The 461,373-nt window shown below is 38.9% G+C and carries 423 protein-coding genes, 5 tRNA genes and 1 pseudogene (2 of these 429 running past the window's edge); 275 read left to right on the top strand and 154 right to left on the bottom strand.

Going from position 1 to position 461,373, the window contains the following annotated elements; all coding sequences use genetic code 11:
• Positions 1 to 1,866: the 5' portion of a prolyl oligopeptidase family serine peptidase gene (locus G3I01_RS04205; protein ID WP_219551359.1), read on the bottom strand. The gene continues 501 nt to the left of window position 1, outside the view; only the first 1,866 of its 2,367 coding nucleotides appear in the window; its start codon is at positions 1,864 to 1,866; its stop codon lies beyond the left edge, outside the window.
• A 151-nt stretch (positions 1,867 to 2,017) separates the two neighbouring features.
• On the opposite strand from G3I01_RS04205, the gene G3I01_RS04200 reads away from it, so the two are divergent.
• Positions 2,018 to 3,574 carry a M20/M25/M40 family metallo-hydrolase gene (locus G3I01_RS04200; RefSeq protein ID WP_219551357.1) on the top strand — a complete coding sequence of 519 codons (1,557 nt, stop codon included), beginning with the start codon at positions 2,018 to 2,020 and terminating at the stop codon, positions 3,572 to 3,574.
• A 15-nt stretch (positions 3,575 to 3,589) separates the two neighbouring features.
• On the opposite strand, the gene G3I01_RS04195 is transcribed toward G3I01_RS04200, so the two are convergent.
• The 4 genes from G3I01_RS04195 to G3I01_RS04180 form a co-directional block, all read right to left on the bottom strand.
• Positions 3,590 to 4,744, bottom strand: a complete 1,155-nt coding sequence (locus tag G3I01_RS04195) for a DUF3095 family protein (RefSeq protein ID WP_219551355.1) — start codon at positions 4,742 to 4,744, stop codon at positions 3,590 to 3,592.
• 65 nt (positions 4,745 to 4,809) lie between these two features.
• A complete protein-coding gene (locus tag G3I01_RS04190) occupies positions 4,810 to 5,172 on the bottom strand; it encodes a hypothetical protein (RefSeq protein ID WP_219551352.1) in 363 nt (120 codons plus the stop codon).
• A 33-nt stretch (positions 5,173 to 5,205) separates the two neighbouring features.
• Positions 5,206 to 6,189, bottom strand: a complete 984-nt coding sequence (locus G3I01_RS04185) for a DUF1028 domain-containing protein (RefSeq protein ID WP_219551350.1) — start codon at positions 6,187 to 6,189, stop codon at positions 5,206 to 5,208.
• A gap of 54 nt (positions 6,190 to 6,243) precedes the next feature.
• A complete protein-coding gene (locus G3I01_RS04180; RefSeq protein WP_219551348.1) occupies positions 6,244 to 6,543 on the bottom strand; it encodes a hypothetical protein in 300 nt (99 codons plus the stop codon).
• 115 nt (positions 6,544 to 6,658) lie between these two features.
• On the opposite strand from G3I01_RS04180, the gene G3I01_RS04175 reads away from it, so the two are divergent.
• Positions 6,659 to 6,730 (top strand) — tRNA-Arg (locus G3I01_RS04175).
• Positions 6,731 to 6,780: 50 nt separating this feature from the next.
• Here the strand turns inward: G3I01_RS04175 and G3I01_RS04170 are convergent.
• Together G3I01_RS04170 and G3I01_RS04165 are read right to left on the bottom strand one after the other, a co-directional pair.
• Positions 6,781 to 7,509, bottom strand: coding sequence for a phosphatase PAP2 family protein (locus tag G3I01_RS04170; protein WP_219551346.1), 729 nt, complete (start codon positions 7,507 to 7,509; stop codon positions 6,781 to 6,783).
• 3 nt (positions 7,510 to 7,512) lie between these two features.
• Positions 7,513 to 8,106 carry a phosphatase PAP2 family protein gene (locus G3I01_RS04165; protein WP_219551344.1) on the bottom strand — a complete coding sequence of 198 codons (594 nt, stop codon included), beginning with the start codon at positions 8,104 to 8,106 and terminating at the stop codon, positions 7,513 to 7,515.
• A 303-nt stretch (positions 8,107 to 8,409) separates the two neighbouring features.
• Here G3I01_RS04165 and ppdK point away from each other — a divergent pair, with 303 nt between their 5' ends.
• Both ppdK and G3I01_RS04155 read left to right on the top strand, forming a co-directional pair.
• Positions 8,410 to 11,136, top strand: a complete 2,727-nt coding sequence (ppdK, locus tag G3I01_RS04160; RefSeq protein WP_219551342.1) for a pyruvate, phosphate dikinase — start codon at positions 8,410 to 8,412, stop codon at positions 11,134 to 11,136.
• Positions 11,137 to 11,410: 274 nt separating this feature from the next.
• Positions 11,411 to 11,620 (top strand): hypothetical protein, encoded by a 210-nt coding sequence (locus G3I01_RS04155; protein WP_219551340.1) that lies wholly within the window; start codon positions 11,411 to 11,413, stop codon positions 11,618 to 11,620.
• 80 nt (positions 11,621 to 11,700) lie between these two features.
• Here the strand turns inward: G3I01_RS04155 and G3I01_RS04150 are convergent, their stop codons facing one another.
• Positions 11,701 to 12,597 (bottom strand): serine hydrolase, encoded by an 897-nt coding sequence (locus G3I01_RS04150; RefSeq protein ID WP_219551338.1) that lies wholly within the window; start codon positions 12,595 to 12,597, stop codon positions 11,701 to 11,703.
• Between the two features lie 19 nt (positions 12,598 to 12,616).
• Entirely contained in the window at positions 12,617 to 13,723 is a 1,107-nt protein-coding gene (locus G3I01_RS04145; protein ID WP_219551336.1) for a formylglycine-generating enzyme family protein, read from the bottom strand.
• Between the two features lie 336 nt (positions 13,724 to 14,059).
• Between G3I01_RS04145 and G3I01_RS04140 the strand changes: the two genes are divergently transcribed.
• The 7 genes from G3I01_RS04140 to G3I01_RS04110 all read left to right on the top strand — a co-directional run bounded on the left by G3I01_RS04140 (position 14,060) and on the right by G3I01_RS04110 (position 23,110).
• Positions 14,060 to 14,794 carry a hypothetical protein gene (locus G3I01_RS04140; RefSeq protein WP_219551334.1) on the top strand — a complete coding sequence of 245 codons (735 nt, stop codon included), beginning with the start codon at positions 14,060 to 14,062 and terminating at the stop codon, positions 14,792 to 14,794.
• Positions 14,795 to 17,548: a TonB-dependent receptor gene (locus G3I01_RS04135; RefSeq protein WP_219551332.1), complete on the top strand. Its 2,754-nt coding sequence runs from the start codon at positions 14,795 to 14,797 to the stop codon at positions 17,546 to 17,548.
• A gap of 6 nt (positions 17,549 to 17,554) precedes the next feature.
• The gene (locus tag G3I01_RS04130; RefSeq protein WP_219551330.1) at positions 17,555 to 18,730 is read left to right on the top strand and encodes a DUF4249 domain-containing protein; all 1,176 of its coding nucleotides are present in this window, start codon (positions 17,555 to 17,557) and stop codon (positions 18,728 to 18,730) included.
• A gap of 55 nt (positions 18,731 to 18,785) precedes the next feature.
• Complete coding sequence (locus G3I01_RS04125) at positions 18,786 to 19,949, top strand: DUF4249 domain-containing protein (RefSeq protein WP_219551328.1); 1,164 nt, start codon at positions 18,786 to 18,788, stop codon at positions 19,947 to 19,949.
• A gap of 1 nt (position 19,950) precedes the next feature.
• Positions 19,951 to 21,663 (top strand): hypothetical protein, encoded by a 1,713-nt coding sequence (locus G3I01_RS04120; RefSeq protein ID WP_219551326.1) that lies wholly within the window; start codon positions 19,951 to 19,953, stop codon positions 21,661 to 21,663.
• Between the two features lie 151 nt (positions 21,664 to 21,814).
• Positions 21,815 to 22,384, top strand: a complete 570-nt coding sequence (locus G3I01_RS04115; RefSeq protein WP_219551324.1) for a hypothetical protein — start codon at positions 21,815 to 21,817, stop codon at positions 22,382 to 22,384.
• A 51-nt stretch (positions 22,385 to 22,435) separates the two neighbouring features.
• Positions 22,436 to 23,110 (top strand): haloacid dehalogenase type II, encoded by a 675-nt coding sequence (locus tag G3I01_RS04110; protein WP_257710739.1) that lies wholly within the window; start codon positions 22,436 to 22,438, stop codon positions 23,108 to 23,110.
• Between the two features lie 73 nt (positions 23,111 to 23,183).
• On the opposite strand, the gene G3I01_RS04105 is transcribed toward G3I01_RS04110, so the two are convergent.
• Positions 23,184 to 26,801 (bottom strand): outer membrane protein assembly factor, encoded by a 3,618-nt coding sequence (locus G3I01_RS04105; RefSeq protein ID WP_219551322.1) that lies wholly within the window; start codon positions 26,799 to 26,801, stop codon positions 23,184 to 23,186.
• Positions 26,802 to 27,017: 216 nt separating this feature from the next.
• On the opposite strand from G3I01_RS04105, the gene G3I01_RS04100 reads away from it, so the two are divergent.
• The 9 genes from G3I01_RS04100 (at position 27,018) to G3I01_RS04060 (ending at position 43,345) form a co-directional block, all read left to right on the top strand.
• The gene (locus G3I01_RS04100) at positions 27,018 to 29,804 is read left to right on the top strand and encodes a triple tyrosine motif-containing protein (RefSeq protein WP_219551320.1); all 2,787 of its coding nucleotides are present in this window, start codon (positions 27,018 to 27,020) and stop codon (positions 29,802 to 29,804) included.
• A gap of 239 nt (positions 29,805 to 30,043) precedes the next feature.
• Positions 30,044 to 33,073 (top strand): TonB-dependent receptor, encoded by a 3,030-nt coding sequence (locus tag G3I01_RS04095; protein WP_219551318.1) that lies wholly within the window; start codon positions 30,044 to 30,046, stop codon positions 33,071 to 33,073.
• Positions 33,074 to 33,126: 53 nt separating this feature from the next.
• Positions 33,127 to 34,566, top strand: coding sequence for a RagB/SusD family nutrient uptake outer membrane protein (locus G3I01_RS04090; RefSeq protein ID WP_257710850.1), 1,440 nt, complete (start codon positions 33,127 to 33,129; stop codon positions 34,564 to 34,566).
• 11 nt (positions 34,567 to 34,577) lie between these two features.
• Positions 34,578 to 36,626 carry a hypothetical protein gene (locus tag G3I01_RS04085; RefSeq protein WP_219551314.1) on the top strand — a complete coding sequence of 683 codons (2,049 nt, stop codon included), beginning with the start codon at positions 34,578 to 34,580 and terminating at the stop codon, positions 36,624 to 36,626.
• A gap of 20 nt (positions 36,627 to 36,646) precedes the next feature.
• A complete protein-coding gene (locus G3I01_RS04080; protein ID WP_219551312.1) occupies positions 36,647 to 38,263 on the top strand; it encodes a family 16 glycosylhydrolase in 1,617 nt (538 codons plus the stop codon).
• 143 nt (positions 38,264 to 38,406) lie between these two features.
• Positions 38,407 to 39,273, top strand: coding sequence for a glycoside hydrolase family 16 protein (locus G3I01_RS04075; protein WP_219551310.1), 867 nt, complete (start codon positions 38,407 to 38,409; stop codon positions 39,271 to 39,273).
• A gap of 148 nt (positions 39,274 to 39,421) precedes the next feature.
• Positions 39,422 to 41,698 carry a beta-glucosidase BglX gene (gene bglX / locus G3I01_RS04070; protein WP_219551308.1) on the top strand — a complete coding sequence of 759 codons (2,277 nt, stop codon included), beginning with the start codon at positions 39,422 to 39,424 and terminating at the stop codon, positions 41,696 to 41,698.
• A complete protein-coding gene (locus G3I01_RS04065) occupies positions 41,698 to 42,483 on the top strand; it encodes a glycoside hydrolase family 16 protein (RefSeq protein ID WP_219551306.1) in 786 nt (261 codons plus the stop codon). The genes bglX and G3I01_RS04065 overlap by 1 nt, the downstream gene beginning before the upstream one ends.
• A gap of 172 nt (positions 42,484 to 42,655) precedes the next feature.
• Positions 42,656 to 43,345, top strand: a complete 690-nt coding sequence (locus tag G3I01_RS04060; protein ID WP_219551304.1) for a hypothetical protein — start codon at positions 42,656 to 42,658, stop codon at positions 43,343 to 43,345.
• Between the two features lie 15 nt (positions 43,346 to 43,360).
• On the opposite strand, the gene G3I01_RS04055 is transcribed toward G3I01_RS04060, so the two are convergent.
• Complete coding sequence (locus G3I01_RS04055; protein ID WP_219551302.1) at positions 43,361 to 43,810, bottom strand: nucleoside deaminase; 450 nt, start codon at positions 43,808 to 43,810, stop codon at positions 43,361 to 43,363.
• A 91-nt stretch (positions 43,811 to 43,901) separates the two neighbouring features.
• Between G3I01_RS04055 and G3I01_RS04050 the strand changes: the two genes are divergently transcribed.
• The gene (locus G3I01_RS04050; protein WP_219551300.1) at positions 43,902 to 45,671 is read left to right on the top strand and encodes a 1-deoxy-D-xylulose-5-phosphate synthase; all 1,770 of its coding nucleotides are present in this window, start codon (positions 43,902 to 43,904) and stop codon (positions 45,669 to 45,671) included.
• 40 nt (positions 45,672 to 45,711) lie between these two features.
• Positions 45,712 to 46,719 (top strand): DUF3078 domain-containing protein, encoded by a 1,008-nt coding sequence (locus G3I01_RS04045; RefSeq protein ID WP_219551298.1) that lies wholly within the window; start codon positions 45,712 to 45,714, stop codon positions 46,717 to 46,719.
• Positions 46,720 to 46,721: 2 nt separating this feature from the next.
• On the opposite strand, the gene dgt is transcribed toward G3I01_RS04045, so the two are convergent.
• The 4 genes from dgt to G3I01_RS04025 form a co-directional block, all read right to left on the bottom strand.
• Positions 46,722 to 48,068 (bottom strand): dGTP triphosphohydrolase, encoded by a 1,347-nt coding sequence (gene dgt / locus G3I01_RS04040; RefSeq protein ID WP_219551296.1) that lies wholly within the window; start codon positions 48,066 to 48,068, stop codon positions 46,722 to 46,724.
• A 145-nt stretch (positions 48,069 to 48,213) separates the two neighbouring features.
• Positions 48,214 to 50,673: a ribonucleoside-diphosphate reductase subunit alpha gene (locus G3I01_RS04035; protein ID WP_219551294.1), complete on the bottom strand. Its 2,460-nt coding sequence runs from the start codon at positions 50,671 to 50,673 to the stop codon at positions 48,214 to 48,216.
• 157 nt (positions 50,674 to 50,830) lie between these two features.
• Positions 50,831 to 51,808: a ribonucleotide-diphosphate reductase subunit beta gene (locus G3I01_RS04030; RefSeq protein ID WP_219551292.1), complete on the bottom strand. Its 978-nt coding sequence runs from the start codon at positions 51,806 to 51,808 to the stop codon at positions 50,831 to 50,833.
• A 556-nt stretch (positions 51,809 to 52,364) separates the two neighbouring features.
• On the bottom strand, positions 52,365 to 52,943 hold the full coding sequence (locus G3I01_RS04025; protein ID WP_219551290.1) for a DUF3109 family protein: 579 nt from the start codon (positions 52,941 to 52,943) through the stop codon (positions 52,365 to 52,367).
• Between the two features lie 134 nt (positions 52,944 to 53,077).
• Between G3I01_RS04025 and G3I01_RS04020 the strand changes: the two genes are divergently transcribed.
• The 3 genes from G3I01_RS04020 to G3I01_RS04010 are packed head-to-tail and all read left to right on the top strand — an operon-like array spanning position 53,078 to position 54,464.
• Positions 53,078 to 53,659: a MarC family protein gene (locus G3I01_RS04020; RefSeq protein WP_219551288.1), complete on the top strand. Its 582-nt coding sequence runs from the start codon at positions 53,078 to 53,080 to the stop codon at positions 53,657 to 53,659.
• Positions 53,656 to 53,850 (top strand): hypothetical protein, encoded by a 195-nt coding sequence (locus tag G3I01_RS04015; protein ID WP_219551286.1) that lies wholly within the window; start codon positions 53,656 to 53,658, stop codon positions 53,848 to 53,850. The genes G3I01_RS04020 and G3I01_RS04015 overlap by 4 nt, the downstream gene beginning before the upstream one ends.
• 5 nt (positions 53,851 to 53,855) lie before the next feature.
• Positions 53,856 to 54,464 (top strand): FAD-dependent oxidoreductase, encoded by a 609-nt coding sequence (locus G3I01_RS04010; RefSeq protein WP_219551284.1) that lies wholly within the window; start codon positions 53,856 to 53,858, stop codon positions 54,462 to 54,464.
• Here the strand turns inward: G3I01_RS04010 and G3I01_RS04005 are convergent.
• The 4 genes from G3I01_RS04005 to G3I01_RS03990 form a co-directional block, all read right to left on the bottom strand.
• Positions 54,459 to 54,758, bottom strand: a complete 300-nt coding sequence (locus tag G3I01_RS04005) for a hypothetical protein (protein ID WP_219551282.1) — start codon at positions 54,756 to 54,758, stop codon at positions 54,459 to 54,461. The genes G3I01_RS04010 and G3I01_RS04005 overlap by 6 nt on opposite strands.
• Positions 54,759 to 54,773: 15 nt before the next feature.
• Entirely contained in the window at positions 54,774 to 56,366 is a 1,593-nt protein-coding gene (locus G3I01_RS04000) for a S41 family peptidase (protein ID WP_219551280.1), read from the bottom strand.
• Positions 56,363 to 56,794 carry a dCMP deaminase family protein gene (locus G3I01_RS03995; RefSeq protein ID WP_219551278.1) on the bottom strand — a complete coding sequence of 144 codons (432 nt, stop codon included), beginning with the start codon at positions 56,792 to 56,794 and terminating at the stop codon, positions 56,363 to 56,365. Before G3I01_RS03995 ends, G3I01_RS04000 begins: the two co-directional genes overlap by 4 nt.
• A 91-nt stretch (positions 56,795 to 56,885) precedes the next feature.
• Positions 56,886 to 57,473: a HupE/UreJ family protein gene (locus G3I01_RS03990; RefSeq protein WP_219551277.1), complete on the bottom strand. Its 588-nt coding sequence runs from the start codon at positions 57,471 to 57,473 to the stop codon at positions 56,886 to 56,888.
• A 159-nt stretch (positions 57,474 to 57,632) separates the two neighbouring features.
• On the opposite strand from G3I01_RS03990, the gene G3I01_RS03985 reads away from it, so the two are divergent.
• The 4 genes from G3I01_RS03985 (at position 57,633) to G3I01_RS03970 (ending at position 60,128) form a co-directional block, all read left to right on the top strand.
• Positions 57,633 to 57,815, top strand: a complete 183-nt coding sequence (locus G3I01_RS03985; protein WP_219551275.1) for a hypothetical protein — start codon at positions 57,633 to 57,635, stop codon at positions 57,813 to 57,815.
• Between the two features lie 174 nt (positions 57,816 to 57,989).
• Positions 57,990 to 58,964 (top strand): NAD(P)-dependent alcohol dehydrogenase, encoded by a 975-nt coding sequence (locus G3I01_RS03980; protein ID WP_219551273.1) that lies wholly within the window; start codon positions 57,990 to 57,992, stop codon positions 58,962 to 58,964.
• Between the two features lie 10 nt (positions 58,965 to 58,974).
• Entirely contained in the window at positions 58,975 to 59,751 is a 777-nt protein-coding gene (locus tag G3I01_RS03975; protein ID WP_257710735.1) for a DUF6090 family protein, read from the top strand.
• Positions 59,752 to 59,789: 38 nt separating this feature from the next.
• Positions 59,790 to 60,128, top strand: coding sequence for a DUF3291 domain-containing protein (locus G3I01_RS03970; protein WP_219551269.1), 339 nt, complete (start codon positions 59,790 to 59,792; stop codon positions 60,126 to 60,128).
• 6 nt (positions 60,129 to 60,134) lie between these two features.
• On the opposite strand, the gene G3I01_RS03965 is transcribed toward G3I01_RS03970, so the two are convergent.
• On the bottom strand, positions 60,135 to 61,826 hold the full coding sequence (locus G3I01_RS03965) for a hypothetical protein (RefSeq protein WP_219551267.1): 1,692 nt from the start codon (positions 61,824 to 61,826) through the stop codon (positions 60,135 to 60,137).
• Positions 61,827 to 61,988: 162 nt separating this feature from the next.
• Between G3I01_RS03965 and G3I01_RS03960 the strand changes: the two genes are divergently transcribed.
• Positions 61,989 to 62,070, top strand: a tRNA-Leu gene (locus G3I01_RS03960).
• 274 nt (positions 62,071 to 62,344) lie between these two features.
• On the opposite strand, the gene G3I01_RS03955 is transcribed toward G3I01_RS03960, so the two are convergent.
• The 4 genes from G3I01_RS03955 to G3I01_RS03940 all read right to left on the bottom strand — a co-directional run bounded on the left by G3I01_RS03955 (position 62,345) and on the right by G3I01_RS03940 (position 63,973).
• Positions 62,345 to 62,596 carry a hypothetical protein gene (locus G3I01_RS03955; protein ID WP_219551265.1) on the bottom strand — a complete coding sequence of 84 codons (252 nt, stop codon included), beginning with the start codon at positions 62,594 to 62,596 and terminating at the stop codon, positions 62,345 to 62,347.
• 75 nt (positions 62,597 to 62,671) lie between these two features.
• Positions 62,672 to 63,187, bottom strand: coding sequence for a hypothetical protein (locus tag G3I01_RS03950; RefSeq protein ID WP_219551263.1), 516 nt, complete (start codon positions 63,185 to 63,187; stop codon positions 62,672 to 62,674).
• A 7-nt stretch (positions 63,188 to 63,194) separates the two neighbouring features.
• A complete protein-coding gene (locus G3I01_RS03945; RefSeq protein ID WP_219551261.1) occupies positions 63,195 to 63,575 on the bottom strand; it encodes a hypothetical protein in 381 nt (126 codons plus the stop codon).
• A complete protein-coding gene (locus G3I01_RS03940; protein ID WP_219551259.1) occupies positions 63,572 to 63,973 on the bottom strand; it encodes a hypothetical protein in 402 nt (133 codons plus the stop codon). Before G3I01_RS03940 ends, G3I01_RS03945 begins: the two co-directional genes overlap by 4 nt.
• 462 nt (positions 63,974 to 64,435) lie before the next feature.
• Between G3I01_RS03940 and G3I01_RS03935 the strand changes: the two genes are divergently transcribed.
• Positions 64,436 to 65,455, top strand: coding sequence for a LacI family DNA-binding transcriptional regulator (locus tag G3I01_RS03935; RefSeq protein ID WP_219551257.1), 1,020 nt, complete (start codon positions 64,436 to 64,438; stop codon positions 65,453 to 65,455).
• 100 nt (positions 65,456 to 65,555) lie between these two features.
• On the opposite strand, the gene G3I01_RS03930 is transcribed toward G3I01_RS03935, so the two are convergent.
• Positions 65,556 to 69,509, bottom strand: a complete 3,954-nt coding sequence (locus G3I01_RS03930) for a hybrid sensor histidine kinase/response regulator transcription factor (protein ID WP_219551255.1) — start codon at positions 69,507 to 69,509, stop codon at positions 65,556 to 65,558.
• 356 nt (positions 69,510 to 69,865) lie between these two features.
• On the opposite strand from G3I01_RS03930, the gene G3I01_RS03925 reads away from it, so the two are divergent.
• From G3I01_RS03925 to G3I01_RS03865, 13 genes are all read left to right on the top strand, one after another.
• The gene (locus G3I01_RS03925; protein ID WP_219551253.1) at positions 69,866 to 72,889 is read left to right on the top strand and encodes a TonB-dependent receptor; all 3,024 of its coding nucleotides are present in this window, start codon (positions 69,866 to 69,868) and stop codon (positions 72,887 to 72,889) included.
• A gap of 13 nt (positions 72,890 to 72,902) precedes the next feature.
• Positions 72,903 to 74,435: a RagB/SusD family nutrient uptake outer membrane protein gene (locus G3I01_RS03920; RefSeq protein WP_257710734.1), complete on the top strand. Its 1,533-nt coding sequence runs from the start codon at positions 72,903 to 72,905 to the stop codon at positions 74,433 to 74,435.
• Positions 74,436 to 74,492: 57 nt separating this feature from the next.
• Positions 74,493 to 75,680: a cellulase family glycosylhydrolase gene (locus G3I01_RS03915; protein ID WP_219551251.1), complete on the top strand. Its 1,188-nt coding sequence runs from the start codon at positions 74,493 to 74,495 to the stop codon at positions 75,678 to 75,680.
• Positions 75,681 to 75,682: 2 nt separating this feature from the next.
• Positions 75,683 to 76,660 (top strand): right-handed parallel beta-helix repeat-containing protein, encoded by a 978-nt coding sequence (locus tag G3I01_RS03910; protein ID WP_219551249.1) that lies wholly within the window; start codon positions 75,683 to 75,685, stop codon positions 76,658 to 76,660.
• A 6-nt stretch (positions 76,661 to 76,666) separates the two neighbouring features.
• Positions 76,667 to 77,701, top strand: coding sequence for a glycoside hydrolase family 43 protein (locus G3I01_RS03905; protein WP_219551247.1), 1,035 nt, complete (start codon positions 76,667 to 76,669; stop codon positions 77,699 to 77,701).
• A gap of 2 nt (positions 77,702 to 77,703) precedes the next feature.
• Complete coding sequence (locus G3I01_RS03900; RefSeq protein WP_219551245.1) at positions 77,704 to 78,705, top strand: glycoside hydrolase family 43 protein; 1,002 nt, start codon at positions 77,704 to 77,706, stop codon at positions 78,703 to 78,705.
• 32 nt (positions 78,706 to 78,737) lie between these two features.
• Positions 78,738 to 79,775 carry a glycoside hydrolase family 43 protein gene (locus G3I01_RS03895; protein WP_257710731.1) on the top strand — a complete coding sequence of 346 codons (1,038 nt, stop codon included), beginning with the start codon at positions 78,738 to 78,740 and terminating at the stop codon, positions 79,773 to 79,775.
• A 7-nt stretch (positions 79,776 to 79,782) separates the two neighbouring features.
• Entirely contained in the window at positions 79,783 to 80,838 is a 1,056-nt protein-coding gene (locus tag G3I01_RS03890) for a cellulase family glycosylhydrolase (protein WP_219551243.1), read from the top strand.
• Positions 80,839 to 80,842: 4 nt separating this feature from the next.
• Positions 80,843 to 82,036 carry an aldose epimerase family protein gene (locus G3I01_RS03885; protein WP_257710729.1) on the top strand — a complete coding sequence of 398 codons (1,194 nt, stop codon included), beginning with the start codon at positions 80,843 to 80,845 and terminating at the stop codon, positions 82,034 to 82,036.
• A gap of 12 nt (positions 82,037 to 82,048) precedes the next feature.
• Positions 82,049 to 82,996 carry a glycoside hydrolase family 43 protein gene (locus G3I01_RS03880; RefSeq protein WP_219551241.1) on the top strand — a complete coding sequence of 316 codons (948 nt, stop codon included), beginning with the start codon at positions 82,049 to 82,051 and terminating at the stop codon, positions 82,994 to 82,996.
• A gap of 314 nt (positions 82,997 to 83,310) precedes the next feature.
• Positions 83,311 to 85,917, top strand: coding sequence for a PAS domain-containing sensor histidine kinase (locus G3I01_RS03875; protein WP_219551239.1), 2,607 nt, complete (start codon positions 83,311 to 83,313; stop codon positions 85,915 to 85,917).
• A gap of 64 nt (positions 85,918 to 85,981) precedes the next feature.
• Complete coding sequence (locus G3I01_RS03870) at positions 85,982 to 86,995, top strand: LLM class flavin-dependent oxidoreductase (RefSeq protein ID WP_219551237.1); 1,014 nt, start codon at positions 85,982 to 85,984, stop codon at positions 86,993 to 86,995.
• A 122-nt stretch (positions 86,996 to 87,117) separates the two neighbouring features.
• A complete protein-coding gene (locus G3I01_RS03865) occupies positions 87,118 to 87,786 on the top strand; it encodes an FAD-binding oxidoreductase (RefSeq protein WP_219551235.1) in 669 nt (222 codons plus the stop codon).
• A 3-nt stretch (positions 87,787 to 87,789) separates the two neighbouring features.
• Here the strand turns inward: G3I01_RS03865 and G3I01_RS03860 are convergent, their stop codons facing one another.
• The 6 genes from G3I01_RS03860 to G3I01_RS03835 all read right to left on the bottom strand — a co-directional run bounded on the left by G3I01_RS03860 (position 87,790) and on the right by G3I01_RS03835 (position 92,362).
• A complete protein-coding gene (locus G3I01_RS03860; protein WP_219551233.1) occupies positions 87,790 to 88,218 on the bottom strand; it encodes a hypothetical protein in 429 nt (142 codons plus the stop codon).
• A 63-nt stretch (positions 88,219 to 88,281) separates the two neighbouring features.
• On the bottom strand, positions 88,282 to 88,782 hold the full coding sequence (locus tag G3I01_RS03855) for a cupin domain-containing protein (RefSeq protein WP_219551231.1): 501 nt from the start codon (positions 88,780 to 88,782) through the stop codon (positions 88,282 to 88,284).
• A gap of 179 nt (positions 88,783 to 88,961) precedes the next feature.
• Positions 88,962 to 89,735 (bottom strand): type 1 glutamine amidotransferase domain-containing protein, encoded by a 774-nt coding sequence (locus G3I01_RS03850; RefSeq protein WP_219551229.1) that lies wholly within the window; start codon positions 89,733 to 89,735, stop codon positions 88,962 to 88,964.
• Positions 89,736 to 89,786: 51 nt separating this feature from the next.
• Complete coding sequence (locus G3I01_RS03845; RefSeq protein ID WP_219551227.1) at positions 89,787 to 90,788, bottom strand: NADP-dependent oxidoreductase; 1,002 nt, start codon at positions 90,786 to 90,788, stop codon at positions 89,787 to 89,789.
• An 11-nt stretch (positions 90,789 to 90,799) separates the two neighbouring features.
• Entirely contained in the window at positions 90,800 to 91,378 is a 579-nt protein-coding gene (locus G3I01_RS03840) for a TetR/AcrR family transcriptional regulator (protein ID WP_219551225.1), read from the bottom strand.
• A 216-nt stretch (positions 91,379 to 91,594) separates the two neighbouring features.
• Positions 91,595 to 92,362, bottom strand: coding sequence for a transglutaminase domain-containing protein (locus tag G3I01_RS03835; protein WP_219551223.1), 768 nt, complete (start codon positions 92,360 to 92,362; stop codon positions 91,595 to 91,597).
• A gap of 574 nt (positions 92,363 to 92,936) precedes the next feature.
• Here G3I01_RS03835 and katG point away from each other — a divergent pair.
• A complete protein-coding gene (gene katG / locus G3I01_RS03830; RefSeq protein WP_219551221.1) occupies positions 92,937 to 95,192 on the top strand; it encodes a catalase/peroxidase HPI in 2,256 nt (751 codons plus the stop codon).
• Positions 95,193 to 95,268: 76 nt separating this feature from the next.
• On the opposite strand, the gene G3I01_RS03825 is transcribed toward katG, so the two are convergent.
• The 8 genes from G3I01_RS03825 to G3I01_RS03790 all read right to left on the bottom strand — a co-directional run bounded on the left by G3I01_RS03825 (position 95,269) and on the right by G3I01_RS03790 (position 103,062).
• Positions 95,269 to 97,146, bottom strand: a complete 1,878-nt coding sequence (locus tag G3I01_RS03825) for a prolipoprotein diacylglyceryl transferase family protein (protein WP_219551219.1) — start codon at positions 97,144 to 97,146, stop codon at positions 95,269 to 95,271.
• Positions 97,143 to 97,904, bottom strand: a complete 762-nt coding sequence (locus G3I01_RS03820) for a hypothetical protein (RefSeq protein WP_219551217.1) — start codon at positions 97,902 to 97,904, stop codon at positions 97,143 to 97,145. Before G3I01_RS03820 ends, G3I01_RS03825 begins: the two co-directional genes overlap by 4 nt.
• Positions 97,901 to 98,500 carry an ABC transporter ATP-binding protein gene (locus tag G3I01_RS03815; protein ID WP_219551215.1) on the bottom strand — a complete coding sequence of 200 codons (600 nt, stop codon included), beginning with the start codon at positions 98,498 to 98,500 and terminating at the stop codon, positions 97,901 to 97,903. The genes G3I01_RS03820 and G3I01_RS03815 overlap by 4 nt, the downstream gene beginning before the upstream one ends.
• Complete coding sequence (locus G3I01_RS03810; protein ID WP_219551213.1) at positions 98,497 to 99,312, bottom strand: hypothetical protein; 816 nt, start codon at positions 99,310 to 99,312, stop codon at positions 98,497 to 98,499. Before G3I01_RS03810 ends, G3I01_RS03815 begins: the two co-directional genes overlap by 4 nt.
• Positions 99,284 to 100,177 carry a class 1 isoprenoid biosynthesis enzyme gene (locus G3I01_RS03805; RefSeq protein ID WP_219551211.1) on the bottom strand — a complete coding sequence of 298 codons (894 nt, stop codon included), beginning with the start codon at positions 100,175 to 100,177 and terminating at the stop codon, positions 99,284 to 99,286. Before G3I01_RS03805 ends, G3I01_RS03810 begins: the two co-directional genes overlap by 29 nt.
• Positions 100,178 to 100,503: 326 nt before the next feature.
• Positions 100,504 to 100,722, bottom strand: a complete 219-nt coding sequence (locus G3I01_RS03800) for a DUF2892 domain-containing protein (protein ID WP_219551209.1) — start codon at positions 100,720 to 100,722, stop codon at positions 100,504 to 100,506.
• Between the two features lie 119 nt (positions 100,723 to 100,841).
• Positions 100,842 to 101,759: a proline iminopeptidase-family hydrolase gene (locus G3I01_RS03795; protein WP_257710725.1), complete on the bottom strand. Its 918-nt coding sequence runs from the start codon at positions 101,757 to 101,759 to the stop codon at positions 100,842 to 100,844.
• 73 nt (positions 101,760 to 101,832) lie between these two features.
• A complete protein-coding gene (locus G3I01_RS03790; RefSeq protein WP_219551205.1) occupies positions 101,833 to 103,062 on the bottom strand; it encodes an MFS transporter in 1,230 nt (409 codons plus the stop codon).
• Between the two features lie 246 nt (positions 103,063 to 103,308).
• Here G3I01_RS03790 and G3I01_RS03785 point away from each other — a divergent pair, with 246 nt between their 5' ends.
• Complete coding sequence (locus G3I01_RS03785) at positions 103,309 to 103,689, top strand: hypothetical protein (protein ID WP_219551203.1); 381 nt, start codon at positions 103,309 to 103,311, stop codon at positions 103,687 to 103,689.
• An 87-nt stretch (positions 103,690 to 103,776) separates the two neighbouring features.
• Here G3I01_RS03785 and G3I01_RS03780 read toward each other — a convergent pair whose 3' ends face one another.
• From G3I01_RS03780 to G3I01_RS03770, 3 genes are all read right to left on the bottom strand, one after another.
• Entirely contained in the window at positions 103,777 to 104,688 is a 912-nt protein-coding gene (locus G3I01_RS03780; RefSeq protein WP_219551201.1) for a hypothetical protein, read from the bottom strand.
• A 179-nt stretch (positions 104,689 to 104,867) separates the two neighbouring features.
• A complete protein-coding gene (locus tag G3I01_RS03775) occupies positions 104,868 to 105,068 on the bottom strand; it encodes a DUF4177 domain-containing protein (RefSeq protein ID WP_219551199.1) in 201 nt (66 codons plus the stop codon).
• 126 nt (positions 105,069 to 105,194) lie between these two features.
• Entirely contained in the window at positions 105,195 to 106,304 is a 1,110-nt protein-coding gene (locus tag G3I01_RS03770) for an AbiH family protein (protein WP_219551197.1), read from the bottom strand.
• A gap of 411 nt (positions 106,305 to 106,715) precedes the next feature.
• Here G3I01_RS03770 and G3I01_RS03765 point away from each other — a divergent pair, with 411 nt between their 5' ends.
• On the top strand, positions 106,716 to 107,651 hold the full coding sequence (locus G3I01_RS03765) for a ribose-phosphate pyrophosphokinase (protein ID WP_219551195.1): 936 nt from the start codon (positions 106,716 to 106,718) through the stop codon (positions 107,649 to 107,651).
• 36 nt (positions 107,652 to 107,687) lie between these two features.
• Here the strand turns inward: G3I01_RS03765 and G3I01_RS03760 are convergent, their stop codons facing one another.
• Positions 107,688 to 109,310 (bottom strand): Ppx/GppA phosphatase family protein, encoded by a 1,623-nt coding sequence (locus G3I01_RS03760; RefSeq protein ID WP_219551193.1) that lies wholly within the window; start codon positions 109,308 to 109,310, stop codon positions 107,688 to 107,690.
• 272 nt (positions 109,311 to 109,582) lie between these two features.
• On the opposite strand from G3I01_RS03760, the gene G3I01_RS17090 reads away from it, so the two are divergent.
• The 13 genes from G3I01_RS17090 (at position 109,583) to G3I01_RS03700 (ending at position 122,369) form a co-directional block, all read left to right on the top strand.
• Entirely contained in the window at positions 109,583 to 109,711 is a 129-nt protein-coding gene (locus G3I01_RS17090) for a hypothetical protein (protein ID WP_257710721.1), read from the top strand.
• A gap of 425 nt (positions 109,712 to 110,136) precedes the next feature.
• Positions 110,137 to 110,793 carry a 50S ribosomal protein L25/general stress protein Ctc gene (locus tag G3I01_RS03755; RefSeq protein ID WP_108170711.1) on the top strand — a complete coding sequence of 219 codons (657 nt, stop codon included), beginning with the start codon at positions 110,137 to 110,139 and terminating at the stop codon, positions 110,791 to 110,793.
• A 135-nt stretch (positions 110,794 to 110,928) separates the two neighbouring features.
• Complete coding sequence (gene pth / locus G3I01_RS03750; protein WP_219551191.1) at positions 110,929 to 111,555, top strand: aminoacyl-tRNA hydrolase; 627 nt, start codon at positions 110,929 to 110,931, stop codon at positions 111,553 to 111,555.
• A 6-nt stretch (positions 111,556 to 111,561) separates the two neighbouring features.
• Positions 111,562 to 112,497 (top strand): bifunctional riboflavin kinase/FAD synthetase, encoded by a 936-nt coding sequence (locus G3I01_RS03745; RefSeq protein WP_219551189.1) that lies wholly within the window; start codon positions 111,562 to 111,564, stop codon positions 112,495 to 112,497.
• Positions 112,490 to 113,809: an HTTM domain-containing protein gene (locus G3I01_RS03740; RefSeq protein ID WP_219551187.1), complete on the top strand. Its 1,320-nt coding sequence runs from the start codon at positions 112,490 to 112,492 to the stop codon at positions 113,807 to 113,809. The genes G3I01_RS03745 and G3I01_RS03740 overlap by 8 nt, the downstream gene beginning before the upstream one ends.
• A 56-nt stretch (positions 113,810 to 113,865) precedes the next feature.
• A complete protein-coding gene (locus G3I01_RS03735; RefSeq protein ID WP_257710719.1) occupies positions 113,866 to 115,092 on the top strand; it encodes an alpha/beta hydrolase-fold protein in 1,227 nt (408 codons plus the stop codon).
• A gap of 87 nt (positions 115,093 to 115,179) precedes the next feature.
• Positions 115,180 to 116,451 (top strand): serine--tRNA ligase, encoded by a 1,272-nt coding sequence (serS, locus tag G3I01_RS03730; RefSeq protein ID WP_219551185.1) that lies wholly within the window; start codon positions 115,180 to 115,182, stop codon positions 116,449 to 116,451.
• Between the two features lie 45 nt (positions 116,452 to 116,496).
• On the top strand, positions 116,497 to 118,281 hold the full coding sequence (locus tag G3I01_RS03725; RefSeq protein WP_219551183.1) for a tetratricopeptide repeat protein: 1,785 nt from the start codon (positions 116,497 to 116,499) through the stop codon (positions 118,279 to 118,281).
• A gap of 22 nt (positions 118,282 to 118,303) precedes the next feature.
• Positions 118,304 to 118,612, top strand: a complete 309-nt coding sequence (locus G3I01_RS03720; protein WP_219551181.1) for a DUF4286 family protein — start codon at positions 118,304 to 118,306, stop codon at positions 118,610 to 118,612.
• 88 nt (positions 118,613 to 118,700) lie between these two features.
• Positions 118,701 to 119,534, top strand: a complete 834-nt coding sequence (gene rsmA / locus G3I01_RS03715; protein WP_219551179.1) for a 16S rRNA (adenine(1518)-N(6)/adenine(1519)-N(6))-dimethyltransferase RsmA — start codon at positions 118,701 to 118,703, stop codon at positions 119,532 to 119,534.
• Positions 119,515 to 120,864, top strand: a complete 1,350-nt coding sequence (gene mgtE / locus G3I01_RS03710; protein WP_219551177.1) for a magnesium transporter — start codon at positions 119,515 to 119,517, stop codon at positions 120,862 to 120,864. Before rsmA ends, mgtE begins: the two co-directional genes overlap by 20 nt.
• A 122-nt stretch (positions 120,865 to 120,986) precedes the next feature.
• Positions 120,987 to 121,970 carry a 2-hydroxyacid dehydrogenase gene (locus tag G3I01_RS03705; protein WP_219551175.1) on the top strand — a complete coding sequence of 328 codons (984 nt, stop codon included), beginning with the start codon at positions 120,987 to 120,989 and terminating at the stop codon, positions 121,968 to 121,970.
• Positions 121,971 to 121,976: 6 nt separating this feature from the next.
• Positions 121,977 to 122,369, top strand: a complete 393-nt coding sequence (locus tag G3I01_RS03700; RefSeq protein ID WP_219551173.1) for a VOC family protein — start codon at positions 121,977 to 121,979, stop codon at positions 122,367 to 122,369.
• Between the two features lie 117 nt (positions 122,370 to 122,486).
• Here the strand turns inward: G3I01_RS03700 and G3I01_RS03695 are convergent, their stop codons facing one another.
• The 5 genes from G3I01_RS03695 to G3I01_RS03675 form a co-directional block, all read right to left on the bottom strand.
• Positions 122,487 to 123,140 (bottom strand): SDR family oxidoreductase, encoded by a 654-nt coding sequence (locus tag G3I01_RS03695; protein ID WP_219551171.1) that lies wholly within the window; start codon positions 123,138 to 123,140, stop codon positions 122,487 to 122,489.
• A 146-nt stretch (positions 123,141 to 123,286) separates the two neighbouring features.
• Positions 123,287 to 125,089 (bottom strand): lysophospholipid acyltransferase family protein, encoded by a 1,803-nt coding sequence (locus G3I01_RS03690; protein ID WP_219551169.1) that lies wholly within the window; start codon positions 125,087 to 125,089, stop codon positions 123,287 to 123,289.
• A 213-nt stretch (positions 125,090 to 125,302) separates the two neighbouring features.
• Positions 125,303 to 126,553 carry an aspartate kinase gene (locus G3I01_RS03685; protein WP_219552763.1) on the bottom strand — a complete coding sequence of 417 codons (1,251 nt, stop codon included), beginning with the start codon at positions 126,551 to 126,553 and terminating at the stop codon, positions 125,303 to 125,305.
• The gene (locus tag G3I01_RS03680; RefSeq protein WP_219551167.1) at positions 126,553 to 127,029 is read right to left on the bottom strand and encodes a GNAT family N-acetyltransferase; all 477 of its coding nucleotides are present in this window, start codon (positions 127,027 to 127,029) and stop codon (positions 126,553 to 126,555) included. Before G3I01_RS03680 ends, G3I01_RS03685 begins: the two co-directional genes overlap by 1 nt.
• 145 nt (positions 127,030 to 127,174) lie before the next feature.
• A complete protein-coding gene (locus G3I01_RS03675) occupies positions 127,175 to 127,663 on the bottom strand; it encodes a GNAT family N-acetyltransferase (RefSeq protein WP_219551165.1) in 489 nt (162 codons plus the stop codon).
• A 100-nt stretch (positions 127,664 to 127,763) separates the two neighbouring features.
• Here G3I01_RS03675 and fbp point away from each other — a divergent pair, with 100 nt between their 5' ends.
• The gene (fbp, locus tag G3I01_RS03670) at positions 127,764 to 128,810 is read left to right on the top strand and encodes a class 1 fructose-bisphosphatase (RefSeq protein WP_219551163.1); all 1,047 of its coding nucleotides are present in this window, start codon (positions 127,764 to 127,766) and stop codon (positions 128,808 to 128,810) included.
• Here fbp and G3I01_RS03665 read toward each other — a convergent pair.
• Positions 128,783 to 129,214 (bottom strand): TerB family tellurite resistance protein, encoded by a 432-nt coding sequence (locus tag G3I01_RS03665; protein ID WP_219551161.1) that lies wholly within the window; start codon positions 129,212 to 129,214, stop codon positions 128,783 to 128,785. The two genes, fbp and G3I01_RS03665, sit on opposite strands and share 28 nt — an antisense overlap.
• 153 nt (positions 129,215 to 129,367) lie before the next feature.
• On the opposite strand from G3I01_RS03665, the gene G3I01_RS03660 reads away from it, so the two are divergent.
• The gene (locus tag G3I01_RS03660; RefSeq protein ID WP_219551160.1) at positions 129,368 to 130,390 is read left to right on the top strand and encodes a ligase-associated DNA damage response exonuclease; all 1,023 of its coding nucleotides are present in this window, start codon (positions 129,368 to 129,370) and stop codon (positions 130,388 to 130,390) included.
• Entirely contained in the window at positions 130,387 to 131,979 is a 1,593-nt protein-coding gene (locus G3I01_RS03655; protein WP_219551158.1) for an ATP-dependent DNA ligase, read from the top strand. Before G3I01_RS03660 ends, G3I01_RS03655 begins: the two co-directional genes overlap by 4 nt.
• A 7-nt stretch (positions 131,980 to 131,986) precedes the next feature.
• Here G3I01_RS03655 and G3I01_RS03650 read toward each other — a convergent pair whose 3' ends face one another.
• Complete coding sequence (locus G3I01_RS03650; RefSeq protein ID WP_257710716.1) at positions 131,987 to 133,039, bottom strand: hypothetical protein; 1,053 nt, start codon at positions 133,037 to 133,039, stop codon at positions 131,987 to 131,989.
• Between the two features lie 125 nt (positions 133,040 to 133,164).
• Here G3I01_RS03650 and G3I01_RS03645 point away from each other — a divergent pair, with 125 nt between their 5' ends.
• Positions 133,165 to 133,824 (top strand): bestrophin family ion channel, encoded by a 660-nt coding sequence (locus G3I01_RS03645; protein WP_257710715.1) that lies wholly within the window; start codon positions 133,165 to 133,167, stop codon positions 133,822 to 133,824.
• 58 nt (positions 133,825 to 133,882) lie between these two features.
• A complete protein-coding gene (locus tag G3I01_RS03640; RefSeq protein WP_219551156.1) occupies positions 133,883 to 136,351 on the top strand; it encodes a ligase-associated DNA damage response DEXH box helicase in 2,469 nt (822 codons plus the stop codon).
• Here the strand turns inward: G3I01_RS03640 and G3I01_RS03635 are convergent, their stop codons facing one another.
• The gene (locus G3I01_RS03635; protein ID WP_108170692.1) at positions 136,352 to 136,855 is read right to left on the bottom strand and encodes a DUF1440 domain-containing protein; all 504 of its coding nucleotides are present in this window, start codon (positions 136,853 to 136,855) and stop codon (positions 136,352 to 136,354) included.
• Between the two features lie 104 nt (positions 136,856 to 136,959).
• On the opposite strand from G3I01_RS03635, the gene G3I01_RS03630 reads away from it, so the two are divergent.
• Complete coding sequence (locus G3I01_RS03630; protein ID WP_219551154.1) at positions 136,960 to 137,742, top strand: amidohydrolase; 783 nt, start codon at positions 136,960 to 136,962, stop codon at positions 137,740 to 137,742.
• On the opposite strand, the gene G3I01_RS03625 is transcribed toward G3I01_RS03630, so the two are convergent.
• Together G3I01_RS03625 and G3I01_RS03620 are read right to left on the bottom strand one after the other, a co-directional pair.
• A complete protein-coding gene (locus G3I01_RS03625; RefSeq protein WP_219551152.1) occupies positions 137,726 to 139,330 on the bottom strand; it encodes an Ig-like domain-containing protein in 1,605 nt (534 codons plus the stop codon). The two genes, G3I01_RS03630 and G3I01_RS03625, sit on opposite strands and share 17 nt — an antisense overlap.
• Before the next feature lie 58 nt (positions 139,331 to 139,388).
• Entirely contained in the window at positions 139,389 to 140,069 is a 681-nt protein-coding gene (locus G3I01_RS03620) for a ComF family protein (RefSeq protein ID WP_219551149.1), read from the bottom strand.
• Positions 140,070 to 140,129: 60 nt separating this feature from the next.
• Here G3I01_RS03620 and G3I01_RS03615 point away from each other — a divergent pair, with 60 nt between their 5' ends.
• The 5 genes from G3I01_RS03615 to G3I01_RS03595 all read left to right on the top strand — a co-directional run bounded on the left by G3I01_RS03615 (position 140,130) and on the right by G3I01_RS03595 (position 147,530).
• Positions 140,130 to 141,014, top strand: a complete 885-nt coding sequence (locus tag G3I01_RS03615; RefSeq protein ID WP_219551147.1) for a hypothetical protein — start codon at positions 140,130 to 140,132, stop codon at positions 141,012 to 141,014.
• A gap of 64 nt (positions 141,015 to 141,078) precedes the next feature.
• On the top strand, positions 141,079 to 142,626 hold the full coding sequence (locus G3I01_RS03610; protein WP_219551145.1) for a glycine--tRNA ligase: 1,548 nt from the start codon (positions 141,079 to 141,081) through the stop codon (positions 142,624 to 142,626).
• A 114-nt stretch (positions 142,627 to 142,740) separates the two neighbouring features.
• Positions 142,741 to 145,722, top strand: coding sequence for a T9SS type A sorting domain-containing protein (locus G3I01_RS03605; protein WP_219551143.1), 2,982 nt, complete (start codon positions 142,741 to 142,743; stop codon positions 145,720 to 145,722).
• Between the two features lie 74 nt (positions 145,723 to 145,796).
• Positions 145,797 to 146,558: an exodeoxyribonuclease III gene (locus tag G3I01_RS03600; protein ID WP_219551141.1), complete on the top strand. Its 762-nt coding sequence runs from the start codon at positions 145,797 to 145,799 to the stop codon at positions 146,556 to 146,558.
• Between the two features lie 9 nt (positions 146,559 to 146,567).
• Positions 146,568 to 147,530, top strand: coding sequence for an OmpA family protein (locus G3I01_RS03595; RefSeq protein WP_219551139.1), 963 nt, complete (start codon positions 146,568 to 146,570; stop codon positions 147,528 to 147,530).
• 1 nt (position 147,531) lies between these two features.
• On the opposite strand, the gene G3I01_RS03590 is transcribed toward G3I01_RS03595, so the two are convergent.
• On the bottom strand, positions 147,532 to 148,509 hold the full coding sequence (locus G3I01_RS03590; RefSeq protein ID WP_219551137.1) for a carbohydrate kinase family protein: 978 nt from the start codon (positions 148,507 to 148,509) through the stop codon (positions 147,532 to 147,534).
• A gap of 189 nt (positions 148,510 to 148,698) precedes the next feature.
• Between G3I01_RS03590 and G3I01_RS03585 the strand changes: the two genes are divergently transcribed.
• Positions 148,699 to 149,736, top strand: coding sequence for an NADP(H)-dependent aldo-keto reductase (locus tag G3I01_RS03585; protein WP_219551135.1), 1,038 nt, complete (start codon positions 148,699 to 148,701; stop codon positions 149,734 to 149,736).
• On the opposite strand, the gene G3I01_RS03580 is transcribed toward G3I01_RS03585, so the two are convergent.
• The 6 genes from G3I01_RS03580 to panC are packed head-to-tail and all read right to left on the bottom strand — an operon-like array spanning position 149,733 to position 155,664.
• Positions 149,733 to 150,869: a M23 family metallopeptidase gene (locus G3I01_RS03580; RefSeq protein WP_219551133.1), complete on the bottom strand. Its 1,137-nt coding sequence runs from the start codon at positions 150,867 to 150,869 to the stop codon at positions 149,733 to 149,735. The two genes, G3I01_RS03585 and G3I01_RS03580, sit on opposite strands and share 4 nt — an antisense overlap.
• A 43-nt stretch (positions 150,870 to 150,912) precedes the next feature.
• Positions 150,913 to 152,277, bottom strand: coding sequence for a DNA repair protein RadA (gene radA / locus G3I01_RS03575; protein WP_219551131.1), 1,365 nt, complete (start codon positions 152,275 to 152,277; stop codon positions 150,913 to 150,915).
• A gap of 19 nt (positions 152,278 to 152,296) precedes the next feature.
• A complete protein-coding gene (locus G3I01_RS03570; RefSeq protein ID WP_219551129.1) occupies positions 152,297 to 153,445 on the bottom strand; it encodes an alpha/beta hydrolase-fold protein in 1,149 nt (382 codons plus the stop codon).
• Between the two features lie 36 nt (positions 153,446 to 153,481).
• Positions 153,482 to 154,447, bottom strand: coding sequence for a lysylphosphatidylglycerol synthase transmembrane domain-containing protein (locus tag G3I01_RS03565; protein ID WP_219551127.1), 966 nt, complete (start codon positions 154,445 to 154,447; stop codon positions 153,482 to 153,484).
• A gap of 7 nt (positions 154,448 to 154,454) precedes the next feature.
• Positions 154,455 to 154,805 carry an aspartate 1-decarboxylase gene (gene panD / locus G3I01_RS03560; protein WP_108170678.1) on the bottom strand — a complete coding sequence of 117 codons (351 nt, stop codon included), beginning with the start codon at positions 154,803 to 154,805 and terminating at the stop codon, positions 154,455 to 154,457.
• A gap of 7 nt (positions 154,806 to 154,812) precedes the next feature.
• Positions 154,813 to 155,664: a pantoate--beta-alanine ligase gene (gene panC, locus G3I01_RS03555; RefSeq protein WP_219551125.1), complete on the bottom strand. Its 852-nt coding sequence runs from the start codon at positions 155,662 to 155,664 to the stop codon at positions 154,813 to 154,815.
• Between the two features lie 110 nt (positions 155,665 to 155,774).
• On the opposite strand from panC, the gene G3I01_RS03550 reads away from it, so the two are divergent.
• The 5 genes from G3I01_RS03550 (at position 155,775) to G3I01_RS03530 (ending at position 162,186) form a co-directional block, all read left to right on the top strand.
• Positions 155,775 to 156,587 (top strand): glycogen/starch synthase, encoded by an 813-nt coding sequence (locus G3I01_RS03550; protein ID WP_219551123.1) that lies wholly within the window; start codon positions 155,775 to 155,777, stop codon positions 156,585 to 156,587.
• Positions 156,588 to 156,603: 16 nt separating this feature from the next.
• On the top strand, positions 156,604 to 158,193 hold the full coding sequence (locus tag G3I01_RS03545; RefSeq protein WP_219551121.1) for a DUF4270 domain-containing protein: 1,590 nt from the start codon (positions 156,604 to 156,606) through the stop codon (positions 158,191 to 158,193).
• Between the two features lie 5 nt (positions 158,194 to 158,198).
• On the top strand, positions 158,199 to 160,046 hold the full coding sequence (gene glmS, locus G3I01_RS03540; protein ID WP_219551119.1) for a glutamine--fructose-6-phosphate transaminase (isomerizing): 1,848 nt from the start codon (positions 158,199 to 158,201) through the stop codon (positions 160,044 to 160,046).
• Between the two features lie 252 nt (positions 160,047 to 160,298).
• Positions 160,299 to 161,810: a F0F1 ATP synthase subunit beta gene (gene atpD, locus G3I01_RS03535; protein WP_219551117.1), complete on the top strand. Its 1,512-nt coding sequence runs from the start codon at positions 160,299 to 160,301 to the stop codon at positions 161,808 to 161,810.
• Positions 161,811 to 161,889: 79 nt separating this feature from the next.
• Complete coding sequence (locus tag G3I01_RS03530) at positions 161,890 to 162,186, top strand: F0F1 ATP synthase subunit epsilon (protein WP_219551115.1); 297 nt, start codon at positions 161,890 to 161,892, stop codon at positions 162,184 to 162,186.
• A gap of 59 nt (positions 162,187 to 162,245) precedes the next feature.
• Here the strand turns inward: G3I01_RS03530 and G3I01_RS03525 are convergent, their stop codons facing one another.
• Positions 162,246 to 164,018 carry a PDZ domain-containing protein gene (locus G3I01_RS03525; protein WP_219551113.1) on the bottom strand — a complete coding sequence of 591 codons (1,773 nt, stop codon included), beginning with the start codon at positions 164,016 to 164,018 and terminating at the stop codon, positions 162,246 to 162,248.
• 62 nt (positions 164,019 to 164,080) lie between these two features.
• On the bottom strand, positions 164,081 to 164,284 hold the full coding sequence (locus G3I01_RS03520; protein ID WP_219551111.1) for a helix-turn-helix transcriptional regulator: 204 nt from the start codon (positions 164,282 to 164,284) through the stop codon (positions 164,081 to 164,083).
• A gap of 871 nt (positions 164,285 to 165,155) precedes the next feature.
• On the opposite strand from G3I01_RS03520, the gene G3I01_RS03510 reads away from it, so the two are divergent.
• Genes G3I01_RS03510 through mnhG form a run of 7 tightly spaced genes read left to right on the top strand, consistent with a single transcriptional unit; the run spans position 165,156 to position 170,949 of the window.
• A complete protein-coding gene (locus G3I01_RS03510; RefSeq protein WP_219551107.1) occupies positions 165,156 to 167,510 on the top strand; it encodes a putative monovalent cation/H+ antiporter subunit A in 2,355 nt (784 codons plus the stop codon).
• Between the two features lie 3 nt (positions 167,511 to 167,513).
• Positions 167,514 to 167,930 (top strand): Na+/H+ antiporter subunit B, encoded by a 417-nt coding sequence (locus tag G3I01_RS03505; RefSeq protein WP_219551105.1) that lies wholly within the window; start codon positions 167,514 to 167,516, stop codon positions 167,928 to 167,930.
• A gap of 1 nt (position 167,931) precedes the next feature.
• Entirely contained in the window at positions 167,932 to 168,285 is a 354-nt protein-coding gene (locus G3I01_RS03500; RefSeq protein ID WP_219551103.1) for a Na+/H+ antiporter subunit C, read from the top strand.
• Positions 168,282 to 169,796 (top strand): proton-conducting transporter membrane subunit, encoded by a 1,515-nt coding sequence (locus tag G3I01_RS03495; RefSeq protein WP_219551101.1) that lies wholly within the window; start codon positions 168,282 to 168,284, stop codon positions 169,794 to 169,796. The genes G3I01_RS03500 and G3I01_RS03495 overlap by 4 nt, the downstream gene beginning before the upstream one ends.
• Positions 169,797 to 169,802: 6 nt before the next feature.
• Positions 169,803 to 170,279 (top strand): Na+/H+ antiporter subunit E, encoded by a 477-nt coding sequence (locus G3I01_RS03490; RefSeq protein ID WP_219551099.1) that lies wholly within the window; start codon positions 169,803 to 169,805, stop codon positions 170,277 to 170,279.
• On the top strand, positions 170,276 to 170,548 hold the full coding sequence (locus tag G3I01_RS03485) for a cation:proton antiporter (RefSeq protein WP_219551097.1): 273 nt from the start codon (positions 170,276 to 170,278) through the stop codon (positions 170,546 to 170,548). The genes G3I01_RS03490 and G3I01_RS03485 overlap by 4 nt, the downstream gene beginning before the upstream one ends.
• The gene (gene mnhG, locus G3I01_RS03480; protein WP_219551095.1) at positions 170,545 to 170,949 is read left to right on the top strand and encodes a monovalent cation/H(+) antiporter subunit G; all 405 of its coding nucleotides are present in this window, start codon (positions 170,545 to 170,547) and stop codon (positions 170,947 to 170,949) included. The genes G3I01_RS03485 and mnhG overlap by 4 nt, the downstream gene beginning before the upstream one ends.
• Before the next feature lie 2 nt (positions 170,950 to 170,951).
• On the opposite strand, the gene G3I01_RS03475 is transcribed toward mnhG, so the two are convergent.
• Positions 170,952 to 171,416 carry an MgtC/SapB family protein gene (locus G3I01_RS03475; RefSeq protein ID WP_219551093.1) on the bottom strand — a complete coding sequence of 155 codons (465 nt, stop codon included), beginning with the start codon at positions 171,414 to 171,416 and terminating at the stop codon, positions 170,952 to 170,954.
• 32 nt (positions 171,417 to 171,448) lie between these two features.
• On the opposite strand from G3I01_RS03475, the gene G3I01_RS03470 reads away from it, so the two are divergent.
• From G3I01_RS03470 to G3I01_RS03435, 8 genes are all read left to right on the top strand, one after another.
• The gene (locus tag G3I01_RS03470) at positions 171,449 to 172,606 is read left to right on the top strand and encodes a pyridoxal phosphate-dependent aminotransferase family protein (RefSeq protein WP_219551091.1); all 1,158 of its coding nucleotides are present in this window, start codon (positions 171,449 to 171,451) and stop codon (positions 172,604 to 172,606) included.
• On the top strand, positions 172,606 to 173,229 hold the full coding sequence (gene bioD, locus G3I01_RS03465; RefSeq protein WP_219551089.1) for a dethiobiotin synthase: 624 nt from the start codon (positions 172,606 to 172,608) through the stop codon (positions 173,227 to 173,229). The genes G3I01_RS03470 and bioD overlap by 1 nt, the downstream gene beginning before the upstream one ends.
• On the top strand, positions 173,217 to 174,506 hold the full coding sequence (gene bioA, locus G3I01_RS03460; RefSeq protein WP_219551087.1) for an adenosylmethionine--8-amino-7-oxononanoate transaminase: 1,290 nt from the start codon (positions 173,217 to 173,219) through the stop codon (positions 174,504 to 174,506). The genes bioD and bioA overlap by 13 nt, the downstream gene beginning before the upstream one ends.
• A gap of 76 nt (positions 174,507 to 174,582) precedes the next feature.
• A complete protein-coding gene (locus tag G3I01_RS03455) occupies positions 174,583 to 175,182 on the top strand; it encodes an SET domain-containing protein (RefSeq protein ID WP_219551085.1) in 600 nt (199 codons plus the stop codon).
• 57 nt (positions 175,183 to 175,239) lie between these two features.
• Positions 175,240 to 176,388, top strand: coding sequence for a beta-ketoacyl synthase N-terminal-like domain-containing protein (locus G3I01_RS03450; RefSeq protein ID WP_219551083.1), 1,149 nt, complete (start codon positions 175,240 to 175,242; stop codon positions 176,386 to 176,388).
• Between the two features lie 89 nt (positions 176,389 to 176,477).
• Positions 176,478 to 177,569: a biotin synthase BioB gene (gene bioB / locus G3I01_RS03445; RefSeq protein WP_219551081.1), complete on the top strand. Its 1,092-nt coding sequence runs from the start codon at positions 176,478 to 176,480 to the stop codon at positions 177,567 to 177,569.
• Between the two features lie 19 nt (positions 177,570 to 177,588).
• Positions 177,589 to 178,458, top strand: coding sequence for a cupin-like domain-containing protein (locus G3I01_RS03440; protein ID WP_219551079.1), 870 nt, complete (start codon positions 177,589 to 177,591; stop codon positions 178,456 to 178,458).
• A 14-nt stretch (positions 178,459 to 178,472) separates the two neighbouring features.
• Positions 178,473 to 179,339: a cupin-like domain-containing protein gene (locus G3I01_RS03435; RefSeq protein ID WP_219551077.1), complete on the top strand. Its 867-nt coding sequence runs from the start codon at positions 178,473 to 178,475 to the stop codon at positions 179,337 to 179,339.
• Here G3I01_RS03435 and G3I01_RS03430 read toward each other — a convergent pair.
• From G3I01_RS03430 to G3I01_RS17085, 5 genes are all read right to left on the bottom strand, one after another.
• Complete coding sequence (locus G3I01_RS03430; protein ID WP_257710712.1) at positions 179,329 to 179,805, bottom strand: regulatory protein RecX; 477 nt, start codon at positions 179,803 to 179,805, stop codon at positions 179,329 to 179,331. The two genes, G3I01_RS03435 and G3I01_RS03430, sit on opposite strands and share 11 nt — an antisense overlap.
• Complete coding sequence (locus tag G3I01_RS03425; protein ID WP_219551075.1) at positions 179,795 to 179,995, bottom strand: hypothetical protein; 201 nt, start codon at positions 179,993 to 179,995, stop codon at positions 179,795 to 179,797. Before G3I01_RS03425 ends, G3I01_RS03430 begins: the two co-directional genes overlap by 11 nt.
• A gap of 115 nt (positions 179,996 to 180,110) precedes the next feature.
• Complete coding sequence (locus G3I01_RS03420; protein ID WP_219551073.1) at positions 180,111 to 180,596, bottom strand: ferritin-like domain-containing protein; 486 nt, start codon at positions 180,594 to 180,596, stop codon at positions 180,111 to 180,113.
• 214 nt (positions 180,597 to 180,810) lie between these two features.
• The gene (locus tag G3I01_RS03415) at positions 180,811 to 182,349 is read right to left on the bottom strand and encodes an Rne/Rng family ribonuclease (protein WP_219552759.1); all 1,539 of its coding nucleotides are present in this window, start codon (positions 182,347 to 182,349) and stop codon (positions 180,811 to 180,813) included.
• 315 nt (positions 182,350 to 182,664) lie between these two features.
• The gene (locus G3I01_RS17085; protein WP_257710711.1) at positions 182,665 to 183,135 is read right to left on the bottom strand and encodes an HU family DNA-binding protein; all 471 of its coding nucleotides are present in this window, start codon (positions 183,133 to 183,135) and stop codon (positions 182,665 to 182,667) included.
• Between G3I01_RS17085 and mutY the strand changes: the two genes are divergently transcribed.
• The 7 genes from mutY (at position 183,097) to G3I01_RS03375 (ending at position 192,052) form a co-directional block, all read left to right on the top strand.
• On the top strand, positions 183,097 to 184,149 hold the full coding sequence (gene mutY / locus G3I01_RS03405) for an A/G-specific adenine glycosylase (RefSeq protein WP_219551071.1): 1,053 nt from the start codon (positions 183,097 to 183,099) through the stop codon (positions 184,147 to 184,149). The genes G3I01_RS17085 and mutY overlap by 39 nt on opposite strands.
• A 109-nt stretch (positions 184,150 to 184,258) precedes the next feature.
• Positions 184,259 to 184,732, top strand: coding sequence for a single-stranded DNA-binding protein (ssb, locus tag G3I01_RS03400; RefSeq protein ID WP_219551069.1), 474 nt, complete (start codon positions 184,259 to 184,261; stop codon positions 184,730 to 184,732).
• 21 nt (positions 184,733 to 184,753) lie between these two features.
• Positions 184,754 to 186,076, top strand: a complete 1,323-nt coding sequence (locus tag G3I01_RS03395) for a gliding motility-associated protein GldE (RefSeq protein ID WP_219551067.1) — start codon at positions 184,754 to 184,756, stop codon at positions 186,074 to 186,076.
• Complete coding sequence (gene gldD, locus G3I01_RS03390; protein ID WP_219551065.1) at positions 186,073 to 186,636, top strand: gliding motility lipoprotein GldD; 564 nt, start codon at positions 186,073 to 186,075, stop codon at positions 186,634 to 186,636. Before G3I01_RS03395 ends, gldD begins: the two co-directional genes overlap by 4 nt.
• Before the next feature lie 89 nt (positions 186,637 to 186,725).
• Positions 186,726 to 189,704: a SusC/RagA family TonB-linked outer membrane protein gene (locus G3I01_RS03385; RefSeq protein WP_219551062.1), complete on the top strand. Its 2,979-nt coding sequence runs from the start codon at positions 186,726 to 186,728 to the stop codon at positions 189,702 to 189,704.
• A 7-nt stretch (positions 189,705 to 189,711) separates the two neighbouring features.
• Positions 189,712 to 191,037 carry a RagB/SusD family nutrient uptake outer membrane protein gene (locus G3I01_RS03380; RefSeq protein ID WP_257710709.1) on the top strand — a complete coding sequence of 442 codons (1,326 nt, stop codon included), beginning with the start codon at positions 189,712 to 189,714 and terminating at the stop codon, positions 191,035 to 191,037.
• Between the two features lie 109 nt (positions 191,038 to 191,146).
• A complete protein-coding gene (locus G3I01_RS03375) occupies positions 191,147 to 192,052 on the top strand; it encodes a DMT family transporter (RefSeq protein ID WP_219552757.1) in 906 nt (301 codons plus the stop codon).
• Positions 192,053 to 192,100: 48 nt separating this feature from the next.
• On the opposite strand, the gene G3I01_RS03370 is transcribed toward G3I01_RS03375, so the two are convergent.
• Entirely contained in the window at positions 192,101 to 194,164 is a 2,064-nt protein-coding gene (locus G3I01_RS03370; protein ID WP_219551060.1) for a pitrilysin family protein, read from the bottom strand.
• Between the two features lie 17 nt (positions 194,165 to 194,181).
• The gene (locus G3I01_RS03365) at positions 194,182 to 195,507 is read right to left on the bottom strand and encodes a pitrilysin family protein (protein ID WP_219551058.1); all 1,326 of its coding nucleotides are present in this window, start codon (positions 195,505 to 195,507) and stop codon (positions 194,182 to 194,184) included.
• Positions 195,508 to 195,674: 167 nt separating this feature from the next.
• Here G3I01_RS03365 and G3I01_RS03360 point away from each other — a divergent pair, with 167 nt between their 5' ends.
• From G3I01_RS03360 to G3I01_RS03345, 4 genes are all read left to right on the top strand, one after another.
• Entirely contained in the window at positions 195,675 to 196,139 is a 465-nt protein-coding gene (locus G3I01_RS03360; protein WP_219551056.1) for a DUF4199 domain-containing protein, read from the top strand.
• A gap of 114 nt (positions 196,140 to 196,253) precedes the next feature.
• On the top strand, positions 196,254 to 196,760 hold the full coding sequence (rplU, locus tag G3I01_RS03355; protein WP_219551054.1) for a 50S ribosomal protein L21: 507 nt from the start codon (positions 196,254 to 196,256) through the stop codon (positions 196,758 to 196,760).
• A gap of 26 nt (positions 196,761 to 196,786) precedes the next feature.
• Positions 196,787 to 197,047, top strand: coding sequence for a 50S ribosomal protein L27 (gene rpmA / locus G3I01_RS03350; RefSeq protein WP_108170641.1), 261 nt, complete (start codon positions 196,787 to 196,789; stop codon positions 197,045 to 197,047).
• 99 nt (positions 197,048 to 197,146) lie between these two features.
• Positions 197,147 to 197,443 (top strand): TIGR03643 family protein, encoded by a 297-nt coding sequence (locus G3I01_RS03345; protein ID WP_108170640.1) that lies wholly within the window; start codon positions 197,147 to 197,149, stop codon positions 197,441 to 197,443.
• Between the two features lie 57 nt (positions 197,444 to 197,500).
• On the opposite strand, the gene G3I01_RS03340 is transcribed toward G3I01_RS03345, so the two are convergent.
• The gene (locus G3I01_RS03340) at positions 197,501 to 198,733 is read right to left on the bottom strand and encodes a hypothetical protein (RefSeq protein WP_219551052.1); all 1,233 of its coding nucleotides are present in this window, start codon (positions 198,731 to 198,733) and stop codon (positions 197,501 to 197,503) included.
• A gap of 144 nt (positions 198,734 to 198,877) precedes the next feature.
• Here G3I01_RS03340 and miaB point away from each other — a divergent pair, with 144 nt between their 5' ends.
• The 7 genes from miaB (at position 198,878) to groL (ending at position 205,593) form a co-directional block, all read left to right on the top strand.
• Positions 198,878 to 200,323: a tRNA (N6-isopentenyl adenosine(37)-C2)-methylthiotransferase MiaB gene (miaB, locus tag G3I01_RS03335; protein ID WP_219551050.1), complete on the top strand. Its 1,446-nt coding sequence runs from the start codon at positions 198,878 to 198,880 to the stop codon at positions 200,321 to 200,323.
• 33 nt (positions 200,324 to 200,356) lie between these two features.
• Positions 200,357 to 201,622, top strand: a complete 1,266-nt coding sequence (locus G3I01_RS03330; protein ID WP_219551048.1) for a sigma-54 dependent transcriptional regulator — start codon at positions 200,357 to 200,359, stop codon at positions 201,620 to 201,622.
• Between the two features lie 64 nt (positions 201,623 to 201,686).
• Positions 201,687 to 202,190, top strand: coding sequence for an LptE family protein (locus G3I01_RS03325; RefSeq protein WP_219551046.1), 504 nt, complete (start codon positions 201,687 to 201,689; stop codon positions 202,188 to 202,190).
• Positions 202,190 to 203,071 (top strand): hypothetical protein, encoded by an 882-nt coding sequence (locus G3I01_RS03320; protein WP_219551044.1) that lies wholly within the window; start codon positions 202,190 to 202,192, stop codon positions 203,069 to 203,071. The genes G3I01_RS03325 and G3I01_RS03320 overlap by 1 nt, the downstream gene beginning before the upstream one ends.
• A gap of 2 nt (positions 203,072 to 203,073) precedes the next feature.
• Positions 203,074 to 203,418, top strand: coding sequence for a preprotein translocase subunit SecG (secG, locus tag G3I01_RS03315; protein WP_219551042.1), 345 nt, complete (start codon positions 203,074 to 203,076; stop codon positions 203,416 to 203,418).
• Positions 203,419 to 203,570: 152 nt separating this feature from the next.
• Positions 203,571 to 203,846, top strand: a complete 276-nt coding sequence (locus G3I01_RS03310) for a co-chaperone GroES (RefSeq protein WP_108170633.1) — start codon at positions 203,571 to 203,573, stop codon at positions 203,844 to 203,846.
• Positions 203,847 to 203,955: 109 nt separating this feature from the next.
• Positions 203,956 to 205,593 (top strand): chaperonin GroEL, encoded by a 1,638-nt coding sequence (gene groL, locus G3I01_RS03305; RefSeq protein ID WP_219551040.1) that lies wholly within the window; start codon positions 203,956 to 203,958, stop codon positions 205,591 to 205,593.
• A 49-nt stretch (positions 205,594 to 205,642) separates the two neighbouring features.
• Here the strand turns inward: groL and G3I01_RS03300 are convergent, their stop codons facing one another.
• The 4 genes from G3I01_RS03300 to G3I01_RS03285 all read right to left on the bottom strand — a co-directional run bounded on the left by G3I01_RS03300 (position 205,643) and on the right by G3I01_RS03285 (position 209,981).
• Complete coding sequence (locus tag G3I01_RS03300) at positions 205,643 to 207,805, bottom strand: molybdopterin cofactor-binding domain-containing protein (RefSeq protein ID WP_219551038.1); 2,163 nt, start codon at positions 207,803 to 207,805, stop codon at positions 205,643 to 205,645.
• Between the two features lie 3 nt (positions 207,806 to 207,808).
• The gene (locus G3I01_RS03295) at positions 207,809 to 208,270 is read right to left on the bottom strand and encodes a (2Fe-2S)-binding protein (protein ID WP_219551036.1); all 462 of its coding nucleotides are present in this window, start codon (positions 208,268 to 208,270) and stop codon (positions 207,809 to 207,811) included.
• 123 nt (positions 208,271 to 208,393) lie between these two features.
• Complete coding sequence (locus tag G3I01_RS03290) at positions 208,394 to 208,849, bottom strand: SRPBCC domain-containing protein (RefSeq protein WP_219551034.1); 456 nt, start codon at positions 208,847 to 208,849, stop codon at positions 208,394 to 208,396.
• Positions 208,850 to 208,934: 85 nt separating this feature from the next.
• On the bottom strand, positions 208,935 to 209,981 hold the full coding sequence (locus tag G3I01_RS03285) for an AraC family transcriptional regulator (protein ID WP_219551032.1): 1,047 nt from the start codon (positions 209,979 to 209,981) through the stop codon (positions 208,935 to 208,937).
• A gap of 275 nt (positions 209,982 to 210,256) precedes the next feature.
• Here G3I01_RS03285 and G3I01_RS03280 point away from each other — a divergent pair, with 275 nt between their 5' ends.
• From G3I01_RS03280 to G3I01_RS03240, 9 genes are read left to right on the top strand one after another with little or no spacing between them, the layout of a single operon-like run.
• Entirely contained in the window at positions 210,257 to 210,439 is a 183-nt protein-coding gene (locus tag G3I01_RS03280; RefSeq protein WP_219551030.1) for a hypothetical protein, read from the top strand.
• Positions 210,440 to 210,499: 60 nt separating this feature from the next.
• Positions 210,500 to 210,835 (top strand): arsenosugar biosynthesis-associated peroxidase-like protein, encoded by a 336-nt coding sequence (locus G3I01_RS03275; RefSeq protein ID WP_072554126.1) that lies wholly within the window; start codon positions 210,500 to 210,502, stop codon positions 210,833 to 210,835.
• 48 nt (positions 210,836 to 210,883) lie between these two features.
• Positions 210,884 to 211,939 carry an arsenosugar biosynthesis radical SAM (seleno)protein ArsS gene (gene arsS, locus G3I01_RS03270; protein ID WP_219551028.1) on the top strand — a complete coding sequence of 352 codons (1,056 nt, stop codon included), beginning with the start codon at positions 210,884 to 210,886 and terminating at the stop codon, positions 211,937 to 211,939.
• A 10-nt stretch (positions 211,940 to 211,949) separates the two neighbouring features.
• Positions 211,950 to 212,444: a rhodanese-like domain-containing protein gene (locus G3I01_RS03265; protein ID WP_219551026.1), complete on the top strand. Its 495-nt coding sequence runs from the start codon at positions 211,950 to 211,952 to the stop codon at positions 212,442 to 212,444.
• Complete coding sequence (locus G3I01_RS03260) at positions 212,445 to 213,065, top strand: TIGR04282 family arsenosugar biosynthesis glycosyltransferase (protein ID WP_219551024.1); 621 nt, start codon at positions 212,445 to 212,447, stop codon at positions 213,063 to 213,065.
• Positions 213,049 to 213,861, top strand: a complete 813-nt coding sequence (locus G3I01_RS03255; protein WP_219551022.1) for a purine-nucleoside phosphorylase — start codon at positions 213,049 to 213,051, stop codon at positions 213,859 to 213,861. Before G3I01_RS03260 ends, G3I01_RS03255 begins: the two co-directional genes overlap by 17 nt.
• Complete coding sequence (gene arsM / locus G3I01_RS03250) at positions 213,861 to 214,829, top strand: arsenosugar biosynthesis arsenite methyltransferase ArsM (RefSeq protein ID WP_219551020.1); 969 nt, start codon at positions 213,861 to 213,863, stop codon at positions 214,827 to 214,829. The genes G3I01_RS03255 and arsM overlap by 1 nt, the downstream gene beginning before the upstream one ends.
• 11 nt (positions 214,830 to 214,840) lie before the next feature.
• Complete coding sequence (locus G3I01_RS03245) at positions 214,841 to 215,632, top strand: DUF547 domain-containing protein (protein WP_219551018.1); 792 nt, start codon at positions 214,841 to 214,843, stop codon at positions 215,630 to 215,632.
• 8 nt (positions 215,633 to 215,640) lie between these two features.
• The gene (locus tag G3I01_RS03240) at positions 215,641 to 216,327 is read left to right on the top strand and encodes a TIGR04283 family arsenosugar biosynthesis glycosyltransferase (RefSeq protein WP_219551016.1); all 687 of its coding nucleotides are present in this window, start codon (positions 215,641 to 215,643) and stop codon (positions 216,325 to 216,327) included.
• Here the strand turns inward: G3I01_RS03240 and G3I01_RS03235 are convergent.
• Positions 216,317 to 217,435 (bottom strand): glycoside hydrolase, encoded by a 1,119-nt coding sequence (locus G3I01_RS03235; protein ID WP_257710704.1) that lies wholly within the window; start codon positions 217,433 to 217,435, stop codon positions 216,317 to 216,319. The genes G3I01_RS03240 and G3I01_RS03235 overlap by 11 nt on opposite strands.
• 14 nt (positions 217,436 to 217,449) lie before the next feature.
• Between G3I01_RS03235 and G3I01_RS03230 the strand changes: the two genes are divergently transcribed.
• Genes G3I01_RS03230 through G3I01_RS03210 form a run of 5 tightly spaced genes read left to right on the top strand, consistent with a single transcriptional unit; the run spans position 217,450 to position 223,933 of the window.
• Positions 217,450 to 218,739, top strand: coding sequence for an FAD-dependent oxidoreductase (locus tag G3I01_RS03230; RefSeq protein ID WP_219551014.1), 1,290 nt, complete (start codon positions 217,450 to 217,452; stop codon positions 218,737 to 218,739).
• On the top strand, positions 218,739 to 220,334 hold the full coding sequence (locus G3I01_RS03225; RefSeq protein ID WP_219551012.1) for a 4Fe-4S dicluster domain-containing protein: 1,596 nt from the start codon (positions 218,739 to 218,741) through the stop codon (positions 220,332 to 220,334). Before G3I01_RS03230 ends, G3I01_RS03225 begins: the two co-directional genes overlap by 1 nt.
• Before the next feature lie 60 nt (positions 220,335 to 220,394).
• Complete coding sequence (locus tag G3I01_RS03220; protein WP_219552755.1) at positions 220,395 to 221,087, top strand: glycosyltransferase family 2 protein; 693 nt, start codon at positions 220,395 to 220,397, stop codon at positions 221,085 to 221,087.
• Positions 221,084 to 222,550: a cellulose synthase family protein gene (locus G3I01_RS03215; RefSeq protein ID WP_219551010.1), complete on the top strand. Its 1,467-nt coding sequence runs from the start codon at positions 221,084 to 221,086 to the stop codon at positions 222,548 to 222,550. Before G3I01_RS03220 ends, G3I01_RS03215 begins: the two co-directional genes overlap by 4 nt.
• 36 nt (positions 222,551 to 222,586) lie before the next feature.
• Positions 222,587 to 223,933: a glycosyltransferase 87 family protein gene (locus tag G3I01_RS03210; protein WP_219551008.1), complete on the top strand. Its 1,347-nt coding sequence runs from the start codon at positions 222,587 to 222,589 to the stop codon at positions 223,931 to 223,933.
• 47 nt (positions 223,934 to 223,980) lie between these two features.
• Here G3I01_RS03210 and G3I01_RS03205 read toward each other — a convergent pair whose 3' ends face one another.
• From G3I01_RS03205 to G3I01_RS03170, 8 genes are all read right to left on the bottom strand, one after another.
• Entirely contained in the window at positions 223,981 to 224,628 is a 648-nt protein-coding gene (locus G3I01_RS03205) for a lipid-A-disaccharide synthase N-terminal domain-containing protein (protein WP_219551006.1), read from the bottom strand.
• 82 nt (positions 224,629 to 224,710) lie between these two features.
• Positions 224,711 to 225,682, bottom strand: coding sequence for a deoxyhypusine synthase family protein (locus tag G3I01_RS03200; protein WP_219551004.1), 972 nt, complete (start codon positions 225,680 to 225,682; stop codon positions 224,711 to 224,713).
• Positions 225,675 to 226,550 carry an agmatinase gene (gene speB, locus G3I01_RS03195; protein ID WP_219551002.1) on the bottom strand — a complete coding sequence of 292 codons (876 nt, stop codon included), beginning with the start codon at positions 226,548 to 226,550 and terminating at the stop codon, positions 225,675 to 225,677. Before speB ends, G3I01_RS03200 begins: the two co-directional genes overlap by 8 nt.
• 46 nt (positions 226,551 to 226,596) lie before the next feature.
• Positions 226,597 to 228,000, bottom strand: coding sequence for an arginine decarboxylase (locus tag G3I01_RS03190; protein ID WP_219551000.1), 1,404 nt, complete (start codon positions 227,998 to 228,000; stop codon positions 226,597 to 226,599).
• A 272-nt stretch (positions 228,001 to 228,272) separates the two neighbouring features.
• Entirely contained in the window at positions 228,273 to 229,157 is an 885-nt protein-coding gene (locus tag G3I01_RS03185; protein ID WP_108170612.1) for a pseudouridine synthase, read from the bottom strand.
• A gap of 80 nt (positions 229,158 to 229,237) precedes the next feature.
• Positions 229,238 to 230,143 (bottom strand): geranylgeranylglycerol-phosphate geranylgeranyltransferase, encoded by a 906-nt coding sequence (locus tag G3I01_RS03180; protein WP_219550998.1) that lies wholly within the window; start codon positions 230,141 to 230,143, stop codon positions 229,238 to 229,240.
• A 9-nt stretch (positions 230,144 to 230,152) separates the two neighbouring features.
• The gene (locus G3I01_RS03175; RefSeq protein ID WP_219550996.1) at positions 230,153 to 231,091 is read right to left on the bottom strand and encodes a mevalonate kinase; all 939 of its coding nucleotides are present in this window, start codon (positions 231,089 to 231,091) and stop codon (positions 230,153 to 230,155) included.
• Positions 231,092 to 231,135: 44 nt separating this feature from the next.
• Positions 231,136 to 232,230 (bottom strand): diphosphomevalonate decarboxylase, encoded by a 1,095-nt coding sequence (locus G3I01_RS03170; protein ID WP_219550994.1) that lies wholly within the window; start codon positions 232,228 to 232,230, stop codon positions 231,136 to 231,138.
• A gap of 97 nt (positions 232,231 to 232,327) precedes the next feature.
• Here G3I01_RS03170 and G3I01_RS03165 point away from each other — a divergent pair, with 97 nt between their 5' ends.
• Positions 232,328 to 232,807 carry a TspO/MBR family protein gene (locus G3I01_RS03165; RefSeq protein ID WP_219550992.1) on the top strand — a complete coding sequence of 160 codons (480 nt, stop codon included), beginning with the start codon at positions 232,328 to 232,330 and terminating at the stop codon, positions 232,805 to 232,807.
• Here G3I01_RS03165 and G3I01_RS03160 read toward each other — a convergent pair.
• Together G3I01_RS03160 and G3I01_RS03155 are read right to left on the bottom strand one after the other, a co-directional pair.
• On the bottom strand, positions 232,797 to 234,005 hold the full coding sequence (locus G3I01_RS03160; protein WP_219550991.1) for an NAD(P)/FAD-dependent oxidoreductase: 1,209 nt from the start codon (positions 234,003 to 234,005) through the stop codon (positions 232,797 to 232,799). The two genes, G3I01_RS03165 and G3I01_RS03160, sit on opposite strands and share 11 nt — an antisense overlap.
• 59 nt (positions 234,006 to 234,064) lie before the next feature.
• Complete coding sequence (locus G3I01_RS03155; RefSeq protein ID WP_219550989.1) at positions 234,065 to 234,778, bottom strand: glycerophosphodiester phosphodiesterase family protein; 714 nt, start codon at positions 234,776 to 234,778, stop codon at positions 234,065 to 234,067.
• Between the two features lie 144 nt (positions 234,779 to 234,922).
• Between G3I01_RS03155 and G3I01_RS03150 the strand changes: the two genes are divergently transcribed.
• The 5 genes from G3I01_RS03150 (at position 234,923) to G3I01_RS03130 (ending at position 239,122) form a co-directional block, all read left to right on the top strand.
• Positions 234,923 to 235,771, top strand: a complete 849-nt coding sequence (locus tag G3I01_RS03150; RefSeq protein ID WP_219550987.1) for an SDR family oxidoreductase — start codon at positions 234,923 to 234,925, stop codon at positions 235,769 to 235,771.
• A gap of 54 nt (positions 235,772 to 235,825) precedes the next feature.
• Positions 235,826 to 236,437 (top strand): DNA polymerase ligase N-terminal domain-containing protein, encoded by a 612-nt coding sequence (locus G3I01_RS03145; protein ID WP_219550984.1) that lies wholly within the window; start codon positions 235,826 to 235,828, stop codon positions 236,435 to 236,437.
• On the top strand, positions 236,430 to 237,431 hold the full coding sequence (ligD, locus tag G3I01_RS03140; protein WP_219550982.1) for a non-homologous end-joining DNA ligase: 1,002 nt from the start codon (positions 236,430 to 236,432) through the stop codon (positions 237,429 to 237,431). Before G3I01_RS03145 ends, ligD (G3I01_RS03140) begins: the two co-directional genes overlap by 8 nt.
• 1 nt (position 237,432) lies before the next feature.
• Positions 237,433 to 238,359 carry a non-homologous end-joining DNA ligase gene (gene ligD, locus G3I01_RS03135; RefSeq protein WP_219550980.1) on the top strand — a complete coding sequence of 309 codons (927 nt, stop codon included), beginning with the start codon at positions 237,433 to 237,435 and terminating at the stop codon, positions 238,357 to 238,359.
• A 241-nt stretch (positions 238,360 to 238,600) separates the two neighbouring features.
• Positions 238,601 to 239,122 carry a YetF domain-containing protein gene (locus G3I01_RS03130; RefSeq protein ID WP_219550978.1) on the top strand — a complete coding sequence of 174 codons (522 nt, stop codon included), beginning with the start codon at positions 238,601 to 238,603 and terminating at the stop codon, positions 239,120 to 239,122.
• Positions 239,123 to 239,130: 8 nt separating this feature from the next.
• Here the strand turns inward: G3I01_RS03130 and G3I01_RS03125 are convergent, their stop codons facing one another.
• Complete coding sequence (locus tag G3I01_RS03125; RefSeq protein ID WP_219550977.1) at positions 239,131 to 239,562, bottom strand: DUF6789 family protein; 432 nt, start codon at positions 239,560 to 239,562, stop codon at positions 239,131 to 239,133.
• A 59-nt stretch (positions 239,563 to 239,621) separates the two neighbouring features.
• On the opposite strand from G3I01_RS03125, the gene gntA reads away from it, so the two are divergent.
• The 3 genes from gntA to G3I01_RS03110 are packed head-to-tail and all read left to right on the top strand — an operon-like array spanning position 239,622 to position 241,534.
• Positions 239,622 to 240,317, top strand: a complete 696-nt coding sequence (gene gntA, locus G3I01_RS03120) for a guanitoxin biosynthesis heme-dependent pre-guanitoxin N-hydroxylase GntA (protein WP_219550975.1) — start codon at positions 239,622 to 239,624, stop codon at positions 240,315 to 240,317.
• A 5-nt stretch (positions 240,318 to 240,322) separates the two neighbouring features.
• Positions 240,323 to 240,940: an FMN-binding negative transcriptional regulator gene (locus G3I01_RS03115; RefSeq protein WP_219550973.1), complete on the top strand. Its 618-nt coding sequence runs from the start codon at positions 240,323 to 240,325 to the stop codon at positions 240,938 to 240,940.
• Between the two features lie 15 nt (positions 240,941 to 240,955).
• Positions 240,956 to 241,534: an urea carboxylase-associated family protein gene (locus G3I01_RS03110; protein ID WP_219550971.1), complete on the top strand. Its 579-nt coding sequence runs from the start codon at positions 240,956 to 240,958 to the stop codon at positions 241,532 to 241,534.
• A gap of 11 nt (positions 241,535 to 241,545) precedes the next feature.
• Here the strand turns inward: G3I01_RS03110 and G3I01_RS03105 are convergent, their stop codons facing one another.
• On the bottom strand, positions 241,546 to 242,262 hold the full coding sequence (locus tag G3I01_RS03105; protein WP_219550969.1) for a TerC family protein: 717 nt from the start codon (positions 242,260 to 242,262) through the stop codon (positions 241,546 to 241,548).
• 95 nt (positions 242,263 to 242,357) lie between these two features.
• Positions 242,358 to 242,843 carry a hypothetical protein gene (locus tag G3I01_RS03100; protein ID WP_219550967.1) on the bottom strand — a complete coding sequence of 162 codons (486 nt, stop codon included), beginning with the start codon at positions 242,841 to 242,843 and terminating at the stop codon, positions 242,358 to 242,360.
• 310 nt (positions 242,844 to 243,153) lie between these two features.
• Here G3I01_RS03100 and G3I01_RS03095 point away from each other — a divergent pair, with 310 nt between their 5' ends.
• The 11 genes from G3I01_RS03095 to G3I01_RS03045 all read left to right on the top strand — a co-directional run bounded on the left by G3I01_RS03095 (position 243,154) and on the right by G3I01_RS03045 (position 255,268).
• Positions 243,154 to 245,076 (top strand): transglutaminase-like domain-containing protein, encoded by a 1,923-nt coding sequence (locus G3I01_RS03095; RefSeq protein ID WP_219550965.1) that lies wholly within the window; start codon positions 243,154 to 243,156, stop codon positions 245,074 to 245,076.
• A gap of 5 nt (positions 245,077 to 245,081) precedes the next feature.
• Positions 245,082 to 247,253: a DUF3857 domain-containing protein gene (locus G3I01_RS03090; protein WP_219550963.1), complete on the top strand. Its 2,172-nt coding sequence runs from the start codon at positions 245,082 to 245,084 to the stop codon at positions 247,251 to 247,253.
• A 178-nt stretch (positions 247,254 to 247,431) separates the two neighbouring features.
• Positions 247,432 to 248,751: a sugar porter family MFS transporter gene (locus tag G3I01_RS03085; protein WP_219550961.1), complete on the top strand. Its 1,320-nt coding sequence runs from the start codon at positions 247,432 to 247,434 to the stop codon at positions 248,749 to 248,751.
• A 7-nt stretch (positions 248,752 to 248,758) separates the two neighbouring features.
• Positions 248,759 to 250,405 carry a glycoside hydrolase family 32 protein gene (locus tag G3I01_RS03080; protein ID WP_219550959.1) on the top strand — a complete coding sequence of 549 codons (1,647 nt, stop codon included), beginning with the start codon at positions 248,759 to 248,761 and terminating at the stop codon, positions 250,403 to 250,405.
• A 116-nt stretch (positions 250,406 to 250,521) separates the two neighbouring features.
• The gene (locus G3I01_RS03075; RefSeq protein ID WP_219550957.1) at positions 250,522 to 250,932 is read left to right on the top strand and encodes a GNAT family N-acetyltransferase; all 411 of its coding nucleotides are present in this window, start codon (positions 250,522 to 250,524) and stop codon (positions 250,930 to 250,932) included.
• A gap of 67 nt (positions 250,933 to 250,999) precedes the next feature.
• Positions 251,000 to 251,893: a carbohydrate kinase gene (locus tag G3I01_RS03070; protein WP_219550955.1), complete on the top strand. Its 894-nt coding sequence runs from the start codon at positions 251,000 to 251,002 to the stop codon at positions 251,891 to 251,893.
• 133 nt (positions 251,894 to 252,026) lie between these two features.
• Positions 252,027 to 252,470 (top strand): 2-dehydro-3-deoxyphosphooctonate aldolase, encoded by a 444-nt coding sequence (locus tag G3I01_RS03065; protein WP_219550953.1) that lies wholly within the window; start codon positions 252,027 to 252,029, stop codon positions 252,468 to 252,470.
• A gap of 201 nt (positions 252,471 to 252,671) precedes the next feature.
• Entirely contained in the window at positions 252,672 to 253,427 is a 756-nt protein-coding gene (locus tag G3I01_RS03060; RefSeq protein WP_219550951.1) for a hypothetical protein, read from the top strand.
• A gap of 2 nt (positions 253,428 to 253,429) precedes the next feature.
• Positions 253,430 to 253,717, top strand: a complete 288-nt coding sequence (locus G3I01_RS03055) for a hypothetical protein (RefSeq protein WP_219550949.1) — start codon at positions 253,430 to 253,432, stop codon at positions 253,715 to 253,717.
• A 509-nt stretch (positions 253,718 to 254,226) separates the two neighbouring features.
• The gene (locus G3I01_RS17080; RefSeq protein WP_257710698.1) at positions 254,227 to 254,562 is read left to right on the top strand and encodes a hypothetical protein; all 336 of its coding nucleotides are present in this window, start codon (positions 254,227 to 254,229) and stop codon (positions 254,560 to 254,562) included.
• 142 nt (positions 254,563 to 254,704) lie between these two features.
• A complete protein-coding gene (locus tag G3I01_RS03045) occupies positions 254,705 to 255,268 on the top strand; it encodes a hypothetical protein (protein WP_219550947.1) in 564 nt (187 codons plus the stop codon).
• 85 nt (positions 255,269 to 255,353) lie between these two features.
• Here the strand turns inward: G3I01_RS03045 and G3I01_RS03040 are convergent, their stop codons facing one another.
• Positions 255,354 to 256,031, bottom strand: coding sequence for a class I SAM-dependent methyltransferase (locus tag G3I01_RS03040; RefSeq protein ID WP_219550945.1), 678 nt, complete (start codon positions 256,029 to 256,031; stop codon positions 255,354 to 255,356).
• A 279-nt stretch (positions 256,032 to 256,310) separates the two neighbouring features.
• Here G3I01_RS03040 and G3I01_RS03035 point away from each other — a divergent pair, with 279 nt between their 5' ends.
• From G3I01_RS03035 to G3I01_RS02990, 10 genes are all read left to right on the top strand, one after another.
• A complete protein-coding gene (locus G3I01_RS03035) occupies positions 256,311 to 257,243 on the top strand; it encodes a M64 family metallopeptidase (protein ID WP_219550943.1) in 933 nt (310 codons plus the stop codon).
• Positions 257,244 to 257,489: 246 nt separating this feature from the next.
• Positions 257,490 to 257,999 (top strand): hypothetical protein, encoded by a 510-nt coding sequence (locus G3I01_RS03030; RefSeq protein ID WP_219550941.1) that lies wholly within the window; start codon positions 257,490 to 257,492, stop codon positions 257,997 to 257,999.
• 38 nt (positions 258,000 to 258,037) lie between these two features.
• Positions 258,038 to 258,571 carry a hypothetical protein gene (locus tag G3I01_RS03025; protein WP_219550939.1) on the top strand — a complete coding sequence of 178 codons (534 nt, stop codon included), beginning with the start codon at positions 258,038 to 258,040 and terminating at the stop codon, positions 258,569 to 258,571.
• A 134-nt stretch (positions 258,572 to 258,705) separates the two neighbouring features.
• Positions 258,706 to 259,986, top strand: coding sequence for a DUF2157 domain-containing protein (locus G3I01_RS03020; RefSeq protein ID WP_219550937.1), 1,281 nt, complete (start codon positions 258,706 to 258,708; stop codon positions 259,984 to 259,986).
• Positions 259,979 to 260,578 (top strand): GDYXXLXY domain-containing protein, encoded by a 600-nt coding sequence (locus G3I01_RS03015; RefSeq protein WP_219550935.1) that lies wholly within the window; start codon positions 259,979 to 259,981, stop codon positions 260,576 to 260,578. The genes G3I01_RS03020 and G3I01_RS03015 overlap by 8 nt, the downstream gene beginning before the upstream one ends.
• Positions 260,579 to 260,602: 24 nt before the next feature.
• A complete protein-coding gene (locus G3I01_RS03010) occupies positions 260,603 to 260,992 on the top strand; it encodes a hypothetical protein (protein WP_219550933.1) in 390 nt (129 codons plus the stop codon).
• 250 nt (positions 260,993 to 261,242) lie between these two features.
• On the top strand, positions 261,243 to 261,791 hold the full coding sequence (locus tag G3I01_RS03005) for a hypothetical protein (protein ID WP_219550931.1): 549 nt from the start codon (positions 261,243 to 261,245) through the stop codon (positions 261,789 to 261,791).
• A 26-nt stretch (positions 261,792 to 261,817) separates the two neighbouring features.
• Positions 261,818 to 262,405 carry a hypothetical protein gene (locus G3I01_RS03000; protein ID WP_219550929.1) on the top strand — a complete coding sequence of 196 codons (588 nt, stop codon included), beginning with the start codon at positions 261,818 to 261,820 and terminating at the stop codon, positions 262,403 to 262,405.
• A 313-nt stretch (positions 262,406 to 262,718) separates the two neighbouring features.
• On the top strand, positions 262,719 to 263,387 hold the full coding sequence (locus G3I01_RS02995) for a hypothetical protein (protein ID WP_219550927.1): 669 nt from the start codon (positions 262,719 to 262,721) through the stop codon (positions 263,385 to 263,387).
• Between the two features lie 13 nt (positions 263,388 to 263,400).
• Positions 263,401 to 264,096 (top strand): DUF2490 domain-containing protein, encoded by a 696-nt coding sequence (locus G3I01_RS02990; RefSeq protein WP_219550925.1) that lies wholly within the window; start codon positions 263,401 to 263,403, stop codon positions 264,094 to 264,096.
• Here G3I01_RS02990 and G3I01_RS02985 read toward each other — a convergent pair.
• On the bottom strand, positions 264,093 to 265,370 hold the full coding sequence (locus G3I01_RS02985; protein ID WP_219550923.1) for an FAD-dependent oxidoreductase: 1,278 nt from the start codon (positions 265,368 to 265,370) through the stop codon (positions 264,093 to 264,095). The two genes, G3I01_RS02990 and G3I01_RS02985, sit on opposite strands and share 4 nt — an antisense overlap.
• Positions 265,371 to 265,605: 235 nt before the next feature.
• On the opposite strand from G3I01_RS02985, the gene G3I01_RS02980 reads away from it, so the two are divergent.
• Positions 265,606 to 266,289, top strand: coding sequence for a class I SAM-dependent methyltransferase (locus G3I01_RS02980; RefSeq protein WP_219550921.1), 684 nt, complete (start codon positions 265,606 to 265,608; stop codon positions 266,287 to 266,289).
• A gap of 32 nt (positions 266,290 to 266,321) precedes the next feature.
• Positions 266,322 to 267,305, top strand: a complete 984-nt coding sequence (locus G3I01_RS02975; protein ID WP_219550919.1) for a M20/M25/M40 family metallo-hydrolase — start codon at positions 266,322 to 266,324, stop codon at positions 267,303 to 267,305.
• A 127-nt stretch (positions 267,306 to 267,432) separates the two neighbouring features.
• On the opposite strand, the gene G3I01_RS02970 is transcribed toward G3I01_RS02975, so the two are convergent.
• Positions 267,433 to 268,542: a ScyD/ScyE family protein gene (locus G3I01_RS02970; protein ID WP_219550917.1), complete on the bottom strand. Its 1,110-nt coding sequence runs from the start codon at positions 268,540 to 268,542 to the stop codon at positions 267,433 to 267,435.
• A 294-nt stretch (positions 268,543 to 268,836) separates the two neighbouring features.
• Between G3I01_RS02970 and G3I01_RS02965 the strand changes: the two genes are divergently transcribed.
• The 3 genes from G3I01_RS02965 to G3I01_RS02955 all read left to right on the top strand — a co-directional run bounded on the left by G3I01_RS02965 (position 268,837) and on the right by G3I01_RS02955 (position 270,793).
• Positions 268,837 to 269,772 carry an alpha/beta hydrolase gene (locus G3I01_RS02965; protein ID WP_219550915.1) on the top strand — a complete coding sequence of 312 codons (936 nt, stop codon included), beginning with the start codon at positions 268,837 to 268,839 and terminating at the stop codon, positions 269,770 to 269,772.
• A 123-nt stretch (positions 269,773 to 269,895) separates the two neighbouring features.
• Positions 269,896 to 270,219, top strand: coding sequence for an EthD family reductase (locus G3I01_RS02960; protein ID WP_257710695.1), 324 nt, complete (start codon positions 269,896 to 269,898; stop codon positions 270,217 to 270,219).
• 43 nt (positions 270,220 to 270,262) lie between these two features.
• Complete coding sequence (locus G3I01_RS02955) at positions 270,263 to 270,793, top strand: CIA30 family protein (RefSeq protein WP_257710693.1); 531 nt, start codon at positions 270,263 to 270,265, stop codon at positions 270,791 to 270,793.
• A 65-nt stretch (positions 270,794 to 270,858) separates the two neighbouring features.
• Here G3I01_RS02955 and G3I01_RS02950 read toward each other — a convergent pair whose 3' ends face one another.
• Positions 270,859 to 272,268 (bottom strand): glycosyltransferase family 2 protein, encoded by a 1,410-nt coding sequence (locus G3I01_RS02950; RefSeq protein WP_219550913.1) that lies wholly within the window; start codon positions 272,266 to 272,268, stop codon positions 270,859 to 270,861.
• A 200-nt stretch (positions 272,269 to 272,468) separates the two neighbouring features.
• Positions 272,469 to 272,987, bottom strand: a complete 519-nt coding sequence (locus G3I01_RS02945) for a DUF4494 domain-containing protein (protein ID WP_219550911.1) — start codon at positions 272,985 to 272,987, stop codon at positions 272,469 to 272,471.
• 413 nt (positions 272,988 to 273,400) lie between these two features.
• Here G3I01_RS02945 and G3I01_RS02940 point away from each other — a divergent pair, with 413 nt between their 5' ends.
• On the top strand, positions 273,401 to 274,267 hold the full coding sequence (locus G3I01_RS02940) for an SDR family oxidoreductase (RefSeq protein ID WP_219550909.1): 867 nt from the start codon (positions 273,401 to 273,403) through the stop codon (positions 274,265 to 274,267).
• A 28-nt stretch (positions 274,268 to 274,295) separates the two neighbouring features.
• Here the strand turns inward: G3I01_RS02940 and G3I01_RS02935 are convergent, their stop codons facing one another.
• Positions 274,296 to 275,768 (bottom strand): aminopeptidase P N-terminal domain-containing protein, encoded by a 1,473-nt coding sequence (locus G3I01_RS02935; protein ID WP_219550907.1) that lies wholly within the window; start codon positions 275,766 to 275,768, stop codon positions 274,296 to 274,298.
• A 231-nt stretch (positions 275,769 to 275,999) separates the two neighbouring features.
• On the opposite strand from G3I01_RS02935, the gene G3I01_RS02930 reads away from it, so the two are divergent.
• The 9 genes and pseudogenes from G3I01_RS02930 to G3I01_RS02885 all read left to right on the top strand — a co-directional run bounded on the left by G3I01_RS02930 (position 276,000) and on the right by G3I01_RS02885 (position 283,066).
• Positions 276,000 to 276,887, top strand: coding sequence for a hypothetical protein (locus G3I01_RS02930; protein ID WP_219550905.1), 888 nt, complete (start codon positions 276,000 to 276,002; stop codon positions 276,885 to 276,887).
• 122 nt (positions 276,888 to 277,009) lie between these two features.
• Positions 277,010 to 277,636 (top strand): chloramphenicol acetyltransferase, encoded by a 627-nt coding sequence (locus G3I01_RS02925; protein WP_219550903.1) that lies wholly within the window; start codon positions 277,010 to 277,012, stop codon positions 277,634 to 277,636.
• 156 nt (positions 277,637 to 277,792) lie between these two features.
• Positions 277,793 to 278,680: pseudogene (locus G3I01_RS17205) on the top strand (haloalkane dehalogenase).
• A gap of 68 nt (positions 278,681 to 278,748) precedes the next feature.
• Positions 278,749 to 279,771 (top strand): hypothetical protein, encoded by a 1,023-nt coding sequence (locus tag G3I01_RS02910; RefSeq protein WP_219550897.1) that lies wholly within the window; start codon positions 278,749 to 278,751, stop codon positions 279,769 to 279,771.
• 187 nt (positions 279,772 to 279,958) lie between these two features.
• Positions 279,959 to 281,209 (top strand): M20/M25/M40 family metallo-hydrolase, encoded by a 1,251-nt coding sequence (locus G3I01_RS02905; protein WP_257710690.1) that lies wholly within the window; start codon positions 279,959 to 279,961, stop codon positions 281,207 to 281,209.
• Positions 281,210 to 281,230: 21 nt separating this feature from the next.
• On the top strand, positions 281,231 to 281,659 hold the full coding sequence (locus G3I01_RS02900) for an SRPBCC family protein (protein ID WP_219550893.1): 429 nt from the start codon (positions 281,231 to 281,233) through the stop codon (positions 281,657 to 281,659).
• Positions 281,660 to 281,684: 25 nt separating this feature from the next.
• A complete protein-coding gene (locus G3I01_RS02895) occupies positions 281,685 to 282,158 on the top strand; it encodes a GNAT family N-acetyltransferase (RefSeq protein WP_219550891.1) in 474 nt (157 codons plus the stop codon).
• A gap of 34 nt (positions 282,159 to 282,192) precedes the next feature.
• Positions 282,193 to 282,636, top strand: a complete 444-nt coding sequence (locus G3I01_RS02890) for a nuclear transport factor 2 family protein (RefSeq protein WP_219550889.1) — start codon at positions 282,193 to 282,195, stop codon at positions 282,634 to 282,636.
• 244 nt (positions 282,637 to 282,880) lie between these two features.
• Complete coding sequence (locus G3I01_RS02885) at positions 282,881 to 283,066, top strand: hypothetical protein (RefSeq protein WP_219550887.1); 186 nt, start codon at positions 282,881 to 282,883, stop codon at positions 283,064 to 283,066.
• Positions 283,067 to 283,123: 57 nt separating this feature from the next.
• On the opposite strand, the gene G3I01_RS02880 is transcribed toward G3I01_RS02885, so the two are convergent.
• Positions 283,124 to 284,905 carry an adenylate/guanylate cyclase domain-containing protein gene (locus tag G3I01_RS02880; protein ID WP_257710688.1) on the bottom strand — a complete coding sequence of 594 codons (1,782 nt, stop codon included), beginning with the start codon at positions 284,903 to 284,905 and terminating at the stop codon, positions 283,124 to 283,126.
• A 77-nt stretch (positions 284,906 to 284,982) separates the two neighbouring features.
• A complete protein-coding gene (locus G3I01_RS02875) occupies positions 284,983 to 285,456 on the bottom strand; it encodes a hypothetical protein (protein ID WP_219550883.1) in 474 nt (157 codons plus the stop codon).
• A 221-nt stretch (positions 285,457 to 285,677) separates the two neighbouring features.
• On the opposite strand from G3I01_RS02875, the gene G3I01_RS02870 reads away from it, so the two are divergent.
• The 3 genes from G3I01_RS02870 to G3I01_RS02860 all read left to right on the top strand — a co-directional run bounded on the left by G3I01_RS02870 (position 285,678) and on the right by G3I01_RS02860 (position 288,043).
• Positions 285,678 to 286,313 (top strand): class I SAM-dependent methyltransferase, encoded by a 636-nt coding sequence (locus tag G3I01_RS02870; protein WP_219550881.1) that lies wholly within the window; start codon positions 285,678 to 285,680, stop codon positions 286,311 to 286,313.
• 11 nt (positions 286,314 to 286,324) lie between these two features.
• Complete coding sequence (locus tag G3I01_RS02865; protein ID WP_257710687.1) at positions 286,325 to 286,726, top strand: hypothetical protein; 402 nt, start codon at positions 286,325 to 286,327, stop codon at positions 286,724 to 286,726.
• A 111-nt stretch (positions 286,727 to 286,837) separates the two neighbouring features.
• Positions 286,838 to 288,043 carry an MFS transporter gene (locus tag G3I01_RS02860; protein ID WP_219550879.1) on the top strand — a complete coding sequence of 402 codons (1,206 nt, stop codon included), beginning with the start codon at positions 286,838 to 286,840 and terminating at the stop codon, positions 288,041 to 288,043.
• Between the two features lies 1 nt (position 288,044).
• On the opposite strand, the gene G3I01_RS02855 is transcribed toward G3I01_RS02860, so the two are convergent.
• Both G3I01_RS02855 and G3I01_RS02850 read right to left on the bottom strand, forming a co-directional pair.
• Positions 288,045 to 289,658 carry a hypothetical protein gene (locus G3I01_RS02855; protein WP_219550877.1) on the bottom strand — a complete coding sequence of 538 codons (1,614 nt, stop codon included), beginning with the start codon at positions 289,656 to 289,658 and terminating at the stop codon, positions 288,045 to 288,047.
• Positions 289,659 to 289,848: 190 nt separating this feature from the next.
• Positions 289,849 to 289,933: transfer RNA gene (locus G3I01_RS02850), tRNA-Leu, on the bottom strand.
• A 303-nt stretch (positions 289,934 to 290,236) separates the two neighbouring features.
• On the opposite strand from G3I01_RS02850, the gene G3I01_RS02845 reads away from it, so the two are divergent.
• Together G3I01_RS02845 and G3I01_RS02840 are read left to right on the top strand one after the other, a co-directional pair.
• On the top strand, positions 290,237 to 291,628 hold the full coding sequence (locus G3I01_RS02845; protein WP_219550875.1) for a dipeptidase: 1,392 nt from the start codon (positions 290,237 to 290,239) through the stop codon (positions 291,626 to 291,628).
• 137 nt (positions 291,629 to 291,765) lie between these two features.
• A complete protein-coding gene (locus G3I01_RS02840; RefSeq protein WP_219550872.1) occupies positions 291,766 to 293,844 on the top strand; it encodes a dipeptidyl peptidase 3 in 2,079 nt (692 codons plus the stop codon).
• A gap of 87 nt (positions 293,845 to 293,931) precedes the next feature.
• Here the strand turns inward: G3I01_RS02840 and G3I01_RS02835 are convergent, their stop codons facing one another.
• The 12 genes from G3I01_RS02835 to ruvC form a co-directional block, all read right to left on the bottom strand.
• The gene (locus tag G3I01_RS02835) at positions 293,932 to 294,168 is read right to left on the bottom strand and encodes a VF530 family protein (protein WP_219550870.1); all 237 of its coding nucleotides are present in this window, start codon (positions 294,166 to 294,168) and stop codon (positions 293,932 to 293,934) included.
• 29 nt (positions 294,169 to 294,197) lie between these two features.
• Positions 294,198 to 294,776 carry an alkylphosphonate utilization protein gene (locus G3I01_RS02830; protein WP_219550868.1) on the bottom strand — a complete coding sequence of 193 codons (579 nt, stop codon included), beginning with the start codon at positions 294,774 to 294,776 and terminating at the stop codon, positions 294,198 to 294,200.
• 58 nt (positions 294,777 to 294,834) lie between these two features.
• Complete coding sequence (locus tag G3I01_RS02825; RefSeq protein ID WP_219550866.1) at positions 294,835 to 296,544, bottom strand: DUF885 domain-containing protein; 1,710 nt, start codon at positions 296,542 to 296,544, stop codon at positions 294,835 to 294,837.
• Between the two features lie 24 nt (positions 296,545 to 296,568).
• Entirely contained in the window at positions 296,569 to 297,573 is a 1,005-nt protein-coding gene (locus G3I01_RS02820; RefSeq protein ID WP_219550864.1) for a metal-dependent hydrolase, read from the bottom strand.
• Entirely contained in the window at positions 297,574 to 299,352 is a 1,779-nt protein-coding gene (locus G3I01_RS02815) for a DNA mismatch repair protein MutS (protein ID WP_219550862.1), read from the bottom strand. It abuts the gene before it with no gap.
• Complete coding sequence (locus G3I01_RS02810; RefSeq protein WP_219550860.1) at positions 299,352 to 299,711, bottom strand: MmcQ/YjbR family DNA-binding protein; 360 nt, start codon at positions 299,709 to 299,711, stop codon at positions 299,352 to 299,354. Before G3I01_RS02810 ends, G3I01_RS02815 begins: the two co-directional genes overlap by 1 nt.
• A 36-nt stretch (positions 299,712 to 299,747) precedes the next feature.
• The gene (locus G3I01_RS02805) at positions 299,748 to 300,362 is read right to left on the bottom strand and encodes a DUF4230 domain-containing protein (protein ID WP_219550858.1); all 615 of its coding nucleotides are present in this window, start codon (positions 300,360 to 300,362) and stop codon (positions 299,748 to 299,750) included.
• A gap of 1 nt (position 300,363) precedes the next feature.
• Complete coding sequence (locus tag G3I01_RS02800; RefSeq protein WP_219550856.1) at positions 300,364 to 300,714, bottom strand: DUF4260 domain-containing protein; 351 nt, start codon at positions 300,712 to 300,714, stop codon at positions 300,364 to 300,366.
• Positions 300,714 to 301,463: a cyclase family protein gene (locus tag G3I01_RS02795; RefSeq protein WP_219550854.1), complete on the bottom strand. Its 750-nt coding sequence runs from the start codon at positions 301,461 to 301,463 to the stop codon at positions 300,714 to 300,716. Before G3I01_RS02795 ends, G3I01_RS02800 begins: the two co-directional genes overlap by 1 nt.
• 194 nt (positions 301,464 to 301,657) lie before the next feature.
• On the bottom strand, positions 301,658 to 302,782 hold the full coding sequence (hemW, locus tag G3I01_RS02790) for a radical SAM family heme chaperone HemW (RefSeq protein ID WP_219550852.1): 1,125 nt from the start codon (positions 302,780 to 302,782) through the stop codon (positions 301,658 to 301,660).
• 29 nt (positions 302,783 to 302,811) lie between these two features.
• A complete protein-coding gene (locus tag G3I01_RS02785; protein WP_219550850.1) occupies positions 302,812 to 303,186 on the bottom strand; it encodes a four helix bundle protein in 375 nt (124 codons plus the stop codon).
• 37 nt (positions 303,187 to 303,223) lie between these two features.
• A complete protein-coding gene (ruvC, locus tag G3I01_RS02780) occupies positions 303,224 to 303,775 on the bottom strand; it encodes a crossover junction endodeoxyribonuclease RuvC (protein WP_219552750.1) in 552 nt (183 codons plus the stop codon).
• A 97-nt stretch (positions 303,776 to 303,872) separates the two neighbouring features.
• Between ruvC and G3I01_RS02775 the strand changes: the two genes are divergently transcribed.
• Both G3I01_RS02775 and G3I01_RS02770 read left to right on the top strand, forming a co-directional pair.
• On the top strand, positions 303,873 to 305,015 hold the full coding sequence (locus tag G3I01_RS02775; RefSeq protein WP_219550848.1) for a glycosyltransferase: 1,143 nt from the start codon (positions 303,873 to 303,875) through the stop codon (positions 305,013 to 305,015).
• A 130-nt stretch (positions 305,016 to 305,145) separates the two neighbouring features.
• Complete coding sequence (locus G3I01_RS02770; protein ID WP_219550846.1) at positions 305,146 to 305,436, top strand: YciI-like protein; 291 nt, start codon at positions 305,146 to 305,148, stop codon at positions 305,434 to 305,436.
• 10 nt (positions 305,437 to 305,446) lie between these two features.
• Here G3I01_RS02770 and G3I01_RS02765 read toward each other — a convergent pair whose 3' ends face one another.
• The 6 genes from G3I01_RS02765 to G3I01_RS02740 all read right to left on the bottom strand — a co-directional run bounded on the left by G3I01_RS02765 (position 305,447) and on the right by G3I01_RS02740 (position 309,945).
• Entirely contained in the window at positions 305,447 to 305,920 is a 474-nt protein-coding gene (locus G3I01_RS02765; RefSeq protein ID WP_219550844.1) for a hypothetical protein, read from the bottom strand.
• A gap of 77 nt (positions 305,921 to 305,997) precedes the next feature.
• Positions 305,998 to 306,240, bottom strand: a complete 243-nt coding sequence (locus G3I01_RS02760) for a hypothetical protein (protein WP_219550842.1) — start codon at positions 306,238 to 306,240, stop codon at positions 305,998 to 306,000.
• Positions 306,241 to 306,407: 167 nt separating this feature from the next.
• The gene (locus tag G3I01_RS02755; protein ID WP_219550840.1) at positions 306,408 to 307,550 is read right to left on the bottom strand and encodes a tetratricopeptide repeat protein; all 1,143 of its coding nucleotides are present in this window, start codon (positions 307,548 to 307,550) and stop codon (positions 306,408 to 306,410) included.
• 93 nt (positions 307,551 to 307,643) lie between these two features.
• Complete coding sequence (locus G3I01_RS02750; RefSeq protein WP_219550838.1) at positions 307,644 to 308,135, bottom strand: energy transducer TonB; 492 nt, start codon at positions 308,133 to 308,135, stop codon at positions 307,644 to 307,646.
• 11 nt (positions 308,136 to 308,146) lie between these two features.
• Positions 308,147 to 309,580 (bottom strand): M56 family metallopeptidase, encoded by a 1,434-nt coding sequence (locus G3I01_RS02745; protein WP_219550836.1) that lies wholly within the window; start codon positions 309,578 to 309,580, stop codon positions 308,147 to 308,149.
• Positions 309,580 to 309,945: a BlaI/MecI/CopY family transcriptional regulator gene (locus G3I01_RS02740; protein ID WP_219550834.1), complete on the bottom strand. Its 366-nt coding sequence runs from the start codon at positions 309,943 to 309,945 to the stop codon at positions 309,580 to 309,582. Before G3I01_RS02740 ends, G3I01_RS02745 begins: the two co-directional genes overlap by 1 nt.
• Before the next feature lie 108 nt (positions 309,946 to 310,053).
• Here G3I01_RS02740 and G3I01_RS02735 point away from each other — a divergent pair, with 108 nt between their 5' ends.
• The 14 genes from G3I01_RS02735 (at position 310,054) to G3I01_RS02670 (ending at position 320,185) form a co-directional block, all read left to right on the top strand.
• Positions 310,054 to 310,551, top strand: a complete 498-nt coding sequence (locus tag G3I01_RS02735; protein ID WP_219550832.1) for a DUF456 domain-containing protein — start codon at positions 310,054 to 310,056, stop codon at positions 310,549 to 310,551.
• 59 nt (positions 310,552 to 310,610) lie between these two features.
• Complete coding sequence (locus G3I01_RS02730) at positions 310,611 to 311,657, top strand: NAD(P)/FAD-dependent oxidoreductase (RefSeq protein WP_219550830.1); 1,047 nt, start codon at positions 310,611 to 310,613, stop codon at positions 311,655 to 311,657.
• Positions 311,658 to 311,759: 102 nt separating this feature from the next.
• Complete coding sequence (locus G3I01_RS02725; protein ID WP_219550828.1) at positions 311,760 to 312,317, top strand: YceI family protein; 558 nt, start codon at positions 311,760 to 311,762, stop codon at positions 312,315 to 312,317.
• Positions 312,314 to 313,222, top strand: coding sequence for a DUF5777 family beta-barrel protein (locus tag G3I01_RS02720; protein WP_219550826.1), 909 nt, complete (start codon positions 312,314 to 312,316; stop codon positions 313,220 to 313,222). The genes G3I01_RS02725 and G3I01_RS02720 overlap by 4 nt, the downstream gene beginning before the upstream one ends.
• A gap of 25 nt (positions 313,223 to 313,247) precedes the next feature.
• Complete coding sequence (locus tag G3I01_RS02715; RefSeq protein ID WP_219550824.1) at positions 313,248 to 313,697, top strand: Rieske (2Fe-2S) protein; 450 nt, start codon at positions 313,248 to 313,250, stop codon at positions 313,695 to 313,697.
• Between the two features lie 111 nt (positions 313,698 to 313,808).
• The gene (locus tag G3I01_RS02710; protein ID WP_219550822.1) at positions 313,809 to 314,576 is read left to right on the top strand and encodes a TatD family hydrolase; all 768 of its coding nucleotides are present in this window, start codon (positions 313,809 to 313,811) and stop codon (positions 314,574 to 314,576) included.
• Positions 314,577 to 314,625: 49 nt separating this feature from the next.
• A complete protein-coding gene (locus G3I01_RS02705; protein ID WP_219550820.1) occupies positions 314,626 to 315,762 on the top strand; it encodes a 1-acyl-sn-glycerol-3-phosphate acyltransferase in 1,137 nt (378 codons plus the stop codon).
• Positions 315,752 to 316,780, top strand: coding sequence for an asparaginase (locus G3I01_RS02700; protein ID WP_219550818.1), 1,029 nt, complete (start codon positions 315,752 to 315,754; stop codon positions 316,778 to 316,780). Before G3I01_RS02705 ends, G3I01_RS02700 begins: the two co-directional genes overlap by 11 nt.
• A gap of 65 nt (positions 316,781 to 316,845) precedes the next feature.
• Positions 316,846 to 316,933, top strand: a tRNA-Ser gene (locus G3I01_RS02695).
• Between the two features lie 67 nt (positions 316,934 to 317,000).
• Positions 317,001 to 317,804, top strand: a complete 804-nt coding sequence (locus tag G3I01_RS02690) for a MotA/TolQ/ExbB proton channel family protein (protein ID WP_219550816.1) — start codon at positions 317,001 to 317,003, stop codon at positions 317,802 to 317,804.
• Positions 317,805 to 317,817: 13 nt separating this feature from the next.
• On the top strand, positions 317,818 to 318,255 hold the full coding sequence (locus G3I01_RS02685; RefSeq protein ID WP_219550813.1) for a hypothetical protein: 438 nt from the start codon (positions 317,818 to 317,820) through the stop codon (positions 318,253 to 318,255).
• 1 nt (position 318,256) lies between these two features.
• Positions 318,257 to 318,865 carry a biopolymer transporter ExbD gene (locus G3I01_RS02680; protein WP_219550811.1) on the top strand — a complete coding sequence of 203 codons (609 nt, stop codon included), beginning with the start codon at positions 318,257 to 318,259 and terminating at the stop codon, positions 318,863 to 318,865.
• A gap of 30 nt (positions 318,866 to 318,895) precedes the next feature.
• Positions 318,896 to 319,378 carry a biopolymer transporter ExbD gene (locus G3I01_RS02675; RefSeq protein WP_156275284.1) on the top strand — a complete coding sequence of 161 codons (483 nt, stop codon included), beginning with the start codon at positions 318,896 to 318,898 and terminating at the stop codon, positions 319,376 to 319,378.
• Between the two features lie 87 nt (positions 319,379 to 319,465).
• Complete coding sequence (locus tag G3I01_RS02670) at positions 319,466 to 320,185, top strand: porin family protein (protein ID WP_219550809.1); 720 nt, start codon at positions 319,466 to 319,468, stop codon at positions 320,183 to 320,185.
• Here the strand turns inward: G3I01_RS02670 and G3I01_RS02665 are convergent.
• The 8 genes from G3I01_RS02665 to pyrH all read right to left on the bottom strand — a co-directional run bounded on the left by G3I01_RS02665 (position 320,148) and on the right by pyrH (position 331,052).
• Positions 320,148 to 320,786 carry a hypothetical protein gene (locus G3I01_RS02665; RefSeq protein WP_219550807.1) on the bottom strand — a complete coding sequence of 213 codons (639 nt, stop codon included), beginning with the start codon at positions 320,784 to 320,786 and terminating at the stop codon, positions 320,148 to 320,150. The genes G3I01_RS02670 and G3I01_RS02665 overlap by 38 nt on opposite strands.
• Positions 320,786 to 322,246 carry an RNA polymerase factor sigma-54 gene (gene rpoN, locus G3I01_RS02660; protein WP_219550805.1) on the bottom strand — a complete coding sequence of 487 codons (1,461 nt, stop codon included), beginning with the start codon at positions 322,244 to 322,246 and terminating at the stop codon, positions 320,786 to 320,788. Before rpoN ends, G3I01_RS02665 begins: the two co-directional genes overlap by 1 nt.
• A gap of 81 nt (positions 322,247 to 322,327) precedes the next feature.
• On the bottom strand, positions 322,328 to 323,197 hold the full coding sequence (locus tag G3I01_RS02655; RefSeq protein ID WP_219550803.1) for an RluA family pseudouridine synthase: 870 nt from the start codon (positions 323,195 to 323,197) through the stop codon (positions 322,328 to 322,330).
• Positions 323,198 to 323,201: 4 nt separating this feature from the next.
• The gene (gene asnS / locus G3I01_RS02650; RefSeq protein ID WP_219550801.1) at positions 323,202 to 324,644 is read right to left on the bottom strand and encodes an asparagine--tRNA ligase; all 1,443 of its coding nucleotides are present in this window, start codon (positions 324,642 to 324,644) and stop codon (positions 323,202 to 323,204) included.
• Positions 324,645 to 324,719: 75 nt separating this feature from the next.
• Positions 324,720 to 327,134 carry an efflux RND transporter permease subunit gene (locus tag G3I01_RS02645; RefSeq protein ID WP_219550799.1) on the bottom strand — a complete coding sequence of 805 codons (2,415 nt, stop codon included), beginning with the start codon at positions 327,132 to 327,134 and terminating at the stop codon, positions 324,720 to 324,722.
• A 76-nt stretch (positions 327,135 to 327,210) separates the two neighbouring features.
• Positions 327,211 to 329,667, bottom strand: a complete 2,457-nt coding sequence (locus tag G3I01_RS02640; protein ID WP_219550798.1) for a DUF5686 family protein — start codon at positions 329,665 to 329,667, stop codon at positions 327,211 to 327,213.
• A gap of 101 nt (positions 329,668 to 329,768) precedes the next feature.
• Positions 329,769 to 330,323: a ribosome recycling factor gene (frr, locus tag G3I01_RS02635; RefSeq protein WP_219552749.1), complete on the bottom strand. Its 555-nt coding sequence runs from the start codon at positions 330,321 to 330,323 to the stop codon at positions 329,769 to 329,771.
• Between the two features lie 21 nt (positions 330,324 to 330,344).
• Positions 330,345 to 331,052 carry a UMP kinase gene (gene pyrH, locus G3I01_RS02630; protein WP_219550796.1) on the bottom strand — a complete coding sequence of 236 codons (708 nt, stop codon included), beginning with the start codon at positions 331,050 to 331,052 and terminating at the stop codon, positions 330,345 to 330,347.
• Between the two features lie 197 nt (positions 331,053 to 331,249).
• On the opposite strand from pyrH, the gene G3I01_RS02625 reads away from it, so the two are divergent.
• Positions 331,250 to 331,942 carry a zinc metallopeptidase gene (locus tag G3I01_RS02625; RefSeq protein ID WP_219550794.1) on the top strand — a complete coding sequence of 231 codons (693 nt, stop codon included), beginning with the start codon at positions 331,250 to 331,252 and terminating at the stop codon, positions 331,940 to 331,942.
• Positions 331,943 to 331,995: 53 nt separating this feature from the next.
• Here the strand turns inward: G3I01_RS02625 and G3I01_RS02620 are convergent, their stop codons facing one another.
• Together G3I01_RS02620 and G3I01_RS02615 are read right to left on the bottom strand one after the other, a co-directional pair.
• The gene (locus G3I01_RS02620; RefSeq protein ID WP_108170509.1) at positions 331,996 to 332,466 is read right to left on the bottom strand and encodes an Lrp/AsnC ligand binding domain-containing protein; all 471 of its coding nucleotides are present in this window, start codon (positions 332,464 to 332,466) and stop codon (positions 331,996 to 331,998) included.
• Between the two features lie 50 nt (positions 332,467 to 332,516).
• Positions 332,517 to 333,890, bottom strand: coding sequence for a saccharopine dehydrogenase family protein (locus G3I01_RS02615; protein WP_219550792.1), 1,374 nt, complete (start codon positions 333,888 to 333,890; stop codon positions 332,517 to 332,519).
• A gap of 68 nt (positions 333,891 to 333,958) precedes the next feature.
• Here G3I01_RS02615 and G3I01_RS02610 point away from each other — a divergent pair, with 68 nt between their 5' ends.
• Entirely contained in the window at positions 333,959 to 334,348 is a 390-nt protein-coding gene (locus G3I01_RS02610) for a DUF423 domain-containing protein (protein ID WP_219550790.1), read from the top strand.
• A 78-nt stretch (positions 334,349 to 334,426) separates the two neighbouring features.
• Positions 334,427 to 336,025 carry a phosphoenolpyruvate carboxykinase (ATP) gene (gene pckA / locus G3I01_RS02605; RefSeq protein ID WP_219550788.1) on the top strand — a complete coding sequence of 533 codons (1,599 nt, stop codon included), beginning with the start codon at positions 334,427 to 334,429 and terminating at the stop codon, positions 336,023 to 336,025.
• A gap of 74 nt (positions 336,026 to 336,099) precedes the next feature.
• Here the strand turns inward: pckA and G3I01_RS02600 are convergent, their stop codons facing one another.
• Positions 336,100 to 336,846: a uroporphyrinogen-III synthase gene (locus tag G3I01_RS02600; protein WP_219550786.1), complete on the bottom strand. Its 747-nt coding sequence runs from the start codon at positions 336,844 to 336,846 to the stop codon at positions 336,100 to 336,102.
• 24 nt (positions 336,847 to 336,870) lie between these two features.
• Complete coding sequence (locus G3I01_RS02595) at positions 336,871 to 337,524, bottom strand: DUF4271 domain-containing protein (protein WP_219550784.1); 654 nt, start codon at positions 337,522 to 337,524, stop codon at positions 336,871 to 336,873.
• Positions 337,525 to 337,626: 102 nt separating this feature from the next.
• On the opposite strand from G3I01_RS02595, the gene G3I01_RS02590 reads away from it, so the two are divergent.
• From G3I01_RS02590 to G3I01_RS02580, 3 genes are read left to right on the top strand one after another with little or no spacing between them, the layout of a single operon-like run.
• On the top strand, positions 337,627 to 338,358 hold the full coding sequence (locus G3I01_RS02590; protein WP_219550782.1) for a polyprenol monophosphomannose synthase: 732 nt from the start codon (positions 337,627 to 337,629) through the stop codon (positions 338,356 to 338,358).
• On the top strand, positions 338,358 to 339,701 hold the full coding sequence (locus G3I01_RS02585) for a dihydroorotase (RefSeq protein ID WP_219550780.1): 1,344 nt from the start codon (positions 338,358 to 338,360) through the stop codon (positions 339,699 to 339,701). The genes G3I01_RS02590 and G3I01_RS02585 overlap by 1 nt, the downstream gene beginning before the upstream one ends.
• The gene (locus G3I01_RS02580) at positions 339,691 to 340,242 is read left to right on the top strand and encodes a DUF4296 domain-containing protein (protein WP_219550778.1); all 552 of its coding nucleotides are present in this window, start codon (positions 339,691 to 339,693) and stop codon (positions 340,240 to 340,242) included. The genes G3I01_RS02585 and G3I01_RS02580 overlap by 11 nt, the downstream gene beginning before the upstream one ends.
• Here the strand turns inward: G3I01_RS02580 and G3I01_RS02575 are convergent.
• Positions 340,239 to 341,249: an NAD-dependent epimerase/dehydratase family protein gene (locus G3I01_RS02575; protein ID WP_219550776.1), complete on the bottom strand. Its 1,011-nt coding sequence runs from the start codon at positions 341,247 to 341,249 to the stop codon at positions 340,239 to 340,241. The genes G3I01_RS02580 and G3I01_RS02575 overlap by 4 nt on opposite strands.
• 82 nt (positions 341,250 to 341,331) lie before the next feature.
• On the opposite strand from G3I01_RS02575, the gene tyrS reads away from it, so the two are divergent.
• A complete protein-coding gene (tyrS, locus tag G3I01_RS02570; protein WP_219550774.1) occupies positions 341,332 to 342,627 on the top strand; it encodes a tyrosine--tRNA ligase in 1,296 nt (431 codons plus the stop codon).
• A gap of 350 nt (positions 342,628 to 342,977) precedes the next feature.
• On the opposite strand, the gene G3I01_RS02565 is transcribed toward tyrS, so the two are convergent.
• From G3I01_RS02565 to G3I01_RS02550, 4 genes are all read right to left on the bottom strand, one after another.
• Complete coding sequence (locus G3I01_RS02565) at positions 342,978 to 343,952, bottom strand: acyl transferase (protein ID WP_219550772.1); 975 nt, start codon at positions 343,950 to 343,952, stop codon at positions 342,978 to 342,980.
• An 85-nt stretch (positions 343,953 to 344,037) separates the two neighbouring features.
• On the bottom strand, positions 344,038 to 344,376 hold the full coding sequence (locus tag G3I01_RS02560; RefSeq protein WP_219550770.1) for a T9SS type A sorting domain-containing protein: 339 nt from the start codon (positions 344,374 to 344,376) through the stop codon (positions 344,038 to 344,040).
• A 165-nt stretch (positions 344,377 to 344,541) separates the two neighbouring features.
• A complete protein-coding gene (locus G3I01_RS02555; RefSeq protein WP_219550768.1) occupies positions 344,542 to 346,524 on the bottom strand; it encodes a hypothetical protein in 1,983 nt (660 codons plus the stop codon).
• 54 nt (positions 346,525 to 346,578) lie between these two features.
• Positions 346,579 to 349,380 carry a TonB-dependent receptor gene (locus G3I01_RS02550; protein WP_219550766.1) on the bottom strand — a complete coding sequence of 934 codons (2,802 nt, stop codon included), beginning with the start codon at positions 349,378 to 349,380 and terminating at the stop codon, positions 346,579 to 346,581.
• A gap of 176 nt (positions 349,381 to 349,556) precedes the next feature.
• On the opposite strand from G3I01_RS02550, the gene G3I01_RS02545 reads away from it, so the two are divergent.
• Positions 349,557 to 350,240, top strand: coding sequence for a response regulator transcription factor (locus G3I01_RS02545; RefSeq protein WP_219550764.1), 684 nt, complete (start codon positions 349,557 to 349,559; stop codon positions 350,238 to 350,240).
• Complete coding sequence (locus G3I01_RS02540) at positions 350,240 to 351,319, top strand: ATP-binding protein (RefSeq protein ID WP_219550762.1); 1,080 nt, start codon at positions 350,240 to 350,242, stop codon at positions 351,317 to 351,319. The genes G3I01_RS02545 and G3I01_RS02540 overlap by 1 nt, the downstream gene beginning before the upstream one ends.
• Here G3I01_RS02540 and G3I01_RS02535 read toward each other — a convergent pair.
• On the bottom strand, positions 351,257 to 352,318 hold the full coding sequence (locus tag G3I01_RS02535) for a glycosyltransferase (RefSeq protein ID WP_219550760.1): 1,062 nt from the start codon (positions 352,316 to 352,318) through the stop codon (positions 351,257 to 351,259). The two genes, G3I01_RS02540 and G3I01_RS02535, sit on opposite strands and share 63 nt — an antisense overlap.
• A 66-nt stretch (positions 352,319 to 352,384) precedes the next feature.
• On the opposite strand from G3I01_RS02535, the gene trmB reads away from it, so the two are divergent.
• From trmB to G3I01_RS02500, 7 genes are all read left to right on the top strand, one after another.
• Positions 352,385 to 353,059 carry a tRNA (guanosine(46)-N7)-methyltransferase TrmB gene (trmB, locus tag G3I01_RS02530; RefSeq protein WP_219550758.1) on the top strand — a complete coding sequence of 225 codons (675 nt, stop codon included), beginning with the start codon at positions 352,385 to 352,387 and terminating at the stop codon, positions 353,057 to 353,059.
• A 6-nt stretch (positions 353,060 to 353,065) separates the two neighbouring features.
• Entirely contained in the window at positions 353,066 to 353,689 is a 624-nt protein-coding gene (locus G3I01_RS02525; protein WP_219550756.1) for a LysE family transporter, read from the top strand.
• Positions 353,690 to 353,691: 2 nt separating this feature from the next.
• Positions 353,692 to 354,024 (top strand): MGMT family protein, encoded by a 333-nt coding sequence (locus G3I01_RS02520; RefSeq protein ID WP_219550754.1) that lies wholly within the window; start codon positions 353,692 to 353,694, stop codon positions 354,022 to 354,024.
• A 144-nt stretch (positions 354,025 to 354,168) separates the two neighbouring features.
• Positions 354,169 to 355,305 (top strand): Mrp/NBP35 family ATP-binding protein, encoded by a 1,137-nt coding sequence (locus G3I01_RS02515; protein WP_219550752.1) that lies wholly within the window; start codon positions 354,169 to 354,171, stop codon positions 355,303 to 355,305.
• Positions 355,306 to 355,548 (top strand): NifU family protein, encoded by a 243-nt coding sequence (locus tag G3I01_RS02510; protein ID WP_026933379.1) that lies wholly within the window; start codon positions 355,306 to 355,308, stop codon positions 355,546 to 355,548. It abuts the gene before it with no gap.
• A 28-nt stretch (positions 355,549 to 355,576) separates the two neighbouring features.
• A complete protein-coding gene (locus G3I01_RS02505; RefSeq protein ID WP_219550750.1) occupies positions 355,577 to 356,638 on the top strand; it encodes an NAD(P)/FAD-dependent oxidoreductase in 1,062 nt (353 codons plus the stop codon).
• A 62-nt stretch (positions 356,639 to 356,700) separates the two neighbouring features.
• Positions 356,701 to 357,036 carry a 2Fe-2S iron-sulfur cluster-binding protein gene (locus G3I01_RS02500; RefSeq protein ID WP_219550748.1) on the top strand — a complete coding sequence of 112 codons (336 nt, stop codon included), beginning with the start codon at positions 356,701 to 356,703 and terminating at the stop codon, positions 357,034 to 357,036.
• 89 nt (positions 357,037 to 357,125) lie between these two features.
• Here the strand turns inward: G3I01_RS02500 and G3I01_RS02495 are convergent, their stop codons facing one another.
• Complete coding sequence (locus tag G3I01_RS02495; RefSeq protein ID WP_219550746.1) at positions 357,126 to 357,911, bottom strand: DUF3050 domain-containing protein; 786 nt, start codon at positions 357,909 to 357,911, stop codon at positions 357,126 to 357,128.
• Positions 357,912 to 358,025: 114 nt separating this feature from the next.
• Here G3I01_RS02495 and G3I01_RS02490 point away from each other — a divergent pair, with 114 nt between their 5' ends.
• A complete protein-coding gene (locus G3I01_RS02490; protein ID WP_219550744.1) occupies positions 358,026 to 358,205 on the top strand; it encodes a hypothetical protein in 180 nt (59 codons plus the stop codon).
• On the opposite strand, the gene G3I01_RS02485 is transcribed toward G3I01_RS02490, so the two are convergent.
• The 7 genes from G3I01_RS02485 to rplM form a co-directional block, all read right to left on the bottom strand.
• On the bottom strand, positions 358,202 to 358,645 hold the full coding sequence (locus G3I01_RS02485; RefSeq protein ID WP_219550742.1) for an SRPBCC domain-containing protein: 444 nt from the start codon (positions 358,643 to 358,645) through the stop codon (positions 358,202 to 358,204). The genes G3I01_RS02490 and G3I01_RS02485 overlap by 4 nt on opposite strands.
• Positions 358,646 to 358,650: 5 nt before the next feature.
• Positions 358,651 to 359,826 (bottom strand): acyl-CoA dehydrogenase family protein, encoded by a 1,176-nt coding sequence (locus tag G3I01_RS02480; RefSeq protein ID WP_219550740.1) that lies wholly within the window; start codon positions 359,824 to 359,826, stop codon positions 358,651 to 358,653.
• 316 nt (positions 359,827 to 360,142) lie between these two features.
• Positions 360,143 to 360,865, bottom strand: coding sequence for a methyltransferase (locus G3I01_RS02475; protein WP_219550738.1), 723 nt, complete (start codon positions 360,863 to 360,865; stop codon positions 360,143 to 360,145).
• Positions 360,866 to 361,006: 141 nt separating this feature from the next.
• The gene (gene tsf, locus G3I01_RS02470) at positions 361,007 to 361,831 is read right to left on the bottom strand and encodes a translation elongation factor Ts (protein WP_219550737.1); all 825 of its coding nucleotides are present in this window, start codon (positions 361,829 to 361,831) and stop codon (positions 361,007 to 361,009) included.
• A gap of 88 nt (positions 361,832 to 361,919) precedes the next feature.
• Positions 361,920 to 362,816 carry a 30S ribosomal protein S2 gene (gene rpsB / locus G3I01_RS02465; protein ID WP_108170480.1) on the bottom strand — a complete coding sequence of 299 codons (897 nt, stop codon included), beginning with the start codon at positions 362,814 to 362,816 and terminating at the stop codon, positions 361,920 to 361,922.
• A 166-nt stretch (positions 362,817 to 362,982) separates the two neighbouring features.
• Positions 362,983 to 363,369 (bottom strand): 30S ribosomal protein S9, encoded by a 387-nt coding sequence (gene rpsI, locus G3I01_RS02460; RefSeq protein ID WP_026933388.1) that lies wholly within the window; start codon positions 363,367 to 363,369, stop codon positions 362,983 to 362,985.
• The gene (gene rplM / locus G3I01_RS02455) at positions 363,369 to 363,824 is read right to left on the bottom strand and encodes a 50S ribosomal protein L13 (RefSeq protein WP_219550735.1); all 456 of its coding nucleotides are present in this window, start codon (positions 363,822 to 363,824) and stop codon (positions 363,369 to 363,371) included. Before rplM ends, rpsI begins: the two co-directional genes overlap by 1 nt.
• 367 nt (positions 363,825 to 364,191) lie before the next feature.
• Between rplM and G3I01_RS02450 the strand changes: the two genes are divergently transcribed.
• Positions 364,192 to 364,749 carry a DUF5004 domain-containing protein gene (locus tag G3I01_RS02450; protein WP_219550733.1) on the top strand — a complete coding sequence of 186 codons (558 nt, stop codon included), beginning with the start codon at positions 364,192 to 364,194 and terminating at the stop codon, positions 364,747 to 364,749.
• A 240-nt stretch (positions 364,750 to 364,989) separates the two neighbouring features.
• Entirely contained in the window at positions 364,990 to 365,541 is a 552-nt protein-coding gene (locus tag G3I01_RS02445; protein WP_219550731.1) for a lipocalin family protein, read from the top strand.
• 48 nt (positions 365,542 to 365,589) lie between these two features.
• Here the strand turns inward: G3I01_RS02445 and G3I01_RS02440 are convergent, their stop codons facing one another.
• From G3I01_RS02440 to G3I01_RS02430, 3 genes are all read right to left on the bottom strand, one after another.
• Complete coding sequence (locus tag G3I01_RS02440) at positions 365,590 to 366,099, bottom strand: DUF3124 domain-containing protein (RefSeq protein WP_219550729.1); 510 nt, start codon at positions 366,097 to 366,099, stop codon at positions 365,590 to 365,592.
• A gap of 9 nt (positions 366,100 to 366,108) precedes the next feature.
• Positions 366,109 to 368,937: a DNA polymerase I gene (gene polA / locus G3I01_RS02435; RefSeq protein WP_219550727.1), complete on the bottom strand. Its 2,829-nt coding sequence runs from the start codon at positions 368,935 to 368,937 to the stop codon at positions 366,109 to 366,111.
• Positions 368,938 to 369,056: 119 nt separating this feature from the next.
• Positions 369,057 to 370,034, bottom strand: coding sequence for a N(4)-(beta-N-acetylglucosaminyl)-L-asparaginase (locus tag G3I01_RS02430; protein WP_219550726.1), 978 nt, complete (start codon positions 370,032 to 370,034; stop codon positions 369,057 to 369,059).
• A 66-nt stretch (positions 370,035 to 370,100) separates the two neighbouring features.
• Between G3I01_RS02430 and G3I01_RS02425 the strand changes: the two genes are divergently transcribed.
• From G3I01_RS02425 to G3I01_RS02380, 10 genes are all read left to right on the top strand, one after another.
• Positions 370,101 to 370,823 carry a copper homeostasis protein CutC gene (locus G3I01_RS02425; protein ID WP_219550725.1) on the top strand — a complete coding sequence of 241 codons (723 nt, stop codon included), beginning with the start codon at positions 370,101 to 370,103 and terminating at the stop codon, positions 370,821 to 370,823.
• Between the two features lie 287 nt (positions 370,824 to 371,110).
• Entirely contained in the window at positions 371,111 to 372,592 is a 1,482-nt protein-coding gene (locus G3I01_RS02420) for a sodium:solute symporter (RefSeq protein WP_219550724.1), read from the top strand.
• Positions 372,589 to 374,106 (top strand): class I adenylate-forming enzyme family protein, encoded by a 1,518-nt coding sequence (locus G3I01_RS02415; RefSeq protein WP_219550722.1) that lies wholly within the window; start codon positions 372,589 to 372,591, stop codon positions 374,104 to 374,106. The genes G3I01_RS02420 and G3I01_RS02415 overlap by 4 nt, the downstream gene beginning before the upstream one ends.
• Complete coding sequence (locus tag G3I01_RS02410) at positions 374,084 to 375,010, top strand: alpha/beta hydrolase (RefSeq protein ID WP_219550721.1); 927 nt, start codon at positions 374,084 to 374,086, stop codon at positions 375,008 to 375,010. Before G3I01_RS02415 ends, G3I01_RS02410 begins: the two co-directional genes overlap by 23 nt.
• Positions 375,010 to 376,449 carry a hypothetical protein gene (locus G3I01_RS02405; RefSeq protein ID WP_219550720.1) on the top strand — a complete coding sequence of 480 codons (1,440 nt, stop codon included), beginning with the start codon at positions 375,010 to 375,012 and terminating at the stop codon, positions 376,447 to 376,449. The genes G3I01_RS02410 and G3I01_RS02405 overlap by 1 nt, the downstream gene beginning before the upstream one ends.
• 129 nt (positions 376,450 to 376,578) lie before the next feature.
• Entirely contained in the window at positions 376,579 to 379,053 is a 2,475-nt protein-coding gene (locus tag G3I01_RS02400; RefSeq protein WP_219550719.1) for a TonB-dependent receptor, read from the top strand.
• Positions 379,054 to 379,074: 21 nt separating this feature from the next.
• On the top strand, positions 379,075 to 379,866 hold the full coding sequence (locus G3I01_RS02395; protein ID WP_219550718.1) for an alpha/beta hydrolase: 792 nt from the start codon (positions 379,075 to 379,077) through the stop codon (positions 379,864 to 379,866).
• Positions 379,863 to 380,633 (top strand): 3-hydroxybutyrate dehydrogenase, encoded by a 771-nt coding sequence (locus G3I01_RS02390; protein ID WP_219550716.1) that lies wholly within the window; start codon positions 379,863 to 379,865, stop codon positions 380,631 to 380,633. Before G3I01_RS02395 ends, G3I01_RS02390 begins: the two co-directional genes overlap by 4 nt.
• Before the next feature lie 129 nt (positions 380,634 to 380,762).
• The gene (locus tag G3I01_RS02385; protein ID WP_219550715.1) at positions 380,763 to 381,989 is read left to right on the top strand and encodes a metallophosphoesterase; all 1,227 of its coding nucleotides are present in this window, start codon (positions 380,763 to 380,765) and stop codon (positions 381,987 to 381,989) included.
• Between the two features lie 75 nt (positions 381,990 to 382,064).
• A complete protein-coding gene (locus tag G3I01_RS02380) occupies positions 382,065 to 382,361 on the top strand; it encodes a thioredoxin family protein (protein ID WP_108170465.1) in 297 nt (98 codons plus the stop codon).
• Here G3I01_RS02380 and G3I01_RS02375 read toward each other — a convergent pair.
• Together G3I01_RS02375 and G3I01_RS02370 are read right to left on the bottom strand one after the other, a co-directional pair.
• Positions 382,345 to 383,022: a polysaccharide deacetylase family protein gene (locus G3I01_RS02375; protein ID WP_219550714.1), complete on the bottom strand. Its 678-nt coding sequence runs from the start codon at positions 383,020 to 383,022 to the stop codon at positions 382,345 to 382,347. The two genes, G3I01_RS02380 and G3I01_RS02375, sit on opposite strands and share 17 nt — an antisense overlap.
• Positions 383,023 to 383,170: 148 nt before the next feature.
• Positions 383,171 to 386,476: a DUF2723 domain-containing protein gene (locus tag G3I01_RS02370; protein ID WP_219550713.1), complete on the bottom strand. Its 3,306-nt coding sequence runs from the start codon at positions 386,474 to 386,476 to the stop codon at positions 383,171 to 383,173.
• 212 nt (positions 386,477 to 386,688) lie between these two features.
• Between G3I01_RS02370 and G3I01_RS02365 the strand changes: the two genes are divergently transcribed.
• From G3I01_RS02365 to G3I01_RS02285, 16 genes are all read left to right on the top strand, one after another.
• A tRNA-Gln gene (locus G3I01_RS02365) sits at positions 386,689 to 386,761 on the top strand.
• A gap of 380 nt (positions 386,762 to 387,141) precedes the next feature.
• Complete coding sequence (locus G3I01_RS02360; protein ID WP_219550712.1) at positions 387,142 to 387,615, top strand: UpxY family transcription antiterminator; 474 nt, start codon at positions 387,142 to 387,144, stop codon at positions 387,613 to 387,615.
• A gap of 87 nt (positions 387,616 to 387,702) precedes the next feature.
• Positions 387,703 to 388,377, top strand: coding sequence for an outer membrane beta-barrel protein (locus tag G3I01_RS02355; RefSeq protein ID WP_219550710.1), 675 nt, complete (start codon positions 387,703 to 387,705; stop codon positions 388,375 to 388,377).
• A 532-nt stretch (positions 388,378 to 388,909) separates the two neighbouring features.
• A complete protein-coding gene (locus tag G3I01_RS02345; RefSeq protein ID WP_219550709.1) occupies positions 388,910 to 390,238 on the top strand; it encodes a flippase in 1,329 nt (442 codons plus the stop codon).
• 4 nt (positions 390,239 to 390,242) lie between these two features.
• Positions 390,243 to 391,217: a nitroreductase family protein gene (locus tag G3I01_RS02340; protein WP_219550708.1), complete on the top strand. Its 975-nt coding sequence runs from the start codon at positions 390,243 to 390,245 to the stop codon at positions 391,215 to 391,217.
• On the top strand, positions 391,183 to 392,325 hold the full coding sequence (locus G3I01_RS02335) for a polysaccharide pyruvyl transferase family protein (protein WP_219550707.1): 1,143 nt from the start codon (positions 391,183 to 391,185) through the stop codon (positions 392,323 to 392,325). The genes G3I01_RS02340 and G3I01_RS02335 overlap by 35 nt, the downstream gene beginning before the upstream one ends.
• Position 392,326: 1 nt before the next feature.
• A complete protein-coding gene (locus tag G3I01_RS02330; RefSeq protein WP_219550706.1) occupies positions 392,327 to 393,541 on the top strand; it encodes a hypothetical protein in 1,215 nt (404 codons plus the stop codon).
• Positions 393,525 to 394,688 carry a glycosyltransferase gene (locus tag G3I01_RS02325; RefSeq protein WP_219550704.1) on the top strand — a complete coding sequence of 388 codons (1,164 nt, stop codon included), beginning with the start codon at positions 393,525 to 393,527 and terminating at the stop codon, positions 394,686 to 394,688. Before G3I01_RS02330 ends, G3I01_RS02325 begins: the two co-directional genes overlap by 17 nt.
• A 4-nt stretch (positions 394,689 to 394,692) precedes the next feature.
• Positions 394,693 to 395,709, top strand: coding sequence for a polysaccharide biosynthesis protein (locus G3I01_RS02320; RefSeq protein WP_219550703.1), 1,017 nt, complete (start codon positions 394,693 to 394,695; stop codon positions 395,707 to 395,709).
• A complete protein-coding gene (gene wecB, locus G3I01_RS02315; protein WP_219550702.1) occupies positions 395,706 to 396,830 on the top strand; it encodes a UDP-N-acetylglucosamine 2-epimerase (non-hydrolyzing) in 1,125 nt (374 codons plus the stop codon). The genes G3I01_RS02320 and wecB overlap by 4 nt, the downstream gene beginning before the upstream one ends.
• A 4-nt stretch (positions 396,831 to 396,834) precedes the next feature.
• Positions 396,835 to 397,704, top strand: coding sequence for an SDR family oxidoreductase (locus G3I01_RS02310; protein ID WP_219550701.1), 870 nt, complete (start codon positions 396,835 to 396,837; stop codon positions 397,702 to 397,704).
• Complete coding sequence (locus G3I01_RS02305; protein ID WP_219550699.1) at positions 397,701 to 398,888, top strand: glycosyltransferase family 4 protein; 1,188 nt, start codon at positions 397,701 to 397,703, stop codon at positions 398,886 to 398,888. Before G3I01_RS02310 ends, G3I01_RS02305 begins: the two co-directional genes overlap by 4 nt.
• A 136-nt stretch (positions 398,889 to 399,024) precedes the next feature.
• Positions 399,025 to 400,149: an MraY family glycosyltransferase gene (locus tag G3I01_RS02300; RefSeq protein ID WP_219550698.1), complete on the top strand. Its 1,125-nt coding sequence runs from the start codon at positions 399,025 to 399,027 to the stop codon at positions 400,147 to 400,149.
• A 60-nt stretch (positions 400,150 to 400,209) separates the two neighbouring features.
• A complete protein-coding gene (locus G3I01_RS02295; RefSeq protein WP_219550697.1) occupies positions 400,210 to 401,010 on the top strand; it encodes a polysaccharide biosynthesis/export family protein in 801 nt (266 codons plus the stop codon).
• Positions 401,011 to 401,012: 2 nt separating this feature from the next.
• Positions 401,013 to 403,418, top strand: a complete 2,406-nt coding sequence (locus tag G3I01_RS02290) for a tyrosine-protein kinase family protein (RefSeq protein WP_219550695.1) — start codon at positions 401,013 to 401,015, stop codon at positions 403,416 to 403,418.
• 59 nt (positions 403,419 to 403,477) lie between these two features.
• On the top strand, positions 403,478 to 404,830 hold the full coding sequence (locus G3I01_RS02285) for a capsule assembly Wzi family protein (protein WP_219550694.1): 1,353 nt from the start codon (positions 403,478 to 403,480) through the stop codon (positions 404,828 to 404,830).
• 210 nt (positions 404,831 to 405,040) lie between these two features.
• Here the strand turns inward: G3I01_RS02285 and G3I01_RS02280 are convergent, their stop codons facing one another.
• From G3I01_RS02280 to G3I01_RS02270, 3 genes are all read right to left on the bottom strand, one after another.
• On the bottom strand, positions 405,041 to 405,370 hold the full coding sequence (locus G3I01_RS02280) for a hypothetical protein (RefSeq protein ID WP_219550693.1): 330 nt from the start codon (positions 405,368 to 405,370) through the stop codon (positions 405,041 to 405,043).
• A gap of 134 nt (positions 405,371 to 405,504) precedes the next feature.
• A complete protein-coding gene (locus tag G3I01_RS02275) occupies positions 405,505 to 406,122 on the bottom strand; it encodes a metallophosphatase domain-containing protein (RefSeq protein WP_219550692.1) in 618 nt (205 codons plus the stop codon).
• Between the two features lie 82 nt (positions 406,123 to 406,204).
• Positions 406,205 to 406,420, bottom strand: a complete 216-nt coding sequence (locus G3I01_RS02270) for a hypothetical protein (protein WP_219550690.1) — start codon at positions 406,418 to 406,420, stop codon at positions 406,205 to 406,207.
• A gap of 186 nt (positions 406,421 to 406,606) precedes the next feature.
• On the opposite strand from G3I01_RS02270, the gene G3I01_RS02265 reads away from it, so the two are divergent.
• Entirely contained in the window at positions 406,607 to 408,136 is a 1,530-nt protein-coding gene (locus G3I01_RS02265) for a hypothetical protein (protein ID WP_219550689.1), read from the top strand.
• On the opposite strand, the gene G3I01_RS02260 is transcribed toward G3I01_RS02265, so the two are convergent.
• Positions 408,133 to 408,960, bottom strand: coding sequence for a universal stress protein (locus G3I01_RS02260; RefSeq protein ID WP_219550688.1), 828 nt, complete (start codon positions 408,958 to 408,960; stop codon positions 408,133 to 408,135). The two genes, G3I01_RS02265 and G3I01_RS02260, sit on opposite strands and share 4 nt — an antisense overlap.
• 251 nt (positions 408,961 to 409,211) lie before the next feature.
• On the opposite strand from G3I01_RS02260, the gene rimP reads away from it, so the two are divergent.
• Genes rimP through infB form a run of 3 tightly spaced genes read left to right on the top strand, consistent with a single transcriptional unit; the run spans position 409,212 to position 413,749 of the window.
• Positions 409,212 to 409,673 carry a ribosome assembly cofactor RimP gene (rimP, locus tag G3I01_RS02255; protein WP_219550687.1) on the top strand — a complete coding sequence of 154 codons (462 nt, stop codon included), beginning with the start codon at positions 409,212 to 409,214 and terminating at the stop codon, positions 409,671 to 409,673.
• 12 nt (positions 409,674 to 409,685) lie between these two features.
• Complete coding sequence (gene nusA, locus G3I01_RS02250) at positions 409,686 to 410,918, top strand: transcription termination factor NusA (RefSeq protein ID WP_108170420.1); 1,233 nt, start codon at positions 409,686 to 409,688, stop codon at positions 410,916 to 410,918.
• A gap of 53 nt (positions 410,919 to 410,971) precedes the next feature.
• Entirely contained in the window at positions 410,972 to 413,749 is a 2,778-nt protein-coding gene (infB, locus tag G3I01_RS02245; protein WP_219550685.1) for a translation initiation factor IF-2, read from the top strand.
• A gap of 71 nt (positions 413,750 to 413,820) precedes the next feature.
• Here the strand turns inward: infB and G3I01_RS02240 are convergent, their stop codons facing one another.
• Positions 413,821 to 414,210: an SPOR domain-containing protein gene (locus G3I01_RS02240; RefSeq protein ID WP_219550684.1), complete on the bottom strand. Its 390-nt coding sequence runs from the start codon at positions 414,208 to 414,210 to the stop codon at positions 413,821 to 413,823.
• Positions 414,211 to 414,435: 225 nt separating this feature from the next.
• Here G3I01_RS02240 and G3I01_RS02235 point away from each other — a divergent pair, with 225 nt between their 5' ends.
• The 13 genes from G3I01_RS02235 to queG all read left to right on the top strand — a co-directional run bounded on the left by G3I01_RS02235 (position 414,436) and on the right by queG (position 432,786).
• Positions 414,436 to 415,794 carry a c-type cytochrome gene (locus G3I01_RS02235; RefSeq protein WP_219550683.1) on the top strand — a complete coding sequence of 453 codons (1,359 nt, stop codon included), beginning with the start codon at positions 414,436 to 414,438 and terminating at the stop codon, positions 415,792 to 415,794.
• Positions 415,795 to 415,842: 48 nt separating this feature from the next.
• Complete coding sequence (locus tag G3I01_RS02230; RefSeq protein ID WP_219550682.1) at positions 415,843 to 418,905, top strand: TAT-variant-translocated molybdopterin oxidoreductase; 3,063 nt, start codon at positions 415,843 to 415,845, stop codon at positions 418,903 to 418,905.
• Between the two features lie 35 nt (positions 418,906 to 418,940).
• Positions 418,941 to 420,755, top strand: a complete 1,815-nt coding sequence (nrfD, locus tag G3I01_RS02225) for an NrfD/PsrC family molybdoenzyme membrane anchor subunit (RefSeq protein ID WP_219550681.1) — start codon at positions 418,941 to 418,943, stop codon at positions 420,753 to 420,755.
• Positions 420,756 to 420,760: 5 nt separating this feature from the next.
• On the top strand, positions 420,761 to 421,282 hold the full coding sequence (locus G3I01_RS02220; RefSeq protein ID WP_219550680.1) for a DUF3341 domain-containing protein: 522 nt from the start codon (positions 420,761 to 420,763) through the stop codon (positions 421,280 to 421,282).
• A 12-nt stretch (positions 421,283 to 421,294) separates the two neighbouring features.
• Positions 421,295 to 421,996, top strand: coding sequence for a cytochrome c (locus G3I01_RS02215; protein WP_219550678.1), 702 nt, complete (start codon positions 421,295 to 421,297; stop codon positions 421,994 to 421,996).
• An 18-nt stretch (positions 421,997 to 422,014) separates the two neighbouring features.
• Positions 422,015 to 423,418, top strand: a complete 1,404-nt coding sequence (locus G3I01_RS02210; protein WP_219550674.1) for a quinol:cytochrome C oxidoreductase — start codon at positions 422,015 to 422,017, stop codon at positions 423,416 to 423,418.
• A gap of 33 nt (positions 423,419 to 423,451) precedes the next feature.
• Positions 423,452 to 424,633 (top strand): cytochrome c oxidase subunit II, encoded by a 1,182-nt coding sequence (locus tag G3I01_RS02205; protein ID WP_219550672.1) that lies wholly within the window; start codon positions 423,452 to 423,454, stop codon positions 424,631 to 424,633.
• Between the two features lie 24 nt (positions 424,634 to 424,657).
• On the top strand, positions 424,658 to 426,481 hold the full coding sequence (locus tag G3I01_RS02200) for a cbb3-type cytochrome c oxidase subunit I (protein ID WP_219550664.1): 1,824 nt from the start codon (positions 424,658 to 424,660) through the stop codon (positions 426,479 to 426,481).
• A 136-nt stretch (positions 426,482 to 426,617) separates the two neighbouring features.
• The gene (ruvB, locus tag G3I01_RS02195) at positions 426,618 to 427,640 is read left to right on the top strand and encodes a Holliday junction branch migration DNA helicase RuvB (protein ID WP_219552748.1); all 1,023 of its coding nucleotides are present in this window, start codon (positions 426,618 to 426,620) and stop codon (positions 427,638 to 427,640) included.
• A gap of 147 nt (positions 427,641 to 427,787) precedes the next feature.
• Entirely contained in the window at positions 427,788 to 429,131 is a 1,344-nt protein-coding gene (locus G3I01_RS02190) for a cytochrome P450 (protein ID WP_219550662.1), read from the top strand.
• Between the two features lie 117 nt (positions 429,132 to 429,248).
• On the top strand, positions 429,249 to 430,352 hold the full coding sequence (locus G3I01_RS02185; protein ID WP_219550660.1) for a nickel-binding protein: 1,104 nt from the start codon (positions 429,249 to 429,251) through the stop codon (positions 430,350 to 430,352).
• Positions 430,353 to 430,638: 286 nt separating this feature from the next.
• Positions 430,639 to 431,727, top strand: a complete 1,089-nt coding sequence (locus G3I01_RS02180; protein ID WP_219550658.1) for a ScyD/ScyE family protein — start codon at positions 430,639 to 430,641, stop codon at positions 431,725 to 431,727.
• 132 nt (positions 431,728 to 431,859) lie between these two features.
• The gene (gene queG, locus G3I01_RS02175) at positions 431,860 to 432,786 is read left to right on the top strand and encodes a tRNA epoxyqueuosine(34) reductase QueG (protein ID WP_219550656.1); all 927 of its coding nucleotides are present in this window, start codon (positions 431,860 to 431,862) and stop codon (positions 432,784 to 432,786) included.
• Here the strand turns inward: queG and G3I01_RS02170 are convergent.
• Positions 432,783 to 433,556, bottom strand: coding sequence for an energy transducer TonB (locus G3I01_RS02170; protein ID WP_219550654.1), 774 nt, complete (start codon positions 433,554 to 433,556; stop codon positions 432,783 to 432,785). The two genes, queG and G3I01_RS02170, sit on opposite strands and share 4 nt — an antisense overlap.
• A gap of 135 nt (positions 433,557 to 433,691) precedes the next feature.
• Here G3I01_RS02170 and G3I01_RS02165 point away from each other — a divergent pair, with 135 nt between their 5' ends.
• From G3I01_RS02165 to tsaB, 23 genes are all read left to right on the top strand, one after another.
• Positions 433,692 to 435,980, top strand: a complete 2,289-nt coding sequence (locus G3I01_RS02165) for an NADP-dependent malic enzyme (protein ID WP_219550652.1) — start codon at positions 433,692 to 433,694, stop codon at positions 435,978 to 435,980.
• 90 nt (positions 435,981 to 436,070) lie between these two features.
• Entirely contained in the window at positions 436,071 to 436,652 is a 582-nt protein-coding gene (gene ruvA, locus G3I01_RS02160; protein WP_219550650.1) for a Holliday junction branch migration protein RuvA, read from the top strand.
• A 56-nt stretch (positions 436,653 to 436,708) separates the two neighbouring features.
• The gene (gene sprA / locus G3I01_RS02155) at positions 436,709 to 443,812 is read left to right on the top strand and encodes a cell surface protein SprA (RefSeq protein WP_219552747.1); all 7,104 of its coding nucleotides are present in this window, start codon (positions 436,709 to 436,711) and stop codon (positions 443,810 to 443,812) included.
• Positions 443,813 to 443,874: 62 nt separating this feature from the next.
• The gene (gcvH, locus tag G3I01_RS02150; RefSeq protein ID WP_219550648.1) at positions 443,875 to 444,255 is read left to right on the top strand and encodes a glycine cleavage system protein GcvH; all 381 of its coding nucleotides are present in this window, start codon (positions 443,875 to 443,877) and stop codon (positions 444,253 to 444,255) included.
• Positions 444,245 to 444,643, top strand: coding sequence for a VanZ family protein (locus G3I01_RS02145; RefSeq protein ID WP_257710680.1), 399 nt, complete (start codon positions 444,245 to 444,247; stop codon positions 444,641 to 444,643). The genes gcvH and G3I01_RS02145 overlap by 11 nt, the downstream gene beginning before the upstream one ends.
• 31 nt (positions 444,644 to 444,674) lie before the next feature.
• A complete protein-coding gene (locus G3I01_RS02140) occupies positions 444,675 to 445,394 on the top strand; it encodes an energy transducer TonB (protein WP_219550646.1) in 720 nt (239 codons plus the stop codon).
• A 110-nt stretch (positions 445,395 to 445,504) separates the two neighbouring features.
• The gene (locus G3I01_RS02135) at positions 445,505 to 446,227 is read left to right on the top strand and encodes an energy transducer TonB (RefSeq protein ID WP_219550644.1); all 723 of its coding nucleotides are present in this window, start codon (positions 445,505 to 445,507) and stop codon (positions 446,225 to 446,227) included.
• Positions 446,228 to 446,345: 118 nt separating this feature from the next.
• On the top strand, positions 446,346 to 448,463 hold the full coding sequence (locus G3I01_RS02130) for a gliding motility protein RemB (protein WP_219550642.1): 2,118 nt from the start codon (positions 446,346 to 446,348) through the stop codon (positions 448,461 to 448,463).
• Between the two features lie 89 nt (positions 448,464 to 448,552).
• A complete protein-coding gene (gene cyoE, locus G3I01_RS02125; RefSeq protein WP_219550640.1) occupies positions 448,553 to 449,455 on the top strand; it encodes a heme o synthase in 903 nt (300 codons plus the stop codon).
• Positions 449,446 to 450,027: a cytochrome c oxidase subunit 3 gene (locus G3I01_RS02120; protein ID WP_219550638.1), complete on the top strand. Its 582-nt coding sequence runs from the start codon at positions 449,446 to 449,448 to the stop codon at positions 450,025 to 450,027. The genes cyoE and G3I01_RS02120 overlap by 10 nt, the downstream gene beginning before the upstream one ends.
• A gap of 45 nt (positions 450,028 to 450,072) precedes the next feature.
• Positions 450,073 to 451,053, top strand: coding sequence for a cytochrome c oxidase subunit 3 (locus tag G3I01_RS02115; protein WP_219550636.1), 981 nt, complete (start codon positions 450,073 to 450,075; stop codon positions 451,051 to 451,053).
• A gap of 17 nt (positions 451,054 to 451,070) precedes the next feature.
• Positions 451,071 to 451,433: a cytochrome C oxidase subunit IV family protein gene (locus G3I01_RS02110; protein WP_219550634.1), complete on the top strand. Its 363-nt coding sequence runs from the start codon at positions 451,071 to 451,073 to the stop codon at positions 451,431 to 451,433.
• Positions 451,434 to 451,518: 85 nt separating this feature from the next.
• On the top strand, positions 451,519 to 452,163 hold the full coding sequence (locus tag G3I01_RS02105; RefSeq protein ID WP_219550633.1) for a hypothetical protein: 645 nt from the start codon (positions 451,519 to 451,521) through the stop codon (positions 452,161 to 452,163).
• A gap of 5 nt (positions 452,164 to 452,168) precedes the next feature.
• Complete coding sequence (locus G3I01_RS02100) at positions 452,169 to 452,903, top strand: SCO family protein (RefSeq protein WP_219550632.1); 735 nt, start codon at positions 452,169 to 452,171, stop codon at positions 452,901 to 452,903.
• Positions 452,900 to 453,439 carry a DUF420 domain-containing protein gene (locus tag G3I01_RS02095; protein ID WP_219550631.1) on the top strand — a complete coding sequence of 180 codons (540 nt, stop codon included), beginning with the start codon at positions 452,900 to 452,902 and terminating at the stop codon, positions 453,437 to 453,439. Before G3I01_RS02100 ends, G3I01_RS02095 begins: the two co-directional genes overlap by 4 nt.
• A gap of 46 nt (positions 453,440 to 453,485) precedes the next feature.
• Positions 453,486 to 453,725, top strand: a complete 240-nt coding sequence (locus G3I01_RS02090; RefSeq protein WP_219550630.1) for a hypothetical protein — start codon at positions 453,486 to 453,488, stop codon at positions 453,723 to 453,725.
• Positions 453,726 to 453,850: 125 nt separating this feature from the next.
• Positions 453,851 to 454,552: an ABC transporter ATP-binding protein gene (locus tag G3I01_RS02085; protein WP_219550628.1), complete on the top strand. Its 702-nt coding sequence runs from the start codon at positions 453,851 to 453,853 to the stop codon at positions 454,550 to 454,552.
• The gene (locus G3I01_RS02080; RefSeq protein ID WP_219550627.1) at positions 454,545 to 455,789 is read left to right on the top strand and encodes an ABC transporter permease; all 1,245 of its coding nucleotides are present in this window, start codon (positions 454,545 to 454,547) and stop codon (positions 455,787 to 455,789) included. Before G3I01_RS02085 ends, G3I01_RS02080 begins: the two co-directional genes overlap by 8 nt.
• 1 nt (position 455,790) lies before the next feature.
• Positions 455,791 to 457,053 carry an ABC transporter permease gene (locus tag G3I01_RS02075; RefSeq protein WP_219550626.1) on the top strand — a complete coding sequence of 421 codons (1,263 nt, stop codon included), beginning with the start codon at positions 455,791 to 455,793 and terminating at the stop codon, positions 457,051 to 457,053.
• Positions 457,054 to 457,078: 25 nt separating this feature from the next.
• Positions 457,079 to 458,197, top strand: coding sequence for an efflux RND transporter periplasmic adaptor subunit (locus G3I01_RS02070; protein ID WP_219550625.1), 1,119 nt, complete (start codon positions 457,079 to 457,081; stop codon positions 458,195 to 458,197).
• Between the two features lie 61 nt (positions 458,198 to 458,258).
• On the top strand, positions 458,259 to 459,695 hold the full coding sequence (locus tag G3I01_RS02065) for a TolC family protein (protein WP_219550624.1): 1,437 nt from the start codon (positions 458,259 to 458,261) through the stop codon (positions 459,693 to 459,695).
• A gap of 4 nt (positions 459,696 to 459,699) precedes the next feature.
• Positions 459,700 to 460,983 (top strand): efflux RND transporter periplasmic adaptor subunit, encoded by a 1,284-nt coding sequence (locus G3I01_RS02060; RefSeq protein WP_219550622.1) that lies wholly within the window; start codon positions 459,700 to 459,702, stop codon positions 460,981 to 460,983.
• A gap of 11 nt (positions 460,984 to 460,994) precedes the next feature.
• Positions 460,995 to 461,373, top strand: partial view of a tRNA (adenosine(37)-N6)-threonylcarbamoyltransferase complex dimerization subunit type 1 TsaB gene (tsaB, locus tag G3I01_RS02055; RefSeq protein ID WP_219550621.1) — the 5' portion only. It continues 281 nt past the right edge of the window; 379 of the gene's 660 nt are visible here — the first part of the coding sequence; its start codon is at positions 460,995 to 460,997; its stop codon lies beyond the right edge, outside the window.

Below are 461,373 nucleotides of genomic sequence, written 5' to 3'. Positions count from 1 at the left end.
CATATGACGATAGATACCGGTTCTCCAGTCTCTTCCGTAACCTGCGCTTCCGCGATAATCTATATCGATCACCGTATACCCAAGGTCGGTAAGCAAGTTGTGGAACATGTATTCTCTAAAGTAACTGGACCACCATTTATGAGCGTTTTGTAAATATCCGGCTCCATGAACAAATACAACCGCTGCATCGTTCTTTACGTTTTCGTCAGGAACATATAATCTAGCCGGCACCATCGCCCCGTCCCGGGCTTCAAATCGTATAAGTTCTGGTTCGCGCCAGTCATAGGCTGAAAATACCTCAGATTGACCGTTGGTTAATTGCTGAGGTTTAGCTCCAACCTTTGTCTTTTTCAGGTATAGCTCTTCAGGTTTATTCATATAAGAATAGGTGATGGCCATATATTTTTCATCTGGAGAAAGACTAACCTCATTCTTACCGGTCATGCTGGTCAGCTTTTCAGTCTTACCCCCCATTAGCGGCATCCGGTAGAAATGCCTTTCTCCCGGGTGAACTTCAGAAGAGGTGAAAAACCAGTGTTTATTGTCGTTTGAGATAATAGGATCAAAAACCTCAAAATCTCCAGGAGTAAGATCTTTCTTTTCGCCGGTTTCAACATTCAGAACATACAGATGAGAGTATCCCGTTTCCTCACTTTGAAAATAGATGTGATTATTATCTGGCAACCAGCCCATGGTTGCATTTCCATAATAGGTGTATCCTATGCCGGGGCCAGCCAGCCAGGCCTCATCCCTTTGTCTTTCGATAGATCTTATTTCTCCTTTTTGAAGGTCTATTGCCGCGATCCAGCGGTCCTTATTGTCTGTTGACCTTAAGTTAACCACTGCTTTCTCACCGTTATCTGAGAAGTATATTTTTGATGGAATAATTTCCCTTTCCTCTTTTTCCCATTCGTTATCCGGGTAGTCGGTTGTGTAGTCTGGCAGGTCCTTAATTCCAGGAAGTCCTGAAAAGTCGATCATGTAAACCGTATCCTTTTTTAGATCATATAGCGCCAGCTCTGCCGTATACTCCATATCACCTACCTTACTTCTGGCTGGAAGATCTACAGTATAACCGCTTTCATCTACATAATTCGGAACCACGGTTTCCTTTCCGCTTTTTCTTTCTATCAGGCTGAAACCGGCAAAATTACCATTTGGTGAAACTTCAAGATTCCTTAGCTCTTTTCCCTGCAGATAGAATACAAAATCTTCTTCCTTCGTAGATTTGAGATAGGCATCAGAACTTTCTTTTTCTTCTTTGCGTTGGTTCACTACTTCCAGTAGATTCAGGTTTTCGCTTTCCAGCCACTCTTCCTTATCTGAACTTTCCTGGTCGTTTTTCTTTTTTTCAGATCCCTTTTTAAAATGAGTGATCTGCTTTATACTTCCATTTTCTAGGTCGTAGATAAACGCATTTCTTTGGGCCTGGAAAGAGATTCTTTTATCATCTGCCATAAACTTAGGATCCTGGATAGAAATAGACAGGTCGAGTAACTCCCTTTTTTCCTTAGCCTTAAGATCATAAATAAAAAGATCACCATTTTCGGTAAATATCGTTTTAGAACGTGATCTATTGAAATCCCCAGTAGTAGGGATAATTTCACTTTTTTCAGCTGCCGAAACGCTCAGGATCTTCCCCGGGTTTTTTATGTTTATGCGATAGAGGGAATCAGAAGGATTCTTACCGGGATTATAATCAAAATAAATGTTTTCGCTGTGAATTCCCCATTTAACTGAACTGGGAAAGGTTCCCATCCAGTCTGTATCCTGCATTATTTTTTCTACACTAAGATCTGAGGTCTGACCAGATGTAATCGCAGTAGAGATTAGCAAGAATATTAGGGCATTTAGAAATCTGGGCATGATCTATTTAAAATTTTCGATTTAAGGATTGCCAAGATAATTAATTTTAGCTCGTATTTTAAACTATATCGGCTAGTTGCGGTCTTATTTTATGTATTACCAAAATTGCACGATATTGTAACCTTTTTTAGATCACCAAAAACTTATACTTATGGCAAATAGAATACTTTCAGTTTTCATACTTTTCTTTTTATCTACAGCGGTAATTTCTGCTCAATCCAAACAGGAAATGATCGATAAGATCGTGAAAGAAGCAGAAGATAATTCACAATTAGAGCACCTCGCTCATGAACTGCTGGATGTTGTTGGCCCTCGCCTGGTTGGGACTCCGCAGATGAAGAATGCTCATGACTGGGCTGTAAAGAAGTATGACAGCTGGGATATACCAGCCAGAAATGAAGAATGGGGAAAATGGAAAGGCTGGGAAAGAGGTATTACCCATATAGATATGGTTTCGCCACGAATTCAGAGTCTGGCGGGAAGACAACTTGCCTGGAGCCCGTCTACCGGGAAAAAAGGGGTGACCGCTGAGGTTATTATTCTTCCTGAGGCTAAAGATTCGCTGGATTTTGCTGAAAAACTGAAATCGGTAAAAGGGAAATTTGTTATGATCTCTATGCCACAACCTACTGGAAGACCAGACGATAACTGGGAGGAGTGGGCTACAGAAGAGTCTTTCGAGAAGATGAAAACCGAACGTGATTCTCTTGAAAAATTGTGGAAGGAAAGGTTGAGAAAAACCGGACTTTCCCGAAGAGAACTGCCAAAAGCACTGGAAGATGCAGGTGCTGAAGGGATTTTAAGTTCTTACTGGTCGAAAGGCTTTGGGGTTAATAAGGTGTTTTCAGCTTATACAGAAGATGTTCCTACTATAGATGTTTCTCTTGAAGATTATGGAATGCTATACAGGATGGCAAAATATGGAGATAAACCGGAAATCAAAGTGGTAGCAGAATCGTCTGAGCTGGGAGAAGTTCCAACCTTTAATACTATCGCTGAGATCAAAGGAGCTGAAAAGCCAGAGGAGTATGTGATCCTTTCAGCACATTTTGACAGCTGGGATGGCGCGACAGGAGCCACAGATAATGGAACGGGTACTTTGGTAATGATGGAGACCATGCGAATCCTGAAAAAATTATATCCTAATCCTAAAAGGACTATTCTTGTTGGGCATTGGGGTAGCGAAGAACAGGGATTAAATGGGTCCAGAGCTTTTGTAAAGGACAATCCTGAAATTGTGAATAATGTGCAGGCGGTATTCAACCAGGATAATGGAACAGGTAGAGTTGTAAAAATCTCCGGAAATGGATTTTTGAACTCCTACGATTATCTAGGAAGCTGGTTATACGAGGTGCCAGAGAATGTTAGTGAACATATTGAAACTGAGTTTCCGGGGACACCGGGAAGGGGAGGATCAGACTATGCTTCTTTTGTTGCAGCTGGTGCGCCTGCTTTTAACCTGAGTTCTCTAAGCTGGGATTACTGGAATTATACCTGGCATACCAACCGGGATACTTATGATAAGATCGTTTTTGATGATGTTAAAAATAATGTCATTCTAACGGCTGTTCTTACATATATGGCCAGTGAAGACGAAAACACTACTTCCAGGGATAAGATCGTTCTACCGGTGAGTAAAAGAACTGGTGAGCAAATGACCTGGCCAGAGCCAAGGGATGCAGAGAGGGCAGGAATGCTGGAAGATTAAAAAACCAAAAAGCGGTTAATCCTGAAATTTTAATTTTAACTGATTGGCCGCTTTGGTATATCCGCCATTACCACCATCAATAAAATGAATATGCTGGTCTGTGCTCATATCTTTGACGTAGCAGGACATAATGCTTTCTTCGCTTACATGAACTCCATATTTAATGAATTTCAGTTTTTCCAACTTGTCAAGATAAGCGATCAGTTTTTTGCGCTGGGAACGATTCCCGGTAATGACCGTATTAATGCGCCCGTCCAGGGTTAGATTATCTGAAAGTTCAACTAATTTTTGAAGATAGCTTATACCGGCATCGGTATTCCGAAGGTATAACTCACCAAAATTCGCGATCATAAAACTTTTCAGAAAAGCAGGCAGGCTCCATCTACCCAGTTTTGTTATCATTTCATCTTTGATACGTTGAAGTCCGGCCTTTATTTTCAGTCTTTTTACTGAAATCGGTTTTCTGCGACCCACAGAGCCGTAAATTTCATCAATCTTAGCCATGATCTTGGAGTAGATCCTAGAAAAATCTGATTCTTCACAACCTGAAATGATCAAACTAACCACCTCCTGATCTTCATTTGGTGGTTTTATCTTATCCCATTTGCATTCCATCCCGGTAAGGTTTAACGGGGCATCTTCTGTATATGTTTCTAATGGGTATTGTGAATTTTTGATCCTGTCTTCAGCATATTGCAGTCCGTTTCCCAGCACCACTGGGATGTTCAGCACTTCATTGGCCTTAACCCGGGCTATCCTAAGATCGATGTGCTCCCTGTAGATCTCGGCAACGCTAAAACTGCCTACAGCCAGGCTGAACCCAAAATTATTTTTAGTGTTGTTATTATGTTTTTCAAGCACCGAGAGCGCTTTCTCCCTGATCTCGTTCGGGATCAGGAAAGTGGCCCCATCACCTCCAAAAAAGAAGGGGACGGCAATTTTATGGGCCTCGGCCAGGTTTAAAACAGCAATTACACAACCGGTCGCGACCAGGTTCACTTGATTATGATTTCCATTATTTACCGCCTGCGTAGAATTACGAATATCGGCGACCAGCACATGCCAGTCATTTGGGACTTTTGCAAAATGCGCTTTATTTCCAATTAGAGAACTAATGGAAAGATCATGTACAATAAGATCTGAATAGAAATTAGTATTGGTGGCTTTCATACATTTTAGGTCGCAACAAAAGCAAAATAATTTCTATTTGATTTCGATGTAGAAATTAAGATAGTTTAGTTAAGTTCTGCTCCCACAGCTACGCTGCAATCATGCCCAGGCTCTCCATGAGGCGGATTGATCTTTGGGGTGGCGCTTTGCAGTCTAACCGGCGAAGTGTTCAGTTGCGGGGTAGCTGCGGCATTTGCCTTTTCCAGAGGCGCTCCAACCGGTAGGTCACAACGATGCCCTTCCTCTCCATGTGCGGGATTATATTTTAATTCTGCAGTTTTGGTCATTTTTTCCTTCATCTCTTCAGCAGAAGAGGTTTCGGTTACTGCTTCTTCTTTTTCGGTAGTTTTTTCCTCGTCTTTACAGGAGAAAATCAGAACTGAAAGAAGGCAAGTGAATATAAGTGGAAGTCTGTGTATGTTTTTCATAACTAATTTTTTAGATGTATAAATATATTTAATTTATTCTATAATTTCTTTAAGTTCTTCCTCGGAGATCGTGAGAATTCCTGAAGGCGGTAACCTGGTTATCATTTCTTTCCAGTTCTTATCTTCTTCAAAAATGCTTTTGAAAATAGGCTTAGCTTCCTCAATGCTTCCGGAATTGGCGAGGGCCACTGCTTTCCAGAATTTCATTTCGAGATTTTCAGGGAACATCTTTTCAGCAGCTCCATATTCTTTTAGTGCCTTTTCCATATTTCCTGCCTCTACAGCAAGATCTCCCTGGTTCATATGTTCATATGCGCGATGAACTTTTAAAAGACGCTCTAATTCCTTAATAGGTGTTTTATGATCGTCTACTCGCAGATCTATCTTCTTATCTTCCCAGCTATTATCAGTTCTTTCCGGTCCTACTACCACCAGTGCGGCAGATTGTTTCCCACGGATATCCCCACCTGCTTCCTGGGCCGCCTTTAAGGCTTCCACAACCCTCTCTGCCAGGGGATAATCAGAATATCTTACGAAAGCCTCAGCCATGGCGGGCACCACTTTATCGTTCAGCATCATATTCGCCTGAACTGAAAAATTCTTTCCCTGCAGGTCTTCAGCAGCTTCCACACATTTTTCTCCGGTGTATCCCGAAACATTACCGTTGGCGTCTAAGAATGCGACCTGGCGAAAAGCTCGGCCTTCATCTTTTTCCACCAGTTGGGTGAGGGCTCTTTCTGCAGAAACTCCGTTAGCCATCAATTCCAGTCCTTCTGGTCCGTAAGCAGGGTTTACAAAAGACTGCGTAGCAACCACTCCAACACCTGCCTTCCCCCACGAAACTATAGAGCCAACCGAAAACCAGTGACTTTGTACGCCTACAGCCATCTCACCGGTAATGGTGTCTCTCGCTACTATAGAATAGGTATGTGCAAAAGCATCTTCTTCAACACCAATATTCTGTGCTTGTAGGTTGGTAAGGTTAAGAATAAATACTAGAAGTAATAGTCTGTTCATAATTTCAGGCTTAATTTAAAGCCTAAAGATATGCATTATGCAGAACATCCCCGCTCATTCATTGATCTTAGTAACGTTGAGGTAAACAGGACCGCCGTCTACCGGATAGCCTTCAACCTTTTCAGCCTGGAGGCTTACTTTTTCACCTTCATAATCTCCTAATTCTATATTATCACTTTTAAGTGCGTAGAAGGTATTTTCGGCTTTTAAAATATGGGTTCCATATTGATAACTAGTGATACCGGCAGGTTGGATAGTTCCAGAGTAAGAATTATCCTCATCAGATCTGGATGTTCCACAGGCGGTAGAAATTAATAGTAAAAAGCTGATTATGATCGCTGAAGAATATTTCATAAAAGATATATTTATACTGGTTTCAAGTTAAGTTTTGTATTTGAAAAGTAAAAATTGAACTTTCCTAACAGGGTTTTTAATATCTGGCAGAAACCGCTTATTTTTGTTCGCAGTTGGCCTCATAGTTCAATGGATAGAATAGAAGTTTCCTAAACTTTAGATCCAGGTTCGATTCCTGGTGAGGCTACTTTTAAACCTGTAAGTCGTTAGATTTACGGGTTTTTTATTATGCTGATTTTAAGTTTTGGGATCTCTCCGGAATATTTCTATCAGGTTGAAAATTAGAATACAAAAGACAATCCATATTAAACCGGCAATATAGCCGCCTGCAATATCTGATGGGTAATGTACTCCTAAATAGATCCTGCTTGTCCCTATGCTCAGGATAATAAAAACAAGCAGCGTAATAAGACCTGCTTTCAGATATTTATTGATCTTGAACCTGCTACATAAATAGATCAGGAAGCCGTAAAATGCCATGGCACTCATGGCATGACCACTGGGGTAGCTTAAAGTTTCAACCGAAACCATGTGTTCTATACCTGGTCTGGCCCGGTTAATAAAACGTTTCAACATCATATTCGAGACAGAAGCAAGGATCAAAACCAGAAAAGTTTGCAATACATATTTCCATCTTTTAAAGATCAATCTTGATATTAGAAAATAAAGAGTGAGTACAATGAGGTATCCATAAAGGTCTCCAACATCGGTCATAAAAATGAAAAATTCAGTTAGCGCCGGGGTGCGATATGAGATCACGTAATTTGTTACCTGATCATCCACATTAGCTAGCATGTCTGTATGTAACGTGTCTGTAAGTTCAATAAACAGGTTAATGCTGGCAACAACTATGATGAGTGCAATCACTACAAAAATTATGTAAGGCAGTTTTTCATCATAAGCCTTAAATTTTTCTATCAGGAAATTCCTGATACTTGATATGAAATCAATTAAGGTTTTTCTCATAGGTCAAAAATTATAGGTATAGCCCAGTAAATAGTTTCCATCACCACTGCTAAAGGTTATCTGCATATGCTCTTGCTGATATTCGGTAGTAAAAAGTAAGTTACTGCCTAAACCTATTGCTGCTCCGGCGAGGACATCAAGGATATCATGTTTTTTAGAGTCTATTCTACTTGCACCGGTAAATCCCGCAAGGGCGTAAGCCGGCAGGCTATATTTAAACCCATATCTTCTGTGAATAAAACCGGCACTATGAAAAACCGTTGAGGTATGCCCTGACGGAAACGCATTATCGTCGCTTTGGTCTGGCCTTTGTTTATTAATTCCAAATTTCAATCCATAGGTGACCGCTTCGGTAAGGATAAGCCCCTTGGTAAACTGCCAGGCGCCCTTTGGTTTACCCTTTTCAACTATAAAAGTAGAAGCCAGAGTTGCGGCAGGAAGGGCGAACAGGATGAAATCCCCTGCCTTTTGTGTTGTTCCAACTTCCGGAGGGGTTTCATTGGTGTCCTGGGCGAATATGAACTGACAGGAAATCAGCCAGAACCCTAGAATCGCAGCCCATCCAGGAGATTTAAAATTGAACTTGAGGTAAGTCATTTGGTACATTAGATTTGAATAAGGCAATTTATTCATTCGAATAATGGTCTTTCAAATGTAAAATTTTAATATTTCAAGCTTCCTAAAGAAAAACTAAAGAATAAACACCCTTTCTGAAAATCAAGATTATAGAGATCAGGTTGTTTGCCTTTTTCCATCATCTGGCCATTGAATTTATCAAAGCTACAGGTCCTTTAGACCATTGATAAATAATCTTTTAGATGATTTTTGTCATAATTATTAAAGCTATTCTTCCCTAATTTCAATCCAGCAATATCTCTTTTCATTCAAATAATTAGCATTATGGAAACAGCAATAAATACAAAGGCCAGGATATTCAGATTTGGGAATAAAACGGCCGACGGAACTAAGGAGATGAAGAATCTTTTAGGTGGGAAAGGAGCCAACCTTGCCGAAATGAGCAGAATTGGAATTCCTGTTCCTCCCGGTTTTACGATCACTACAGAAGTGTGCACGGAATATAATCAGAAAGGAAGGGACGAATTGATAGAAATCTTAAGACCTGAAGTTGAGGATGGAGTGCGCCATATCGAAAAGATCATGGGCACTTCTTATGGTGATAAGGAGAATCCTTTACTGCTTTCAGTACGTTCGGGTGCAAGAAAATCCATGCCTGGTATGATGGATACGGTCCTTAATCTCGGTCTAAATGATGAGACCGTTGAGGGTTTGATCAAAAAAACGGGAAACGAACGTTTCGTTTGGGATTCTTACCGAAGATTTATTCAAATGTATGGAAGTGTGGTTTTAGGAATGAAGCCGGAAAATAAAGAAGATAATGATGGTTTTGAGCAGATCATAGAGGAGTTAAAAGAGAAACGAAATATAGAACTGGATACTGAATTTATCGTAGAAGATCTTAAGGCACTGGTTCGTGATTTTAAGGTCCTCGTGAGAAAAAGTACAGGAGAAGATATCCCGGATGATCCATGGGAACAACTCTGGAATGCTACCATGGCGGTTTTCAACAGCTGGAATGGTAAAAGAGCCGTTTATTACAGAAATATGCATGGTTATCCTTCTAATTGGGGAACCGCGGTAAATGTGCAGGCGATGGTGTTTGGAAATATGGGAGAGAATTCTGCCACCGGGGTTTGTTTCACCAGGGATGCAGGTAGTGGAGAAAATGTATTTAACGGAGAATACCTTATGAATGCTCAGGGAGAGGACGTTGTGGCCGGTGTGAGAACACCTCAGCAAATAACCAAAATGGGGTCCCAGCGATGGGCTAAACTGGCCAGGGTGGATGAAAAGGAAAGATTTGAAAAATATCCTTCCTTAGAGGAACTTCTTCCATCACTGTATAAAGAACTGGATGAATATCAGCAAAAAATAGAAGATCATTACCGGGACATGCAGGATATGGAATTTACCATACAGGAGGGAAGGTTATGGATCCTCCAGACCAGGGATGGTAAACGTACCGGTACCGCTATGATCAAGATCGCGGTAGATCTTCTTAAAGAAGGGAAGATTTCTGAAAAAGAAGCAATATTGCGCATTGAGCCTATGAAACTAGACGAATTGCTGCATCCTGTTTTCGATAAGGATGCTTTGGAAAAAGCTCACGTAATTGCCCAGGGTCTTCCTGCATCTCCGGGAGCGGCCACCGGCCAGATCGTATTCTTTGCAGATGAAGCCTATAAATTCAAGAATTCTATTCTGGTGCGTACCGAAACTTCTCCAGAAGATCTTGAAGGAATGAACATCGCTAAAGGAATCCTTACAGCTCGTGGTGGAATGACCTCGCATGCGGCCGTGGTAGCTCGTGGTATGGGAAAATGCTGTGTTTCTGGAGCAGGTTCGTTAAGCATAGATTACAAGAACCGGTCTATGAAGGCAGGTAAAAAGGAATACCACGAGGGAGACTGGATCTCCTTGAATGGCAGCACGGGAAATATCCTGGAAGGAAAAGTAGCAACGGTAGAACCTGAACTAAGTGAAGATCTGGCAGAATTGCTAGAAATTTCAGATCAGTTTGCCAGCATGAAAGTGAGAACAAATGCAGATACTCCCAAAGATGCTGTTACCGCCAGGAATTTTGGTGCATGTGGAATAGGATTAACCAGGACTGAACATATGTTCTTTGGGCATGAAAGAATAAAAGCTATGCGTGAAATGATCCTGGCTGAAACGACTAATGGTAGAAGAAGAGCCTTGAAGGAATTACTTCCAATGCAAAGGACAGATTTTGAAGGTATTTTTGAAGCCATGCAGGGACAGCCGGTTACCATTAGGTTGCTGGATCCGCCACTTCATGAATTTGTACCTCATGAGCTCTCACAACAAAAGGAACTGGCCCGGGAAATGCATATTTCGGTAAAACAGGTGAAGAACAAGGTAGATGAGCTTAAGGAATTCAATCCTATGCTTGGCCATCGTGGTTGCCGTTTAGGTAATACCTATCCGGAAATCACAGAAATGCAGGCCCGGGCAATTTTTGAAGCCGCTTTAAACCTGAAAGAAAAAGGTATCGAAGTGAAACCTGAAATTATGGTGCCCCTGGTGGGAACAGTGAAAGAGTTTATTCTTCAGGAACAAATAATTAGAGAAGTCGCAGAAACTGTTTTCACTGAAAGAGAAAGCAGAGTCGAATACCTGGTTGGAACTATGATCGAAATTCCCAGAGCGGCACTAACCGCTGATGAAATTGCGAAACATGCAGAGTTCTTTTCCTTTGGTACCAATGACCTTACCCAGATGGTATTTGGGTACTCCCGAGATGATGTTGGTAAATTCTTGCCGGTATATTACGAAAAAGGGCTACTTGCAGGAGATCCTTTCGAGGCCATAGACCAGGAGGGTGTAGGACAATTGATCAGGATAGGAATAGAGAAAGGAAGAAGCACCAAACCAGACCTTAAGATAGGTATCTGCGGGGAACATGGTGGGGAACCCTCCTCTATAGAATTCTGTTATAAAGCAGGTATGGACTATGTGAGTTGTTCGCCATTCCGGGTTCCGATTGCGCGTATTGCGTCGGCTCAGGCTGCACTTAAAAATAGTTGAGGAAATTTTCAATTTCTGAATTTGAATGATAAACCCCTGGGACCATTGTTCCAGGGGTTATCGTTTTCTAAACTTGTCGCAATTTGAAATAACAGTTCAAAATTGAATCATCATGATTATGTTAATTTGTTAATATCCTGGTTAAAAACTATTTAGACCTGCTCTTAATTTAAGCTGAAAGTCTCATTAAATTGCACATACCCAAAGCATACCCCTACTTATAATAGCTGGATTTAGAACCTACAGTAATCTGATTACTGATAAATCACACTATATGAGACTTTTTTTGCGCCAGATCAAATTGATTGACCAAACGGTTACTGATATTAACATTATTAGTCTCCTGTTTAAGTTCTTTCTAATTACAGCCATTGCATTACTGGTTTTTATCTTAACGGCCAGAACCTACACGCCTGGCCCTTTTAAGGATGGGAAAAAGACCGTGCCCGAAATGCTAACAGCTAATCCACCGGCTCCCTTTTAGCGGAGGAGTTGTGTAGAAAGAAACGTCCGGAAGTTCAAATTCAGAACTCCCGGACGTTTTGTGCCTTATAAATAGAGTTTTTATTCCGTTTTATTTTCCAGGTCCTTAATGACTTCTTCTGCATGAGTATTAGAAGGATCTATTTCTAAGGATCTTTTATAGTTCTTAAGGGCAAGCTCTGTTTTTCCATTTTCTAGATAGGCTTCACCAAGGCTATCGTAAACATTTCCTGATTCTGGAAAGGCCTTAACATTTAATTGGAATATTTCTATAGCCAATTCTATTTTGCCATTTCTTAAATAGTCATATCCCAGGGAATTCATCTGACCTTCGTTTAATTCATATTCTTCAGAATCCTTTATTTCAGCATATCTATCCATTGCGGCTTCTAATCCATTTTCAGAAATTTCAGAATCCAGTGCCATGGCGACAGATCTTTTTGGCATTTGATAATCCTGATCGTATAGAATTCTACCAATGGCTTCGGTTATACTATTAAGAGGTTTTCCGCCGGTATTATTCAGAAGGACGATCACAGCATCATCTTCCGGAATCCTGGTGATCAGGGAGCTGTAACCATTTATTCCACCACTATGCACAGTTGTAAATACTGAATCTGTCTCCTGGCCAAATTTCTGATGGCCTACGAACCAGCCATAACCTGCAGCCTGAGGTCCCATTTGTTTATGAGCTTTGAACATCAATTCTTTAGAAGCTTCAGAAATTAATTCATTATTCAGTAACGCCTTATGCCAGGTATACAGATCCTCGACCGTACTATAAATGGAGCCGGCCGCATATGGAATAGACATATCCAGGTAATTGGCACATGGCAGCATTCCATAATAGGTGCCGTTCCAGTCTAACGAGGTTTTTGAATTATCTCCCATAGAAGTTTCGATTGGATCGTTCAATTGCGATTTACAACTCAACAGCGTACAGATGCCTATTAGCAAAGCGATACTTAAATTTTTCATGGTATAAATTAAAGGTCCTTTACTTTTCAGCTTCGAGCATTTCAACTGTGGCTACTGTTCTAAATCCTAAATGATCTGAACCTGAATCCAGTGCCTGTGGCATTCGTGCAGTGATCCTGTAACTCGCGCAATAAGATTTATTGCAAAGAAAAGAACCCCCTTTAATGACTTTTTCTTTTTCGTAAGGGTTTACTGGATTATAAGGTTTTTCGGGTCCCTGGGGATTAACCGCCTTACCATTTTGGATAAGTTTCTCATAATATAACTCATCATACCAATCCTGCGTCCATTCCCAAACGTTCCCGGCCATATCATATAATCCAAGGCTGTTTGCAGGAAATGATTTTACAGGGGCGGCATATTTATACCCGTCTTCTGGTTCATTTTTTAGAGGAAACTCTCCCTGCCAGGTGTTGGCAAGATAGTTCAGTTCTTTCTCGTCATTACCCCAGGTATAAATTCCACCGGGTCTCTTTCCATGTGCGGCAGCTTCCCACTCGGCTTCGGTTGGCAAGCGTCTTCCTGCCCATTTGCAATAGGCCTGGGCATCTTCAAATGAAATATGCACTACAGGAAAATTGTCTTTACCTTTAATATCACTGCCAGGGCCTTCAGGATGTTTCCAATTCGCCCCGACCTTCCATTCCCACCATTGTGAATAGTTATATTCAGAAATAGCTTCAAGGTCTTTTTTAAAGACGAGAGAGCCGGGTCGCAATAAACTATCATGTGGTCTCGGAGTATTGGGTGGTACCTGTTTTTTTAGTTCATCCCAGTCTATAGGTCGTTCTGCAACAGTTATATATCCTGTTTCATCTACGAATTCCTTGAATTGTTCATTGGTTACCTCCGTAATGTCTATAAAGAAACCATCTACAGCCACCGGATGAGCGGGACGTTCCCTGGGTAGGGCCAGTTCATCTGAATTATCTGCACCCATGGTAAAGTTTACTCCGGAAACCCATCGCATACCCTCCGGTTCAATTACATCCTCGGGTTTTTCAATTAAAATTTTATTGATTTCTACTTTTTTCTCCTGGGTAGTGGATAAGTCTTTAATTTCTTTGTTCTTATCTGTTTTACAGCCAATGGCGATTATACAGAATATGAGAAGTAATTTTTTCATGGCAACCATTTTTCAGATTAAAAAAGTAGCTAATTAATTTTAAATCAGGAAGAAAGAGGTTCTAAATTTCTGCAATATAGAGCTCCTCTTAGGTAGGTGAACTTTTTGTTTCGAATTTACAGGATCCAAAATAGGTCTAAGAGGTAAATTTCTTCCTTTGTTAAATTTAGGTAATAATCTTGTTTATTTTATACCATATCTCATCATTAAGGAAAGGTCTTTAAAGTTTGATCTAAATTTTTTAAGAATTATTTATTTGCAGGTACTCAGGTAATTATTACATTCGAAACCTTGAAATCTAAATTCTGGCCGTCTTTCGGCTTGCAGTATACCTCTATGAAACAATTTTACCTTAGCCTGTGTTTTTTTCTTTTCCTGAGTGCATTATATTCCCAGTCTTCACCCGAAAACCGAGCATTCTTTGCAAAGCTGGATTCCATACAAGGTTATAAGAACCTTTCAATTCTAAACGGTATTGCCTACCGTGAGGATTTCAGGACCATAAATGAAAAACATCCTTATTTTAACGGGAGGGAATTCCAATCGGCTAGCCTGGTTTATGACCATGAGGAGTTTTATAATATTCTGCTTAGGTATGATATCTACCAGGATAAACTAATTGCCACCATAAAAAGGTCTGGTGATGAAGTATTTATTATTGAATTAATCTCAGAACTGGTAGACTCATTCAACATAGGAGAACATAAATTCGAAAAACTGGGATCTACTGAAAGTGGCAAAACTCCTGGATTCTATGAAGTCCTTTATGAATATGATTGCCTCAAGATCTACAAAAAAGATCGTACAAAACCACTTGATAAAAGAGATCGTAGCGTAGTTTATTATGAGTTTGAAAAATTATCTACAGAATATTTTCTTTCTACCTCGAAAGGTTTTTTTGAACCTAGCCTATCAAACCTCAAGGATCAATATCCTGGCTATAAAGATCAATTAAATGAATTTTTTAGGTCTAACCGGTCTCAAAGAAGATCCAATTATGAAATATTTCTTAGAGATCTTGGAAAACTAGTAGAGGAATTTGAATGCTCAACAACTAAGAATCTGAATTAAATGAAAAGAGTATTAATTTTAATCATCTGTTTTTTTTCATTCTTCTACTCATCTTCGCAGGAAACGGAGAGTATGGATCTGGAATTCGAAAACACCAGGCTTGATGAAATCTTTAGGCTTATTGAAGAAAATTCAGACTTTAAGTTCTTCTTTCTGAAGGACTGGATTCCTGATAAGAGAATTTCAAAAAAATTCCAGGATAGACCTTTGGAAGAAATATTGTCTGAGATTCTGGAGGAGACTGTACTTAATTATTATATCCTTGATGATCGCATCATTATTACTGAAAACAATATTGTTCATAAGGACTTTTCATTTCAGACAGAAGTAAGAGAGGCCCCTGAGGAGAGACCTGAAAATATCAATGAAGAGAATATTCCATTTTTCCTTGAAGAAAATGAGAACGCGAGAGAGATCACTACGCATAAGATAGGGAAGGAGTCAGATTCCCGAGGGAACGAATATTTTACCCTTAGCGGGAAAGTGTTGAATGAAAAAGACCAAAGTCCTTTACCTAGTGTGGCAATTCTTGTAGAAGGTGAGAACAAGGGAACCCAAACCGATGTAAATGGGAATTACAGCCTGCGTCTAAAGGCCGGGCCTCATATTTTGATCGCGAGGACGCTGGGGAACGATATTGTAAGAAAGCGTGCAGTGATTTATAACGATGGAACTCTGGATTTTACTCTTTCGGAAAGCCTAGAACAATTGAGTGAGGTGATTATCGATTCTAAGTCTGATAGGAATATAAAAGAAGCCTTTACAGGTGTTTCGGTTATTGATGTGCAGAGGATCAAAACCATGCCTTTAGTACTTGGAGAAAGAGATCTTTTGAAGGCGGCTACAACCCTCCCGGGAATTTCAAAAGCGGGAGAAGGTGCCCTGGGCTTTAATATTCGTGGAGGTAGGGAAGACCAGAATCTTATCTTGCTGGATGATGGAGTGATCTATAATCCTAACCACTTCTTTGGAGTTTTTTCTGCTATAAATCCTTTTACTACTGGAAGCGTAGAGATCTATAAAGGAAATATTCCTGCGAAATACGGTGGAAGACTATCCTCGGTTTTCGATATCAGGACCAAAAAGGGAAATACAAAGCAACTTGCCGGTGAAGGGTCTATTGGTCCGGTAACCGGTAACCTGGAACTTGAGGTACCCATCGTTAAGGATAAGTCTTCACTTATTCTTGGAGGTAGGGCTACCTATTCAGACTGGATCCTTAATACCCTGGATGAAGAATCCCTGAGTAATAGTGAAGCTTCGTTCTATGATTTTATTGCAAATTACAGCCATCAGGTGGATGCCAATAATGACTATAATATCACGGGATATTATAGCAGGGATAAGTTCAGTATTACTTCAGATTCTTTATATGCCTATAATAATATGATGTTCTCAGGCACATTTAATCATAGGTTCAATAGCGACCTGGAAGGTTCTATAAATATCTCAAATAGTGATTATGGATTCGATATTGAATATGACAGTGAGTTCGATAACAGCTTTGTGTCTAGTTTTGAGATCAACGAATCAAAATTAAGGCTGGATATGGATCACAAATTGGGAAGGGATCATGAATTAAATTATGGTTTGTCAACAAAATTGTACCAAATACAACCCGGAAGTGTGAGTCCACTAGGAGCCGAATCCATTATTGAAAACAATACTCTTAACCGGGAGAAAGGCCTGGAATCGGCTTTATTCATTTCAGATCAATTTGAAATCTCAGAAAAGTTCCTTTTAAATGCCGGATTGCGTTTTTCAACCTTTTCAGCTTTAGGTCCTTCAACGGTAAATTTCTATTCTGATGATGCACCTAAAAGTGAGAATAGTATAACCGGCACACAGGAATTCGGAAACAATGAAAATGTGAAAACCTATTCAGGACTTGAATACAGGTTTGGTGCGCGTTATTCCATATTTGATGATTTCTCTGTGAAAGGCGGATATAATTCCACTATGCAGTACATTCATACCTTATCTAATAATACCCTGGTATCTCCAACCGATATCTATAAACTTTCAGATACTCATATCAAGCCTCAGCGTGCGCAGCAGTTCTCACTTGGGTTTTTCAAGAATTTCAATGATAATATGTATGAGTTAAGTATAGAAGGTTATTATAAGCTTAGCGACGATATTATAGATTTTGAAACGGGCGCGGCCCTTTTTATGAACGAGAATATTGAAACAGAGATCATTCAGGGAGAGGGAAAGTCTTATGGTGCAGAATTTTTACTGCGTAAGAATTTCGGAGACCTTAATGGCTGGCTAAGCTATACCTATTCCAGGTCTTTTATTAAACTGGATAGTGAGTTTCCTACCCAAAGGGTGAATAACGGGGAGTTTTTTCCTTCCAATTTCGATAAGCCTCACGACCTGAGTGCGATTATGAACTATAAATTAACCGAGAGATTCAGCTTTTCAGCAAATTTCATTTACCAGACGGGAAGGCCTGTGACTTACCCAATTGGGAAATATGATTTTAATAATTCTCAGTTTGTTGCCTATAGTGATCGTAACCAATATCGTATTCCAGATTATTATCGTCTAGACCTTAGTTTTAATGCCGAGGGCAATCACAAGATCGAAAAATTGGCACATAGCTTCTGGAGTATATCTATTTATAACGTTTTGGGTAGAAATAACCCTTATTCGGTATTCTTTGTTACAGATAACGGGGAGGTGAAAGCATACCAGAGTTCCATCTTTGCCATGCCTATCCCTACGATAACTTATAACTTTAAATTTTAATATCCTTTGAAGGTTTTTAATAATATATCATTTAAACTAAGCTTTTTTACGGGGCTTTTATTAATACTGAATTCCTGTGTAGAGGAACTTGAACTCGATACAGAGAATTTTGAAAGTATTCTTATTGTGGAAGCGGTGATCACAGATGAATTAGCAACCCAGGAGATCAAAATTAACCGCAGTTACAGACTTGAAGAAAACCAATCTTCTGAAGTAAGCAATGCCGTGGTGATAGTAGAGTCTTCTAGTGGAAATGATATTCGCTTTTACGAGGCCTCCCCGGGTATATATCATTCTGAAGTGGAATTCAGGGCCGTTCCGGGTACGGAGTATAAACTTGAGGTAACCACAGGTAATTCCGTTTATCGGTCTGAAACAATTTCAGGACAGGAACCAACTGGTATCGATGAGGTAAGAACTACTAAAACTGAATTTAAGGGAAATACTGGGGTAGCTATTTTGGTTAGTTCTTCAGATGATAATGCAGGTAGTTTTTATAAATATGAATACGAAGAAACCTATAAGATTGTTTCTCCTTATGAAAAACTCTGGGACCTGATTATAAATGAAGATGGCAATCTGGAAAGGATAGATAAAACCAGGGAAGAATACATTTGTTATAATACTCTGCCTTCTCAAGAACTTATTATTTCAGGAACAAATGAACTTTCAGAGAATACCGTTGATGACTATCTGGTAAAGTTTATCGCCAGGGATAATTATAAATTGTCATACCGTTATAGTATGCTGGTAAAGCAAATGAAGATCTCGGCAGATGCCCACGCATTTTACTCTACTTTGAAGAAGTTATCTGAATCTGAGAATATTTTCTCCCAATACCAGCCAGGATTGATTAACGGGAATATTCAGGCCGTTGAAGGTAATGCTGAAAAGGTAATAGGTATCTTTAGTGCCGCTGCAACAGATGAAGCGCGTGTGTTTTTTAGTTATACAGATTATTTTGACCCATTAATAGATGTAAGAGCCTCTCACCTGAACGATTGTGAACCTTTTACAGATAGTTACGATGTAATTAAGGGTTTACTCAGCGAAAATGCGGTAAAATATTTTTTAGAAGAACCACAAGGTCTATTACCTCCAATTTATTATGTAATTCCTACTCCATGTGTAGATTGTAATTTTTTTGGAACCAACGTACAACCAGAGTTTTGGGTAGAATAGAATGAATAATCACCTAATGTTTAATTTTTATAAGCTAATTTAATCCTGATAATATTTGAAATCCTTAAGCCTCATATATATCAAAATATCAGTTTGCCTTGTTCTTCTTGGCTTACTGAGTTCCTGCGTAGATGAAATTGAGCTTGCTACAGAGAATTTTGAAAGTATTCTGGTTATTGAAGGAATTATTACCGATAAGGAAGAAATTCAGGAAATTAAAGTAAGCCGCAGTTATAGGCTTGAGGAAAATCAACCCTCTCCAGTAACTGATGCTAGCGTTTCGGTAACATCCTCTGCAGGAGAAACTTTCATTTTTGAAAGGGATACTGCCGGGGTTTACTTATCGCAGGTTCCTTTCAGTGCAAAAAAAGGAATAGAATACTCCCTTGAAGTTAGTACTGCAAATGGCAATTATCAATCTAATCCTGTCGTAGGCCAGGAGGAAACCTTAATTGATAATATCAGAAGCACCAGGGCCCAACTAAGAGAAGATACAGGAGTAGCTATAGTCGTAAGTTCTTCAGACGAGGATCCGGGTGCTTATTACAAATATGAATTCGAGGAAACCTTTAAGATCGTCTCAAGATACAGGATATTAAATGATCTTATCATCAACGAGGATGACGAATTCGAGGTGGTTCCCAAAGCAAACGAGGAATATATTTGCTATAACACACTGCCCTCCCAGGAGATAGTACTTTCGAATACTAACGAGCTTTCAGAAAATAACGTAAACGATTACCTGGTAAGGTTTATTTCCAAAGAAGATTCGAAAATCGCTTACAGGTATAGTATTCTTGTGAAACAATTGAAGATATCTGCTGATGCCCACGATTTTTATACAACCTTAAAGAACTTATCTGAATCCGAAAATATTTTCTCTCAATACCAGCCTGGCTTTCTTGAAGGTAACATTCAAGCTGTGACCAATTCTGCCGAGAGGGTGATAGGTTTTTTTACAACGGCCGCGGTAGATGAACAAAGACTGTTTTTTAATTATACAGATTATTTTGATGTGGAGGAGGACCCCAGGCCATACCATTATGGACCTTGTGAGTCTTACCTTCCAGAAAGGGACTTGCTAAGAGAGCTTATTGAAACAAATCAAGTAGAGTTATTTGGAGAGGATCCTCCCGGGGTTTATAGCGTAATTGCAGCCCGATGCGTCAACTGTAATTTTTTTGGAACTAATGTGCAACCAGAATTCTGGACCGAATAAGATGAACAAAATATTTAAATTTATAATAGTTGCCTGCCTATTGATTTCACAATTGATCCAGGCGCAAGAGAGATCGCCTCAACTGATAGACAAGCCTTTCGAAAAAGCTGAAAGGGTTTATATTCATTATAATTCTTCATTTTTCTTGCCTGGGGAGACCCTGAAGTATGCATTATACAATTTGAAAGAGAAGAACATGGAAACAAGCGAGATCAGTAAGATCGCGCATGTCATGCTCTTAGATTCAGAGGAAAAAATTGTCTTTAAACATAATTTAGACCTGGTGGCAGGTGCTGCCTATTCAGATTTTCTAATCCCGTCCTCCCTGGCAACCGGAAGTTATAAACTGGTTGGATACACTAACTGGATGAAAAATTACGAGGATCCCGGGGTTTTTATGGGAGATATCTATATCATAAATCCATACCTAAAACTTGAAAAGGATAAGGTTTTTGCTGAGGTTGGTATGAATAAGGCATCCTCACCTGTTTTAAAGCAAAAAGTTTCTGCTCCTTTTGATGTAAAACTTAATAGCGATTCTGTTGGAAAAAGGGAAAATATTAATTTGACTCTAGGTCTTTCAGAAGATGATATCAGTAAGTCCAGATTATCGATCTCCATAAGAAAAATTGGTTCTACGGTTATTGCCAGACCAGTGAGTACAGTTCAATTAACTAATAAGAATTCAGGAGATTTCCGCTTTAATAGTTTACCGGAATACCGAGGTGAGCATATTAGCGGTCAGATTTTGAACCTGAATGATAAGCCGGTAAATAAAAAGATGAATCTTACGTTTTCGGTTCCTAACAGGCCAGATAAATTCCGGATATACTCCACAGATGAAAACGGTAAATTTAACTTTCAAGTTTCAGACCTGGTAGATTTTTCTACGGCAAGCCTTAAAGTTGTTGCTATGGATAATCAAAACTACAAGGTAAGACGGGATTCTCTGAAAATGGATTTTGGCCAGATGTCCTTTTCAAAGATTCCCATCAATCAATTAAATGAAGAAAGGTTAAGTGAAAGGATAGTTCACCATCAGATCGAACAATATTATGCCTCTGTAAAAGCAGATTCGGTTCTGAATTATTCTTCTTCAAATATATTCTACGGAGATAAATCAACCAGATATGTTCTGGATGATTACACCAGGTTCAATACGATGAACGAGACCTTTGTTGAGGTCATAAATTTTGTGTCTTTTAAAAATGATGGCGATCAAAAGATAGTTAAGCTCTCAGATTTTCAAAATCCTAATGCTACCGGAGGAATTCCTCTTATCCTGGTTGATGGTATCGCTGTTACTGATCATATGGATGTGTATAATCTTAATCCTAATACTGTTGAATCCATTAGTGTCCTTGTAGACAAATATTATTATGGTCCGGCTTTCTACCAGGGAATACTTGATATCAGAACTAAAAATTCGTCTTATTCAGATACCGATAACAGTTTTGAATTGAAGCTACAACCTGTTGAAAGAAAAAAGCAATACTATTCTCCTGAATATATTACGGCGAAAACAGAGGAACTTTCCAGGGTACCCGATTACAGATATCAATTGCTTTGGATACCAAGAATAGAATCAAAAAACATAGATTTTTATACTTCAGACATAACCGGTGACTTTGAGATCAGGATTGAAGGTTTTCTTCAAGATGGCACGCCGGTTTCAATTAGTGAATATCTTCAGGTTGGTGAGGGACTGGAATAGATATACAGATTGAACTTCAGGTATTTTTCTTCCTCAAATGATAGAATCAAAAGCCCCCTAAATGTTAAATTGAGTCTTTATAACATCTGATTAACAGAAAGTTATGGAATACTTTGCTAACTTTTACGGTTCAATCTTAAACATTCTAATTATGAAAAATTTGAAAAACTATGGGCTTTTGATTATTATATTTTCGCTGGTATTTAACCTGAATACGAATGCTCAATCGAAAAAGAAGCAAAAGGATTTTATTAAGGATAAAGACAAGGAAACTCTAGTGATAGATGCCAAATATGCTATGGAAGAGCTGCGTGAAAATAATGCCGATGTAGCCAGGCTTGCAGATGATGCTTATGGTTACGTGGTCTTTCCAAATGTGGGTAAAGGAGCCTTTATCGCAGGGGGAGCAGCAGGAAATGGCGTGGTCTATCAAGGTGGTAAACAAATTGGCTGGGCTCAATTAAGACAAGTAGATGTTGGGCTGCAAATAGGAGGAGAAGCTTTTAGAGAGGCGATCTTTTTCCAGACCCAGCAGGATCTCGAAGAATTTAAATCTGGAGAATTGGAATTTACAGGCGGAGTTTCTGCAGTGGCAATTACTGCGGGAGAGTCTCGTAGCGTGAATTTTGAAGATGGAATGGCCGTAGTCACCATGCCTAAAGGTGGAGCCATGATAGAGGTGTCTGTTGGAGGCCAGAAATTCAAGTATAAGGATATGTAAAAAGTTAAATTTAATCTGAAAAGCCGGTGATCTAACCGGCTTTTTTATTTTATGAGAATGAAAGAAAATATTTCCACTTTAATATTTGATGTAAACGAGACGCTTCTGGATCTCCAACCGCTTAAGGATAGTATCAATAACTCATTACAAGATCTGAATGCAGCCAACGTCTGGTTCGCCCAGCTTCTTCATTATTCCCTGGTAGAATCCATAACCGGAACCTACCATGATTTTAGTGGGATCGCTGCCGCCGTTCTTAAAATGAATGCACAAAAACATAATTTGGATTTTTCGCAGGATGAAATTAAGAAGATACTAAGTCCCATACAGTCACTTCATCCTTACCCGGAAGTGAAAGAGGGGTTAAAACAATTGAAGGATTCCGGGTATGAAATGGTTGCTTTCAGCAATGGAAAACCAGAAGTTTTAAAGAATCAACTGGAATTTTCTAAACTAGACCACTACTTCGATCATATTTTGAGTGTGGAAGCAGTAAAAAAATATAAACCTCATCCAGATACTTATAGGTACGCAATAAAGCAGGCAGGAGGAGAAATTGAAACTTCTATGATGGTGGCAGCACATGGATGGGATATTGCCGGAGCAAACAGGGCAGGTTTGCAAACAGCCTTTATTCAGAGAGAAGGAAAATTTATTTTTCCTTTGGCGGCTGAACCTGATATTATTGCTGCGGATATAAAAATGCTAGCATCAGAATTATCCTAGAACCGATCCTTTAAAAAATAAAAAACCGCTTCGATAATTTTCAAAGCGGTTCTTTATGATTTTTATTTTCTGTTTAGAAGTCGAAGTTAAAGGTGAAGTTTACCCTTCCCCCTTCGTCACCAACATAATATCCAATATTTCCTGTAAATGCCTTGAAAGCATTGATAAAAATTGAACCACCATAATTGGTATGCCATTCATTACTATTATCATCGTCTACCCATACACGACCATAATCGAATCCAAGACTTGCGCCAATTCTAAATGGAACAAAGTTGGTTCTGAACTGAGTGATTCCGCTTCTTAAATCAAGGTTCTGATAGAAAGCATATTTACCATTAAAACGATCATTTCTGTAACCTCTCAGGCTGTTCATGTTTCCGCCACCCAGCGTTGCTCCATGGTAAAATTCATAATTATCTCCAATGATTGCTTCACCCCCAATTTTGGTGGCGATTACAGCAAAACCGCTTTCGTGTAAAGGATAGTCCATAGAAAGCATAGGCCTAACGTAGGCGAACTCATTATTATGTTCGTCAATATTCGTTTTGTACCCTGCAGTAACATCTAGTTCTACTCCTCTTGAAGGGAAAGCGGCACGATCCTTATTTTCATAATTGAAAATAACGTCTCCACCAGCATAAACCTGGCTGTTATATATGGTGTTTGCTCTAGTGAACCTGTTGGATACGAAAAGATCCTGATCAAAACCAACCTCGATAGATTCTATTAAAGGTTTGATGGTAAAAGTAGTCCCGGTTGTATTCCTGTAAATTAAAGATGGTGCAAATCTCCATTGCTGCATTTTTACCCTGTTGAAGCTATTAGCAACATCATCAGGATCATATTCGGTATCATTACCAATTCCGAAGAAGTTCATCGTGTAATTAGGACTGGAATAATAAGCATTAAGACCAAAATTCCAGTTGTAGAATATATGAGCAAATTCAGCGGTATAATCGGCTTCAAATCCCTTCGTTCTGAAAAAATAGTTTAAAAGCAGAGTTTGCCTCGTGGTAAACGGATTTCGAACTAACCCATAGGTCGTATAAACATTCTTTACACCAAATTTAAAACCAACATCTGAGTTGAAATCGGCGCTAGGGAATAGGTTAAATTGATCAATCTTCTTTTTCTTGGGATCATAATTGTTGATGTCATAAGAATCTACAAGCATTTTATTCGCACCAGGTGTTTTGATGGTGCTTTTCTTACTCTTAAAGTCGTAAAGCTTGGCATTTCTTGTATTTTGAAAGTCATAAATATCATTTTCCTCTCCACCAATTACCTTAACCGATAATGGTTTTGATCCGCTCCCAACGATCTTGAATTCATCATTTCCGTCTAATCCATAGATCCAAACCTCATTTGTCTCATGAGAATCATAGGTTTTTTCTGCTACTACCTTTCCATCTTCATTCATTAATTCCACTGTGGTAATTCCATCTGGTTTTCTGGTGATAAGAAACTTATCATCCTCTTCGGTCCCAGTGAACATATCGAATTTGGTGAGGTGTTTATAATAATCTCTGGCAATATCTTCCAGATTTCCTCGACGGGCCTTCATGATCTCTTTGATCTCATCTACATAAGGATCATTGGCAATACCTTCTGGCAAAACCCCAAAAGCTTCCTGTATCACTTCATCAGTAATATTATTCTGGATATAATCTACCTGCTGTTTCCAGTCTTCCCAATCGGCATTTCTAATAAAGGCCTTATCTAATGGATATCCTGCTATATTGAACCATTTTGGTCTTTTTACATCTTCACTATACTGTTCCATAGCTCTAAAGTCTGGAAAGCCTAATCTTAAAAGCGAAAGGATGAATCCATCGGTTTTAGAAAATACCTGGTCTCTATCCTTAGCGATAGGTAAATATCGTTTTTTATCACCTTCTTCCTCAAATTCTGCCCATTCATACTGGCCTTCGTGACGGTCCCAATCGCCCAAAAGCATATCCAGCAATCTGGCCCTAATGAACATATCTTCATCTACATATCCATCTTTGTCTTCTCTCATCTCCAGGTAAAGATCTGAAGTGTTCAAAATATCATCTGCATTATCAAAGATCTCCAGGTCTTTATTTTCTCCACCTATGTGAGCTTCGAACATATATAATTCGTCTCCATATTCTTGATTGTGGACTCCTAGAGCTTCTTGTTTCGGAACATAATAGAGGTCTGAATTAGGATGATAAATACCTAATTCATCCATAAATCTTCCTGCCGGAAACGTTCCATAAGGGAAGGCCGTAGTGTAAAAGTCCTGCACATATCTTTCGGCAACAGTATTTTCAAGATAATCTTCAACATAATGCGTGGTCACCACTGTGGTTTGTAAGAATTGAAGGGCGCTTTTCCTTAGGGCTCTCATTGTGTATTCATGACCATCATCATCTACAAAACCAAGGGATCTTGACTGGTGACCACCACCTGCACCAAGTACTTTTAAATTACCAGGGAGTGTGTCAAGGTAAAGTACCGGAAATTCGAATTTTCTGCTGTATAAAGGACGATAATGCTCTCCCCATAGAGCTTTATATAGTCCATCTTTATCCGTTTCTTCTTCGGTATACACTGAAGTGACTTTGGTCTTGCCTATTCTTTCTTCGGGCCAGTAAACTTCGTCAAGACTTGGTCGCTCGCGGGAAATTTGCCTGGTAAGGATCTGTTCTGAGCCTGAAGGATCAACTTCATAAAATTCTACCTTAGAGCTACCATTTTCATTGATATTCATTTTGGCATATCCCAGTTCATAAGCTGCAAAGTCACCATGATCCTCTTCAGGTTTTGCTTTTTTAGGTTTTTGGGTAACCCCGGTGATTACCTGTTCTATCCCATCATCCTGAACATACTGCAGATTCCTGTCTTTTCCCGAAAGGAAGATAACATCGTTATACTGGCTGGCAAGAGTTTCAAGAGTTCCCATCAATTCTTTAAGCTGAGGGTTCCTTCTGGTTTGTTCACCCAGGCCTATCATTTTCTCAAAAAAGGTAAGTCTGGTATTGGTCAACACAGGATGATATACTGCTACCAGAACCGTTTTTTTCTGGTAATCCTCAAGTTCATCGTTAAAAGCCTCACGGAACTGTGCACGGGTCTTGATCTCACATTTATTGTTGATATATGGGTGTTTATCCCAGTCTTCCAGATACCACTGCGAATCTATCATGATAAGCTGTACTTTGTCATTCAGGCTTTCGCTTTCTATAGGGCAACCGTCATTAGGCCAGAATTTTGCCCGGGAATTATCCTGTAAAAAAGATTCCAGGTCATCAATATTATCTGGAGCGTCTTTTTTCCATTCGTTCTTGCCGGGAGTAAAAATGATATTTCCCTTAAAGTCCTTGATATGATCTAAAAGATTTTCTGTTAAATACTTTTCTACGGCGTCACGGCCTTTGTCCTTATTGGGATAACCCTTTTTCGGGACTAAGTTCCCGATGATCACAAGACTAGAAGAATCTTCTTTTTTTGAAGCCTCAACGATAGTGGAAAGTAATTTCTTGTTAGCCTCGTCGCTTCTTATTCCGGTATTGGAAGTAATATAAACCGAATGAGTTACTTCTTTACTTTCCTCCTGATCATTCTGCCCAAATACGGCACAAACAGTTAACAGGAAGAAAAGACTGAAAAGACTTGTTTTTGAAGGCAATATAGATTTTTGTAGTAGGATACTATGGCTCATATAAGCTTAGGTTGTTTGATTGAATTTAGTAGCCAGTATCTTGCTGGATACTTAACTCCCAAAAAAATTCATAATTCTTAGGTTGTCATAAGTCTTTATAATACTTTAACATCCAAGCCTAAAAATTTTACTAATAAAGTTGCTATCTAATTTAGAGATAAATTTTCTTGTTAAGCCTGTGATAGTTAACTTTCGAAACATAATTACAATTTCCTCTTGAGTAAAAAACTCGTTTTAGTACTATTCGTTTTTACAGTGTATGGTGTCCTGGCCCAGGAATTACCACCTGTAGTCAATTATGGCCCTAGTCAGTATTCTGCGGGAAATCAGAACTGGATGATAGACCAGGCAGAAAATAAGAATCTATATTTCGCTAATAGTACTGGCTTGCTTGAATATAATGGAGAGAAATGGAATTTATATCCTGTTCCCAACAACACTATTGTTAGATCTTTAAAAGTAGTAGGTGATCGTATTTACACCGGGGCTTACATGGAAGCGGGATACTGGGAAAAGAATGAATTCGGATCCCTGGAATATACCAGCCTGGTGGGTAAATTCAATGGAGCAATAGGAGAAGGTGAACAATTCTGGGATATAGAATTTATCGATGAACTTGTTATTTTCAGAAGTTTTGGAGGAGTTTATTTCTATAATCCTCAACAGGATTCGATCACTAAAATGCCAAATCCCCTGGGAAAACCGGTATCTGGGATCTTTAAGGTTGAAAAAGAACTTTATTTCCAATTGGTTGGTGAGGGGCTTTATGTAATTAGGAATGGTAGCCCGGTAGAGGTTATACCATATGAAAAGCTTGGGGATACGGCTATTATGCATATTTATAATGAGGCTGGAGTTCTTTCATTCATATCTGGTAAAACCGAATTTTATAAATGGCAGGACCAGGACCTAAGGAAGGAGGTTAAACCGGTTAATACTCAAATAGGTTATCCTAATATCCTTGATGCTATAAATTTACCCTCTGGGGATATAGTTCTAGGTACGGTGGGTAATGGCGTCGTAAAAATAGATTCAAAAGGAAATATTGTAAATGCTTTCAACCAGCAGAACATTCTTCTGAATAATACCGTTCTGGATCTTTTTATGGATAAAGATCAAAATCTTTGGGCAGGTCTGGATTATGGAATAAGCAGTATAGACCTAAAATCTTCATTTAAATCATTTCAGGATAATCGTGGAGAAATAGGATCTGTGTATGCTTCATATGAGGAGGAAGGCACGCTTTACCTGGGGACAAACCAGGGTTTATATGTGCGAAATAAAGGCGGGAATAAATTCAATTTAATTGAAGGTACCAACGGGCAGGTGTGGTTCGTAGATAAGGTTGCCGGAGATATTTTATGTGGTCAGGATAGCGGTACTTTTTTGATTAACGGAGATAAGGCTACTAAAATCTGTGACAGGCTTGGAACCTGGACCGTGAAGGAGTTTAATGAAGATATATTGATACAGGGGCATTATAATGGTATAAGTTTTCTTCGGAAGAATGGAAATGAACTTGAACCGTTACCCATGTTGGAGGATTTTCCGCATTCATCAAAATTTATCGAAATAGATGGGGAACAGAACGTCTGGATTAGCAATGAGCATAAAGGAGTTTATAAAATGCTCCTTGAAGAGCCATTTCAAAAAGTAACTACTATCAAGAATTATAAATTCCCGGGAGAGTCGGGAATTACCTCGAGTTTATTTCAATTTAATGACAGTTTATATTATAGCTCGAAAGAAAAGATATATCAGTATAGCAGCACAGAAGATTCGTTTATTGAAGAAAATTCTCTTAATACCCTAATTTCAGACTTGAACCGGGTATCGGGAAAAATGATAAGTGAAGAGGATCAGAGCAAACTATGGGGTTTTGCGCAAGAAGGTATATTTTCTATTCAGAATTCAATTCTTAGCAAAGACTATTCTCTTGAATTTGTTTTTATAGATCAGGATTTCAGGAATATCGCGGTGGGCTATGAGAATATTTCAAACTTTGGGGATGAAGAATATTTATTGGGGATTGCCAATGGTTATTTAAAATTTAGCGATCCCGGGGAGATTGTTCTGCAGGCCTCTGTTAACCTTGATAAGATCGAAGTGAGCGCTCTTGATTCTCCCGCTAATAGCATACAACTTGATGAAGCCGGCAGCTTCGATTTCAAAAATAATAATATCTCCTTTAATTATTCGGCGCCGGTACATGATAAATACCTGGATGCCAAGTACAGTTATCGCCTTATAGGTTTAAGTCCAAACTGGAGTTCCTGGAGTGGTAGTCCAGAAGTCAATTTCAAGAATCTCGATTTCGGAAACTATACTTTTGAGGTCAAAGCAAAAGTAGGTGACACGGTAACCGAAAGCGTTAGCTATCAATTTAAAATTCAACGTCCTTATTACTTTAGTATCCCTGCTATAATAGGTTACTTCATTGTTTTTCTGCTAATATTATATCTTATTCACTTACTTAATAAGCGACATCATCGCAAGAACCTCGCAGAGAATGAGAGAGCCCTTAAAATGAGAAACCTTGAGGCAGAGCAGGAGATCATAAAATTAAGGAATGAAAAACTGGAGCAGGATATGGCCAACAAGAACAGGGAGCTGGCGGTGTCTACCATGAGCCTTATTAAAAAGAACGAGTTTTTAACCAGCATAAAAGATGAACTGAAAAAGTCTGAAAGTTCATCTAAGGTGAAATCGGTAATTAATACCATAGATAAAGATATTAGTGAAGAAGATAACTGGAAATTCTTCAAAAAAGCATTTAGTAACGCTGATAAAGACTTTTTCAAAAAGATAAAAGCCGTTCATCCTGAGCTTACTTCTAATGACCTTAAGTTGTGCGCTTATTTAAGGTTGAATCTCTCCTCAAAAGAAATAGCGCCGCTATTAAATATTTCTGTAAAAAGTGTAGAAATTAAACGATATCGTTTGCGTAAAAAGATGGATTTAGACCGTGAGACCAATCTTACCGAGTATATTCTGGATCTTTAAACTTTACAACTCCCTAAAATAACTCTACATTACCTCTACATTGTCCTATTATTCTGATATTCAATGAAAACGTTTGCGTATTAAAAATCCTTATAAAGCCGCATTAAGATTGCGGATTAAATAAAAACAGGTGAAAAAAATTGCGGATTTCTCAGTTGTAGATTTTTTGTAAAGGTTGTTAATCTATTTTCTTAATGTGATGTTAATATATTGAGGTATCAATTTTAATAAATAATCACATGAGGAAATTTACCTGTCTTTTGATTGTATTTCTAAGCGGGTTTTTTGGGGCTTATGCGCAATCCTTTTCGGTTAGCGGATTAGTATCTGATGAAAACAACATGCCTTTATTGGGAGTTAATGTAATAGTAAAAGGAGAATCGCGTGGAACTACCACAGATTTTGACGGAAACTATACGATAGAAAATGTCTCCCCTGGAGATATACTTCAATTTAGTTATGTTGGTTTCGAAGCCCAGGAAATCACTGTTAACGATCAACGAACCATTAATGTAGTATTGCAAACCGATTCTGAAGCCCTTGAAGAAGTGGTGGTAATTGGATATGGTACTCAGCAAAGGAAAGATGTTACCGGTGCAGTATCGGTAGTAGACAATCAAACTCTTGACGAACTTCAACCTATAAAGGTGGAGCAGGCACTTCAGGGAACTGCTGCCGGGGTTAATGTAACTCCACAATCTGGTGCTCCTGGGGCAGATATTAACATTAATATTCGTGGTATCGCTTCGAACAGCGTTAATGGCCCATTAGTATTGATAGATGGATATCAGGGCGATCTTAATACTTTGAACCCAAATGATATTCAATCTATTTCGATCCTTAAGGATGCCCAGGCTGCTATTTATGGTGTGGCTGGTGCGAACGGTGTAGTTTTGGTAACAACCAAAACAGGTAAAAAGAATACCGCTCCTAAAGTTACCTACCAGACATATTATGGTATACAGGAGGCTTCAAGAGAGATCCCTGTTCTAAATGCAACTGAATATGCATTGCTTTTAAATGAAAGTTATGCTAACGGTGGTCAGCAAATACCTTATCCAAATGTTAGCGGGCTAGGGGAAGGAACAGATTTCCAGAGTGCGGTTTTCAAACAGGCACCTATTTCAAACCATAATTTAAGTCTTACCGGTGGTGGCGAAAGAGTTACTTATTCTGTAGGAGGTTCTAACTTGGATCAGGAAGGGATCGTTGGTGGTGATAAATCCGGATTCAAACGTAATACGGCCAGAGTTAGTTTAGGTGTGGATATCAACGACTATTTTGATGTACAGTTGAATGCAACCTATACCAACATTGCCAGAAAATCTATTAATGAAAACGGTCTTGGTTCAGTATTATTTAATGCTTTGAACTTTGCTCCTACTTTTGGTGTAAATGACCAGGATCTTGCAGGTAGACTGGGGAATGAGATCATCAACCCACTTTCGCAAATAGAAAATACTTATAACGATTATAACCTTGACAAGCTAAACGGAAACTTTAGCCTTGATTTCACACCTATCGAGGAATTGGTGTTCACTTCAAGAATCGGTTATAACCTTTCAAAGAGTGACTCAAAAACCTTTAATCCTGAAATAGGAGCTGACGTTTATGGTCCAGGGAAGGTTTTCAACAACCCAAGAAGTACTGTAAATCAAAATAGAATTAACGATAATTCTTATACTTATGACCTTTTCGGTACTTATGAGGATAGATACAATGAAGATCATCACGTAACCTTTACCGGTGGTATGACTGTTATTAGACAGTGGGGTGATGGCTTGTATGCTACTGGGTATGATGTGCCAAATAATTCATATGAATTTGCAGATATCAGCCTTACTACAGGAACTAATGACGGGCTTAACAACAGCTCTTACGTATATGACATTAGAAAACTATCATTCTTTGGTAGACTTCAATATGACTTCAAAGGGAAGTACCTGGTATCGGGAATGCTAAGAAGGGATGCTTCTACAAGATTTAATCCAGATAACCGTGTAGGTTATTTCCCATCAGCTACTGCAGGTTGGATCATCTCTGAAGAGAACTGGTTCGATTCAGACACCTTCAACTTTCTGAAGTTAAGAGGTAGTTATGGTATTCTTGGTAACGATGAGGCAGGTGGTGCAGAGTTCTACCGTTCTGCACTTACGGGAGAGGCAACTTATGTTCTAAATGGCCAGTTGGTAAATGGAACTGCACCTGGTAGAATCGCTAATCCTGATTCTGGATGGGAAGAAGCAGAAAAGATCAACATTGGTCTTGACCTTAGGTTACTTCAGAACAAAATTGATATCACCGCAGATATATTCAGAGAAGAAAGAAAAGATCTTCTGGTTGCAGGAATCCCTGTTTCAGGAATTTTTGGTGGTGCAGCTCCGGGAGCTGGAGCTCCAACGATCAACGCTGGTACTACCAGAAACCAGGGTGCTGAATTTGCGATTAATTACAAAGAGAATTTCTCTGATGATGTTCGTCTGAATGTATCTTACAACTTTACTTATCTTGAAAATGAGGTGACTGAAGTTAACGGAACAGACTTTTTACCAGGAGGTGCTTTTGGAGTTGGACAGCCTCAACCTGCAAGAATGGAAGAAGGTTTCCCAATTGGTTACTTCTACGGATATAAAACAGATGGAATCTTCCAGAATCAGTCTGAAGTAGATGCACATCCTGCTCAAAACGCACTTGGTGCTCCAGCTCAGCCAGGAGATATCAGATACGTAGATATTAACGGTGATGGGGTGATCAATACAGATGACCGTACTAATATTGGAGATCCGATCCCTGATTTTACAATGGGATTAAATCTTAATTTTACAGTTAAGAACTTTGACTTCACTGCTTATACCTATGCATCTTTAGGTAACGAAATGGTTAGAAACTATGAAAGAAATCAGCCAAACGTTAACAGACACGCATATTACCTTGAGCGTTGGAGAGGAGAAGGAACAAGTAATGAGGTTCCAAGATTAACTACTGCAGCAACCTCAAACGGAGTATTTTCAGACTTCTACGTAGAAGACGCTTCTTACGTGCGTATTCAAAATGCTCAAATTGGGTATTCATTGCCAGCAGACTTCTTAGATAGAGTTGGTATTGATAAACTTAGAGTATATGTGGCAGGAAACAACTTATATACGTTTACAGACTATAAAGGATTTGACCCTTCAGCTTCTACAGGAGAAGCAATTGGTGGAGGAATAGATTACGGTTTCTACCCGGTTCCAAGAACTTATATGTTTGGTGTAAACCTTAACTTCTAAAATATTGTAATATGAATATAAAGAATTCAATATTAAAAAAGATATACTTCTTCATGGGGTTCGTTATGCTAGTAGGGTGTACCGAAGAGTTCCTAGATGAAACCGAAGAGTATGTTATAGATTCAGAAAATTATTTTAATTCTGAACAGGAATATTATAATGCCCTGATTGGAGCTTATGATATTTTGCAATCAACTTATGTGAATGTTATCCTTGGAGAAATTGCTTCAGATAACACTCTAAGTGGTGGTGAGAGTGCTACAGACGTAATTGGCTGGCAGCAGGTAGACGAAATGACCCATACCGAAGTTAACGATAATCTTGATGATGTTTGGGACTGGAATTTCGCTGGTGTTCAAAGAGCCAACTACATTCTTGAATTTAAGGATAAGACCGAATTTGAAGGTAAGGACAGGATAATTGCTGAAGCGAGATTCCTTAGAGCTTATTTCACTTTTGAACTGGTAAAATGGTTTGGTCCTATTCCGTTGAACGGAGACCAGCGTTTTCAGCTTGGTGATGAGCAAAGTATTCCTAGAGCTCCTGTGAGCGAGGTTTATGCCCAGATCGAATCAGATCTTCAGTTTGCCATAGACAACCTTGATTACACAGCTCCTCAAGTTGGTAGAGCTACCAAAGGTTCTGCACAGGCTTTATTAGGAAAAGCATACCTATATCAGGAAAAATTTCAGCAGGCGGCAGATGTGCTAACAAATCTTATCGACAGTGGTGAATATCACCTTTACGGAACTGTGGGAGATGAGGAGTATACTAACCTTTTCGAGCAGGTTGGAGAAAATAGTCCGGAATCTGTTTTCGAAGTTCAATATACTGGAGAAGAAGGAGCAGGATTTGATTGTCTTCAGTGTAGTGAAGGGAACGTTGCTGTAGGATTTCAGGGTATCAGAAACTATACCGGGCCTGTTTTTGAGTCAGGATTTAGTTTTAACGTACCTGTAGAGGAAGTTTATAACCTTTTTGATGAAAACGATATAAGAAGAGATTATTCTATTCTTGATATCGAAGCATGGGCTGAAGAGACCGGTGCCACTTATGTTGAAGGATACAAACACACGGGGTATTTCAACCGTAAATACCTTCCAAGACAAAATGATAACGTTGGAGATGCCAACTTAACTCAGCCAAATAATTACCGTGCAATTAGATATGCCGATGTATTGTTAATGGCTGCGGAAGCACTTAGTAGAGGAGGGATCAACGATCAGCTTGCACTGGAATATCTTAACGATGTTCGCAATCGTGCCGGATTAGACGATCTAAACGTAACTGGAGCAGCACTTACTGATGCGATCTTTGCTGAAAGAAGGCTGGAACTAGTTGGGGAAGGTCATAGATTCTTCGACCTGGTTAGAACCGGAAGAGCAGCAGCTGCGATAGACGGATTTACTCCTAATAAGAACGAACTTTTTCCAATACCACTTGAAGAGATTGAATTCTCTCAAGGAAACTGGGAACAAAATCCTGGATACTAAAAAAAAGAACTATGAAGAACTTATTTAAACATGTCTTTTTCATTGCCTTAAGCGTCCTGATTTTTGGATGTGAAAGCGATGATGACCAAATGGTAGACCTAAGTGACCTGGCGGCACCTTCTAATCTTGGTGCCAGCTTTAAGATCACTCAGGATAATAGCGGTTTGGTAACGGTTACCCCAAAGGGTGAAAGTGCCAATACATTTGCGGTAGATTTTGGGGATGGCTCAGAGCCGGCAACCGGAATCAAACCAGGTGAATCTGTAGATCATATCTTTGCTGAAGGTGATTACCAGGTTGGAGTTACCGGGACTAACCTTAACGGGGAAAGTGCTGAAGGAACTCAGGACCTAACGGTTTCTTTCAGAGAGCCTGAAGGACTTGAAGTAACCATTGCTAAAGCAGCAGATGATAATTATACCATTAATGTTTCGGCAGCTGCGCAGTACGCAGCCATGTTCGAAGTGTATTTTGGTGATGCGGAAGATGAAGAGCCTACCCCTTTAATGATTGGAGAAACGGTTTCTCATACTTACGAAAGTGTAGGAGATTACGATGTGAGAGTAGTTGCTTTAAGTGGAGGTGCAGCCTCTGCAGAACGAACTCAGACGGTAGAGATCAGAGATCCATTATTCCTGCCGATCGATTTTGAATCACCGACTAAGAATTATTCTTTCTATAATTTTGGTGGTGCAGATGGTGCAGTAGATCCTGTGATCGATAATCCAGATCCGTCAGGAATTAATACAAGTGATAAAGTTGCAGCTTATACTAAACCGGTAGGTTCAGAAGTTTGGGCAGGTACAACTATCAACCTTGATCAGAATATTGACTTTTCATCTCAGAGGTATATCAGTGTAGATGTATGGTCTCCACAAGCGGGAATTCCGGTGATTTTCAAGATAGAGAATGTAAACGATGCAAATATTTTTGTTGAGTCTACGGTTAATACTACGGTAAGTAACCAATGGGAAACTCTTACTTTCGATATGAGTGCCGCAGACCTTTCTTTAGACTATGCTAAGATTGTTCTGTTCTTTAATTTCGGAGCCCCTGGAAATGGAGAAACTTATTATTTCGATAATATCCAGCAAACTACTCTGGATCCAATAAAGCTACCTTTAACTTTCGAATCTGAGAACATTACCTATAACTGGGGTGGTTTCGGTGGAGCTTCAGGAGCGGTAATTGAGAATCCAGATATGTCTGGGATTAACACTAGCTCAAGAGTGACTTCTTTGAGTAAATCTAATGGATCTGAAGTTTGGGCAGGAATTTCCCTGAACCTTGAAGAGCCAGTTGAATACTCCAATGGAACCACTGTAAAAATGAAAGTTTGGTCTCCAAGAGCCGGAACTCCAATCCTTTTCAAAATGGAAAAGTCAGATTCTGAGCCCGATGCAAATGGAAACCCATCAGTTGTTGTGGAAGTTTCGCAAAATACGACTGTAGCAGGGGAATGGGAAGAATTAAGCTTTGATTTAACCAGTTTCGATGCTTTTGATACCTCCATAGACTACGATAGAGTAATTGTATTTTATGATTTTAATAATGCTGGTCAGGGAGAGGATTTCTATTTCGATGATATTAAAATTGGAGAAACTCAATATATCTCTCTTTTCAGTGAATTAGGAGAGGATGTGACTGTAGATACCTGGAGAACAGTCTGGTCTGCTTCAGATTATGAAGAAGTAGAATTCGACGGTAGACTAACCAAACATTATTTCAATCTTGATTTTGTAGGTATAGAAACTGTTGCAGAACAGGTAGATGCAAGTGAAATGACGCATTTCCATACTGATGTTTGGATTGAGAATGGTACTACTTTCAGAGTTAAGCTTGTAGATGTAGGAACAGATGGTAGCTTTGATGGAGGAGATACTACTGAAGATGAAGTGGTGTTCGAAAACCTTCCTCAGGGAGAATGGGTGAGTTTGGATATTCCTTTATCAGATTTCCCAAATCTTACTAACAGAACGAACATTGCACAATACATTTATTCTGGTTTACCAGCAGGGGAAGTGAATGTTTATCTGGACAATATTTATTTCCATAACTAGAAGAATTAAAAAGAAATAAAATGAAAAATATATTTTTAAAATTAACATTTGTAATGGCTCTTTGCGCAGGATTATTCTCCTGTGCAGAGGAGGATTACGATATTGGGGAAATCTCTTCTCCAACAAATCTTCAGGTAGATGCCGCTGTGGTTGGACAATCTGGAGAGATGCCTAATGGTGATGGTAGTGGGCAGGTTACCTTCAATGCTACTGCAGATGGAGCCATGACCTATAAATACGTTTTCGAGAACGGAAGTTCAGCTACTACATCTAGTGGGATTTATACACACCAGTTTTCTGAAACGGGTACTAAAACCTACACGGTGAACGTAATAGCTTATGGCCCGGGTGGTACGGCTACTTCGATGATCGTAGACGTGGAAGTTCTTGTAACCTATGAGCCACCTAAGGAGCTAATTGATAAATTAGTAGGTGATGGTTCTAAAGAATGGAGAATTAAGGCAGAAGTGCCTGGACACTTTGGTCTTGGACCGGTTGGAGGAGTTGTTCCAGTAGAATGGTACAGTGCCGGAGCGAATGAAAAAGCAAATGCCGGAATGTATGATGACAGGTATATCTTCAATGAAGATGGAACATTTACTCATATTACCAATGGAACTGTTTTTGGCCGAGCTGGTCTCATAGATCAATTAGGTGGAAGCGGCGGAACTGTTGAAGGTGCTGACGTTTTAAATCTGGAATTCGGAGATTATACTGAGAACTGGTCTATTTCTGCTCCAGGTGGAAATGAAACGATCAATCTTACCGGAATAGGTTTTATTGGATATTATATTGGTGGTGATCACCAGTATCAGATCTTTGACCGTTCTGGAACTAATGATATGATTCTGAAATCTACCGATGGTAACGGTGAATTCGACTGGTGGTTCATAATCACTTCTGCAGAAGAAGGTGCTGGTGGTGAAGAACCAGAAGAATTCCAAACCGAATTTGAAGATCTTCTATGGTCAGATGAATTTGATGGTGATGCTCTGGATACTGATAACTGGAACTACGAAATAGGAAATGGAACTAATGGTTGGGGAAATGGTGAAGTTCAGTACTATACTGAAGATAACGTAACCGTTCAGGATGGAAATCTTGTGATCACTGCTAAGCGTGAATCTGAAAGCGGATTTGAATTTACATCGGGTAGAATCACAACTCAGGATAAATTTGAATTTACTTACGGTCGAGTTGAAGCCAGGGCGAAAATGCCTGAAGGTGGAGGAACCTGGCCGGCGATCTGGATGCTCGGGGCTAACTTCGATGAAGTAGGATGGCCTGAGACCGGTGAGATTGACATTATGGAGTGGGTTGGAAACAATCCTGGAGAAACTTCTTCTGCATTGCATTTTCCTGGAAATTCCGGAGGTAATGCGGTGGTAGGAAGAACTCCTATTTCAAATGCTTCTACAGAGTTCCATACTTACACAGTAGAGTGGACTTCTGAAAATATCACACTGCTACTGGACGGTGAAGTATTTTTTACTTTCACCAACGAAGCTTCCCTGCCATTCGATAAGGATTTCTTCCTTATTATGAATGTAGCTATGGGTGGCGGTCTTGGAGGCGAAATCGATGCAAACTTCCAGGAATCTTCTATGGAAGTGGACTACGTAAGAGTTTACCAATAGATTGTTTGTTTAGGCTTTAAATTCCCGGAGTATCTTCTAGAGCTCCGGGATTTATTCTTATCATCATAAAATTTTCTGGTTTTTAAATGGCCCTTGGAGGCGCAGGTTTTTCATGATGATTATTCTTTTTTAAAATAATGTATATGAAGCACTTATTTTTAAAAACCTTCCTCGCGCTAGGTATTATTTTCAGCGGAAATCTATTTGCTCAGGACTCACCTGCAAAAACCGTAAGCGACACCCTTTTCTTTGATGACTTCTCCGGAAGTTCACTCGATAGGGAAAAGTGGAATGTTGTTGGAACAGACTTTTGGGTAAATAACGAGCAACAGGTTTATGTGGATTCCACTGCAACGATTTTCAATGTAAAAGGTGATAATGCTAAAGGAGCCGAAAATGCGCTGGTACTTAAGGCTCATTACAGCCCCAACTATATAAAATACCGCGGAAATGATTTCGATTTCATCTCGGGAAGGATAAATACCCGGGACAAGGTGATGTTCACCTACGGTACAGCTATGGCCAGGATGAAACTTCCTGAAGGTTCCGGCTTTTGGCCCGCATTCTGGGCACTTGGCGGAGGCGATTGGCCCGATACCGGAGAGATCGATATTATGGAATATGTGGGAGAGACAGACTGGATAGGAGTTGCCCTGCACGGCCCGGGATATTCCGGAGAGACTCCGCTGGTTAACAAATACTTCTATCCTGAAGGTGAAGATGTGACCGACTGGCATGTGTATTCTGTAGACTGGACACCGGAGGCACTTAATTTTAAGGTTGATGGCAGATTGATCTATCGGGTTACAAAACCTATGGTAGAGCATTACGGGGAATGGAAATTTGACAATCCAAAATACCTTATTCTCAATCTAGCTTTAGGGGGTGCATACCCTTATAAAACTAATGGAGTTGAAGAACCATATAACGGACTCCCAGCATCTACGGTAGAGCTTATAAAACAAGGAAAAGCAGAAGTTCTTATTGACTGGGTTTTAATAAAAAAGTAAAAGTAGAATTGAATAACCAGGTGTTTCCTAATAAGCCCATTTTTTAGAATTGCCGGTTATTACTAAGGATTCTAAGTTCGACTGGTAGAATTCCTATCTAAAATAACGATGGAGAAAACATTTTCCTCCATAATCTAATTTTAAGATCATGAAAAAATATTTCATAATTATCTCGTCCCTTTTTTTTGGGACCATAGGTGGATATTCCCAAAATTCAGGCATTAAAAGCTCTGTTCAGGATGTAGAGACCAAAGTTGATTCAGTTTTAAATCTAATGACCTTAGAGGAAAAAGTTGGTCAGATGATACAATATAACGGAAGTTGGGACCTTACAGGACCTGCTTCTGAAGTTGGAAATAAAGAAAAGGAAGATAGACTTAAGAAAGGCCTCGTAGGGTCCATGTTGAATGTACTTTCGGTTGAGGCGACTGAAAAGGCTCAGCGATTGAACATGGAAAACTCCAGGATCAAGATCCCTTTGATCTTTGGTTATGATGTGATCCATGGTTATAAAACTATTTTCCCGGTACCATTGGGTGAAACAGCCAGTTGGGATGTTGAGGCGGCAGAGGAATCTGCCAGGATCGCTGCTCTTGAATCTGTTGCTGAAGGAGTGAACTGGACATTTTCACCTATGATAGATATTTCCAGGGATGCACGCTGGGGTAGGATCATGGAAGGATCTGGTGAAGATCCATATTTAACCTCCAGGATCGCAGTTGCCAAGATAAATGGCTACCAGGGAGAAGATCTTGCCGATCCTAAAACTATTGCGGCTACTGCCAAGCATTTTGCGGGATATGGACTAGCCGAAGCCGGTAGGGATTATAATGCTGTTAATATAGGGAAAAATGAATTACATAATGTGGTGCTGCCTCCATTCAAAGCCGCTGCAGATGCCGGCGTAGCAACCTTTATGAACTCATTCAATACTATAGATGGTATTCCGGCAACCGGGAGTGAAAGATTACAGAGAGAGATCCTGAAAGGAGACTGGGACTGGCAGGGATTCGTTGTTTCAGACTGGGGTTCAATTACAGAAATGATTCCACATGGCTTTGCCCGGGATAAAGTTCATGCTGCCGAAATAGCTGTAACAGCTGGTAGTGATATGGACATGGAAGGAGGAGCTTATGAAGCTGGTCTCGAAAAACTTGTAGCAGAAGGTAAAATAGATGAGTCCCTTATAGACGAAGCGGTAAAAAGAATTCTTCACGTGAAGTTCAAGATGGGGCTTTTTGAAGATCCTTATAAATACATGGATGCAGGTCTTAAGGAAAATGTTCCTTACGAGGAGCATAGAAAAACTGCCCGTGATATTGCTAAAAAATCCATAGTTCTTCTAAAGAATGAGAATGATCTTTTACCTATAAGATCTTCTGTGAAAAAGATCGCTGTAATTGGTCCTTTAGCCGATGATAAAGATACACCTATAGGAAACTGGAGAGCTCAGGGAGAAACCAATTCTGCAGTTTCAGTATTGGAAGGATTAAAAAATACAGATCTTAAATCTGAAATTACTTATGCAAAAGGAGTGACCCTTGGTGAGGGCGAACGTAGTTTCCTGATGCCTTTGAAGATCAATAAAACAGACCGGTCTGGAATTCCAGATGCCGTGGCAAAGGCTAAAGATGCAGAACTTGTGGTAATGGTTCTTGGTGAAGACGCTTTTCAATCTGGCGAAGGACGCAGCCAGGCTAATATTGGCCTTGCGGGACTTCAGTTAGAGCTTTTGAAGGAAGTTCAAAAAGTTAATAAGAATATAGTTCTTGTTTTAATGAACGGCAGGCCAATTGAAATTACCTGGGCTTCAGAAAATATTCCAGCTATCGTTGAAGCATGGCAGTTGGGTACAGAGAGCGGTAACGCTATTGCCGATGTTCTTTTAGGAAAGTATAATCCATCCGGAAAATTGCCGGTATCTTTCCCTAGAGCAGTTGGGCAGGAACCTTTGTATTATAATAGAATGAACACGGGTAGACCATCAAACGATCAGCATGTCACCTATTCTCATTATACAGATATCACCAATGGCCCATTGTATCCTTTTGGATTTGGTCTTAGTTATACCACTTTTGAATATGGAGACCTGCAATTGTCTTCTTCAGAACTTGGTAAGGGCGGTTCTGTGACCTTAAGTGTTCCAGTAACTAATACAGGTGAGGTAAAAGGTAAGGAAGTGGTTCAGTTATATCTACATGACCTTGTTGCCAGTGTAGCCAGACCGGTTAAGGAACTTAAGGGTTTTGAGATGGTTGAACTGGCTCCGGGTGAGACAAAAACCATTGATTTTACCATTGATGAAGAAATGCTTAAATTTTATACCGCTTCAGAAGAGTGGAAAGCAGAAGAAGGGGAGTTTGAGTTGATGGTAGGAGGAAACTCTGAAGATCTGCAAAGCATTAAAATAAAGTATAATAATTAATGAAACGATATCAAGAATTATTAGTCACCGGTAGTTTTTTAATTGGCGCCTTGTTCACAGGTCAATCTCAGGAAAAGGTCATTTTTCATGAGGACTTTAATGGTGATAGTCTGGACATGAGTGTCTGGAATTATGAAGAAGGAGACGGTTGCCCTAACCTATGTGGTTGGGGTAACAATGAAGAGCAGATTTATAACAGGGAATATGTAGAAGTAAAGGATGGCAATCTTGTTATTACTGCCTTGAAAAAGGATGGTGAATATTATTCAGGAAAGATCAATTCAAAGGATAATGTAGAGTTCACTTATGGCGTCATTGAGGTTAGGGCGAAATTAGCCACCACCAAAGGGCTCTGGCCTGCGATCTGGATGTTAGGTTCAGACATTTCGGAAGTGGGTTGGCCAGCCAGCGGAGAGATCGATATCCTTGAATATATTGGTAGAGAACCGGGAAAGGTCTTTACTTCCCTACATACACCGGCGAGTCATGGAAATACCATTAATACCAAAAAAACAAAAATCGAGAATATAGAAGAAGGTTATCATACCTATAAGGCGATCTGGACAGAAGAATATATAGAGTTCTTTGTGGACGGGAATTCGCTTTATAAGTTCGTTCCAAAGAAGTATGATGAACAACACTATCCTTTTAAAAAGGACTTCTATTTTCTTATAAATGTTGCTGTAGGCGGCAATCTGGGAGGAGCCGAGATCAATGATGAAGCTCTGCCAGATAAGTTTTATATCGATTATATAAAAGTTACCGAATTGCCAGAAGGCATTTAAAATCTTTCATAAGCGGAACCTTTACATTTACTTTGTTAGCTAAATTATTGTGGATGATTAGCTAAGGTTTCGCTTTTTTCTTCAGTTTACGCGGTTTACTCACCAGAATTTCACTTTCTGAATTTACATAAAACATTGAAAATGTGTATATTACATATCTAAATCTAATGATATGAAGTTACACTACCTAAGATCAACCGTAGCCCTAATTTTTATTTTCATCTTCACATCCTGTGGTACAACTTATATTTATTATAAAAAGGATAGTAAGGTAAAATCTGCCTTTGCCAACAAGGGCAATCCGCCAGACCGTGTACAAACCACTAATGTAGATATTAGTATTGGTAACTGGCGCCTGGATGCCTTATCTGCATCTCCAGACGCAGCTTATCTCGCCCTGGGAATGGCAGATATCAATAATCCAACCAGCAACAGTAATGGAAAACTGGAGGTTTATAGTAGTTTTGGTAAAACTTTGAAATATACTTTCAATGATGCAGATCTTAAAAGTATGATCGAAGGCCAGTCTGATATCGATTACCCAAGTTCGGTCTATGCCTTTCACCCTTTTAACCTGGGCTATGAGAATGACACTATTCTCATTGCACATATTCAGCCCTGGAATAGTTCAGATCTTATTCCGCAAGATGTGGAACTTAAAATAGACCTTAATACAGGTGAAGCTATAGGAGTATCGTTCTTTCCAAGAACCAACAGGCCGGCAATGCCACAGCATCCTTCAAAAAACAGGTACAATTTTGAGGTAATTAATGGCGAAATGCATGTAAATGGTAATAAATTAAATGGAATGCCAACAGGTTTGGATCCTGATTTACATGATGAGGTTACCCTTAAAAATTAATTTTATTGGAAGTTTTCAATTCAAATTACGTCGCTCAATAAAGAACCTTTTTAACAAAGAAGAAGCTTCTTCCTGAAGGATTCCGGTTTTAACCTTTGTCTTTGGGTGCAGCTGTACTCCGAATTTTCGGTAGCCGCGTTGTGGATCCTCTGCAGCGAATACGATTTTAGAGATCTGGCTCCAGTATAGCGCTCCCGCACACATCTGGCAGGGCTCAAGGGTAATGTACATCGTGCAGTTCTGAAGATATTTCCCTCCAAGGAAATTGGCGGCGGCTGTGATCGCCTGCATTTCAGCGTGTGCGGTCACATCATTAAGGGTTTCAGTAAGATTGTGCCCGCGAGCAATGATCTTATCGTTGATCACCACGACCACTCCAACAGGGATTTCACCTTTTTCATAGGCACATTCGGCTTCTTCCAGAGCCTTTTTCATAAAATATTCATCGTTGAAAGGCGATAGCATATTCTTTTTTTTCCCGAAAGATAGAAATTTTGAACCTTCAATCTCGACCTTCTGTTCACAATTCAGTTTGCTTAATGTAACTTTGCGGCGTATGGCCGAAATCCTAAATAAGATAAACACACCTGAAGACCTCCGAAAACTTAAAGAAACTGAGTTGACTCAGCTTGCTCAGGAACTTCGCAGGTTCATTATAGATATTGTTGCGACCAAAGAAGGGCACCTTGGAGCCAGTCTTGGAGTGGTAGAACTTACTATTGCCCTGCATTATATTTTTCATACTCCTGAAGATCTCCTGGTTTGGGACGTTGGTCATCAGGCATACGGCCATAAGATACTTACCGGCAGACGCGAAATTTTTGATACTAACCGCCAACTGAATGGTTTAAGCGGATTTCCGAAAAGAGAGGAAAGCGAATATGATACTTTTGGAGTGGGTCATTCCTCCACCTCAATTTCAGCAGCACTGGGAATGGCTATAGCTTCCAATCTCAAAGGAGAAACCGAAAAACAGCATATAGCGGTCATAGGTGATGCGTCTATCGCAAGTGGGATGGCTTTTGAAGGTTTAAATCATGCGGGAGTCACCAAGGCGAATCTTTTGGTAATTCTAAATGACAATGCCATTGGGATAGATCCTAGCGTAGGTGCGTTGAAGGAATATCTAACCAAAGCACGCGTAGGTCATAAGCCGGCCAGTAGTAATATTATTGAAGCCCTTAATTTTAAATATTTTGGACCGGTAGACGGTCATGACCTGCCAGGCCTTTTAAAGGTGCTCAAAGAGATGAAGGCTATAAAAGGACCCAAGTTCCTGCATGTGATCACAAAGAAGGGGAAAGGGCTTAAAAAGGCCGAAGAGGACCAGGTGAAATACCATGCTCCTGGAAAGTTTGAACCTGATACCGGCGAATTGCTAAAATATGATACCGATGGGCTGCCCTTAAAATATCAGGATGTTTTTGGACTAAGCCTTGTGGAGCTTGCAGAGAAGAATGAAAAGATCATAGGGATCACCCCTGCGATGCCTACAGGAAGTTCCTTAAAATATATGATGGAAGTATTTCCTGAAAGAGCCTTTGATGTTGGCATCGCTGAACAACATGCCGTTACCTTATCCGCCGGAATGGCGACCCAGGGTTTCACGGTGTTTTGCGCGATCTATTCTACCTTTTTGCAGAGAGCTTATGATCAGCTTATTCACGATGTGGCCTTGCAGAATTTACCGGTAGTTTTTTGCCTGGACCGGGCCGGATTGGTTGGAGAAGATGGGGCTACTCATCATGGTGTCTTTGATATTGCCTATGCCCGGGCAATTCCGAATCTTATGATCGCTGCTCCGAGAAATGAAGTTGAACTTAGAAACTTACTTTATACTGCACAAATAGGCCTGGATTCTCCTTTGATCATTAGATATCCTAGGGGGCGTGGTGTTTTAAAAGAGTGGAAACTTCCTTTTGAAAGGGTTCAAATAGGAAAAGGAGAGTGTTTGAAGGAAGGTGATGAGATTGCTGTACTAAGTATAGGAAATATGGCAGCGAATGCAGAAGCTGCTATAGAGAAGATGGGTAATCCTGAAAATATCGCGCATTACGATATGAAATTTGTAAAACCCCTGGACGAGAAATTAATGCGATCGATCCTTAAAAATTACTCAAAAATTCTAACGGTAGAGGACGGAGTGAAAAAAGGAGGCTTCGGAAGTGAAATTTTAGAATTTGCCGCAAGTATAGATTTTAAAGGGCATATCGAGGTTTTAGGAGTGCCAGATGAATTTATTGAGCAAGGAAGTGTGTCTCAATTACAAGAAATTTCCGGAATTCACGTTGAAGGAATAAGGCAAAAGCTCAAATCTATGAGCTGATTTTTTTATTTTTGCAATTCCGAAATCTTGTGTTAGTTAAATGAAGTTCCAGACCCTACTTATCTTATTCTGCATTACATCGATAAAATCTTTTGCTTCTGATTTTAAACATCTTGCGGCAAGAGATACCACAGCAACCGATACTACTGCCACAACCGCTAAGGACACGACGAATACAGATTCCATGTTGATCTACTGGACAGAGAAGAACACCTTTGGGGTTAATCTTAGTGAGGTAGCTTTTGTGAATTGGAATTCGGGTGGTAATAATTCTGTATCGGCATTATTCTATGCGAATTTTCAGCGGAATTTCGAGAAGGATTATACTATGTGGAAGAATTCAGCTTCTCTTAGGTATGGAATTAACGCACAGGAAGGCCGTGAAATAAGAAAGACAGAAGACGAATTAAGGATAAATTCCTCCTTTGGCTTTAGACAGGACAGTACCTCAAATTGGTTCTATTCAGGTAAATTCAGTTTTAACTCACAGTTTTCAAACGGATATAAATATCCCGATACCGAAGTGGCGATCTCAAGATTCATGGCTCCAGGTTATACCTTTCTGGGAGGAGGAACAGAATATTCAGACCCGGTGCAGGATCTAACGGTATATCTATCACCGGTAACTTTCAAATCTACTTTTGTGCTGGATCAAAGACTGGCGAATGAGGGAATGTTCGGGGTAGAACCGGCAGTTACAGATGAGCTTGGCAACATTCTCCGGGAAGGGGAGAATGTAAGAACAGAATTCGGGTTCCTGGTTACCAGCGGCTATAGTAAAGAGGTCTGGGAAAATATAGATCTTAATAATCAACTAAGCCTGTATTCAGATTACCTTAATAAATTCGGAAACATCGATGTAGACTGGCAGTTGGCGGTCAACATGAAGGTGAACGAATTTGTGAAAGCCAATGTAGGAACACATATTGTCTATGATGATGATGTAAAGTTTAAGGAAGATACCAATGGTGATGGTAAACTTGAAACTTCAGGTCCGCGTGTTCAGCTAAAACAAATGCTAGGAGTAGGCGTTGTCTACGAGTTCTGAACTTATAAACTTTGTCCCTTATATTTCTTAAAAGAAGCAACGGTCATTCCATCGGTTAATGAAGCCGTATAGGAACAAATTCCTATCAGTTTTTCATAAACAGAATCGCTGTCCTGTAATGGGTTTAGCTCCGGTACCGATTTCAACACCAGTTTAGTGAAATTTGAATTTTCATCATCACCTTCAGGTAACAGCGCCCTGGTATAAATATCCAGTAGGTAGGAAAGCATCCTGTAACCCGCGATCTCCTTGCTTATCACTTCCTCGCTCTGATAGATCTTTTCAATACTTATCTTAATGATATCCTTGATTTGCGCCTCGTAGTGGCTCATATCGAATAAAGACTCATGGAATTCGCCATTAAGGATCGCCTCTTCATTTTTAATAAATATGTCTGCTGCTTCTACGATAAGCGTATTTATGGCCAGGGAGCGCAAATATGCTAACCTGTCTGCTGTGCTTTTTAGCTGGTTATATTTGGAAGTATTGATATTGTCCTTTACCAGTTTGATGAGGTATTCCAAAGCATAATCTTCATCGATTAGACCAAGGTTGATGCCGTCTTCAAAATCGATGATGGTATAACAAATATCATCTGCAGCTTCAACCAGAAATGCTAACGGGTGCCTGGAATAACCAATATCCTTTCCTTCGCGTGTCTTTTTCAGGCCAAGTTCTTCAGCTACTTCCTCGAAAATGGTTCTTTCACTTTGGAAAAACCCGAATTTCTTGTCTTCAATTTTTCTTGACGGTTTATGCGGAAGCGATTCTTTAGGATATTTGGTAAAGGCTCCAAGAGTTGAATAAGATAGCCTGAGACCACCGGTGATCCCCGGACGGTTCTGGGTAAGTATTTTAAAGCCGTTGGCGTTACCTTCGAACTTTACCAGGTCCTGGAATTCTTTATCTGAAAGTTGATCCTTAAATCGTTTTCCCTTTCCATGGCTGAAGTATTCGCCAATCGCCTTTTCTCCAGAATGCCCGAACGGTGGGTTCCCAATATCATGTGCCAGTGCCGCTGCGGCTACAATGGCGCCGAAATCGTTCATCTGGTAACCAAAAGTGTCTTTAAGATGCGGATGTTTTTCTATAAGTTTCTGTCCGGCCAGTCTACCTAGAGAACGCCCAACTACCGAAACTTCCAGGCTATGGGTAAGCCTGGTATGTACAAAATCTGTTTTTGAAAGTGGGATGACCTGGGTCTTGTCCTGTAAACTTCTGAATGCCGAAGAAAAAATGATCCTGTCATAATCTACTTCAAAACCAAGCCTTGTTTCGTTCTGTTCTTTTCTTAATCTTTTATGCGTGTCCCCAAAACGTTTGAGAGATAGAAGTTGTTCCCAGTTCATTGTAAATTTTTCAGTATAAGAATTGGCTGTTCAGGGCCCGAATTTAATAAAAAAGAAGTTCTAATTGGCTTTGCAGGACTTTCAAAAAAAGGGGAAGTAAAAACTACCTCCCCTTTTTCAATTCAAATTTGAATTAGCCAAAATTTTAAGATCCGCACATAAGGCAATCATCTCCTTCAGCCTCTTTCGATTGAGCAATGATCGCTCTTAATTCCTCCGGAGATAATGCTCCTTCTTCTTCAGATTGATGAGAAATTACCGGTTGAGGTTTCGCCTGAAGTTTTTCTGCTGCTTTTGCCGGTGCTTGAGACACGGCTGCAAGGGGTTCTTTTTTCTTTTCTTTCTCCAGGGTGAATTTAATAGCATCCACCGCAGATTTGGTTCGAAGATAATACATTCCAGTTTTTAGTCCGCTCTTCCAGGCGTAAAAATGCATCGAGGTCAGTTTGCTGTAATTCGCATTTTCCATGAACAGGTTAAGCGACTGCGACTGATCTATGAAATATCCTCTGTGTCTGGACATGTCTATGATATCTTTCATGCTCATTTCCCAAACTGTCTTATAAAGCTCTTTCAGGTCATCTGGGATCACGTCTATATCCTGCACAGAACCGTTGTTACGCATAATTGCGTTCTTAACATCTTCGGTCCATAGGTCTCTGGAAACAAGATCTTCCAGTAAATGCTTGTTCACCACGATGAATTCTCCTGAAAGTACTCTTCTGGTATAAATATTCGAAGTGTATGGTTCAAAAGCTTCGTTATTTCCAAGGATCTGGGATGTAGAAGCAGTTGGCATTGGCGCTAAAAGAAGGGAGTTCCTAACTCCATTTTTCATTACCTGCTTGCGCAATTTTGCCCAGTCCCATCTTCCGCTAAGCTCTTCATCTTTAATTCCCCAAAGGTTATACTGAAATTCTCCCTGGCTTATAGGCGAACCTTTAAAGGTTGAATAAGGACCTTCTTCTTTGGCCATTTCCATAGATGCTGAAACCGCGGCAAAATAAAGTGTTTCAAAGATCTCCTGGTTTAGCTTTTTCGCTTCATCTGAAGTAAATGGCATTCTAAGCTTGATAAAAGTATCTGCCAGTCCCTGAACTCCCAGTCCTACCGGGCGATGACGCATATTAGAATTCTCTGCTTCCTTAACCGGGTAGTAATTTCTGTCTATTACCTTGTTAAGGTTCCTGGTCACTCTTTTGGTGATCTTGAAAAGCTCCTTGTGGTCAAATTCATCTCCTTTTACGAACATAGGTAAAGCAATAGAAGCAAGATTACAAACCGCAACTTCATCTTCACTGGTATATTCCAGGATCTCTGTACATAGATTGGATGAGCGAATGGTTCCCAGGTTCTTTTGGTTGGATTTTCTATTCGCAGCATCTTTATAAAGCATATAAGGGGTTCCGGTCTCGATCTGAGATTCCATGATCTTTTCCCAAACCTCTCTTGCTTTTATTGTTCTCCGGCCTTTTCCTTCAGCCTCATATTTTTCATATAGTTTTTCAAATTCTTCTCCGTAAGTGTCAAAAAGGCCCGAGCATTCGTGCGGACACATTAACGTCCACTTACCATCTTCCTGGACTCTTTTCATGAAAAGATCTGGCATCCACATGGCGTAGAATAGGTCACGTGCACGCATCTCTTCTTTCCCGTGGTTCTTTTTAAGATCAAGAAAATCGAAAATATCTGCATGCCATGGTTCTACATACATTGCAAAAGAACCTTTCCTTTTTCCACCTCCCTGGTCAACATACCTGGCAGTATCATTAAAAACCCTTAGCATAGGAACTATCCCGTTTGAAGTTCCGTTAGTTCCAGAGATATAGGATCCCGTCGCTCTTACATTATGAATTGAAAGTCCTATCCCACCTGCAGATTGTGAGATCTTCGCAGTTTGTTTTAAAGTATCGTAAATGCCGTCTATACTATCGTCTTTCATGGTTAAAAGGAAGCATGAAGACATCTGTGGTTTAGGAGTTCCTGAATTAAAAAGAGTTGGTGTAGCGTGTGTAAAATACTTTTTAGACATCAGCTCATAGGTTTCTATGGCAGCGTCCAGATCATCAATGTGAATACCAATGGAAACCCTCATTAACATATGCTGAGGTCTTTCAGCTATTTCCCCATTCAATTTCAGCAGGTATGATCTTTCCAGGGTTTTAAATCCGAAATAATCATAACCGAAATCGCGGTTATAAATAATGGTGGAGTCCAGCTTTTCGCTGTTATCCATGATCACTTTATAAACTTCATCTGAAAGTAAAGGAGCTTTTTCTCCGGTACGTGGATTTACATATTCATATAAATCTGTCATTACCTCAGAAAAGGTCTTTTTCGTATTCTTATGCAGGTTAGAAACAGAGATCCTGGCAGCAAGTTTAGCATAATCTGGATGCGAGGTTGTCATGGTCGCCGCAATCTCGGCAGCGAGATTATCCAATTCACTGGTGGTTACGTTATCGTATAAACCTTCGATCACCCTCATGGCAACTTTTACCGGGTCTACAAGTTCATTAAGGCCATAACAGAGTTTTTTAACTCTCGCAGTGATTTTGTCGAACATAACGGGCTCCTTTCTCCCGTCTCTTTTTACTACATACATACGCTACAAAATTTAGTTAGTTGGGCTAAGATATCCCTGGGAAGTAGGTTTAGCATTCCCATGCAGGCTGGTTAGGCCTTGTTAATAATTTAGAAATTCCGGATGAAATATTAAAGGTCAACTTGCGCCGCGTTGGGGGACACAGCGCAGTTGCACTTTAGAAATCAGCATCAAAGCTGATCTCGTCTGATTCTTTGTCTTTGTTCATAACTCCTGCTTTCTGGTATTCGCTTACACGCTTTTCGAAGAAATTGGTTTTACCCTGCAGGTTGATCATATCCATAAAGTCGAATGGATTTGAAACATTGTATTCTTTTTCACATTCCAGTTCTACCAGAAGCCTGTCTGTAACAAACTCCAGGTACTGCGTCATTAATTTGGCGTTCATTCCAATTAAGCTTACCGGAAGTGACTCAGTAACGAATTCTCGTTCTATGTTTAGAGCATCAATAATGATCTCTCTTATTTTTTCTTTAGGTACTTTATTTACCAGGTGATGGTTATGCAGGTGAACTGCAAAATCACAATGCATCCCTTCATCTCTCGAGATAAGCTCATTAGAGAAGGTTAGGCCAGGCATTAAACCACGTTTCTTCAACCAGAAGATCGAACAAAAAGCTCCTGAAAAGAAGATTCCCTCAACCGCTGCAAAAGCGATAAGTCTTTCGGCAAAAGAATCAGATTCGATCCACTTTAGGGCCCAGTCTGCTTTTTTCTTAATAGCTGGGAAAACCTCTATAGCTCTGAATAACTGATCTTTTTCCTTGTCGTCTTTTACATAGGTGTCTATCAAAAGAGAATAGGTCTCAGAATGGATGTTTTCCATCATGATCTGGAAACCATAGAAGAACTTGGCTTCAGAATACTGAACTTCATTTACGAAGTTCTCGGCCAGGTTCTCATTAACAATTCCGTCTGAAGCGGCAAAGAATGCCAGAATATGCTTGATAAAATAACGCTCGTCTGAACTTAATTTGTTGCTCCAGTCGGTAAGGTCCTGGTGAAGATCGATCTCTTCTGCGGTCCAGAAACAAGCCTCCATTTTTTTATACCAATCCCAAATATCATGGTGCTTAATTGGGAAGATTACAAAGCGATCTTTGTTCTCCTGTAAAATGGGTTCGTTTTGGGCCATAATTGTTAAATTTTTAAGTCTTTGTGGTTCTGAGTGAAAAGTCTTTAACAAATATTTAAAAATGAGAGAGATAATGAAAGAAATAGGTGTAAACGTTTTCAACAAAGTTTTCAACAGGGCTCAACTCAGAGTTTATATGGGTAGATCTTAAAAAAACGATTTAAAAAATTGTAAATCAGACATTTATAACTTGTTAATAATTATATATCCAGAAAAAGTCAACTTTTTGTAAAGACTTGTTCACAGGTAGTAAAATACGGTCGAAAACGGGTGTAATTCAAAGTTCAGAAATGCGAAAACCGGTAAAAATTTACCGGTTTTCTAGAAAACAGAATTAATTTTTTGGTTGGTCCACCTATAAAAAATCTGTGGGATAGATGAAAAATTTAATTCCGTAAATATCATATAACCACAAAAGGAACATAAAAATGTCCTGATACTTAAAAAAAATTTAAGGGGGGAGAAATGAAAAGATTGAATTTTCTTTTCAAATTGACGAATAAATATAACTAAAATTTAATTCAATTAGTAATATAAGCTCCTGTAAATTAGGTTTTCATGATTTTTGTGGCTGAATTTCCTTTGCGATGACTTCCAGTTCATTGTACCAGTCCTCACCAAACTTTCTGATAAGAGCATCTTTTACAAATTTATATATAGGTACCTGTAATTCTGCTCCAAGACTACAGGCATCGTCACAGATCTCCCATCGGTGATAATTAACTGCTGAAAATGATGAATATTCCTGTATCCTCACCGGATAAAGATGGCAGGAAACCGGTTTTTTCCAGTCGATATCGCCCTGATTATAAGCCTCTTCAATTCCGCATAAAGCTGTGCCTCTTTCGTCGAAAGTAACATAGGCGCAATCTGCTTCGTTGATAAGTGGAGTTTCAATTTCACCATTTTCCCTGGTGATATATACTCCCTGTTTTTCTATTGCTTCAATACCTTCTTTTCTAAGATATGGCTTTACTTTAGGATAGATTTCTTCCATGATAGCCCTTTCTTCTGGCTCCACTGGTGCACCGGCTTCGCCATCTATGCAGCAGGCTCCCTTGCAGGCTGAAAGGTTGCACACAAAATCATTTTTAATGATCTCTTCTGATACTAAAGTCTTACCTAATTGAAACATGCGGCAAAGATAATTTTCTAAGTTTTAAGGCGAAGAATTATGCCAAGAAAATTTACATAAATTTAACCTGCCTACCCGATTGTCAATCAGATAAGTTGAAGTACTTTTGCCGCCAATTTTGAATACAGGTTGTTATGTTTAAAGTGTTAGATTTCAGGCAAATATTCACGGCGGGAATGGTGCTTTTTGCGGTAATTGATATTATTGGAAGTATCCCTATTATTATAGATCTTAGGAAAAAAGTAGGTCATATACAAAGCGAGAAAGCTTCGATAGTGGCAGGAATTATTATGGTGGTCTTTCTTTTTTTAGGAAAGGAGATCCTTAGCCTTATTGGTATCGATGTAAATTCTTTCGCTGTCGCTGGTTCTTTTATCCTTTTCTTCCTGGCTTTAGAAATGATCCTGGGCATTAGTCTTTATAAGGATGATGCTCCAGAAACGGCATCTGTGGTCCCTTTGGCTTTTCCTTTGGTAGCTGGAGCAGGAACCATGACTTCTCTTGTTTCGCTACAGGCTGAATATGAAACGGTAAATATCATTGTTGCTATTATTATCAATATTATATTTGTATACCTCGTTCTAAAATCTTCTGCGAAAATTGAGAAGATTCTTGGATCCCAGGGTATTAATGTAATTAGAAAGGTTTTTGGAGTGATATTACTTGCTATTGCGGTAAAACTTTTCGCAGCAAATATTCAGAATTTATTTACATGAAGTATTTTATTTATACCATCATATTTTTAGCAGTTGTTTTTATTGGAGTTAGTGCCAGTGCACTGGATTTTCAAGATCTTACCGGTGGTGATAGCGCTAACGCATTGATCGTAATGTTAGCCAGTCTTTGCGTAATCGTACTTATGGTTATATTGTTGATGTCCAGAACAATCTCTAAAAAACAGCAATAATTTCTATGGATTTTGATCTGCTTATAGTTGGTGGTGGTACCGCTGGGCTTTCCTGTGCTCTTGTGGTTGGTTCTGGTTTACAGAAGGATTTTGCTAAAAATAAGAAAGCAGGAATTATCCTGCATCAAAGATCTTCGCATTTACAGTCTGCTTTGCTGAATAATGTCTTTGGAATTGCCGCAGGGACCAAAGGTGCTGAATTGCTTAAAGAAGGAGTAGATCAGTTAACTGAATTATATCCTGAAATGCAGCAAATTTCAGGAGAAAAAGTAAAAGAGGTGGTGGAGATCGATGGAGGATACAGGATTGTAACTAATAAATCTGAATATAGCTCTAAAATGGTCGTAGTTGCTGTTGGTTATACCAGTCCTTTCAGAATAAAGGGATTGGAGCAATACCTTATTCCGCATAAAAAGGCAAAGACCTCAAAGAACCGTGTCCAATTGGATAATAATGATCACCTGGTGAAGCCAGGATTATATGTTGCGGGTACTCTCGCAGGTTGGAGGAGCCAGTATGCTATTGCCAGTGGTAGTGGAGCAGCGGTGGCTACAGATATTCTAACCGAATGGAATAATGGAGAGCACACCAAGGTGCATGATAAATTATTATAAGTAGAAAAAAGCTACGCAAACCGGAAGGCTGATAACTGCTGAAATCAAAAAAGTTTGCTGCAAATTCCTGAATAGTAATGCCCTTTTTAATTGTCTGCTGAAGTCGGGATCCTCAGCTGCTTTGATCTGGTCTTTTAATACACTTCTGGATACGTTAGAAGAGTTGATCAGGATTTCCTTTCTAAGGAATAGGTATGCGCTATTGTCCAACAGTCTGAAACAGACTGCTATGATGAAAAAAAATAGCGGTGTAAAAGGCCAGATTTCAGACAAATATTCTAATATTTTCTGCATTCATTGTCCAAAATATTATTTTTCATCGGACAACTGAATTACTTTTTCAATTAATCGGTCATCTTCATTTAAATACCGTTCAAATACATTATTTCCGAAAAGTTGCTGGGCAATTTCAGCTTTTAAATACTTCTTTAAAAGAGGTTTGTGTGAATCGCTGGTCGCTTTAAGACCAATATTTAACTGTCGTAAATATCTGTCAAAATCACTGATCATTTTGTCCGTAATTTCGATCTCATTTCTGAACTCTTCTTTAGTGATAGAATTGTAATATTCCCTGTTTTCTTCAAGAATGGAAAATACAAATCTGCTCATATAACCACTGCGTAGTAAAAAAGTGAGTTTTTCTTTTTCAGAATCTGTATCCTTGGGAACAAAAATGTCGGGAATTATTCCCCCTCCACCATAAACTACTTTTCCTCCTGGCGTAACATACCTTAGGGAATCGTTCACTTCAATACTATCCTCGCTATTCAGCTCGCCATTTTTATAGCGGCGCATGTAATCATTAAAGTAGGATTCGTTGCCATTATCATAAGGTTTTTGAATAGACCTTCCGGTTGGAGTGTAATACCTGGCGATAGTAAGTCGCACCGCGCTACCATCACCAAGTTCCATTTCGCGCTGTACAAGTCCTTTACCGTAAGAACGACGGCCAATGATAGTTCCTACGTCATTATCCTGTAGAGCTCCGGCCACCACCTCACTGGCAGAAGCAGAATTTTCATTGATAAGTACATAGACCTTTCCATCTTCAAAGCTGCCTTCTCTCTGGGCATAAGTTTCTTCGATGGCTCCGCTTTTATTCTTAGTGAAAAGAATAAGTTTATCATCCTTGATAAATTCGTCGGCAATATTGATGGCTTCAGACAAGTATCCTCCTGGATTATCCCTGAGGTCCAGAGCCAATTCCCTGGCGCCTTTAGCTTTTAGTTCGGTAATAGCTTCGCTGAATTCCTTATAAGTAGTTTCAGAAAAGCGATCTATTTTTATATATCCTAGTTTATCGGTCAGCATATAAGAAGCATCCACACTTTTCAATGGTACTTTGCCTCTTTTGATCTTAAAGGTAAGCAGGTCTTTGATACCCTTGCGAAGTACCTTGATCGTTACCCGTGTGTTTTCCTTGCCTTTTAACTGAGTGGTAATAGAATCTTCACTAATATCCAGATTGAAAAGTTTCTTTCCGTTAGCATATAAGATCCTGTCCCCGCCACGTATACCAATTTTTTCGCTGGGCCCACCTTCAAGGGCTTTTATAACTACAATGGTATCCTGGATATTATAGAAACTTACACCTATACCCACAAAATCGCCTTTCATGTTTTCGGTGACCCGGGCATATTCCTCTTTTGGGATGTATACTGAATGTGGATCAAGATTTTCCAGGATCTTATTTACCGTTACGTCGACGATGCTATCTGTATTCACATCATCTACATACTCATAGTCTATATAATCTATAAGCCGGTTTAATTTTTGTTTTTTAGGATTGGCTGTAAAAAGCTCGTCTGAAGGGTCAAAATTCAGTCGTGCACCAAGGATAAGGCCTATGGCGCAGGCAATGCTCAATAACAGCGGTGTATATATTTTATTTTTTCCTTTCAATCTTCGAGTTCACTTATTTGTTCCAGTTCTACTCCTGCTTTCCGTAAAAATTCCAGTCCGGAATTATCTTTATAATCAATATGGTAAACCAGCCTGCTTATACCAGATTGGTGTATCAATTTACTACATTCCTTACACGGAGACATGGTAATATACAAAGTAGCATCTTTACAGGATTGAGTAGAACCGGCGACTTTCAGGATCGCATTGGCCTCAGCGTGTAAAACAAACCACTTGGTATAACCTTCCTCATCTTCGCAAAAATTTTCAAATCCGGTAGGCGTACCATTATAACCATCAGAAATGATCATTCTATCCTTTACAATTAACGCGCCAACCTGTTTTCTATTACAATGAGATAATTTACTCCATTCTCGGGCAATTCTCAAATATGCTTTATCGAATTTGTGTTGTTTTTTCTTATTCATGGAAATAGGCAAAGACTAATAGGTCTAATAATAAATAATAGACTGCAAATTAAAGGATTATTGGTAAAAAATCTTTTGAAAAATATAATATCTAAAGTGCCAGGTAGCTATCGACCAAAATAGGAAGTATGATCCCGATAACGATAGACGCGGTAACAATTATCCAGTCTCTTTTGGATACATTAAGGACATTCTGTAATAAAAATCCAATAATCATTACCGCCAGAACTACAATTACCTGTGCGGCCTCGATCCCAAGAGCAAATTCTATAAGTGGTAAAAACTTGCTATCAGAGCCTGCGGCGATCATCTTGAAATAAGATGAAAAGCCAAGGCCGTGAATAAGGCCGAAGAATATAGTAGTAAAATATAAAACACTGTAATTGGTGTTTCTAACCTTTTTTCCTGCGGTGGCAATATCGAAAATAGCAGTTGCCAGGATGGTTACCGGAATGAGAAATTCTACATAGTTTGAATCGACTCTAACGATCTCATAGACCGATAAAAATAAAGCCAGGGTATGCCCCAGGGTAAACAAGGTTACTAGCCATAAAACACGTTTCCAGGTGCTAAAACCGTAGGAAGCTACCAGTACTATCAAAAACAGAACATGGTCGTAGGCCTGCCAGTCCAGAACATGATCCAGGCCAAGCTTGAAGTAGAGCCAAAATTGAGACATATAAAACTTTTAAAAAGGAAAGACCCGAAAGTACAACTTATTCATAGAAAAGCAAAGATGAGTATACATGATAAAGCTTTCAATAATCGGCAATGCGGCCTGAAAATACCTCTTTAGTGGTATTTTTTTTAAAATCTGTGGTTTCCATTATTAGTATGCATGGAGGGAAATGTTATTTCAATGTTGATATCTCCTTTGGGAAATTTGATACCCAAACCTGCGATGGGGGTAAAAAGGATCTTTCTGAACTTTATTCCGGGAGAAAAGCAGATTGTGGTTAGTTTATCTAAAGGCAAGAATGCTGAGAAGATCGCGAAAGATCTAAATCTCTCCAAGCCTTAACTAAAATCAGAATTAAACTGACATAAAAATGCGACTTATAACCTCCAGAGTGAAATTTTAAAGAGATATTGACGGCATGGCTGATTTCAAATAAAATATTTAAATTCACTCTACAAACGGTTCTATCTTTCTGAATTTGAGAGGTCTGTAATAAAAAACTCCGTTTTTATAGGTATGAAAGCAGTAACGCGTTCCCATTACGGGTCACCGGAGGTTTTAAGTATTAAGGAGATCGATAAACCTTCAGTAGGTGACGAAGAGATACTGGTCAAGGTACATTGCACCACAGTTAACCGGACAGATTGTTCTAATCTTACCGGTAAACCTTATGTTGTAAGACTTTTTACAGGAATTACCGGGCCTATGAAGACTGTTCCGGGAACCGACTTTGCCGGGGAAGTAGTTGCAGTGGGTAAAGAGGTGAACAATTTTAAACCCGGCGACCGGGTTTTTGGATTCGATGATAATGGTCTTTCTTCTATGGCTGAATTTATGAAAGTATCGGTTAAAAAGGCGGTTAGGCATATTCCTAACGACATTTCTTTTCAGGATGCAGTGGCTTCAGCTGAAGGTGCGCATTACGCGATCAATTTCATAAATAAGGTGAAAATACGGTCAGGCGAGAAAGCCATGGTCAATGGTGGTACAGGTGCAATTGGTTCGGCATTGATTCAATTACTTAAATATAATGGGTTGAAAGTAGTGGCTACGGGACCTGCAGATCACCTTGAAAAACTGAACGCACTGGGAGCAGAGCGGGTGATAGATTATAAAACTCAGGATTTTACCCAGGATGATGAAAAGTTCGATTATGTTTTTGATTCGGTTGGTAAAAGTACTTTCGGAAATTGTAAAAGATTGCTGGTAAATGATGGGATCTATATTTCTTCAGAATTAGGCCCCTATTCCCAGAATCCATTTTTAGCCATAAGCACCACTTTTTCAGAAGGTAAAAAAGTAAGATTTCCTCTTCCTCAGAATACCCCGGAAAGTTTAAGGATCATTTCTGAACTACTGGAGAGCAGGAATTATAGACCACTTATTGATCGCAATTATTCCATAGAACAGGTGAAAAATGCATTTAATTATGTTATGAGTGGAGAAAAGATCGGCAATATTATACTCAATATTATAAAGACTCCAGATTAATAGAGTGGGAATGATCAGTTTCTTTAGAAAGACCCGAAGGTGGTTACTACAACGCAACAAATTCAGTAAATATCTTCTTTACGCAGTTGGTGAGGTGATCCTGATCGTAATAGGGATCCTGATCGCTTTGGGGATTAATAACTGGAATCAGAGAAAGATTATTGAAGAAAGAGAGCAGTTCTATCTGGCAGGATTACAAGAGGAATTCCGGCAAAGCAGGATCAAGCTGGAAAATCTTATAGAAGTAAACCGGTTAAATTATGAAGGAGGAAAAAAGATCGTAGACTTTATTGATCATCCGGAAAAACTTTCAGATGAAAAATTACTTTCTGAGCTTCTTTTCAATTCCTTTTCTTATGAGATAGATTATAATCCTAATAACTCATTGCTCAATGAAATGATTAATTCGGGAAGCCTGAAGGATATTTCTAATACAGAACTTCGAAAAAAACTTACCTCCTGGGAATCTATCATTCAAAGTGTACACAGGCAGGAAGCTAATCTAAGAGAGCAGCGGGAGATCATGCTGGATATTTTCAGGAACGAAGAAAGGGATATTAGGACCATCCTGGACGATACCGGCATTGCTCAGGAATTCATGGGGCTGGGAAGCTCGACAGATTTAAAGAGTAATCTCGAAGTTTTGGAATCTCAAGAGTTCGAGAATAACCTGCTTATCTACATACTTACAGGAATTAGCACCGAAAAATCACATTATGAACCATTGCTGGAAGAAATAGACGATATGATGGAGCTCATTGAGAAGGAAATTGAAGAAAGTAACTAGAGAATTATTTAACTTTATTCAGCCTAAAATAGGGGAAGATGAAAGCAACGATCACCTCCATAGAATTAAAAGGGCCTTTTAAGTTCTTTCCACTTTCCATATATGCCTGGAAGGTAACAAAGCAACTTCAGAATTCTAATAATCTGGAATTTAAAAAAACGGGGTTCTGGATGAAACATTATACCATGACCTTGTGGCCCGGGGAAAAAGAACTTAATGATTTTGCGAGAAGCGGTGCGCACCTCGAAGCCATGAAAAGTAGCCGGAAAATCGCCCGGGAGATAAGGACCCTTACCTTTGAAACTAAGGAATTACCCGACTGGAGATCGGCAAAAAAAATGCTGGAAAAAGCAAAGGTTTTGACTTTCAGAGATTGATAATGCTCAATATCCACAATCGAGTGAAAAAGTAGTTCCTTCATCCTTTACCCAATTTAAATAAGAATTATTATTATTGATCCTATCTAAATGACCCTGGGTTACCTGAATACACTCCAGGTTTGGATTATCTGGAGCATAGAACCTATATAAATCGGGATTATTCGAAAGATCAAGGCTGTTAAGGTCATTTTGAGCAATCGTAAATTCCTTTAATTCAGGATTACCAGAAAGATCTATTTGCGTAAATAGATTCTTGCTAAGTTCCAATGATTCCAGAAATTTCGAAGAGGTGAGGTCAATTTCACCTAATTGATTATCTCCCAGCAACAGCTCTTTTAAATTTGGAAACAGGGAAGGGTCAAATTCTGAAATTTTCAGAAAACTTAGGTTTATATGCCAAAGTGATTCATTGGTACCCGTAGTTACACTAGTGAGATTGCCTCCTTCAACAGTAAGCATTTCCAGTTTTTTATTTACAGAAATATCTAATGAGGAAATGGTGGTACCATGAATTTCTATAAATTTTAAATTGGGATTCTTAGAAAAATCTATACTTTCTATCTGGCCAAATTCAAAATAAAAGCTTTCGAGATTGGTATTTTTGGATATATCCAGCTCGGTCATTTCTTGTGAACTCAAAAATAATCTTTCCAGATTTACATTTTTGGTAAGGTCTATTTCAAATAATTCTGCGGGTTGCACATAGAGATCTTTCAGAGCGATAAAATCCTGTATTCCAGTAAGATCCCTTATCTCCCAATTATAGAAAGCTACTCCTGTTATATCCAAAATGTTCTCGGTAAGAACATAATCGTCCATCACGTTATCAAGACCACTATCAATAAGTTTTTGTTCAAAAATATCATCAGGGATATAGGTTTTAGCCCCACATTCAGAATAAGAAAGGTAAGTATCCAGTTCAGCCTGGTCTGTCGGTTTATAGATCTCGATAGTGTCTTCAGAAGCTGTTTCTATCTTCAATTCGAGATAACCATTTGTATTGACCATAAAGTTATAGATCTCATTGCCAGTTTCAGTTTCACGTATATAGATGAGAGAGTTTCCACTATTTCGGGTCATGATAAGAGTAGCATCATCCAGCTGGTTGTTTTGTACTGTAAAACAATTTCTCCCATTTTCAATCCTGAACTTCCTCATCCAGGTTCCCTGGGAATAATTAAGAAATTTTAGAAAAATCATCTGGCCATTCTCTTCCATTTTCCAGACCTTCTCGTCATTACATTTTAGAAAAGAGAAACAATTCCCCGCGGAATTATAGGTTACCTTGTTACACTGAAATGACGTGCTGCAAATACCGTTAAGTTCTGCTGAAAAATAAATCGCATCGTCACTGAAGTTTATTTCGCTAATCTTGCCATTACTATTAAGGCTGATGCTTGTTTCATCTATAACATCATATTCACCTTCGAGGGTGCCGTAACGGTAATGGATAATAAAAGTTCCATCAGCATTAAAAATAAATGAGAAAATATAACAGGGTGTTCCTGCTTCCTGTTTAATATTCGCTTCTTGAGAATTGCTAGTTGTATTATCAACCTCCCAAACTCCGATGATCTTGGTGCTGAGCTGAAATTCCTTTGGTTTTTCAGATGGAGGTGTTGGGTCTGGGTCTTCTCCTGAGCAAGATAATAGGGAGGCAATAAGCGTGAAAGCTATAATTTTTAGAAATCGCATAATAACGGAATAAAAACAGTTGCGGTAAATTAGTAAAAAATTGAATATTAGTGAGTTATAAATAATAAAACCTTCAAATTAAATGTTCGGCACCGGTCTTTTCAGAAATTAAATAGATTTCATTTTTCTGAACCAAATTTTTTATATTTTTGCCGTCCACAAGCTCGAGTGGCGGAATTGGTAGACGCGCTGGATTCAAAATCCAGTTCTTTCGGGAGTGCGGGTTCGATTCCCGCCTCGAGTACAGAGTAAAATTGTAAAGCCTTGATTTTCAAGGCTTTACTTGTTTTTAAGCTGTTTTTTTGTCCGATATTTGGCCGATAAAATTCAATCTAAACGTTAAAATTTAATTTATATATATCTGAATATCAGTTATTTATGCTTTAATAATTAACATATGTATTGATTTCGAATAAAAAGCAACGATTTGATGAATACAATTTCATCTTAATTGATATGTATTCCTATATCGAATAAATTGTTCTGCTTTTCACTTCAAACCTAAAATTAAATATTGCTTATTTAGGTCCTTCCCAGCAATCTTCCGGATTATCATCTTCAGTAATTCCTACGTAATAATCATAAGTATATTTATCAACCTCTATGCTTTGTGTATTATTCTCATCAGGACCATAATCAATTATATATTTTCCTGAAGAAGAAGAAAAACTCATTCCCCAAATTTCAAGTTCACAGCTTTCATCAGTATCATCTGAAGAACAGGATAGACATGTTATTAAAACAAGCATTGAAATTGTAAATTTTTTCATTTAATGTTTATTGGTTATAAAGTTAATTGTTCAGTTTTTGACCTAAGAATAATATGTTTTCTTCTACCTTTTTATTTATCGGAAATTTTCAATTTGTAAATCCTGCTTCATTTCGGCAACAATTTCTTTTTCGATTTTATTAAACGGCTCATTAGTTCTAAGTTTATTTCCTGCCTCAAAAAACTCTTTTAAATTATCATTTGATTTTTTTGAGTTATTTGGTGCTGCAATCTCCAGGTAAAAAGAATCAAATATTTCTTGAAATGTTTCTCTGATTTCATTGAGGGCCACCAGCATTTTTTCAGATAGAAATGGTTGATTAATATTATAGAACATTATATAGTCATTAATTGACTCCATAATTGAAATACTTTCCTCTTTTGATCCGAGGTATTGAAAACGAGAAAGTGTTTTTTTAATAGCATATGTCCTTTCTAAAAGTTCTCTGTAAATGAGAATTTTCTCTTTAAAAATTCCGCTGTATGCTATTTTGTTCTTTTCAATTGATTTATCAATCCTTCCTTTAATCCAAAGGTAGAATATTAGATTGCCTGCTAAAGTGATAATAGCAGGTAGGATAATTTTTATCATGGTTGATTTATTCGAAAAATAATTTCTCTCTTTTAACGGTTTTGTCTAAAATGTTAACTTCTGTCAGTAAAATAAACTTTTTATTACTTTCAGGTTTATAAGTTATATCTAGTAAAACTGGCTCATTTTGGACAATACTTTCAAGGTTTGTAGATTTTCCTAAATATTTATTTTTTACTTCATAAGAGTCTCTTATAACCCCTTTCCTCACAGAGTGTCTTCTGCCATAACCTTCCGAAATAAAAATAGTATCCTTCTCAATGTTAACAGTCATATCAACTTTTGATATTTCCTTTGTTTCTAGATCACGGATTTTAGTGATTTGAAATGTTTGACTTTGAATGGAAAATGCAGTAAATAACAATAATAGGGTGAACGCTTTTTTCACGACTCTCCTTTTTTAATTTCTAATTTGTATTTAAGACCTCCAAGAAAAGTTTCAAATTTCTCAGGTTCTAGATAATTTTCTGGTGTGATTTCTAAATATCGTAATTTACTGTCAATAAAACCCTTGCTAACTTGAATTTTACTTAATAAATTCGAAAGTTGTTCTTTAATAGCATCTTTCCAACCGCTTTTATTGCCTGAATACTCACAAGTTCTTACAAACATATTATCTTTTGCATCGACCACAGATGTGATGACAAATAATTCTATCTCTCCGCTTTTACCTATTCTTTTTCCGGTAAACCGATAATCTAATTCAAAATCTTCCAATTCATTATTTAATTTATTTTTAGAGAAATAATCAGAATAGTTTCGAACTTTTAAAGGCGGGCCAGACATTTTTAAAGGCAAATTTTAATTAAAATAATCGATTTTTCGAGTACAAATTTGTCCGACATATGGCCGACAAAAATGAGTAGTAATTAGTACAATAGAAGGTTTAATATATCTTATTGAGTATAAAGTATAGAAATTCTATACCATTAGTATTAAAAATACACATTACTTTTTATACAACAAGATATATCTTCGTTCCGCCTCGAGTACAGAAACCCTTGTAATCTTTTACAAGGGTTTTTTTATTTGATGGATCTATTATATCCACTTTTCTTAAGTTTTTTTCAAATAAATTTCTTGTCCATTTATTTCAAAGAAATACCAATATTATATGATTTTTATAATAAGCGTAATCATTACGTTTATTATATTTAGCATTGGACGAAGAATGATAAATAACCTTTTTCATTATAATTTGTGAACTGGTGCTTCATTTTAATTTAGGTAGAACAATTTTTAATCATCATGGACAAGAGGATTACCTTAAAGGAATTAGCAAGATTGCTCAATGTTTCTATAAGCACTGTTTCCAAAGCTTTAAATGATAATCCTGAAATAAGTGCACAAACGGTGCAAAGAGTCAAGGAGCTTGCAAAGCTGAATCATTACGTTCCAAATGCTTCAGCAGTAAACCTTAAGACCCAAAGAACTCACACAATTGGGGTGATAGTTCCCGAAATTCTTTCCCACTTTTTTGCTGAAGCTTTACATGGAATTGAAACTAAGGCAAGTGAAATGGGATATCGTATTGTTATTTGCATTTCTAACGAATCTATGGATAAGGAGGCGGAAAGCATCAAAACTTTAGTGAAGGGTCAGGTTGATGGACTAATAATTTCTCTTTCCAAGGAAACCCAGGCGTCGATTAAAACGGACCATCTGGAAATCTTAAAAAATAATCATATTCCTCTTGTTCTTTTTGATAGAATTCTACCTCAGGTTAATTGTGACAAAATATTAATTAACGATTCCTTGCAGGCAAAAAAGGCAATTCTTGAACTTTATGCTACCGGTTGTAAAAAAATCGCATATTTTTCCGGGATTCAGGATACAAGCGTGGATAACGAACGAAAAAAGGGATATGCTGAAGCCATTAAATACCTTCACCTGGAAGAATTCATAGTATGTTTTAATAAAAATGAATTTCCAGATGAAAAATTACTTCATTTAATGCAGATAGAGCAAATAGATGCGGTGCTGGCATCTGATGAATTGGGAGCTATTTTGGTAATGAAAAGTGCTTTGAATGCAGGTTATAATATTCCCGAAGATTTAAGTGTGATCGGTTTTACCAATGGAATTATGAGTGAACATTTCAGGCCATCTCTTAGTACGGTAGATCAACATGCAGAAAAGCAGGGAAAACTTGCTCTGGATATTTTAATTAAAAGGATAGAAGGGAAATTATCAGAGCAGCCTAAAGAGCATAAAATCGAGACCTCTATTATACATAGAAATTCTACCCGAAAAAGAATTTTGAATTAATTAGATTTAACTGTTGGTTTCTGCTCTTAGTCTAGATTTCAAATTTATTCCGGACGAGAAAGAAACTCTTAAAACGAATTATCGCTCGTGAATTTTTTGATCACTGAACGCTTTCCATATTTTCATTCATGAATTCTGAAGGTGTCATATTATATTGTTTCTGGAAATTCCTGCCAAAACTTGTTTGCGATCTGTAACCTACTGTTTCTGAAACCTCATAAATTTTCATATTCGTTGATTTAAGCAAAAAGGCTGCCTTTTTTAACCGGCTGGTGTTGATCAGTTCATTTGGTGACATATCTGAAATCTCCTTTATTTTTCGATAAAGCGTAGACCTGCTCATGTTCATGTGGACTGATAATGATTCTACATTTAAATCTGGATCTTTTAAATTAGTATCCATGACCTGATCCAATTTAGAGAGGAAAGTTTTGTCGGCTTCTGAAAATGATATAGACTGAAGATGAGCCAGAGGAGAATTACTGTAGTGCCCTAAAATAGATCTTCGGTTCTCTAAAAGATTAGAAACCTGAACCTGTAAATGCTCCATGGAAAATGGTTTTGATATGTACGCATCAGCACCAGATTCCAATCCTTCAATTTTTGCGTTTAGCGAATCTTTCGCAGTAAGCAAAATCACAGGAATATGATTCGTTCTCATGTCATTCTTAATATGGCCGCACAATTCAATACCATTTTTGGCTGGCATCATCACATCACTTATAACTAATTGTACTTCAAACTGCTCAATACACTTAAGAGCTTCAAAACCGTTTCTGGCTTTTAAAACCTTGTAGAAAACCGACATTTCAGAAGCGATAAAATCTATCAATTCTTCATTGTCTTCAGCAATAAGGATGATAGGGGCATTTTTATCAAATCCCACTTTTTCAATACTATTAAATTCCCGCTTATTTACAGATTCAGCATTTATATTCTTAAACTCTTCCTGTTGATGGATTGGCATTTTTAATTTGAAGGTATTCATTCGATCATCATCAAAATCCAGAGACAATTTACCGTTATGTAATTCTGCTAAAGAGTAAGAAAGCGACAAGCCAATTCCGCTACCTACAGAGCTTTGGTTTTCATCCGGAATTCTATAGAATGGTTCGAAAATTCTGTTTTTTAAGTTTGGTGAGATGATTTTACCATCATTACTAATAATGATTTCAAATTCGTGTTCCTGCTCCAGTAGCCTTACTTCTACACGAGAATGTGAATATTTAATAGCATTGCTAAATAGGTTACTCAGGATTTTTTTGATCGCTTCTTCATCTACATACGCATAAACGTAATCTTCAATAACCTTAATATTAAATTCGAGATTTTTTTCCTGAATTAACTGGCTGAACCTAACATAGGTTTCTTGTAGTAATTCTGAAATATTCACCTTGAAGAAACTCAATTTAACGTTTTTCATTTCAGTTTTTCTGAAATCAAGCAATTCATTTACAAGGTTTAAAAGTCTTGTGGTATTCTTATCCATGATCCCCAGATTTTTAGGTATTTCCGGTGATTTATAGGTGTTCTTAAGGAGCTTTTCCAGCGGACTTTTGATCAGGGTTAAAGGCGTGCGAATTTCATGAGCGATGTTAGTAAAGAATTCAATCTTTGCCTGGTAGATTTCTTTCTCCTTATCGTTTTCCAACTGCCTTATTTTTCTGTTATGTTTATTTTTGTTGTAGTTGTGATAGTAGCGCATCAGGCCGTAAATCAAGATCAATAGCAGGAAAGCATAAATAAAGTAGGCGGTGGTGCTGGCCAGGAAAGGCGGTAAAATTTCAATTTTAAGCTCATCACTTTCGTTGCTCCAAACACCGTGATTGTTCAGCGCTTTTACTTTGAAAGTATATTCGCCGGCAGGTAATTCTGTAAAATTTACCTTATGATTTTTACCTATAGAAACCCAGTTGTCGCTAAGACCTTCTAATTTGTAAAAATATTCGGTCATTTCAGGCGCGGTGAAGGTAAGAGATGAAAATTCCAGGCTGAATGTGGACTGAGTATGATCCAGTGTTATCTGATTTTCGTAAGACAAGGATTGATTTAAAGGAGAGTCCTGTCCTTGAATTTTTACTTCCTTATTGTTGATCTGAATATCATTGATATATATTGGAGGGTGATAATTATTCTGAATAAATTCAGATGGATCAAAGCTTATCATACCATTTACGCTTCCAAAATACATTCTACCTGTTGCATCTCTGTATCCGGAACTATAATTGAATTGATCACTTAGTAATCCATTAGATTTGGTATAAACATTTATTTTATCTTTTTCGGGATTGTATTCTACCAGACCACTGGAGGTACTTACCCATAAATCTTTTTCTTTATCTTCCAGGATTGAATAAGTTACATTACTTGGGAAACCATCATCACGGGTAATCCTTGTGAAATTTTGCTTTTCAGCATTATAAAGATTCAAACCATTTTCGGTAGTGATCCAAAGCCGATTATGGGAATCCTGAAAAATTCCGTTTATAACGTTGGAACTTAAACTATTCGGGTCGTTACGATCATATTTAAAAAATCCTTTCTCCCCTGTTCTGGGGTTGAAATAGTATAAACCATCCCAATAAGTACCAGCCCAGAATGTTCCGTCTTTATCCTCATGAATATATGTGTAATGATAGGTCTCAGGAAATCCTTCTACTACTTCAAATGAGTCTGATGCAGGTAAATATTTATGGATTCCAGAAGATGTTAGAACATAAATTTCACCATTTTCAGCTTTATAGATGTACAGGATAAAATTGCTTCTAAGCCCCCCCTCATCCTCGTCTGTCCCATAATGTCTGATTTTCTGTTCTGTATTGATATCCATAATATCCAGGCCATGCTCAAATGTGCCAATCCATAACTCATTTTCATGGGCTAGAAGTCCGTGAATATTGTAATGTGCAATTGTTCCGTTATTTCCAACGGATGCAAAATTTTCGAAATTACCGGTTTCCAGATTTAGTTTGTTAAGTCCGGCATCCTCTGTTCCTATCCACAAATTGCCATTTTTATCCATTTCGATCTCTCTTACAGCGTTTCCGCTTATAGAGTTTTCACCCACCCTGGGAAAGTATCTTTGAAATGGGGTGAATTGTTTCTGAAAATAATTCACACCCCCAAAATAGGTTCCAATCCAGATACCTCCCTCCTTATCTTTTACCAGGGAATAGATCGCATTGTCTGAAAGAGAGTACGGGTTATTGTAGTTTTTCCTGAAATTCTGGTATTCCTGACTTTCAAAATTATAAGCGAATATCCCGGATTCACTTGCTATCCATATTTCTGAATCATTTTTTTTTAGAAAACTTCGAACGAATAATGGATTTTCCTGCTCGCTTAATAAAAGGGAAGCACGACTTTCTTTCAAGTCATAAATAAGGGCTCCATTATTTTTAGTTCCTATATAAAGAGTATCTGCAGATAGAGTTGCGTTTATTTCTGTAATTATTACGGGCTTATCATAATTCAAGCTTATATTCTGAAATGAATTATTGTCTTCAATAAACTTATATAGTTCCTCAGAGGAGGAAACAAAAATATCACCAGCCTCGCTTGCAGAAATAAAGGAAATATAATTTTGTTTATAGATCTCTTCAGAGGGATTTTTCTTATTCAAGGAGCGCTTATGAAGATTTCCAGCGGCGCTGAACCACAAATTTCCTTTCGCATCATTTGTGATATCCAGGATGGGTTGATCTTTTGTACTCTCTATTAAACTGAAGGATTCTGTTTTCTCATTATACTTAAACAACCCTGTGTCTGTTCCTACCCAGATAATATTATCATATTCATGTAGGCATCTAATAAAATTACTCCCAATACTATTTGTATCTCCAGGTTTATGCTGAAAGATTTTATAATTATAACCATCAAACCTATTGAGTCCATCTTTTGTCCCGAACCACATAAAACCCCTGTGATCCTGTAGCATGCTTATAACAGAATTATGAGATAATCCATCTTCCACCATATAATGTTTAAAGGGAAGGTCCTGGCCGTGAGCCAGGGGAATAATCATAAGGATCAAAATAAGTACAATTCTGTTCATAATACAAAACACGAAAATTCTTCACATCTCTTTAGAATCAAAGTGTGTCATCATTCAACAATTTGATTCAAAATGCATTTAAAATTAACTTTTTCTTAAAGTTGAACCAATTTGTTCAAATATTGAAACGGATTCTTTCCACTTTATAGAATTAAAATAATCTACTTTGATAAACGATGAGTTCATAATTATTTGCGATATAAATTTTCAATATCATAAAATATGAAACTTGAAATTACGAAATATATAATGATGTATGATTGTGGTAGCATTAAAATGAAATGGTTATCTATTCTTATTTCATCAATATGTTTCAATTGACTAACTAATAATTAAAATTTTCTAAATGGAATTCTATGAGAACTAAATTACGTTTTGAATTTAAGTTAAGTGTTTTCCTGATTTTCTTCACGCTGAGCCTGCAATCTATGCAAGCACAGAATTCTGAGATCACGGGAACAGTAACTACGACCGAAGGAGAACCAATTCCTTTTGTGAATGTTATTCTAAAAGGTACCTCAACAGGAACCTCGGCAGACATAAATGGTAATTACACAATTTCGGCGCCTGCCGATGGTACACTTGTATTTAGTTATATAGGTTATGCCACGAGAGAAATTGCTATTAATGGTCAGACGGAAATTAATGTTAATCTGGCGGAAGATCTAGCAGCTTTAGATGAGGTGGTAGTAGTTGGTTATGGTACCCAGCAAAAAAAGGATCTTACCAGTGCTGTTTCAGTAGTTGATTCTGAACAAATCTCAAAAAGGCAAACTACCACGGTAGCCGAAAGTTTACAAGGCCTCGCTTCCGGTGTTAATGTTCGAGGAGGAGGACAACCGGGTCAGGAAGCCAGAATTGAGATCCGAGGTTTGAAAAACCTGCAGGGTTCTAATCCATTATATGTCATAGATGGTTTGGTTACTACGGCTAACCGGGATTTTAACCCAAATGATATTGAATCTATTCAAATTTTGAAAGATGCTGCTGCTGCTGCTATATATGGATCTCGAGCAGCCAACGGGGTAATCATTATCACAACCAAAAAAGGTAAGCAAGGACCTCTAAAAGTTACAGTAAGCTCGAAGATGAGTGTTACAGAAATACCAAGATATGACCTTGCCAGCCAGGAGGAATTCGTTCGATTGAATAATATGGCTTATGACAATGGAGGAGTTCCCAGGCAGGAACTGGATTTAAGTGTGAATACAGACTGGCAGGAAGAAGTATTCAGGACGGGTTTGATACAGGATCAGAATGTGAGTTTCTCTGGAGGAGGTGAAAATTCTTCTTACTTTATCTCAGGGAACTATTTTGGAAATAAGGGAACTGTAATATCTACAGATTTTGACAGAATTTCTTTTAGAGTTAATTCCAGTGGAGAAAAAGGCATTTTTAGTATTGGAGAGAATCTGGCTTTATCTAACTCAAAAACAGATGAAATTGGTGGATCTGATGGTTTTAGAGGGAATCCATTTTTTGATGTAGTAAGATTGTTTCCAACAATTCCTGTTTACGACGAAGATAATCCAGGAGGATATGGTTACGGTAAATCTGGAGTAGCTAATGTTTTTGCCGCAAATCCAGTAGCGCTGGCAAATCTCATTGATCAGGAAACTGAAAATTTCAGAATAAGAGGTAATGTCTGGGCAGAAATAGATCCTTTTCCGTGGCTTAATTATCGTTTTAATTTTGGGTATGAGACAAGTTTCGACGAATACCTATACCTAAGAAGAGAAGGAAACTGGACACTTAATCAACCTTACGAACCTTCTTTTACAAATCAAAACAGGGCTCAATCTGAAACCATACTTTTTGAAAATACATTAACCTTTAAAAAGGAGTTTGGAAAACATAATCTATCACTTCTAGTAGGTACTACTTATCAAAAAGATAAGTATGAACAGATAAATGGTTTAAAAAGAAACCTTCTTATAAATCCTAATACGGGAGAATACTTTGATGTACTTGACCTTGGGGATCAGGCGCAGGTTGGAGGATTTAGAAATGAATCGCTTTTACTTTCATATTTAGGTAGATTGGAATATAATTTTGATGATAGATATCTCTTAAATGCCGTGCTTCGTAGAGATGGATCTTCTAGATTTAGTGATGCAAATAAATGGTCAAACTTTCCATCTGTATCCCTTGGATGGCGTTTGAGTAATGAAAGTTTTTTCAATTCTGAAACCATTAGTGATCTTAAACTAAGAGCCAGTTATGGTGAACTTGGTAGTGGTAATATTGGAAATTACGAGTATCAGGGCTTCATCAACACATTTGGAGCGATCGTACTTGGTGATGGTCAAACCCTTTACCCTTCTGCAACCCAGGTGAGACTTGCCAATTCAGAATTAAGATGGGAAACTCTGAAGCAGACCAATATCGGGTTTGATATGGGGCTTCTAGATAATAAACTGCAATTAACAGGAGATTATTTTATCGCCAAAACTGAAGATGTTCTTTTTGGATTTCCAATCCTGCTTTCAACCGGAAATGATGGCGGTAATCCTATTTCGAACGCAGCTACAGTTGAAAACAGAGGTTTTGAGTTAAGTGCCTCTTATCGTGAACAAGTTAATGACGACTTTAGTTATAATGCCACGGTTAACTTCACGAGATTAAGAAATGAACTTGTTTCACTAGGAAACGGGTTAAATGAAAGTATTCAGGGAAATACGATTACAAGATCAGGAGAACCTGTAGGTATGTGGTACGTTCTGCAGACTGATGGCTTGTTTCAGAGCCAGGAAGAAATAAACAATTATACTAATTCTGAAGGAGATGTTATTCAGCCAAATGCATTACCCGGAGATATCAGGTTTAAGGATGTAAATGATGACGGACAGATTACTAATGCAGATAAAACTGTAGTGAGCAGTCCGTGGCCAGACTTTGAGATGGGTTTTAATGCCAGTGCACAGTATAAAAATTTCGATTTTTCCATGAACTGGATTGGTTCTTTTGGAGCTGAAGTTTATAACGGTTTCAGAAGTGTTGTAGACAGATTTGATGATGATAGTAACTATCGCTCAGGAATTCAGCCATGGACTCCTGAAAACCCGAACACCGATTTTCCTAGGATTGTTAGAGGAACGACTCTTAATTCAAGAGGGGATTCAGACAGGTGGCTGGAAGATGGCAGTTTTGTACGATTAAAGTATGTGGGTATAGGATATAATATTCCAGAAACTGCATTAAAAAGAATTGGCTTTGATAAGGCAAGAATTAGTCTTTCAGCTCAAAATATTATTACGATCACAGATTACCAAGGGCTGGACCCGGAGTTTAGTAATCCTAATATTTTTCAGAGAGGTGTTGACTTTGGTTCCTATCCAAATGTTCAAAATTATTCTTTAGGAGTAGAAATTGGTTTCTAAATTAAACGTATTCATGATGAAAAAAATAGTATTAATAACAGCAATGATTGGTATCTTTCTAAGTTTCTCAAGTTGTAACGAGGAAGAACTCAATCTTGATAACCCAAATGCGCTTACCACAGATCAATTCTGGGTAACGCCGAATGATGCAGAACTTGGTGTGAACTCTATTTACGCAATGTTCTACAAGGATGGCTTATGGTCACGATGGCTTTATTTCCGTCTGGATCTAACTTCAGATGAAGGCTTTAGTCAGAGTCCGTGGGTAGAACTGGCCGACTGGACAAGATTTAATTATATCAATTATAATTTCTGGGAAGGAAATGCAGTAACCTGGAGAGATTCATACAAAGCAATTTTCAGAGCAAACCAGGTATTGGCGTATGTTCCAGACATTGAGTTTTCAGACAGCAATAGGAAACAGCAGATTTTAGCCGAAGCAAAATTTTTAAGAGCACTGCATTACTATTATGCCGGATTGTTATGGGAAAATATCCCGCTGGTTTTAGAACCATCAACACCATCAGATCTTCCACAGCAGGTATCTCAAGAAGAAGTGTTTGCACAGGTTGAACAGGATTTAAATGAAGCCTTCGCAGATCTCCCTATACAATGGGACGCACAAAATACTGGAAGACCCACCAAAGGAGCTGCAAAAGCCATGCTGGCTAAAGTTTATATGCAACAGCACAGATGGGAAGAAGCAAAAACTGCACTGGATTTTCTGGTTGTTGGTGAAGGAGCAAATTATAGCCTTGTAGGTAATTACAAAGATAATTTTACCGATCTCAATGAAAATAATGCGGAATCTGTTTTTGAGATCCAGTTCGGAGATCAGCGAAGAGGAGGTACAGATGAAGGGCCTAATGCGGCTGTTTCCAGCACTAGAGCACAATTTTTTGCTCCCCGAGGTATTGGATGGTCTGATGGGCAGGCCAGATTCTGGCTGGTAGATGCTTTTAAGCAAGAATCAACCGTAGATGGTGAGATTGATCCAAGATTACAACACTCATTATTTTACCCTAGTCTTTTCGAAGATTTCGGAGATAAGACCTATGGAAGAGATTGGGAATGGGGAGAAGATGAAGCCTGGTTCAGGAAAGGAGCAAGGGATTATAAAAGAGATAATGAAGATTACTATTCAGAAGTAAACTGGAGATTGATTCGTTATGCTGATATTTTATTACGCTATGCGGAAGTATTGAATGAGTTGGGAATGACGGCAGATGCATATCAATATGTAGATATGGTTAGAGCCCGAGCTAATATGGCTCCATTAGCTGAAGCTTACCCTGAAATTGGAAATAATGCAGATGCTTTTCTGGATCGCCTAAAAATTGAAAGAGTTCTTGAACTTTCAGGGGAAAGCGTTAGATGGGAAGATTTGAAAAGATGGGGAGATCTTGACTCTCAAGAAAGTGTTGATGAGATCGCACAAAGAGATCCCGATTTTAACAATTTCGAGGTAGGGAAAAATATAAGACTACCCATACCGCAGGTTGAAGTAGAGAACAATCCTAATCTTGAACAGAACCCTCAATATTAATAGAAATTCCCTGGAGTTTTGAATTAGCTACTCCAGGGAATATTTAAAAAACAGAAGATGAAAAAGATAAATTTCTTCTTATCCATTCTTATGCTTTGCGCATTATTTGCCTGTAAAGAATCAGGGAATAATGATGGAAAGGCGTTAAATAAAAATGAACCTGCTGAAACATCTAAAGTCCGTGAGATTTGGACAAAAGAAAAAGCCAATTCATGGTATGATGAACAACCCTGGCTGGTAGGTGCTAATTTCAATCCCAGTACCGCGATCAATCAGTTAGAAATGTGGCAGGCTGAAACTTTTGATCCTGAAACGATTGATAAGGAACTTGGGTGGGCAGAAGATATTGGGATGAATACCATGCGTGTCTATTTACACGATCTTCTTCATAAAAATGACGCTGAAGGTTTGTATAAAAGAATGGATAAATTCCTGGAAATCGCAGATAATCATAATATGAAAATTCTCTTTGTGCTATTTGATTCTTGCTGGGATCCGTTTCCAAAGGCAGGAGAGCAAAGAGATCCAAAACCTCATGTACATAATTCGGGATGGGTGCAAAGCCCGGGGCAGGAAGTTCTTCAGGACAGTTCACAATATGGTCGCCTCGAGAAATATGTGAAAGAAACCGTAGGCGAATTCAAAAATGACGATCGGGTACTTGGATGGGATATATGGAATGAGCCCGATAACATGACCGGCCCGTCGTACGAAGATGTTGAAATTCCTAATAAAGTAGATTTAGTAATGCCACTGTTGGAAAAGGCATTTTCCTGGGCAAGATCTGTAAATCCCAGCCAGCCTTTAACTTCAGGAGTTTGGATAGGAGACTGGAGCAATCCAGATAATATGGAACCCATACATAAGATGCAGTTGGAACAGTCTGATATTATAACCTTCCATAACTATAATAAGCCCGAAGATTTTGAAAAGAATATTAAGGAACTACAGCGCTATGGAAAACCAATTCTGTGTACAGAATATATGGCCAGACCAAACGGAAGTACGTTTGAAGGTTTCTTACCAATAGCAAAGGAATACAGAGTTGGTATGTATAACTGGGGATTCGTAGATGGTAAAACTCAAACGAAATATCCGTGGGATAGCTGGACAAAAACATATACCGCAGAACCTGATGTTTGGTTTCATGAAGTTTTTCACACAGATGGTAGACCGTACAAAGAATCTGAAGTAGAACTCATCAAAAAATTAACCGAAGAGGCTAATGCTGTAAATAGCAAATAAGAATGAAAATTATATTGTATAGAAACTTTCTATTTCTAATGCTTTTAACCTTGTCCTTTTCATGTAGTAAAGATTCTGATGAGGGTGGAGTGATAGGAGGAGAAGAGGTGAAGGAAGAGCAAATCGAATATACACGTAATCACTTTATTAATGCACCGAGTGATAATAGTATTCAGGCAGTTGTGGATCGTGCCAGAAAAGGAGATACGATTACTTTAAGCTCCGGTACCCATAGAGTTTCTACTACAGTTTTCTTTAATAAACCAATAATAATAATAGGGGAAGATGCTGAAAACACTGTTGTTGAAAAACACAACGGATATTCTGAGGATATTGTAGCCTTCTGGATTGATTCAGATAGCGTGGTAATGAAAAATTTTGAACTGGATGGCAGGGGCTTAGGAGGTCCTGGAATTATTATTAAAACCAATAACAATCTGTTCGAGAATATATACTTACATAACTGCGGCAACGATGATGTGAAATCGGGAGGTTTTATTTTTGATAATGCATTTCTCAATATTATTCGAAACTCCAGAGCAGACAATAACAGGATGGTTGGTTTTTCTCAAAATGATTCCGCAGACAATGAATTTCACGAGGTTAGTGCATCTGGCAATGGAGCAGAAGGATTAACTATAGATATTGGTAGTCACAATTGTATAGTTAAAGATTCAAGTTTTTCTGGAAACAATGCAAAAGCAGGAGGAGTTGGCGGTATTGGTATCGATGACTCCAACGGAGCTTTAATTGATAACTGCCTTATTGAAGGAACTTTGTTCGAAAAGTCTGGAATAACTTTTCAGAATAATGTAGGCCCTGACGATGGTTGCAGAATATGGAATTCCACTTTTCGGAATAACTCACTTCACGGAGTTTTTCTGCGAAATTGTAACTACCCTGTAACCAATTTGGGATTACAGGATAATGTTTTTGAAAATAACGGAGCTGAAGATGTTAAATGGCAATGCCAAACCTAAAATTTTATGATGACAAGATTTTTACTGATTTTAATATTGTTTCCGACTTTAATCTGGGGCCAGCAACCAAATCCTCCTGGTCAGATCAAGACCGGTGAAAAAGCTGAAAATGAAGCCTACCTATTTGCGCATATGACGCACGAAGATTACGGCCGACTTTATTATTCGGTGAGTAAGGATGGTTTGCACTGGCAAAAGCTGAATGAAGGGAAACGCGTTTTTGAATCCTATCAGGGACACCCTGATATTGTAAGAGGGCCTGATAACCGGTATTATATAGCAGGAAATACCAGTGATTCTTCACCAGATATCAATATCTGGGTTTCTGAAAATCTAATTGACTGGAAGAAACATGCTGTTTATACCCCAGATTTGAAAGCGACCCCAGGTTATTCTGAAGCTTTACAAAGAATTGGAGCACCCAAATTATTCTACGATGAGGCCTCTGCTAAATTCGTAATGACCTGGCATACTCCTCATAAAGAAGGCACCAAGGAAGATCCCGAAAGATATTGGGCGAGTCAGCGAACTTTATATGTATTATCTGATGACCTAAAAAATTTTGAAGGTCCTCCAAACCGACTCTTTGACTGGGATTTTGGTACTATAGATGTGATCATCAGGAAAGTTGAGGATACTTACTATGCCATTCTCAAAGATGAAACCTATCCAACTTTATACTGGCCAACTGGAAAAACGATTCGTATTGCCAGATCTGGTTCGTTGCTAGGGCCGTATTCTCTTCCGCAGGACCCAATAAGTCCCAATTTTAGAGAAGCGCCGTCGCTTATACCTTCTCCAGACGGTAATATCTGGTATATGTATTACGAGCAGTATCCCGGTGTTTCCTACGGTTTGTCTATTGCAGATAATTTAAACGGCCCATGGTTTCAGGCTTCAGGTTATACTTTTTTTAGTGACTGGGATAAATACAGTCTGCCAGCAGAGGTACGTCATGGTTGTATGATCACAATTTCAAAGGAAGAATACGATAATCTTGTAGCTGAATACGGGATTTCAAACCAGGAAAAGGAGAAATAGATATGAATTTTTCGGGAAAACTTTTTATTGTTTGCATTATAGGCTTTTTTATAGCCTGCTCTGGTGATGACAAAAGTCAACCTGATCCTGTAGACCCGATAGAACCTGTTTCTGAAAATATATATCTCGCAGATCCAACCATATATTTTGAGAATGGTACTTACTATTTGTACGGAACCTCGCAGGGAGATCTGGAGAACAGAGGTAATGGCTATCTGGTTTTCACATCAGATGATTTGACGAACTGGGAAGGCCCATCCGGAAATCTTTCCGGTTTTGCCTTACGAGATCAAAGCGCTTTTGGAAGTGAAGGATTCTGGGCACCGCAAATTCTGAAACAGGAAGAAAATTACCTCATAGCCTATACGGCAAATGAAAAAATCGGTATCGCTGAGAGTGAGAGTCCGCTTGGTCCTTTTACCAATTCTGGAAATTCTATAAATGGCGATTTAGATCAAATAGATCCGTTTATTTTTATAGATGACGATGGTAAAAAATACCTGTACCATGTGAGGCTCGATAATGGTAATCGAATTTATGTTGCTGAAATGGACGATGATTTAGGCGGTGTAAAATCCGAAACCTTAACAGAAGTAATTTCGGCTGAAGAAGATTGGGAAAATACCGAAAACGCTACCTGGCCGGTAGCAGAAGGTCCTACAGTTTTTAAAAATAATGATATTTATTATCTGATCTATTCTGCTAACGATTTCAGAAATCCAGACTATGCAGTAGGTTATGCCACTAGTGATAATCCTATGGGACCATGGACGAAATCTGAAAGCAACCCTATAATACATGGAGACGATATTGAGAAATCTGGTGCTGGTCATGGTGATCTTTTCTGGGATGAGAATAACAAAATGCAGTATGTGTTGCACACGCATTATTCTGAAAACTCTGTTCACCCAAGAATGACCGGAATAATCGAAATGAATCTTAAAGATGGAAATATTGTGGCAAAACCTGATAGTTTCCGGTTGTTGGAGAGAACGATAGAATAAAATTTATTAGATAAACTAAATCAAAACAAATAATGAAAGGAATATATACTTTCACAATGCTGGTTCTTCTGATATGTTCAGGAGCACTGGCTCAAACTAAAACATTTCAGAATCCGTTGCTGCCTTCGGGTGCAGATCCTTTCAGCACTTATCATGATGGATATTATTACTATACCAACACACTTCAGAATAAATTAGTGCTTTGGAAAACAAAAAACCTGGCAAATCTTGCTGATGCGGAAAGCAAAACGATCTGGACACCACCTGAAGGCACCATGTATTCAAAAGAAATATGGGCTCCGGAGTTTCATATCATTGATGGTAAATGGTACGTCTACTTCGCTGCAGATGATGGAGACAATAATAATCATCGGATGTATGTGCTGGAAAACAAATCTGAAGATCCATTCCAGGGAAATTGGGAGTTCAAAGGAAAAGTTGCGGCTAATCCAGATCGATGGGCAATTGATGGGAATGTTTTTAAATATGAAGGTGAATTATATATGATTTGGTCTGGCTGGGAAGGAGATACTAATGGCCAGCAGAATATTTATATCGCCAAAATGGAAAACCCGTGGACCATCAATACTAACCGGGTTTTAATTTCAGAGCCTACCTATGTCTGGGAAAAACAAGGAGACCTTGATGATGAAATTAATCCGCCTCATGTTAACGTAAATGAGGGACCACAATATCTAGAACACGATGGCGAAATCTTCATCGTTTATTCGGCCAATGGTTGCTGGACAGATTATTATTCTTTAGGACTTCTGGAGTTTACTGGAGATGATCTTCTGGATCCTTCAGCCTGGAAAAAACATGATGAACCAATATTCAAGAAATCTGAAGAAAATTCAGTGTATGCACCAGGCCATAATTCCTTTTTTAAATCACCAGATGGAACAGAAGACTGGATCCTTTATCACGCCAATTCGAATCCCGGAGATGGTTGTGGCGGAAAAAGATCTCCGCGTATGCAAAAAATTGAATGGAATGAAGACGGGACTCCCAATCTCGGGGTACCTGTTTCCAAAGAAACCGTATTAGAAATACCATCAGAAAATAAATAAAAACAATATGAAAAAGATATTCTTTACCGCGTTAATTCTTACGATTACCTTTAATTCTTTAGCCCAAGAGCGATGGAGCAGAGAAAAAGCACAAAATTGGTATGAGGAACATGATTGGTTAAGCGGTGCCAATTTCATCCCGAGTACAGCCATCAATCAGTTGGAAATGTGGCAGGAAGAAAGCTTTGATCCTGAAACTATTGACAGGGAACTTGGTTATGCTGAAAGCATCGGTTTCAATACCATGAGAGTTTATTTGCACAGTTTAGCATACAAAGCCGATAAAGAAGGTTTTAAAGAACGTATGGAAGAATATCTCAAAATCGCAGATTCTCACAATATTAAAACTATGTTCGTGTTTTTCGATGATGTTTGGGATGCTAACCCGGAAATAGGAAAGCAACGTGATCCTAAGCCCGGAACACACAATTCCGGTTGGGTGCAGGATCCAGGTTTTCCGGAATCTGTAGATATGGCCGATTCAAATGAACTGGAATCATACGTGAAAGATATTTTAAATACTTTCGGTGATGATGAGCGTATTTTGTTGTGGGATCTTTATAATGAGCCTGGAAACAATGATAAAGGAAATAAATCGATGGCTTTGTTGAAAAATGTATTCGAGTGGGCCAGAGAAGCCAATCCGACTCAACCGCTTTCAGCAGGACTATGGAGATGGAATTTAAAAGACCTGAACACTTTTCAAGCATTGAATTCAGATATCATAACCTATCATTGTTATGATGATCCTGAAGCACATTCAAGAATTATTGAATTATTGAAGACTCATGGCCGCCCAATGATCTGCACAGAATATATGGCGCGTACCCGAAATAATACATTTGCCAATACACTTCCTTTGCTTAAAGAAAATAATATTGGTGCAATCAACTGGGGACTGGTAAACGGAAAAACAAATACAATCTACGCCTGGAATACCCCAATAGAATCCGGAGAGGAACCGGTGCAATGGTTTCATGATGTTTTCAGAAAAGATGGGACTCCGTACAGACAGGATGAAGCAAATCTTATTAAAAAACTGAATGTTGAATCAGAGAAATAAGAAGATGAAAAAATCAAATTTTGATTTTTTAATGGTCCTGGGTTTTATCCTGTTTTTTGCTTCCTGCAAAGATGAATCTAATGATAGTATAGATGAAGAAACTAATAAAGCCAAAATTACTTTCAAAAAGGATTCTGTTTTAAAAAACCAGGATTTTGATACCATCATAGATAATAAGAAGGTGAGTCTATACTGGATAGAAAGTGATTCTATCAAGGTTGCATTTACCAACTACGGAGGTAGAATCGCAGGCCTCTGGGTTCCAGATAAGAATGGTGAAATGACTGATGTTGTGGTAGGTATGAGCAGTATTGATGGTTTTATTAATTCTACTGAACCTTACTTTGGTGCTACCATAGGCAGAGTGGGTAACAGAATAGCAAAGGGTAAATTCAGTATCGATGGAATCGAGTATTCCGCACCTCGTAACAATGGTGAGAATAGTCTGCATGGTGGGAAGAAGGGTTTTCAATATGTTGTTTGGGATGCTGAAAAGCCAGATAAGAAGACACTAGTTTTGAAATACATTTCAGAAGATATGGAAGAAGGTTTCCCGGGAAATCTTGAAGTAACGGTGACTTATTCTGTGGATAAAGATCAAAGTCTTAAAATGGAATACCGTGCAACTACAGATAAAAAAACTCCTGTTAACCTTACCAACCATGCATTTTTTAATCTTAATGGAGAAGGTAGTGGTTCAATTCTGAATCATCAGGTTAAATTTTTTGCCAAAAAATTCACGCCTGTAGACAAGGGATTAATACCTACCGGTGAATTGAGAAACGTGCAAGAAACACCTTTTGATTTTACTGAATTTCATAAGATAGGAGAACGTATTAATACTGAAAACACTCAACTGGAATATGGAAAAGGTTATGACCACAATTTTGTACTCGATGAAAACACTACCGATGATTTAATGCATGCGGCTGTTGTAATAGGTGATGAATCAGGTATAAAGATGGACTTATTCACCGAGGAGCCGGGAATTCAGTTTTATAGTGGAAATTTTATGGAAGGAAAAAATGAATTCAAATCGGGAGCTGCAGACGAATTCAGGACGGCATTCGCCATTGAAACACAGCATTTTCCAGATGCGCCGAATCAGGAAAATTTTCCTTCTATCATTTTGAACCCTGGAGATGAATACCATACTGTATCAAAATACAGATTCTCGATAGCAGAGCTAGAAAATTAAAACTTCTCGAAGATGAATCATTTTAAAATAAACCTGATTTTGTTCTTCTTTGGGCTAACAGTTTTTGGTCAGGAACTTGAAAAAGATCAGATCTACCTTGCAGATCCCACAATATTTGAAGAAAACGGAACCTATTATTTATACGGAACCAAGGGTGATCCACGCATTGACGGGGAAGGATTTTTGGTTTATACCTCCAAAGACCTGAAAAAATGGGAAGGACCATCGGGAGTTAATGACGGTTTTGCGTTAAAGAAGGGAGCTGCCTTTGGAACCAAAGGTTTCTGGGCGCCACAAATTTTTAAACACAAAAATAAATATTATATGGCCTATACGGCCAATGAAAATATCGCTATAGCGACTAGTGATAGTCCGTTAGGACCATTTACAAATGATGGAGAAGCATTAAAAGCACCGGTAAGACAAATTGATCCATTCATTTTTTTCGATAACGGGAAAGCTTATTTATATCATGTAAGGCTCCAGGATGGTAACCGCATTTTTGTGGCAGAAATGACCTCCGATTTAAAATCGATTAAACCGGAAACTTTAAAAGAATGTATTAATGCCGAAACTGGATGGGAAGATACTCAGAATGTAAAATGGCCCGTTGCTGAAGGTCCTACAGTTATTAAAAGAGATAATCTGTATTATCTGATCTATTCAGCCAATGATTTCAGAAATCCCGATTATGCAGTGGGATATGCTACAAGTACTAGTCCAATGGGTCCGTGGAAGAAAGCAGAGGCAAGTCCCATTATATCAAGAAAAACTACAAAGAAAAATGGAAGTGGACATGGAGATATATTTAAAGGAAAGAATGGGCAATTACTATACGTTTTTCATACTCATCTTACAAAGGATGAGGTACATCCACGTAAAACGGCATTCATTAAATTAAATTTTGATTCGGAAGAATTACAAACGGTAGAAGACAGTTTTCACTGGTTAAAATTATAGTTGAAAAAAATCAATGTTATATGAAGGCGCTTAATTTAGGCGCACTCCAAATCTGAAATTTTAGAAGCTTCAGTAGAACTGGCTTACTCGCAGATTTGAAACACTTCCGCCTCGAGTACTATAAAAACCTCGTAAATTTTTTACGGGGTTTTCTTTTTAAAAGAGTTCAGCGAGAGCATAGAGGGAGCCCATAATTAATATTACTAACTTCTTAGTATAAAAATTAATTGTCTAATTGCTTGGTATCTATCCAATAATAAAATAGATTACATTTAGCGAATAATTCATTCCTTTTACCTTGCAATTACGATAAGATGACACCTAATTCTGAAAGATCAGAAAATAAGAAAGACATAAGCGCCGATTTAAACAGTATTTCTGAAACATTAGTTGAAACCATTCGGGAACCAATTCTCATTCTCAATGAAGATTTTGAGTTGGTAAACGCAAATCACGGTTTTTACAAGGTTTTTGAAATCAAAGATTCGCATAGTCTGGAAGACAAATTAAATGGAGAGTCTTCCTTTAAAAAATTAAAATCCGCGATCTCTGCTGGTCTACAGGAAGCTGAAAGTGTAAAAGGATTGATATTTACTGCAAACCTTCCGGGTTCTCAACACAAAAAATTTTCAGTTAATGCAAGTTTCCTGAATTCTTCTGGCTTGATCCTTATTTCATTTCTGCAAGGGAAAGTGGAAAATTCTGATAAGCTGGAGAGTTTTAATGAAATTTTCTCCCAGGCACCAGCGATGATCTGTATACTTCGTGGGCCGGAGCACATTTTTGATCGTGCAAATGAAAACTATTTTAAGGTAGTAGGAGATAGGGATATCATTGGTAAATCTGTGCGAGAGGCACTTCCTGAACTTGAAGGTCAGGGATTTTATGAAATGCTTGATGGAGTCTATAATTCAGGAAAACCCTATATCGGAAGTGAGATCCCTGCCAAAATTGATGCAGGAGGGAATGAGTTCAAAAATTCCTACCTGGATTTTGTTTATCAGCCAATTCTGGATGCTGAAGGAGAAGTGAGTGGAATTTTTGTACACGCGATAGATGTTACAGAAAAGGTAACTGCAAAAAGAAAACTGGTAGAAAGTGAAAATGAACTCAGGTATTTAATAGACACCGTCCCGGCAATCATTTGGATCACTGGTACCGAAGGAAAAAATCAATATCTCAATAAAAACTGGTACGAGTTTACAGGCCAGACCGTAGATAATGCGAAGGACTTTGGATGGTTGGAAGCGGTTCATCCAGAGGATCGTAAACGGGTGGGAAAAAGTTTTCTAAAGGCGAATAATGCCAGGGAGGAGTTTCACGATAGTTTCAGGCTAAAGGATAAAAATGGTGAATACCGCTGGGTGCTGGATTCAGGAAGTCCCAGGTATAATGCCGATGGGGAATTTGAAGGAATGATCGGTACCGTTATAGATGTACACGAAGAGAAATTAAAAGAGCAATTAATTCGTGAGAAAGAACACAGGATAAGATCTATTATAGAAGAGGCCAATGTGGCTACAGCCTTATATACCGGAAAAGAAATGAGGATTGAAATGGCAAATGAAGCCATGATCGATCTTTGGGGCAAAGAAAAATCTGTTATTGGCACCACATTACATGAAGCATTGCCAGAACTGGAAGGCCAGCCGTTCCATGATCTGCTTCAGGAGGTTTTTACCACGGGAAAAACCTATTGGGGAAAAGAGGATCCTGTAGATCTGGTAATAGACAACCAGTTGCAGACCGGCTATTTCAATTTCACTTACAAGGCACTTAGAGATGAAAAAGGGGAAATATATGGAATTTTAAATATGGCCATAGATGTCTCTGAAATGGTTCATTCAAAGGAGTTATTGAAAGATAGCGAAGCGAGATATCGCCAAATGGCAGATCTGATGCCTGAAAAAGTTTTCAATATCAATGCAAATGGTAAAGTGATTTATTTCAACCAGGGCTGGCTTGAATATACCGGATTGGATAAAGCGGAATTTGAGAAAAAAGGTTTGGACAGTTTTATTCATCCATCAGAAAAGGAGGAATTCAACAGGAACTGGCAATATTCTTTACAAACCGGGAGTGATTTTGAAATGGAACTTCGCTATCTGAACAAGAAGGGAAAATATAAATGGCATTTGAACAGGGCTGAAGCGATCTTTGACGAAAACGGCAATATACAGGTATGGATCTGTACCGCGACTGAAATTCAAAAGATCAAAGCAGAGGAAAAACGAAAAGAAGATTTCCTTAAACTGGTAAGTCATGAATTGAAAACGCCGGTGACCTCCATAAAAGGTTATGTTCAATTATTACTTAGTATGCTGAAGAAAAAAGATGATATACCATTGTCTTCCATGCCATTTGAGACTTCCCTGAAACGAATAGATCAGCAAATTGTACGTTTAACCAGGCTTATTTCTGAAATGCTCGACTTATCCAGGATTGAGAAGAATAAGCTGGTTTTGCAAAAAGAAAGGTTCAGTATCAATGACCTTGTTTCAGATACCATTCAGGATATTAATTATACCAACACGAATTATAACATTATCCTCACCAATGAATTTGAGTGTGATATTTATGCCGATAAAGACAGGATAGGTCAGGTTTTGATAAACCTGGTAACCAATGCCGTCAAATATTCTCCCGTGAATCAGGATATTGAAGTTAAAATTCAGAAAAGCGCAAAGAATAAAGTAGCGGTAAGCGTAAAAGATTCAGGAATAGGAATAGATAAGGAAAACCTAAAAAAGATCTTTAAAAGATTTTATAGAATAGATTTCAAGAATGAGGATACTTATTCAGGTTTTGGAATAGGACTATACCTTGCCAATGAGATCATGAAAAGACATAATGGGAAGATCAGCGTAGAAAGCGAAAAAGGTAAAGGTTCCATTTTTACTTTTACTTTAGATATAGCGTAAGGTTTACCTGAAATATAGACCAATGGAAAGCCAGCAGGAATGCCGGCTTTTTAAATTTTATAATATGCCTAAAATCAAAAATATAGAATATTCAGTCCTCGAACTTGCTGTGGTAGGTCAGGATATTCCACATCATACAGTTTTTAAAAATAGCGTTGAACTTGCCCAAATGACAGAGTCGCTAGGATACAAAAGATTCTGGCTGGCAGAACATCATAATATGGTGAGTATTGCCAGTTCAGCCACTACCGTTCTTATGAGTCATATCGCTTCAAAGACCGATACTATCAGAATCGGTTCTGGAGGCATCATGTTGCCAAATCACTCTCCGCTTATCGTCGCAGAGCAATTCGGTACTTTAGGTTCTCTTTATCCAGGGAGGATAGATATGGGATTGGGGAGAGCGCCGGGAACAGACCAGGTTACCGCACATGCGATACGCAGTGACCGGATGAACTCTGTATTCAAATTTCCTCATGAAATTGATGATATTCAGCGATATTTTAAAAATGAGAATACCAGTACTAAGGTAAGAGCAACAGTGGCTGAAGGCGTAGAAGTACCAATGTATATACTTGGATCCAGCACAGATAGTGCGCATGTCGCTGCGGCAAAAGGATTGCCTTATGTTTTTGCCAGTCATTTTGCGCCTGCTCAGTTATTCCAGGCGATGGAGATCTATTATCGCGAATTTCAGCCTTCAGAATACCTGGATGAACCTTATACAATCGCTGGCATCAATGTTATTGCTGCAGATTTACAGGAAGAGGCAGATAAAATCTCTACCAGCTCCCTTAAAATGATGTTAGGGGTGATGACTGGAAATTTAGATTACCTGCAAAAGCCTGTAGATATGACTCCAGATCTTATCCAATTAAGAGACAATCCATCCTTGCAGCGAATGCTTCAGTATTCATTCGTTGGAGATAAGCAGCTGGTGAAGGAAAGAACTGAGGATTTTATAAAGAAAACCGGGGTGAACGAAGTTATTGTGGCTTCCCATATATACCATCAGGAGGACAGGTTAAAATCATTTAGAATATTTTCTGAGGTCATGAAAGAGATCAATGAAGCCTGAATCAAATATTAAACTTCCTTAAAATAGACTTTGATTCTGTTTAAATTAGGTTAAAAACCTGGTTATAAGAAGCTTTCATGCTGCTTTTTAGGTGGAAAAATTTTACCTTAAAAATAAAAATCATGGAAGAAAAAGTAAAGATCAAGTCAATAGGGCAGGTTACTCACGATGTGAAACAATTTGTAACTGAAAAACCTTCAGGATATAGTTATACTCCCGGGCATGCTACCGAGGTGTCTATTAATAAAGAAGACTGGAAGGATGAAAAAAGGCCTTTCACTTTTACAAGCCTGGCAGATGCAGATGAATTGGAGTTTACGATCAAGATCTATCCAGATCACGACGGGGTAACGGAACAGTTAGGGAAGTTAAAGTCTGGTGATGAATTGATCATAAGGGATACCTGGGGTGCAATAGAATATAAAGGTCCCGGATATATTATCGCGGGTGGCGCCGGGATTACTCCTTATATCGCAATTCTTCGGGAACTTAATAAGAAGAATAAGCTGGATGGCAATCACCTCATATTTTCCAATAAGACCGATAAGGATATTATTCTCAAAGATGAACTTGACAGGATGCTTGGTGACAATGCTACCTATGTGGTCACAGACCAGGAGGACACCAAGTATACCAAAGCCTATTTGGACGAGGATTTCTTAAAGAAAGAAATAAAGGATTTTGACAGCCAGTTTTATGTTTGCGGACCTCCAGAAATGACCGAAGCCATTAGTGATATTTTGAAAAAACTGGGCGCCAATCCAGACTCCGTGCAGTTGGATGACCAATAAAAATTAAGATAAATAGACCAAAGCAAGGAAAGCCGGCACACTAATACACATAGAAATTATTGCCGGTTTTATCCAGCTTTTCTTTTCATATTCAACATCTTTCCCCAAGTACCTGTTCCAGAAATATTCGTTAAGGATAATCGCTCCCAGGATATTCAAAGGAACCGACCAATTTGATGCACCCGGCATCGACTGTATTGTATAGATTATACCGACAACAAATATAAAAGTGAAGATCAGAACCTGGTATATTCCTTTTTTCTCTCCGGCTCTTTTCAGGTTGCTTAATAGCAGGACCGTGCCGAATAAAATGGAAAACAATCCTGAAAATACCAGGATCAATCTTTTAGAATAAAACTTGGGAAGCTCCTCAGCAGTTCTTTTTTCGGTTGAAGTTTCAGCCTGATTATTTTCTGTGATATTGTCGTTCATTTCTATTCTAATAATCTTTTTTGATCAATGCCTGTGATACTCATTGCAAGCATCTATAGAGGTTTATTTTGTGAATTTTGTGATCAGGGTTTTATGTTCAGGAAACTTTGCGATAAGTTCCTTCCTGGAAGGAAGCTCAAAATCTTCAAAACTGAATCCCGGTGACACGGTGCAACCCACAAGGGAAAAATCATTTTCATGCATCACTTCAGCCGCAAACCAGGCACCACCTTTTACTACCAGCTGCGGAACTTCTCCTTTAAAAATATCCCTTCCAATAACATATGAATTGTGCTCGCCATTTTCTGATATCGTATGAAGCCTGATTGGCGAACCATCGTAGAAATGCCAGATCTCATCCTGTTTGATCCTGTGAAAAGCAGAAAAACTATCAGAGGTCAATAAAAAATATATGCAGGTACTGTAGTTGCGGTTCGACTTGTAAGATGAATCCAGGCTATCAGAATTTACTTCCCCTTCACTTCTATAGGTTTCTTTAAAATAACCGCCCTCGGGATGAGGTTCAAGTTGCAGCCTGCCTATTATTTCCTGAAGTCTGTTCATCAATTTCAATAAGATTTCTGTTTGAAAAAAGCTTTTCAATTCAGATGCCGAAATTAATCATTTTCATGCGATTAAGAGACTTGTTTTGGACTCAATCATAATGAGAGATCTCGCAATGAGGGATCATAAAAAAAGCCTGCAGAATTTCTGCAGGCTTTATATTTTCAATTTTTAGAAGTCTATTTCAACTTGGCATATAATTTTTCAGCAACAAGTTCTGAAGAAGCCGGGTTTTGACCGGTAATAAGATTTCCATCTACAAGAACATATTCTGCCCAGTCGTCACCTTTTGAGTAAATTCCGCCGTTCTTCTTCAGCATATCCTCAACAAGGAAAGGCACAACATCTGTCAATTCCACAGCTTTTTCCTCGGTGTTGGTGAATCCGGTAACTTTTTTCCCTTTTACCAGTGGCTCACCGTCGGTTCCTTTTACCTCTTTCAAGGCAGCAGGTGCGTGGCAAACAAAAGCGATAGGCTTTTCCTGACGGTTAAATGTTTCTATCAGTTCGATAGAAGTTTTGTCATTAGCAAGGTCCCAAAGCGGTCCGTGTCCACCTGGATAGAAAACTGCATCGAAACCTTCGGCTTTCACTTCAGATAATTTCTTCGTGGTATTGATCACTTTTTGCGCGGCTTCATCTTTGTGAAAACGCTTTGTGGCTTCCGTTTGATTGTCTTCGGTATCACTGTTTGGATCTATTGGAGCTTTTCCACCTTTTGGTGTGGCCACGGTGATATCTGCACCTTTGTCCAGTAAAGTGTAATACGGGCTGGCAAATTCCTCTACCCAGAACCCGGTTTTTTCTCCTGTGTCGCCAAGTTCGTCATGCGATGTTAATACAAATAATACTTTCATAGTCTTTTCTGTTTTTAAGTTATTAGTTTCTTTCTCTTTCTGGCTGTTCGCGGTAATAGCGCTAAAACCCAAAGCCAGAATTAATAAATACTTCATTCTTAATTTTCAATACTTCATAAATTGAGAGCTTCAAATCGAAGAGCTCAATTATACTTTTACAACCATTTTACCTTTGTTCTTCCCTTCAAAAAGATCCAGAAATGCCTGCGGAATGTTGTCGAATCCTTCACGAACCGTCTCGGTATAAGTCAGTTTTCCTTCCTGCAGCCATGTGGCTAGTTGTTTTACTCCTTGGGGATGCTTATCTGCGAAATCTGAGATCACAAATCCCTGCATCAGAGAACTTTTCTTGATCAGGAATGGTTGTACACTGTTGCTCTGTGGAATGGATGTTTCGTTATATACTGATATTGCTCCGCAAACCACAGTTCTGGAAAATTTATTGATGTTGAAAAGGACTGCGTCTGAAATATCACCACCAACATTGTCGAAATAAACATCAACTCCATCCGGGCACGTTTTTTTGATCGCTTCCCTCATATTTTCGGTGGTGTTGTAGTTGATACCTTCATCAAAACCGAATTCATCTTTCAGCATATCTAATTTTTCATCGGTACCGGCAATACCAACCACTCTTAGTCCTAGTATTTTCCCTATCTGTCCTACAGTACTACCAACTGCACCGGCTGCGCCAGAAACCAGGAGAGTTTCACCTTCTTTAGGTTTACCTATTTCAGTAAGGCCGAGGTAAGCAGTAAGACCGGTCATTCCAAGGATTCCAAGGTATGCTGAAAGTGGAGCTTTTTCCTTGTCTACCTTCATCATTTCATCTCCTTTGGCTACCTGCACTTCTTTCCAGTCCAGCATTCCGGAAACGTGATCACCTTTTTTGAAATTATCATGCCTAGATTCCAGCACTTCCGCAACAACCAGTGATTTAATTGGTTTGTTCACTTCAAATGGCGGAATATATGAAGGAGCATCGCTCATACGTCCCCTTAAATATGGATCTACAGATACATAAACCGATTTTAGAAGTAATTCTCCTTCTTTAGGTTCAGGTATATTTTCAGTTTCAAATTTGAAATTCGAATTGTCCGGTTTCCCTTCCGGACGGCTGTTCAATAAGATCTTTTTTGTCTCTTTCATATTCAATATTTTTAATTTTTAATACTGTGCCATGCCATCTTATAAGCATCTTCTATATGTTCTGGTGTGAGTTGATAAACTCCACGCTGCTGCATGTTCATGAGAAAAGCAACCGGATAGATGCTAAAAGCATACAGGGAATAAGGAGAAACCTGTTTAATGATTCCCTGTTCCTGTCCTTTTTCCCAAAGATCCAGTAGTGGCTGCAAGTGTTTTAAACCTTCTTGCCTGCCCGGTTCATCAACTATGGGGGTGTTATCGCATTGCGAAAGAAAATAAGCCTCTTCAACTTCCTGTAATTTGAATTCTGCTATATTCTTCCAGATGATCTCAAATCCTTTTTCCACGCTCATACTTTCATCATAATTTCTGAACGCAAAACTTGTAAAGGCAGCTTTTACCTCCAGGTAAACCTGATTGACGAGATCCTGTTTATTCTCGAAATACAGGTATATGGTCCCTGCAGAAACTCCGGCTATTTTTGCGATCTTAGACATGGGGGTTGCATGGAAACCATGGTTATTCACCAGCTCAATAGTAGCAGCTATTAATGCCTTTCTTTTTATTTCAGATTTTGAGGAAATGTTCATAGCACTTTTAAATCTTCGACAAAGCTATAAAAATGAACGTTCATTCATTAATTTCAAACCGGGTTTGTGATACATTTAACCCTGGATATTTCAGGTATGCTTTAAACCCGCAGGATATCCAAAGAGAAAGTTAATAGACAAAAAGTAAAAGATGGAAAGGAAGGTCAGCGAAAGAATTAATTTCTCGAAAAACCAGGCAAAATTGAACCAGCCTCTTTAATTGTTCAATTGGGGATAAAAATCCGTGATGGAATGGGTTACCAAACTGATACGCATTTTCATCAAGTTCTTAAAATACCTGGGAGGATTTTCATTTATCGGGACCAGGATAAGTCGTTTTTTATTTCCAGAGATCCTGTCGCAAAGGCTAATTCTTCCGTTATTAAGACTAGTGGTGAAATAGAATAGATAAGGACCTATCCATTCGAGGTAATCTATGCTATCTATAAGATCTGAAGAGTTATCTATTTCTAATTCCTCTTCATTTAATAGAACCTGTTGAAATTCAACGGCATTAAGCGGCACTCCGTTTTTCTTGATGATAATGTCAAATTGGGGATCTATTAGAAACCATTTTTCCTGATCGCTTAAATAAATTTCAAAGAAAATGTGTTTTTCTCCCTTTTTAAGGTCTTTCCGGTCTTTAGATTCTAAAAATATGGTCCTGATAGTATATCCAAGTGAACGTAGACAGGCCTTTAATATGTAACTATATTCGATCCCTCTTGGATTATTGGTGCCAATCGCCTTTCTGAAAATTTTACTTGTTTTACCTCCCTTCTTAAGGATAGATGCATCATCCTCCCACCTGGAGGATACCCATGAAATTACCCTTAAAATATTCTGAAAATCTCCATTACCCTTTTCAATAAGGGTTTCCAGATCATTATATTCTTTAAGCTGCTTTAAAAAAGCATCGTTAGATTTATCGTCGTAAGCTATTTGCAGGTTTAATTGCCTTTCCTTTTTATAATTAATCTTCATGTAATCCTGGTTAAGATGATCATTACCATTAGGTATTCAAGATTTTCGAAATGAACATGCTGAGAAGAGAGTGACTCCCAGAAGAAAAATTTTGTAGGGTCGGGTAATTTTTCTATCCTGAAAATTTATCCTTGCTTAATGTAAAAATTTTAAATTATTTAGATAATTTAGAATAAACCCATTAGGTTTTCTCTTTTCTGATCTACTAGTTTGTGCAAGCATAAATAGAACTTTTGGATATATAAAACCTAGCGATTAACTATGGTTTTAGTTCGGTAAATGTATAAAAAAAGTGAGCTTATCGGTTTGGAATAAAATTCTCTTGAATTTTAATTCTGATTTTGACAGGAACCCTTGATTTTAGTGGAATAGGGTGTTCATTTACCGTGATTTTCAAGATCCTGCTAATGAGTATTTTGACTGAGCTCTTTTATTCAAGTTTTCAAATAACTTTTCCGTATAAGAGTACAATAAGTTTTGACTAAGCTCTATAGTTTTTAACTATGTGAAATTAAAAGTTATAAGAAAAAATTATTTTAAATTTATATCATTAACTAATAAAACTTACCGTACAATGTCAAGTAGCAATTCAAATAATCCAGATAACCACAAAGTCTGGCAGGTAAATGAATCAAGTAAATGCCCTTTTATGGGAGGAGCATTAAAGAATACTGCCGGCGCGGGAACTTCAAACCGCGATTGGTGGCCAAATCAGCTTAACCTTAGAATCCTTCGTCAACATTCTTCACTAAGTGATCCAATGGATCCGGATTTTAATTATGCTGAAGAGTTTAAAAAACTGGACCTAAAAGAAGTTAAACAGGATCTTTTTGACCTAATGAAAGATTCTCAGGATTGGTGGCCTGCAGATTATGGTCATTACGGACCATTCTTTATAAGAATGGCCTGGCACAGCGCAGGTACGTATAGAATAGGTGATGGCCGTGGAGGTGCTGGATCTGGAAGTCAGCGTTTCGCGCCGCTTAACAGTTGGCCAGATAACGCCAACCTGGATAAGGCACGTTTATTATTATGGCCAGTCAAAAAGAAATATGGCAAAAAGATCTCCTGGGCAGACCTTATGATCCTTGCCGGGAACTGCGCTCTGGAATCTATGGGGCTTGAAACCTTTGGTTTTGCAGGCGGCCGTGAAGATATCTGGGAGCCTGAAGAAGATATTTACTGGGGTTCCGAAGGTGAATGGTTAGGAAATAAAGAACGTTATTCCGGAGATCATGAACTGGAAAATCCGCTGGGTGCTACCCATATGGGATTGATCTATGTGAATCCGGAAGGACCAAATGGAAATCCAGATCCTGTAGCTGCAGCTCGTGATATTCGTGAAACATTCGGAAGAATGGCCATGAACGATTATGAGACCGTTGCATTAATTGCAGGTGGACATACTTTTGGAAAGACCCATGGAGCTGCCGATGCTGAAGAATATGTAGGTCATGAACCTGCCGGTTCAAGTATTGAAGAAATGGGACTTGGCTGGAAGAATAAATTCGAAAGCGGAATGGGTGAACATACCATTACCAGTGGTATTGAAGGTGCCTGGACCGATTCTCCAACACAATGGAGCAACAAATTTTTTGATAACCTGTTCAAATATGAATGGGAATGCATTAAAGGGCCAGGTGGTGCTTACCAATGGCAACCTAAAGATGGAGCCGGTGCCGGAACTGTACCTGATGCGCATAACCCTTCGAAAACGCATGCTCCGTTTATGCTAACCACAGATCTTTCTTTGAGAATGGATCCTGATTACGAAAAAATATCAAGACATTTTTATGAGAATCCAGATGAATTTGCAGATGCTTTTGCCCGTGCCTGGTATAAGCTTACGCACCGTGATATGGGGCCAATTTCAAGATATCTTGGACCAGAGGTTCCAGATGAAGAATTGATCTGGCAGGATCCAATCCCGGCGGTAGATCATGAATTGATCGAATCAAATGATATCTCTACCTTAAAAGGTAAGATCCTGGATTCCGGATTATCAATTTCAGAGCTCGTAACTACGGCCTGGGCTTCGGCTTCAACTTTCCGAGGTTCAGATAAAAGAGGAGGAGCCAATGGAGCAAGACTTCGTTTGGCGCCACAAAGAAACTGGGAAGTGAATAATCCTTCTCAATTGAAAAAGGTGATAGAGACCTACGAAAAGCTTCAGGATGATTTTAATAGTGCCCAGTCTGGAAACAAAAAAGTTTCCCTGGCAGATCTTATTGTACTGGGTGGTTGTGCCGGTATTGAAAGGGCCGCCAGGAAAGCCGGTCATGATATTACCGTGCCTTTCAAACCTGGTCGAGCAGATGCCACGCAGGAGCAAACAGATGTTGAAGCTTTTGAGCCTTTAGAGCCAAATGCAGATGGTTTCAGAAATTATTTCAGAAACCGTGATAATGTTTCGGCTTCTCCAGAGGAATTGTTGTTAGACCGTGCGCAACTGCTAACGCTAACTGCACCAGAGATGACCGTTCTTGTTGGAGGACTTCGTGTTCTGAATGCTAATTATGATGGTTCTAAGAAAGGTGTATTTACAGACCGCCCGGAAACTTTAACCAACGATTTCTTTGTGAATCTACTCGATATGATGACCACCTGGAAATCGACTTCAGAAGCTGAAACTGAATTTGAAGGAAGTGACCGAAGAACCGGAGATAATAAATGGACCGCAAGTCGTGTAGATCTAATCTTTGGATCGAACTCCGAATTAAGAGCTATATCTGAAGTTTATGGAACCAGCGATGCGCAGGAAAAATTGCTGAAAGATTTTGTAAAAGCCTGGGATAAGGTGATGAACCTGGACAGGTTTGACTTGAAATAAACTAAATTCTAATTTATAAATTGAAGAAGGTGGTCCTTATTGGACCACCTTTTTTAGTTTTATAAGGTTTAAGATCCTACACCAGTCTAGAAAATCGCGCATTGGAATTGGGAAAATCAACTCCCATGGCAAAAGTCGTGAACAGTCCGCCGCATACAGCCGATAAAACAGTTTCCCATCCAAAATTGGATGTTGTGATCACCGTATTTACAGGAATACAGGTCATCACAATTCCGATAGCAAATGATATTATAGCGGTCCATTGATATAACCGAAGACCTTTTATAATGGGCGTTTGAACTTCACCTCTATAAGCTTCCTCTACAAATCTGCCAATACTTGTGAGAATTAGATAAAGACCAAAAATAAAGGACATTGAGAAGCCATTATTCCAAAGGGATAGTAAAACTAATCCGACCAAAAACAGCCAAATCATCGAATAAAGCGGGGTGGGATGAAGAAGTTCACCTTTCATATGAGAGATACCACAAACTCTAGAGCGATTATGATAATATCTGATTCCAATGTCAGGATTATGAACCTGTTTTCCATGACAACAGCCGTTTACCAGGCAACGGAATCTGCCAATAGCCTGCACCCACGGCATAATCACAGAGATCACACCAATAAGCACCCAAACATTATATCCCATTAACCAGACTACCAGGCTGGCAAAAATAATTCCTACCAGTGCGCCATAATAGCCATAGGGCCTTTTAAGTTTTTCAGAACCTTCAATGACCTGTGCCCATAGTGCCGAAAAGATGATCACAACTACCGCGAAGATCAAGATTCCCCAGGCATAAAAATCTCCTACTAAAATTCCCGCGATCAGAATACCCAGGAAACTTCCGAAACCAACATAAAAACCGTGGTTTATGATCCTCACATTGCCAAATACCCATTCATTCCAGGAATTAGCTATTTCTTCAGCCATATTTTTTAATAAGACCCAGATCTCGAAATAATTATCGGCAAAAAGGAAAATGATCAAAGAGACGCTTAAGGTAAGCACCGCCGAAAACGTATAGCTTATTTGCAGAATGACCAGAATAAGAGCAATAAGGCCAAAGAGTATTCCTAAACCTTTTGATTGTTTGAAAATGGCTTTTAATGAAATTAGCAATAGGAAAACAGGCACCAGGTAAACAATAGAATTATAAGGAGCAACGTATACTGCTACTATTTCCGGATAGAGGAAAGCACCGAAAATATAAAAACTCAAACCTAGTAGTCCGGAAATTGTCCAATGCCGCAAAAGTCTTTTGGTTTTAAGAAGAAAAGGTGTGACCAGTAAAAAACCGATTCCTAAAAGAGGTAGATACTCATTTTGAGTAAAAGATGGCAATTTTAATTGCATTTCAAAGCTGGTAGGAATATCAAAATCAATGACCCTGGAAATTAAAAAATTACAAATAAGTAATGGGACTGTTACCAAAAACAGTGAGGCCAGGCGTTGCGTTATTCCTGGATTTTCTTTTGAGTTTTCCGGGAGTTCAAAAAATGTAGTGATAGTTTGATCTGGAAATCTTCTTTTAAGATCGATAGCTTCAAATCCCATTACAAGGGCTACCATACAAAGGATTGTGATTGGGGTTACCAGCCAGAGTCCGCTTGCTGAATTGGTTAAAATAAAGAACCCTGTCAATAGAATTCCAAAGCCCCAATAAATAGGATGGCGAAGAAACCGGTAAGCTTCTTTATTTACCAGTTTTTCGGGGGGATAGGCATTCATAGGGAGTCCTTTTCCGTAGACCTTGAGAGAGTACATTCCCCAGATCATGAGCAACCATCCACCAATAAAAAATGCCCACCCGGCATTTTCAGAACCAATGGCAGGAAAACTTATAAGCTCTTCAGTGTACTTTGCCCAAAGCCATAAAATAACGGGAATTATGACGAGAAAAGTAATGGCATACAGAAATTTACCTGTAAATGTTGTTAGTGTTTTCATTTTGTCCGCATTTTATAGAAGAAAACGAGCATGGAAATAATCAAAAAGATCACCCCATATAGGATCGCGTTCAGGCTTGCAGATACTGCAGAATAATTGGTAAACGCTTTAACAATTGATGCCTGGGAAGGAAAATATGCGGGAAGAAATTCAATGATTATCTGGTTTTGAGCACCAGCATAGAAAATAGGATTTTGCAACCAGCCTACATCGATGTTTACCAGCAATACTATCAAAAGAATAGCCTCAAGTTCGCCCTTTACCAGGCTTCCCACGGCGAGTCCGTAACTGCCATACACGAAGCCTATAAGTGCGAGGCTCAGGGTAAAACCAACCGGATGGTCAATATGGGTAAAAGCAATGGTTAATAGTCCGATATAAATTGATATAAGAAGGATTGTCAATAGAAGCACGAGTAAAATAGAGGTAAGTAATTCAAGAGGATGATAACCGCAAAGGACCAGTCTTTTGTTGGCATTGTGATTTTTCTGAATAAGATTAAGAGCCAGGAATGAGACCAGAAACCCGGCCGATGCCACCGAGAAGAAAATAAAAGAAATACTCTTCTCGGGCATATTTATGAATACCTGATCACCTACTGAGGCGAGCTGGAAATGAATGACTCTTTCAGCAGAAGTAAATTCTACGATAGACAGAAAAACCGTGGGAATAATCAGGATCAGGATGATAACGATCTTTCTCCGAAGAAGCATCTTCAAGATCATAGATAAACTGGTATGGATGCGGTTGATTTTCATCTCAGGATTCCATTTTCAAGTTTATATATCCGGTCAAATTTTTTCTTTTCACTTATTAGATGTGATACCACCAAAACGGCACATCCTTTCTCCTTAAGACTTTTGGTGTAATCCCAGAACTTAAGATAAGTATCCCAATCAAAGCCGTTATAAGGTTCATCCAGGATCAGGAGTTCTGGCTCATGGAGCAGGGCAATGGATAGATTGAGTTTTTGCCGGGTACCCCCGCTTAATTTGCTAATCCTTGTCTTGTAATACTTACGGTAGTTGAAATGTTCAAGAAGTACTTCCACTCTCTCATTTAAAACTTCCGGTTCAATATAATATGCTGCAGAGAAGTATCTGAAATGTTCCTGCACAGTGATTTCAGGAAAGAGTATAGGTTCCTGTGGGCAATAACCTGTTTTACCATTCTTCTGAACCTTTCCCCTGTTGCCACTAATATCTCCCGCGATAATTCGCATTAAGGTAGATTTGCCTGAACCGTTCTCACCTACAATTCCGGTTAGAGTTCCCTCTTCCAATTGAAAAGAAACATCCTTTAGCACTGGCTTTTTAGCATAGGATTTAGATATGTTCTCTAATTTCAGGATCATAGCGACTCAGGGTTAAAATTCACCCATTCATGAATGGCCATACCATTTTCGATCCCAGAACTGCCTTTCTGAAATTCTCCCTTGCTAAGCCATTTGTGATTGTCGGCCATTAGAAACTTTACTGGCATTATCTTATTAAAACCAGGTAGGAATTTCAGCAGTATTTGCACTACCTGATATATCTTTTTTTCAGATTCTAAAACTATTTTGCGATCCAGTATTAATTGAAAATTCTCTTCTCTTGATAAAATTCGGTCATTTTCTATGATCCCATCAGGGATACTTTCACCATTAAGCCATAACCACTGTTTTTTATCTTTCTCTTTTAACTCAATCCAAACCAGGGTGTTATTTGAAGAGTGGAATCTTCCCCAGCGCAAGTGGTTCATCGGGATATTCCAGGGAAGCGCGGTGAGAACAAGTTGCTCGGCATATCCGCTGCCTTCAAGCAAGCTGCCTTTTATTTTAAGTTTTACCCTTGAGGCAGGCTGATAGCACTTCCAATCCAGATATCCGTTTTCAGAATCATAAATTCTGTTTTCTATAGATTTGGCGGTAGCTTCCCAACTGCCTGAGACCTCCAGTTTATTATCCTTCCATGTGATGATGCCATCCTTTTTCAAAGGAAGTTGAGACTTCCGAAAATGTGTGCTCAGCTTTACATCTTCTCCGGGGACCTTATGAATTAAACTGGTGTAATTTGCCGTGAACCCATGCCATGTTAATTTTGCCGAATAGCCTATTAAAGCCTCTCCATTATCTCCTACAAAATCCAGATACCATTTATTCAGATGAATATTCGATTTTTTCATGATCTATGGATTCTAATTGAGTTTCTGAGATAAACTTCTGGAACACCTTTCTGGCCGGAAGTTCATAAACCAGTAGAAAAGTATATTTCTCGATAAGGGAGAAATTGCCTTCGGGTAATAATTCACGGTGTTTTTGAAGAAGTTTCATGCCTTCCCGGGCATGTTTATAGAGCCATTCCTGGATCTTTGGCGATGAAGCATCCCTAAGATCCGTCTTCTCAATACCCAGCTCTTCACAGTCCTCCTGTGGAATATTCACATAACCCGCAGCAAGATCGGCCTCGATATCTTCCATATCATATTGATATCTGCAGGCTGTACCTAAGGGTTCCAGCAGAAGATATTTATCAGGGTCATCATTGAAGACCTTTAAGGTAGCCCGTATGGTTCCCCTTATATCCAATACATGAAAGTGATGCTCTAATTCGCTTCTGGAAAAAACTGTCAATTTTCCTCTTCTCTTCGCGTCAAATAAAAGTGAATTAAGAATGTCTGCAGTTTCTTCCTGAAAATTTTCATTGAACCTCGCTGCGATCTCAAAACAATAAAGCAACATATGATCTGCCTCATCTTGCGGATTCACAGGGTTTAGGGAAAATTTTATTTTATCAGAAATGTAGGCACTCTCACTTTGGTAACCTTCAGGTAAGGAAATATCGCCATCTACGATATCATCAAGGTAGCGCATCAAAACATAATAGTACTCCAGGAAGCTGCCTCTTGTTGGGGCAAAAGCAGCATATTTAAAAAGACGAAGGTATCGTAAAAAACTACGGTATTTCCAGCCCCTTGTCTCCAGCATTTGCTGGAACACGCGCTTGCGCATTCGTCTTAGATCTTTCACATCCCTAACTTGTAATGCCATTTATTAAAGATTTAATTGGTAGATCAATATGAACAGATTCCTCCAAATTTTCTTCAGCCGCATGCACATAGCAATTTGCTCAAATAGGGATGCAAATTGTGTAGGTCTATTTCCTGTGAATCAATAGTTAAGTTAATTATTTTTTCTGAAATTTTCCGGCTTCAAATTTTCAAGTATTCTTTTGAAAACTTTCAGTGCCTTTACAGTAGAGATAATGGGGCGCTTGAAGAAAAAATTTGAATCTTTCCTCCCTGACTATATCATTTGTTCTCCCTGGAATTTTCGAATTTTCCGTAAAAGTTCTTTCCAGCGAGATAACTTATAGTTTATAATGCCGCCTTATCCTTGCCTTTATTGGTGTGGATATCGAAAGGGCTATATAGCGGACAAAAACTCATCATACTGGTTAGTACCAGGATGCCGGCCAGTACCAGAAATATAATCCCCAAGGTGCCTTCAACCATGCCATTGGCGTAAATGATAAGTAAGGCAACTGCAATTAATAACCTGATAATCTTATCGGTTTTTCCCATGTTCTTTTTCATGACCATAGATTTAAATTGAACTTAAGTTTAAATTTCAGGTTTTATGATGGAAAAAAACGTGATATATATCAGTAACAGAAGTAATAACCGATCATGCAGGATACGGCTATTTATCAGTTCTACTCCTGATCGGTATTCTCAAGGAATTCTTCTATTGCTTCAAGCGCTTCTTCCGGATTATCATTTAGGGTAGCATGGCCGGAATTGCTGATCTCCTTATAACCGGAATTTGGAACCAGACTTTGATAATATTTTACCGTTTCAGGTCTTGCTTCATCATATTCGCCGGTTATAAATAGCACGGGAACTTCAACTTCTTGAAGCTTATCGATCCTGTCATAATTCAAAAGCGTTCCGGTAGCAGTGAATTCGCTGGGTCCCCACATGTATTCATAGACATTGGTGCCAAAATAATTTGAAGCTGTATCGGCGACTTCCGGAGATCTTTCTTTCCTTCTTAAAAATTTACCGTAAAACAGGTCCACGGCATCTTTATATTCCTGGTTGCTGAAGGTCTTATTCTTTTCGTTGGTCCTAATAATTTTCTGAATAGAATCTGGCAGGGTCTTTACCAGTTCATTGGCATCCTTTATCCAGCGTTTGGTGCTGAAATACGGACTACTGAAAATGATGCCTTTTACATGTTCAGGATATTGTAAATAGTATTCCAGGCTTAAGGCCGTTCCCCAGGATTGTCCGTAAAGGTATAATTTCTCAAGGTCAAGGGCCTTTCTAACCTGCTCCACCTCTTCAATATATCTTTCCACGGTCATAAGAGTAGTATCGGTGATCCTGTCTGATCTTCCGCTGCCTAACTGATCATAAAAAATAACCGGCCTCTTACCGCTTATTTCCATTAAAGGTTCCTGGCCGTAACTCGAAGAACCGGGGCCACCATGAAGAATTAGGAGCGGGGTCTTATCTGAATCTCCATTAATGCGATACCACACCTTGCCGCCGTTTACCTCGATGAGACCTTCAGAAGGGATTTCTTCCTTTTCCTGGCAGGAGGAGAACGTCACTATGAGTATTAACATGCCTATGATGCTCGAAAAATTAATAAATACTGACCTCGTTTTCATGTTATTATCCTTCTTTAATATGACGAAATTAATTTAAAGATTGCTTTGTTCTTCTTAGTGATGGCATTCTGAACTGAATGACCATGGCAGATAGGATCGTTATGACCCCAATGGTGAGGACCGAATATTCGATACCGAAAATATCTGCGATAACTCCAGATAAGATCGCGCCAATGGCATAACCCAGATCACGCCATAATCTGAAAACCCCAATACTTTCAGCTCTTTGTCTCGGTGGGGTAGCATCGGCAATGGCCGATAAAAATGTTGGATATACCAGGGCGGTACCAAGGCCCAGAAAGGTTGAGATCGTAGCTAATTGATAGAATTCGGTAAAATAGGGAATGAGCAAAATGGCGATCCCCTGTAAGAGCATCCCAATGAACAACAGTGCTTTTTTAGAATAGATATCGGCCATTTTCCCGGTAAATAATTGACCAATTCCCCAAACCGCAGGATAGATCGCGGCAATGATGCCTATATTCTTTGCATCATAATTAAAAGACAGCAGGAGTATTGGCAACAGTCCCCAGATCATCCCGTCATTAAGGTTGTTAACCAGTCCTGCCTGGGTGATCGAGCTCAGGGTTTTATTCTTAAAGGTGGTTTCAGCAAAAACGTTTCCAAGTTCCACCGTTTTTACGTTATCCTGTTCCTTGTGTACAAAGATCCGGGTGTCCCTAACTAAAAATATAGATAACAAAAGACCAATGATAGAAATTGCGATCCCCAGGTAAAATGGATAGGGAGTAACGCCATAATTCTGAGCAATGAAACCGGTTAATAAAGCCACCATTCCCACGGCGAAATAACCGGCAAACTCATTGATGCCCATCGCCATTCCGCGGTCTTTTTCTCCAACCAGGTCTATCTTCATTACTACGGTACTGCTCCAGGTCAAACCCTGGTTGATTCCCAGTAGAATGTTCGCGAATACCACCCAGTTCCAGGAGGGAGCATATATGAGGATAAAAGGTATGGGCAAGGCAAAGATCCAACCCAGGACCAGCAGGTTCTTTCTGCCTAAATTATTTGCGAGTTTTCCGGTAAAGTAATTCGTAACCGCTTTGGTGATCCCAAAAGCGACTATAAAAGAAAGGATCGCGGTGGTGGAAGCGATGCCGAATTCAGATTCTGCGAATTTTGGAAAGATGGTTCTTTCCAGGCCAACCATACCTCCCACAAAGGCGTTTACAATTACAAGGATGGTGAACTGTTGCCAGTTCTCTTTAAGGCCAAGTTTTATATTGTCAGTCATTTCGCATTTTTTGCCGGGGTGGGGAAGTTAATTATTTTCAGCAAAAGAAAGCCGGAAACCTTCATGGCATCTTTGTTTTACTTAGTAATTATGGGGAGTATTTTAAAAGTGAATTTAATTGACTGGATATGATGATTTTGAGCTAATTTAGGTATGGTTTACCTAAAGAAAAGAGATACAAAACTTATTACAAGCATTGTCTGGAAATCTTAAGCTAAAATGACCTTCAATTTTAAATTCCTTATCATGAAAAAATTCACGTACCTGATCATTTTGTCCCTTGTTCTTATTTCTACTGCTTCCTGTAGCAGTGATGATGATTCCGGGAGCGATGTTAATGATCCCGCTTTACTTGGTTCCTGGGGTTTATCGGCATCTGAAGATGGTGCCACGCTGGAATTAACCGTAACCTTTAATGCCAATCAAACCGGTAGAAGTATTATCACCACTACTTTTGATGGCGAAACCGAAACGGAAACGGAAAATTTTAGCTGGAGCACGAACGGGAATAAGCTTATGATAGAAAGCAGTGGAGAAGAAACCGAGGAGTTGACCTATTCCATTTCAGGCAACCGTCTTACGATTACAGATTCAGATGGTTTTGCTACGGTGCTCACCAGGATTTAGTTGAGGTGAAGTTTCCATGGTTCTTATAAGTTATTTTATGTATAAAGATGCCGGCAATTGTTGATTATCGGTTTTTGAAAACTGTGCCTATTCCTCTAAAACCCATTCCAGTAGATCTTCTTTGTCTACAATAGACCAGCTGTGAGGATGGCGTACACCATTGGACCTGTAACCTTTATTTTCTGAGGTTAAATATTCAACGTCTTTATAATCCTGGTCTTGTAGAAAGTCAGTTAATCTCTCTATATGAAAAGCATTCATTTGCTCATATTCCACGCCCATGTTTTTCTTCCACCATTCTTTATCTGGTTCTGAATAAAACCGAAGTTTGGTGTTTTTAAGCCCTTCTATGTTTTGATAGTTTTTTGTTTCGTAGGTGAATACCGAATAATCTTCGTAAGGCTTTATTTCTTCATCGGGATTTCCAAGTTGAGATTTGAAGTAATTGTGGATGAAAGTATTTTCTCCAACAGAAGCTTCTGAAAAATCTCTTTTTATATTTTCTTCTGTAATTCTATATAAAGCAGCAAGATCGATGGGGGAATCCACAACAAAAACTCCCGTTGGTTCTAAATTTAAATTAGAATTCTCTGTAAGATAGTTTCCTATAAGTAGCGCTATACTTCCTCCGCTGGATAATCCTCCAATAACAACTTTCTCATTAGGAAGGTTATTTGTTTCAAACAATACTTTTAGATCGTTTGCCAGGTCAGCTTTCTGAGATTCTTCCAGCCAAAGTTTTCTGTTGAAATTCATGTACACAACCGCGACTTCTTCTTCTAAGGCCATATCTGTTATCGGAAATTCGGTTTCAATCATTTCTCCGTTTTCTGGAAAACCACCAAATAAAATTAGAACAGCTTCAGTTTTATCTGGTTTATATAGATTATAGCTTTCTGTTGAGATCGGAGTAATTTCAGTTGGAGTTACTTGAGCAATTCCTAGGTTAATAGATAATAATACTAAAGTTAAAATGGCGCTTTTTAGCAGGCTTTTCATATAAAGATTGTTTACTATGGTTCGGATATCACCGGTTGGCGGAGTAAGGGACGCGGTCCCGACACTTCGGGAGTCGGCTTAGTAATGTTTTGTTGGTCAGGTTAATTGTTTTATTTCTAACTGTACCGGCTATTGGCTAAGATACGGTCTTAGCTATTGTTTTTTTATTTCATACTTTTCTATAGGTCTTTCTCAAAGTATAAATAGATATAGACAGCTAATCCAAAATTTGTGGCATCTGTAGAAGCTAAACGGTATCCATTTTTTGAATACTCGTCTAATTTCTCCTGAATTTCTTTTTTAGAGCTTTTCGTGATATGCTTTGTGTCGGTAGTGATTTTGCTATAATAAATTAATGTTTCTACTTTATATTCTTTCATGGTAATTGTATTTAATTAGTAGTTGACGGTTTCGGTTATCGAAGTTGGCAGCTTAGGGAAGGTGGAAATGTTGGCTTAGTAATGGTTTATGGATCAAGTTAATTACTTTCTTACTAACTGTGCCGCTTATTGGCGATGAACCGTTGTTTTGCTTAGTACTTTTGGTTGGGGCATTTCCTGAGATAAATCACGTGGGATTAGTTTCTTTCTTAGCATTCCTTTATCCTTAAAATGTCTAGATATTTCATATGTTTTATCGGTAAAGTCATCAAAATCTTCATTTAACTTGTAATAAAAAATTTTAATTGACTTACAATTTTCATGTTCAAAAATTTGGTTCAGCATTGTTCTATCTGAAACTCCGCAAGAATGTCCGAAAATTTGTACTTGAAAATCATCCGCCTCAATAAACCTAGTTAATAAATAATAATTTTTGGTTCTCAGGTATTCAAATGATTTGATGTGTTTAAATAAGTCATTATTCTTTTCATCCTCAAACTCTAAATATTTCTTGTCGAACTCATCTCCAAAACCAAAGATTGGTTTTCCGTGGATTTCGGATAAACTGCCATGAATATAATTAAAAGAAGAAGGAATTTGTTTTTTAACAATTCTAAAATAATCTTCAAATGTATTGGTATAGTTAAAATTTAGAAAGTAAATATTTTCTGGTAAAATGTCCTCTTCTAAATTGGTTGTTACAATCTCATGTTTATAAATTTTATCTGTAAAACATTTTACTAATGGTTTTTTATCAAAATTATTTGAAAAAGAACTTTCTTGTAATTTCAAGTAATCTACTAGCTTTAATTTTAAGTACTCTAATTGACTATTTAGTTTTTGAATAGCTTCTTGAAGATTAGAATTTTTGTAGGCGTTTTTCGTCGCTATCAACAAGTTGAAAAATTCTACTTCTAGATCTACCCACTTAAGGATTGAAGTTTTATTAAATACATTTCTTAGTAAAGGTGATTTAAAATCAAAATTGAAATTTGGAGATTTTATAAGTTGATCTGCTTTCTCATAAACATCTAATTTGGATACTAATTTTGGGATTTTATCAAAATAGTAATGACTTCCTTTCCAACTTATTTCTAAGAGTTCATCTTCATATACATTATCATTATAAAACGTATTAATAGCATTACAGAAATAGTCCGAAATAAAATCGTTAAAGCTGGTTTTAAGCCCGTGGGCTAAATCGAATCCATTCCCAATTAATATAAGTCTATTCATTCTAAAGTATTAAGCACAACTCCCTATGGCCTCTCAACACTATTCACTTTCAGTAGTTGATCCGGGGTAAAAGTAGCTTTCCGGCTAATTTAAACCTTTAAGTTTCTTATCACGGTTAAGACTGTAAAATCTTATTAACAAGAAATGCAGTAAAACTGCCGGTTTTCAACAAAATATAGAAGTTTCTGTTTTCAAATATTCAGGTGTCGCAGGTGGTTCGGGAGATCTTCTATGGGCAGGAGGTGAGCAGTAGCTAAAGAATATTGTTAGTAAGCAGGTGTTTTCAAGTTCAGAATTGCTTCGGCCCAAAAAATTAATTGAAATAGACCTGAATCGAAAAGCTTTTTTCCACCATTTAATTTTTAAATTTGCACGCAACATTAACAAAACACACTACAAACAACACACAACATGCCTGCAACAGAAGCTAAGATCTTTAATTGTACACAAAGTCGGGAACTTGCCGAGAAGATCGCCGAACATTATGGTTCCAAACTCGGGAACGTGATCACCTCTACCTATAGCGATGGGGAATTTCAGCCATCATTTGAAGAATCGGTGCGTGGATCTCGCGTTTTTATCATTGGTTCCACTCATCCCGGGGCAGATCACCTTATGGAAATGCTTCTAATGCTGGATGCTGCAAAAAGAGCTTCGGCAAGACATATTACCGCGGTGATGCCTTATTTTGGCTGGGCAAGACAGGATCGCAAAGACAAACCTCGTGTGCCAATCGCTGCGAAAATGATCGCCAGTATCCTTGAAACTGCCGGCGCTACAAGAATTATCACGATGGACCTGCATGCAGACCAGATCCAGGGATTCTTTGAAAAACCAGTGGATCACCTGTATGCGAGTACGGTATTCCTGCCTTACCTGAGAAAACTTGGTCTTGATAACCTAACGATCGCTTCGCCAGATATGGGTGGTTCTAAAAGAGCTTACGCCTATTCCAAGGCTTTAGAGAGCGACGTGGTGATCTGTTATAAGCAAAGAGCAAAAGCCAATGTGATCTCTCATATGGAATTGATTGGTGACGTTACAGGGAAGAACGTGGTGCTGGTAGATGATATGGTAGATACGGCAGGCACACTTACCAAAGCGGCAGATGTGATGATGGAACGTGGTGCTTTGAGCGTACGTGCCATCTGTACTCACCCTGTACTTTCAGGTGAAGCTTATGAGCGCATCGAGAGATCTAAACTTCAGGAATTGATCGTTACAGATTCTATTCCGTTAAGACAGGAAAGCAGAAAAATAAAAGTGGTAAGCTGTGCTGAACTTTTTGCCGATGTGATGCGAAGTGTTCAGGATAACGAGTCTATCAGCTCGAAATTTATCATGTAATTTCTGAACTAATTGCAAGTGGAGAATTGATAATTGTCAATTGACCACTTTATTCTCATTGCCGGTAGGAGACTGGGTACGCTCAAGATCGCTCATGTTCACAGCGTATATCTCCAGTTTTTTACCGGTCACTTTTTTAAATAATTTAGATTTTCTTTCGGCACCCCATACTTCGAGTTCGGGATCTCCCATGGTAGTCAGGTAAAGGTTCACTTTATCCTCCAGGTTGTCTATTTCCAGTTTCTGAACATTCTGGTAATGACTTCGGTCCAGTCCATCTGCCAACCTTAATAGAGCTGAAAGCCGTTTTACTTTTTTCCGAAGTGGTTTTTCCATCTTTTTATAGAATCCATGTCGCTTCTTAGGTCTGGAGCGGCGATGATACCTGGCCACATTGGCCATGATATTTATCTCATCTTCATTAAAACCCCGCAGGTCTGAATGCCTGATGATGTAAAGCGCATGTTTGTGGTGCTTCCTGTAGGAAATGTAATAGCCAATATCATGCATCCAGGTAGCATATTCCAGTAACTCCCTGTCTGATTCTTCCAGTTTTAACTCATCCCTGAACTCATCGAACAGCTGCAGCGCCATCCCGGCCACATGAGTGGAATGGGCTTCCAGCCAGTTACATTTTCTAAGTAACTCGTAAATGCTCCTTTTACGCGGATCGGGAAAGTTCTCTACCAGATCAAGGTGCGGTCTTTCCTTATTCAGGAAATCAAGGATCATCCCGTCACGCAGGGCCGCTTCAGATATCTTGATATGCTCGATATTGAATTTCTTGATGAGGTATTTTACCAGCACCATTCCCGGATTGATGATATCGATCCGTTTTTCATCCAGTTGGCTGATCTTCTTGCGCTCTTTGCGGGTGAGTTTTATAAAATCCTTGTAGAGATCTTCAAAGTCTGAAGCTCGAAATACCAGCTCGTTCAGGGTCATGTCTGCCGTAAGGGAAGTTCTGTTGGCTACCATGGCTCCAATATTTTCCATGGTCCCCGAAGACCCTATCATGGTGGTCACTTCATGTTCCTTGATCACATCTGAAATCTCTTTGAGTGTTTCTTTGTAATGTTTTTCGAGTGTTTTGATCTCTTCTTTAGTGATAGGATCGTTCTTTACATATTTAGCCGACATCCTGGCAACTCCTAGTTTCAGGCTATTGTGATACAGGAACTCCTCATTATTTCCCACGATGAACTCCACGCTACCGCCTCCAATATCCACCATAAGTACCATTTCCTTGTCCAGCGCGATACTGTGACGAATGGCGTAACCTATCAGTTCGGCTTCCATTTTTCCAGGGATCGCCCGGGCTTTGATACCAACTTCATCTATCATTCGCTGGGTAAAATCCCCGCCGTTCTTGGCTTCCCGTATCGCTGAAGTGGCAAAAGCGATGATCTCTTCCACCTGCTGGGAATCACAAAGCACCTTAATGTGCTGTAATGCATTCAGGCCACGTTGCATGGCATCCTCGCTAAGGTAATTGTCCATTCCTTTTTCGGCCAGGATCACCATTTCCTTGAGTTTATCTATGGTTCTGAAACTTCCATCGGGATAAATATCCACCAGCACCGCGTGGAAAGAATTGGTGCCAAGGTCTATGGCGGCTATACGTTTGGTGGGGGTTTCGTTGTCTTTTGAGTTTTCCATTTCAGAATGCTTCAGGTTGGCTTGTTACTATCAAACCTTCAATTTACTGAAATTTGACATCAATGACTTATAAGGCTTTGTGAAAAAACCAGTTAGGATGGAATATGGAGAATTTATAGTTGAGATTTTAACCGGGTTGCTACACTGAGCTTTGCGAAGTGCGCTTGTGAAATCTTTTTTTTAGCGGAATGCCACACTGAGCTTGTCGAAGTGTGTTTTTTAATTGATGAGATTTCTCCCTACGATCGCAAAGACAAAAAGAAAGTTTTAAAATGTCCTCATTTTCGACTTCGGGACCCGTAGGTGAAAGAAGCGTTAAGAAAGAATTGCTGTTTGACCGCAGGGAGTTCAATTCTTTTAGCTTCCGAGCCGTAACGGGTGAACAAGAAAATGAAGACTAGATTTTTTGTTTCTTTTTCAGCAATGGAAAAAGAAAGGAGAAAGAATACTAATTGGCAAGGAAAATTTAATTCTGAACATGGGATTGCTTCACTGCGTCCGCAAAGACAAAAAAACAAGTAAGAACCATCCATCGACAGGCTCAGGATGACAATTTTCAAAGGACTTTTAAACGACTGTCGAAAGTATAGAGCAAAATTTAAAATGGCTTTTAAAATGATAAGAGTTTAATTTTCAAAAATCTAGGTCTGAATTTCATTATTCAAGCATCCAATGTCTAAATTCTAATCACTATCAGAACTTTTTCAACAACAGGGTTTTAAAGATTCAGAAAAAGGCTTACTTTTGCAGCCTAAAATTTTTAAACAAATGAAGGCGGTTCACGAAGAACTTGACAACATTTGTTCAATTAAATTAAGTAATTCAAATGAAATCAATTACGATCAACGGATCTAAAAGAGAAAGCGTAGGCAAGAAGGCAACGAAAGCACTACGTAATGCTGGACAGGTTCCTTGCGTATTGTACGGGGTAGAAGGTGATCCACTACACTTTGCAGCAGAGGAAATCGCATTTAAAGATTTAGTGTATACTCCAGATGTACACACAGTAAAAATCAAATTGAAAAGTGGTGAGTCTTACGACGCTATCCTACAGGACATTCAATTCCACCCTGTAAGTGACGCTATCCTACACATGGATTTCTACCAGATATTTGATGATAAGCCAATTACTATGGAAATCCCAATTCACACTGAAGGTGTGGCAAGAGGGGTTAAGAACGGTGGTGTATTAAGATACAACCTTCGTCGTCTTAAAGTAAGAGGTTTACCTGGAGATCTTCCAGATTATATCGTAGCTAACGTGACTAAACTTAAAATTGGTCAGAAGCTATATGTAACTGGTGTAGACAGTAAAGACTACGTGATCCAGCATCCAGATAACACAGTAATTTGCCAGGTTAGAACTTCTCGTAACATCGTTGCTCTTGATGATGATGAAGACGAAGATGAAGTTGCAGCAGATGAGGTACCAGCTACTGAAACTGATGACGTGGCAGCAGTAAAAGAGGGAGAAGATAACTAGTATCCTTTTTTGAATACCTAATAAAAAGCATTCCGTTTCGGGATGCTTTTTTGTTTAAATCAAATTTATATCCGCTTTTAGATTTTCTGATTTAAAAAGTATCTGATTAATTTTATCTTTACCAAAACTAATTGGATGCTTTCATTCTTCGGAAGGATTTTAGGAAAGACAAAAACCGGGGAGAAAATCGATCCCATGAAGAAATTTTTGATCGTTGGCCTTGGGAATATTGGCCCTAAATATGAAAATACCAGGCATAATATAGGATTCAAGATCCTTGATGAACTTGCCCGTGAAAAAGAGGTGGCTTTTGAAACCCAGAAACTGGGCGATGTGGCTACCTTTAAATATAAAGGCCGCACCTTCGTTCTGCTTAAGCCAAGTACTTATATGAACCTTAGCGGGAAAGCCGTTAATTACTGGATGCAGAAAGAAAAGATCTCTCTTGAAAATCTGCTTGTGGTTACAGATGATCTTAACCTTCCCTTCGGAACCTTAAGATTAAAGACCAAAGGCAGCGATGGCGGGCATAACGGACTCAAAGACATCCAGGCCCAGTTGAACACCACGAAATATAACCGGTTTAGATTTGGGATCAGCGATGAGTTCTCCAAAGGAAGCCAGGTAGATTATGTGCTGGGAGAATGGGATGAGCAGGAAGAGAAGAAATTACCCGAACGATTAAAGACTTCGGCAGAATTGATACAATCTTTTGGAACCGCCGGAGTTTCCAATACAATGAATACTTTTAACGGTAAATAGCAGAATTTGAAAGAATATAAAGGAGCAAACTCATTCCTAAGCGAACGGCAAACGGTGGTGACCATTGGTACTTTTGACGGGGTTCATGTGGGACATCGCAAGATCATAGAGCGATTGGTGAATTCTGCTCACGCGAATAATCTTGATTCTGTCGTGCTAACGTTTTTCCCACATCCGAGAATGGTGTTGCAGAAGGAAAGCGGCATTCAGCTTATTAATACCATCGAAGAGAGAAAGCGTTTACTGGAGGAGACCGGGATAGATCACCTGGTGGTGCATCCTTTTACCCAGCAATTTTCAAGGCTTACCGCGGTGGAATTCGTGCGCGATATCCTGGTGAATAAGCTAAAAGCTAAAAAGATCATTATTGGCTATGACCATAGATTTGGACGTAACCGTACTGCAGATATCAACGATCTGAGACAATTCGGGATAGAATTTGGTTTCGAGGTTGAAGAGATAACTCAGCAGGATGTGGAGCAGGTGGCGGTGAGTTCAACCAAGATAAGAAATGCACTTTTAGAAGGCCGTGTGGAACGTGCTAATTTATATTTACAACATCCTTTTACCCTTAACGGAACTATAGTGAAAGGCCGCGGAATAGGCAAAGACCTGGGATTTCCTACCGCTAACCTGGAAGTTGAAGAAGATTATAAGCTTATCCCGAAAAACGGGGTTTACGTGGTTAGTGCCAATATCGACGGAGACAGAGTTTTCGGGATGATGAATATAGGGACCAATCCTACCGTAGGAGGAAAAGAGAAGACCATCGAGGCTAATTTCTTTGAACTGGATAAAGATCTTTACGGAAAGGAATTAGAGATCGAAATGCTGGTGAGGATAAGGGATGAGAAGAAATTCGATTCTGTAGACGATCTTAAGATCGCTATGAAACAGGACCGGGCCTTTTCCAAACAATACATAAAAGATAACTATGCTTAACAGGTGGTTGTTCAAACAAGTTGATAATTCGGCACTTGTAGTATTTCGTGCGTTTTTTGGTTTGTTGATCGCCATCGAGGCCTTTGGAGCGATCTTTACCGGTTGGGTAAGGAGAACGCTAATGGAGCCTGAATTCACCTTTAATTTCATAGGTTTTGAATTCCTGCAGCCTTTACCTGGCAATGGGATGCTTTGGTATTATGGTATCATGGGCTTGTTCGGCATCTTCGTGATGGTTGGTTTCAAATACCGGATTTCCATTCTTGCCTATGCGATCATGTGGTCTGGGGTTTATCTTATGCAGAAATCATCGTATAACAACCATTATTACCTCTTAATGCTGTTATGTTTCGTGATGTGTTTTTTACCGGCCCACCGCTGGTTTTCCGTGGATGCAAAAATAAATCCCTCTATTAGCAGGATATCCATGCCCCGCTGGGTTTGGGTTTTTATAGTACTGCAGCTCTGGATCGTCTATACCTATGCCTCGGTCGCAAAATTATATCCGGATTGGCTGGATGGTAGTTTCCCGGCAATTTTAATGAAATCTAAACGGGATTACTGGCTGGTTGGTGAATTCCTGCAGCAGGGTTGGATACGTTATGCGATCGCTTATTTCGGATTGCTATTTGATCTTTTAATCATTCCATTGTTATTATGGAAACCTACTAGATTGCCTGTTTTCCTGGCAGCAATATTCTTCCATCTTTTCAATAGTTTTATCTTTCATATCGGCATCTTTCCTTACATGTCCCTTGCCTTCTGTATCTTCTTTTTCCCTACGGAAACCATCAACAGGATCTTCTTGCGGAATAAGAAAAAGCACTATGAGGGTGATGAGGTCATCGTGCCTCCTTATCGTAATTTCCTGATAGGAGCCATGTCTGTCTGGTTCGTCATCCAGGTAAGCCTGCCCTTAAGACACTGGTTTTTTAAGGATGATGTGCTCTGGACCGAAGAAGGACACAGGTTAAGCTGGCGTATGATGCTTCGCGGAAAGAGCGGCCGGGTAGCTTTTAAAGTGGTTGAAAAAGGAACCAGCGATACGATCTACGTGGACAAGAAAGATTATTTATCCCGGAAACAATTGCGGGCCATTACTTCCAAGCCAGACCTTATCTGGCAATTTGCGCAGCGCCTGGAGGAGGAATATGCAGAAAAAGGCAAAGAAGTTGAGGTGTATGTGGAAGGAAAAATAAGTGTAAATGGCAGACCTTATAAGCCATTAATAGATCCAAAAGTAGACCTCGCCGCAGAAAAATGGCAGCATTTTAAACATCACGAATGGATCATGCCTTCAGAAGAAAAATAGCATAATCTTATTTTTATAACTGTTGAATCTATAGATTAGATGAAATTCTAAATCTAATGATGAAATTCAACCTACTTTTCACCCTTATTTTATTATGTTTTTCAGGATATGGCCAGCAGGATATTGTTATAGGGCAATCTGTAAATATTCATTCAGAAATTCTGGATGAGAACAGGAAGCTGGATATCTACCTTCCTGAAGACTACGAAGAATCTGATAAGACCTATCCGGTTCTATATCTCCTCGATAGCGATTACAATTTTAAGCATGCGGTGGGAACTGCAGAATATCTTTATCGCAACAGGCGAATTCCCCAAATGATCATCGTTGGGATAAGGAATACCCACCGTAACCGGGACCTTAGCCCAGATTCTCCCGAACTTAGTCAGGAGGAGCGTGACCGAATGGGAGTAGCCGGGGCAGCGGATAATTTTATGACTTTTATAGATAAGGAATTAATTCCTCATATAATGGAGAATTATAAAGCAGCACCGTATGAAATAATTGTTGGACATTCTCGAGGCGGATTATTTAATACCTATACCTTCTTTAAGCAGCCCGGTCTCTTTGATGCTTATCTTACCATTAGCCCGAGTTTATGGTATCCCAATAAGGTGATTTCGAAGGAATTTGAGGAAGTATTTAAGCCATCAGATCTTAGCGCTACTTTTTATATGACACTTGCTGATGAAAAGAAGGGAACCATGAGGGGTGATGTCTTGAAGTTAAGCGGAAAATTCCATAACTATATCAATGCCCATCCAGAAGCTGATCTCAGGTTTAAATATGAACCTATGCCCGAGGAATCCCACGGATCTATAGGTCTGCCTTCTATTTACCATGGCCTGAAATATATTTTCGAACCTACCCAATATGAGGCACCTGAAACCAAAGAAAAGATCATAGCCCAGGGAGGTCCACAGGGAGCGCTTGATAAAGCTGTGGCTTACTTTGAACAATTATCTGAAAAATATGGGTTCGAAGTGACCAATGAATATGCTCTTATAGATCTGGGTTATAACTTTCTATCTGTCGATGAATTTAAAGAGGATTCCGTTAAGGCGTTTAAACTGAATGTCGAAGAACATCCAGATTCCTACGACGCCTATTCTACCCTGGGAATGGCATATGAAGAGCTTGGTGAATTTGAAAAGGCAAAACCCAATTATGAAAAAGCTTTAAGAATGGTGAAGGAAACCGGAAACTTTGAGTGGGAATTTTATCAGGCAGATCTGGAACGGGTGGAAGAGAAATTACAGAAAGAGACCATAGCAGCTGAATAGCCTTAATTTGGCAATGATTTTCTTACCTGCTTTTGTTACATTTGCAGCTCGTAAAAGTATAAACGGCAAATTAAATTAAACCGCCTCATGTTACAGGTTTCAAAGATTGCAGAGCATAAAGAAGAGTATATCAAAGCCCTTAAAAAAAGGAACTTTGATGCTTCAGATATTTTCGAACAGGTTTTAACCCTGGACGAGACCAGAAGGTCTACCCAGGCGAGCCTTGATGATATTCTTGCGAGCTCCAACAAAATGTCCAAAGAGATCGGGCTATTGTTCAAGAATGGAGAGCACGAAAAAGCAAATATCCTTAAGGAAAAGACAAGCCGTTTAAAGGAGGAATCCAAGGAGCTTTCAGAGAAACTAACGGCTACCATTGCCGACCTGCAAAACTTGCTTTATACCATCCCTAATATCCCTCACGAATCTGTTCCGGCAGGGATGAGCGAGGATGATAACGAAGAAATTTATAAAGAAGGTGATATTCCTGTGCTGGCAGAAGGTTCTATGCCTCACTGGGAACTTGCGAAGAAATACGATATTATAGATTTTGAACTTGGGAACAAGATCACCGGTGCAGGTTTTCCTGTTTACAAAGGAAAAGGAGCGAGGCTTCAGCGCGCGCTAATTACCTGGTTCCTTGATAAAGCCATTGAAGCCGGATATACCGAATATCAGTTGCCATTGATGGTGAACGAAGCTTCAGGTTTTGGAACAGGTCAGCTGCCAGATAAAGAAGGGCAGATGTACCACGTGACTGGAGATGACCTTTACCTTATCCCAACTGCTGAGGTTCCTGTGACCAATATGTTCCGTGATAATTTGATGAATGAAAAGGATTTTCCTGTGCTATGTACAGGCTATACTCCTTGTTTCCGTCGTGAAGCCGGTTCGTATGGTGCGCACGTTCGCGGACTTAACCGTTTGCATCAATTCGACAAAGTAGAGATCGTAAGACTGGAAACTCCTGAAAATTCATATGCGGCCCTGGATAAAATGGTGGAGCATATAAAGGGACTTTTAAAGGAATTGAAATTACCTTACAGGATCCTTCGTCTTTGCGGTGGAGATCTTGGTTTTACTTCAGCTTTGACCTTCGATTTCGAAGTTTTCTCAACTGCGCAGGATCGCTGGCTGGAAATAAGCTCTGTTTCTAACTTTGAGAATTTCCAGGCGAACAGGCTGAAATTGAGATTCAAGAATAAAGAGAATAAAAAGGAACTTGCGCACACCCTTAACGGTAGTGCACTTGCCCTGCCGAGAGTATTGGCCGGGATACTTGAAAATTATCAAACCGAAGCGGGTATTAAAGTCCCTGAAGTACTCGTACCTTACTGTGGTTTCGATATTATAGATTAATTTCTCTATCATATTATAAAACAGCGCAAATGTTTATATTTACATATGCGCTGTTTTTTGTTTATAGCTTTATGGTTTATAGCCGGTTGCGGAGTCTTTGCTCAAAGTGAACAACTGGCTAAGAATTTCTTTGACCAGGGCGAATATGAGAAAGCCCTGAAGATCTATGAAAGGCTTTATAAAGACAACCCCGCGAACCTTGTTTTCTTCAATGGCCTCGTTTCTTCCTATCAGCAAATGGAAGATTTTGATAAGGCTGAAAAGTTGCTCGTAGAAAGACTTAATAATTCTGCCAATAATCCTTCGATTCTTATAGAGTTAGGGCACAATTTCGAACTTCAGGATCAGAACGAAAGAGCTACCAATTTTTACGAGGAGGCTTTGCAGACCATAGAAGGAAGGCCTAATTATGCCTATGCCATCGCTCGCGGATTCGAACAATATAATTTACTGGATTATGCCGCCAGGGCCTATGAAAGGGCTATGGAAATTAATGCAGATCGTAATTTCAACCTGCAATTGGCGCGAATTTATGGGGAGCAGGGAAAGATCGAAGAAATGTTCAGCAATTACCTGGATCTCATAGAAGACGACATGAAATTCTATGGATTGGCGAATAGGGAGTTTAACCGTTATATCACTGAAGATGCCCAGGCCGAGCCGAATGTAATCCTTAGAAAATTACTGCTGAAAAAGCTTCAGGAAAATCCGGCTTTGCTTTATAATGAGATGCTAAGCTGGTTATTTGTTCAGCAAAAGGATTTTAGCAAAGCTTTCGCCCAGGAAAGGGCGATTTATAAAAGAGGAGAGAATAACCTTCAGGGCATCCTGAATCTGGCATTTATCGCTAAGGAAGCTGAAGATTATGAATCTGCTAAGGAGATCATTACTTACGCGATCGAGGAATCTCCCTCGCCCATTTTCAATCTCCAGGCTCGTCATTTTTTGATCAACCTTCAGTTGGAAACTGCCAATCCTGAAGAATATGCAGATATAGAAAAGGAATTTGAATCTTTATTAAGCGAATATCCTCAATCTGACGGGAGCCTGAATCTTCAGATCGACTATGCTAATTTTCTGGCTTTTCAGTTAGATAAAAAGGACCAGGCGGTAGAGATTTTAAGAAGTACGGCAGATGAGGTTAATTCAGATTTTGAAAAAGCCAGGGTGAAAATGGCCCTTGCCGATATACTGGTGGTTCAGGAAAAATTCAATGAAGCCCTGATCTATTATTCCCAGATCCAGAGCCTGGTGAAAAATGATGCGATGGCTCAAAATGCACGTTTTAAGGTTGCCAAAACCAGTTACTTTAAAGGTGATTTTGAATGGGCAAAAACCCAGCTGGATATTTTGAAATCTTCTACGTCTCAATTGATCGCCAACGATGCCATGGAGTTAAGCTTGCTTATAAGCGATAATTCCCTGGAAGACTCAACTCAAACCGCCTTAAAGGAATATGCAAAAGCAGATCTTCTGTCATTTCAGAAAAGAACTCCGGAAGCCATCCAGGCCCTGGATTCAATTTTAATTAATCACAAGGGAGAAAAGATCGAAGATGAAGCGCTGCTTAGCCAGGCGAAATTATATGAAAAGGAAAAATATTTCGAAAAGGCAGAGCGTAATTATCTTGCGATCATCGATTCGTTCGGGGATGATATCCTGGCAGATAATGCCCATTATTTACTTGCAGAGCTTTATGCAAACGAGCTTCAGGATCCAGACAAGGCAAAAGGCTATTACGAGCAAATTATCTTTAACTTTGCAGACAGTATCTATTTTGTGGACGCCCGTAAAAAATACCGGATGCTTCGCGGAGATACCATAGAGTAATTCCAAAATTTAAAATCTAGAGATGGTCATATACAACGTCACTATAAACGTTCAGGAAGATATTCATGATGAGTGGATAAAATGGATGCAGGAAGAACATATCCCGGAAATGCTGGATACGAAGAAATTTCAAAAAGCCCTGATGACGAAAGTGATGGTGCAGGAGCCTATGGGTGGCATCACCTATTCTGTTCAGTATACCGCTGAAAGTAAGGAAATGCTGGAGCGTTATTATTCTGAAGATGCCGATGAGATGCGTTCCAGGTCTAAAGCCTTTGAAGGAAAGTTCGTAGCCTTCAGGACCGAGCTGGAAGTTATAAGCGAACAGTAGAGTTTTATGCAGCCAGTAACAACTGGCAAATGCAGGGACCTTCCCGGGAGCAAATTTATTTTGCTCATTTACCTTATTAAATAAGAATATGAAAAAATATAAGCCTTCATTCAACAAGCCTTCAGCCAAAGATGATCAGGGTGTAAGAGCTAAGAAACATCTTGGGCAACATTTCCTAACAGATGAGAATATCGCCTCTAAGATCGCCGATACGCTAAGCTATGAAGGTTATGACAAGGTTCTGGAGATAGGCCCGGGAATGGGAGTGCTTACAAAGTATCTTTTAGAGAAAAAGTCTGAGATCCATGTGATCGAGATCGATACCGAAAGCGTGGCATACCTGGAGAGCAATTACCTTCATTTACGCGGCAGGATCCATGAAAAGGATTTTTTAAAGCATGACCTTTCCGAGATCTTTCGTGATGAGCAATTCGCCATCATCGGTAATTTTCCCTATAATATTTCTACACAGATCGTTTTTAAGGTGCTGGAATTAAGAGACCAGATCCCTGAATTTTCGGGGATGTTCCAGAAAGAAGTGGCTAAAAGGATCTGTGAGAAAGAGGGAAATAAGACCTATGGTATTTTAAGTGTATTAACACAGGCTTTTTATGAAGCCGAATACCTGTTCACCGTGCCGCCTTCGGTTTTTAATCCGCCGCCAAAAGTTGATAGTGGGGTGCTTAGATTGACCAGGAAAGATAATTTCACGCTGCCCTGTGACGAAAAGCTGTTTTTCAGAGTTGTCAAAACGGCCTTCAACCAGCGTCGAAAAACCATGCGTAACAGTTTAAAAATCTTTAATCTTCCCGATAATTTAAGGGAAGATGCTATATTTGGCCTTCGGCCGGAACAACTCAGTTTCCAGCAGTTTATTGAACTGACACAAAAAATTGAGCCGTATGCAATTTCAGGTAAGTGAAGAATTAATAGATAAGATCAAGTACCTCATCGAAGAGAGAAAAGATGAGGAGATATTGCTGCACCTTGAAGAAGTGCACCATGCTGATATTGCCGAAATTCTAACCGAACTTGATGTTGAAGAAGCTACTTACATAGTTAAGCTTCTAAATAGTGAGCAAACGGCTGAAGCTCTTATGGAGCTGGAAGAGGATAGAAGGGAACGTATCCTGGAATGCCTTTCTCCAAAAGAAATAGCCAATGAGCTTAACGAGATGGACACCGATGACGCGGCCGATATCATCTCTGAACTTTCCCTTGAACTACAGCAGGATGTAATTTCTGAAATTACCGATGAGCAACATGCAGATGATATCGTGGAACTTTTACGCTATGACGAGAATTCTGCCGGTGGTCTTATGGCGAAAGAGTTGGTGAAGGTTAGCGAGAACTGGAGTGTGACCGGTTGTATGGCCGAGATGCGTAAGCAGGCAGAAAACGTGACCCGGGTGCATTCCATCTATGTAGTAGACGATAAGAACAAGCTAAAAGGGAGATTGTCTTTAAAGGACCTGCTCACCGCTTCCAGCGATGCGAACATTAGTGACATTTATATCCCGAATGTAGATTATGTGAATGTGCATACCGAAGGGGAGGAAGTAGCGAGGATCATGCAGAAATATGACCTTGAAGCTATACCTGTAGTAGATGAAATGAACAGGTTGGTGGGGCGTATTACAATCGATGATATCGTGGATTTCATTAAAGAGGAAGCCGAAAAAGATTACCAGATGGCTGCCGGTATCTCTGAAGACGTTGAGGCAGATGATAGTATCTGGAGATTGACCCGTGCCCGTTTGCCCTGGTTAATTCTTGGACTTTTTGGAGGCCTGGGAGCAGTGTACGTGATGAAGGGATTTGAAGAAGCACTTGCAAATTATGTCGAGCTTTTCTTCTTTACACCTTTGATCGCGGCGATGGCGGGAAATGTGGGAGTACAATCCAGCGCGATCATCGTGCAGGGTCTGGCCAACGATAACCTTAGAGGAAGCCTCTTTAACCGACTTTTAAAGGAGATAGGCTTAACGCTGATCAATGGTCTTGCCCTGGGAATTCTAGTGATCCTTTTTGGGCTTGTCACCGGGCAGCCCCCAATCGTAAGCTTTACCATAGCCCTGGCGCTGGTAACGGTGATAATCATCGCGGCACTTATTGGTACTTTCGTGCCGATAATCCTAGATAAGCAGGGGATAGATCCTGCCATTGCAACCGGTCCTTTTATTACGACCAGCAACGATATATTTGGGATCTTTATCTTCTTTTACCTCGCTAAAACTATCTTAGGTTTCTAGAAAGACCACCCAATTCTTCCGGTGCTTAATATCATTCTTTATCTTTGTAGGTCCGTTTTTCATATCAAACTGAAAGAGCGGAATTTGCTATTTGAATTATTAATCTGAAAAAGATAAAAAACATGATTATTCTGCATGCCGATACCAATCATCCCACTTTGATGAAAAAACTGGAAGAGGCAGGACACCATAATATCGAAGGATACGAACAGTCCAGGGAAGAAACTTTACAAAATCAACATTTATACGATGGCATCGTAATAAGAAGTCGCTACAAAATAGATCGCGAATTTATAGATGCCGCTCCAAATCTTAAATTCATAGCTCGTGTTGGTGCGGGCCTTGAAAGCATAGACGTGGATTATGCAGAGGAAAGAGGCATAAAATTGTTCTCTGCACCAGAAGGAAATAGAAATGCTGTAGGAGAACATGCTCTTGGTATGCTTTTATCCCTTTTTAACCGTCTTAATAAAGCAGATAAGGAAGTGCGGGAAGGATTATGGCACCGGGAAGAGAATCGTGGTGTGGAGCTGGACGGTAAAACCGTTGGACTCATCGGCTATGGAAATATGGGGAAGGCGTTTGCTAAAAAACTCCGTGGTTTCGATGTTGATGTGATCTTTTATGATATCAAGGATGGAATTGCCGATGAAAATGCCCGCCAGGTAGGTTATGATGAATTCTTTGAAAAGGCAGATGTGGTAAGTCTTCATACTCCATGGACAGAGGATACCCATCAAATGATCAATAAAGAGTTTATTTCCAAGTTCAAAAAACCTTTCTGGTTCATTAATACCGCCAGGGGTAAGAGCGTTGTGACTGCCGACCTTGTAGATGCCTTAAAAGAAGAAAAAGTGCTTGGTGCAGGACTCGATGTTCTGGAATATGAAAAAGCCAGTTTTGAAAGTCTTTTTTCCAATAAGAAAAATGTATCTATCAGCGCAGCAGATCCAATCCCAGATGCGTTAAGGGAATTAATGTTCATGCCGCATACACTTTTGAGTCCGCATGTTGCCGGTTGGACTAAGGAATCTCATGAAGGTCTTGCCACCGTGATTGCAGATAAGATCATTGCTGAATTTGGTGAAGGAGATTACAAAAAATAATTTATCATGAAAAATAGGGTAACGGGTTTAGGCGGATTTTTCTTTAAAGCGAAAGATCCCGATAGCGTTAAAAAATGGTATAATGAGCATCTTGGTCTGAATACAGATCAATATGGTTGCACTTTCTGGTGGAAAGATAAGGAAGGCAATGATTGCTCTACCCAATGGAGCCCTATGAATGAAGACACAGATTATTATAAGCCTTCGGAAAAGCAATTTATGATGAACTTCAGGGTTGAGAATCTTGAAGAACTTCTTAAAGCTTTAAAAGAGGAAGGTGTTGAGGTTGTTGGAGAAATGGAAACTTACGATTACGGTAAATTCGGCTGGATCATGGATCCCGAAGGAAATAAAATTGAATTGTGGGAACCCGTAGATAAAGTTTTCAAAGATCAGTAAATCTTTTAGGTGAACTGTCTTGCTGAGCGCAGTCGAAGCCTCGTCTAATCTCAAAAAATAAAAAGGCTACTTAGAAATCATTTCTAAGTAGCCTTTTATTATAAATTGCTAAGTCTACTAACCTAGCTGGCTAAGATCGATCAAAGCAGATTTGATAGATTCTTCACCTTCTATAGCTTCAAAAGTTATGTTTTTCACTAGTGGATCTGCCAGGGACATTACCAAAATAAAAGCAACATCATCTCTTGAGATCTCACCTCTTTCATTCAGAGAACCTTTAGCAACTTTTACTTTAGCAAGCCCAAGATCATCTGTGAGTGCTCCCGGACGAACGATAGTATAATTTAACCCGCTTTCTCTCAGGTATTCATCTGCATCCCTCTTGGCTTCCAGGTAATGTTTTAGATCTTCGTTCTTTGAAGGATCATCTGCCCCCATAGAACTTAGCATCACGAATTTCTTCACGTTCGCCGCTTTTGCCGCGTCTATTAATTTTTTAGCACCATCCCTGTCTACAGCATCTGTTTTTTCATCTGAAGTGGCTCCACCAGAACCCGCTGCAAAGATCACTTTGTCGATCCCTTTCATGGTGTGGCTTACGTCTCCTTCAAGGTCACCTAAAACGGCTTCAACCTCCATGTCCTCAAATTGTTGTCTTTGTTCTTCTTTGCGAATAAGCGCTAAAGGATTGAAGGTTTCTGAATTGTTCAGGATCTCAATAACTCTTTTTCCTGTATGACCGGTAGCACCGGCAATTAATATATTTTCCATAGTTTTCTTTGTCTTTTATTGTTCAAACAAGATAAGGAGGAATAGATAATTGGCACAGCCAAAAGCAAGGAATAACAGTATCTTAACAGGTTTTTGGTCTGTTAATAGGAGGCAATGAAAAATTTAAATAAAACCTTTGTAAGTATTTACTTCATGGCCGCGGCTCTCTCTTCCAGTTCTTTCTGAAATTCTTCCATAACTGGTTTCACCGTGCTTTCTGGAAGGTCTGCAATTCTAATATACATAAGACCGTCAACCGCGTCATTAAAAAGAGGATCTACATTAAAGGCAACGACCTTAGCGTTCTGCTTGATATACTTTTTGATGAGCACCGGTAACCGCAGGTTTTCGCTTTCCAGTTCATCGATGATCTTATCAAATTTATTAAGATCGGCTTCGCTTTCATCGAAAACAAGATCCTTGTCTGCATCTTCCAGTTTCACCTTGAATTCCTTTTTCGGCCTTACATACTGAGCGACATAGGGATCGTAATAATTCGATTTCATGAATTCTATCATCAGCGATTTAGAGAAGTTGCTGAACTTATCGCTAATGGTCACCCCGCCAATAAGGTATTTATGTTCCGGAAATCTCAGGGTACAGTGCACGATCCCTTTCCATAGTAGGAAGAGTGGCATTGGCTTCAATTGGTATTCTTTAATTATAAATGCGCGACCCATTTCGATACTCTGGCTCATCATTTTGTGCAGTTCCGGTTCAAACCGGAACAGGTCCTGAAGATAAAATCCGTTGATACCGTGATCAGCATAGATTTCACTTCCCATACCCATTCTATAGGCCCCGGCGATCCTTTCGGTTTCGTTATCCCAGAGAAAAAGATGGTGATAATATTCATCGAATTTGTCCAGGTCTATACTGTTATTGGTGCCTTCTCCAACTTCACGAAATGTTATTTCCCGTAAACGACCAATCTCATTCAGAATGTTCGGGATCACCTCACGTTTGGCAAGGAATACCTCATAGTTCCTGCTTTGAAGGAGCCTTTTGTCCATTTTCCGGCAGTTTTCCACCTCGATATTCATAAGTTCCGAATTGGTTTCCTCGGCAATATCTTTTGGGGATCTTGGTATTTTTAGCGTTTTAGGCAGGTTACTTAATAGTTTTTTCTTTTCAAATGCATTTGCAAGCATGTAGGTCTTTCGGCGTAAAAAGGCAGTATAGGCCTCCAGGTTTGGATGTTCCAGTTGATCTTCTACAGATATAGGATGCCCAACTCTCACTTTGATCTTCCGGCGTCTTTGAGAGAGCATTTCACTTGGCAATTTGGCGGTCCTTAGAACATCGCTGAATGAGGCGAGCCTGTAAAAGAATAGGCTGTTCTTAGCATGAAAATATATTGGGACCACGGGCACCTTCGATTTCTGAATGAGTTTCATGGCTGAAGGCTCCCAGGGTTTATCAACGATCACTTTTTTATCCCGGTAGGTAGAAACTTCACCGGCAGGAAAAATACCCAGGGCATTACCTTCTTTGAGGTGAGCAATGGCATTTTTCATTCCGCTAAGGCTGGATTTAGCTTCCTTGTGATCTTCAAAAGGATTTACCGGAAGGATAAAAGGTTTTAAAGGATCTAACCTATGTAAAAGAAAATTGGCGATAACCTTATAATCTGGTCTGCTTTGTAAAACCAGTTTCATCAGGATCATCCCGTCTATCCCACCAAGGGGATGGTTGGAGATCGTAATGAACGGTCCTTCTTTCGGGATTCTTTTTAGATCTTTTTCCGGGATTTCGTAATCAATCTCGAATTCTCTAAGGATAGAATCAATAAAATCGGTGCCTTTTAGATTCCTGCGCTTATCGTATTCTTTATTAATGCGGGAGAGTTTGGTCGTCTTCAGAATTAGCCAGCCAATTCCCGTACCCAGGAATCCGAACTTACGTAAATTCATAACATTGGCTACTTCTTTAGCACTTACGATTCCCATATTTGATTGGTTTATGCTGTTTAAATGTCCTAAAGGCTTTTCAAATGAACTTCCTTTAGAAATTCACGGAATTGCAATTTAGCAATCCCGATAGGGTAAATTACAAAATTTCAAAATTGTATTGCCGGTTCAGGATGGCGAAACCTATAGATTCTTCAGCAAATACATATTTTGGTTGAAGAAATTTCGTATTCAAAAATAAGAAATCAATCTCTAGTTTTCGGCTACCAATTGTACAGTGTTTTGGGTAAGTTGTTTCAGAAGAACCGTTTTGTCCTTTTCCAGACCTTTGATTGCCTCCTCATTGAAATGTCTTATAGTATAAAGGGAAACTCCGGTCTTATAATCTACCTTAAATCTAGCTTTAAGGTGTTGAATAAGTTTTTCCAGTTGATTGAATTTGTTGTCCACACACACTCTAAAACTGATAGCAGAATTTTGAATGAGATCTACCTTCATCTGGTACTGGTGAAAAAGTCGGAATATTTCTGAGATGTTTTCTTCTACCATAAATGAAAAATCCAGCGATGAAAGCGAAATCAGCACCTGGTCTTTTTTTACGATAAAACATGGAACTTCGGGAAAGATGGTCTTTCCTTTGCTTACAGCGGTACCTTCCCCCGTAGGATCCAGAAAGGATCTTACAAATAGTGGAATTTCCTTTCGTTGAAGTGGTTGTAAGGTCTTTGGGTGAATTACCGATGCTCCGTAAAAAGCAAGTTCGATAGCTTCTTCATAAGAGATCTTATTCAATAGTTCCGCTTTATTGAAGAAACGCGGATCAGCATTCAATACACCCGGCACATCTTTCCAGATCGTAACATTTTCAGCATTCATGCAATACGCGATGATCGCTGCAGAATAATCTGACCCTTCACGGCCTAGTGTCGTCGTGAAATTATTCGGATCTGAAGCGATAAACCCCTGGATGATATTTAGCTTTTTCGCATCAATATTTTCCTGGATAAGATCCTGCGTTTTTGTCCAGTTTACCTGCGCATCCCTATAAGTGCTGTCAGTCTTTATAAAATTCCGTGCATCCAGCCAGGTAGAATCTATATTTTGAGAATTTAGGTATTCGCTTACTATAGTTGTAGAAACAAGCTCACCATAACTTACGATCTGGTCGTAAACGAAATCATATTGATTAGATTTATTATGTTGTAGAAAGTTTTCAAGTTCGGTGAAAAGAGCTTCGGTTTTAAAATAAACGGGAGCTTCTTTATTCTCGAAAAGCTCCTCCATGATACTGCGGTGGTATTCCTTTACCTCCTCAAGACTTGAAGGGATCCTGGTGGTTTTTAAATAGTCTTTAACCACAACTTCCAACGCATTGGTCGTTTTTCCCATCGCCGAGATCACGATAAGCGTATTTTCACTTCCGGTCTCTTTCAGAACTTTAATAAGGTTTTTTACTCCTTCGGCATCCTTTACTGAAGCGCCACCAAACTTATAAACTTTGATCACTTTTTCTTCACGTTTTTCTGGATTCCACTTTCTTCCATATGTACGGTTTTCCAGCTTTCTTTGATCTCTGCTCCTGTATTCTCATAAAACTCGATCGCATTTTTATTGCCTTCAGAAACCACCCATTCTATACGTTTAACTCCGTTTTCGTGGCCATATTTTACAACCTGCTTATAAAGTGCTCCGCCAAGACCAGTCCCGCGCATACTTTCACGAACGATAAGATCTTCTAAGTGTACCGTTCTTCCTTTCCAGGTGGAGAATCTGAAATATACGAGTGCCATTCCTTCAATCTTTCCATCTACATCTGCTACAAAGCATTTGAAATTTCCATGGTCGAAGCCTTCTTTTTCAAGATCGGCAACCGTCACTTCCACGTCATCCAGGTGATTTTCATGTTCTGCAAGTTCTTTTATAAGCTCCAGAACATCATCCATATCTTCCCTTCTGGCTTCTCGTATTGTATATTCCATATGTTGTTATTTATTTGTTCGTATTGGTCATATGCAATTCGCTATCGAAATCCAGTTATAAGCTGAAATTTCATATTGGCTCATTTCATAATTCAGATTCTTAACAAAAATAGTGATTGCTTTTTATAAGCCTATTAATACCGTCTTAAAGGATACCTTTCTTTTCCAGGAATTGGTGCATAGCTTTTTCGTCCATTTGCACCGTGTCCCAGTCTTCCATGACATCTGCTCCACTTCTTCGGTAAAAATCGGCTGCGTCTTTGTTCCAGTTTAAAACCACCCATTCGGTACGTTTTACCTTTTCTGAAGCCGCATATTTTATTACCTCAGTATATAAGGCAGAACCTAATCCTTTTCCGCGGAACGCTTCCCTTACAATAAGATCTTCCAGGTGTACGGTCTTTCCCTTCCAGGTAGAATATCTATAGTAGACCAAAGCCATTCCTTCTATCTTGCCGTCGGCTTCAGCCACAAAGCAGTGAAATGCAGGGTGTTCACCAAACCCGTCCCTAATGAGGTCATTTTCATCAATAATAACCGCCTCGGGCTCTTTTTCGAAAACTGCCAGTTCCTGGATAAGCTCTAAAACTTCGCCCATATCTTCCTTTCTGGCGTCTCGTATGTTAATTTCCATATAAATTATTTTATACAAAAATAAACAATGTTAGTATTGTCAGCGAAAACGTTGTAGTACGTTTAAATTTTAATAATTTAGCCAGCGTAAATAAAAGAACATGCCTAAGCCAAATCAAACCCTAGGAGAATTTATTATTGAAAATCAAGCTGATTTCCCGGGTTCTTCCGGTGAACTTTCCAGATTGATCAATTCCTTGAGACTTGCCGCGAAAGTGGTGAATCATGAAGTTAATAAAGCCGGGCTGGTAGATATCATAGGGGCTTATGGTGAAACTAACATTCAGGGAGAAGATCAGCAAAAACTGGATGTCTACGCCAATAATAAGTTTATTCAAACCCTTACGAATCGTGAGATCGTTTGCGGTATCGCTTCAGAAGAGAATGATGATTTTATACAGATAGAGGGGCACAAAGGAGATAATCAAAATAAATACGTGGTACTCATGGATCCTTTGGATGGTAGTTCCAATATAGATGTGAACGTTTCTGTAGGTACCATTTTTTCAATTTACCAAAGAGTTACACCCGTTGGAACACCGGTGCAAATGGAAGATTTTCTGCAACCTGGAAATAAACAGGTGGCTGCAGGTTATATTATTTATGGAACTTCCACCATGCTTGTATATACTACCGGGCATGGGGTGAATGGATTTACACTAAACCCTGCTTTAGGTTCGTGGTACCTTTCACATCCAGATATGAAGTTCCCTGAAGACGGGCAGATCTATTCTATTAATGAAGGTAATTATGTTCATTTTCCTCAGGGTGTGAAAGATTATATAAAATACTGTCAGCAGGAAGAAGGTAACCGCCCATATACCTCCAGGTATATTGGCTCTATGGTTTCTGATATTCACAGGAATATGATCAAGGGAGGAATATTTATGTATCCTAAGAGCTCGAAAGCTAGTGACGGGAAACTCAGGCTGCTTTACGAATGTAATCCTATGGCTTTTCTAACTGAACAGGCCGGCGGCAAGGCAAGTGATGGCTTTAAAAGGATACTGGATATTAAGCCAACCGAATTACATCAGCGTGTACCATTTTTCTGTGGAAGCAGAAAAATGGTAGAAAAAGCTGAAGAATTTATGACAAAAGCTGAAACTAAAGATCAGTCTCAGTCTATTTCTTTTTCAAGTAAATAACGGTAATCGTCAAAATTTAACTGGCCGCTAAATATTTGGATAGATCGTCTAATTATGCCTTCAGAAGCCTGGCTTGAGAATCCAAGACCGATGGCATATTTTTTAATTAGTTCTGTTTCCTCTTCGTCAATAATATGATCTGCGAAAATTATTTTAAAAAGATCGTGAAGACGCTCGAGTCTTCTTTCAATGCTATTATAAGCTGAAAGAGGGAAAAGTTTTGGGTTTTCGATAACCTTGTCATACTCTTCTTCACTAATGTCTAACTTTCTTGCAAAACGTTTTAGAAGAGCTTCTTCTTCGGTATTAATATCTCCATCAACTGCTGCAAGGTTTACAATAGAGGCGAAATGACTAAGATTTCGTAGGTGCTCTCCCGAGCCAAATAAATCTGAAAAGGACATTATTGTAATGATTTTATTGTACAAATATAGTTAAACATGCAGTTTTTAGTGTCAATGCACACCTAAATTAATTCTCATCAATCGCTAATCTTTTCTTAATCCCTTTCTGATAAAATATCTATTAATTAATTTAAAAATCTTTCAGAAGAATATATGAGAACTCCGTTACTGGCTTTTAATGATAAGGGAATTTATTGTGCTGCGGCAGATGTTTATCTGGATCCATGGAAGCCTGTTGATAAAGCCATAATTTCCCACGGCCACGCAGATCATTCCCGCTGGGGGCATAAAAAGTATATCACCCACCATAGCAATGTTCCAATAATAAGGCATCGCCTGGGAGAAATTAGTGTGACGGGAAAAGATTGGGGTGAAAGTTTTGGCATCAATGGGGTTAAATTTTCTCTCCATCCGGCTGGTCATATTATTGGTTCTTCCCAGATTCGTGTAGAACATAAGGGAGAGGTGTGGGTCTTCACGGGAGATTACAAAACTGAAGATGATGGTGTAGCGGTTCCCTATGAACCAGTAAAATGTGACACTTTTATTACTGAATGTACTTTTGGATTACCCGCCTTTAAATGGACTCCGCAAAAGCAGGTTTTTGAAGATATCAATAACTGGTGGCAACAGAATAAGGAGGATGGAAGGACCTCAGTACTTTTCGGATATTCTCTAGGCAAAGCACAGCGGTTATTGAAGCATTTGGACACATCTATAGGAAAGATCTACACACATGGAGCCATAGAGAATATGACCGAAGTGCTGAGACCTCAATTGGAATTTCCAGCAACCACCAGGATCACTAAAGAAATAAAGAAGGAAGAAATAAAAGGCAGTATTGTGCTTGCTCCGGGTAGTGCTCACGGCACCACCTGGATAAAGAAAATGGTACCTTATGTAACTGCTTCGGCCAGTGGTTGGATGACCTTTAGGGGAGCTAGAAGGCGAAGGGCAATCGATAAAGGTTTTGTACTTAGTGATCATTGCGACTGGCAGGGTTTATTAAGTTCCATCAAAGAAACCGGTTGTGAGAAAGTGATCTGTACCCATGGGTATACCGATATATTTTCCAGGTTTCTCAGGGAACAGGGGTATGACGCCAGGACCGAGGAAACGCAATATGAAGGAGAAACCGGCCAGATGGAAGCCGAAAAAGAAAAGGATTCAGAATGAAAGCATTTGCCGATCTCATAAGAACGCTGGACAGCACCAATAAAACAACTTTGAAGGTTGAGGCGCTAACCGAATATTTTAAAAATGCACCCCCAAAAGATAAGGTGTGGACCATTGCGATCTTAAGCCACCGCCGGCCACCACGACCGGTTAATACAACCCTGATGAGGGAATGGGCATCAGAACTTGCAAAGATCCCCTTATGGTTATTTGAAGAATCTTACCATATAGTTGGGGATCTGGCAGAAACAATTGCCCTGGTGATCCCGGCCTCAGAAGATTCTACAGAAAAGAGCCTGAACCAGTTCTTACAGGAGATCATAGAACTAAAACCTAAAGCTGAAGATGAGAAAAAGGAATATCTTTTTGAAAACTGGCTAAACCTTAACTATTACGAACGCTTTGTTTTTACCAAACTTATCACGGGCAGTTTCAGGATCGGGGTGAGTCAGAAATTAATGACCAGAGCCTTATCAAAAGCTACCGGAATAGATGAAGATATCCTTGCCTACAAGATGATGGGAAACTGGGAGCCAGCAAAGATCACTTTCAATAAACTTATTCTGGAAGAGAACGAGGAAGATTTTCTCTCCAAACCTTATCCATTTTATCTTGCTTATGCCATTGAAGATGAACCGGAAGAACTGGGAGACGTTTCACAATGGAGCGCTGAGCATAAATGGGATGGTATACGGTCCCAGGTGATCATTAGAAATGATGAACTTTTTGTATGGAGCCGGGGAGAAGAACTGGTAACCGATAAATATCCCGAGTTCGAAGCGTTTGTCGAGGCAATTCCTAACGGGACTGTCCTGGATGGTGAGATCCTTCCTTTTCCTAAAGGTGAAATAGGAACTTTCAAAGATCTGCAGACACGAATTGGCCGGAAGAATGTGAGTAAAAAGCTACTGGAGAAAACTCCGGTGATCTTAAAAGCTTACGATCTTCTGGAATGGAATGGTGAAGATATCAGGGATATGGCTTTTGGAAAAAGAAGAGAGATACTGGAAAAACTTTATCATGAGGTTAAGACAGAGGCGGTGCCACTTCATTTATCTGAAAACATTCAATTTGATAATTGGGAAGATGCGGCTTTGGAACGCGAGAATTCCAGGGAAGTTAAATCTGAAGGTCTGATGCTGAAACGGCTTGATTCACCTTACCTGGTGGGAAGAAAAAAAGGAGATTGGTGGAAGTGGAAGGTCGATCCATTAACAATAGACGCTGTGCTTACCTATGCCATGCGCGGTCATGGCCGCCGGAGTAACCTTTTTACTGATTATACCTTCGGGCTGTGGGATGAAGAGAAAGAGGAATTGGTGACCTTTGCTAAAGCTTATTCCGGATTAACCGATAAGGAATTCAGGCAGCTCGACGCATGGATCAAAAAGAATACTCTGGAAAGATTTGGTCCGGTGAGAAGCGTGACCCCGCATCATGTTTTTGAGATCGCTTTTGAAGGAATTGTAGAATCGAAACGCCATAAAAGCGGAGTGGCAACCAGATTTCCCAGGATCTTGAGATGGCGAACAGATAAGAAGATAGAAGAGGCAAATACACTTGAAGATCTAAAGGCTTTGATTCCTTGATTCAGGATTATTTTTCATTTCGTGCCATATCCACGATATCTTTTTTAAACTTTTTATCATTGATCAGAATATCAAAGAATTCTTCGATGTAATCTACGGTGGCGATGTACTCTTTATCATTTTCGAATAGAGACTCACATTTTTGAAGCTCATTCATTATTTCAGGTTTCTTCACCAAAAACTCCATCCTTACTTCATCGAAAATATTTGGGTCTCTCTGGAAGCCCCTGTACATTCTTTGACGTACGTCATCTATATTCAATTTTTCATCCATGATCTGGGAGACCGTCGCATAACTTGTATTAACCATGCCGGCCATATCAAAATCGTAAGGAACAGGAATTATCTGTCCATCTAAAAATATCAGTTTAGTATTATGATGATAGGCACTGGAATAATCTGTATTGCCAATCATGAACTGAAAAAAAGAATTCCTCACAGATTCTAAGGGCATATGATTTAAAGGATGCGTTTTGTTTTCCATCACTTTACCTCCAATTCTTTCAGCAACATGTTTGTCATCTTCAATCAGAAAACCTTTTATATCGTGGGTCTTTATGCTCTTACCTTTAATTTCCTCGAAATCAAGCCTCACCAGTTTGGTTTTGAAATGATAAGGGGAAACAATTTCATAGAATTTATAAGCCAGATATTCTTTGATTATATTATCATTCATATCGCGCTGTATCAAACAGGGCATTACCAGTTTCAGATTTTTATGGCCTTCAAAAGGTGTCTCTTTTGATTCTTTTTTCTTGATCTTTACTTTGATTGGGGTGTAATAACAGTTTTTGAGACGGAAATTTCCGCGCTTTCTAAGTCTAACCTCTAAGGAATCCCATTTAAAATCATCATTTTCGAATTTGAGGTGAGTGTAAACAAAAGTGGAATCATTGGTATCTTTTTTAATATCTTTATTAGAGTAACTAAGAGCTATATTCATTATTTCATCATCCTGGAATAAATCAGAAAAACTTTCCGAAAGTTTAATGGTTTTATCCTGCGAGTATGACTGAGAATAAAGGAACACAGCAAGTAGAAAAAGAAGGAAAGTTCTCATATCCATAATTATGGCATATATTTATCTAAATTATTAAAAATCAAGGTATTAGAAAGTATTTTTCCATTATTAATTTCAGAACCTTTGTCACCCTGATTGTTTCAGCGGCGATCACGTTCCTGGCTTTGAAGTTCGAATTGAGTTTCAATGTAGATCTCACTTTGCTTAGTATCGCCATAATTTTCCCGCTTGTTTTTACCATCCGTGGATCTTTCAGGAGAAGAGAGAAAGCCCTTGAACATCTAAGTGAATTTGTTAGTGCGGTAAAAACCGTGAAGTATTGTCTTTTGAGCAGTGACCAGATAAGTCCTGAAAAAAAAGCCGAAGCCGAAGAGATCCTTATAGATATCAACAACAAGACTATTTCACATCTCGCCGATAAGAACAACGATATTAGAGAGCTGGATAATATTTCCCATAAATTATATGCTTTTGCCCTGCAGGAAGAAAATCTAATTCCTGCCAAGATAAAAGACCGGGTATTCAAGTATATGAAAGATATGCACGAGTCCATTGAGAACCTGCATGCCATTCATTCGCATAGAACGCCAATTAGTTTGATGGCCTATTGCGAGATCTTCATCTATATTTTTCCTTTTATTTATGCACCAACCATCATTCATAATCTTGGAATGCGGGGAGCAGATTGGGTAGCTTATTTTATCGTTTTGTTAACCCAGTTTATCCTTATCTCTTTGTATAATATCCAGAATCAACTTGAATATCCATTCGATAACATTGGAATGGACGATATTAATCTTGATAATTTCAAAATAGAACGTTAGTTGTTTAATAACTGGTAATGAAGCTTAGAATTTTGATGTGCCCTAATCTTTCCCGAATTTGAAAAGGGCTGAACTAATAGATCTTGCTGATGAATGGTTTTCCCGGAATGACTGGAAACCTTTTAAATTTCAGAAAGATACCTGGAAGGCATACCTTCAGAAAAAGAATGGGTTGCTGAATGCTCCTACCGGTAGTGGTAAAACCTATGCGCTCTGGGTTCCCATCGTTCTGGATTATATTAAAAAGAATCCCGATTACCAGACCAAGCACAAAAAAGGATTGAAGGCAATCTGGATAACGCCACTTCGTGCACTTTCCGTCGAAATTGAACAGGCGGCAAGCAGGTTTGCAGAAGAAATGGGAACGCAGCTAACTGTGGGTATCCGAACCGGTGATACCTCCCAAAAGGAAAGAGCTGCTCAGAAGAAATCTATGCCAGATCTGCTCATTACTACTCCCGAAAGTTTACACCTCTTATTGTCGTCTAAAAACTATCCCAAACTCTTCAAGGGTTTGCAGGCAGTTGTGGTCGACGAATGGCATGAACTCTTAGGAACCAAACGCGGTGTGCAGGTAGAACTTGGGTTATCCAGGCTAAAAACTATTTCCAGGGATCTTAGAATCTGGGGAATTTCGGCAACTATTGGTAACCTGCAGCAGGCAAGGGAGGTACTCCTGGGACCTGAATCTGCTGCCATGGAAAATTCGGTGATGATCAGGGCTAATCTTAAAAAGAAGATCGAAGTTCGTTCTATCATTCCGGAGAAAATGGAGAAGTTTCCCTGGCGTGGGCATCTTGGGTTGCATTTACTCGATGAGGTAGTTCCTATTATCAAAAATAGCCGCACCACCCTTCTCTTTACAAATACAAGATCACAATGTGAGATCTGGTTTCAGAAATTACTCAATAAATATCCTGAATTCGCAGGGGAAGTAGCTATGCATCACGGAAGCATCAATAAAGAAACCAGGCTTTGGGTAGAGCAGGCGATTAGAAATGAAAGCCTGAAAGCAGTGGTTTGTACTTCCAGCCTGGACCTGGGGGTCGATTTTGCTCCTGTGGAGACTATTGTGCAGATAGGAGGACCAAAAGGTGTCGCCCGATTTCTGCAAAGGGCAGGCCGTAGTGGTCACCAGCCCGGGAAGGTTAGTCTGATCTATTTTTTACCCACCCACGCTATCGAACTTATAGAAGCTTCGGCCCTGCAAAAAGCGGTGGAAAAGAAAGCGGTGGAAGATCGAGTTCCTTACCTGATGAGCTATGATGTTCTTATACAGTATCTAAATACACTTGCGGTTTCTGATGGTTTTTACCCGAAAGATATTTTTCCTGAGATCGCTTCTACTTTTTGTTTTCAGGGTATCACCCAGGAGGAATGGTTATGGATCCTGAATTTTATTACGAAGGGGAGTCAGAGTATACAGGCCTATGATGAATATAAGAAGGTTGAGATCGAAGAAGATGGTAAGTTTAAGATCAATAATCGCGGGGTGGCCATGAGGCACAGATTGCAAATTGGTACTATTGTTAGTGATGCTATGCTTAGTGTGAAATATATGAAAGGCGGGTATATAGGCACGATCGAGGAATGGTTCATATCTAAACTGAAACCCGGCGATATTTTCACTTTTGCCGGCCGAAACCTGGAACTGGTGCATATAAAAAATATGCAGGTACTGGTTAGGAAATCCTCTAAAAAGACCTCGAAAGTACCCAGCTGGATGGGAGGTAGAATGACCTTTTCTGCCCAGATGAGTGAACTGCTCCGGGAAGAAATGTATTTGGCCGCGACACTTGAAGAAGGCCAGAAAAGCACTAAAGAACTTAAGGCTCTACAGCCAATTTTTGAAAGGCAGCAATTGGAGTCTGTTATTCCAAAAAGCGATGAATTCCTGATAGAAACCTTTAAAACCCGGGAAGGCTATCACGCGATATTTTATCCTTTTGAAGGCAGATTTGTCCATGAAGCATTGGGAAGTTTGCTCGCATACCGAATAAGCCTGCTGTCTCCCATAAGTTTTTCTATCGCTTTCAATGATTACGGATTTGAATTACTTTCAGACCAGGAGATCGATATGCAACAGGTTCTGGACAACAATCTTTTTTCTTCAGAATTTTTAATGGACGATCTCTATAAAAGTCTGAATGCTACTGAAATGGCTCGGAGAAAATTCCGCGATATCGCCGTCATTACTGGATTGGTCTTTACGGGATATCCAAATAAGCTGGTAAAGAGCAAACATTTACAGTCAAATTCTCAGTTATTGTTCAGTGTATTCAGGGATTACGAAGAGGATAATTTATTATACCAGCAGGCTTTCAGAGAAACCTTTGAGCATCAGTTGGAAGAAGGCAGGTTGAGGATCTCTTTAGATCGTATTGCCCATCAAAAGATAGTATGGCGAAAATGTGAGAGACCCACGCCTTTTTCTTTTCCGATCATCACAGACAGGTTGCGGGAAAAATTGTCTTCAGAAAAAATTGAAGACAGGATAAGGAGGATGTTGAAGCAGCTGGAGAAGTAATTACTCCCTTAATTGGTTATCTAGGTAATGTCTTACCAACTCTGTAGTAACTCCAAATGCAATATGCGCAAATAGTTCATTCATTTGCATTCTAATAGGCACATCTGTAGGTTTAGGTTCCAGGCCTAAAATGGGCAGGGAAGTTTCATGAGTGCTGGCCCAGGCAGTAGCGCCAAAAATGATCCCATCCATAGGCCTAAGACCACTGCGGTCCTTTTTGCCATAACCATACGCCGCGCCCAGGGAACCACCCATAGGTATGTTTACCAATTGTTCCGCTAAAGCTTCATTTTGAGTGCTTACTGGAGTACCGGTGATCTTAGTAGACAGCTCATCTACGATTTTTATCTGGGCTGAGCGTTGTTCGACCTTTCTTACAGGAAGAAACTGTTCTATCAGGCTTTTTACTGCCGATCCGGCCAGGCCTCCAACGAATCCTGAGATCAGGCTGCGGGAAGTGTTAGACATATATGAATCCTTCTGAAGAAAAGTACCTACGCTCATAATCTGTTTTGTTTTAATGAAATAAAACTATCTATTCATCACGATTTGTCCAATCATTTAACATGCATTTGACATAGCTCAATTAAAAATTAATAATTTTGAGTATGGATGAAAAATTAAATATCGCCTTTATTCAGGCAGATCTAAATTGGGAAAATGCCGAAGCAAACCGCAAACTTTTTTCGAAGGAAATAGAAAACATATCAGATGAGGTAGATCTTATCATCCTTCCGGAAATGTTTACGACTGGCTTCAGTATGAATGCAGAAGAGCTGGCCGAGGAAACAGATGCCGAAACTCTTTCATGGATGCGAGCACATGCTAAAGCTAAGTCTGCAGCTATTACGGGAAGTGTTATTATCACCGAAAATGGTAATTATTACAATCGCTTGTTTTTTGTTTTTCCAGATGGCAGTTATAAATTATATGATAAGCGGCACACATTTACCCTGGCCAAAGAAGATCTCACTTACACTGCCGGTAAAGAGCGTCTTATCGTGGAGTATAAGGGATGGAAGATCTGTCCGTTAGTTTGTTATGATCTGAGGTTTCCGGTTTGGGCACGAAATACGGTAGATTATGATCTGCTTATTTATGTGGCTAACTGGCCAGAAAAGAGAGTTAATGCCTGGGATGCCTTGCTAAAAGCCAGAGCTATAGAAAATATGAGTTACTGCGTAGGGCTTAACAGGACCGGTGTAGACGGCGACGGTTATGTTTATAATGGCCATTCCGCTGCTTATGATATGCTGGGAAAAGAACTTACTCCTTTGGACCGTGCAGAACCTTTTATTGCTGAAATAAGTATCGATAAGAAAGAGCTTCTGGAGACCAGGAAAAAATTGAAATTCCTTCAGGACCGGGATAAATTTAGTCTAGACGAATAGACTCATTGATATCCCAGTTAGCCCGAACTTCCAGCGTATCTGAGAAATATCTGATCTGTTCTGGCTGTCGTTTTTTCAGGTAATTTCCAGTATCCCACTTCATATTCTCATTATCATCCTGGATCACCCTTACCAGGAATTCTCCAGGATTCAGAAATCTGAAGGTGAAACTACTTGAGTTTTCAGAATATTGTTCGGCAATAACTTCACCTTTAGTATTGGTTAACTGCACTATGACCGGATAAGATTCGATATTCTGAAAATTGAGAATTATAGTACCATAGTCTCCGAGCGGTTTTGTTCTTAAACTTTGAACTATCGTGTCATTGGTCTCTTCAAAAAGATCTTTAATAGCACCCGGGAGGGCAATTATCTGGTAACTGTTATCAGGTGTTTTATCGAATTTTACTGATACCTCGTTTTTCAAAGGATCAAAATCTGTAGTGAATTCTACATTTGCCGAATCCTTATCCATGATGGTGATTAATTCCTCCTTATGCTCGACAATTGGCGTATTAGCCTTGAACTTGAAATCCTTATCTATCGCTCCGTTCTCTGATGAAACCTGAAGTGAATCCCTGTCTAAGGTCGCTAGTCTTGTTAAAAGCGTATCCCGTGTTTTTGGGGTTACGATCTCAAAACTAAGGCTGTCTAATTCAGGTTTGATATTATACCAGTAGTATAAGCTGTCTGCCTTTGGGTCTTTTATTACTCTCGAAACATAACCCTCCGGTTTTGGTGTAAGCAGGTTAATACTTAAACTATCAAGGTCTGTTGAACCTTCGTATCCAAATAAGATCTGATTTCCTTTTAACTGTGAAGGGCGCTTTGGTTCAAATTCAAGTTCTTCCTTAAAAACAGTGATCTCATAAGTGCTGTCTGTGGGAATGCTTATATTTTCAGCAATAAAGCCGATCTTTTCCTTTTTTGGATTGTACAGGTAATTATCATTATTATCTAAAATTCCCACCATCCGGTAAGTGCCCGCCTTTAAATTCTCCAGGGAAAAGGTAAAGGTGCTGTCCTGTGAATAGGTGACATACCTGGGAGTTTCTTTATAGACAATAGAATCTGTAAAGGTGGAATCAACTTCATACAACATGATCGAAATCGGGGAAGCTGGAGCTTTAAGATTAGCGTCTTTCACCGTTCCCTTCACCATCAGCGAATCTATATAATCACCGGTAGAAAAGACATATTTGAAGTAATCGTAAGGATTAGATTCGTTATTGTCTACAATGCTTTTTCCGAAGTTAATGGCATAGGTCGTGTTTTCCTCCAATGTATCAAAGATCTCGATCTTGATATCCTTTCTGGCTGTTCCCAAAGGCATAATGTTGGGTTTGGGATCCATAGGTGGAGAAATGATGATCTGTTGTTGAGGTTTTTCAAGTTTGATGTACTCATCAAAATAGATCCGAATCTCATCTTCATCAAAATTCGTGGAATAGTTCTCTGGGTTTGCCTTTATGAATTTCGGTGGTTCTTCATCAATGGGTCCACCCTCAGGCATTCCTTTTTTTGCACACTGCACGGTAGTGAAGAGCAAAATCAAAACTATTACGAATCCGGGTATCCTTTTTTGCATAGATGAAAACTGAAATCTTTTAGCAAAGAAACAATTATTTTGAATTACAACGCAAAGCTTAGTTAGTAATTGCCATGGTCGCAACACTCAATTTGATATTTGGGATCTCGAATAATTTATGAGCACAGGCTTCCAGGGTGGAACCGGTGGTGACCAGATCGTCTACAATCAAAATATGCTTTTGAGCAGCACCATCCGTATTTTGGATGACGAGAGTCTCTTCTAGTTTTCCCCATCTTGAAAACCTGTCTTTAAAGGTCTGAGTTTGGGTAGAGCTTATTTTTAATAGAATATCATCACGGTATTCGGCCTGCAATGATCTGGCGATCTCTTTTCCGAAATTCTCCACCTGATTATATCCTCTTTCTTTTAAGCGGCTTTTATGTAATGGAACCGGAATCACCATATCAATATCTAAATATGCCGGGATCTGGGACAATTCTTCTCCCATCCATTTTCCCAGGTAAGTGCCAATTTCACGGTGTCCTCTATATTTTAGATCATGAATAAGATGCTGTACTCCAGATTTTTTTCTGAAATGCAATAATGACGTAGCTTTTTCTATCTTTACCCTACCATAAAATACTTTTTTAACAGGGTTCTCGTTATCAAGGTGATATCGGGTAACCGGCAGGTCGTGCAGGCAGGAAGTGCAAAGGATTTGTTCGTTTTTTAGCAGTTCAGCCTCACAAATGTGACAAACGGTGGGATAAAGAAGATTTACGAAATCGTGAAACATTTGTTAACGGCTTGTAGCATACTTAGTTAAACATCTAAATTTACGAACTTAATTAAACTTATGATGACAGAAAAAAAGAACAATACCGCATTGAAGGTTTTAACCGGTATTCTTGCTGTAGCCCTGGTTGCGCTTAGCATTTATACTATAAAATTCTATAATGAGGAGAAAGAGAATAAAGAGATCTTGCAGAAGGAAAAATCTGTGATCGAGGATGAACTTAATGAGCTTATCGTAAAGTATGACGAAGCCATCGAGGAGAACGAGATCATGGATCAGGACCTTGTAAATGCAAGGGATCGTATTTCAAGATTATTAGATTCAGTTAAAGACAATGAAGCCAACCTGGTTTTGATCTCAAGGTACAGACGTGAGATTGGAAATTTAAAGGCAGAGAAGGACAGGCTTTTTAGAGTGGTTGATAGTTTGAGTACAGAGAACCGCATGTTATCGACTTCTTTAGATAGCACCAGCGTTGCTCTGCAGGAAAGAACCAAGCTTTCAGACTCTTTACAAACTACTAATCAAAGTCTTTCAACTAAAGTTGATAAAGCCTCACGTTTAAAAATAAGCGGACTTTCAGGAGAAGGTGTGATCGTTAGAAATAGCGGGAAGCTGGTTGAAAATGACAATAATCGTAGAGTAGACCAGATAAGAACCTGTTTTACCATTACCGCAAATGACCTGGCAGATGCCGGTGAGAAGAACATGTACGTTCAGGTTTATAATCCTGAGAACGAACTTGTGGGTGATGAGATCGTGGTACAGCACGAAGGTGGAACTATGGTTTACAGTGCTTCTTCTAAGGTTTTCTATGAGAATGAAGAGCTTGATGTTTGTATTCTTGCGAAAACAATAGAAGACAAATTGCTGGAAGGTAATTACAAAGTATACGTATATAACGACGCGATTCTTTTAGGAACCGGAAGTTTTACATTGAATTAATCTTAATTAATAAATTAAAGACCGCCCTGGATATAATTCAAGGCGGTTTTTTTATTTTTGCGCCATGGCAAAACAAGAAGATCTTTTTAAAAACGTAATATCTCATGCTAAGGAGTATGGGTACATTTTCGCATCTAGTGAAATCTATGACGGTTTAAGTGCTGTTTATGATTACGGGCAGAATGGAGCCGAACTAAAGAAAAACATCAAGGAATACTGGTGGAGAAGCATGACGCAACTACATCAGAACATCGTGGGTATCGATGCCGCGATCTTAATGCATCCAACTACCTGGAAAGCTTCAGGTCACGTAGATGCTTTTAACGATCCGCTTATCGACAATAAAGACTCCAAGAAGCGATACAGGGCAGATGTTCTGGTTGAAGATCATGCCGAAAAGTTGCTTCAGAAGGCAGAAAAAGAGATCGCGAAAGCGAAAAAGCGTTTTGGTGAGGATTTTGATGAAGAAATGTATAAGGAAACCAATCCTCGTGTACAAAGATATCTTGGCGAAAGGAAAGAGATCCTGGAGCGTTTGGCCCGTTCTTTAACCAATGAAGATCTAGCCGATGTGAAAGCGTTGATAGAAGAACTGGAGATCGCAGATCCTGAAACAGGTTCTAAAAACTGGACTGAAGTAAGGCAATTCAATCTTATGTTCGGTACCAAATTAGGTGCTTCAGCAGATACAGCTACAGATCTATACCTGCGTCCTGAAACTGCACAGGGAATTTTCGTGAACTTTTTAAATGTTCAGAAAACAGGTAGAATGAAGATCCCGTTCGGGATTGCTCAGATAGGAAAGGCTTTTAGAAATGAGATCGTTGCGAGACAGTTCATTTTCAGAATGCGTGAATTCGAACAAATGGAAATGCAATTTTTCGTGCGCCCGGGTGAAGAACTGGATTGGTACGAGAAATGGAAAGAAGCAAGACTTAAATGGCATAAATCTTTAGGTCTTGGTGAAGAGAATTATCGTTTCCATGATCATGAAAAACTTGCACATTACGCGAATGCCGCGGCAGATATAGAATTCGATTTTCCATTTGGATTTAAAGAACTGGAAGGAATTCACTCAAGAACAGATTTCGACCTTAAAGCGCATGAAGAACATTCAGGTAAAAAACTGCGTTTTTATGATCCTGAATTGAAAGAAAACTATGTGCCTTATGTGATCGAAACTTCTATTGGTCTGGACAGGATGTTCCTGGCAGTTCTTTCAGCATCGTTGAAAGAAGAAGATCTGGGAGATGGAAATACCAGAACCGTACTAAAATTACCGGCAGTACTGGCTCCTACTAAAGCAGCTATTTTGCCTTTGGTTAAAAAAGACGGACTTCCGGAACTTGCTCAAAAGATCGTGGATGAATTAAAATGGGATTTCACGGTGCAGTATGATGAAAAAGATGCGATTGGTAGAAGATACCGTCGTCAGGATGCCGCGGGAACTCCACTTTGTATCACTGTCGATCATGATTCTCTTGAAGATAATTCGGTGACGGTTAGATTCCGTGACAGTATGGAACAGAAAAGAGTTAAGATCGAAGAACTTGATGCTTTAATAAGAAAAGAAACCGATTTTAAAACCTGGATGAAGGATTTTGCACCCTGATAATCAGTGTTTTATGAATATTTTATGAAAGGCAATTGATTTATTAATTGCCTTTTTTATTTCAGTTATTATCTTAATGCCTATTTTTAAAGAATTATTGTAGTATACCCGCAAATGATGAAAAAATTACTTTACCTACTCATATTTAGCTTTGTTTTTCATCTTAATGTCAATGCTCAAACTAACCAGATCACAGGACCTTCGTATATAGATTCTGCAAAAGTTGTGAAATCTGGACCTTTAACTAAGGAAAGTTTGATTCCATCGAATAAGAAGCCGAAACTTTATAACCCTCGTAACCGGGGTATTAATAAAGTGGTTCCGGGAAAAGGTCTTCCCAAGACCATAGATCCAGCACTACAGTCTAAGATGGGAGATGTGCAGGTAAAGTCACCTATACTTACTTTTGACGCTGCAATTACGCGTTCTACTCCTTCAGATCCTACCGGAGCAGTAGGGAGAAATCACTATGTAAATGCGTGGAATTCTGAATTTGCCATTTGGGATAAACAGGGAAATAATATTATTCCTGCTTCTTCACTGGCGAGTATTGGCGGGACTTTCACAAATGAAACAGATGGAGATCCTATAGTTTTTTATGATGAATCTGCAGACAGGTTTATCCTAATGCAGTTCAGTGCAGAGTCTAATTCTCCAACTCCGCCGGCATTATTATTCGCCGTTGCCCAGGGACCAGACCCGGTTAATAGCGGTTGGTATACCTATAGATTCAATCTTGAATCATTACCAGATTATCCAAAAATCTCTTTATGGCGTGATGGTTATTATATAACAACTAACAAAGATGCGCTTGAGCCCCAGGGTCGGGAAATAGTTTATACTCTGGAAAGAGATAAAATGCTGCAGGGAGCAGACGATGTTAGAATTCTAGGATTTCCGCTTCCGGGTATAAGGAACAATGGTTTTTACAGCCCTGCTGGATTTAGCGTGGTTGGACAGGACCTTCCGCCACCGGGAGATGCTCCAATTATATACCTGCAGGATGATGAATGGGCCGGGGTGAACCAGGACCATTTAAAATTATGGCTTATAAATGTAGACTGGAATAATCCGGGGTCTTCTACCATTGCCGAAAGTCAGGAGATCACCAATGGAGTTTCACCATTTGCTGCGACCTTTGATGGGGGTGGATTTCAAAACCTTGCTCAGCCGGGAGGTGGAGTGGATATTGATGCGCTTCAGGGAGCGATGATGTATATGACCATGTACCGAAGGTTTCCAAATTATAACTCTGTGGTGATGAATTTTGTGGTAGATGTGGAGCCTTCTCCGGCAAAACATGCGGGTATTCGCTGGTATGAACTCAGGCAGACCGCAGATGGGGAGCCGTGGACTGTTTACCAGGAAGGAACCTATGCGCCAGATGATAGCGATAGATTTAGTGGAAGTATAGGGATCGATGTAAGAGGAAATATTGGTTTAGGATTTACGGTGGTTAACGACGATTCCCGTAACCCAGTTTTTCCATCCATAAGATATACAGGAAGATATTCAAATGATCAATTAGGGGTCATGTCTATTGAGGAACAGTCTATCGTTGAGGGTGCAAGTCCACAACCAAGACCAGAAGGGAGATATGGAGATTATGCGCATTTAAGTATAGATCCAGTAGATGGCATCACTTTCTGGCATAATGCGGAATATTTTGTGGGTTCAGACAGAGTAAATAAAGTGGGAGTCTTCAGTTTTTCTGCCACCGAAGCTAACGATCTTGGAGCAGTTGCTTTAGCGAGCCCGCAAAGCGCAACCTTGACCGCTTCAGAAGAGATAAGCATTGAAATCCGGAATTTTGGATTGAACGCTCAATCTGGTTTCGAAGTGAGCTATAGTATTAACGGTGGAGCAGAAGTTACCGAAATTTTCAACGAGTCTATAGCTCCTGAATCTTCTGCGACCTATACTTTTGAGCAGCCTGCAGATCTTTCAGAAATTGGTGAGACCTATACTATTACCATTTCTACGAATCTTGAAAATGATGCGAATCCAAATAATGATTCGGTAGATACTCAGGTGAAAAACCTGCCTCCGCGAGACGTTGGAGTGACTTCAATTGATGCTCCTTTTACTTCAGAAAGTTTGAGCGACAGTGAAACGGTAACGGTAACAATCGAAAATTTTGGGGGAGAGCCCCAGCAGGATATACCGGTTAGCTACCAGGTTGGGAATAATTCTGTTGTGACCGAGACTTATGAAGAGGTGATAGAGGTTGGGGAAGAAGCTGTTTATTCCTTTGATCAAACGGCAAATCTTGCAGCTTCCGGAAGATATAACATGATGGCAAGAACAAATCTGGAAGAGGATTTCGACCCAACCAACGATTCTGAAACAACTGCCATAGCTCATCTTGATTGTATTCCAAATGGATCTGATTGTTCCGCGGGAGATGGTATTTTTTACTTTGAACTGGGTGAATTTCTTAACGAAAGAATTCCGTGTACAACAGGTTATATAGATTTTACCGGGGGAACAACCGACCTGGATAGAGCCGATGGTAATTTTACAGTAACGGTGAAGACCAATTTTGCCGAGGATGATGTAGAAAAATTTTCCTTATGGATAGATTTTAATGATAATGCGGTTTTCGAGGACGACGAAAGACTTATCACTTCTGAGGTCATTCCTGAAGCAGGACCTGCATTTTCATACGATTTTAGTATTCCTGCAGATGCAAAACTAGGTCAGCATTTACTAAGAATAAGAGCCGGAGATACCAGTTTCTCTGGTGATCTAAATGATCCATGTTCCCAGATGGCTTATGGAACGACCCATGACTATTCAGTAAATATTATAGATAGCACTTTAGACGTAAAAGATTTTATCCTGAATGAAGCTGAACTTGTGGTGATCTCCTCAACAAATAGTCAGTACAGGGTAGTGATGGAAAGCAGTTTTGAAGAACCATTAAGGATCACAGTTCACAATGTGCTAGGACAGAAATTAATTGAGAACCAGATCGTGAACGATGGCAATGCTTATGCCTACGATCTAGATATGTCCTATGCCGCAGCGGGTGTTTATTTGGTGAGGGTTGGAACCAGAGATTTCGGAAAGGTGCAGCGTTTTATCGTAAAATAGATTTTATCTACAATTTTTAAACTCGTCTTGGATTTAGTTCAGATAGCCTTATTTTTGAGGAAAATTGAACTTTCATGACCATCATATCCTATAATGTAAATGGTATTCGGGCGGCTATACGCAAAGGTTTTTTAGACTGGGTGAAACAGGCAGATCCAGATGTAGTATGTCTTCAGGAAATAAAAGCTCATCCCGAGCAACTGGACCTTTCAGATTTTGAAGATGCGGGATATCCTTATCATTACTGGTATCCTGCGACAAAAAAAGGTTATAGCGGGGTTGCTATTTTAAGCAAAACTGAACCTGAGAATATCACCTATGGTACAGGGATAGATTATATGGATTTTGAGGGTCGAAGCATTCGCGCAGATTTTGAAGATCTTTCGATAATGAGCCTTTACCTGCCTTCGGGAACCAACATCAAAAGGCTGGAGCATAAGTTCAGGTTCATGGACGATTTTCAGGATTACGTAAATGAGCTTAAAGAAGAAATTCCAAATCTTATTATTTGCGGAGATTATAATATTTGCCACGAAGCAATAGATATCCATGATCCCGTTAGATTAAAAAATACTTCTGGTTTCCTTCCTGAAGAAAGAGCCTGGATCGATGGATTCATGAAAAGTGGTTTTGTAGACTCTTTTCGTCATTTCAATGATGAACCAGATAATTATTCCTGGTGGAGTTATCGTGCCAATGCCCGTAATAACAATAAAGGCTGGCGAATAGATTACAATCTGGTAGCTGAACCGTTAAAAGACAGAATGAAAAGGGCAGTTATTTTGCCTGAAGCATACCATAGTGATCATTGCCCCGTTCTATTAGAAATTGAATAATACTTTCTTATGAAAATTAAAGTTTTAGGTTTTTTAGCATTGTTGATCTCAGTAACCTCATGTGTTTCTTCCAAAAAATATGGAGAGCTGGAAAGCAGAAATGCTGATCTTCTTCGTGAGAACCGAAGTATGAATGAAGATCTTGAAAAATTCAGGAGATCTAGTAAAGATCTTGATACAGAATTGACGGCTTTAAAGACCGATTACGAAACTTTAACTACAGAGCGTAACCAGTTGATGCAGAAACTGGAAGCACTACAGAAGAATTATAATAGCCTGGAAGATTCATATGATGCTTTAGAAAAGAACAGCTCTGCTGCAATTGCAGAAAATTCTAGACAGAACCGCGAATTGCTGGCACAGTTAGATGAAAAGGAGGCGGCTTTGATCCAGGAAAAGAACAGGCTGGAGAAACTTGAAAAGGACCTTGCCGTTAGATCTCAAAGGATAGATGAACTGGAGAGTGTGATCGCAGCCAAGGATGCCAAAATGAATGCACTTAAGAATGCGGTATCCAACGCTCTCACCAATTTCGAAGGAAAAGGTCTTAGCGTGGAGCAGAAGAATGGAAAAGTTTATGTTTCCATGGAGAACAAATTACTTTTTGAATCTGGTAGCTGGGCTGTAAATTCTGAAGGTAGAAAAGCTGTTCAGCAATTAGGTGCTGTGCTGGCGCAAAATCCAGATATAGCGGTACTTATTGAAGGACATACAGATAATGTGCCTTATGGGGGCAGCGGACAGCTAAAAGACAACTGGGACCTTTCTACGAAGCGTGCGACCTCCATTGTTCAAATCTTAAGAGAGAATCCAGACATCGATCCTCAGAACTTAACAGCAGCAGGAAAAGGTGAATATGCTCCTGTTGCTCCGAATACTACTGAAGCGGGGAAAGCTAAAAACCGTAGGATTGAGGTAATTCTTACTCCAAAACTCGATGAGATCACCAGGTTGTTGAATGAGAACGGTTAGATTATTCAGATAGGGAGTAATTTTCCTTTATGATCTTTTCAGTTTCTTTGAGATCCTTAAAAACCTCATAGGTCTTACCTTGCGTGCGCATAGCACCAAGAGTATTGGCATATTGCGCGGCAATTATCGGGTCTTCATGGTAGGCAAATCCATAAGCTAATCCACCGGCAAAGGAGTCTCCGCATCCGGTGGTATCAATAACCTCGTCTACCGGTACAGAGGGGATGAATTCAGTATTCATTTTTCCATCTTTAAGTGTGTAGGCAACGCATCCCCGGGAATCCAGGGTCACATATAGTACCTTAACTCCTTTGTCCAGGATATATTCAGCGAAATCATCAAGATGGTCTGTATTTTCCTCGTCATAATGCCCCATTTCATCAATGTCATATTCATTTTTAAACCAGCAACACATAGATTCTTCCAGGTTCATTTTCAAAACATCTATGTAAGGCAGCCATTCGTCACGGTCTATCCAGAATTTACGTTCCCGGCTACCGTTAATATTCATAGCGGTGGTGGGACCATGAGCATCAAAAATGACCAGCCCTTTACTGTTCTGCTTTATAAACTGAAGGGTGCTGAGAGAAATTTCAAAATCTGTGATAGGTACAAACACAAAGGCATCAGAATCAAGGAAAGGTTCAACATCTTCTGGTAAAATAGGATTCATAAATGCGGTTTGTTTTTCCAACCGGTTATTCTGATCAAGAAAATTCAGTTCTATAACCGTCCCACGATCCTTTTTACTATCCAACCCACTTACGTCGATATTGGAATATGGTGAAAATAGTTCTTTAATAGGCTCCAGGTCCTTTTTATGAATATGAGAAATGATCTTTACCTCACCGGTGTCTTTCATTAGTTTAGCCAGCGCGATCGCAGGATGAGTCGCACAGCCATATTTCCTTATAGTTTCCTTTTTATGAGTTAAGATGGTATCTCTGGGAATAGGTCCTAAAATTGCTATTTTCTTCATCCTCTCTTTATGATTTCTTATTTTCTGGCGATAATTTCCTGATTTACCTAAAGGTAGGTTTTATCTAAGATATCAAAAAATGATTTTATCATATTTAAAAATGATCGTTCTTATAAGTTTTATCGATGAATTATAGGTTTTGGAGCCAATCTATTTATCCTAAATTGCGGCCTTAATTTAATTTTTAAGATGAAATTTACCACTCTTCCCAATACAGATATAAAAGTTAGTAAGATATGCCTAGGTTCTATGACCTGGGGTCAACAGAATACCGAGGCTGAAGGTCATGAGCAAATAGATTTTGCTTTGGATAAAGGCGTCAACTTTATCGATACGGCAGAAATGTATTCGGTCCCGGCAGATCCTGAAACACAAGGTAGCACTGAAAGCATCATAGGAACCTGGCTTAAAAAATCGGGTAGAAGAGACGACGTGGTTATTGCCTCCAAAATAGCAGGACCTTCAGATATGGTTTCGCATGTTAGACCAGATCTAGGGTTTCATAAAGAAGCTATGGAAGACGCGATCCATAAGAGTTTAAAAAGACTTCAGACAGATTATATTGACCTTTATCAATTACATTGGCCAGAAAGAAATACTAATTTCTTTGGTCAGTTGGGATATAAACATTCTGATGAGGAAGAATGGGAGGACAATTTTAAGCAGGTCCTGGAAAACCTGAATGACTTTGTAAAACAGGGGAAGATAAGACAGATAGGTCTTTCTAATGAAACTCCTTTTGGCCTTATGCGTTTCCTGGAAGAAAGCCGGAATAATGGATTGCCCAGACCGGTGACAGTTCAGAACCCATACAGCCTGTTAAATAGAAAGGATGAAATTGGGCTTACAGAGATTTATCATCGCGAAAATGTAGGTCTTTTTCCATATTCACCTTTAGGGATGGGAACTTTAAGTGGAAAGCACCTTGATGGGATTAAAGAAAATACAAGATTGAGCTTGTTTCCGCAGTATAAAAGATATTCCAATGAAGAATCTGTGAAGGCGACCAGGACGTACAAAGAGCTTGCAGATAAGCATAATTTGAGTCTTACTCATATGGCTTTGGCATTCGTAAATCAGCAGCCATTTGTGACCAGCAACATTATTGGAGCTACCAGTTTAGAACAATTGGATGAAAATATTAAAAGTATAGATGTGGTGCTTTCTGAAGAGATCTTAAAAGAAATTGATGAGATCCATCACGCTATTCCGAATCCTGCACCTTAATTAGCAGGAGTCACCACGCTTTCATGGATAAATAGGGGACGGTCCAGGCTGTCCCTCACGTGGTACCAGTTCGTCGTTTTTCCCTGAACATATAATATCTCCCCTAACTCGCCTTTCTTTAAAACCTTGGAATTGTTAGTGGCTGGTTTATTTCTGAAATTCGCTGAACTAGATTTCACTTTTATTCTTGAAGCGATATCATTTTCAATTTCGGTTTGTTGATTCTGGCTAATTGTTGAATATACAAAGCCAATAGGGTCTATCGCTCCGGAACCTCTCTTGTAAATTCCAAAATGCAGATGTGGAGGAGTGGTTCTTGCATTTCCTGTATTACCTACAAATCCCAGGGTGTCACCGGCTTTAACTTTTCTAATTCCGGGTTTGATGCTATCAAGATGAGCATAATAAAGGGATTGATTGCGATGGGTATCTCTTAGCCACACCTGTTTGCCACCAAGACCTTTTTCTCCGGTAAATCGAACTCTGCCGCCAGTTGCAGCGACAACCGGAGTTCCTCTATTTGCAAAAATATCGATGCCCTCATGATTTCTTTTTCCGCCATCACGCATATCTCCCCAGTAGCTTCCTATATCAGAATTTTGACCATTCTCTACAGGAAATAGATAAGCAGGATTTTTACTGATATTTATCTGAAATGGAGTATTGGCCTCGATCTCTGGCTGAAATATTAGTTTGTAAAGGCCTTTCTGATCAACCTCAAAAGTTAACGATCTGGATTCGGTATTTCCGGAAGTGATCTTTTCAAATTTGTTAGTTTCACTTTCATTCTTTTTATAAATATCTTTAAATACTAGTGTAGAGGAGCTGTCGGTAATAATTTCTGCGGTAAGCACTTCACCAGGAATTAGATAGGTTTCGTATGAGTAGATCGCGAAATTCCTGGGTTTTAATACGCCAGATTCTGAGTAAGGAAGCTCTATCTGGAGACTATCTGTTAGTGCTTTTTCATGACGTTGTTTCCAGATATCAAAAAGCTCATCAGTGAGATTGTTGTTTCTTTTGTATTGCTCCCTTTCAGAAAGTCCTGCTATGAGCTTTTCAGCCTTTTCGAGTTGCGAACAGGATACCAGGATGAAAACTATAAATAATAAGCTTAGTTGTTTTAATTGCATTTAGCTGATATTGATTCAAATATCAGCAGTAATTGTGCCAATCCTATTCAAATAAATGAGCCACAACATCTTCAATTTTGGCCACCTTGATAATTCTGATATGAAAATTGGACTTTGGGATCTTACTTTGTTTAGAAACCATAAAGGAGGCAAAACCAAGTTTTTCAGCCTCCAGGATGCGCTGTTCAATTCTGGTTACGGGTCTAATCTCGCCCGCCAGACCAACTTCCGCTGCGAAACAAATGTCTTTTAATAAGGCGATATCTTCGTTGGAAGATAATATCGCGGCAATGACTGCAAGGTCTATCGCGGGATCATCAACGCTAATTCCACCGGTCACATTCAGGAAAACATCTTTTGCGCCAAGCCTGAAGCCAGCTCTTTTTTCCAGTACCGCCAATAACATATTAAGCCTTTTGGCATTGTATCCTGTAGTTGAACGTTGCGGGGTACCGTAAACGGCTGTGCTTACTAAAGCCTGAATCTCGATCATCAAAGGACGCATTCCTTCAAGGGTAGAAGCGATTGCTGTACCACTTAAGTCCTCATCATTCTTTGAGATCAGGATTTCTGAAGGATTGGTAACTTCTCTTAATCCACTGCCTTGCATTTCATAAATGCCTAATTCATGGGTAGAGCCAAATCTGTTCTTATGAGCTCTAAGAATTCTATAAACATGATTGCGGTCGCCCTCAAATTGAAGTACGGTGTCTACCATATGTTCCAGTACTTTTGGTCCGGCAATACTACCCTCTTTAGTAATATGGCCAATCAAAATGACCGGAGTATTGCTTTCCTTGGCAAATTTTATTAGCTCTGCGGTACATTCTCTTATCTGGGAAATACTTCCAGGAGAACTTTCAATATAATCGCTATGTAGTGTCTGGATAGAATCAATAATAACCACCTCTGGTTCTACTTCTTCTACCTGACGGAAAATATTCTGGGTCTTGGTCTCGGTGAGTATAAAACAATTCGCAGGATTCGGATTGATACGTTCTGCCCGCATTTTTATTTGTTGCTGACTTTCTTCTCCTGAAACGTAAAGTACACGGAATTTCAGCCCGAGGGAGATCTGTAATAACAATGTACTTTTTCCAATTCCGGGTTCACCACCTAGTAAAGTTAAAGAACCGGGTACGAGGCCACCGCCAAGAACCCGGTCCAGTTCATTATTACCGGTATTAAGCCGGTTTTGTGGAGTGTTTTCTATATCCGCAATCAGTAATGGTCTGGCTGCTTTTTTAGCTTCTTTTTTTGCAGAAGTTTTCCAGTCCTTGGGATCTGGTTTTTGAACTAATTCTTCAACTATAGTGTTCCAATCGCCACAGGAGTTACATTTCCCCTGCCATTTAGAATATTGAGCTCCGCATTTCTGACAAAAATAAGTGGTCTTAACCTTGGCCATTTAACTGATCAATTTTATGCTAATAACCGAAATCTTTTTTAATCGCGTCGGCTTTTTCAAGCATAAAATCTGAATCCAGGAATGCTATCTTTTCCTGCCCGTAAGCATTCTGATAGATTCTCATAGCTCTTTTAGGATTACCGGTTTCTTCTTCATATCGAGCCTCGAAGAAGGTTCCTAACATGGTCCCGGGATAATGGTCGTGGGCCATTTTATAAAGGTCCTTGTATTCTTCCCAGTTTCTGGTCTTTTCTATAGCCCTGTAAACAGCCATAAAATCGTTCAGGCTTATCTTTCTTTTGATTCCGTACAATTCTTCAATAGAGGTATACTTGTTTGCAAGAAATTCGGTAGGAGATACCGAGGTTTGAAGTAATTTCTCGTTGTAATCCTTAGTAGAAATAGGTCTGTATATTTCAAACATACTCTGTAAAGCAGCCGGAATGGCTTTTCCAACCAAAGAGTAGTGCGTGGCATCTTCGAAATTATCAAAGGTATAAGCTACTCTTTCATTTTCCAGGCCTTTCAATTGGTTATCAAAACTTAAAATGTCTTCTTTTAAATTAGGGATGTCTGAACTGGCTGTGGCCATATAGTACCATTTTCTGGATTCTGCTGTATTCAAGGCATTGGTGATCCTGTCTGCCATTTGTGGAGCAAGATCTGGACTTAGGTTAATATATCCCTGGAAAATAGGATCCTGTTTTAGTAAATAGTAATTGATGAAATTTGAAGTAAAGTCATGACCTACAATAATTCTGAAGTTTGCCGTGCGATACTTTTGATCTAATTGGGCTAGTAATTCCATTCCGATAAATTCAAAGAATTTTGCTCCTTTTCCTTCAGGAAGAAAGTTTTGTTCAGAATAATAAGTGTCTTTAGTTCTGATCCCATCCTGGTTGATTCCCACCACTATCATTTCCGGGGCATCTTCCCAGTAAGAATAATAGTCTACCATACCTGCTACGGGCTCGAATAAATAATCGCCGTCAAGTACCACTACTACCGGATAGCGTTTTTCTATATTTTCCTCGTAATTTCTAGGTAACTGGATCTTGATCTGCCTGGTTTCGCCAAGCTTTTCGGAAGATAAACTTTCGTATTTTATCTGCGCAAAGTTGGCCAACGGCAATAGGATTGCCATTAGCAAAAGTAATAATCGTTTCATAGGTGTCGTATTGATTTCGGACCTACAATATAATTATTATTTCCTATTGTTTAAAAGTGGTAGTAAAATAAAGGATAATCCTCCAAATATAAGGACTACAGCGGTTTGCGTGGCCCAAGAGATCCATCCAAAGGCTTCGGCGGCATGCTCCTGAACGCCAAAAAACATCAAAACACCACCCACTGCCAGCGGATAAACGCCTATTCCTCCATTAGTTGCAGAGACAGCGAAAGAGCCAACCACAAATGCAGCCATAATAATACCAACTGGAGTATTCGATGTTTCAGGAATACTAAGCTGGATCACAAAGAACATTAGCAAGTATAGAGTCCAGATGAAGGCTGTATGAAAGATGAAGGCCCATTTCTGTTTCATTTTCAGGATGCTTTTCATGCCTTCCAAAAGGCCTTTAGCCAAGGTTCTTATTTTTTGAAATGGCAGCCATTTAGACCGGCGTACAATATTAAGGCCCAAGATAATGATCCCAACCAGTCCCAGGAAAATCAAGAAGGTATTAAAAGGATCTATGTTTTGATCCTGTAAATATGCCAGCAGGTCATCGGTCTGGAAAATTAAAGCGACTCCCACTATCAACATGAGGATAAGTAGATCTGCCACTCTTTCAGAAATTATAGTCCCAAATCCTTTCTCGAAAGGAACATCTTCATAGGTGGTAAGGGTAACTGCTCTAAGCACTTCTCCAGATCTCGGAATCCCGAAATTAGCCAGATATGCAGCCATTACAGCCATAAACCTATTAGATTGGGAGGACTTATATCCCATTGGTTCCAGCATGTATTTCCACCTATAAGCCCGGGAAAAATGGGAAATAGTACCTAAAAGAAAGGAGACTATAATCCAGAACTTATTCGCATCTAAAATGCTCTGCCATAATTGTTGACGCTCCTGCGCAGTAGAACTATTCAGAGAATACCAGATCAAAAAAATCCCCAAAAATAAGGGGATACTGATCTTTAGTATTCTAATGAGCTTTTTGTTCAAAAGGGATCTACTTCAAAAGATTGGTTTCTTCGTCTGGAAATACGAGGGATGGCTTGAAGTTTCTGGCTTCTTCCATATCCATGATTCCGTAAGAAATAATTATTAGGATATCACCTTTAGCTACTTTTCTAGCTGCAGCACCGTTCAAAGTGATCTCTCCGGTATTACGAGGACCCGGAATAACATAGGTTTCCAGACGTTCACCGTTATTATTGTTTACGATCTGTACCTTTTCTCCTTCAATAATATTGGCCGCCTCCATCAGGTCTTCGTCAATTGTAATACTTCCAATATAGTTTAAATCGGCACCGGTTACTTTTACTCGGTGGATCTTAGATTTTACTACGTGAATCTGCATTTTTAATTTAATTGTTCAGAGCGATATTATCGATTAGCCTAATCTCATCTGCATAAACTGCAATAAAAGCCCTGTAATTATTTCCTTTTTCTTTTTCAGTAATTTTTTTCAATGTTTTGGAATCGGCGATCTCGAAATATTCCAATTCCAGGTATGGGTGATCCTTAAATCTATTTTCTACCCATTTTGAAATGTAATCTGCACTTTCTGTGCCAAATAGCTTTTCAACTTCTTTGAGGGTTTCATAAATAAATGCCGCTTCTTTTCGATTTTGGCTACTTAGACGTTCATTTCTTGAAGACCTTGCAAGTCCGGAATCTTCTCTAAGAATAGGGCAACCGACGATCTCCACCGGTAATCCGGTCTTCTCTGTAAGTTTTCGCACTATTTGTAACTGCTGAAAATCTTTTTCGCCAAAGAACGCCTTGTCTGGAGTTATTATTTCGAATAGTCGTTTTACAACGGTTCCTACTCCGTCAAAATGGCCGTTTCTGAACTTTCCTTCCATTACAGATTCCAGTCCTTCAAAATCAAAACTTTCTGAAAGTACCTGCTCTCCATAAAGCTCGTTTGCAGTGGGCGTAAAAACCCAGATATCACCTGGTTCGGTTTTTAAAAGATCAAGATCTTTTTCAAGGTTACGTGGGTATTTCTCCAGATCTTCAGGATTATTGAATTGGGTAGGATTCACAAATATGCTAACCACTACCTGGTCTGAATCTTTAAGGGCATTACTTACAAGAGAAAGGTGACCCTCATGAAGTGCGCCCATGGTTGGAACGAGTCCAACGCTTTTTCCTTCAGATTTTATCTTCTGAATGGCCTGTATAAGTGGTTCTTTCTCCCTAAAAATCTGCATTTTGTTATAAAATTAACAGCGTGCAAACTTAATATTTCTCTGGCAATCTGCATAAATTTTTGTAATTTTGCGTGTTTTTTATTCGGAAACGTAACTAAAGCAAAGAATTTATGAAAGATAAGAGAGTGTTATACGTCTCGTCTGAAGTTATACCCTACTTACCTGAAACCGACATCTCATCAACCTCTTTTGAAGCCGCTAAAATGGTGAACAACCTTGGTGGGCAGATTAGGATTTTTATGCCAAGATTCGGTAATATCAATGAAAGAAGGCATCAATTACATGAGGTAATCAGGCTTTCCGGGATGAATTTAGTCATCAATGATCTGGATATGCCTTTGATCATAAAAGTGGCTTCTATTCCTAAGGAAAGAATGCAGGTCTATTTTATTGATAATGAGGATTATTTTAAAAGAAAGGCAACTTTAACAGATGAAGATGGTAATCTCTTTTCAGATAATGATGAAAGAGCAATTTTCTTTGCCAAAGGAGTTATAGAAACAGTGAAAAAACTTAACTGGTCTCCAGATATTATTCATGTTCATGGATGGTTGTCTTCCTTGTTGCCTCTTTATTTGAGGAATTATTATGGGAATGAGCCATTGTTCAGAGATTCAAAAATTGTTACCTCGGTTTACAATCAAAGTTTTGATGGAACGTTAGATGAGGAGTTACGTGATAAGATATTGTTCGACGGTCTGGAGAATGCGAATGTAAAGCATCTAAAAACTCCAAATTTTGTCAATCTTTTAAAGACAGCCGTAGACAATTCTGATGCCGTGGTTATGGGAGGTGATAATGTTCCTGAAGAATTGAAGACTTACGTTGATAAACTTAATAAACCAGTTCTTCCATATACTGAAAAGGAAAACTTCTCACACGCCTATCAGGAGTTTTATGACACTAAAGTATTGTCTGAATAGTAAGTAAAAGTATTAAATGAAATTAAACAAATTGTTCCAAACGACGGCCATCCTGGCTGTTGTTTTCGCTTTTGTAGGATGCGATGATGAGTTTTCTACCATTGGAGGAGAGATTATTACAAATCCATCTAATGTAGAGATAAGAGAGGTTGAAGTGAATGCCTATTCTCAAAAGGTCAATTCTATACAAACCAATAATTTATCAAACCATATTTTAGGAGTTTATAATCATCCTTCATACGGTGAGAAAACAGCCAGTCTGGTTTCTCAATTATCCCTTTCTTTAGAAAATCCAGATTTTGGCGATAATGTAGAACTAGATAGTGTAGTCATGACTATTCCATATTTTTCTACTGAAATCGACGGAACTGAAGAGGATGAGATTCTTTATGAGTTGGATTCACTCTATGGTGATGAATCTTTTAAACTTTCTATCTATGAAACTTCTTACTTCCTAAATGATCTGGATCCAGATGTTGATTTTGAACAACGCCAGGCGTATTATTCAGATCAGCAGGATCTTTTAGAGCAGAATATAGTGGGAGAACCGCTACTGGTAGAGGAGAATTTCAAGCCCTCTAAGGTTTCTTTCACTACCTACGAGGTTGATGCGGTAGGAGAAAATGATACAGTTGTTAATACCCCGGCTTTAAGACTGAAGCTTCCTAATAATTATTTTAAGGATAAAATCATTGATAAGGAAGGATCTACAGATTTGTTGAATAACGGCAATTTCAGGAATTACCTTAGAAACTTTTTGATCAAGGCAGAACCTAATGGTTCTGGTGGTAGCCAGATAATGCTGGATTTTTCAACTCAAAGTACCCCGCCAAGGATTAGTATTTACTATAAAAGAGATTCTGAAGAAGAGGTTGAAGATGGTCAAGAACCGGAAAAGGTAAGAGATAGTTATGTTCTTTACTTAAGCGGAAATCGATTCAATACTTTTGAAGGTGAATTTCCAGAAAATATCACACAGGCTATTAGTTCTCAATCTCAGGAAACAGGAGCTGAAAATCTATATGTAAATGCCCAGGAGGGAAGTATGGCGGTAATCGAGCTTTTTCCTGATGAGGCGGTTCTAGATGATATCAGAAATGAAGAATTGCTCGTGAATGAGGCAGATCTAACGTTCTATGTGAATAATGACCTGATGAGTGAAGGGGGAGAGCCGAGACGTCTTTATTTATATGACCTGGATAATAATACCATATTAGGTGATTATGCTATTGATCTTAGTTTTAATCCAGCTAATCCCGACGCTTCTTTAACTAATTTTTCTGAAGTGGTTGCAGAGGATGAAAACGGAAAATACTACAATATCAGGGTAACCAATCATTTGAGTGGCATTATTAATGATGAAAGGGATAATGTAAAATTAGGTTTAGTGATTGTACCAAATATCAACTCCGTTGTTGCGAGGGATTCTCAAGGAAGTATTCTTGGCCCGATTATGTCTGCTACCAGAGGTTTGCCAGATCCGATCGATCAGATTCCAACTGTTAATTCCCTGACGCCTACAGGAACCATTTTGCATGGCAACCTATCTAATGACGAGGATAAAAGATTGAAATTGAAAATTTACTACACCAACTATAATAATTAGAATATATGTGTGGAATTGTTGGGTATATAGGACACAGGGAGGCATATCCTATTGTTCTTAAAGGACTACAAAGATTAGAGTACCGAGGTTATGATAGTGCAGGAATTGCGCTTTATGACGGGAATGAATTGAAAATGAGTAAGACGAAGGGGAAGGTCGCCGACCTGAAAGCTCGTCTGGAAAGTGAGATCTCTACCAGTGGGACCGTTGGAATTGGTCATACAAGATGGGCTACCCACGGGGAGCCAAATGACGTGAATTCACATCCTCATTATTCTAATTCTGGAGACCTTGTAATTATCCATAATGGGATTATTGAGAATTACGATGCTCTTAAGAAAGAGTTGAAAAAGAGGGGTTACACCTTTAAAAGTGATACAGATACCGAGGTTTTGGTAAACCTTATTGAAGATGTCATTCTAAAGGAAGATGTCAAGCTTGGGAAAGCAGTGCAAATTGCCTTAAACCAGACGGTTGGAGCATATGCTATTGCTGTATTTAATAAAACAAAACCAGATGAGATAGTAGTGGCGAGACTTGGTTCCCCTTTAGCTATTGGAGTGGGTGATGATGAATTCTTTGTGGCTTCAGATGCATCTCCTTTTATTGAATTCACAAATAACGCGATCTATCTTGAAGATGGTGAGATGGCTGTTATCAGAAGGCATAAAGATGTTAAGATAAGAAAGATCAAAGACGACTCCTTAGTCGATCCATATATTCAGGAGCTACAGTTGAATCTTGAGCAGATCGAAAAAGGGGGTTATGAGCATTTCATGCTTAAAGAAATACATGAACAGCCAAGCGCTATAAGTGATACCTATAGAGGTAGAATGCTGGTAGACCAGGGCTTGATTAGAATGGCTGGGGTAGATGATAATATGGAGCGTATTGCCAATGCAAAACGTATCATTATCGTAGCCTGTGGAACTTCATGGCATGCCGGACTTGTTGCGGAATATATTTTTGAAGATATAGCGAGAATACCTGTAGAGGTTGAGTACGCTTCAGAATTCAGGTATAGAAATCCGGTGATCACAGAGAATGATGTGGTTATTGCGATCTCTCAAAGTGGAGAAACGGCAGATACCATGGCCGCCATTAAACTTGCAAAGGAAAAAGGTGCTTTCGCCTTTGGAGTATGTAACGTGGTTGGTTCTTCGATTTCAAGAGAAACTCATGCAGGTGCTTACACACATGCTGGACCTGAAATTGGAGTTGCTTCTACAAAAGCTTTTACTACACAGATTACAGTTCTTACTTTAATGGCGCTTAAGCTAGGAAAGTTCAAAGGGAGTATTTCTCATACAGATTTCCAATTCCATTTACAGGAGCTGGAAAGAATTCCGGAAAAGATTAAAATAGCGCTTGAGTCTGATAAATTGATACAGGAAGTAGCTTTTAAATATAAAGATGCTCCTAACTGTTTATATCTTGGTCGTGGTTATAATTTCCCGGTAGCGCTGGAAGGTGCTTTAAAACTTAAGGAAATTTCTTATATCCATGCTGAAGGATATCCTGCAGCAGAAATGAAGCATGGACCTATCGCTTTGATCGATGAGCTTATGCCGGTGGTAGTAATTGCCACTAAAAAGGGTCATTATGAAAAGGTAGTAAGTAATATCCAGGAGATTAAATCCAGAAAAGGAAAGATCATAGCAATAGTAACTGAAGGTGATGAAGAAGTTAGAGAACTTGCAGATCACGTGATCGAAGTTCCGGAAACAATCGAGTCTTTAACTCCATTGTTAACAACAATACCGTTACAGTTGCTTTCATATCATATTGCAGTAATGTTAGGTAAGAACGTAGATCAGCCACGAAACCTGGCGAAATCTGTTACCGTAGAATAAAATTTAGCTAAATAATTATAAAAACCCTCCTGAAAATTATCAGGAGGGTTTTTTATTTTGGAGGAATTGATGCTTTTAAATCAGGTTTTTAGCTGTTTTGCCAAGTATTGAAAACTTCTCAAAATTTCAATATGATTTTTGCCAGAAAAATTTATCTTTGCAGCCTGAAAATGACCCGTTTCTTTATTATGGTTTTTTAAATCAGGGAAATAGGTTTAGAATTTTACTATTAAAAATTAAAGAATTAGATAAATGTCTAAAGTCACAGGTAAAGTTGCCCAGATTATTGGCCCTGTAGTTGACGTTGTGTTCGACTCAGAAAATGCTGAACTGCCAAAGATCTACGATTCTTTGGAAATTACCAGAAAGGATGGTTCTATTTTAGTTCTTGAGGTGCAGTCTCACATTGGTGAACAAACCGTAAGAACTGTATCCATGGATTCAACTGATGGTTTAAGCCGTGGGGTTGAAGTTGTAAATACCGGAAATCCTATTCAAATGCCAGTTGGTAAAGATGTTTACGGACGTCTTTTCAACGTAATTGGAGATGCGATTGATGGTCTAGGGAACTTGCCAAAAGCTGGTAAAGATGGACTTCCAATTCACCGTGAAGCTCCTAAATTTGAAGACTTATCTGTGTCTACTGAAGTTCTGTTCACAGGAATTAAAGTAATCGATCTTGTAGAACCTTATTCAAAAGGTGGTAAGATTGGTCTTTTTGGAGGTGCAGGAGTTGGTAAGACGGTACTTATCCAGGAATTGATTAACAACATCGCCAAAGGTCACGGTGGACTTTCTGTATTTGCAGGAGTTGGTGAACGTACTCGTGAAGGAAATGACCTTCTTAGAGAAATGTTGGAATCTGGAATTATAAAATATGGTGACGATTTCATGCACTCTATGGAAAATGGAGGATGGGATCTTAAGAAAGTGGATAAAGAAGTTATGAAGGAGTCTAAAGCTACCTTCGTATTCGGACAGATGAACGAACCTCCTGGAGCTCGTGCTCGTGTGGCTCTTTCTGGTCTTACAATTGCAGAATTCTTCCGTGATGGAGCTGGAGAAGGTCAAGGGAAAGACGTTCTTTTCTTCGTAGATAACATTTTCCGTTTTACTCAGGCAGGTTCAGAGGTGTCTGCACTTCTAGGACGTATGCCTTCTGCGGTAGGTTACCAGCCTACACTTGCAACCGAAATGGGTGCGATGCAGGAACGTATTACTTCTACTAAAAATGGGTCTATTACATCTGTACAGGCGGTTTATGTACCTGCGGATGACCTTACTGACCCGGCGCCAGCGACAACTTTCGCTCACCTTGATGCAACAACAGTACTTTCCCGTAAGATTGCTGAGTTAGGTATTTATCCTGCGGTGGATCCATTGGATTCTACTTCAAGGATCCTTACTCCAGACATCTTAGGAAATGAGCATTATGATTGTGCACAAAGAGTAAAAGAGTTATTACAGAGATATAAGGAACTTCAGGATATTATTGCCATTCTTGGTATGGAAGAACTTTCTGAAGAAGATAAACTTGCCGTATCACGTGCAAGACGTGTTCAGCGTTTCCTTTCTCAGCCATTCCACGTAGCAGAGCAGTTTACTGGTCTAAAAGGAGTGCTTGTAGATATTAAAGATACTATCAAAGGTTTCAACATGATCATGGATGGTGAGTTAGATCACCTACCGGAAGCTGCCTTCAACCTTAAGGGGACAATTGAAGAAGCTATCGAAGCCGGAGAGAAAATGCTTGCTGAATCATAAAATTAGTACAGAGTATTGAGTAGTTCGATCGAGAGATTTAATTGCTCAATATTCAATACTCAATACTAAATAAAATAGAATGTATTTAGAGATAGTAACTCCAGAAGCTGTAGTATTTAGAGCGCAGGTTGATGCGGTAAAAGTACCGGGACACGATGGTGAATTTCAAATGTTGAATAATCACGCTCCTATTGTTTCTACTCTTACTGAAGGTGAGGTTAAGATCAATCTTACTTCGGGAAGTCAGAATGAAGTGAAAAGAAAGGATCAATCAGGATTTAGAACTGAAGGTTCAGAACCTAATATTGTATACTACACAATTAAAGGAGGAGTTCTTGAAATGAAAGATAATAAAGCGATCGTTTTAGCTGATTAACTTTCAGAACATATCATATAAAAAAAGGCCTTTCAATCGAAAGGCCTTTTTTATTACTCTTATTTTGGAGCCAACCATTTCTCCCTTTTCTTCATTGCTTCTTTCGAAGCATTTGGGTCAATTTTGATCGTATAAGTAGGATCAGATTTTAACTTAACATCAACCGTTTTTTCTTCTCCGAATCTTTTAAAGCTGACTTTGACAGAATCAGACTTTGAGTTTTGGATCTGTTTATTAAACTCTTCAGAAGATGTAACAGGTGTTCCATTCAATGAAATTATCACATCTCCGGAATCCAGGCCAGCAGCATAAGCAGGACTTCCTTTGAAAGTATTCCGGTAGATCTTTAGTCCGTCATCGGTTTTTGTTAGATCTGCACCAAAATGTAATTTATCAGAATCTCTGGTTAGTGTGATGCCAACTGTTTTAAATAACTCTGTGTAATCTGGCATTTGACTATTGTAAATATGCTTGTTGAAAAATTCTGAGGCGAATTTCTCTCCGGCATATTCCTTTAAAGTCTTCTCAATATCTTCAATCTTATAGGCTACTTCTGTTTTTCCATATTTCTCCCACATTAACTTCATGAAATCATCCAAGTTCAGTTCTTCCTGTCTTAGTGATAGATCTAATGCCAGGCCTAAAGTACTTCCGTAGCTGTAATAAGAAACAAAGGTGTTTTCCCGGTTAGTTGGGTCAACTGAAGTCGCGGCGTCTACAAAAGGTGCCTGATAGCTCATTTCAACCGGGTTAAAATATTCAAGCGCTGGAGAGTTCCAAACGTAGTTAAAAGTGCCTGAAATGCCTTCTATATATTCCTGTGGTGTATTTACTTCAGCTCTGCAAAGCATTAAACCTGTATAATAACTTGTAAAACCTTCTGCAAACCATAAAGATCCCGTCATATTCGCTTCGGTGAAATCGAAAGGCACCAGTTCGTCAGGTCTTAATCTTTCAACATTCCATGCATGAAAAAATTCATGTGCTACCGTTCCAATATTTCCCTTCATTCCACCATCAGATAGACTTTCGGTGTCTGTAAGGACTGTGCTGTTCCTGTGTTCCATCCCGTCGCCGGAAACGTTCGGCATATAACAGGCTAAAAATGTATATTTTCCATAATCGAATTCAGGCAATTCGTTGTAAACAGCTTTTTCCTGTTTTACAATTCTTTTTACCTGGTCAAAATATTCTGCAAATTCATCCTCGGTGCCATTATGGTGTAAAGCAAAACGAATTTCTTCTCCATCTAGATCGAATGACTTCATATCGAAATCACTGATCTCTGTTGGACTATCCATAAAATAATAAAGATCTGGAGCAGAATAGGTGGTTCCAGATTCCTCTTTTAATTGAGTGGCAACTTTCCAGTTAAGGTCTTCGCGAACATCAAAATTTACCGTTATGGGCCTATGTTCAAATTCTTTGGCATACATAAAAGTTGCCGGGATATTTAAATGCGCGTGTGTTTCATCGATCTGTGAATAGGTGCCGTCTCCGCGATCGGCAAAAAGAATATATTCGATATTCACCGTCCCGTCATGATTGCTGACTTCCCAGGAATATGGGTCTGCTCGTTTAACATCTATCATCTCACCCTGACTGTTCGTGGCTTTGAATCCGTAGACATTTTTTATGAACTCGTGCAGGGCATATCTGCCTGGAGATGTCCTGCTCATTCTAATAGTGATTTTGTTAGTTTTTACTTCTGGAAAACTGATATTAATCTTTGCTTCGTGATGCTCAGCATTTTCGAAAGAAATATTATAGGTGTTTGTTTGGGCATTTCCCAGGAAACATAAAAAGAGTAGGGCTAAAAAGATTTTATTCATGGTCAAAATTTGAGATTGCTCTAAAGTAAAAATTTTATAGGACTGAAACTTATAAGATTTTATTAAGGTTGATATTCCAGGATATCTCCCGGTTGACAATTCAGCGCGTTGCAAATAGCGTCAAGGGTAGAAAAACGCACAGCCTTTGCTTTTCCGGTTTTTAAAATAGAGAGATTAGCCGTAGTGATGCCTATAATATCTGCAAGCTCATTGCTTTTCATGCCTTTTTCTTCTAGAATCCTGTCGAGATTGATTATTATCGGCATTGTTAAACTGTTAGTTCGTTTTCATTCTTCAGGTTATTACCTTCCTTAAAAATTTCTGAAAGAATAAAAGCAAATAGAGCAAATAATAATGGGGTTAGGTATATCGAAATGGAGGCTCTGGAAAAGTCTCCAATTTTCCAGTAGTTAAAAATTGATAAGAGGAAAATAAGTAAACAGTATTTTCCGATTTTTTTAAAGGCAATTACATTCGTTTGATGAAATGTACTTAATTTTTTTACCGACCTAATGATTTCACCAAATTGATGGATTATTAAATAAAATAATAAAAATACTAGCATATATTTAAGATAACTAAAATATAGCGACCCGTTTTTCCAGTTAGAAAGACTCTTTCCTACTGGTTTAAAATCTTTCATTTTAATATTGGAGTCCAAATGATAGGTGATAAAGGATGAATTTCGCCCTAGGCTATATTCCAGGTTTTTATCTGAATTTGAACTTATTGCTAGTCGGTCTTGCTTAAATTCGAAATCCCAGTTTTCATATGCACTTCGGTTAAACTGGATATGAATTAAAAATAACGTTATCAATATCAAACCTAGGGCAATTAAAGCTTTTAAAAAATAGCATATCGAGTTGGCAATATTGAGAAGTAAATTCTTATTCATTGTTAATAAATTATCGTTTAACAATAACAAACATATAATTAATTATTGAATAACGATAATTTAATTTTTACAAGTTTTATAATATCTCTACTGAATTAAGATTTTAGAAGATGGATTGAATGTGAGATTACTAAATGTTTATAGAACATTTAATAGCTAAAGGTTTGAGGGATTAACTGTTTACTAGAAACTATTTCTTCAATAATAACTATTATATTTGCGGGAAACAGATTTTAATAAGTATGCTTACCGCAATTCTTACAGGTTTTCTATTCTCCATTTTCCTCGTTTTTACGGGGAGATTTTTTAAAGGTAAGCTTTCAATTCTAGCGTCTTTAATACCACTGGGGTTATTTGTTTACTTTTTCAAGTATATCCCTGCGATTACTAATGGGGAAGTGATCATGAGGTCTTATGAGTGGATTCCTTCTTTTAATGTAAATCTTGGTTTTAAACTCGATGGGCTTTCCCTGCTATTTTCCTTAATGATCACGGGGATTGGTTTCCTTGTTTTTGCATATACGTCATCATACCTTAAGGGCCACGAGTATCTGGATAGGTTCTATGGTTATTTGGCATCTTTCATGGGTGCAATGCTTGGTCTGGTGCTTTCAGATAATATGATCACCTTATTCGTATTCTGGGAACTTACCAGTATAAGTTCTTTCTTCCTTATTGGATTTAATAATACGAATCCTGCATCAAGGAAATCAGCAATGACTGCTTTAGGAATCACCGGGATAGGTGGTTTGTTTTTGCTGGCCGGGGCACTGCTTTTGAATAATATGACCGGTACTTATAGCATTTCTGAAATGCTGACAATGAGTGAAGCGATAAGGTCAAACGAATTTTATTTCGTTGCCGTACTTTTCCTTTTTGGCGCAGCATTTACCAAATCGGCTCAGTTTCCATTCCATTTCTGGTTGCCAGGAGCAATGAAAGCTCCAACACCAGTGTCTACTTACCTGCATTCTGCAACTATGGTAAAGGCAGGAGTTTATTTGTTAATGCGATTTACTCCGGTATTAGGAGGGGAAAATATCTGGAATACCACCTTAGTAATCGTTGGAGGTATTACTATGCTATATTCTGCTGTACATACAATATTCAGGACAGATCTTAAAGGGATTCTAGCCTATTCCACGATCTCGGCTTTAGGGATACTGGTATTTTTAATTGGTCTGGGAACCCAGGAGGCCTTTCTTGCAGCGGCAGTATTTATTATTGTCCATGCCTTATATAAAGCAACTCTGTTCCTGGTTACAGGAATTATAGATCATCAAACTCATACAAGAGATGTAACCCGATTATCAGGGTTGAACAAAATTATGTTACCGGTAGGGATTGCTGGTATCTTAGCTGCAATTTCCAGTGCGGGTATTCCACCAACTATTGGGTTTGTTGGAAAGGAACTTACATATGAGGCTACATTTCATTCCGAAACACTGATGGTATTCCTAATTATAGGGATTGTGATCACTAAGATTTTGCTGCTGTATGCAGGATTTGTAGCGGGAATAAAGCCTTTTACCGGAAAATTGCCGGAAGCCCTTGAAAAAACGAAAAAACCGGGACCTATCCTTTGGATTCCTCCATTATTGCTGGCAATATTGGGAATTGTTTTTGGAGTAGCACCATTTATTATTGAGTCATCTTTAGTGAAACCTGTCGTGGAAGCTATGGGAGCAGATGCTTCGGAAATCCACCTTGCCCTGTGGCATGGATTTAATATGGTCTTCATCTTAAGTTTAATTACTATTGGTGTGGGAACTGCGCTCTATTTTATTATTAAACCTTCCGCAAAACTTGAACAGGGAATAGCGAGACTGGACTTTATTGCTCCCGAAAATATTTTAGAAAAATTCAATGCTCTGTTCGTTGGCTTTTCTAATTTCTGGACCAATTTCTTTCAGAATGGTTATTTAAGGAATTATATATCTATCATTATTCTATTTCTTGTTGTTTTAGTTGGATATATAATGATTGGAAATACCAGTTTTGCAATAGATTATAACTCATTGTCAAAAATTACGGTTTATGAGATCACCACTACGCTCATTTTAATTGCCGGAATATTTTATACGGTTTTCACAGATTCCAGACTTGCGGCAGTTGCAGCCATGGGCGTTGTAGGTCTTTCTATTTGTTTGATATTCGTTTTCTATAGCGCGCCAGATTTGGCCATGACCCAATTCTCTATAGATACCCTTACGGTGATACTTTTTGTACTGGTATTATATAAATTACCGAAGTATTTAAAACTTTCAGATTATAAGACCAGGGTAAGAGATGGGATTCTTTCTTCGATCTTTGGTTTGATTATTACTACTTTGGCTTTGCAGGTTTTGGCAGAACCGGTAAGTAAAGAGGTTGGGAACTATTATGCAGCTAATTCCTATCTGGAAGCTCACGGTAAGAACGTGGTTAATGTGATACTGGTCGACTTCAGGGGAGCTGATACCATGATAGAGATATCTGTGCTGTCTATAGCGGCAGTCGGAGTTTTCGGCTTAATGAAACTGAGGCTTAAAATGAAGGATAGAAGGCGCTATGCAGATACAAGCCTGAATGCCGAAAATGAGAATAAGAAAAAATAGATCATGCGAACTACTATAATTTTAAAAACAGCTTCTAACTACCTTTTACCGGTATTGTTGGTGTTTTCTATTTTTATTTTGCTTCGCGGGCATTATCTGCCTGGAGGAGGTTTCGTTGGAGGTTTGATTGCTTCGATCGCATTCATTTTGCATTCCTTCGCCAACGGATTAAATAAAACTAAAGAGCTGTTGATCATGCATCCGGGATTTTTACTCCCAATAGGATTAGCGATATCATTTTTGAGTGGATTGGCACCGGTTATATTTTATGACCTGCCATTCATGACCGGTTTATGGTCACATGATGAAATTGCTATTTTGGGGAGTGTGGGATCAGCATTATTTTTTGATATAGGGGTTTATCTCGTGGTGAACGGTGTAACTCTAACCATAATATTTACAATTTCAGAATCGGCCTAATATGGAGATCCTTTTAGCATTAATGGTGGGAATTTTATATGGAACGGGCATCTACATGATGCTTCGCCGAAGTATGGTAAAACTCATCATTGGAATTATTTTGCTTGGGAATGGTGCCAACCTTCTTATCTTCCTTCTGGGAAGAATTACTAAAGGTGCGCCCCCAATTATTCAGGGTGATGCAAAGGTTTTTGTAGAAGCTTTTGCAGACCCGGTTCCGCAGGCCCTGATACTTACAGCAATCGTTATTAGTTTTGGACTTCAGTCTTTCGCCATTGTGCTTGTAAAAAGAGCGCATACGGTGGTGAGGACAGATGATCTTGACGAAATGAACGCAACCGACGAAGATTCATGAATGAACAATTAATTTTATATCCTTTATTTCTTCAGATGGCCATCAGTATCATTCTGATGTTTGGCTGGGCACGAATTCGATTTCAGAAGGTATTTAGTGTATTTGGTAGCGTTGTTAGTTTAGCGCTGGCAATATGGCTTTTCACCTACATCTGGAATAATGGAACTCAAACCATTCAGGCCGGAAACTGGGAGGCACCTTTCGGGATTACCTTTGTAGCCGATATGCTCTCGGTAACACTAGTTTTATTGACTGCAATTTCAGGCCTCGCCGTTTCTATTTTTTCGGGTGCTTCCGTATTAAGAGATAGATTAAGATTCGGTTATTTTCCCATATTTCACTTTTTATTGCTTGGGTTGAATGGGGCATTTTTAACCGGGGATATTTTCAACTTATATGTCTGGTTTGAGATCATTATTATCAGTTCGTTCGTATTGATCACCATTGGAGGTGAAAAGGCTCAGCTTGAAGGTGCGGTAAAGTACTTTACGCTGAATATCCTGGCATCGATGATATTTCTTACGGCCATCGCGGTTTTATATGGAATCACCGGAAGCCTTAACATGGCAGATCTTGCCGGGCAGATCGCCGAAGTAGAGAATAGGGGACTGGTACAGATAACAGCCTTATTATTCCTGATTGGTTTCGGAATCAAGGCCGGGGTGTTTCCACTTTATTTCTGGTTACCGGCATCTTATCATACGCCCCCGTTTGCGGTATCAGCTATATTTGGAGGATTATTGACCAAGGTTGGGGTATATGCCCTGATACGCGTTTTTACCCTAATCTTTGTAGACGATCCTTTCCTGAACAACATTATCATGATCATAGCCATCCTTACCCTTGTTAGTGGTGGAATTGGAGCACTGGTACAAAATAATATGAGAAAGGTTTTCTCCTATCTTATCATATGTCATATTGGTTATATGATCGCCGGTTTGGGAATGTTCACAGAAATTGCTATTGCTGGAGCGATATTTTACCTTATTCATGACATTATTGTAAAGACAAATCTTTTCATGCTTAGCGGAGTGGTATACCGAATTAAGGGAACTAATAGCATGCGTGATCTTGGAGGTATCTATGCAAAATGGCCTAAAATAAGCCTGTTGTTATTTATACCTTTATTCTCTTTAGTGGGTATTCCGCCGTTATCGGGGTTCTGGCCAAAAATAAATCTTATTAAAGCAGGTTTCACTAACGGATCTTATATTACTGTAGGAGCTATTATTTTTGCCAGCTTTATAACGCTAGTCATTATAGCCAAAATGTGGGCCGAAGTTTTCTGGAAAGAGGATAAGGAATTACCGCTGAGAAGTAATTTTGGATATTTTTCAAAAATGACAAATGCTAAAAGGATGCAATTCATTGTACCTGTTGCTTTTTTGAGTATTGTATCTTTGTATATTGGATTTGGTGCAGAACATATTCAGGAACTTTCAGCCAGGATTGCAGATGAACTGGTGAATAGTCAGGGATATATAGATGCGGTATTAAAATCGAAGAATTAAGGAAAGATGAAGAATAAATTTCTGTCGAACATATTACTGACTTTTGTCTGGGTAGCCCTGACCGGAGATTTTTCATTTGAAAATTATCTTTTCGGATTCTTCCTGAATTTTCATATACTATGGTTGATCACTATTGGCCGTAACCGGAGCAAATATTTTCTTATAGTTCCCAAAGTGCTTTTGCTTCTCGTGTTCTTTCTTTATGAGCTAATAAAAGCGAATATTGAAGTAGCCTATGAGGTGATCACGCCAAAGCTTAATATGACTCCCGGGATCATCATGGTTCCTTTAGATGTGAAATCTGATATCGGGATCACGGTGCTGGCGAATATGATCTCACTTACACCTGGAACATTGAGCCTGGATGTGTCGAATGATAAAAAGGTGTTATTCGTACATGCTATGTATATTAAGGATAAAGAGAAGTTCATAAGAGGCATAAAGGATGGGTTTGAACGCAGAATTTTGGAGGTATTGTCATGACGTTATTTGAATATTTACATTATATAATTTTACCGGTGCTGGTAGTTTCAGCAGTACTTATCCTTTGGAGATTTATTAAAGGACCAAGTATCGCAGATAAGATTGTTTCTTTAGACCTCCTTATTACAACCGGGATTGGTGTGATTGCTGTTTATAGTGTAATTTATAACCAGTCAACCTTGATGGATACTGCCCTTATATTGGCGCTTATTGCATTTCTAAGTACTGTTGCTTTGTCTTATTATCTGGAAAAAAGGAAAAGAAAATGATAGATATAATTATAGGAGCATTAGCGACATTTGGAGCACTTTTCGTGCTTTTTGCCGCCATTGGGCTCGTAAGAATGCCAGATACATATTTGAGAATTTCTGTAACCACAAAAGCGGCAACGCTGGGTGTAGGTCTTGTGCTCATGTCTACTACTGTTTATTTTAGCAATGCAGATGTCACTTCACAGGCATTTGTGATCATATTGTTCTTACTCCTAACTGCACCAGTTAGTGCTCATCTTATTGGGAGAGCTTCCTATTTTATTGGGGTTAAACTTTGGGATAAATCTGTAATGGACGAATTACGCGGTAAATATCAAAAGAATACGCATATCTTAAAAAGTATTGTAGACGATACACCTGAGGATAACGTAGATCATACTAAAATGGATGATAAATAGATCTAATCTGAATCCTCATTTTTAAATCCGCTTTTTCTTTCTTCCTTTTTCTTCTGTTTGATCATTTTGTGTTCAATATAGCCAAAGACGAGATTAATAATTAGAATTATTGCGCTTACTATACCTAATTCGGTATACATTCCAAAACCAGCCAGGCAGCCGGTAGCAGCACTACACCATACGGTCGCGGCAGTGGTAAGACCTTTGACCTTTCGGCCTTTTTCTAAAATAGTACCGGCTCCAATGAATCCAATTCCCACGACGATCTGTCCAAGTACACGAGTGATATCTACATATTTTTCACCTTGAAATTCCACCGACATTAAAATAAAGATGCAGGCACCCAGAGATACCAGGGCATTGGTTTTTAAGCCTGCTTCTTTTCCCTGGATCTCTCTTTCAAGTCCAATGATCAATCCGGCAATAGTAGCTAGGCTTACTCTTAGTGCAAATAATGTCCAGTCCATATTTTCTATAAGTGAATGTTTACTTTTGTAAAATGAAAAAATTACCTTCTAAATTAGAGAAAAGGCTTCAGAGGAGAAAGGAAGAAGATTCTTTTAGGATTTTATTATCATTCCCGGAAGGTGTGGATCTTTTCTCTAATGATTATCTTGGTTACTCCAGATCTAAAGAGATTGCAGAGAATACGGTTAGAATTTTAAAGCAATATGATATTACCAATGGTTCGACCGGCTCAAGACTTCTCTCCGGAAATCATCCTGTTTTTAAGGAAGCTGAGAATCAACTTGCCAGTTTTCATAATACGCAGTCTGCCTTGATCTTCAATTCCGGCTACGATGCCAATATTGGGTTTTTTTCAGCAGTACCTCAAAAGAATGACATCATACTGTACGATGAATATGCTCATGCCTCCATCAGGGATGGTCTCAAAATGAGCCTGGCCCGCAATTACAAATTTCAGCATAATGACCTTCAGGATCTTGAGGAGAAATTGAAGCGTTTTAAAGCTGATTCTTCAGATTCTGAAATTTATATAGTGACCGAATCTGTCTTTTCCATGGATGGCGATTCACCAGACCTTATTCAGCTTTTGGAGATCGCTGAAAAATATGCTGCTCTTGCGGTAATAGACGAAGCTCATGCTACAGGGGTAATTGGTGATCATGGAAAAGGGATGGTTCAGAAATTGCAACTGGAATCAAAGATTTTTGCGCGAATCCATACTTTTGGAAAGGCAATGGGTTGCCACGGTGCGGCAATATTAGGAAGCCGTAATTTGAAAGATTATCTGATCAATTTCAGTCGTAGTTTTATTTATACTACGGCGCTTTCACCACATTCTGTTGCTACGATAAGTTCCGCTTACAGGTTTTTAGAAAAGGATAGTGCTCATTTAAAAAAATTGAAAGAGAATATTCAGTTTTTTAAAACTGAGATCCAAAATAATGGACTTCAGGATATTTTTATAGAAAGCGATTCTGCAATACAGGCCTGCGTTATTTCGGGGAATACTAAAGTTAAGAATGCAGCTGCAGAAATTCAGAAATCCGGGTTCAATGTAAAGCCGATTCTATCCCCAACGGTGCCTTCAGGAAGTGAACGTTTAAGATTTTGTATACATACTTATAATTCATCACATGAAATTTCGCAGGTCTTAAAAGTCTTGGGTAATTTTGTGGCAAATAATATATAATGCCGAATACATTTTTCATTACCGGAATAGGAACTGAAGTTGGGAAGACAGTGGTTGCTGCAATTGTGACCCAGGCCATGGAAGCAGATTACTGGAAACCTGTGCAGGCTGGTGATCTTGACCACTCAGATACGCATAAGATCCAGAAACTGGTAAGCAGCGATAAGACCTATTACCATAAAAATGCCTATGCTCTTAAAACTCCAATGAGTCCGCATGCGGCAGCAGAAATTGATGGGATTAAGATTGAGGTAAAGAAAATGAAAAGGCCCAGGACCGAGAATGACCTTGTGATTGAAGGTGCCGGCGGATTGCTGGTCCCGTTAAATGATAAGGAGACCATAATGGAGCTAATTGCCAAGGAAGATATGGTCGTGCTGGTTTCCAGGCACTACCTGGGCAGCATTAATCATACGCTGCTAAGTATTGAAGCTCTTAAAAGTAGAAGTATCGAAAAGATCGGCGTGATCTTTAGTGGTGATGAACATCCTACTACCGAGGCAGCGATTAGGAAAATAGGAAAGGTGAAAATAATAGGCAGGATAGATGAGGAGCCTTATTTTGATGATATGGTGATAAAAGAATATGCCGAAAAATTCAGAAAGGAATTATGCGAGATCTAGAAGTGAAAACCGAAAGTTTAGCTGAAAGGGACCAGAAACATCTCTGGCACCCCCTTACCCAGCACAAGACCTCTCCAGAAATGTTGCCGGTAACCAAAGCCAAAGGCTGCATACTAACAGATGATCAGGGAAAGGAATACATAGATGCAATTTCTTCATGGTATACCGCCGTTTATGGTCATTGTAATAAATATATCACCGATAAGGTTGCTGCCCAGATGCAGAATCTGGATCAGGTAGTTTTTAGCGGATTCACTCATGAACCTGCGATAAAACTTTCTGAAGCCCTGGTAAAGATACTTCCTGAGGGACAGCAGAAATTATTTTTCAATGATAATGGTTCCACGGCAACAGAGATCGGGATTAAAATGGCGCTGCAGTATCACCATAACCTGGGTAATGATCGCAAGGTGATGCTTGCATTCGAGGAAGGTTTTCACGGGGATACCTTTGGAGCCATGTCGGTTTCAGGACTTTCGGTGTATAATGGCGCATTCGAAGATCATTTTATCAGGGTAGAGAGAATACCGGTGCCAACGGGTAAAAATAATGCGGAAGTCATAGAGCAGTTGAGATCTATTCTTGCTGAAAATAATATTGCCGGATTTATCTATGAGCCCTTAATTCAGGGAGCAGCAGCGATGAAATTTCATGATGCCGAAGGTCTGAATGAAGTACTGAAAGTTTGTCGGGAAAATGATGTGGTTCTTGTTGCCGATGAGGTAATGACCGGATTCGGGAAAACTGGTAGATACTTCGCTTCAGATTATATGGATGAAAAGCCAGATGTGGTTTGTATGTCGAAGGCGCTTACTGCCGGATTGCTGCCAATGGGGCTTACTTCCTGTTCCATGAAGATATACAACGCTTTTTATTCAGACGAAATCGCTAAAGGATTATTCCATGGGCATACATATACCGCAAATCCGCTGGCCTGTGCAGCCGCGCTTGCAGCTGTAGAATTGCTGGTTTCTGAAGAGATGCAGGAGAACATTCAGCGTATCTCCCAGGCGAATCTAGATTTGGTCAATAAATTGTCGCAACATCCAAAGGTCAAAAATGCCAGGTCTAAAGGCGTGATCATGGCTTTTGAGCTGGATATTCAAACCGATCGTTACGGAAGTCTCAGGAACAGGTTATTCAAATTCTTTATGGATAGAGGAGTTTTTCTTAGGCCGCTGGGCAATACCATTTATATAGTTCCGCCTTATGTGATCTCAGAAAATGAGTTGAAAAAGGTTTATGGGGTTATAGAAGATTCACTTTCAGAGTTTTAAAAATAACGTTTTCAGTTAAAATTTTTAGTTTACGGATTTGATTTTTGTCTAATTTAGATAGGCTAATCTGAAAATTATGATACACCCGGATACAAGGTTAAAATGGATCAGTGATAAAAAGGGATTTGGAGTTGTTGCTACCAAAATGATCCCGAAAGGTACTATTACATGGGTTCAGGATGAACTCGATGTGGTATTTGGTCCAGATGAACCGGATACTTTCAAACCACTTACCAGGGAGCTCCTGGAGAAATACAGTTTCCGGAATCAAAAGGGCGAGCATATTTTATGCTGGGATGTTGCCAAATATGTCAATCATAGTTTCAAATCGAATTGTCTTTCCACGGCCTATAATTTCGAAGTAGCAGTGAGAGATATCCAGATAGATGAGGAGCTTACAGACGATTATGGTTATTTGAATCTTTCAGAATCCTTTACTCCAGAAGACGAGGGAACCGAAAGAAAAAGTGTCGAGCCAGATGATACTCTTAAACTTTACAAAGAGTGGGATAGAAAACTGGAGCTTTTATTTCCTGAAATTGAAAAATTAGATCAGCCTTTATTCGAACTTCTTTCTGAAGAGGTGAAATCGGAAATAGAAAAGGTAGCCTGCGGTGACCGGAAAATGCTTTCCACTAAAAACCTCTATTATGAGCCTGAAAAAAGCAGAATTTAGGTTACGAAATTTAGCCAGAACCTAATTGAGCCTTATTTTTGCTGAAAAATTCAGCTTTTGAAAAATCCCGTTTCTATAAGATCTATTGGTAGTATATCTCCACTTGGGATGACGCCAGATGAAATATGGAAAAATTATATATCTGTAGAACATTTCTTTACGAAGTCAGATTTTGATGGTCATTCTGCCTATGCCGGTTTCCTTCCGGAAAAAATAAGAACCGAAGTTGAAGCTTTAAGGGAGCAGAATTCTAAATATCGCTATCTAGATAATTCTGTGCTTTATGCTATTCTGGCTTCCAGGATCGCAACTTCTGGATTTTCCAGAACTAATGCCGGGATAAATATCGGCAGTAGTAGGGGAGCAACAGGCCTTTTTGAGAAATACCATTCAGAATATTTAAATACCGGAAAATCCTCTACCTATACTTCACCCTCGACTACCCTAGGAAATATTTCTTCCTGGGTGGCCCAGGATCTGCAATTGGAAGGACCGGAATTTTCTCATAGTGTTACCTGTTCCACTGGTATGCATTCGGTTCTAAATGCAGTCGCGTGGTTGCAAAGCGGTTTGGCTAATAGTTTTCTCGCAGGAGGTAGTGAAGCTCCGCTTACTGGGTTTACGCTTTCACAGATGAGGGCGATGAAGATCTATGCTTCAGAAGACCTTGATTATCCATGCAGGTCTCTGGATATGGATAAATCCGGAAATACGATGATCTTGAGCGAAGCAGCCGGGATCGTTGGTCTGGAGAATGAAATTTCAGATGAATCTGTCGCGGTGATAAAGGGAATAGGCTATGCCAACGAAAAGTTGAAGCACGGGGCTTCACTATCGAAAAATGGAAAATGTCTGCAAAGATCCATGAAAATGGCCATGCAGTCTATAGGTGAAAAAGAAGTAGACGCGGTAGTGATGCATGCTCCCGGAACTATTGGAGGTGATCTGGCCGAGGTTAATGCGATAAAGAAGGTCTTTACGCAGAAATTACCTGCTATGACCAGTAATAAATGGAAAACAGGTCATAGTTTTGCGGCTTCGGGGATATTGAGCCTGCAAATGGCAGTTATGATGCTTGAAAATCAGCAGTTTCTGCCAGTTCCGTTTTCCGAATTTAAACAGGAACCAGGCAAACTTGAAAATATTCTGGTTAATTCTGTAGGGTTTGGAGGAAATGCAGTTTCCATTCTCGTAGGAAGAAAATAAAAATTGTTAGCTTCCCCGTTTATAAATCTTGGGATAGCATTCCTGAATAAACCTTAGTTTTAGTTATTTTTGAATTCAAATCTTTTTACATGGCATTAAAACACGATTGGACCAAAGAGGAAATCCTGGAAATATATAATAAGCCTTTTATGGAGTTGCTTTATGAAGCGGCTACAATTCACCGTCAGCATCACGACCCTAATACCGTTCAGGTTTCTACCCTGTTGTCTATAAAGACAGGTGGTTGTCCTGAAGATTGCGGTTACTGCCCACAGGCAGCCCGTTATCATACAGACCTTGAAGGAAATGACCTGATGAGCGTGAACCAGGTAAAGGCGCAGGCTCTAAGAGCAAAAGCTTCTGGAAGTTCCCGGGTTTGTATGGGAGCAGCCTGGAGAAATGTGAAAGATGGTGAGGAATTCGATAATGTGCTGGAGATGGTAAGAACCATCAATAAGTTGGATATGGAAGTTTGCTGTACCCTGGGAATGCTTACCGAGAATCAGGCGCAGCGTTTAGCCGAAGCCGGACTTTATGCTTACAACCATAACCTGGATTCATCTGAAGAATATTATAAAGAGGTGATTTCTACCCGTGGATACCAGGACAGGCTTGATACTATTGGAAATGTTCGAAAAACCAATGTTACCGTTTGTAGTGGTGGAATTATTGGAATGGGAGAAAGTGAGGCAGACCGTGCAGGAATGCTGGTAGCGCTTTCAACTCTTAATCCGCAGCCAGAATCTGTACCTATCAATGCATTGGTTCCAGTTGAAGGAACACCTTTAGAAGAGCAAAAGCCGGTACCGATCTGGGATATGATAAGAATGGTGGCAACAACACGTATCGTGATGCCAGAGACCCAGGTGAGACTTTCAGCAGGAAGAACTCAAATGAGTAGAGAAGGACAGGCAATGTGTTTCTTTGCCGGAGCAAATTCAATATTTGCGGGAGATAAGTTGCTTACAACTCCAAATCCAGATGTAAACGAGGATATGGAAATGTTCAAAATGCTTGGTCTTAATCCGCAGAAAGCTTTTGAAAAGAAATCTCAGCCTGAAAGCGTTGATGCTAAAAACTCACAATTTAAAAGCCAGGGAGAAAAACCAAAATGGACCCGTCCTGCTCATAAGATTGATAGAAATCTTGAAGCCCAGCTAAAAGCAAAAACAAAAGCATAGCTTTTTAATCCATAGAATTTTGAAACTCGATCTTCAAAATATTCCCAGAAGAAAGAATCTTTCTAAAGAAGATTTTTTGAAGGAGTATTTTATACCAAAGAAACCGGTAGTTATTGAAGATCTTACCAACAACTGGCCTGCCTTTAAGAAATGGAGTTTTGAATACTTCAGGGAAAAGGCAGGCGAGGTAGTGGTGCCATTATACGACGGGAAACCTGCGAAAGGCAGACAAAACTCTCATGGAGTTGCTAAGAAAATCCCTTTTAAGGAATATATCGATATTCTTGAGCAGGGTCCCACAGACCTTAGAATGTTCTTTTTCAACCTGCTTCAGAACTGTCCAGGATTACTGGAAGATTTTGAATATCCAGATCTGGGAGTGAAGTTCTTTAAAAAACTTCCCGTGCTTTTTGTAGGTGGTGAGGGTTCTAAAGTGGTGATGCATTATGACATGGATCTCGCCAATAATTTTCATTTCAATTTTGTTGGCGAAAAGAAGGTCATTCTATATCCACCAGATCAAACAGGGCTAATTTATAAGGTACCATATTCTATTGTGAGCATGGAGATCATAGATATGGATAACCCCGATCTTGATAAATATCCGGCCTTAGCCAAGGCGAAAGGATTCGAAACGAGGCTTAAGCATGGTGATGCGCTTTATATTCCGAGCCATTGGTGGCACTTTATAAAATATGAGACGGCAAGCCTGTCTATGACTCTTAGGTCGCTTCCGAAATCTCCAAAGCAGATCGCAGAAGTTCTCAATAATCTTTTGTTTATGCGTAATTATGATAATTTGATGCGTAAATTGAAGGGGCAGAAGTGGATAGATCGTAAGAATGAAATTGCAATAAAAAAGACACATAAGAACGCCGGAATAGAATAAAGAAGCACGCACGCATGAAACTGGAACAAATACCTAGGGTAGAAAGTATCACCAAATCAGATTTTCTGAGAGAATACGTGCAGCCACAAAAACCGGTAGTGATCGAGAGACTGATCGAGGACTGGCCGGCATATAAGAAGTGGGGTCTTGACTATATCAAGAAAATTGCCGGCGACAAGACCGTTCCTTTATACGACGACAGGCCTATAACTTCTGAATATAAGTTCAACCAGGCGCATGCCGAGATGAAGATGTCTGAATATATAGACTTGTTAAAATCTGGTCCCACAGATTATCGCATTTTTCTTTACAATCTTATGAAGGAGGTTCCGCAGTTTCAAAAAGATTTCAATTTTCCTGATGTTGGATTAAGATTTTTAAAACAATTGCCAATGTTGTTCTTTGGGGGAGAGAATTCCAGGGTCTTTATGCATTATGATATAGATTATGCGAATATTCTTCATTTTCATTTCCACGGGAAAAAGCAGTGTATCCTATTTCCACCTTCGGAAAGTAAGCATTTATACAAGGTGCCACATGCCCTGATATCGAGGGAGGATATTAATTTCAATAAGCCCGATTACGAAAAGTTCCCCGCCTTAAAACTTGCTAAAGGGTATATTACAGACTTAAATCATGGTGAGACTTTGTATATGCCTGAAGGTTACTGGCATCATATGACCTATCTAACAGCCGGGTTTTCCATGAGCCTAAGAGCTACACCTAGAACTCTAACCAATTTCTCTAAAGCAGTTTACAACATAATCTTTATGAGGTATTTTGATAACTATATGAGAAAATTGAGAGGGCAGAAATGGATAGATTATAAGAATGAGCAAGCGATAAAACGTACGCATAAAAAGAATGATATTAGTCTATAATATCATTTATGCAATCGAATACCAGTTGGGATTCATAACCTTTTCTCAATAGATGATCTGCCAGTTTTTTCTTCTTTTTAAAGGAATTGGGTTCAGTTATCTTCTCTTTTTTCTTCTCAGCCAGTTCATAGAGGGTTTTTCTATAATCTGATTCTTTTATTTCGGTTAAGCCAAGTTTGATGATGGGAGATGATATCTCTCTCTTTTTAAGTTCCTGGGTTATCTTTATTCGGCCCCATTTCTTGATTCTGAATTTCCCCCGAACAAAGCTCCTTGCAAAACGTTCCTCATTGAGAAAATTTTCCTGCATAAGTGATATGATGATCTTTTCCTTGGCCTCTGGGATCATTCGCAAATTATCCAGTTTATCCTCTACTTCCTTCTGGGACCGGTCACGATAAGCACAGAAGTGCATCAATTTTTGAAGAGCTTCTTCAACGGTATGTGATTTATTTTTATTCTCCACGGCCTGAAAGGAATTTTTTCAGATTAATAATTAGAAAGATAAGCATGAACAGCGCCCAGAATGCGAAACAAACAACCTCTGCGGCAACTATATAATAGGTGTCATAGAAGTTAAAGCTAACAGTTTCCCCGTAAAAGGCAAATCCAAGAATTAATGTGATTATACTTACAAAGGTTGAGTACTTTCTCATGTTCCAAATATAGAAGTTTGAAGTTTATCTGGAATCTTTGAATATATTGCTGTTACTTAATTTGAATAAAAAAAGCCTTCCCAGAGGAAAGGCTTTTGTAGTTTACTGTTCAGTTTTATTTTTTTGCCTTTTTATTCAGGCGACCTTCGGCAAGTTTATCCAATTTGTTATCGGCATCATATTCTTCATCCAGGGTTATCTGAAGTTTTTTAGCGATTTCCTTATGACCTAATTCTTTGGCATATCGCACCACGGTACCGTATCCCGAAATTTCGTAATGCTCTACTCTTTGAGCATCGGCTATTAATCCTGCGTCTCTAACTTCTTCTGAAGCGTCTTCCTTTAAAAAGTCTTCAGCTTCTTCAATAAGCCCTTTCATTGCCTTGCAGGTTTCGCCAGATGGACTAATATTTAGTTCCTTACAAATGACCTCAAGACGACTTTTGTGCTCTTTGGTTTCTTCTAAATGAGACTCCAATGCTTCTTTAAGTTTCTCGTCATTGGCGTGTTTTGCCATTTTGGGAAGAGCTTTAGTTAGCTGACTTTCGGCACTGTAAAGATCTTTAAGCTGATGCTCGAACAAATCTTTTAAATCTTTCATGATTCTATATTTATTGGTTAATAAGTTATAAATCTAATCCTGAAAGCCAGTTGCTTAAGTTAAAACACTACTAAAGATTTGTTGCTTTATTACTAAATGTTGGCAGGTCTAATCGATAGAGTTATAATAAAAGGGGAAATGAGTTAAAGCATGAGAAATCTTTTGATTTAGGGTATAAAAAAACGCCTTCCAATTGCTTGAAAGGCGTTTTTCATTATTTGATCACTTTCCCGTCTTTATCGTGAAAGTGGTACTCTAAATACGTGTAAGCATCGCGAGGTAAAATTTTCACCCAACGTTTGTGGTCAACAAACCACTTAGATCGGGGAGATGGAAAGCCTTTCGTTAAAAAGGCTGCAATAAATGGATGTGCGCTAAGCGTGATCTTTTTATGGTCTTTCTTGATCAGTTTTTCAAGGTCCACTTTAATTTTGTTTACCAAACTAATAGGTGCTTCAATTTCACCGTTACCGTTCGGGTTTTCCTCACGGGTTTTGATATTCATTTCTGGCCTTACGCGCTGTCTCGTAATTTGTACTAATCCAAATTTACTTGGAGGCAAAATTTTGTGTTTTGCCCTGTCGTCACTCATTTCATTTCTAAGGTGATCATAAAGCGCTTTTCGGTTCTCGGCTTTATTCATGTCGATAAAATCTACCACGATGATTCCTCCCATGTCACGAAGTCGTAACTGGCGGGCTATCTCGGTAGCACTTATCATATTTACCTCTAGTGCGGTATCTTCCTGGTTTTTGGATTTGTTGGAACGGTTACCGCTATTCACGTCGATGACGTGCATAGCCTCGGTATGTTCTATTACCAGGTAGGCGCCTTTACTCATGGAAACGGTGCGCCCAAAGGAAGTTTTAATTTGTCTTTCGATACCACTCTTTTCGAAAATGGGTTGGTTGGATTGATGCAATTTTACGATTGATTCTTTTTCTGGAGCAATTTCGCTCACATAATCTTTGATTTGGGTATAAAGCGTTTCATCATCTACGCAAATAGAAGTAAAGGAGTCATTAAAAATGTCTCTTAGCAGGGACGAGGCCCTGTTCAATTCTCCCAGTACTTTAGAAGGATGATGCGGTTTATACAATTTTTTACACATGGCTGTCCAGCGACCTACTAAATTTTGGAGATCTCTGTCCAGTTCTGCTACTTTTTTGCCTTCGGCTACAGTTCTTACAATAACCCCAAAACCTTTGGGTTTAATGCTTTTTACCAGTCTCTTTAGGCGTTCCTTTTCGTCTTTGCTTTCAATTTTCTGTGAAACTGAAATTCGGTTTGAAAAAGGTACTAATACAATATAACGGCCGGGTAAGGAAAGCTCTGAGCTTATCCTCGGGCCTTTTGTAGAGATGGGCTCTTTTACTATTTGAACCAGTAGCGACTGATTTGATTTTAAGACATCGGTAATCGTACCGTTTTTGTCTATATCCTTTTCAAAAGTAAAATTCTTTAAAGAATAGTCTTTTAATTTACCTGTGCTTACACGTTTTATGAACTTCAATAAAGAAGAAACCTGTGGTCCCAGATCATGATAGTGTAAAAAACCATCTTTCTCATAGCCTACATTTACAAATGCGGCATTTAACCCAGGTACAGCTTTTCTAATCTTAGCGATATAAATATCGCCAACATTAAATTTATTGCTGTCTTCTTCTTTGTTGAGCTCAATAAGTTTTCCATCTTTTAATAAGGCAAAATCTACAGCAGAAGGTTCGGACCGGATAATTAATTCTTTGTCCACACTTCCAGATTTTTTATCCATATCTGTTGTTAAACAAACATAGATGGATTAAACATTATTTTTTTCACAGGTTTTGAATCCTGAAGAAACCTCAACGACATAGGTAATGTGTCGGGGGTTTCGATTTCAAAGAACGATTTAAATAAAAAAAGTAGTTGTCACACTACTTTTTCTTGTGGCGATTAGCTCTTCTTCTCTTCTTACGCTTGTGCGTAGCCACCTTATGTCTTTTTCTTTTCTTACCACTTGGCATAGTGCAATGTCATTTAAATTAATAAAAAATTCTTTTGAGCTCCCGCAAAGCGGGAGGATCAATTATTTTACTTCAACATTCGTTTTTACACCTTCAACAAAAATCTTCGCAGGCTTAAATGCAGGAATGTTGTGTGCAGGAATCTTAATAGTAGTGTTCTTAGAAATGTTTCTACCGGTTTTCTCAGCTCTTGTTTTTACAACAAAACTTCCAAAACCACGAAGGTAAACGTTATCTCCGCTTTCTAGAGAAGTTTTTACTTCGTCCATGAAGGATTCGATAGTAGCTTGTACGTCTCCTTTTTCCATTCCTAATTTTTCTGAAATGTTTGCTACGATATCTGCTTTCGTCATTTTCGTGCTATTTAAAATTATTAATTGGGGTTTCAATTTTTCAAGGGGGCAAATATAAGAATTAAATCTGCAATATTTCAAACCTAATTCACTAATAATAACGGAATAAACTCCTATTATTGCGGATATTCTTATTTTACTATGGTTTTTTCCAAAAGACTGACACTTTGGTACTTGCATAATAAACGAGATCTGCCATGGAGAAAGACTCACGAACCGTACCAAATTTGGCTCAGCGAAATAATGTTACAACAAACGCGAATAGAGCAGGGCTTACCTTATTATTATAAATTTATTGAAGCCTATCCAACCGTATTTGACCTTGCAAATGCTCCCGCAGATGAGGTGTTAAAACTCTGGCAGGGATTAGGTTATTATTCCAGGGCTAGAAACCTGCATGAAACTGCAAAATATGTGGCTTTTGAACTGGACGGAAAATTTCCCGATACATATAAAGGACTGCTAAAACTAAAAGGAGTTGGCGATTATACCGCCAGCGCCATTGCTTCTATTTGTTATAATGAACCAGTTGCGGTAGTTGATGGAAATGTATATCGTGTTCTTTCAAGGATTTTTGGAATAGATACTCCTATTAATAGTACACCAGGTATTAAGGAGTTCAAAGCTCTAGCCCAGGAATTACTGGATAAGAAAGATCCAGCTACTTTTAATCAGGCGATCATGGAATTTGGTGCGCTGCATTGCAAGCCTCAGAATCCATATTGTGATACCTGTCCTTTTAATGAGAAATGCCTGGCCTTAAAGGATAATCGTATTAAAGAACTTCCAGTAAAACTGAAGAAAACCAAAGTGAAGAATCGTTATTTTAATTACCTGGTCTTTGATCTGGATAATGAAAAAACTATTCTTGAACAGCGTACCGGAAAAGGCATCTGGAATGGATTATATCAGTTCCCGCTTATTGAAACAGAAAAATTAAGTTCAGAAAATGAGCTGATAAAGCTCGATCCTTTTAAGGAATTAATATCTGATCAGCACTATTCCCTGGAACTGTATAATGAAGAGCCGGTGGTGCATAAGTTGTCGCATCAACATTTATATACCAGGTTCTGGTTGGTTAATGCCCAGGGTCTTGAGGAAAGGTCTGTTAGTCTGGAAGAGGTGATGAACTATCCTGTTCCAGTGCTTATAGGAAATTTTCTGAATGAATATCTTCCAGATGATTATAAATAGCTGCTTGTTTATATCTTTGCCCGTTTTTGCATATTCAGCTGAAAATTTTTAGTATTTTAGAATAAATTTTAATCCAAATAACCGTTTTTCGGTATAAAGAAATATAGTAATGACAGGTACATTGAACAAAGTAATGTTAATAGGACATACAGGAGATGATGTTAAAATGCATTATTTTGAAGGAGGCGGCTCTATTGGTCGTTTCCCCCTTGCTACTAATGAAAGTTACACCAACAGGACTACTGGTGAACGAGTAACCAGTACCGAATGGCATAATGTTGTAGTAAGAAATAAAGCTGCCGAGATTTGCGAGAAATATTTGAAAAAGGGTGATAAAGTCTATATAGAAGGGCGTATTAAAACCCGTAAATGGCAGGATGATCAGGGAAATGAAAGGTATTCAACAGAAATTCACTGTACAGATTTCACCTTTTTAACTCCAAAGAATGAATCTGGAGCTGAGCCATCTGGTGGTAAAACTCAGATGCAAGATAAGCAGCCTGCTAAACCTAAAAGTGATAGCTTTGCAAATAAGAATGAGTCTTATTCTCAGGAAGAAGAGGAAGACGATTTACCATTCTAAGTTTAATTAAAATTTGTGCCTTTGGATTCGGAGCCTCCCAGTTTGCTTTTGTTGTGGACCATAATGGGAATTCCCCAACTTATCAGCTTGATATTTTTATTTGTGCTATTATTATGTTCTGCCCTGATCTCGGGTGCAGAAGTAGCTTTCTTTTCTCTAACTCCGGCTAATTTTATTACCGAAGACGGGAAGAGATCCAAAACACAAAATATAGTAATCAATCTTCTTGAAAAGCCGAAAAAACTTCTGGCTACAATACTGGTAGCTAACAACTTTATAAACATTGCTATCGTGCTTTTATTCGATAGTCTTGCAGATGATCTGTTCGCCGGAATGAATACCGAATTCTACGGAATAGACCTTCGATTCTTATTTGAAGTTGGATTGGTAACATTCCTTATACTTTTATTCGGGGAGATCCTGCCTAAGGTCTACGCCAGCAGGAATAAAGTACAGTTCTCTAATTTTATGGCCTATCCCATAAATGTGCTTGACACTGTGTTTTCTCCATTAAGTACACCCATGCGCGCGGTCACGCTATACTTTCATGAAAAGTTTGGAAAACAGAGGTCTTTTATAAGTATAGATCACCTTTCCCAGGCCCTCGAACTTACAAGTGATGAGGATACTACACGTGAAGAGCATAAGATCCTGCAGGGAATTGTGAGTTTTGGAAATACAGATACCAAACAGGTGATGAGGCCTAGAATGGATATTTTTGCCTTGAACGAGGAAAGTTCTTTCGCTGATATTTTTCCGCAGATTATTGAAAATGGATATTCCAGAATACCTGTTTACAAGGAGAATGTGGATAATGTTACCGGAATTCTTTATATCAAGGATCTTCTCCCTTATCTCAATGAAAAGGATTTTGAATGGACCAGATTAATCCGGGAGCCATATTTTGTTCCGGAAAACAAGAAGCTGGATGATCTTTTGAATGAGTTCAAGGACAAGAAAAACCACCTGGCTATCGTTGTAGATGAATATGGAGGTACCAGTGGATTGATTTCCCTTGAGGATATTATTGAAGAGATCGTGGGAGATATTAGTGATGAGTTCGATGATGAGGATCTTATCTATTCTAAGTTGGACGAGAACAATTTTGTTTTTGAAGGAAAAACCCCTCTAAAGGACTTTTATAAGATCGCGAAGATCGAGGATCCAACAGTCTTTGAAGATCAAAAGGGAGAAGCCGATACCATGGCTGGTTTTCTGCTGGAGATCTCCGGTGGATTTCCAAAGAAGAACGACGTGATAACTTTCCTTAACTACTCTTTTAAGGTGGAGGTGATAGATGATAAGCGGATCAAGCAAATTAAACTGAGTATACAGCCGATATGAGATTGATTTTGGCCATTTTAGTCATAGCCTTTTTATGTGTTTCGTGTAAGGATGATCCTAAACCTAAACCAAAAGGTTTTCTTGCCTTGGAATATCCTGAAGCAAAGTATGAAAGGATAAATATTGGTTGTCCATATAGTTTTGAAAAGAATGGCATCGCCGAGATCTCTCCCTCTAGAAACCGAATACCCTGTTGGATCCAGCTCGACTATGATGAAATGAATGGATCGATCTTCATTACTTATCAGCCGGTAAAAAATAATCTCGATTCTTTACTTACAGACGCCCAGAAGTTACCGCTTCAGCATACGATTAAAGCAGACGTAATAGAGGGTGATGTATATACAAATGACTTCAATGAAACCTATGGGATGTTCTACGAGGTGGATGGCAATGCAGCTTCTCAGGCCCAGTTTTACTTAACAGACAGTACAGATCATTTCCTAACCGGCTCTGTCTATTTCGAAAGCCTTCCTAATTTTGATTCCATTGTTCCAGCGGCAGAATATCTTAAAAAGGATATTCGGCATTTAATGGAAAGTTTAAAATGGAATTATTAACAAGTCGTGTTTGTAAAATCTTCAATAAACAGGTTAAAACATTAAGAAAAAGAAATATAATTGTTAAACAAACTTAAAAATTAACAATTATGAAGCAATTTTCTTTGAGTTACTTCAAAGTGATTTTCTTTCTGCTTTGTCCTTCAATACTTCTTTCTCAGGAAGTTCTGCAGGGGAGAACGATTAACGAGGCCACTGGCGAGGTAGTGCCGTTCGTTAACGTGATCGAGAAAGGAACCAGCAATGGTACGACCAGTGATTTTGAAGGTAATTATTCGATCACTGTAGAGTCACTGCCTACAACATTGGTTTTCTCTTATCTAGGTTTTGAAACCCAGGAAATAAGGGTCACTACCAATTCACCGATGACAGTAGAATTTGTTGAATCTGCCGCTGCCTTAGATGAGGTGGTCGTTACAGGTCTGGCAACTTCTGTGAAGCGTTCGAATGCTGCAAATGCTGTGTCTTCACTTTCAGCAGACGAGATCGCAGGTCGAACTCCGCCTCCAACTCTAGATGGTGCTTTATATGGTAAATTTGCCGGAGCAACAGTTAGCGCAAACTCAGGAGCTCCGGGAGGAGGTCTTTCAGTTAAATTAAGAGGTGCTACATCCATCCAGGGTAACACTCAGCCGCTTTATATAATTGATGGTGTGTACATAGATAACTCTTCAATCGCAGCAGGGCTTAATGTGGTGTCTGCCGCAGCCGCTGGAGGAAGTGCTTCTAACCAGGATAACCCTTCTAACAGGATCGCGGATATTAACCCTGAAGATATCGCGAATATTGAAATTCTTAAAGGTGCATCTGCCGCAGCGATCTATGGATCCAGAGCAGCGGCCGGGGTTGTAATCATTACCACTAAAAAGGGTAAGGCCGGGGAGACAAAATTCAGTTTTTCCCAGGCTACGGGATGGACAGAGGTTACAAACCTTCTTGGGTTAAGAGATTATACCGAAGAAAGAGTTCGAGATAGCTTTGGTGATGAAGCGGCTCAAAGTTTTGTAGAGGCTCAACAGGAAAACAGGCTGGTAGACTATGAAAAGGAGATCTTTGGAGAAAAAGGCTTGATAAGTATTACTAACTTCAGCATGAGTGGTGGTACAGAAAAAACGAAATTCTATACGGGTATCACCCACAACGATGAAGATGGAATCGTAAACAATACAGGTTATAAAAAGACTTCTCTTAGATTGAACCTGGATCATAAACCAACAGATTTCATAAAATTAGGTCTTAGTTCCAGTTATACTAACTCTTCAGCGAATAGAGGTTACTTCAATAACGATAATTCAGGAACCTCTATTGGTGTTACCTTAACCGGTACTACGCCATGGTTGGAATTGTTTCCAAATGAGGATGGTATCTATCCAGACAACCCGGCCGGAGCATCTAACCCGCTGCAAACAAGAGATCTTGTTAGAAACAATGAAACAGTGAACAGGTTCATTGTTGGTGGAACTGCTAATATTGACCTTTATAGAGCTGAAAGTTCTAATCTAGAACTTATTCTTCGTGGTGGTCTGGACTTCTATGGTCTTAAGACCAGGGCAATATTCCCGAAAGAGTTACAATTCCAGAAGCCTTCTAATGGAGGTTTGAATGGAGTTGCTGTGCAGGGAGATACTCAAAACAAGAACTATAACCTATCAGCTTTCCTGGTGCATAATTTCTTCACAGGGAATGACCTTAATTTCAGGACACAGGCTGGTTTAACGCGTGAATATTTTGACAGAAACACCCAGTTGATCACGGCAACCGGTTTAGTGGCATCTGAAACTAACGTAGACCAGGCAGCTAATACCGGAGTAGACCAGACCAGATTACTGCAAGAAGATTCAGGGTTCTTTGTACAGGAAGAGGTGAATTTTCAGGATAAATTTATAGCTACGGTTGGTTTAAGAGGGGATAAGTCTTCTAATAATGGAGATGCGAACAAGTTATTCTATTATCCTAAAGCTTCTTTAGCCGTGAATTTAAATGAGTTCGGTTTCTGGAATGAATCCAGCGAATGGGGTCAGTTTAAATTAAGAGCCGCCTATGGTGAGGCCGGGAATTTTCCTCCTTTCGGAGCATTGTTTACTTCATATAATACCTTTTCTACAGATGGATTACTTGGGATTAGCCTTATTGGAGTAAGAGGAGATCGTAATCTGGAATCTGAAAGACAAAAAGAACTTGAATTTGGTACTGATGTTAGTTTCTTCCAGAACCGTTTGAATTTCTCTGCTACTTACTACATTAAAACTATTGAAAACTTAATTCTACAGGCTGCGCTTGAGCCTTCTACAGGGTTTACTACAGAATTCGTAAATGCCGGTGAATTAAGAAACAATGGTATCGAACTTTCTTTAGATGCTGTTCCTGTTGCTACCGAAGATTTCACCTGGAGCCTGGGAATTAATTTTTATAAGAACACTTCAGAAATCACAAGACTGGATGTAGATCCTTTTAATATTGGAGCTTTTGGAGCCACTTTAGGAACCTTCAGGATAGAAGAAGGTGAGAGTGCTACGCAAATCGTGGGAATTGGACCAAATCCAGGACCAAATGGTTTCCAGAAATTTGGAGATTCTGAACCGGATTTCCAGATGGGATTCAATTCAGAGTTGATCTATAAGAATTTTGATCTTTCCTTTGTATGGCAATGGAAAAATGGAGGAGAGAACGTAAACCTTACTACACTGCTTACAGATCTTAACGGGACCAGTCATGATTATGATACTATAGATCTGGATCCTGAGGGAGAGTTAGGAAACGGGCCATACAGGGTAAGCCAGTTAGGAGCTTCTGCCGAAGTATTTGTTGAAGATGCCTCCTACTTGAGATTAAGAGAACTTGGGCTTTATTATAATATCCCAACCAGTGCATATGACGGATTTCTGAATGGAACTATAGATAAGATCAAAGTAGGTTTTTCGGGTAGCAACCTGATCAATATCTTTGATTATAACAGTTATGACCCAGAGGTTTCTAACTTTGGATCTAACGGGATCTTTACAGGGGTAGACGTAACTCCATTTCCTTCTTCGAAGAGATTTCTTTTTCACTTAGCAGTTAATTTTTAATACGTAAATGATGAAAAAAGTTATAAATAAAATATTCATATTCTTTGCGATCATAACCTTAACTCAGGCTTGTGACGTGGAAGAGTTTTCAGATCTGAACAATCCCGAGGTAGACGCGTTTCGCGATAATCTTACCAGGGGTGATTTGCAGGATCTGGTAGGCGGAGTGCTTTATAGTATGAGAGTTCGCCTGGGAACCTATTATGATGATCTTGGTGTTATTGGTCGTGAATTCTGGAGATTTTCCAGTTCAGATCCAAGATTTACCGCCGATCTTCTGGGAAAAGGAGATGCTATTCTTGATAATAACACTTTTTATATCACCAATCCCTGGGCCGCAAGGTACAGAACTGTGAAAAATGGGAACCTGATCCTTGAATTCATTGAGGGGCAGGATCTTTCCGCTCAATTTAGCGATACAGAGATCAGTGCCACACAGGGTTTTATTAAAACCATCAAGGCTTATGAGCTTCTGCTTAATCTTAATCTTACCTATCAGAATGGGATAAGGGTAGATGTGGCAGATCAGAATAACCTTGGACCATTTTTATCTTATTCTGAATCATTAAACGAAATTCGAGCTTTACTGGATGAAGCTGCAACAGACTTGCAAAGTGGAGGAGATGATTTTCCTTTCACGCTTCCATCAGGATTTACAGGGTATTCAACGCCTGATTCATTCCTGGAAGTGAACAGAGCTATTGGAGCCAGGGTTGCTGCTTACCAGGGAGAGTTCTCAAGTGTGCTTACCTATCTTGAAGATTCATTTTTAGATCTTGATGCTTCGTTGGATGAAGGTGTTTATTATACCTTTAGCGCAGACCAGACAGATATTCTGAATCCTATGTTCTTCCCTGTTGAGGCCACAACTGCGGGTGCTAGAATCGTGCAGCCAGATTTTCTGGAAGATGCTGCAGAAGGTGATGATAGGTTAAGTAAAGTAGCTCAAAGAAGTGAGCCGCTCACATTTGATTTCCTTACTGGTGATCATGCGGTTTTCCGTTATAAGTCGAATACAGATGCAATTCCGATCATAAGAAATGAGGAGTTGATCCTCTTGTATGCTGAAGCCAATATCTATTCAAATCCATCTGAAGCCGTGAATGCTTTAAATATAATTCGTCAATCTGCGGGACTTGATCCTTATGGTGGAGCGAATTCTGAAGCTGCTCTCATAGATGAGATGTTGACCCAGAGACGCTATTCTTTATATGCAGAAGGGCATAGGTGGATAGATATGAGAAGGTATGATAGATTGGATGAGCTGCCTATAGACAGGGAAGGAGATGATGTTTTTGTACAGTTTCCTATACCTCTAACAGAGAATCAATAGGTTAAATTTTTTAAAAACTAATAAAAATCCATTCCGATCTAATTGGGATGGATTTTTTCATTCTGGAAGTGACTTAAAATTTATCTTCGCAATCGTAAATTAAAATCTTCTGGCATTGAAAAACCTGAAATGGATATATCTGATCATACTTTCCGTAGTTTGGGGAAGTTCTTTTATCCTAATTAAAAAAGCACTCATTGGATTAACTGCTATGCAGGTAGGTTCTTTCAGGATCATTTTCGCCGCCTTGTTTTTGATCCTGGTGGGATTTAAAAGTATCAGTCGGCTTAGTTTAAGACAATGGAAATGGATCATCCTCTCTGGTTTCCTGGGATCATTTTTCCCGGTATATCTTTTTGCTTATGCAGAAACAGAAATAGACAGCGCAATAGCGTCTATTTTAAATGCTACCACACCTTTGCTTACCCTTATCTTCGGGGCCTTATTCTTTCGGTCTGTATTTAGTCAGAATAAGATCACAGGAGTTATTGTAGGGCTTTTAGGTACTGCAGGTTTGATTTTAAGTGGAGCGAGTATTAATCCAGACCAGAATTATATGTATTCTCTGTTGGTAATTATGGCAGCAGGTTGTTATGCGATGAATGTAAATATTCTAAAAACCCGTATGAGCGATATTACTCCTTTGGGAATTGCGGCTGGTAATTTCTCTGTACTGCTTATTCCGGCGCTTATTTTGCTCTATACTACTGGGTTCTTTGAGCTTCAGGCATACACAACTAAGATAGAATTATCTATCATCTACGTGGCGATATTAGGTATTATTGGTACCGGTGTTGCAATGATCATCTTCAATAAACTGGTGCAGATCTCAGATCCGGTCTTTACTACTTCTGTAACCTATACGATTCCCGTAGTAGCCCTAGGATGGGGAATACTGGACGGAGAAGTTTTTAGCTTCTGGCAACTAGTCTCTGCTTTAGTAATTCTGATCGGGGTTTTTATAGTGAACCGTTCAAAAGATATAATTTCCAGGTTTAGAAAACAGGCGACATAAAAAAAAGCCCCGATCAACGGGGCTTTTCTATTTATAGGTTCAGAAGAATTATTCAGTTGCGAAATCCTCTTCAGAAACACCTTCGTTCACAAGAATCTCAGAAACCTTGAATTCAAATGACTGTGGTCCCATACTTTGAGAGATCATAAAAGGAAATTTAACTCCTTCAACTTCTCTATAGTCACTGTAACCGGTTGGGATAGTCATGGTTTGACCTGCCTGGCTAACTGTTTTTACAGATTGTAATTTCAATCCTGATTCTACAGAGTAAAAGTTCTTATTGCTTTCATCCATAGCTACCACATAAGCATCCTCACCATTTACTTTTTCAATTCCTGTAACCTTAGCGTCGCCAACAGTTAATTCAGGGAATGGATTAGCATCTGCTTTAGCTGCTTCGATCTGCTCCTCATTATAAGGCATTTTTTGTCCCTGAGCCATTACAAATCCTGCTTCACCGTCGAACACCTGCTGGTTCATTACATTACCGCCCATAGAGATAGACTGGTTCATTTTACCATCTGTTGTTCTTTTCATTTCAAGATCAAGTTTCATTCCCTGGATCTCGGCCTGAGCAAGCATCACTACGCTTTCAACATTATTGACTGCGTCTACACCACCAATGGCATCTATGTACTTAGAAAAAACAGATTCTGCGGTTACTGAAGCATCCACTTTTTTCTCTTCTGCTTTCTCTACTTCCTCACCAAGTTTGTTGTAGTATTTTACCGGGATGGTTTCTCCCTGGAATTTTACGTTTTCAAGGTTAGGAAGAATTTCTGAAGCTTTACCTGCTACCACAATTCTCATATTATCTGTTTGATAATATTTGTTGGTAACACGTTTAATATCTTCAGCGGTAACTGCATTGATCTTTTCAAGGAAAGTCTCATAAAAATCTTCTGAAAGATCATTGGTCTTTACATTTAAGGCATAATTAGAAATAGTAGAAGGATTTTCTAATTTCAGAACAAAATCACCTGCAAATTTGCTCTTGGCATTTTCCAGTATCTCTGCATCTACAAACTCAGTTTTTATCCTGTTTATCTCTTTCAAAGACTCCACGATCGCGCTATCTGTAACAGCATTTCTTACACTTGCCTGAGCTACAAATCTGGAAGCGTATTTATCTGCTCCTGTGCTTGTTCTGGCTCCGTAAGTATAACCTTTGTCTTCTCTTAGGTTCATGTTAAGGTAACTTCCAAAGCTTCCTCCCAGGATCTGGTTTGCTACAAGAACCGGGAAGTAATCATCATCAGACATTTTAAGGTCTATGGTATTCTGGATTCTCAACTCACTCTGTACCGCATTAGGCATGTCGATCAAATTGATCTGAGTTTCATCTACATTGGTTACCTCAGGTAGTTCCTTAGTTACAGGAGCACCTTTAGCCCAGCTTCCGAAATTCTTTTCAGCTAACTTTTTAACTTCCGAAGTCTTTACGTCACCAACAACTACAAGATAAGCATTTGCTGGCTTGAAGTAATTGTTATAGAATTTCTGAACATCTTCCAGAGTAACTTTTTCAGTATTTTCTACTGTGGCAAATTCACCATAAGGATGGTTGGCACCATATGCAAGAGCAGCGCTAACACGGCTTGCGATAGATCCCACATCTTTGTTGATAGATTTAAGACCTTCGATCTGCTTTGTTTTTTCAGCTTCGAATTCCTCCTGGGTGAATTTAGGCTTAAGAGCACCTTCAGCCATTAGTTCCATTACACGAGGAAAAAATTTGGATAATGAGCTTGCATAAACGCTTTCTGACCCAAAGTTGATATTCGCTCCAAGAAAATCTATCTCTTCGTTGTATTCATCTTTAGAGATGTTCTGTGTTCCAGTTCCAAGTAAAGAAGAAACAAGAGCAGAAGTAGCTGGTTTATCTTCGGCATGCGGAACATTGTCAATGATAAGTGATGCAGAAACTCTAGGTAATTTGTGGTTCTCCACAACCAGAACTTTTAAACCATTGTTCAGGGTAAATTCATCTGGCTTCCCCAGATTGATCTTTGGTGCAGGTCCTGGTTCGGGTTGTTTAGACCGGTCTACCTGTGCAAATGACGCTGTGGTCAGGAAACAGGCAATAAATAATGTAAGTATGTTAAATTTCATTCTATTAATTTTTTAGTTTATTCCTTAGCGCTTTCAGGTAGATAGTCTAATTCCAGTCTTTGGTCTTCCTGTAAATATTCATTCGCGACTCTTTTAATATCTTCTCTGGTAATATCTCTATAGATTTCGATCTCTTCGTTGATTAGATCTGTATCTCCATATAATACACTATAGGTGGCAAGAGAAGAAGCGATTCCCTGAATGCTACTGTTGGAATTCACAAAACGATTCTCAAATTTATTCTGAAGTTTCTGATATTCTTTTTCAGAAATAAGCTCATTCTGAAGTTTGTCTATCTCTTCGTCCATAGATTTTGCAAGAGTGTCTAATGGAGTTTCGCCAAGCGCAAGAGCACCCATTACGTAAGTTCCATAATCTTCCTGGTTTCTTGGGAAGGCTAACACCTGTAAAGCAGTCTTTTCTTCATCTACCATTTTCCTGTACATTCTTGAGCTCTTACCATCTGTAAGTATAGAAGAGATCATATCCAGAACATAAGCATCTTTTGCTTTCATTGAAGGAGTTCTGTAAACAAATAGTTTTGCCGGAATTTGAATATTGCTGTCATATTCTGTTGCCGTGATCGTTTCGGTGATCGGCTCTTCTTCAATATCAACTCTTTCAACTTCTGGTCCCGCAGGGATCTCACTGAAGTAATCCTCGATCAATTTCCTGGTTTCTTTTTCGTCGATGTCTCCGGCAACTACTAAGGTAGCATTACTTGCACCATAATATTTCTTAAAGAAAGATTTGAATTCTTCCAGTTCTGCGGCATCAAGATCCTCCATGGTTCCAATTACAGAATTTTTATAAGGATGCTTATCGAATACATATTTATTGATCCCGGTAGCGTAGATGATCTTTCCGTAAGGAGCATTGTCTATTCTTGAACGCTTTTCTTCTTTTACAACTTCATTCTGGGTTTCAACTCCAATTTCGTTAATCACCGGGTGAAGCATTCTTTCAGATTCCATCCAAAGTCCCAGTTCAAGGTTGTTAGAAGGGAAAGTTTCGTAATAATAAGTACGGTCTTGTGTGGTATTGGCATTATTGCTGCCACCATTGGCGGCTACGATATCAAACCATTTACCACGTTCAATATTTTCAGTTCCCTCGAACAAAAGATGCTCAAAGAAATGGGCGAATCCAGATCTTCCTTCTTCTTCGTCTTTTGCGCCCACATGATACATAACCCCAACGGTTACTACAGGAGCAGTATTATCCTGATGTAATATAACATCCAGGCCATTTTCTAATTCATACTCAGTGAATTCTACCTCCTGAGCAATTCCTGCTACTCCAACAAAGAGGAAGCAGAATAACAGTTTTAATTTGTTAATCATTTTTAAATAGGTTTTTCAGTTACCTATATTGGTAACGTTTAAGGCTAAAAGTTACAGAAACGGATGTTAAATAGCTGATTTGTGCGAAATGTGTTAAAATTAACATGCTATTAAGGCAAAAACCGTTACATTTTTTGGAAATTTACTAGGAAAAATTTCTAAATGCTATGGATAAATTCAGTATTCCAATTAAATATGGAGTGGCGATTGCTGCAGGACTTATTGCTTATTTTTTAATTCTTTCTCTATTTGGGGCACATGTTAATCCAATTTACAGTTTATTTAACGGGGTGATCATGGCATATGGGATGTATGAGGCAATAAAGCATTATCGCCTGCACAAGGGGAATAAATTTAAATATCAGAAAGGCTTTATGGCCTGTCTACTTACAGGCTTTAATGCCACTATAATTTTCACGATCTTTTTTGCGCTTTATGCTACAGAGTTTAATCCAGGTTTTCTGGATGATCTTATCACGGTCTGGATCACAGATTACAACACTAGTATAGGAATCGTTCTTTTTGTAGTAGCAATTATGGGATTTGCGACCAGCCTTGTACTTACGCTGGCTTATATGCAATTGTTCAAGAAATCCTGGAATACCAAAGAAGCCAATAAACACACTATCTAAACGATCTGAAAAAACAAAAAACCTTTGTCAATTAATTAATTAGGATTATATTTGCACCCGCTTGCGTGAAAACGTAAGTTAAATTTTATGTATTTAAATAATTAATTATACGCTATGTACGCAATTGTAGAGATAGCAGGGCAGCAATTTAAAGTTGCAAAAGACCAGAAGGTTTATGTAAACCGTCTAGCAGGAGAAGAAGGAGACAAAGTTTCTTTTGATAAAGTTCTTCTTACTGCAGATGGAGATAACGTAACCGTTGGCGCCCCGGCTATAGATGGAGCTCTTGTTGGAGCCAAGATCAACCGTCACCTGAAAGGTGATAAAGTTATCGTTTTCAAAAAGAAAAGACGTAAAGGTTACCGTGTAAAGAACGGTCACAGACAAGCCTTAACCGAGATTCTTATTGAAGGTATAGACCTTAAAGGTGGAAAGAAAGCTACTTCTGCCAAGAAAGAAGATCCTAAAAAAGAAGAATCTAAGAAGGAATCTAAATCTGATAAAAAATCAGAAGACCTTAGCCAGCATACAGTTGTAGAGCTTAGAGAAATGGCTAAAGAAAAAGGTGTTGAAGGATACTCTTCTATGAAGAAAGCAGAATTAATTGCTGCATTAAGCTAAATTTAAACTACTAAAAACGAAATAAAATGGCACACAAAAAAGGAGTTGGTAGTTCCAAGAACGGTAGAGAATCAGAATCGAAACGCTTAGGTGTGAAGATCTTTGGTGGTCAGGCTGCCGTTGCAGGAAATATTATCGTAAGACAAAGAGGTACTGCTCATCGTCCAGGTGACAATGTGTATGCAGGGAAAGACCATACTTTACATGCCAAAATAGACGGTATTGTAAAATTCACTAAAAAGAAAGATGATAAATCTTATGTTTCTATTGAGCCTTTCGAAGCTTAATTAAAACAGCATCTTATATAAGAGCCCTTTCTTCGGAAAGGGTTTTTTTTATGTCGCATTCTAAAAATGTTTAATTATATTGTATAAAAATTAAACAAAATGAAAATAGCAGAAGAATTTGAATTTGACGAAAGGCAGATAGACAGGATCATTGCCATGGCCTGGGAAGATAGAACCACCTTCGAGGCTATAGAATATCAGTTTGGACTTTCTGAAAAACAAGTCATAAAATTTATGCGTGAGCAGATGCATCCTCGTAACTGGCGAAAATGGAGAGCCAGAGTTCAGGGGAGAAGCACTAAGCATGAGAAATTAAGAAGTGATGAGGTAAAAAGATTTAAAAGTGATGCACAGCGCGCCATCACAGGCAACAGAATCTCTAAAAAGAAGTATTAAAAGAAAATCCCCGCGTTTAAGCGAGGATTTTCAGAAAAACCAAACAAAAAGGGAAAATCAATTTAATGTAAATCTACTTATTAAATTAACCTCCTTACCTTTATAAGAGTACTGGTAGAGTATATTGTCCCCAACCATGAGCAGTTTATCCTCCAGGGGGATGACATCATAGGTGTTAATGTTACTGAATTGATCAACCTGTTCAAGATTGGGGGTGTTTTTAATATCAAAAACCTTTAGGCCTGCATCTCCATCACATACAAATAACCAGTCATCTTTGATCCCAAGACCATAAGGGTTATACATTTCATAAGTATTTACGATAGCCGGATTTTGCTTATCTGAAATATCCACGATATCCAGCTGATTGAAATTTTGCTCACATTCATTTGCTCCTCTAATGGTCACATAGGCAAAATTATCTTTAACTACTACAGGATCACAGCCCAACACGTGTTGCAAAAATGAAACATGTTGAGGTGAAGCGGGATCCTCGATGCTGTAAATGAACATTCCCGTAGCGCTTCCCAGGTATAGGTGATCCTCATAATTAAATATGGTCTCAATTTGCCATCCCGCATATTCAGAGCTAATTCTATTTGGGTTGGCCGCGCTTGAAATATCAAAAACAGATAATGAATTTTGATCGGCTACATAGAGAAAATTATCTTTAATACTGAACCTTGCCATACTACCACCCGTCCCACTATTGCCACCATCACTTGCAAAAAAATTCGACCCTTCAAATGTTCCGAAGCCAATGTTCGTTTCTTCTATCCTTCTTTTTTCCATCAGGTATCCAATAATTACCTCCTGCTCTGTATTGAAATTTTCAAAATCAACATATCTGGCACCTTCCGGAACGGTTTGTATATAAGCTGGAAATACGTCTTTGATCCGGGCAGTTTCCTGGATGTTATTAACATCGCTGATATTGAATACTACCAGATCCATCCCGCTATCAGCATATAGTTTGGAATCCTTGATGGCTATATCCATATTACGGGGGATCTTAAGAAATTTGATTTTAACTGGATTGTAGGGATCGGTGTTGTCGATGATGTGAACACCTTCGTTTTTGTCATTGATGAAAATATAGTCGTTCCAGGAATATATTTTGCCTGATTCTTTGATGGTTCTTGGTTCCTCGATCTTTACAGATGCCCGGAAATCTGCAATACTCTGCGTGATAGGTACTGCTACAGAAACAAGGTCCTCTTGCGGTTCCTCACTGCAGGAAGTGAACATGAAGAACATTAAAAGAAATGGAAGTGATAATATTCTTTTCATTTTTAAATCAGTTGGTTATCCAATAGATGCGGGGATATTCAAAAGGTTGCGTTTATATTTATTAAATTTTTTTCTGTCACTTTGTCAGAACTGTGTTTAGTCCTATCTTTGCGATTCTAAAAACCGACAGGTTATTAAAGATTTATGGAGAAGACAATAGACGAAAAAAAGCAGGGAAACTCTTTGGTAATGGAGCCTAAGGCAGAGAATAGCCGTAAACTTTTTATTGAAAGTTATGGCTGTGCAATGAACTTTAGCGACAGTGAGATCGTAGCTTCAATTTTATCTAAAGAAGGTTTTAATACAACCCAGAACCTCGAAGAAGCAGATCTTGTGTTGGTAAATACCTGTTCTATTAGAGAAAAAGCAGAACAAACGGTACGTAAACGTTTAGAAAAATATAATGCCGTAAAAAGGATCAACCCGGGAATGAAAGTGGGAGTTCTTGGCTGTATGGCAGAGCGTCTTAAAAGTAAATTCCTTGATGAGGAAAAAATAGTGGACCTGGTGGTTGGTCCAGATGCCTACAAGGATCTTCCTAATCTAATTAATGAGGTTGAAGCTGGTAGAGATGCTATTAACGTGATCCTTAGTAAAGAAGAGACCTATGGTGATATTTCTCCGGTGAGACTTCAAACTAATGGAGTTTCGGCATTCGTATCTATTACTCGTGGTTGCGACAATATGTGTACTTTTTGCGTGGTTCCATTCACCCGCGGTAGAGAAAGGAGTCGTGACCCTCAAAGTATTGTGGAAGAGGTGAATGACCTGGCAGCAAAAGGATACAAGGAAATTACCCTTTTGGGTCAGAATGTGGATTCTTACCTATGGTATGGTGGCGGATTGAAAAAGGATTTCAAGAATGCTACCGAAATTCAAAAAGCTACGGCGACCAATTTTGCCGGACTTCTGAAACTTGTTGCTGAAGCTCAGCCAAAAATGAGGATCCGTTTTTCTACTTCTAATCCTCAGGATATGACCCTGGACGTGATAGAAGCTATGGCCGAATACCGGAATATTTGTAATTATATTCATTTGCCAGTACAAAGTGGAAGCGACAGGATCCTTAAGAAGATGAATCGTTTGCATACTCGCGAAGAATATTTTACGCTTATAGATAGTATCAAAAGAATGATCCCTGGTTGTGGAATCTCTCATGACCTTATTACCGGGTTCCCAACAGAAACTGAAGAAGATCATCAGGACACGCTTTCTTTAATGGAATATGTTCAATATGATTTTGGATATATGTTCGCTTATTCTGAAAGACCGGGAACCATGGCCGAGCGTAAATTCGAAGATGATGTGCCTCATGAAGTCAAGAAGAGAAGGTTGCAGGAGATCGTAGACCTTCAGCAAAAACATAGCAAACTAAGGACCGAAAGATTTTTAGGTCAGACTGTAGAAGTTTTGATCGAAAAGGAATCGAAAAAATCTTCAGCTCACTGGAGCGGAAGAAATTCTCAGAATACGGTAGTGGTTTTTGAAAAAGAGAATTATAAGGTTGGTGATTTCGTTAATGTGAAGATTAATGATTGCACCAGTGCTACTCTAATTGGAGAGCCGGTAGGATATAGTGATAATAACTAAAAAATATCCTGAATTTTTCAGGATCTAAGATATATGGAGTCAGTTCAGGCAATTAAACAGCGTTTTGGAATAATAGGAGACGACCCTAAACTTAATCGTGCTGTGGAAAAAGCGATCCAGGTTGCACCTACAGATATTTCTGTATTGGTAACAGGGGAAAGCGGTGTAGGTAAAGAAAGTATTCCCAAGATCATACATGCCCTTTCTCATAGAAAGCATGGTAAATATATCGCTGTTAACTGTGGAGCTATTCCTGAAGGAACCATAGATAGTGAACTTTTTGGTCATGAGAAAGGTGCCTTTACAGGTGCTACTCAAACCAGGAATGGTTATTTTGAGGTAGCCGATGGTGGAACCATCTTTCTGGATGAGGTTGGAGAATTACCATTGCCAACTCAGGTTAGATTGTTGCGGGTTCTTGAAAATGGCGAATTTATTAAGGTAGGTTCTTCTAAAGTTCAAAAGACCAATGTGAGGATCGTTGCGGCTACCAATATCAATATGTTCGAATCTATTAAAAAGGAGAAATTCCGTGAGGATCTTTATTATAGATTGAGCACTGTTGAAATTAATTTACCACCGCTACGCGAACGTAAAGATGATATTCATTTATTATTCAGAAAATTCGCTTCAGATTTCGGGTTGAAATATAAAATGCCTACCATCAAATTAGAAGATGAAGCGGTAAAATTATTACTGAAATACAGATGGGGAGGGAATATCCGTCAACTTCGGAATATAGCCGAGCAAATTTCTGTACTTGAGCAAAACAGGATAATTACCGCAGAAGATCTTCGGCATTATCTTCCTGATGTTGGTAGCAATTTGCCAGCGGTTATTTCAGAGAAGAAGCAGGAAGGTGATTTCAGCAATGAAAGAGAGATACTTTATAAAGTCCTTTTTGATATGAAAAGCGACCTGAACGATCTTAAAAAGCTGACTTTAAAATTAATGCAGGAAGGTGATAGTAAGCAGGTGCAGGATGATAATGAAGGCTTGATCCAGAAGATTTACGGGAATAGTGGAGACGATATCGATGAGGCAGATATTGATGACGATGAATTGAATGTTCTTCAGATCCCTCAAAAAAATAATTCAGCTTCAAATCAGGAAGAAAAGGATAAATATTATTTTGCTGAAGAAATAGAGGAGGAAGAAACTCTCTCTCTACAGGATAAGGAACTGGAGCTTATCAAGAAATCTTTAGAGCGCCATAGTGGGAAACGCAAGGCTGCTGCGGAAGAACTTGGAATTAGCGAACGTACCCTTTATCGCAAGATCAAACAATATAATTTATAGTTTTAAGCCTGGGATAAGAGATTTTAGTTAACTCATTGAACGGCTTATTACTTATTACCTATTTATGAAAAGAACGCTTTTAGTTTTTTGCTCAATTTTAATGTTCACTTTCCAGTCCTGCGGGATCTACTCTTTCACCGGGGCAGATACCGGGGAAGCAGAATCGTTTCAGGTAAACTTCTTTCAGAACAATGCAGATCTTGTAGAACCGGGAATAGACAGGGCTTTTACGATCTCACTTCAGGATCTAATTCTTAACCAGACCAGTCTGAACCTCACAAATACAAATGGCGACCTTATATTTGAAGGGGAGATCACCGAGTACTATATTTCACCAATGTCTGCTACCGCTGAGAATACTGCTGCACAGAACAGGTTGACTATTTCGGTGAACGTGAGATATTATAATACCCTGGAACCGGAAAAGGATTTTGAAAGAAGATTCTCTTTCTATTTTGATTATCCCGCGCAAACACAATTGGTAGGGGCAAACCTTGAAACGGCACTGGACGAGATCTATACACGATTAACTCAGGATATTTTCAATGCGGCATTAACCGACTGGTAATGGATGTAAAAACGCTTACATATCTTTTAGAGAATCCCGGGGAGATCACTTCAGAGCAAACCCGCGAGATAGAAAAGGAGCTTGCGAAGGCTCCATATTTCCAGGCGTTACGAGCGATAAGGCTAAAAGGTCTAAAGGAACACCAGGAATTTAGTTATAACGATGCCCTAAAAAAAACTGCGGCCTACACTACAGATCGAAGCATACTTTTTGAATTTATTACTTCTGTAGAATTCAACCAGAACCAGATCGCGAAACAGATCAGGGAGCAGGAAGAAAGATTAAAGCAGATCACTGTCTATGAACCCGAAGAAGTTCATGGAAAACGCAGTATCGATATTAATGAGGCCATTAAAATGAAGCAGTCTGAATCTGAATTGGTGATGGATCCTGCTTTATTTGAAAGACCTGTGAAGCCTGAAGTTGAAGAGCATCCTGAAGAAGAACCGGTTAAGGAAAGTTCCGAAGAAAAACTCGGCATTGGAAAACCATTGGAATTCGATGGAAAAGAGTCGCATTCTTTTTCAGAATGGTTAAAGCTTACCAAAGCTCAGCCAATTGAAAGAGAAGAAAATAAGAAAGAAGAAGAGACTGATGAAACTCGCCTGCGTAAATTTGAGCTTATCGAGGAATTTATTTCTAAGAATCCTAAGATCAAACCAGGAAAAACAGCTAATAAAGTTAATCTGGCCGAACAAAGTACAACCGCTCCAGAATCGTTGATGACAGAGACTTTAGCCAAGGTTTACCTGGAACAAAAAAACTATAAAAAAGCCATACAGGCATATAAAATATTAATTTTGAAAAATCCCGAAAAAAGTGGTTTCTTTGCAGACCAAATTCGGGCAATCGAGAAATTACAAGACACTAATAACGAATAAGAATGAGTACATTCACTATTTTTTTAGCTTTAATAATTATCGTAGCATTTTTGCTGGTAGTTGTGATCATGGTACAGAATCCTAAAGGGGGAGGGCTTTCTTCATCTTTTGGAGGCGGAGGCCAGCAATTGGGAGGTGTTAAGAAAACCACAGATTTTCTTGATAAAAGTACCTGGACACTTGCTACATTATTATTGGTATTGATCCTGCTTTCTAACGTAACTATTATGGATACTCCTGCAGATGCTGCAAGTGGAGTATTTGAAAGCGATGAACCTGTAAATACAGAAGTTCCTGCAACTCAGGTTCCGGCGCAACAACCGGCACAAACTGACAGCGCGCAGTAAATTTCACATAATATTCTAATTTGAAAATGCCAGCTTATGACAAGCTGGCATTTTTTATTTGGTATTGGCAGGAATCAGCTAGTGGCATAATTTTAGAAATATCCCTTACCACAATTAAAAAATTAATTAACCTATAATAAAATTTTTAAAAAATGGGACTAAACATTAAACCACTTTCAGACAGGGTTGTTATTGAACCTGTTGCTGCAGAAAACAAAACTGCATCTGGTATTATTATTCCTGAAACTGCCAAGGAAAAACCTCAAAAAGGAAAGGTAGTAGCTGTTGGAGCCGGAACCAAGGATCATAAGATGACCGTTAAAGAAGGTGATATGGTGTTGTATGGTAAATATGCCGGTACAGAGCTTAAGCTTGAAGGTACAGACTATTTGATCATGCGCGAGGACGATATACTTGCAATAGTATAACCTAACTTCAATATTTTTCCTGCTTCCGCAGGAGATCAAATCAGGAAACAATTAATTAACCACATTTTTTCAGGGTTATTGAAACTCTAGAAAATTAAAATTTATAAAAATGGCAAAAGATATAAAATTTGACATCCAGGCCCGTAACGGGATCAAACGTGGAGTAGACGCATTAGCCAATGCGGTTAAGGTAACTTTGGGACCTAAAGGTCGTAATGTTATTATCAGTAAATCATTTGGTGCGCCAACTGTAACAAAAGATGGTGTTACTGTAGCAAAAGAAATCGAACTTGAAGATGCTCTAGAGAATATGGGAGCTCAGATGGTGAAAGAAGTTGCTTCAAAAACCAATGATCTTGCCGGTGATGGTACTACTACCGCTACCGTTCTTGCTCAGGCTATCGTAAAAGAAGGTCTTAAGAACGTAGCAGCCGGTGCAAACCCAATGGATCTTAAAAGAGGGATCGATAAAGCTGTAGAAGCTCTTACTGCAGATCTTGCTAAGCAAACTAAAGAAGTAGGTGACTCTTCAGAAAAGATCAAGCAGGTGGCGTCTATTAGTGCAAATAATGATGACAAGATAGGTGATCTTATTGCTCAGGCTTTTGATAAAGTTGGTAAAGAAGGAGTGATCACTGTTGAAGAGGCTAAAGGAACTGAAACTCACGTAGACGTGGTTGAAGGTATGCAATTTGACAGAGGATACCTTTCTCCTTACTTCGTGACCAATTCAGAAAAAATGACTGCAGATCTTGAAGATCCATACATCCTTCTTTTTGATAAGAAGATATCTTCAATGAAAGACCTGCTTCCTGTACTTGAGCCAGTTGCTCAATCTGGAAAACCATTATTGATCATCGCTGAAGATGTAGACGGAGAAGCTCTTGCTACTCTTGTAGTGAACAAACTACGTGGATCTTTAAAAATCGCTGCAGTTAAGGCTCCAGGATTTGGTGATCGTAGAAAAGCAATGTTAGAAGACATCGCTATCTTAACCGGAGGTACTGTAATTTCTGAAGAAAGAGGATTTACTTTAGAGAATGCAACTATCGATATGTTAGGTACTGCAGAGAAAGTAGCTATCGATAAAGATAATACTACGATCGTAAACGGTGCTGGTAACAATAATGATATTGAAAACAGAGTAAACCAGATCAAAGCTCAGATCGAGTCTACTACTTCAGATTATGACAGAGAGAAGCTTCAGGAGCGTCTGGCAAAATTAGCCGGTGGTGTTGCCGTACTTTACGTAGGTGCAGCTTCAGAAGTTGAAATGAAAGAGAAGAAAGACCGTGTAGATGATGCCCTTCACGCAACCAGAGCGGCTGTAGAAGAAGGAATCGTTGCAGGTGGTGGTGTTGCTTTAGTTAGAGCCCAGGCTGTACTAAGCAAGATCAAAACTGAAAATGCAGATGAGGCTACCGGAGTTCAGATAGTTTCAAGAGCTATCGAATCTCCTCTAAGAACTATTGTAGAGAATGCTGGTGGTGAAGGATCTGTAGTGATCAATAAGGTACTTGAGGGTAAGAAGGACTTTGGATATGATGCTAAGACCGATACATATGTAGATATGATGAAGGCTGGTATTATAGATCCTAAGAAAGTAACCAGAGTAGCGCTTGAAAATGCTGCTTCTGTTGCCGGAATGATCCTTACTACTGAATGTGCATTGATCGATCTTCCAGAAGATAATGCCGGTGGTGGAATGCCACAAGGTATGGGAGGCGGAATGCCAGGAATGATGTAATCATCAAATCCATTTATAAAACTAAACCCGACTTTCCAGTCGGGTTTTTTTATACCTCGAAAGTTTTACTTACCGGTAAGTCTCTTACTCTCTTTCTTGTAACATTATAAATTGCATTCACAATAGCGGCTGCAGTAGCTCCCTGTGCAGCTTCGCCCGCCCCTAATGGCGGTTCGTAGGGCCGGTCAATGATCTGCACTTCTATTTGAGGAATATCTGCTATGCGGAAAATAGGATAAGTCTCCCAGTCCAGGCTTGTCACATGAGTCTTGTCAAATTTTACTTCTTCCAGCATTGTCCAACTGGCCGACTGTATCATGCCTCCTTCTGTTTGATTTCTCAGCCCGTCTGGATTAATAACTTCTCCAGAATCTATTACTCCCCACATTTTTTTAATGCTGATTTTACTACTCTCGTACCTAACTTTCGCTGCCACTCCAAAATAGGAGTCGGTGTTTTTATAGCGAGAAAAGGCATATCCTATTCCATCATTTTGTTGAAGGCTGAGGTCAGAGGTCATTTGCTTTAATTTATTAAGAATATCAATTGCGCGGGAATCGGAAAGGTGATCAAGACGAAATTGAAGAGGATCTTTTTCTGCCTTTTCTGCCAGCTCATCCATAAAACTTTCTATAGCAAAAATATTCGCATAGGCTCCTAAACCCCTTAAAGCAGAAACCCTAAGTGGTCCCTTGAAAAAATTTGCTTTAATATTTCTATTCTCTATAGAATAGTAAGGCTGAGCATTCCTGTAAGCCCCTCCAAGATAACCTTGAGTTGGAGAAGGGTTATTTTCTCCATAATAAGAAGCGGGAAGCAGGTTAACCTTATTGCCTCCTGGCCGCGTACTGTGAGTGTCAGACCATAGCTCGTAATTCCAGTTTTTAATTTTCCCACGATCATCTAAACTGGCTTCCAGATCCATGATCATAGCCGAGCCATAAGGCTCCCAGCTATGCTCGTCTGCCCGTGACCATTGAAGACGAATATGTTTTCCGGGATATTTTGTTGCAAGCAGAGCTGCTTCTGCAGCTACATCATCGGCGCCGTTATGACCATAGCAGCCGGAACCCGGAACCCCGGTTATTTGCATCTGGTCTTCGTTAAGATCTAAAAGATCTGCCAGGGTTTCCTGTAATGGATAAACACCCTGACTATGAGTCCAGACCTGAAGTTTATCTCTATTAAAAAAAGCAACTGCGCAGGAGGGCCCAATAGACCCATGCATTACGTAGGGTTTGGAATAAGAAGCTTTTAAAGAATTATTCCCAAAACTGAAATTCCCGGTATTTTCAACAGTTTCAGAGTTTGAACTTATTGCTTTTAAGTGATCTTTCCAGGACTCTGTTTGGTTTAGTTCTGCAGAAATTTTCCATTCACAATCCTTTTCCAGCAGTTCTTTCGCTTTCTGAGCCTGATATTCATCTTGCGCCAGGACCCCTATAAAATTGTTTATTCGGATCACTTTTATTACCGAAGGCAACTTTTTTGCATTATCAGGATTAAATTCTTCCAGAACTGCCTGGTAAGCGGGAGGTCTGGCTATCCGAGCATGGACCATTCCTGGAAACCTAAGATCCTGAACATACACAGGTTCAGCTTTAAGCATTTTTAGAATATCCTTTCTGGGAACGGGAGATCCCACAAGCTGATGTTCAGATTTAGGTTTTAATATTACCTCATTTGGAACATTTTCTTCGATTTGCTCACCATTAAGGATTTCCTGGAAAGAGTAAAGTTTCTGGTTTTCCTTATTCAGGATTTTTCCATTTTGAATTTTAAATGAAGATTTTGGAATATCATATTTCGTAGCTGCTTTTTCCAAAAGGATATTTGAGGCGGCCGCGGCTGCCTTTCTTACATTCATTGCACTTTGTACAATAGAGCGGCTGCCTGCCGTATAGCCTTCGTTAGGTGTTACTTTGGTTTCTGCAAGATGCACTTCAACAAGATCTATATTCATGTTAAGTTCCTCTGCGGCTACTTGTGCTATGGCTATCCGTATACCCTGGCCTAATTCCATTTTTCCGGTAAAGATCTTTACCTTCCCGTCTTCCAGGACCTGCAGCCAGTCATTTATTCCGTAACTCTGCAGTGAATATTCAGATGAACAGCCACCTTCAGAAGAAAGAAGGCTTTGTGGCAACATACTGAAACCAATAGCCACATAACCGGTATTCTTAATAAATGTTCTACGCGTGATCTTGTTCATCTCTTATTTTCTTGAAGCGGCTTTTTCAACAGCTTTTATGAACCTGCTGTAAGTTCCACAACGGCAAAGAACCCTTTTTAGACCTTCATTTATTGCCGCTCTGTCTGGATTTGGATTTTCATTTAGAAGGGAAAACGACGAAATTAGTATACCATTTAAACAATAGCCGCATTGAGCAGCCTGTTCTTCAGCAAAAGCCTCCTGAACCGGATGTAATTTATTATCATCTTGAAGATCTTTCAATGTCCTTATTGCTACATTCTGAACATCCCTTACCGGGATCTTACAACTTGGATAGGCCTTGCCATCCAGCAATACCAAACAGGCACCACATTGCTCATATCCACATCCATATTTAGGCCCATTTAATTCCATTTGATTCCGAAGGACATATAGCAGAGGTGTTTCCGGATCAATTTCCAGATCATAAGTTACAGAATTTACCTTAAGGCTGATTTTTTCCATCCAGATTGCAATTAGAAGATTGGTAAATCCTAATATAACGAAAATATAAGTATCTGGCGTTGAGTGTTTTTTACGAAATATTTAAAAGCGGCAGTAGGGAATTGACCTAAGTGATACCTGAGGTTAAGGATTTTTCATAAAATCGAAGCCTCCTTTACGCAGGTTGATCCCATATTCCAGGTAGGCTTTCATGCAGGCCAGAAAGTTTGCCCATCCTCCGGAATTTCGACCAAACCATTGCAGGCCTTCTTTATTATTTTCCATTTTTCCTTCAATGATCTTTACCAGGGTCTGGCTTGTCGTGATAGATTCAAGTTGGATCTGTACTGAAAGAGTTTTGCCGGGAGCGCCTTCCCAATCAAATTCTATAAGTTCTGGTTTATTGACCTGTTTCACCTTCACAGGAAACCTCATATCGAATTCTGGAAATTTCCATTGTACGGTCTTATCAGCTTCTAGAGGACCACTACTTTCAGATATGAAGTAATTGGACATTTTCTCAGGATCTACGATAGCTTCAAATACTTCTTTTCTCGGCTTTGCGACCTGTAAGGCCGCATGTATTTCCAGATCTTCCATATTAATCAGGTTTATTCAGAGATCTAAATATCGGAATATTATTAGAAACGTTTAAAAACTTCAAGTTCCGGAAAACGAGAGATATTTAATCCTGTTCCTCCTGGACTTCTGCATTTTTAGAATTCTTACTGGAGCGTAAGAAGTATTTAGGGCTCACTCCATATTTCTCTTTAAAGATCTTAGAGAAATAACTACGATTGTTTAAACCTATGGCGGTGACGATCTCAGAAATGTTCTTTTCAGAAAGGTTTAGCATTTCCTTTGCGGCTTCCAGCTTAACATGCTGCATATATTTATTAACTGTAAGGTTATAAACATATTTGAAGCCTTCCTGTAGCTTATTCACATTGGTTCCGGCTTCCTTCGCTAAAGATTCTACAGTAAGATTAGTGCTTAGATCTCCCTGTATTCTTTTAGCAACGTAGTCTACCTTTTCTATATCAGATTTTCTAAGGATCTTCGGAAGGTTTTCTCCGTTTTCATCATCTTCGTACTGTGCGATCTGGATCACCAGCATTTCGAATGCCTTTCCTTCTAGAAAAAGATTTCTAAGGAACCCGGTGTAGTCTTTAGTATTAATATCATCCATTAGATCGGCTGCCTTAATACTATAGTTTCCCTGGTAGAAAAACTGCTTTTTTGAAACGGCATCCTTAAAAAGTTCTTTTAGAGTGGGATCCAGGTCCTTAAAGTCATAATTTGATCTATGTGCAAATACAGATCTAATGATCTCGAGACTGGAAACATGGGTGGCAACGTCCTTTTTGAAATATAGAATATGGCCATCGTATCCATTACTACTAACAACAATGTTTTGATAGGTGTCAATTTTATTGATCTTGTCAGTTTTTTGAAAGCGATGACCAACATTACCTTCAGAACAGAAAATAAATTTTAGTGGATGAACTGTATTCAGGGAAAAATGTATCTCTACATCTTCATAGAACTTGCAATTATAAGTGATGATGCCCATTCCAGAATCAAAACTAACCCCACGGATATATCCATCTCCAATTTCGTCAGGGATTTGCAAGGTCAATTCACCGCTCTTATTTTTTAATTCGGCATTTAAAGTATCGGCAAGGTCCTCCAGGATTTCATTTACCGGTAAGGTTTTTACATCAATTCTCATTCGCAAGTTTGGTACAATTCACGCTTTTTAAAGTTAAGCGTTTTTTAAGTAAAAATTTCTAAATAATACGGAGGTAAAATTAAAATTTGTGTGAAAAAATTAAGAATTCATGTATAATATATCATTTTTTGAACTAATGGTAGTGCGAAAAACGTTAGTGTGAACTTCATTTTGCCTGATTTTGCTGAGGTTTTGGGGTTTTCGGTTGAATTAGAAATTTTTGTTAAATCTTTTTAGGTGCATTTTTTAGGCTGTATTTTCAATAAAAACATAATATGAGCACAGATAAAGACAGATCTTCACCGGTTCCAACAGATCACAAAAAATCGGAAAAAGGAGTGAATCAATCTACCGAAACAAGGACAGGAAATTCCAAGTCGAAATTATGGATTGTTATACTCATAATTCTGGTTTTTTTGCTTATTATTCTTGGAATAACCGGTGTAGTAAACTTATAAATCTATACCGCTGAAATTTTCGTAAATATTTTAAATGCCCAATAGCATAAAACTATAATTATGTCTAAAAATTATTATGATCCTGCCGATCTGAGAAAATTTGGTGAGATCACCGAATGGAGTGAAGAGTTAGGTACTAAATTCTTTGATTATTACGGGAAAGTTTTTGAAGAAGGAGCTCTTTCTGCAAGAGAAAAGTCATTGATCGCCCTTGCTGTTTCGCATGTCGTTAAATGTCCCTACTGTATCGATGCATACACTAAAGATGGGCTCCAACGCGGGATCACAAAAGAAGAAATGATGGAAGCAGTTCATGCGGGAGCAGCTATTGAAAGTGGCGCTACCCTAGTACATGGAGTGCAAATGATGAATAAATACAAAAAGCTGAGTATGTAAGTTATTTCAGAAAATCTGAACTAACTCTACAAGCACGAAATTTTCTTTATGTCTATCAAATCCCTAAAAGCGAGAAAGGACGATCTTTCAAGCCCTGAAAATCAACTCAAATTTCTAAGTAACGGAATCTTTAAAAAAGGCGGATTGCCAACTTTTAAAGAGAAAATATCTGAAACCGGAAATTTTCCTTTAAAGCCCAAAAAACTTGAAATATTACAACTGAACCTTGGTTATATGTGCAACCAGGTTTGTTCTCATTGCCATGTTGATGCAGGTCCCGATAGAAAGGAGATCATGACGGTGGAAACGATGAATCAGTGCCTGGAGGTTATAAGGACCACGGGTGCACATACTCTGGACCTAACCGGTGGGGCGCCGGAAATGAACCCTAATTTCAGGTGGTTCGTAGAAGAAGCCTCGAAAGCAGGTATCAAAGATTTTATCGTGAGATCTAACTTAACGATCATTCTTGCGAATAAGAAATATCATGATCTGCCTGATTTCTTTAAAAAGCATAATGTTCATGTGGTTTCATCCCTGCCATTTTACAAACGGGAAAAAACAGACAAGCAAAGGGGAAGCGGGGTTTTTGATAAATCTATCAAAGCACTTCAGATGCTGAATACGGTGGGCTACGCACAGGAAGGAACAGGACTAAAACTAGATCTTGTTTACAATCCTTCAGGTGCATTTTTACCAACGAACCAGCAGGCTATGGAAAATGATTTTAAAGTCGCTTTAAAAGAGGATTTCAACATAGATTTTGATAACCTATTTTCGATCACCAATTTACCTATTAGCAGATTTTTAGAGTATTTGATAGCTTCAGAAAATTATGAAGATTATATGTATGCCCTGGTGGATGCCTATAATCCTGCAGCAGTGGAAAATGTGATGTGCACCAATACTATTTCCATTAGCTGGGATGGATGGTTATATGATTGTGATTTCAACCAGATGCTCGACCTGAAAGTGAATAGCAAGGTGAAGCATATAAGTGAATACAACGAAGATCTTTTGAACGACAGGAATATTATTACTTCGCAGCATTGCTACGGTTGTACGGCGGGTGCCGGAAGTAGTTGTCAGGGAAGTGTGGCCTAAACCGAAAACAATGAAGAATTATCTCTTTCTCATGGTAGTGTTTTTCATATTTACTCCTGTGAATGCGCAGGACTCTGTAGAAGCTTTACTGAAAAATTATAATTCCGGTAGCGTTCCCTATATTTCTGTGGAAGAGCTTCGAAAGAAACAACTTAGTGGGGATGTGATCCTTCTGGATACAAGAAGTCCTGAGGAATTTGAGGTGAGTCATATTGAAAATGCCATCCTCGTTGGTTATGACGATTTTGACCTGACCAGATTGCCAGATGTATCTAGAAAGAAAGCTATCATAGTTTATTGCTCCTTGGGAATAAGATCAGAACAAATTGGAGAAAAATTAAAAAAAGCAGGTTTTGAAAATGTTCAGAATTTATTCGGTGGAATATTTGAGTGGAAAAATGCCGGTTTCCCGGTATTAGATCCAGCAGGTAACCCAACCGAAAAGGTTCATGCCTATTCGAAACAATGGTCCAAATGGCTGAAAAATGCCGAAAAAATATATTAAGTGAATAAGAAGAATTTATTGATCATTTTTACCAAGAATCCCGTTGCGGGCAATGTGAAGACCAGGCTAGCCAGGGACATTGGAGAGGAGAATGCTTTGGAGATCTATAAGTTCCTTTTAGATCATTCTTTTAAAATTACCACAGCCTTAAACATTACCAAGCAAGTTCATTATTCCGAAGATGTTCCAGATGAGGATCTTTGGGATCAGGGAGACTTTGACAAAAAGCTTCAGTACGGAAAAGATCTGGGTATTAGAATGGAAAATGCCTTTCGAGATGGATTTAGAGCAGGCTTTGAAAAAATTGTGATAATAGGGACCGATCTTTTAGAACTTAGAACCGAGGATATTGAATTTGCATTCAGCGCGCTGGATAACAAGGATTATGTAATTGGGCCTGCCGAAGACGGGGGATATTATTTATTCGGAATGACCGAATTAAATACTGAGGTTTTTAGAAAAAAAACCTGGAGTACTCCCAGCGTCTTTGAGGATACCTTGAAGAATATTAAAAACAGCAGAATAGAACTTCTGCGAACTCAAAACGATATAGATGTGCTGGACGATATTATAGATCATCCTACCTTTCAAAAATTTTTAAAATATGACAGACAGAATTAGTGAAGCTGTAGATTATCTTAAATCTAAAGGCTTCGGAGAACCAGAGGTTGGGATCATTTTAGGGACTGGTTTAGGAAAACTACTTGATGAAGTGGCAATAGAAGTAGTTGCCAGTTATAACCACATTCCTTATTTCCCTACCGCTACTGTAGAGTTCCATAAAGGTAAATTGATCTATGGTACTTTAGAAGGAAAAAAGGTGATCATCATGCAAGGAAGATTTCATGTATATGAGGGTTACAGCCTTTTTGATGTTACCTTTCCAGTTAGGGTGATGAAGCGATTGGGCATGAAAAGATTGTTGGTTTCAAATGCTTCGGGAGCGATTAACCTGGATATGAAAAAGGGAGAATTAATGCTCATAGATGACCATATCAATCTGCAGGGAGGATCTCCACTCGCATTCTACGGAGTTGAAAAGTTGGGAGAGCGCTTTGTTGATATGAGCGAACCCTATGATGCGACAATGAATTCGATTTTCGAGGAGGCCGCTAAAAAGAATAATATCACTTTACATAAGGGGGTTTATGCTGCAGTGTTGGGTCCTCAATTGGAAACCAGGGCAGAATACAGATATTTAAAAATTATTGGTGCCGATGCCGTAGGAATGAGTACGGTTCCTGAAATAATAGTTGCCAATCATCTTGGTATTCCCGCTTCGGCTATCTCCGTGATCACAGACCAAGGTGATCCTGATAATCTTGAAAAAGTAAATATTCAGGATATACTTGAGAATGCAGCAAAAGCAGAACCGGATATGGTAAAATTATTTAAAGAATTTTTACAGAAGATATAATGAGTTATTTAGAAACGACGAAGGATGTATACAGGGAAGCAGCTCTTACTCCTGATGTTGGATTATGCTGTACCACTAATCCTATCTGGGAATTACCGGGTCTAAAGATCCCTAAGATCATGCAGGAAATGAACTATGGTTGTGGTACCACTGTACATGCCCGTGATCTTACCAATAATCCAAAAACCCTTTATGTAGGAGTTGGTGGAGGTATGGAACTTCTGCAATTCGCTTATTTTTCGAGACAAAAATCGGGAGTTGTAGGGGTAGATGTTGTGGACGAAATGCTAGAAGCTTCCCGAAAGAATTTTAAAGAGGCTGAAGAATTGAATCCATGGTTCAAATCTGAGTTTGTTGATCTGAAAAAAGGAGATGCTACAGATCTTCCTGTAGAGGATAATTCTATAGATGTCGCTGCCCAGAACTGTCTTTTCAATATTTTCAAGACAGAGGAGCTTACTAAAGCATTGAAGGAAATGTACCGTGTGCTAAAGCCTCATGGTAGATTGGTGATGAGTGATCCTACCTGTGAGCAGGAAATGAACGACGAATTGAGAAATGATGAAAGATTACGCGCATTATGCCTTAGCGGAAGTCTATCTATTAAAGATTACGTAAAAGCATTGACCGATGTGGGCTTCGGTACCATTGAGATAAGAGCCAGAAAACCATATAGAATCCTGGATCCTAAAAACTATCCAACTGAAGAACTCGTATATATAGAATCCATTGAAGTTGCCGCTATCAAAGATCCAATGCCAGAAGACGGTCCATGTATCTTTACCGGAAAGGCAGCGATCTATTATGGAGATCAGGATTATTTTGATGATGGGAAGGGCCATGTATTATTGAAGAATCAGCCGTTGGCGATCTGTGATAAAACTGCCGGGGCTTTGTCTTCATTGGGAAGAGATGATATATTCATCAGTGAATCTACTTTCCATTATGATGGTGGAGGTTGCTGCTAAGTTAAAAATCTATGAAAAAGTTCATTTTAAGTTTTGCGATAATGATCTCAGGATTATGCATGTTTGCATCCTGTAATCTAATTTCTAGCGCAGGACTCAACAGTAAAGGTTTACCAACACCAGATGCTTCCCAACAAATTTCAAAGGATACAGATCCAATTATAGACCACTCTACCTGGGATGCTCTACTTAAAAAACATGTGAAAGCAAATGGACTGGTGGATTATAATGGATTTAGAAATGACCGTGCTGAGTTGGATGAATATTTGAAAATGCTTTCTTTTCAGGAACCTACTGAAGATTGGGGAACCAATGAACTATTGGCTTATTATATCAACCTTTATAATGCATATACGGTTGACCTTATCTTAAGGAATCATCCGGTAAAGAGTATAAAGGATATAGATAGTCCATGGACGAAGGAATTCGTTAAGGTTGGGGATACTGAAATTTCATTAGGAGGAATTGAGAATAGTATTCTGAGAAAAATGAATGAACCAAGGATTCATTTCGCGATTAATTGCGCGTCTATCTCCTGCCCGAAATTATTAAATGAAGCCTATACCGCTGATAAAATTGAGGAACAATTAGAGCGAGTGACCAGGGAATTTGTTAATTCTGATAAGAATGAGATCTCTGAAAATTCTGCGAAATTATCCTCGATATTCGACTGGTATGAGAAGGACTTTAAAGAAAGTGGATCTGTAGTAGATTATATAAATCGTTATTCTGATACCACAATAAATTCCGGAGCTTCGATCTCTTATAAGGAATATAACTGGAATTTGAACGAAGCAAAATAGTCCGGCCCATGATCAGCATTATTATTCCGGTATATAACGAGGAGAAAAAACTTCCGTTGTTATTAGAGCATCTGGTAGCCTCTTCTAAAGGATATATTACTGAAATAATAGTGGTTGATGGTGGGAGTACTGACAGGACTGCAAAAATTGCAAAAGATCATCCTAAAGTATTTTATATTCCTTCAGAAAAAGGACGTGCTAAACAGATGAATACAGGCGCGAGGCTTGCAAAGGGCGAAATTCTTTATTTTCTGCATGCCGATAGTCTTCCTCCAGAAAATTTTGACGCGCTCATTGTAGATGAGGTTCAAAATGATAATAAAGCAGGATGCTTTCAAATGAAGTTCGATAAAAATCACTGGTGGTTAAATTTGATGGGGCACTTTACCAAGATCAATCATATTTCCTGTCGGGGAGGGGATCAATCCTTGTTTATTGAAAAGAAATTATTTGACGAAATAGGAGGCTTTAATGAAACCTACACGGTTTACGAAGACAATGAAATTGTTAAGCGGCTATATGAAAAAAAGCAGTTTACGGTTATAAAAAGCTGGATCACTACCTCTGCCCGCCTATACAACAAAATGGGAATTTGGAAAACGCAGCTAATATTTATGGAGATCTACTGGAAGCGAAGGTTTGGAGCTTCAGCAGAAGAACTCTACAGTCACTACTGCAAAAGGATCAGTTCCTGAATTTTCCATAATAATCTTTTACCGTATTCTCTGCCGGCTTGTTCTGAGGGGTGAACCTGTCATTTTCCAGTCCGCCTGAATCCTCATGTTGATGCCATTTCCAGAGGAAACCTCCTGCAAACCAGTTTTCGACCCAGAATTCTTCATAGATACTTTCCAGTGCTTTTGCCTGCAGGTTATGATTTAAGGAAGAAATATTTCTTTCTGAATTCCATGGCTCTCTCAAAGAGTGGTCAATATTTCTATAGCCATATTCAGTGAAAAGTACAGGTTTATGATATTCTGAAGAAAGGTTTTTCAGCATGGATTTATGCTTCTGCCAGCCATCTTTGATCTCATCTTTATTTGGTGAGGCAGCATCATGCAGCGGGAAATAGGCGTCTGCTCCAATATAATCCAGGTCTTTCCAGATAGTAGTTTGATCTACCTTATCCCAGTTTTCGGCATAAACGATCTTTCCATTGAATTCCTTTCGAACTTCAGCAATAAGGCTGTCCCAGAATTCAGGTCTGGCCTTTACGAAATTGAATAATTCGGTACCAATACAGAATAATTCTACCTTATTTTTTTCGGCGATCTTAGCATATAACAGGATGAATTCCCGATAAGATCTTTCAAACTTTTTCCAGTCAGCTTCAGAAGTGAATTTAAGGTCACCGGTAAACTCACCTCCCCTTATCCAGATCTGAGGTTTAACTATGATCTTCAGGTTCCTTTCCTTTAATAACAAAATGGCTTGTTCGATACCCTCAGCCCGTTCTCCAAACCATTGTCTTTCCAGATTGAAATAAAGTTCGGGGTCTTCCGTATCTCTCAAAAATCCGAAGGGCATCAAGGCAACGGAATTTGCATTTACAGCTATTAAAGGTTCAATTTGCTGAGCGGTAAGACTGTCTCTGGAAGCTACCAGGCTGATACCGTTCAATTTCCTGGAAGGAATCTCGGCCTGACACGACAATATCAAGGAGATGATCATTAAAAAGATCCATCTGGAAAGCAAATATTGAGTTTTGATAAACATTTGTTTCGGTATAAATTGCCTGATATACTTGGCATTTTGGCTATTTTCAGCGTACTTTACTTCAAGTGCTGTCTGGCCTTCTGCCAAATTATAAAAAATTAATGGAGCATATTGTAATTATTGGAAACGGAATTTCAGGGATCACTGCCGCGAGGCATGTCCGTAAACGTTCCGACCATAGGATCACCGTGATCTCAGGTGAATCTGATTACTTCTTTTCCCGTACCGCTTTGATGTATGTTTATATGGGCCATATGAAATGGGATCATTTGAAGCCCTATGAAGACTGGTTCTGGGAGAAGAATCGCATCGAATTAAAAAATGCCTGGGTAGAGAATATAGATTTCGATAATAAGAAATTACAGTTTTCTGCAGGAGATTTCATGGATTATGACAAACTGGTGATCGCGACAGGTTCAGTTTATAATAAATTTGGTTGGGAAGGCGAGGACTTAAAAGGAGTACAGGGACTGGTCTCAAAACAGGATCTAATTGAACTTGAAGAAAATACAGCTTATACAAAAAAGGCTGTGATCGTTGGTGGCGGATTGATAGGTGTCGAGCTGGCTGAAATGCTTAGAACTAGAAAAATTGAAGTTACTTTCCTGGTCCGGGAACAGGCCTTCTGGAATAATGTACTGCCCTTACCAGAAGCTAAAATGATCTCAGAACATATAAGATCACACCATGTTGATCTAAGGCATAATACTGAACTTGATAAGATTCTTTCAGATGAAAATGGAAGAGTTAGAGCAGTAAGAACAAGTGATGGTGAGGAAATAGAATGCCAGTTGGTAGGCCTTTGCGCAGGAGTACGGCCGAATATCGATTTTCTCAAGGATTCTCAACTTGAAACCGACAGAGGTGTACTGGTAAATGAATTCCTTGAAACCAATATACCAGATGTTTATTCCATTGGAGATTGTGCTCAGCAGAGAGAATCCATTGGTTTAAGAAAACCCGTTGAAGCTGTCTGGTATACGGGCAGGATCATGGGTGAAACACTGGCAAATACTTTAACCGGAGTGCGAACCGCTTATCAACCGGGCAACTGGTTCAATTCAGCTAAATTTTTTGATATCGAATATCAGACCTATGGATGGGTCTGGCCTGAACTTAATCCCAGAGAGCAGCATTTTTACTGGCAGCATGAATCCGGTCAAAAAGCAATAACGATCAATTTTGATACTGAAACCAGAAGATTTCTTGGTGTGAATACCTTCGGGATACGAATGAGACAGGAAGTGATCAATCTTTGGCTTGATGAGAACAGAACAATTGATCATGTTTTGGCAAACCTGAAACTCGCGAATTTTGATCCGGAATTTTATGACCGACACGAAAAAGAGATCTTCAGGAGTTTTAAGAATAACCTACAGGAAGTAGAATAATGAGCAGAATAGAACATAATATGTCGCTTACGGGAGATGCTCCCAAGGCAATAAACACTCAACAAAAGATCTCCACCTTGCTTGGGATGTCAGGTCTATTCATTCTATTGCTAGCCTCCTTAAATATCAGTTTTCCGAATAAAACCTTTTGGTTGAGCATTTCGCTCATCTCTATTTTCGCAGGTATCATCTGGTTTGCTAAAGCTTCTTATTCTGATAAACACCCGGGAATAAAAAATGACGGGATTTGGTTTAAATCAATGACGAATCGCGGGTTCCTGGCCTGGCTGGTTGGGATCGCTCTCACGGGGTTTTATATTATTCTATACTTCTATCCGCAATATCTTGGTTTAAGAGCAGAAGGCGAAAATACCGGGTTGATCGCGCTTTTTGATCCCCTAAGTAAATTATTAAGCGGTAATCCGGCAAGTCAGTGGTTTGTTTACGGAACGCTTTATACCATTGCTATTGTTGCCTTTGGTGTAAAATTTATGTGGAAATATCGCCATAACCGCTATGAAAAGCTCAGGACCATTTCGGTCATGTTCTTTCAAACTGCCTTCGCCTTTCTGATCCCGGAATTTATGGCGAGGCTTAATGGAAAGGGCTTCTCTCTTCCCTATTACGATCTTAAGAATATATGGCCGCTTAATTATTATATGTTCGAGCAGTATCGGGTGGATGAATTTATATCAGCAGGGACTATAGGAGTAGCCTTATTGATATTTGGAGTTGCATCTATATTTATTATTACGCCAATTCTCACATACAAATACGGAAAACGTTGGTATTGCAGCTGGGTTTGTGGTTGCGGAGGTCTGGCCGAAACTGCCGGAGATCCTTATCGTCATTTGTCAGATAAAAGTCTTTTTGCCTGGAAAGTGGAACGCTGGGTAATTCACAGCGTATTGGTTTTTGTGGTTCTAATGACCACAGCTGTGATCTATTCCTATCTTGGTTATGATGCAGATAAATACTGGTTAACCAGGGATGTATTTCTTATTGGAGTGGGGGTATTTCTTACTTTAATTTTTGCAGGTATCTGGTTTTTTAAAAGAGAGGAACTTGAAAAAGATGCCAGGTATGGTGCTATCGGTTACCTGGTGATCGTAATATCATTGATCGGCTTTCATTATATGAGCGGATTCAACCTGTTTTTGTTCAATGCGGAAACCCTGCGTGTGTTTTATGGATTCCTCATTGGATCTATTTTTAGCGGAGTAATTGGGACTGGCTTCTATCCTATTTTTGGTAGTCGGGTCTGGTGTAGGTTCGGTTGCCCTATGGCGGCAATTCTTGGGATGCAGCAGCGTCTATTTTCTAAATTCAGAATTACCACTAATGGCGGGCAGTGTATCTCCTGCGGAAATTGTTCTACCTATTGCGAAATGGGGATCGATGTAAGAGCCTATGCCCAAAAAGGTGAGAACATTGTAAGATCAAGTTGTGTGGGCTGCGGAATATGTTCGGCGGTTTGTCCTCGCGGTGTGCTAAAACTTGAGAATGGATCGCAAAAGAACAGGATTTCTTCTGAAGAAGCGGTTTTAGGTGATAATGTGGATCTTCTTGATCTCATCAATCAAAAGAGCAAATAAATTGTAAGGAAATAGCGTATTTTTGCACTTCCCAATAAACTCTGAATTTTGCATACCCCAATGCCACCTGTTGTTAAGGTAATTATTCCTGCATTTAACGAAGCTGAATCCATTCCATATGTGATCAGGGAAATTCCTGAAATGGTTTATGAGGTGATCGTGGTAAGCAATAATTCTACCGATGATACCGAGGAGAATGCAAGAAACGCTGGTGCCACGGTACTTGTGGAGCCTCATAAAGGCTATGGCTATGCCTGTTTAAAAGGCATGGAGTATATTTCCAGGCAGGAACAAAAACCGGATATTATTGTATTTCTGGATGGAGATTATTCAGATTATCCTGAAGAAATGCACAAGATCCTTGAGCCTATTCTTCAGGAAGATAAAGATTTTGTAGTAGGAGCTAGGGTAGCTGAATGGAGAGAAGATGGATCGATGACCTTTCCGCAGATCTTTGGAAATAAACTGGCCACTACCTTGATGAAATTATTCTTCAATTCAAGGTTTACAGATCTTGGCCCTTTCAGAGCGATAAAGTATGAAAAACTGCTTCAGCTCAACATGGAAGACAAAACTTACGGCTGGACGGTTGAAATGCAATTGAAAGCTTTACGACAAAACTTTAGTTATGCTGAGGTGCCAGTGCATTATAAGAACAGGATTGGCGTGTCAAAAGTTTCAGGAACAATCAAAGGTGCTATCTTTGCAGGCGTGAAGATTCTTGGTTGGATTTTTAAATACAGTTTTAAATGATAGATCTAGCGGTAATTATATTTTATACTCTTGCCTTACTCGTTATATTCATTTACAGCCTTTCCCAGCTCCACTTATTGATCAATTATTTAAGGGCGACCAAAACTACAGATGATGCTGAAAAGTTTGATTTTTCTACGGAAGCATTACCTCAGGTCACCATACAGCTGCCTCTTTACAACGAATATTATGTAGTTGAAAGACTGTTGAAAAATATTGCCAGGATCAATTACCCGAAAGATAAACTTGAGATCCAGGTTTTGGACGACTCCACAGACCATTCGATCGAAAAGACCTCTGAAATCATTAAGAATCTTCAAACGAATGGACTGAATATTCAGCATATAAGACGTGAGAACAGGACCGGGTTTAAAGCCGGTGCCTTAAAAGAAGGTCTGCAGATCGCCAAAGGAGAATTTATAGCTGTTTTTGATTCCGATTTTGTCCCGGGAGAAAACTGGCTCATGGAAACATTGCCATATTTCAAGAATCAGAAAATAGGCGTGGTGCAAACCCGCTGGGGGCATTTGAATAGAGACTATTCCTTACTTACCCGTATACAGGCATTTGCTCTGGATTTTCATTTTATACTTGAGCAGACCGGTAGAAATTTCGGAAGGAATTTTATCAATTTCAATGGAACCGCAGGGATCTGGAGAAAAGAATGCATTCTTGATGCAGGGAACTGGAGCGGAGATACTCTTACGGAAGATCTTGATCTTAGTTACCGTGCCCAGATGAAAAAATGGGAGTTCAAATATCTTGAAAATGTGGAAACTCCAGCAGAACTTCCGGTAGTGATCAGTGCTGCCAGGAGTCAGCAATTCAGATGGAATAAAGGAGCGGCAGAGAATTTCAGAAAGAACTACGGGAAACTTCTGAAAGACAGATCGGTTTCTTTTTCTACAAAGTTTCATGGCTTTTTTCATTTATTGAATTCCAGTATGTTTTTGATCGTGCTATTACTGGCGGTTCTAAGTGTACCAGTTCTTTATATTAAGAATAATAACCCAGATTTTTCCTGGTATTTCAATGTGCTGGCTGGTTTTGCTATTAGCACGCTGATCTTTTTTATTTGTTATTATGTGGCTTACCGAAAAATTCATGGGAAAGGGATAAAAAGCTTTTTCAAGTTCATAGGGATGTTTATTACCTTCTTTTCTATTGCCATGGGATTCTCGGTACATAACACGCTGGCCGTTCTTGAAGGTCATTTTGGCAAGAGATCTGAATTTATCAGAACTCCTAAATTCAACGTGAATTCCATTAAAGATACCTGGAAAGGAAACCGGTACCTTACGAATCAATTTTCGAAAAACCTGATCGTGGAAGGGCTGCTATTCCTTTATTTTGGCTTTGCGATATGGAGCGCCTTTAAGCTGAATGATTATGGATTGCTGGTATTTCACCTAATGCTTTTCACTGGTTTTGGCTTTGTTTTCTTTAAAAGCCTGAGAGTATAATTTTTTCTATTTTAGCTGAAACCCAGCCGCTCCAAAATGGATCTAAGATTATTTAAACTTTATAAGATCCCAATTCTATTGGCACTTTCCTGTGTTGCTTTCTATTTTTCCTTTGCCTATGGCCTTGAAAGAGCAGATTTCTTTAAACTGATTGGTCTTTATGGCGCTTTATGTTTCCTGAGCTTTAAGCTCGTATCCATGTTAAAGACAGATCTTCGGCTACTTATTGGTCTAGCCGTTATTTTTCGTCTGGCCTTTATACTGGCCTTACCGAATCTTTCTCAGGATTATTTCAGGTTTATCTGGGATGGAAGATTGATAGCTTCCGGATGGAATCCTTATCAATATATTCCGGAGGAGTTGATAGGTTTTGAAAACTTCAAAATTCCACAGGCTACAGAACTGATCGTTGGAATGGGCAGTTTAAGTGCCGGTCATTTTTCAAATTATCCTCCTTTAAATCAGTTGATCTTTGCGGTCGCAGGGTATTTCTCATCGTCTAGTATTATGGGATCCGTGATCATTTTCAGGATTTTTATCATACTTGCTGATATTGGAACCTTAATCTTTGGAAGAAGATTATTGAGATCTATAGGTCTGCCGGAACACCGGATCTTCTGGTATATTCTGAATCCGTTTATCATTATTGAAATGACCGGAAATCTTCACTTTGAATCGGTCATGGACTTTCTTCTGGTACTTTCGGTTTATTTACTTCATAAAGGAAAGTGGTTTTGGAGTGCAGTTACATTAGGAATGTCAGTTTCGGTTAAACTGTTACCCTTGATGTTCCTGCCGCTTTTTTTCAGGTACTTCATTTCAGATAAAGAAAGACTGAATTTCAAAAATCTTATTGCATATTATCTGATCGTTCTATCTACGATCATTCTGTCATTTGCCCCTTTTTACTCTTATGAGGTTTTTTCCAATTTTATGGCTAGTGTAGGTTTATGGTTTGGGAAATTCGAATTCAATGCCAGTATTTACTATATCGTTCGCTGGATCGGATTTCAGGTGAAGGGCTTTAATATTATAGAAACTGCCGGGAAAATACTTCCGATATTCACAGTTCTAATTATACTGGGATTGACTTTTTTTAGAAAATATAAGAACACAAAACAGCTATTAACCAATATGCTTTTTGCCGTCACCGCATATCTGCTTCTTTCAACTACAGTACATCCATGGTATTTAGCGATTCCGCTGCTTCTAAGCCTGTTTACAGAGATGAGGTATGTGATCATCTGGTCCGTAGTGGTAATGCTTAGTTACTATGCTTATTGTAACACTGAATATAATGAAAGTATGTGGCTTGTCGCATTGGAATATATCTTGGTCGTTGGTTTCTTAGGAAGAGAACTTTTTAAAAAAGTGGAAAATTAAATATGCGTTTTACTGTATCCTTAGGTTTAAAAAAGTCGCTCAATAATTTATTGCTTAATTTTTTCACCAACCTGCTTGTCTGTATTTTTCAAAAGATACATATCCCTAACATAGATAATACCGCCAAAGAAATGTGCAGCGATCAAAACGGGATCATGCCTGAATATTCCATAAGAAAATAATAGAATAGAACCTATCAGGCTCAAGATCCAGAAACCCATAGGTAAAGATGATTCCTGAGTTTTTTCAGAATGGTACCACTGATAGAAAAATCGGGAAGTATAGACCATTTGTCCAAGGATGCCTAATGTGATAAGTAATCCCGTGATATTCTTGTTTTTGAACAGGTCTTGCCATTGCAAAGATCCAAGGAATAGGATATATGCGGTGATAGCAAATGGAAATACGATCACCAGGATTTTAAAGAAAATATTCCGGTTTTGCCATTCGCCCTGTAAGTTCAAATTTCGCCAGTAAATTCCATAGATAAGGAATTGACCCAGCATGATAGCGAAGTCTTCTCTTAAATAACCATAAGTAAATAAAAGTATAGAGGCAAGCAAGCTAAGTTTCCAGAATAGAACAGGCGTTTCTACCTTTTGAGATTTTTCAGATAAGAACCATTGGGAAATAAGTCTGGCCGAAAACAGTAGTTGGGCTAAGAAGCCAATAGCGAAAATGGGCCAGTCCTGCATTTGATCTTTAAATAAAAAAGCTGCTCAATATTAATCAAATTTTAATACTGAACAGCTTCAACTGATTGCAATTATTTGTTAATTACATATCCAGTAAATATGCAAAAACCAGGGGAGCGACAATGGTTGCATCACTTTCAATAATATGTTTTGGAGTATTAATATCAAGTTTACCCCAGGTGATCTTCTCGTTTGGAACCGCTCCCGAATAAGATCCGTAGCTTGTGGTAGAATCAGAGATCTGGCAGAAATAGCTCCAGAAAGGAGTGTCTGTTCTTTCCATATCCTGGTATAACATTGGTACCACACAAATTGGGAAATCCCCGGCAATACCTCCACCAATCTGGAAGAACCCGATCCCATTTTGGGAATTATCAGTATACCAGTCGGCGAGGAAAGTCATATACTCAATACCAGACTTCATCGTGCTGGCTTTTAATTCACCTTTCAACACATAAGAGGCGAAAATGTTACCAAGTGTGCTATCTTCCCAACCCGGAACCACCATTGGCAGGTTCTTTTCGGCAGCAGCATACATCCATGAATCCTTAAGGTCTATTTCATAGTGATCTTCCATTACTCCGCTTAAAAGCAGTTTGTGCAGGAATTCATGCGGAAAGTAGCGCTCTCCTTTTTCTTCAGCATCTTTCCAGATCTTGAAAATATGCTCCTGAATTCTTCTGAAAGCTTCTTCTTCGGGAATACAGGTATCGGTCACGCGGTTAAGTCCCTTTTCCAATAGATCCCATTCCTCCTGTGGAGTAAGGTCACGATAGTTAGGAACTCTTTTATAATGTGAATGTGCAACCAGGTTCATCACATCCTCTTCCAGGTTCGCACCCGTACAGGAAATTATATGAACTTTATCCTGACGGATCATTTCTGCAAAGATCTTCCCAAGCTCTGCGGTGCTCATGGCACCGGCAAGGGAAACAAGCATCTTTGAGCCGTTCTCCAGTTGTTTTTCGTAATCCTTGGCAGCATCTACTAATGCCGCTGCGTTAAAGTGTAAATAATATTTCTCAATGAATTGAGATATTTGTCCTTTACTCATCTTCGTCTTCTTCGTTGAAATTTTGGTATTTGAATTTGTAGCTCAACATCTTGTAATAAAGTTTTGCCGCAAGAAAATCTGATGATTTCTCATTTTCATTTGGGCATAGCTCTACGATGTCGAATCCTACAACATTTTTCTTTTTGAACATCATTTTCAGGAATTCCAGTGTTTCGTACCAGAACAATCCTCCCGGTTCCGGAGTTCCTGTAGATGGCAATATGCTAGGGTCAAAGGCATCAAGATCTATCGTAATAAATACGTTAGGCGTCATCTGGCCAATAGCATCATCCTGCCAGTCTTCGTATAGGTCATGAGCAAAATATACCTGGTTTTCGTCCATATGGTCGTTTTCTGAAACATCCATTGAACGAATTCCTACCTGTATAAGATTCGTAGTTTTACTGGCTTCGTGTAAAGCACAGGCGTGGTTACATTTAGAACCTTCATATTCCGGTCTAAGATCGGCATGGGCGTCTAATTGCACTACGGTAAGGTCTTCGAAAGACTCGTTAAACGCTCTGATGCTTCCAATAGAGATAGAATGCTCACCTCCAAAAAGGGTCACGAACTTATCCTGTTTAATGTAATTCTTAGTGGTCTTGTAAACCGCTTCCACCATCTTTTCTGGTGATGAATCTTCAGTTACAGCAGGAGCAAGGTAAATCCCTTGTCTATATACCTCACTACGGGTTTCGATATCATACAACTCCATATTCTCGGAGGCGTTCAAAAATGCATCAGGGCCTTTATCGGCGCCTTTTTGCCAGGTACTGGTACCATCATAGGGAACAGGAATCAATACCACTTTTGCTTCGTCTATACGAGCGTGTTTATCGGGTATCCCGGCATAATTCTTTTTGCTCATGGCTAATTGAATTGATTAGTTAGTTGATTTTTAAAGTTATAAAATATTAATTGTTTCGGTCATAACCCAGAATGCTAAGCATATCTTCAGAATTTTGCTGTTCGCTGAACAAACTGGTAGTTAATTCTCCGTTTTTGTCTCTGTCTATTAGAATATGTTTTGGCTGAGGGATCAAACAGTGTTGTAATCCACCAAATCCACCAATCGTATCCTGGTAAGCCCCAGTATTAAAAAAACCAATATATAAAGGTTTGTCTTTCCTGAATTTAGGCAAATAGATCGCGTTGGTATGCTGCTCTGAGTTGTAATAATCGTCACTGTCACAGGTTAATCCTCCCAGTAGAACTCTTTCATATTCATCATTCCAGCGGTTCACTGCCAACATCACAAATTTCTTACTTATCGCCCATGTATCTGGAAGTGTAGTAATGAAAGATGAGTTGATCATATTCCATTTCTCACGATCGTTCTGTTGTTTTTGATATAGAACTTCATAGATCGCTCCGCCACTTTCTCCAACGGTAAAACTTCCAAATTCAGTAAAGATATTTGGTACATCTACTTCAGCTTCTTCACAGGTAAGTTTGATCTGGTTAATGATCTCGTCTACCATATAGGCATAGTCATATTCAAAGGCCAGTGAGTTCTTTATTGGGAATCCACCGCCAATATTCAGGCTATCCAGATGTGGAGCAACTTTTTTTAATGCGATATATACCTTTAAACATTTATTCAATTCGTTCCAGTAATAGGCTGTATCACGTATCCCGGTATTTATAAAAAAGTGAAGCATTTTCAGCTCTACCTGGTCATTTTCCTTGATCTGTTTATTGTAAAAAGGAACTATATTTTTATATCCAATACCTAGTCTGGAAGTATAAAATTCGAATTTAGGTTCTTCCTCAGAAGCAATACGAATCCCAACCTGGAATTTATCATTGATCTTTTCTGAAAGCAGGTCCAGTTCTTCATAATTATCGATTATCGGTAGGCAGTTCTTGTGTCCTCCGTTTAATAACCGACTGATATTTTCTATATACTCATCTCTTTTGAAACCATTACAAATTACCCATCTATCATCAGAGATCTTACCCGATTTCTTCAGTTTTTCAACAATGTTGATATCAAAGGCTGAAGAGGTCTCGATATGAATATCATTTTTTAAGGCTTCATTCAAAACATGTTCAAAATGCGAACTTTTAGTACAATAGCAGTAATTGTAAGTTCCCTTATAATCATGTTTTTCAATAGCAGATTTAAACCATCCCTTCGCGCGCCCAATATTCTGTGATATTTTAGGTAGATATGTGAATTTAAGGGGAGCACCATATTTCTTTACCAGATCCATAAGATCGATATCATGAAATTTTAATTGGGTTCCTTCCAGGTTAAATTCTTCCTGCGGGAAGTAGTAGGTTTGGTCGATTAGATCACTGTACTTGGTATTCAATTTGTTATAAAAATTTAGAGCTAAAAATTAGAGAATAATTTATAGGGCCAAAAGAATCGACTGGTAAATTAATGTTAAGAAAAAATATCCGGGATTCCAGGGTGCTGTCGAAGGGGTTTCGAGCACTTTGAATGTTTACATCTGAAGCGTATTCAGATTCAAAAGAAATAATTCTATTCAATTACATAAAATCGAAAAGAAGCTGACAGTTCAGCCTCGCTTTTTGACGTGGTAAATGTATTAAAAAATAGTATGAAAAGGCAAAAAAAATATTAATGCATTCCGAGGTTAATTACCTCTTGCTCAGTAAGATTTCTATGTCTTCCACGGGCAAGATCCTTCTTGGTAAGTCCGCCAAAAACTACACGATCAAGACTTTCAACTTCGTAGCCTAAACTTTTAAAGATCCTGGTCACGATATGTTCCTTGATGCTGTATAATTCTATACCAACTTCGTTGTGTGGTTTGTCGTCTATAAAGCTAACATTGGTAATGATCACCTTAGAGCCTTCGATGTAAACACCTTTCTGAATATTATCAAGATCTTCCTGAGAAAGATTTTTGTTTAGGGTTACATGATAGATCTGGCGTATTCCATTCTTAGGTTTAGCCAGTTTTTTTGCTAAAGTGCCGTCATTGGTGAATAGCAACAGACCTTTCGCCTGGTTGTCAAGTTTTCCAACAGGGCTAACTTTGGCTGAGGTAGCTCTGGAGATAAGCTCCATCACGGTTCTTCCACCTTTTTCAGGATTTCCGGTTACGAAAAATCCGGCAGGTTTGTTCAGCAGGATATATTCCGGTTTTTCAGGATTCAATCTTCTGCCGTCAAAGCGAACATCATCTTCCAGTTTTACACGGTAACCCATTTCGGTAATCGTCTTGCCATTCACGGTCACATTACCGGCAGCGATGTACATATCTGCATCACGGCGGGAGCAAACTCCCGAGTTGGCGATATATTTATTGAGTCGGATTCCTTCAGTATTAGACAACGGACTTTTTTCCATACTTTTCTTTATGGGTGCATTTCCACGGGCGTAGGATTTTTTCATAGATCCGCCTCCCTGTCTTCCGCTATGTTTCCCATCAGTAGATCTTTTACCTCTACTACCTGATGGTCTGTTACTTTTGCCTGAAGATCTGTCGTTCCTGCTCATCGCTTAATTTTTTGCAAAGATACATTATCCCAAATGAGGAAGCCAAGTATTTGAGAAAAGTTTTAGACTGAGGGGTTTACCTAAAAAACCCTGTTTATTACCTCGTCTAGATCTATTAGTAAAATGCTGAAAACCCCCGTTACAATGATCAACTTCAAAATGTTATGTAGCAACAGGTATTGCCATTTTGCCTTACTAAAATAAAGCATTAAGAGAAAAATAATAAGAAGAATGAAGGAAACATAGAAATAATAATCCATATATCCCAGCTCAAACCTTGTGATAAGGAGGTAAATAGGTACAATGGCAACGATACTGCAAACAGCTAGGCAAAATTTACTCCACTTTTCGCCATACACCAGCGGAATGGTCCTGTAATTCTGAACCAGGTCGCCCTGCATATTTTCAAGGTCTTTGACCAGTTCCCGCATCACGATCATTAAATAGAGAAAGGTGGCGTGGATAAAAATGACAGTCTCAAAGTTCTTATAATAAACGAAAATGACAAAGAAAGGAGTGATCGTTAGTATTGAAGCTACAAGGTTTCCCAGGAAAAGTATTTTTTTTAGTCGGTGGGAATACAGCCAGATCACAAAAATGTAGATCGAAAAGAAAACTACCGCTCTAAAAGACACATAACTGGCGAAAAATATGGTCGCGAAATTTAGAATGAAATAGACAGATAACTTAGTACGCTGACTCACGATCCTGTCCAGCATCGTCTTTTTGGGCCTGTTTATAAGATCCTTTTCGCTGTCGTAAAAGTTATTTATTATATAGCCAGAAGCGATGGTACTTGAGGATGCCAGGATCAAAAAGAATAGGTTGGGATCAAAAAGCACCTCTCTAAGAGGTTTTTCGTGTGCAAGTATAAACGCTGAAGTTAGATACTGCGCGATTACAACTACCAAAATGTTATATCCTCTTACAACTGAGAAAAGACTGAATATCTTCAGAAGTAAGCGCTTGTTAGCTGAAGCCGCCATAAAGTTTATTTAGAAGTTGTAAACTACTTCTAAATTGTAATCTTTCAGGGCTTTTCTGGCTTTATTGATATCTTCGGTAAATCCAAGGATATAACCTCCACCGCCAGAACCACAAAGTTTTAAGTAGTAATCGTTAGTTTCAATTCCCTTTTTCCAAAGTTTATGGAATTGTGCTGGGATCATCGGTTTGAAGTTATCCAGTACAGTATGAGAAAGTTTCTTTACGTTTGAGAATAAAGATTTCACATCGCCTTTTAGAAAATCATCAACACAGGCATCTGTTTGTTTTACAAACTGGTCTTTCAGCATTTTTCTGAAAGGTTCCTGTTTCATATTTTCCATAAAGATACTTACCATGGGAGCAGTGTCCCCTGTAATACCGCTATCGAGTAAAAAAACCGCTCCGGTACCATTCTCGGTTTGAGAAGGAATGCCAGCCGGCTCTATATTTTCTTTTGAATTTATAAGGATCGGGATGCTCAAATAAGAGTTCAATGGATCCAGGCCAGAAGACTTTCCATGAAAGAAAGATTCCATCTCTCCAAAGATCTTTTTAAGCTTAAGCAGCTTGTCACGCGTAAGATTTTCAAGCACCGTGATCTTATCTTTTGCGTATTTATCGTAGATCGCAGCAACCAACGCACCACTACTTCCAACACCATATCCCTGTGGAATACTGGAGTCAAAATACATTCCTTTAGAAATATCTTCTCTTAGATCTTCCAGGTCAAACTGTACCAGATCTGGATTGTTTTGTTGTAGAGCATCCAGGTAAGAAGCGAATTTTCTCAAATTCTCATTAGACCTTCTGGCTGCTTCATCAGGATTTTCATCCAGTTTCAAAGCGCCATTATAAAAGTTATAAGGAATAGATAAACCCTTGGAATCCTTGATGATCCCATACTCTCCAAAGAGAAGGATTTTAGAATAGAATAGTGGTCCTTTCATAAGTTTCTAAGGTTCATTCAGGCATACGTGAGCTGAAAAACTGACTAAAAATACAATTTTTTTGCTCCATCGCCAACATGGTCGCAAATATAATGCCCATTCTGACAATACACAACTAACTCATTATTAATGAATTCTAAAATTTTAGTTTCGTGATTTTCAGGATATAGAACGTGAACATTGGCTCCCGCATCTAAAGTGAAACAAACCGGAATCCCAGTTTTATCCCGGTACTCCCATATTTTATTCAGTATCTGAAGGGTGTTAGGTTTCATCAGGATAAAATAAGGCTGACTGCTCATCATCATCGCGTGAAGTGTCAAAGCTTCGCTCTCTACTATCTTAATGAATTCTGTCGTGTCTCCAGATTCCAGAACAGGGATAAGCGCTTTTAAATTATCATTCGCTTGCCTGAACCTGTTTTCGGCAAATGGATGTCCATGCATAAGGTCATGACCAACCGTGCTGCTTACCTGTTTCTCTCCTTTGTCTACCAGTAAGATAGTATCTTTATAATTCCTAAAGATTTCATGGACTTTATAAGGGTAAGCTACGGCATATTCATCTGAAGAGCCTTCAATATCTTTGTGTTCACCCCAAACAACCAGGCCGCCATCTATACTTCTGGATGCACTACCAGAACCAAGTCTTGCTAAAAAAGATGCCTTTTTTGTAAAGTATTCATCACTAAATTCAGGATATAATTTCCTTTCCATATCCATCAGGCATAATGCGATTGCGCTCATTCCGCTGGCAGAAGATGCAATCCCACTGCTATGTGGAAAAGAATTCTCGCTGTGGATCTCAAAACTGAAATCCTTGAGATAAGGGCAGTATTGCTCAATTCGCTGAAAAAATTTCGTGATCTTCGGTTTAAAATCTTCCTTTTGTTTACCCTCAAAATAAAAATCGAAGTCAAATTCTGCAGTTCCTGTGATTTCATCCTTCTTTGAAAATTTCAAAGTCGTGGTGCTCTTGCAATTATCTAACGTGAAACTAATAGAGGGATTTGCAGGAATTTGATTTTCCTTTTTGCCCCAATATTTAACTAGGGCTATGTTACTTGGTGATTGCCAGCTAACTTCTCCTGGCGATATATTTTTAGGTTCCAGATTAGGAATAAAGTCCTTTTGGGTCATCCTTGAAAATTTTTGCCAAAGTTAAACTTTTATGACTTGCATTCCTGCCTAAACAATCCAAATAAATTCCTATTTTAGTGAATTCAACCGGCCAATTATGACTAGTAAATTATTCATAAGGAGTTCTTTTGCAGTGGGGGTTTGCCTTGTTTTCGGGTTCCTGGGGGTAATAGCTACGCAAACCGGTATTGCCGATTGGTATCCAGGTCTGGAAAAACCCTGGTTCCATATTCAGGAAGATCTTTTTAGCGGAATATGGATGCTCATGTATATCTTAATGGGAATTTCTGCTGGCATCGTATGGAGCAAGGGATTCTACCATAAATGGGTTAAAACTGCGCTTTACCACTTTGGATTTCAACTGTTTTTGAATGGATTCTGGTTCCTGTTATTTTTCGCCTTAAAACAGCCTTTTTTCGCCTTATTAGACCTGGTGGTCCTGTTCGTGGTAATTCTCTTTACGATAAGATGGTTTAAAATAGTTAGTCTACCTGCAGCTTATCTTCTAATACCCTATGCCGTATGGGTGCTTTTTGCGATCGTTTTTAACTTCGAGATCTGGAGGCTTAACTCATAGCTTTGGCCGCCAGAAATCCCCCTGTCCAGGCATTCTGAAAGTTGAACCCTCCGGTGATTGCGTCAATATTTAAGATCTCTCCAGCGAAATAAAGGTTCTTATGGATTTTGCTCTCAAAAGTTTTGAAGTCTACTTCTTTGAGGTCTATCCCCCCGGCCGTAACGAATTCCTCTTTAAAAGTACTTTTCCCATCAACATTGAAAACTGCGGAAGTAAGTTGGCTAGCTAACTCTTTCATTTGATCTTTATTGAGATCTGCCCATTTGGTTTCAGGTTTAATTCCTGCTGCAGCAACTATGCTTTGCCATAATCTTTTTGGGAGTTCAAACTGTGGCCGAGTAGCCAACTGTTGTTTGGGAATTGAAAATTTCAGCTCTTTAAGTTGCTCCAGAATATCATTCTCAGAAAATCCCGGTAACCAGTTTACCATTATCTGGAATTTATAATCAAGTTCATGCAATTCTCTTGCTCCCCAGGCCGATAATTTCAGGATAGCAGGACCGCTCATCCCCCAATGGGTGATCAAAAGTGGACCGGAGCTTTCCAGGTTCTGGTTCAGGATTTTTACTTCAGCATCTGAAGCTATCCCTGCAAGATCTTTAATTCGGATATCCTTAATATTGAAGGTAAATAGCGAAGGAACGGCATTAACTATAGAATGTCCCATTTTTCCAAGTAAGTTCCATACCTTGGAATTACTACCGGTGGCGAGCATTAGATGTGTGGCCTGGAAACTTGCGGTATTCGTATCTACCTGCCAGTGATCCTCAATCTTTTTAAAGTTTTTCAGGCTCTGGCCTTTTTGAACCTCTATGCCCAATCTTTTACATTCGCGAGTAAAACAGTCTATAATGGTCTGGGAGCTGTCGGTGACGGGAAACATTCTACCGTCTTCTTCAGTTTTAAGTTCAATACCTCTTTCTTCAAACCAGCCAATAGTATCTCCGGTCATAAACTTATGGAAGGGGCCACGTAATTCTTTTTCACCCCGGGGATATTTTTTCACCAGTTCTGCAGGTATAAATTCAGCATGGGTAACATTGCATCTACCGCCGCCTGAAACTCGAACTTTGGTAAGCACTTCTTTTCCTCGCTCCAGGATAAGGATTTTAAGGCTTGGGTTATTTTCAGCAGCATTTATCGCTGTGAAAAAACCAGCCGCGCCACCACCAACAATTATAATATCATATTGCTCCAAATACTGTTTTTTAATCTGAAGCAAAAATAGGCAGATATTATGGGCTGAAGAAAATTTGTTTAAGGCTTGAGTTCCAGAAGGGGATTATGCAGCCTGTTCGGGTAATCTGAGATGATCCCATCAACTCCAAAATCTATCATTCTTAGAATATCTTCTCTTTCATTCACTGTCCAGACGTTCACGCTGAAACCTGCATCCTGGCTTAATTTTGTATTATCTCGGGTAATAATTCCTAAAGAAGGATGTATAGCCGATGCCTTCAACATTTTTCCAATTTCTATAGCTTCGGGAACACTGGCTTTGCTCAATACTGCAATGGGTACTTTTTCGTCTAATTTTCTGGTTTCAAAAAGTTCGTTCTTCTGAAAGCTGGAAATGATGAAATCTGAATATTGCCATTTTCCACCTTTCACTTTCTCCTTCACCAATTCACTAACGGGTGCTGCCGTATTTAAACCTTTCAGTTCTATGTTTATAAGACACTTGCCTTCAATAAGATCTAAGACTTCAGTTAGAAGAGGGACCTTATATCGGCCTTCGATCCTAAGTTTTCGAATAACCTCTGCAGGTTTTTTTGCAATTTCGCCGCTACCATCTGTAGTGCGATCCAATGTAAAGTCATGAATAACCCAAAGTTCTCCGCTGGCGCATTTATGCACATCGATCTCGATCATATCTACTCCTATATCCAGGGCTTTCTGAATACTTTCAAGAGTATTTTCAGCCAGATGCCCTTTTGCTCCCCGGTGACCGATCTTTAGAAAATTGTTCATATTCAAATGTATTAATTAATTCATTTCACACAGCGTTTGACTTTATCCTACAGTATAAATTAATATTTACAAAGGCTTAAGATTGGTTAACATTTATTTTGCTACAAAACATTTTAATTTAGATAGGTAACCAAAAATTGACCAATGAGTAAACCAGAGAATGTACCGGAACAAGAGCAGGAACAACCGGGAGATGAATATAAAATGCAACCAAAACCGGAAATCATAAGGGATGATTATCTGGGGAGTGAAAAACTTAAGGGAAAAGCTACACTTATTACCGGTGGAGATAGCGGTATTGGCCGTAGTGCGGCAATACATTTTGCCAGGGAAGGTGCAGATGTAGCAATCGTTTACCTGGAAGAAAAAGAAGATGCCCTGGAGACGAAGAAACTGGTGGAAAAAGAAGGAAGAAAATGCTTGATCATTTCCGGAGACCTGAAAGAAGAATCATTTTGTAAAGAAGCCGTTAGGAAGGTGATTTCAGAATTCGGCAAACTGGATATTTTAGTTAACAATGCTGCCGTCCAATTTCCTAAAGGAGAGGTGGAGGAAATAAGTTCAGCACAATTCAGGATGACCTTCGAGACAAATTTTTATCCCCATTTTTATGTGGTAAAAGAAGCTCTGGAATATTTAAAGGAAGGCTCGATTATCATTAATACTACCTCAGTGACGGCCTATCGGGGAAGTTCGCATTTACTGGATTACTCCAGCACCAAGGGAGCAATTGTAAGTTTTACGCGTTCCTTATCTAAAATGCTGGTCGACAGGAAGATTAGGGTGAATTCTGTTGCGCCCGGGCCCATCTGGACTCCGCTTATTCCTTCCACCTTCGATGAAGTATCAGAATTTGGGAAGAAAGTACCCATGGGCAGACCCGGACAACCAAGCGAAGTAGGACCGGCGTATGTATTTCTTGCCAGCAAAGACAGCAGTTATATGACAGGGCAGGTGATCCATATTAATGGTGGAGAAATAATTGGAAGTTAGAAATTCAGGAAATTATTAATAATAGGAATTTGTTTATACAATTATTATTAAGTCATGGGAAAGAAAGGATTTTTAGAAGACTATCACGGTAAACGGGATTTTGATATTTCTTCAGAACCTTTTGGCGATGAAGATCACAAGAAAGATGAAAACAAGCAGATCTTTGTGATCCAGAAACACGATGCCTCCAACTTGCATTTCGATTTCAGATTACTGGTAGACGGGGTGCTAAAAAGCTGGGCGGTTCCCAAAGGTCCTTCCACAGATCCAGATGAGAAAAGGCTTGCAGTTAGGACTGAAGATCACCCGCTTGAATATGCCGATTTCGAGGGTGTGATCCCTGAAGAACAATATGGAGGTGGAACCGTGATGGTATGGGATGCCGGGACCTATGAAAATGATAAAAAAGATGCTGAGGGTAATTTTGTGCCTATGAAAGAGCAACTGGAAAAAGGTCATTCAACTTTTATTCTGAAAGGAAAAAAACTGAAAGGAGGCTATACTTTGATCAGGACTCAGAAGGGTAAAAATGAAAAATGGTTATTGAAGAAAGTGGATGATGAAGAGGCCGATGCCCGGAGAAATCCTGTAAATACCGAGAATAAATCTGTCCTCACAGGTAGGACGATGAATCAGATTGCAAAAGATTCCAGCAAAGATGAATGAACTATTAAAAACCATACCTCAAGAACTTCAGGAAAAACTTAAGAAAAAGAAACAGCCAGACTGGATGCCGCCAATGCTGGCAAAACTAACCCATGATGTCTTTTCTAATGAGGAGTGGATCTTTGAGAGAAAACTGGATGGAGAACGCTGTGTTGTCTACAAAAAGGAGAAAGAAGTAAAGATAATGTCCCGTAATAAGAAGACCCTCAATGTTACTTATCCAGAGATCGTAGATCTTTTCAAATCGCAAAAAGCAAAAGATTTTATTATTGACGGAGAAATGGTGGCTTTTAAAGGCAAGCAAACCAGCTTTTCTGAATTGCAAAAACGAATGCATTTAAAGGATGCTGATGAAGTAAAGAACAGCAAAACCAAAGTTTTCTTGTATGTGTTTGATCTTATGTTTTATGATGGGCATGACCTTACCAAATTACCATTAGTAGAACGGAAGAAACTACTTAAAAAGTTGCTGGATTTTGATGATCCATTGAGGTTCACTTCGCACCGTAATGAAGAAGGAGAGAAATTCTACAAAGAAGCCTGCGAAAAGAACTGGGAAGGGCTAATTGCGAAGAAGGCTGACAGTGTTTATGTTCATAGCCGTTCTTCCCACTGGTTGAAATTCAAATGTGAAAATCAGCAGGAATTCGTTATTGGTGGGTATACAGATCCGCAGGGCGAAAGAAAAGGCTTTGGTGCCTTGCTTATTGGTTTCTATAAAAATGGGAAACTTCAGTACGCTGGTAAGGTAGGAACCGGGTATACAGATAAGATGCTGGAAGAGCTTCATTCCAGAATGTCGAAGATAGAAATAGCTGCTCCACAATTTGAGGATAATAAAGACCTGCCAGAAAAGAATGTACACTGGTTAAAACCTGAACTCGTAGGGGAAGTTGCCTTTACCGAGTGGACAAATACGAACAAATTGAGACACCCAAGGTACCTTGGTCTTAGAAGCGATAAAGAAGCACAGGAAGTAATAAAGGAGGCTTAATATGGGAACCAAAAAGAAATTTGGAAAGGATAGTTTTGAAATCAGCAACCTGGATAAGATTTTCTTTCCAGAAGCAGGATATACTAAAGGCGATCTTATAGAATATTATGAAAAGATTTCAGAGACCATGCTTCCCCATTTAAAAGACCGCCCTGTCACGATGATACGTTTTCCCAACGGAATTACAGGTAAAAGGTTCTATCAGAAAGATGCCCCCGATTATTTCCCTGACTGGATAGAAAAGAAAGCGATCGAGAAGCAGGAGGGTGGAAAGACCCATTATGTTATTTGCAATAAGAAATCCACGCTGGTATATCTGGCAAACCAAGCCTGTATCAGCCCGCATATCTGGTTAAGCCGGCAGGATATTCTTGATAAACCAGACAGGATGATATTTGATCTTGATCCTGTTAAGGACGATTTTGAAGAAGTAAAGCAAGCAGCGAAAAAAGTAAAAGATCTTTTGGGCGAGGAACTGGGGTTGCCGGTCTACATTATGACCACTGGTTCCAGGGGAATGCATGTGGTAGTGCCGCTCAAAAGAACCAGAACTTACGATGAAGTGAGAGATTTTGCACAAAAAGCTGCGAAATATCTCGAAAAGAAATATCCGGAAGATATGACGACTGCATCCCGCAAGAATAAGAGGGAGGATAAACTTTTTCTTGATGTCGCCAGAAATGCTTTTGGTCAAACTGGGGTAGCTCCTTATGCGGTAAGGCCTATAGAAAACGCCCCGGTTGCCACTCCGCTAGACTGGGAAGAATTGGACAGGTCTTCCCTTTCGGCCAGGAGTTATAATATTAATAATATTTTCAAAAGACTTGCCAATAAAGAAGATCCATGGAAGAATATCAATTCCAGCGCGATCACCCTTACCGATGCCATCAAGAAATTAGAGAACCTCTGGGATAAGAGATTTGATTGAATTTTTGAATTCACAGGTGTTATAGGTAGAGGAGTACGAAAGCTCCGAAATTGATTCATATGACGGTTTTTTTGACGCGATACCCCAGCTAATGGCAATATTGACAAAGGATTATGATTGCTTAACATTTAATTAGATGCATCAGTCTGTAATTTAGAGGTTCAATCAAACTTAAAACTATGAGAAACTTTAAATGCCAGAGCTTTGCGACCAGAATTTCTCACTTCAAAGTTTTATAGTGATGGAAAAATGGTTTCAATTTAAAGAAATGGACCTGCTGGCCATCGTTTTAACAGCGATTGGGATATATATAGCAGTGATCCTATTTACAAGGATAGCTGGTAAACGTAGCTTTTCGAAAATGTCAAGTTTCGATTTTGCGATGACAGTTGCTGTTGGTTCTATGATAGCCACAACCGTTTTGTCTAAAAGCGTTAGTCTTTGGGATGGTGTAATTGGCATGGGAGCCGTGTATGTTTTACAAATTAGTGTGGCACTTTTAAGACGTTACAAACAGGTTCAAAAAGTAGTTGACAATGTCCCGTTATTATTGATGGATGGAACAGAAATACTTCATGATAACCTTAAAAAGGCCCGGGTTAGCGAAAGCGATCTTCGGTCTAAATTGAGAGAAGCAAATGTTATAAGGTTAAAAGAGGTTAGAGCAGTGATATTTGAGGCTACCGGAGATATTTCGGTAATGCATACAGAAGATGATAATGAAGAGCTTGAAAACTGGTTGATGGAAGACGTTAAGCGTTAGAAGAATTTTCAGAATATAAAAACAGCTGCGCCCATAGCAAATAGAATATGGGCAATCAGGATCTGTACATAGAATTCTTTTAGCTGAACATTTTCAGAATTCGGAGATATTACGAACATAAGATGCCAGCTTAGAATTGATAGGATTCCGGCAAAAACTCCATAAACTAAGATCGAAGTGAAAGAAATAGAAAATGAGAAGATGAGATGAATGATGTAGAAAAGCGTCATTAGAATGATGCCAATAGAAAAATGAACCACCCACCCAAGTATTGAATTGTTTGATGGATTTACTTTATCGTAAGTGGATCTCCTTAAGATCATGTTTAAAAGCCTTGGCTCTCTAAACTCCTGATCTTTTAGGCGCGCGAGAACATAACTGAATCCAGTCATTAGAATGGTGCCAAGTATCCCGGCCAGAATAACCTTTAGAAGTTCCATTTGATCAAAGTTGAGTGGTGTGTTTTTTAAATGTATAAAGTACTGAATATAAGAATATTATGGAAATAAAATATAATCTTCCAAAAGAAGGCCTAAAATCAAGGCCGGTAAAAAATATAGAGCTGAAAAATAAATTTGAAAAATTCATCCTGGATAATGACCATCCCTGTATCATGGCGAAAACAGTTTTTTCTATGAGCCGGGTAGAATTGCATTCCTATTCAGATTTTGGAACTTTAGCTACCGCACGAAAAATACTTGCAGATCTTGAAAAATACATATCAGAATATGATTTTGAATCTAATGATTTTAAAACATTTATAGCGGTATTTCCTGAATCCCCGATTTATTCCGAAATTGGCTTTGAAAAAATACTGTGGAAACAACTTGAGAATCTACATAAGGTAGATGAAAAGGAATGGGATTCGGCAGTTAGTGAAGATCCTGAAAGTGAACATTTCAGTTTTAGCCTGAATGGAAGAGCATTCTATATTGTAGGAATGCATCCCGGAGCTTCCAGGAAAGCGAGGCAAAGTCCTTATGTCACGATAGCTTTCAATTTGCACTGGCAATTTGAAAAACTCCGTGAAATGGGGAGTTATGAAACGGTACGAGACAGGATTAGAGACCGGGATAAGGAATTGCAGGGTTCAATAAATCCTATGTTGCAGGATTTTGGAACTAATAGTGAGGCTAGACAGTATAGTGGTAGAAAAGTGGAAAAAGATTGGAAATGTCCTTTTCACAGTAATTAGAATGAATGTACAGACCAGAGAAATATAAGAAAGACGATAAAAAATTCGTCTTTTCCTTTATCAGAGAAAATCCCTTTGCCACGGTTATTATGAACGGAAACAGGCTCATGGCGACCCATCTTCCCGTGCTTATTGAGGGAAATGAGGCAGAATGGCAATTATATTCCCACCTGGCAAACCATAATGAACAAGCGGCTTTGGTAAAGGACGGCTCTGAAGCTTTGATCATTTTTCATGGGCCACATAGCTATATTTCATCTTCGTGGTACAAAGAAAAAGACATAAGTACCTGGGATTATACCGCTGTGCATGTAAATGCGCAGGTGAAATTACAAACGAGAGAGGAACTGGAAAATTCTCTGGAAAATCTGGTAAAGCAATTTGAGAAAGAACAGGATTCTCCGCTGTATTACGGTGATATTCCAAAACCAATGCTGGATGAGCATTTGCCGCTTATCACAGGTTTCTGGTTACAACCGGTAAAGGTTGAAGGAGTTGCTAAATTACATCAATCCTATCCCAAACATGATGTGGAAGCGGTAGTTGAAAATCTAAATTCTTCTGGAAACTGTATGAAAGAGGAACTGGGTAAGGCTATAAAGAATGAAAATAAAATTAGATAAGACGGAAGAAAGAATATGCAGGTAATAGAAAAGCAAAGCGGCGCAGCTTTTAAAATGAAAAAGGGTCAGCTCTTAAAAGTAGTGGATCCTTTAGGTGAGCAGGTAAGCGATATGGTGATCTTTAATGCAGAAGATGTGAGGGAAAAGATCTCCAGCGGAAAAACGCTCGATTTTGAAGAAAGTATTCTCATTACTAAGGGTAATTACATTTGGAGCAATCGCAGTAATAAAATGATGGAGATACTGGAGGATACCAACGGGCGTAATGACTTTTTACTGGCACCATGCAGCCCTGAAACTTTTAAGATTATGTACCGCGACTCTCAATATCATCCCAGTTGTTTTGAGAACCTTCATACCAATCTTGCAAAATATAATATCGAACCAGATGATATCCCTACGGCCTTCAATATTTTCATGAATGTGCAGTTCGATACCTTTGGAAGGATCACAGTAAAACCACCCCTCAGTAAAGCCGGAGATTATGTGCTTTTTGAGGCGAAAATGGATCTCATCGTAGGTTTAACCGCATGTTCTGCGGAAGACAGTAATGGCGGAAGCTTTAAACCAATAAATTACGAGGTGCTGGACTAAATTGAGATTTTTTAAGTGTTCTTTTTCCGGTACCTCATGTTCAGCATTTCTATGGCTAATGAGAAGAATACCGCGAAATAGATATATCCCTTCGGTACATGGTAATGTGCTCCTTCAACAATTAGCATAACGCCTATAAGTATTAAAAACGAAAGAGCCAGTATTTGTATGGTAGGGTGATTATTTACAAATTCGCCTACCGGTTTTGCAAATATCATCATGACAATAATGGCAATAACAACGGCGATGATCATTAATAAAATCTCATCTGTAAGACCAACGGCAGTAAGGATCGAGTCGAAAGAAAAGACGATATCCAGCAGCACGATCTGTATGATGGCTGAGGTGAAATCCATGGTTTTTGATGGCGTGCCGGTTTCAGGATCGTTTTCCTGTCCTTCGACCTTGTGGTGAATTTCCAGTGTACTTTTTACCAGCAGAAATATACCTCCGGCAATAAGAATAATGTCCCGCCAGCTGAGTTCGAAATCTGCCACTGTAAGTACAGGCTTGGTAAGCCCTATGATCCAGGTAATACTTAAAAGCAAAAGGATCCTCATTACCAGGGCGATGGTTAACCCGCCCAAACGTGCTCTTTTCTGATCTGCCTCAGGTACTCTGCCGGCAACCAGTGAAATAAAGATGATGTTATCTATTCCCAGAACTATTTCCAGGAAAGTTAAAGTAAGTAAAGCGACCCAGGTATCGGGTTGTAAAAAAATCTCCATAATAGATTCGTTGGACAGGGGCCAAAAATATTGAAAATTTGATTAGTTGAAGTTAAATTTATTACAAAGCTGAATCGGTTATAAATTCAGGAGTATCAGTCAAATCCAAACTTGATACTGAAGCCACCGTACACCGAAAACTGGTAAAAATCATAGTCGGTACGCCAGCGATTCTCTCCACGGAGATAAACAAAGAATCTGTCGAAATGATATTCAAAGCGAGCATTAAAGGCCAGGGATGGATAGGTTTTCCAGGGTCTTCTAATGAAGGAAAGAGAAATATCCCCTATTGGAATAAATTTTTTACCTGGTCTTATTACGAAGCCTGGGTTAATACCAAAAGATTCATATTCTATGGCAGTAAAGGTTTCATAATAAGCGATTATACTAAACCCAGCATTTCTATAACCTATAGAAAATGTACCATCATAAGCCGCATCGTTTACTGTGCCTCCAAAAGTTGCGTTTCGAAGGTCTACTCCAGTACTGGCAAACCAGTAAGTATCTTCACGTGTAAGCCAGGATTGAGCATAGCCCATAGTAGCATGCAATAGTAGCAAAGTAAAAAGGGCCTTTTTCATGCAGGTGAGTTGTAAGACGCTGTTTGAATTACTCTTGGATTATTGGGTTTGATTTAATTGTATGATCATTAGAGTTTTATGAAGATAATATTTAAATACCGAAATATTCTAATCCTGAAACTGGCTAAATAGAAATGTGAGTTATTTTTATGGAGGACCGTTATAATCTCATTGGTTCCCTCAACTCAAAAGGATGAACAGTAAATATTTTCTTTAAATGGTTATTTTTCAATGATTTTCATAAAAAAATAAACAAAACTTTAAGTTTTTAGGAAATAAAAAATATTTTAGCTGTCTAACTATCAATCATATGAAAAATTTTTTGTGGGGTTTTCTTGCCCTTTCTCTATTTGGGAGCAGGGATATCTATGGGCAGAAACATCAGGCACCTCCAGCAGAAGATGTGACGATTGCCAGGGAATTAAAGGAACTTTTTCCCGATGATCAGGTGGCTTTTCTTAAGAATCATGATGAAATAAGTTTTGACCTGGACGGGAGAGCAGGCAAGGTGACCGTGACCAAAAAAAACCAGAGTACCTTAATTAACCTGGATAGCCGGGCAGATATCAGGTATTATACTTTCTATGATGGAGAGTCTGAGGTGACCGATTTTGAGGTGGAAAGCAAGAATCAGAAGAGAACAGATCATTTTGTGAAAGATGAAGCCTATACCAGCGATGATCTTTTTCATAACGATGTACGGGTAAAACATGTGTACCTGGACTTTCCTGTGAATGCATTTACCTATAATGCTGAGATCACTAAAGAATACAGGGATATCAAATATTTTACGAACGTTTATTTCATTGATGACTATCCTGCGTTAGAGAGGAAGATCAGCATAGAGATCCCGGAATGGTTGAATTTAGAACTCCGTGAAATGAACTTTGATGGATACGATATTCAGAAGTCGGTTTCCCAGGAAAAAAATGGTTCGAGCAGGTATACCTACGTTTTGAAAATGGCTAACGGCCATTATGATGATCCAAATGCACCCGGACCCAGCTATGTATATCCTCATATTCTTATACTGCCTAAATCATATACCGATAATGGACAGGAGCAAAAGATATTTAAAACTACCCACGACCTCTATAACTGGTATAAATCTCTGGTAGATGAACTTGAGAACGATAATGCCGACATTAAGGATAAAGTAGCAGAATTAACTGCAAATGCGGCAACAGAAGAGGAGAAGATCAGGAATATCTATTATTGGATCCAGGATAATATAAGGTATATCGCTTTTGAAGATGGCATCGCCGGTTTTAAACCGGATGAAGCGTCGAATGTATTCAATAAGCGCTATGGCGATTGTAAGGGAATGGCGAACCTCACCAAGCAAATGCTTACCGAAGCTGGGTTTGATGCGAGGTTAACCTGGGTAGGAACCAAACATATCGCCTACGATTACTCCACGCCTAACTTATCTGTAGACAATCACATGATCTGCACTGTTTGGCTTGATGGAAAACCCTTGTTCCTGGACGGGACCGAAGAATTCAATTCTATGGGTGAATTTGCAGATCGTATCCAGGGTAAGCAAGTGCTCATCGAAAATGGAGATGATTTTATCCTTGAAAATATCCCGGTACACCAGGCCAATTTTAATGCTGAAGAAGTTCAATATGACCTGAAACTGGTAGACGGCAGTCTGGAAGGTGAGGTGACCAAGAATTTCCAGGGAGAGAGCCGGGCAAGCCTGTTGTCGTTCTTTCATTCCCTGAAAAACGATAAAAAAGATGAATTCCTGGAATATTATTTAAGAAATGGAAATAGCAATATCAGTGTTTCCTCCATAGAAACTTCAGATCTGGAAAACCGTGACCTCGATCTTAATGTGAATTACGAGATCGCAGTGCAGAACGCAGTTTCAGAATTTGATGATGAGGTCTATATAGATCTGGATATAGATAAGGAACTATCTAATTACCTCATGAAAGAAAGGGAGACAGACTTTATTTTCAATTATAAAAAAGATCTGCATTCCACTTTTAAGCTTAAGATTCCTGAAGGCTATAAAGTGTCTCATATCCCAGAAAGCATTTCACTCGAGAATGAAGATTTTCGATTATCTGTAAAATTCTTTCAGGAGAAAGGGGAGATCGTCTATCAAAAAGAATTCAGGATCGAAAATGCAAAAGTGGAGACCGAAGATTTTGCGGAGTGGGATGGCTTTATCGAACAACTAAACCAGCTATATAACGAACAAATTATCTTAACCAAAGGCTAGAAACTATGAAAACAAGGCTACTAACCATTCTCGCTCTTATTTTGTCCAATATCATTTTCGCACAAAAGAAGGATGAAGAGGAGATAAGGGAATTCTTCTGGGGCGCGAACGACGCCTATAAAAATGTGACCGAAGTTCCTGATAAATGGAAGAATGAGTCAGCAGTGATCCTGTTAAAGAACGTGAATCACGATTACCATAAATTTTTAAAGAATGTCACCTATGGCCGGTCTACTCGCGAACGTATAAAATTGCTCGATAAGGCGGCTGTTGAAGATTATTCGGAATTCACCTTTAATACCGAGCTCAAGTCCAGGCAGGGTTGGTCCCTATGGAATTTTGAAGAAGGAAGCATTGTAGGGCTTAAGGTTATAAAACCAGATGGAACCGAGCGGGAGATCGATGTGGAGAATGAGATAGTGGTTACAGATGGAGTACAGAAACTGGCCATTTCTAACCTTGAAGTTGGAGATATCCTGGATTATTACTCCTATCATGAAAAACCTTATACCTGGTTTTCTTCTATCAATTTTGATGCGGTAGAAGAAGTGCTGGCAGATGAATATCCCATCGTGGACTATAAGTTTTACCTGGAAACAGAGAACGACTTTTTTGTAAGTTTCAATTCGGTAAATGATGCTCCTGAACTTAAGAAGCTGGAGACCGGGAAAAAGAGTTTCAGAAAATATGAGTTGGTCGCACACGACCTGCCAAAATATGATTTCCCACGCTGGTTCTATCCCATGCAGGAAAAGCCGGCTTATAAGTTCCACGTTTACTTTGCCAGTAACGGGAAATACGAAAAAAGAGCCAAGGCTTTCTTATCTGAAAGGGAGGATGTGATCCTTGAAAAAGTAGATATGGACCAGGCATTTGAATATTTTGCAGATGCATTGGAGCCCGCAGGAATTTATCCGGATGTTAAGGCTTACCTATCTGATCAAACTTTTGCGAATGACAGGGAAAAAGCGATAGCGGCATATTATTATTTACGGCACTCGCATCTAACAAAATTTATTGAAGCAGCCTACGTGAAAGAGGCCGGAATTGCCGATTATCCTTATGAATATTACGGATTAGTTTCCTTTGTAGATTCAGATCAGGATTTCATTAGAAGTTATGCCGGTATCCTTAAAAAAGAAGATATAGATTTCGAAGTAGTGCTAGGTACGCCGAGAGAAGACGGGCCTATGTCTGAACTTTTACTGAAAGAAAATGTAAGCTTTTTTTTAAAAGTTAATACAGAACCACCTTTTTATGCATCCTATTTCGATCTTCATGGCAGTGCGGGACAGTTTCCGGAAGGTCTGGAAGGAACAGATGTTTACCTTCTGGGGGCAGATAAAAAAGGCAGGCTGAAGACGGTGACTTCTGGAAAACTACCAGTTTCCAATAGTCAGGACAATGAAGAACTATCTGAGATGACCGTTAAGATCAATGATGATTTCAGCGGGTTGCAACTTACCAATTTGCATAAATTCAAGGGGAATCAGAAAAAAGAAGAACAGGAGGAAAAAATGTATTTCGCAGATTATGTGAAAGAGGACTATGAACGCTATGGTACAGATGATTTCCTGGAGCACGTGAGAAGGGATAAACACCGTGAGCGTTATGAAAGAGAGCTGCAGGCCTTATCTGAAAAGATCAAGAAAAACCTGACCGAGAGGTTTGAAAAAACCGCTGCTTTGCGCCTGGAAATTCCGGAAGTCGAAAACTATGAGTTCAGTATCGTTGAAACAGGAAGATATGGTAGTGACACTTATTTCAGTTATTCTGACAATTATGATGCTCCCAACGTTTTTGTAAAAAAGGCCGGCCCTAATTATATCGTGGAAATAGGAAAGCTAATTGGCGGTCAGGTGGATATCGCAGAAAAGGAAAAGGATAGAAAGGAAAACATCTATATGAACTTCCCCAGAGTATATCGTAATAAGATCGTTTTTCAGATCCCTGAAGGTTATTCCGTGACAGGATACGAAAACCTGAATACTAAGGTAGAAATTGAGACTGGCGGATTTGAAAGTTCGGCAAGACTTGAAGGTAATACCCTAGTTATAGAAGCAAAAAAGGAATACCGTCACAATTATGAACCAAATGAAAACTGGCCAGAAATGATCGAATTCCTTGATTCGGCAAGACAGTTCACCAATGAAAAAATACTTTTGAAAAGAACTTAGAAAAAAGAGTAGTTCATTTTTATATATCATAAAATCAGAGGATAGTTCGCAATTTAGTGGCGCTTTTAATGAAATATTCTTAAATTCTACCTCGAAAATTTGCATAAACCGGGTATTTATATCCGGTTTATTTTGATCTTTTAATAAGCTGAAAGGATATGATCTTTAAACTCTGAAAATGAACAAAATTCTTACCTGGTCTATTAGTGCGGCTTTGGCCGGTTTTTTATTTGGATTTGATACGGTGGTGATATCTGGAGCAGATAAACAGCTTCAGGCATTATGGAATACCTCAGACGCTTTTCATGGTTCTGTGGTGATGGCCATGGCCCTTTGGGGAACCGTTGTCGGAGCTGTTTTCGGAGGGATACCTACCAATAAGATTGGGCGTAAGAACACCCTTATGATCATTGGGGTTTTATATTTCGTTTCAGCACTGGGATCTGCCCTTTCCAACGATCCCATTACCTTTGCTGTATTCAGATTTTTAGGAGGACTGGGAGTTGGAGCCTCCACCATTGCGGCACCTGCCTTTGTTTCAGAGATCGCCCCGGCAAACCAGCGGGGTAAACTGGTTTCGCTCTATCAATTCAATATCGTATTAGGGATCCTGATCGCTTTTCTTTCAAATTATTTACTGCGGAATACCGGCGAGGAACCGTGGAGATGGATGGTCGGTATAGAAGCTGTACCAGCATTTCTCTATCTCATCTTTGTTTTCCTTATTCCCAGGAGTCCGCGATGGCTGGTTTCCAAGGGAAGGTTTGCAGAAGCTGAAAAAGTTCTAGCTATTATTCATCCCGATATGGATATACAAAAGAAGCTCCAGGAAATTAAAGATCTGGACGAAAAGGAACTTACCGGAGAGAATATCTTCATGAAAAAATATCGCTTTCCGTTGATTCTTGCATTTCTCATTGCATTTTTCAATCAGCTATCTGGGATAAATGCTTTTCTTTATTATGCCCCGAGGATCTTTGAATCTGCCGGGTTGGGTGAAAGTACCGCCCTGCTGAGCAGTATCGGGATAGGGGTGGTGAACCTTCTTTTTACCTTATTAGGAGTTTTCCTTATAGATAGACTGGGAAGAAAACAATTGATGCTATTTGGATCCATAGGTTATATCATCTCATTAACGCTGGTGGCCGCTGCCTTCTTCCTTAACTGGGGCGGATTATGGGTGCCTATTTTTCTATTTCTTTTTATAGCATCTCACGCTATAGGTCAGGGAGCGGTTATCTGGGTATTTATTTCTGAAATTTTCCCTAACCGTTTAAGAGCTTCGGGACAGGCATTCGGGTCTTCCACCCATTGGGTGCTGGCAGCGATTATTCCATCCACTATTCCGTATTTGTTCACCAATATTGGTCCTGGTTATGTATTCGCATTTTTCGCCTTTATGATGGTACTTCAGCTGATATTTGTGATCTTTATGATGCCGGAAACTAAAGGAAAATCATTAGAACAGTTAAGTTTTGATCTATCCATTAACAAGTAGTTTTAATATGAACAGAGTTAAAAAATTAAGTGGTATCATATTCCTGTCGGTTTTGATGGCAGGGATCTTTTCCTGTAAGAATGATTCCAAAGAAGAGGAAAAGCAGGTTGCTGAGGTGAAAGTTCAGAAGGATGAAGATTACAGGCCTAATTTTCATTTTACGCCGAAAAAGAACTGGATGAACGATCCTAATGGGATGTTCTATCTAAATGGCACCTATCATTTGTATTTTCAGTACTATCCTGATGATAATGTGTGGGGGCCTATGCATTGGGGTCATGCTACGAGTAAGGATATGATCACCTGGGAAGAGCAGCCTATCGCCTTGTTTCCAGATGAAAAAGGATATATTTTTTCCGGTAGCGCGGTGGTAGACAGGAATAATACTTCAGGTTTTGGTGAGGAAGGAAAAACACCGGTGGTTGCTATTTTTACTTATCATGAACCTGAAGCGGCCAAAGAAGGAAAGAAAGATTACCAGTCACAGGCTATCGCTTACAGTCTGGACGAGGGTCAAACCTGGACCAAGTATGAAGGCAATCCTGTGATTCCCAATCCCGGCATCGAGAATTTCAGAGATCCCAAGGTAATCTGGGATGATATTAATCAACAATGGTTGATGGCACTCGCTACTACCGAAAAAGCATTATTCTATACTTCACAGAACTTAAAGGACTGGAAAAAACTATCAGAATTTGGCGAAAATACTGGAGCTCATGATGGGGTTTGGGAATGCCCCGATATTTTCCCGATGCGGGTGCAGGGTAGTGATGAACAGAAATGGGTGCTTATCCAGAGCCTGAATCCGGGAGGTTACAACGGAGGATCTGGAACTCAGTATTTTGTTGGAGATTTCGACGGTAAGGAATTCACACCGGTAAGTGGAATGGAAGCTCTTGAAGAAAAACATCCTTTCTGGATAGATTTTGGCAGGGATAATTACGCAGGAGTGACCTGGTCTAATATCCCAGATGAGGACGGTCGCAAGTTATTCTTGGGCTGGATGTCTAACTGGTTGTATGCAGAAAAAGTACCTACAACGACCTGGAGAAGTTCCATGACGATTGCACGCGAGTTAAAACTGATCAAGGAAGGTGATAGATACCTCCTTACTTCAGAGCCGGTAGAGGAATTAAAGAAATATCGTGGAGAAAAAATTCAGAAGAAAGATATAGCCGTGAGTGGTAATACTGTAGTGTTGGATTCAGAAGAGGTAGATCTGGCAAAAGTTGAGATCAGGTTCAATATAAAAGACCTCGAAGCGACTACTTATAACTTCAGCCTCTCTAATGATGGGGGAGAGGAATTCATAATTTCTTATAACCATCCCAAAAAGGAATTCACCATGAACCGGTCGCATGCCGGGAAGAATGACTTTTCAGATGAATTCGCTGCAGAAAATTCTACAGCGCCAAGGATTTCTGATGCTCAAAATTTAAATGCGATACTAATTATAGACAAGACTTCCATAGAAATGTTCTTTGATAACGGAAAAACGGTCATCACTGAGATCTTCTTCCCCAGCCAACCCTGGACCGATTTTTCCTTTACGGGTCTGGAAGATTTTAGGGTAGATAGCCTGGAAGCTTATGAGTTGAACTTTGAAAAAGAGGAACAAAATTCAGAAGAAAATAGAGAAGAAGAGGATATTTAGAATTAAAAAATAAGTTTGAGAACACGGGGCTAGCGTCCCGTGTTTTTTATTAGGAAAATATTAGCGAAGCGAATGATCGATTATCTCTATCTTGAGACAGATTAGACCTTAAGAAAATGAACATTAAAATAGAACATCGTAATCCCACTATAGCGGAATACCAGTTATTGAGAGCTTCTACCAACTGGGAGAAACTCACCGATGAAACGGTGGAGAAAGGAATGGAAGGCTCGCTATTCTCGGTTTGCTTTATGGTTGGCGGGAAGATTGCCTGCGCCGGAAGGATCGTGGGCGATGGGGCCATTTATTTTTATATCCAGGATGTCATCGTGTTGCCCGAATATCAGAAGACCGGTCTTGGGGATATGATCATGGAGGAGCTGGAAAGCTGGTTAAAAAAGAACGCTTCGAATAATTCATTTATCGGGCTTATGGCTTCAGAAGGGGTTAAAGAATTCTATACCCGTTATGGGTATTCCGAACGGGCTGAAACCAGACCCGGAATGTTCAAAATGGTAGAAAAGTAAAGGCTTTCGGGAATTTTGGATAAAACCCAGGGCCTGGCTTTCCATTATAATTTGTAATTTGAAAAATATGACAAAAAAGATAAAAGCGGTTTGTTTTGGAGAGATCCTATACGATGTGTTTCCAGATAAGGAACGAATAGGTGGTGCGCCACTGAATGTAGCCAGCAGGCTCGCCAGTATGGGCATTGAGACCGAAATGATAAGCAAGGTGGGCAATGATGATAAAGCAGAAAGACTTCTGGAATATCTCAGGTCCCGCAATATTGAAACCGCAAATATCGAAAAGGATGAACAACATCCTACAGGGGTGGTCAAGGTGAAGCTTTCTGCAGGTGGTTCTGCCACCTATGAAATTAACTATCCTTCTGCCTGGGACAGGATAAATACCAGTGAAGGAATGAAAAGGTCTGTGCAACAGTCCGATGCTTTTGTTTTTGGGAGTTTGGTTTGTCGTGATGAGGTTAGCAGAAAGGCACTTTTTGAGCTGATTCCAAAAGCTAAATACCGCGTTTTGGACTTTAATCTCCGACCGCCACATTATACCGAAGATCTGCTAATGGAATTGATGCAGCATGCCGAATTTATTAAATTCAATGACGATGAACTGTTCGAGATCGCTGCCATTATGGGTTCAAAATATAATTCTCTGGAGCAGAACCTGCTTTTTATGGCGGTGAAATCCAACGCGAAAACCATTTGTGTGACCAAGGGTAGGCATGGTGCTGTTTTGATGCACGAAAAGAAGATGTACTACAATTCCGGTTATAAAGTAAAGGTAAAAGATACTGTAGGAGCAGGTGATTCTTTTTTAGGGACTCTGCTGGCAAAACTTCTTCAAGGTGCTGAACCTCAAACCGCTTTAGATACCGCCTGTGCCGTTGGTGCTTTGGTGGCGGCCAGAGAAGGCGCGAATCCCGAGATCCCGGCAGAAGCTTTACAAAGTTTTATAAATCCATATTAAGGAATCCGAACGTGATAGATCTTTAGAATATTTTATAGGACAACGTTAGTTTTTTCGTAGTTTAGTCGCGGACCTTTTTTCCGCTTAAACTTGAATGGAGCTGTCCTTAAATTTTTTAATGAATTCTATTAGTATGACTAAAAAACTATTCCTGGCAGGACTTGTCGCGATATCTATTTCCTGCTCTTCCAGTAAGAAAATTTCTGAAACTGCAAACCAGGTCAATGACGACAATGCCTTTGTGATCACCGAGGTTGCGACAGATGAAACTTACGGACTCAGCCCTAAAAATCCTGTAGAGGTGGGCGGGGTTAGAGAATCTCGCGGACCATTGAATGAAATGAAATATTTAGATCTTTTAACCGGGCCAAACGGGGAAAAGATCTCGTATTATCGCGCGGGAAGTTGCTGCCCTGTGAAAAGTGAGAACGGTTTTATGGGTAAGGCCATGCTGGATAATTACCGCGTAACCTGGAAGAATTCAAAAGATACTGTTTCTATTTACATTAATATGTATGACCGTGGAGAACTGAAGGCTCCGGTAGGATTTGGCATCAAAAAGCAGGTTTATAATTAAGCTTATAGTCTTAATTAGGAAAAAAATCAAGCTCGAACTTCCGGTCTTTTCAAGTAAAAACTCTTTATAATTATTTTATACAGAGACGATACGCTTTACTTTATTAAAGTTAATTGAGCCCTCATTGCTTTATCCCGCGGATTATAATTAGAATAATCGGGAAATAGAAGGTATAAATAGTTAGGTGTAATTAAACAGAAAATGCAAAAATTCAGGATAACAGTTCTAACAATATTTTTAACCCTTAATTTATTTTCTCAAGATACTATTGGCATTCCTGATAATACTATTAAATCTTTGATAAAATTTCAAGACGAACTAAATGAACCAGTAAAACAATTTCCTCTGGTAAAATTAGACAGTTTAAAGATTCTAAGTTTTGAAAATATTAAATCGTTAACTCATGAAATTGAAAAGGAATTAGAATTAGTTTTTGTTAAATACTACTCAGAAAGCAAAGGGGATTGGAGCAAAAAAGATTTTACAAATCATTTCAATGTGAAATCAAGAATTAAGAATAAATCAGGTTTGGATTATTATCACATAAACTTTGAAATAGACACCTCAAAAAATCAATCTATTCTAAATAATAAACCAATTTTTGAATCATGTATTAGTTTTTTAGGTTCTGGATCCCATACTGAAATTGTAAAAGAAATAATCCCTAAAAAAAATGACAGCATCAATCATTTTGGAAATTTGCCTGTCAACATTAAATATTTAACCGCCTACGATACGATTAAGCTCAGCAAAAACGATATTGGAAATAAATTTAAAATCGAAGGACAAGAGTATAAATTAGAGAATATTATAAATGGAAATATTTACATAAGATCTTTAGATTCTTCTAACGATTTAAAGCAACTTGAAAACTCAAGATATATTACCTATAAAAATCAAAAAATTGTTCATCTTCCAGAACAAAATAATTTCCCTTACGTTTTCAAAAACAATTAAAAATGCTGTCAATAATTTTAAATGACAGTTTAATTCAATTATTAAGAAAAGATTATGAGAACTATTTAAACAACCTGAAATTTGAAAAGAATAAATTATTTGTAGATCTTTTGATTCTGGATACGAAAGTCGACTTTGACAAAATTCATATTCTAATACCAAAATATGATTCCTTAAGTAAGGAATTGAAAGGTAGAATAATAGAGAAAAATGTGGATAACATTGAAATAGTTCGACACTTGTTTCCAGTAAAACAAGACGAAATAAAAGGCCAACCAGTCAATAATTAAAATTCGTCGTTTGTTTAACTACACCTAAAAACGGTTCCTCGTAAATAGCTGGCACCGTTAGAAAGAAAGAATTAAATTAACCAGCAAACCAGCTCTAAGCCGACAATTGCGCGTCCGTTACTCCGCCAAATGGCTATAAACGCAACCGTTGTGAGCAATTTGTAAAATAAAAATCCTTAAATGAATAAAGTGCTTTTTTAATTCTCCTAGTATTTAATTTCGCTATTAATTTAACGGTCGCTCAAAAGAAAACACCTTCAGAATATATAACTAATGGATATAAATTATTTGAAACATATAAAGGTGACCTAAATAATGATGACAAAGAGGATATAGTTTTATTAATAAAAAACATCAAAAAGGAAAATATAATAGAAAACAGATTTGGGGATATCGTTGATCTTAATAAAAGAGGAATTATTGTAATTCTCGACAAAGAAGATAACTATGAAAAAATAGTTGAAAATAAAGACTGTTTTTTATCAGAAAATGAAGATGGCGGAGTATATATGCCTCCAGAGCTATCGATAAATATTGAAGATAATAAATTGAAAATTCATTACAGCCACGGGAGATATGGATATTGGGAATATATTTTTAAATACCTGGAATCCGATTTCAAATTAATTGGATACGAATCAAGTGAAAATCACGGACCAAAAGTGCTTAATCAATCTAAAATAGATTTTTTAAAAAAAGAAAAAACCCTATTCGAGAACACAAATAAAGATTCTCAGGCTGAAGAAGAAATTTTTGAAGTAATCTCTTACGACATAAAAATAAATGATTTAATAAGATTATCTAAAATTAAAAATTTCGAAAATCTTGATATGACCAAATATTAGTTTGGCAAACAGCATATAGCAACGGTTCCTCGTAAATAACTGGTAGGGTTGAAAAGAAAAATAATTAGATTCAACATTTCTAAGCCCCGGAGGTAATTATAGATTAAAGATCATGATATGTATTTAATACTTAGCCTAAAGAATGCTGAAATTTAAAAATTGCTATGGCCTGCTAATAATCCTGTTTTTTAGCATTCAGCATATAAATGCTCAAACCCAGCGGTCTATAAATATCTCCATTGGATATGGAATTACTTCTCCATATGATGAAACTGACGTAGCAGGTTCCGGGTTCTATGCACAGGGGGAATATATTTTCCATTTAAAGAACTGGATAGATATAAGGCCTTATGCGGGATTGATCATTACAAATGATCCTTCCAATGATATTTACGAAACAACCTCAAAGGCATTCTTGCTTGGAGGTAAGGGAAGAATTACTGCTCCTATGCCTTTTCCGTGGATCGCTCCATATTTTGAACTGGGAATAGGCACCTCTATTGGTGAATTCAGAACATATACTCCCTTAACCGATCTATCTCAACAAGGAGTTATATTGCATATACCTTTTTCAATAGGTGTGGAAATAGGTTCAAAACGTAAATTTGATCTGGGTTTTACCTATTATTATCAACCAGCTGTGGAACAGTTTGCCGGAGCGATAGCCTTTGGGGTCTCATTTCCAATAAAAAATTCAGCATTATAAATATCCAGGATGTGTTGAGCAACAATGCTTATCATGCATAATCGGTAAAAGCAAAAAAGTATTTTTGGAAATCAGGAAATAAGATCTACTGCATCTTAATAACAGTAGTTTCAATAACCCCTTCGTTATTATCCAACGAAATTTTCAATAATGTTCTTTTCTCTATGGGATTAAAGTCAAAGGGAGGAGCCGACAGATCTAAACCACTTTGTTTTTTCAGTCTGGTTCCCTGTCCTGAAATAATATCCTTATTCGGCACAAAATCTCCTTCAGGCAAATGTTCGGTTAGAATCAGGTATTTAAAATTGCGCAACTTCTTCAAGATAGACTGTATCTCTCCATTAGATAAATGCTGCAACACCTGTCTTAAAATGGCAATATCTGCTACAGGTAATGGATCTGTGGCAATGTCAAGGCAATGAAATTCCAGGTTTTCCTGCTGGAATTTTTCAACGTTATAAGCTATAAGTGGCTCTACAATATCTACCGCTATATATTTGCCGGTATATCTTACCAATTCATTCCCTACATTAAAATCTCCACAGCCAAGATCACATACGGTTACGGCATTTTCAAATGATTTTAAAAAGGAAATTACCGCCTCGATATACGGCCTAATAATATCTGGATGATGAGATCCAATTCCCGAATAGAAGTCGGCATTTTCACCTCCCCAAAGGTGCATGCTATAAACCTGTTCCATGGCAGCTTTAGTGGGCCAGGGCTTCTTTGCTCTTTTGTTTGCCTTCTTTTTATCCCTCATTTATGATTCCTGACTTATAGAAACAGTGGATATCGTTAAACTTCAATACAAATATAATTATGGTTTCAAAACCTTGAGCTCATTCTGAAATTAGTTAAAGCTTAAAAAAATAATTAACTTACCCTTCGAACCGGTTTTAAGCCTGTAAAACCAGGTTCTTTTTAATATAATAGTTCAAAAATTCTGGCAGCATCCCTACCTCTGCAATTTTTAAATAAGACCTTCAGGCCATTCCTTATAATAGGGGTGGTTCTATTAACAGGGTTTAATGCAATGATTATGAAAAAAACCTACTTTTTGCTCCTTATTCTTTTGTCGATTTTTAGTTGTAAGGACGATGATCTGCCTTTAGAAAAGAATATTAATCAAGCCTGTTTGGAGTCTTCAATTCCATGCCCTGTCATAATTGGTGAAAAAAATGAAGGCTGTGTAGCCAATATTATTTTTATTGCTGAAGGTTTTACCGAATCTGAAATTCCTGAATTTAAGATCTTATCTGATACGGCCAAAAGTGCCATCCTGGATATGGAGCCTTTTAAATCTGCAGCAGACAATTTGAACTTTTACCGGGTAGACTCTCCGTCTGAAACATCAGGGATTAGATCTATAGAGTATACAAGCCCCTGTAATGGCACTACGGGCATTAATACTACCTCAGACACGCCTTGGGAAGTGTTCAGTAATAAGGTGGGTCTTAAGCGTCTTTTGGGGATGGAATCAGAGAAAAGAGACAGCCTGGAGGTTCTTTTTGGTGACTATGCTACGGGAGATTATGTTTACACGATTATCATTGCGAATACAGAGGTTTATTCTGGCGGCTCTGAATTTCCGGGGGTTACCGAATATGATTCTATAAAGGATCCCAGGGTGTCTAATATGATTGTTTCAAAACATGATAGCGGACCGACTTTTAAATATTTAATAAGGCATGAATTCGGGCATTCTTTTGGGAATTTAGATGATGAATATGTAGACCAGCTATCTAAATGTGCCATGGAGCAGCAACAGGGCTTTTTTCTGGAAGAACCAAAGTTGAATGTACTTACTTATAATCCAGGTTCCTGGTATGAGGGAGCGAGATATGTGCCCAAGGGCTACTGGCGGGAATGGGAAAATTCGATCATGCGAACCGATTATCATGCTATTGAATTTTCCCCGGTGCAAAGAAAAATTGTGGAGGATAGATTAGAAAAAGCTATAGGTTGCCGTTAAGGTAAGTACAGGATTCCCGATTTATTTTTTTCATAAGATGTAATTCTTTATATAACCTGTTTTATACTGCTCTTTTAAGCCAAACCGTGATGGCATAAATCCCAGAGCTTATTGTTTAAATTTAAGTTTATACCCGGGTAAAATAATTTATTAACAAAATAAGGATGAGCTGATTAGTGTATTGGATTTTGATTGATATTTGATCTGAAAATCAAAATTTTATTCTATTCTAATACCTCCAGACCTATGCCAACAGCAGAGAAAAAACCAATCTATAGGAAATCGCTGATTTCATGCCTTTTGATCCTTGTTTTCGGGATCTACCTTACCACCAGAGGAACTAAGGAGAAAACTGAATTTGAAAGTATTACTGGTCCCATCGATTATTTCGATGAAACCTTTCAGGAAATCACCTACGGCGGAAAAGGAGACCACAGGTTTATACATGTAGCCGGTGCTCCGGTGGTTTTTGAACTTTTTGTGGGAAAAGCAACTGGTGACTTCAGTCCGAAATTTGAGAACCTCGATGCGCTTAGACCGGGAGATGAAATTACAGTATATTACGCCGATAAAACACCCTTTCAGAAAAATGTAGATCTAAGGTTGAACAAGACCGTGCAATTCATAGATAAAGATGGCGAAGCCTATTTTATTCGTGGGAATAAAGATAAATACGGGGGTTATTCGGCGATAGGCTTCAGTATTTTAATGTCTGGTGGTCTATTTATCTTAAAAAAAACAGGAAAAATCATTTAATTCAACATTTCAATTCAATAAATAAACCCAATATAAACATGAGAATCATCAGGATCACGTCGCTTATTTTTCTAACTTTTTTACTTATTTCAGCCTCAACCGGTATAGACCTAGAAAAGAGATCTTTGCTAAATAACAGGATAGAACTGAAGATACCCAAAAGATTCAGTATTATGGCTGAGGATATGATGAGAACAAAATATCCTTCAGAAAGACGTCCTGGGCTGGTCTACACCAACGCATCAGGAGGGATTAACGTGGCCCTGAATCTTACCCAAAATCCCGCAGATCAGAGTATGATTGTTCCTTATAAAGACAACCTGATGCAAACCTTTAAAAGTTTATATCCTTCGGCAGAATGGAAGAGTAGCGGTGTAAAGGAAGTAAATGGAAGAAAAGTAGGCTACCTGGAATTGGTAACCCCGGCAATCGACACCGAGATATATAACTTGCTATTCTTTACTGATCTTGATGGAAAATTGCTGCTATGTACCTTTAATTGCACCAAAAATAGTATGTCTGAATGGACACCTGCAGCCAAGGAGATCATGGGCTCTTTAAAGGTAAAATAACAATTGGCTGGTTTTCAAAGAAAATAATTATCTTGATCTGCAAACCAGGTAAAAATAAACTCCTGAACACTAAGTAGGATGAATTAATAAAGACTTTGGCCTCCACCTGATCTCTGGAAGATATTAAAACAATAATGAGTATACAGAAAGAAATCCCGGAACTCTTAAAAGCAGGAGTTATAAATCAGGAAACTGCCTCCAGGATCCTGGACTATTACAGAATTGAAAAAGGCACCTCAAACAATCGATTTTTTATCGTATTCGGAGTTTTAGGTGCCATTATAACCGGCCTGGGGATCATCTTGATCATTGCGCATAACTGGGATGAACTTTCCAGGTTCACCAGGACCATCTTCGCTTTTCTGCCATTAGTGATAGGGCAAATTCTATGTGCTTATGTGTTGATGAAAAGAAGACAAAGTACAGCCTGGAGAGAAGCCGGGGCTGCCTTTTTATTCTTTGCAGTTGGAGCGAGTATATCACTGGTGAGCCAGGTCTATAATATACCGGGAAACCTGGGGTCCTTTTTGCTTACCTGGATGCTTCTATGCTTCCCGCTAATCTATGTTATGAGGTCTTCGATCGTTTCCCTGCTATATCTAGCAGGCATTACCTTTTATGCCTGTGAGATAGGTTACTGGTCCTTTCCTACCTCTTTTCCTTATCTATTCTGGCCGCTTTTCCTGTTAATTACACCTCATTATTATTTGTTCAGGGAAAAAAGCCGAAGCAATTTCATTAACTTTCATAACTGGTTGGTACCTCTATCGCTGGTCATCGTTCTGGGAGCTTTTTCGAAATACCATGAAGAATTTATGTTTACGGCTTATATAAGCCTGCTTGGACTCCTTTATTTGATAGGAGATTCAGAGTTTTTCAGGGGAAATAAATTAAGGAATAATGGCTACAAAATAATAGGCTCCCTCGGAACGGTAGGTTTACTGCTGGCTTCGAGTTTTGATTGGTTCTGGGAATCCCTTAGAAGAAAAGATCTTGAATTGGCGGAGCTCATTAATGCACCCGAATTTTTAGCTTTCATAATTATATCCTTGCTGGCAATGGGTATGTTCTATTTCAATCAAAAGAATAGATCCCTCATAGACATAAAACCTTTGTCTCCAATATTTATTCTTTTCATGATCACTTTTTTCCTGGGATTCTTCTCTTCGATCGCCGTGGTACTCATCAATATTTATATTCTGGGACTAGGGATCCTCATAATCAGGGAAGGTGGAAATCAAAATCATTTAGGCATCCTGAATTTCGGATTACTAATAATTACCGCATTAGTAACCTGCAGGTTCTTTGATACAGATCTTAGTTTTGTGTTTAGGGGCATTATGTTCGTTTTGGTTGGTACCGGTTTCTTCGCCGCGAATTATTGGTTACTTAAAAAGAGGAAGGTCAATGAATAATAAAAAAATATTACTAGGGGTATTTGTACTGGTCGCCTTGATTCAATTATTTGTTCCGGCCAATATGATATGGAGCAGAGAGAAAGTTCTGAGTGAGGGTACAGAATATAAGTTTAAGACGGCACCCATAGATCCCAATGACCCTTTTAGGGGAAAATATATCAGTCTGAATTTTGAACAGAATACGGTAGAGGTCGAAAACGCAGATGACTGGATCATGGAGCAGGAGGTTTATGCTATTTTGACCAAAGATGAAGATGGATATGCTAAAATAAGTTCGGTTGAAAAAGAAAGACCCGATGGAGAGGAGGAATACGTGCAGGCAAAGGCATTTTTTGTGAGTTTTAATGGTTCCAACAAGTTGTCTTTAGAATTTCCTTTTGACAGGTTTTATATGGAAGAATCTAAAGCGTACGATGCTGAACTTGTGTATAGGGAATCACAAATAGATAGTTCCCAGGTAACTTATGCTTTAGTTAGTATTAAAAACGGGGAGGCCGTATTAAAAGATGTAATGATCGATGGGGTTTCCATTAAAGAAATAGTAAAATCTAATAAAGACCGTGAGGCTGAAGAAAAAACAGACTTATAGGCGGGAGAATTTAAACCTTCAGGTATGAAAATGAAAATAAGGTATATTAAGAACAGGTCTTCCATTAATATCGCTTTCGGTACACTAATGATCCTGGTTGGGCTTTTTGCGGTCTATAAAAATAAATTTTCCATTTACAGTTATTTATGGGTGGTACTGGGAGCTCTGCAGCTCGGAGCAGCGTGGTTTGAAAGGAAAAAGCAATACATTACCATTGAGGATGATAAACTCACTAAACATTCGCTTTTTCCAAAAAGTATTGAGATTCGTGAAATTAGAAAGATCAAAAAGGATTATAATAGTTACAAAATAGAAACTTCGGAAAAGTCTCTGAAAATAGATAAGAGAAAAATTGAACCCGAATCTTTATACAAGCTGGAAGATTATCTCAATGGTTTGGAATTAACGTCTTAAGAAACTCCTATTACGTAAATAGGAATTTTGGAGATCAATCACCTTTTTAAAAGCAATACGTTTTCAATATTGATTTGCAGAAAAGGGCGATCAATGTTTATTTCGCCTGTTTAAAGAATTTAATTACCTTGAGCCACCAATTGGTCTTATTCAGGCGGTTTCCCTACTCCCACCAATTTTATTAAGCGCCACCGTTGGATTGTGATTTTTTTTAACCCCAAGGCATTAGAGGCCTGCTTATGAAAATTTAATGAGGAATTTATTTATCCTGGGCCTAATGGCCTTTTTTACTATTACCACCTACGCCCAACAAGAAAAAAACTATCATACCGAAAAAGTCTGGAGAGTCAACTTTTTAAATCCAGGAGCCGAACTGGAATTATCAACAGGGCAATACTCAACATTTTCTACCGGAGTAGGAGTAGGTTACGGAGGAGGATATCCAGATCTTACATTTGCCGAAAATGGTATTATTTACATTATTGCTCCTTTTGTAGACCTACAGGAAAAATGGTTCTACAACATGAATAAAAGGATAAGAAAAGGCAGAACGACCGAAAATAATTCTGGAAATTTCATATCTATGAGAGCTATAGGCCGGGGTTCTTCTATAGCTGAGAATGTCCATAGAACTACTAATTATGATTTTGCGTTTGGGCCTACCTGGGGAATTCAAAGAAAATACGGGGAGAAGTTTCATTTGTTATTTGATATAGGACCTCAATATTATACCGATTTTGAAGGAAGGGGAAATATATTTCCAATCATTTTTCAGCTGAACTTAGGCTTTGATCTTTAAGAATCCAAAAAAGTCTTTCTAGCCTTATGAAAAATCTTATAGTCTTATTTATAATTTTATTTATAGTAAATCTGAATTTGCATAGCCAGGAAGAAAAAAGCGGGAATAGCTCATTAAGAACAGGTATCGGGTTGGGGTTTAACGAGGGACTGAATGAGACCGGCGTCGGATTGGTCTACTCCGTTGGATATCAGAAAAGCTTTGGAAAAAGAAACCGATTAAGATTAAACCCGAATATGATCATAGGTGGATTTCTACCTATTGGTGTTACTGATGTTAGAGACCAATTTTACAGGTTGACCTCCTTAGGACTCAATTTGCATTATGACCTTATTAAATTCAGAGCTGTTTCTTTGGTTACTTCTCCAGGCGTTTTCCTGAATTATTCCAGGGGATTACTAGGTACCGGTGGATGGGATGATTCTGGCAGTAACAATTCAGAATATTTCAATACTCTATATCTAGGAGGTAAATTTTCATTCGGATTGAGAATTGCTCCGGAAGGGAAAAGACTGGCCTATGAAATAAGACCTTTAAACATTCAATTTGGGAATAAAGGCTTTTTGCTGGGCTATTTAATGTTCGGGATCGATATAAGGTTGGGAAACATTTAATAAATTAGAAATTACGATAACAACTATCTTATGAATATTAAAATTACCAGTAGAGACATTAAATTTTTTACGTTAGGAATTCTGGCTGCATTAATTTTCACGATCATCTATGATTGGGATCAATTTGAGAGAGGACTTTTGGGTGAGCCTCCCCATGATCCTGTAAAAACTCAAAATGTAGATTAGTAAAGAATTACTGAATCTGAAATTCCGGAGTATAATCAATTGATTATTTACCGTTAGGGACTGGATAATATCTTTGTTTTTTGAAGAGAAGCTGATCAAACATTTTTTCCTTTTTACCATAGGTTTCATGCTCTTTACGGTCATAGGAACCTTGAGTCATGAATATGGCCACATTCTGGCTGCCAGGAGCCTTGGTTATGATGCCACCCTTCATTACGGAAGCATGTCATACGACAATTCGGCCCTCACAGACCGGCTGGATACGATCTATCTTAAAAATAGATACGCAATAGAGAATGATCTCACTTTCGATAAAAGGGAGGAATTTGATAGGGGAATGAAGGAACTCTATGCAGATGACTTTAAAGTATTGATAGGTGGCCCGCTACAGACCATTATTACGGGATGCATAGGCTTAGTAATATTACTATTAAGGCGAAAAAGAATTCATAGATTGGGAATGAAGCTGTTGGACTGGGTTGCTGTATTTTTATCGTTATTCTGGTTAAGGGAAGTTTTCAATCTTCTACATTCTGTGACTTTTGGCATTATATTCCAGGAAGATTATTATTTTGGAGGTGATGAAATGTATATTTCAGAATATTATAAATGGCATCCTGGTACTTTGCCTATTCTTTCAGGAATTATTGGAACGGGGATATCTGTTTATGTAATATTCAGGATCATACCGGTAAAGTATCGCCGGGTGTTTATATTAAGTGGAATTATTGGAGGACTCACGGGCTTTTATGTCTGGTTTGAAATTCTTGGTCCGGTTCTTATCCCATACAATTGATTAAAACCAAACTATGAAAAAAATTATAAGTGTATTTCTGTTGCTTTTTATCATCTACAATACCAGCGCGCAGGCGCCTGACGAAGAACAGCTTGGAGCCTGGTACATGTATTTTTATAGTGCCAATTTTAAGGATTCAAACTGGGGAGTACAAGGTGATTTTCAATACCGGGATTGGCGTGGTCTTGGGGATCGTGAGCAACTATTGCTGCGTTCAGGGATCACTTACACGCCTACCAACTCTGGAATTAAATTTACCCTCGGTTATGGAAATGTGACCACCGGTCAATATGGTAAGGATATCGATAATCCGGTTTCTGAAAGTCGTATCTACCAGGAGGCATTGTTTTCGAATACCGTTCTCACCAGGTTATTATTAACTCACAGGATTCGATATGAACAGAGATGGGTGGAAGATCAGGATTTCAGAACTCGATACCGTTATAATCTATTTGTAAATATTCCTTTCAACAATACTGCCCTGGTCAAAAACACTTATTATTTTGCCTTTTATAATGAGCTTTTTATTAACGGTGAACGGGAAATAGGAGATGGCCGGGAAGTGCAATATTTTGACAGAAACCGGACCTATCTTGGCCTCGGATATGCCTTGAGTGATAAAATAAGGATACAAATGGGTTGGATGCAGCAAACAACGGTTAACTGGCAAAAGAGCCAGTTACAATTCAGCCTGCATCATACTTTTTAGCGGTATTCACTAGTGATCTCTGCAGTAATTGCTCCACCCTCAAGCGTTTCAATCAAACCTAAAGCAGCGCGCTCTCCAGAAAGGATCGCGGCATTCTGGGAGCCATTCAGTAACTGGTCGCCGGCTAGAAAAATTCGATTGTTTAGTCTTGTTTCTGTAGGCATGATCTCATACTGCAAACTATTAATATCTGGAAGCGCTTTTTTGATCTCGTAATGTTTCAGAAGTTCCTCAACCTTGATATCGCAATATTCCTGCAATTCCTTTCTTATCCTGAACTCCAGTTGTTTTATTTCAAGCTCGGTTTCCTTCACTATAGTGACCGAGATCAAATGCTCCTCAACTTCTGATTCTTCAAGGGAGGAATGATAGAAAATATTATTTATGAGGGCTGAATCTTCTGCAATTAGGCCTATGATCCTGCCGTCTATTTCTGAAGTTTTTGAGGTGAAATAAAAGCAATGGCAGGATTTCCATTCCGTTTGCTGATTCCTAAGGTTAGAAACCAGCGAAGAAGCTTCCGAAGCGATAATGCTAAAATGAGTTTTGATTTCGCTTCCGTCTTTCAGGATAAGTTTTGAATCTGTTACCTGTTCTACCGGGGTATTGAGATGTATTTTTGTGTGTTGCAGGCTTTTTGCCAGCTGATTAGAGATCTCTCCCATTCCGCCAGCAGGAATTACAGCTTCGCCTTCACCGAACATCTTAAATACAAACCTGAACATTCGTGAAGAAGTTCGTAGATCGGGTTCCAGGAAAATTCCGCTAAAAAAAGGCCTGAAGAAATTCCTGATGATATCTTCGGAAAAGCCTTTCTTTTTTAGAAACTCCATAGTAGTGGTTTCCTTTTCACCGAAGATCTCTTCTGGGCTCAATTTTTTTAGTTCAAGATTCAGCTTTAGAATTTTCCATTTATCACCTAGAGTTCCGATTCCTGAAAACAGGCTGGGAATCAAAAGCGATGAATCCCTGAGGGGATCACCGATCTTTCGTTTTTTATTCTTACTGAAAATCACCGCGCCCGGCTTCAGACTTTTTAGATTTAGCTTCTTAAGATCAAGATATTGCTTTGCTTTTGGATATTCACTCAGTAAAACCTGAAAACCTCTATCTAAATTATGCCCTTTTACATGGTCTGTTCTTATCCTGCCTCCAACAGCGTCTGAAGCCTCATAGACCTCTGGATAATAACCATGATTTTCCAGAACTTTTGCCGCCGTAAGGCCACTCAGCCCGGCACCAATAATATTGATCTTGTAGTCTTTTTTTTCCATAAAAAGTAAGCTTAATCAAAAATAAACTTTCTGTATTTTTTTCAGACTATACAAAAGTTAAGAGAATTACAATAATCAGGAATTATAGAAAGGACATTTCGCCAGGAAGATCTCTTGATCTGTAGCTGAAAATTTAAAATTCATTGGAAGAGGTATGAATAAAATGTCATACTTTTATTTAAAGCTAATAAATTAATAGTAAGCTTTTTAAGATAACGATAGGAGGAGGTTGATCATGAGCACTGAAAAGAATATAGCATTGGAATTCAATGAATTTTCCAAGAATTACACTAACGATATGATCGCATGTGTGCCGTGTTACTCAGAACTTATTTCAGGTTTTACCAAATATTTGCCAGATAATTTTCAGGCCAGTAATATTCTTGATCTTGGCTGCGGAAATGGAAATATTACCATGCAGCTATTATCACGGTTTCCGGCGGCAAACTATACCCTGGTAGATGCTTCCACTCAAATGATAGAATTATGCCGGAATCTTTTTCGAGAGAAAAAGATAACTTATGTAAATAAATATTTCGATGAATTCGAATTCGAGGAAGCAGCTTATGATCTGGTGGTTGCGGGTTTCAGTTTGCATCATTGCGAAGACAATGAAAAGAAAGCAATGTTTAGAAGGATTTATTCCTCTTTAATACAAGGCGGTATATTTTCTTATGCTGACCTTATGATATCCAAGGAAGACCCATATCATCCCGTTATGTTGGAGGAGTGGAAAGAATTTGTACATAAGACCTTTCCAGACGGGGAAAAGTGGGACTGGATCATGGAACATTACGAAGTTTTTGATCGTCCCTCAGATTTCCAGCAACAAATAAAATGGATTAAGGAGGCCGGATTTTTGGATATACAAAGTCCTATAAAGAAAGATTATTGGGTGTATCTTCAGGCTTTGAAATAAACCGAGCCTTTTTGCTCTACGATATTCATTACATGAAATATATATACTTGATCGCCTTTTTGCTTGTGGGATTTGCAAGCAAGAGCCAGACCTTAAATAAAGACATAGAAATAAATGACGAAGCACTGCTTCATAATTTGCGAGTTCTCTCCCATGATTCCCTGCAAGGAAGATTTTTTGGAACCGCTGGAAATCAAAAAGCTCAAATTTATATTGCAGATCAATTCGATTCGCTGAGAATAGAATCGTTACTAGTTTCGGGATATATTCAAAAGTTCCGATACACTTTTAGAAATGAATTCCGCCAGGAGGTATATCCTGTTTCCATAGCAGATAAAGATATAAGTCGTGTCCCCGATACCACTGTAACAGGAGGGAATGTTTTAGCAATTATTAGAGGCGAAACAGACAGGAATATAATAATTACCGCTCATTTAGATCATTTGGGAATACAGGATGGCAGGATCTTCAACGGAGCAGACGATAACGCTTCGGGAGTAGCAGCTTTGATTAGTATAGCGGCTTATTTTAAAAATAAATCACCGAAACATAATTTGATCTTTGCGGCTGTAGATGCCGAGGAAATAGGATCTCTGGGCGCTGAATATTTACTTGAGAACTTTCCATTCCCTCTAAATACCATAGCTCTGAATATAAATATGGATATGATTGCCCATAATGATGTGATACAGCTTTACGCATCGGGTTTGTTTCACCATCCTCAATTAAAAGAACCATTAGAAAAGCTTAATACTCTTAATCCAGATCTACTATATGGTCATGATAGACCAGGAAACAGAGAGGAAGACGACTGGACATTTTCTTCAGATCACAGAATATTTCATCATTATAAAATTCCCTTTATCTATTTTGGGGTGGAAGACCACGAGGATTACCATCAATCTACAGATACTTTCGAAAATATAAATGAGAGTTTTTATGTGAATGCCGTAAAACTGATCATCGAAGCTGTAGAATCCTATGATACTTATTTATATAATGGAATTAAGAACTAAAACGAAGGATATTTTCCTTCTCAAACAAATTTTTAGTCAGTACTTATAAGAATAATAGAAGATCGGGAAGGCTTAAAAAACTTCTTCCCGATCTTCTACTTTATGTAACAGCATTCAAGAAATGCTATTACAATTGAATTTCTATTACCTCAGCCAGGCCTGGAATCAAGGCATTTTTTGTAGCATATAATTTGCCATCCTTATCGAAGGTTATCGAAGTTAGAATTGGTATTCCGCTGGCTATCACCTCGCATTGCATGGTCTCTGGATCACAGGCTTTAATAGTTCCACCGGTAACCGTACCAAGAACTTCGACTGCAAACCAACTCTTTTCATCAAATTCAGCCACATAGAGCATTCCATTACTATCAAAAGCCATATCTATAATAGAGGTGAATCCGCCATCAAAAGCTTTAACACAACCTGGATCTGTTCCGCACATTGCTCCGGAAGCATCGGGCGATATCCGCCATATATTGGATGCTCCTGTAGGCGCAGGAAAGCCTTTTAATTCGCTTACATAATAATAACCGTCTGGACCTACCACGATAGAAGTTGGAACTGCCTGTGCTGGGAGCATTGGAGGGAAATTGCAGAAGCCTTCAAAACCAGCAATGGGATCAGGGCAGCCAACCAGACTTTTAAGATTGTCTGTAGAAACCATTTCATCTGGAAAAATTGCCACTACCTCAATATTTCCTTTATTATCTACGCGCAACAGGTCGTTAGCCCCTGAATCTGCTACCAGTGCAGAGTTAGCGTTAAGTGCGACAACAGAATATGGATTTGAGTCAACCCCTGCACCGTCGGGATCGTTTTCTTCTTCAAAATGGAAAAGATTGGCTACCAGTTTGGTGCCTCCATTCCCAACAAGATGTATTCCCTGTCCAGTATCTTCTGTTGGTTCTATAGGGCCGGTAGTTGCCCACATAATACCTCTACCTACTGTTGAAACCGAAGTGACCCCGGGCAAAGCAAATTCTGTAGCACCATAAATATTTGTGATACCCTGACCTGCATCAGCAACCAGAATATCATTATTCGGTGCTGTAGCCAGATCGAAAAGCGGAGAAGCAAATTCCCCTTCTGCATTCATTTTTGCTTTTAATGAGGCCGGATCTTTACCAAGACTTGATTCATACTCGGTGGCAATATCTGTGATCACCTTGTCATTGGTACAAGCTGCAATCGAAATAAATAACAACAGGATGACCCCGTAGAAAAATTGATTTTTCATAATGATTTAATTTAATTGGTTAATGTTTCTAGTTAAAATGTAATAAGGATGCAAGATCCTGCCAGGCCTAAGAGATAAGTGGGGTCGATCTGAATATTGAGTATAAAAACCTGAAAATCAGGAATGTAAATATAATATTTTTTAATCTATTGATATGTTAAGTAGAAGCTTTTTCAAGGAAAAGAATTAAATTAAAAGCCGAATATCGTGGTTTAGGCAAAAGCTGAAACTGATGGTAATTAGAAGTGTACCAATCCTTTACTTCAGCAATTTTAGATTAATAAGAATAAACACGTGAACAAACTCAAAGACTATTCGAGTAAGACCATCAGGCTGGAGCCCGATTATGAAGGCGAAGTAACCGCTACGCTGGTCTCCTCAGATCTTAACAAAGGAAACAGGAAAAGTGTCCTGTACCTTCATGGATACATAGACTATTTTTTTCAGGCACACCTTGGAGAGAAATTCATTGAGCACGAATTTGATTTTTTTGCTCTGGATCTAAGAAAATATGGGAGGTCTCTGTTGCCACATCAGCATCCCAATTATTGCCGCGATATTAAAGAGTATTATGAAGAAATTGGCCTGGCCATTCAGCATATCCATAAATCAGGAAATGGCGAAGTTTTTCTTCTGGGCCATTCTACCGGAGGACTTGTGGCAAGTAATTTTATGAATGATGTACCTGAAAAGGACCTAATAAAAGGGCTCATTTTAAATTCTCCTTTTCTGGATTTCAATCAGAATGAGCTGCAAAAACATCTTGTCTATTTTGCCGCTAAGATCATGACTCGTTTTTCTGAATTTTCAAAAATTGAAGGTGCCTTGTCTCCTGCTTACGTTAAAAGCATTCATAAAGATTATTATGGAGAATGGGATTTTGATCTTAACTGGAAACCTGTCAAAGGTTTTCCTACATATTTCTACTGGCTATTGGCCATACGAAATGCGCAAAAGAGTTTATCAAGCTCTAATATTAAGGTTCCGATTTTGGTAATGTTTTCAAGTAATTCTGAAAGAGTTTCAAAATATAGTGAGAAGGTTAAATATAAAGACATCGTCCTGGATGTAAAGGATATTAAAAGACTGGGAGCAAAACTAGGAGCAAAGGTGAGTTTATTAGAAATTGAAAATGCCATGCACGATGTCTTTTTATCTACATCAGAGGTAAGAGAAAAAGCTTTTACTGCAATGTTTAAATGGTTAAATGATTTTAAATCAGATAATTAAAAAAATATTGAGGGTGATAACTGTATATTTATAACAGGGATATAAATCCTGACCCCCTTGAATTGAAGAAAATCTTCAAAAAGAGCATTCTTATCAGTACTCATAATAACTAAAATAACTGTTATGGAAAAAGGCATGGTTAAATTAAGCGTAATGTATCCAAACCAGGATGGTAAAAAGTTTGATCTGGATTATTATTCTAATCAGCACGTAAGCCTGGTAGCTAAATTACTGGGAGATTCAGTAAAATCAGCTTCAGTTGAAAAAGGCCTTGGTGGGAATGCACCAGATTCCCCAGCGGTTTATATCGCAATTGGAAATCTATATTTTGAATCCATGGATTCCTTTCACAAATCTTTCAGCCCAAATGCAGAAGAGATCATGGCCGACCTTCCTAATTTTACGGATATTGAACCCGTAGTCCAGATCAGTGAAATAGTTCTCTGAGGATTCTTTATTAGAGGGTATTTGAATTTATTAATAGGAAGAAATGAATTATTTGCTGTTTATTATTTTATTGATGCTAGATATGAATTCACCAATCATTTTTGATTTTAATAAAAAGTCAGATATAAACGAATGGCGGGTAGTGAATGATGTGGGAATGGGAGGTAAATCTTCCGGAAACTTTAGATTATCTGAAGAAGGACACGGACTTTTTACCGGCCATGTTTCTCTGGAGAATAATGGAGGATTTTCTTTAGTAGAATATACTTTCAATGGAATGAGCGTAAAAGGCTTTTCCAAAGTCAGGATCAAACTTCGCGGAGACGGCAAGGACTATCAATTCAGGATCAGGAATAGTTCTGATGATTATTATTCCTTTATCTACACTTTCTCTACTTCAGGAGAATGGGAGAATATTGAGATTCCTTTGAAAGAAATGTATCCTTCCTTCCGTGGAAGAAAACTGGATATGCCGAATTTTTCAGGTGATAAGATCGAACAAGTGGCCTTTTTAATAGGGAATAAAAAGGAACAGGATTTTAAATTATTGATCGATAAGATCGAACTCCAGTAGACTTAATATAAAAGGCCTGTAATCTTTAAGATCACAGGCCTTCCCAAACATAGGTCAAGGTTCAATTATTTTTTTACACTAAGCTCTCGAGTTAACCATCCACTTTTACTTGCAGTCGCGATCGCATAAGGGGTGATCCAGAACAGCCCGAAAGTATACAGGATGCTATAGGAATATGCCCAGAACGATTCAGATAATGTATATCTCTTTGCATAAAAGAATGCAGGAAAACTAGAGTATATAAGTATACTCAGTAGCGTAGAACTTAGAAAAAGTATCGGATGAGATGCCACGAAGAAGAACATTAACAGAATAAGCGGATAGCTCATAATGATCTTCAGGAACTGGTTGATAAATAAAAGTCTGGAACCAACCTTTGAACCTTCTCTAAAATTCGTGAACACGTATTTAGACATCGCGATATTTTCACGTACGTTGCTTCGTCCCCATCTAATGAACATTTTATACAGTCCGCTGTATCTTTCAGGTACATTGGTGTAGGCATAGGCGTTTCTCTGGAACAATACATGATTACCTCTTTTAAGGATCATATTTGTCATTGCACGATCTTCCCCAATATCTGAAGGTCTTCCCATAAAGGTCTGGTTGATCCATTCTGGCAGACATTCAAATACAGCAGAACTTCTGTAAGCCGCTAATGCACCAGGGGTACATAAGACAGATTCCAGTGTGCTTTCTGCAGAACGCATGAATTCGAAACTAAGTACGAAGTTCACATTAAGCATTTTAGGTAGCAAGGCTTTTTCATTATTCAACACCCTGATATTCCCGGCTACAGCACCACATTTCTCATTTACTACGAACGGGCTCACCAGGTTTCTCAGTGTATCTGTATTTACCACAGAGTCACTGTCTACTGTAACAAAAACCTCTCCTGTGCCCAGGTTGAAACCACGGTAAAGAGCATGACGCTTACCTTTATTCTCCGGCTGCTGAAATATGGTTACCCTATCTCCAAGGATATTCTTTGCTTCCTGCATCCAGTACCAGGTGTCATCTTTACTACCATCATCGATAGCTAGCAATTGTAATTTTTCTTTTGGGAAATCACTCGCCGCCAGACTCATTAAGGTAGCATAAACCTGTTTGCCCTCGTTGTAAGCAGGCACGATCACGGTACAGGTTGGTAATTCCTCGTCTGGTACAGAATTGATAACTTTATACCTGAAATAGAGGTAAAGGTTATAGATAAAAAATCCACCTCTGTAAAGAAAAAGGGCCCCTGCGATGATAGAAAAGATCAATCCCCAGGTAGTGGTCATTCTTTCAGTATTGTATGCTGAAAAATCGCTCTGAAGATTGTAAACCAGAAAAGCAGCTCCAATCATTAAAATGAAAGTACTTACCAGCACTACAATGCCCCATTTATTGGTCGTATTCTCTACCGGTATAGATGTATTATCGGTAGATTGGTTTGTTGTTTTATTTGCAAAAATTTTATTGCCTGTATTCATATTACCTGATTGTATTAAATCATATAGGTTTGGTCACTAGCAACTCTCATGCCAGTGTGTGTGGTCTTGATAATCAAGCTTTTGTAAAGGGTTGTAAATTGTGGGGTGTGTATTAATTCTGCATATATGGACTATGGGTTGAGGTATATACACAGTAATGGGAAAGGTTGCCCCATTTATAGAGGCAACCTATTTGTAGTTTAAATAGCTTCACTTTCTTCCAGAACTTCTTCTTCAGAAGATTCAGAATTTTTGATCGTGGCAAATTTTTCAGCTTCCTCTTCATCTCCGGTAAAATAAGGGAATACATCAAGGATCGGAGACTCAGTGATCGCCGGAATTGTATAATCTCCCGTAGTTCCCTGCATCGCCTGCTCGGTATTTTCATAGGCTTCCTTCACATCGTTCGCCTGTACCAGCATATAAAGATTAGACTTTCTTTCTTTTCCGCTTTCATCATCATAAGAAATTAAAGAAACCTTGGATTTGAACCATCTATCTGAATTTTCAAAAGGATGTACCTCAGAGAAATTAGCCACCTTAATGTTGGTGATCTTGAATTCCTCACTGGTGTATGCCGCCATTTCCTCAGTGATACGGCTTTCTGCCTCTGTATAAGAAACGGCATCCAGTAGATAATTTTCAGTGGTTATCTTACTTTCTCCGGTTTCATGAGTTTTTCTGTATTTAACTTTGCACTCATACCATATTACGCTCATATCTTCTTTTTTTGGGACGCCAAATATAGATTTTAAAAAAATCTGCGGAAGCTTCCTTGGAAATAAATATTCACAAATTTTAATCAACAAGTATTATTAGTTTAAGTTCAATGAGTTTGCCTTTTAATTTCATGTTTCTATTGATCACTGAAAAAGATAATTTAGAGGTCGAATCCATAACCTACCATTTTGAAGATCTCCTGATAAATAAATATCACTTCAAATTATAGGTTAGTATAAATAAACCTGGAAGGAACTGTTAGGCACCTCCAACAGCCATCTAAAGGATCTTAAACTGAATAATTTTCTAATTTATATAAGCCTGAATAATTAGAAAGTTGTAAATTAAATATCTGTATAACAAGTTATTAGTCCTTTCTTACCCGCTTACCTGCTTCTAAAATTATATAATCATGAAATCGGTTATTATTACTGGAGCGAACAGAGGAATAGGGTTGGAAACAAGTCTTGCTTTCGCTAAAAAAGGCTACAGGGTTTTTGCAACCATGCGAAACCCAGATAAGGCCACGGAACTTAAAAAACATATTGAAGAAAAAGCTCTTAATATTTCCTGTTACAGGATGGACGTTGATTCAGACGAGTCGGTTCAAAAAACTATTCAAACTATTCTCAGTGAAAATGGGCCAGTTGATGTCCTGGTAAATAATGCCGGAATTGAACGGCACGGGACTATTGAAGAATTGGATATCTCCCAATTCAAAGAGGTAATGGAGACTAATTATTTTGGGATCATACGTTGTGTAAAAGCTGTTTTAAGATCTATGCGAGAGCACGGATCTGGTTGTATCATAAATGTATCTTCAGTTGCCGGTCATATTTCTAATTCTCCATTATCCTCATATAGCGCTTCTAAATTTGCGGTAGAAGCTTTAAGTGAAGCCCTAGCCCAGGAAGTGAAGCCTTATAACATAAGGGTGGGAATTGTGAAACCCGGTATTATCGATACTGATATGGCCAGGGATATTTCTTCTAAAAATTATACGGTAACAAGGTCTCCTATTACAGAGCGATTCTCCAATTTATTTAAAGAATCTCTGAAGCATCCAACGCATGCTAGCCTGGTTGCAGATAAGATCCTTGAGATTGCCGAAAGTGATTCCTGGAAATTGAGACATCCTGTGGGGCCAGATGCAGAGCCATTTCTGCAATGGCGTGCTTCTATGAGTGATGAGGATTGGGTAAACTGGAATGCCCTATCAGATGAAGAATGGTATGCTAAGGTCGAGCAGGATTTTGGCCTTAATGCACGCCCACATTAGTTAAAAAGGCAATTTGAAAGGATCCTATTTAATCCAGATCAGGAAGGTGGAATTCATCAAAAACTGATGGCTTTTCCATCATTTTTTCAATTTCTTCTAGCTTGCGCGGCGCTTCTGCCGATAGGTTGATGGGACCATTCTCTGTAATAAGAATATCGTCTTCGATCCTAACCGCTATACCCCACCATTTTTCATCGCAATCGCTGCCTTCAGGAATATAAATTCCCGGCTCTACCGTGATAACCATATTTGGTTCAAAGCTACCACCTGTATTCAGATCATGAACATCGAGGCCTATATGATGAGAAGTTCCATGTGGAAAATACAGATGCCTGGCATCGGGAGAGCTGATGATTCCTAATTCGTATAAGCCTTCATTTATTATCTTTTGTCCTGCTTTGTGGGTGTCTGAAGAATTATTGCCTACCACAGCTGCGGCAATTCCTGCTTCCTGCGCCTCATAAACCAGATTATAGATCGCTTTCTGCTCCTTACTGAATTTTCCATTTGCGGGAATCGTCCTGGTAACATCTGCGGTATAGCCATGATATTCTGCACCAAGGTCCATTAGAACAAGATCGTTATCTACTTTGGTTTTGGAGTTCTCTACATAATGCAACACACATCCATTGTTACCTGCTCCAACAATAGAAGGATAACCTTCATATTCGCTGCCATATTTTTTATATACGTATTCATGAATACCTTGAATTTCGGTTTCAGACATACCGGGGTGCATAGCTTTCATTACCTCTACCTGCCCCATAGCAGAGATCCTCACCGCTTTCTTTAGAAGCTCCATCTCTTCCGGAGTCTTAATCTGTCTAAGGGCTCCCATGTAATTCCTCAGGCTTTTGGTATCGATATTCATCTTTGGTTCTGTGGTCACCTCCTGTTTGAGTTCTACATTCAAAGAACCATTGCTAAGTTGCGGAACCTTCTCTTCATAAACCTTTGTTTTAAAGGATTGGATAAGATCTGCGAGGTCTGCTTCGTCTCTGGTATTTCTGTAATCATCTGTAAATGGTTTGTGCAATACAGTTTCAAATTCAGAAAAAGCGATGTTATCATTTAAAAAGTCCTTACCGTTGTATACGGTTTCGAATCCAAGTTCTTCCTTGGCGCCTTCAACTCCCAGCCTGTATCCTGTCCACATTTCAGCACGCGGATTTTTCTCCTGTACATAAAGGATCTCATCAAATTCATTACCCATATTATCTTTTTGCTCCTCAGAAAAAATTACCAGTACCGCATGTGGTTCCTTATAACCCGTGAGGTAATAAAAATCGGGATCCTGGTGATATACATAATCTACATCGTTTGCCCTGTTCCTTACAGGGTTCGCAAAGAAAACGGCTACAGAATTTTCAGGCATTTTAGCCCTTAAAGCTTCACGTCTGCTTTTATGAAATTCAAATGATAAATAGTCTTCTGGTTTGGAATCCTGAGCCAGCAGATTTATACTGAAAAAACATATAAAAATGAAAAGTAGAGATCTCATATAATCGAATTTGATATGCAAAATACTTATTTATCTTCAGATTCGATGGAAGTATTTTTTGAATGCAAAGAGGAGTTCTAATTGATCTGTTTTCCAGTTTCTACCAATTCCTGCAATTGAGGATACGCTAATATATTTTGTCGTAAATTTAAGATCTCCATTTATTCAACTGTTGTTGAAATTTTCTCTACTTATCTGGTGATCATTTTATTAATATAAAGATCAGTTAAAATGAAACGCAGAGAATTTACTAAACTTACCGGACTCAGTATCATTGCAATCTCAACATCAGGCTTTATCAGCTTTAATGGTGAAAATTATGTGGGGGATTGTGAAACTACTTCAGATATTTTAGGACCTTTTTACCGCCCGGATAGCCCTGTTAGAGAAAATCTTATTATCAAAGGTATGCCGGGAGCGGTCATTGAACTTTCAGGGAAAGTGAGACATAAAGATTGCAGCACTCCTTATGCCAGAGCAAAGGTAGAATTGTGGCATTGCTCCAATGATGAAGTTTATGATAATGAGAGCGAAGAGTTTAGATATAGAGGTACCACTTATTGCGATGAAGATGGGAATTATAAATTTTTAACCCAAATGCCAGTTCCTTATGACGCTGGCGGAGGAGAGATAAGGCCTGCACATTTTCATATGATGTTTTCAGCTCCCGGATATCAAAGCCTGATCACACAGATCTATTTTGAAGGGGATAAGTACCTGGATAAAGATCGTTCTACCATTAGTCCTAAGGCAAAAAACCGCATCCTGAAATTGCAGAAAGAAGAGGATGTTCATAAAATTGTCTTCGACTGCAATATGAACGATAAACTGAAGCCAACCGATGCTGCATTGAATAGTCTGGTTGGAAAGTATAAGAATATAGATACAGGGGAGGTGAGAGAGTACTTTTCCAAAGATGGAGATCTATGGGTGAAAAATGAAGTTTTCGGGAAAGTATTTGTTTACACCGGAAAGAACTCTTTTGAATATGGCGGCCTGCCAGACGGAATGTATGAAAAGCTGGATTTTGAACTAAAACCCGAAGGCGAAGTCGTTCTCAAACAATCGGTTTCATACGGAGATGGAAAAGAGGTCACTAAAACCTATATCCGTTCTTAAAAATTAGACTTAGACCGACATTAAAACCTTTTTCAGGTTAACATTTTAATAGCGTATTTTCTGAATCTTGTCTGCGAAAAACAATAATTTTGCGGTCTGAAGAAAACAGAAATCAGGCGTTTATGAAGACCGAACTAGATATCGCAAGCTGGAACAGAAAGGAACATTTTCAATTTTTTTTAAATTTTGAAGAACCCTTTTTCGGTCTAACGGTAGAGGTAGATTGCAGTATTGCGTACGAGAAATGTAAAAAGGAGAATATTTCCTTTTTTCTTTATTATCTCTACCTGTCTACTAAAGCTGTGAATTCCATAGAAAATTTCAGATACAGGATAGAAGGAGATAAGGTGTATGTCTACGATAAGATCAATGCAGCGGCTACCATTAGCCGTCCCGATCATACTTTTGGCTTTTCCCATATTATTTATGATGAAGAGCTTTCAAATTTTATTGAGAATGCCGAAATGGAAATTTCGAGAATACGTTCGGGTAGCGGTTTAATGCTGGAGGAGGTTCGCCAGAATGAAATTCATTATTCAGCGATACCATGGATAAAATTTTCCTCCCTGTCGCATTCTAGAAGTTATTCAAATGAAGACAGCTGTCCAAAAATATCTTTCGGGAAGTTGACCCAAGAGAATTGGAAACTTATAATGCCGGTTTCCATTCACGTTCATCATGCCCTGATGGATGGTTACCATGTAGGTTTATATATTGAAAAATTCCAGGAATTATTGAATGAGGATTAGATCAATTATTTATTCTTTTCCTGAAACTGAAATCTTAAATACTTCGATCTTATTCCGGGCTATCCTTTTCAGGATAAATGATTAACTTGAGTAAAATTCCTTTGAAAATTCCCATTCTATCTAGTCTTTAGATTTGGTGATAATTAATTTGAATAAATGATGGAAGTACTCAAAACAGACACTGAAAGATTCAAATCTATTCCCGATTTTCCATACAAGGAGAATTATGTAAGTTTTGGAACCCTGGACATGCATTATATAGATGAGGGGGAGGGAGAGGTGATCCTGGCGCTTCATGGTGAACCTACCTGGTCTTACCTTTACAGAAAATTTATTCCTGTCTTAAAGGATTATCGTTTTATTGCTCCAGATATGATCGGCTTTGGTAAGTCTGATAAGATAGTGGGGTCGAAGAACTATACTTTTGATCTTCATTTTAAGGCACTTAAAAATTTTATCGATAAACTTGATTAGAACGATATAACCCTGATAGTTCAGGATTGGGGTGGATTATTGGGTTTAAGTCTTTTAGGGGAGTATCCTGAGAAATTTAAAAGAGTGGTGATTTTAAACACTTTTCTACCAAAAGGGAAAAAATTACCCTGGTATTTCCAATTGTGGCAATTGTATGCACGCTACCATCCATGGCTATCGGCAGGCAGGATCGTGAAATTTGCAAGTTTTGGTAAGATCGCGAAAGAGGTTAGAAAGGCTTATGACTGCCCCTTTCCGGCCAGAAAGTATAAAGATGCCGCAAAAGCCTTTCCTCAGTTGGTGCCATCGCATCCCGATGATGAAGGTGTGGATAGAATGATCAAGGCCAGAAAAGTTCTTTCAAAATGGCAAAAACCTGCCCTTATAATGTTTTCAGATAGAGATCCTGTTTTCAGCGGACTTGAAAAATTCTTTTTTAATCTTATTCCCGGTTCGGTAGGTAAAGAGCCGTTAATTATTAAAGGCGCAGGTCATTTTTTGCAGGAGGAGAAAGGAGAAGAGATCGCCACTTATATAGATGAGTTCATGAAGGACAAACCTATCAGATAGTGATAATTTATTTGTAACACTTTCGCTTTTGAACGTCTTATTTATAGAAGATCAATTAGTAAGAAAATATGTTTCGTTCAAAACTTACTTATAACTACCTGGTTTTTGGGCTACCTATATTTATGATCGCGGCCCTGGCGCTCCTCACTACGAGTTCAGAATTCAGAGAGAATACCAGGCTTCTTTCAATAGGTATAAGCATAGATCTACTGTTGATCATTCCCTTGGTCTATTTGATTCTTATTAGAAATACACAAATACCAAAAACCACCATCATACCATTGCTGGTCTTAGGTCTCATTGTAGGAAAAACTATAATTCCGGGAGAACATCAATATTACCTGGATCTCTTTAAAAACTGGGCTTTGCCGGTTTTGGAACTTTCTGTACTAGGTTATATTATTTATAATGTTCGCAAGGCTTTTCAAAGTTTTAAACTGAATAAAAAGATAAATAGAGACTTTTATAGTATTCTGAAAATAACCTGCAAAGAAATTCTTCCTAAACCATTGGTGATCCCTTTTGTTACTGAAATTGCTGTTTTCTATTATGGCTTTGTTAACTGGAAAAGAAGGGAGTTTAAAGCCAATGAATTTCATTATCATAAGGACAGCGGTTCCATCTCACTTTTGGCGGTTTTGATCTTTCTAATAACTATTGAAACTATAGTACTACACATTCTATTAGCAATGTGGAATGGTTTAATAGCATGGATCCTCACTTTTCTTAGTTTATATTCTATAATTCAAATATTGGGTTTTCTCCGTTCTATGTCTAAAAGGCCAATTATTATTGAAGATGGAGAATTATATCTTAGGTATGGGATCATGAATGAAGCCGTAGTAGATCTGAAGGATATTAGGTCAATAGAAATTTCCGCTAAAGATATAGAGCTTAATTCTGAGACAAAGAAACTTTCCTTTCTCGGTTCCCTTGAAAGCCATAATCTAATTCTTCACCTAAATAAGGAATACACTTTGACGGGCCTTTATGGGAGGAAAAGCAAATTTACCACCCTGGCATTTCACGTGGATGATAAGCATGATTTTAAGCAATATATCGAGACAATTGCCAAAGGATCAATCTCATAATCTTGTAACTGCTTCCTGATATTTACGATCCTTTTCTTCTTTTAAAATTGCCTTTGAGGCTTCAACAAGTTGACCTTTTCTTTTTGTAATTTAGGATTCAACTTTAATTTTAAAATTAGGATACATGGTTTTTAGATCCATAATTGTTTCAGTGCTTTTATTGTCGCCTATTTTTTCATATTCACAATTGCACAAAAAGGAAAAAAAGATCGTTGAATCTGTTAATAAGCATGAGGATGCAGCCCTTGAGTTGTTGACTAATGCCGTTAATATCAATAGCGGGACGATGAATTTTGAAGGCGTTCGGGAGGTTGGAAGATTGTTCAAAACAGAACTGGATAAACTTGGATTTGAAACCAGGCTTACTTCTGGTGACGCTTATGGAAGAGCGGGACATCTGGTGGCTACACATAAGGGAAAACCTGGTTTGAAATTACTTTTAATAGGCCATTTGGATACGGTTTTTGAACTTGATAGTCCGTTTCAAAAAGCCAGTAAGGTCAATGATTCGGTAATGAAAGGTCCCGGTGTTGGAGATATGAAAGGTGGAGATGTGATCATTATCCTGGCAATGCAGGCCTTAAAAGATGCAGGTCTTTTAGATGATATGTCTATAGAAATCGTGATGACCGGAGACGAAGAAAAAAGCGGAAGTCCCCTGAAACTTTCTAAAAAGGAACTGGTAGATGCAGCTAAATGGGCAGACGTTGCTCTTGGTTTTGAGAATGGCGATGGGAAGGAAGAAACTATAGTTATTGCAAGAAGAGGGTCTACGAGCTGGAAGCTGGAAACGACTGGAAATCCTGCGCATTCTTCCCAGATTTTTACAGAAAGAGTAGGTAACGGTGCTATTTATGAGATTTCCAGAATCCTGACCGAATTTTACGAGAAGCTTTCTACAGAAGAGAATCTTACTTTTAATCCAGGTTTTATTTTAGGAGGTACTTCAATAGACCTGCAGGAAGATGGGATGGGTGGCTCGGCCTTCGGTAAAACAAATGTAGTTCCAGAAAAAGCTCTGGTTAGAGGTGACCTTAGAGCAGTTTCCCTGGAGCAGCTGGAGAGGGCTAAAGAGACCATGAAAAAGATCGTTTCAGAAAATTATCCTCAAACCAGTGCACAGATTAGCTTTGATGATGGTGGATATCCTCCCTTCGGAAAAACAACCGGCTCTGAAACCCTGCTGGAGTATTATGATCAAATAAGTCAGGACCTGGGATATGGAGAAGTTTATGCCGTTGATCCAAGAAATGCAGGTGCAGCCGATATTTCATTTACTGCCGGTCATGTTAGTATGGCTGTAGATGGCCTTGGATTAAGCGGAGCCGATAATCATACCGTTGAGGAAACCGGAAATATTAATAAGGTAGCGGTACAGGCGAAAAGAGCTGCAATACTAATGTACCGACTTTCAAGAATGAAAAATTTCAAGGATTAGAAACCACTTAAAAACAAGATTATGGAAAAATCTGGGAAAACTAATGTTACCGTTTCTACTGAAATTGATCTATCCCCTGAAAAAGTTTGGGAACTCTGGACTTCCCCAGCACATATTACTCACTGGAATTTCGCCAGTGATGATTGGCAATGTCCGGCTGCAGAAAATGATCTAAAACCAGGAGGTAAATTTAACTGGCATATGGAAGCTAAGGACGGCAGTGCCGGATTTGATTTTTCCGGAATCTACCTGGAAATAGTTCCAAATGAATTGATCAGGTATAAAATGGATGACGGCAGGCTGGTTCAAATAGAATTTAAATCGCAGGAGTCAGGAGTAAAGATCATTGAGACTTTTGAGGCAGAGAACCAGAATTCAATTGAATTACAAAGGCAGGGATGGCAGGCGATCCTGGATAACTTCAAGAAATATTCCTTGTTAACCAATTAATGGTTTAAAAAATCTAAATGGCAAATTGAAATTCGTGGAGCTTAATTCTTTATCTCAGAAAAATAAACGTGAGATCCTGAAATTGTGGAATAATGAATATCCACGAAATCTTGTTTATGAAAATTTGGAGAAGTTCCAAGACTATTTGAATGAGTTGAAGGATCAGTACCATATTATTCTTCTGGATGAAAATGAGCATTTGATAGGTTGGTATTTTGATTTCCTACGGGATGGCGAGCGTTGGTTTGCTGCCATCCTTGATTCAAAATTCCAGGGAGAGGGTTATGGAACCAAATTGCTCAATCTCGCAAGGCAAAAAAGAACGGAACTTAATGGATGGGTTATCCCATCAGCAGATTATATTAAATACAATAGGGAGGCATACAAGTCACCATTGGAGTTCTACAAAAAGAATGCGTTTCATGTGCATAGAGATATTAAACTGGAGACCGATAAAATTACCGCTATAAAGGTCAGCTGGTCCAGAAATTCAAAGTAAAAGTTATTCGATCATAAACTTAAAGCAGAAAGTAATGAGGTTTCTAAGATTAATTTTAGTGGTGTTGTTATTGGTCTCATGTAATACTTCAGGTGAAAAAGCTGATGTGGATAAATGGAAAAAAGAGATCATACAAACTGAAGAAGATTTTGCCCAAATGGCCGATGAGAAAGGGATTCCAGAAGCATTCTTATTCTATGCCGATGAAGATGCTGTCCTTTTAAGGGAAAATAAGCTTATAAAAGGGAGAAAGGAAATTGCCGAAAATTATAAGGAGCGTAAGGACAAAAGTAATGTAAGTTTGTCCTGGGAGCCAAGTTTTGTTGAGGTTTCAGCTGCGGGTGATCTAGGTTATACTTACGGGGAATATAAGTACACAGTTATTGATTCCGCTGGAGAAAAGAAAACTTCAACAGGTATATTTCATACCGTCTGGAAACGCCAGAAAGATGGTTCCTGGAAATATGTGTGGGATTAATGAATAAGCTCATTGTATTTTAGGCAAAAACGTTTGATGAGAAAAGATTAGCCGAACTTATTTCGATAATTGAAACTATAATATTTAGGTTCAGAATTTCAAAATGAGGTCGTTCGTCGAAAAGTAATCCCTAGTCTTATTTTTTTACAAATAAATACTTAAGTTTATCGTCCAAATCAGGTCTTAGCCTACCACATGCAGTCCCTACCGCGCATTTTAATGCAGAGACCTTAAATGAGAAATCATGAATAAAGTAAGGATCGGCGGATTAGGGATGATCATAACCGGAGTCTTAATCGGTTATTTTTTCAATAGGATAGACATACATTTGTTATCTGGAATGCTCATAGGGGTTGGAGTAGGATGGCTTATAACCGGAAGGCTTTTATCGAGCCCCACACCGCAAAAATCGACTATCAAATCCAAGTAGCGCTGAAGCAAGTTTATTTATGGTAGATAAGGAAAAAGTTCTAATTTCAGGGAGCTTTTAAACTGCTTCCTTCTTAATACTTTCTTTTACTCCATTCACAAAATACATTTTCAGGATCCTTTGGTTCTTAACTTCCACCTCTCCGCGATATTCGCACTGGAATTCGTCTTTGATCAATTCATAGGTGTTTTCAGAAATATTGATCCTTCTAATTTCAGAATGTGATTCCATACGGGCAGCTATATTGACCGTATCACCCCATATATCGTAAGCGAATTTCTTGATCCCAACCACTCCCGCAACTACGGGACCAGAGTTTATACCGATTCTAACTTCAAAATCTGCATCATCAAATAATGAATTCTCCTTAGTTTCCTTCACAAACTCGGTCATTTCAAATGCAGCCTTAAGCATTTTAGAAGCGTGGTCATTAGTGGGGAAAGGCAATCCGCTGGCCGCCATATAACTATCACCAATGGTCTTGATCTTTTCGATCCCATATTTCTCCATGATCCTGTCGAACTGAGAAAAATAGTAATCTATGGTCTTGATTAGCCGTTCCGGGGGTAATCTTTCGGCTACCAGGGTGAATCTTTTAAAATCGGCAAAAAGTACTGTGACCGATTCGAATTTTTTCGCTTTCACCCGTCCGTTCTTTTTCAATTCTCTGGCGGTTTCTTCCGGAAGAATATTCAACAATAAACGGTCTGACCGATTTCTTTCCTTTTCAATGATCTTGCTAGTCCTTTTAATGAACCTGTTACGGCGATATAATCCAAAAGCTAAAAGACAAACAAGAAACGAGGCTATGGCGATAGATATTACCACCAGCTTCTGGTTCTCACGTTGTACATTCAGGAGGTCGACTTCAGCCTGTTTCTGGGCTACTTCATAGTCAGCTCTAAGTCCCGCCATACTTTGTGCGGTAGAAACATTCATTACACTGTCCTTATAGACTATATACTCCTTATAATATTTGTAGGCTTCAAGAAGATTACCCCTGTTCTCATAGATCTGGGATAATCTTAAATTTGCCTCTCTTATCTCGTTCTTGAATCCGTAGGCTTTGGCAAGGTCCCTGCTTAAAAGAGCAAATTCGATGGCAGTAGAATCCCTACCTTTTTCCGCATAGATGTCTGACATGCCCGAGAGAAATTCACAAATGGGAGAATAGTCCTCATACTTTTCCAGAAATTGTATTGCCTGCTGAATATTTGCCTCCGCTTCTTCATTTCTGCCAATTTGTGCATAAGCCAGGCCTAAAGTACCCAGACAATAGGCAATACCATAATCATACTTTAATCCCTTAAATATCTCCTCAGCTTCTTTTAGATAGATAATAGCTTTATCCACCTGCTTGTTCTTGAGGTATTCATCACCAGCGTTAAACAGTGCCGAGCCAAGAGGTATGGAGTCATTTGATTGCCTTATGATCTCGATGCCTTCATTGTAATATTTTATAGCCCTGTCGTGGTTCTGTGTAAGGGAATAAATGTCTCCAAGCGTAATTTTTATTAGACCCAGTTCACTCTGGTTTTCAGCTACAGATGCAGCTTTAAAGAAATTTTCCAAAGCCTCACTATAATCTCCTCTGGCGGTAAGCGCATGGCCCTTTTGCAAATACCCAATAAACAGATAATCATGAGAGTTTTTTTCCTGTGCAGTTGCTAATAGTTCATTGGAGTACTTCAGTTGTTTTGAAGGGTCCATAGAATTTTTTGCGAGGTCCTTTAGGATTTCAAGGTCTTTCCTGGCCTCACGACTGTTATTGTAAATTACTTCGAGGCTGTCTGCTTTATTCTGGTCCTTCTGGCTCACGCAAACATTTGATAATTGCATAAAGGCAATTAGCAGGAAAATGTAAGTCCTGTTAATAAAAAGGAAATTATACAATAGGCTAAGACGCATATATTAAATTATTCCTGAGGCATTAATTGGAGTTTTGGATCTATCGTATATTCAACCCAATCCTGCGATCCCCGTTGTCTTACTTCAAATTTTAAAGAATACTTCTCTTCATCACCTACCTGTCCTGCCTGTACTCTTCCAACCACAACGCCTGTACCGTCCTGTTCAGAAATCCTGTTGGCTCCAAGTAATTTCACTCCTTCTTCGTGTTTTAAAAGCTTAATTCTCACAAGGCCACCAGTTCCAGGCATGGTTCTGCCTTGCCAGATGATCACGTCTCCTAATTGTACATCCAGGGTGAAATTTTCGTTGCTAATTTCAGAAGGCTGACCAAAGGTTGCCATCTCGTTAATATTATTCGCATTTATGTTGTCGGTGTCAACCTCCAGAACTACCATTTTATTTACTTCCTGAGCGCTTAGTGTTACATTTAGGAATGGCATGCAAAAAAATAACACGAAAACTGTAGATTTTACTTTCATAATTTAGTTGTTTTAGTTGGTATATAGAAGTAGGAGAAGTAGAAAATAACTGTATTCCAGTTAATATGTAGCGGGGGTATGTATGCTTACACCTAAAAAGAATAAAATTTAAAGTATAAGTCATATTTAATTCTAAAGATAGAAAATTAATTTAAATAATTGAAGTTCAGTAAAGTAAGTGTGTATTTTTATGGTAACATTTCTTTAGATTTTAAGGTGAAATGAAAGACAACAGTAGTGTAAAGTTCATTTTTGATAAGTATGCAAAAGAGTATCAGGGAAAGTATGTGAACGTGGACATCTACTCCGGAACTCTAGATCTATTATTGGAACTTATGGAAAAGGATGGTTCCCGGGTACTGGATGTGGGCTGCGGACCTGGAAATATTTCGAGATATCTTTTAAATAAAGCTCCTCTATTAAATATTCTGGGAATAGACATTTCTGAAAATATGATATCCCTCGCCAGAGAAAATAATCCTGAAGCACAATTCAGGATAATTGACTGCCGGGAATTAAGAATGCTTGAATCCAAATTTGATACGGTAGTATCAGGATTCCTAGCGCCATATCTCGATCCAGATGCACTTTCAGATTTTATCAAAGATGCCTATGAGGTCTTAGATCCTGGAGGTGTAATTTATCTAAGTACTATGGATGCCGAGAAGGCTGATCAGGGTTTTCAGGTTTCTACCTCCAGTACAAAAGAAACACTACTTACTTACTATCATGGTAAAAGTTTTCTTAGAACTCTTTTAACTAATAACCATTTTGAGATCGAAAGTATCCATTACCTGAATAATCCAAATAATGTTGACGGAATTAAAGATCTTATATTTATTGCTCGTAAACCTTAAAATAATAAGAAATGAAAATTATTCTACTGTTTTTTGCTTTGACCATAGGTTTACAATCGGTTGGTCAGAACGATCCAAAAATTTCTACAATGGATTTTGTGGAAGTGCTCAATGATAACCATGAAGAGGCGCTATATTTTTATAAGAACAATTGGAAAAAGTTAAGAGAGATAGCTCTGGAGATGAAGTATATTCATTCTTTCCAATTACTGGAGACTGAAGCAGATGAGCGCTATCCTTTCAATTTCATTCTTATTACCACTTACTCCAATAAAGAACAATTTGAAAAACGAGAAGAACATTTTTCAGAAGTTATGAAAATCAAAGGTGGCCTGGAATTATTGAATGATAAAAAACCGGATGAATTCAGAAAGACATTATTCAGTAAGGAAAAGGCTATAGAAATAGAATAGGATCTATAGCTACCTATTTTTCAAATCTGGGTCTATTGATCTGGCCGCAATCTCATTTGTATTTATACTTTTGCTAATTGTCTATTAAAGAAATTCTTTAAATCCCATCATTTGGCCGGACTTATAAAATTTTTCAGAAATAATACCAGGGAAGTAGGTTTTGGCTGGATGTTGACCTTTCTATCCAGTTTTGGACAAACTTTTCTTATTTCTATTTACGTGCCGGAGATCCTTGAAAGTTTTTCAATTTCAAATGGGCTTTTCGGAAGTATTTATGCTATTGCTACAGTAACATCTTCTGTCATCATGCTGTCTGTAGGGCATCTAGTAGATCATAAACCGGTGAGAAAGATTACAGCGGTAACCGTAGCCGGACTGGCATTTTCTTCGTTTCTTCTGGGAATATCACATTTAAGTATTGCAATTTTAATCATAGCCCTAATAGGATTACGACTTACCGGCCAGGGATTGTTGAGTCATATTAGCCTTACTGTAATGTCCAGGCATTATGAGTTGGATAGAGGCAAGGCTTTAAGTATTGCTTCCCTGGGTTATGCAATTGGTGAGGCGATCTTCCCTATTTGTATATCATCTTTGATACTCTGGTATGATTATGAAGTAGCAGCTCTCGCAAGTTCAGCTTTTCTGATTTTGTACCTGATCAGATTGTATTTTTCAGATCTAACTCATTTCGATAAAGATCTGGAACATGCTACAAAACCTTCTGCGCTTTCATTGCTCAAAGAATATAAGAACTTACTAAGGACGAAAGAATTTTTAATTCTAATGCCGGTAAGTTTTGCACTTAGCTTTACCATAACAGCTGTATTTTTCTATCAATATGTGGTAGTGGAAGATAAAGGTTGGTCTGTTTCCTTATATGCCAGTTTCTTTACCGTTTATGCTTTAACCCGGGTTATATTTTCAATTTATGGGGGTGTGCTGGTAGATAAATTTTCTGGGAAAAGAATATTCAGATTTTACCTGATCCCATTTACTCTGGGTCTAATCCCTTTCGCGTTTTTGGATAGTATTTTTGGTGCTCTGGCATTTCTTATTTTAGCAGGAATTAGCGTGGGGATGGCTGGTACAGTGAAATCTGCTGTCCTGGCTGAGGTTTATGGAACCGAAAAATTAGGAACTATCAGAAGTGTTTTTACCATGTTCATGGTATTGAGCACAGCCCTGGGACCACTCATTTTTGGAACCCTTATGGATATGGGGATCGAGTTTGAATCTATTCTCCTGTTTACTGCAATAATCCTTGGGCTTATTATTCTGAATGCTCAAAGGATCAGGAAAATTGGTGCTTCATAGTTTAATCAATAACGATAATACCTGTTAGGTAGACGATCTCTACAAGTTCGCCGTCTTCGTACTTTTCCTCTTTTATTAATCCTGTTCCAGGGGCATAATATTTTAGCTCGTATGCGCCTTCTTCGAATGGGTTCACATCCTTTGTTACCAGAACATTTTCGAAAGTGCCTATTTCAAGTTCTACAGTTCCATCCAGAGCGATTACTTCACCCCAGTCTTCAGCTTCACCTTCATAAAACTCCTGATAATAGCGCTGGCCAATTACAGGATTGCCAGGTAGCCAGTATCCAGGCAATGCTCCGTCTACTCCGGCTTCCCAGGAGCCTTCATTATCTATAAAATTTCCATCTTCATCATAATTCTTTGAGTCTTCTCCCATGTACCAGAGGTTTCCATCGTCATCCTGTGCAAGCCAGTCGTCTGTATCTTCTATAATAACACCGTCTTCAATGACATAATCCCTTTGTGTTATGGTTTCGATACCAAGGATTTCTCTGGTCTCAGTTTTTCGCTCTACAAAAATCACCTCAGAAGGTTCCTCTGGATATTCGCCGTCTTCTAATTCAAAGCCCGTATATTCATAAATATATCCCTGATCTGGACCATAATAAGGATTGGAGATATTTGTTGGATTGGAAAATTGGGCTGAGCCAAAATCGGGAAGGCTTATATTTTCTTCTTCAGAATCGCAATTAAAAAAGATATGTTCGTATTCAATATTTTCTTCACCGTCAAAATGCTCTTCGATCTCTTCACGACTTAAACTTCCGGTGATCACCATTTCCTCATCAAGGTCATAAACTCCTTTCCATGGTAAAAGAGTGATGGTATAATCTATATATTCTTCATCATCGTCATATTGAGATAGATCAGGAAGGTCAACACAAACGGGATCTGCAAAGTATTTATCGGTATCATATTCTCCATTATTGCTTTCTACCGCGCTATAAATAACATTGCCATCTATAGAAATATCTACTGAATATCTGGCAGGAAAATGCCGTCCATTCTCATCGCAATAATTAGCAAAGAAGCAGAAGTTTCGGACGATGGTAGGTTCAACATCGAAGAATACATAACCAAATTCGTTAACCTCACGATTATCGACGCAGAAAACAGGAACGTCTGGGAAAGGCTTGCTTCCGGCTCTAAGGTTGATACTCATGGGCATGGGAGCATCAGACATTGCGCCCATTGGGCTATCTGATTTTGGTGCCAGGCATAATAGGGTTCCTGCCGCATCATAAACAGCACAATGATCGAGGAAATATAGCCCTGGCGGCATAGCCATTTCCGGAATGTATTTGGTGAACATCTCGCCGGGTGCAAGGTCCAGGCGAAAAGGAATGTCTGCTGTTCCAACTACATCACGGTCACCCTGCTTCATAACGATTTCAATATAGTAAGGGGAGGCCTCGATACAATCTGGTAGTTCATTTTCCTGTTGCCTTGAGTCTGTATTGCTTTCCAAACCTAAAATATTAATATTTAAAGAAAGGTCGATTAATTCCTGGGTTTCGTTTGGTGCTGGAGGATCATTCTCATCTTTACTACAGGCTGAAAAAAATAAGGCAGATATGAATACACACACCAGCCCCGATTGGAAATTTTTCATCGTTTATTGGTTTTATAAAAAGATTGGTTGTTCCTTTTTTTCCTGGAAATCGGGGGCATTAAATTGAATTAAGCGAAAGTAGTTAAGCTTAAAATTAGAGTATAGAAATCTGAATAGGACTAGGTGAAAACCCTGATTTTTGAAAAGTATTTAAATGAAAAAAGCTTCAGATTTCTCTGAAGCTTTTTCTTGGTGCGGGCGAAAGGACTCGAACCTTCACACCTCGCGGCACTAGATCCTAAGTCTAGCGTGTCTACCAATTCCACCACGCCCGCATTTTAAGTTTCACAACACTTAGGACTCGTTGTGTCACCTGCTTAATTACCTAAGCGGGTGCAAATATAATTATACTTTTTAAATTTCAAATAGTGTTGGAAGAAAATATTGAAAAAATTTTGAGCAAAATTTTTTACCCTCCAGCTAGACGATTTTAAGATGTTGATATTCAGTAAAAAGTATTAGGAAAATTTTTTGAATAAATTTTAAAAATTATGGCAGTCTTAAGAAAAGAGGAGGCTTTAGCCCCATAGTTTTCCGAACAGTTCTTATTAACTTTACGCAAACTTGAAAAAATATAAATGGATTCAATAAAGGATTATTTAGAAAAGAATAAGGACAGGTTTATAGACGAATTAAAGGAGTTGTTGAAGATCCCTTCAATTTCAGCAGATCCCTCTTATAAAGGGGATATGTTGAAAGCAGCCGATGCGGTAAAAGCGAGACTTTTGGAAGCAGGTTGTGATCTTGCCGAGGTTTCTCCAACTCCGGGGCATCCTGTAGTATATGCTGAAAAAATTATAGATAAAGATTTACCAACCGTTCTGGTTTATGGACATTATGACGTGCAGCCGCCAGATCCATTAGATCTTTGGGATTCGCCGCCATTTGAACCGGTTATCAAAGAAACCAAGATACATCCTGAAGGAGCCATCTATGCGAGGGGATCCTGCGATGATAAGGGGCAGATGTATATGCATGTGAAGGCCATGGAATATATGACCCAGAATAATGAACTTCCCTGCAATGTGAAGTTCATGATCGAGGGTGAGGAGGAAGTTGGAAGTGAACACCTGGACTGGTGGATAAAGGAAAATAAGGATAAACTTCAAAATGATGTCATCCTCATTTCAGATACAGGGATGATCTCTAAAGATACTCCGTCTATTACCACCGGCCTTCGCGGATTATCTTATGTGGAAGTTGAAGTTACCGGGGCAAACCGTGATCTGCATTCAGGATTATATGGTGGTGCAGTAGCGAATCCTTTGAATATTTTAAGTCAAATGATCGCGGCATTAACAGATGAAAATAACCACATAACTATCCCGGGATTTTACGATAAGGTTGAAAATTTAAGCGACGAGGAAAGAAGTAAAATGGCCGAAGCTCCTTTTAGTCTGGACGAGTATAGAGAAAAGCTGGACATAAAAGAAGTCCATGGTGAAAAAGGTTATTCAACCCTGGAACGTGGTTCTATAAGACCAACTCTAGACGTGAATGGAATGTGGGGTGGATATATTGGCGAAGGAGCCAAAACCGTACTCCCTTCCAAAGCTTATGCGAAGATATCTATGCGACTTGTGCCAGACCAGGACTGGAAAGAGATCACAGAGTTATTCAAAAAGCATTTTGAAAGTATCGCTCCAGATAGTGTGAAAGTAGAAGTTAAGCCTCATCACGGAGGTTACCCGTATGTGACTCCAATTGATACCGTAGGATATCAGGCGGCGAGTGCGGCTTACGAGGAAACCTTTGGGAAAACACCAATTCCACAAAGAAGTGGAGGTAGTATTCCTATTGTTTCTTTATTCGAAAAGGAACTTGATAGTAAGATCATTCTAATGGGCTTCGGTTTAGATACCGATGCGATTCACTCACCAAATGAACATTTTGGAATATGGAACTATTTAAAGGGAATTGAAACTATTCCTTGGTTCTACAAGCATTTTACTGAATTGAGTAAAAAATAGTTTTACTTCTGGAAGCATCACTCTGAACTCGTTCCAGAGTCTGCAAAGAAGAAATTTTTTACCAATTCCGGGGAATCAGATTTTTTAAAATTTGATTCCCCGTTTTGTTATCTTAGCGCCTCAAATTTTTTAACAACATGAACAAAATATTAAGTACCTGTTTGCTTGCAACGGCGCTGACCTTTGTATCCTGCAATGAGGAAAAGAAAGATTCAGACCTGGCTCAGACAGAAAAAACTTCACAAGAAGAATTCAATTTTAAAGCTGATGAATTTGCAGATCTTAAGATACTGCGCTATCAGATCCCGGGATGGGAAAACCTAAGCTTAAAAGAGCAAAAACTTGTTTATTATTTAACTCAGGCAGGACTTGCCGGGCGTGATATTATCTGGGATCAGAACTATCGTCACAACCTGAAAATTCGTGAGGCTTTAGAGAATATTTATGCGAATTATGAAGGCGATAAATCTTCAGAAGATTGGACAGCTTTCGAAACTTATTTAAAACGTGTTTGGTTCAGTAATGGTATTCACCACCATTATTCCAATGCTAAGCTAAAGCCGGGATTCAGCAAGGAGTATTTCGATACATTATTGAAGGAAACCAATACCGATCTTACTGGTGAAGCTTACGAAGTGATCTTCAACGATAAGGATGCTAAAAAAGTAAACCTGAATGAGGCTGACGGACTTATTGAAGGATCTGCAGTAAACATGTATGGTGAAGGGATAACTGCTGCTGAGGTGGATGCATTCTACGCTAACAAGAAATCTCCAAATCCGGAAAAACCACTTGCTTATGGTATCAACACAAAGTTAGTTAAGGAAAACGGGAAACTGGTAGAGAAAGTTTATAAAAGCGGCGGACTTTATGGTGAAGCTATTGATGAGATCGTAAACTGGTTGGAGAAAGCTAAAGGCATTGCTGAAAATGAAAAACAGGCAAATGCTTTAGGTCTTTTGATAGAATATTATAAGACCGGAGATCTTCAAACCTGGGACGATTATAACGTGGCCTGGGTAGAAGCTACCGAAGGGAATATTGATTATATCAACTCATTTATTGAAGTTTATAATGATCCAAAAGGATATACCGGTTCTTACGAAAGCATTATCCAGATCAAGGATTTTGATATGTCTGAGAAGATGAGCGTAGTAGAAAAGAACGTTCAGTGGTTCGAGGATAACTCACCAATTATGGATGAGCATAAGAAGGATTCTGTTGTAGGTGTAACTTATAAGACGGTGATCGTTGCTGGTGAAGCTGGTGATGCATCTCCAAGTACTCCAATTGGAGTGAACTTGCCAAATTCTAGCTGGATCAGAAAAACTCACGGTAGTAAGTCTGTTTCCCTTGGGAATATTATTCATGCCTATGAAAGTGCAGGCGGAACAGATAAGCTTAAGGAATTTGCACATGATGAAGAGGAGATCGCTCTTTCTGAAAAATATGGCAACCAGGCAGACAAATTGCATACTGCGCTTCATGAGGTAGTTGGTCATGCTTCCGGACAAATGAATCCCGGAGTTGGTGAAACTAAAGAAACATTGAAGAGCTATGCTTCTACTTTAGAAGAAGGTCGTGCAGATCTTGTGGGACTTTATTACCTGATGGATCCTAAACTTCAGGAGCTTGGCCTTACAGATAATGCTGAAGAGCTTGGAAAAGCCGCTTATAACGATTATATCCGTAACGGACTGGTAACTCAGTTGGTGAGACTGGAGCTTGGAGAAGATGTTGAAGAAGCTCATATGAGAAACCGCCAGTGGGTGAGTGCCTGGGTTTTCGAAAAGGGTAAAGAAGAAGGTGTGATCGAAAAAGTTGAAAAAGACGGAAAGACATATTACGACATTAAAGATTACGCGAAACTTCGTGAGCTTTTTGGTGAGTTATTGAAAGAAACTCAGAGAATTAAATCTGAAGGTGATTACGAAGCCGCCAAAAACCTTGTAGAGAACTACGGAGTAAAAGTAGATCAGGATCTTCATAAAGAGGTGCTTGATAGAAACGCGAAATTCAAGTCGGCTCCATACAGCGGATTCATCAATCCTGTATTGGTTCCTGAAATGGATGAGAATGGAGAGATCACGGCAATCAAAGTGACTCAACCGGAATCCTTTGAAAAGCAGATGATGGATTACTCTAAAAACCATAGCTTCTTAACTGAAAAGAAAGAAGCTAAAAAAGAAGAAGCTGTTGAGGCAGCTGAAATGTAATATTTCATTCTTCTGAAATTATAAAGCCCGGCATTTGCCGGGCTTTTTGTTTTTAGATGGTTGCAAAAGAAATTTCAGAATCCTACATTATTTGAAATCTGTTTTCAAATAAAGCCTTTCCACTTTCTCTCTGGCCCAGGGTGTTCTTCTTAAGAATTTCAGGCTGGATTTTATCGTAGGATTACTTTTAAAGCAATTGATATTGATGCGATCGGCAAGGCCATCCCAACCGTAATGGGCATGCAGCTTTTCCATGATGGTAGCCAGCTTTACTCCATGAAGCGGATTGTTCGGTTGCTCGTTCTTATTAATATTTTCGCTCATTTTTATCCATTTTCAATTCTCAATCGAAACTATACTTTTTTGACAAATTTTGTAAGGATCACGATCTGCTGACCTTCAACTTTTCCTTCGATTTGCTCTGCATTATCATGAACCAGGGAAACTCTTCTTACGGCGGTTCCTCTTTTTGCGGTTAAACTTGAACCTTTAACGTTGAGGTCTTTGGTTAGAACAACGGTATCTCCGGCTTCTATTATCGCTCCGTTACTGTCTTTATGTAAAATGAAATTTTCAGCCTTTTCTTCCTGAATACCAGCTTTTGCCCATTCCTTTACCCCATCTTCCATATACATCATATCCAGAAGGTCTTGCGGCCATCCTTCAGATTTCAATCTGTTAAGCATTCTCCAGGCCATCACCTGGACTGCCGGAATCGTGCTCCACATAGAGTCATTTAAACAACGCCAGTGGTTAGCCTCTGTTTTTTCAGGATCTTCGATCTGTTCTTTACAGGTTTCGCAAATAAGAATACTGCTTTCCAATCCTTCTTCAGGTGAATCCGGAACTTCAAATACGTGTAGATTATCTTTGTTGCTGCACAATTCACAGGTAGAATCACTGCGTTCTTTAAGGCTTTCTTCAATGGTCATTATAACTGAATTTGGCTGCAAAGATAGTTTAAACTCAGGCTACGACTCTTATAAACATCTAAGAATTGGATTTGATATACTCCATCACCCTTTTCTCGAGAATTGGTAAGGTCACTACCCCTTCTTCCAGGATGACCTCATGAAATTTCCTGATATCGAAATCAGCTCCTAAAGCTTCTTCCGCTTTCTTTCGCAATTCACGGATCTTTAATTCTCCGATCTTGTATGAAACAGCCTGTCCCGGCCAGGAAATATAACGGTCTACTTCGGTATTGATCTCGTGAATGGTAAGCGCGGTGTTCTTTTTCATAAAATCTACAGCCTGGTCTCTCGTCCAGCCTTTTGCATGGATCCCGGTATCTACGACCAGTCGGCAGGCACGCCATTGTTCGTAAGTAAGCTTTCCGAAGATCTCATAAGGATTGCGGTATATTCCCATTTCTTCCGCCAGAAATTCAGAATATAATCCCCAGCCTTCACCAAAAGCGGAGATATAAAATCTCCTTCTGAATTCAGGGATTTCATCTCCTAATTCATTGTTTAAAGAGATCTGCAGATGATGTCCCGGCACGGCTTCGTGGGCCGTTAATGAGGGTAAAACATATTTTGGTCGGCTTGGGAGATCGTAAGTGTTTACCCAGTAATATCCCGGCTGAGTTTCATTCGACGCTCCAATATATCTTCCGGTGGTATACTTCGGAGCTATCGCGGCAGGAACTTCTGCGACTCCGTATGGTTTTCTTGGTAGTTTGGTGAAATATGCCGGCAACTTCGCATCGATACGTTTGGCGATATCCCTGGCGAACATTAGTAATTCCTCAGGGGTCTCAGCATAGAATTGTTCATCTGTTCGCAAGAAGTCAAAGAATTCAGAAAAACTACCTTCAAAACCGGTTTCGGCCATTACCTTTTTCATTTCGGTATTGATCCTTTTAACCTCGTCTAGTCCAATATTATGAACTTCATCGGCACTAAGGTCTAAAGTGGTGTAATACTCCAGCAGGTAATCATAATATTCTGCTCCGTTCGGGATTTCGGAAACTCCTAAGGCAGTTCTGGTTTCTGGGAAATATTCGGTTTCAAAGAATTTTTTGATACGCTCGAATTCAGGAATAACATTATTCGAGATCGCTTGTTCAGCAGCGTTTAAAACTGAATCTTTTTGCTTTTCAGATAAAGTTGCAGGAAGGTTTTCAAAAGGTTGATAGAAATAACTTTCCTTATAATTATCTACGATCTGAGAATCATAAGTATTCTCGTAACCTTCGAAAATTACCAGTGGTTGAGTGATCCCTTCTTTTAAACCTTCACGCAATAATTTAAAATGCTGATCTACATATTCGGGAATCGCATTTAGTTTATTCAGATAGGCTCTAACCTGCGCATAATTGTTCAGATCACGAATTTGATAATTCAGGCTAAGGTGAAATCCGGAATCAGATAAAAGCGGATTGAGATAAGCTTTGAATTCATAAGTTTTCACGGTATTCTTCAAGTCATATTTCAGAAGATCAGCAGATATTTTTTGAGATTCAGAAAGTTCAGAATAATCCAGTTTTTTTATGTCTTTCAGCAGTTTTTCAGCAAATTCAGCTTCCTTTTTGTAATGTTCTTTAGTGTAAAGTCCGAGTGGATAATCTGAACCTTTATAAGGTTTGTGGTCCTGAAATTTCTTTATTACGGTTTCCAGGGCTAAAGAATCTTTTTGAGCGTAAACCGAAGCGGAAAAAAATATAAGAATGGCCAGAAGTGCCGGGAGCAATCGCATAAACAGAATTTTCCCTAAATATAATTAATTACCCAGAATGCGCGCCCAAAGTCTCGGCAGAAGCTTTTTGGCATCGGTCATTTCCTTTTCAGTTTCAGTAGCGGTTAGTTCGCCGTGCTCCCTGGCTAATTTATAACTGAAAATAAATTCGGAATCAGGATCTTCGATATCCATATTCCCGAATCTGAGGTCATTGAAATAGAGATCTCCGTTCTTTTCTGAAAATGTATACCAGCCATCACTTATCTGGATCAATCTGTTCAGGTTGGGATCATCAGCCAGCTCGCCGGCCAGATCATAGTTTTTGGGGACGGTATAGAAATCTATTGGCTGAGTGTCAAAAACAGAATAATTCCCAATAAGAAAGGATTCATTTGTTTCGATATTGGCAGTCCATAATATAGAATTTAAAGGAGTTGGCCTGGTGTCCATTCTTTCATAAGTGATATTTTGCTCTTCCAGGGCAGCTTCAAATTTCTGAAATGTATAGAATTTTAATGCCGGAGTGATCACTAACAAATAAATACTGCTCACAATAAGCCCAAGCCGGTTATATTTTCTTCTTTTAGGGTCTGTCCGGTTAAACCTCATGGCCATGATAAGAAAGAACAGAAACGGCAGGGTGTAAAGCGGATCTATTACAAAGATATTCTTGTAGGCAAGTCTCAGATCGAAAGGCCAGAAAAGCTGGGTACCCCAGGTAGTATGCGCATCGAGTAAGGGATGCGTGAACAAGCCCCAGAACATTAACCATGACCAGTTCTTCCAGGTAGCTTCAGAACTCGATTCGATCTTTGAGATGATCCAACCAAAAATAGGGGCAAAGAGGATCGCGAAAACTATAGAATGGGAAAAACCACGATGAATTTCAATAGCTGTGATGGTATCAAAAAAATTGCCAACCAGCGTGTCGAGATCTGGAATGGTTCCGGCAATCGCTCCGTAGAGGATAGCTTTTTTACCGACTTTCTTACCAAGCACTGCTTCTCCAACAGCTGCTCCTAAAACGATCTGGGTTACTGAATCCATTTATTCTTCCACGATTTTCATTTTCCGAAGTAAAAATGAGGCATTCATATTCTTACATACACCATTTTTTAAATGATAGTCGAAATGCAGTTCATTATTCACAATTTCAGCATCGAAATAGTAATTTTCTACCTGCTCTAATTCCTGACTTATCTCACATAAGCTCAGATCATGCGTCGCAATGATCCCTGTGGAATTAGTGTCTACCAGGCGCTGCACAAATTTCCTTGACCCTATCGCTTTGTCGGTACTGTTGGTTCCCTTCAGGATCTCATCCAGAATGATAAAATAATCTTCGGTCTGTATCTTATCCACTATAAATTTCAGCCTTTTTAATTCTGAAAAGAAATAAGACTCATCATCTCCCAGGGAATCGCTGGTACGCATGCTGGTGATAAGTTTGGTAGGAGCATAGCTGCAGGATTCCGCACAAACCGGAAGACCGATATTTGCCATCACGATCTGCAGCGCGACCGTACGTAAGAATGTACTTTTCCCGGCCATATTCGCACCGGTAATAATAAAGAACTGTTCGCCATCGATCCTGAAATCATTATTGACACGCTTTTGTGGATGTAATAATGGATGACCTAAATTTTTAGCGGTAGTCCCTAGGCCTTTTTTCAGAATTTCAGGAAAATGATATGACTCATGATTAAAGCTGAAATTCCCCAGGCTGTTATAAGCATCTGTTCTTTCCACGGCTTCAAACCAATGTTCCACGGCGGTATGATGATGCTGAATCCATTTTTCTAGTCGATAGCATTGCCTAAGATCCCAGAGAAAGAATCCGTTAGCGAAGATCCCGAAAAGGAAATTGTTTCGTTGATCCAGCGCATCTATTGCCCGGGAAAATTCCTTTAAAATGACGGAAGCTTTTTTTGATTCTGATGTAATGGAATTCTTTACTTCTTTCATTAATCCTGATTCGAATTCTTCAGTCTCCAGAAATGCCAGTAACTGGTGATATTGCTGAAAAGTATCTTGCACCTTGCTTACAGTTCCAGACAGGTCATTGATCTTTTTCAGGAAAACTCCGGTTATAAGTACTCCGATGATAAACCATAATAGCACCTGGGAGCCGCCAATGATATCAAAATAGAATAGCGCCAAAACAGCAATTGATAATACTGAAAATACCGCAGGAAACCATTTCATGTATTTCGGCACGAAACTCTTGTAATTACGAATCCAGTTAAGGATGAATTTAGAATCGGTTTCGGTTTTAACCAAAGTCGCGGTAGCAGAATAGTTCTGTCTCCAGTCGGCTTTGGAAGACAGTTCCTTTATTGCTTCCTGTTTCTTTAGAATATCCTCGGTTTTATTCGCTAGTAAAATTTTAGCGAGCCTGGCTTTTCCTTCTTTTAAAGCGGTTCTATTAAGAAACTGGAAGAAAGATTTTCTGCCGAAAAGATCAATGTCCCGGGCATACTCGTGATCTTCGGGTTCAAACTTCTTTCCGTCAGGCAGGTCTGAGAAATCTCGTGTTTTAAGGATCCTAAGTTCCAGTTGATTGATATCGATTAAAGCCGCTAACTTGTCCCGTTCTTTTTTAAGATCTGTATGCCTGGAAATTAAGAGTATGAAAACAGCTATAAGTACAATTGCCAGTGGTAACAGGATAGTAATATTTCCGAAGAAAAAATAAATTGAGGCGCAGATCGCCAGAAAGACTACTAACCTTAAGGTGCTTGAAAAAGCTAATTTTCTGGAGATCTGTTTTTTTAATTCGGAGTATTTCGCCTGTCGCGAGGAGTAAAATTCTTCAGCTTTTGTCATTATAAATCTTCAAGTTCCTTTTTCAGCTTTGCGGTGAGTCCGTTAACTACAAGTTCGTAAGAATGGTCGATCAATTCAAATATCAGTTTTGGATTTAATCTTCCGTCCAGAACAAGTGTATTCCAGTGTTGCTTATTCATATGATAGCCCGGCAGAATATTGTCTTCATATTCTTCCCGAAGCTCGATGGCCCGGTCAGGATCACATTTCAAATTCGCCCTAGGCGGCACCTCGTCCAGAGAAACGATAGAGAACATCTTGCCCATTACCTTTAAAACGAGATTATCCGGACCAAAGGGAAGACCTTCGGTAACTCCTTTTTTTGCAAGGCAATAATCTCTGAATGTATCGATGTTCATGCGCCCCTTCCCGGCCTTCCCCAAAGGGAAGGAATTTTAATTTTCTAAACTTTTATTTTCGGTATTTTCAATGGTCAGTGCCGTATAATCTAACTTCCAGCCAATGGTTTCCACGATCTTTTCCATTAGAAGAATAGTGTCCAAAGCTTCAGATTTCGCTTTATCCAGTAGTCCGCTTTGAGGGATCTTATCTACAATGGTCTTTTTCGCATCACGGTTTATATCGGTTAGATCTGAAGTCGTAAACGGATTTGCCCAGCCTTCACGTTTGTCGTAATATTTAAAATCTGTTTCAATAGTTAACAGTTCCGGCTGCGGAAAATTGGTAAGGATGATCTTTTTATTCTCATTGTCGCTATCCATCCTGATCTTACTCAGGTCGAAACCTACATGCGCTTTGGCAGTTACCAGGACAATGGCTTTCTTCTTTCCGAGGATAAGACTAAGATATTTTTCTTTCAGATTTTCATAATGATAGATCTCAGAAAAATCACCTTCCACGGTAATAAATTTGCAAACACTTTTGATCTTATCCATTAAAACAACTGATTGTTCGCTGGTCTTCGATCTCGAGCGTTCCTTATTAAAAGCTGCAAAAATGAAGTAAGCTGCCACGGCACCCACGGCCAATCCTATAAAGAGTAATTCCATATTATTTTCCTATTTCTCCCAGATGTGTAAATTTAAAGCCTTTTTCGAACTTTAATCCGTATCCAAGCAAGCGGTCAAAGCTGGAATGCGCGAACAAAATAATTCCGGCAATTTCCAGTTCCTGCAATTTAAGATAATATCCAGTTAAGCCAATAACAATCGCAAGGCCTTTATGGTGAAAGATATTATAGAAAAAAGCGCCCCATTTGTTATTAATAAGATAGCCCAGCATTCCAAGGTCTGGCACAAAGAACAGACCAATGAACCACCACCAGCTAAGGTCCTGAAGGCTAAATAACCAGATTCCCAGAAGGAGCATGGCAAGTTCTTCCAGTTTTAAGGTAGTTTTCATCACTCAATAATTTTATACAATACTGGCTTGCAGGGAGCGGCATCATTTTCAAAAGAAGCGGGTTGAAGATTCAGGAAATAATCTCCATCTTCAATCTTATTCGGGACATAGATCAATTCTGTAATTGTAGCATCAAACCTGGTGTTCTTTGGATAATCCCAGAAGGCTTTATGAGCCAGTAATTTTCCTTCATCTTTTTCCCTATCGACTGAAGGCTGATCGGTCAACAAATGTTTAATGCCTAATTCACGAATATAGATCATGGCATTTTCCTCAATATACGGCCAGTTGGTATGCGAATGATTTTTGGAGATCTTCCCGATATAATTTGGAAGTGTTCGCAACACAAGCGCTTCAGCATTGAAATCTTTCATTTTCTTTTGTAGCTGTTCTTTAGTGAAAACGAAGTCGTCACCTTTTTTCTGAGGTTCAATGGAAATAAGTTCAGCTTTGAAAAAGAAGGTTTTCAGATGCTGCTGAATAGTATGTGTTTCGCTGCTGATGTGGCCCACACATTCGGTATGCGTAGCATGGGCATGCGGATTAAACCAGATATTATTGAAATTCACGGAAGACCCTTTGCTCACTTTCCCGATAAAATCACCATCAACCACGGGTTCAATCTTCGGGTGCTTTAAATACCAGGCCATTGGGTTCTTATTATCCCCGCGAAGACTGATAGAAATATCCAGTGGATGAGAGAAATCTATTTTATATGAATTGCCAAGATGGCTTATGTTCGCTAACATATTGTTTAATTGGTCCTAACAAATGTAGTATTTAGTTGAAAATTGATAATGGACAATTGGGATTTATCTCGATTTTGATAAAATCGTCATGCTGAACTTGTTTCAGCATCTCATAATACCCTGAAACAAGTTCAGGGTGACGGATCGGACGGAGTATTAAGGTCTGAGTTTTTGCTTTGCGTCTGGATAAGCCATTAATCTATATAGAAAAGATCTGCTGCGATCCCGTCACTAAGGAATTTTCCTTTGGGAGTGATATGAAAAGTGTTTCCAATTTTTTCTATGAGTCCGTCATCTTGAAATTTACCGGTTTCCATTAAAAAATGATCACGGTATTTTTCTCCAAATTTTTGCTGAATATCATCTGTGGAAACACCAAATTTGGTTCGGAGCCTTGTCATTACATATTCATTATAAGTATCGGTGGTGGAAAGTTTTTCGGTTTGCTGAGGTAAATTTCCGGCTTCAATGGCTTTTATATACAGCGTGTTATTGCTGATATTCCATTTTCTGGAAGTGCCATCATAGGAATGTGCTGATGGGCCAATTCCCAGGTAAGATTTTCCCAGCCAGTAAGCCATATTGTTCTGAGAATGATAACGGGGTTTTCCGTAATTCGAAAATTCATAATGCTCAAATCCGTTTGTGGTGAGCTTGTTTACCAGAATATCGAATTGCTCCCGGTAGGTTTCATCTTCTACCGGCTTGACCTTACCTTTTTCTATGAATTTTTCAAGAGCGGTTTTTGGTTCTACGGTGAGCGCGTAACTTGAAATATGCGGAATATCAAGCTCAAGGGCTTTGTTTAAATTCTCTATCCATTGTTCATTTGATTGCCCGGGAATCCCGTAGATAAGATCGATGCTGATATTATCAAAATATTGCTTTGCTAGCTGAAGACAGGTCAGTGCTTCTTCAGAATTATGAGCCCGGTTCATCAATTTAAGATCCTCTTCAAAAAATGACTGCACTCCAATACTCAATCGATTCACCGGAGAAGCATCTAACATTTTGATCACTTCTTCTGATAGATCATCGGGATTTGCCTCAAGCGTGATTTCGGCATTTTCAGAAACATCGAAATGTTTAAAGATCGTTTTGAAGATCAGTTTTAATTCTTCAGAATTCAGTAGGGAAGGAGTTCCACCGCCAAAATAGATAGTTTGAATTTGCTGTCCTATTTCGTCCTTTCTCAGTTCCAGCTCCCTGCAAAGCATTTCCACCAACTCGGTTTTCTTTTTCGTGGAAGTCGAAAAGTGGAAATCACAGTAATGGCAAGCCTGCCTGCAAAAAGGAATATGTATGTATATACCGCTCATAACAATGATCAATTAACAATAAGCAATTATCAGTTATTAGATTTGGGTTTAATTCGGGTTGACTTAAGAATAGAATATAAAATTTTAGAAAGCTCATCTGTAGATTCAAACAAAGATTGAAATTTCTCTTCCTCCAGATAATCTGAATCTTTTAATAATCTTAACCAGTATTTTGTTTCTAGACTTTCCTTATACGCTATAGAAATTTTTGCTGAAAAATCAGAATTGGAGATTGCTCCGTTAGCCTCAGCTACATTTGCTCCTATTGAAGTTCCTGATTTGAGAAGTTGCCTTGATAAAACATATTCTTTTTCGATGCTTAGTTTTTTATAAAGGCTAACAATATTCAATGCGAACTGATAAGACTTGTCTGATAATACATTCTTTTTCTCTAGTTCTGACATTTTCCGATGTTTATTGATAATTGTTAACTGCTAATTGTCACTTTATTTTATTAGGATTTTGCTTAACAAACGCATCCCAGCCGGTATAGCTTTTTCCTATTTCGGTCTTGCCAGAATTATAGAAATGACAAACCGCGGCGGCAAGTCCATCGGTAGCATCCAGGTTTTTAGGAAGCTTTCCAATATTCAACTGACTTTGTAACATTTTTGCCACCTGTTCCTTACTGGCATTTCCGTTTCCCGTAATGGCCATTTTTATCTTTTTCGGTAGGTATTCGGTAATAGGAATTTCTCTGGAAAGTCCGGCGGCCATGGCGACTCCCTGCGCCCGTCCCAGTTTAAGCATCGACTGAACGTTCTTTCCGAAGAAAGGAGCTTCAATGGCGATCTCATCAGGATGGTAATTATCGATAAGTTCAATAGTGCGTTCAAAGATTAGTTTCAGCTTTTTATAATGATCACTGTATTTGCTCAGCTGGAGTTCATTCATCTGGATAAAACTCATCTTTTTGTTTTCCACTTTTATGAGACCGAAACCCATAATAGTGGTTCCCGGGTCGATGCCAAGAATGATCCTTTCGCCTTTCAAAACTGATTTTTCCGAAGATTTGCTCACAAAAATTACCTAATTTGGGACTTTCACAAAGCTAAACAATTCTGCACTGCCAGCATCAAACTTATCGGTTATGCTTTTGCTGATCTTATTCGGACTCATTACGGCAGCCTATCTTGGGCTTATCATTTCCTTTCTTTACGGATGGAAGCGAATTCCCGATTTTCAATTGAAAGGTCTTTCCGCGGAAAACACTTTTTCCATAGTCATTCCTTACCGGAACGAAGCCGGGAATTTACCTGCACTTTTAAGATCACTTTCCGGAATTACATATCCTACAGAAAAATTTGAGATCATTCTTGTAAATGATGGCTCTAAAGATAATTCCAGGGAGATCTGCGAAACTTTTTTGAAGGATTTTCCTTTGTTCAATATTCGTTTGCTTGAAAATGAAAGGCAGACTAATTCTCCTAAAAAGGATGCGATAAGAACTGCAATAGAAAATTCGAATTTTGACTATGTCGCTACAACGGATGCCGATTGTGTGATCCCGCCTAACTGGTTGCATTTTTTTGATGAGATGATCAGGGAGAATAATTCTGAAATGATAGCCGGACCGGTGGGGTTTATCCAAAAGTCAGGAATAAAGAAACCATATTTTCAGAATTTTGAAGAAATGGATTTTATGAGTTTACAGGCATCTACTATTGGAGCTTTCGGGATCGAAAAAGCTTTTATGTGTAACGGGGCCAATCTTTGCTATAAGAAAGCTTTATTTCTGGAAGGATCAGGTTTTACAGAGAATGAAGATTTAGCGAGTGGAGACGATGTCTTCCTGTTACAGGGTTTTCGAAAAAAAGGCAAAAAGGTAGCCTTTATAAAATCTGCAAAGGCTACAGTTTTTACCAATTATCAAAATAATCTCCATGAGTTAGTTCAGCAGCGAATAAGATGGGCAGCGAAAACTTCGGCATATACCAGTGTTTTTGCAAAATTTACCGGAGTCATTGTTTTTCTAATGAACCTGTCGCTTTTAATTTTCACGTTCCTGGCCTTTATAGATCTGTTTCCATATCAATATCTAATGCTTTTCTTTCTAGTAAAATTCAATGTAGATTTTATTCTGATCTTTATGGCAGTGAAATTTATGAATCGGGAGAGCTTAATGCGTCATTATTTGTGGTGTAGTATTGCTTATCCTTTTTTTAGCGTGTATGTTGCAGGTCTTTCCCTTTTTAAGGGTTATGAATGGAAAGGGAGAAGGTTTAAAAGGTAGTTGAGAATTGAAAGTGGATAATTGTGATTTATTTACTTCGTTGGGAATGATAAAATCAAATTGTTAGAATTTCGTCATCTTGAAACGATGCTTCGGGAAAGCATGACGGTAAAACTTAAAAATTTTAAATATGAATTATTACATACTTAATTACAAACTGGCAGATAATTATCTTGAAGACCGAGGTCAGTACAGAGCAGAACATCTAGGGATGGCCAAAGAAGCTGCCGAAAAAGGTGAGCTTGTTTTGGGTGGTGCGCTAGACGAACCGGCAGACCAGGCATTCCTGATTTTCCGTGGAGAAAATGATCAAACAGCAACTGCTTTCGCCGAGAATGATCCCTATGTGAAAAATGGGTTGATCAAAGAATGGGAAGTGAGAAAATGGAATGCTGTAGTAGGTAGTAGAATTGAAAATTGATCAAATAAGCTTATTCGGCTTTTACCACCACCGGCATTTTAAAAACCGTGGAAACGGGAATTCCGCGTTTGCTTGCAGGATAGATCTTAGGTAGGGAATCAATGCTTTGTCTTAGCCATTGTTCAATTTCCGGCAACTGATTGGTTACAGTAGTATCAATCTTTACCGAATCTATTTGAGGTTTTCCCTCCTTGGTGATTTCAAGATAAATGAAAAGAGTGTCGTTAATACTTTCGGTTACTACTGGTTGCTGGCTAGATAAAAATGAATAGATAGTCGTGGCAACCTGCTTTTCAAAGCAATTTTTGGCTGCAGCAAGTCCGTTGGCATTCTTGCAATTCTCGAAAGCGGGATATTCATCTACTTCCTTCCAGTTAAGGGAGCGTGATTCCTGCTCCAGAACCTCTTCGGAAGAGATCTTCTTAGTTTCAAAATTGCAGGAAGTTAGTATTAAAGTAAATACAAAAAGTAAAACTTTTTTCATTGGCAATCCGCTTTCGGAATCCAAAAATAGTGAATTATAGCAGGTTAGGAAAAATTGAACAGATTAAAAATTAACAATCAATTTTCAACTGCCTTTAAATCCAATTTCCGGACGCTATTTTGCCAGTTGGAAGCGTTTATATCCAGTTCATTTGTTTCCAATAAATAACGTTCGGTTCTGGTGTTTGAAGGATGAAAGGCTTTGATAAGCTGGTTATTCACATTCATGATCAACCCCAGGTGTAAATTGCGATCGGCATAAATCCTATAAAGAACATTGTCATCATAAAAGGCATTTTTCTTAAACGCATAGTCGCTCATTTCCTGTTCAATGTTATCGGCTTGAATAGGTGTATCCTCGAGATAAACCTGCGCTTCACTGTCTATAAAAACATCGACAGTAAAAACATCTTCTGTCTCCTGGGCTATAGTTGTGCCCAGGCTAAATAATGTGACTAGTAATATGAAATATTTCAGAATTCTCTGACTTATTTAGAAAGGTGGATCTCTTTTTTTAATTCGCTGATTCGATATTCTGCCAGGGAAAGCATGTCTTTTCGGCCATGTTCAGCATACTTGTTAACGAAATCCTGATAAAGTTTCAGTACATCCTGTTTATTTTCAAAATGCCCGTCGGCTGCGATTGCAAGTTCTATAAGTGCCCGTTCATTATCCTGATTTTCCTTAAGAGCCTTCTGAAAACTGATATAGGCACTTCTTGATTCCTCCTGCCTTTTGTAAGCTAAGCCAAGATTTACATATTCATTGTCTACAGGCTGATCTTTGATTAAAAGAGCAGTGGTAAAATGTTCCTGAGCTTTAACAGCTTCATTTATTTTGAGGTATAGCACTCCTAGATTCGAATGAACCGCACCGTTCATGTTGTTAATGTCAAGCATCTTTTTATAGGTCTCAATTGCTTTTTCTGGCTGTGAAGTAACACGATAAGCTTTGGCCAGTTTTTCCAGGATAAATTCTGATCCTTCTCCAAGCTCGATTAGTTTTTCATAAGGAGCAATGGCCTTTTCAAACTGCAGAGATCTGGAGTATGATTGGCCTAAAATTGACAATAATGAAATATTGTTCGGACGAACCTTTAAGCCCTTATTGCAAAGAGAAATGGCGTTGTAAGATTTGCCATTCTTTAAAAAGTGTTTGGACGTTTTATACAAGGCACCCTGATGGGTGAAATCTTTAGTGAGAGTTTTGAAAAAGTACCTTATTGCAATAGTATCCTTTTTCTTTTCCTTAGCTAGTCCAACTCTATAAATAAATCCTGCGTTGTCGGGATATTTTTCGCTGAGGTTACTGAATAGGCTATCTGCCTGATCATATTTTCCAGCTTCCAGCATTAATTCTCCGTAATCAATGGAAGTTAGAATTCTATCAGGGTTACGTTTTAAAACTTTTTCGTAATTCTGAAGGGCCTCATCTGTTTGACCTGATTGTTGCTGAAGTTTAGCTATTTTCAAATATACTTTATCAGATTTTTGTTCGAGGCTGTCCAGCAAGCTTATTGCTTCCTGTTGTTTTCCTACGGCAGCCAGACTGTCTGCAATACTTAAAGTTGGAGCCTGAGCCCCAACTTTAAAACAAATCAAACAAAATAAAATCAGTAAAAATTTTCTCATACCGTTATTTAAAAGGTAATTGATAAAAAGTGCATCATGTTGCCCCTGATTCTCCATTTTAATTCAGACTTTTATTTGAAGAAATAAAACCAATTATCCTTTTTTAGTTTCTTTTTCGGGTACTGCAAATTCGATAGGTAAAGAATACATTATCGCAACATTTTTACCCTCCATTTGCGCTGGTTTCATTTTAGGGAGATTTTTTATTACCCGGTTCGCTTCGTTTTGCAATGCTTCTCTTTTTTTGGAATCATCTGCTAAAGATCTGGACCGTACTTTATGAACCTCTCCGTTTTCATCAATTTTGAACTGGACAATGATTCGTGTCCTTCCTTCAATATTCAGTTTTTTCCCCAGGCCAGTGTTGAAATTAGTATTTACATGATTGGTGATATTTTCCACCGTACAATCTTTTAATTGATCTCCCTTAAGATTTTCACATCCCGGATATGCCGGAGCTTCATCTACTACCGCGAACGGTATGGCATCCCCTTCGAAGGAATCTTCTTTTTCCTGACAGAATCCTGAAAGACTTAACAGGGAGAGAAAAAATGAAAGTATGAGACTTGTATTTAAATTTTTCATAATAAAGTTTTTTAAGATTGATCAACTATTTTAAAGGCGATTGGTAACGAATACATTACACTCACTTTTCTTCCATCATGAATTCCAGGTTCCATTTGAGGAAGACTCGAAATAACTCTTTTCGCTTCAGCTTCAAGTTTCGCATGGGGCGCTCTGGCTCTTACATCTACAACTTTACCAGTCTCATCTATTCTAAATTGAACGATGACCCGATTAATACCGGTTAGTCCAAGTTGTTTGCCAAGATCTGTATTGAAATTCTTATTGACGAAATTCGATATTTCGCTTGAGGTGCAATTTTTTCTAACATCATCAAGATATTGTTCACATCCCGGAAAAGCAGGTACTATTTCTGTGACAGCATAAGGGACTTTAGTTAAATATTTTTCCGTGCCTTTCTGCGCATTAGTTTTCTTTTGAATGGAATTGAGATTTCCTTCTTCTCTTCTTTTAAGTAGTTTTACGTAAATTTCTTTCTCGGTTTCAGAAAGGTTCTCCTTATCCTTTAAAGCTTCCAGTAACAATTCCATTTGCTGATCTACGTCGGTAACTTGATTGTTATTCGGATCCAAATTATCTTCACTACAGGCCACATAGGTAAGCATGCTCAGCATAAGCGGAACAATAAGTAGAAACTTGAATTTAGATAGTTTTGATGATTTGTTTTTCTGTAACATAAATATTCGTTTTTTGATTAATGAATGATTAAAAAATTGATTGATAAATGAAATGTTCTGGGTGCTGAAAACGGTATTCAGCAACTGCTGATAATATGATTGCTTGTCGGTGGTCTTCACTACTTCATCATCTGCGATGAACTCGTGCAGCCCGGCGATGCGTGACTGGTAGACATAGATAAGCGGGTTAAACCAGAAGATGATCTTCATGATCTCGAAAAAGATGAGATCCAGGCTGTGTTTATGTTTTACATGTACCAGTTCATGAGAAAGGATCTGGTTTTTCTCATTTTCTGAAAGCTGATCTCCCAGGAAAATGGTATTTAAGAAGGTACAGGCGATATTAGAATTTGGGACCTCGATGATCTTAAAATCCTTCTCTTCGGTAATTTTTCTAAATCGGAATAGCCGGTTCAGGCTATGATATTTTTTCAGGAAAAGGAAAAAGCTCACGGCGAATCCAGCCAGATAGGTAAGGTACCACCAGTTTATTTCCAGTCCGGGACTAGCCTGACTTGCGGTTTGGTTACCAATTTGAGCAACAGGTTTATTTCCTATAAATACTTCTGGCAACTGAATGCCGGTGTTCTGTGGTACGGCTTCTACCAGGAATTCCAGTTTCAGGAATGGGATAAGAAATGCCAAAATTGGCGTGGCTAGTAAATAAAGCCGGTTGTAATTGAAAAATGTTTCCTTTTTCAGAAATACTTCAAAAACGAGTAAAAACCCCAGCTGAAATAATATGACCTCTATAATATACGTATACATCACTTTTCTTTTTCTTTATCGATCTCCTTTAAGATCTTTTCCAGCTCTTGTGTACTTAGATCGTTCTTTTTCATAAAAAATGAAACCATACTTTTAAATGAACCATTGAAATAGTTATTCATCAACTGATTGATGCTTTGGTTGCTGTAAGTTTCCTTTTCAAGTTTCGGGAAATAGATATATCCCTTTCCTTTCTGGCGATGATCTACAAAACCCTTGCTCTCCAAAATCCTCACGATGGTTGAAACCGTGTTGTAAGCAGGTTTTGGCTCGGGCATGTTTTCAATGATTCCCGCAACATTAGCTTCTTTAAGCTCCCATAAGATCTGCATGATCTCTTCTTCTGCTTTGGTGAGTTGTTTCATTTTTAATGATTTTGTTTCTGCTAATATAAACTAATTATTTAGTTTGAACTAATTTTTTAGTTTAAAATTATTTTTAAGTTGATTATATTCGTTAATCAAAATTGGAGAATGGAAATAATCTTATTAATAATTGCCGGCGTATTTATGATCCTTGGTGTCTTGGGAAGTTTTCTTCCCGTATTGCCAGGAGTGCCTTTAAGTTGGATGGGTCTATTGATCTTTTACTTGATTCCTGAGATAGAGATGAATTATCTATTTTTAGGTATAACTCTCGCTGTGACCGTTATAATATATGTATTGGATCTCGTGATCCCGGCACTGGGTACCAAAAGATTTGGTGGTAGTAGAAAAGGTATGATTGGCGCTACTATAGGTCTGGTGGTTGGAATTTTTGCACCCATTCCCTTCGCCATTTTAATTGGTCCTTTTGTAGGTGCATTCATTGGTGAGATCATAAATAAAAGTGATTCCAGAACGGCTGGGAAAGCTGCTTTTGGTTCATTTGTAGGTTTGTTAGCCTCAAGTTTTATGGAGTTTATTGTGACCTTTGCCTTTCTTATTCTATTCCTTTATCAATTCTGGACCTATAAAGCACTCATTTTCTAGAGTCTGTTAATTTTCAGAAACCTTTAATTAGCCTTACTTTTGCGAAAAATATGAAAGTGATGCTGGATTTTATTATTGTAGGAGCTGCACAGGCCGGTTTGGCTATGGCTTACTATCTAAAAGAGCAGGGGAAGAATTTCCTGGTCGTAGATAAAGAGTCTGAAATAGGTGCATCCTGGCTTAATAGATGGGATTCGCTTACTTTATTTACTCCTTCTGAATTCAATAATATGCCTGGAATGGAATTTCCCGCAAAAAAAGGTCATTATCCTTCAAAGACTGAAGTCGCGAAATATTTTAAAGACTACGTTGAAGAATTCGATTTTCCAATTCAGTTGAACACCTTAATTGAAAATATATCCAAAGAATCGGATCATTTTATATTGAAAAGTCCGCAGGGAGATCTTGAAGCCAGAAACGTGGTGATCGCGACCGGGCCTTTCCATATTCCTTATACGCCTCCATTTTCCAAAAAGATAGACGAGGATATTTTCCAGATACATAGTAATTATTACAAGAACCCAGATCAACTTCAGGAAGGCAAGGTAATGGTTGTTGGTGCTGGAGATAGCGGATTTCAGATCCTTGACGAGGTTTCCAAGGATAAGCGTGGTGTTTATTTTTCGGGTACCACAGATGTAAAAGTGCTTCCACAGGAAATATTAGGTAAAACCTTATGGTGGTGGTTTACGAAATCCGGATTCTTAAGTTTTAGCAGGGATACCTGGCTGGGGAGAAAGATTTCAAACAGTCGGCAGCCTGTGATTGGCACTCCGGTAAAGGAAATTCTGGAAAGAGATAACGTAGAGCCGGTTGGGAAAACCAAAAATGCTGAAGGAGAATTAATAGTAACAGAAAAGAAAAAGATCAAGGATCTTAGAAATATCATCTGGGCAACTGGTTACAGGCCTAATTTCAGCTGGATAGAAGGTCTGGAGCTGGTGAAAAACGGTTATCCTGAGCATTACCGGGGAGTAAGTAATATTGAAGGGCTCTACTTTATTGGATTGCCATGGTTGCATACCAGGGGCTCTGCTACTCTGGGAGGTATTAAAAAGGACGCAAAATACCTTTCAGAATATATTATCAAAAATGAAAGGAATTAACAATTTAAGCATGGAATAATTCTGTTTTTTAATAAATATTGTTTAAATTTATAAGGGCATAGGTTAAAACTATAGCCCTTTATTTTTTCGTAAATATTTGATATGCGTCTTTACCTGATTCTTATATTGACGATTCTTCTCTCGAATAATAATTCGATAAATGCTCAATTCTACCAGACAACAACAGCCGAGGTTAGTTTTTTTTCATCAGCGCCAGTAGAAGATATTGAGGCGATTTCTAAGGAAGGTGTTTCGGTAATTAATTCTGATAATGGTGCAATTTCTTTTAAGGTAAAGATGAGGTCTTTCATATTTGAAAAGTCCTTGATGCAGGAGCATTTCAATGAGAACTACGTGGAAAGCGAAAAATTCCCCGAAGCGAGCTTTAAAGGTGAAAGTGTTGGTAAGATAGATCTGGAGTCTCGATCTCCACAACAATTAATTATGAAGGGTGTGTTTACCGTGCATGGAGTTTCAAAACAACGGGAGTTTCCTGTTACTCTCACTGTAAAAGACAACGGGAAGGTCTTAAAGTTGGAATCTCAATTTGAAGTGGCTTGTGAAGATCATGATATTAAGATCCCTAAGATTCTCTGGGAGAACATTGCTGAAGTGATAGAGGTAAGTGTAAATGCAGATTATCAAATCATAAAAAAATGAAAAGAATATTACTAATTCCGGTTTTTCTTATCTGTGCTTTTATGCATGCTCAGGATGTTGATAGTATTATGGCAGATATTTCTGAAGAAAAAGATTATAAAATACAGGCGACTTTTAAAAGTCCGAGACTGGTGTTATTGCAGACTAATGAAACACAGAAAGCTAAAAACCTGGCTTTTTGGGTGGGTCATAGGTTTGGCGATATTGGAGGAGAATTTGGAGGTTCACATACGTTATTTGGTCTTGATGTAGCCACCGATCTTTATTTGGGGTTTGATTATGGGATCACAGATGCGTTGACGGTAGGGATTGGTAGAAGTAAATTCAATGAATCTTATAGTGGCCTTGTAAAATACAGGTTGCTGTGGCAGGATGAAGAAGGAATGCCGGTTTCGGTAACCTTATTTGGGCAGAGTAGCTGGATTACCCGGAAGCCATTTTCAAATAATGAATTTGATAAAGAATCTGATCGAATTTCACATTTCTTACAGGTTATCATGGCAAGAAAATTTAGTCCCGGTATTTCAATAATGATCGCCCCGGGTTATTTATTCAGGCCAGAAGCGCAAATTCAGGATTTTGAAGATTCAGAAAATCTATTTGCTCTGGGTTTTGGGGCCAGGTTTAAAATTTTCAAACGAATATCTATTATCGCAGATTATACTATAGTTAATGGGTTAAGTAGGCCAGATGATCTTCAAACAGATTATTACAATCCTTTTGGTGTGGGCGTAGAAATTGAGACAGGTGGGCATGTTTTCGCCCTTAACTTCCAGAATTCCCAGGCTATTATAGCAAACAATTTTATAGCAAATACTACAAAAAGCTGGTCTGATGGTGGGGTCAGGTTTGGATTTATGATATCGAGGAATTTCAATCTCGGCCCTAAAAAAATACGTAATTGAATGTTGGTTTAAAAATCATATTATCATGAAAAGAGGTGAGTTTTTAGTCAAGGGTGTATTGCTGGCTTGTTCTGGTGCATGTGCATTGTCAGCTTGTAGTTCAGGCGATGATGGTGGTGGAGGTACTCCTAATCCTCCGGGAAATGGGGGTGGTCCTACAGCGGTATCGGTCAATCTTTCTAATTTAGCTGAAATTGGTGATCAGGTTACCAGTGGCGGAGTTCTTTTTTTCCGAATAGGTGAAGGTAATACTTCCGCAGATTTTGTTGCTACAGAAGCTGTTTGTCCTCATCAGGGAGGTCAGCTTGTTTGGGTAGAAGAAGAGGGGTATATAGAATGTCAGTTGCATTTTTCGCGTTATGAGGAAGATGGAGATGTGATTCGTGGACCTCAGAATGAACCTGGAAGCACGAGAGATTTAGAGGTGTATTCTACCACCATAAGTTCGACCACTATTACTGCTACTGTTAGCTAGTTAAAAGGTTTTTTAGAACCATGCGACCTGGAGATCCTCCAGAGGAGCTTTTATTGTATTTATATTACTGCCAGTTTTATCATTCTGCTATCTTCTCTTACTTTTGCAGCTATGATAATTACAGATACCCACACCCATTTATATAGTGAAGCATTCGATGAGGACCGTATGGAAATGATCCAGGTTGCTATAGATAACAACATTAAAAGATTTTTTATTCCGGCGATAGATTCTGAAACTACTCAAAGTATGTATGAGCTGGAAAAAGCTTATCCTGACAATATCTTTTTAATGATGGGTCTTCATCCTACGCACGTGAAGGAGAATTTCGAAGAAGAATTGAAGCATGTTGAAGGTGAACTTAATAAAAGAAAGTTTTATGCAGTTGGCGAGATAGGGATCGATCTGTATTGGGATAAATCTACCCTCGAGATCCAGAAAAAAGCTTTTAAAAGGCAAATTCAGATGGCAAAGGATAGGAATTTACCTATCGTGATCCATTGTCGTGATGCTTTTGATGAGATATTCGAGGTCCTCGAAGAGGTGAAAGATGATAAACTCTTTGGAATTTTTCATTGTTTCACCGGAAATCTTGAACAGGCTAAACAGGCTCTTTCCTATAATATGAAATTGGGTATTGGAGGTGTGGTTACCTTTAAAAATGGCGGAGTAGATAAATTCATAAGCGAGATCCCATTAGAGGAGATCGTTCTGGAAACCGATTCACCCTACCTGGCGCCAGCGCCTTTCCGCGGAAAAAGGAATGACCCTGTTTATATTCTAAAAGTTGCCGAAAAGCTGGCCGCCTTATATGATTTATCAATTGAAGAAGTGGCTGGGATAACTACAAAAAACTCGAAGGAAGTTTTCGGAATTTAAAGCTGTTAAAGAGATTTTTTGTTCATTTGTCAAAATAATTTTGGAATAGGTGCGAAATTTTGATGATATAAGATTTTATAAGGATGAAGAGGTTAATCCGGCCTTGAAGGAGTATGTGAATCATCCTATGGTAAAAGCCTTGCTGCAGTTCACTTTTCCTGAACTAAAGTTCAGCGATATTCAGGCAATTGTTGAGGAATGTCACTCAATTGAAGATTTTCAAAGTAAAGTGATCTACCTGAGTGTTGAGAAGGTACTTGAAAAAACAAGCGAAGGTTTAAGTGATAACGGTTTTGATGAGCTGGATCCTTCAGAATCCTATTTTTATATTTCCAACCACCGGGATATTATTCTGGATACTTCCCTGATCAATTACAATCTATATAATCACGACCTGGTAATGACCGCGTCGGCAATTGGTGATAACCTGGTGCAGAAACCTTTTTTAATGGCTCTGTCCAAACTGAATCGTAATTTCCTGGTGTTAAGAAACCAGAGTCCGCGGGAAATGTTGAAAAGTTCAATGAAGCTTTCAGAATATATCAGAACCCTGTTGCTGGAAGAACAGCGTTCAGTATGGATGGCTCAAAGAGAAGGAAGAACTAAGGACGGTAATGACTTCACGCAACAGGGAGTGTTGAAGATGTTGGGAATGGCCAAAGGGGATATGGATATTCTCGATTATTTCGCTAAACTTAAGATAGTGCCGGTAGCCATTTCGTATGAGCTGGATCCAACAGATATGCTGAAGATGCCTGAAGTTCTCGCGAAGAGAATGAAAGAGGAGTACAAGAAAACAGCCAACGAAGATTTTAATAGTATCATGCAGGGTGCCATGGGCCAGAAAGGTCGAATCCAGATCAATGCTGGACAGGTGCTTACCTCAGAAGATTTTGATACTATTCGGGAAAAGGATCTTTCTATTAATGAGCAGTTGAAAGAAGTTGCGACATTGATAGATAATGCTATTTACCGCAATTATAAGCTCTGGCCGGCTAATTATATCGCCTATGATCTGCTTAAGAATGAATCCAGGTTTGAAGATCATTATACCGAAAAAGAAAAAAGACAGTTCGATCGCCGTATTTCCAGAAGGGTGGATGTGAAAAATCCTCTGGCTTTAAACAGCTACTTATTAATGTATGCGAATCCTGTGATCAATAAAATGTCTTTGAATGAAGAATAACTCCAGAATACTACTTATTTATACCGGAGGTACCATCGGTATGATCAAGGATTATGAGTCCGGAGCTTTAAAAGCCTTCAATTTTGATGAGCTTTTGCAGAATATTCCGGAATTGAAGATCCTGGAACATGAGATAGAAACCCTGAGTTTCGAAAATCCTATTGATTCATCTAATATGAATCCCGCTTATTGGGAACTGATCGCCAGAACGATCAATGATCATTATGATCTCTATGACGGATTTGTGGTTTTACATGGAAGTGATACTATGTCTTACACAGCATCTGCACTGAGCTTTATGTTCGAGAATCTCACCAAGCCCATTATTTTTACAGGATCGCAATTACCTATTGGAGATCTTAGAACGGACGCTAAGGAGAATTTGATAACCAGTATACAGATCGCCGGACTTCAAAAGAACGGTAGACCTGTAATTACTGAAGTGGGTCTATATTTTGAATATAAGCTCTATCGCGCCAATAGAACGACAAAGGTAAATGCCGAGCATTTCCAGGCATTTGCATCCATGAATCATCCTGCTTTGGCGGAGTCTGGAGTATATTTATCTGTAAATTATAAGTCATTATGGAAGCCAAACCGAAAACAAAAGACTAAATTACATACAGGATTCGATAATGAGGTGCTTGTATTAAAGATGTTCCCGGGAATTTCTAAAAGTACGGTGGAGCATATCTTATCCAAGGAAAATCTAAAAGGAGTGGTCCTGGAGACCTATGGAAGCGGGAATGCTCCAAATGCGCCCTGGTTCCTTGATATTTTACGGGAAAAGATCAAAAAGGGTCTTAGAGTGATAAATGTTACTCAGTGTATTGGAGGTAGTGTGACCATGGGGCAATATGAGACCAGTGTTGGAATGAAGAGGATAGGGGTAGTGTCTGGAAAAGACATTACTACAGAAGCAGCGATCTCAAAATTGATGTACTTATTGGGGAAAGATTTGTCTCCTAAAGTGTTCAAGACGATCTATGAAACATCTTTAAGAGGGGAAATGTCCTAAAATTAACGGCAGGTACTTGACGGACAAGTTTTTTTTTTGTTATTTGCCGGCCCTAAACGAAATACAGAGAGGTGGCCGAGTGGTCGAAGGCGCACGCCTGGAAAGTGTGTATACGTCACAAGCGTATCGAGGGTTCGAATCCCTTCCTCTCTGCTAAGTGTTTTATTAAAAATAATTTATATCTTTAACCCTTTAACTAATTAAATTAAGACAAACAGTAATGAAAAGATTATTTTCTATTTTGGTAATCGCCGCGATTACGGTTCTTGGGGCCTACAATCTAAAGGCGGCTAACAGCGCGAATACTTTGCCAGGAACGATTGTGACCTTTGTACAGGATGACGAGGAAACAGCAGCCGGTGATGATTTGGAAGAAGAAGAACTTGGTTTTCACCAGGAGCTTAAAAAACGTTTCATCGAAGGTGGTCCTGCCTTTATGGGGATCGTTCTATTGTGTTTAATTCTTGGTCTGGCAATAGCCATTGAGAGAATTATCTTTTTAAACCTTTCAACAACTAACACTAAGAAATTAGCTCAAAATGTTGAGGATGCCCTTAACAGTGGTGGAATCGAAGCGGCTAAGGAAGTTTGTAGAAATACAAAAGGACCTGTTGCTTCTATCTATTATCAAGGTCTAGACAGAGCTGACGAAAGTATTGAAGCTGCTGAGAAAGCGGTTGTTGCTTACGGAGGTGTTCAAATGGGACAACTTGAAAAGAACGTATCTTGGGTTTCTTTATTTATCGCATTGGCTCCTATGCTTGGATTCATGGGTACTGTAATCGGGATGATTCAGGCTTTTGACCGTATTGAAGCAGCAGGAGATATGCAGCCATCACTTGTGGCAGGAGGTATTAAAGTAGCACTTCTTACTACAGTATTTGGTTTGATCGTTGCGATTATTCTTCAGATTTTCTACAACTATATCATTGCTAAGATAGACAGTATCGTTAACGATATGGAAGATGCGTCTATCCTTCTTATCGATATGTTGGTAGCTTACAAGAATAAAAAAAGAATCTAAGACAAACTAAATTATGAGCTTACATAAAATATTAAAATATCTGGCACTTGTCCTTGGTGTGGTAGGTATGATCCTTCTGGGAAGGATTATCGCCACCGGAGACGATGCCATTAAAGCCTCGGCAGACCTGCAAGCGAGTCATCTCGACCCTTACATGTGGATTGCTTATTTGGTTCTAGCTGCAGTCGTTGTACTAGTTGGAATATTTGTGATCGTAGGTTTATTCAGAGGTAATATTAAGAACACAATCATTGCTATAGGATCATTTTTAGTGATCGTAGTCATTGCTTATGTATTAAGTGATGGTACAGCAAAGGAACTTAAGGACGGTAGCATGCTTTCAGCATCTGGTGATCATTGGGTTGGAGCAGGTTTAATTACTTTCTACATCCTTGCCGGAATAGCTATCGCTGCGATGGTATTCTCTGGAATTAAAAAATTGGCTAAATAATATGGCAAAGAGATCAGCACCGGAAGTTAACGCCGGGTCTATGGCAGATATCGCCTTCTTACTCCTAATCTTTTTCCTGGTAACTACTACCATTGAAACAGATAGCGGGATAAGCAGGAAATTACCGCCATGGCAACCTGAAGACGTTGAGCCTCCGGTTATTAAACAAAGAAACATCTTTACCGTACTGGTGAATAGTAACAACCAGTTGCTGGTAGAAGATGAAGATATGGAGCTTTCAGAATTGCGTGAAGCAGCTGTGGAGTTCTTAGATAACGGTGGTGGTACCGGTGATGAAGCTTGTAGCTTTTGTCAGGGCGCCAAAGATCCTAACTCTTCGGTGAATCCTCAGAAAGCTATTATTTCTCTGGTAAATAACCGTGGGACAGAGTACGGAACATATATCGCTGTACAGAACGAACTTGTGGCTGCTTATAATCAGTTAAGAGATCGTGAAGCACAGAGGATGTATGGAACGTCTTTTACTCAAATGGAGAAGAATTACAACGATCCTAACTATAATGGCGATAAAGATGCCCTTAAAGAAAAGATCGATGTGATCACAGATATGATTCCACAGAAATTATCTGAAGCTGAACCAACAAGCTAGAGCTATTAATAAACGAAAACGACTTTAATTATGTCTAAATTTAAAAAGAAGAAGTCTGGAGATTTGCCTGCCATTAGTACGGCATCTTTACCTGATATCGTTTTTATGCTCTTATTTTTCTTTATGGTTGCAACAGTAATGCGTCAGAACACTCTGATGATCGAGAACAAATTACCGTTTGCAGACCAGGTTGAGAAACTTGATAAGAAAGATTTGATCATGTATATCTATGCGGGGAAACCAAGCAAGAGATACCAGGCTCAATATGGAACAGAAGCACGTATTCAGTTAAATGATAAATTTGCTAGTGTTGAAGAAGTACAGCAGTTTATCTATTCTGAAAGAGAGTCTAAAAGAGAGGAGTTGATTCCTTATCTTACAACTGCCTTAAAGGTGGATGAAGAGACCAATATGGGACTTGTTTCAGATATTAAACAAGAATTGAGAAAAGCTGAAGCACTTAAGATCAACTACACAACTGTAGTTGGTGATGCGATGCAAAACGTTGAATAATCTTTTCGATTTAATTATATAAAGCATCCTGTCTGGGTAAAATCAGACAGGATGTTTTTTTATATTTAAACTCCAGATTGAAAAACAATGACCGGTAAAAAAATAATCCTGATACTTCTATTTGTATTGCCTTTGCTATCAAATTCGCAGGAGGAAGAGGATCGGTATAAAATTCCAGATACTGTACCTTTTAGTATAGATAGTTTATACAGGGAAGATCAGTTCTATGCGGGATTTCATTTCAATCTTATTACCAATCGCCCCTCAAGTATTTCACAGGAAAGTTTTTCCGGAGGTTTAAATCTTGGGTTCATTAGAGATTTCCCCTTGAATGAAAGAAGGAATGTTGCTATTGGTGCCGGCCTAGGTTGGTCAATTAATACTTACGGTCAAAATTTATTCATCGGGAAGGCCGAAGATGGCACTACAATATTTCAAAGCCTGGGCGATGATGCAGATTACAGCACTAACAGATTTACCACCCAGCTTATTGAAGCTCCAATAGAGTTCAGGTGGAGAACATCAACTCCAGAGACCTATAAGTTCTGGCGTATTTATGGCGGTTTCAGGTTAGGCTATGTATATCATTTTAGAAGCCGTTACCGGGACGACGAACAAGAGATAATAGTAAATGATGTTTCTGAATTAGATAGGTTTAGATTAGGAGCAACCTTCACTTTTGGATATAATACTTTTAATTTCCAGTTCTATTACGCTTTAAATCCCTTTTTCAAGGATGCAACCGTTGATGAAAGTTCTCTTGATCTTTCTACTTTAAAAATAGGTCTGACATTCTATATTCTGTAAACCAAAAGCTGAACATCAATATTTGAGGAGCCAGTCCAGTAAGGAATCCAAGCATTAGCTCCCATTTTGTATGAGCTTTATAATACAGTCTGGAAGAGGCGCTTAAACCGGCTGCGACGATTAGAAAGCTTATGGTGTAAATAAAATACAGGTGAAAGTAAATACAGAAGCCTATCACGAACATCAAGAGACCCGCTATTCCTACCATATGGAGGCTCATTTTGACCTTTAGCCAGGTAAAGAGGAATGCAATCGACGATGATATTAAAATGCCTGTAAAGTAATAGAATAAAGCCGGGTAATTATAGATGTTCAAAACCTCGTTAAGAACCATTAAACTTAGCAGTATAAAAAAGAACAACGGCCATTTTCTTTCCTCAACCTTATCCAGAAATACACTTTCTGCTTTACCCAGGTTTTTAAGAAGAAAATAAAAAACGATGGGTATAAATATCGTGATAATGGCAATCGCCAAAAGCTTAGCCTTTATGATCTCCTCGGGAAAGAACCGTGGAGTGAACAGGAAGTAAAAAAGACTTCCGGCGAAGGGCATCCATAGCGGGTGAAATAAAAAGGAGGCAAGCTTGAGTAGTATTCTCATTAAATTTCTTTGCGTAATCTTGCAACCGGAATGTCTAACTGTTCCCTGTATTTCGCAACCGTTCTCCTGGCGATAGGATAACCTTTATCTTTCAGGACCTTGGCCAGTTTTTCATCAGTCAGGGGTTTTCTTTTATCCTCTTCTTCAATAGACATTTCGAGGATCTTCTTGATCTCCCTTGTAGAAACGTCTTCTCCCTGGTCATTTTTCATTGATTCAGAAAAGAATTCCTTGATAAGCTTTGTGCCGTAAGGGGTATCCACATACTTCGAATTCGCTACCCTGGAAACGGTAGAGACATCCATTTCGATCTCATCTGCAATATCCTTCAGGATCATCGGTCTTAAGTTACGCTCGTCGCCGGTTAGAAAGTATTCTTTCTGGTAATTCATGATAGAACTCATGGTAACCATTAGCGTTTGCTGACGCTGCTTGATGGCTTCTATAAACCACTTGGCCGCATCCAGTTTCTGCTTAATGAACATCACAGCATCTTTCTGTGCTTTTGTCTTTTCCTTAGACTCCTTATAGCCTTTCAGCATGTTATTGTAGTCCCTGGAAATATGCATTTCCGGAGCGTTTCGCCCGTTCAGGGTAAGCTGAAGTTCACCGTCTTCGATCTTTATGGTAAAGTCGGGGATCACATGTTCTACCATCCTGGTATTTCCAGAATAGGCTCCTCCGGGTTTAGGATTCAAATGCTCAATCACTTCAATAGCATCCCTAAGTTCATCCTCAGTGATGTCGTGTCTTGAAAGTAATTTGGTATAATGTTTCTTGCTGAAATGGTCAAAAGACCTTTCCATAATGTCTTTAGCGAGCTCTACCTGTTTGGTAGGTTCCTTTCTATTAAGTTGAATGATTAGACACTCTTCCAGACTTCTTGCTCCCACCCCAGCAGGATCCAGTTTCTGAACTTTTTTTAGAACTTTCTCGACGGTCTCTTCGTCTGTATAAATATTCTGGGTAAAAGCCAGGTCGTCTACAATGTCCTGTACACTTCGGCGTATATAACCGCTTTCATCAACACTTCCCACCAGGAATTCTGCGATCTCTTCTTCGGTTTCTTCCAGTCTTACCGTGCTTAACTGTGTTTTTAGGTGCTGGGTAAAAGAGGTTCCGGCGGCATAAGGTACCTGCCTGTCTTCGTCGTCTGCGCTGTAATTATTGGCGTTTAGACGGTAACTTGGGATCTCATCGTCACTTAGATATTCATCAACATCAATATCCGTTTCTATGGTCTCGCTATCATAATCATCTTCAGGAGAATTCTCATTTCCCAGATCTTCATATTCATCAATTTTTTCCTCCTTACCGTCTTCTAAAGCCGGGTTTTCCTCCAGCTCCTGCTTGATCCTTTGTTCAAATGCCTGTGTAGGTAATTGAATAAGTTTCATTAGCTGGATCTGCTGGGGAGATAGCTTTTGGGATAATTTGAAATTTAATTGTTGCTTCAGCATAAATTTTACGTCTCTAACAAAAATAAGGAAAATACAGGCCAACTCATCTTTGGCATAGCTAATGTTAGTGGTAAAATTTTGTTAATACACCGTGTAGTTATTTAGGTTTCTGAATCTTTTTGGCATCGTTAGTTTCAGTTCTATATCTTCGTTTATAACTGGGTGTGAGAAAAATATTCCTCCGGAAAAAAGGTAAAGGCTCTTATATTGAAAGTAACCGTTTTCTTCCATCCCATAAATTTTATCACCAACAATAGGATTATCAATTCTGCTTAAATGTATCCTTATTTGATGTGTCTTTCCTGTTAACGGCTGTGCTTCGACAAGCGTATATATGGAACTGTTAATTTTGAAAAATTTTAGAGGTTTGACCAGGGTCGTAGCAGGCTTTTCCTCGATTTCTGAATCCAGAGTGATTTCAGTTTCCAGTTTTCCATGTACCAGGGCAAAGTAGATCTTTGATATTTTCTTTTCGGCAAAGCCCCGCTGAAGTTTTATTAGAGAATTCTGGGTCTTAGCGCAAAGAAGGATTCCGGCAGTAGGATTGTCTAATCTATGGGCCGGTAGAGGATAGGGAAGAGCATCAATTTCTTTGGATCCCGAAAGATTATGTGGCAACGCATTTTCTATGGTCTTGAAAAAATTCCCGCTGGTAGGAAATCCCGAGGGTTTATGTACCACAGCGATATGTTGATCTTCAAACAATACATCCAGCTCAAGCTTAAAGATCTTCTTTTTGGAAAATTCAGGTTTTAAAAGGTCAATTTTCTGACCTTCTTTAATCCAGTCGGCAGTGGAAGCCGTTTGACCATCTATAAGAATGAAACCCTTTTTTATAGCTTTTTTAAGTCCGCTGCGGGTTTGTATAGAAGTAAAAACAGAAACCGCATATTCCTGCAACCTTATTTCTTCTGAGATTGCAGGAACAATATGCGTTTCTAGTATTTTCAAAAAATTAAAATTCTGCGTTTTGCGGAGTCCTTGGGAAAGGAATTACGTCACGAATGTTACCCATTCCCGTGGTGAATTGTACAAGTCTTTCGAAACCTAATCCAAAACCACTGTGCACACAGGTTCCAAACTTACGGGTATCCAGGTACCACCATAGTTCTTCTTCAGGAATGTCCAGTTCGGCCATCTTTTCCTTAAGTACGTCCAGGCGTTCTTCACGCTGGCTACCTCCAACGATCTCCCCAATTCCAGGGAAGAGGATATCCATTGCTCTAACTGTTTTACCATCCTCATTAAGTCTCATATAGAAAGCTTTAATGTTTGCCGGATAGTCAAAAAGGATCACAGGACATTTAAAGTGTTTTTCAACTAAATATCTCTCGTGCTCACTTTGCAGGTCTGCACCCCATTCTTCAATGATATAATTGAATTTTTTCTTTTTGTTAGGCTTGGAGTTTTTAAGGATCTCAATAGCCTCGGTATAACTAACTCGCTTAAAGTTATTCTCCAGAACGAAGTTTAGCTTTTCTAGAAGATTCATATCGCTTCTATCAGCCTTAGGCTTTAGCTTGTCTTCATTTTCCTGTCTTTCGGCGAGGAATTCAAGATCTTCTTTACAGTTCTCGATAATGTATTTTAATACATATTTTATGAAGTCTTCGGCAAGGTCCATGTTTCCATCAAGGTCACAAAAAGCAACTTCTGGTTCTATCATCCAGAACTCAGCCAGGTGACGGGAAGTATTAGAATTTTCAGCCCTGAAGGTAGGTCCAAAGGTGTAAACCTGTCCTAAACCTAAAGCGAAAGTTTCAGCTTCCAGTTGCCCCGAAACGGTAAGATTGGTTTCTTTTCCGAAGAAATCCTCTTTATAATTGATACTGCCATCCTCGTTCTTCGGTGGATTTTTGAGGTCCATCGCGGTTACTTTGAACATTTCACCTGCACCTTCGGCGTCACTTCCTGTAATTATAGGAGTGTTTACATAGTAGAAATTCCTGTCCTGAAAATATTTATGTACAGCAAAAGACAATCTGCTCCTAACACGCATAACTGCACCAAAAGTATTGGTTCGAACACGCAAGTGTGCCTGTTCACGAAGCTTTTCCATACTGTGTTTCTTTGGAGAAAGAATAGTAAGCTTAACTTCTTCCGGATTGGCATCGCCAAGAATTTCAATTTCTGAAACTTCAATTTCTTCACGTTGCTGGCTGCCCTGACTTTCTTTCAAAGTTCCTTTCACAGAGATCGCTGCTCCTACATTTATCCTTTTGATAATGTCCTCATTGGTATTTTCAAAATCGATAACACACTGAAGGTTTTTTAGGGTTGAACCATCATTTAGGGCGATAAATCTATTACTCCTGAAAGAGCGTACCCAACCTTGAACATGGTATTCCTGTAAAAACTGATCGCTTTTCAGTATTTCAGCGACTTTTGCTTGTATCATTTAGTTGAAATTTAGAAAAAACAAAGATAGTTTTTCGCCTGAAGCTTAGCAAGCAGGCTGTTTTTATTAATAATTTTAATTCTTGTGATCTGTTACTGTAAATTCTTTTTCATCTTCTTCAGTCTCGATGATCTTCATGGCTGGTTCTTTTAATACCTTCTTGTTGGCGATGCTTTTTTCTAAAGACAATAGTAAAGAAGGTAATAACAGGAGGTTTGCTAGCATTGCGAACAATAAAGTAGCTGAAACCAGACCTCCAAGAGCCACCGTTCCACCAAAACTACTTATCATAAATACTGAAAATCCGAAGAATAATACGATCGAGGTATAGAACATACTTACTCCAGTCTCTTTTAGGGCAGCATAAACCGAACGCTTTATCTTCCAGTTATTAGCCTTTAGTTCCTGTCGGTATTTTGCCAGAAAGTGTATGGTGTCATCCACAGAAATTCCAAAGGCGATACTAAAAACCAGGATAGTCGATGGTTTTATAGGTACGCCAAGGAATCCCATGACTCCTGCCGTCACCAATAATGGTAGCAAGTTTGGCACCAGAGATATTATTATCATCCGGAAACTTCTAAACATCCAGGCCATTAGTATGGCAATTAGTACGATCGCCAGACCTAAAGATATGATAAGGTTTCTTACCAGGTAATTGGTTCCTTTCTGGAAGAGCAGAGCTTTTCCGGTAATCGAAACATCATATCTTTCTTCTGGGAAAATTTTCTTTATCTGCGGCAGTAGATCATTTTCGATCTCTTCCATCTTCTCAGTTCCTACGTCTTTCATAAATGTAGTGATACGGGCGTATTGTCCCGTAGAATCCACATAAGACTGCATTAATCCTTCACTGGAAGAAAGACTTTTTGCATAAGGCATTATGAAATTACGTTCCTGTGAGGAGGGTAACTGGTAATATTTTGGATTTCCGTTATAGTATGCCTGCTTAGAATACTTGACCAGCCTGTTCACCGAAAGCGGTTTTGAAAGTTCAGGGATATCCTGGATAAAAGACTCCAGTTCATCCATCCTTTTCAGAGTAGAGAGTTTCATTACCCCCTTTGGTCTTTTTGTATCTATTAGGATCTCTAATGGCATAACCCCATCAAATTCACTTTCAAAGAATTTTATATCTTTATAAAAAGTTGTGTTATGAGGCATATCCTCCAGGATGCTTCCGGAGATCTTGATGGTATAAATTCCAATAATACTGGCCGCCAGTAATGCTACCGAAGTAATATAGATAGCGATCCTGTGGTTTCTAACCATGTTTTCCATCCAGGCCGTTAGACCGCCGATCCACTTTTTAGTTAAGTGTTTTAGGTGTCTATCCTTTGGGGGTTTCAGGTAGCTATAGATTATCGGGATGATCAATAAGCTCAAGACAAATATGGCGATGATATTTATAGAGGCTACTACCCCAAATTCTCTTAACAACTGACTATCGGTTAAAATAAAAGTGGCGAAACCTGAAGCCGTGGTAAGGTTAGTCAATAAAGTGGCGTTCCCTACTTTGGTAATAACCCTTTGTAAGGATTTAGCCTGATTCCCGTGTTTTTTGATTTCCTGCTGATATTTATTGATCAGGAAAATACAGTTCGGGATTCCTATCACGATAATAAGCGGAGGGATCAGAGCGGTTAATATCGTGATCTCATAATGCAGTAAGCCTATTACTCCAAAAGCCCACATTACTCCAATACATACCGTAAACATTGAAATTAAGGTGGCCCTGATAGATCTAAAAAAGAAAAAGAAGATCAGTGAAGTTACCAGTAGAGCCGCCAGGATAAATAATCCAATTTCGTCTACTATATTCTGGGCGTTCAGGGTTCGTATATAAGGCATCCCTGAAACGCGAACGTCAATATTATATTTTTCTTCGAATTCCTGGATTAACGGGTCCAGTTCTTCCAGAACAAAGATCTTTCGGGCTTTTGTATTCACCAGCTCTTTATTCAGATACATCGCAGATTGGATGGTATTTGAATGCGAACTGTAAACCAGATTCTCGTAAAAAGGTAGGGCCGTGAAAAGCTTCTTTTCAAATTCCTTTAGTTGGGTACTATCCGGTTCGTCGTCTGGTAGGACCGGAACCATTTCAAATCGCTTGGGATCTTCAAATTTTTTAAGTTCCTGAAGGCTTGCCGGTGAAATAATATGATCAACTTCAGGATAGGAGGTAAGCTTTCGGGTAAGTTCGTTCCATGCCTTGAACTTTTCAGGAGTAAATAATGCCGAATCCTGAACTCCCAATAAAATTAAATTACCTTCCTCACCAAACTTATTCAGGAAATCATCGTAGCTGATATTAACAGGATGGTCCTTAGGCATCAGATTGGCTTCCGTATAAGAAAAGCGCATGTTCTTCCATTGTGTAGAAAGTAAGAACGTGGCAACGGCGATCAAAATGATGATGATGATCCTGTTTCTTAGAATAAGGCGGGCGATGGAATTCCAGAATCCAAAGCTGAATATCTTATGCATGGCTTTATTTTAGCGGCGCAAAGTTAGAAAAAAGCTACTTTAATTAGCTCGTATTAAACGATTAATCTTGGGATAATTACAGCTGAAGTTGCAAAGTGAATTTAAAAGCGAAATTCTTTTTGAATCCCTCAAGGTGATATGCCCCGTATCTGTAAGCTGCCCCTAGTCCAAAACCAGCAAGGATCTTATTTAATTCCAGCCCAGATTCAGCATATCCATGGTTTAGGGTGTTAAAGGTAATATCCTGATGTTTGTCCTGATTGTCAAAATCTCCAATGGCATATCTGGTGATAAAAACCAATTCTGGTTGAAAGCTTTTCGAAATAATAAATGGTCGCAACTGATGTCTTATGTGAATAGTAGCCTGTCTTTCACTAAAAAATTCATTATAGTACATAGTTTCAAAACTATTTCTACCAGCGATCGAAAAACGCCTGAATAAATTGTCCCTGTCCGGATTATTTGGGTTGGCATGAAAAGCGTGGGTTAACGGGAGGTCTGCAAAACCATAATTTCCTTCCAGGATGAATTCTGTTCTGGACCTGTCCAGTCTTTTGATCTCGTGTTCAGCCTTAAAACCTATCCTGGTAAAGTTGAAATCACCTCCAAAGCTCGAAAAAGACTGTTCAATCTGTCCAGTGAATTGAGGGAATTCTTTTTCCAGGATGATGTTGCTTTCAGGTGTATTTAAAAATTTGGAAAAAGGTCTCCAGATAAAAGACAAAGTGGCCTTGGCCAGGTTATATTCCTCGTAGATTTTACCTTCGTGTAAAAAGCTGTATGCCCTGGTTTGTGTGATCTCTTCTCTCGCAATTTGAAACTGAGTATCTAATTTTGGAGTGATTCGATGTTCCAGTCCGGCTGCGTATCTATTGTAGGTGTAATAGAAATTAATATTTACAAAACGGGGAACCAGGATCGCGAAGGTATTTTCTCCTTTTAGATATTTAAAAGAAGCCGTTTCCTGTATGTCTTTCGTGATCGAAAAATTAAGGTTGGTGCCTGTTTTTTTATTCAGGTAGATCTGAGTACCTGCGCTGTATTTTAAAACTTCATCTTTAAAGCCATAGGTGGTATAGCCGTTTAAATTGTATTTCTCGCTAAAACGATCGTTGGTGCTTCCGCCAAAACCTAAGCGGATCCCTTCATAATTACTGAATTTGAATATTTTACTAAGTTCAACATTCCAGAAACCTAAAGGATAGGAGCCTGAAGCCATGGCCTTTTTCACCTCGATTTTGCGTTCTATATTTCCTGCTTTTATAAGACTGTCTACTTTCTTTTGGGTGGCCTCATCCCTAAAACTGTATTCCAGTTTTCTATTTTCAGTCCAGAATTCCTCAGGTCTGCTGGTAGCTTCTTCATTCACATCTATTTCAGCTCCGGGATTCTCTATTCTGCCGTTATATTCCAGGTTAATATCAAAATTCCGGGTAACCGAGGTTAGGTAAAGATCTCTCGAGATCTCTTCAGATCCAAAAATCGTACTAAGAAGACCTTTTTTCTGTTGTACCGCCCCTACCTGAATAGTTCCGCCAAATACTGCTATCTCTTTTCCCCCGGAGCCCGGTCTAATTTTTGTCGATTGCCCAGACGGAAACCAGATTTCCTTTTCAGCATAATATTCATAATTATGGTCTACTTCGAGTCTTATGGCTCCCAGTAATTGCGCTTTTGCTTTTTGAATGGCAAAGCTAATGGTATCAAGATATAAGATGCCTTCCAGGCCGGCTACCACTTTTTCACGTTTAGGCTTGAAATAGACAACATAGGCCGGCCTTGCCGTTGAAGTAGTATCCAGTACGCTGTATTCGTAATTTTTAAATGCATTATCTGCCAATGGCCCTGCATATTCAGTTTTATATAGGTTATAATCCTTTTTATAAAGTGAAAAAGGATTTACTTCCATAGCCAGGACATTGTAAACTGGTTCTTCAAAACCGGCAGTTTGAAGACCAATCACTTTTTCTTTACTTCCGCTTTTTTGGTTATATAAATGTTCCGAAACCCTTTCAGAAAGATAACCTCTGCCTTCATTAATTATAGTCTGCATCGCTGCCGAGGTTGAGTCAGCGGTCATTTCTATATTTCCAAGTTCATTATCAATGATAAACTTGGAGTAGGATTTATATTTAAATCCCGATAATGCTTTCTCTGGGTCGTTCTTATCCCGGTTTCTGATTGCTTTTTCTATGATTAGATCTGCAGGATCTTTACCGTTTGAAATAGTTACGGTTTCCAATTGCTCGTAGGTAGGGGTCATTCCTACCTGCAAATACCTGGTATCTTTACTAACTTCGACATTTATGGTTTTAAAGCCTACATATGAAAACCTTACACTATCTATATCTTTTTCTAGTTTTATCTCAAAACTACCATCGATATTGGTCAGTACCTGGGTGTCATTATCAAATTCGATTTTTGCATAAGCAAGAGGTTCCTTGGTTTGCCTATTTACTACCCTACCTGGAATGCTTTGCCCATATAGGCCCGAACAAAAAAGGAATAAAAATATAAGTAGGGAAGATCGCATTTGGGTTTATGGCTTATTAAAAGGATTAAAATAAAAAATGCCGGATCAAATCTGAAGCTATTTCAGATCTAAGCCGGCAATCTTATGTGATTGAGAGAACATTAAACGGTCATGATCTCTTTTTCTTTTACTGCAAGAATTTTGTCTATCCTTTCAATATAACTGTTAGTTAGTTCCTGAACCTCATCTTCAGAAGTTTTCAAAAGATCCTCAGAGATATCAAGTTTTTTAAGTTCCTGATTTGCCTGTTTTCTGTCATTTCTAACACCAACTTTGGCATCTTCAGCTTCGGCTTTAGCCTGCTTAGAAAGTTGTTTCCTTCTTTCTTCAGTAAGAGGTGGTACATTAATGATCACGCTTTCTCCGTTGTTCATTGGATTGAAACCAAGATTTGCCATCATGATCCCCTTTTCGATCTCCTGGATCATACTCTTTTCAAAAGGCTGAATAGATAGGGTTCTGGCATCTGGAGTATTTACATTGGCAACTTGTTGAAGCGGAGTCTGAGATCCGTAATATTCAACCATTACACTACCAAGCATGCTTGGGCTCGCTTTCCCGGCACGTATATTTGAAAGTTGTTTTTTAAGATGCGAAATGGCTTTTTCCATTCCTTCTTTTGCTTCTTCTAGAATAAATTCAACTTCATCCATTATATAGTAATTTTCAAGTTCAGTTTATAGATTTACTTTGGTTCCAACACGCTCGCCTGTGGCAACTTTCAGAAGGTTGCCGGGTTTGTTCATGTCAAACACGATTATTGGTAATTCATTTTCCTGGCTTAGAGTGAAAGCAGTGGTATCCATAACTTTCAAGCCTTTTTTAATTACATCCTCAAATGTAATAAAATCGAATTTAGTCGCTTCTTTATCTTTTTCAGGATCTGAAGTATAGATTCCGTCTACACGGGTACCTTTTAGAATAACATCGGCTTTGATCTCGATGGCTCTAAGCACCGCTGCAGAATCTGTAGTGAAATATGGATTTCCTGTTCCACCTCCAAAAATAACCACTCTTCCTTTTTCAAGGTGTCTTATCGCTTTTCTGCGGATAAAAGGTTCTGCAACTTCGTTGATCTTAATTGCTGATTGTAACCTGGTCTGGATATCGGCATCTTCGAGGGCGCTTTGTAAAGCAAGACCGTTGATCACTGTGGCAAGCATTCCCATGTGGTCACCCTGCACTCTGTCCATTCCACGGCTTGCTCCTGCAACTCCGCGAAAAATGTTCCCTCCACCAATAACTATGGCCAGTTCAACACCTTTATCAACTACCGATTTGATTTCATCTGCATATTCTGCCAGCTTCTCTGGATCAATGCCATATTGGCGGTTTCCCATCAAAGCTTCTCCTGATAGTTTTAAAAGTATTCTGTTGTATTGCATAGCTGATTTTTATTAATCGTTGCAAATATAGCTAATATCTGAATTTGTGAAATATATAGGCATTTTTTTGAGAAGCATTAGGAAGCATTTAATAGAAATTAACTTCTTTTGGCCTTTGGCAGGCATATAAATTAAATGGATCTGGCCAGATTTTTGATATCTTTGATTACCTATAAACAGATAAAAAGAATTGACCTATGATGGGATATTATATAATTGCAGGACTTATTTTTTTAGTAAGTATGTATGTAAGCAACAGGCTTAAGAGTAAATTCAAGAAATACTCTAAAGTACATTTGCAGAATGGAATGAGCGGTAAGGAAATCGCCGAGAAAATGTTACGGGATAACGGAATAGATGATGTAAAAGTGATCTCCACCCCGGGAATGCTTTCAGATCATTATAATCCTTCAAAAAAGACCGTGAACTTAAGTGAAGGAGTGTACTCTCAAAAAAATGCTGCTGCAGCGGCTGTGGCAGCTCATGAATGCGGTCATGCCGTACAGCATGCTAAAGCTTATAGCTGGCTGCAAATGAGAAGTAAACTTGTGCCGGTGGTAAGTGTTGCGTCCAAATTATCGCAATGGGCCATTTTTGGAGGGCTTATTTTAATGACCATGGTCGGAGTTGGAGTAGGGCAAACAGTACTTCTCATTGGTATTATTATGTATGCCATGGGAACATTATTCAGTTTCATTACTTTACCGGTTGAATATGATGCCAGTAAACGAGCTCTAGTATGGCTTGAAACTGAAAATATGCTGACAAGCGCAGAACACGATGCCGCTGAAGATTCGTTGAAGTGGGCAGCAAGAACATACGTAGTAGCTGCCGTTGGTTCTTTAGCAACCCTTCTGTATTTCGTAGGGATATTTATGGGAAGAGACTAAATTGAAAATTATTTAAATAAAAAAAAGCTGCCTCATTGGGCAGCTTTTTTTGTTTAGATCTTTATCTGCCGATCTATTTGTTGATTCAGCGATATAAAAGTTTCTGTTCGTGAAACCCCATCAATTGCCTGGATATTCTTATTAAGAACATGCATTAAATGTTCATTGTCCCGGCAAAGGATCTTTAAAAATATAGACCAGTTACCTGTTGTGTAATGACATTCTATAACTTCCGGGATCTCACTTAGCTGTTTAACCGCTTGAGGATTACTAACCGCTTTGTCCAGATACACCCCGACAAAAGCCATCGTTTTATAACCTAGTAGCCTTGCATCCAGCATCATTTTAGATCCTTCGATCAAACCAGATTTTTCCAGTTTTCTTAATCTCTGATGTACTGCCGCACCAGTAATACCAATATTCTTGGCAATCTCAAGAATCGGTTTTTTAGCGTCTTTCATCAGGAAATTAAGTATGGTCTTATCTATCCCGTCCAGCTTAACATTATCATTGACAATTTTCATAGGGTGATTTTTTTGATGGTAAAGCAAAAATACAAAATTGCTTCTCAAACTTAATTGCCAACCTCGCCAAAAGGATTATATCCCAGGTATTCGGTTTCTTTTTCTTTGAATATTATATTCTGCTCTTCGAGCTTCTTTAGTAAGGGCTCATAAACCTCTTTTTTAATAGGTAATTGAACCCCTGGAGTTTTGATCTCGCCGTTTAATATCATTAAAGTAGCCATAGCCACAGGTAAACCTACAGTTTTTGCCATGGCGGTTTTAGACTGGTCTTCCCCAATATGAACCATGGTAGAATCTATTTGTTTCTTTTCACCGTTTAGTTCATATCCAAATTTGTGATACATCACGATCATATCCTTATCCTCTGAAGACAACGTCCATTTGTCCATTAATATCTTTTGAAGTGCCTGGGCGGGGGTTGCATTCTTGATCCCTAATTTCTTATTAGGATTAAATAAGTCTAGCTCTATAAGTTTATCCCACATGATATCGTCCTGATCTATTTTCAGGTTGTGTCTCACTTTCAATTCCACGGAGTCACTGGGCGAATAAGGGAGGAATGAATTGATGAAATCCCGGTAACTCATTTCTTCAGAATTTTTCATCTCGAAACTGTCATCTGTCATTCCCAATTGCACGAACATATTCCAGGCACGACTAAATCCAACTTTTCTTATCGTCCCTCTATATAAGGTAAGTGCGTTTTCCAGTCCATATATACTTTGGTATTTCAAGGAATTTCTATTTGCGTAGCCTTCGAATCTTCCATGACCTTCGATTTCCAGAAATTCTGTTCTTCTAAATAATCGTTGATAGGGGATGTATTTGTATTTGCCTTCCTGAATAAACTCAGCAACACCACCTTGCCCCGCCACAACCACATTTCGTGGATTCCAGGTAAATTTGTAATTCCAAAGGTTATTATCACTTTCAGGGGCTACCAGTCCACCTGTGAAGGATTCGAAAAGCAGCATTTTACCACCTTTATCCCTTATCCGGTCAATGACCTGCATAGCACTCATATGATCTATGCCGGGATCAACGCCAATTTCGTTCATAAAGATGAGTCCTTTTTCCTTAACCTCTTCATCCAAAGCCTTCATCTCATCACTTATATAAGAGGCTGTGACCATATTTTTGCCAAATTTTAAACAATCTTTGGCCACTTCTATATGGAACCTTGCGGGTAACATGGAAATGATGATATCTGCTTTTTTGATCGCAGGTTCACGACTTTCTTTTTTAAACACGTCCAGTTCAAAAGCCTCGCATTTAGAGTGGTTATTGCAGGCTTTTTTAGCGTTTTCGACATCTATATCACCTATTCTTAAAAACAGGTTTTCATTATCGGCCTGCTTTAGCAGGTAATTTATGAGAACAGAGGTAGATTTTCCTGCTCCCACAATTAAAATTTCTCGCATAAATTAAGTTAGTTTTGTGTAGTTGTTGACGAATGTATTAAAACTTTGAGTTAAATAAAATTGAAATAATGCACAGGAGATTTTTAATTGCCGGAGCGATTTTTGGATTAACCGCAGTAATATTAGGTGCTTTTGCCGCGCACGGATTAAAGGAAACAATTTCAGCGGATTCTTTAAATTCTTTTGAAACCGGAGTTCGATTTCAAATGTACCATGCGTTCTTATTATTGATTCTGGGCGGCTTTGATTTTCTGACTGAAAAAAGACTGAATTGGATCTTTTATTTACTCTGTTCAGGTATTTTATTATTTTCAGGATCTATTTATTTATTATCAACTAGTTCGCTGTCAGAAATTAATTTCAAATCTATAGCTTTAGTAACACCCCTTGGCGGAACCTTGCTAATACTAGGCTGGGCAATATTGTTGTTGAATTTCATAAAGTTAAAAAAGAAATAAATTGATTTTGTTTAACGATATATCTACTTAAGATTTTTACTTTTGTAGGCCTAAACAAACAACAGAATTGATTTTTTTATGGTCGACAACACTCAAATTACGAAAACGATTTCGTTAGAGGATTACGGGATCAAAAATGCCACAGTACATTATCAGCTATCTCCACAGGAACTTCACGAGGAAACTTTAAGACTTGGTCAGGGAGTTGAAAGCTCTTTTGGTGCCTTAGCGATAAATACTGGTGAATTTACAGGTAGATCTCCCAAAGACAGATTCATTGTGAAAGATGAGGTTACCAAAGACAAGGTTTGGTGGGGAGATATTAATATTCCATTTGATCCGGAAAAGTTCGATAAATTATATAGCAAAGTGGTAGACTATCTTGGAGGAAAAGAGATTTATGCCAGAGATGCTTACGCTTGTGCAGACGATAAATACCGTTTAAATATCCGCGTAGTGAACGAATACCCGTGGTCAAACCTTTTTTCTTTTAATATGTTTCTTCGTGCAGAAGATAACGAACTTGAGAATTTTAAGGAAGACTGGTTGATCATAAACGCTCCCGGATTTAAAGCAGACCCTGAGAGCGATGGAACCCGTCAGGAGAATTTTGCTATTCTTAATTTCAGTAAGAAGATAGCCCTTATAGGTGGTACCGGATATACCGGTGAGATTAAAAAAGGAATTTTCTCAGCACTGAATTTTATCCTTCCGGTTTATAAGAATACACTTCCTATGCATTGCTCAGCCAATGTTGGTGAAGAAGGGGATACCGCTATTTTCTTCGGATTGTCTGGGACTGGAAAAACAACCCTTTCCGCAGATCCTGAAAGAAAATTGATAGGAGATGATGAGCATGGATGGACAGAGGAAAATACCATTTTCAACTTTGAAGGAGGATGTTATGCTAAGGTTATAAATCTATCCGAAGAAAATGAGCCTGATATTTATCGGGCTATTAAACCAGGGGCAATCCTGGAAAACGTGGTTCTTGATGAAAATGGTGATGTAGATTTTGAAAATACCAGTATTACTCAGAATACAAGGGTAAGTTATCCTATTCACCATATAGATAATATCCAGGAACCTTCTTCAGGGAAGAATCCTAAAAATATATTTTTCCTAACCGCTGATGCTTTCGGAGTATTACCTCCAATTAGCAAACTTACCCCGGGACAGGCGGCATACCATTTTATAAGTGGTTATACTGCTAAGGTTGCGGGAACTGAAGCTGGTGTAGACGAGCCAGTACCGAGTTTTTCAGCCTGTTTTGGCGCACCTTTTATGCCATTGCATCCTACAAAATATGCAGAGATGCTTAGTAAGAAAATGAAAGCTGCGAATGTGAATGTTTGGCTGGTTAATACTGGCTGGACCGGCGGACCATATGGTGTGGGAAGCAGGATGAAACTTAAATATACAAGAGAAATGATAAGCTCTGCATTAGAAGGGAAACTGGATGATGTTGAGTATGAAACTCACGAAATTTTTGGTTTAAAAATGCCTAGGACCTGTGAAGGAGTGCCTTCAGAAGTTTTAAATCCAAAAAATACCTGGTCAGATAAAGATGCTTATGACCGTAAAGCAAAAGAACTATCTAATTTCTTCAGAAAGAACTTCAGTAAATTCGAGGAATATGCGAATGAGGAAATTATGAATGGCGCCCCTGTCGAATAGTTTTAATTGTTAGTTGAAAGAAAAAATCCGGTCAATTGACCGGATTTTTTTATTCTATAATTGAAGTAAGATGTTTATTTCTTATTGACCTCACAGATGTATTTATTGATCGCCATGGTCATACTGGGTGTTTCAGGAGTTGGAGCTTTAATATTAACAGTTAGACCGTGTTCTTTCGCCGCTTTAATAGTTGTATTACCAAAAACAGCTATACGGGTATTATTTTGTTTAAAGTCCGGGAAGTTCTCGAAAAGAGATTTGATTCCGCTTGGGCTAAAGAAAACAAGAATATCATAAGTTACATCCTTCAGGTGAGAAAGGTCACTTACTACTGTTCTGTAAAACACTGCTTTTTTCCATTCTACTCCTAATTTGTTCAAAGTTTTAGGAACATCTGGCTTCAGCATATCTGAAGACGGTAAAAGGAACTTTTCGTTCTTGTATTTCTTGATAAGAGGCGCAAGTTCAGCAAAAGTTCTCTTCCCAACATAGATCTTCCTTTTACGGTACACTACATATTTTTGCAGGTAGTAGGCCACGGCCTCACTCAGGCAAAAATACTTTAAAGTGTCTGGTACCTTGTATCTCATTTCCTCGGCAATTCTAAAGAAATGATCCACAGCATTTCTACTAGTAAGTATGATGGCTGTATGATTTGCAAGATCAACTTTTTGCTGTCTTACTTCTTTAGAAGGAACTCCTTCTACATGGATAAAAGGGATGAAATCAATTTTAACTTTTTGCTTTTCCTCTAGCTCAAAATAAGGTGAATTTTCGACCTTAGGTTCTGGCTGAGAAACCAAAATTGTTTTCACTTTCATATATTAAACTTTATTAGGTCCTCTTTAGTTTGTAATTAGCTTATACAAAATTATATAAGGGGCGATTTCAAGTGCGCAAAGGTACAAAATAAAATAAAACCAATTGGCGCCAATTGCACTTTGATTTCTCCTGTAAATGATAATAAGCCCGATAGCGTTAGCAATAATTGCAGAACCGCCTATTATGCCTATTATAAGAGCTGTAGGGTAGAATGTGTAAATTAAAAATAAAGATGCGAATAAAAGAAATATGGAAATGAAATTTCTATAACTAAATTTCTGAAAAATATAATAGTCTATTTTCTCATCAATTTCGAAGATATTTCCAATGATCTTTTCAATTCCAGCCTTGATAAGAACAAAACAGAAGTATGCTGTAAAGATCCTTATAAATGTAACCAGATCTGAAGTTTGATCTTCCTGGAAGTAGCGGTAAATGATAAAAAGAAATATAGAAACTGAAACCGCCTGAAGTGTTAGTAATAAAATGTTAAAACCATGAAAAGCTTTATTCTCCTTTCCCTTAAAGGCTATAAATTTGCCCGAGGTCAGTAGCGCGGTAAATTCCTCAAAACGTTGGGGAAACAAGATCTTGGCAACTACCAGAATAACAAAACAGGATAGGAAAAGAATGGTGATCCAGTCTTGATATTCATAAATTCTCTCAGTTGCCTGCATGAAATAATTTTTTACAAATGTAAAATTTTGCCCCTTATTCGGGTCGCTGATCATAAAGATTTGAAATTTTAATTTGCATACATTTGTGCAAAATATTTGGGAATGGGAAATGGGATAATTATTATACCCACCTTTAATGAAATAGAGAATATAGAGCGCATTATAAGGAATGTGTTCTCGCAGAGACGTAAATTTCATATTCTGGTTGTAGATGATAATTCTCCCGATGGCACTGCTACCAGGGTTAGAACCCTTCAGGCAGAGTTTCCAGAGAGATTGTTCCTTGAAGAAAGATTGGGAAAAGAAGGCCTGGGCACCGCTTATATTCACGGTTTTAAATGGGCTTTAAAAAGAGAGTATGATTACATTTTTGAAATGGATGCAGATTTCTCTCATAATCCCAATGATCTGGTGAGGTTGTATAATACCTGTAAAAGGGATGGAGCAGATGTTGCTATTGGTTCCAGGTATATAACCGGAGTGAATGTTATCAACTGGCCCATGAACAGGGTATTAATGTCCTGGTTGGCATCAAGGTATGTAAGATTTGTGACCGGCATGGATATCCAGGATACCACCGCCGGGTTTGTTTGTTATAAAAGAGAAGTGCTGGAGGCAATAGATCTGGATAAAATTCAGTTTATAGGTTATGCTTTCCAGATCGAGATGAAGTTTAAGGCGCATCTTTTAAAATATAAAATAGTTGAAGTACCGGTAATATTTACAGATAGGACCCGGGGAACTTCAAAAATGAGCGGCTCCATTATTTCTGAAGCCGTATTTGGGGTAATAAAAATGAAGCTTAAAAGTCTGTTTAACAGGAAAAAGGTCTAATGAAAAAGGTACTAATCAAGAACGCTAAAATAGTTAACGAAGGAAAGATTACAGATGGGGATGTATTCGTTGAAGATGGTATAATAGTAGAGATCGCTGAAAGCATTAGTGCTAAATCACCTGATGTAAATATTTTTGATGCCGAAGGCACTTATTTATTGCCGGGGCTTATAGATGATCAGGTGCATTTTAGAGAACCGGGGCTAACTCATAAGGAATCTATAGAAACAGGTTCCAAAGCTGCTGTGGCTGGAGGGATCACCTCTTTTATTGAAATGCCGAATACCCTTCCTCAAACTACCAATATGAATGAGCTGGAGGAGAAATTCAGAATAGCTTCTGAAACTTCTTATGCCAACTACTCTTTCATGTTTGGTGGGACTAACGATAACCTGAGTGAGATCGAAAAGATAGATCCCAAGCAGGTCGCGGCCTTGAAGTTGTTTTTAGGATCTTCTACCGGAAATATGCTGGTTGATGATGAAAAAGTGCTGGAGCAGATCTTTAAAAAATCTCCTGTTTTGATCGCTGTACATTGTGAAGATGAGGCGACCATCAAAAAGAATCTTGAAGAATGTGTGAAGAGATATGGGGATGATATTCCTATCGAGCTTCATCCAAAGATAAGAAGTGCTGAAGCCTGTTATAAATCTTCTTCTAAAGCAGTAGCTTTAGCTAAGAAAACAGGAGCCAGATTGCATGTTTTCCATGTTTCTACAGCCAAAGAACTAAGTCTTTTCAGTAATAAAAAGCCACTTAAGGATAAGAAGATCACAGCTGAGGTTTGTATACATCACCTATGGTTCAATGATTCAGATTATGCCAAAAAAGGAACTTATATAAAATGGAATCCTGCGGTAAAGACCAAGGAAGATCAGGAAGCTTTATTAGAAGCTTTGAACGATAACCGACTTGATGTTCTAGCTACAGATCACGCTCCTCATACTAAAGAGGAAAAGAAAAATGTTTATACCAAGGCTCCAAGTGGAGGTCCTCTGGTTCAGCATGCTTTACCTGCTTTGCTTCAAATGCATCATCAGGGCAAAATTACCCTTGAAAAGATCGTTGAAAAAGCATGTCATAACCCTGCTATTCTATTCCAGATAGAAAAAAGAGGATTTATCAGGGAAGGTTATAAAGCAGATCTGGTACTGGTAGATCTTAATTCACCATGGGCGGTACAGCCAGATAATATTTATTCAAAATGTCAATGGTCACCATTTGAAGGAACTACCTTTAAATCCAGGATCACACACACATTTGTGAATGGTAACCTGGTGTACAAGAATTTCAAACATACTCCATTCGCCAAGAATGCTGAAAAATTAAGTTTTGACAGATAATTTCAGAAATACTGTTCTGTATCTTTTTTTATTCTTGACCTTAGTGTCCTGCCAGGATCTTAAGAAAACAGAGAAGCCGGATGATCTCATTCCTGAAGATAAAATGGTGGATGTTTTAACTGAATTAGCTTTGGTTAATGCTGCGCGTAATTATAGTAAACCAAAACTGGAAAGCACTGGTATTAATCCAGATGAGTATATCTATGAGAAATTCAATATAGATAGTCTCCAGTTTGAAAGAAGCAATGATTATTATACCGAAAAATACGATCAGTATGAGCGCATCTATGATAGCGTGAAAGTTAGGTTACAAATCATTAAAACCAGACTGGATTCCTTGCGGGAAATAGAAGTAAGGATAGAGGATAGTATCAAACTGGCCAGAAAAGATTCTTTGAGGGAATTGGATTCGTTGGAAGTGGATTCCTTAAAACTTGATTCCATAAAATCTTTAAAAAAGGATAATTTAATTCAGGATAAAGACAGCCTTAATGCTCCCCCGGTGAAGTTCGATAGTGAATCAAATAACCGCAGGGATTAATTTTCACTTCTGTAAATTTCGGCTGTTTCCATTAATACCTGGTTAACCGGGGTAAATTCAAAATCTAAATCGGTTTTGATTTTTGAATTGCTATAATATGTTGCAGAAAAAAGACCATTAATAGATGATCTTGTAATTTCTCTTTTAGCACCGAACAAACTTCCAATTTTTTGAAATATCCATCCCAGAGTGACCATCCACTTGGTTAACTGTTTATTAGGTTTAGGTTTATTCAAATAATCTGCGGTATTCTTCAGGACCTTCTTAAAACTCAGATTTTCTGAAACAAGAATGTAATTCTCATTTTTTATAGGCGAGTTCATAAGTTTTACCATGCTTTTAACCACATCTTTCACTCCTATAAATCCGCTAATTTTAGGGAAATGATATCTCAATCCCTTGTCGATTCTTGTGAAAATTTTCCCGCTGCCAGAATCCCAGAATCCTGGTCCAACGATGATTCCTGGATTCACGATCACGGCATCAAGCCCCTCCTGGGTTCCTCTCCAGACTTCTATCTCTGCACCATATTTTGAAATGGCATAATCATTATGGTGCTGTTCAGGATTCCATTTGGCAGTTTCAGTGGCTTCTTTAGCATTTAAATCGGAGCCTATGGCCGCGACACTGCTCACATAACAAAGTTTTTTGATCTTGTTGGATATACAGAGATTTACAATATTGGCGGTACCCTCTATATTGATCTTGCGAAGTTTCTTTTCATCTGAAGGGTCGAAAGAAATAAGAGCCGCACAGTGGTATACATATTCTACTCCATTAAATGCTTCTTCCAAAGCCGGGATATTATTGATATCTGCCTGTACCCAATCTATTTTATTGAAAAGAATGTCAGCTGTGGCAGAATCAGAATAATAACCAAAAACCTTTCTTACAAGCCTAATATCGCTTGTAGGTCTTATAGCTGCTCTAAGCCTTTCGTATTTTTGCGCCAATTCATATAATAGATGGGCGCCAACTAAACCAGTTCCTCCTGTTACCAGAATCATGTGGTAAATATAGCTAAAGCACTTAGGAAAAATAAGAGTAAATGGTATCTTTACGGCTATTTTTTATCTGAATTTTTAAAATATGGAAAAGAATTTCGTTGAAGAGATCACCTGGAGAGGCATGTTGCACGATACCATGCCGGGGACTGAAGAACACTTAATGGAAGCTATGCGTTCTGCTTATGTTGGGATAGATCCAACAGCAGATTCACTACATATAGGCCATTTAGTAGGAGTGATGATGTTGAGGCATTTCCAGCTTTGCGGGCATAAACCCTATGCTTTGGTTGGAGGAGCTACAGGAATGATCGGCGATCCTTCCGGGAAATCGGCAGAGAGAAATCTCCTGGATGAAGAAACTTTAAGGCATAATCAGAATGCGCTTAAGGAACAATTATCCAGATTTCTAGATTTCGATTCGAAGAATGACAATGCCGCGGTCCTGGTAAATAACTATGACTGGATGAAAGATTTCTCTTTCCTTGAATTCATCAGGGATGTAGGGAAACATATTACGGTGAACTATATGATGGCAAAGGATTCTGTAAAGAAGCGTTTGTCTTCAGATTCTTCAGAAGGAATGTCTTTTACCGAATTTACCTATCAGTTGGTTCAGGGATATGATTTTCTTCATTTATTCAGAGAATACGGTTGTACCCTACAAATGGGGGGAAGTGACCAGTGGGGAAATATTACTACAGGAACTGAGCTTATAAGAAGGATTGGCGATGGGAAAGGATATGCACTTACCTGTCCTTTGATCACTAAGGCCGATGGAACTAAATTCGGAAAAACCGAAGGAGGTAACGTGTGGCTGGATGCTAACAGGACTTCTCCATATAAATTCTACCAGTACTGGTTGAATACAAGCGATGAGGATGCTGAAAAGTATATTAAGATCTTCACCTTGCTTAGTAAGGAAGAGATAGATGCTCTCATAGAAAAGCATAGAGAGGCGCCCCACCAAAGGGAGCTGCAAAAAGTTCTTGGTAAGGAAGTGACTACTATGGTTCATTCTGAAGAGGAATATGAAAATGCTTTAGCTGCTTCTGAAGTTCTATTTGGTAAAAGTACTGCCGATGATTTCAGAAAACTGAACGAAGTAACTTTCCTTGATGTTTTTGAAGGAGTACCACAGGCAGAGGTAGCCCTTAGCGAAATAGAAGCCGGACTGGATATGATAGGGGCGCTTTCAGCCAAAACCGGATTTTTAGCATCTAACGGGGAAGCCAGAAGAGCTTTAAAAGAGAATTCAGTTTCAGTGAACAAAGAAAAGGTGAAGGAAGATTATACGATTTCTACTTCAGACCTTATCAATGGTAAATATGTAATTCTAAATAAAGGAAAGAAGAACACTTATATTATCAGGGCAAACTAAATGATATAGGCTTGATCCGTGTCGGTGGTTTTTACGTAGATCTTAGTAGTAAGAAACTACATGAGTAACACGAAAGCTGAAAATATTATTAGTTATATAATTATCACTCTGGCGATCTGCATGATAATTTATATTGCTTTTATTCGATAAATATTTATTCCCCTGGATTGAAATCAGGGAAAATACAAAAGCCTTCAGGAGAAATCCTGAAGGCTTTGCAACTAACTAACCAATCTAATATGAAAAATTTTCACTTAGCCACAGAATGAAAACACTTGGGATGTTATTTTGCATTCTGCACTAGTTGTGTCGTAAAACTTTCATTTACTTTACACTAAGTTTGAAAATTTTTAAAGTAATATTAGGTTGCATCCTCTAACGTCACTGTTATCGAACCTTCCGAGGATTTCGATCTGATCATTTTTTTTACGTCCAAGGTCCTGAGTAGCAATAAAAGAGCATGAATTAATATTGGCGAGGTCTATTACATTGATTCCTCCGGTCTTTCCATTCTGAAGAAACGTTAAAGCGTCTTCCGGATCCCTGATAAGTATATCCATCCATGGGGGGCATTCAAAAATTCCTTTTCCTGTAGAATAAGCCTGAGAAAGCAGCTCGGTCATACCATATTCACTATGGATCTTATCAACTCCAAATCCTGCTTTTAGTTTATCATGAAGTTCCTCTCTTATCATTTCTTTCCGGCGTCCTTTCATCCCGCCGGTCTCCATAACTATAGTGTTTTTTAAATTAAAATGTTCCATTTCAACTAGATCCAGAAGAGCGAAAGAAACACCGATTAAAAACACTTTTTTTTCATTTCTATCAAGCTGTTTTAGTTTGCCAGATAACTCTTCCAGGTTGTTGAGGTAAAAACCACTTTCCTCATCTTTTGAATGGTTTATTAGGGAGTCTACCATGTAAATAAGTGAGGAACCAGTTCGTTCTAAATAAGAAGGTAGTAAGGCTAAGAAAGTATATTCCTCAGGTGAACCATAAAATATTCGGAATGCCTCTAAAAAGCTTTTTTCATATAATCTAAGATCGCTTACATAATGCTTACTGGTAGTTGATCCTGTAGTCCCGCTGCTGGTGAAGGTGATCTGTGGCGGTCTGTTGCCACTGATCAATTGTTTCCTTTTAAAGAACTCTATAGGTAAAAAAGGAATGTCACTTATTGTTTTCACCGAGTTAGGATCCTTGCTTAGCAGGATACAGAAATCACGATAAATATTGTTGTGTTCGAATTGATATTTGAAGACCTCCAGGCTCAGAGCTTCAAAGTCTGATTGTGTCGAAATTTCAAAAATTTTATTTTCTAACATAGAGAGGCCTCGAAGATTTCATCAAAATTAAGGAATAAAAAAAGCCTCTGAAACAGAAGCTCGTCAAAAAAATAAACGTAGAATCTTATTTTACCACTAATTTTCTGGTAGCTCTCGCTTTACCTTCCTGGATCTTCAGGATATAAATTCCAGGAGTTAGAGAAGAAACGTCCATTTCTCTTCCTCTAAGTCGAGTCTTCTGAACAGGTTTCCCTAAAACATTATAGATCTCTATTTCCTTATCCTGATTTTTGGTGCTGGAAATATAAACTTTTCCACCAGTTACAGGGTTGGGATAAATCGACAAACCTTCAATAGGGATTTCGGTTCGTTGTGGCGCACGAGCAGATTCCTGAGCGTTCACCGGAGCGGCGATCATCAGGAAACAGAAAAGAAAAAAGGTAAATAGGTACTTTTGCTTCATTCTTTGTGATCGAGGTTTAAACAAACATACAAATAAAATTTCAAAAATCTTGCCATTAAATTTATCTAAATATAAAAAAATATAATAAAAAAAAGGGTTGCACGTTGCAACCCTTTTAATTTGGCTAATTATTGATGTTCAAATCATTACAAAATGATGTTTCGATTATATTGCCCAGTCAAACATAGCAACATCTACAGTCGCTTCGGCATCATATGCAGCTTCTACATCTACAACATTTCCGTCTATGGTAATACCAGAAAGATCGGTTCTATTGTCGTCTGTGATATCGATAATTGTTTCGTAACCCGATAGTGATAATCCTTCGATCACCGCTCCAGAAGTAGCTTTAAACTGTAGTGCAGTTCCTCCTGTTGTTGATACCGCAGTGAAATTGATGACCCTTGGAGACGCATCTCTTTTGTCTGCCTCGATAGCAGTAGAGAAGTTGTCTATGGTGTGGCTAACATAAGTGTTTTCGATAGTACCATTCCATCCTTCGGTCCAGTCTACCGCGTCATCTTCGTTATTTTCCAGGTATATATTTTTAACGGAAACAGTTCCTCCAAAGAATTCAACTCCATCATCTGCTCCGTTCATGATCGCGATGTTTTCGATAGTTGTTCCAGATCCAACAGCATATAATGAAAGACCGTTGTATTGAGATTCAGCATTAATTGCTGCGCCGGCATCCTTTAGAATTAGGTAATTGATAGAACCTGAATTGTCCTCATCTTCTGTACCACCATAAAGGATTCCGCCAACTTCAGCAGTAGCATTAATACCTTCGTCTGTAGAAGCTTTTCCAGCGATCACAAGACCACCCCAGCTTCCAGCTGTACCAGAAGTTGATGACATAACTACAGGATTAGATTCGGTTCCATTTACTTCGATCATTCCTCCTTGTTGAACTACGATGTAAATGTTCGTAGCATCGGTTTCGCTGTCGCTTCTGGCAGTGATCTGAGTTCCTGCAGGAATGGTAAGTTTTGCCCCATCTTCAACAGAAACAGTACTGCTAATTACATATTCATTATTTGCATCAAGCGTAAGGTTTCCTTCTACAGTAGATGGTAAAACTGAAACCTGACCTCTGTTTGAGATCCAGTCGAACATAGATGCATCTACAGTTGGATCACCAGAGTAATCAAGGTTTAGATCAACCGGAGCTCCATTTAAGATAATTCCTGAAAGATCTGTTCTATTATCATCTGTGATATCTACCGCAGTATCATATCCAGAAAGTGAAAGTCCTGTGATCGTAGCTCCGGAAACAGATTTGAATTGTAGTGCAGTTCCTCCTGTTGTTGATACCGCAGTGAAATTTGTGATCATTGGATTTCCATTCTCTTTGTCTGCTTCAATAGCTGTAGAAAAGTTTTCTATAGTGTGAAGAACATAAACGTTATCTAAAGATCCACTCCATCCTTCGGTCCAGTCTACCGCGTCGTCCTCGTTGTTTTCAAGGTATAGGTTTGAAGCTGAAACGGTACCACCAAAGAATTCAACTCCGTCATCTGCTCCGTTCACTAAAGCAACGTTCTGAATAGAAGTTTCAGAACCTACTGCGTAAAGAGACAATCCATTGAATTGAGATTCAGCATTGATGGCTGCACCTGCATCAGATAATACAAGGTAATTGATAGACCCAGAGTCATCTGACTCATCTTCACCTCCATAAATAATTCCTCCAACTTCTGCAGTAGCGTTAGATCCTGCAGCAGTAGGTGCATTACCAGCAATGATCAAACCACCCCAGGTTCCTGCCTCTCCGCTTGCAGATTTCATTACTACAGGAGCAGATGAAGAACCCTGAATGTCTATTTGTGCTCCTTTTTGAACAACGATATAAACGTTGGTTGCATCACTTTGGTCTGTATCTGTATCTGCTACGATTTGAGTTCCAGCTGGAATTGTAAGAGTCGCACCAGCTTCTACTGAAAGAACTCCGGTAAGGCTGTATGTTTCAGAAGCATCAAGGGTTCTGTCTTCATTTACAGATCCGTTAAGTTCTACGTCTTCAGATGGTATTTGTCCGCTGTCATCTGATGGATCAATCGGCTCAATGCTATTATCATCACTACACGATGTTGCAAGCAATCCCATTGAGATCGCAGCCATTAACATGATTTTTTTTGCGTTTTTCATAATCTTGGTACTAATTTTTAAAAAATGGTTGTGGTTATATTAAATTCTAATCGATTAAAAAGAATAGTTTACTCCAAGGCTTAAAACAGCGCCCCGGTCATATGATCTTACTGTTTGATTTGATGCAGGAACGTTTCCTGAAATCGGTCTAATTTCTTGGTATCTTTCGATCTCAGGATTCAATAAGTTCTGTCCTCTGAATTCTAAAGACCAGTTATCATTAAGCTCTTTAGACATGATAAGGTCCAGGGTCACAAAACCTTTTTCCATGATCTCATCGTTATACTGAATATCTATCTGGTCTAATCTCTGGCTCTCTGGGTTACCCAAAGCAAAGATTTTATCTGATGCATAAGCTCCAACAAGAGTTGCCGTGAAAGGATTCTCCGTTTCTGTTGAAACATTTAAAGAGGCATTGAAGATCCAGTCTGATGCTCCCTGAAGTCCAATCTCCTCTTTTCCGTTGTAACGGAATGTTCTAATAAAATCACCATTCTCATTGTATACATCTTTAAGATCCTGCTTATGCCACATTCTGGTCACGTTACCTGTTACGGCCACGTCTAATCCTGATTCATTTTCGTTCTCGATGACATCCATTCTTGCTTCAAGCTCCAATCCGTAGATATTCGCTTCGTCTCCTGCATTGAAGTAAGAGAATACCGGAGCAGAACCTCTTTCTCTTGCCTTGTTGATAGGATCGTTGATGTTCTTGTAGAACCCGGTAAGGGAGATCAATTCACCTGAACTTGGGAAGATCTCATATTTAATATCAAAATTGGTGTTGGTAGAAGCTTCCAGCTCTGGGTTACCTCTGGTGATCAAACCTGTTTGAGACACATATTCGAAAGGAGCGATCTCCTTGAATTCTGGTAAAGTAATGGTTCTGGATGCTGCCAGTCTTATGTTCGAATCTTCGTTTGGCGAGAATCTAAAGTTGATACTTGGGTAAATGTTTTCGTAAGACTTGTAAACAAAATTCGGAAGGTTTGACGGGTAGTTATTCACGTCGAAAACAACATCTATATCATCCTTCTGTACTCTTGCTCCTACGTTAAGGTTCCATTTTTCATTCCCATAGTTGAAGAATGCGAAACCAGATAATGATTCCAGGGTACCATTGTATAGGTCTGGACTAAGATCGTTTACGATCAGAGACCTGTTGTTGAAATTTTCTGTGGTGAAAATTCCGGTAAAATTATCTATGGATTCAGGATTAACAGTGTTGAAATCTCTTTCTTCAACTCCATAAAATTTTGAATAAAAGTCTCTTTCTTTATTTCTGAAGTTACCACCCAGTTTAATGAAAGCCTTCTTTTCTGATTCCTCGTCCTGGATAAAATTGTATTGATCCTGGATGAATGCGTTGATCTCGCGATCATCGATCTGCTGATTAGATTTTCTTTGCTGAAAAGCTCCTGTTTCACCCAATAAAATAGGCTCGGTTGGATGAAGGTTCACTTCGTTACGAATTCGGTTAGGCTCATCTGCATCTACCATATTGTAACCTGCTGCCCATTCGATCTCGTTCTTACTGTCCCACATTTCATGGAAACCATGTAATTGATTCACCCAAAGTCTTGTTTGTTTGGTATTCTGGTCACGAACAAATTGATTGAAATCATCATTTCTGTCGCTTTCTTCAAAAACGATACCTTCACCATTTCTACCACCTTCAAAAACTTCATCGGTTACTTTATTGATGAATAAACTGGTAGCCTTGATCCTGTTATTATCGTTGATCTGGTAGCCTAGATCTAAAAGCGCGGTATTATTATCAGTCTTTTTATAGTTGGTCGCATCGGTGAACCCATCTTCAAAATCATTATTTCGATAGTTGGCGAAGGTTCCCTGATTGTATTCGAAATCAACTGAATTGGATGCAGTGAAGAGAACTTCAAAATCTCCAAATTGCTTACCTGCAGTAAGAGCATATCTTCTGTTGATAGGTAATACGGCATTTTGTGGATCCCAGCTCTGATTGTTAAGAGCAAATTCGGTTGGAATATTTTGGTCGTAGAAACCAAAATATACGTCCTGTTGATTTGGAGAAACCTTGAAATTATTGAACTGCCCAACGGCATTCGTATTCGCTCCAAATCTCATTCCCAGGTCCAGCTCGCTTTTTCCTCTAAGTTCTCTGGAGGTAATGTCAATACTACCAGAAGCCTGGTCTGCAGAGTTCTCTGCAGAATAGTTCTTACTAATAGAAATATTCTGGATAACTCTTGTTGGGAATAAACCAAGGTCAATGTTCTTACGTTCCACATCGTCTGAAGGGATTGGAAGACCATTCATAGTAGTATACAGATATCTGTCGCCAAGTCCTCTCACAAAAATATCTCCTGAAGCTTCACTACTGGTAACTCCTGAAATTTTTGTGGTTGCTGTGGCGGCATCGGAAACTCCTAATTTGGCTAATTCCTGAGCCCCGATGCTTTCCTTGATATCTACTGAATTCTTTTGTTCTATAAGTAAAGCTACTTCTGAATCTCTTCTGGAAACAGTAGTAATCACAACTTCATCTAAAGCAGCTGCGCTGGAACCAAGCTCTGTATTTACCTCGGTCACTTTACCCGCTTCAACTACAACATTAGGAACTTCTAGAGTTTCATATCCAACAAAACTGAATACTACTGTATAGGTTCCTGGTTCTAATTTGTCTAATAAATATATTCCGTCATAATCTGAAGTTGTTCCTTTAGTAGAGTTTTTTAGTAACACGTTAGCGAAAGGTAGGGGCTCCCCATTCATTTCCTTGTCAGAAAGTTTTCCGCCGATTGCTCCGGTAGTAGCCTCCTGAGACTGCATTGTTGTTACAATAAAAATTAATGATAATAATAAGAATCGTTTCATTTTGTATTTGCTATAAAATCTCGCTGCAAATTAACGGTGAAGACACAAGGAGGATGTTACCTTAGAATTAATCCTTTGTCATTAAAGGGTTAGTTTAATGTTACTAATTTGTTAATGGGTTAATAGTTCAAATTATTGGTTAATTTTATGATCTCTTAACCACATCTTAATTCATTATGAAGAAAAAAGACATTCAAATTTTACTGGTAGATGATGAGCCGGATATCCTGGAAATAGTGGGGTATAATTTATCTTCAGAAGGCTACAATGTGATCACTGCAGATAATGGTGCAGATGCCGTTAAGCTGGCCAGGAAAAATAAACCCCATCTTATTATCCTGGACGTCATGATGCCAGAAATGGATGGAATCGAAGCTTGCGAGCAAATAAGGAAAATACCAGACCTTGAAGGGACGATTATCACATTTCTTACTGCAAGGGGAGAGGATTATTCCCAAATGGCAGGTTTCGATGCGGGTGCAGATGATTATATCACCAAGCCTATTAAGCCAAAAGTACTTGTTAGTAAAGTAAAGGCATTGTTAAGAAGGTATCGCGAAGAAGAGCAATCGTCTAACATTGTGAAATTAGGTGATATCACGATTAACAGGGAAGAATATAAGATCATCCAGAGGGGTGAAGAAATGGCCCTTCCCAGAAAGGAGTTCGAGCTATTGTCTCTGCTGGCTTCTAAACCAGGTAAAGTATTCAAGAGAGAGGATATACTGGATAATGTATGGGGTAACGATATTGTGGTAGGAGGAAGAACTATAGATGTTCATATTAGAAAGCTTCGGGAAAAAATTGGTGATGACAAGATCAAAACTATTAAAGGAGTAGGATACAAGTTCGTTGTTTAATGTCGCAAAAGTTTAAACGCTCATATAGATTTGCTTTAAGAACTGCTCTTTATATAAGTGTTTTTCTAACATTCCTATTGGGCGGATTTATTTTACTGGATTTAGAGACCGTCTGGATCACTCTATTAGTTTTTGCGCTTTTTTGCTACCTCTTTACTTTTCTTATTATTCAATACCGGGTGGAGCGTTTCATATACCGAAGAATAAAAAAGGTGTATGATAATGTCTCACTGCTGGATTCAAAAACCTTAAGACCAAGCCAGATCACCACAGATATGTCTTCCCTAACTCGTGAGGTGAAGAAATTTGCTGAAGACAAGAAACTGGAGATCGAAACTCTTAAAGTTAGAGAAGCATATAGAAAAGAATTTATGGGAAATGTGTCTCATGAACTTAAAACTCCACTTTTCACCGTTCAGGGTTATATCCTCACGTTGCTCGATGGAGCCCATAAAGACAAAGCTATCAGGAAGAAATATCTGGCCAGGGCAAATAAAGGTGTGGAAAGATTGATTTATATCGTGAAAGATCTTGATATGATCACCAAGCTCGAAACCGGGGATCTGCATTTGAGATATGAGACTTTTGATATTGTTGAATTGATCCAGGCTTCATTCGACCTTCTTGAGATGAAGGCGGCAAAGAAGAATATTACCCTAACCTTTGATATTGATTATGAAGAGCCTATTTATGTAAGGGCAGACCGAGAAAGAATACAGCAGGTGCTTACCAATCTTATCGTGAATTCTATTAAATACGGTAAAAAAGGAGGGACCACAGAGATCAGTATCGAGAATCTTATCAAGAACAAGGTAATTGTACGTGTAACCGATAACGGGGAAGGTATCGAGAAGGAGAATATTCCTCGTTTATTCGAACGTTTTTACAGGGTAGACAAAAGCGGTTCCCGTAAAGAAGGAGGTTCTGGTTTGGGGCTTTCTATCGTTAAACATATTCTGGAGGCTCACGATGAAAAGATCTATGTGGAAAGTGTATTTGGCGTTGGTAGCGAATTTTCATTCACCCTCGAAAAAAGCAAAGAGATCCCCGAAGACCGAGTGCTCCCCGAGATCACTTAATCCTGAGTAACTTTCTATTTCTTTTAATTTAGAAATGGAAAATTTATTCTGATAACAAAAAGGAGCTAATCGTAAACTTTCCATTCTTTGAGCCAGGTATTCCTGTTCATTTTGTCCCGGAGTGGGAATGAAAAATGCCTTTTTTCCTAGTTTGGCCAGGTCCATTAATGTGGTGTAGCCTGATCTACAAATGATATACTTACTTGCATTAATAGCTTCTTCCAGGGATTTTCCAAATAAATAATTACTGATTTCGATATTTGAATTCGGAAGTTGATTATGGTCTTCTGAAATTACTCCGTGAATAAAAAAGACTTTGGAATTCGAATATCTGAATTCTTTCAGAAGGATTTCTTCAAGCATACCACGTTGAGGTTCTGGACCACTAAGTAAAATGAGGTAATCATAAATAATAGGAACCTTCCTTTTTTCAAACCTTGATAGCGGGCCAATGTATTTTATATTTCCAGGTATTGAAGAGGCGTGGCCCAGGATTCCGCTTAGATTATTATTTCCTTTAGCATCAGGGATCCAGCATTCATTAAATTTTTTGATATATCGCTGCTGAATAAAACTACTCAGAAAAGTAGTGTTACCGCTAAGTACATTTATCTGATGGGTTATGAAAACATTGGTTTTCAGTTGATCACTTCTAACTCCCCACCGGTTATCAGAAATTATTCCTTTTAGATTATACTTCTGGACCAGTTCTTTCGTAAGCTCATTTTCCGCTTTAATATTTTTGATTATCCGCCGGCTATCTAAGAGGAGCTTCCATTTTAAATTACTTCCTTTTTTTGTGTATTCAATATTATATGAAGGTAGGTCTTCAAATATTTCGTTGGGAAATTCCTTTTTTAGAAGTTGAAGCGCTTGCCCATCTGAAGCGATGATAGGTTCAAAATTATGCTCTTTTAATTGCTGGATAATGGGAATGCATCTGGTTGCGTGACCAAGACCCCAGTTAAGCACGGCCACCAATATCCTCTTATTTCCCATTTTACAAATATATTATTATCGGCAGGTGGTTGATTTTCTTTAATTTTGCCAAAATATTAAATTTTAGTGGGAAGTAAGAACAAACTCAAGCGCTTTAAGGAAAACGAGAAATTCGATAACGTGATCCAACCTTCCAGAGAGGAGCTTACAGATAATCTATTTGAACTAAAGGGCAGATGGAGTCAGGATTTTTTTAAGAATGATCATCCAATTGTTCTGGAACTAGGCTGCGGCAAAGGAGAATATACGGTCGAGTTGGCAAGGCAGAATCCAGAGAGGAACTTTATAGGGATAGATATTAAAGGAGCCAGGTTCTGGCGTGGAGCAAAGACAGCCATCGAGGAAGATTTGAAAAATGTAGCCTTCGTACGCACCCAGATCGAGCTTATTGAGCATGTTTTTGCGACAAATGAAGTAAGTGAGATTTGGATCACTTTTCCAGATCCTCAGATCAAGTATAAAAGGACAAAGCATAGACTCACCAATACGGAATTCCTTCAGCGATATAAAAATATCCTTAAAGAGGATGGCCTAATGCATTTGAAGACCGATTCAGAATTTATGCATGGCTATACTCTTGGTTTGCTGCATGGAGAGGGACATGAGATCCTGTATGCTCACCATGATATTTATAAGAATGAATATTCTCCAAAAGAAGTAACAGGTATACAAACTTTCTACGAAAAACAGTACCTTGAAAAAGGTAAACCAATTACGTATATTCAATTCAAGATTAAATAAGATTTATTGGAAGAAACAAAACTTTTCCTAATCACGTATTTCGCAGCATTTATTGGAGTGGTTCCGCCGGGATTGGTGAACATGACCGTAGCCAAAACCTGTGTTGAGAAAGGGAAAAAAAGCGGGTTATTTGTGGCAATAGGTGCTGGGGTCGTTATCCTGATCCAGGCCTTTATTGCTGTTTTACTTGCTAAATACATTTTTGATCATCCGTTCATTAGGAGAATGATCCTGAGAGGTGGCCTGGTAGTTTTCTGTATTCTCGCGGTGTATTTTTTTATCAAGGCGAGACACAAAAGAGGGGTGAATCATAATAGGCAGAAGGCACAGGCTCAGAGCTTGTTCAAAGGGATGTTGATAGCTGCTCTCAATGTTTTTCCCATTCCATATTTCGTGGCGATCGCCGGCGCGATGGATCTAAGTGGAGGAATGGAATATGATTGGTCTCTTATAGTTTCCTTCGCTTTTGCTGCAAGTTTAGGAAGTTTTACCTCCCTCTACCTGTATGTCGTACTGTTCGATAAAATTGAAAAGAAGGCTGAATCTTTTGCTAAATATTCCAATTATTTCATGGCCGGTCTAATGCTGGTTCTTATTGTAGTTGCCTTAGTTAGAATATTAAATTCCTGAAATTGAGCGATAATTCCGGATTTTTTGAAAGGGTTTATGAAGTTTGCCGGAAAATACCTGAAGGCAGAGTAACTTCTTATGGCGCGATCGCAAAATATCTTGGTGCTGCAAGGAGTGCCCGTATAGTGGGTTGGGCTATGAATTCATCTCATAATTTAGAAGATGTGCCTGCTCATAGGGTGGTGAATCGGCATGGGATGCTTACCGGAAAACATCATTTTGGTGGTAGTAATGCAATGCAGCAATTACTGGAAGCCGAAGGAGTAAAAGTGGAGGATCTTCAAATAATCGATTTTCAGAAATATTTCTGGGATCCTATCAAGGAACTTTCCTGATTTTACTGGCTTTCCTATCCATAATTTCCTCCTATTGTCCTATAAATCTAATATTACTAAATTCTTCGTATTCTTAGCTTTTCCAACTATATTTGCATTTAGAATCAGTCTATATAAGCTTAAGAATCTGATTAAAATTCATATATGAAATTAGACAGAAAAGAGATTTTAAAAGCCCTGGAAACCATAACTGTAGCAGGTGAAGGAAGTAATATGGTAGAAAGTGGTGCAGTTCAAAATGTAATGACTTTTGGTGATGAAGTAGTGGTAGACCTTGTACTTAGTACTCCCGCCCTTCATATTAAGAAAAGAGCCGAAGTGGATGTGATGAAAGCCATTCATGAAAAGGTTTACGAAAAAGCCAAAATAAAGGTAAATATCAAGATACAGGCTCCCGAGAAAAAGAAGCCTGAAATTAAGGGGAAAGCGATCCCGGGAATAAAGAATATAATAGCGGTTGCATCAGGTAAAGGTGGAGTAGGGAAATCTACTGTTACGGCAAACCTGGCAGTGACCCTTTCAAAAATGGGCTTTAAGGTAGGTATCCTTGATGCTGATATTTATGGTCCTTCTGCTCCAATTATGTTTGATGTTGAAGCTGAAAGACCGCTTTCAGTAACGGTGAACGGGAAATCAAAAATGAAACCGGTTGAAAATTACGGAGTGAAGATCCTTTCTATAGGTTTCTTTACCAAACCTAATCAGGCCGTAGTTTGGAGAGGACCCATGGCAGCAAAAGCTCTGAATCAAATGATCTTTGATGCAGATTGGGGAGAACTGGATTTTATGCTAATAGACCTTCCACCGGGAACCGGTGATATACATCTTTCTATCATGCAATCTTTACCAATTACAGGTTCAGTGATCGTAAGTACGCCACAGAATGTGGCCCTTGCCGATGCTAAGAAAGGTGTGGCTATGTTCCAGCAGGAAAGTATTAATGTTCCTGTTTTAGGTATTGTAGAAAATATGGCATATTTCACGCCAGAAGAGCTACCTGAAAATAAATATTACATTTTCGGAAAAGAGGGAGCGAAAAATCTTTCTCAGGATCTGAAAGTGCCGTTCTTAGGAGAGATTCCATTAGTACAAAGTTTAAGAGAATCTGGAGATATAGGCAGGCCTGCGGCCCTTCAAACTGCCACTCCTTTAGAGGCGGCTTTTGAAGAGATCACTAGAAATATGGTACAGGAAACCGTAAACCGAAACAAGGATCTGCCTCCAACCGAAGCGATTAAGATTACCACAATGGCTGGATGTAGTGCTGTTAAAAAGAAATAGATGACAAGCGAAGAAGTTAAAATTAATGTTGAAAAGGCATTGGCAGAGATACGTCCGTTTCTTGAAAGCGATGGAGGGAATATATCTTTAGTTTCGATCGAAGATGATCGCCTCGTAAAAGTTCAACTGGAAGGTGCGTGTGTTGGATGCACTGTGAACCAGATGACTCTTAAAAGTGGTGTGGAGATGACGATCAAGAAATATGTGCCTCAAATCGAACAGGTAGTAAATATTGAAAGATAATTTGCTGCCCATTTAATTGAATTCAAACATGATTAAAACCGATATACTTATCATAGGTGCCGGTCCAACAGGTCTTTTTGCCGTTTTTGAGGCTGGTCTACTTAAACTGAAGTGTCACCTAATTGATGCTCTTCCGCAGCCGGGAGGTCAGTGTTCCGAAATTTATCCCAAAAAACCAATTTACGATATTCCTGGTTTTCCAGAAGTATTGGCTGGAGACTTGGTAGATAACTTGATGGAGCAGATCAAACCTTTTGAGCCGGGATTTACGCTGGGAGAAAGAGCTGAAACTATAGATAAGCAGGAAGACGGAAGTTTTATTGTAACTACCAGTAAAGGAACGAAGCATCATGCTCCCGTAGTTGTGATTGCAGGTGGACTTGGTAGTTTCGAGCCTAGAAAACCCCCGATTCCTTCCATAAAAAATTATGAAGATAAAGGTGTTGCCTATATTATTCGTGATCCTGAGGTATACCGTGATAAAAAAGTTGTGATCGCCGGTGGAGGAGATTCGGCTTTAGACTGGAGTATTTTCCTAGCCGATGTAGCTTCAGAGGTCTCACTGGTGCACAGGAGAAAAGATTTCCGTGGCGCCTTGGATTCTGTTGAAAAGGTAGAGGAACTTTCCAAGATTGGAAAGATCAACCTGATTACAGATGCTGAAGTGGTGGACCTTAAAGGGGAGGGTGAATTGGATTCTGTTCTAATTCGTCATAAAGATGAAGCTAGGGGAGAAGAATTAAAGGAAACAGATTATTTTATTCCATTATTCGGACTTTCTCCAAAACTTGGACCTATTGCGAACTGGGGTCTGGAGATTGAAAAGAATGCCATTAAGGTTGATAATTCTTATGATTATCAAACCAATATTCCTGGGATCTACGCTATTGGAGATGTGAATACCTATAAAGGAAAATTAAAGCTTATCCTTTGCGGATTTCACGAAGCGGCCATCATGTGTCAGAGCGTTTATCAGCGAATAAATCCTGATAAAAAATACGTGATGAAGTATACTACCGTAAGTGGTGTAAGTGGTTTCGACGGAAGTAAAAAAGAAGCGAAGAAAGAAGTAGTAAAAAGTATAAATTAGTAAAAGCATCATCCTGTGCCGAAGCATCGGGACAGGATGACGAAAAAATAGTTATTAAAAGAATGTCTGACGTTAAGATCACTATAATAGACCGGGAAGGAGAAGCTCATACTGTAGATGCTCCAACAGATATGAATATGAACCTGATGGAGGTGATTCGTTCTTATGAACTTGCCCAGGAAGGTACCATTGGAATTTGTGGAGGTATGGCCATGTGCGCCTCCTGCCAGTGCTATATTTTGAATTTTGAGCATATGCTTCCTGAGAAAAGCTTTGAGGAAGAAGATATGCTGGATCAGGCGTTTTTCGTGGAAGATAACAGCCGTTTAAGCTGCCAGATCCCTATCACTGAAGGTTTGGATGGATTGGAAGTTCGAATCGCACCGGCTTCAGAATAATTATAAATTTTAAAACAAAAAACCTGAACTTAAGAGTTCAGGTTTTTTTATTTTAAACTTTGTTAGAAAACCGATTCTACGACGAATGTCTAGGCAAATTCTAATTTTGTCTTAGCTTCAATTTCAGCTTCGATACCATCCCAGAGTTCCAGCCTGCTTTTTAAGGATTTTTCAGCGGTTTCTTTTACTTCCTGCCATTTTTTTTCATCATTTCCGCATAGGTCCTCAACCATCTTAAATGCCATAGGTCCATGTTCATCACCGTCAAGCTCGATATGCCTGTCAAAATAGTATTTGAAAAGGCTCAGATCGTCCTCAGGGAAGTTCTTCTGCACTTTCTCTATAATGGAGGAGAACATATCTGGAATGAGTCCTTCTCGCCCAAAGGTAAAGGCAGATGCGATCTTATGAGGTTCCCTGCTGTATACGACCTCAAAAGTATGTTTTAAGAACTGCTTTATGCTTATTGGTAGTTTACTGGTCGCAATAATTAAAAATATATCGGTACCATGGGTTACCTGCATCAAAAGATCTTCAACCTTCTTTCTGCTCGCTCCGGCGGCATCCATTGCATCCAGGTACATTTCAAAATGACTCTGTCTTTTCCCCTTCATATTGATATCGGTCTCTTCTGCAAGAACGATCTCATTGATGAGGTATCTAATTTCCGGATCGCCTACCGGAAGCCAAGGATTCGTAGTTTTGGTGAGGATCTCCTGAAGCGAAGTTAGCAAAGACATAAAATCCCAGACCGCATAGACATGGTGCTCCATGAAGATTTGAAGTTGTTCCGGGGTGTTGATCTTTTTGTATAGTGGATGATTTATTAACTGGTTGGTTAGAGGTTCTAAACTTGCGTTTATCTCTTTGATCATATTTCCTTTAAATTTTTGGCAAAGGTAAAAGCTGAAGTATTATTTAGAAAATCTTATTGGGTTTTTATAGCTTGTTTAACGCAGAAAATCAGCCTTTTGAGTTAAATTAAAAATATGGCTATTGAAATTGACAAATCAATAAATGTGATAGTGTTCTATTCAAATAAATCTAAGGATTATTTGAGGGTGGATGGTGTTTCTGCTAAAAAGCCCAAACCATTAAAAAAAGAATGCTGTGAAAAATATAAAAAGGGCAAGCGATGTAAACGTTGCCCCTGTTTTGATCTGCTTTAATTGCTGCAATTTTCTTCGCAGACTTCCTTTAACTTCTGAAGCGCCTTAGGCCAGGTTTCCTTGAAATATTCGACCCAGTCATCCTCTGTATCCATTTCAACTTTTAGTGAAGTGGAGCCATTTTTTTCTTCCAAATAGTAATTCTCGTAAAGATCATCCTCAAAGGCTGTTTCCTTTCCCTTATCCAGCATTCCCAGGTGCCTGATACTTATAAACTCGTTGGGTACATGCTTTTCTATCACGCTTTGCATACCTGCTTTTTCTCCGGTTTCAGTTTCCCCAAGAAATAAGATTTGGCTTCCTTCTTCCCATGTACCTTCATAGTGCGAGCTAGGGTTGAATTCCGCCGTCCACTTTCGATAATGCTCTTTATCCAGCATAATTGGAAATACCTGTCCTTTGGGGCAGTCGATCTCTATTTGATAATAAATTTTTTTCATTTGGTTTAAAATGCCGCGTGTCCTGTAATGTCTAAACCTGTGATCAATAGGTGAATATCATGCGTTCCTTCATAAGTGATCACGCTTTCAAGGTTCATCATATGTCTCATGATGCTGTATTCACCGGTAATTCCCATTCCGCCAAGAATTTGTCTTGCTTCCCTGGCGATCTTGATAGCCATCTCTACATTATTCCTTTTCGCCATAGAGATCTGGGCAGAAGTTGCTTTTCCTTCATTTCTCAAAGTTCCAAGTCTCCATGCCATCAACTGTGCTTTGGTGATCTCGGTGATCATCTCGGCCAGTTTTTTCTGCTGAAGTTGTTTTGCAGCTATAGGCACTCCGAATTGCTCTCTCTCTTTGGCATATCTCAAAGCAGTGTCATAACAATCCATAGCGGCTCCAATTGCTCCCCATGCAATCCCATAGCGTGCAGAATCCAGGCATCCTAGTGGAGCCCCTAAACCAGATTTTCCGGGCATTAAATTCTCTTTCGGAACCTTCACATTGTCAAAAATGAGTTCACCGGTGGCACTGGCACGAAGTGACCATTTATTATGAGTTTCTGGAGTTGAGAAGCCTTCCATTCCCCTTTCTACGATCAAACCGTGAATTCTTCCTTCTTCGTTCTTTCCCCATACAATGGCAATATCAGCAAAAGGAGAGTTGGAGATCCACATTTTCGCGCCATTCAGCAGATAATGGTCTCCCTTATCTTTAAAATTTGTAGTCATTCCTCCTGGATTCGAACCGTGATCTGGTTCGGTCAATCCAAAACAACCTATCATTTCTCCGGAAGCCAGTTTTGGAAGGAATTTCTTTTTCTGCTCCTCGGTACCGTATTTAAAGATGGGATACATCACCAGAGAAGACTGAACCGATGCGGTTGATCGAATTCCGCTATCCCCGCGTTCTATTTCCTGCATGATCAAACCGTAAGAGATCTGGTCCAGGCCTGCTCCACCATACTCCTCTGGGATATAAGGTCCAAAGGCACCAATTTCGGCAAGTCCGTTAATTAGTTGTTTTGGGAATTCAGCTTTTTGAGCTGCATCCTCTATAATTGGGGAAACTTCACGCTTTACAAACTCGCGTGTGGCGTCGCGCACCATTTTATGTTCGTCGCTAAGGAGGTCGTCAAGATTGTAATAATCAGGAGCCTGAAAAAGATCTGGTTTCATTTTGTGTAGTGTTTCCAACAAATGTAACCAAGTCTTTTATGAGAAGCAATCTTTTATTTGGAGTTTGAGTATCGATTATATCTCCTTTTCTTTTTTCCATTGATGAAAAAAGAAACAAAAAAATCTAGGCTTACGAAATTCTCTCTAAATTTTTCGTTTGTCCCTTAAATTTTGGGAACTCGCAGGAGAGAACTCTCACTTAGAATAAAATCCCTTTTGCTCAAACAGTCCAAAATTTTACGCGGACTTCACTTCAAATTTTTCGACAGAATTTCGGTAGGCCAATTAATTAAAAAAGATAAAATAGTAACTCGATTTACAACTTCAGATAAAAATCTTTGACTAAATCTTTGAATTCCTCGGTATAGTTATGCCTTGAAATTTCTAAAATTAGTTCATCGATTTCTGGTTTTGCCTTCTCAAAACAAAAGCTTATAAGGCTTCTTTTAATTGGAGATTCCTGGGTTCCTTTAACCCGGGTTATCTTTACAGGAAAAAGCTTGTGATCTTTTGCAATTTCAATTGCATTCTGTTCTTCTGTAAAAGGAATAACAAGATCAAAATGGCCTTTTCTAGAAAGTAGGAGAGAAGCTCCTTCTATCAATTCACTAAGGGGAAGGGCGTCAGCGAAACGCGCCTGATCTCTGTTTTCATTTCCGGTCTTGTAGTCTTCAGAGTAAAAAGGAGGATTGGAGATGATAAGGTTGTATTCCTCTTCATCTTGCATCTCCTCAACAAATTCATCGAAACCTGCATGGTAGCAGAAAAGTCGGTCACCCCAGTCGCTTTTTTCGAAATTCTCCACAGCCTGCTCATAGGCATTTTCTTCAATTTCTAGCGCATCGATTAGTTCGGCATCAGATCTCTGAGCCAGCATTAATGCAATGAGCCCTGTTCCTGTGCCAATATCCAGGATACTGTTTGGTTGATGTTCCAGGGAAGACCAGGCTCCAAGAAGAACACCGTCTGTGCCGATTTTCATCGCACAGCGATCCTGATCTATACTGAATTGTTTGAATTTGAAGGGTTTTTGAGACATTTTGATTATTCGATTTCGTCAAGATGAACTTATTTCAGCTTCTCTATGATCCTGAAACAAATTCAGGATGACCACAAAAAGAAACAAAAAAAGAGGTTTTAAATGAATAAAACCTCTTTTTAGAATTTATATGATATGAGCTTATCCTAAAGCTACTCTTTCAAATCCTACTACTTCAAGGTCTCCGTTTACAGATTTAACGTAATCTGCAACGCTTTGCTTGTTGTCTTTGATATACGCCTGGTGTACCAAAGTGTTGTCTTTGAAGAAACGCTGAAGTTTACCCTGAGCGATCTTGTCTAACATGTTTTCTGGCTTACCTTCTTCTCTTAAAGTATCCTTAGCGATCTCGATCTCTTTATCGATAGTAGCCTGATCAACTCCAGATTCATCAAGTGCTACAGGGTTCATAGCAGCAGCTTGCATAGAAACGTTTTTCGCAGCTTCCTCAGCTCCGTCTACGTTCTTAGAAAGACCTGTAAGAACAGCGATCTTGTTGCCAGCATGGATATAAGATCCTACGAATGGAGCTTCCAAAGTTTTGAATGCACCTATCTCGATCTTCTCACCAATAACTCCTGTTTGCTCAGTAAGTTTATCTTCAACAGTAATTCCGTTGTAGTCAGCTTTCAATAACTCTTCTTTAGTTGAGTAGTTAAGAGCCATATCAGCGAAATCGTTAGCTAATTTGATGAAGTCATCATTCTTTGCTACGAAGTCTGTCTCACAGTTTAGAGAGATGATCACACCTTTAGTGTTGTCTCCATTTACTTGAGCGATAGCAGCACCTTCAGAAGAATCTCTGTCGGCTCTCTTAGCAGCAACTTTCTGACCTTTTTTACGTAGCAATTCAATTGCAGCATCAAAGTCACCATCAGCTTCTACTAATGCTTTCTTACAGTCCATCATTCCTGCACCAGTAGCTTTTCTTAATTTATTTACTTCAGCGGCGGTTATCTTAGCCATAATATTGTCTTTTATTTAAAAAAAGTCGTTTAGAAACTCACTGTAAAGAAAGAAACTAAACGACTTTTAGATTTTATGAAAACGTTATTTATTCTTCTTCGTTAGACGATTTAGCTTTATCTAAAGTTTCACTTTTAGATTCAAGCTTCACATCTTTCTTAGCTTCTTTCATTGCCTTTTTGTCTTCGGCATCTTTAGAGGGAACTTCAGCTTTCTCCTTTTTTGCTTTTGGAGCTTTATCTGACTTCTCTTCTTTTGAAGCTTTTTCTTCTTTCTTCTTAGAAGACTTTTCAGATTTTCTTTCAGAAAGACCTTCTACGATAGAATCTGCAACGTAAGAAACAACTTTGCTAATAGATTTAGAAGCATCGTCGTTAGATGGAATTAGATAATCAACCTCACGTGGATCGGAGTTTGTATCTACCATCGCAAAAATTGGAATGTTTAGTTTTTGTGCTTCTTTGATCGCGATGTGCTCACGTGTAGTGTCTACAACGAAAAGCGCAGCTGGAAGTCTAGACATGTCTGCGATAGAACCTAAGTTCTTCTCTAGCTTAGCTCTAAGACGATCTACCTGAAGACGCTCTTTTTTAGAAAGAGAGTTGAAAGTTCCGTCTTTCTTCATTCTATCGATAGAAGCCATTTTCTTAACAGCTTTACGAATAGTAACGAAGTTTGTAAGCATACCACCAGGCCAACGCTCAGTGATATAAGGCATATTCGCCTTTTCAGCTTGTTCAGCAACGATCTCTTTCGCTTGTTTCTTTGTAGCTACGAAAAGGATCTTTCTTCCGCTTGCTGCGATCTTGGCAAGAGCATCACCTGCTTCCTGCATTTTAGCAGCACTTTTATATAAGTTGATGATGTGGATCCCGTTACGTTCCATATAGATATATGGAGCCATGTTTGGATTCCAACGTCTGGTTAAGTGTCCAAAATGAACACCAGCATCAAGTAATTCTTTTACTTCTACTTTGTTTGCCATTTTTGTAATAGTTTACGTTCTGTTGAGATAGCAACATTCAGGTGGCTACTTTTAAGTACGGCCCTGACTGTTTAGATGCTAAACTAACTTCTGCCCGGCATGAACAGAATAACAACAAAAAATTAATTTTTTTATGAACTCCCCGGAAAATATTCCGGTAATAATATTAACGTTTAGAGAACTGGAATTTCTTACGGGCTTTCTTCTGACCGAATTTCTTACGTTCTACCATACGTGGATCTCTAGTAAGAAGACCTTCTGGCTTAAGAACGCCATGGTTTTCTTCGTCAAGCGCCATCATAGCTCTGGATAATGCAAGACGGATCGCTTCAGCCTGTCCAGTGATACCACCACCGTATACGTTAATTTTAACGTCGAAGTTTCCTTCGTTTTCGGTTAGCATCAATGGCTGGTTAACTTTATATAAAAGTGTACCAGTTGTGAAGTAATCTTTAAGGTCTTTCTTGTTTACGGTAATGTTTCCTTTTCCTTCTGAAACATATACACGGGCCACAGCTGTTTTTCTACGGCCAATTTTGTGAATTACCTCCATTACTTAATCTCGTTTAAGTTAATAGTTTTAGGTTTTTGAGCTTCGTGATCGTGTTCAGATCCTACATAAACCTTTAAATTTCTGAATAGGTCTGCTCCAAGTTTGTTCTTAGGAAGCATTCCTTTAATTGCCTTTTCGACAAGTCTCTCAGGACCTTTTTCGAATAATTCGGCAGCTGTTAGACTTTTCTGTCCACCCGGGAAGCCTGTGTGACGGATGTATTCTTTCGCGTCCCATTTCTTTCCTGTTAAGTTGATTCCCTGCGCATTCAATACAATAACATTGTCTCCGCAATCAACATGTGGGGTGAAGTTAGGCTTGTGCTTTCCTCTAAGTAGGTATGCTACTTTTGAAGCAAGACGACCTAAATTTTGTCCGTCAGCATCTACCACAACCCATTCTTTGGTTCTGGTGGCTTTGTTAGCCGATACTGTTTTGTAACTTAATGTGTCCACACCAATTGATTTTACTAATTATTAAACATTCCAATCCCATTTACCCGAATCTCAATCGGGAAAACAGGGGTGCAAATGTACAATTATAAATTCTAATAGCAAATAGCGAAAAGATTATTTTATTTGCTTTGAAGCGTCTGATATTCAGTCAAATCTACTTAAGAACTTTTTACCCTCAATATCATATATCATTATTAGCATCATAAAGATGAAATATGATTGTGAAACTCCATTAACTCTTTTTCATTAAAGTTCAAAAGCGTTAAAATTCGATTAAAGGTAATTTTAATGTTAAAAAAGTCATAAAATTCCTACTTGTGATTTAGTTTTGTATTGAATTTTAATGCCCCCGAAAATGACTAAACTTTTGAATATCAAAACGTTAGCTGGTTTTTGCATGTTTTCCTTTTCAATAATTAGTTGTAGTAAAGAAGAGGTTTCAATAAATTCACAGCTGAAAGTTAGCGACGCTACAGTGGTGACCAGGAACGATATGCTGGGAAACTGGGATTTATCAGGGATGGTATCTGATACTGCGGTAGACCTTAATGACGATGAAACTTATAGTAAGAATCTTTTGGATGAGACCGATTGTTTTAACACTATGAGTATAACATTTAATGATGATGGTACGTTTATTAGTAATAATGCTCAAATGACTTTTGAAGCGGGAACTTCAAAAAATCAGTTTTCATGTTTGTCTGATAGAATGGACAATGGAAATTGGGAAGTAAGGAACGACAGTCTGATTTTGACCTTAGATATTAATTCTTCTACTTATACCCATAAGAAGCATATAAATCTCGAGACCAATAAATTTTCGTTTGATGTTACGAAAATCGAATCGAATCAATATGTGAGCGATCCTGGAAATACTCAGGCGTCACCAATAAGAATTTTAGAACTTGAGTATACTAAATCTTAGTATACCTTTTCTAATTGTAGTTTTAGTGTTAGTTGGAAGAACCTCACAGTTATCAAGCTGTGAGGTTTTTTTGTTTATGTTTTATATAGGAGAGCTTTCTTACACTCTTAACATAATTCAGTGTCATTTAGGATGTAAATTAGTTTTTCATAGAAAACAACGTAAAAAACAGTAAATCAATGGATTGGTTGATTAATTTAGCGCGAATTTGTGCTGATGATGAGATCGAATATATCTTTGATGACAATTGTTTTCCTTCTTTTAATGAGTCTCCTTACCTCCTGCAATAAAACTGAACTTCCAATTCAAGAAGCTGAATCATTCCAATCTATAAACGCTAATATTCAACCTAGAAGACTCTTTGGTAACTGGCAGCTTTCTGAAATGCTGGCAGATATTCCGGTAGATCTAAATGGGGATGGAACGGGTAATACAAACCTGCTCCTTGAAACCGATTGTTTCGATGATATGCGGATAGAATTTTTCCAGGATGGAACATTCTTTACTGAAAATGCACAAATGGATTTTGCAGCGGGTGCCAGTGATAATGAATTCGAATGTTTGAACGGGAGGGATGATATTGGAACATGGGAAATAAACCGAAATGAACTTATCTTAACTATTCTTATTGACGGTGTGCTTTATACCGACACCAAAATAATTAAACTTAGAGGGAATAGATTTTCTTTTGAAGTAACCGAAGAAGAGTCAGATATTTATGTGAACGACCCAGGAAATACCCTTGTTTCTGATGTCCAGATCCTTGAGCTGGAATACAGTAGAGGCAATTAATATCTTACCGGTTTATATTATAAGTTTATTGGTTTCGAGTTCATTCATTTATTTGATTCGGACTCCTCTACTGGTAAAAGAAAGCCCTTGCTGTCCTGAAGTTGAGATCATCACTCCTTCAAAAAGCGGTTCGGGAGAGGATTCCTTAATGGACCATTCAAAAATAAAGTTTGCGCCGGTTCCTCCCTCAATATCAGTTTCATCAACAACGATCTCTACTGTTTCCATAGGGGCGATATAAATAGGATGATCAAAATAGATCCTTATTGGTTCACCCTGGGTATTAAAATATTCCGCCTTGTCGATATAAATAGTGTCTTTCATATCCACATTTCTCATGCTAATCGTGGAGGTTAGATTATGAGTTCTGTGTTCTGTCTGGCTATATATTTCTGAATAAACAGAAAGGTACGACTGGCCTTTTTTAAGGGAATCGGTCACAGACTTTTTTACTCCTCGTGCTTCCCAGTCTACCGGATCGTACGAGCTTATCGTTTTCTCATTTTCACAAGAGGTAATTAGCGCGGCAATAAGAAATATTAGAATTCCCTTTTTCATCTCATTTAATTAATGGGCTTCCAGCCAGTTTTCGCCTACTCCCAGATCTACATCTAAAGGTACTTCCAGTTTATATGCGTTCTCCATTTCAGATTTGATCATTTTCTGAACTTTTTCAAGTTCATTTTTATGAGCATCGAAAACCAGTTCATCATGTACCTGTAGCAGCATCTTGGTTTTATAGTTCCCTTCTTTCAGTTTTTTATGGATATTGATCATAGCCAGCTTGATTATATCGGCGGCGCTTCCCTGAATCGGTGCATTCACCGCGTTACGTTCGGCCGCTCCACGAACTACCTGGTTTCTTGAATTGATATCCTTTAAATATCTTCTTCTGCCCAAAACTGTGGAGACATAACCATGTTCCCTGGCAAACTCTACCTGGTCTGCGATAAAGTTGCTTAATTTGGGGTAAGTTTTATAATAGGTGTCAATTAATTCCTTAGCCTCACTTCTGGAAAGCGAGGTCTGGTTGCTTAATCCAAAGGCGGAAACTCCGTATATGATCCCGAAATTTACTGTTTTCGCATTGCTTCTTTGTTCTCTGGTAACTTCCTCCAATGGAACATTAAAAACCTTCGCGGCGGTAGATGCGTGAATATCTTCTCCATTCTTAAAAGCCTGGATCATATTATCCTCTTCACTAAGAGCTGCGATAATTCTAAGTTCTATCTGGGAATAATCGGCAGCGAGTAAAACATAATTTTCATCTCTTGGGACAAAAGCTTTTCTTACCTGTCTTCCACGTTCAGTTCTTATCGGGATATTCTGAAGGTTTGGATTATTTGAACTTAACCTACCTGTGGCAGCAGTGGTTTGCACATAATCTGTATGCACTCTTCCGGTGGTTTTCTCTACCTGGTTTGGCAAAGCATCCACGTAAGTGTTCTGAAGTTTTACCAGTCCGCGATAATCAAGTACATCTCTTACGATGTTATTTTCATCTGCCAGCACCGATAGCACATCCTCACTGGTGGAGTATTGTCCGGTTTTGGTTTTCTTAGGTTTTTTAGAAAGCTGCAGTTTTTCAAAAAGAATAATTCCTAATTGTTTAGGAGAACTAATAAGAAATTCTTCACCAGCTTCTTCGTAAATTTTGTTTTCAAGATCTTTAATATCTGAAGCCAGTGCCTCAGATAAAGATTTTAAATATTTCTCATCCAGGTTGATTCCTTCAAGTTCCATATCTGCCAGGACCTGTACGAGTGGAATTTCGATCTCATCAAAAAGTTTCCTGGTTTCAGCTTCTTCCAGTTCCTTTTCAAAAAAGTTCTTTAGCTGAAAAGTGACATCGGCATCCTCTGAGGCATATTCGGTTTGCTTATCCAGAGGCACATCTCTCATATTGCCCTGGTTCTTCCCTTTTTTACCGATCAATTCTGAAATTGGCTGCGGAGTGTAATTCAGATAAGTTTCTGCAAGAACATCCATATTGTGGCGCATATCCGGATTGATCAAATAGTGCGCGATCATGGTATCGAATAATGGTCCGGCGACCTCAATATTGTATTTGTCCAGAACCTCAATGTCATATTTCAGGTTCTGACCTATCTTTTCAATTTTATCGTTTTCGAAGAATTCTCTCAGTTCTTCAATTATTTTTTGAGCTTCTTCTTTTTCTTCAGGGAACGGCAGGTAAAATCCTTTTCCTGCTTCCCATGAAAATGCTATCCCTACCAGTTGAGCTTCCAGAGGATTCAAGCTGGTTGTTTCGGTGTCAAAGCAAACGCTTTTTTCTTTCAGAAGTCTTTCTATGAAAATTTTCCTGGCCATATCTGTAGTAATGGCCTGGTAAAAATGCGGTGTATCTTTAAGATTTGTTCTGGAAGAGGTTCGCTCTATTTCTTCACCATCACCACCAAATAAAGAGAACTGTCCAGCACCGGCAGTCGCCTGTGCGTTTTTCTTAGCTGAAGGTGAATTGGTAACCTGGGTTTGCGGAGTGTCTTCTTCTCCGCTAAAAAGTTTGATGAACTGATCTTTTAATCTTCTGAATTCAAGTTCTTCAAAGATCTCCTGTACTTTTTCTGCATCAGGCATCGAAAGTTCATAATCTTCAGCATGGAATTGTACATCGCAATCCACAAAAATGGTGGCTAGTTTTTTGGAAAGTCGACCCAATTCAGCATTCTCAATTACTTTTTCCTTCATTTTGCCCTTGAGCTTATCGGTATTTTCCAGTAAACCTTCCAGGCTTCCAAATTGCTTAATGAACTTTTTTGCTGTTTTTTCACCAACTCCTGGCAGTCCCGGGATATTATCTGCCGTATCCCCCATCATTCCAAGGAAGTCTATCACCTGCTCCGGTCTTTCGACTTCAAATTTCTTCTGAACTTCAGGAATTCCCCAGATCTCAATGCCATTTCCCATTCTTGCTGGGCGGTACATAAAAATGTTTTCAGAAACCAGCTGGGCAAAATCTTTATCTGGCGTAACCATGTATACTTTATAATTCTCTTTTTCTGCCTGCTTAGCAAGGGTGCCGATAATATCATCTGCCTCCATTCCTTCCTGAACCACCACCGGAATATGCATAGCTCTCAAAATATCCTGGATGATCGGAATTGCTTCACGAATAGGCTCTGGAGTCTCATCCCGGTGCGCTTTATATTCGGTATACATTTCAGTTCTGGCTTCACTGCCACCTTTATCAAAGCATACAGCAAGGTGATCTGGTTTTTCACGTCTTATCACATCAAAAAGTGAGTTAGTGAATCCCATGATCGCGGAAGTATTAAATCCTTTGGAATTGATCCTTGGGTTCTTAATAAATGCGTAATATCCGCGGAAAATTAAAGCGTAAGCGTCTAGTAAAAAAAGGCGTTTTTGATCGGCCATCTGAAATGTTTAAATATAAAATTGAGAATGTTTCAAAACTACAAAGATATTAGCACTCTTCCTTGGAAACAATGAACAATAAGCAATTAACAGAAATCAATAAAAGATAAAAATGCTAATTACTTTTCCAGGTAAGATTTGCTCGGATTGTTCGTGCTTTCTCCATTATAGAACTTCGCGTAACTGAACCCTTTATGTATGCAATACGATCCAATTTCCCCTTTTTTGTTCATCGCAACATAAGCGATCTGGAAATCTTTATAGTTAGGTGCTTTTTTTACTGTCCTCATAACTGCTTCTTCGCAGGCTTCCTGTGGTGATTTTCCCTGACGCATTAATTCTACGATAAGGAAACTGCCTACGCTTTTCATGATAGCTTCTCCCATTCCGGTACCAACAGCTCCGCCTACTTCGTTATCCAGGAATAGTCCTGCTCCAATAATAGGGGAATCTCCCACGCGACCATTCATTTTATAGGAAAGTCCAGAGGTAGTACAGGCTCCCGCGATATCTCCATTTTCATCGAGACACAACATGCCAATGGTATCATGATTTTCAATATTTATAATTGGTTGGTACTCTTTATGCTCCAGCCATTCCTTCCATGCTTTTTCAGAATCTTCAGTTAAAAGGATCTTTCTTTTAAAGCCTTGCTGAATGGCAAATTGCAATGCGCCTTCCCCGGCAAGCATTACATGCGGAGTTTCTTCCATAACCTTCCTGGCCACAGAGACCGGGTGAGCGATCTCTTTTAGGTAAACTACCGAACCAGCATTTCCATCTGGAGACATAATACAGGCATCCAGCGTAACATTTCCATCCCTGTCTGGGGCGCCGCCGTCTCCAACCGTGGTATTTTTAAGATTTGCTTCTTCAACCATAACGCCTTTTTCAACAGCATCCAGGGCTGAAGCTCCACTTTCTAGCATTGTTCCGGCCATTTTTGTGGCATTCTGAAAGTTCCATGTTGCTACAGCAATAGGATTGACTCTGTTTTGTGAAGGCATAGCGAATAGTTGTGAGGGGATTAATTGTGAACCCAGGCCTATTCCGGCAAGGGAAAGTGATGAACGTTCAATGAATTTTCGTCTTTTCATGATACTTCTTTAAGAAAGATAATTCGGTAACTTGTGATCCTGACGGAAAGGTTTAAATATACTAAAATGATCATAGAAGTTTGTGCGAATTCACTGGAGTCTGCCATTAATGCTGAGAAAGCCGGCGCAACTAGGATAGAACTCTGTTCAGAATTAGGTGTTGGTGGTATTACACCCTCACTGGGGCTAATTAAAAGCGTGCTGCAACATGTCTCGCTTCCCGTTCATGTATTGATAAGGCCAAGAAGTGGGGATTTTACATATTCAGAATTCGATTTTAAGGTGATGTTAAAGGATATTGAAGAGTGTTTGAAACTGGGAGTTTCTGGCATTGTTTCCGGAGTTCTGAATCAGGATTTTTCATCAGATATGGAAAGAACCGGCCAGCTAATAAATGCTTCTGAAGAAATGTCTTTTACCTTCCATCGAGCGTTCGACTGGACGCCAAGTCCTAATACTTCCTTTTTAGACCTTCAGGAATTGGGAGTGAATACCATTCTTAGTTCCGGACAGAAGCCGAGCGCAGAATCTGGAATAAATCTTTTATGTGAACTAAATGAACTTTCCAGTTCATGCCAGATAATGCCAGGTGGAGGAATAAGTGCAGCGAATGTTCAGCTTTTTAAAGAGGCCGGTTTTAAAGCTCTTCATTTTTCCGGAAGCTTGCAAACGAAAACTTTTGATCAAGCTGAGAAGATTAATATGAATTCGGAAAAACTACTATGGGAAAACTATACTTCAGTTAGCGATGTAAAAATCATCAAGGAAATTATACAAAAGCTTAAGTAATATTTGTCCTGTTTCAAGAAGTTTTTCAGGATGGTTGCCTAATATTTTTAATGAATTTTCTTCTTTTATTCGGGCTGGTTTTAGTCGGAATTTTCTCTTGTCCTAAATATTCTAAAACTTCTTTTTAAACCGGAATATTTTAAAAGTCACACTTTCTGTATTGACCGATATTTAATAGAAGCCGATTAAAAAAACATCTGAATGTCTTAAGTCATACTTTTAAATTCACTAATCGATATCAATACGTGTTAATATAATCTTAATTTCACGACCTTAATATCACATTTATGTTCGCCTCAGAAACCTGGTCACTATATGTTACTATTCTCCTTGTGGTCTATGCCATGGTAATTCTCTTCTTTGTGATAAGAGGTAATCTTAAGACCAAGAATATCGATGATTTCGCCATTGGTAGTAGCGGATTTCCTGCTTGGGCGGTGGGTTTATCACTGGCGGCATCCATGACCAGTGCGGCAACCTTTATTATAAATCCAGGGTTTATCGCGTTATACGGTTTCTCAGGATTGATCTCCTTTGGTATCGTTATGCCTATAGCGATCTTTGCTTCCTTAATATTTTTCACAAAGTCTTTCCAGAAATATGGATCCACGGTAAAAGCTTTAACCATGGCGCAGTGGATTGGAAAAAGGTATGATTCAAAAGGTCTCACCATCTTTTTTGCAATACTTTCCTTGCTGTTGATCACGTTTATAGTGCTTATTTGTGTTGGATTGACCCAGATAATTTCAAAATCCTTAAACCTGGAGCCGTTCTATGTTCTCATGGGTTTGATCACTTTCGTGTTTGGATATACAATGTTTGGTGGGGCTAATTCGATGGTCTATACCAATACGGTGCAGGCGATCATCATGTTTGTGGTCGCGATCATTTTATTGATGTCTGGTTCTGAATATTTCTCAAATGGATTTGATGGCTTTGTTAGCTTGCTGAATGAAATAGACCCTAATCTTACTAAAACTACGAATCCGGAAAGTTTTCTTTTCCGGGATTATTTTGAAATTATCGTCTGCCAGATCATTATCGGGATCGCGATCGTTTGTCAGCCACATATCATTACTAAAACTCTTTTCCTGAGAAGTGAAAAGGCGATCAATGAATATCTCACGGTTGCCATTATTTGTATGAGTTTTTTCTTTTTGGTAGTAGTGGTTGGTTTATATGCCAGGATCACTTTTCCCGACCTAAGTCTTGATGGTACTGCTCTGAAAATGGATGAACTGGTTTCAGCCTACGTGGTAAAAACATTTTCTGCTGGGGTGGGTGTCATCATCGTGGCGGGATTGATCTCTGCGGGATTATCTACTCTGGAAGCATTGATCCAATCCCTTTCAACGACTATTACTACAGATCTTATTGCGCCTTTGAGTAAGAATGAAAACTTCAACCAGGTGGGGCTAAATAAGATCGTGATCATATTGCTAGCGATCGTTAGTTTCTTTTTGAGCTATGACCAGATCGTAGATCCTAATGTGAGCGTGGCTATTTTTGCCCAGAATGGGGTATACGCATATTTCGCGGCCGCTTTTGTTCCTGTATTGTTTGGTATTTATTTCAAGAAGGTGAGTAAGAATGCGGTTTTTATCGCGAGTTTTTCAGCGGTAGCCATCCATTTTATTATTTACTATGGCAGGATCACTCCTTATATGCAGGAGCCGGTTAACAATCCAGGCGTATCTGCGGCCATTGCGGTTGTGGCATCTTTTGTTATTGGTAATTCTCTATATTTAATAAGTAGAAAGGAAGCATGAATTATTTCGATTGGATAGGAAAATGGTCAGATTACACCCCCGACAAAAAGGCGGTGGCATCGGTCGATTCCGGGAAGGTCTATACTTATAAAGAGTTGAATTTGCTCTCCCTGAAACTGGAGGCTTATCTCAAAACAGAATATTCTATTGAAAAAGGAGATCGTATTGCCGTACTGGCACAGCATTCTCCAGAGTATCTGATTCTATTTATCGCGGCCCAAAGAATGGGCGCGATCCTGGTTCCATTGAATTACCGTTCTACGGTTTCGGAAATGGCCTATTGCGTTCAGGATGTCGAGCCAGAATTATTGATCTTCGAGGTTAATTTTCGGCAAAAGTTACAAGATCTAAAGAAAGAGGTTTTCTTTAACGAAGTATCCCTGGAAGCGCTTTTTGAAGAATCTTCAGCACTGAAAGTTGAGGAAAAGCTTACCGAAATAGACCCCGAGCAGGCAGTTTTTATTTTTTATACTTCGGGAACTACTGGGAAACCGAAAGGTGTGCTCTATACCAACCGCATGCTTTTCTGGAATAGTTTGAATACGTCGGTACAGCTGGAGATCACCTCGGCAGATTTTACCCTGAATGCCTTGCCACCATATCATACTTCAGGATGGAATGTCCTGCTTTTACCTATGTTGCATCGCGGTGCGAGGGTGGATTTCCTGAAATCTTTTAAACCGAAAAAGGTTCTTAATTATATTCAGAAGAATTCTATCAGTCTCTTTTTAGCCATCCCAACCATGCTCAGGATGATGGTTAAACATCCTGCTTTTAAAGAATTTAAAGCACCAGCATTAAAATATATAGTAGTTGGGGGAGAAGATCTTTCTATCCTGTTAATAGATAAATGGGCTGAAAAAGGCATCTTGCTCAGGCAGGGTTATGGTCTTACCGAAGCAGGTCCCTGTATCACTTCCCTTCATCATCATGATGCCATTTGGAAAAAGGGGTCGATTGGGAAACCTAATTTTTATGTGGACCATAAGATCGTTGATGAAGATGGGGCAGAAGTTGGTGCCAATGAACATGGAGAACTTTGTTTAAGAGGTGCTATCGTCACTCCTGGCTACTGGAACAATTCGGCCTATACCCTTGAAAAGATAAGAGATGGCTGGTTTTATACAGGGGATATGGTAAGGATGGATGCTGAAGGTTTTATGTATATGGTAGGCCGAAAGAATCAATTGTTTATTTCTGGTGGTGAGAATATTTATCCGCTGGAGATTGAAAACGCAATTCTGAAAAATAATTTCGCGAAAGAAGCTGCAGTCATTGGGGTAGATGATGAAGACTGGGGAGAAGTAGGTGTAGCATTTTTGGAGGGTAATATACAGGATCTTACCGAAGAAGAGCTCAACGAAAAACTGAAGAACCATTTAACCTCATATAAAGTTCCAAGACACTTTGTTTTCCTGGATTCCCTGCCTAAATCTGGAATTGGAAAAATAGACCGGAAAAAATTAAAAGAAATGTTTAAGCTTATTCAATATGAAAAAAAGGATATTATTTAGTCTTTTCAGCCTGGTCTTAACCTCTCTTGCCGCACAAGAAAAGATAAGTGAAACAGTAACCTACCATCTGCCTGTGAAAACCATTAAATTAAATTCTGAAACGATCGCTTATGTCGATGAAGGTAGCGGAGAAGAGACTCTTCTTTTTATTCATGGTCTTTCCAGCAATCTGGATTCATGGAAGAAAAATATAGCCGGACTAAGTTCAGATTATCGATGTATCGCCATAGATCTTCCCGGGTATGGGAAATCATCCCGAAGTAAGACCGATTACAGCCTTTCAGAATATGCTGACATATTGAACGAAATGGTAGAGAAGATGGATCTTAAAAATGTTGTCCTGGCAGGTCATTCCATGGGTGGGCAGATTGCCATGCATTCGGTTCTAAAATATCCAGACACCTATAAAAAACTGGTCCTTATAGCGCCCGCGGGCATCGAGACCTTTACGGCTCAGGAAGCTACCATTATGAAAGCCTCTTATACGCCAGCGATGGTAGTAGGAGCTTCAGATGAACAGGTTCTGGCCAATTATAAAATGAATTTCTATTCCTTCCCGGAAGATGCACAGGCGATGGTAGATGATCGTATCGCTATGAAATCTGCGGAAGATTTTCAGGACTATGCTGAAACGGTTGTGAATAACATCCACGCCATGCTGGAGGAACCGGTGATCGACGAAATCGGCAAAATTGAAGTTCCTGTTCTAATGGTCTTCGGAAAAAACGATATGCTTATTCCTAATAAGTATTTTCATCCTTCTGAAAGTATAGCTAGTCTCGTTAAGACTTCCGAAGAAAAATTCAATAATATTGAAGTGAAGACCATCGATGAAGCGGGCCACTTTGTTAATTTTGAACGATCTGAAAAAGTAAATAAAGAGATCAGGGATTTTCTGAAATAATGAAATCTAAACTTAAAATATTCACCGATTTCTCTGAAGGCGTATTGCCCCATGAGGCAGCTTACCTGCAAAAGGAGAATAGGATAAGGGACAATGAAAAAGAAGAGATCTTAAATAAGGTATGTCGAAATGCCGAGCGTTTTTTTTCTTCAGAAGACTTTGATGAAAATATTGATAAACGGAAGTATGCCTACATCAAAAAATGGATCTCCAAAAAGCTGAAAAAGGCAGATGTTGATGCTCACCTTGAGTACTTGAGTCACATCGAAAAACAGATCCTTACCGATACCATTTCCTCTCCCGAAGAAAAAGAGCTACTGGAATTTATCAGTGTTTATGGTCATACCTCTTTCTATTTTCATAAATTCTATGAGCTGGTAAGGGAGTATCAGGACTATTTGCTGGTTAGGTTCAGATACCAGGATTGTGAAGTGACCGGGGAATTTCTAAGAGAAAATGAGAAATATTATTTAAAGTCACTAAAGGTAAAAGATGAGATCTTTCATGCTACCAAGGATCTTACCAGGCAATATACTTCTCAAAAATTAAATACTAAACACTGGGAGTCGAAGCTTCTGGAATATTTATATGACGATGAGCTCGATGGTCGTAATAAGTATCATGCTTTTATAAGACTGGTCTTTTTATACTTCAACTACAAAGAGTATGAGAAGGCTAAAGGTATGTTCGATTATATAGATGAATGTTTCAAGAACGGATTAATGTACTCCCGCCGAGTGCTATTCAACTATTATGCGAACCGGGTGATCCTGCATTCCAACCTTAATGATCTGGATCAGGCTGAATATTATGCCCATTTATCGGTGAAGCAGGATAACAGTGATAAGCTTTTTTACCTGAATAATCTCGTTGCGATCCTGCTGAAAAAGAATAAGAATAAAGATGCTCTTAACCGGCTTACCGAAAATTATAAACTTTTTAAGTCGTCTTATAACCATCACCAGAAATTAGGCTTTGCCACTCATTATGTACGTACTTTAGTTCGGAATAAAAGAATTGCCATCGCCGAAACCTTTGCCAAAAACTTCCTTCATGAGAACCGAAAGTATGTTTTTGAGCATCGCTGGAGTAGGTTCTTTTCTAATTATTTAATGCTGCTTACTACGGCCGAAAAACCTGTTGAGGTGATAAAAGTTACCAATAAGTACAATTTACTTGAGAGAGAAGCTGAGGTCATGGGGCGTGAAAACTTTATTCCGAAGATCCACTGGTATTATCACCTGGCGAATTATCTCAACGGGCAGTATTCGGAAGATAAGCTTTTCGAGCAACTCATCCAGAGCATAGAATCTGCATCCCAGTTAGATTCAGAAGGGTTCATCGCCTTAGATGAATTCATAGATAGACTTGCTTTTACACAGCCGGGATTCTTTTCAAGATTAAAGTCGCACTTTAGTGATAAGTCTTTGATTTACTAGCTTGACAGGTTATTTGTCAGCTAATTTTCAAAAGAAATTTTATTGGTCATACTTCACAATCTTATCCTTAAGTCCGAATTGGTGTAGGCTCTTGTTAAATTCGTCTTAAAATAATTTAAAACATCTTTTATGAAGATCAAACTTTTCACCATGATGAGCTTACTGTTTGGGGTATTTGCGTACGCTCAGACGGGAAGTATTAGCGGAACTATTACGGATGCCGCTACCGGGGAACCTTTACTGGGAACCAATATAATTGTAAGAGGAACCAATACCGGGGCTACAACCAACGAAAGTGGATATTATAAACTTGAGCTTGATCCCGATAATTATACTATCGAAGTATTTTTTATGGGGTATGAGACCGTTACCAGAGATGTTACCATACAGGCAGGTGAGGATATGAAAATGGATTTTAGCCTGGAACCTTCCGCATCTGTAATGGATGAGGTGGTAGTTTCAGCAAATAGAAGACCACAGAAAATAACCAGGGCTCCGGCTACGGTAAACGTGATCAGCGCTCAGCAGATCGCAGACTTTCCAGGTCCAAATCCTGGAGAACTTGCCGCGAGACAAAAAGGGGTTGACTTTGTTAGAACAGGGGTTCAGGGAACCGGGATCAACATTCGTGGATTTAACTCTGCCTTTAACTCCAAGAACCTTCAGGTGGAAGACGGCAGGATCTCTTCATTAGTAGCAACGGGACTTCCTTTAGGTTCATTTACTACAATCACTAAAGAAGATATCGAAAGGGTTGAGATCATTTTAGGACCAAACGCAGCTCTTTATGGGCCTAACGCTCATAACGGACTTGTGAACACATTAACCAAAGATCCTCGTACTTCAGAAGGTTTAGACCTTGTACTTGGTGCTGGTAACCAGAAGCAATTCACTGCTCGTGGTCGCTATGCCATGGAAGTGAATGATAACCTGGCTTTCAAAGTTTGGGGAGAAAGAACCCAGGGAGAGGAATTCGACTATGTAGATTCTGTATATGTAGGAACTACAGCATATGACGAATTAGAGCTTGACAGAGATTTTTCTACTACAAAATATGGGGCTGCGGTATACTACGGTTTAGATGAGACCAGTGACTTAATTGCTTCTTACGGGCATAGTAATAACTCGAATCTTGGAGTTACCAATGCTGGTAGAAACCAGATTAAGGACTGGTCTATAGATTATCTTCAGTTAAAATATGTGTCACCTCATTTCTATGGTAACCTTTACCATACCTGGAGTAAAACAGATGATACTTACGCGATCAACCAGCGTACACAGAACTATGTATCTTTTATTAATAATGGTTTTACTGAAGCTGAAGCATTGGAAAGATCTTTCACCGAGCAATGGTTCCCAATCGAAGGTATACCTAATGGTGGAATAAGCCTCCCAAGAGGCTCTGTTTTTGAAGATGCCTCTAAAAGACTGAATGCTGAAGCTCAGTATAACAACAATTTCGGGAATTTAACATACGTTGTGGGAGCTCAATATCAGCAGGATAATGCAGATTCTAATGGAACTTACCTTTTAGATGAGGGAGGGATCAAAATAGACCAGGTTGGTGTTTATGGGCAGTTGGAATATACTTTCGAAGACGCCGGTCTGGATTTTCTTTTTGTTGGTAGATATGATGATCATGAATTATATGGTGGAAACTTCATTCCTAAAGCTGCGATTGTAAAGAATTTTGATTTTGGAAGTTTCAGGCTTACTTATGGAAAAGGTATCGCTGCTCCATCTATTCTTAACCTAAGCGGAAATCTTTTCGGAGGTCTTGTATTAGGAAACGGAGAAGGGTTCACTCTTGAAGACGGAACAGAAATTCCTGAGTTAAAAGTGGAAACTATCAAGTCCTGGGAAGTTGGTTACAAAGGAAAATTATTTGGAGAAAAGACTTTCTTCGAAGCGAATGCATACTACAATATGTCTGAAGACTTCCTGAGCCCGTTGATCAATATTTCTGCGACCTCTCCGGTGGCCAGAAGAGGTGATACTCCTATAGGAGAATTAATTCCTGGTTCAGATGGATCTTTCGTCCTAACCTATCTTAACTTCGGAAAGGTAGATACTTACGGAGCAGATCTTGGAATCAACTATTTCATCAACGACCAGAACAGACTTTCTTTCAACTACTCATATTTTGGATATGATATAGATAAAGATGATCCAGCGAATGACGGGAACAGAGATGGTTTAGTATTGGATACAGACCTTCCTTTGAACACTCCTGAAAATAAATTCGGAATTGGTTATTACTACACAGGACCAAAATTCTTCGGTTCACTTTACGGAAGATATGTTCAGGAATATGATTTCTTCTCAGGGATCAATATCGCTGCAGAAACCCAGGATCTTAATGGTGATGGCGTAGATGATGTTGTCGAAAATGCCAGAAATGGTAGAACCTGGAACTATGGTCCGTTGGGAGGATTCTTCAATCTAGATCTGAATGTAGGATATAAATTCAATGAAAACTGGACCGTGGGAGCTTCTGTTACGAACTTGCTAGATTCAGAAGTAAGACAGTTCGTTGCTTCTCCAGAGATTGGAAGATTGTTCTTGGTTGAGCTAAAATATCACCTGCCAATAGGAAAGAATTAAGAATCAAATCCTGTTAGACAGATGATCAGGAAAATAGATTTAAAGAACGGGATTAGCCTGGAATATCTTGACCGGGGAGAAGGAGAGGCAATTCTTCTTCTCCATGGGTTAGGATCTACCAAAGCTGATTGGGATCTGCAAGTGGAGCCTTTTTCTAAAGAGTTCAGAATTATAGCTCCAGACCTGAGAGGTCATGGGAATTCTACCAAGCCTGAAAAAAAGGAGGATTATGGGGTTTCCCAATGTGCAGAGGATATGAAACTTCTCCTCGATGATTTAGGAATTTCAAAATGTATGCTCGTCGGCTTTTCTATGGGAGGGGCAGTGGCTTTCGAAATGGCCATTAGATATAGGTCTTTAATCTCGAAATTGGTCATTGTAAACACGGCGCCAGATTTTAATGCGCTCGGCCAAATGGGAGAGCAGATGATCAAAGAGCGTACAGAATTATTGCGGACCCAGGGGATGAATGCCATGGCTGAAAAAGTTGCTGAGGGCATGTTCCCGGAAGAAGAACAAAAGCATCTCCGCGATGCGTTTTATGAAAGAGCCAGTGTCAATGACCTGGAAGCATATTATAATTCCTTTATCACCCTTATGGACTGGGGGATTGGCGAGAAAGTAAAAACAATAGACATTCCTGCCCTGGTGGTGGCTTCAGATCTGGATTACACCCCGGTTGAATTAAAGGAATCTTATACAGCGAAAATGAAAAATGCCAGGCTGAAAGTGATCAAAAACTCCCGTCACGGAGTAACCATGGATCAGCCGAAGCAATTTAATGAAGCACTTTTAAAATTTTTCAGATCATGAGTAGAGTTGTATTGATCACGGGTAGCACCCGTGGAATAGGAAAATCTATTGCCGTGGCTTTTGCCAGGAACGGGTATGATATCATGTTCCATGGCCTGGAAAAGAATGGCCCTGAGATCGCCGAAAAGATAGGAATTGAAAATTCGGTAAAAACGGGTTTCTCTAACGCGAATTTAAAAGATCAGGAAGCTATCAATCAATTGATAGATGAAACCCTGAAAGAATTTGGGAAAATAGATGTATTGATCAATAACGCTGGGATACAATATGTTTCTAAAGTGGAAGAATTTCCAATTGAAAAATGGAATGATATCATCGCGATCAATCTCTCTTCGGTATTTGTAGCATCAAGAGCGGTATGGCCATCCATGAAAAAGAATGGCTTTGGCAGAATTATCAATATTTCCTCCGTGCACGGCCTAAGAGCTTCGGAATATAAGTCGGCTTACGTCTCGGCTAAACATGGGGTGATTGGCCTTACCAAAGTATTAGGTTTGGAAGGAGCTGGGCATAATATTACCTGCAATGCGATTTGTCCCGGTTATGTTAAAACTCCACTGGTAGAAGGGCAGATCAAGGATCAGGCGAAAGCCCATAACCTTTCTGAAGAAGAAGTTGTAAAGCAGGTCATGTTAAAAAAACAGGCGGTCAAGGAATTTATTCCGGAGAAAAAAATTGCTGAACTGGCATTATTTCTGGCCAAGGAAGATTCTTCGGCGATCACTGGTTCCGCTTATGTGCTGGACGGTGGTTGGAGCGCTCAATAAACATATAGTTTTGTTTGGAGATCTAGGCAGGGTAAATAATTTATCCTGCCTATTTCGTTATTAGTTAAAATGAATTAAAAACCTACGCTCCAAGAAGGATTCACAATATCTTCGTAAAAAATTGTTTTAATGCGTTGGTTAATTCTAGCAGCGATCTATCTTATCGTTGATCTTTATGCTTACCAGGTCTTACGGGTTTTCTCAAAGAACATATGGATTGGCGTGATCTATTTTATTATTTCGGCCATAGTAATTGCAAATTTATTCTATCAGTTTAACCAGCCGGCGCCAAATGATGGATTTGGAGGTGGCAGAGGTTATGCGATTGGTATTTTCCTGGCCTTTTTTGTTGGGAAAATAGTTCTTTCGGTGGTGATGCTGGGAGAGGATGTGGTTCGTTTACCAATTGCCGGGATTCAGAAATTCTTTAGTCCTTCGGAAAGTTTTGATATGCCTTCCCGCAGAAAGTTCATTAGTACCATTGCTATTGGCCTTGCCGCAATTCCTTTTGCAGGTCTGCTCTACGGAATGTATAAGGGGCGATATAACTTCAGGGTTTTAAAATATACGCTTTACTTCGAAGACCTTCCCGAAGCTTTCGATGGCTACCGAATTAGTCAGATCAGTGATGTGCATAGCGGTAGTTTCGATAATAAGAATAAGATACAATATGGTGTTGATCTGCTGAAAGAGCAGGGGAGCGACCTGGTGGTTTTTACGGGTGACCTTGTTAATAATAAGGCTTCTGAAATGGACGGCTGGAAAGAACTTTTTTCAGAGGTAAAAGCACCAGACGGAGTTTATTCCATTTTAGGGAACCATGATTATGGAGATTATCATAATTGGGAAAGCCAGGAAGCGAAAATTCAAAATCTTGAAAACCTGAAAAAGACGCATGCCGAAATGGGCTGGAACCTTATGCTGAATGAGAACCGATTCATTGAAAAAGACGGTCAGAAAATAGCTTTAGTAGGGGTTGAGAACTGGGGAGCCGGCGGATTCAAAAAAGCAGGTGATCTTGAAAAGGCCGGAGAAGGTGTAGAAGAGAATGATTTCAAGATCCTGCTGAGCCATGATCCTTCGCACTGGGAACAGGAAGTGAAAAAGCATCCTAAGAAATATCATTTAACCATGAGCGGGCACACGCATGGAATGCAATTCGGGATCGAGATCCCAGGGTGGTTCAAATGGAGCCCTGTGCAATACAGATATAAACATTGGGCCGGAATATATGAAGAAGCAGGCCGTTATATTAATGTAAATCGTGGTTTCGGCTTCCTGGCATATCCTGGAAGGGTAGGGATCTGGCCTGAAATTAGTGTCATAAAACTGAAAAAAGGTTCGAAACCCGCATAATTACAAGAATTTCCTATATTTGATTAAAGCTGGCATAAGTGGTAGTTACCATGAGCTAAAAATAAATCCTGAATTATGTCAAAATTTGGTGAATTAGTAGACTTAAATATCCCGGTTCTTCTAGACTTTTATACCGAATGGAACGATGCCTCTGTCGCGATGCATCCGGTGCTTAGAGACGTTGCTGCGGCGATGGGAGATAAGGCGAAAGTTATTAAAATAGATGTGGATAAGAACTCCCAGTTGGCAGAAGCCCTGCGTGTAAAAGGCCTTCCTACTTTAATGATCTACAAGTCTGGTGAGATGAAGTGGAGGCATAGTGGTGAACAGGATGCCAATACCCTCATAGGTTTGCTTAAAGAACATCTTTAAGACTTCTGAATTTCATTCCTTTTTCTTTGTAAAAATCTAACACCTGCGGAAGAATAACCTTTAGGTTTTCAAATGCTTTTTTACTGTCATGAAACACGATAGTACTTCCGGCTGTCGCATTTTCCGTTACATTTTTAAGACATTCATTTGCTGAGAATTCACGGTCGTAATCACCGCTTATTACATCCCACATAACAATCTTAAAACCCTGTTCTTTTAATGATTTTGCCTGGGAATTTTTGATCTTTCCGTAAGGCGGACGAAAAAGGGGGTATATCGGGGTTTGTAGTTCGGAGTTGGTGGTTTTAATTTGTTTGCTGGTTTCAGTCATGATCTCCTCTGACTGCCACGTATTCCTCAAATAATCTGAAGCAGAGGTTTTCCAGCCGTTGAGGTGATTGAAAGTATGGTTGCCAATACAATGTCCTTCTTCAATAATCCTTCGGAAGATATCCGGATGTTTTTTCACGTTATCGCCTATGCAAAAGAAAGTGGCTTTGGCTTCATACTTATTTAGCAACTCTAAAACCCATGGTGTCGCTTCCGGCACCGGTCCGTCGTCAAAAGTGAGGTAGATCGCCTTGTCGTTGTCGATGTGCGTGAGTCTATCAGGAAACAGAAGCTTAAGGAAAGACGGGTATTTAGCACGGAATAATTTCATAAGAAAAAAGGCTGATCACTACGATTGAATCCATGATTTTCAAGACTCCTCAAACTATTGATACTTCGAGACAGCGTAACCTAATATTGTCACGCTGTCCTCGTTTCAGTACCTGTAGTCAAATGAATTCAATACTGCTGGTCCTATTCTATTCAACAGAATCCAGTTCTGTAGAATCAATATTCGATTCCACAGGAATTGCTCCATCCAGTGCTTCCATGATCTCTTCTTCAGGAGATTTTACATCGGCATCGATTTCTTCATCTTCTCTGTAAAAATGCCTGAACATGCGCAGGTAATTGTTGAATTCCTCTGCCTTTTTCTTGGCAGTTTCCCGGTCTTCATAAACCATCATCATGTCAACAAGTCCACGATAACGTTCCATGTCTGTAATGATCTCATCAGCATACCTGTACTGGCGTTCTACTTCCCAGCTGCTATAATATTCCAGATTTTCCTGATATTTTTTAGCAACCTTTTCCCAGATCTCTCTGGCTTTTTGCGGTTCGTTTACCTCGTAATAACCGGTGATAAAAGGTTCCAGTAGTGTGTAATACTCATAGTATTCTACCGGCATATGTTTCATTCCAAGATCAAGAATCTCTTCGGCATGAATAGTATCACCCTCTCTAAGGAGGTTTTCGGTAAGCCTCGCCAGGTTACTTCTATAGGTGATAGAATTCTTGCGGGTCTCAGGATCATGATAAATATCTGAAGACCCCATATTACCCCAATCCCAGTTCTTGACGATATTGTACATCTTTTCTGTGTTCACTCTACCCATATCAAATGGATTTCTTGGATTAAGCGGTGTGCGGATAGGTACTAGTTTATAGGTTACCCCTTCCAACTGTAGATAATCTTTCATCCACAGGTAATCTTCATCCCCAAAGCTTCCTCCAGTGAAATAGATCGGTCTTTTCCAGTTATTGTTTGCCAGGATATCCAGCATTAATAATCTGTTCTTGTACAGGATCTGATCACCGATGGTAATATCGATATGATCCACGATCAGATCAGCTTCAGATTCATCCACGATATTGTTTTCCAGTACAGTTTGTTTATCTACCGGAATCCTTACGTGTCTTGAAGGGAAGGTATTGATAAAGGTTCCGCTTTGTAATTCTGCCTGTGTACGAGGATCTTCATTTTCAATATAATTCATCCAGGTACCTATAGGAATCGTATCCTGAGTCACTTCTCTAAGGAAGATCGCATCGTTCCTACCATTGTAAAAATCGTTATCCAGTTGAGATGGAATAGCGTCACTTTCAAAAGCCGCTCTCTTCATCTGGTCTATATACCAGTCGGTAGCCAGAAGGCTGGTATTAATAATTCTAACATCTGTTCGGTATTTCTCCACCTGTTGAACATACCATAAGGCAAAGGTATCATTGTCTCCAATGGTAAATAAGATTCCATTTTCATCTACCGAATCGAGATACATCCTGGCCATAGTTAATGCTGTATCCCTTCCAGAACGGTCATGATCGTCCCAGTTTTCTGATGCTAGTAACACAGGAACACAAAGTAAACTTCCAATGATAACAACCGGAGCGACGATCTTGGGACTAAGGACTGTTCTAAGCTTATCAAAAATAGCGTAGACTCCAAAGCCTATCCAGATCGCAAAAACATAAAACGAACCTACGAGGGCATAGTCTCTTTCTCGAGGCTCGAATGGGCGTTCATTCAGGTATATCTTTAAGGCAATTCCCGTGAATAGGAAAAATACCATCAATACCCAGAAGTTCTTTTTGTCTCTTTTCAGGTGAAATACTAGTCCTATTAATCCAAGAATGAAGGGAAGGAAGAAATAGGTATTTCTTGCTTTATTATTCTTTACATCTGAAGGCAAGTTATCCTGACTTCCAATATGCATTTCATCTATAAAATCGATTCCGCTGATCCAGTTTCCATGGAGATCGGTATATTTTCCCTGGATATCATCCTGGCGACCAGTAAAATTCCACATAAAATATCTCCAGTACATGTAACCTATCTGATATTCTAACAGGTAGCCGATATTTTCAGCAAAACCTGGTTTTTCCACATCCAGATATTCGCTGAATTGTCTCAGGAAGTTATGATAGTCTTCCATATCTCTTTCCCCACGAGAGAATTGAGATTTAAACTCGTTTACCGCCTGAATAAGTCTTTCCTCTCCCTGGTATTCAGGTTTGATCTTGAAATCCAGCGGACCGGTAAACTCCATATAATTCACGGCATGCTCTGTACTCCACATACGTGGCAGGATCGCTTTATGGTCATCATCCAGGTTTTGCTTGGCGTTCTTGTATTCATTTACAATGACATATTTTCCAAGCTCCTCGTCCTTTTCATATTTAGGTTTAGCGTCTTCGTATGGATTATCTGCATCCAGGGTTGAGTACATTTCAGACCACTGCGGGCCATAAAATAAATGCGTCTCACCATATTGTTCACGGTTGTAGTATGCAAGTAGTTCCCTGGCGTTATCGGGACTGTTCTCGTTAATAACGGTAGGAGCGTTACTTCTTATAGGCAGCATCACCCAGCTCGAGAATCCTATTAGCACGAACAGGACGCATAGCAGTAGAGTGTTGTATTTATAAAGGTTTTTCTTTCGGGTATAATTTATCAGGAAGTAGAAAGCCGCAACTATAACCAGTAGGGCTATTACTGTCCCAGTGTTAAATGGCATTCCGAGGCTATTGGTAAAGAAAAGTTCTGAAGCCGAAAAGAATGTTAGGGTATAAGGAAGCAGAAGTTTGAAAATGAACATTAAAACCGCAACCACTACTACATTTGCGATGATGAAATTCTTAACGGTGACTTCTTTATAGTTTTTAAAGAAATATAGGAATCCTATGGCAGGCAGAGTTAGTAGCCCCATAAAATGTACTCCGAATGATAATCCTATGACTAATGAGATTAGTATGATCCATCGGTTGCCTCTTGGGGTAAACATATCTCTTTCCCATTTAAGGCCCAGGTAGAACATGATACTCATAAAGCAGGCGGCCATGGCATAAACTTCAGCTTCCACAGCATTGAACCAGAAACTATCGGTAAATGTAAAAGCAAGGGATCCTACTAACGAACTTCCCAGAACTGCAATTTTTTTCGACGGAGTCAATTTTGAAACCGGGCCGGCAACTTTTAAGACCAACATGGTGATCGACCAGAACATGAACATGATCGCTATGGCGCTGGCAAAACCAGACATAAAGTTTACCATTAAGGCAACCTTTGTGTTATCTGGGGCAAAGGTGGAAAAGAAGGCTCCCATCATCTGGTAGAATGGAGCTCCGGGTGGATGTCCCACTTCCAGGTTTGCAGAGGTAGCAATATATTCCCCGGCATCCCAAAAGCTTGCCGTTGGTTCCAGAGTAAGCGTGTAGGTAGTCAAAGCGATCACAAAAACCAGCCATCCCAGGATTTTGTTCCACTTACTAAAGTTTAGATCTGTCATAAATACTAGAGTAGTTGTACTAAAGTGGCGAATTTAATAATAAAATGCTGAATGCTTTAAAAACGAAAGATAAAAGCAATTATTTTGGAAAATACTGAAAATGAAGAAGCAGCGGCCAATTGGAAAATAAAGCGTAATTTTTTCAGTAAAATTTCATTAAAAAGTTTGTGTAGATTAAACTTTGTTTTAAATTTGCATCCGCATTTAAGCATTGGCCTATGGTGTAACTGGCAACACGTCTGGTTTTGGTCCAGAAGAGTCTAGGTTCGAGCCCTAGTAGGCCAACAAAAATGTTAAAAACCCGAACTGAAAAGTTTGGGTTTTTTTATTGGCATAATTTGAAGAATTAGAGGTCTACATCAATTGGGGGTGGTCGCGGAATATTGTTGAGGTTTCAATCTGTCCTGAAGTAGTCATCCTATCTATAAATTTTATTTTCTTTGTTAGACGTCCTCACGCGATTGCTATTTTAATCTTCGAGTTTTTTTATAAGGAATGAAAAGTATGGGTCTGTATAGTAGGATGATTCGTAATTCTATAACAACTGATCTAACTTCTAACTTGACAACTCAGCGAAAAAACGTATTTTTGCATTTTCAAAATTTCTCCACTTTTAAAGAAACCCTACTGCGGGAAATTTTTCATTCTGATGAAAGAATCACAGTATGCCCTGGTATGTAATACGTACAAAACCGCAACATGAAATAAAAACGGCTAAGCTCCTTGAAAATCTTGGTTTAGATATTTATTGCCCGGTAATTACAGAAGTTAGGCAATGGACAGATCGAAAAAAGAAAGTTACTTTACCATTATTCAGAACCTATCTGTTTGCTAATCTGGAAAATAGCAATCGAAACCGTGTGTTCGAGGCTCCCGGGGTTCTTGGTTTTCTAAACTGGCTTAATAAACCCGCAACTGCGAAGCCCGAAGAGATCGATGCTATCAGATCCTGGTTAAATAACGATCGCCTTGATGGCTTTGAAGTTAATAATCTGAAGCCCGGCGATGAGGTCGAGATCAAATCTGGAAAATTGGCGAAAAAGCAAGCTGTAATTAAAGAGATAGGGAATAAGAAGCTAAAACTTATCCTGCCCGATATAGGGTGGACGTTGACCGCTAATGTACAGGATGTTTTGTAAACGCATTTAAACTCTGCTATGCCAGTAATATTGAAAAGAACATTCTTCCAGATCAATTTATATAAATCAAAGCCTACTTATAAATAAATGAAAACATATTTTCAGTTCAACCTACGAATAACTACAGTCATCTTTCTCCTTTTTGTTCTGTCAGGACACGAGGTTCAATCACAGGAATACAGTATAGGTATAAAGGCCGGGGTAAATTATAGCTTGAATGATAATGGCTCTGAAGTTTTGCGAAACGCAGTGCAATACAGTGCAGAATCTGATTTTGGTTACCAGGCGGGTGCTTTTCTGGAAATGAATTTCGGGAAATGGTTGCTGCGACCGGAGGTGTTCCTAAATAGGGCTCGGGGAGAATTTGAGTTTAGGGAGTCTCCTTCTTCCTATAGTTTAGAAAAGATCAGTTTGCCCTTGTTATTCGGGTATAATGTTTTTAGATCTTTTGATGTATATGCTGGTCCAGCCTACCAGTTTATTCTTAATAAAGAAATGGAAAACACCCTAGATCCATTGTTAGATGATCATAGCAATCTCGCTGCCCAGTTTGGATTTAAAATTAGCTTTAACAGGCTGGAACTGGATCTAAGATATGACTTCACCTTTCCTTCTGAGGACTTTCAAATTGTTAATTTTAATAACGGCAACCGGGCTTATTTTGATGAAGGTCGATTGAACCAGATAATGTTAAGTCTGAATTATAAGATTTTTGGCAATAATTTGCCTTCAGCGCGGCGCGGAGGAAGCTGTTATTTCTGATAGCTTTTTTAGTTTATTCAACTGTTTTGTAATCTGATTCACAGTGATTTGTGTGGTTTTGATAAGTTTTTTTAACTGGTTAAAATCATATTTTAACTGAAAACGCTAAGTATCTTTCAACTATTTTTTAGTTTTCTTCCTTTTCGTTAAAGACTTATAAAATTAAGTTAAAAATTTAACACTTATAATTTTGCGCTTCCTAAGAGGTGAGGTTATATTTGCCGCCTCAAAGAAACAACCTGAACTTAACCCTACTTATCATTTATCCTGGTCATGCCCTTGATTAGGATTATCCACTCAGGTTTTATCAAAAATTTTACGAGAGTTACCAAATGTGACTCACGGCGGCGGAGCCCTATTTTTACTTCAATATTTTTTAAGAAAATGATCAACGAAAGACCAAGAATTGCCATAATTGGATTGGGGTATGTGGGTTTGCCTCTAGCCAAGCTTTTCGCTACTAAATTTTCCGTAGTGGGGCTTTGTATAAATAATGGACCATTAAACTGTTTTTAATTTCATTATGAGGCGCTTGAATATTTTAGCTCTAAAAAATATAATTAATTCGACCAGAATATTCACTGCAGGGAAATCTATTGCAAAGCTTTGGTCAAGTTCCCTTCTAAGTGCAGGCTTTGCTTTTTTAATCCAAATACTCTTAGCACGTTATCTACAACCGGAATCATATGGAATGTTCATGTCTTCCCTGGTTTTGATAACTTCTCTGGTTCCATTAGTAGGATTTGGGGTTCATAGCTATTGGCTCAAAGCTTTTGGAAATGAAGGTTGGGAGGCAATGGGTTTTGTAAAAAGTTCTTTTCGCTTTCTAACTCGAAGTGCTTTTATTGGTGTAGTAGCAATCATTCTTTGGGCCTTTCTTGGAGGACATAATTCTTCTACAAAATTAGTTTTGTTAATACTGTTACCATATTTATTAGGACAAACTTTTCTCGAATTAGTAAATGCTAAATTCCAGCTGGAAGAGCGATTTACGGCTCTAGCAATATGGCAGTTAATGCCAAATTTACTTCGGTTAGTACTATTAAATCTTTGTTTTTTACTTGTTGATTCTTTTTCTGGCCTCCTAGGGGTATCATTTATCTACAGCAGTGTGAGTATTGTTGTTTGCATATACGGTTACAGGGAAATGAAAAAAATGTTGAATGGTAAATTCACACTGAAAGGTCATATTCCAAAGCATACAACTCTAAATTTTCCTAAGAAGTATGAAAAACAGACGTGGGAAGTTATAAGATTAACCTGGCCATTTGGTTTAGGTAGCTTGTTTCATTTGATATATTTCCAAAGTGATATTATTTTGTTACGTTACCTCTACGGTTCATCGGAGGCAGGTATTTATTCTGTTGCATTTACTGTTATAACAGCATCTTTATTACTTCCCTCTGTGATTTATCAAAAGTTTTTGCTGCCAAAACTTCATAGATGGTCTCACCAAAATCTAGATCTATTTCACAGGGTTTATAAAAAAGGAAATTTACTTATGCTAATTATGGGCTCCTTTGCAATGGCAGTAGTTTTTTTGTCTGCTGATGGTTTGATCCATTATTTATTTGGAAAAACCTATACGGAAGCAGTTTTTCTTTTAAAAATATTATCTCTTAATATCCCTATACTTTTTGTTGCTAGCAGTGTAGGATCGGTTTTGGTGACTCAAGAGCACATGAGCTTAAAAGTCAAAATAATGGGTGTAGTTGCCCTCTTAAATATAGTTCTCAATATTATAGTATTACCAAAATATGGGGGGTTAGGGGCAGCCTGCACTACCGTAATGAGTAATCTTCTCCTGCTATCTTTATACTTTTATTCTGCAGAAAAAAAAGTTTTTAATAAACACAAATAACATTATGATCCAAATTTTCTCAAACCTTCGAAGGTATGGCAGGTTGATAAAAGCTTTAGATGGATATATTTATGATTTTAAAAGGTATCATAAGCAATCCTCTTGGAAAGGTGATTTGAAAAATAAGAATCCAAGAAATTACCACAGTGTCAAAATATATCACGCCCTAGAAAAAAGCCTCAGCTTTAAGAACAGAAAAAAAGATTCCGGTTGGGATAATGCCTTTCTACTACTAAACCTGTTAAAAAAGGCAGAGGAAAATAATAATGTTGGATATCATGACAGGGCAGGTCTTTCAACTTTAATTCGGTTTATAGAAGAAAATCCACATTCTGCTAATGCAGAAAGAATTAAACAGGAAATTAAAAATTTGAACTTTTTTTCAGCGGATGAACATGGTATCAAAACGTTTACTTCAAACGATTTTTTAAAAGGAAAGCTAAAAAATCCTGAAAATTTCTTTCTCTCCAGATTTTCACTACGGGAATTCAAACCCGAATTGGTAAGCGAAAATCTTATAGAAAGAGCCGTGAAATTGGCCATGAAAACGCCTTCTGCTTGCAATCGGCAGGCGTGGCATATTTATCATACAGCTGATCAAAATGTAAAAAATAGAGCCCTGAAATTCCAGACAGGAAATCGTGGTTTTGGAGAAAATATACCGAATTTGGTGATAATTACGGCAGATCAGCAAGCTTTTATGCCTGGACAAGAGAGGTATCAACATTGGATAGATGGAGGTATGTTCGCTATGTCTTTTATTTACTCCCTCCATTCCTTGGGTATTGCCAGTTGCTGTTTAAATTGGAGTCAGTCCCCTAAAATGGATAAATTGTTACGTGCGAACGTAAATATACAGCCTAATCATTCAGTGATTATGATGTTGGCAATTGGTTTTCCCGATGAAGAAAACAATGTCTGTCTTTCTGCAAGAAGACCTTTAAATGAAATATTTACAAATCTCACAACTATTAATTAATATGAAAGTTGCTTTAATAACAGTACAGAACGCAAATAATTATGGGGCTATTTTTCAAGCCTATGCCCTACAAAATATAATTTCAGAAAAAAGTGAAATAGAAATAATAAATTATGAAAACAAGCATATCTCCAGAAGCTTTGATATAATTCGCTTCAAACCAACAGTTCACGGCGTACTAGGAACTGGTAAGGATGTCTTTAGATTATTCCCGCGCTATAGGGTTCTGAAAAAATTCAAAAGGTTTATAGCAGATAACCTTCAATTGACAGTACCACTGAGTAAAAATGATCTCGAAAATTTTAATTGGGATAATTACGAAATCTTTGTTGCAGGAAGTGACCAAATTTGGAATCCTGCCTGTATCAGTGATAATAACATTCTTGATTCCGCATACTTCTTAAATTTTGTGCCGAAAGGAAGAAAAAAAATATCTTATGCCTCAAGCATGGGAGCTTATACTTTTTCGGGTGAAGAAATGAATCAAGTTAAACATCTTCTCCAAGATTTTGCTGCTTTATCGGTAAGAGAAAAGGAAAGACAAAAACAATTAAAAGAAGAACTTGATCGGGAAGTTCATCACGTTTTGGATCCTTCCCTTTTACTTCCTAAAACGGAATATTTAAAACTGATTGATGGTAAAACTTTTGACGCTCCAAAAAGCAAGTATATCCTTCTATACACAGTACCTAAGGTTCCACTAATAAAAAAAGCAGTAAAATATTTTTCTGAAAAACTTGGCTACAAGGTGATATCGATTGAACAAGGTTTAAGTGCCGGGGCAAAAGTAAATAAACAATACAGAGATGCTGGTCCTTTGGAATTTATTAATTTATTCCAGGGTGCAGAATTTGTTATAACAGATTCTTTCCACGGTGTTTGTTTCTCGGTAAATTTTGAAAAACCTTTTGTCGCTGTTTCACCTGGAAAAAATGTCAATCGTATGAGGAGTTTATTAGGTGCTTTAGGATTAGAGGAAAGAATTATTGAGCAGGAAGAAGATTTTAAAAATTTAAATGTTTCAGTTGACTATAAACAACCACAGAGAAATTTAAATGAAATGAGGAATTCATCTTTAGATTTTCTTTTTCAATCATTGAAGTCTTAGTATGCGGTTAAGAAAAGAAACAAAAGGCGTTTTATTGATGAGCCTTTTTATTTTTTTGCCTTCTTTTATTTATGTGACCGCTAATGCGCCTTCAATGGCCTATGGTGTTTTCGGAGTAAGCTTAATAGCATTATGGACTCTAAAATTTAGAATTTCCAGGTTTGCCTTAAATAGACCTTTTTTTCTTTTTTTATTGGGAACATTATTTTTGCAATTAATCTTCCTTATTTATAACAATCCATCTCTAAAGGAAATTGGTTCTCTAGTTTTTCTTTTCCTTTTAGCCATCTCAGCAGCAGCCTTAGAATTTTTCTTGAGACAGCTGGAGCCTGAAAAAATTCTTTATCATCTAAGAAAATTAAGTTTATTAATTGTAATGCTGGGTAGTTTATCGTTACTACATAAGTTCCAATTTCTTGGCTACCAAAAATTTCCTAAAGCCGTCTTTCCTTTTTCGGAACCAAGTCATTTTGTTATTTCTACTTCAGCTATCCTTTTTTTTAATGGATTTTTTCTTAAGTCCTATGGAAAAATAATACTCATATTAATCATCGTTGTACAAGCTCTTTTCTACCCTAGTGCCATAATGCTCTTTTTGGGAATTATGATGATGATATTTTACTATGTGCGAAAGCCGGGAAAATTTCTTTTTTTTGGGATAATAATTAGCACCATTGGGTATTTGTTGTTGACCCAACTAGGAGCTTTATCTTATTTTGAAGATCGGCTGAATTTTTCCGAGGAGGCATCCAATATTACAACTCTGGTGTATCTGCAAGGATGGGAAGATGCTTACCTAGCTCTTATAGAAACAAATGGTTTAGGACTAGGTTTCCAAAATATGGGGACCCTGGAACCTGGAAAATATGGTAAAATGATTTATCAAATTTTAGGCGAGTACAAGAACAGGGAAGATGCTGGATTTCTAGCGGCGAAAATAGTAGGAGAATTTGGATTGATAGGTGTTGGATTTATACTCTATTATCTCCACTTAATGATAAGGTCTAGTGTCACTTTATTTCGGTTTATGAAAAGGAGGGACTATTCCTCGAATTTAACTATTGATATTTTTGCTCACTCCATAATTATTACTTTTTTTTTAGAACTATTTTTAAGAGGGTATGGGTATTTTTCTCCTGGTGTCTTTTTATTCTTCGTAGCTCTTTTCCTGATTTGCAATAGAAAAATTATGCCCAATTATGCAAGACCGGAATAAGCCAACAATACTTATACTTGTCGGGTATTATATTCCCGGTTTTAAGGCTGGAGGCCCGCTTAGAACCATATTACACTTAGTAGAACATCTAAGTGAAGATTATAATTTTAAAATAATTTGCAGGGATCGGGACTTAGGAGATATTAATAGTTACAATGGTGTTAAGACAGATAAATGGGTGAAAAGAGGTCAAAGCGAGATCTTTTACCTAAGCCCACAAAATCTCACTTTTAAATATATAAATAATATTATTAAAAAGACTTCTCATGATATTCTGTATTTAAATAGTTTTTTTGATCCTGTCTTTACAATTAAACCTCTATTAGGAAGAAAATTCAAACTATTTCCCAATAAAAAACTTATTTTGGCTCCACGCGGAGAGTTTTCCCCAGAAGCTCTTAAACTGCGAACGGCAAAAAAGCGTGCATGGATTTTTATCGCAAATATTTTAGGAGTCTATAAAAATATAACTTTTCAGGCTTCTAGTGTATTTGAGGAAAGTGATATTAGAAGAATCTCCTCATTCGGAAAGAGCGAAATAAAAATAGCACTCGATTTACCATCCAAAATTACTCCCAAACTTTCAAGTTCAAAGAAAAAAGGCTTTTACTTAGATGAGACATTAAAACTGATTTTTTTATCCAGAATTTCACCGATGAAAAACCTGGATTATGCTTTAAAAATTTTGTCCAATGTCAAAAGAAAATTAGTATTAGACATTTATGGACCAATTGAAGATTCAGAATATTGGGATGAATGTCGGAAAATAATTTCTAGACACCCTGCTAATATTGTTGTTTCTTATAAAGGCAGTATTAATCCACAAGTGGTGCCAAGGACATTCTTAAAATATGACTTATTTATTCTTCCTTCGCGGGGTGAAAACTATGGACATGTTATTGCGGAATCTTTATCAGCAGGAACACCTGTTCTCATCAGTAATAAAACTCCCTGGAAAAATTTAGAATTTGAAGGTCTTGGTTGGGATTGTGATCTGGAAAAACCGCATGATTTTGTTACAATAATTAATCAATTTGAACCAGAAGCTAATGGATTTAAACGTGTACAAATTCAAAAAAGGCTAATAAAGAGATTAGAAAATTCAGGGGAAATAGAAGCTAATAAAAATTTATTCTCATTTAAATAAAATTATGTTCGAAAATAAAACTTTACTAATTACCGGTGGAACCGGTTCTTTTGGGAACGCCGTACTGGATAGGTTTTTAGATTCAGAAATTGCCGAAATCCGTATTTTTTCAAGAGATGAAAAAAAACAGGATGACATGCGAAACCTTTATAAAAATGATAAGATCAAATTTTATATAGGTGATGTGCGTAATTATGAAAGTGTAGATCGTGCGATGCGAGGTGTGGATTATGTATTTCACGCTGCCGCCTTAAAGCAAGTGCCTTCCTGTGAGTTTTTTCCTATGGAAGCCACTAAAACTAACGTAATTGGATCTTCTAATGTCGTGGAAGCTGCAATAGCAAATAAAGTGAAAAAAGTTATTTGTTTAAGCACTGATAAGGCTGCTTACCCTATTAATGCCATGGGAATGTCTAAAGCATTAATGGAAAAAACGGTTGTGGCAGCATCCAGAAATATCCCGGAAGAAGATACTACCATTTGCCTTACCCGTTACGGAAATGTGATGGCATCCAGGGGTTCGGTAATTCCTTTGTTTGCAAACCTGTTAAAAGAAGGAAAACCACTAACAGTAACCGACCCAAATATGTCTCGTTTTTTAATGTCTTTGGAAGAAGCGGTAGAGTTGGTGATTTATGCTTTTAAAAATGGAAGTCAGGGTGATTTATTTGTACATAAAGCACCGGCCAGCACAATTGGGGATCTGGCGCAAGCTATGAAGGAATTGTTCGATTCTGAAAGCGAAATAAAGATTATTGGTACTCGCCATGGAGAAAAGTTATATGAAACTTTATGCACCAGGGAAGAAATGCTTAAAGCCGAAGACCTTCCGGGCTATTTTCGTATTCCTGCTGATAATCGTGACCTAAATTATGCGAAATATTTTGAAGAAGGAGAAGGGTCGATATCTAGTTTCGAAGATTATAATTCTCATAATACAACAAGACTGAATATTCCACAAATTAAGGAAGCTTTATTGGAGCTTTCTTATATTAAAAATGAACTTTCTGTAGAGGTATGATAAAAGTAATGACCGTTGTAGGGACAAGGCCCGAAATTATAAAGCTTAGCGAAGTTATAAAAGAACTGGATAAATTCACCAATCACATTCTGGTGCATTCCGGTCAAAATTATGACTATGAGCTTAATGAAGTATTCTTTAAGGATCTAGGACTTAGAAAACCTGACTTCTTTTTGGAAGCTGCAGGTCAAAATGCGGCAGAGACCATTGGAAATGTAATTACAAAGTCTGATGCCTTATTCGAGCAGGAAATGCCAGATGCCGTATTGCTTTATGGAGATACTAATAGTTGTCTTTCGGTTATCTCAGCTAAAAGAAAGAAGATTCCAATTTTTCATATGGAAGCGGGAAACCGATGTTTTGATCAACGTGTACCCGAGGAAATTAATCGTAAGATCGTTGATCATTTAAGCGATATAAATATGCCCCTTTCTGAACATGCAAGGAAATATTTAGTTGCAGAAGGTTTACCTCCAGAAACCGTAATTAAAACCGGATCACCTATGCGGGAGGTTCTTAATAAACAGATGCCATCAATAGAATCTTCTAAGATTTTACAGAAGGAAAATCTTGCAAAGCAGGGATATTTTATAGTAAGTATTCACAGGGAAGAGAATGTCGATTCAGAAGAGAATTTTCAGGACCTAATGGAATCCCTGGATGCAATAAGTACGGAATTTGATAAAAAGGTAATTATCTCTACCCACCCGAGAACCCGTAAAAAGTTGGAAGAGATTGGCTTTGTTTCTAAAAACCCCAAATTGGTATTCTCAAAACCTTTTGGTTTTCACGATTATATTCAACTTCAAAAAAATGCTTTTTGTGTAATTTCTGATAGTGGAACCATAACCGAAGAAGCTTCTATAATGAACCTTCGGGCCATTACTATTAGACAGGCCCACGAACGCCCTGAAGGAATGGATGAAGGAACCTTAATTATGAGTGGTTTAAAAAGGGACAGAGTGATTGAAAGCATTAAAGTGGTTACTGAACAATTTCAGGAAAACAATATGGCGATCAGGATGGTTAAGGATTATGAAATAGATAATGTTTCAAAAAAGGTGTTAAGGATTATTCTTTCTTATACCGATTATATTAACCGCACAGTCTGGAAAAAATAATTTTATGAGAAAAAAGATAATGATTTTAGGCTCTACGGGTATGTTGGGTCACCAGGTATATTACCGTTTACAAGAAGATGATAAATATGAAATTACCGATGTTAGTTTTCGCAACAAATTGACACCTCAAAGTGTAATTTTAGATCTTCATAACCAACAAGAACTTGATAGCCTTATAAAAAAAGTAGACCCTGATTTTATCATAAATTGTGTGGGAGTGCTTATAAAGGGTGCAAATGATAATCCAGCGAACGCAATTTATCTAAACTCATATTTACCTCATTTTCTTGCAAAAAAATGTGATGAAACCGGCGCAAAACTTATACATATTTCAACGGATTGTGTTTTCTCAGGAGAAACAGGTGCTTATACAGAAATTGATGAAAAGGATGGAAAGGATGTTTATGCAAAAACCAAAGCTCTCGGAGAAGTTGAGAATTCGGAACATCTAACCTTAAGAACCTCCATTATTGGACCTGAGTTAAAACAGAATGGTGAAGGTTTGTTTCATTGGTTTATGAACCAACAAGGAGAAACCAATGGATTTACCAAAGCGATTTGGAGTGGAGTTACCACTACGGAATTAGCAAAAGTAATTGCAACTGCAATCGAACAAAACCTTAAGGGTTTATATCACGTGACCAATGGTATTCCGATTAATAAATATGATTTGCTGAAAATTTTTAAAGCGGAAACAGGCAAGGAAATTAGTATTAATGCGGTAGAAGGCAAAAGTGTAGATAAATCATTCCTTGATACCCGGAAAGAATTAAAGACAGCCATACCCTCTTATACCATGATGGTAAAAGATATGCTAACCTTTATGAAGTCGTATCCCGAGCTTTATAAAAATTATAGTTTAGAGCTGGTATGAAAATACTGTTATTGGTAGATGATTATCTACCACATAGTACAAAAATAGGAGCTAAGATGATGCATGAGCTGGCGGTAGCTTTTTTTAAAGACGGCCATCAGGTTGCAGTTGCCACTCCAGATTATAGAATATCTTCCAAGTATGAGTTAGATGAAATTGATGAGATAGATGTTTATAGATTTCGGTCGCCAAATGTGAAAGATGAATCTAAATTTAAACGTGCGATTAATGAAACTGCATTATCATTTAATGCTTACAAAAATTTAAAACCTGTTTTTAAGGAGAATCAATTTCACTTAATTGTTTCTTATTCTCCTTCTATATTTTTTGGGCCATTAATTAGGAAATTGAAAAAGAAATGGAATGCAAAAAGTTATTTAATTCTAAGAGATCTTTTTCCGCAGTGGGTTATAGATCACGGTTTAATTAAAGAAAAATCGGCCATTGCATCCTATTTTAGAAAATTTGAAAAGATCAATTATAAAGCAGCTGATCGGATTGGACTGCAATCACCAAAGAACCTACAATGGTTTAATGAAAAGTTTGGATTGACCAATAAATCAGAAGTCCTTTATAACTGGAGCAGTGAAATCCCGATTGTTTCCGAAGATGAGAAATATAGAAATAAATTGAACCTAAGAGATAAGTTAGTTTTGTTCTATGGGGGGAATATGGGTGAGGCCCAGGATATGATGAACCTGGTTAGATTGGCAGAAAATCTTAAAGATGAAAAAAATGCACACTTGGTATTTGCTGGTTCCGGAAATGAGTTTGCTCTTGTAAAGAAGGCCATCGAGGAGAAAGCATTAAAAAATATAACATTACTAGAACCTGTTAACCAGGAAGAATATAGATTAATGTTAAGTGAATTTGATGTCGGACTTTTCACTTTACATAGAGATCATTCTACTCATAATTTTCCGGGAAAATTACTGGGGTATATGGCTCAGGGCTTACCCATTCTGGGAAGTGTTAATCCTGGAAATGATGTAATTGAAGTAATTAATGAGGCAAGAGCCGGGTTGGTTTCTGTCAATGGAAATGACCACGAATTAATGAACAATGCATTGAAGTTAATAGAAGACAATAGAATAAGAGTTAAAATGGGTAAGTCTAGCGAGTCTTTATTGCAAGATAGATTTTCAGTTAAAGCTGCAGTCTATAAAATTTCACAAAGCGTTTAATTTTTTTCAATTCCTAATTTTATTCAGAGATCTTAATTACTGAAGCAAATTTCAATAATAGGTCTCGGAAATACTTTACCAAACTTATTGCCCTACCAGTAGGTTTTTTCAATATTAACCTAATCTACTTTTTCAAATGAATATTCTAGACCATGAGGTAATCCTGGGATTATTTCGCAGTAATTATTTGTTCTTCGTTTTTTGTGTTTTTGGTATAGCTTTTTGCGCGACCTGGTACTTTATACCTAAGGTTCTCTGGGTGTCTAAAGAGAAGAACTTGATGAAAACGGTCAATGAGCGTAGTTCTCATTCATTAGAAACTCCTAATTTTGGAGGAGTGGCCTTTTTTATCGTGCTGGTATTGATCATCTCCATGCTCCAAAGTGTAAAGACTACTTTTACCGGCAATCATCTTATTGTTGCGGCCACTTTGTTGTTTATGGTTGGACTTAAAGATGACCTGGTTATTTCTACAGCCAGGGTTAAGCTCTTTGGACAATTAAGTGCCGCTTTTTTCCTGGTATTTTCACCTGAATTACAATTAACCAGTTTGCATGGGTTTTTAGGATTCTATGAAATACCAGATACGCTAGGATATTTTATAAGCGCTTTTATAGTGGTAGCCGTTATTAATGCTTTTAACCTTATTGATGGGATAGATGGACTGGCTTCCATGGCCGGGATCGTGATCACTCTGGCATTTGCTTTGGCCTTTTACCAATCGGGAAATCCTTATTTTGTTTTGATAAGTATCTGTGTGGCCGGAATCCTGTTTGCCTATTTAAGGTTTAATTTTTCCCGGGGAAAAAATAAAATCTTTATGGGGGATTCAGGCTCACTAATTATTGGGCTGGTGATCGCATGCCTTACCCTAAAGATCATTGCCTTACCTTTCGATTCTAAAGTGACCTACCTTAATAACGCCAGGCTGGTCTATCTGGCATCTGTTTTATTCCTACCGCTATTCGATACCGTAAGGGTTATGATATTGAGGATCCTTGATGGTAGAAGTCCCTTTGAAGCAGATAGAAACCATATACATCATATTTTGCTAGACCTGGGATTGTCTCATTTTAAAGCTAGTTTTAGTCTGGCAATTTTAAATGTTCTGGTCATAACAAGTTTTATCATTTTGAGTCAATATTTAAAACATAATCTTTTGATTCTGGCCATGCTTTTGATTGCTATTCTTATTGTTGCTTTATTCGGTTTTTTACGAAAAAAAGCAAATGATCATAAAGCCCTGAATTCATTTGCTTAATTGATATTTCACATTTTTTTAACAATTTAAAAAGTTTATATTCGCACAAATTTTATGGAAATGAAATACCCCAAATTTTTCAGACCACTTATTATCATATTTTTGGCTTCTGTACTAAGTACTTCCTGTGTTTCCCGGAAAGAGATCGTTTACTTCCAGGGACTGGAAAAAGCTGAGGCCGTTATGGATAAAACTAAAAAGACCGGCTTGCAAATTAAGAGCAACGATCTTTTGACTATTAGTGTCTCTGCTCCAGAACAGGAGGCAGCACTGCCTTTTAACCTTCCGGTGATAGGTGTTCCCCAGGGAGGTGCCGAACTTGGCGGCCTTTCGGTGAATGGAAGACAGCAATTACAGACCTACCTGGTAGATTCAGATGGGAATATTGAATTTCCTGTACTGGGAACTGCAAATGTCACTGGACTTAATCGACAGCAACTCGCATCTAAGTTGAAAACTGAAATTAGCGAGTATGTTCAGGATCCCATTGTAAATGTGCGCATCGTCAACTTCCAGGTGAGTGTTTTGGGAGAGGTGAACAGGCCGGGAACCTTTGATATTCGAGATGAATACTTAAGCCTTCCAAAGGCGCTGGGATTTGCTGGAGATCTTAGCATTTATGGAAGACGTGATAATGTGCTGGTAATGCGGGAAGAAAATGGCAAGAAGATCCATGAATATCTTGATCTTACAGACCCGAACGTAATCAATTCACCATTTTATTATTTACAGCAAAACGATGTGGTCTATGTGGAGCCCAATGGAGCGCAGATGCAATCTGCCAGCTATAACCGTAATGCCGGGGTTTATATCTCTATCGCGTCAGTTTTAATTTCATTAGCAGTTTTAATTACCAATTAGTCATGTCACAATCAAATCACAATAATCGTCCACAAGAAGAGGAAATAGATCTACGGGACGAACTGGAAAGATATTTAAAGCACTGGCCCTGGTTTGTTTTAGGTGTGCTGGTATGTGTGGTTTTGGCCTTCACCTATCTAAAAGTCACCACTCCAACCTATCATACTTTAGCCAGCATCATCATTAAAGATGAAAAAGGTAAATCTCCTTCTTCTGAAATGGCCGCCTTTGCCGATCTGGGCCTTTTAGGCGGAATGGGCACGGCTTCCATAGAAAATGAGATCGGAATCCTGCGTTCTAAAAGAATGATGACTAATGTTATCAAGGCACTTAATCTTAATATCACCTATTTCAACGAAGATGCCGTCAAAAGTCCTGAGCTTTACCGGAACACTCCATATTTTGTGCAGGTATTAAAGATGGATGAAAAAGCACTTGCGGAATTTTCCAGGGAGGCTGAAAATAATTTCAGGTTCGAAAAAGGAACCGGGAACGAATTTCAGTTGATCAATACTGAAACCGAAGAGGTATATAAAGGTAAGATAGGTCAGCCGATGGAGATCGCTTTTGCAGATATCATTCTGGTTGAAAATACAGAATATGGTTCAGGGCAAGATCCGGAATTTCCGGAACTGATAATTAGGTTTTCCAATATAGAGTCGGTAGTTTCAAATTACAGGTCTAAACTTCAGATCAATCTAACCGATAAGAATTCTAGCCTTATTGAATTAGGGTTGGATGATTCGGTAAAAGAAAAAGCTCAGGATATATTAGATCAACTGATCTTTGAATATAACCAGGAAGCTATAGAAGACAAAAACCTTGTTGCCAGGAATACCGCCACTTTTATAGATGAGAGGTTGCAGATCATAAATGAAGAACTGGATTCTGTAGAAACAGGCAAGGAAGAATTCAAGGAAGCTAATCAGCTGACCAATATTGAAGCTGAATCTGAGATGTTTATCGAGAATGTGAGCGACTATAATAAAAAGGAACAAGAGATAGGGACTCAGCTGGAACTGGCCAATACCATGATCAGTTATTTAAAGAGTGATTCAGGTTCAGACCTTTTGCCGGCAAATCTTGGAATACAGGAACAATCTGTGAATGCCAGTATTGAGGAATATAATAACCTGGTATTGGAGCACAACAGAATCCTGAGCGGATCTACCGAAAAGAACCCGGTAGTTAAAAGATTGAACAGCCAGATCGAACAAATAAGAGGGAACGTTCTGGCTAGTTTTGAAAGACTAAGATCAAACCTCCAGGTTTCGCAGCAGGAACTGGAAAGACAGGGTTCGGTAATTAATTCGAAGATTTCTGCCGTGCCTGCCAAGGAAAGGCAATATCGTGGAATTGAAAGACAACAGAATATCAAAGAATCCCTTTACTTATTCTTACTTCAGAAAAGAGAAGAAAACTCTTTAAGCCTCGCAGTTACTGCTCCCAAAGCTAAGATCGTGGACAGGGCTTATAGTTCTGTAGGAGCGGTTTCGCCGAAACCTAAGATCATTCTTCTGGCGGCTTTTATTTTAGGACTTCTAATCCCTTTTCTGGCGATCTACCTAAAAACTTTATTAAGCAATAAAGTTAAGAGTCGTGAAGACCTGGAAAAACAGGCTAAGCAAATTCCGGTAGTAGGCGAGATCCCAAGAGTTGAAAAGAGAGAAAGTGAGATGATCCTTAAAAATGATCGTAGTGTACTTGCGGAGTCTTTCAGAATTCTACACACCAACCTGCAGTATTTACTTATAAATACGGCAGATAAAGAAAGAGGGAATACCATTTTTGTAACCTCTACCGTAAAAGGAGAGGGTAAGACCCTGGTTTCTTTTAACCTGGCGGTTACCCTGGCCAATACCAACAAGAGGGTTTTACTTGTTGGAGCCGATCTTCGAAATCCACAGCTACAAAGATTTGAGATCGATGCCCGTGAGCATATAGGTGTCAGCGATTATCTGGCCAAGGATGAACTTAAATTAAAGGACCTTATCAGAGAATCCAATACCGGGAATCCAAATCTCCAGTTATTACCTTCAGGAACCATTCCTCCAAACCCATCTGAATTATGGAGAAGGAGCAAAACCGGGGAGATGTTTGAAGAGCTGGAAACTATGTATGATTATGTGATCGTAGATACGGCCCCATCTCTTTTAGTTACAGATACTTTCCTTATCAATAAATGGGCAGATCTTACTTTATATGTAGTAAGAGCAGGTTATACCGAAAAGAAATTGCTACAGTTCGCCGTAGATGCTAAAAATGATGGGAAATTCAGTGATCTGAGCTTTGTACTAAATGATGTGAAGTGGGCTAACTTCGGTTACGGTAATAAATATGGTTATGCCTACGGGGAGGAGAAAAAATCCTTTATGAAGAGATTAAAAGGTAAAGTAGCTGCCTTCTAAAGAATTACTAAATTTAAATTATATAGCCCTGAACCATCTCAGGGCTAATTTTTATTTGCATGAGATTTAAGTTTGTTTTATCGATCGTTTTTCTAACCTCTTCGAAATTCGTTCTAGCTCAGGCCGAATTTTCCGGAAGCGTAAATTTAGAGGGATACTATTCTTCTAGAGAGGATTTGCCCTTCTGGTTTTATTCCAATCAACGAGGCAGAGTTTCAGAAGATACCAACTTTGATGGCTGGATAAATGGAAGACTGAATTACAATTTTTTTGAGTATTCGAATCTAGAAATTGGAGGGGGGATCCTCTACCAGGATACCTTTGGCGAAGAGGTATTTATAGATGAACTTTATGCCGATTTCAAATATAAGTGGCTTCAGGTGATTGGGGGAAGAAAGCAGGAGCCCGAATTATATAATGGTTTAAGTGCTACTAACGAAAATATATTATGGTCTATAAATTCCAGGCCTCTTTTTGGTCTCCAGATCCAAACCAATGAGCCAGTCTATTTCTCTACAAATAAAAAAATAGGATTGATCTTTGCCTGGGAAGATTATTATCAGAATGATCATCATTTTTCAAATCGTTTTACCCATCACAAAAAGCTGCAGTTGATTCTCAATTTCTCCGAAAGCTTTACTTTACAGGGAGGAATCCAACATTTTGCACAATGGGGAGGAACTTCAGAAAGTTTTGGAGATCAACCTGAATCTATAAAAGATTATTTACGCATTGTTGGCGGAAGAGCAGGAGGTGAAACAGCTGTTCAGGGAGATCAGGAAAATGCTTTAGGCAATCATCTTGGCTCATGGGAACTATACCTAACTAAAAGATTTAAACAATCAGAACTCAAATTTATTTATAATTCAATATTTGAGGATGGCTCAGGAAGCCGCTTGGCTAATTTTCCTGATGGTAGATACGGTTTGTTCTGGCAATTTTATGAGGAGGATAAACTTGTAAATTCATTGATTTACGAATATTATACCACGCGCGATCAAAGTAATGATGTGAACGCCTGGGGAGCAGATAATTATTTTAATAGTGGATTCTATACCAGGGGTTGGGCTTTTAATGGGAAAGTATTTGGATCACCATTGTTTACTTACCATTCTACAACTAATAAGGTAATTAACAACAAATTCAGCGCACATCATATTGGAATTGGAGGGCAGTTCTCTAATTATTCGCAAAGCTTCCCATATAAAATTCTATTAACCTATCGTCATAACGAAGGCACCTTTAGACAACCTTTGAATCCAGAAGGTCTGGATGAGAATGTTTTTAATTTCTATTCTAAATGGAGGGTTTTAAATCTTCCGGTAAAGGCAGACCTAAGCTTAGGGCTTGATGTAAACTCGGTGGAGAAACCCATTTTTGGAGCCGGGATAAGTCTGTCCAGGCAGTTCTAGTTTTAATTTAGATAGAAGTATATCTCCGACCCGGTCCAAAGCCGGGTTTTCTATTCTGCAACCGAAAGAGATTTCTCGGTCGCTGCACTCTTTCGAAAAGATACAACAATGAAGAATTATTAATAATGAATCAGTAAAAGAAAATTAGGCATAAAAAAAACCCGTGTAGGGAACAGGTTTAGATTGGGTTAGTATAGGATATTGAATTTTTTAAGCTGCAGATATAATATTGTAATGATTCAGCAAGCTCTGGTAAAAGAAAATACTCTTATCATCTTTTTTCAAACACGATTTTAAGAATCGTTCGATATTCTGACATTCAAAAGTAATCTGCGTGTATTTATTCTGACCTACCGGAAGTTTCAAATCTATAGTTTGTTCCTGATAATCGATATTTACATGCTTGGCATCAAAATATTTTTTCACCAAAGCCCGGTGCATCGTTTGAAAATTTGACTTTTCAACGTTCTTATTTATTATGCTGTAAGAAATGAGATCCTTAACCTGGTCAATTATCTCGGGGGTAGTAATTGTATTCATTTAACTTCTTTTTCATCATTATCGACGAGGCTAAATTACTAATAGACAGCATAAATGCTGTTAAGAAAAATCTAATTAATACCTGATTAATAAATTTTTAACTTGAGCTGATAATCCTTAAGAAGACATTGGGATTAAAGATCTATAATAATTGGAGAATGCATGATTCTCAAGCGTTCGTCCATTATTGATAAGTTAAAATATTTAATATCGGACCTGCTGGTCGACCCGGATGCGTGATGAATGTGTCCAAACAAATGGTAGGTTGGTTCAACAACTCGTAAGGCTTTTGTTAATTCTTCACAGCCTAAGTGAATTCCACTTCCAATTTCATCCAGAATTCCGAAGGGAGGAGTATGAGTAATTAAAATTTTAGTGCCATCAGGGATGAGATCCCAATGTTTTTTAATTGCTTTTCCCCTTTCCCTGTTAAAAGCCCAGTTATCCAAACCTGGTGTAACCGGAGAGCCCCAGAATTTTATTCCTTCTATTTCAATTCCTCTATCCAGAAGTAATTCTATATTTTCAGGTATATTTTTAAGATTTTCAGGCTTTTCAAAATAAAAGTCATGGTTACCTGGCACTAAAATTTTGTATTTATGGGGCTGGGAAGAGAACCATTTTAGAAAACTCTCGCTTTCGTTTCTGGTTCCACCGTCTGTGCAATCTCCCGCATGGATAAGTATGTCCCCTTTTGGAATAGGAATTTCATTGTGTCTGTTATGAGTGTCGGCCAAACATATAAGCCTCATATTTTCAGTTTAGATGATGGGTAATTTAAATAAAAAAATCCGTTGAGGTTATCAACGGATTTTCATCAATGGTCTTTTAAATCTATTTTTCTTTCTCTTCTGCCTGAATATCTACCAGGCTCTTATCTGCGGGTAATATTTTATTGATAGTTTTTAACATACCAAAAGCAATAATTGCTGCGGTAACGGCAAAAAAGATAAACTTTATCAGCAAGCTTTCGCTAACCACCAAGCTGTAAAAACCAAGGAAAATCTCGGTTATTAAAAACAAAATCTTTATACCTACTTTTAAAAACATTTTTTCTTTTTGAATCTGGTCAAATATAACACCCAAATACCGGACCAGGAAAGTAAAAAATTAAGTTTGACAGAAATTTAACTTTGGCAACATCTGGCTCACAAACTTTTAAGTTAAAAATTCTTAAACGGGGCGCAGGTAGACTTCGGAATTGTAAATTGGTTTTCACAAAAAGCTATTCACTTGATGAAAAATACTAAACTCGCCGTTGGAATTCTTATTGGAATTGGTCTTCTGGCGATAGGTCTTCTCTTTTTAAATAATTATCTGGAGAAGAGAATAAAGACGGGCATAGAAGATAACCTTAAAAAAGCAAAAGTGACCTTTGATAAGGTCGATGTAAAATTGCTTGACCGTAAGGCTGAGGTTATCAATCCTTTTGCAAAATTGGAAAATAAGACCTTAAAGGTGGATACGATCAAACTGAATGATATTCACATTTGGAATTACATAACTAAAAAGGATATTGTGGTTGGAAATCTTCAGATCTCAAAACCAGTGGTTAAATTCTACAATTTTCAAAAGAAGTCCGAAGATTCAACTAATTCTGATAAAGCGAAAGGATCTTCTAAATTCAAAAATAAGATCCTCATCAAAAATGTGAATATTAGGGACGGGAGCTTTGAGATCTTTGAAGAAGATAGCACTAGTCACCGCCTCTTCGCGAATTTGAAAGCTATAACGATGGAGCAGGTGCGGGTCAATGCACAAACCCTCAAGGAAACCATTCCGTTTAATTATGAACTTATTCTGTTGAATGCCGATAGCCTGTTCTATGATATGGATAAACAGCACGAACTGGCTATAGGTGATCTCGAAATTGACAATAATAGAGTGACTATAGCAGATCTTAGCATCAATCCAAAATTTTCTAAAGAAGCTTTTCAAAAAACCATAAATAAAGAAAAGGACAGATATCAGCTTTCAATAGATACAATTTTACTGGCGGATTTGAACTGGACCATGCAGAATGATTCACTTAAATTCCAGAATCCTTACACTGAATTAAAGAGCGCAAATTTCAAAATATACCGTGATAAAACACTACCTGACGATAATAGCTTCAAACCCATGTATAGCGAGATGATCAGGAAAATGCCAATTCTAATACAGTTTGATTCTATCCAAATTGCGGATAGTTACTTAAAGTACGAGGAAAATATTCGTGATGACCGGGAGGCTGGGATGGTGGAATTTTCAGATCTTAATATGAGTATTTCGAACTTTACCAATATTGGTATAAGGCGGGAAGATTTTCCTAAAATTCAGGTAATTTCCAATGCTAGTTTTATGAAGGGTGCGCCATTACACATAGAATGGCAATTCGATGTAAGTAGTCGCTCAGACCAGTTCCAGATTTCTGGAGATATGGGAAGACTTTCCGCAGCGCAGATGAATGAGTTCTTTAAAGCTGGGATGAATATTGAAGCTAGTGGAGAGATCCTTAATATGTATTTCAATTTCTACGGAAATGAAAATCAGGCCCAGGGAGAGATGCGATTGGAGTATAAGGATTTTAAAGTTGAAGTTTTACGCAAGGACGGTAAAAGGAAGAATAAAATAATATCTGGTCTGGCTAACCTGATAGTTCGAAATAAAGCATTGAATAATAAAGCAAATTATAAAGAGATCAGTTATCAAAGGGATACCACTAAATCTTTCTGGAATTATCTTTGGAACCTGTTAAAGAATGGTGCTTTAAAGTCTTTTCTTTAGATCTTAAAGGTAACTACTGGTCTGGTAGAATGGTTTACCAGATCCTCGCTTATGCTGCCATTGAAAAAATGCGCAATACCCTTCCTGCCATGGGTAGCTATACCAATTAGCCCGGCATTGAACTTATTGGCAAAGTTTAGTATTCCCTGTTCAACACTTATATCATTAAATATATGAATCTGGTGTACCTTAGGTTCAAGATCACCAACAAATTCCTTTATCCTATTGTGAGCCTCCTTGCTGGTTACAAAATCATTAGGGGTATTAATAAATAACAGGTGAAGATTCGCACCAAGTGTTTGAGCGAATTTCAAAGCTTTGCTTAAAGTCTTCTTGTTATTAGGATTTGCATCGGTAGCGAATATAAAATTGTCTATTGCAAAATCGGAGATCTCGTTTTTGATAACAAGAACAGGAATCTCTGAATGTCTTACCACCTTTTCAGTATTAGAGCCAATGAACATTTCCTGGAATCCACTGGTGCCATGTGACCCCATCACAATAAGGTCGCATTTCTTCTCTTTACCTATCTCCATAATACCGTCAAAAGCACGGTGAAACTCTACTGTTTCGTGAACTTTTATTCCTTCCAGATATGGCTCCTTCATGATCTTATTAAATCGCTGATGGGCGAGTTTCATAAAGAATATGGCTTCAGGGAGATTCTGGCTGCTACCGCCCACTGGATCAATTAGCTGAAGGGGTAACTCCAGCATGTGGAGTAAATAAATTTCGCCATCAAATCTCCTGGCGAGTTGCGCAGCGACTTTCAATGCCTTTTCAGCCTGGTCGCTGAAGTCGGTAGGGACTAGGATATTTTTCATGATTGAAGTTAAATGCTTAGTAATTAATGTACTATTAAATTTACGAAGAATATTTTATCTGGTCCAGGTAAAATGTTTTTTTATAGTTGAAGGTATTTTGGGGATTAAAGCGGTTACTTGAAGAGAATTTACGTTTTAGCTCATTTCATTTATTTTCACGTTTTTATACTTGGAAAATATTGCTATATTTGCAGCGTTGAAACTAAAAAAAGTACAGCGAGGGGACAAAAGTCCCCTCTTTTTATAAACATATGCTGAAGGAGAAGGTAGAAAAGTTAGCAGAGAAGGTTTTTGAAGAAAATAATTCCTTATTTTTAATAAGCCTTGAGGTAAACTCCGCCAACCATATCAAGATCGTGTTGGACGGTGATGAAGGCGTTTCAGTAAATGACTGTATCATGGTTAGTCGTGCCATAGAGCATAACCTGGACAGGGAAGAGGAGGATTTTTCTCTAGAAGTTACTTCGGCCGGGGTCTCTGAACCTCTTTTAATGCCGAGACAATTCAAAAAGAATTTAGGTCGCAGGTTAAAGGTGAAGACTCAGGATGAAAAATTCGAAGGAGAGCTTCTATCTGCAGATGATAAGGAAATAAAGCTTTCATGGAAAGCGAGAGAGCCTAAACCGGTGGGTAAGGGCAAGGTTACAGTTCAGAAAGAGGCCGTGTTGCCTTATGCTGATATTGTGGAAGCAAAAGTTAAAATAACATTTTAATCACAAATTGATATGGAAAATATCGCGTTGATTGAGTCATTCTCAGAGTTTAAAGACGATAAACTTATAGATCGTGTCACGCTGATGGCGATCCTGGAGGATGTTTTTAGAAATGCTTTAAAGAAAAAGTATGGAGAAGACGATAATTTTGATATTATTGTAAACCCGGATAAAGGAGATCTTGAGATCTGGAGAAACCGAATTGTGGTTGCCGATGGTGAAGTTGAAGATTCTAACAGGGAAATCTCTTTATCTCAGGCTAGAAAGATCGAGCCCGATTTTGAGGTTGGTGAAGATGTTTCAGAAGAAGTTAAGCTGGTAGATCTTGGAAGAAGAGCGATTTTGGCGCTACGTCAGAATTTGATCTCTAAGATTCATGAGCATGATAATACGAATATTTACAAGCAGTTTAAAGATCTTGAAGGAGAGATTTATACTGCCGAAGTTCATCATATAAGGCACAGAGCCATTATTCTTCTTGATGATGAAGGTAATGAGATTGTGCTTCCAAAAGACCGACAGATTCCTTCAGATTTCTTCAGAAAAGGAGAAAATGTAAGGGGAATTATAGAAAGCGTCGAATTAAAAGGTAACAAGCCTACGATCATAATGTCCAGAACCGCTCCGGCTTTCCTTGAGAAGTTATTCGAACAGGAGATCCCAGAGGTTTTTGATGGTTTAATTACTATCAAGAAAGTAGTTCGTGTTCCTGGAGAAAAAGCCAAAGTAGCGGTAGATTCTTATGATGATAGGATCGATCCTGTTGGTGCTTGTGTAGGTATGAAAGGTTCCAGAATTCATAGTATTGTACGTGAATTGGGGAATGAAAATATAGATGTGATCAATTTCACCAATAATGAGCAGTTATTTATCACCAGGGCATTGAGTCCGGCGAAAATAACTTCCATTAAAATGGATGAGGAAGCAAGAACGGCAGAGGTTATGCTGAAGCCAGAAGAAGTTTCTAAAGCAATTGGTCGAGGTGGGCACAATATTAGATTAGCAGGTCAGTTGACCGGTTATGAGATTGATGTGTATCGTGAAGGTGTTGAAGAAGATGTTGAATTGAAAGAATTTACAGACGAAATTGAAGATTGGGTGATCGCCGAATTTTCTAAAATTGGTCTGGATACAGCGAAAGCTGTGTTAGAGCAGGATGTAGATGATCTTGTTCGTCGTACAGATCTGGAGGAAGAAACCATTAAGGATGTAATGGCTGTACTTCGTTCAGAATTTGAAGAATAATATTTTTTTAGAATACAGAATACATTAAAAGAGGTTAATTTAGAGGGCAATTTATGGCAGAAGCGAAAACAACGCGATTAAATAAAGTTCTACGTGAGTTCAATATCTCGTTAGACAGGGCTGTGGAATATCTTAATTCCAAAGGCTACGAGATAGACGCACGTCCAACTACCAAGATCTCGGGAGAAATCTACGAGGTGCTTTCTGACGAGTTCCAGACCGATAAGAGTAAAAAGGTGGCTTCCAAAGAAGTTGGAGAAGAGAGAAAGAAGGAGAAGGAAGAGCTGCGCAAGGAAATTGAGGAAAAACGTAAGGCTGAAGAGGTTAAGAAGGAGAAAGAGGAAGAGTCTGTCTCAGCCAGAGCGAAACTCGAGGGTCTAAAACCTGTCGGTAAGATAGATCTGGATAATAAATCTGGTGATAAGCCGAAGAAAGAGGAAGAAGCCGCCCCTAAAGAAGAAACGAAAGAAACTCCAGCTGAAGAGCCTGTCAAAGAAGCTGAAGAGACTAAGCCGACTGAAAAACCTGCAGCTAAAGCTGAAGAGAAGGAAGAAAAGCCTAAGCAGGAGGAAGCTCCTAAGAAAGAAGAGAAAAAAGCTGAAGAGCCTAAGAAGGAGGAGCCTAAGAAAGAAGAGGTTGCTGCTAAAGAGGAAGAGGCTAAAGAGGAATCTACTACTATAGAGACCAAGTATACTAAGCTTAGTGGTCCTAACTTTACTGGTAAAAAGATCGACCTTTCTCAATTCAAAAAGCCTGTCAAGAAGAAGGATGAGAAGAAAGAGGATGATAAAAAAGACAGTGATAGACGTAAGAAACGTCGTCGCCGTATTAGTAAAGATGTAAAAGGTGGAGGTGGAAATGCCCCACGTGGTGGAGCTAATAAAGGCGGAAGAAAAAGAAGTAAACCTATTACTAAAGAGGAGCCTACTGAGGAAGAAGTACAAAAGCAGGTGCGTGAAACACTTGAAAAACTTCAGGGGAAATCTTCTAAAGGTAAAGGTGCTAAATATCGTAGAGAGAAAAGAGATCAACACCGTCAGAGGTCTGAGCAGGATCTTGCACAACAGGAATCTGATGAAAAGATCTTAAAAGTTACTGAATTCGTAACGGTTAGTGAAGTTGCAACCATGATGGATGTTTCTGTAACTAAAGTGATCTCTGCATGTATGTCTCTTGGTATGATGGTTACCATGAACCAGAGACTTGATGCTGAAACATTAAGTATCGTTGCTGAAGAATTTGGTTACGAGGTGGAATTCACTACTGCAGATGTTGAAGAAACTGTAGAAGAAGTAGAAGAGAATCCTGAAGATCTTGAAACCAGAGCTCCGATTGTAACCGTAATGGGTCACGTTGACCACGGTAAAACATCGCTTCTTGATTACGTTCGTAAAGAGAATGTGATCGCAGGAGAAAGTGGTGGAATTACACAGCATATTGGTGCTTACGGGGTAAAACTTGAAGGTGGTCAGAAAATTGCCTTCCTTGATACTCCGGGTCACGAAGCCTTTACGGCGATGCGTGCTCGTGGTGCACAGGTTACCGATATTGCGATTATCGTGATCGCGGCAGATGATGACGTGATGCCTCAAACTAAAGAGGCGATCTCTCACGCTCAGGCGGCGGGAGTTCCAATCATTTTTGCGATCAACAAATCTGACTTGCCAACGGCAAATCCGGAAAAAATTAAAGAAAAACTTGCTTCCATGGATCTTCTTGTAGAAGACTGGGGTGGTAAGATACAGTCGCATGATATTTCTGCCAAAACAGGGGCGGGCGTAAAAGAATTACTTGAAAAAGTACTTCTTGAAGCTGAGATCCTTGAGTTGAAGGCTAATCCTAATAAGCTTGCCAAGGGTACAGTTGTAGAAGCATTCCTTGATAAAGGGCGTGGTTATATTGCTACAATACTTGTACAGGCTGGTACGCTTAAAGTTGGGGATTATGTTCTTGCTGGTAGACATAGCGGTAAGGTGAAGGCTATGCACGATGAGCGTGGTAACGAGGTTAAAGAAGCTGGTCCTTCTACACCGGTATCTATCCTGGGTCTTGATGGTGCGCCACAAGCGGGTGATACCTTCAAGGTGATGGAAGATGAGCGTGAAGCTAAAGACATCGCAGCTAGACGTACTCAGTTACAACGTGAGCAGAATGTTAGAACTCAGCGTCACATTACGCTTGATGAAATTGGTAGACGTATAGCTCTTGGAGACTTTAAGGAATTGAATATTATTCTTAAAGGTGATGTTGATGGTTCTGTTGAAGCTCTTACAGATAGTTTCCAGAAACTTTCTACTGAAGAGATCCAGGTGAATATCATACATAAAGGAGTGGGTGCGATCACTGAAAGTGATGTGTTGCTTGCTTCTGCATCAGATGCGGTAATTATTGGATTTAACGTTCGTCCTGCAGGAAATGCAAGACAGGTTGCCGATAAGGAAGAAATCGATATCAGAACTTACTCGATCATCTACGATGCGATCAATGATCTTAAAGATGCTATGGAAGGTATGCTTTCTCCTGAATTGAAGGAAGAGATTACTGGTACTGCAGAAATCAGAGAAACATTCAAAATCTCTAAGATTGGTACTATCGCAGGATGTATGGTGACTTCAGGAACTATTTATAGAAGTGCCGGAGTACGCCTTATTAGAGACGGAGTTGTTGTGTATACAGGAGAGCTTGCTTCATTGAAGCGTTTCAAAGACGATGTAAAAGAAGTTAAGAAAGGTTACGACTGTGGTATGCAGGTTAAGAACTATAATGATATTAGAGAGGGTGATGTTATTGAAGCCTTCAGAGAAGTTGAGGTTAAGAAGACCCTTAAGTAATCTAGGATATCATATAATAATAAAAAAGCGACTCAATTCTGAGTCGCTTTTTTATTGGATAATGTTTTAAGTTATTTTCGTTGTGGCTTCGGAATAAATGCTGCCGGAAAATTTTCTTTTATCTTTAATAATGCTCTATCTGCTTCCAGGCGATTTCTGAAGTTTCCTACCCAAACCTTATAATTTGGAGCCTCATAAGTAATTTGGGAGCTGTAAGAGTAAAGATCTCTATATTTCTTGATTACTTCGTTAGCTTCTCCATTATCACCGTAGAATAATTGGATGACATAACGGTCTCGTATCTGGTTATTTTTATTCAACTCAGCTTTCACATCCATTAATTTTTCTATCTTCTCATTTTGTTGAATGTTCACGTTACCTTGTTGAGCCCTCATTTTCAGGCTAAAAAAACAAAGAGATGCAGTGAGAGCGAAAAGGTGCAGGCTTTTTGGTTTTCTCATAGTAATTTGACTTTTGACAAATGTAAAATTAAATAACTTAAACAGGTTGTAATTTATTATTTAGAACTAATATAAATTAGTCATTAACACTTATGTAACATTCCTAAAATCGTCTGTATGTATTACTTTTGTGCACGAATTTAAAGGTACCTTTTTAGGTTTTTAGCCCTAAAATACTGAGTGTAAAAACCGTACCAAAGTTTAGACGTTAATCGAACTTATAATATGAAAAAGGTGATTTTCCGCCATTCAACTTCGCGACAACTACTATTAAGCGTAGCATTTTTATTGACATTTACCCTAAGTGGGTTTTCGCAAGCTCAGGCGGCGCAAGATGCGACAGCCCAGGCTGAGCCTGAACAGGAAGCTGCAGCTGCAGATGCCGGAGGTTCAGATCTAGGTGATCCTGCTGCCGGTAAAGAATTGTTTAATTCTTTATGTGCTGCATGTCATAAACCTTACTCAAACTCTATTGGTCCTGCTCTTCATGGGGTGACAGATAGACGTGACATGGACTGGATCCATGAGTGGGTAAAGAATTCTGCTTCTTTGATCGCTAGCGGAGATTCTCAGGCTAACGAGATCTACAATGAGTGGGGTCAAACCGCGATGCCTGCATTTCCTCAATTAAGCAATAGTGATATTGATAATATCCTTGCTTATGTTGAGCAACCAAAGCCTGAGCCACAAGCTGCTGCTGGGGGTGCTGCTGGTGAAGCAGGTGCAACCGGAGGTTCTGGTGGAGTATCTACAGATGTAATCCTTGGAATCCTTGTTTTTGTATTGGCTATTCTTTTACTGGTTCTATTCCTTGTGAATAAAACCCTTAGAACATTTGCAGATGCATCAGGGATCGTAATACCGGAAAAACCAAAAAGAAAACCTATCTACAAAGCTTTTGTAGAAAATCAATTCCTTGTATTGGTGAGTTCAATAATCGTGCTTTTGGCAGTTGGTTATTTCGCTTACGGATTTTTAATGCAGGTTGGGGTTGATAAAGGTTATCAGCCAATTCAGCCAATACATTATTCTCACAGAATTCATGCGGGAGATAACCAGATTGAGTGTAAGTATTGTCACTCTTCTGCAAGAACTTCAAAGCATTCAGGGATCCCTTCTCTAAATGTTTGTATGAACTGTCACAAAGCAATTGCTGAAGTGGCTCCTGAAACTGCTACAGAGGAATATTCAAAAGAATTTTACGATAAAGAGATCGCGAAGCTATATGATGCTGCCGGATGGGATCCTGCGTCCAGAACTTATTCTGGAGAGGAAAAACCTGTGAAGTGGGTGCGCATTCATAACCTTCCAGATTTTGCTTACTTTAACCACTCTCAGCACGTAAGTGTTGCGGGGATCGAGTGTCAGAAATGTCACGGTCCTATCCAGGAGATGGAGATTGTATATCAAGACGCTCCTTTAACAATGGGATGGTGTATTAACTGTCACCGTGAAACCAATATCAGGATCGAGGGTAATGAGTATTACGAAAAGATCCACGAGGAGTTATCGAAAAAATATGGTGTAGAAGAGCTTACTGCTGCTCAGATGGGCGGATTGGAATGTGGTAAGTGTCACTACTAAAATCCTGAGATTCAGGTATAATTTAAGAAGCTAATATCTAGATATAATATGTCATCAAACAAGAAATACTGGAAAAGTGTTGAAGAGCTAAATGAAAACAGCTCTGTTGTTGAGACGCTCCAACAGAAGGAATTCGCTGAGGAGATCCCGGTAGAGGACTTCCTTGGGGATAAAGAGAGTCTTGGAGATTCTAAAACTTCAAGAAGAGATTTCCTTAAGTATGTTGGGTTCAGTACAGCAGCGGCATCACTGGCTGCCTGCGAAGGCCCTGTGGTAAAATCCATTCCTTATGTGGTGCAACCCGATAGGATTGTTCCTGGGATCGCGAATTATTACGCATCTACGATTGCTGACGGTTTCGACTTCGCAAGCGTTTTGGTAAAAACTCGTGAGGGTCGACCAATTAAAATTGAAAATAATGACCTTTCGAAGTTTAAAGGCGGTGTTAATGCCCGTGTACATGCTTCGGTATTGTCGTTGTATGATACAAAAAGGGTAAAACGCCCAATGATCGAGGGAAGAAATGTTTCCTGGGAAGAATTTGACCGTGAGGTTTCTTCTGCACTGGATAATTCCAGTGGAGAAATTGTTCTTCTTACTCAAACATTCGCCAGTCCTTCGACTTCAAAACTTATTCAGGAGTTCTCTTCAAAATATGGAAATGTACGTCACGTAGTGTATGATGCAGTTTCAGAAGATGCGGCTCTTAATGCATTCCAGTCTAAATATGGAAGACGTGCGTTGCCAAACTACGACTTTTCTAAAGTTAAGACCGTGGTTAGTGTAGGTGCAGATTTCCTTGTAGACTGGCACGGAGGTGGATTTGATTCTGCTTTTGCGAAGACTAGAATTCCTGAGAATGGAAATATGTCTCGTCATATTCAGTTCGAATCTAATATGTCTTTAACCGGAGCAAATGCAGATAAGCGTGTTCCTTTAAAGCCTTCTCAGCAAAAAGCTGTAATGGCGGCCTTAAGAGGTTATATTGCTGGAGGTTCTTCTACTAGTGATCTTCCGTCTAAAATAGATGATGCTGTGGTGAAAGCTGCGAGTCAGTTAAGAAAGGCTGGTAGCGGTGCTGTAGTTGTGAGTGGAGTTCCAGATCAAGAAGTTCAGTCATGGGTATTGGAGATCAATGAGGCTCTTGGAAGCCGTGTTATGGATACTTCGAATGCCAGAGTTATTCGTCAGGGTAACGCAGGTGATGTTGCCCAGCTTGTTGAAGATATGAATAACGGAAGTGTTGGTGCTCTTTTGATCGCTGGCCTTAATCCGGTTCACACTCTTCCAAACGGAGATGAATTCGTAGAAGGTCTTAAACAGGTTGAAACTGTAGTAGATTTTACTACAAGGATCGATGAAACATCAAAATTAAGTAAATACGTTGCTGCTACTCCTCATTATTTGGAGAGCTGGGGAGATATTCAGTTTAGTGAAAGATCTTTCAGTTTAATGCAGCCAACTATTAGACCATTGTTTGATACAAGACAATTTCAGGATACTCTTTTGAAATGGTCAGGGAACAATGCTTCTTATTATGAATATATTAAAGAGACCTGGTCTGCAGGATTAGGTGAAAGAAACTGGAGTGAAGTGCTACATGATGGAGTATTTGAAGCTACGTCTCCTGTTGCTCTTCCGGTTTCTGAAAATTCAAACTCTTCTTCAATTTCATTCAATATGGATGAGTTGGAAGGTGAAGGTTATGAGTTAACTCTTTTTACAAATACTGCAATTGGGGATGGCCAGCAGGCTAATAACCCATGGTTGCAGGAATTACCAGATCCGCTTTCCAGAGCGAGCTGGGATAACTACGTAACCGTTTCTAGAGCTGATGCTGATGAGCTTGGATTGGAGAATGTGAATGTTGCCAATGGTGGACTTAACGGAAGCTATGTTAATTTAACGGTTGGTGATACTGTAGTTAAAAATGTGCCAGTATATATTATGCCTGGACAGGCAAAAGGATCTGTAGGTCTTGCGCTTGGTTATGGAAGAAAGGCAGGAGTTCAGGAAGAAATGCAAACAGGGGTAAACGCTTATCCTTTGTATAAGAACTTCAGCTCGGTACAAAAAGTAAAAATTGAAAAGGCTGCGGGTATGCATGAATTTGCATGTGTTCAGCTTCATAATACCTTAATGGGTAGAGGTGATATCATCAAGGAAACTAACCTTGAGATCTTTAACACCAAAGACGCTCATGTTTGGAATTCTACTCCTGAAGTTTCATTAGATCACCAGGAAACTCCTGTTACTTCTCCAGAGGTTGATATCTGGGATAGTTTTGACAGGACTACTGGGCCTCACTTCAACCTAAGTATAGACCTTAATGCCTGTACTGGATGTGGAGCTTGTGTGATCGCATGTCACTCAGAGAATAATGTACCTGTAGTGGGTAGAGAAGAGGTAAGAAAGTCTAGAGATATGCACTGGTTGCGTATAGACCGTTATTTCTCTTCTGAAGATACCTTTACAGATGACCTGGAGAAAAAGGAAAATATTGGTGGTCTTGGAAGTTCTCTATCAGAATTTGGAGAATTAGAAGAGCCTGCAGACAATCCTCAGGTTGTATTCCAGCCTGTAATGTGTCAGCATTGTAACCATGCGCCTTGTGAAACTGTATGTCCTGTAGCGGCAACTTCACACGGTAGACAAGGGCAAAACCAAATGATCTATAATAGATGTGTTGGTACGAGATATTGTGCTAACAACTGTCCTTACAAAGTTCGTCGTTTCAACTGGTTCAACTATGCTCAGAATGACGAGTTTGATTATCACCTGAACAATGACCTTGGTAGAATGGTACTTAACCCAGATGTTACAGTACGTTCAAGAGGGGTTATGGAGAAATGTTCAATGTGTATCCAGAAGACTCAGAAAACGATCCTTGATGCCAAGCGTGAAGGTAGAACGATCAAAGATGGTGAATTCCATACTGCCTGTTCTGCAGCTTGTGATAAAGGGGCGATGGTCTTTGGAGATGTAAATGACAAGGAATCAAAAATTCTTGAAAAGAAAAATGATGACAGGATGTATCATCTGCTTGAGTATGTAGGTACAAAACCAAACGTGATGTACCAGACAAAAGTTAGAAATACAACCGAAGCTTAAAATAACGAATAACTAAGAATCAATCAGATAAGGATATGTCTCATTACGAAGCACCTATACGAAAGCCTCTAGTTACCGGGAACAAAAGCTATCACGATGTGACTGTGGATGTTGCTGCTCCGGTGGAAGGAAGGGCGAATAAAACCTGGTGGATAGTTTTTGCTATCTCCCTTGTGGCCTTTCTTTGGGGTGTTGGATGTATAGTTTACACAATTTCTACAGGTATAGGTACCTGGGGATTAAACAAAACAGTAGGTTGGGCCTGGGATATTACCAACTTCGTATGGTGGGTAGGTATTGGTCACGCCGGTACACTAATTTCTGCCGTATTACTTTTATTCCGTCAAAAATGGAGAATGGCGATCAACAGGTCTGCAGAGGCTATGACGATCTTCTCGGTTATGCAGGCGGGACTTTTCCCTTTAATTCACATGGGGCGTCCATGGTTGGCATATTGGGTACTTCCAATTCCTAACCAGTTTGGATCTCTTTGGGTGAACTTTAACTCACCGCTTCTATGGGATGTATTTGCGATCTCTACTTATCTTTCGGTTTCACTTGTTTTCTGGTGGACTGGATTATTACCAGATTTCGCGATGATTCGTGACAGGGCAATTACACCTTTCACAAAAAGAGTTTACGGAATATTATCATTTGGATGGAGTGGACGTGCTAAAGACTGGCAGCGTTTTGAAGAAGTATCATTGGTACTTGCCGGATTGGCAACACCACTTGTACTTTCTGTACACACCATCGTATCTTTTGACTTCGCAACATCGGTGATCCCGGGATGGCACACCACCATTTTCCCTCCTTACTTCGTTGCGGGTGCGATCTTCTCAGGATTTGCCATGGTAAACACCTTGCTTATCATCATGAGAAAGGTTTCTAATCTTGAAGACTATATTACTATTCAGCATATCGAATTGATGAACATCGTGATCATGATCACGGGGTCTATCGTTGGTACTGCTTATATTACCGAGTTGGTTATCGCATGGTATTCTGGTGTAGAATACGAACAGTATGCATTCCTTAACAGGGCTACCGGACCTTACTGGTGGGCATACTGGAGTATGATGACCTGTAACGTGTTCTCTCCACAGTTCATGTGGTTCAAGAAGCTGCGTACAAGTATCATGTTCTCTTTCTTTATTTCGATCGTTGTAAACATCGGAATGTGGTTCGAGCGTTTCGTAATTATTGTTACTTCACTTCACCGTGATTATCTTCCATCTTCATGGACGATGTTCTCACCTACATTTGTAGATATCGGGATATTCATCGGTACTATCGGATTCTTCTTTGTGTTGTTCCTTCTTTATGCACGTTCGTTCCCTGTGATCGCTCAGGCAGAGGTGAAGACAATTCTAAAGGCTTCCGGAGAAAAGTATAAGAAATTAAGAGCTGAGCATGGAGATGATGTTTTGCATTATAATCCTGAAACAATAGGTAGAAACCCTGTTCGTAATGAAGAAGAGGGAGTACACCATAAGATCGAAGATACCGAGCATACTAAAAAAGTAGAAGCAGATCATCCTCATGAGGATACTGTGAATGCAGATGGTATGGTGGTTTCTGAAGTAATGAAAGATCGTATCGATGAGATGCTGTCTAGAATTGGAACTTATGACCCTAAGACTCAGGAAGCGTCAGATCTTACCAAATTGAAAAATGTAGGGCCGCTACTTCAGCAGCATTTACATCAGGTAGGTATCTACTTGTTCGACCAGGTAAGTAAATTAAAAGAACAGGATTTTGAATTGCTTGATGAAGTGATCGAAAACTTCCCTATAGAAGAGAATAGAGAAGGATGGGTTGAACAGGCAAACAAACTAAAAAATAAATAATCAGGATGGCATCTAAAGTATTACACGCTATTTACCGAGATGACGATTTGCTTCTACAGGCTGTGAAGCAAATTCGTGAGGCACGCTATCATATTGGTGAGATCTATTGCCCGTTCCCGGTTCACGGACTAGATAAGGCAATGGGGCTTGCTCCAACCAGATTGGCCATCACTTCATTTTTATATGGATTAGTAGGTCTTTCTGTAGCCGTAGCTATGATGAACTTTATCATGATAGAAGACTGGCCACAAGATATTGGTGGTAAACCAAGTTTCAGTTTTATCCAGAACATGCCGGCATTCGTACCGATTATGTTTGAATTAACTGTATTCTTTGCAGCCCACCTTATGGTAATTACTTTTTATATGAGAAGTAGATTATGGCCGTTCAAGAAAGCTGAAAACCCAGATGTAAGAACAACAGATGACCTGTTTCTTATGGAAGTTGATGCTGCCAATCATAATATAGATGACTTAACGGATTTCTTGTACAAGACCGGAGCATCAGAAATTAAATTAATAGAATAATAAATAGTGATAATGAGAAGTTTGTTCCATAAAACTATAGGATTTTGTCTGCTTGGATTTGCAGTTGTTTCCTGCAATGACAAGGGGGATCCAAACTATCAATACATGCCAGATATGTATGAGCCGGTTGGTTACGAAGCCTATGGTGAGTACGAGGTATTCGAGAATGGTCAGGAAGCTAAATTACCTGTAGAAGGTACTGTTCCTCGTGGTTGGTTACCTTACGATTACGAGAATAATCCTCAGGGATATGAAGCGGCCAAAGCCAACCTTACCAATCCTATTCCTTATACAGAGGATAACCTTGCAGAAGGAAAATCCCTTTACACTATTTATTGTGCAGTTTGCCACGGAGATAAAGGAGATGGTAAAGGTATCCTTGTGGAAAGAGAGAAGATACTTGGTATCCCGTCTTATGATGATGCAGGTCGGGCGATTACTGAAGGTAGTGTTTACCACGTAATGTATTATGGTATCAACAACATGGGATCTTATGCCTCTCAAACTTCTATCAAAGAACGTTGGCAGATAGATCACTATGTGATGAGCCTGAAAGATGAATTGGAAGGGAAGCCTGAGAGAGAATTTGAGGAGGAATCTGAAGTGCAGGAAAGTTTATTGCCATCCAGAGCCGATGCAAATTTATATGACGACGCAGGTGATGTAGAGTCTGAGCAGGCTACCGAAAACAACCAAACCGAAACTCAAGAATAAAGATTTAGATCTATCGATATGTATACGCTATCCAGTAAATTAAAATTAACAGCAATCATTTTTATGATTGTTGGGGCTATAGGTCTCATTTATGGATTCATCGCTGCACCAGAAACTGTTGAGGATGTTAAAGAAATGATGGCATCTGAGCATCATGGGGAAGAGCATGGAGAAGAAATTAATGTAGAACAGCTTCCTGGTGAGAATGTAACCGTTGAAAATATAGAAGGATACGAAAGTGAAACTTCTCATGGAGAAGGAGCTCATGCTGAAGCTGGCGCTGAAGCAGGGCATGGTGAAGAAGCTTCTCATGATAATGAACATTACGAGCATATTTTGCATCAATTGCAGAATAAGCCATGGGCTGCACTTTATGTAGCTGCGTTCTTTTTCTTTATGATATCTCTTGGAGTCTTGGCATTCTATGCTATTCAATATGCAGCACAGGCTGGATGGTCTCCAGTACTTTTCAGAGTAATGGAAGCGATCACCGCTTACCTTGTTCCTGGTGGGATCATTGTATTTGTTCTGCTTGTTCTTTCAGGTCTTCATTTAAACCACCTTTTTGTGTGGATGGATCCGGAAGTAGTAGCTCACGATGAGATCATTCAGAATAAAACAGCATACCTTAATGTGCCATTCTTCCTTATTAGAGCGGCGATTTATTTAGGTGGTTGGATATTGTTCAGACAACTTCTTAGAAAGAACTCTATTAAGATGGATGATGCAACAGATAACAGAATTTTCAAAAAGAACTTCAAACTTGCTGCAGGATTTCTAGTGTTCTTTATCGTGACTGAATCTATGATGTCATGGGACTGGATCATGAGTTTAGATCCGCACTGGTTTAGTACCTTATTTGGATGGTTCGTATTTGCAAGTCTGTTCGTATCTGGTATTACTACAATTGCCATTATCAGTATTTACCTTAAATCAAGAGGATATCTTGAATTCGTGAACGATAGTCATATTCATGACCTTGCTAAGTTTATGTTCGGTATCAGTATTTTCTGGACCTACCTTTGGTTCTCTCAATTTATGTTGATCTGGTATTCTAATATTCCTGAAGAGGTAGTATACTTCATCCAGAGAATTGAAGATTATCAATTACCATTCTTCGGAATGCTGATCACCAACTTCCTTTTCCCGGTATTATTACTAATGAATAGTGATTATAAGAGAGTGAACTGGTTCGTGATCATGACGGGAATTGTTATCTTATGTGGTCATTACCTGAATGTTTATGTGATGGTGATGCCAGCTACGGTAGGAGAGTCATGGTTCATTGGAATTCCTGAAATAAGTGCAGTATTGTTATTTGGTGGATTGTTCACCTTTATAGTATTTAATGCGCTTACCAAAGCACCACTGTTGGTGAAAGGGAATCCTTTTATCAAGGAGAGTAAGCATTACCATTATTAATTAAGATTGATTGTTTAAAGAAGAACTTATAAAATGACCGTATTTTTAGTAATCATAGTACTAGCACTTCTGGCCGTTACAGGTTGGCAGATCTCTAAGATCTTTCAGTTATCTAAGAGACCCGATGCCGATACTTCTCAGATTGCAAACGATAAGGATAACAACTTGCAGGGTATCCTGATGTTAGCTTTCGTAATTTTCCTTTACGTAATTACCGTTTACTGTTTCTGGGAGTATGGAAGATTCTATCTGCCAGAATCAGCTTCTGAACATGGTAGTGAATATGACACTTTAATGTTTATCTCTATTGGTTTGATCATGTTCGTACAGATCATTACCCAGGGTTTACTACACTACTTTGCATTCAAATACAAAGGAAAGAAAACTCAGAAAGCATTATTTTATGCAGATAACGATAAGCTTGAGTTCATCTGGACGATCATTCCTGTGATCACACTTGCAGGGCTTATCATCTATGGTCTATTTACCTGGAGTGATATTATGAATATCAACGAGGAAGAAGATCCTATGGTTATCGAACTGTATGCATACCAGTTTGACTGGAGAGCTAGATATTCTGGTGAAGACAACACCTTAGGAAAAGCTAACGTTCGTTTTATCGAAGGGGTAAACCAGTTAGGAGTAGACGAGTCTGATTCTTATGGTAAAGATGATAAGATCGTGACAGAACTACATTTACCTGTAGGTAAGCCAGTATTGTTCAAATTCCGTTCTCAGGACGTATTACACTCAGCATATTTCCCATTCTTTAGAGCACAGATGAACGTTGTTCCTGGAATGATCACTCAGTTTGGATTCACTCCAACCATTACTACTGAAGAAATGCGCGAGAGTGAATATATGGTAGACAAAGTGAAGAGTGTAAATGAAGAAAGAAGGGAAAGAAATGAGGCATTAATTGCAGAAGGAGAACCTACGCTTGATAGCTATGAATTTGATTACTTCCTTCTTTGTAACAAGATTTGCGGGCAGGCTCACTATAATATGCAGATGAAGATCATAGTGGAGTCTGAAGAAGATTTCAATACATGGCTAGAAGAGCAGCCTACTTTTGGCAGTACTATGGAAGACAGTAATGCCCCTGCAGAGTCTGAAGAAGCTGCAGAAGAACAGCCAGCATCTGAAGATGAAGAGCAGGAGACAGAAAATACGCCACAGGAAGATGATGCAGTGGCAGTAGTAGATAACGAATAAAAAATAAGCTAAAGAATAAGAGATATGTCAGCAATTGCAACAGCACCGGCACACGATCACCATGATGATCACGGACATCATCATAAGGAGACTTTTATAACAAAATATATCTTTAGTCAGGATCATAAGATGATTGCCAAGCAATATCTTATTACCGGGCTTATTATGGGGATAATAGGTATCGGTATGTCGATCCTTTTCCGTATCCAGCTTGCCTGGCCAGAACAATCTTTCTGGATCTTTGAAGCATTATTGGGTGAGAGATGGGCTCCAGACGGAGTAATGTCTCCAAGTATCTACCTTGCATTGGTGACCATTCATGGTACGATCATGGTATTCTTCGTACTTACCGCTGGTTTGAGTGGTACGTTCTCAAACTTATTGATTCCTTTGCAAATTGGTGCACGAGATATGGCCTCTGGATTCCTTAACATGGTTTCTTACTGGTTGTTTTTCCTTTCTAGTGTGATCATGTTGGCTTCTCTTTTCGTTGAATCTGGTCCTGCAATGGCCGGTTGGACGATCTATCCTCCATTGAGTGCTCTTCCTGAAGCTATTAGTGGTTCGGGAACAGGGATGACTCTTTGGTTGGTTTCTATGGCTATCTTTATCGCATCTTCTTTGCTTGGATCTCTTAACTACATTGTAACAGTAATAAATCTAAGAACCGAAGGAATGTCTATGACCAGGCTTCCTCTAACTATCTGGGCTTTCTTTGTAACTGCTATTATTGGTGTGGTATCGTTCCCGGTACTACTTTCAGCGGCATTGTTACTTATAATGGACCGTAGTTTTGGTACTTCATTCTTCCTTAGTGATATCTTTATCAAAGGAGAGGTTTTAAGTCACCAGGGAGGTTCTCCAGTATTATTCGAACATTTATTCTGGTTCCTGGGTCACCCAGAGGTATATATTGTACTTCTTCCGGCTTTAGGTATCACCTCTGAAGTTATTGCCACTAACTCACGTAAACCAATTTTTGGTTATCGTGCGATGGTTGCTTCGATCTTAGCGATCGCATTCCTTTCAACAATTGTTTGGGGTCACCATATGTTTATTTCAGGGATGAATCCATTCCTTGGATCTGTATTTACCTTTACAACATTACTGATTGCGATTCCTTCAGCAGTAAAATCATTTAACTATATAACCACATTATGGAAGGGTAACCTCCAGATGAACCCGGGTATGTTATTCTCGATAGGTCTGGTTTCAACTTTCATTACAGGTGGTCTTACAGGTATTATCCTTGGGGATTCTACCCTGGATATTAACGTGCACGATACTTACTTCGTGGTTGCTCACTTCCACCTGGTAATGGGTATCTCTGCACTTTACGGACTATTCGCCGGGGTTTACCACTGGTTCCCTAAGATGTTTGGAAGAATGATGAACAAGAACCTTGGTTATGTTCACTTCTGGGTGACCGCTGTAGGTGCTTATGGGGTTTTCTTCCCAATGCACTTTATTGGTATAGCTGGTCTTCCAAGACGTTATTATACAAATACAAATTTCCCATACTTTGATGACTATGCAGATGTGAACGTGATTATTACGGTTGCTGCGATCATCACTGCCCTTGTACAGATAGTATTTATCTACAACTTCTTCAACTCTATCTTCTTCGGAAAGAAAGCAGTTCAGAACCCTTGGAGATCGAATACATTAGAATGGACTACTCCTGTGGAGCACATCCACGGAAACTGGCCTGGTAAGATCCCTTCTGTATATCGTTGGGCTTACGATTACTCTAAGACTGGTGAAGACGGTGAGTATGTGATCAAAGGACAGGATTTTGTTTCTCAGACCACACCTCTGCAAGAAGGAGAGGAAGAGCTGAACCATTAAGCAAGACCCTAACATATAAGATTTTTGAAAAGCCTTTTCCTCACCGGAAGAGGCTTTTTTAATTATCTTTGGGTTCATATTTAGCCGGAATTCCTGTGTAATATTCCTTATATTAATCCGGATAACAGATCTTATGATGAACGAAAATCTCGATGCCAGTGGAGAAAATTTTTCTCCGGAAGAATTTGATATAGAAAGAGCTTTAAGACCCCTGACGTTTGATGACTTTGCGGGACAGGAACAGGTCCTTGAAAATCTTCAGGTATTTGTACAGGCGGCCAATTTAAGAGGAGAGGCATTGGATCATACTTTATTTCATGGACCTCCGGGATTAGGTAAAACAACTTTGGCACATATTCTGGCCAATGAGTTGAATGTAGGTATTAAGATCACCTCGGGTCCTGTTCTGGATAAACCTGGAGATCTTGCAGGGCTCCTAACGAATCTTGATGAAAGAGATATCCTTTTTATAGATGAGATTCATAGATTAAGCCCCATCGTTGAAGAATATTTATATTCTGCGATGGAGGATTATCGAATAGATATTATGATCGAAACGGGTCCAAATGCCCGGACGGTTCAGATCAATTTAAATCCTTTTACCCTGATAGGAGCGACAACCAGGTCAGGTCTTCTTACAGCTCCTATGAGGGCTAGGTTTGGTATTTCTAGTAGACTTCAATATTATACCACCGAATTACTTTCTGGTATTGTAGAACGTAGCTCAGACATTTTAAAGGTTCCTATCACTCAGGATGCTGCCATTGAGATTGCCGGCAGAAGCCGGGGTACTCCGAGGATTGCTAATGCTCTGCTAAGGAGGGTTCGTGATTTCGCTCAGATAAAAGGGAATGGAAAGATAGATATTGAAATTGCCAGGTTTGGTTTGAAAGCTCTGAATGTTGATGCACATGGCCTGGATGAAATGGATAATAAGATCCTAGCTACAATCATTGATAAATTCAAAGGTGGGCCGGTTGGAATTACCACTCTTGCCACGGCTGTAAGCGAAAGCGCAGAAACTATAGAAGAGGTGTATGAGCCATTTCTTATTCAACAGGGGTTTATTTACAGAACTCCTCGCGGCCGGGAGGTGACCGAACATGCATACAAGCATCTGGGAAGAATAAAGGGTAGTACCCAGGGCGGTTTATTTTAGACCTTTTTGGTAAAGGATTTATTTCTGTTACTTTTCTGTCTTGCAGACCCTGTGATTTTGGAGTTTCAGCCTGCCAGTAAATCTACCTTGAAGGATCCTTAGAACTGTATGTTCCTGAAGGAATAGAATTAAAAAAGAGAATGCAAAATGACTATGAATAGAAAGATCCCTGAAGTTTCCTTGATTAAATTTCTTAAGCATTCTGCTAATATTTTAAAGAATCCATTGCCTTTTCATTCCAGGAATTTTCAGGAAAAGGGAGATACTTTTAGATTGAACATCGGTTTTAGTAAATCGGTAATATTTTCCAGGGATGCCGGTCTCCTCGAATATGCCTTGCAAAAGAACCAGAAGAATTTTGTGAAATCTGAGATACAGACTAAAGACCTCGTTAAGTATGTGGGTGAAGGTTTACTAACTTCAGAAGGAGAGCACTGGAAAAAACAACGAAAACTCATTCAGCCGGCATTTCATAAGAAGAAACTTACCAATCTTCTGGCTGCCATTAAAGAGGCCATTCTTCTGGAATACGAAAAAATCACTCCGGCTAAAGAGATCGATATATTTCCAATTTTCAATGACCTGGCTTTTCAGACGGTAGTTAAATCACTTTTTAGTAGTGCGGCAAACCAGGAGGAGATCAACAGGCTGCAGTTTATAACAGAAGAGACTCAGAAAATGCTGGTAAAGGAATTGCGGCAACCTTATCTTGGCTGGTGGTTCAAAGCGAGTGGGAAAATAGACAGTTACCTTAAATTGACTGCGGAAGCGAGAGAAATCCTTAAAGGTATCGTTCAGGAAAGAAGGGAGTCAGATGAAAAATTTGATGATCTTCTGGATATGCTCTTGGAATCTAAATATGAGGATGGGAATTTCATGGATGAGGAACAATTGATCGATGAGATCCTGATCTTATTCACCGCTGGACACGAAACAACCTCTAATGCTCTTACGTTTACCTGTGAACTTTTAGCTAGAAATCCAGAATGGCAGGAAAAGATATATCAGGAAATCACGTCACTTATAAGTGAGCATGATGATCTTATGACTATTGTAACAGGAGCGTTGATTACGCAACAGGTAATAGAAGAGTCCATGAGGCTTTATCCTCCTGCTTATTTTATAGACCGTGTAAATGTTCAGGCAGATGAATTTGAAGGCAAATACTTTGAACCCGGTTCTAATTTGTTGTTTTCCCTGTATGAAATTCACCGGCATCCCGATCTTTGGGATGATCCTGAGGATTTTAAACCTGATAGATTTGATGGAAACAGCAGGAAGTATTCCTCGCAATATTTTCCTTTTGGGGCAGGCCCCAGGAAATGCATAGGGAATAATTTTGCCATGTTCGAGATGATCATAGCAATAACCGAGCTGATTTTGGAGTACAAAATCTCACCAGTTTCTGCTCCCATTGAAATAAAACCGCTTATTACGTTAAAGCCAAAGAATGCTGTTTTGAAATTTGAAAAACGTACCCGATTTTCTTGAAATAATGGAATTAAATTAAAGGGATAACCCCTATTGAAGGAGTATCTAATTAAAATTATTTTTAAGGATATTCTAACCTACCGGATTATTTAAAGCTAATTTTAAAATATTATATCTATGCCGGTATACATGGATCTTCACATAGGCCAGGGACTCACTGCCAAAGATGTGGCATTAGCCCATCAGCTTGATCTTCGTTATCAGGATAGATTTCATTGTAAATGTTTGACTTACTGGATAGATGAGCCTAGGGGGAATGCCTATTGTTTAATTGAAGCTCCAAACAAGAATGCTGTTTATGAATTGCATAAAAGCGCCCATGAACAATTGCCAGACGAGATTATTGAAGTAGACCGCCGGGTGATAAAGGCTTTTCTGGGAAGAATTCATGATCCCGAGGTGGTGGATTATATCATCGATCAAAAAATTAAGGTTTTCAATGATCCCGCCTTCAGAGTAATTCTAATCGTACAAATGAAGGACGAGATCAGGTTATCACATGAACTGGGCAAGGAAGAATGTGCCTCGCTAATTTCGAAAGCAAATAGCATTATTCGAAACATGATAACCAAGAATCAGGGGGTCGCCTCAGAGGACGAAGGGGATGAGATCGTGGCTACATTTATTTCCGCGATTCAGGCTACTATGTGCGCAATAGATATTCGTTTCTTTCTGGAATCTGAAATTCAAAAACTGGACCTGAGAATAGGTATTCATGCGGGTAATCCTGTAGAAAAAGGTGAAGAGCTATTCGGTTCTGTTTTAAAGTTTGCCAGATTTCTCTGTAATATTTCAGATAATCAAGGCTATATCTCAAGAACCGTTCGAAATTTATTGGAATGCGCAAATGAGAAATCTTTACTTGCCAATCCTTCTCTGAAAAGCCTTTCAAAAGCCGATGAAGAATTTGTTTCAGGTCTTATAAAGGTTCTTTCTGAAAACTGGCAGAATTCAGATTTTGAGATCGAAGACTGCTATAAGGCAATGTCTATGAGTAAATCTCAATTATATCGCAGATGTGTAGATGTAACCGGGACCTCTTCTAACAGGTTACTCCGGGATTTCAGGTTAAATCAGGCCCGGCAATTATTGATCGATAAAGACCTAAATGTTGCGCAAACCTCTTTTGCATGTGGCTTCAATAGTCCTTCATATTTTACGAAATGTTTTCAGAAAAAATTTGGTTTAAAACCTCATGTTTTTAGTGGAGCATCAGCATAATTTACGAGAAATTTACTCTTCGGTCCTTTTGTTCCAATATTTGAACTTTTTGTTATACCCTAAAAACAATTCCTGAACTAACTTCAACTATCAATTCGGGAATTTTCAAGATTCTTCAGGAAAAGTCGAATTGTAAACCATTTGATTGGAGCTCCAAGAACTTAGAATAATAGATTAATATGATAATACTGGTTATTTGATAATAGCCTTGATTTATTAATGGTTAACCTCAATTTTAATATTGAGTTAGACCGGTATTCACTGAATTCAAACTAAATTTTTTATTATGAAAAATTACAACCAACCATTATCAAAAGCCTCATTCAAATTTGTCCAATTACTCTTGAAAAGCATTTTTGTTCATGTGATGCTGATGTCTTTTTTGCTTATTTCATGTAGTTCCGAAACCACTGAAAGTGAATTCACTTCAGATACTAATGCAGATTTCAAAGCTAAAGCCGGTAACCTTTCAGAGCCGGGATCACCAGAACTTTTTCTCTCGGGATTTCAGGGAGCTTCAGGAAGTACTATTGGCCCAGGCGGAGATTTATTCGTGGCAGAAGGCGCAATAGGTCAAATTTCTCGTGTTGATCTTAAAAGTGGGGAAGTCTCCATATTCGCAAGTGGTTTGCCGCCATCTATTATCGGGATTGATGGAGTTACCGATCTTGTATTTTATGGCGATACTGCCTATGCAATTGTAACATTGGTGGGCCCTCAATTTGGAACAGATGACAAAGTTGGTATTTATCGTATAGATGGATATAGCGATTTTACATTGATAGCTGATATTGGGCAATTTTCCCTGGAGAATCCTCCGTCGACAGATTATTTTGTAGAATTGGGAGTGCAATATTCAATAGAAGCATATCAGGGAGGTTTTCTGGTTGCTGATGGCCATCATAACCGGATTCTTTTTGTTTCTGAAGAAGGGGATATTTCGGTGTTTTGGGAATTTGATAATATAGTGCCTACCGGGCTTGATGTATGGGGAGCTACAGTTTATATGGCTCAGGCTGGACCTGTGCCTCATGAACCTGAATTTGGTAAAATCGTAAGCTTAGATCCGGTTACCGGGGAAGAATCAATGGTTGCTTCTGGAGCCAGGTTATTAGTTGATGTTGAATTTGGAAGAGGTAGAAGTTTGTTTGCGCTTTCACAAGGTGTTTGGAATGAAGAAGGAGAAGGATCACCGGCCTTACCTGAGACTGGTTCACTTGTGAAAGTGATGGATGATGGAACCTTTAGCATTGTAGCTGAGAATCTTGATAGGCCAACTTCAATGGAGATCGTAAAAAACAAGGCCTATATAATTTCACTTACGGGTGAGATCTGGACGGTTGATAATATAAGTAGTCAGCCATTTGGTATTTAAAGTAATAACCTATTCGTTCTGCTACTTTTTAGATTTAGTTAATTGGGATAGAAAGCCTGCAAATGCAGGCTTTTTCTTTTAGAATCATATCCATGGGGAATTGAAATCAATTCCTATATATTTGCTAAATCCATGCAAAAGAATATATCTGCAAATACCGAATTTATAAAGTCTGAAGCCAAACGCCTCGGCTTTCTTTCATGCGGGATATCTAAAGCTGAATTCCTCGAAGAAGAAGCTCCCAGACTGGAGAACTGGCTAAATAATAATTTGCATGGGGAAATGCGCTATATGGAAAACTATTTCGATAAGCGTCTTGATCCTACTAAACTGGTACCTGGTTCAAAAAGTGTGATCTCCCTTTTGTTGAATTATTATCCACATGAACTTCAGAATAAGGATTCCTACAAGATCAGTAAATATGCCTACGGGAGGGATTATCATTTTGTGATCAAGGATAAACTTAAAGAATTATTATCTGCTCTTCAGGATGAAATTGGAGATTTTCATGGCCGGGCTTTTGTAGATTCCGCTCCTGTTCTGGATAAAGCCTGGGCTGCAAAAAGCGGACTTGGCTGGATAGGAAAGCACTCCAATCTTCTTTCAAAACAGACAGGTTCCTTTTATTTTATTGCAGAATTGATCGTAGATCTTGACCTGGAATATGATACCCCGGTAACCGATCATTGTGGTAGTTGCACTGCCTGTATAGATGCCTGTCCCACCAACGCCATTGTAGAACCTTATAAAGTTGACGGGAGCAAATGCATTTCTTATTTCACTATCGAACTCAAGGACGAATTGCCAAATTCTTATAAGAATAAATTCGATGATTGGATGTTTGGTTGCGATGTTTGTCAGGATGTATGCCCATGGAATCGTTTTTCAAAACCTCACAATGAACCATTATTTAATCCACATCCCGACCTTCTCTCCAATGAGAAAAAGGACTGGGAAGAGATCACCCGGGACACCTTTAATGAGATATTCCGGAAATCTGCCGTAAAACGGACAAAATTTGAAGGTTTAAAGAGGAATATTGAATTTCTAAAGGATTAACTCTTCTCGAAATTATATATTACCCTTAAGTCCATCGGTTTGTTTTCATCATCTAGACCTGGTTCCAGTATTATTAGCTTGTCAAGCAATCTTTTCACATTATTACGAAGCCTTGTATTACTGGTAATAGCAAGAATATTTTTCATTTTCGCATCGCGAGTGATCACAAAAGTCACCTTCAGCTTATTGATGTCTTCGTCCTTAAAGTTCATCTTTTGAAGTTGAAGCCTAAGATCAGCTTTTAATTTCGTCTCTATAGCTTCTAAGGCCCTTTCGTAATTTTGGAATTTGGGTGCATGCGTTGCCTTGGTTAGGTTTGCAAAATCGCTGTTAGTGCTGTTACCTTCAAAAACAGCTTCCTTTTTTCCGATAGTTAAGGTATTAAAGGAAATTGGAAGGGTATAACTTATTTCCACAGGCTGCCCATTTTTTTTAGCAACTTCTGCTATTGGTAATTTCTGTATCGCCTCAGTAACCACTTCAGCAAGTATATCAGATTTAGATCTGGCCCTGGCATTAACAACTTCCCCCTCTTTGGTAATAGTAAATTGTACATATGCCTTTCCTGTAACCTTGGATTTACGGAGTTTATTAATATCCATATTCCGGTTTACGAATTTGCTAATTGATACTGTGAAACAATGTACATTGTTATTTTCCAGGCATTCATTTTCGAGTTTTGGCGGCGTATCTACATCATTAATGCTTAGATTCTGAGCCATACAGGTGCTGGCAATCGAGATTGCAATTAAAAATAATATTCTTTTCATCGGGTGATTTCGAGAATGCCAAAGCTAGTGGAAATTATCAGAATCATTTTTAAAAGCCATAGAAGCTTTTGTTCATTTTATTTCTTTATAGAGAGTTAGCTTACTACCTTTGCTTCTCAGCCAAAAAATTGAATTATGAGTAACACTTCCAGAAAGAGAAGAGAGGCATTGGTTTATCATGCAAAACCGAAGCCGGGAAAAATTGAAGTTGTACCAACCAAAAAGTATGCTACCCAAAGGGATCTTTCCCTGGCATACTCACCCGGTGTAGCTGAACCCTGTCTGGAAATTGAAAAGGATAAAGAGAACGCTTATAAATATACCACTAAGGGTAATCTTGTTGCCGTGATCTCTAACGGGACAGCGGTTTTGGGATTGGGCGATATAGGTCCAGAGGCTTCAAAACCAGTGATGGAAGGGAAGGGTTTACTCTTTAAAATTTTTGCCGATATCGATGTTTTTGATATTGAAGTGGACACCAAGGATGTAGATAAATTCATTGAAACGGTAAAGAATATCGCTCCAACTTTTGGTGGAATCAACCTTGAAGATATTAAAGCTCCTGAAGCATTTGAGATCGAACAGCGTTTAAAGGCTGAACTCGATATTCCGGTAATGCATGATGACCAGCATGGTACTGCCATCATTTCGGCAGCAGCATTGTTGAATGCATTGGAACTGGCTAAAAAGAAGATCGAAAAAGTTAAGATCGTGATAAGCGGAGCCGGTGCGGCTGCAGTTTCCTGTACGAAGCTTTATAAGGCATTTGGCGCTAAAGCTGAAAATATTGTAATGCTCGATAGTAAAGGAGTTATTAGAAAAGACAGGGATAACCTTTCTGAAGAAAAAGAAGAATTTGCTACGGCCAGAAAAATAGATACCCTTGAAGAGGCTATGAAAAATGCCGACGTTTTTGTAGGGCTTTCCATTGCAAATATTGTTTCTCCGGAGATGTTGAAGAGTATGGCTAAAAGGCCTATCGTGTTCGCTATGGCTAACCCAAACCCGGAAATAGATTACGATCTGGCCATGAAAACCAGGAAAGATATCATTATGGCAACCGGCCGTAGTGATCATCCTAACCAGGTAAATAATGTACTAGGTTTTCCATTTATTTTCCGTGGAGCTTTGGATGTGAGAGCATCAAAGATCAACGAGGAAATGAAAAAAGCCGCGGTGAAAGCTCTTGCTGAACTTGCTAAAGAAGCAGTGCCGGAGCAGGTTAATATCGCCTATGGTGAAACCCGTCTTAATTTTGGACCAGATTATATCATTCCGAAGCCATTCGATCCAAGGCTTATAGCCAAAGTGCCGCCGGCAGTTGCCAAAGCAGCGATGGAAAGTGGTGTGGCCAGACAGGATATTCAGGATTGGCAGAAATATGAAGAAGAACTTCTGGAAAGAATGGGTAACGAGAATAAGATTACCCGCTTACTCATAAACCGGGCTAAAACGAATCCGAAAAGGATCGTTTTTGCAGAGGCAGATCACTTAGATGTGCTTAAGGCAGCTCAAATCGTGAGAGATGAAGGAATAGGAACTCCAATTCTTCTGGGAAGAAAAGAGGTTATCGTTGAATTAATGGCCGAGATAGATTTTGAAAATGAAGATGTATTGATCATCGATCCAAAATCTGACGAGGAAGAAGAGCACCGTAAAAATTATGCGCACAAATATTGGGAAACCAGGCATAGAAATGGCGTCACTAAGTATGATGCCGAAAAATTAATGCGTGAGCGAAATTATTTTGCTGCAATGATGGTGAATGAAGGTGATGCCGATGCATTGCTCTCGGGATACTCTAGGGCATACCCCACTGTGGTAAAACCAATGCTGGAACTTATTGGAATGGCAAAAGGCGTAACCAGGGTAGCTGCTACAAATGTGATGAATACCTCCAGAGGCCCATTATTTATTAGTGATACCTCAATAAACATTGATCCGCCGGCGAAAGATCTGGCTAAGATCGCTCAAATGACAGCACGTACTGTGCAGTTATTCGGAATGGAGCCGGTGATAGCGATGATCTCTTATGCTAACTTTGGCTCTTCAAAAGATCCACGAGCTAGAAAGGTTAAGGATGCAGTATCTTATTTACACAGGTTCCATCCGGAGTTAAGTGTGGACGGTGAGCTACAGGTAGATTTCGCACTCAATCGTGAAATGCTTCAAGGTAAATTCCCGTTTTCTAAACTTGCAGGGAAGAAGGTGAATACGTTAATTTATCCAGATCTGGACTCGGCGAACAGTACCTATAAACTTATTAAGGAGCTTAATGATGTGGATTCTATTGGTCCTATCATGATGGGGATGAAAAAGCCTGTACATATTTTACAGCTTGGAGCAAGTGTGGAGGAAATGGTAAATATGGCTGCCGTTGCAGTGGTAGATGCGCAAGAGAAAGAAAAGAAACTCAAAAAATAAATTATAAATACACTCAAATTAGAAGGCAGAAACTCAATTTCTGCCTTTAGTTTATTTTACTACATTTGAGAGCGAACACAAGTTTTTTTCATGATCCATCATTTAAAGGGGCAATTAATTGAAAAAAATCCAACATACGTTGTTATTGAATGCAACGGAATTGGATATACCGTAAATATCTCACTGCATACTTTTTCTCTTATTCCCGATTCTGAAGCAATCAGTTTATATACCTATCTTCAGGTAAAAGAAGATTCACATACTTTATATGGTTTTATAGAGAAATCTGAAAGAGAGATCTTCAAATTATTGATCTCCGTTTCGGGTGTGGGAACTAGTACAGCAAGGATGATGTTGTCATCGCTTCAACCCAGAGAGGTTATTGATGCGATCGCATCTGGTGACGTACCTACGATCCAGAGTGTTAAGGGTATTGGTGCTAAAACAGCCCAACGGGTGATCCTGGATCTTAAAGACAAGGTTCTAAAAGTATTAGGTGACGATGAAGTTTTCATCTCTCAGAACAATACTAATAAGGAAGAAGCGTTATCTGCATTAGAGATCTTGGGTTATAACAGGCGCCAGGCCGGCAAAGTTGTTGAGAAGATCCTTAAAGATGATCCAGATTCCACCGTAGAAGCTATAATCAAACTGGCTCTTAAAAAGCTGTAAGTAAATTGAGGAACAATTACTCTAAATTGTCTGTACCGGTATATCTTACCTGCCTGATGATACTGGTGTGTTCGCTGGATTCTGTGGCTCAGGAAACGCCTCAGGACACCACAGCAACAGGATATGTGCTTGGGGAAATAAGTCTTCCAGATCCAGAAAGCATCATCTCAAAATATGAGTACGACCCTGTACTTAACCGTTATTTCTATAAGCAAAACCTGGGTGAGATCAATCTTGGATTACCTCTTGTTCTAACTCCTCAGGAATTTGAAGACCTCGTACTTCAGGAAGAAATGCGCAATTATTTCAAGCTGAAGAATGATGCGCTTTCAGGAAGAAAAGAAGGAGCAGAAGACATTCAGAAGGATCTATTACCAGATTTTTATGTGAACAGTAATTTCTTTGAAACCATTTTTGGTGGTTCAGAGATCAATATCGTGCCACAAGGTTCAGTAGAAATGGATCTGGGGCTTTTATATACCAAACAGGATAATCCTGCATTTTCCCCCAGAAACAGGCGAAACTATTCCCTGGATTTTGACCAGCGAATAAGCCTGAGCTTATTAGGGCAGGTGGGAGAGCGCTTGCAGATCACTGCAAATTACGATACCGAATCTACTTTCGATTTCCAGAACCAGTTAAAGCTGGAATATACTCCCAATGAGGATGATATTGTACAAAAGATCGAGGTAGGTAATGTGAATATGGCTCTCAATAACTCTCTTATCCAGGGAGCACAGAGCCTTTTTGGTTTTAAGACCGAACTGCAATTTGGGAAGACCAGAATTACCGGAGTTTTTTCTGAGCAGAAGTCGGAACGTAGAACAGTAAATGTTGAAGGCGGTGCCACGGTAGAAGATTTTGAGAAATTTGCCCTGGATTACGATCAGGACAGGCACTTCTTCCTGGCTCATTATTTTCGTGATACCTATGATGAGGCCCTGGAAAACTACCCTTTCATTAATACTAATATCCAGGTAAAACGTATTCAGGTTTGGGTGACCAACCGTACCAATAATGTTCAGAATATTCAGGATACCCGAAATATCGTTGCGATCCAGGATCTGGGGGAAACCAATGTTCCGGGAAATATAGGGTTAGATACTCCCCCGGGAGGATTCTTTAATCAACCGGCAGGAGCCTTTCCAGATAACCTTAATAATGATTTTAACCCTTTTGGAATAACCGGTCCGGGTGAATCTGTGTTAACCCCGGCCATACGTGATATTTCAACTGTAGATCAGGGATTTGGCGGGGTAACTGTTTCTGAAGGTACAGATTATGCCAAACTGGAGAACGCCAGGCAGTTAAAACCTTCTGAATATACTGTGAATACTCAGTTGGGATATATAACTCTTAATCAGCGTTTGAGCAATGATGAGGTTCTCGGGGTTGCTTTTCAATATACGATCAACGGAGAGGTATATCAGGTAGGTGAGTTTGCAAATGATGGGGTAAACGCGATCAATGAAGATCAGGACGATAATCCCGATACCGGAACAAATACCCGGGCAAGCCAGAACCTGGTAGTGAAATTATTGAAAAGTACGATCATCAATGTCAATGAGCCTATCTGGGACCTGATGATGAAGAATATTTATAGCCTGGGGGCATATCAACTGGAGCGACAGGATTTCCGAATGAATATTCTCTATACAGATCCGCAGCCTTTAAATTATATAAGACCTGTAGAAGGTACTACTTTGCCAGATGATGTATTGGAAACTCCTTTGCTTAGGGTTTTTAACCTGGATAATCTGAATGTAAACGGAGACCCGATCAATGGAGGAGACGGTTTCTTTGATTATGTTCCGCAGATCACTATAGATCCTCAGAACGGTAATATTATTTTCACCACTGTAGAACCTTTTGGTAGCCATTTATTCGAAAAACTGGATGAAACTCCTAACGGAGGTACTGAGGATTATAATATTCCTGAAACCTGGAATGAAAACCAGGAGAGATATGTCTTCAGGGCGATGTATAGAACCACAAAGACCCAGGCTGAACAGGAAGAAGCAGATAAGAACAAATTTCAGTTAAAAGGAAGATATAAATCTGCTGAGGTTGAAGGAATTCCTATAGGTTTCAATCTTCCGCCGGGATCGGTTACCGTGACCGCCGGAGGAAGAATTCTTCAGGAAGGAGTGGATTATGTGGTTAACTATGAATTGGGTAGAGTTCAAATCCTGGATGAAGCATTGCTGGCTTCAGATATTCCCATCCAGGTGAACACTGAAAATAACGCTCTTTTCGGTCAGCAAACAAAACGATTTACGGGGATCAATGTTGAACACCAGTTCAATGAAAATTTCCTGATTGGAGGTACTTTTATCAATCTGAAAGAAAGACCACTTACCCAGAAGGCGAATTATGGATATGAGCCTATCAACAATACCATTCTCGGCCTTAATTTTAATTACAGTACAGAAGTTCCTTTCTTGACCAGGCTGGTGAACAAATTGCCAAATATTGATACAGATGTAAAATCCAATGTATCTGTTAGGGGTGAATTTGCTTATCTGGTTCCGGGATCACCGGCTTCAGATGATTTTGGAGGGAAAGCAACCACCTATATCGATGACTTTGAGGCAGCGCAGACTTCAATAGACATAAATAATCCTTTAAGCTGGGAGCTTTCCAGTGTGCCTATTGGATTTGGTGGAGAATTATCTAATGGAGACCTCGGAGTAGGTTATAAAAGAGCTAAAATGTCCTGGTATACTATAGATCCAGTATTTTACAGCAATAATCGTCCTGCGGGGATAAGTGATTCAGATATTTCTACCTATGCTGCGAGAAGGGTCGCCATGAATGAGATTTTTCCGAATATAGACGTGGTGCAGGGGCAATCGCAGGTGGTTTACACTATGGATGTAGCTTATAATCCGGCTGAAAGAGGACCATATAACTATAACCCCGCTGCTGCCGGGGGCAATAATTTACCTAGTCCATCCACTAATTTTGGTGGGATCATGCGATCTATCAATACTACCAATTTTGAGCAATCTAATGTGGAGTATATCCAATTCTGGGTGATGGATCCATATATTTATCCGGAAAATGCCGGTAGGGCCGGGGGTACCATCAATTTCAATCTGGGGAATATTTCTGAAGATGTTTTAAAAGATGGTAGAAAACAATATGAAAATGGCCTTCCGGAAGGGGAAGGGGAGGCAAATACTATTAATACCGCTTTTGGAGCAGTACCAGCAGATAATTCCCTGGTATATGCTTTCGATACCGAAGGTGCTGCCAGGGCTTTGCAGGATGCAGGGTTTGATGGATTACAGGATGGAGATGAAGCAACTAAATTTTCAGACTTTGCGAATCTTCCAGATCCATCGGCAGATAACTACCAGTATTTTCTGAATACAGACGGGAGTATTCTTGAGCGTTATCGAAATTATAACGGGACCGAGGGTAACTCCCCGACCGAAGTTACCAATACCAATCGTGGTAATACCACTCTGCCAACTGCAGAAGATATGAACCGCGATAACACGATGAATACCATCAATAGTTATTTTGAATATGAGATCCCATTCTTCCAGGGGATGAATATTGATAATAACCAGTATATCACAGATGTTAAAGAACTTACTACTACTTTAAGGAACGGGCAGGAATTACCGGTGAGATGGTTGCAGTTCAAAATACCGATTTTTGAGCCTACAGATGCTGTAGGTGGAATTGCAGATTTCCGCTCTATAAGATTTATAAGAATGTTCCTTACAGGATTTCAGGACCCAACCGTTTTGAGGTTTGGAACCATGGATCTCGTTCGAGGTGATTACCGAAGATATACTCAGAGTTTATTTGAAGACGAAGGTCAGATTGAGAATCCTAATACTCTGTTTGAAGTAAATGCGGTGAACATTGAGGAGAATGAAAATCGCCAGCCAATTCCTTATGTGCTTCCTCCTGGAGTGGAACGGGAAGAATTATATCAGAGTAATTCTAATATCAGGCAAAATGAACAGTCATTATCATTGAGTGTATGTGATCTTCAACCTCAGGATGCACGTGCAGTTTATAAGAATTTCCAGATCGATATGCGCCAGTATAAGAATTTGGAAATGTTCCTTCATGCTGAATCTGTGGTGAATGAAACACCGCTTAAGGATGGGCAGCTTGTTGCTTTTATAAGAATGGGAACAGATTTCAGCGATAACTTTTACCAGATAGAGATCCCGCTTTCTACAACTTTATTCGGTGCGACCACTCCTGAAGAGATCTGGCCAGAGGTGAACCGACTCAATCTTGAATTGGATCTGCTACAACAAATAAAAACAGCAGTTCTGGGCGATCCTTCTTTGAATGCCACAGAATTAAATTTCTTTACTGAAGAGCTCGCGCAGATAGATGCTGAAGCGCCTTATGACCTTGGTAGGTTAAGACTGGGAGTAAAAGGGAATCCAAGCTTCGGGAATATCAGGTTGCTTATGGTTGGAGTAAAGAACGGTACCAGGGTAGATGGAGTGAGCGATCTTTGTGGTGAAGTGTGGTTCAACGAGCTAAGATTATCAGATCTTAAGAATGAAGGCGGATGGGCCGGAGTGGTAAGTATGGATAGTAACCTGGCAGATTTTGCCAATGTTTCGGCCACGGGTAGAAGAAGTACTGTTGGATTTGGTAGCATAGAGCAGGGGCCAAATCAACGTAGCAGGGAAGATCTTCAGCAATATGATGTAGTGACCAATATTAACATGGGACAGTTGCTGCCGAAGCAATGGGGAGTAAAAGTGCCGGTAAACTATAGCAGGGGAGAAGAGCTAATTACTCCAAAATACGACCAGGAATTTCTAGATGTTGAGCTGGATACCAGGTTAGCGAATATTCAGGATCCCCAAGAAAGGGATAGAATAGAAAAGCAATCCCAGTCTTATACCAAAAGACAAAGTATTAATGTAATTGGCCTTAGAAAAGAAAGGGTAGGAGAGAAAAAGCCAATGCCATACGATGTTGAGAATTTCGCTTTTTCTACTTCGTATAATCAGGTAGATCATCGAGATTTTGAAATTGAAGAAAGCCTGGATCAAAGCGTTAGGGTAGGCGGTACTTATGAGTTCAATTTCCCGGAAAAAACTCTGGAGCCTCTAAAAAATATCGCAGTGCTGGATAGTAGTGATTACTTTGCGCTATTCAGAGATTTTAATTTTAATTACCTTCCTTCCAATATCAATGCGAGCTCGAATATTTTCAGGCAGTATAACGAACAAAAGTTCAGATCACTTGATCTTAGTGAAAATGATATTGGTATCCCTACTTTATACCAGAGAAATTATCTTTTTGACTGGCAATATGGGGTTAACTATAACCTCACCCGCTCACTGAGTTTCTCTTTTAATGCGAGTAACAACAGGATCATTAGGAACTATATCGACGAGGAAGGTTTTGCAGATAATAGCATTGGACTATGGGACGATTTTTTTAATGTAGGAGATCCAAACCTGCATTTCCAGACTCTTCAGGTAAATTACCAGTTGCCATTTGCTAAAGTGCCAGTATTAAGTTTTGTCAACGCAACCTATTCTTATACTGGAGATTTCCAATGGCAAAGAGGTTCCAGGATCTTCCAGCAGCTTGAAGGAATTCCAGATATAGGGAACAGCGTTCAGAATTCAAATACGCATCAAATCAATGCCAGTTTAAATATGCAGGATCTGTATAATTATGTTGGCCTGGTTGAAAAGAAATCTGATAGTAAAGCCAAGACCATCCAGGAGAGAAGTCGCGGTGTACCTACACTTGGGCCTCCTAATGATGATCAGGAAGAAGAAGCAGCAGAGCCCAAGGTGAAAACAAATAAAGGATATAATACTTTTGTGGATATCGCGACCGGACTTAAAACACTTCAGGTTAATTATAGAAATAGTAGGGGGATTTATCTTCCAGGGTATACAGAAAGTATTGGCTTTATGGGGACTTTCAGGCCCACCGCAGGTTTTACTTTCGGATTCCAGGATGATATTAGGTATATGGCTGCGGAAAGAGGTTGGTTAACCCTTTTCCAGAACTTTAACCAACAATATACTGCTCTTAAAAATGAACAGCTGGATTACCAGGCCGGACTGGATTTTCTTCCAGATCTTACCATAGAACTTACCGGGAGGAAGAATTTTTCAGAGAACTATTCAGAAAATTATAAGGTAGACCCAATAACCCTGGAGTATCAGTCTTTGACACCATACACCTATGGGAATTTTAATATTTCTACTATCCTGATAAGAACTTCATTTAGTAATTCTACTGAAGCCAGTTCAGAAACCTTTGAAAGATTCAGGGAGAATAGGTTGGAGATTGCGCGGAGACTGGCTGCAGATAGAGGATTAGATCCAACAGATGTAGATGAAGAAGGTTATCCGCGTGGAATTGGTAAAACAAATCAGGCGGTACTGTTACCAGCATTCATTGCGGCATATTCAGGTAAGGAGGCAGGCCAGGTAAAATTAGGAGCTTTCAGGGATTTTCCTCTTCCAAACTGGAATATTAAGTATACCGGCCTAATGAGAATTGAATGGTTCAGGGATAAATTCAGAAGATTTTCTGTAAACCATGGATACCGCTCAGATTACACATTGAACCAGTTCCAGACAAACCTGGATTATGACCCTGAGAGTCCGGAAGATCTAAACCAGGCAGGAGATTTTAAAAATCCTGTGCTGTTTTCCAACCTTGTACTTACAGAACTTTTTACGCCGTTAGCAAGAATCGACTTCGAGACAAAAGGGAATATTCAGATCCTTGCCGAAATTCAGAAAGACCGCTCGCTGGCATTCAGCTTTGATAATAATCTCCTTACGGAATACAGCGGTAATGAATATACCCTGGGGACCGGTTATAGAATTAAAGATCTGAAAATCGCTACTGCTCTGGGGGGAAGAAGAAGGGTTTTAAGCAGTGATCTTAATTTCAGGGCAGATGTTTCTTACAGGAAGAATCGCACGATCGTTAGATATCTTGACCTTGCCAATGCGCAAACTATATCTGGGCAGGATATCTGGTCTATTAATTTTAAGGCAGATTATGCTTTTACCAGGAATTTAACTGCCAGATTCTATTATGATCATACGTTCTCTGAGTATGCTGTTTCCACGGCATTCCCTCAAACCACTATTAGATCTGGATTTACCCTGATATATAATTTCGGAAATTAATCAAGCCTTATTTGAACAATCCGTCTAAAAAACTAACTTTGCGGTCTTATTAAAACTATACTATGAATATTCCACAAGAATTAAAATACACGAAAGACCACGAGTGGGTTAAAGTAGAAGGCGATACCGCAATTATTGGAGTTACAGATTTTGCCCAGGGTGAGCTTGGGGATATCGTATATGTTGAGGTTGAAACTCTTGATGAGACTCTTGAAAAAGAAGAGGTTTTTGGAACGGTAGAAGCTGTAAAGACGGTATCAGATCTTTATATGCCTCTTTCTGGTGAGATCATTGAATTTAATGATAGCCTGGAAGATGAGCCAGAAAAAGTAAATAACGATCCTTACGGAGAAGGCTGGATGATCAAAATTAAACTTTCTGATACTTCAGAACTTGAAGATCTTTTATCTGCAGACGAATATAAGGAAGTAGTTGGTAGCTAAATTATTACTATTTATTGCGCTAGTCTATACGAGTGCCATTACTTATTTTTCTCTTATAGTGATGGACTTTAAAGTTAGTGTAGGTGGATTTGATCCAACAGACAAAATGCTCCATGCCGGGGCATATTTGTTTTTAGCTTTCTTGTGGAAGCTGTATTTTGTATTTAAACACTCTGATTTTAAGCGATATACCGCCAATCTTCTATGGGTGGCATTCGCATCTTTTCTTTTTGGTATGTTAATTGAGGTTTTGCAGGGAACCCTAACCAGTTACAGGACACCCGATTGGTGGGATGTTCTGGCAAATTCTACTGGTGTAGTACTTGCTGTTTTGTTTTTCATGGTCATGGCGCCGACGGTGAAAAAGCTAAAGCAGAAAGTTGCCTAGCTAAATTATAACCTTTATTAACTAACATTTTATGAAACCTAAGAAAAACCCGAAGGCAGACCTTCGCCGGAGATGGGTCCTCTTTCTTCAAATCGGACTAATCCTGGTATTATTTTTAACGCTTCAGGCCTTCCACTGGAAAACCTATGATGAGAGAACCTGGAATGATGATAAAGTTTTGGTGGATAATCTTGAAGAAGAAACTCCACCAGTGACCATTATTCCAGAAATTGCTCCTCCACCTCCACCAAAAACGATCATTGATAAGATCGATGAAGTTCCAGATGATGAGGAAGTAACTGAAGATGTGGTCGCACCCACCGATTTCGATCTTGAGGATTTGCCCGAGCCGGAAGAGATAAATGAGCCGGAAGAACCAGATGAGCCTATAAAAGTACCATTCGATTTTATTGAAGAGGTGCCTTTGTTTCCAGGTTGTGAGAATTTGGAGGGGAACGATGAGCGTAAAAAATGCATGAGCTCAAAAATCAGTAATTTTGTAAATAGAGAATTCGATACTGGATTAGGCTCTGAGCTTGGTCTCACTGGTACGAATCTTGTGGTAGTAATGTTTGTAGTTAATGAGAACGGTCTGGTAGAGAATATTCAAGCCAGAGGGCCTCATCCTAAACTTGAAGAAGAAGCCAGAAGAGTTATTGGTAAATTACCTGAAATGAAAGCAGGTCGCCAGGCTGGGAGGCCGGTTCCTGTATCTTATACTATACCTATAAGATTTAAAGTTCAGGAATGATTGTGAGAGGTTTAGAAAATTACCGTAGTTTTAATTACTTATTCTTCCAGATAAATTTAGTTTTTTGGAAAAAATCTTTATTTTAGCAACCCTTAACAATATAACGTATTATGGAACCTAAGAAAAATCCGAAGGCTAATTTGAATAGAAACAGTGTTTTGTTTCTTCAACTTGGTCTTGTACTAGTTCTATTTATTACCTGGAGGGCGATTGAGTGGAAAACTTATGACCCAGACAACATAGATATAGGACAGGTGAATATGGACGCCCTTGATGAGGAGGATGTGCCTATTACAGAAATGCAGAATACGCCACCTCCACCTCCACCACCGCCACCGGCACCAGAGGTTATCGAGGTAGTGGAAGATGAAGAGGAAGTGGAAGAAGACGAAATTCAGTCTACAGAAACCAATCTTGATGAGATCGTAGAAGTGGAAGAAGTTGTTGAGGCTCCTGTAGAGGAAGAAGTAGAAGATGTTCCATTTGCGGTAATTGAAGATGTGCCGATCTTCCCAGGTTGTGAAAACCTGAGAAATAATGATGAGCGTAAAAAGTGTATGAGTGAAAAGATCTCTAAGTATGTGAACAAAGAGTTCGATACAGATCTTGGAGCTGAACTTGGATTAAGCGGTATCAACCGTGTGATCGTTCAATTTAGAATTGATGAAAAAGGTAATATTGGTCAGGTTAGAGCTCGTGCTCCACACCCAAGACTTGAGCAGGAAGCTGCACGAGTGATCAACAGTTTACCTAAAATGAAACCAGGTAAGCAGCGTGGTAAACCGGTTGGAGTTATGTACTCTCTTCCAATTGCCTTTAAAGTGCAGGACTAGGTTTCCTTTCTATAATATTTAAATCCCGGCTATTAATTGGCCGGGATTTTTTATTTTATGTAAATTCACTTTCTGAAAAACTGTATATTACACCCATAAATAATAGGCCCCCGAACGTATGAAGTATATCTTACTTCTCCTTTTTATAAATTTAAGTTTTCAGATCACCGCCCAGGATGTTAATTTATCTTCAGAGATATATCCTGAATTTCCCGAATGTGAGAATATAGATTATGAGGATCAGGCGCAATGTTTTAACCAGACCCTGGTGAATTATATCATCTCTACTTTTCAAACTCCAGAAATCGTTGAGACCGAAAATTATAAGGGTCAGCTTACTATTATTTTTGAAGTAGATGAAGAAGGAAGATTTCAACTTATATACCTTGATGCCGCTTATGAAGAGCTTAAGGAGGAAATAAAGAGGGTCTTCGAAAGTCTGCCTGTTATTAAACCTGCCAATTATAATGGCCGGCCGGTACATATGCAATTTAAGATGCCTTTGAGAATTCCTATTCAGGAAAACACTACTGTACAGCAACTGGAGAAAGGAGAGGAGATAGCTCTGAAAAGTGAAGACTCCTTAGAGGAGCCAGAGGAAGATAATATACTTACCGAATATGAAAGAATTCAGTCTGATAAATTTACCAGTCCCGAATATTCCAGTGAGCTGAATATCCCGTTATCTCATGAATATTACTCCAGATTTGATGCGCAATTAAATCAAATTGGGACAAATACGCATTCTGCCTCCAAACCTTTACTCTTTTCTGAAGTGAACAGGTACTATGATTTTGAGGAGCACCGGAATGAATTACTGCAAAATAGATCTACCTGGGCTGGCAGGAAGTTATGGAATGAACATTTGGTGAGATTTCAAACAGATAAATACTGGTTTACTCTGGATCCCGGATTTGATCTGCAGATAGGAAAGGATTTTGAGCAGACAGACCATGATTTCACCTATAATAACGGTAGGCAATTTATAGTTCAGGGTGGACTTGGTAAGAATTTCAATTTCTATTCTGTTATCTATGAAAGCCAGGGGAGATTTGCCGAATACTATAATCGCTATGCTGAATCAATAAGGCCTGCTGGTGGTGATCCAGCGATAGTTCCTGGTAGAGGCGTTGCCAAAACTTTTATGGATGAAGGTTATGATTACCCGGTTGCTGAGGGTTATTTGTCATTTACTCCTGCTGAATTTATTAATATTCAGTTTGGTCATGGTAAGAATTTTATCGGGGATGGTTACAGATCCCTAATATTGAGCGATAATGCTTCGCCGTATCCTTATTTGAAGCTGAATACAAATTTCTGGAAACTGAAATATACCAATACCTGGATGTCTTTAAGGGATGTAAGGCCTGCCGTTGTAAATAGCGGTTCTTACAGAACAAAATATATTGCCAATCATTACCTGAGTCTGAACGTTACCAAAAGGCTGAATTTAGGTTTCTTTGAATCTGTAATGTGGGAAAATGACAATGATCGTGGTTTTGATATTAATTATTTGAATCCTGTTATTTTTTATCGTGCTATCGAATTTGCTACGGGTGCTGATGGTGGTAATGCTATTATTGGTCTTACAGGGAAATATAAATTTTCCAACAACATGTATGCTTACGGGCAATGGCTGATAGATGAATTTTCGTCAGGAGATGTATTTGGAGGGGAAGGAAGTTGGAAAAATAAACTTGGATTTCAGTTAGGTCTTAAATATTTCAATGCCTTCAATGTTGAAAACTTGTTCCTGCAGGCAGAGTATAACCAGGTGCGGCCATATGCATATTCACATAATTCCATAACCCTCAATTATGGTCATAATAATCAGTCGATGGCTCATTTATGGGGTGCGAATTTTAGAGAGTTCATAGCTGTAGCGCGATATAAGCAGGATAGAATGTATGGTTCTGCAAAGGTGATCTTTGGTGAACGTGGTTTTGATTTTTCTGAAAAAGAAGATTATTACGGCCAGGATATTTACAGGACCGAAGAGGACAGGCCTTTTGATACAGGTGTAGAAATAGGGCAGGGTAACACTACTAATTCAATTTATACCGAATTTGAAGCAGGTTATATAGTGAATCCAACTACAAATTTAAAGTTGTTCGCCAGCTTTATTTATCGTGATTTTGATACGCAAACTAATACTACGGCTAATTTTGATAATTCAACAGCCTGGATCAATTTTGGATTAAGAACCGATATTTTTAACTGGTACTTTGATTATTAGTGATTTTCACCTCTGAAAATTAACACATTGCCTTCCTTGTTAAAACCTAATTAAGGAGTATCTTTGCGCCAGTTAAAAAAAAGCTTTTTTTGAGCAACACACGCGTACATACTTCCAGCGCTTCCATTCTGTCAGATTTTAAGGAAATTACAAAGATGAGGCTTGCTATTAGCGTAGTCTTTTCCTCTGTTGCAGGTTATTTTTTAGGCGCAGATAATATAGATTTTGTAGTGGTCACTTTGTTGGCTATTGGCGGTTACCTGATGGTAGGAGCTTCCAATGCCTATAACCAGATCATTGAAAAGAATCTTGATGCCTTGATGGATAGGACCAAGAACAGGCCTTTACCTGCTGGTAGAATGACCAATACTGTAGCCTTTACTATTGCCAGTATATTTACTGTTTTAGGTTTGGTGGTGCTTTATGTGATCAATCCGAAAACAGCGATGTTCGGTGCGATAAGTATATTTTTATACGTAAGTATATATACCCCATTAAAAACCAAAACTCCACTTTCGGTTTTTGTAGGGGCATTTCCAGGAGCTATTCCTTTTATGTTAGGATGGGTAGCCGCAACGGGTAAATTCAGTATTGAGCCGGGTACTTTGTTCATGATACAGTTCTTCTGGCAATTTCCGCATTTCTGGGCTATTGGCTGGTGGTTATTCGATGATTATAAAAAAGGTGGCTTCTTTATGCTGCCAACAGGGAAGCGTGACCGCGGGACTGCGATCCAGGTAATTCTTTATACCTGCTGGACCATATTGGTTTCTTTGATCCCGGTGTTTGGAGTAACCGGTAAACTTTATCTCACACCGGTATCGGGCGTTATTATCCTTGTATTAGGATTAGGTATGCTTTATTACGCGATTAGATTATTTAAGGAAAAGACAGCTGAGGCTGCTAAAAAATTAATGTTTGCCAGTGTTTCCTATATCACACTGTTGCAGATTGTATACGTATTAGATAAATTTATTAGACAATGGATTTAACTCAGGGATCTGACGAAAAGAAACGTGGCCGGGCAAAGAAAATGATGCTCTGGTTTGGGATTGTAAGTATGACCATGACATTTGCCGGGCTTACCAGTGCTTATGTAGTTAGTAAGAACAGGCCAGACTGGTTGAATGACTTCGAGCTACCCATGGCTTTTCTCTGGAGTACGATCGTGATCATAGCCAGTAGTTTTACGCTTTATTTGAGTAAAAGGATGATCCTGAGCGGAAACAGAAAAAATGCGAGTGCGTTTTTAATAGGTACTTTGATCCTGGCGATCCTCTTTATCGTCTTTCAATTTTATGGATTTAGTGATATTTTAAGTCAGGGATATTGGTTTACAGGAGCAGAAAGTACCGTGACCACTTCCTTTATATATATCCTTGTATGTGTGCACTTAGCGCACCTTATGGCAGGTATAATTGTACTTCTGGTTCTAATTTATAACCATTTTAAACAACGTTACAAAGTGGGGCAAATGCTTGGGTTTGAGCTCGGTGAGACTTTCTGGCATTTTGTAGATGCGCTTTGGATATTTTTGATTTTGTTTTTCTATTTCTATAGATAATAAAAATGCGTATTTTTGCGCATCCTTTAACATTAAAATACTTCTATGGAGGCGACTGTCGTTAGAACAGGCACAGAAGGAAAAACCTGGGGTGGTGGTAATGAACCACTAAAAGCAAGTTACGGAAAAATGATGATGTGGTTTTTCATCCTTTCCGATGCTTTGACATTTTCAGGATTCCTTGCCGCTTACGGTTTTTCAAGATTTAAATTCATCGATTCATGGCCAATCGCAGATGAGGTGTTCACCCACTTCCCGTTTTTACATGGAGTAGACGCTCCAATGTACTACGTGGCATTGATGACATTTATCCTTATTTTTTCTTCGGTAACTATGGTACTAGCGGTAGATGCCGGTCACCATATGAAGAAAGGAAAGGTTACAATTTATATGTTCCTTACCATTATTGGTGGTCTCGTTTTCGTAGGGTCTCAGGCATGGGAATGGAAAAACTTTATTAGTGGAGAATATGGAGCTGTTACAACCAAAGGTGGTAATATTCTTCAGTTCATAGATGGAGAAGGTGAGCGTGTAGCTCTTTCGGAAATTGCAGTGCCTATCGCTGGAGACAGAGTTGAGCATGAAAGCAATAATGGTATCTGGTTTGACACTGGTAAAGACCTTCCAACATATAGTCTTGATGAAGTGAAAGCAGGATTTATCCAGAATGAAGATCTTCTTATTAGAACTCAACAATTGGCAGAGGATGGTTCTAAAACCATTCTTTCCAGAGAGGAATCATTAATGAAACTTAATAACGAAGCTATTGGAACCGTAGAAGGTGCTAACCTGGTTCAAAATGAATATGGAGCTCCGTTATTTGCAGACTTCTTTTTCTTTATTACAGGTTTCCACGGTTTCCACGTATTTTCTGGTGTGATCATAAATATCATTATTTTCTTTAACGTGATCATAGGAACTTATGATAGACGTGGAAGTTACGAGATGGTTGAAAAAGTTGGTCTTTACTGGCACTTTGTAGACCTTGTTTGGGTATTTGTATTTACATTCTTTTACCTGGTATAATTCAGAAATAATTTATTATGGCTCACGATACTACGCATCAACACGGATCAGCAACTAAAAGGATCTGGACAGTTTTCGCAATACTTTCGGTAGTAACAATTGTAGAGGTTGTCTTTGGAATACTTAAACCAGCATTCTTAACAGATACTTTCCTTTTAGGGATGAGATTACTTAACTGGATCTTTATAATCCTAACAATTTATAAAGCATATTATATTGCATGGGCTTTCATGCACCTGGAGCACGAAACTAAAGGCCTAAGAAGAGCAATCGTATGGACATCGATCTTTTTGATTTCCTATTTGATATTTATCCTTCTTACTGAAGGTGGATATATACACGATGTTTATAGAAGCGGGCACGTTGCCTGGGATTTTTAACAAAAGTTAAAAGCATTGGAAAAGACGGTTTTGTTAAACCGTCTTTTTATTTTTGTACCCCCTTGCAAAACTGGTTTTTCTGCTTATGAAAAAGTTTCTGGTACTAGGAATTCTGTTCGCCCTGCCGATCACTGCATATTTGTTTTTTGCCTCTGGAAAGAACAATTTTGCCAAATTACCTGTTCTTACTGAAAATGTTCAGGATATCACCTCCTTTGAATCTAACACGGGAGACCCCATCAGCTTTAAAGATCATATAAGTGTAGTCGCCTTCTTCGGCTCAGATCTTGAAAATATCAAGGGAAACACCTTTAATTTAGATAAAAAGATACTGGAGAAATATTACGACTTCGATGATTTTCAATTCGTGATTATCCTGCCTAAGGATGCCAAAGATGAAACCAGTGAATTTGTTGAAGAGTTCAAAAAGATCAGTGAATCTTCCAAGTGGAAAATAGCTTATTCAGATCTTCAAGATATTCAGAAAGTATTTGCAAGCTTCCAGACTCCCCATAAATTGGATAAAAGCGGTCATACTCCTTATGTATTCATTGTTGATAAATCTGGCAATCTTCGCGGAAGAGATGATGATGAGGAATATGGAAAGGTTTATGGGTATGATTCAAGGGATGTGGCAGAGCTTAACAATAAAATGAATGATGATGTAAAAGTGATATTGGCCGAATATCGTCTTGCTTTGAAAAAGAACAATCCTGAACGAAAGAAATAATAGAAATGAAAAATTATTCATACGTAGGTATTTCACTTGTTATTCTAATTTTCGGAATAATCTTTATACCCAAGATAATTGATAGGATAAATGATGATGAAGTGGTTTCTTCAGACAGGTTGAATCAGAAAAGGGAGAAATCTACAAAGGATAAGGGTGAGCCGCTTTCTTATATTGTTTTAGATGGTGAAAAGAAAAAGGCTCCGCAATTTGAATTTATAAATCAAAATGGTGATACCATCTCTAACGAAGATTATGATGGTAAGGTTTACCTGGTAGAGTTCTTCTTTACTACCTGCCCTACGATTTGCCCTATCATGAATAAGAATCTTGTAGAGATCCAGCAGGAATTAAAAGGAGAGAAAGATTTTGGAATTGCATCTTTCTCTATAGATCCTTCTCATGATACTCCAGAAGTTCTGTCTGAATATGCAGATAATTATGGAATTGATGGCACTAACTGGAATCTTATGACCGGGGACAGGGAAAAAATATATGCTTTAGCGAATCAGGGCTTCGGATTATATGCAGGTGAAGATGCTAATGCCGCTGGAGGTTTTGCTCACCAGGGAATGTTTGCGCTGGTAGACCAGGATGGTTATATAAGATCTAGAAAAGATCAGTTTGGGAATCCGTTAATATATTATCGTGGTTCAGTTGAAAGAGATAAAAGCTTGGCTAAAGGGGAAGAAGGTCCGCAAATTGAAATATTAATAGAAGATATAAAGAAATTACTGTGAAGACCGCTTTAAAAAGTTCAGATAAAATAGCAGTGCCGGTGATAATTGCCTTGTCTATCGCTGTGCCTGTGATCGTCTTGGTATTAATGTTATTGCCAGAGCGATATAATATTTTTGGTACAGACTCCATGACCTTTCCATTATTCCATGGAATCCTTAATTTTCTAACAGCGATCTTGTTAATAGTCGGTTATTTCTTCATGAAAGCTGAAAAATATGTTCAGCACAGGAATACTATGATCACAGCTTTTGGTCTTTCGGCAATCTTTCTGGTTAGTTATGTGCTTTCTAAGATAAGTAACGAGCCTGTGCCTTACGGTGGTGATGGTATGCTTAGATATGTATATTTCTTTATTCTTATAACCCATATTGTCTTATCAGGAATTATAGTGCCTTTGGTGCTTTTTACTATGTACAGGGGGCTAAGCGGTCAATATAAAAAACATTCCAAAATAGCTCGATGGACCTTTCCAATTTGGTTATATGTTGCTGTAACCGGAGTGATGGTGTTTTTATTTATGATGCCATATTATTAAAATTCATCATAATTAATTAATTTTGAGCCAGTTAAATTAGAGGGTAATGAAGAGAAATAATATTAAATACATTTTATTAATCTTTACGATTCTTTTGTTTTTACCTGAGTTGGCCCAGGCCCAATGCTCAATGTGTCGTGCTGTACTGGAAAGTGAAGCAGACCAGAGTACAGCTAAAGGTATTAACGATGGTATTATCTATCTAATGATATTTCCCTATTTGTTAATTGGGGGAGTTGGCTACTTTATTTACAGATCCAGAAAAAATAAGCCAAAAGCACCCTAAACCTACGGTCATTTGTAAAGTTTAGGTTAAGAAATTATAGTTTTTACTAAAAAAACTGTAACATTTCATTTTTTCATCAGTCTTATTAAATAGGGAGTCATTTTCCTGTTTAATAACCATCAATCATGATTGAAATTTCTAATCTTCACAAGTCCTATAAAATGGGTGCCAATTCATTGCACGTGTTAAAAGGGATCAACTTTAGTGTCGCCGAGGGCGAATTGCTATCCATTATGGGATCTTCAGGATCCGGAAAATCAACCTTACTTAATATTCTTGGGATGCTGGATGAGGCTGATGAAGGCTCTTATATCCTCGATGGTGTGCCTATCAAGAATCTTAACGAGAAAATTGCAGCGAAATACCGTAATAAATTCCTGGGCTTTATTTTTCAGTCGTTTAACCTTATAGGGTACAAGACTGCACTCGATAATGTGGCTTTGCCATTATATTATCAGGGTCTATCTCGCGGTGAAAGAACAGACAAGGCGATGAGTTACCTGGAAAAGGTTGGTCTGGCCGACTGGTCTGGACATTTACCTAATGAACTTTCAGGAGGTCAAAAACAGAGAGTAGCTATCGCCAGAGCCCTGGCGAGCGATCCAAAAGTTTTGCTTGCAGATGAGCCCACAGGAGCTTTAGATACCAAGACTTCTTATGAAGTGATGGATCTTATTCAGGAGATCAATGACGAAGGACGTACCATTCTTGTGGTAACCCATGAACACGACATCGCCCAGATGACCAAAAGGATCGTTAATCTTAAGGATGGTGTTATAATAGAGGATACCGTAGTTTCACAGGTAAGAGCGTTGGAAAATGTTTGATTTAGACAGATGGGAAGAGATCTTTGAAACTATTCGGAAGAACAAATTACGCACGTTTCTAACTGGTCTTTCTGTAGCTTCAGGGATATTTATCCTGGTAGTGTTACTGGGTATAGGTGAAGGAATGCGTAATGGTATTTCCCGTGAGTTTGAACAGGATGCTTCCAACTTAATTTTTGTTTGGCCTGGAGTTACCTCTGTAGAATATAAGGGTCTTAACCCGGGCCGGCGTATCCAGATGAAGAACGAAGACTTTAACCAGATTTTATTGCTTTATGGTGACAAAATCGATAAAACAGCTTCGACCTATCAAAATTGGGGATTTGTTCTTTCCTATGGAAAGGAAAATGGTTCATACGATGTAAGGGGAACTTTCCCTGCTTACCAGGAATTAGAAAATATTTCGTTGACTTCAGGAAGGTTTATCGATATGAACGATATCGATAATTCTGAAAAAACCATGGTGATTGGGCACAGAATGAAACTCGATCTGTTTAAAGATGAAGATCCAATTGGAAAAATGGTTCAGGTTTCTGGAGTGAACTTTAAAGTAGTTGGGGTTTATACAGACCCGGGTGGAGAAAGAGAGGAATCCAGGGCAGTAATTCCAATTACTACAGCACAGAAGGCTTTTGGCGGCGGAAACAATATAGATAGGCTCTATATCACTTTAAAGCCTGAAGATAGTTTTGATGAAGCAGTAGCAGTTTCCACTCAGTTCTCAACTGAATTAAGTGAGTTTTTAAAATCAAGACATACAGTAGCTCCAGATGACAATAGTGCTATTCATATTAATAATAGTCTGGAAAATGCCAAGAGGTTCTTTACACTTATGGATATGATTAAATATTTCTTCTGGGGCGTAGGGATCTGTACAATTATAGCAGGCGTCGTTGGAGTAAGTAATATTATGCTCATTATCGTAAAAGAAAGAACCAGGGAGATAGGAATTAGAAAAGCTCTGGGCGCTCAGCCATTAAGCATCATTGGAATGATTCTTCATGAATCCATTTTTGTCACAGCAATAGCAGGTTTTGCAGGACTAATCTTTAGTTTGACTCTATTGGAGTTTATTGGGCCTGCAATCGAAACCCAATATATCTATAATCCTACCGTGAACTTTACTGTAGCTATAAATACAGTGGTAATACTTGTTATAGCAGGAGCAGTTGCCGGCTTCTTCCCGGCATGGCGTGCAGCAAGAATTAAACCTATAACCGCTTTAAGAGACGAATAATATGTTTAGTAGAGATCGTTGGAGTGAAATTATAGAGGCGCTGACCTCAAATTGGTTTAGAACTGTGCTTACGGCATTTGGAGTACTATGGGGTATCTTTATCCTTGTAATTCTCCTGGCTGCAGGTAAGGGCCTGGAAAATGGCGTTAAACAGGGGTTTAGTGGTATAGCTACCAACACTATGTTCATGTGGACCCAGGTGGCTTCAAAACCATATAAAGGCATGCCTAAAGGAAGGCGTTACAATTTCGAAATTGATGATGTAACCGCGATAAAGGGCCAGGTGCCTGGGCTTAGATTTGTATCCCCAAGAAATCAACTTGGAGGTTTTGGTGGAGCGAACAATGTAGTTCGTGGTTTGAATACCGGGGCATTTAATGTCTACGGAGATTATCCTGAGATTATTCAGCAGGAACCCATGGATATCACTTCTGGAAGGTTTTTGAACTATTCTGATATCAATGAAAAACGCAAGGTTGCCATCATTGGTGAAGGGGTGAAAACCGCACTTTACGAAATTGGAGAAGATCCGCTTGGAACCTATATTAAGATCAACGGGGTTAATTTCATGGTGATAGGTACTTACAAGAAAAAAAGCCAGGGTGGTGATGCAGAAGAAGGTCAGAAGGAAATTTATGTGCCTTTCACAGCTTTTTCGCAGGCTTTTAATCGCGGAAATGAAGTAGGCTGGATGGCTATTACCGCGAAAGATGGTAATTCCATTACCAATTTGAAAAATGATATCATAGAAATAGTAAAAAGCCGTCATACCATACATCCTGAGGATGACAGGGCCGTAGGGAATTTTGACCTTTATCAGGAATATAGCAAGGTGAACGGACTTTTTATAGCGCTTAAAGCGGTAGCCTATTTCGTGGGTGTACTGGTGCTTCTATCAGGAATTATCGGGATTAGTAATATAATGTTGATCGTAGTTAAGGAGCGAACCAATGAAATTGGGGTACGCCGTGCACTTGGTGCCACACCATGGTCTATAAGAGGACAGATCCTTATGGAATCTATTTTCCTAACCATTATTTCTGGGATGGCAGGTATTATCCTGGCTACCGGAGTGATCTGGCTGGTGAATTTACAATTGAGCCAGATGGATACTTCAGAAATGATGTTCCTTAATCCTTCAGTAAACCTTGGAGTAGTAATGGTCGCTTTATCAATTTTAATTATTTCCGGTTTACTGGCCGGACTTATCCCGGCGCAGCAGGCTATAAAAGTGAAACCTGTAGATGCCTTGAGAACTGAGTAATATTTAACACTAATACAATCAAAAAATGAAAAAATTTGTAACCATCGGAATTTTAGTATTTATCGCCGTGACCTTTGTTGGGGCATTATACTATTTATATCAGAAGAACCAGGAGGATCCGGTTGTTTATGAGACCGAAGAACCTACTGAACAGACTATTATTAAGAAGACTGTTGCCACAGGAAAGATTGTTCCTAAAGAAGAGGTTCTCATCAAGCCGAACATTTCTGGAATTATCGATGAAATCTATATTGAAGCAGGTGATCGCATCAAAGCCGGAGACCTTATCGCTAAGATCAGGGTGATCCCTAATGTATCTTCTTTGCAAAGTGCGAAAGATAATGTGGCTACTGCTAAGATCAACCTGGATAATGAGAAGAAGGTTTTTGAAAGACAAAAAGAACTTTATGATAAAGGAGTGATCTCTGCCAATGATTTTGATGCAGCTGAAGTTAGTTATAAAAGGGCGGAGCAGAATTACAGATCTGCACAACAGAATTATGAGATCGTGAGAACCGGTACTACCAGTGGGATTGGTAGCGCGGCGAATACTCTAATTAGATCTACCGTAGAAGGAATGGTGCTGGATGTGCCGGTTAAAGCTGGAAACCAGGTAATTGAGAGCAATAACTTCAACGATGGTACTACAATTGCCACCCTGGCAGATGTCAATGAAATGATCTTTGAAGGTAAAGTGGACGAAAGTGAAGTAGGGAAGATCAAAGAAGACTTACCACTAGAAGTTACTGTAGGTGCTATTGAGAATAAATCTTTTAATGCTGTATTAGATTATATCGCTCCGAAGGGAGTAGAGGATAATGGTGCGATTCAATTTGAGATCAAAGGAACTTTAGACAAGGCCGATACTACTTTTATTCGTGCAGGTCTTAGTGCCAATGCATCGATCATTCTTGCCCGTGCAGATAGTGTTCTGGCAATTAAAGAGGCACTGGTTCAGTTTGATCCTGAAACCAAAGAACCTTTTGTTGAGGTGATGACGGGTGACCAGGAATTCAAAAAACAAAATGTTGAGCTAGGTGTGAGCGACGGGATTAACGTTGAGGTTAAAAGCGGGGTGAAGAAAGGGGACAAGATCAAAGTTTGGAACCAGATTAAACCTGCGATGAATATTGCTCAGAACTAGAAATTTTATTCAGTGTGTAACAACCTGCACATTTCACAGACATATCTTACAGAATTATATTATGAAGAATTTTAGCTTACTAGCCACACTATTGCTTTTTTCCAGCGTTCTTACTGCTCAGCAGAAGGAATGGACTCTGGAAGAATGCGTGAATTACGCGTTAGAAAATAACATCCAGGTTAAACAAACAGAGCTGGATGTCGAGCTTTCAGATATAGAGAAACGCGATGCGATCGGGAATTTTGTTCCGAATTTAAATGCACAGGCTACCAATGCCTGGAATACAGGTTTAACGCAAAGTGCAACCACAGGTATCCTTGTAAATCAAACCGTTAGAAACTTTTCTGCCGGGGTTACCGCGGGATTAACCTTATTTGACGGTCTAAGGAACTTCAAGCAACTTCAAAGAGCAAAGATCTCAAAACTATCCAACCAGTATTCACTGGATAAAATGAAAGATGATATTGCGCTTTTTGTTGCAGATGCTTATCTACAGGTGCTTTTTAATAAACAGAACCTGGAAGTTTTGCGAGCTCAGAACCAGATCACCCAGGAACAACTTGGAAGAACTCAGGATCTTGTAGACGCAGGAGTTCTTCCGGAGGGAGACCTTTTGGAGATTAGAGCAACGATGGCTGATGAAAAGCAAAGAATGATCCTGGCTGAAAACCAGATCCAGATCTCTTTGATCAGTCTTGCGCAAACCTTAGCGATCCAGGATTATCAGAATTTTGATATAGTAGATAGAGATTATGATATTTTTGGAAATGAAATTCTTGAAAATTCAGTTTATGAAGTGATCGAAAAGGCAAAAGAAGAGCGCTCCGAGATCAGAATTGCAGAGGCAAATAAGAAATTGGCTGAAATGGATGTTGAAATCTCTAAAGGTGCATATTTGCCAACTTTAAGTGCCTTCTTTAATTATAATACCAGGGAAACCGGCCAGGAAAGAATTATAGGGACAGAAGTTGATCCTGATAATCCAACACGTACCATAGGATTTGTTGAGGGAACCAATCAGCAAGTATTAACAGGAAATACCATTCCTGTTCTGGGACCACCACGTCCATTCTTTGATCAGATATATATAAATGATGGTATTACTTATGGTTTCCAGTTGAATGTGCCAATTTTGAACGGTTTTACAACAAGAAACCAGGTTCGTAGAAATGAAGTGAATGTAAAGCGTGCCGAATATCAATTGGAGCAGGCCGAGCTGGATCTTGAGGCAAATGTGTACCAGGCGTATACAGATGCCAATGGTGCGTTTGAAGCTTATGAGGCGGCATTGGTAGCTTCAGAAGCACAAGCAAAGGCTTTTGAATATGCAACAGAACGTTATGATGTTGGTTTAACAAATGCCTTTGATTTTAGCCAGGCTAAGATCAGATATGAGAATACACAAAGAGAAGCTCTCAGAGCTAAATATGATTATATTTTCAAAGTGAAAGTAGTTGAACTATATTTTGGAATTCCAGTAAGGGATTTAAAATTCTAATTAAATGAATAAAAAGACACTTTTCATCATCATTGGGGTAATATTGGCCTTGGTTGTTTTATTGGTAATAGGAAAAAAAGCAGGTTGGTTTGGTGGCTCGGCAAACGTTAAGGAAGTCGAGATCACCCAGGTAGAGCCAATCGATATTACTGAAACTGTTTCAGCCACCGGAAAAATTCAGCCTGAAGTTGAGGTAAAGTTATCTTCTGAAGTGTCTGGAGAAATTATCGAGTTGCCGGTCGTGGAAGGGCAGGCAGTAGAGAAAGGTGATCTTTTAGTTAGGATCAATCCTGATATTTATCAGTCCAGCCTTCAAAGGGTTAGGGCTGGTTATCAGAATTCTAAAGCCAATTACGCCCAAACTCAGGCCAACCTTAAGCAGGCCGAAGCAGATTATAACCGAAACAAGAAGCTCTTCGAAAAAGGTGTGATCTCTAAGGCAGAATGGGATGGAATCGTGTCTAATTACGAAATGGCAGAAGCTAACAAGGAATCTGCCTACTTCAGCATGCAGAGTAGTGCGGCTACGGTGACCGAAGCTCAGGATAACCTTTCCCGTACTAATATTTACGCTCCTATGACCGGGACCATTTCTAAACTGGATGCCGAATTAGGGGAGAGGGTAGTAGGAACACAGCAAATGGCAGGGACTGAAATTCTTCGTGTGGCCAATTTGGAAAACATGGAAGTTGAGGTAGATGTAAATGAAAATGATATTGTAAAGGTATCAGTTGGAGATTCCACGATTGTTGAGGTGGATGCCTATTTAGGAAAAGAATTTAAGGGAGTTGTGACCGAAATTTCTAATACCGCAGATAATACCCTTACTACAGATCAGGTTACCAACTTCAAGGTAAAGGTTAGGATTCTAAAGGAATCTTATGTAGACCTGATGGAGGGTAAGCCTGAGAATTTTTCACCATTTAGACCTGGAATGACTGCTACGGTAGATATCATTACCAATAAAAGAATGAATGTGATAGGGGTTCCTATTAGTTCTATAGTTATTAAAAGCGATACCACTTCAACCAAAAAATCTTTTGAAATAAAGAAGGAGGATGAAAATGAAGAAAAGTTTGAGTGTGTATTTGTAAAAGATGGGGAAAAAGCTAAACTTCGCGTCGTAGAAACCGGGATTCAGGACGACTCTCATATTGAGATCACAAAAGGTCTTGTAGATGGGGATGTGGTCATCACCGGTCCATACAGTACCGTAACCAAAAGCCTTGATTCCGGCGACGAGATCGAGGTGAAGGAAGAGGGAAAAGAGGAAAAGGAAACTGAATAAACTTAGGCGATTTGGCACTTATTTTATGTCTTGAGACAGCGACCACGAATTGTTCTGTGGGCTTAGCGAAGGATGGCAAACTGTTGGCTTTGAAAGAAGATAATAGTAAGAACTATTCTCATGCTGAGAAACTGCACATTTTTATAAACGTAGTACTTAAAGAAGCTGGTTTTTCTACCCGTGATCTTGACGCCATCGCTATTAGTAAAGGCCCCGGTTCCTATACCGGTTTAAGAATTGGAGTTTCCTCGGCCAAGGGACTTTGTTATTCTCTTGATATTCCACTTATTTCAGTACCTACTTTAGATCTACTTGCGGCTAAGCTGAGGGGAGACCAGGGAATTATTATTTCCATGCTCGATGCCAGAAGGATGGAAGTGTATTCTGCAG

Origin of the sequence: Gramella sp. MT6 (assembly GCF_019357415.1) — a bacterium.
Taxonomy (GTDB): domain Bacteria; phylum Bacteroidota; class Bacteroidia; order Flavobacteriales; family Flavobacteriaceae; genus Christiangramia.
The sequence above is the reverse complement of the archived record's forward strand: the minus strand, read 5'-3'. Positions and strand labels throughout refer to the sequence as shown.

What these genes read in the sequence shown, in the direction of transcription:
- G3I01_RS03650 (WP_257710716.1), bottom strand. Translation starts at nt 133,039, where the DNA reads ATGAGAACTTTCCTTCTTTTTCTACTTGCTGTGTTCCTTTATTCTCAG.
- G3I01_RS02335 (WP_219550707.1), top strand. Translation starts at nt 391,183, where the DNA reads ATGAAATATTTACAAATCTCACAACTATTAATTAATATGAAAGTTGCT.
- G3I01_RS02090 (WP_219550630.1), top strand. Translation starts at nt 453,486, where the DNA reads ATGAAGAGAAATAATATTAAATACATTTTATTAATCTTTACGATTCTT.
- G3I01_RS02310 (WP_219550701.1), top strand. Translation starts at nt 396,835, where the DNA reads ATGAGAAAAAAGATAATGATTTTAGGCTCTACGGGTATGTTGGGTCAC.
- G3I01_RS03550 (WP_219551123.1), top strand. Translation starts at nt 155,775, where the DNA reads ATGAAAGATAAGAGAGTGTTATACGTCTCGTCTGAAGTTATACCCTAC.
- G3I01_RS04145 (WP_219551336.1), bottom strand. Translation starts at nt 13,723, where the DNA reads ATGAAAAAATTACTTCTCATATTCTGTATAATCGCCATTGGCTGTAAA.
- G3I01_RS02210 (WP_219550674.1), top strand. Translation starts at nt 422,015, where the DNA reads ATGTATACGCTATCCAGTAAATTAAAATTAACAGCAATCATTTTTATG.
- G3I01_RS03855 (WP_219551231.1), bottom strand. Translation starts at nt 88,782, where the DNA reads ATGAACAGACTTCAGGAAATAATAGGCAGGCTGCAACTTGAACCTCAT.
- G3I01_RS03130 (WP_219550978.1), top strand. Translation starts at nt 238,601, where the DNA reads ATGGAAAAATGGTTTCAATTTAAAGAAATGGACCTGCTGGCCATCGTT.
- G3I01_RS02105 (WP_219550633.1), top strand. Translation starts at nt 451,519, where the DNA reads ATGAAAAAGTTTCTGGTACTAGGAATTCTGTTCGCCCTGCCGATCACT.
- G3I01_RS02620 (WP_108170509.1), bottom strand. Translation starts at nt 332,466, where the DNA reads ATGAAAATTGTCAATGATAATGTTAAGCTGGACGGGATAGATAAGACC.
- polA (WP_219550727.1), bottom strand. Translation starts at nt 368,937, where the DNA reads ATGGCCGATCAAAAACGCCTTTTTTTACTAGACGCTTACGCTTTAATT.
- G3I01_RS02960 (WP_257710695.1), top strand. Translation starts at nt 269,896, where the DNA reads ATGGAAAAAGGCATGGTTAAATTAAGCGTAATGTATCCAAACCAGGAT.
- G3I01_RS03080 (WP_219550959.1), top strand. Translation starts at nt 248,759, where the DNA reads ATGAACAGAGTTAAAAAATTAAGTGGTATCATATTCCTGTCGGTTTTG.
- G3I01_RS03185 (WP_108170612.1), bottom strand. Translation starts at nt 229,157, where the DNA reads ATGAGCAGGAACGACAGATCTTCAGGCAAAAGTAACAGACCATCAGGT.
- G3I01_RS03205 (WP_219551006.1), bottom strand. Translation starts at nt 224,628, where the DNA reads ATGCAGGACTGGCCCATTTTCGCTATTGGCTTCTTAGCCCAACTACTG.
- G3I01_RS02065 (WP_219550624.1), top strand. Translation starts at nt 458,259, where the DNA reads ATGAAGAATTTTAGCTTACTAGCCACACTATTGCTTTTTTCCAGCGTT.
- G3I01_RS02290 (WP_219550695.1), top strand. Translation starts at nt 401,013, where the DNA reads ATGTCACAATCAAATCACAATAATCGTCCACAAGAAGAGGAAATAGAT.
- ruvB (WP_219552748.1), top strand. Translation starts at nt 426,618, where the DNA reads ATGAACGAAAATCTCGATGCCAGTGGAGAAAATTTTTCTCCGGAAGAA.
- G3I01_RS03035 (WP_219550943.1), top strand. Translation starts at nt 256,311, where the DNA reads ATGAAAAAAACCTACTTTTTGCTCCTTATTCTTTTGTCGATTTTTAGT.
- G3I01_RS03150 (WP_219550987.1), top strand. Translation starts at nt 234,923, where the DNA reads ATGAGTAAACCAGAGAATGTACCGGAACAAGAGCAGGAACAACCGGGA.
- G3I01_RS03075 (WP_219550957.1), top strand. Translation starts at nt 250,522, where the DNA reads ATGAACATTAAAATAGAACATCGTAATCCCACTATAGCGGAATACCAG.
- G3I01_RS02185 (WP_219550660.1), top strand. Translation starts at nt 429,249, where the DNA reads ATGCCGGTATACATGGATCTTCACATAGGCCAGGGACTCACTGCCAAA.
- G3I01_RS02625 (WP_219550794.1), top strand. Translation starts at nt 331,250, where the DNA reads ATGATGGGATATTATATAATTGCAGGACTTATTTTTTTAGTAAGTATG.
- G3I01_RS17090 (WP_257710721.1), top strand. Translation starts at nt 109,583, where the DNA reads ATGTCCTCATTTTCGACTTCGGGACCCGTAGGTGAAAGAAGCGTTAAG.
- G3I01_RS02545 (WP_219550764.1), top strand. Translation starts at nt 349,557, where the DNA reads ATGAAGAAAAAAGACATTCAAATTTTACTGGTAGATGATGAGCCGGAT.
- G3I01_RS03900 (WP_219551245.1), top strand. Translation starts at nt 77,704, where the DNA reads ATGAATTTTTCGGGAAAACTTTTTATTGTTTGCATTATAGGCTTTTTT.
- G3I01_RS02710 (WP_219550822.1), top strand. Translation starts at nt 313,809, where the DNA reads ATGATAATTACAGATACCCACACCCATTTATATAGTGAAGCATTCGAT.
- sprA (WP_219552747.1), top strand. Translation starts at nt 436,709, where the DNA reads ATGATACTGGTGTGTTCGCTGGATTCTGTGGCTCAGGAAACGCCTCAG.
- G3I01_RS02340 (WP_219550708.1), top strand. Translation starts at nt 390,243, where the DNA reads ATGATCCAAATTTTCTCAAACCTTCGAAGGTATGGCAGGTTGATAAAA.
- G3I01_RS03850 (WP_219551229.1), bottom strand. Translation starts at nt 89,735, where the DNA reads ATGAAGTATTTATTAATTCTGGCTTTGGGTTTTAGCGCTATTACCGCG.
- G3I01_RS03505 (WP_219551105.1), top strand. Translation starts at nt 167,514, where the DNA reads ATGCGAACTACTATAATTTTAAAAACAGCTTCTAACTACCTTTTACCG.
- asnS (WP_219550801.1), bottom strand. Translation starts at nt 324,644, where the DNA reads ATGATACAAGCAAAAGTCGCTGAAATACTGAAAAGCGATCAGTTTTTA.
- G3I01_RS02975 (WP_219550919.1), top strand. Translation starts at nt 266,322, where the DNA reads ATGAAATATATATACTTGATCGCCTTTTTGCTTGTGGGATTTGCAAGC.
- G3I01_RS03925 (WP_219551253.1), top strand. Translation starts at nt 69,866, where the DNA reads ATGAGAACTAAATTACGTTTTGAATTTAAGTTAAGTGTTTTCCTGATT.
- G3I01_RS03815 (WP_219551215.1), bottom strand. Translation starts at nt 98,500, where the DNA reads ATGATCCTGAAATTAGAGAACATATCTAAATCCTATGCTAAAAAGCCA.
- G3I01_RS02140 (WP_219550646.1), top strand. Translation starts at nt 444,675, where the DNA reads ATGAAACCTAAGAAAAACCCGAAGGCAGACCTTCGCCGGAGATGGGTC.
- G3I01_RS03625 (WP_219551152.1), bottom strand. Translation starts at nt 139,330, where the DNA reads ATGCAAAAAAGGATACCCGGATTCGTAATAGTTTTGATTTTGCTCTTC.
- G3I01_RS03895 (WP_257710731.1), top strand. Translation starts at nt 78,738, where the DNA reads ATGAAAGGAATATATACTTTCACAATGCTGGTTCTTCTGATATGTTCA.
- G3I01_RS03155 (WP_219550989.1), bottom strand. Translation starts at nt 234,778, where the DNA reads ATGAACAATTTTCTAAAGATCGGTCACCGGGGAGCAAAAGGGCATCTG.
- G3I01_RS02750 (WP_219550838.1), bottom strand. Translation starts at nt 308,135, where the DNA reads ATGAAAAATTTAAATACAAGTCTCATACTTTCATTTTTTCTCTCCCTG.
- G3I01_RS03795 (WP_257710725.1), bottom strand. Translation starts at nt 101,759, where the DNA reads ATGTTAATACTCATAGTGACGTTCTCCTCCTGCCAGGAAAAGGAAGAA.
- mgtE (WP_219551177.1), top strand. Translation starts at nt 119,515, where the DNA reads ATGCAATTTCAGGTAAGTGAAGAATTAATAGATAAGATCAAGTACCTC.
- G3I01_RS03970 (WP_219551269.1), top strand. Translation starts at nt 59,790, where the DNA reads ATGAAAGCAACGATCACCTCCATAGAATTAAAAGGGCCTTTTAAGTTC.
- G3I01_RS02230 (WP_219550682.1), top strand. Translation starts at nt 415,843, where the DNA reads ATGTCATCAAACAAGAAATACTGGAAAAGTGTTGAAGAGCTAAATGAA.
- G3I01_RS02685 (WP_219550813.1), top strand. Translation starts at nt 317,818, where the DNA reads ATGAGCTTACATAAAATATTAAAATATCTGGCACTTGTCCTTGGTGTG.
- G3I01_RS02970 (WP_219550917.1), bottom strand. Translation starts at nt 268,542, where the DNA reads ATGAAAAATCAATTTTTCTACGGGGTCATCCTGTTGTTATTTATTTCG.
- gldD (WP_219551065.1), top strand. Translation starts at nt 186,073, where the DNA reads ATGAGATTGATTTTGGCCATTTTAGTCATAGCCTTTTTATGTGTTTCG.
- G3I01_RS04010 (WP_219551284.1), top strand. Translation starts at nt 53,856, where the DNA reads ATGGATTTTGATCTGCTTATAGTTGGTGGTGGTACCGCTGGGCTTTCC.
- G3I01_RS03510 (WP_219551107.1), top strand. Translation starts at nt 165,156, where the DNA reads ATGCTTACCGCAATTCTTACAGGTTTTCTATTCTCCATTTTCCTCGTT.
- rimP (WP_219550687.1), top strand. Translation starts at nt 409,212, where the DNA reads ATGCTGAAGGAGAAGGTAGAAAAGTTAGCAGAGAAGGTTTTTGAAGAA.
- G3I01_RS03655 (WP_219551158.1), top strand. Translation starts at nt 130,387, where the DNA reads ATGAAAGCATTTGCCGATCTCATAAGAACGCTGGACAGCACCAATAAA.
- G3I01_RS03605 (WP_219551143.1), top strand. Translation starts at nt 142,741, where the DNA reads ATGATGAAAAAATTACTTTACCTACTCATATTTAGCTTTGTTTTTCAT.
- G3I01_RS03340 (WP_219551052.1), bottom strand. Translation starts at nt 198,733, where the DNA reads ATGAAAAGAATATTATCACTTCCATTTCTTTTAATGTTCTTCATGTTC.
- G3I01_RS02725 (WP_219550828.1), top strand. Translation starts at nt 311,760, where the DNA reads ATGCGTCTTTACCTGATTCTTATATTGACGATTCTTCTCTCGAATAAT.
- G3I01_RS02925 (WP_219550903.1), top strand. Translation starts at nt 277,010, where the DNA reads ATGAAGACCGAACTAGATATCGCAAGCTGGAACAGAAAGGAACATTTT.
- G3I01_RS02935 (WP_219550907.1), bottom strand. Translation starts at nt 275,768, where the DNA reads ATGAGATCTCTACTTTTCATTTTTATATGTTTTTTCAGTATAAATCTG.
- G3I01_RS02575 (WP_219550776.1), bottom strand. Translation starts at nt 341,249, where the DNA reads ATGATTCTGGTAACAGGAGGAACTGGTTTAGTTGGCGCCCATCTATTA.
- G3I01_RS02615 (WP_219550792.1), bottom strand. Translation starts at nt 333,890, where the DNA reads ATGCGAGAAATTTTAATTGTGGGAGCAGGAAAATCTACCTCTGTTCTC.
- G3I01_RS03240 (WP_219551016.1), top strand. Translation starts at nt 215,641, where the DNA reads ATGATCAGCATTATTATTCCGGTATATAACGAGGAGAAAAAACTTCCG.
- G3I01_RS02205 (WP_219550672.1), top strand. Translation starts at nt 423,452, where the DNA reads ATGACCGTATTTTTAGTAATCATAGTACTAGCACTTCTGGCCGTTACA.
- radA (WP_219551131.1), bottom strand. Translation starts at nt 152,277, where the DNA reads ATGGCCAAGGTTAAGACCACTTATTTTTGTCAGAAATGCGGAGCTCAA.
- G3I01_RS02165 (WP_219550652.1), top strand. Translation starts at nt 433,692, where the DNA reads ATGAGTAACACTTCCAGAAAGAGAAGAGAGGCATTGGTTTATCATGCA.
- G3I01_RS03220 (WP_219552755.1), top strand. Translation starts at nt 220,395, where the DNA reads ATGCCACCTGTTGTTAAGGTAATTATTCCTGCATTTAACGAAGCTGAA.
- G3I01_RS02875 (WP_219550883.1), bottom strand. Translation starts at nt 285,456, where the DNA reads ATGAAAGTAAAATCTACAGTTTTCGTGTTATTTTTTTGCATGCCATTC.
- G3I01_RS03525 (WP_219551113.1), bottom strand. Translation starts at nt 164,018, where the DNA reads ATGAATAAAATCTTTTTAGCCCTACTCTTTTTATGTTTCCTGGGAAAT.
- pckA (WP_219550788.1), top strand. Translation starts at nt 334,427, where the DNA reads ATGGTCGACAACACTCAAATTACGAAAACGATTTCGTTAGAGGATTAC.
- G3I01_RS03705 (WP_219551175.1), top strand. Translation starts at nt 120,987, where the DNA reads ATGATTATTCTGCATGCCGATACCAATCATCCCACTTTGATGAAAAAA.
- G3I01_RS02845 (WP_219550875.1), top strand. Translation starts at nt 290,237, where the DNA reads ATGGATTCAATAAAGGATTATTTAGAAAAGAATAAGGACAGGTTTATA.
- G3I01_RS03345 (WP_108170640.1), top strand. Translation starts at nt 197,147, where the DNA reads ATGAAAATAGCAGAAGAATTTGAATTTGACGAAAGGCAGATAGACAGG.
- G3I01_RS02980 (WP_219550921.1), top strand. Translation starts at nt 265,606, where the DNA reads ATGAGCACTGAAAAGAATATAGCATTGGAATTCAATGAATTTTCCAAG.
- G3I01_RS04050 (WP_219551300.1), top strand. Translation starts at nt 43,902, where the DNA reads ATGGCCGAAATCCTAAATAAGATAAACACACCTGAAGACCTCCGAAAA.
- G3I01_RS04085 (WP_219551314.1), top strand. Translation starts at nt 34,578, where the DNA reads ATGAAGAACTTATTTAAACATGTCTTTTTCATTGCCTTAAGCGTCCTG.
- G3I01_RS02200 (WP_219550664.1), top strand. Translation starts at nt 424,658, where the DNA reads ATGTCAGCAATTGCAACAGCACCGGCACACGATCACCATGATGATCAC.
- G3I01_RS02505 (WP_219550750.1), top strand. Translation starts at nt 355,577, where the DNA reads ATGATTAAAACCGATATACTTATCATAGGTGCCGGTCCAACAGGTCTT.
- G3I01_RS04020 (WP_219551288.1), top strand. Translation starts at nt 53,078, where the DNA reads ATGTTTAAAGTGTTAGATTTCAGGCAAATATTCACGGCGGGAATGGTG.
- G3I01_RS03595 (WP_219551139.1), top strand. Translation starts at nt 146,568, where the DNA reads ATGAAAATTAAAGTTTTAGGTTTTTTAGCATTGTTGATCTCAGTAACC.
- G3I01_RS03965 (WP_219551267.1), bottom strand. Translation starts at nt 61,826, where the DNA reads ATGCGATTTCTAAAAATTATAGCTTTCACGCTTATTGCCTCCCTATTA.
- G3I01_RS02240 (WP_219550684.1), bottom strand. Translation starts at nt 414,210, where the DNA reads ATGAGAAAACCAAAAAGCCTGCACCTTTTCGCTCTCACTGCATCTCTT.
- G3I01_RS03230 (WP_219551014.1), top strand. Translation starts at nt 217,450, where the DNA reads ATGGAGCATATTGTAATTATTGGAAACGGAATTTCAGGGATCACTGCC.
- G3I01_RS04110 (WP_257710739.1), top strand. Translation starts at nt 22,436, where the DNA reads ATGAGAATGAAAGAAAATATTTCCACTTTAATATTTGATGTAAACGAG.
- G3I01_RS04095 (WP_219551318.1), top strand. Translation starts at nt 30,044, where the DNA reads ATGAGGAAATTTACCTGTCTTTTGATTGTATTTCTAAGCGGGTTTTTT.
- rpoN (WP_219550805.1), bottom strand. Translation starts at nt 322,246, where the DNA reads ATGCTGAAGCAACAATTAAATTTCAAATTATCCCAAAAGCTATCTCCC.
- panD (WP_108170678.1), bottom strand. Translation starts at nt 154,805, where the DNA reads ATGCAGATTCACGTAGTAAAATCTAAGATCCACCGAGTAAAAGTAACC.
- G3I01_RS02445 (WP_219550731.1), top strand. Translation starts at nt 364,990, where the DNA reads ATGACAATTGTTTTCCTTCTTTTAATGAGTCTCCTTACCTCCTGCAAT.
- bioA (WP_219551087.1), top strand. Translation starts at nt 173,217, where the DNA reads ATGCGAGATCTAGAAGTGAAAACCGAAAGTTTAGCTGAAAGGGACCAG.
- G3I01_RS17080 (WP_257710698.1), top strand. Translation starts at nt 254,227, where the DNA reads ATGCCTCCAGAGCTATCGATAAATATTGAAGATAATAAATTGAAAATT.
- G3I01_RS02360 (WP_219550712.1), top strand. Translation starts at nt 387,142, where the DNA reads ATGCCCTGGTATGTAATACGTACAAAACCGCAACATGAAATAAAAACG.
- G3I01_RS02115 (WP_219550636.1), top strand. Translation starts at nt 450,073, where the DNA reads ATGGAGGCGACTGTCGTTAGAACAGGCACAGAAGGAAAAACCTGGGGT.
- ppdK (WP_219551342.1), top strand. Translation starts at nt 8,410, where the DNA reads ATGGAAACAGCAATAAATACAAAGGCCAGGATATTCAGATTTGGGAAT.
- G3I01_RS02135 (WP_219550644.1), top strand. Translation starts at nt 445,505, where the DNA reads ATGGAACCTAAGAAAAATCCGAAGGCTAATTTGAATAGAAACAGTGTT.
- G3I01_RS03330 (WP_219551048.1), top strand. Translation starts at nt 200,357, where the DNA reads ATGGAGTCAGTTCAGGCAATTAAACAGCGTTTTGGAATAATAGGAGAC.
- ssb (WP_219551069.1), top strand. Translation starts at nt 184,259, where the DNA reads ATGACAGGTACATTGAACAAAGTAATGTTAATAGGACATACAGGAGAT.
- G3I01_RS02950 (WP_219550913.1), bottom strand. Translation starts at nt 272,268, where the DNA reads ATGAATACAGGCAATAAAATTTTTGCAAATAAAACAACAAACCAATCT.
- G3I01_RS03615 (WP_219551147.1), top strand. Translation starts at nt 140,130, where the DNA reads ATGATGACAGAAAAAAAGAACAATACCGCATTGAAGGTTTTAACCGGT.
- G3I01_RS04140 (WP_219551334.1), top strand. Translation starts at nt 14,060, where the DNA reads ATGAAACAATTTTACCTTAGCCTGTGTTTTTTTCTTTTCCTGAGTGCA.
- serS (WP_219551185.1), top strand. Translation starts at nt 115,180, where the DNA reads ATGTTACAGGTTTCAAAGATTGCAGAGCATAAAGAAGAGTATATCAAA.
- G3I01_RS02690 (WP_219550816.1), top strand. Translation starts at nt 317,001, where the DNA reads ATGAAAAGATTATTTTCTATTTTGGTAATCGCCGCGATTACGGTTCTT.
- G3I01_RS04120 (WP_219551326.1), top strand. Translation starts at nt 19,951, where the DNA reads ATGAACAAAATATTTAAATTTATAATAGTTGCCTGCCTATTGATTTCA.
- G3I01_RS03995 (WP_219551278.1), bottom strand. Translation starts at nt 56,794, where the DNA reads ATGAATAAGAAAAAACAACACAAATTCGATAAAGCATATTTGAGAATT.
- G3I01_RS02295 (WP_219550697.1), top strand. Translation starts at nt 400,210, where the DNA reads ATGAAATACCCCAAATTTTTCAGACCACTTATTATCATATTTTTGGCT.
- G3I01_RS02755 (WP_219550840.1), bottom strand. Translation starts at nt 307,550, where the DNA reads ATGAGAAAATTTTTACTGATTTTATTTTGTTTGATTTGTTTTAAAGTT.
- glmS (WP_219551119.1), top strand. Translation starts at nt 158,199, where the DNA reads ATGTGTGGAATTGTTGGGTATATAGGACACAGGGAGGCATATCCTATT.
- G3I01_RS04025 (WP_219551290.1), bottom strand. Translation starts at nt 52,943, where the DNA reads ATGTTTCAATTAGGTAAGACTTTAGTATCAGAAGAGATCATTAAAAAT.
- G3I01_RS04185 (WP_219551350.1), bottom strand. Translation starts at nt 6,189, where the DNA reads ATGAACAGACTATTACTTCTAGTATTTATTCTTAACCTTACCAACCTA.
- G3I01_RS04065 (WP_219551306.1), top strand. Translation starts at nt 41,698, where the DNA reads ATGAAACGATATCAAGAATTATTAGTCACCGGTAGTTTTTTAATTGGC.
- G3I01_RS02995 (WP_219550927.1), top strand. Translation starts at nt 262,719, where the DNA reads ATGCTCTTTACGGTCATAGGAACCTTGAGTCATGAATATGGCCACATT.
- G3I01_RS02825 (WP_219550866.1), bottom strand. Translation starts at nt 296,544, where the DNA reads ATGCGATTGCTCCCGGCACTTCTGGCCATTCTTATATTTTTTTCCGCT.
- G3I01_RS02325 (WP_219550704.1), top strand. Translation starts at nt 393,525, where the DNA reads ATGCAAGACCGGAATAAGCCAACAATACTTATACTTGTCGGGTATTAT.
- G3I01_RS02515 (WP_219550752.1), top strand. Translation starts at nt 354,169, where the DNA reads ATGAAATTAGACAGAAAAGAGATTTTAAAAGCCCTGGAAACCATAACT.
- G3I01_RS03045 (WP_219550947.1), top strand. Translation starts at nt 254,705, where the DNA reads ATGCTGAAATTTAAAAATTGCTATGGCCTGCTAATAATCCTGTTTTTT.
- G3I01_RS03255 (WP_219551022.1), top strand. Translation starts at nt 213,049, where the DNA reads ATGACAGACAGAATTAGTGAAGCTGTAGATTATCTTAAATCTAAAGGC.
- G3I01_RS02930 (WP_219550905.1), top strand. Translation starts at nt 276,000, where the DNA reads ATGAAACGCAGAGAATTTACTAAACTTACCGGACTCAGTATCATTGCA.
- G3I01_RS02765 (WP_219550844.1), bottom strand. Translation starts at nt 305,920, where the DNA reads ATGAAAAAAGTTTTACTTTTTGTATTTACTTTAATACTAACTTCCTGC.
- bioB (WP_219551081.1), top strand. Translation starts at nt 176,478, where the DNA reads ATGGCATTAAAACACGATTGGACCAAAGAGGAAATCCTGGAAATATAT.
- G3I01_RS02075 (WP_219550626.1), top strand. Translation starts at nt 455,791, where the DNA reads ATGTTTAGTAGAGATCGTTGGAGTGAAATTATAGAGGCGCTGACCTCA.
- G3I01_RS02740 (WP_219550834.1), bottom strand. Translation starts at nt 309,945, where the DNA reads ATGAAACAACTCACCAAAGCAGAAGAAGAGATCATGCAGATCTTATGG.
- G3I01_RS03700 (WP_219551173.1), top strand. Translation starts at nt 121,977, where the DNA reads ATGAAAAATAGGGTAACGGGTTTAGGCGGATTTTTCTTTAAAGCGAAA.
- G3I01_RS03665 (WP_219551161.1), bottom strand. Translation starts at nt 129,214, where the DNA reads ATGTCCTTTTCAGATTTATTTGGCTCGGGAGAGCACCTACGAAATCTT.
- G3I01_RS02260 (WP_219550688.1), bottom strand. Translation starts at nt 408,960, where the DNA reads ATGAAAAATATCCTAGTCCCTACCGACTTCAGCGACCAGGCTGAAAAG.
- G3I01_RS03145 (WP_219550984.1), top strand. Translation starts at nt 235,826, where the DNA reads ATGGGAAAGAAAGGATTTTTAGAAGACTATCACGGTAAACGGGATTTT.
- G3I01_RS03060 (WP_219550951.1), top strand. Translation starts at nt 252,672, where the DNA reads ATGCAAAAATTCAGGATAACAGTTCTAACAATATTTTTAACCCTTAAT.
- G3I01_RS02590 (WP_219550782.1), top strand. Translation starts at nt 337,627, where the DNA reads ATGGGAAATGGGATAATTATTATACCCACCTTTAATGAAATAGAGAAT.
- G3I01_RS03660 (WP_219551160.1), top strand. Translation starts at nt 129,368, where the DNA reads ATGAGAACTCCGTTACTGGCTTTTAATGATAAGGGAATTTATTGTGCT.
- panC (WP_219551125.1), bottom strand. Translation starts at nt 155,664, where the DNA reads ATGCAGATTTTTAGGGAGAAAGAACCACTTATACAGGCCATTCAGAAG.
- G3I01_RS02675 (WP_156275284.1), top strand. Translation starts at nt 318,896, where the DNA reads ATGTCTAAATTTAAAAAGAAGAAGTCTGGAGATTTGCCTGCCATTAGT.
- G3I01_RS03495 (WP_219551101.1), top strand. Translation starts at nt 168,282, where the DNA reads ATGAATGAACAATTAATTTTATATCCTTTATTTCTTCAGATGGCCATC.
- G3I01_RS03755 (WP_108170711.1), top strand. Translation starts at nt 110,137, where the DNA reads ATGAAATCAATTACGATCAACGGATCTAAAAGAGAAAGCGTAGGCAAG.
- G3I01_RS03810 (WP_219551213.1), bottom strand. Translation starts at nt 99,312, where the DNA reads ATGAAAAAATCGAATATTCATCTGAATAAATGGTATCTGGATTTTGTA.
- G3I01_RS02670 (WP_219550809.1), top strand. Translation starts at nt 319,466, where the DNA reads ATGACCGGTAAAAAAATAATCCTGATACTTCTATTTGTATTGCCTTTG.
- rpsI (WP_026933388.1), bottom strand. Translation starts at nt 363,369, where the DNA reads ATGGAGGTAATTCACAAAATTGGCCGTAGAAAAACAGCTGTGGCCCGT.
- G3I01_RS04105 (WP_219551322.1), bottom strand. Translation starts at nt 26,801, where the DNA reads ATGAGCCATAGTATCCTACTACAAAAATCTATATTGCCTTCAAAAACA.
- groL (WP_219551040.1), top strand. Translation starts at nt 203,956, where the DNA reads ATGGCAAAAGATATAAAATTTGACATCCAGGCCCGTAACGGGATCAAA.
- nusA (WP_108170420.1), top strand. Translation starts at nt 409,686, where the DNA reads ATGGAAAATATCGCGTTGATTGAGTCATTCTCAGAGTTTAAAGACGAT.
- G3I01_RS02265 (WP_219550689.1), top strand. Translation starts at nt 406,607, where the DNA reads ATGAAAAATACTAAACTCGCCGTTGGAATTCTTATTGGAATTGGTCTT.
- G3I01_RS04190 (WP_219551352.1), bottom strand. Translation starts at nt 5,172, where the DNA reads ATGAAAAACATACACAGACTTCCACTTATATTCACTTGCCTTCTTTCA.
- G3I01_RS03805 (WP_219551211.1), bottom strand. Translation starts at nt 100,177, where the DNA reads ATGGCATTACAAGTTAGGGATGTGAAAGATCTAAGACGAATGCGCAAG.
- ruvA (WP_219550650.1), top strand. Translation starts at nt 436,071, where the DNA reads ATGATCCATCATTTAAAGGGGCAATTAATTGAAAAAAATCCAACATAC.
- G3I01_RS02640 (WP_219550798.1), bottom strand. Translation starts at nt 329,667, where the DNA reads ATGCGATCTTCCCTACTTATATTTTTATTCCTTTTTTGTTCGGGCCTA.
- G3I01_RS03790 (WP_219551205.1), bottom strand. Translation starts at nt 103,062, where the DNA reads ATGACTGACAATATAAAACTTGGCCTTAAAGAGAACTGGCAACAGTTC.
- G3I01_RS02120 (WP_219550638.1), top strand. Translation starts at nt 449,446, where the DNA reads ATGGATTTAACTCAGGGATCTGACGAAAAGAAACGTGGCCGGGCAAAG.
- G3I01_RS02600 (WP_219550786.1), bottom strand. Translation starts at nt 336,846, where the DNA reads ATGAAAGTGAAAACAATTTTGGTTTCTCAGCCAGAACCTAAGGTCGAA.
- G3I01_RS03070 (WP_219550955.1), top strand. Translation starts at nt 251,000, where the DNA reads ATGACAAAAAAGATAAAAGCGGTTTGTTTTGGAGAGATCCTATACGAT.
- G3I01_RS02215 (WP_219550678.1), top strand. Translation starts at nt 421,295, where the DNA reads ATGAGAAGTTTGTTCCATAAAACTATAGGATTTTGTCTGCTTGGATTT.
- gcvH (WP_219550648.1), top strand. Translation starts at nt 443,875, where the DNA reads ATGAATATTCCACAAGAATTAAAATACACGAAAGACCACGAGTGGGTT.
- G3I01_RS17085 (WP_257710711.1), bottom strand. Translation starts at nt 183,135, where the DNA reads ATGCAAGTACCAAAGTGTCAGTCTTTTGGAAAAAACCATAGTAAAATA.
- mutY (WP_219551071.1), top strand. Translation starts at nt 183,097, where the DNA reads ATGGTTTTTTCCAAAAGACTGACACTTTGGTACTTGCATAATAAACGA.
- G3I01_RS02415 (WP_219550722.1), top strand. Translation starts at nt 372,589, where the DNA reads ATGAATTATTTCGATTGGATAGGAAAATGGTCAGATTACACCCCCGAC.
- G3I01_RS02085 (WP_219550628.1), top strand. Translation starts at nt 453,851, where the DNA reads ATGATTGAAATTTCTAATCTTCACAAGTCCTATAAAATGGGTGCCAAT.
- G3I01_RS02400 (WP_219550719.1), top strand. Translation starts at nt 376,579, where the DNA reads ATGAAGATCAAACTTTTCACCATGATGAGCTTACTGTTTGGGGTATTT.
- G3I01_RS02060 (WP_219550622.1), top strand. Translation starts at nt 459,700, where the DNA reads ATGAATAAAAAGACACTTTTCATCATCATTGGGGTAATATTGGCCTTG.
- G3I01_RS02420 (WP_219550724.1), top strand. Translation starts at nt 371,111, where the DNA reads ATGTTCGCCTCAGAAACCTGGTCACTATATGTTACTATTCTCCTTGTG.
- atpD (WP_219551117.1), top strand. Translation starts at nt 160,299, where the DNA reads ATGTCTAAAGTCACAGGTAAAGTTGCCCAGATTATTGGCCCTGTAGTT.
- G3I01_RS03530 (WP_219551115.1), top strand. Translation starts at nt 161,890, where the DNA reads ATGTATTTAGAGATAGTAACTCCAGAAGCTGTAGTATTTAGAGCGCAG.
- G3I01_RS02330 (WP_219550706.1), top strand. Translation starts at nt 392,327, where the DNA reads ATGCGGTTAAGAAAAGAAACAAAAGGCGTTTTATTGATGAGCCTTTTT.
- G3I01_RS03435 (WP_219551077.1), top strand. Translation starts at nt 178,473, where the DNA reads ATGAAACTGGAACAAATACCTAGGGTAGAAAGTATCACCAAATCAGAT.
- G3I01_RS03835 (WP_219551223.1), bottom strand. Translation starts at nt 92,362, where the DNA reads ATGAAGATTAATTATAAAAAGGAAAGGCAATTAAACCTGCAAATAGCT.
- G3I01_RS02495 (WP_219550746.1), bottom strand. Translation starts at nt 357,911, where the DNA reads ATGATCAAAGAGATAAACGCAAGTTTAGAACCTCTAACCAACCAGTTA.
- G3I01_RS03100 (WP_219550967.1), bottom strand. Translation starts at nt 242,843, where the DNA reads ATGAAAAAGGCCCTTTTTACTTTGCTACTATTGCATGCTACTATGGGC.
- G3I01_RS03115 (WP_219550973.1), top strand. Translation starts at nt 240,323, where the DNA reads ATGTACAGACCAGAGAAATATAAGAAAGACGATAAAAAATTCGTCTTT.
- G3I01_RS03165 (WP_219550992.1), top strand. Translation starts at nt 232,328, where the DNA reads ATGACTAGTAAATTATTCATAAGGAGTTCTTTTGCAGTGGGGGTTTGC.
- G3I01_RS03370 (WP_219551060.1), bottom strand. Translation starts at nt 194,164, where the DNA reads ATGAAATTTAACATACTTACATTATTTATTGCCTGTTTCCTGACCACA.
- G3I01_RS03765 (WP_219551195.1), top strand. Translation starts at nt 106,716, where the DNA reads ATGCCTGCAACAGAAGCTAAGATCTTTAATTGTACACAAAGTCGGGAA.
- G3I01_RS02805 (WP_219550858.1), bottom strand. Translation starts at nt 300,362, where the DNA reads ATGGAATTACTCTTTATAGGATTGGCCGTGGGTGCCGTGGCAGCTTAC.
- G3I01_RS03485 (WP_219551097.1), top strand. Translation starts at nt 170,276, where the DNA reads ATGACGTTATTTGAATATTTACATTATATAATTTTACCGGTGCTGGTA.
- G3I01_RS03015 (WP_219550935.1), top strand. Translation starts at nt 259,979, where the DNA reads ATGAATAATAAAAAAATATTACTAGGGGTATTTGTACTGGTCGCCTTG.
- G3I01_RS03000 (WP_219550929.1), top strand. Translation starts at nt 261,818, where the DNA reads ATGAAAAATCTTATAGTCTTATTTATAATTTTATTTATAGTAAATCTG.
- G3I01_RS03275 (WP_072554126.1), top strand. Translation starts at nt 210,500, where the DNA reads ATGTCTAAAAATTATTATGATCCTGCCGATCTGAGAAAATTTGGTGAG.
- G3I01_RS03880 (WP_219551241.1), top strand. Translation starts at nt 82,049, where the DNA reads ATGAATCATTTTAAAATAAACCTGATTTTGTTCTTCTTTGGGCTAACA.
- G3I01_RS03775 (WP_219551199.1), bottom strand. Translation starts at nt 105,068, where the DNA reads ATGAAAGAATATAAAGTAGAAACATTAATTTATTATAGCAAAATCACT.
- G3I01_RS03470 (WP_219551091.1), top strand. Translation starts at nt 171,449, where the DNA reads ATGAAAAAATTACCTTCTAAATTAGAGAAAAGGCTTCAGAGGAGAAAG.
- G3I01_RS02700 (WP_219550818.1), top strand. Translation starts at nt 315,752, where the DNA reads ATGAAGAATAACTCCAGAATACTACTTATTTATACCGGAGGTACCATC.
- G3I01_RS02380 (WP_108170465.1), top strand. Translation starts at nt 382,065, where the DNA reads ATGTCAAAATTTGGTGAATTAGTAGACTTAAATATCCCGGTTCTTCTA.
- G3I01_RS02830 (WP_219550868.1), bottom strand. Translation starts at nt 294,776, where the DNA reads ATGACCATTGAAGAAAGCCTTAAAGAACGCAGTGATTCTACCTGTGAA.
- G3I01_RS02770 (WP_219550846.1), top strand. Translation starts at nt 305,146, where the DNA reads ATGAATTATTACATACTTAATTACAAACTGGCAGATAATTATCTTGAA.
- G3I01_RS02595 (WP_219550784.1), bottom strand. Translation starts at nt 337,524, where the DNA reads ATGCAGGCAACTGAGAGAATTTATGAATATCAAGACTGGATCACCATT.
- G3I01_RS03020 (WP_219550937.1), top strand. Translation starts at nt 258,706, where the DNA reads ATGAGTATACAGAAAGAAATCCCGGAACTCTTAAAAGCAGGAGTTATA.
- G3I01_RS03870 (WP_219551237.1), top strand. Translation starts at nt 85,982, where the DNA reads ATGCCTAAAATCAAAAATATAGAATATTCAGTCCTCGAACTTGCTGTG.
- rpmA (WP_108170641.1), top strand. Translation starts at nt 196,787, where the DNA reads ATGGCACACAAAAAAGGAGTTGGTAGTTCCAAGAACGGTAGAGAATCA.
- G3I01_RS03320 (WP_219551044.1), top strand. Translation starts at nt 202,190, where the DNA reads ATGGATGTAAAAACGCTTACATATCTTTTAGAGAATCCCGGGGAGATC.
- G3I01_RS02665 (WP_219550807.1), bottom strand. Translation starts at nt 320,786, where the DNA reads ATGAGAATACTACTCAAGCTTGCCTCCTTTTTATTTCACCCGCTATGG.
- G3I01_RS03620 (WP_219551149.1), bottom strand. Translation starts at nt 140,069, where the DNA reads ATGTTTCACGATTTCGTAAATCTTCTTTATCCCACCGTTTGTCACATT.
- G3I01_RS02840 (WP_219550872.1), top strand. Translation starts at nt 291,766, where the DNA reads ATGAACAAAATATTAAGTACCTGTTTGCTTGCAACGGCGCTGACCTTT.
- G3I01_RS02610 (WP_219550790.1), top strand. Translation starts at nt 333,959, where the DNA reads ATGCACAGGAGATTTTTAATTGCCGGAGCGATTTTTGGATTAACCGCA.
- G3I01_RS03950 (WP_219551263.1), bottom strand. Translation starts at nt 63,187, where the DNA reads ATGATAAAAATTATCCTACCTGCTATTATCACTTTAGCAGGCAATCTA.
- G3I01_RS03610 (WP_219551145.1), top strand. Translation starts at nt 141,079, where the DNA reads ATGGCAAAACAAGAAGATCTTTTTAAAAACGTAATATCTCATGCTAAG.
- G3I01_RS02900 (WP_219550893.1), top strand. Translation starts at nt 281,231, where the DNA reads ATGGAAAAATCTGGGAAAACTAATGTTACCGTTTCTACTGAAATTGAT.
- G3I01_RS03200 (WP_219551004.1), bottom strand. Translation starts at nt 225,682, where the DNA reads ATGAGTAAAGGACAAATATCTCAATTCATTGAGAAATATTATTTACAC.
- G3I01_RS02220 (WP_219550680.1), top strand. Translation starts at nt 420,761, where the DNA reads ATGGCATCTAAAGTATTACACGCTATTTACCGAGATGACGATTTGCTT.
- G3I01_RS03860 (WP_219551233.1), bottom strand. Translation starts at nt 88,218, where the DNA reads ATGAACGACAATATCACAGAAAATAATCAGGCTGAAACTTCAACCGAA.
- tsf (WP_219550737.1), bottom strand. Translation starts at nt 361,831, where the DNA reads ATGGCTAAGATAACCGCCGCTGAAGTAAATAAATTAAGAAAAGCTACT.
- rpsB (WP_108170480.1), bottom strand. Translation starts at nt 362,816, where the DNA reads ATGGCAAACAAAGTAGAAGTAAAAGAATTACTTGATGCTGGTGTTCAT.
- G3I01_RS02285 (WP_219550694.1), top strand. Translation starts at nt 403,478, where the DNA reads ATGAGATTTAAGTTTGTTTTATCGATCGTTTTTCTAACCTCTTCGAAA.
- G3I01_RS02835 (WP_219550870.1), bottom strand. Translation starts at nt 294,168, where the DNA reads ATGAGCGAAAATATTAATAAGAACGAGCAACCGAACAATCCGCTTCAT.
- G3I01_RS03845 (WP_219551227.1), bottom strand. Translation starts at nt 90,788, where the DNA reads ATGAAAGAGACAAAAAAGATCTTATTGAACAGCCGTCCGGAAGGGAAA.
- G3I01_RS03580 (WP_219551133.1), bottom strand. Translation starts at nt 150,869, where the DNA reads ATGCAATTAAAACAACTAAGCTTATTATTTATAGTTTTCATCCTGGTA.
- pth (WP_219551191.1), top strand. Translation starts at nt 110,929, where the DNA reads ATGCTTTCATTCTTCGGAAGGATTTTAGGAAAGACAAAAACCGGGGAG.
- G3I01_RS03890 (WP_219551243.1), top strand. Translation starts at nt 79,783, where the DNA reads ATGAAAAAGATATTCTTTACCGCGTTAATTCTTACGATTACCTTTAAT.
- G3I01_RS02320 (WP_219550703.1), top strand. Translation starts at nt 394,693, where the DNA reads ATGTTCGAAAATAAAACTTTACTAATTACCGGTGGAACCGGTTCTTTT.
- G3I01_RS03520 (WP_219551111.1), bottom strand. Translation starts at nt 164,284, where the DNA reads ATGCCGATAATAATCAATCTCGACAGGATTCTAGAAGAAAAAGGCATG.
- G3I01_RS03770 (WP_219551197.1), bottom strand. Translation starts at nt 106,304, where the DNA reads ATGAATAGACTTATATTAATTGGGAATGGATTCGATTTAGCCCACGGG.
- bglX (WP_219551308.1), top strand. Translation starts at nt 39,422, where the DNA reads ATGAAAAAATATTTCATAATTATCTCGTCCCTTTTTTTTGGGACCATA.
- tyrS (WP_219550774.1), top strand. Translation starts at nt 341,332, where the DNA reads ATGGAAAAGAATTTCGTTGAAGAGATCACCTGGAGAGGCATGTTGCAC.
- G3I01_RS03425 (WP_219551075.1), bottom strand. Translation starts at nt 179,995, where the DNA reads ATGAGAAAGTACTCAACCTTTGTAAGTATAATCACATTAATTCTTGGA.
- G3I01_RS03865 (WP_219551235.1), top strand. Translation starts at nt 87,118, where the DNA reads ATGGAAGAAAAAGTAAAGATCAAGTCAATAGGGCAGGTTACTCACGAT.
- G3I01_RS03840 (WP_219551225.1), bottom strand. Translation starts at nt 91,378, where the DNA reads ATGAACATTTCCTCAAAATCTGAAATAAAAAGAAAGGCATTAATAGCT.
- G3I01_RS03910 (WP_219551249.1), top strand. Translation starts at nt 75,683, where the DNA reads ATGAAAATTATATTGTATAGAAACTTTCTATTTCTAATGCTTTTAACC.
- G3I01_RS03475 (WP_219551093.1), bottom strand. Translation starts at nt 171,416, where the DNA reads ATGGACTGGACATTATTTGCACTAAGAGTAAGCCTAGCTACTATTGCC.
- G3I01_RS04135 (WP_219551332.1), top strand. Translation starts at nt 14,795, where the DNA reads ATGAAAAGAGTATTAATTTTAATCATCTGTTTTTTTTCATTCTTCTAC.
- G3I01_RS04170 (WP_219551346.1), bottom strand. Translation starts at nt 7,509, where the DNA reads ATGAGAAAAACCTTAATTGATTTCATATCAAGTATCAGGAATTTCCTG.
- rsmA (WP_219551179.1), top strand. Translation starts at nt 118,701, where the DNA reads ATGAAAAAATATAAGCCTTCATTCAACAAGCCTTCAGCCAAAGATGAT.
- G3I01_RS03180 (WP_219550998.1), bottom strand. Translation starts at nt 230,143, where the DNA reads ATGGCGGCTTCAGCTAACAAGCGCTTACTTCTGAAGATATTCAGTCTT.
- G3I01_RS02270 (WP_219550690.1), bottom strand. Translation starts at nt 406,420, where the DNA reads ATGTTTTTAAAAGTAGGTATAAAGATTTTGTTTTTAATAACCGAGATT.
- G3I01_RS02880 (WP_257710688.1), bottom strand. Translation starts at nt 284,905, where the DNA reads ATGCAATTATCAAATGTTTGCGTGAGCCAGAAGGACCAGAATAAAGCA.
- G3I01_RS02395 (WP_219550718.1), top strand. Translation starts at nt 379,075, where the DNA reads ATGATCAGGAAAATAGATTTAAAGAACGGGATTAGCCTGGAATATCTT.
- speB (WP_219551002.1), bottom strand. Translation starts at nt 226,550, where the DNA reads ATGAGCAAAAAGAATTATGCCGGGATACCCGATAAACACGCTCGTATA.
- G3I01_RS03695 (WP_219551171.1), bottom strand. Translation starts at nt 123,140, where the DNA reads ATGGAAAATATATTAATTGCCGGTGCTACCGGTCATACAGGAAAAAGA.
- G3I01_RS03420 (WP_219551073.1), bottom strand. Translation starts at nt 180,596, where the DNA reads ATGAAAGATTTAAAAGATTTGTTCGAGCATCAGCTTAAAGATCTTTAC.
- G3I01_RS03680 (WP_219551167.1), bottom strand. Translation starts at nt 127,029, where the DNA reads ATGGAATATACAATACGAGAAGCCAGAAGGGAAGATATGGATGATGTT.
- G3I01_RS03635 (WP_108170692.1), bottom strand. Translation starts at nt 136,855, where the DNA reads ATGAGCGTAGGTACTTTTCTTCAGAAGGATTCATATATGTCTAACACT.
- ligD (WP_219550980.1), top strand. Translation starts at nt 237,433, where the DNA reads ATGGGAACCAAAAAGAAATTTGGAAAGGATAGTTTTGAAATCAGCAAC.
- G3I01_RS03875 (WP_219551239.1), top strand. Translation starts at nt 83,311, where the DNA reads ATGACACCTAATTCTGAAAGATCAGAAAATAAGAAAGACATAAGCGCC.
- G3I01_RS04155 (WP_219551340.1), top strand. Translation starts at nt 11,411, where the DNA reads ATGAGACTTTTTTTGCGCCAGATCAAATTGATTGACCAAACGGTTACT.
- G3I01_RS03825 (WP_219551219.1), bottom strand. Translation starts at nt 97,146, where the DNA reads ATGAAAACACTAACAACATTTACAGGTAAATTTCTGTATGCCATTACT.
- ligD (WP_219550982.1), top strand. Translation starts at nt 236,430, where the DNA reads ATGAATGAACTATTAAAAACCATACCTCAAGAACTTCAGGAAAAACTT.
- G3I01_RS03105 (WP_219550969.1), bottom strand. Translation starts at nt 242,262, where the DNA reads ATGGAGATTTTTTTACAACCCGATACCTGGGTCGCTTTACTTACTTTA.
- G3I01_RS03780 (WP_219551201.1), bottom strand. Translation starts at nt 104,688, where the DNA reads ATGAAAAGCCTGCTAAAAAGCGCCATTTTAACTTTAGTATTATTATCT.
- G3I01_RS02510 (WP_026933379.1), top strand. Translation starts at nt 355,306, where the DNA reads ATGACAAGCGAAGAAGTTAAAATTAATGTTGAAAAGGCATTGGCAGAG.
- G3I01_RS04165 (WP_219551344.1), bottom strand. Translation starts at nt 8,106, where the DNA reads ATGACTTACCTCAAGTTCAATTTTAAATCTCCTGGATGGGCTGCGATT.
- G3I01_RS02375 (WP_219550714.1), bottom strand. Translation starts at nt 383,022, where the DNA reads ATGAAATTATTCCGTGCTAAATACCCGTCTTTCCTTAAGCTTCTGTTT.
- G3I01_RS02475 (WP_219550738.1), bottom strand. Translation starts at nt 360,865, where the DNA reads ATGTCTCAAAAACCCTTCAAATTCAAACAATTCAGTATAGATCAGGAT.
- G3I01_RS02645 (WP_219550799.1), bottom strand. Translation starts at nt 327,134, where the DNA reads ATGCATAAGATATTCAGCTTTGGATTCTGGAATTCCATCGCCCGCCTT.
- G3I01_RS02760 (WP_219550842.1), bottom strand. Translation starts at nt 306,240, where the DNA reads ATGAGCGACTATGCGTTTAAGAAAAATGCCTTTTATGATGACAATGTT.
- G3I01_RS02390 (WP_219550716.1), top strand. Translation starts at nt 379,863, where the DNA reads ATGAGTAGAGTTGTATTGATCACGGGTAGCACCCGTGGAATAGGAAAA.
- G3I01_RS02405 (WP_219550720.1), top strand. Translation starts at nt 375,010, where the DNA reads ATGAAATCTAAACTTAAAATATTCACCGATTTCTCTGAAGGCGTATTG.
- pyrH (WP_219550796.1), bottom strand. Translation starts at nt 331,052, where the DNA reads ATGCAATACAACAGAATACTTTTAAAACTATCAGGAGAAGCTTTGATG.
- G3I01_RS02985 (WP_219550923.1), bottom strand. Translation starts at nt 265,370, where the DNA reads ATGGAAAAAAAAGACTACAAGATCAATATTATTGGTGCCGGGCTGAGT.
- mnhG (WP_219551095.1), top strand. Translation starts at nt 170,545, where the DNA reads ATGATAGATATAATTATAGGAGCATTAGCGACATTTGGAGCACTTTTC.
- G3I01_RS02235 (WP_219550683.1), top strand. Translation starts at nt 414,436, where the DNA reads ATGAAAAAGGTGATTTTCCGCCATTCAACTTCGCGACAACTACTATTA.
- G3I01_RS03740 (WP_219551187.1), top strand. Translation starts at nt 112,490, where the DNA reads ATGCTTAACAGGTGGTTGTTCAAACAAGTTGATAATTCGGCACTTGTA.
- G3I01_RS02945 (WP_219550911.1), bottom strand. Translation starts at nt 272,987, where the DNA reads ATGAGCGTAATATGGTATGAGTGCAAAGTTAAATACAGAAAAACTCAT.
- G3I01_RS03545 (WP_219551121.1), top strand. Translation starts at nt 156,604, where the DNA reads ATGAAATTAAACAAATTGTTCCAAACGACGGCCATCCTGGCTGTTGTT.
- G3I01_RS02795 (WP_219550854.1), bottom strand. Translation starts at nt 301,463, where the DNA reads ATGTTAGCGAACATAAGCCATCTTGGCAATTCATATAAAATAGATTTC.
- G3I01_RS03245 (WP_219551018.1), top strand. Translation starts at nt 214,841, where the DNA reads ATGAAAAAGTTCATTTTAAGTTTTGCGATAATGATCTCAGGATTATGC.
- G3I01_RS03675 (WP_219551165.1), bottom strand. Translation starts at nt 127,663, where the DNA reads ATGGAAATTAACATACGAGACGCCAGAAAGGAAGATATGGGCGAAGTT.
- G3I01_RS03785 (WP_219551203.1), top strand. Translation starts at nt 103,309, where the DNA reads ATGAAAAAATTCACGTACCTGATCATTTTGTCCCTTGTTCTTATTTCT.
- G3I01_RS03980 (WP_219551273.1), top strand. Translation starts at nt 57,990, where the DNA reads ATGAAAGCAGTAACGCGTTCCCATTACGGGTCACCGGAGGTTTTAAGT.
- G3I01_RS02385 (WP_219550715.1), top strand. Translation starts at nt 380,763, where the DNA reads ATGCGTTGGTTAATTCTAGCAGCGATCTATCTTATCGTTGATCTTTAT.
- G3I01_RS03085 (WP_219550961.1), top strand. Translation starts at nt 247,432, where the DNA reads ATGAACAAAATTCTTACCTGGTCTATTAGTGCGGCTTTGGCCGGTTTT.
- G3I01_RS04015 (WP_219551286.1), top strand. Translation starts at nt 53,656, where the DNA reads ATGAAGTATTTTATTTATACCATCATATTTTTAGCAGTTGTTTTTATT.
- G3I01_RS03990 (WP_219551277.1), bottom strand. Translation starts at nt 57,473, where the DNA reads ATGTCTCAATTTTGGCTCTACTTCAAGCTTGGCCTGGATCATGTTCTG.
- G3I01_RS02820 (WP_219550864.1), bottom strand. Translation starts at nt 297,573, where the DNA reads ATGGATTCAGTAACCCAGATCGTTTTAGGAGCAGCTGTTGGAGAAGCA.
- G3I01_RS02130 (WP_219550642.1), top strand. Translation starts at nt 446,346, where the DNA reads ATGAAGTATATCTTACTTCTCCTTTTTATAAATTTAAGTTTTCAGATC.
- G3I01_RS03385 (WP_219551062.1), top strand. Translation starts at nt 186,726, where the DNA reads ATGAAGCAATTTTCTTTGAGTTACTTCAAAGTGATTTTCTTTCTGCTT.
- G3I01_RS02430 (WP_219550726.1), bottom strand. Translation starts at nt 370,034, where the DNA reads ATGAAAAGACGAAAATTCATTGAACGTTCATCACTTTCCCTTGCCGGA.
- G3I01_RS02170 (WP_219550654.1), bottom strand. Translation starts at nt 433,556, where the DNA reads ATGAAAAGAATATTATTTTTAATTGCAATCTCGATTGCCAGCACCTGT.
- G3I01_RS03280 (WP_219551030.1), top strand. Translation starts at nt 210,257, where the DNA reads ATGAGCACAGATAAAGACAGATCTTCACCGGTTCCAACAGATCACAAA.
- G3I01_RS03265 (WP_219551026.1), top strand. Translation starts at nt 211,950, where the DNA reads ATGAAGAATTATCTCTTTCTCATGGTAGTGTTTTTCATATTTACTCCT.
- G3I01_RS03285 (WP_219551032.1), bottom strand. Translation starts at nt 209,981, where the DNA reads ATGAGAATTGATGTAAAAACCTTACCGGTAAATGAAATCCTGGAGGAC.
- G3I01_RS02735 (WP_219550832.1), top strand. Translation starts at nt 310,054, where the DNA reads ATGGAAATAATCTTATTAATAATTGCCGGCGTATTTATGATCCTTGGT.
- G3I01_RS02300 (WP_219550698.1), top strand. Translation starts at nt 399,025, where the DNA reads ATGAATATTCTAGACCATGAGGTAATCCTGGGATTATTTCGCAGTAAT.
- G3I01_RS03005 (WP_219550931.1), top strand. Translation starts at nt 261,243, where the DNA reads ATGAGGAATTTATTTATCCTGGGCCTAATGGCCTTTTTTACTATTACC.
- G3I01_RS04200 (WP_219551357.1), top strand. Translation starts at nt 2,018, where the DNA reads ATGGCAAATAGAATACTTTCAGTTTTCATACTTTTCTTTTTATCTACA.
- G3I01_RS03600 (WP_219551141.1), top strand. Translation starts at nt 145,797, where the DNA reads ATGACCATCATATCCTATAATGTAAATGGTATTCGGGCGGCTATACGC.
- G3I01_RS04180 (WP_219551348.1), bottom strand. Translation starts at nt 6,543, where the DNA reads ATGAAATATTCTTCAGCGATCATAATCAGCTTTTTACTATTAATTTCT.
- G3I01_RS03590 (WP_219551137.1), bottom strand. Translation starts at nt 148,509, where the DNA reads ATGAAGAAAATAGCAATTTTAGGACCTATTCCCAGAGATACCATCTTA.
- G3I01_RS03455 (WP_219551085.1), top strand. Translation starts at nt 174,583, where the DNA reads ATGATACACCCGGATACAAGGTTAAAATGGATCAGTGATAAAAAGGGA.
- G3I01_RS02720 (WP_219550826.1), top strand. Translation starts at nt 312,314, where the DNA reads ATGAAAAGAATATTACTAATTCCGGTTTTTCTTATCTGTGCTTTTATG.
- G3I01_RS02410 (WP_219550721.1), top strand. Translation starts at nt 374,084, where the DNA reads ATGAAAAAAAGGATATTATTTAGTCTTTTCAGCCTGGTCTTAACCTCT.
- G3I01_RS03720 (WP_219551181.1), top strand. Translation starts at nt 118,304, where the DNA reads ATGGTCATATACAACGTCACTATAAACGTTCAGGAAGATATTCATGAT.
- G3I01_RS03915 (WP_219551251.1), top strand. Translation starts at nt 74,493, where the DNA reads ATGAAAAAGATAAATTTCTTCTTATCCATTCTTATGCTTTGCGCATTA.
- wecB (WP_219550702.1), top strand. Translation starts at nt 395,706, where the DNA reads ATGATAAAAGTAATGACCGTTGTAGGGACAAGGCCCGAAATTATAAAG.
- G3I01_RS03920 (WP_257710734.1), top strand. Translation starts at nt 72,903, where the DNA reads ATGATGAAAAAAATAGTATTAATAACAGCAATGATTGGTATCTTTCTA.
- G3I01_RS02355 (WP_219550710.1), top strand. Translation starts at nt 387,703, where the DNA reads ATGAAAACATATTTTCAGTTCAACCTACGAATAACTACAGTCATCTTT.
- G3I01_RS02715 (WP_219550824.1), top strand. Translation starts at nt 313,248, where the DNA reads ATGAAAAGAGGTGAGTTTTTAGTCAAGGGTGTATTGCTGGCTTGTTCT.
- G3I01_RS03360 (WP_219551056.1), top strand. Translation starts at nt 195,675, where the DNA reads ATGGATAAATTCAGTATTCCAATTAAATATGGAGTGGCGATTGCTGCA.
- G3I01_RS02535 (WP_219550760.1), bottom strand. Translation starts at nt 352,318, where the DNA reads ATGGGAAATAAGAGGATATTGGTGGCCGTGCTTAACTGGGGTCTTGGT.
- G3I01_RS02110 (WP_219550634.1), top strand. Translation starts at nt 451,071, where the DNA reads ATGGCTCACGATACTACGCATCAACACGGATCAGCAACTAAAAGGATC.
- G3I01_RS02370 (WP_219550713.1), bottom strand. Translation starts at nt 386,476, where the DNA reads ATGACAGATCTAAACTTTAGTAAGTGGAACAAAATCCTGGGATGGCTG.
- gntA (WP_219550975.1), top strand. Translation starts at nt 239,622, where the DNA reads ATGGAAATAAAATATAATCTTCCAAAAGAAGGCCTAAAATCAAGGCCG.
- G3I01_RS02745 (WP_219550836.1), bottom strand. Translation starts at nt 309,580, where the DNA reads ATGTATACGTATATTATAGAGGTCATATTATTTCAGCTGGGGTTTTTA.
- G3I01_RS03125 (WP_219550977.1), bottom strand. Translation starts at nt 239,562, where the DNA reads ATGGAACTTCTAAAGGTTATTCTGGCCGGGATACTTGGCACCATTCTA.
- fbp (WP_219551163.1), top strand. Translation starts at nt 127,764, where the DNA reads ATGCCTAAGCCAAATCAAACCCTAGGAGAATTTATTATTGAAAATCAA.
- G3I01_RS02180 (WP_219550658.1), top strand. Translation starts at nt 430,639, where the DNA reads ATGAAAAATTACAACCAACCATTATCAAAAGCCTCATTCAAATTTGTC.
- G3I01_RS02990 (WP_219550925.1), top strand. Translation starts at nt 263,401, where the DNA reads ATGAAAAAAATTATAAGTGTATTTCTGTTGCTTTTTATCATCTACAAT.
- G3I01_RS03630 (WP_219551154.1), top strand. Translation starts at nt 136,960, where the DNA reads ATGGATGAAAAATTAAATATCGCCTTTATTCAGGCAGATCTAAATTGG.
- G3I01_RS04005 (WP_219551282.1), bottom strand. Translation starts at nt 54,758, where the DNA reads ATGCAGAAAATATTAGAATATTTGTCTGAAATCTGGCCTTTTACACCG.
- G3I01_RS03690 (WP_219551169.1), bottom strand. Translation starts at nt 125,089, where the DNA reads ATGGGAATCGTAAGTGCTAAAGAAGTAGCCAATGTTATGAATTTACGT.
- G3I01_RS03955 (WP_219551265.1), bottom strand. Translation starts at nt 62,596, where the DNA reads ATGAAAAAATTTACAATTTCAATGCTTGTTTTAATAACATGTCTATCC.
- G3I01_RS03365 (WP_219551058.1), bottom strand. Translation starts at nt 195,507, where the DNA reads ATGATTAACAAATTAAAACTGTTATTCTGCTTCCTCTTTGTTGGAGTA.
- G3I01_RS02080 (WP_219550627.1), top strand. Translation starts at nt 454,545, where the DNA reads ATGTTTGATTTAGACAGATGGGAAGAGATCTTTGAAACTATTCGGAAG.
- G3I01_RS03735 (WP_257710719.1), top strand. Translation starts at nt 113,866, where the DNA reads ATGATGAAATTCAACCTACTTTTCACCCTTATTTTATTATGTTTTTCA.
- G3I01_RS02955 (WP_257710693.1), top strand. Translation starts at nt 270,263, where the DNA reads ATGAATTATTTGCTGTTTATTATTTTATTGATGCTAGATATGAATTCA.
- G3I01_RS03010 (WP_219550933.1), top strand. Translation starts at nt 260,603, where the DNA reads ATGAAAATGAAAATAAGGTATATTAAGAACAGGTCTTCCATTAATATC.
- G3I01_RS03930 (WP_219551255.1), bottom strand. Translation starts at nt 69,509, where the DNA reads ATGAACAGAATTGTACTTATTTTGATCCTTATGATTATTCCCCTGGCT.
- miaB (WP_219551050.1), top strand. Translation starts at nt 198,878, where the DNA reads ATGGAGAAGACAATAGACGAAAAAAAGCAGGGAAACTCTTTGGTAATG.
- G3I01_RS04030 (WP_219551292.1), bottom strand. Translation starts at nt 51,808, where the DNA reads ATGGCCCAAAACGAACCCATTTTACAGGAGAACAAAGATCGCTTTGTA.
- G3I01_RS02490 (WP_219550744.1), top strand. Translation starts at nt 358,026, where the DNA reads ATGGCTATTGAAATTGACAAATCAATAAATGTGATAGTGTTCTATTCA.
- G3I01_RS03215 (WP_219551010.1), top strand. Translation starts at nt 221,084, where the DNA reads ATGATAGATCTAGCGGTAATTATATTTTATACTCTTGCCTTACTCGTT.
- G3I01_RS03570 (WP_219551129.1), bottom strand. Translation starts at nt 153,445, where the DNA reads ATGAAACGATTATTACTTTTGCTAATGGCAATCCTATTGCCGTTGGCC.
- G3I01_RS02425 (WP_219550725.1), top strand. Translation starts at nt 370,101, where the DNA reads ATGATCATAGAAGTTTGTGCGAATTCACTGGAGTCTGCCATTAATGCT.
- G3I01_RS02275 (WP_219550692.1), bottom strand. Translation starts at nt 406,122, where the DNA reads ATGAGGCTTATATGTTTGGCCGACACTCATAACAGACACAATGAAATT.
- G3I01_RS04035 (WP_219551294.1), bottom strand. Translation starts at nt 50,673, where the DNA reads ATGTATGTAGTAAAAAGAGACGGGAGAAAGGAGCCCGTTATGTTCGAC.
- G3I01_RS03310 (WP_108170633.1), top strand. Translation starts at nt 203,571, where the DNA reads ATGGGACTAAACATTAAACCACTTTCAGACAGGGTTGTTATTGAACCT.
- G3I01_RS02550 (WP_219550766.1), bottom strand. Translation starts at nt 349,380, where the DNA reads ATGAAACGATTCTTATTATTATCATTAATTTTTATTGTAACAACAATG.
- G3I01_RS03500 (WP_219551103.1), top strand. Translation starts at nt 167,932, where the DNA reads ATGGAGATCCTTTTAGCATTAATGGTGGGAATTTTATATGGAACGGGC.
- G3I01_RS03905 (WP_219551247.1), top strand. Translation starts at nt 76,667, where the DNA reads ATGATGACAAGATTTTTACTGATTTTAATATTGTTTCCGACTTTAATC.
- G3I01_RS02885 (WP_219550887.1), top strand. Translation starts at nt 282,881, where the DNA reads ATGAATAAAGTAAGGATCGGCGGATTAGGGATGATCATAACCGGAGTC.
- G3I01_RS03940 (WP_219551259.1), bottom strand. Translation starts at nt 63,973, where the DNA reads ATGTCTGGCCCGCCTTTAAAAGTTCGAAACTATTCTGATTATTTCTCT.
- G3I01_RS04115 (WP_219551324.1), top strand. Translation starts at nt 21,815, where the DNA reads ATGAAAAATTTGAAAAACTATGGGCTTTTGATTATTATATTTTCGCTG.
- hemW (WP_219550852.1), bottom strand. Translation starts at nt 302,782, where the DNA reads ATGAGCGGTATATACATACATATTCCTTTTTGCAGGCAGGCTTGCCAT.
- G3I01_RS02560 (WP_219550770.1), bottom strand. Translation starts at nt 344,376, where the DNA reads ATGAAGCAAAAGTACCTATTTACCTTTTTTCTTTTCTGTTTCCTGATG.
- nrfD (WP_219550681.1), top strand. Translation starts at nt 418,941, where the DNA reads ATGTCTCATTACGAAGCACCTATACGAAAGCCTCTAGTTACCGGGAAC.
- G3I01_RS02815 (WP_219550862.1), bottom strand. Translation starts at nt 299,352, where the DNA reads ATGACAAAAGCTGAAGAATTTTACTCCTCGCGACAGGCGAAATACTCC.
- G3I01_RS02190 (WP_219550662.1), top strand. Translation starts at nt 427,788, where the DNA reads ATGACTATGAATAGAAAGATCCCTGAAGTTTCCTTGATTAAATTTCTT.
- G3I01_RS03055 (WP_219550949.1), top strand. Translation starts at nt 253,430, where the DNA reads ATGCTGTCAATAATTTTAAATGACAGTTTAATTCAATTATTAAGAAAA.
- rplU (WP_219551054.1), top strand. Translation starts at nt 196,254, where the DNA reads ATGTACGCAATTGTAGAGATAGCAGGGCAGCAATTTAAAGTTGCAAAA.
- G3I01_RS03065 (WP_219550953.1), top strand. Translation starts at nt 252,027, where the DNA reads ATGACTAAAAAACTATTCCTGGCAGGACTTGTCGCGATATCTATTTCC.
- G3I01_RS04055 (WP_219551302.1), bottom strand. Translation starts at nt 43,810, where the DNA reads ATGCTATCGCCTTTCAACGATGAATATTTTATGAAAAAGGCTCTGGAA.
- G3I01_RS02500 (WP_219550748.1), top strand. Translation starts at nt 356,701, where the DNA reads ATGTCTGACGTTAAGATCACTATAATAGACCGGGAAGGAGAAGCTCAT.
- G3I01_RS03090 (WP_219550963.1), top strand. Translation starts at nt 245,082, where the DNA reads ATGAAAACAAGGCTACTAACCATTCTCGCTCTTATTTTGTCCAATATC.
- G3I01_RS03885 (WP_257710729.1), top strand. Translation starts at nt 80,843, where the DNA reads ATGAAAAAATCAAATTTTGATTTTTTAATGGTCCTGGGTTTTATCCTG.
- arsM (WP_219551020.1), top strand. Translation starts at nt 213,861, where the DNA reads ATGAGTTATTTAGAAACGACGAAGGATGTATACAGGGAAGCAGCTCTT.
- G3I01_RS03030 (WP_219550941.1), top strand. Translation starts at nt 257,490, where the DNA reads ATGCCAACAGCAGAGAAAAAACCAATCTATAGGAAATCGCTGATTTCA.
- G3I01_RS03935 (WP_219551257.1), top strand. Translation starts at nt 64,436, where the DNA reads ATGGACAAGAGGATTACCTTAAAGGAATTAGCAAGATTGCTCAATGTT.
- G3I01_RS03040 (WP_219550945.1), bottom strand. Translation starts at nt 256,031, where the DNA reads ATGAGGGATAAAAAGAAGGCAAACAAAAGAGCAAAGAAGCCCTGGCCC.
- G3I01_RS02280 (WP_219550693.1), bottom strand. Translation starts at nt 405,370, where the DNA reads ATGAATACAATTACTACCCCCGAGATAATTGACCAGGTTAAGGATCTC.
- G3I01_RS02865 (WP_257710687.1), top strand. Translation starts at nt 286,325, where the DNA reads ATGAAAATTATTCTACTGTTTTTTGCTTTGACCATAGGTTTACAATCG.
- G3I01_RS02565 (WP_219550772.1), bottom strand. Translation starts at nt 343,952, where the DNA reads ATGTTAGAAAATAAAATTTTTGAAATTTCGACACAATCAGACTTTGAA.
- G3I01_RS03490 (WP_219551099.1), top strand. Translation starts at nt 169,803, where the DNA reads ATGAAGAATAAATTTCTGTCGAACATATTACTGACTTTTGTCTGGGTA.
- G3I01_RS02585 (WP_219550780.1), top strand. Translation starts at nt 338,358, where the DNA reads ATGAAAAAGGTACTAATCAAGAACGCTAAAATAGTTAACGAAGGAAAG.
- G3I01_RS02940 (WP_219550909.1), top strand. Translation starts at nt 273,401, where the DNA reads ATGAAATCGGTTATTATTACTGGAGCGAACAGAGGAATAGGGTTGGAA.
- G3I01_RS03295 (WP_219551036.1), bottom strand. Translation starts at nt 208,270, where the DNA reads ATGGAAAAAATCAGCCTTAAGGTAAATTCTGTAACTTATGATCTGGAA.
- G3I01_RS04080 (WP_219551312.1), top strand. Translation starts at nt 36,647, where the DNA reads ATGAAAAATATATTTTTAAAATTAACATTTGTAATGGCTCTTTGCGCA.
- G3I01_RS02730 (WP_219550830.1), top strand. Translation starts at nt 310,611, where the DNA reads ATGCTGGATTTTATTATTGTAGGAGCTGCACAGGCCGGTTTGGCTATG.
- G3I01_RS03725 (WP_219551183.1), top strand. Translation starts at nt 116,497, where the DNA reads ATGCGCTGTTTTTTGTTTATAGCTTTATGGTTTATAGCCGGTTGCGGA.
- G3I01_RS03290 (WP_219551034.1), bottom strand. Translation starts at nt 208,849, where the DNA reads ATGGAAGATCTGGAAATACATGCGGCCTTACAGGTCGCAAAGCCGAGA.
- G3I01_RS03300 (WP_219551038.1), bottom strand. Translation starts at nt 207,805, where the DNA reads ATGAACAAGATCACGCGTAGAACATTTATTAAGAATACCGGTTATGTG.
- G3I01_RS03975 (WP_257710735.1), top strand. Translation starts at nt 58,975, where the DNA reads ATGATCAGTTTCTTTAGAAAGACCCGAAGGTGGTTACTACAACGCAAC.
- arsS (WP_219551028.1), top strand. Translation starts at nt 210,884, where the DNA reads ATGTCTATCAAATCCCTAAAAGCGAGAAAGGACGATCTTTCAAGCCCT.
- G3I01_RS02305 (WP_219550699.1), top strand. Translation starts at nt 397,701, where the DNA reads ATGAAAATACTGTTATTGGTAGATGATTATCTACCACATAGTACAAAA.
- dgt (WP_219551296.1), bottom strand. Translation starts at nt 48,068, where the DNA reads ATGAACTGGGAACAACTTCTATCTCTCAAACGTTTTGGGGACACGCAT.
- G3I01_RS04075 (WP_219551310.1), top strand. Translation starts at nt 38,407, where the DNA reads ATGAAGCACTTATTTTTAAAAACCTTCCTCGCGCTAGGTATTATTTTC.
- G3I01_RS03095 (WP_219550965.1), top strand. Translation starts at nt 243,154, where the DNA reads ATGAAAAATTTTTTGTGGGGTTTTCTTGCCCTTTCTCTATTTGGGAGC.
- G3I01_RS03170 (WP_219550994.1), bottom strand. Translation starts at nt 232,230, where the DNA reads ATGACCCAAAAGGACTTTATTCCTAATCTGGAACCTAAAAATATATCG.
- G3I01_RS02870 (WP_219550881.1), top strand. Translation starts at nt 285,678, where the DNA reads ATGAAAGACAACAGTAGTGTAAAGTTCATTTTTGATAAGTATGCAAAA.
- G3I01_RS04060 (WP_219551304.1), top strand. Translation starts at nt 42,656, where the DNA reads ATGAAGTTACACTACCTAAGATCAACCGTAGCCCTAATTTTTATTTTC.
- G3I01_RS02440 (WP_219550729.1), bottom strand. Translation starts at nt 366,099, where the DNA reads ATGAAAAAGGGAATTCTAATATTTCTTATTGCCGCGCTAATTACCTCT.
- G3I01_RS02480 (WP_219550740.1), bottom strand. Translation starts at nt 359,826, where the DNA reads ATGAAACCAGATCTTTTTCAGGCTCCTGATTATTACAATCTTGACGAC.
- G3I01_RS03585 (WP_219551135.1), top strand. Translation starts at nt 148,699, where the DNA reads ATGAAATTTACCACTCTTCCCAATACAGATATAAAAGTTAGTAAGATA.
- G3I01_RS02540 (WP_219550762.1), top strand. Translation starts at nt 350,240, where the DNA reads ATGTCGCAAAAGTTTAAACGCTCATATAGATTTGCTTTAAGAACTGCT.
- bioD (WP_219551089.1), top strand. Translation starts at nt 172,606, where the DNA reads ATGCCGAATACATTTTTCATTACCGGAATAGGAACTGAAGTTGGGAAG.
- G3I01_RS02680 (WP_219550811.1), top strand. Translation starts at nt 318,257, where the DNA reads ATGGCAAAGAGATCAGCACCGGAAGTTAACGCCGGGTCTATGGCAGAT.
- G3I01_RS02890 (WP_219550889.1), top strand. Translation starts at nt 282,193, where the DNA reads ATGAGGTTTCTAAGATTAATTTTAGTGGTGTTGTTATTGGTCTCATGT.
- G3I01_RS02855 (WP_219550877.1), bottom strand. Translation starts at nt 289,658, where the DNA reads ATGAAAAATTTCCAATCGGGGCTGGTGTGTGTATTCATATCTGCCTTA.
- G3I01_RS03025 (WP_219550939.1), top strand. Translation starts at nt 258,038, where the DNA reads ATGAGAATCATCAGGATCACGTCGCTTATTTTTCTAACTTTTTTACTT.
- G3I01_RS02785 (WP_219550850.1), bottom strand. Translation starts at nt 303,186, where the DNA reads ATGTCAGAACTAGAGAAAAAGAATGTATTATCAGACAAGTCTTATCAG.
- G3I01_RS03380 (WP_257710709.1), top strand. Translation starts at nt 189,712, where the DNA reads ATGATGAAAAAAGTTATAAATAAAATATTCATATTCTTTGCGATCATA.
- G3I01_RS03110 (WP_219550971.1), top strand. Translation starts at nt 240,956, where the DNA reads ATGCAGGTAATAGAAAAGCAAAGCGGCGCAGCTTTTAAAATGAAAAAG.
- G3I01_RS03325 (WP_219551046.1), top strand. Translation starts at nt 201,687, where the DNA reads ATGAAAAGAACGCTTTTAGTTTTTTGCTCAATTTTAATGTTCACTTTC.
- G3I01_RS02810 (WP_219550860.1), bottom strand. Translation starts at nt 299,711, where the DNA reads ATGAACATCGATACATTCAGAGATTATTGCCTTGCAAAAAAAGGAGTT.
- G3I01_RS03175 (WP_219550996.1), bottom strand. Translation starts at nt 231,091, where the DNA reads ATGAAAGGACCACTATTCTATTCTAAAATCCTTCTCTTTGGAGAGTAT.
- G3I01_RS03800 (WP_219551209.1), bottom strand. Translation starts at nt 100,722, where the DNA reads ATGAAAAAGAACATGGGAAAAACCGATAAGATTATCAGGTTATTAATT.
- G3I01_RS02555 (WP_219550768.1), bottom strand. Translation starts at nt 346,524, where the DNA reads ATGAAAAACGCAAAAAAAATCATGTTAATGGCTGCGATCTCAATGGGA.
- G3I01_RS04150 (WP_219551338.1), bottom strand. Translation starts at nt 12,597, where the DNA reads ATGAAAAATTTAAGTATCGCTTTGCTAATAGGCATCTGTACGCTGTTG.
- G3I01_RS04045 (WP_219551298.1), top strand. Translation starts at nt 45,712, where the DNA reads ATGAAGTTCCAGACCCTACTTATCTTATTCTGCATTACATCGATAAAA.
- G3I01_RS03210 (WP_219551008.1), top strand. Translation starts at nt 222,587, where the DNA reads ATGGATCTAAGATTATTTAAACTTTATAAGATCCCAATTCTATTGGCA.
- infB (WP_219550685.1), top strand. Translation starts at nt 410,972, where the DNA reads ATGGCAGAAGCGAAAACAACGCGATTAAATAAAGTTCTACGTGAGTTC.
- G3I01_RS04090 (WP_257710850.1), top strand. Translation starts at nt 33,127, where the DNA reads ATGGGGTTCGTTATGCTAGTAGGGTGTACCGAAGAGTTCCTAGATGAA.
- G3I01_RS02910 (WP_219550897.1), top strand. Translation starts at nt 278,749, where the DNA reads ATGTTTCGTTCAAAACTTACTTATAACTACCTGGTTTTTGGGCTACCT.
- G3I01_RS02775 (WP_219550848.1), top strand. Translation starts at nt 303,873, where the DNA reads ATGCTTTTGCTGATCTTATTCGGACTCATTACGGCAGCCTATCTTGGG.
- G3I01_RS03985 (WP_219551275.1), top strand. Translation starts at nt 57,633, where the DNA reads ATGGAGGGAAATGTTATTTCAATGTTGATATCTCCTTTGGGAAATTTG.
- G3I01_RS03225 (WP_219551012.1), top strand. Translation starts at nt 218,739, where the DNA reads ATGAGCAGAATAGAACATAATATGTCGCTTACGGGAGATGCTCCCAAG.
- G3I01_RS04195 (WP_219551355.1), bottom strand. Translation starts at nt 4,744, where the DNA reads ATGAAAGCCACCAATACTAATTTCTATTCAGATCTTATTGTACATGAT.
- secG (WP_219551042.1), top strand. Translation starts at nt 203,074, where the DNA reads ATGAGTACATTCACTATTTTTTTAGCTTTAATAATTATCGTAGCATTT.
- katG (WP_219551221.1), top strand. Translation starts at nt 92,937, where the DNA reads ATGTCAAGTAGCAATTCAAATAATCCAGATAACCACAAAGTCTGGCAG.
- G3I01_RS02070 (WP_219550625.1), top strand. Translation starts at nt 457,079, where the DNA reads ATGAAAAAATTTGTAACCATCGGAATTTTAGTATTTATCGCCGTGACC.
- G3I01_RS03820 (WP_219551217.1), bottom strand. Translation starts at nt 97,904, where the DNA reads ATGAAAATCAACCGCATCCATACCAGTTTATCTATGATCTTGAAGATG.
- G3I01_RS02100 (WP_219550632.1), top strand. Translation starts at nt 452,169, where the DNA reads ATGAAAAATTATTCATACGTAGGTATTTCACTTGTTATTCTAATTTTC.
- G3I01_RS02800 (WP_219550856.1), bottom strand. Translation starts at nt 300,714, where the DNA reads ATGAAAACTACCTTAAAACTGGAAGAACTTGCCATGCTCCTTCTGGGA.
- G3I01_RS03760 (WP_219551193.1), bottom strand. Translation starts at nt 109,310, where the DNA reads ATGGAAAACTCAAAAGACAACGAAACCCCCACCAAACGTATAGCCGCC.
- queG (WP_219550656.1), top strand. Translation starts at nt 431,860, where the DNA reads ATGCAAAAGAATATATCTGCAAATACCGAATTTATAAAGTCTGAAGCC.
- G3I01_RS02485 (WP_219550742.1), bottom strand. Translation starts at nt 358,645, where the DNA reads ATGAAAAAAATTTATTATCAAATAGAGATCGACTGCCCCAAAGGACAG.